This window comes from Gimesia fumaroli, assembly GCF_007754425.1.
Taxonomy (GTDB): domain Bacteria; phylum Planctomycetota; class Planctomycetia; order Planctomycetales; family Planctomycetaceae; genus Gimesia; species Gimesia fumaroli.
This window is the reverse complement of the sequence record NZ_CP037452.1, coordinates 4,415,990-4,877,362: the sequence shown is the minus strand read 5'-3', so window position 1 is coordinate 4,877,362 and position 461,373 is coordinate 4,415,990. Positions and strand designations below refer to the sequence as shown.

The window sequence follows — 461,373 nt, the reverse complement described above, 5'->3', positions numbered from 1 at the left end:
TCGGCGATGAATTCCAGTCGACGTGACAGCCGCCAGACCAGCGGTTGAAAGAACAGGATTGCGGTCGCGATGCGGGCCAGCAGATGGAACAGACAGTCACGCCGGGCCAGATGCGCCAACTCGTGCAGGAAGATATCGCGTAAGACAGGCTCTGTCAGTCTGTTTTGTGCGGGCAGTAGAATCACCGGCTTCCAGAATCCCACCAGACAGGGGGAATGGACAGAGGCTGATATTTTGACTTCCGGCGAATTTAAGCCCAGTGTTTCCGATGTCTCCCGGCAAAGTCTCTGTAATTCAGCGTCTGCTGGCTGACTATCGCGACACACTCGGATCATCTCGCGATTTGCCAGCAGGAGTTTCATCAACAGTACGATGGCGCCCATCATCCAGGTCATAGAGAGAATCCAACCAGCAAATGTCTTAAAACGGTTTGCTGGGACTGTATTAGATTCAGAGTGAGTGACGGCAGGTGAACTGTTTGTGAAATTAGAATCATTCCTGTTCTGAAAAGTAGAGCTTGCGATCTGTGATGGAAGCATCTGGCTTTGACCGGCATGTGGTAGCGCGGTCGATTCATTTATCACACTTGGTAGGTCTTCGGCTGGCAGAGAAGTAGCTGTCCGGGGAGTAGAAACGTTGGCAGATCCTGCAATCTGTGGCGTTTCCCAGGCAGGTAGCAGGGCGTAACTGGTGATACCGATGTTGCTTAATGTCAGAGAAGCGAACGGGCATAACAGAACAGCGATTAGCGTGACACGAAGTATAGCCGACTGGACGGCCGGTTTCTGTCGTCCACAGACACGCACGGCAAGCAGGCCGATCGAAATCAGGACTGTAGATTGAAGCAGCACGTGAACTGCAAAATCAGCAATCTTTGCATCAAACATAAGTTCTTCTCCCGTGGATGATAAGTAGCTCGTTACGACTCGTCGTTGATCAGTTTGCGCAGCCGCTGTAATTCCGACTTGGGAATTTTCTCATTTTCAAGCAGATAGGCGACCAGTCCTGAAGCGGAGCCATCAAAAATCTTATTAATCAGTTCGCGTGTGGCCTGCCGCGTGACTTTGTCTTCTTTGATCAGAGGATAAAACACAAACGTGCGTTCCTCGACATCATGGGCAATCGCCTGCTTGGCTTCGAGTTGTCGCAGCAGTGTCTGGACAGTGCTATGCGCGATCTCACTGCTTTCATTCAGTGTATCGGTAATCTCACGCGCATTGGCGCGGCCCCGATCCCAGAGTACCTGCATGATTTGCAGTTGTACGCGCCCCAGTTGCTTGGCATTCATCCGTGTCTCCTTGTTGGTGCCTTTCGTTTACTTCGGTCAATTTACTCAAGTAAAACATGTTTGTCAAATGCAAAATGATTTTTTCTGAGATTGGTTGTTAGATCGGAGTACTGCAGCCGTGCTACTGATTACTTTAAAGGGAAACGGCGTCTTGAGTTTGATCAATGTTTTAAACAAGGGGCATCTTTTGAGACTACATTAGACATGATGGGGTAACGCTTGGTATATTCAATTCAGAGCAAACCGACTTCAGTTTGTATCCTGTTTTAACTTGGCGATCTCAGTTAAAGAAAGTACATCACACAATGAGTCCTCATTTCTCACGCGGTTTACAACGGGTTGCTGTTTTCTGTCTGATTTCGTTTCTCTTAGCCGTCCCCGTGCAGGCTGCGAGTCTTCAAAACGAAACGCAGATGCATCCAAATATCGTGGTGTTTCTGGTCGATGATATGGGAGTGATGGATACGTCGGTTCCTTTTTTGACTGATGCGGCAGGAAAGCCGAAACGCTACCCACTGAATGATTATTATATTACCCCCAATATGGAGCAACTGGCAAAGCAGGGGATTCGCTTTAATCACTTTTATGCGATGAGTGTCTGCTCACCGACGCGCATTTCGATCATGACCGGTCAGAATGCCGCGCGGCACCATGCGACGAACTGGATTAATCCCAGAAAAAACAACGCCGGACCACAGGGGCCGCCCGACTGGAACTGGGAAGGCTTGAAGAAAGACGATGTCACGTTAGCGCGTCTGCTGCAAAAAGCAGGCTATCGTACGATCCATGTCGGGAAAGGGCACTTCGGCGCCAACGGGTTTCCCGGAGCGGAGCCGCTGAATCTGGGGTTTGATGTGAATATTGCGGGGGCTGCCTTCGGTGCGCCGGGTAGTTACTATGGCGCGAAGAATTTCGGACTCGGCACACGACGCGCACATCACGCTGTACCACACCTGGGGAAATATCATGGCACCGATATCTTTCTGACGGAAGCAATCACGATTGAAGCCAATGCCGCTCTCGCGTCTGCCGTCAAAGCCGACCAACCGTTTTACCTTTATATGGCGCAATACGCGGTGCATGCGCCCTTTGATTCCGATCCCCGATTTGCCGACCATTATCAGGATTCGGGAAAACCGAAAAATGCGCAGGCATTTGCCACGTTGATTGAGGGTATGGACAAATCGCTGGGCGATATCATGAAACAACTCGATGCACTGGGCGTTGCCGAAAATACGCTGATCTTCTTCCTGGGAGACAACGGCTCCGATGCACCACTGGGGCATCAGCATGCCGTTGCTTGTGCTGCGCCGCTGCGAGGTAAGAAAGGCGCCCACTATGAAGGGGGCATGCGTGTGCCGTTCATCGCGGCCTGGGCGAAACCAAATCCCAATAACCCATTTCAGAAACAGTTGCCGATTCCCGCAGATGTGATTCAGCCTCAGGTTGCTGCGGTTCAGGATCTGTTCCCAACCATTTTGGAAATTACCGACGTTAAAGCTCCTGAGAAATACACAGTGGACGGAAAACGGCTCAACAAACTGTTGCTCGGCGATCGGGACAAATCGCGACAGGAAGTCTTCCTGATGCATTATCCACATTCGCCGCACCGTAGTAGTTACTTCACCACGCTTCGCATCGGGGACTGGAAAGTGATTTATCACTATGTTCCTTCCAAAGAATCGGAAGGCTCCCATTATCAACTTTACAATCTGGCGGAAGATCCCTTTGAGCAGCATAACCTGGCAGAATCAGAACCGAAGCGGCTCAAACGTATGATGAAGGCACTCGTCAAAAGCATGAAGCAGCATGATGCGCAATACCCGGTCGAAAAAGGAACGAATAAACCGATGCTGCCGAAAGTGCCCTGATTTCTGATGAGTGGAGTATCATTTTTAAATTTGGGTTAATGGATATCACGAGGGTGCGACAACGGAGCACGTAAACAGCACTCCCCACCCTCAATTTCTAGCTTGACAAAGCACTAGTGTGAATTATGTGTTTTCACATCTCTCTGGAGGAAGTGTTATGAGACAGCAAATCGTCCGTATTTCCATTCTTCAATCCAGCAAAATTCTGGTAGCGATTTATGTTCTGTTCGGGTTCATTTACACACTGATCGGAATCCCCATGATTTTGTTTGGCGAAGGGGCGATGGAAATCGTGGGGATCTTCTATCTGTTTGGTCCGGTGTTTATGGGCCTTTTCGGATTTCTGTTCTTTGCCTTCTTCGCCTGGATTTACAATCTATTGGCCAGCGTGCTTGGCGGCTTTGAATTCGAACTCAAGACAGTAGATACTGAGCCCTAACCCGCTCCCTCGCTTTGTGCAGGATATTCGTCGTTGAATTCGTTTTCATTGGTGAGAACAATATGCATCACTTGATTTTATGAGTTTCGCCCATTGTCAGTGTGTATTCATCTTCCATGGTGAATGCATCCGAGAACCATCGAATTTCGCTCAGCCATTTTATCACATATGGCTCCACTTTCTGATTAGATACAATAAAAATCGCACTGATGAATAAACCAATCAGAGAGCAGAACGTTAATACTGCAGCGAAAAGAGGGTCTTTTAACAAGACGAAAATCAGCAGCGCCATAAGAAGTATGGCGACACTGAGTTTTCCAATCATTTTTTTGAAACGCGACTGACTGCGATCCGATTCAAATGCATGATAACAGTCTGTGCATAATAACAGAGAGAATGAGTGCTCTTCCCAGAATTCCGTTGCGGCCGCCATTTCAAGTTTGATGCCTCCGGTGATCGTCGGGCGAATCCCACCATCATGGTCCATCTCCCGTTTGACCAGAACGTTGAATTGGACTGGTGTCTCATAAACCGCGTTCACTTCTTCACAATGATGGCAGAGACCGTCAAACGGCGGTTCCTGGTTCTGCACAGTGCGGCTGATTTTTTCGAGGGGCCGCAATAGTGGATAGGGATCTCCCGAAGATTCCTGCAGCGTGATCGAGTCTGGTACTCTGACCCGGCGGTCACACGAGTGACAGGCTTTATCTGTTCCTGCTTCGTGCAGCGCCACCCGAACCCGTTTGCCACAGTCACATTCTACAAAATATTTTTCCGCCATCCTGAGTCTGCCTTCATGAGAGTGGTACTCATCCAATGAGGCGCTTAATCTTATAGCTTGATATTAGTTATAAAACGCCTGCGCTCGAAGATCAACCGGTCATATCAGGAAAGCCAGGGGGTTAACTCAGCGCTGCAGGTCCTAAGGAGTACGATTCTGTCTCTTCTACCGTCACTGGTACCAGCATGTTGGCTTCGCGGGCGATGCGCCATTTGCCATCTTCTTTGTGCAGGATGGATAGTGTATGCCCCATTCGCTTTACCGGTGCACCAGCCGTAGGTGTGATGGTCACGACCATCTCAGACCACATGAAAGCCCAGTCGCCCAGAATCTTGATTTCCTGGATTTCACTGGTGCCATCGATATCCGGAACCAACTGGTCCGGGTAGGGCTGAGCGGCCTCGATATAAGGCGTTTTTCCTACCATCGGCGGTTCGCCCGGTACCAGGAACACGACGTCATCTGCCATCAGGTCAAGAACGGTTTCCGTGTCACCCGCTTTGGTTGCTACCAGCCACGTACTGACTAATTCGCGAATTTCCTGTTCGTCATTTTGCATTTCTGTCACCCACCTTTCGTTTATTCCGGGTCGAGAGACAGTGTTACTCAGAAACCGCGTCGTTACATATTCTGTGTTGTAAGCCTGCTCTTCTACCCAGAGGATTCTTCAGAACTGACTGTTGAGAACGGGATGCATCTTTCTTCAGTTATAAGATTAGCAGCCTGTCATCTATTATACGCAAGATTTGGTCCGTGATGTAGAATTATTTTACCTCCACCTATGAAATCATGAATTCTGCTTTGTTTGTTCCCAATGTGGTAATCAGAGATTTTCAGCATATTGTCCTGTTGGGTGCTGTCTTCGGGACCAATGGGATAGACCAGGGCAGCCGAGAACGTTTTCTGGTCTTCAGCGCTCTTTGAAAAAACGGATGAGCTGACAGGCAGGAAAGTGACGCTTCAAAGTAGCCTTGTTTGAGTCCCAGCTAACTCCATATCAGATACATGTCTTGACCCGACCGATCAAGCTGTTTCAGCCAGCCAATAAACTCACTGACAAACGTGTTCATTCCGTCAGACAATTTGGTTGTATATTGTTGACGAATTTCTTCCGGCATCTTTTCCGGTAGCATTCTTTCGTAAGTCAGAGCATCCTGCAATGCTGTGGTCAGATGAGATAATTCAGAGTGAGGCAAGAATGAGTAGATTGACCAGCTGGACCGAAAATCGTCACCGAAGAAAGGAGTGCCTTTGATTAATATCGCAAAATAATTTAATAACTGAGAAAGAGGGACATCGGATGGTTCGAACCTGCAACTACTGAGTTCCATCTGCAATTCGGTTACCGCGCCATGATTCCAGAACGACGATTCTTCTGTCAGATTTAGATGCTCCTCGCGTCTTACTGCGGTTACCAGACAGTGTAATGCAAGGACATGTATTTCAGCCTCTAATTGGCAGACCAATAATCCACCATCCTCAGATACAAAGGGAGCAGGCCGATTTACCCGCAGAGGCACATTGGTTTTAATGATAGTTTGTAACCAGCAAATGGCTTTGTTTAAATCGTCACCTGGTTGAAGGATCTGAGCAAGATTATCGATAGCCCGCTTCAAGAGGCCTTCGTCCTGGCTACCAAAGGAAGCGGTAACAGACTGCAAGTCGCAGCCATACAGATTCATTCTGAGTGACATCGTGATTTCCTCAAGGTGAGCAATCAAGTGAGTTGACTGGTTACTCACGATAACAAATCTGTTTTTTGATTGAAATGGACTTCTTTACTCCGTTTTGGGAACCTCAAATTCCCTAGTTTCAATCTCAGGCAGAGGCGAAGAGAGCGTGGCATAAAGACACAGCACAACCAGCAGCATCGCCGCGACCAGGCTGCGTTCGTAATACAGCCACTCGAATAAAGTCGGTTGGGTCACGCCGTGCAAACTGTTGAGCCGATCAAGGGTGACAGCGGCGATCCATTTGTCGCTGGAAGGTCGATAATACAACGGACGCAGATACGATCGGACCCAGTTTAGATCTAGCCCTTCGGGAATACCATAGATCTGCATCAGCTCGACCGCGTTTGAGGTTGCCAGCATCGATGCCGACACGCCTTGATATTGTTCGAAGCCTCCGGCGATCTGGAATGAGTGAGTTTGAGTACTGTGAAATGCGCGCAGCCATCCATGGACCTGCTCGCGGTATCGGTCGCGGTCGATGGGGCGATCAATGACCTCTAGTAATTGTGTCACGCGGAGGGCCATTTGCAGTACATCGGCGGTCTCGCCGACGGTTGCATCAAGCGTGGCCAACAGCCGTTGTTCCAGGAAGTCCTGATCCTTAGATGACAGTTGATCGCTTTCAGCCAGGGCATAGAAAACCCAGGCGTACTGATTCAGACTGGTAATACGCCGTGGTTTCCGAGAGCTGGTTTCAGGCAGCAGCGATCGCCGTTTTTGTTCAAGATCGGGAAGTGTTTTTATTTGATCGGGTCGCACGAGTCCTACCCGGAAGGCACTGCCCAGAGTGAAGCTTAGTTGAGATTGATCCTGGGCGATTTCGTTGTCTAATACTTTGCGGGCGCGGGACAAATCTGGATGAAGCCCTTGTTCGATCGTCCAACTCGCCGGGATCTCCCAGTTCCGAAAGGTGATCGAGGGGTAAGGCCCTTGCTCGAATGCTTCCACATAGTGCAGAATTCGTGCTGGAGTGGCGGGCCACCAGATCGTATTTGTGAGCGACATCAGCAACGGACACGTGATGCAGACATAGAGGACTCCCGGTATCCATTCAGGACGTGCCAGGTATTGTGCAACAGGTGCTTTTCTGGATCGTCGAACAATCGCCCAGATCACAGCAGAAGCTTGAACGACAAGCATGATCGCAAAAAACCACCAGCCGTAACTGCCGAAAAACGCGGGCTGGTTCAGAACCGGCTTGCGAAGCGGCGAAAGAACAATCAGGAAGAGGACATTAGGGATAATAAACGAACAGAGTATAACGAGCCAATGAGGAGATTTCTGTTTCGACTCGAATACCTCTCTCCCTCCCAGGCGTGCCATGCTGGTGATCACAATCGGTAGTAGAATTAATGTACCTGCAAGAAGTACGGCGGCAATCAGTTTTTGATCGACGAAATGAATTTCGCTGAGGCCTCCATAAGTATTCTGCATTGCCATACTAAGCAAGAGTAAGCCTGACAGACAGGACTGTGCGATCAGCAGGCGATTACCGATCCCGTGTCGGGCAAAGCTGGAGAGGAAATACAGTAATAAACCGAAGGAAGCCAGCAGGAGCAGAAAAAGCAGCCAAGTCGCTCCGATCATTGGCAGAATGAGAACGGCTGCAAAAACCGTGAACGCGCCCCATCGGTGGGATCTCCACCATTGCCGAGCGGCTGCCTGCATTTCCATTACGTCGCTGATGTCGGATTGATTCTCTTTCTGTACTTTGTGAATTTTCCGGGCACTGAAAAAAGTCGCGCCGACTAACAGAAATAAGCTGATCGCCGGTAACGCCGCATAACCCAGCAGCTTTTGCGCCAGCGTCAGAGAAGAGAGCTTAGTCCCTCCGCCGACAATCTTGCCGCCCGTGATCAGAGGGCAGGGAATGAATGTGGCGGCGACCGTCAGCAGCGGGTCATCCACTTCCAGCGATTTGTTCTGGAGTGGTACCACACCCGCTTCAATTCGGGCTTGGATTCCTGTTTCAAATTCGTTTGCGTTAACTCGATGGGGACGCAGTGCCGCTCTCAAGTCGGATTCGGAGACAAGTTCTACAGACATAGCAACATCCTTCCTATTTGAGTCGAAGAAACTTTTCCATCGAGCATCCGTCGTAACGCCCGACGTGCCTGATAGAGACGCCCTTCCACGGTCTTGGCGCTGATCTCCAGCAATATCGCGACCTCCTTGACGCTGGTCTCTTCCAGATAGTGCATCAAAATCACCTGGCGTTGTCTGGTGGGGAGTTGCTCAATCGCGGCGCGTAGTTGTTCCAGTTCCGGTGAGGGCTTAGTTTCGGGGGGAGCCGCAACCGATTCCAGAACGGTGGGTTCGACCGACGTAATATGATTTCGCCGTCGTTTGCGACTGCGCGCCCAGTTGCGATGCCGATTGCGGGCGACACCACGCAGCCACACGCCAAAGACTTCAGGCTGCTCCCAGTCACCACGACAGGATTCACGCTTCAGATACGCTTCCGCGAAGCTATCCTGCGCAATTTCCTTCGCGTCACCCCAGGGAGCCCCCCAGGAAGCAATCAGGCCTACAAGCGGCCCTCGATAGAGTTCAATCAATTGTGTCAGGTTCATTTTTGATCCTTTCGCTAACAGGGTAGTGTCCGGACCCGAATGAATTCACACAAATTATTGAATAAAATGTTCTATTTTCCAAATATCAGCGAAAAAGATGGTACCGATGGTTCTGGACTTAGGGCATACGGTTGCTGTAAACGACGTCTCTGATAGACTTAAAATATTATATTGAGCGCTCAATTATCAGGGGACTGTCGAGACGATTCCCTGAAGGTCATAATCAACTCGACAGGAGCGATGACGATGCCACAACCGCACAACATGTTCCCCCCACCTTCAGCCTCACGTATGATAATCCTACTTCTCTTCTGGTGTGGGACATCCTTCAATCAGACTCCGGTATTTAGTCAGGATTATGACGCTCCCTCCACCATCTCACCTGAAGCCCGGAATGCGCTTTCGAAGTTTAGCCGGGCTGCGGCAACCGCTCCGCTGCCTGCTGCCGATGATCTGGCTGGCTGGAAGGCGATGCAGGCCAAGATTGAACAGAAACGGGCCGTCGCGAACGCGGAAGTCGTCAAAACCTATCAACCGCAGATCACAGAACGCAAACTGGGGGGAGTACCAGTCCTCGATATCAAACCCAAAGGCTGGAAAGAAAGTAATCAGGTTCTGGTCTATACGCACGGCGGTGCTTACACGATGTACATCGCACGTTCGCGGTTAATGAGTGCGGTTCCGATGGCCAACGATACTGGCTTCCGCGTGATCTCGATCGATTACACGCTGGCACCTGTCGGAAAATGGCAGCAAGTCACCGATCAGGTGGTGACCGTGATTCAGACATTGATTCAAGAACGGCATTCTCTGAACGAGATCGCAGTCTAAGGCGAGTCGGCAGGGGGCGGACTCGTGGCGGGGATCGTGCTCAAGATGCGCGACAATGGACTGGGTATGCCCGCGGCAGTGGTACTCTGGTCCCCCTGGGCTGACATCACAGAAACCGGAGACACTTATGCCACTCTCCAACAGGCCGATCCGCTATTGTATTACCCTCACAATCTCAAGCACTGTGCCGATGCCTACGCCGCTCCCCGGGATCAGAAGCACCCCTACGTCTCGCCCGTCTACGGTGACTACTCGAAAGGATTTCCACCGACCTTGATCCAGGCAGGCAGCAAAGAAATCTTCCTGAGTAACGCCATCCGCCAGTATCAGGCCCTCGATACCGCCGGCATTCCCGTGAAGCTCGACCTCTACGAAGGCATGTGGCACATTTTCCAGGTCTTCAACTACGATCTCCCGGAATCAAAACTCGCACGGAAGAAAGTCAAAGCATTTTTAACGCAGCATGTAGGGAAGTAGGAGTATGAATGCGGTTTCTGTGAGGATTTGCAGCTTGATCCATCAAATTACGCGATAGTGCGATAGTCCCAGCAGGATCAGCAAAATGATTCCGACGACCCAGATCGGGGCAAACCAGATATGGCCGCCCGCTTCAGGATTGATGCTTGGAGTCTCTGTTTCGTCGTTGGTGAAGCGTAAAAAAACGTCAAACAGCATCGCACAAAGAATGGCGACCAGCATCGCCAGTCCCCGGCTGTCACTGAATTTGACGGCAATGAAAAATCCCGCAAACCCGGCAAAACCACAGAACAGAGCATTGTTGTTGAAAATCCACATGGGGGAGGGAATAAAGGATCCTCTTACCCTAGAGAATAGACTATTTTTTATGTTGAACCCTATTTCAGAACTCCAATAGATATTCAAATTAAGTCCAATTCTTCTTCTGAAAGTCCAAAAAGGGAATGTAGGATGTTTTTATTTTGACTCAACTGAATGGAAAACCCAATTTTATTTCATTCGTCAATCATCGAAACGAACGATCATTCGATTGTTCATACGATTCGAATTTCGTAATTTCAGAATTGTGTTTTCGAGTTTAGTAAAAAGATTCTTCAGGTCAGAGTAACCAGCTTCATCAAGAAAAAGCATAACTCCTGATTTTCTCATGTCAGATGGATCGAATGCGTAGACTCTGACGTGAGCATCACCCGAACTGTGTACTGTCAATTCAAAAGAGAGCTTGCCAAAGTTACTCTGGACACTGCCTATATTTACTTCTAAAGACATATCTTCCAAATTGGCACTTTCCACTTCATGTAATTCAATTTCGGGTAAATAGGGGATAGTTAAGGGACTACCGCACTCTGGACACTTAGTCTTCTTTCCGGCGTTTTTTTCATTTGTTGAAAAAGGACGACCACACTGACATTTTACTTCGATTTTCATTTGGAATAATCTCCTCAGAAACTTTAAATGTCATTGAATTCAGATAAATAATAGACTAAGTAACTATTCGCGATAGAAGTCAGTAAGTACGGGGTAATTCGTCGCGTTCCCGTCTGGCAAACCAGGATTCATTAATTCCTTCAATACGATGATTAACTGGTGGTCTCAGCGTACTTAAGTCGGGGAGCAGATCTGGAAACCCAGCAATTTGATCATACAACTCTGGATTATTTCTTTCTGCAAGCTCAACAATGCGCATCCACAGAATTCTCCAATTTTTCAGATTTGAAGAATTCAGGTCCAACTGCAAGATTAAGCGTTTTGTTTCAATATCCGGTGTTTCCAGGGTTCCGTCCTCTAATGTGGAGACTCTTTCTGAACAGAGTAACGTGAGAGGATTTTCAATCTTCTGTGCTGATTTCGTCAGGTTACAGCGACGACATGCATAAACCAGATTTTCATAATCTAAACGCAACTCAGGATTCGACGATTGCGGTTCAAAATGATCCAGTTCATAATCCCCGGTCACCTGTCCCCAGGTTTCACGCTTCAGGCAATAGATGCAGCGAAATGTAAATTCATCGCGGAGCCACGCGCGAAACTGTCCATAGCTTGTATAACCGGCAGGACCATGCCTTCGGGTTTGCCGCTCAACTGGATAGTCGAAAATCAATGATGTTTATCCTTGTAGTTCAATTCCAGCAGCTTTCGATGTAACTCTTTCGCACCTTTCATGGGCAGGTTTTCTTCAGAATCAACATGCTTTCGCATGAGATTTGTTAAACCTGCTAATTCGATGCTTTCAGCGGTGGAGATCTTTTCCTGAATCTCTTTGTCGATCAGTTCGAAGCGCCGCTGATTTAGCTTAGCATTCCATTCAGTTGACTGAGTATTATGCTCGGCCCAGATTTGTCCCATTATTTCAAGAATAGATTCCATGTTGATTCTGGAGTCGGATTCTAAGAGGGTGAGAATGATCGTCCGAATTGCTGGTTCTTCGAGATCGGACTGACTGGGGGCTTCAGGTAACCCGCGGTATGCGTCTGAGAAATTAAGCTCAAGATTCTTAATAAAAATGCGAATCCATTCGTGGACCCCACCTGGAATCGAGTTTTCTGTCGATTCAGATTCAGGCGGCATTTCGCTCGACATCGGACGGATCTCCATTTCGAATAGTATTCGAGAGAGACTGAAGTGCTAATTCGGCTGCTTGACGATAGTGTGACAAGGTTGCAGTATGTGGTTTCTCAGATTTGATTGCAAGTTCCCTTGCCCGTTTGTACACTTCTTCGGCAAACTGGGCTTTCCACTCTATCAGAGCTTTTGCTGCTTCGTTCTCAATCCGGAAGTTTGAATTAACGCTCATCCTTGACTCCGTGACGTCCTGCTGATGGGTATCCCTTGGTTCATTTATTGGGGGATCTTCAATATCCAGATAGTAAGAAGCTGGATTAAATTTGCGGGCTGCTTTTTATCGATTGTGATCTAACAGGTCAACCACAAACCGTCGAAGCGGATTCATGAGTCCGACATGCTCTTTGTCGTAAGTCTAATTACAGTAGATGGTTTTAGAAATTATCTATAGTAGCTGACGTACACAGTCAGAGTGAAAAATCAAAATGTTTGAAGGAGAGAACCTATCTCGGAAATCAAAACAGCGCCGTCAGCGGTTGGGAATCTTCGAGCAGAAAATAGGGCCGGTCCAGTTTGTCGTAGGCGATCAGGTCGTGGATGCCCATGGCGTGGTAGACGGTGTGCGTGATATCCGCGGGGGTGACCGGGCTTTTGAGCGGATATTCGCCGTAGCGGTCGCTGGCGCCGTAGGTCTGGCCCCCCTTGATTCCGCCGCCGGCCAAAACGTCGGTCAAACAGTGCGTCCAGTGATCGCGGCCCGCGCCGGTCTTGCCGCCGGAACGCGGATCGCCGATCTTCGGTTTGCGGCCCATTTCACTGGTGACCATCACCAGAGTTTCATCCAGCATGCCACGAGTGGCCAGATCCTCAATTAAGGCAGAATAAGCGCGGTCGAATTCGGGCAGCAAGTCTTCTTTCAGGCATTCGAAATTGCTGCCGTGCGTGTCCCAGCTTCCTGCACTCTTGCACTTTTTACCCAGGCGATTGAGATCCCCTTTCCAGAAGACTGTTACGAAGGGAACGCCGGCTTCGACCAGTCGACGGGCGGCAAGCAGGCTCATGCCGTTGATTGTTTTTCCGTAGCGTTCGATCGTTGCTGGCGACTCTTCATGCAGATCGAAGGCGGATGTCGACTCTGACGACAGCAATAGTGAGAACGCCCGCTCCTGCTGCTTGTTCATCGTGGCGATCTCAGCGAAATCATCGAAGTCGCGTCTCGCGGAATCGAGTTGATTCAACAGGGACCGTCGCTCAGTCAGTCGATCGGGAGAAATGTTTCCTTGCAGCGAAAGTGCCGGCCCGCGGAGCTTGAGCGGCTCTTCCCGGGTACCTTGAATATACATCGGATCGTGTTCGACGCCGAGCTTCGCAGCAAACTGTCCCGGTCGAGTATACGGTGCCCGGCTGGGCATGTGCGGCAGGGTGATCGCATTGGGCAGACTCTTATGCGCGGGACGACGTTCCGCGACCACTGAACCCATAAAGGGCCAGTCATCCGGTTGTGGCGTGCGATTGTTTCCTTTGGTGACAAAAGACTGATCCGGAATATGCCCGGTCAGATTGTGATAGTAGCCGGCGTGATGGTCGTTCGTATTCACCGTTGCCCCGACCGAATTCACCAAGGCCAGATGATGGGCTTGTTTCGCCAGCATCGGCAGATGTTCGGAGAGCCGGACTCCCGGAGCCGACGTTTGAATCGGCTGAAACGGACCCCGATAATCCGAGGGGGCATTCGGCTTCAGATCCCACATATCAAGATGCGACGCACCGCCACACAGAAAGAACAGGATGGTCGATTTCGCCGACTTCTTCGCAGGGGGAGCCGTCGTCTGGGGAGCCGCAGTTGTGGGAGTTCCAAATCGCATTCCGGCAAAGCCAAGACCCGAAGCCACCAGAAATTGCCGCCGTTGCATAACCCGTACTCCCGTTATCCTCCAGCGCAATTGAGCAGGCGCCGGTTCTCCGCAGTAAAAGGTGAGCCGCTTTCAGTTAGAGCGGATCGCAGGGACCCATCATAAACATATAAACGAATGCTAACATGATGCGACAATCAAGTCCAGCACGGATTGCTGATGTGAGAGCTGTTTTACCATAGCGGGCAGCGCAACTTTCACGCGGAGTGATACTCCTTGCGGTCGAAAATTGAAATCAATTCTTGACAGTACGACAAATGTAGTGTAATGTCGGCAAATGTCGAAAAGGAGGTCCTGATGGGCAAAAAAAAGAAAGCTGAAAAATCAACGACAGCGATGACCGATGTGGAATGGGTCATCATGAACGTCGTCTGGGAACACGAGCCGTGTGCAGCGGGAACGGTTCAGGAACAATTAGCAGACACACACGCCTGGGCTTACAGCACTGTCAAAACCACGATGGACCGCATGGTGACAAAGGGGCTGTTAACAAGAGAGTCGATCCGCAACCTGAATCTGTTCAGTGCGGCAGTGAGCCCTGCGAATGCGAAACGAGGTGAGTTGAAGCGTTTGTTGAAACGTGCGTTTGATGGCGCTCTCACTCCCATGCTGCAATTCATCGTTGATGAAGAAGAACTCTCGGCTGAAGAGATTCAACAGCTTCGCAAATTAATCAGCCGCGCCGACCGGAAGTCTGAGTAAGCAAAACGTTTGACATTGGGAATCAGGGATATGACTGAAGCATGGAATGAAATGACGACTTTGCTCAATGAGTATGGCGGGAGTTTCTGGAACTTCAGCACGGTGATGTTCGCACAGGTCTGTGTACTGGTAATCATTCTCCTGCTGGCCGATTTAGTTTTACGCAACAAAATTCGCGCCGTGACCCGGTATTGGCTCTGGTCATTGGTACTGCTCAAGCTCGTTCTACCGGTTACACTATCCTCGCCTGCGAGTGCTGCCTACTGGTTGGCAGACTATCTACCTGCTGCGACCAGCGCTGAAATTTCTACCGAAGTTGTACTGAGTGGGACGGAAACTATCCAACCAGAGATCTCACCAGAAAAATCTTTCATAACAGACCGACCGTTTGCTGTTGAACCGGTCAATCGATTACTCCCCGAACCAGTGCTGCAGCCCGCAGCAGAAACTGGTATCTCACCTGTTTCCTCACTCCCCAGTGGCGAACCTGAGAACGCAATGTCCGTTCCACTGGTTTCTCCTGAACCAGCGGCAATACTTTTGCTATTCTGGTTGTCCGGTGTGGCGGTCCTGTGTGTCTTCGTTGCCCTGCGTACACGACGGGTCCGGCAACTCACACAACAGGCAGAGTCGGCATCCGTCGAGGCATTGTCATTGCTGAATGACTGTTGTCGCCTGATTGGAGTAAAGCAGGGGGTTGTGCAATTGAAAATATTTGACGGTGCAGGCAGTCCGGCCATATGCGGACTGTGGAAACCAACGATTGTGCTTCCCAGACAACTGCTGGATCAATTGAACCAGGAACAGTTGCGCCAGGTTTTCGTTCATGAACTGGCGCACTGGAAACGCTACGATTTACAAATAAACTGTTTCCAGACCCTGCTGTTAATTCTTTATTTTTATAATCCGATGGTCTGGGTTGCGCATGTGATTCTCAGGCGATTACGAGAGCAGGCCGTTGATGAAACCGTGCTGGTGACCTTGAATGTGAAGTCCGAGCAGTACTCATCAACCTTATTGGATATTGCGGCGCTGACCTCGCTTCCAGGCAAGGTCAGCTTACAATTGATTGGCATTCTTGAACCTCGTAAACCACTGGCGCAGCGGATTCGACGAATTATCTCGCGACCGATTCCCCGGTCTGCCAGGCTGGGGTTTGTCGGTTTGGCTATGGTCATGCTCACCGGCGTCTTGCTTCTGCCGATGTCCAGATTGGATCGTTCTCACGCCGCTGATGAGCCTGTGGTACAAAAGAAAAAATCACCCGCGGTTAAGAATACGAAAAATACAAAAGAGACGGTGCCGCCTCCGAAAGAGATTGTTCGGACGGAACAGAACAAAACGCAGAAAGAACCTTCTGCCCCGCAAGGCATTCTCAGTGGACGCATTGTTGACGATACCGGCTCGCCTGTGACCGATGCTGAGGTGACACTTCTCCATCGTAATGGCGGGCGATTGATTCGTGAAAAAACGGATCAGGAAGGACGCTATCAGTTCTCAATGATTAATAAGCCAGGTCAGCATCGAATCATGATCAAGTCAAAGCGTTGGGTGGGGATCGAACGCAGTTCTGATTGTCCTCTAGTGACACTCACAGACGATTCGAAGACGATACAGGATATCACACTCGAACGAGCCTGCCAGGTACGTATTGATGTCTTAAATGAGGAAGGTAAACCTGTCGCCGGAGCGCGTGTTTATGCCAAATTAGTGACAGACACAAGTGGTTTCAGTCCTGAAACCGTCAGCACCGATCGATACGGTCAAGCGACGCTTGGTTTGAAGCCTTCAAAATTCAAATACATAATCGCTACCTCGTCTCCCGATTATGGTTTTGAAAAAGTTATGATTAAGCTGGATGATCCAAATAAAATTACATCGCCACTATTCGTGCTTCAGAAGGGGATCAGCGTGACGGGTAAGGTCCTCTGTTCGGATGGAAAACCTCCTGCCGGTTGGAAAATTAACGCACTCCCCGACTGGTGGAAATTTGGTAGTTATCCGTCTGGTTATGAAATTAGCAAAGATGGATCATTTACACTTTCGCATATTGTTGCAGAGAAATACAACGTTTCGGTTTCCGTCCCATCGGGTGACCGGCTCTTTTCCTTTAAATCGGTACTCAGTTCCACGGACCTTTTGCAGCAGAAACAGCCACTCTCACTGAAACTGAATTATCCTTCCCCGGCATCCCTGGTCTCAATATCCGGTCAGATTCATTATTCAGGTAATGGGCAGCCGCAGCGTGGATTCTGGCTTTACGCGAATTCTGATGACCCACAGCGTCATGGCAGTGCATATATTCAACCGGGTAAGACAGAATTCCGTTTGGATCCGATTCAACGTGGTAAATATAAGCTCAGGATAGCATCTCCCGGACTTGAATTGAAAGGTGGCAGCTACACAGTGTTCGCTCCCGCGAAAGAGATCAAGCTGGATGTGGTGATAAAGGGGAAACCGAAGTTACTGGGCACGGTCGTACGCGGCGATTCTTCTCAGCCAGTCAAAAAGTACCAGGTTCGCGCGATCAAGTCCCGCACTTTACGCGGTCCTAATTTCGTGCAGAGTTCCCGCTGGTTGGATGTCGATAACGAGAACGGGAAATTCGAACTCGAAGTCAGTGGACCAGGGATCTATGTGGTCCAGGTTGCCGCATCTGGTTTTGCGGCAGCTCTCAGCGAACCGATCAATACCGACACAAACCAAGGGAAACCGATTCAGATTAAACTGACAGAGGGGGTAACGCTTTCCGGAACGGTAATTGATGAGAAGGGACAGCCGGTCGATGGTGCGACGGTAATTCCACTCTCTAAGGCCAGAGGTGTTTCTCAAAGGACATCAGGAGCGTTTACAACAGAGGACGGGGCTACAAAAACCGTTGATGGGAAATTTACGCTCAAGCACCTTGGTTTCGAAAAAGAGTCCTTGAAAGTCACTCACCCGGACTATGCTTTTGCAATTGTCGAAGAGATTGATCTCAGAGCCAGTCCGGTATCTGACGTCAAGATTACTCTCAAACGTGGCGGCACTGTTAAAGGGCTCGTTACGAATGCAGCAGGCCAGCCGGAACCGAATGTGACGTTATTTTTCCGGGATCAGAATACTTATAATGGTGATACAGCCAGTCAGGCCGGACTTTTTGCGACCGTGGTTACGGATGAAAGAGGTGAGTATACGGTCTCTCATCTGCCCGAAGTGATGTGTTATGTGATTAGCGCCGAGGAATGGACTTCTAATGGCGTTGTTCGGCAGACCATTCTGCCTCAGAATGGTCAGACCAGCACTCTCAATTTAGGCGGTCGCCCCAAAGTATCAGGTCTGTTGAAAGTTAATGGCGAGCCACTGGCGAATACGCGACTGCTGTTGGCCGGCGAGAGTCCGAATTCTGGCATCTTTCGTGCTTATACAGTCACCGGCAGCGATGGCGGTTTTACCTTCTATGGCGCTGGTCCTGCTGAACGTACCTTGTACTATGCTGTTCCCAAGCGACCCAATGATTGGGTACGAGTCAATTCATTCCAGTTGCTCGCGGAAGATCAAGATCTCGGCACCATAGATCAGAAGATTGGTCAACTTACTGTAAAATGCACACCTGCGGCTACCGAAAACATGCGATTGAAACTTCAGACTTATAACCCCGTCTGGACGTTTGGCTTGTACACGGGAATCCTGAAGCCGCGGAGTAATAACAGCGCTCCCTTTGTTTATACTCAGGTTCCATTGGGGGAATATGAACTTGTTGCTTCGCGGCCCGGTTATCCGACTGTCTTTCAGAAAATTAAGATCACACCGAAAAATCAGAATGCCAGTATAACGTTAGCGTTGCCAGAGGGGACGGCAACTCTGCGCGGCAGCCTCGATAAAGAACTGTCTGGACCGGCGAAAGTCATCTGGCTCAAATTATGGAGTGAGGATAAACGGCTGATGAGTCGGGTCTTGCCGGACGAGCAGGGAAAATTTACAGTCGATCATCTTCCCGCAGGGGACTATTTTCTGACAGAGCAGGACGTTCGCGATTCAAAAAAGTTACTTCAGTTCTCTCTGAAAAAGAATGAAGAAAAAACGTTAAATCTGACGCCTGAACTGATCAAGAAACCCTCTCCCAAACCTGGTTTTCGAGTGATTAAGGTCTTCACCGAAAATGGTGTTCCCTTACCGGGATGTGAAATTCAACTGGAAAGTGCGACTGGCACAATCTCACGACATAGCCAGCAGAATGAAAGGCAGCATTTCGTCGGAACACCGGGAACATACGAAATGACTGCCACTTATCCGGGATTTGAAACGCGACATCAGAAAGTTAAACTGATTACATCGGGCGCGGACGGGAGCTACACCAAAGACGTAACACTGAATGTCCTGCTCAAACCAGTTGATTAGTGAATCATGGAAAACAGAAGACCCGTTTATTTATCCTCGCCCTGAACGTTCTTCAGGATCAACGACAGGCGTTCGACGACTTCGGGGTGTTCGTTCCAGACGTTTTTCGTTTCTGAGGGATCGTTTCTGAGGTTGTAAAGCTGGCCCGTTGGTTCGCCTGGTGCGGGATTGACTTCGCGGGCGCGGGTGAAGCCGCCGGAACCTCGTTTGAGAGCCATTTTCCAGGGGCCTTGGCGGACCGCAAAGTGTCCCCAGAGCGAATGATGGATGGCGTAGTCGCGTAGTGGTTTCTCGTTTTTCTTACCCAATAGAGCCGGGAGAATATTGACGCTGTCTTCGCCCGCGCCGGCGGGTAACTTCTGATCTGTGATCGCGGCACAGGTTGCCAGCAGGTCTGTCAGTTCGACCAGTTCGTCATTGCTCGAGTCAGCCGGTGTTTTGCCGGGCCAGCGGACGATGAAGGGGACCCGGTGGCCGCCTTCCCAGATGTCGGCTTTGGTTCCGCGGAGATGCGCATTGCCCTGATGGCCGCGGTCTTTGACGTATTGCCCCCGGTGGTTCGGCTTGTAATATTTCAGGTCATCTGTTTCTTTGGGAATCCACCAGTGATACAGGCCGCCGTTATCAGACGTGAAGATAAACAGTGTGTTCTCCGCCACGCCAGTACGCTTTAGTGCTTCCATGATCGCTCCGACGGTCGCATCGACTTCGAGTACAAAATCGCCGTATTCGCCGGCGGCGCTTTTGCCGCGGAATTCGTCGTTGGGCACCAGCGGCAGATGCGGCGCGGTGAGCGGAAAGTAGAGAAAGAAGGGCCGCTCGGGCGATGCTTGCGAATACCGTTCTATAAATTGCACCGCCTCTCCGGTCAGCGTCGGCATCACACTGCGGATTGTAAAATCGGGTGAACGCATGCCTTGGTCGACCGAGAGAAATTCGGTCGAAATCCGTTCCGATGGAATTGTGGGGAGGATCACGGGCCGATCGTTTTTGATAAAACAGAAAGGGGACATATTCAGCGAAGCCGAGATGCCGAAGTAATAGTCAAAGCCGTTCGCCAGCGGGCCGCCAGTGATCGGTTTCGTGTAATCGACGTCATCGCCGATACGAGGACGTTGACGCCGATCGATGGGAACCGCGGGCACAGGCTGTCCATTTTTGTCGGTCCACTGCATACCCAAGTGCCATTTGCCGATGCAAGCAGTATCGTAGCCAGCTTGTTTGAGCAGTGAGGGAACGGTTGTCTGGTCCTGTTCAATCAGTGGCGGATCAAAACCGTCCAGTACACGGTATTTCAACCGCGTCCGCCAGCAATACCTTCCCGTGAGAATGCCGTAACGGGTGGGCGTGCAGACGGCGGATGGCGTGTGCGCGTCGGTGAATTTCATCCCCTCCGCTGCCAGCCGATCAATATGAGGCGTTTTAATTTTTGATTCGGCGTTATAGCAACTCACATCTCCATAGCCGAGATCGTCAGCAAGTATATAAACGATATTCGGCTTCTGGGCTGCATTTGTTGTCGTTTGCAGAAATAGGGTCAGGAGCAGTAGCGGTAAGCTGATTTCCAAGCGGAGAGACGTAAGAGCAGAACTCATGTTTTAATGACCTTCCAGGGAGTGAATCAATGAACGTTCTTTTCGCTATAAGCGGGGAATCAAGGGAAACGCAACCGAGGTGCGTCGACTCAGGGGGACTCCAGGTTCAGCGGGATCAAAACCTCTTCCTCATCATACATGAACATCACCCCTCCGGTAGCGAAATTCGGAACATCTGCGATTGTTTCCTGACCTTCGGGGCTTTCCAGAATTGCCTGCATCGCTGTTGCAGATTCAGCATAGAGGCTGACGATCAGATAATAGGGCGCGGGATTGCCCGCTTCTGCGGAGATGCATTTGCCAATCGTCCAGCCGGTGAGTCCTTTCATTTTCTTTGCCAACGGAATATGCACCTCGTTGTAATAGCGGTCAAATTCGGCAGGGTCTTCAGGGTGTCCGTACATTACAGTTAAGCGATACATATTGAATTCCTGTGTTAAGTCGTTGAGAAAAAAGCGGCTGGGTTTATTTTTTGAGTAAACTCAGATCGCCGAACAGGCGGACCTGTGCGGTCATCGCAACTTCTGTCGGCAGGCGTTCCATGGAACTGGCACCATAGAACCCGTCGATGCCTGCGACGCGATCAAAGATATATTGTGCATCTTCGGGCATGGCGATCGGGCCGCCGTGACAGAGCAGCAACACATCACCCCGTTCGCTCTTGGCGGCGTCGACCATCGTGCGGATTGCTGCGACCGAATCGTCGAGCGTTTTGCCGGTTGCAGCGCCGATGGTACCGCCGGTGGTCAGTCCCATGTGAGCGACAACAATATCTGCACCGGCAGCCGTCAGTTTCTGTGCCTGATCGGCGTCAAACGCGTAAGGGGTTGTGAGCAGATCCAGATCATGAGCGGCTCGGATACAATCGATCTCCAGGTCGAAGCCCATGCCGGTCTCTTCCAGGTTGGCGCGGAACTGACCATCAATCAATCCGACGGTCGGAAAATTCTGGATGCCGGCAAAACCCATTGCCTGCAGTTCTTTGAGGAACAGATTCCGAATCAGAAACGGATCGGTGCCGCAGACGCCTGCTAAGACAGGCGTTTTTTCAACGACGGGAATCACCTCACGTCCCAGGTCTTTGACAATCTCATTCGCATTGCCGTAAGGCATCAGTCCCGAAAGTGAACCGCGGCCCGCCATGCGGTAGCGGCCCGAATTGTAGATCACAATCAGATCGATGCCACCGGCTTCTTCGCATTTCGCACTCAATCCCGTACCGGCTCCGCCGCCAATGATCGGTTTACCGTCAGCGACTTTCTCACGCAGCCGCTTCAGGATCGCTGCTCTCGATTCAGACATGTGTGGGCTCCTTGTGTTGTGTCTCTTTATTGGAATCGGTCGCCGCATACTCGTTCGAAAGCTTCAACGAGCGCTGCGGCGAACACGGCATCGTTAATGTGGCAGGGATAACGGGAGATGCGACGTTCGTCGGACTGCTGGACTTCCTGCTCTAATGTGTCGAACAGACACTGGTCTGCTGTGGGATCATAGAAGGCTTCGCCCTCGGCGTCGAGCATTGAGACGCCTCGTTCCGGAATCAGGATTTCCACGGGAGCTGTTGAGCGGTTGATTTTCGAGGCGATCCATTGTGCCATCTGCCGGTTTTCGTCGACCGTGGTTCGCATCAGTGTCACTTGTGGATTGTGAATCAGAAACTTGCGGTCAACGAATTTATTGGGAATCGTCTCACGCGCACCGAAGTTGACCATGTCGAGGGCACCCAGACTCATCACATAGGGAATGCCCCGCTCGAGGATGACGTCGAACCGACGCGGCCCTCCGGGCATAATACCTCCGACGACTTCGTCGGCGACTTCCGTCGTCGTGATATCGAGCACGCCACAAATCAGGCCATCAGCAACCAGTTTTTCCATCGCCTGACCTCCGGTGCCGGTCGCGTGAAAGACCAGGGGATCAAAGCCCTTTGCTTCCAGCGCTTCGCGCACCATATCGACACAAGGCGTCGTCACACCGAACATCGTCATGCCCAGGGCGGGGCGGTCTTCGGGGAAGTCGCGTGCGTTCGCGACCATCCCGGCAATCGCATGCGCAGCATTGCTCAACACTCGCCGCGAGACGGAATTGAGTCCTGCGACATCAACGACCGAATACATCATGGTAATGTCGCTCGATCCGACATAAGGTTGTGTGTTGCCACTGGCGACGGTCGATACAATGAGTTTCGGAAGGCCGATTGGAAGTGCCTGAAACGCGGGCGCCACGATCGCAGTTCCGCCGCTGCCGCCAATCGCGATTACACCGGCCACGTTTTTCGAGCTGACTTCAGAGGGCAACCATTCTCGCAATGCTTCGGACATCGCAGTCACTGCCTGACCCCGGTCGGTTTGTTCCTGTACGCTCTCTGATCCTTGAGGATGTGACTGGGCAATGGTGTTTGCAGCAATATCGGCGCGGTCCGAACTGCCACGCGTACTCAAATCGATCAGCACGACGTCCAGCCCCGTTTGGCGAATACAGTCGGCCACAAAGCAGAGTTCATCTGCTTTGGTATCCATTGTGCCGAGCGCATAGATGGCTTTTCGCATGCGGTTTCCTCCCTGAGGCATTTCACTCTCTCAATCGGATTTTCGCTCAACTGATTGTTCATAGTGGTGATAAGGAGCTAAATTTGTCAAGCCAGGAAAAAGAGAAATGAATCCAGAAGAGCAGGTCCGTCTGTAGTGTCTGTGCTTTTCGTTCTGGATTTGAATCCGTATTTTTCTGATATTCCATGGAACTCTGCTTTTCATCTTATCGCCGTGTGCTAGGGTTCAAAACGGTTACATCATGCGAACACCATATTCACAATCGGCCAATATAATAAAAGGTAAAACGAAAATGACCAGAATGATTCTGAACCCGATGCTGGCCTGTTGCCTTGGCTTTTTAATCCTGACGGGTTGTACGCAAAATAATAAACAGCCCTCTGCCACCAAGACTTCCAATAAGACTGATGGGGAAATCGAAGTGGATGTCAAACCCCTGGTCAATCGCGTTTTAACACAAGAGGAGCAGAACGCGCTCACACCAGACCAGGTGCTGACGCTGCTCAAAGAAGGGAATCAACGTTTCGTTGAGGGAACACTGACGGCCCGCGATCATTCCAAACAGGTGCGTGAAGCGGCGCTCGGGCAGTATCCCAAAGCGGTCATTCTGTCCTGTCTCGATTCGCGGGTTCCCGTGGAAGATGTTTTCGATCGCGGCATTGGCGATATTTTCGTCGCCCGCGTGGCCGGTAACTTTGAAAACACCGACATCCTGGGCAGTATGGAATTTGCCTGTAAAGTCGCCGGTTCCAAGCTGGTCTTTGTGCTGGGCCACGAGAGCTGTGGCGCTGTGAATGGGGCGATTGACGGCGTTGAACTAGGCAACATCACCGCCATGCTGGCCAATATCCAACCAGCCGTCGATCACTTTAAAGAGTACAAAGGGGACAGAACGAGCCAGAATCCCGAGTTCGTCAAGATGGTCACGGCGCAGAATGTTCTGGGGACCATCGATCGCATCAGAATCAACAGTCCGATCTTGAAAGAGATGGAAGATCAAGGCGAGATCAAAATCGTCGGCGGCATTTACAATATGCAGACCGGTGAAGTTAAACTGCTGGAAGAATAAAAGTATATTCAATCGCCTTGGAGGGAGTCTGCTTTTTCACATGCTTCCGTTCGATGATCCACTAGGGGTTTTTAATGACCTCGACTGCGATAACCTTCCGTCGGTAGTACACCAGGACCAGTAAAAAAAAGCAGGCTCCGCTCACTGAGAGCGGAAATAAAACTGTGGTCAGTGAATACTGTTCCAGCGCCAGCAGTGCGAATAGATTCCTCCCCAGGAACAGGAAAAAAAACGGTATGTTTTCTTCATGGGGACATGCGTACGCTTTTCTGATCGTAGGGCCGAATCCCAGCAGATCAACTAAGGTCAGCAGCAGTACGGCCCAAAACGGGTTGGAAGTAAAATACCAGAATGGCAACGAAGATAAAGCGGCAATGAAAAACAGCCAGTCGGTTCGCGTGATCGAAATCTGGGAAGACTTCAGAAAAGCGAGCAGTGCGATGTAAGTCGTAATGGTCCCGGAAATACCGATCGGCCAGGCACCCATGCCTCCCTTTGCTTTGAGCTGCGCAAAAAACACAATCAGAGTTGTCGTCCCCCAAATGACCCAGGAAAATAAATGTGGCTTGGTCGTTCCTCTTAAAATCGATCGGATATACGGAAAGAATGCAGCAAACGTGAGCAGGATCGCCACGATGCTGAAAACGAACTTGATGCTTGAATCCATCGTCAAAACTTGTCACGAAAAGTGGTGTTGAGTCTTTACTATGTGAGACGGAAACGTCGTCTGAATCAACAGTAGGCGAATTGTGTTTCCTGTCAATACCTGACAGAATAGGGGAAGCCATTCAATTTGGGAATGGATCAGGCCTTTTGAGTCTGTGAAAATAACCGTGGACGTCAGACTCAGCAGCATGGGAAGTGATCAAAAATGTCGCGACGCCCTTTGAAACGTTATCTACTCTCTGCCAACGCGATCCAGGCGCATCTATTGTGTATCGGGTTAATCGTTTTGTTATCGATCAGCATCTGGACGGGTGACGCACAACCAGACTACAAGTGGGGGCTCTTATTTACGATTGTGATTTATCCTGTTCTGCTTGGCCTGTTGTGGTGGAATGATCGTCTCGAAGAACAGGAGGCGATAGAGCATCTGATAGAATCGTTCACTGAGCCAGAACGTCTGCGCCGTAAACGTCGTTTGTGGCGCCGCAGTTCGCTGGTCTTTTTCTTTGGACTGGCCGTCGCGTTTGTGTATGCGGGCCATCGCGGGGTTAAAATCAAATTATTACCGGCACACTATCTGGGCTATTTCTTCCTTGCTGTGACGGCGCTGGGGGTTGCAGGTGTCAACATCTGGCACGGCGGGCCTCTCGACCCGCGCATGGATCCCCCGGTGAGTGAGGAAGATGGCGAGCAGGATTTGTAAACAGTCACACCGGCAAGGTTGATTTGAGAATACTTGCCGCATCACGGTCGAGATTGAATATCCTTCTCGTCCTCAATTTCGCCGACGATTTCTTCCAGTACATCCTCCAGTGTTACAATGCCGATGGTGTGGTTTGCCTGATGCACGATCGCCAGGTGCTGGTGACGTGTGCGGAATGCCAGCAACAGTTCGTCTGCGCGCATCTCAGGGGAAATGACAAAAGGTGTGTGCATGATCGCGGTAATCGGGGAATCATCCTCACCCTCTGCCAGCATCTTGAATGCATCGCGGGCAATCAGCGTGCCCTGAATGTCGTCGGGGGAATTTCCGAACAAGGGGTAGCGAGAAAAATCGTTCGTGCGAATAATGGCTGCTGCGTCGCTGACTGTCGCCGATGCTGGAATCGAGATCACCTTTTCCAGTGGCGTCATAATGTCTTGAACCATTCGATCGTTGAGGCGAAACGTGCGGAAGATCATGTGACTTTCATTTGGTTCAATGTGACCCCCCTTTCGACCCAGTTTGACCAGCGCGCGAATTTGTGTTTCCGTTCCGATGCTTCTTTGTCCCCGTTTCAATGTGTTGGAAAGCCAGGCGAGCGCCGCGCTGAGTGGATAGATGGCAATCCCCAGGGCGCGAATCACCGGGGCCGACCAGCGGGCCAGTTGCGGCGCGTAATGCGATCCCAGTGCCTTGGGAATTACCTCTGAGAAAACAATCGTGCCGAGCATGAGTACAATCGTGATGGGGGCTAATGCACCTGGGCCGTAAAGATCGAATGCCTGCTGGCTAACGAGAATTGGTCCGAGTACATTGATCAGGTTGGTGAGAATCACAATCACCGCCAGTGAATGCGTCAGTTTCTGTTTCACTTCCCGCAGTTGTCCCGCGCCCGATTTGCCCCGTTGAATTAGTTCATCGATCTCTGGATGAGAAACGCTGAGGACTGCTGCGTCGACCGCAGCCATCAGCCCGGATAAAGCGACAAATACGATGATGGAACCAAGCAGCCAAAACATAAACTCATTTCCCATGCAAGAAAAATCGGATCAGAAAGTATCCCTGCGCTGAATATGTCACAAAAGAGACGGCATTGCAACTTCTTGAGCAGAGAAGGTTTCAGTTCCGAGTGGCTTCTGGAGTTGGTGAGTGCGAATTATCGGCTTTTCATGCTTGGGGTAACCAGTCGATCATGGCATGGACCACATTACCGCTATTCATGGACCAGTCAGCGCGAGCATAGCCCGTTCTTTTACCGCGTCAATTCGGCAATTTTTGCTTTTAATTGATTGCCACGGAGACCATTGGCCACAATGCGGCCGTCTGGCCCGATTACGTAAACCGTCGGAAAACTGGGCACGGCCCATTGGGTGGCGACGGGGCCTTTGTCACCATCCCAATGCACATTCCACGTCAGCTTACCTGATTTTACGGCGTCTGTGGTGTCTGCTCGTTTTTCGTCAGCCATAATGCTGAGAATGACCAGCTTCCCGTTGTATTCCTCCGCCAGCTCACGGAGATCCGGATACATCGCTTCGCAGGGGCCGCAGCCTTTGAATGAAAACTGAATGATCACCGTCTTCCCTCGCTGGTCTGCAAGCGACCAGTCTTCACCTGTCACAAGTTGAAGTTTCAGGTCGGGCGCCGGTTTGCCTTCCCGTAAGTGCTGCTCTTTAAAAAGTAGTCCGGCTGCCAGTTCTTTTACTAATGGCATCGTCTTTGTTTTATCGGGATCAAAGTGAATCATATGCCAGTGCTCGTCGATACCTTTGATGCCCGGCTGCCGTAAGTCTGAGTTGGAAGTTTTAAAAGACAGGAGGATTTCCAATGCCTCTTGCTCGAGTTCTGTTAGCTTTTCGGCTGGCAGTGCCTTGGCTTGCTTTTTTATAAGATTTTCTTTTTCCTTGAAAAACCGAGGTTCCCGTCCCGCTGTCAGTTCCTGGGACCAACGCTCCCAGTTTTCATGGATATCTCGGACCGTCAAGGCCCATCGTGCGAACATGTATTTCGCAAACAGGCGGTTCTCATCACTGACTTCGGGATCATTCATCAGATACCTCAAAAGTGGTTCTGATTCCGGTTCAACATTTCCAAAAGCTAAATAGCGAATGATTTCCGGCAACTCGGCGGCGTTGGCATAGTCTCTGAGTGCTTTTAAAGCGTGGCGACGGCCGACATCGCGCGGGTTATCAGGATCACCACCTCCCGCGCCCAGTAAAACCAGTCGACGTGCTGCCATCAAACCAGCGTGCGTGCCGTGATGCGTGCGTTCGAATTCGATCAAGCGATCTACAAAATTCGCAGAGGGATCATTCTCAGCATAGAACTTTTCTTGTTCGGCCACGTCTGTGATCTTTTCCGCACGCATGTGGAGTTTATCATAAGCCGCGTAAAGTTCTTCGTTGAGGGAAATAATCTCTGCTTCCGATTTCGAAAGCGGGCGGGGCTTTGCGTCATCAGCTGGTACCAGGGACGTTGCACTGGAAACCGCGCAAACCGTAACGAGCACAAAACATCTCCCCATGACCGACTCCCTGAGTTTGAGATTATTGAAATATTGTCTCGACCTGTTTCCTTTGGGACGTATTATAGCCGACCTGGTTTTGGGGACGATTTGTCTATTTAAATATCGATTTTATGGTAGTAATGTCTTGAGGGCCGGAAGCATGCGTGCCTACATCATTGTCTTGAGCCACATCAATCCCATTCGAAACAACAGTCAGAAAGCAACAGTGATTCTGACTATCATGCTTGCGTTCCGCTTGTGACCATGCAATCATAAACGGGTGCTGACTGCTTATTAAACTTAACTATCTAACTGAAGACAAATAAAATACCCCCTCTCATCAAGGAGTACATCATGATTGAATCAAATTTACTTTCTCGTCGCCAGTTTGTATTGTTCGCGGCAGCCGCTGCAGCTTCCAGTCCTTTACTGACTCGAGGGGCAGAGAGTCAAGATGGCTATCTGAAGGGACGCTTGTATAAGACGCTTAAGATTGGCATGGTTCGCACCGGCAAGACACTCGAAGAAAAATTTGCGACAGCGAAGGAAGCTGGCTTTGACGGGATCGAATTGAATACTCCGGGAATTGATGTCAAAGAAGTCCGTGCCGCCATCAAAGCCACAGGGCTTCCCGTAGACGGATCGGTTAACGCCGGGCACTGGAACGTTCGCCATACCGATCCTGATCCCGCAGTGCGGAAGAAGGCGCTGGAGAGTCTCAAGGAAGCGTTGCGTCAGACGCATGCCGTCGGCGGCAACTCGGTTCTGCTGGTTGTTGGCAAGGGAGTGGATGGCCCTGAAGAAGAAATCTGGAAACGATCGGTCGAGAATATTTCCCAGGCGATTCCCGTGGCGGCAGAGCTTGGCATTCATATTCTGGTCGAAAATGTCTGGAACCAGTTCTGCTACGATCATGAAGGCGACCACACTCAGACCGCAGACAAGTTTGTGAAGTACATCGACGAATTCGATTCTCCCTGGGTCGGCATGCAGTTCGATATCGGCAATCACTGGAAGTACGGCAGCATGGGCGATTGGATTCGCCAGCTCAATAAACGAGTCGTCAAGCTGGATCTGAAAGGCTTCTCGCGTGAGATGGGCAAGTTCACCAAGATCGGTGAAGGCGACCTGGACTGGGCCGACGTCCGCAAGGCACTGGCCGAAATCCAATACGCCGGCTGGGCCGCAGCCGAAGTCGCCGGCGGCGATCTAACCCGCCTGAAAGAAGTCTCGGCGAATATGGATCGTGTGTTTGGTTTGACGAGCCAGGCTTAAGCCAGATGTTAGAGACACACTGCGGTACAGGACAACTCGTGCCGCAGTATGTCTCGATTTTGCTTAAGAAGTTTAAGAATGCTGCAGCAAGTCTTTTGTTCTCGGGCGCAGTCTGACAAGCCTTCGAGTAGGACGTTTCCCTTGAAAATTATTTAGCGAGAGCTACTTTCAATGCGTTGCGGAACAGCGTGTCGTTTTCCAAGTCATCGACCAGTGGTGGGTACAACATTCGATGTTCTCCCGTGTATTGTTCAGGTAGTTCCGCATAGCAACGTGCTTTTGTCATGTTATCAGAGAAGCGGCCGGGATGTTTCTTCTTTGCGGAATCTATTGCGTTGTACAATACTGCTGCCGGTACCCATGCTAATTGCTTGAGTTCTGACCTTTGAGTTGGAAAGTCACTAATTTTTTTGTAATCGACTTCTACTAGATATATATAACTCGCATGGCGAGGGTGTTTGATTCTAAGTTTGGGATTGATCCGGTTTAAGATATAATTCTTGCCATATCCACCTTTTCCAGTTTCCTTATCCACGCCGGTCTCTTCGTCAAATTCACGTGATGCTGTCTGGATTGTGGTTTCGTCATTATCGCGAGTACCTCCAATGCTTTTCCACTTTTCTCCAGGGCAGTATTTCAACTCGTTCTCCCCTCGAAATTCTCGGCCGAGCAATAAAACCGTTTCATTTGTTGCTGGATCTGTTGAATAAGCGAGCACACCAGCAGAAATAAAGTTTCCGTCTTTGGGCGCTTCTGCTTGCAACACCATGGGAGACATTGCGATAGCTATTGTTGTAATTATGCAGTTAATTATAGAGTGAATCATAAGAGTGGGCCTAAGTGAGTTGCGTTATTAATTTTAATTGTGCTTCATCAATTCTGATCTATCCATAGTTGCCTGGTCCGTTAAAATGCCAGGGCCTCGTCCCGAGCCAATCCGGATTTCCAAAGCGGGGCTTCTTTCTTCGTTGCTGTTACGTTGCGCGCATTGAACGTCAAGTTAAGACTGAATGGTGGGGAGGCATCAATGTCGTAGCTCCAGGTATCGTGGTCAATGTAATCTGGAGCTCCGATTGTGTTGAGCACTTCTCTGGCTGACATGCCCACTTCCACCAGTTCTACTGCTTCGTGACGAGGCCGTTCTTGTACGGTAGATTTAAAGGGTATTGCGATGCCATCTTTTTCCAATTTAAATGAATGGCATGGCAGATGTTTGGGGGTGACTCCCAGTCTCCTGAGGGAGAGTTGTGTTACCTGGCGAAGGTCATACGTGCAATAACGGCGTGGGTCAATTTCATTATTGAAGTCTTCGTCATCATAATTGCCTCCGCAGGTACAGCTACTGCTATACCTGGATTCTTCAAGAGTCCTCAAAAAAGGTATGGCTTCTGGCAGTTTCAAGATGCCTGCTAAATAGGCTGCTGCCAACTTCGATAATTCGTGGTTGTCTGGCTCTTCTTTTAAGCTTAACGTTGCCATTACCAGTTTCTTCTCCCTTTCCTCGGCATCTGCCTCCAAGGCCTGACTGCTTTGGACGAGTTTTCCTTTGAGGGCATTCACAAAAATACGACGTCCCCATCCGGAACGGATCACAAATAGTTTGCGTCCAGGAAGATCGAGGAAATACCAGGCATTAAAGCGGGACCAGCTTTGTCCTAGCAGCCAGCGGTGTACAAACTGGTCAATCTCGTCTTCTGTCAATGCATCTTTTAAGAAATCAGACTCACCCACCTTTTGACCCTTTGAGGAAACAACGATCAGATGATCTCTCGAAGTGAGGATCACTGCCGTTCCGTGATCAGAGACGAAGATCATCACGGGAGACCCTTCTTTCGGGATCGCATATTCGAACGAACCATTAGGGAATTTGAACAATTGCGGCTTCTGCATTGGCTGTTTGCGAGTCCAGATCGTCTTACCGCTTTTAGTGTCGACACATTTGTAGGTGAAATTAGCCTGGAAAGCTTCCTTGTCAGGAGAAGTCGCGTTCACTTGATATTGGCCCGATTGAGAACGGACGTGAATGTCGAAGTAGTAGCGATCCGTCGCATGTGCTGCCGGGGTCAGAGCGAAGAAAACGCAGCAGGCTATGATTAATTTCATTGCGACATCCTTGATTATAAGATTGTCCGTTGAATCAGTTTTCAAAACTTAGAAAGTTAAGATGGATATCGTGACAAAGGCTCTTTTTGTATGACCTTTCACTTGGGTTTCTTTGGCTTTGCGAGCGTGCGATCTCCCTTGGGATGTGCCCTGTGATAGTGATTGTAGATCGTCACAAACCACCATCTACTGGTGGCATCGCGAAAGCATGCTTCACCATTCCAGATGAGCAGCCGACCTGTGCTAATCGGCTTTCGTTTGTCGATAAGTTCCTTCCGGTATTCGTCGGTAAAATCAACCAGACAATCGATCTCTGGTATACCGACTCCTTGCGACCAAATCTGAAAACTGTAAACTTCTGATGACTTGTTGGCAAGAAAGCCGCGAACGTACTCGCGGGCCTGTTTTTCAGTCTTCCACGTCTCTTTGTTGAAATAGCGGATTCGAACCCTCTTGATCGTACTCATAGCGTTGTGAAACTTAATTGGCCATCGATCAATTGTTTCCTGAGCGGTCAAGGTGGCATAGAGTGCTTTCAACTCTTCGCGAGTCAGTGAGCCCGTCCGATCTTGATCCCGGGCTTCACGTGGTACGCCGCTCTCGGGGCGGTTGTCAAACACGATCTCAGGTATATCAGTGCCGACGTCGCAGAACAAGAGTAGAGGTAACAACATCGCATTCATATTAGTCTCCCCACATACCGGCCCATATCGGAGTGCATGAGCTTGGTGTTACTCAGTCATGGTTGCGCTAGTGAATTTATGGTTAGTTTTAGAGCTTTTGTCAAGAATAGATTGCGGGAGGAGCGATAAAAGAAGACGTATTGGTTACGTAATTCGAATCGGGAAAAGCGGAACTCTGAACGATGATCCGATCGATTAGAACCGATTGGGCTAGACATTAACGGCATCGATTAGGGCTGGGGCTATCTGGTCTCTCACTCAAACACCAGCCCCAGCGCATCGATAATAGCGCCGCGGCGGCCGTGGATGCCGGTGGCTTTTTCTCCTTTTCCTTCTATGGTCGGCACTTCTTTTTGGGAAGGCTGGCCGATCCATTCGCTGGTGTAAGTGTCTGCCGGGTCGAGCTGGCCGTCGGGTTTGATGCGCTGGAAGATGATTTGAACGGCGCTGACGTACTTGGGGGCGTCGATCTTCAAGCCACCGACGGCGTAGCCTTCCTTCGCGATGATAGTTGTGCCGGGACGTGGGGCAGCGGCTTGATCGTAAAGCGGATTCAAAGTTCGAATCGCTGGTTCGCCGGCCCAGCTGCCTATCGCATATTGGAAACCGAGCAGTGTTTTTTCCTCACCGTTGACCATGCGGAACGGGAAACCTCCCTCTGGATTACCGATGAGTTTTGAATCGTTGCGCTTACTGGCAGCGTTTTCGTTTGTCGTTGTATTCGGGTTTGGTTTTGCGGTGGGGATATCCGGTTGTGAAGGTGGACCTCCCGGTCTGTTGGGAAATCGATTTGGAAATCCGTTGGGAGGCACTCCGGCGCGATTTGGCATGATGTTGGGCAGACCGGTATTCGGTTTTCCAGGGGTGGAGGGAGGCGTTTTGTTTTTTTCAGTCGGTTCATTGTCTGGCGCAATGGGATTCGGCGCGATCGGGTTTGGAACTGGATTTACAGGGATTTGCGGCTGAGGAAAATCGGGCTGCAGGTCGGGAGCCTTCTCTCGGACGGCGATTTGATTTCCGGGCTGTGGAACACGTTCGAAGTGAAATCCCAATCCAACCGATAGCAGGAGAACGCCGATCAGGGCCATCGCGGCGGTCGCTTTGAGATCGAATCCCTGGGAGTAGCGGTCAGGCAGGGAATCCCGTTTTTCCACGGGAATGCCAGATTCAGTGAAGTGGCGGGCCAGTTCCTTGAGCTTGATCTTACTCGGAATGCCAACGATCTCAGCACGAGAGTCCACGCTTAGCAGCATGACAGAAAACGATCGTCCTAGCGCCCGGTCGGGAATGATCAAACAGCGCGAGATACATTCGTTGGGCCATTCTTGCATTTCGGACCAGGAGCGGAAAAAACCGAGCGAGACATACGACCGCTGGCGGAGAATATGATCATCGTAAACCCAGAGAGTACCGGAGACATGATCACGGCGAAAAAACATCGCCAGGAAGGCGGGACCTAAACCGAGGATGGCGCCCATAAGAAAGGAGAGCTCGATTCCGGGCGGATTGCCATTAAAGGCGAACAGCAGGCAAAAGATGCCGCTGGCTGCCGCCCAGACGGACAGGGCAAAAACACAGCGAACCAGCAGGTCTCCCCGCAATTTTAAGCGGTACAGCATCGGTTCATGCCAGTAGAAGAGGGCAGAGGTGAGTTTGATCGGTTTGGTTAATAAATCCCATAAACCCATGTGGAGCCCTCACTGAGTGAAATGGATGTGACAGATTATAAATTATAATTCGATGCGGAGGATCAATATCCCGCACAGGGAACATCATATTTTAAACGACTGTATTTTGAGATTCCAGAAAAACTCCTGCTGCAGGAGTAATATTCCGTGACCACAAAAATGGTTTAAATGACGCAAAGGAAACATGATCTGCGAAATAGCGCAGGCAGTCGGTGACCGATTTGAGACTTAACTGATATTGTGAGATTGACATGGCTACGAAGTGTAGTCATGATGGCTACATAGCGTAGCTGTTAAGGGAAAGGAACTGAGATGAAAATCACGGAGTTATCCGCGGCGGAGCGCGAGGTGATGGAAATTGTCTGGGATCGCGGCGAGGTGACCGCAAGGGAAGCGCGCGACGCGTTATCACGTGACGTGGCCCGCAATACTGTCCGCACATTGTTAGAGCGAATGGAAGAGAAAGGCTGGGTGACGCACCGTGAGGTTGGACGTACGTTTGTGTACCGTGCCGCGCACCCAAGAGAGGAGACGATTGGTCGTAAGGTACAAGAGCTGGTCGATTCCTTCTGTGGCGGGTCGACGGAAACGTTAGTCGCCGCACTATTAGATTACCGTGGGCTGCGTCCGGGGGAATTAGAACGGATTCGCAAGATGTTGAAAGAGGCGAAAGGTGGTCGTTTGAAAAACGGCTGATCGTGTTCTGTTGGATCACACTATAAGGACAGATGGGCTTCCTGATGAGATGTTTCAGTTATCACGTGAAGGGGAGATAATCCATGGTGGTTTTGATCGGGGTGGCGCTAGTATCGACCGCTGGTTGGCTGTTTAGCCTGGCATTTTCGAACTCAGCGGCACGGCGGCATCTCATTTTAACAACCGCTCTTGTGACATGCCTGCTTCTGCCAATGGTATTGAAAATCCGATCAGAATCGGACTGGACGTTACTGGAAATACCGAGTTCGAGCAATTCGAGCTCAATGGATTCAGAAGAAACCCTTCCTCCATTAAGGCATCAGCCAATTGAAGAGAGTGTGCCACTGCGCAATCAAACCGAAGATGGCGATGCGCGTTTGTCTAAGGTGGTTGTAGCTCAAGAGAACGTTAAAACGATCAAGAAACAGGAAGAATCGGAGTATTATCACAGTCAACTGACAACCGTTGACCGTGAAGCGGTGTCGTCTACCCAGTCGAACGGATTGAGTCAGTCGACACTTAATGAATCTGCTGCAACAACCATGTGGGTTTGGGCAAGGTCTTGTGCAATAGTGGTCTATGCTTTTGTTACCTGCGCCATGTTGTTTCGAATAATCACCAGTCTGATCGGGATTCAGCGAGTCAGACGGCGGGGTATCGAAATTGGCGTGGCACACAATGGCATTCGCATACTGGTCGCTGATGTGGCGGTGCCGCTGGCGATTGGATTCGGAAGACCGGCGATTGTTTTGCCTCTCGGATTTCGCGAAGAAGTTCAGCCGGACGAACTGCAGGATGTGCTGGACCACGAAGCAGAGCACCTCCTGCGAGGTGACCACTGGATTTTATTGTTGCAAGGCATTACTGCGGCCGCCTATTGGCCGATCATCACGGTGCATTTACTTAACCGGGAACTATATCGTGCACGTGAGGAACTGTGTGACAACGCGGTGCTGGCGAGGCGGGATCCTGCTGCATATGGATTGACATTACTGGCAGTGGCGGAGCAGGTGAGAAGCCGGCGAACCAATGCGGTTCAGCTTGCCCCTTCGATCATCCGGCGCGGTGAACTGGAACACCGCGTAATGGGAGTGCTGGACGTTCGACGTGATCGAAGAACACGAATGGGGCAGTCGGTGCGCTGGACGGTTGCGACGAGTTTCTTGGGGCTTGCAATTCTAGCAGGAACGACTCGAGTGGTCGCCGTCACAAATCAGACTGTCACCAAATTGAAAGTCGCTGAACCAAAGGTGGTCGAGAGTTTGTTGCCAAATGCGAACATAAGCTGGACTGGCAGACCGCTGGTCGATTCTGAGAACCCAACATTGCACCGCGGTGTTGTACTGGGGCCGGATGGAAAACCTCTGGTGGGCGCAGCGATCTACGCCGCGAGTACGATTGAATTACTGGAACTGGCCAATGCTGCGAAAGCAAGTGCTGCAGAACTTGGTCCCGTGCGAGCGATGACGGATACACAAGGGCGATTCGAATTTCATGCGGACGACCTGACTTGGGTCACATCAGGCGGAGACCGAAAGCGGTGGGAAACTCTGCTGGTGGCGACAAAAATGGGCGTTACACCAGGGTGGCTCAAGACGTGGGGAGAAGACCGTAGCGTACGATCGCACTGGTACCCACATCCAAATCGCGAAGTGGTTTTGCGGACACGACCGCCGGAAACGCTGACGGGGCAGTTTCTTCTAGAGGGAGGGACGCCTCTGGCTGGTGCCCTCGTTCGACTTACAGGCTTGATGGCGCCCCTTGAGTATGACCTCGACGTGCATATTCCCAAAGAGGAAGATGAGCTGGCGCTGTTTCAGGGTGTCAATTACGCCGAGGCGCTTTCTCGTCCCGCAGTGCTTCCGGGGCTGAAGACGGAAGCGACGACAGACGAAGACGGTCGTTTCAAACTGCCGGGACTACCGAAGGGCTTCATCGCGCAAATTGAAGTCACGCATCCGCAGGCGGTGACCACGAGTCTGCGCGTCGCTGTGCGGTCGATGAAGCCGGTCTACCGCAAGCCATTTTTAGAAAAGGGCAAGCCGACGCTGACACTGTATGGATCGGGGTTCACAGCAGAATTACCTCGAGGAGCCGTGCTGCGAGGACAAGTTACCTCCGGGTGGGGGGCAAATCAAAAAGCGGCGGCGGGCGTGATCGTCGCGCTGGCAAATCACAATGCCAGGAGTGGGCTGTCAGGACAGCGGTTTCTGACAGACGTTGATGGTCGGTTCGAAGTGACAGGTTTGCCGAACGATCCCCAGGGCTACGAATTGGCGTTTACAGGATCTTTCGCAGCGCCCTACGCTGATTTTCGCCAACGGGTTGCGCCGGGTGGGGATGCCCGAGTGAATCTGGCGCCGGCGGTGCCGTATCGGCTGAAGCTGGTGGATCCGAAAGGCAATCCGGTGGACCGGGACGTTTACTCCATTGAAGTTCAACCAATTCCCGGTGTTAGTCACACTGGAATCAAGGAACGGTTCAATGATGCCAAACGTGTGGCGCCCGGTATCTATGAAGGAATTGTGCCGACGGGACCCGCGTCTGTGCTCGTCAAGCGCGGTGAGAAGACCGACCGACCGGCTGCGGTAAACCCCAAAGCGTTCTTTGCACCAGGACGCAGGGATTGGACGCTGGAAGAGGAACGTTATGCCTATGGAGACGACTGGCGGATTGCGCAGCCTGCGATTGTCACAACGGAACGACTCGGTGTCTGGAAAAATCGGCCAATCGACCAGCTCGAGTTGGCAGCCGTCGAATTTACGAACGCACGGGAGAATGATGGCGTGCTAGAGCTGACTGCGACCGTCTATTCCGACCCACCAGTGGAAGTGACACTCGTCGATACTACCGGTAATCGGGTCAAGGGAGCCCAGGTAAAGAGGCAACTCAAACAGTACAACGGTCAAGATCTGCCAGCAACGTTTTCTGTGTATGGTCTGCATCCAGACCGCGCTGAATTTCTTGTTTTCACTCTCCCGGAACGAGGTCTGATCGGGACGCTTTCCACGAGATGGACCAGCGGCCCTTTGCGTGTAGTCATGCAACCGGCGGCAACGTTGATCGGACGAATCACAGACGAGACAGGCCAACCTGACTTTGATTTCGGCATTCGCATGTCTGGTCAGGGGCTGCCGCCAGACACCTTTGTTGCAGGGCGAATGAATATGACAACGGATGAACCGGGGAAACGAAAGGGAGAATTTTCACTAGTGGTTCTACCAGATGTCGAAGTACGCGGCGAGTTCGTCAGGATGACTAACCAGCATGCTACGCGACCTACAATCGGCACCGCGTTCGCTCCAGTAATTCCACAGCCGGGTGAGACGGTGGATCTCGGAGACCTGATCATGCCTTGAATGATGCAAAAAGGAAGCAGCCTTAATCCTTGTCGGTGCGAAGCACGGAGATAAACGCTTTCTGGGGGATGTTAACGCTGCCGAACTGCTTCATTTTTGCCTTGCCCTTTTTCTGCTTTTCGAGCAGCTTTTTCTTGCGCGTTACATCGCCGCCGTACAGCTTCTCGGTGACGTCTTTGCGGAACGGTGCGATCGTGGTTCGGGCAATGACTTCGCCTCCAATGGCGCCCTGAACCGGTATCTTGAATTGATGCCGAGGAATTTCTTTGGCCAGTTGTTCGCAGTAATGCAGTGCCCGCGTTCGCGCTTTTTCTCGATGCACGAGGTAAGACAGCGTGTCGACCGGTTCTTTGTTGACGAGAATATCGACCTTCACGATGTCGGTGGTGCGATATTCAATCGGCTCATAGTCGAACGACCCGTAGCCGCGCGTAATCATCTTCAGCTTGCCATAGAAGTCGAACAGGACTTCGCCGAGCGGCATGACACTGGTGACTTCGATCCGATTGGCAGACAGATAGTTCATCGTCTGGCTTTCTGAACGATGTTCTCTGCAGAGTTCCATAACCGGACCGACGTAGGTCTCTGGGGTCAGAATCGAAGCTTTGATATAGGGCTCGCTGACCGACTCGATTGACGTGGGATCGGGCCAGTAAGAGGGGTTGTCAACTTCGAGCGTGGAACCGTCTCTCAACGTTATATTGTATTTTACCGAGGGGGCGGAGATCACCAGGCCAATGTCAAACTCGCGCTGGATACGCTCTTGAATCACATCCAGGTGCAGCAGTCCGAGAAAACCGCATCGAAAGCCGAAGCCCAGTGCCGCGGAACTGTCTTTATCAAATGTAAGTGCCGCGTCGTTGATCGCGAGCTTTTCCAAGGCCTTTGTGAGTTCCACGTAATCGCCCGTGTCCATGGGATAGATGGAAGAAAAGACGACCTGTCGGGCTGGCTGGTAGCCGGGAATGGGCTCTGCGGCTTGTCGATTCAGCAGAGTAATCGTATCGCCGATCTCAATGTCCTGCACACTTTTGACACCAGCAACAATATAACCCACCTCACCGGCGCTGAGCTGTGGTTTGGGATTGAGTTTCATCTGGTTAAAGCCCACTTCATCGACAGTGAAGTCGCGACCGGCGTGCATGAAGTGGATCGTATCGCGCGGCTTGAGCGTGCCTTCCATGATACGACACTGCAGGATTACGCCGCGAAACTTATCAAAGTTTGCGTCAAACACGAGTGCCTTCAGCGGCGCGTCCGGATCGCCCTTTGGCTCAGGCAACTTCTCGACGATGCCCTGTAGTACGTCCTCAATGCCGATGCCATTTTTGGCAGAGATCGGGATCGCTTCGAACGGATCGAGCCCCAATTCTTCATCAATGGCCTCTTGTGCCCGTTCGATATCCGCGGCCGGAAGATCGATCTTGTTAATCACAGGCAGCAGAGTCAGATCATGCTCTAACGCCAGATAGAGGTTCGCTACCGTCTGGGCTTCGACGCCTTGTGACGCATCGACCACAATCAAGGCGCCTTCACAGGCCATCAACGACCGCCGGACTTCATGCGAGAAATCGACATGGCCCGGCGTATCGATCAGGTTCAATAAATAGTCTTCACCATCCGGTGTCCGGTAATCAAGGGTAATCGAATTACTCTTGATGGTGATGCCCCGTTCGCGCTCAATATCCATCGAGTCGAGCATTTGTTCATGGAGTTCACGTTGGGTCACGCCTCCACAGGTTTGAATGAGCCGGTCGGCGAGCGTGGACTTGCCATGGTCAATATGAGCGATGATGCAGAAGTTTCGTATATGTTTCATCGCGTAGTTCTAACAGAAAGCAGCAGAAAAATACAACCGATACGGCAGTCGGTGAGAATTGCGGTGGAGCAACTCATCATTTTACAAACCGGTGGGCTTTTTTATTTTCCTCACTGATACATACTGCTTCTTGCTAGTTTTACTTACCCTTGTTGACGGTACTGCTTTCCTCAAGCGCCACGACTACTGTTGAATCCGGTTTCTGCAAAATAATTCGGTATCCCGAATCAGACTTCGGTACAATTAAGTATACGATAAGGCTTTTCGGAAATTCTTTTGATTGTATGCGGTAGATTTCTCTTCCCAACTTGAGAGGATCGGCCAGCCGTAATCGCTGCAACTTTACCTTAAGGTGTGTATTTGCGATTTCGGTGCATCCTGTCCGATCACCAAATTTGTTCAGCGAGCAAGTATTCGGATCGAGCGACAAATCAATCATTTTCTCGTCTGCAAGTGTGCCGATAAGACTGATGAACCTAAATCCGTTCCCTACTTCTGTACCGAAATCTAACGGGACGGTCTGGTACGTGGAGTCTAGCCGTTTTCTTTTTCCTGTTTTATTAGAGTCGCCAGGAGATTGTTTCTCTTGCAAAATTTGAACTACTTCGACTCTGTGTATTCCATTGGCATCACGAACCGTCACTTTCTTTACAGCTTGATCCGCTGTAAAATTGGCATGCACTGTAAATAGAGTGATCAACTGAATAACATCCCCGGTAGGACGCTTGATTTTGAAATCAAAAATTGGGGGGAAAACGTCTTCGGGACCAAGCTCCAGGCAATTCTTAAAACCACTCGTTCGATGTACGCCGTTGGCGAAAACAGTTACCGAATCTCCATCCTGAATTGCTGCATACGCCGCAAGACCATGCTGATCACATTCGCCTCCCTTCGCAGGAGAGTTTGATCCCGTTAATAAGATCAGCCCACTAAACATCGTAACTATTGCAGATGAAGTTAATGTCTTTATTTCATACATTCCTCTTCCCCTTTTAGATAAAAGTTCGTTATGCCTATTACTTCAGTGTGCCGATCCGAAACGGCATTTTTACAACTGAATGTCTAAGGGGGTAGGGTTCGATATGGAAATTCCTGCCCCCTGACTATCTGTGATAAGTAAATCTAAAAAAACGGAAACACAACAAAATGAAAGAGGTGTCTATTAGGAAACCGAAAATAGGGTATCCGTCAGATCACAGAATTAGAAATAAAAAATAGAAAAGCAGAAAATATGCAGATTGGGGTGTTCTATGATCTGAAATGGGTTCTCAATCTGACGTTATTTCAGATGTCGGTCCAACGATGAGTTGATCAAAGGGGTATCAAATCGGGGAAGATTCTTATGAGTCGATGATATATTTCCGCGATACTTTGCCTGTACTTTATGTGGCAGCAGACGAGATTCGAGCTGCTGACTGTTACCAAAGACGCGTTCATCGCGTGGCTAGATTTTAACTCATGTTGACACTATTAGGCTGATTTTTCTAGGATGCCCGTGTCATAAGGAGCCTCAAAGATGTTTGCACGCTATACCAGTTTTTTCGCATTGTCGCTATCTCTGGCGACGGTAAGTCTCGGTGCTGATCCTGAAGAGTGCCGTCCGCCGCAGAAACTTCTTCCATCGACCCATGAAAAGAGCCGCCATCTATCGGCCCTGGATCATCTCCGCATAGCGAGGGAGCAACTGGAAGCAGCGGGGCTGGCTGAACAAGCGGTGAAGCTGCAAGAACTGTCAGACCTGCTTAACCAACGCATCCGCCGAGAGCGAACCGAGTTATCACGACAGATGACAGAGCTTCAGAAACAATCGGAACAACTACGACGGCTGATGGGAACGCCAGACAAAATCCTCTGCCGTTGTTGCATTCTTGAACTATCAAGCGAAGCGGCTGCAGAATTTGCAGCGGCAGCGGAACCGGTGAGTTCTACAAGCGGCCCGCAGAGTGATCCCGATCCCACTGTTTCGGTTTATAAGAAGGCAGAGGCAGCCATCCAGCAACTGAAAAAATCGGGTAGGGTGACAATGGTGCATGCCAGTCCGCACATCGTCACGGCTCCCGGCCAACCAGCGACATTTAAGACTGGCGGCGAATTCCCGATCTTGATCCCTGCGGGAGATAATCAAACCTCCGTCGAATGGAAGCCGTTCGGCGTTGTTTGCAAGGTCGAACCACATTTGCTCGACACGGGAAAAATCCAGCTCCTGTTTTCTCCTGAAATCTCGCACCAGGACTTCACGAACGCGGTCAAAGTGAATGACCTTTTGGTCCCCGGTTTAACGGTGCGTCGCGTCAACACACAGGCCGAAATGAACCTCGGGGAAACACTTGTGGTCAGGACGGTTTCGAGTCAGGGAAGACAAAGTCAGGCGGTGAACGCGAAATCTGAAAGCCCGCCTGAGAAAAAGACGGTAACGCTGTTTATGGTGACACCGGTTGCCTTCGATTAGTTGTCAGCTTCACCATGTCAGGCGCGACAGGGGACGAGCTTGTCGGTTCCGCAGCTACGATGGTTCCGCGGCCTCTTCGAGCCAGGCAGCGATTGCCTGAGGCGGATTGAGACGGCGGGCACGTTCTGTGTTGGTGTAATCCGGCGGCATTACTTCCACATTGATGTAGATCGCTTCGCGGTCTTTGCCCCTTCCAAACAGTCCCTCTGAGTCTAGTTGGGCTACCGCCTTTTCCATGGCAGAAAGGCGAAGTTCATACTCCACCGCCCATTCCTGTTCCTCCATTTGGTAGTTCATCAGAGGACGTTTTGCGAATCGCGCGTTGACTAGATCGAAGTACTCCTCGCCATAACAGCAGAAAGGGGAATCCGCGTAGGACCACTTCAAGTATTTACGTTCTGTTTCCGGATCATCGGCACTTGATGCAGCTCTCTCCAAAGCTTCGACTGACCACGCAGCAAGAAAAGGCGCATGCGCTTCTCCAGTGGTAATCAGGGCACAGTAGTAAAAGGTTTCGGGGTGTTCGCGAAAGAGCTGTAATATCGCCTGTCTTCCAGCGTCGGCGATCGCATTGACGAGTTCCTCTTCAGTGGGGGTAGCCATGTTCTCGTCCTCGATCTGAAATGCCTGACTTCGCTGCTTAAGTACATTGTATTGTCAGTTCAGAGTGGAGTCCATCTCTCGCCATGTTCCCACTGCGCTACGAACACTCGTTACGAGCAACTCGTGTCGTTCAGGTTCAACGGCCTGTTGTACCAGGCTGAATACATCCACGACAGCCGTTAGGTTATTGGCCGCTTCCTCCAGCCAGTCACGAACTTGTTCAGAATCCTCGGGCGGATCTCCCCAACCCTCGGGGTCATAGCCGGCGACAAGCCAGGCCATGACTGTAGCATCTCCCAGCGACGTAAGTGCGGTCTGCGGTGGGTTTCTTGTCAAACTCCACCAGAGGTCGCCGAGACGCTGCAAGTCTTTCATTGTTTTTGGACTCTTCAGCCAGATGTGCAATTCTGCAAGAACACGCTCGACAAACTCGACATCCGCACGTTCAGGAGACGTTTCATTCAGGGCAGCCTCAACCGCAGCCACGGCAGCCATGACCGCTGGCTCCTTTCCGATTTTAATCAGAACAGTGGCCCATTCAGCCAACTCTCCAGTAGGTAAATCGCGATCCGGGAACCACAAAGCTTTCTCCAACAGTGCGTCACGTTCTACCAGCGAGAGCTTTGTTTCAAGGGGCTGAGGTGGTTGCCCCAACCTGCCTAATGCGCGATCGATTCGTTCGTAGTCCATTTATTGCAGGAGCCCTTACGTTCGAGCAAACGGTATCGTCGTTTGTGACGTCGAGTTCAATTTCAGTTGAACCGCAGAAAGAGATGGTCGGGTAGATTGATTTGATATCCTACCTTCCTGGGTTACCATTCGTCCTCGTTTTCATCTTCGTAATCATACTCGGCATCTTCGGCTGCGTACATCACGTCCGTGCGCAAGACATACTTGCGGCCGCGCGTTACGGGCTCGCCTTTATGGTGAATGGCATGTTCAAAAAACAAAGCCATTCCCTGTTTCGGTACGACTTTGAATTCATCGAACAATTCTTCGGAATACGAATCTTCGAACGATGTTTCACCCCCCTTGAAGTCATCGTTCAGATAGATGATCAATGTCAAATAGCTCTGTTCGCCATTATCACGTTCGTAGGGAAAGTCTTGGTGCCAGTTGAATTGCTGACCGGGATCGTAGCGGTAGAAACGTAACATTTCATTGACTCCAACTGCAGCACGGTCATCGTACGACTGTGGGATAAAGTCGCGTGCCCGTTCCCACAGCCATTCGGCGAATTCCTCGTTTTGAAACATGACCCGCTCGTTATTGCGGACATCTTTTCGCAAGACCTGACCGCGCGGGCTGGAGACCAGCGCCTCTTCGTATCCAAAATCCTCGCTGATGCGAATGTATTTGTCGCACTCTTGGGGTGTCAAAAAATTCTCGACTGTAAAGACAGAGTCAGTGAGCCAGATTTCTTCGCGCATGCAGCAGATTACTCCTTAGATGTGATTTGTTTTTGTTCCTCGTACCACGGATCTGTGATTTCTATGGCCGCCATCACTAGATTGCAGAGATCGGGCGGTGGACCTTGAGATTCAGAACCGTATTGGAATTTGCAGGCGGATTCCTCCCCATCACTGTTCATGAAACCAACCGTGAGTTGACACGTTTTGCCATTCGGTTCAGGATCAGCATATCCGCCTTCCCATTGTGAGGTTTCGGGCTGAATTTTTGATTTCAGTGCCTCGAACATGTCAGGCGACGATTGCGCGATGAAAAGTTGTTTTTCGTCATTGTCTTCAGCGCCAGTTCCCATTCGGTTGACCGCACCATCGGCGGCAAGCAGGATGAAGAGTACCTGTGCTTCTTCAACGTGCATTGTAATGAAGATACTACTAACATCTTTGGCTGCGAACATGGGGGAATACTCTTCTGAACAGCGAAATCGAATGAATCTGAATGATTTCGGTTAAATCCATTAACGGCAGGATTAGTGGGACTTTGTTTAACCAGGGGGAAATTGTCAAGAGGTTACAGAGGGAGGTGCTATGAACAAGGGGATTCGGATGAAAGCTGGATCATTATAAAGGGAGCAGATTATACACCCCTTAGTCGTGACGCAAGGCGGTTATTGGATCGATGCGGGCCGCTCTGCGCGCGGGCAGGATCGTTGCCAGGGTGGTGACTGCCGTGCTGAAGGCCAGCACCAGCGCCAGCAACCAGAGCGGGAACTCGATCACCTGTTGCTGCCCGAAAGTTTTGTTCAATTCGCTCTCAAGAATCGAAATAGTCATCGATTCGATCGGAATCTTGATGGCCAGACCAATGGCCAGGGCGCAGAGTCCGCCGATCAATCCGATCAGTGCCCCTTCAATCAGGAACAGCATTTGAATCTGTCCCTCGCGGGCGCCCAGTGCCTTCATGATGCCGATTTCCCGCGTTCGTTCGACGACGCTCATGACCATCGTGTTGGCAATCCCCACAGCGGAGATGACTAACGCGAAAATTGCGACCAGGGAGACGATCAGCGTGACCTGACGAACCTGTTTCTGGATCAATTCGACCATCGAGATCAACGAGTATTCGCGGAAGCCCATCTCGCGAATCTGTTTTGACACATCTTTGAGGTGTGACTCATGGTCAACCAGCACCGTCGCACTATAGAAACCTGACTTTTCGACGAACGGGATACGCAACGCAAATTCTGTTGCCGTTTTGATTGGCAGCAGGAACTCGGCGAATTCATCGGTACGACCGAGTTGAACATGGTCGTTCATTTCAGTCTCGGTGGGGCCGCGATAGATTCCGGCGACCGTAAACTCCTGAGTGATCACTCGCTCAATGGGTTCAAAAGCCTGGTCTGGGTCAGCTGCCCTTGACGGAAATGCTTTCTTTAAAACCGCACGCTCCTCTTCAGGCAAAGTTAAAACGTCGATCATGGTCGGGATGCGATCGAGCGCACTGTTTAAGGCGATGATTTCTTCCTTGCTGAACTCCACATCACCTCCACTGCGACGCGAGAGTGAATAGGCGACACCTTCCTCACCATAGCGGTATTCCATCGTCACCTTTGTGCCGATCAGTTCGCGCATCTGAGTATGAGACGTAAATCCCCAGCTCCAGGCGACAAATTCGTTCAGCAGAATGGTATTCTCACTGTCCGACTTAAATGTTTTGCCGACCAGGATGCGTTCGCGCAACACTTCATTGTCGGCTGCGACCGCTGCACAAAATCCCTGCAGTTCGTTCTGACCGCTTACGAGTTTGACGTTTTCTACTACTTGAGGGTGGATGTTTTGCACATGTTTGAGTTCTTCAATTTTCTGTATCCGCTCGCGCGTCAGTCCGACGCTTTCGCTGCCATGTTCTCTCTGCCATTGGCGTATGAGCATTTGACGAATTCGCCAGCGCAGGGCTTCGTCTAATTCGCTATCAACTTCCAGTTCTTCTTCAGGTATCGCATCTTCATCAAACGCCCAATTCCGCTGGACCTCAATCTGTCGCAATTGCTTGTTCATGCTGAAGACCCGCATGATTGCCTCCTGAACGCCGCTGCGTGAGGCCAGGGCGAAGAGCAACATCAGAGAACCAATCACCACTCCAATCAGCGAGAGCGCTGTGCGGGTTTTTTGCCGACGAATGCCCAGCAGGGCCGTCGAGACGATGTCAAGGAATTTCATACGTCGCCCACTCCCGAATCGTGATCCAGCCGGCCATCCAGCATATGCAGCACACGTGTGGAAAATCGATAAGCCAGTTCTTCGTCGTGCGTGACAAGAATCGTCGCCGTTTGAGAATTTTCAGTGAATCGTCTGAGTGACTCAAGAATATCCTCGGCTGTCGAGGAATCGAGATTACCCGTCGGTTCATCGGCTAACAGCAACTCCGGACCGTTCATTAAAGCCCGCGCAATGGCAACCCGCTGTTGCTCGCCGCCCGAGAGTTCGCTGGGGCGATGTCCCATTCGCTCAGTTAACCCCACCGCCGCTAATGCCTCCTGAGCCGCTGCCGTGCGTTCCGCCTTTTCCCTGCGGTCGAAGACCATCGGTAATTCCACGTTCTGCAAAGCCGTGCGCCAGGGGATGAGGTTGTAGGCCTGAAAGATCATCCCCACACATTCCCGCCGATAGTCGGCAATCGCAGTCGCCGAGAGCTCGGAAAGGATTCGTCCCGCTACGCAAATTTTCCCGACCGTCGGCCGATCCAGCCCGGCAATCATATTCAGCAACGTCGATTTGCCCGATCCGGATTTACCCAACAGAGCCACCCGTTCGCCGCGGCTCACGATAAACGAGACTTCGTTGACCGCGTTTACAGCCGGATGTAAATTTCCGTACGACTTCGACACGCTGGTGAGTTCTACGAGTACGTTGTTGTTCGCTTTGTGCGGCATTCATTAACTCGGGGGTTGTTGTTCCGGATATGGACTTTGTGGATTTGCTCAACCTCATCCCAGACTTGTCATTTGAAGCAAGTGTTCATTTTAGCATTGATTTGCCAGAATGTAATGAAAATTATCCAGAAGCAGCTCATTCCATTAAGAAAAGAACCACGGAAAGAAATGAGTGATCAAGAAAGGTGCAACGGTCGTTTTCAGATTCGTTTTCGTATATTGTGCGGCAAATGACGAGTTTCGCGGACATAATATGATGAATCGCCATCCTGCTGCTTAGACAAACGCAGTCAGCTTTTCCATCCAGCGTTGTACCTGCATGGCATCTGAGTAGGTTGCTCCGGTTGGCACTGCTTCCCTGTGACGTACAACTCGACAGAAGCAACGCAACTCTTCAGCCATCATTCCGCTGGGTGGGTTGGCACGCACTTCCAACGCCAGAGGCCAGGAGGCTTCGTTGTCCCAGACAGAGATCGGTCGCGGGTTCGGTTCAATACGGGCAGACCAACCCACACCAAACACTTCCGTTCTGTCAAACCCGCGCGGCGGCATACCTGCGGGAGTTAAATACGAGGCAGCAATCGATGCCACCGGACCCCCGTTCCACTGGAGTTGTGCCACAGCCAGATCAATGTCGCCTGTGTCAGTCCGATGAAATTGGGCACTGAAATGATCCGGTTCCGCACAGTCGAGTAACACCTGTGTTGAATACAGGTCATGTACCATCGCGGCATGTAACGGGTTCTCGCCCGGAAAGTTCTCAACAATGCTCGCTGGTCGATGTCGTACGCAATCAATATAAGAAATCGGACCACGTTCGCGGGCCACCTCCCGCAACTCTTGAAACTCGCTGTTAAACAGCAGGATGTGCCCCAGCATCAGGTTGCTGGAATCGGGCTTCACAAGAGGAGCAAGGCTTTCCGCTTCTTCGAGACTATCCGCAATCGGCTTTTCCAACAGCACCGCTTTGCCACGTTCGAGCAGTTCTCGCGCGACAGACACATGTGAATGCGTCGTACAGGCGACAACCCACGCCTCTGCACCCGATTCCTCAATCGCCTGAGTCAGATTCGTCCAGCCCGGCACATCGGGAAGCTCTTTGCTGATGGCAGCGAGGCTCTCCTGCCGACGCGCCACCACTCCCACCAATTCTGCTTCTGCCAGCCGAGCTAACGTCAATGAATGCAATCGCCCAAACCGACCCAGGCCAATGACACCTATTTTTACGGGCTGAAAACTCTTCGCAGTCATCGGTATTCCTTAGATTCAATTGATGATTTGTCGGCAGAAAGACACATGTTTTACAATACAGAACATGTAATTTCACCATCAAGGCTCAAAGACACGAAAATGAAGGATAGAAATGCAGTCATATTCTGACCGAATACGTCTGGCTTTCACGCACCTGATGCGATCAATTACTTTTTGTTTGACGGCTTGCTCTCCACACCATCAGAAGCATCACTTCCATCGGACTGTTTTTTTATCTTTTCGATCGCTTCGGCTGCAACATCACGTAGATATTCGTCGTCGGAGTTACTCAGACTGATGAGATCAGGAATTGCCGGTTTAGACGCAGCGCCGATTTTTCCAAGAGCAATTGCTGATTCGCGACGGACTCCGAAATGCCACTCTCTTTTTTCTAATAATACGGCCCGCAACGCAGGGACGGCCGCTTTCGCAGGGGGGCCAATCTCACCCAACGCACTTGCAACCGCCTGTCTGAACGACCCAAATTCAGACTCGTCTGGAACTTGCAAAGCGTCAATGAGGGCTTTTATTGCGGCTTCATTACCGATTGTTCCCAGAGCTTCTGCTGCCTCTTCCTGGTAACCTTGTTTCCCCTGTAGAATCTGGAGAAGAAGCGTAAATCCTCGCTTAGCAGAAGGTTTATCTGGGGTGATTCTTACCAGTGCGGCCGACGACCAAATCCGCGTGCGTTCATTTTTGTCCTTTTCCATGAGACGTATTAATGATGGCACCGCAACTACGGCATCTGGTCCGATTCCCGCTAGTGCGCGAACGACATCGATGCGGACCGGCACAGTAAACCCAACATCGGCATAAGAGTCCCAGCGAACCTTTGTCGTAGGTAGCGCCTTAGTCAATTCGTTGACCGCCAATAGCCCTTTAGGGCCGAATTTTTCCAAAGTCCGTGCGGCGGCGGCCATGACGTCGCCGTTGGAATCCTTCAATCCTTCCACAAGGATCGGGATGACCAGCGTTCCTTGAGGATCCGCGGCGTAAAATGATTCCAGGATCTCAGCACGAATAAAATCAGTTTTCTGACTGCGATAGAATTTCTTTTCGAGAATAGGTACTACGACTTTTGGTTCTACTCCCACTTTTACCATTGCTCGAACGACATTCATTTGCACCCAGTGTTCAGGATCATCCAGTGTCCTGGTCAGTGCAGCAAAAGAATTCTTTGCGAGTGGACCGAGTTCACCAAGCGTTCTCGCGGCCATTTCACGAGTTGATTTATTCTTGTGGCTCAATGCTTCAATTAGTGCCGGGACGGCGGCGCGACCGATCCGTACAAGTGCGTCAGATGCAGCATCCCGAACGCGAGGCCCAAAATACTGAATATCGAATTCTGTTGGTGCACCGCTATCATTGAGTGCAGCGATCAGTGGTTTGATGGCGGGCTCTGCTTTCGCACCGATTTTTTTTAATGAGCATGCTGCATCGTACCTCACTTCAGGTTTATCAGACTGTAGTAACGCTACCAATTTATTAACATCATCGGCAAGAGCATCCGTAGTTGATGCGATGAAGCAGATACAAAAGAATAAGCAACATGAACCAGACATGCGAACCATCTCAAAAACCATCCTGATAATTTCGTTTGATCCACTCCTACTCGAAAGCGGTAGGATGTATAAACCAATTAATATAGTGTCCGATGAGCAGATGCCCGAGTCAAGAGTGTCTTGGTTAACAATGAATCCGCGAATACCTGTCGCTTTCACGCTCACATACCGAGTTCGCCAATCGGAGCGTATTCAGTTTGATATCGGATGAGCTATTTTACCTTACGAGTTCAACATATTGTTATGTTGACATTTTACGGTTCATATTTGATTTGACAATGTGTGTATGGGAGTGATTGACGCAGTTCTTTAATCCCCGCGGGAGTCACTTTGGTTCCAGTTAAGTCGATTTCGCTCAATGGAAGTCCGTCATCTGTAACTTCCGTATTTCTCAAAGAAACACCGATGCGAGGCCAAAGATATCGAACATATTTCAGGTCGGTGTCTGTTGCATCCGTATCGTCAAGATAAACCCATTCGCAGACGGTCGCCCCCCATCCAGTATCGTATCTTACGCTTCCGCCGAGATTTTCAATGCGTGATATTGAATGAGTTGTTTGAAAATCAATCACACCGAACGTGCCAAGAATTACACTAATACATGTGAAGGAAATGATTGCGATTGCGTTTGTTCTTGGTGAGATTCTTTCGACATCGCTGCCCGGCTGCATTGTGTTGTTACCCGCTGTTTGGAGGTTGCAGTTCGGTTTCGCGGTCCAGCGCTTCGCCCCAGATATTGATTTCGCTCTCGAATCGTTTTGGGTCTGATGCTTCGATCTTAATTGCCATCGGTATAAAGCTGCGCCCTCGATATTCAGGCGCGGCTGAATAGTTTTGAATGTCGCCGGATTCCACCATTGGAGCAATAATATTGAGGTCGATGCCGCGTTTGATGTCCGCGATTCCTATTGGAACGTAAACGATGTTTATGGGGTCTTCAGGGCCACCGAATTCAGGCGGCATCAAGTACAGCGCTTCGAGTTGCCCTTCTTCGACCAGCGAGAGAGTCTTTTCTCGCATATCAATGTTGGAGAAATCGGGGCCGTGTGCCGGTGGTCCGGGTTCTTTCGGTTTACGTTTCCAAAATGGCATCGGCTCCTTCGCTCCGTAGTTGTGAAGTCGAATTCATTGGCGCAGAACAATTGATAAACAGAATATGATTCTCTCTCAATCTATCAGGAGTTCTGCCTATGATCAATTGAGATAATGTGAGCCGGTGTTTACGTCTAAGGTTATTCAGGGAAGGTCGACTTAACAGCGGATGTTGATCTATAAGTAAGCTTCTCACAAACATACGTTTTCTTGAACGGCGACAGAATGACTCGACACTTGTGCTGAGGCACACATCATGTTTCCACGGACGCTTCGTGCAGAAGCGCCAACTCACTTTTCTGGCGTGAGGATCGTGGTCACCTGTTTGAAGAGTGGGGATACCGGGTTGTTGTCTGATTTGAATTCGAGCGATTTCGTGCACCAGATGGTGACGGTGAGGTCTTTCACAGGGTGGTAGCCGGCGGCGCCATACAGGCCGGCGAAGCTGGGGGCCTGGGTGAGCCAACCTTGATTCACGACGATGCCTTGCGCGTAGTAGCGGTCTTTGGTCCAGATCTTCATACCGGCTGTGTGGGGTGCCAGCATGGCTTGGAATGAGTCTGGTTTAAGGCGTTGTCCCTGGCCGATGGCGCGGAAGCCGGCGAGGGTGTCGCGGATTGTCGTATACTGGACGGCACCACGGGCCAGCGTCCAAGAGGGATTCCAGTAGGTGGCGTCTTCGTACTGTCCCCGCTCATCAGTAAAGGAATGCAGGACGGGGGCAGCGATCAGAGGTGTGCCCGGGGCGGCAGTCTGCTGCATGCCGAACGGGGTAAGGACACGTTCCTGCATCAGTTCGCCGAACGGTTTTCCTGCGGCGCGTTCCAGGGCGAGACCCAGAATTACAAAGTTCGTATGCGCGTAATTCCAGTCGCTGCCCGGTTTGAATTGCGGCTTCTCCGTGAAAGCGATCTTGATCAATTCATCCGGTGTCCATTGATAGAACGGGTTGGCGTAGAATCGTTTTTGAAACGTTTCCATCGGCATAAAGTCCGGGTAGCCGGCTGTGCCGTTAATGAGCATATTGAGCGTGACGGCTTGGGCTGCAGGCAGTTCCGGTAACCACTTGCCGACCGGATCGTCGGCCCGCACGATGCCGGCATCGATGAGCTGGTAGAACAGGTTTCCCATATAAGCCACCGCAATGTTACCGTTGCGAAAGTGCATGTCGGCGGTCGCGGGCACGCCGGTCATGGATTCTCCTTCCGCCAGAATTAACAGTTCCTTGCCTTCGACTGTGATGCCCAGGAGAACGGCCTGTAGTTTTTCATGGGCCATCGTATCCTTCACGAGTTTACGAATCTCTGGGAGTTTTGCCTGGTAGTCTGTCGATTCGGCTGAGACCATTCCCGGGATTGCAAAAAACAGAACCAGATTCAAGAGAAGAATCCCGTAAAGTGAAGCAGCAGCACGTGGGGAATTCACTAAAATCGTCATTGTGTTTTCCTTATCGGGTAGGGCGTGAAGTTCTTTCATGATCAAATGAAACGTAATACATCAATCAATAGATATGATCGAGAAGCCAGCTTTCAGACCGTGGGGTGTGAAACGCCTGGTCGAATTATCCGAACAAACTGATTTTACAGAATATTCAATGTTGCAATAAATCAACATCCTTCTCATTGCCCACGGTCTCGACAGTCCGATTCTCGCTGAGTAAACTGAATGAATTGAAACAGGCATGCATTATTGCCCGGTACTTTATGGTCGATGTCCAGGCGAACAGGAGAGACCCGTATGAATCTGCCTCGCACCTCTAATGTATTCGTTTTCATGATCGCAGCGATGATAATTGCCGCAGAGAGCGCTTTTGCGGGTGAGACAGTCGACTTTCAACCGGTTGCCAGTGCGATCCAGCTGCCGGAAGGTCTCACGCTGGGGCCCTGTTCGGCCGTGGATTTTGACAGCCGGGGTCGGATGTATCTCTTTCATCGGGGGAAGCAGCCGATTCTCTGCTTTGATCGTAATGGCAAGTTCATTCGTTCGTGGGGCGATAATTTAATCGGTCAGGCACACGGTCTCCGCGTTGACAAGCATGACACGATCTGGGTCACCGATATCGGGCACCATATGGTGTTCCAGTTCGACCCGCAGGGAAAGCTGCTGCTGGCGCTGGGAAAATCAGGCAAACCGGGAAATACGATTGACCAGTTCAACAAGCCGACCGATGTCGCGTTTGGACCCAAAGGCGAGATTTACGTTTCGGACGGGTACGGCAACAGCCGTGTGATGAAGTTTGCTGCGAACGGAAAGTATCTCGGTCAGTGGGGAGAGCCTGGCAAGGGACCGGGGCAGTTCAATCTGCCGCATTCGATTATTATCGATGGCAAAGGCCGCGTGCTGGTTGGCGACCGAGAGAATGACCGTGTGCAGATATTTGACACCGAAGGCAAACTGCTGGAAGTCTGGTCTGGCTTTGCACCCTATGGCATGGAATATGATTCGAATGGAAATCTGTTTGTAGCCGACGGTCGAGCAAACAAGGTTTTGCAGGTGAACCCAGCTGGCAAAGTTGTCCATTCGTGGGGCAAGAAAGGCGATGGCCTGGGGGAATATAACCTGCCCCACATGCTGGCCTTCGATGCGGACGGAAATCTCTACATTGCTGAAATTGGCGGTCGTCGGCTGCAAACGTTGCAGCGGAAAAAATGATGCTCGCCGCCGGTCAGCAACCGCATCATTTCTGATGCGATTTGCTTTCCAGGAAGGCGATCAAATCTTTTAGCTCACGGTCCGTTAATGTATGGACCAAGCCGTTGGGCATGAAGGAAACCGGCGACTCGATCATCTCTTCCACGTCACTGCGATCAAATGTGCGGTTTTGCCCGTTGGCATCCCGGATGGTTTCTTTGACGTAGGATCGCAGCCGAATTCCGGTAAAGGTGCGACCATCATTGAGAATGATCGTACGCGGCTGATATTCCGGAGCCATCTCTCGACTTGGTTCGAGAATGGACTTCAAGAGCCAGGTGCGGTCCTGTTTATTGCCCAGGCTGCTTAAGTCGGGGCCGACGACATTGCCGCGACCGCCGTGCCGATGGCAGTGAGAACAGTTCGCCAGTCGGCTATGATGAAAGATCCGGCGACCACTTTCCGGGTCTGCTGGAACCGGTACCGCTTCCAGTGCCTGTAACCAGGCTTGGGTATCGAACAGAGCAGGGCGACCGACGCTGAGCCTTTTCGGATTGATAGCAGCTGCAAACAGATCATTTGATTCGGGGTACTGACGGGCCAGGCTTTTCAGAGTTTGTAGCTGCTGAAGCGTGTGTTGAATGGGGCGAAGGCAACGTAAGGCTTCTTCGCGTATGGCGCGTTCTTTGTCGCCCGCCAACTGGTATAAGAGGTCGGTATTTTGTTCGGCTAATGTCGCCAGTCCCGCGACTGCTTCAGCACGCAGATTCGCACTTTGTTTGGGATCGGCGGCGATCCCCTTCAGGATCTTTTGAGAAACGGTGGGATTGCCAGATAGCGTGCGGACGACTTCCAGTGACAGGGTTTCATCATTGACTGCCAGAAGCTGTTTGAGCATTTCCAGCGTGAGCCCTTTGGGAAAGTTTTTGACAGGCTGCGCTCCCGCTTTGGGAGCAGAACGGGATTGTGTAGGCAGCAGTCGGAGTGCATACGCCCGGATGCGGGGGGCACTCTGCGCATCCTGAACTTTGGCTAACAGCATTTCCGGGTTGCGAATGCCTGCTTCGGGTTTTCCCTGCAGCGTATTCAAGGTGGCGATAGCAGCTTCGAACCGCCGATAGTCGAGATCACTTTGCGCTAATTTCGCTTCCACTTCCGGAAGAAATGCTTTCAAACCATCGTCGGAGATCCAGCGGAGTGTCTCGAACTGCACGTCCGGGTTTTGGTCTGACAGAAACTGGGGGACCCATTTTTCTGGGTCCACCTTCGCAAGTTTCAGCGCCATCACGGCCTGAATCCGATTCGCTGTCGACCAGCTGGCGACTTCTTGTGGAGTCCAGTTTGATGCTTCGCGTGCCAGTGCCTGCAAGGCAGACTGCGCGAGGAATGGGTCTTCATCCTGAGTGAACTCGAATAACTCCTGAAGCGGATATTTGGTATCGCCGCTACGCAGGTGGGCCGCCAGTTGCGCTTGTTTTGTGGGTGGTTTCAGATCCAGCTTGCCGACCCAATCTGCTTTTTTCAGGTCGATTTCCAGCTTCCACACGCGTCCATAGCCGTGTGCCTGATATCGACCATCGACCCAGTCGCAGAGATAATAGGTTCGTTTTTGTTTTTCGGTGGTCGGATCTTCGGCAATACAACTGGGGCGGAAGTAGCGTCCCCCTTTGACCAACGTAATGGGTTTGGATGTAAAGCTGGCTCCCTTGGGAGTGAGCGGGAAAAAGTCAATGCGATGATCGCTCCACGAAGGGACGAGCAATCCGCGTCCCAGCGGCAGGATTCCACAAGGGGCTTCTCCGGACGGATGAATCATGGGGAGGGTGCCGCGTAATTCCCCATTCCAGGCGACGAAGGGATGATGTGCCTCCGAACCATAGCTGCGCTCATAACCGTAGTCACCACCCTCCACGATATGCAGGACTCGACAGGGGGGACGTTCGCCGGGATCGTTCTCTGCAGCAAAGATCTCACCATCTGCACGAACACAAATGCCGAACGGGTTCCAGAAGCCTTCGGCAATCCGTTTCAGTTTTTTGCCATCGGCGGTGCAACGGAAGATACCCCCTTCACCCGCTCCCTTGACGGTCACACCATCGGTGCCCGTCAGAGTCCAGGGTTTCGCAAAGTTCTCGCCGAGTGCAAAGACCAGGTCCCCCTTCGTGTCCCAGGCCAGACCTTCCAGACCGTTATGCGGGTAATCGGCCTCACTCTGCAGCACGGCGATATTTTCTTCGACATCGGCTTTGCCGTCACCATTGGTATCTTTAATGCGCAAAATGCGGTCTCGTTCGGCCAGATAGACCCAGCCATCCGGCCCCAGTTCCAGGTCCATCGTGGCGTCGGTGGCATTATAAAAGACCTGTCGTTTTTGAGCGCGCCCCTCTTTGTTCAGATTGGAAAAGATCAGGATTTCATCGTGCTCCGGGCCGACATAATCGTCGGGGCGAAAATGTGTGTGCGTGGCGATGGCCCAGATGCGGCCTTGTTCGTCTACGTCGATCCCCGTCGGAGTTGCCAGCTCGGGATGTTCGGCGACGAGTGTCAGTTTCACCCCGGGTTGCAATGCTTTGACCTGCGGTTCCCGTTCTGCTGCGGGGAGCGAACTGATGGCGAAAATCCAGCCGAGGGCCAGAGAGCAGATGGTAAAATGATTCATAGGTGTTTCTCTTATTTGTTCGTCTGATCTGAGAGCAGTGTTAAATATTTGTGATTGCTGTCTTGGACTCTGATTCGATCATACCGCGTGGTTGAGGGAGGGGAAAGTCGAGGTAGGGGGATCATCTATGATTTTCAGGTCTGTAATTTCTTTGATTCAGTTTCAAAATAGTGACCCATCAAAATACTTCGGCAATGGGGTGACCGCCGTCGGTGAATTCGATGGGCAGGCCGTCCGGTCTGCGGATGCGTGCGGCCGTATCGATGCCGAGCTTGCGATAGATTGTTTCTGCGTAATCATAGGGCGTGTAAAGCCGATCGGTCACATCGCCGCCCTCTTTATTGGTTGCGCCGATCAGTTGACCGCCCGGTACGCCGGCACCCGCCAGGGCGACGGACATCGCGCGTCCCCAGTGATCACGGCCGCCCCATTTATTGACGCGCGGCGTGCGCCCCATTTCGGTGATGAAGCAGACGAGTGTGTCTTCGAGTAACCCGCGGGCATGCATGTCTTCAATCAACGCGCTGAAGGAGCGGTCGAGGCTGGGCATCATCACCGGATGCGGCAAGCCGAAGCGTTCCTGGTTGCTATTCCCTTGCGGGCCGCCACAGGGGCCGTTCTGATAGATGCCTTCGTGGTGATCCCAATTCAGGAACACACCCTTAGGTTGACCGTAGCCAGGCCGGTTGACGTGCTCCGGTGGTTGAACGACGGTCACACTCACAAACCGCACGCCCGCTTCAATCAGCTTGCGTCCTAAGAGATAACAACAGCCTCGATGGTCGCGTCCATAACGGTCTCGTGTTTTGTCGCTTTCAGTAGAGAGATTGAGCGAAGCCTGTATGCGGGGGCTGGTTAACAGATCAACGGCGTTCTCATAGTAGGCTTGCAGCGTCTCGGCAGATTCCGTCTTCGCGACGGCGGACCGATCCAGTTGTGAGAGCAGTTCACGCCGTTGGTTGAACCGCTGCGTGCTCAATTTCGGGTTTAACTGTAATGATTTCACTTTCCAGGTCGGATCGGCCAGATTTTCTCCCAGGTTCTTGGTTCCCAGTTTCCACGGTGCCCGGCTGGCAGGCAGGAAACCGGTACTGGTCACGTGATTGGGCATGTTGATGCCCGGACAGAAAATGTAACCCGGCAGTTGCCGGCAGTCTGTTCCCATTTGATCGGTGACGACCGAGCCGATATCGGGAAAGTCAAACGAGGAATCAAAACGGTAGCCTTTGAAAAACTCCTGACAACCTTCTTTGTGACCGGCTACACGGGCTGAGGTCATCGAGCGGATCACGGATAACTTATCGGCCTGTTGCGCGGTCATTGGCATCAGCGACGAAAAATTGATGCCGGGTACGTTCGTGGCGATTGACTTAAACGGCGTACGATGATCATAGGGGGCCTCTGGTTTGGGGTCCCAGGTATCCATCTGGCTGATCCCGCCTTCTTCGTAGACGACCAGTACCCGTTTCGCCTGTCCTGGTGTCATGGATTCGCTCTTGGCGACCGCTTCCAGAGACAGCATCTCTGCCAGACCGACGCCCATCATGCCTGCCGAAACGGACTGCAGCAGTCGGCGGCGGAGGGGGTCTGTCTTCCTGTGGTTTCTCGCGTGCGAAAGATGGCATTTCTTCAACAAATCAGCCCCTCACAATCTGCGTTCGGCAAGAATACTGTCTCAACGAGACGGAAACTGGCCCAGACCTGCTAATTACTTAAGATTATTTATAGCACAGATAGGTAAAAGATCAATATATAAGTGGCTGTTAATGTGTTGAGGGGGGATTTTCTATGAATTGCAGTAGGTCAGAAAACCCCGGACAGCGGTGAGATAGGCTTCCGGTTCATCGTCGGCAATGGAGAGGGAACTGTTGGCGAAGATCTTCAAGTGGGCGCGGGGGATTTTCTCTGCTATCAGTTTGGAATGCTGCAGGGGACAGATCCAGTCGTGAGCGCCTCCCAGCACCAGGGTCGGGCAGGTGATGGTAGGGAGCTGATCGATGAAGTCAAACGTGCGTAGAAAATTGCTGAATCCGAGATTAAGCTGCTCGAAGTTGCGAATGCCGCGCGGCCAGCTCTTTTCCAGCTTCTCCAGGTCGAATCTGGTGGAGTACATCGGCCCCATTGCTTTGTAATATTCATAAACCTGCTGTTGCGACTCAAAAGTCCCGTTCCAAAGCCACTGACAGACACGTCGTTGTTCGGGAGTGCCACGTTCTTTGACGATCTGCTTTGCGTCTTCCAGAAAACGGTAGCTGGGTGTCGTTGCAACGAGAATCAGGTTCGCGATGCGCTCGGGATAACGAATGGCATAACCCTGGGCCACCATGCCGCCATAGGACGAACCGAGGACTGAAATGCGTTCCAACCCGAGGTGCTCGCGTAACGCGTCAACATCGTCAATGTTCTGGTCGAGCGTGTAGGTCTCTGGATCAGCGGGGCCACTGCGACCCGATCCGCGGTGATCCACATAAACCAGTTGCGCGGTATCGCGGAGCGGCGCGGAATTCGATTTGAAGCTGGAGTGATCGCTCCCCGGCCCGCCGTGCAACAGAAACAAAACGGGCCGTTCAACCATTTGGTCCACTTCGGGAACCAGACCCATGCCATCGACATCGAAATAGATTTTGGCTCCGTTTATTTTGGCCCGCATTCGGTTTCTCCCTGTGCTTTCTAGACGCAATGTGGATCTAACTGAATTCGTTTCGTAGTTTTTAGCAATTTTTCTGATCGGAATACAGTCCCGAATTCTGTGGGAACGGATCAAGGATCAGGTTGTATGTTAGAAATAATGATGGTCTCGATTTGGGAAAAGCACCATAGTGAGTCACTCTTTGCAAGAGTTTCATTTTTCATATCCAGTGAAAATTCACAGTAAGAGGCGGGAATGAGTATTTCTGGGCAAAGTATGAAAGTGAAAATAATTTAATACCGGAAGCCACTTTTCATGAGTTCAGAAAGAATCGAGAACTGTTCGCAGGGAGCAGCTTTTCTATTCTGCTTTGGAAATAGTTTTGGTTCAAATGCCTGGAATGGGACAGCAAAATCAATGGGTTCCGATACAAGAGTCCATTTCGGAAATTAAATCTCTACAAGAATTTTGACCCTCAGTGAGCATAAATGAATTTCAATCGCGGTTTGTTTATAGACACAAAGATTTACCTCCCACGTTTGAAACAAAGGTACATTTAGTGTTAAATATCCAGATGTATGTCACATTTGTGATTATCTTATTGATTACGGAAGAAATCTTTCTAGTGTAAATAGAGCAGTAGTGATCAATACGAAATAACACAACCTGATTTTCAACCAAGGGCCCATGAAATGTTGAATGATCACAGAACCCCTCGCGCATTCACACTGATTGAATTACTCGTATCAATTTCGATTATTGCCTTGCTGATTGCTCTCCTTTTACCAGCCATCATGCAGGCACGCGAAGCGGCCCGACGGACTCAATGTCGTAATAATCTTAAGCAGATTGGTCTTGCGCTTCACAACTATCATGACGCCCATGTGTCGTTTCCGATCGGCGCGCGATCACAAAATGGATTCGGACTTTCATTCTGGCCCGGCTTGTTACCTGCCCTTGATCAAGGGAATCTTTATCAGCAATTTGATCAAAATTCTCCACATAACGGATTCCCAATATTTCCCGGCGCGATAAACGGTCCATTACTGGATGGGATAATCATTCAGGCAATGCGTTGCCCGTCGAGTCCACTTAATGAAACTCACCCGATGGGGTTCAACATGCATATGCAGCCGTCGTATGTGGGGATCTCCGGTGCTTCCAATGAGGATGGATTCCCAGCCAAACGAGTCTCTTTTTGCTGTGCACCCATCAGCCCTCCTGACGGGATTCTTTCAGCAGATGGAATTCTGGTCTCTAATTCGAACGTAAGAGAACGTGATATTAGCGATGGAACTTCCAATACGATTGTAGTAGGAGAAGCGTCCAACTTTGTACTCGACGATAATGGAAATAAACAAAATGTTGGAGGCGCATTTCCCTATAGCTGGATTACGGGCACTCCTGCAGAGGGAACTCCTCCCAATTATGAGCCGAATAATCTAAGTTATCCAGCAGCTTCTTATAATATAACTACAATTCGTTATTCACCTAACTCAAGCTATGATCAACCAGGCGTTCACAATAATCACGGCCCGAATAATCCCCTTGCGTCTACTCATGAAGGGGGAGTCATGGTTCTGTTGGCAGATGGTTCTGTTCGTTTCGTCAGTGAAAATATCAATCTGACGACATTGAAGCAACTCGCTGTCCGCGACGATGGCCAACCCATCGGAGAGTTTTAAAACCGCGCAGACTCTCTGCATCTCAACTTCCTAAGTGCTCATTTTCAGAGTCAATAAAAACAAAACAGCTCAACACAGCGGAGCGCGGCTCCCTATCTTTTCGGGACGGTCTACGTAAACAGTTCGTCTCTTTTTCTCTCAGTCGTTTCTAAAGGAGTAAGTTATGAAACGCTTTTTTTGTCTCAGTTTGTGTGCTTTGATGCTTTTAAGTTCGACAGCAGACGCGAAGAAGAAATACTGGAAGCGTGCGAGACATTGTGCGCCACCGTGTGTTACATATGCGCCAGCTCCCTGTGCCCCCAAAGGGACTCCTTGTTCTTGTGCGTTACATGATTTTGGAACATTTTGGATTGGTGAAAAACATCTGAGCAGTGATTGTACGGAACCGGAACCAATTCTTTTAACGGGTTCAGGATATTCTTACGGAATCTGCCAGAATGGAACCTGTACCGGGGGAAATTGTATTGATACCTCCAGACCTAAATTGAAAAACGAAGATCCGAAGCCCATCATTAACGAGCCAATTCACTATAAGTGTACCCCGATATTTGATTCAAGATATTCAAAATGTAAAAAGTATGACCCAAGATTTATTAAGATAATGGTCAAGAAAGGGGAAGAAGAACAAAAGGAGATCATCGTCAAGTTGTTTGCCATTGAAATTGACTTCAATAAAATATTCGTAGACTACAATAGTGGAGCTCTTCCACATGGGGATGTTGATCAGTTAGTCTGGAATTACAAACTGGAAGATCCACGAATTATTTTTGTGGGTTTTGAAGCAACAGAAGTTCCACCCGACCAGGTAGAACCAGATCCTTTTGAACTGAAATTCCCAAATAATAAACGAGAGGCAATTGTGCAGGGGTTAATCGATCCCAAAGATCCGACGAAAGTAAAATCTGGAATTATTTTACTTGCACCTTGAGTGATTCCATTGATGTTTCGTCAGATCTTAATAGTGAACGAGCCTCAGTTTTTGTCATACTGAGGCTCGTTTTATTTCTGGGAAAGACTTGAAGCAAAATCCTCTCGCTTCAGCCGAGGATAGGCACTTTTCACACACCGCATTCCCAGTCCCGGGTGAGTATCACCACGATGCACAAAGCACCTGACTCGTGGGTCGCGACTGCTGCTATCGACGACGGGATTTCCATCAAATATAACCGACTCATTGCCTCCTCGTATAACCCGATAGTTTTTAAGCGAAGTCGGAGTTTCATTTGAGAAATTTAATTGCTCCTCAGGATGAATGTAGACTTGGGTACAAGTCCATTCTGCCACATTAGAACAGAGGCCAAAAATCGGGGGCGTTGTTGGGAATTGATCAAATAAGGGGTACCCTACTGGTAAGAACTTGTTCTGTTTCGCAAATTCTTCCACCGCTAGTTGATTTCCCCACGAAAAACGTGTCGTTCCCAACTGCGTTGCCGCATATGCCCATTCAAACTCTGTAGGGAGACGCTTCCCTTGTTTTTCGGCTAAGCTAACAGCCATGTCATACTGAAGCACCACCGCATAATCAGGACCTTCTCTACCAGTAGGTTGTAGGTTTGGTTTCATATCAAATAATCTTGTGAAGATTTCTACTGAAAGCTCTCTTGTGTCCATCCAGAAACCTGGGATGCTACGGTCATGATGCGGCAGAAAGTATTTTCCATCTCCTCCAAATAGTACTCGATTTGCTCCCTCAAGGTATGCCATACCCTTTGTGACCCCTTGTGTTTTCCGAATTCGAATTGAGGGAAGCGTGATCTGGTTGGGATTGTTTTTTTCTCTGCGAAATTCCCGATGAGCAAATACCTCCGGTATCCCTTCATGCTTCTCCGGCACATGCCGGTAGACTTCGTGAAACCGTTCGTCATCAAAATATGCGACGACCAAATAATCTCCCGGTTCCAGTGGAAGCGTAACAGGCGAAGTTGTTTCAGCATGAATGATCTGTTCGGGCATCGGTTCGCCGTTTTTTTTACTGAGGGGGATAAACGCGACCTGAGCGCCTTCCGGTTTTGTGTTTAAGGTTACGATTGGATCGTCACTGGGAGGAGGTGCCGGAAAAAGGACTTGAGAGCCTAGGAAGATTAAAAGGCAGGAAACACTTGCTAAAAGACTATAGGCTAAAGGTCGCTGTTTGATTTTCCTCCAGAGTTGTCCTAACTTAGAAACACGCCGGGACTGAATCGGTTTTTTGTCGAGGAACCGTTTTAAGTCTGCGGCCATTTCGCCTGCAGTTTGATAGCGATCTCGTTTTTGCTTGGAGCTGGCTTTGAGGCAGATGGTTTCCAGGTCACGGGGAATTGATGGTTCAATCTTACGGGGCGCAACCGGTTCCTGATTGATAATTCGCTGCAGGACTTCATGTGGCTCTCCCTCGAAGGGAATCTGATTTGTCAACATCCGATAGAGAATCGCGCCCAGCGAGTAGATATCAGAATGCGCTTCGATTTCGGATGAACGCCCCTTTGCCTGTTCGGGACTCATGTAGGCTATTGTGCCAAGAACGGTTCCCGAATGTGCCAGACTGGCCGTCACGTCAATGCGCTTTGCTAATCCAAAATCAGTAATATGTGGTTGGCCCGTTTCGTCGATTAGTATATTGCTCGGCTTAAGATCGCGGTGAATGACTCCCTGCTGATGGGCATGATCCAATCCTGCGGCCAATGCCAGACAAATTTGAGCTGCCTGCTCGTGTGCGAGAGCCTGTTTATTTAAGAGTGCGCGAAGCGTTTCTCCTTGGATATATTTGAAGACAATATAACCACGGCCATCAATTTGGCCAGAACTATAGACGGGGACAATGTTGGGATGATGCAGTTTTGCTGCCGCTTGCGCTTCATGGAGAAACAGATCGACCTGCTGTTTCCCATCCAGTTTGTTGGAAGGAAGTTTGACGGCGACCTGGCGTTTTAATTCCAGGTCCCAGGCTTTCCAGACCGTACCGAACGCACCGAAGCCTGCTATTTCGAGTAATTCAATATCGCCAATTTTCGAAGGTGCTTCGGAAACCTCTTTTCCGATAGATGAAAACTCATTGACGCGTGTTAATAACACATCAGAGTAATCAGGAAATAAAGACACGTATTCTTCCGAAGAGGGGGTTTCTCCCTTCTCCAGGCGATACGCATAATCCAACCGGACCAGTTCAACCAGAAGTGCCGATCGGGACGGTTCTTCCACACGATATAAATAATCAGAGATTTGAGGACGATCTTCCGATTTCCAGATAGACTCAAACTCGTCGCAAATCAGATCAATCTGATTTGCCGTAAAGGAATCCTCATCTGGTACCCAATCTAAATCGGGAGAATTCATTAGGCCAACTCTTTCGACCATGCGGCACGTATCAGCCGCAATTTCCGCGTGACAGTCGGAATGGAAATCTCCAACTGTTTGCTTATTTCCTGGCTTGTGTATCCTTCTAATCTAAGAACCGCAATTTCGCGAAGTCGATCATCACGTAAATTTGATAATAAGTTTTCGTATTCTTCCTGAAGCATGGCCAGGTACTCGGGAGTCGGCTCATCGGAAACGAGTTCCTGAAAAGTGTAACCAGAGTTTTCGTCATTGTTTAATGATTTTTGTGTTTTGTTCCCACCCCGCTTGAGGGCGGTTTCTTTGCGGATATGACTGGCAGCTTTGCGTTTGGTAAGGGCTAACAAAAGCCACCACAGTTCGTCTCGATTATTGAGATTTTGAAATCGACCTTCATTGGCACCACGCCAGAGACTTTCAAAGACAGAAACCGCGATATCTTCCGCTTCAATTGTGCCTTGGGGACAATTTCGAATGCGCGCCTCAGCTTGAGTGACCAGTTTTTCAAAATACCGCTTCCAGAGATTCTGAGCAGCATCTGCCTCCCCCTCCTGTAACGCTTTTACCCAGGCGGTTACAGAATAGGATTCCTGTTCTTCCATTATGATGGCCCATCTGATCTCAAATGTCGTTAACTCATCGAATAGACATAAGCTTGAATATGATCTATCGTACCCAAGGGACTTGGTTAATATCCAGCTTTAAAGTGAACTGATTCAAAGTTTTCTAAGAGCTTATAATGCCACTAGTTAGACTGGAAATCAGGGTCTCGTTTTTTCAGGTTTGTCTATTGTCAGATAGTGAAATATCCCATGCAGCAACGTGAATCAGCGCGGGCGATTCTTCTGAACAATCAAGATCAGGTGCTTTTGATCCAGCATCAAGATACGACGCCAGTCAATCCCGTGCGGCCTGATGTGCTCCGATACTGGGCGACGCCTGGCGGGGGGATTGAAGTGGGGGAGCAAACAGTGGATGCGCTCCGGCGTGAGTTGCGGGAAGAACTTGGTCTGACAGATATCGCAATCGGCAGGCAGGTTGGCCTGAGGAAAGTTCCATTGAATCTGCCGGAAGCAGGCTTGGTGCTCAGCCACGAAACCTACTTTGTGTGCCGCGCCTCTGATGATCCCCAAATCAATTCGGTAGGGATGTCGGACAGTGAACGCCGGATTTTCAAAATGATCCGATGGTGGTCGCTTGAAGAGATACACAACACGTCTGAAATTCTACGTCCCGGTGCGCTGCCGAAATTAGTTGAGCATGCATATATCGATGCTTCCGAGCCGGTTTTCTTACAGGACTGACTGCACGGGATGGGTAGGGGAAGCTTACCCGTTTCTGACTCTCTGGTCCTGTCAACAATTCTGTTGTTACGGACGCGGGCGACAATTGAGATAAATACGGTCCTTGAAGGAGTCCTTTTTGACGTGAACGACTGACAGGTGGCCTTCCAGGTTCAGTACCCCGATGTAAGGGCCAATGTATTCAATGTAACGGTATCCAGTGATATGGCGCGCTAGAAACTGATCCTGATGGGTTTGAATATAGGTTTTGACATTGATGGCACGTTTGTCCTGCTGATTTATTTCAGCAAGCAAGTCACCGTTGCTGATTGCATCGGCTTCGAGCCAGTTTTTTACATTCAGCAATGCCAGCTTTGTTCCACGTACTGCAAACAGTTCGCCATCTTTATAACCGAAATCGCCTTTGCCCGTTTGATTGAGCCAGTGAGAGATTTTGTCCGGTTCGCGGGCGTCTGCTGGCACAGTGATGAGTGGATATGCATTTGCTTGAATGTCAGAGTCCGTATCAAAAACGGTGTATGAATTATTGAAATCTTCTAACTCTTGTTTCCTACCGCAGAATTTATTGTTTGATGTGAACCTCAAAGTCACATATCCATTACTGGTATGGGCACTTTTGACTTCATCGTCAAAAGGCAGAGTGCGAGTGATGCCTCTGGTATAAGGACGATATGCCTGCTGAGCTGCCCCAGACAGATGAGCAACCACAAGCATTATTTCATGCTTACTGTTATAAGAGCTTCGCTGCAGTATGCCTTTGAACTTATTGAATTGCTCATCGGTCAGAGGACGGTCGAATTGGGTACACAGAGGATCCGTAAAACGAGTCTTAAGATCCTGGAGTGCTGACTTATGAGTAAATTGACGAAACTCGGGTAAACTCATAATATGATTTGACATGAACGTCCACAGTTCTTCCCGACGTTGCGCCTGTTCTTTGTTCAAGGGACCGCGCTGCAACGCCTGACTAAGTTTCCATTGGAGTGTTTTGAGTCGGTCAGGCATATTCAGATAGTTTTTATTCAGCGATTCCATGCTATTCGCGTCAAAGCTGGGTAGAAACAGATACTGACTACTGTGTTCTTCAATCGCCGTGAGAATGGAACGTTTACGCTCATCGCTCATATTTTTCGGAGCATACTTTTCGACGATCAGACGAAAATCTTTGCGAATTTGATCCAGATTCGTTTCAGTAAAAAACGGCAGATCGTATGCCTTAATCACTTTGATGAGGCGATTCGGAATTTCGACACTCAATTCACCCTCAGGCAACTCGCTGTTCTGCTCACTGGTAAAAAGAACAATCGATTTTTTCTGAGGGATGTTATTCATCATGAACGCAGTCGCAACCAGACCAATCAAGACCAGTCCGGTAAGACAGGCTGTGATGTTGACATAGCCTACCTCGTTTTTCGATTGCTCCAGTATTCGGCGAACGCGGGAGATGAGCAATCCGCCTGTTGCGGTCAGTACGATGGCTGGAGTCTCATGACGCTGCTGTTCAAGCCGCGCAAGCGCCTGAACGTATACGGCACAGTTTTTACCCAGAGCAACAGCGATATCATCACAGCAATGCTCGCGTTCCTGGCGGATCTGATTCGAGATCCACCACATGCCGGGATGGTAAAAGAGCAGAGATTCAATCACCGTTTGCGCGAGGTTGATCAAATAGTCATGCCTGCGGATGTGGGCCAGTTCATGCGCTAAGATCATCTCAAGTTCTTGAACTGTGAGGCCTGTGATAGCTGAGGCTGGTAATAAAATGATGGGAGAGAAACAGCCAACGATCGTCGGCACTTCTACCAGGGATGACTGCAGAAATTGTACGCCTTGCTTGATGCCAAGCCGGACAGCCAGGCTGGCTCCCAGGTCTCGTAACTGGGGCGAGAGTGGAGATAATCCGTGGCGTTTTAACCGGCGTACGTGGAGCCACCCCCAGAGTGGCCTTAGTGCAAAGAGGAGAGTCCCGATTAACCAGACAGTGGTTGCCAGCGGCAGCCAGGGACGCAATAGAGAGAACAGTTTATCTGAGAAAGAATTTGCAGGAAGGTCTGCAGATGAAACAGTCTTTGTGTCGCTGTCTGTCGAAGAGGATTGTGTCACCGAAGATTGGGGATCGATAATCAGCTTCTCAGATTCTGTTATGACTTTCGAGGACGCTGGTAAATCGTCTGATACACTAACTATTGTGGGTGTGTTGTTAATGTCTGTCGAAACCCGCATGGCATTTTGTGAAAGCAGATAAAACGTGCTCAGCGGAAAACCGAGCATAGAGAACAGCGTCACACAACTGATCAAATATCGAACGGTTGCGGGACGATTTCTGAGCAAGATCGACACGAGACGATACGCAATTGCGAGTAGTGCGATCTGCCATAAGGAATGCAGCAATGTCCAACCCACGCGCTCAGCCCAAGCCGAATGGAATATCGTTGCTAACGCGTTCATTTCTCACTCTCTTCCAACTCATCCAGTAATTGACGAATTTCGGACAGTTCTTGCGGAGAAGCTTTTTGTGAGGAAAGTGCTTGTAAAACAAGGCTTCCTGTGGAACCATTGTAAACTTTACTGATCAGATCCTTAAGCATTTTCTGCTGCGTACGTTGTTGTGTGGCGGCAGGACGGTATATCTGCGGGTGAACCGTTTCGTCACGTTTGACAAGTTTCTTGCCGAGCATGACCGACAGCATCTTGACTGTCGTGGAATAGTTTGTGTTGCGATACTCAGAGAGAGAGTTATGAATCTGACGCGCTGTCGCAGCCTGCTTCTCCCAAAGAATGCGAAGGATTTGTAGCTCGACTTCCGTCAGTTGTGAAGACGGGGGACGCGGCATAACAGGGCTCCAGTGAAAGGAAATACAAGTAGCGAATAATTTCGCTAATTAAGTCGATGTTAGCGAATAGTTTCGCCATTGCAAGCCCTAAGCGAAAATATTCGCCACAATGGCTGTATTGGGTTTAATCTATAAGCCTAAGAACGCATATTTTGCCGCTTCCGAATTGGTTTTCTTACAGGACTGACAGTAGAAAATCTGAGATGAGGTGAATTCCTTTTTGGTTCTCTCTTCGTGCATTGCTATTGCTCAAACAAGTCGAAACAGTCTTGTACATGGAATTAATCCGAATAAAAAAATGACACTCGTTTTTATTAATAAAACTAAAATTAATCCTGCTGGAAACGCAAAATCTTCGTGTGTGAAAATTATGTATACTTTTGATTAAAAATAGGTATAGTGAAAAATGCGTGTGCTTTGAGACGCGATCACTTCATTCATATCCATTTCTTAATTCATAAGGGGCTCGATTATGAATACACACAAACGCGGATTTACACTGATTGAATTGTTAGTCGTGATCGCGATCATCGCGATTTTGATTTCATTGCTTTTACCCGCTGTCCAGCAGGCCCGCGAAGCAGCGCGACGGAGTTCCTGCAAGAACAACCTCAAACAGATTGGGTTAGCGTTGCACAATTATCATGAGGCTTACAATTCGTTTCCTCCGGGCGGGGTTACACTGGGAACCTGTTGTGCAACCAAAAGCGGTATCAACTGGGCCATCTCAATTCTACCATACCTCGATCAGGCACCCTTGTTTCAAAAGTATGATTCCAACGCATTCAATGAAGACCCGCCCAATGCGACTGTCCGGGAACAAAACATGGTTGTCTATAACTGCCCTTCGGATACCAACGCCGGTAAATTGATGCAACCCGAGAGTGGGCCGGGGAGCGGTTTGCAATATCGAATGAGTTCCTATCGCGCCGTTTCTGGTAAAACTGATACGAGTGGCTGGATGGACAATGCGGAAGGGGCCTCTCTTCCAAGTAGCTGGCGAGGCGTATTGCATAGTATCGGGACCAGTGGTTACACAGTGGAGAAATTCAATTCAATTTCTGATGGAACTTCAAATACGATCGTGGTGGCAGAGTATCATACGCGAACACGTCCTCGTCGCGGGACGTTCTGGGCTTACACTTATACTTCTTACAGTCAGTCTTCCTTCACGGCCCAACGTCGCACTCTGATTCCCGATTATGATCGCTGTGTGGCAATTGGAGGCACGGGAGGCAGTAATGCCTGTAAGCGAGGCTGGGGCAGCATGCATGTCGGTGGAATGCAGGTGCTGTTGGCCGATGGCTCAAGTCGCTTTTTAAGTGAAAACATCGATTTAGGAATATTTCAAAGTCTGGGAACTCCTGAAGGGGGAGAAATCGTCGGGGAGTGGTGATCATCCCGTTTCTGGTGAGAGAATCAGAGAGCTGAGTGAAATTCTTATGAATTAAGTTCCGTTTGCAGGAGTGTTTTCACAGATGAGCGACTTTTCGATTTCGCGATGGTTTCCGCTGATGATTATTTTAGTGGGATTCACAGGATGCGGTTCTGATAATGTGAAGCTGGCGTCGGTATCGGGAACGGTGACGATGAACGGTGAACCGCTGCCAGGCGCCACGGTACTGTTTCGTCCTCGAACGACTGACGATGACAGTGAGGCCAAAGGAGCGGCTGAGTCGTACGGCAAAACGGATGAAGCAGGTCATTATGAACTTGCCGTTGTCATGACCGGCAACAGAGGAGCAGTTGTCGGGCCGAATGATGTGATGATTTCACTCGATGCGTTCGAGGAAATTCTGCCGACCTATGATTCATCGGGAAAGGATCGCCGCGGCCCTAACCCGATTCCGGAGAACTACAATTCGAAAACGACTCTGGAATTCGATGTCCCATCAGGAGGAGCCGAGAACGCCGACTTTAAACTTGTGAATCCCGATTTCAAAGTACCCGATCAGAAAGCCCATTCGAAACACGATGTGTCATAACGCAAACCATGCGATCGTGAATTGAGAATCGAATTTACTTCGACTTCAAATCAATGTTAATTTTGTTTTCGCCCTCTTTGACCGTAAATTCCAGGCCGCTGGTGGCGTGTTGTTGATACTTCGCAGGGAATTTCGGTTTGGCAGGGGCCACGTCCCCGCCTTCGAGCATCTCTTCTGCGGACATCTCTTCCGTATCTTTGCCAACTCGGGGTGGTTGAATCAGGACTTTATAACTGCCCAACGGGACTTCGGATTTACGTTCCCCATCGCGGGCCCAGGTAATCGAGTAATTTCCTTCTGCATCCGTTTCACCAAAGGCAGCATAGCCGGCATCCATCTTCATGAAGAGTAACTGCGTTCCCTGGTCAATCGCTTTTCCATCGATCGTCAGCTTACCGGTGACACTCCCCATCGGGCCGTAGTCTGTTGTTTTTGAGCATGCTGTCGTGCTCAGCCCCAATAGAACAATGAGCAGTGAAGTAACAATACGTGGCGCGCGCATGGGAAACTTCCTTTGTAACAGGGATTCAGATTCAAATTATGATCGAGACAAAATTCAACCATGTTGCTAGACACGGGACTCAAAGGAACAGGTCAGTCTTAATACTCTCCTACTGGCTGACCATCATCGCGAGTTGCCAATTGCTTCAGGGTCTCAAGATGAACGTTTTCGCTCAGAAAGCGAACAGATCCGTCTCCTTTCAAAATCTGGACACCTCCCACATGGAATGACATCAGTGGATTATTGGCACCGACATTACTGCCCATTCCGGGGAAGAGTTGATTGGCAAAGGGCTCCTGGTTGGGGCTGTATCTGACGGTTGTCAGGTTAAAGCAACGTTGATCTGAATTCGCGGAGACGGGCTGAAGATTGGGCGGGGTACCTGTCACGCGAAGTCCCATCAGCCAGCCATGCGTTGTTCCCGTGGCCGCCAGCTTGGAATAGGTTCCGGCAGTCAGTCGTTCCAGTTTTCCATTAGCCTCACCAATCATGATCGTATTGCTGGACCCATCGGTACAGTCGCGCAGACGGACGCCTTTATTGGGGACCAGCATCCCCCCACCTGAAATCAGCCCCAGGCTGCCATCGTCGAAGATGCGGTTTTCTGTGAATGAGGTCGGGTCAGCGGCTCCCGTGATACCGGCATAATGCGCGAAGGGAGCGAATGATCCATTTCGAACGTCAAGCGTTGATGAAGGGCAGGTGAATGCCGGAATTTGACCTGCTTCATTGACAATTACGCGGTTCGCATCACCCGCGCTCCCAGCGCCTTCATTGACATATCCGGGTGACTCCCCTTCCCATACCATTGCGTTATACATCGTCGCAAGATCCATGTATGGTAAAAGCAAGCCATAAAAACTGGGGCCAAAACTATGACCACTTCCACCGTTACGAGGCACACTGGAGTGAACGCCTCCCGGCGGAAATTGGGAAAACGTTTCATAGTAGTTGTGCAAACCGAGACCAAGTTGTTTCAGGTTGTTCTTACACTGAGATCTGCGAGCCGCTTCCCGTGCCTGCTGGACGGCAGGTAACAGCAGGGCAATCAAAATGGCGATGATGGCAATGACGACCAGCAATTCAATGAGTGTAAAACCTTGCGAACGTTTTCTCATAATTATATATCCCAGCCCAAAGATAAGAATCCACCCCAGAGAAATGTAATTTAGAAATCCCGTTGTTTAAGGAAAGGATAAATGGAAGGAAGCCCAAACGGGGAGTATGAATGGATCTTCCTCACTGCTGTAATTCTCCGTTGCAGCGATGAATTCCCCTTGTTTTTTATGAAAATAGGATCAAATTGTTAAAATTAGTCAGTAAATTTTTTAATACACGAAAAAGAAAGAGATTGCGGGGGGGAATTTGACCTCGCTCTGGAGAGTTAGTCTATATAGATGAGAACATGTCAATAAGGTCGAATCATTGCGCCAAAAAGTCCTTAATCAATGTGACTCGATGAATCTTTCCGGGAATCTGTTTGCCAGGTTTATGGTCACCTATGATCGTGAGCTGTTGCGATACATTATGATGCTCATCCCGCGCCGGGATGATGCAGAAGAAGTATTACAGCGAACGGCACTTGTGATGTGGGAAAAATTTGAGGAATTCGACCAGGACAGAGACTTCCTGCCTTGGGCAACCCGCTTCGCCTATTTTGAAGCACTTAATTTTCGCAAGGAATGTGCACGCAGCAGGCTGATGTTTAATGAAGAAATCATGTCTCTGCTGGCAGAGTCACGAAAAGAGCAAGAGTCATATTTGGGCCAACAACGTTCTGCACTGAAACTATGCCTCTCCGAACTTACCAGGGAAGATCGGAACATGTTGGAACGCAGATATTCAGATTCATCAACCATCAAGACACTTGCTGAAGAGCAAGGACGGACTGTCAAAGCGCTCTATCGACGATTAGACCGGGTTCGCAAATTAATTACAAAGTGCGTCGAACGCCGCGTTGCTGCTTTGGACAGGATATAAAGGACTTTATTCGATGTCGCTACCATTCCCTGAGGGGCAAAATTCTGAAAGTGACGTGGACCTGATTCGACGTTTACTTGATGGTCGGATATCAGAAGACGAACTGAGAACGATTGAGCAGCGTATTCAATCCGATATCGCGTTTCGGAATCGATATATTCAATTAGTGGATCTCGAATCTGCTTTCTATGAAGAATGCTCTGCTCCGGATTCGAGTTTGAGTTCCTCAACGATCATACAACTGAAAACTCTACAGAACACGACAAGACGTAACTCGATCATTGTTATGGTTCTCTGTGTGGTCTGCTTGTTGCTCGTCTTTTCCTTTTTATTACTGCCCTGGCAATCTGGTAACGTTTCCAGTGGGAAGAACCTTGCACAACCATCAAGGACGCAAACAAAAGTGCCAGATCGGGAAGAGACATTCAATGTCTGCCCTCTCCCTGAAATGAAACAGACTCCGGATATCGCCATTTTAACTTACGTTGATGGCATCGACTCTGATGAGTTTAAAGTCGGACGCTGCTTTAAAGCGGGGACGCTGAAAATTCCTCATGGGCGAATCCAACTCGAATTCTTCAGTGGTGCATTGATTACGATTGTTGGTCCGGCGGAGATCGAAATGATCTCAAAGTCGGCTGCCACATTGCATTCGGGACGAGCAACTGTGTTAATCCCCGAGTCAGCAATTGATTTTGTGATCAATGCGCCTGAGGCTGCTGTTGTTGATTTAGGGACCGAAATTGGAATTCAAATCGATAAAGACGGTCCTAGAGAAGCGAAACCGCTGACAAATAAACTGGCAGAAACTCCGCTGTCAGCAAACGAGGGGACTTCTATTGTCAGTAAACAACCAAAAGAGTCATCAGGCGATCCAAAGAAAATGGCGATACCAAACAAGTTGGAGTCGTCTACTCTTGCTCCGAACAGCGTCGAAACTCCCTCATTAGGATTACCAGTGAGGCAGGAGTATATCGACGCAGTTAAACAGTCGCGACCGCTGGTTTACTGGCGTTTTGAGGCGGAAGAGTTTGGCCAGGTTCGAAACGAAATGGGGCTGCAATGGACAGCCGACGTCATCCGAAATCACAATGAACCCGAATGTTTGCAAATTGCTGATGGATATGCTCAATTTCGATTGTCAGAAGCTCCGCGTATGATTATGCCGGCAGATCCCTTTCCAGAATTGAACGAGGGGCCCTTTTCGGTTGAGTTCTGGATCAGAGCAGACAAATTAGCGCATATGACTTGTGTGTCTGTCATTCAAGAAACAGATGCCGTTGGAATCCAACATCTCAATGTGATTGAGATCATGGCTAAAGAATACCTTGCTAATATGAAACATGAGATCGGCAACATCCGTTTTCTGCAAAGATTTCCCCCCAGTCCTGATTGGAAGTTCGGGACGAATCTCATCTCAAGAGAACACTGTGTTCCGGGACAATGGATGCAAGTTGTTGTCGTCAAGAAACATAATATGCTGGAACTGTATCTTAATGGATCGATTGCACGCCGCGTTTTTCATAACGTGGAAAGTGATTCCTCTGGCTACAAGCTATACCTCGGCCAGCTCAGGCTCGTGAATACGCTCAGGCAGTTCGTAGGTGGAATTGACGAATTCGCGCTTTACAAGCGTGCCTTAGGCCCGGAAGAAGTGCAGAATCATTTTCGCCTGATGTTCTGGTAATTTGTTTTGTTTCATAGATATTCAAAGCAGATCAGAAACGGGGACAAATATTTAATTTCGGCAACAGTAAAGAAGTATGTGATTAATCAGGAGAAACAGGCGGGGCAGGATTTCTGAGTACGAATAACCTGCCCCTGGTTTCTTATGTTTCTATCAAATCGGTATGCCGCGTGCGGTTGAATTTCTGCGAACGCGACCTGTAGCGGGAAAGGGTGCGAGCGGCTTTTTCTGCAATTTTGGAGATGCACACAGACAGGTCTTCGTGTTTCTGATTGACGATAAGATGACCGTTTCTGTGAATAATTCTGACGCGACATGCTTTGTCGATGCCTCCTCGAGGGCCATTCAAGTCGCTGACGCTGAACTCGATGGATGTGATCATCGACTGAAATCTTGACAGTGCATAGTCAAGGCGTCTCTGGCAAAGTTGTTTTAATTGATGAGTTAATAACTGATTTCGATCAGTAAAAGTGATTGTCATCAGACTCCTCCTTTTGGGTGATAATCAGAAATGACGATTTAACGATCAGAATATTTAAATTGTCAGACTGGACCTTTAGACTCATTGGCTTCGTTACTGTTATACGGATCAATAAATTTATTCGAAGATCTTGGTGTTTAAGATCCTTTGTGAGTTAGTATAAGCACTTCACTCGTGCAATAGAACGTGCTCTCTCTCGGGAGATCTCTCGTTGAGCGGTCTCGGCAATCTTGGCGAGGCACATGTCAATGTTCTCCCCTTTCTGGTGAAAGACAATTTGACCATCGCCATGATCGATCTGAACTCGATATACTTTTTTTAACTCTCCCTGGGGGTCTTTCAGGGCTTTGACATTCAGTTCCATGGAAAGCATCATGGGCTGGAAATGGGGCGCTAGAACATCATGCAAATAGCGCTTACAGAGTTGGATCAACTGTTGGCCTAATAATTGACTTTGATCGATAATTGTAATCTTCATTGTGTTTCTCCTGGTTTTGAATTTCAGTAAACAATTAGTTTGTTACAGGCGACTGTCACATGGTTGTGTCAGTTCAATCTTGTTCCAGTTCCCATCAGTGGAGTACTGAAACTGTTGTTGTTCATCCAGCGAAATCAGGTGCAACCAGCCGCCGGTGAATAGATTCGAGATGTCTTGATGTTTCGCAATAATCTTGTCGATGACATTTCGCGGCGCGGCGATCAGGACTTGTAAACGCAGTGGTTTGTGTTGAAAGTTCGCACCTGTATTCAGCGACTGCCAGGGGAGGCCCGTCATCAGGTCCCCGCCATTCCCGGATAGGATTCCGAAACCTCCGACAACATTATGCAACGTCTTGTTTCCGCTGCCGAAATGAGGATTGTCGACGGTAGATGCGTAATATTGCATATTGATCCAGTGGGCAACGATCATCGGAGCCGTCATGATATTCTCCAGAACGATCCCCTCCGGATCATTTTTGTGATCATAGCTGTGCAGGAACGTTCGCGCATCCAGGTTGATCTCCCGTGTATACTCTCGGGGGGCGATCACAAAAGCGGCGTTGCCTGCCAGTCCCCACTCGGGACGTACTTCAGACCAGTCAGCGGCGCGTCGCATCAGATCGGTCATTGTGGGCGCATTTATCTCGGGCATTCGCTCGACTCGGGAATTCTCAGAAGCAAGCTGAGATATTTCGATGAGCGTTTTCAAGTCCTGGTGGTGTGTCTCTGGAACTTGATCGCATTCGAAATAATCGATGCTGTCTGTCGTAGTGTTGTGTAAGCCTGCGATAAAGCAGGTGTCAGAGGGGATTGTGATTCCCCGGTGTTCAAGAGCACGCCGTACCGCAGCCTGATTCAGGATTTTCGCTGCGATTCGCGCATTCGGTTCGCCAGAGTGCCCCCCACAGGCGCCGCAGTCCAGTCCGGCTTTGAGAGGATTGTTTTCTGTTTGGCTGCCATGACCGCAGAAGACCACCAATCGAGCAAAGTGTTTCGTCAAACCCAGATTTTTTAACATCGATTCAGTTAAATCAGTCAGCTCTGATAATGTGATTCCCTGTTGATTCAAATCATTCAAGCTGGGTTCAAGCGCATCATCACTCTTACTGAATGCTGCCTGAGGATCGGCGCTGGAAGGCTGTGGTGTGGAACCAACGGACCGCTGCCAGAGTTTCAGTCCATAGAGTAAACCGGTCGTTTCCACAAACGGGAAGCAGCCCACGGCTGAAGTCCGCAGGTTTTTCCAGAGTTTTCGCATTGAGCTGGAAAGGCTGCGTTGCTTGACAAGTTGAGACTTCAAATCAGGCTCTGCAGCATGGAGATCTTCGTAGATTTTCATTTGCGGTTTCAGTAAGACGGGGACCTGGTGGTCTCCTGATTGGTCCCCCAGTCGCACGAATTCGATCGGCAGGCCAAAGAATCCCGCAAAACCGAATGTTTCAATGTGGGAAGAGACCGATTCCAGTTGCCGTCGAATTCGCTCTGATCGTACATCGATGCAGAAAACCATCTGTGCTGATTTTCGCTCTGTTTCGACGGATACGGGATGCGTTGGGGATTCAGAGTCTCTGATCGCAGTCTCAGTCTGAGCCGCGAGTCCTTGCAGCAGCTGATCTCGGAACGCGATTTCCGAAGCGCGTAACAGAGTATATCGTAAAAGTTCGTTGTCTTGTGTATCGGAGGGGAGTTTAAATGAAACGGGACGGTTTTTGGCATAGTTACCCCAGTTCACTTCGAATGCCCGCGCCTTTGAGAGTGCGGCATCGTATGCGAGACGCATCGCCAATAGACCCGCCAGGTCATTACACAATGGATCTTCGATTCCCGATTCTTCAGACTGATTTTTGACCCAGGCGCTCCAGCCGGGAATTGAAAAGGCCTGACACAGTAAGTAGGTTTCCCACAGCGCTGGTGGAACGTTCAAACTTTTCAATGAACTGATCATCGCGGCTTCAGGTGTATGCGGAAGCTGGGAGATATATCTGCACAAGCCGGTGAGTCCCTGGAATTCCAGATTTCGATCATAGACAGCCGCTGAACGCCAGGACTGGTACAAGGTCAGCTCTTTCCAGGGGCTGCCCCAGACTGCCTCGCCCTGGTCATAATGCATTGCACAATACTTAGAGATCTCATCACGGATCATTTCCGTCCAGTTTCTCTGAGAGTTTTGATCCAGCATCTCAGACAGAGTGCGAACGGGCCTGTCGTATTTCTGTTTCAACTCGTCAGGAGAATGGTCTTGTTCGTCCAGGCTTTGTAACAGTTCAACGATTTTTTCTGCAGAGGGAATTTGATGCGTGCGAATCTTGGTGCTCTCTAATTCTTCGACAGCAGTCTGGATCTGTTCAATCCCAAAGTGTCCCGAACGGAATTCTTCAGCATAGTATTTCAGGGGCATCAGGGTTTCGCAGTCTGAAAAGATTCGTAAATAATTTCGTGCGTTTAAGAAAGACCGTTCGGAAATCCCGTGATAGGGATTGATTGCCACATAATCTTTCAAAGGCGAAACAGGGGAAACTACCTGAGAAACGACCTTGAGAGCTTCGGAAATCTGTTCGATCAGATATCGTTGTCTGGAGGAAGTCCTGTTGATGAGATTGGGTAAAGGAAAGTAGGATGATTCGGATTTCATTTCTGACATTGTGTCACTCTTTCTAATAAATTTGTTTTTAAGGCAAGAAACAATGAGAGATGGAACTAGTTTATTCACGGTTCAGATTTCCGAAACGTTGCCTGAGCAACGCCTCAAGATAGAACCCGTTGAGGGCATGGATATAGAGTCTGTTGATCCATGCGGGTTGATGAGGTTGTGAGACCTTTCGATGTAGCAGAGCCAGGCTGATGAATCCAAGCACAATCAGGGTAGCCGCGGCCCAGGCTAGATCAGAAGTATTAGAAGTGCTCTGGTTCAGTCCCACAATTTTGTCGATCGCGACGAAACTGAGACTGTAGGCCAGGCAGAGTACCAGGGAGATGCCAGCGGTTCGAAGCAGCAGGGAACGATTGTTCGATTGTAAAGCCTGTCTCATCCAACCCAGCAGGGCGAGGCATAAAATAAACCCAAGTAGAATGCCACCTGGTTTTGTGAGCGGGTTGATACCGAAGAGCGCCAGGCTCGCGCAGTAAACCAGGACAATACAGGCACCGGTTATCAAGAGTTTGCTTGAGGAGACCTTCTCCTGGTGTTGGTTTGCCTGATTCCAACCTGACGCCTTGGTTTGATCGAGCACGCTACCACTATTCAGAAACGCATGCGCTTTGTAGAGCGAATGAGCCAGAATATGCAGCATGGCAGCGGAAAAAGCACCCAGGCCACATTGCAGCATCATGAAGCCCATCTGTGCAATGGTGGAATAGGCCAGATTCTTCTTGATGCTGGTTTGCGTCAGCATCACGGTGGCGGCAAAACAGGTTGTGACTGTTCCCACCACAGCCAGACCAGCCATGGCGGTGGGATTTAAGAAAAGCAGGGGGCTGGTACGGATCATGAGAAAGCCTCCCGCATTCACGATTCCCGCATGCATCAAAGCCGAGACGGGAGTTGGTGTATCCAGTGTTTGTGGCAACCAGGTATGGAAGGGGAATTGAGCGGATTTGGAGATGGCGCCGAGTACCAGTAGCGAGACCGCCCACATGATCCGGGGAGAATCGAATCCGGACTGGTACTTGATGGCTGCGAAGATCTCGGAAAAATTGAGAGTCTGAAATTCCTGGTAAATCAGGATCGTAGCACCGATCAAGGCAATATCACCAATCCGACTCACAGTGAATTTCGTCCATGCAGCCCGTTGAGCCGCGGGTCGATTTCTGTAAAATAGAAGCAGTTGATGAAGCCCTAAACTGGAGATCGCCCAGGCAAGGATGAACAGCAGCAAATTTCCCGAAATCACCATCAGGGAGACTGCTCCCACCGTAAAACCGGTCCAGCGGAAATAGTTGCCTTGTTCGGGTTCACCATCCAGGTATCGGATCGAAAAACGGCTGATGATCCAGCCAACAAAGCTGACCAGTGAGTACATCAAGCAAGAGGCACCGTCAAACATCACGAGGTTGAGATTGGCGAGTTTGACGGTTTCGGGTAGATTAACCAGACGAGCGTCAAAAAATACCTGTGAGGAGTAGAGCAGAACAAAGAGAGTCGCGAGCAGGCATTGAAAGCCTGTGACTAGAGGTAGTTTCAAAACCCAAAATTACGTGAACAGTTTGGTATAGTATTTGTAAGAGTACCTCCCCAGAAAGGAGGTCTCATTATGACCATGACCCGCGTGTCCCGACCTGCCACAGGTCGCAACATAACCGGGTCCAGGACGGAACCAAAACCACAACTCTCGGACGAGCAATGGCTTCTGATCAAAGATCTGTTTCCAGAACCACCGGCAAACGCAGCCGGAGGGCGGCCCAGAGTGGCTGCCCGCGAGTGCCTCGAAGGAATCCTTTGGGTATTAAGGACTGGTGCCCGATGGAAAGATTTACCAACATTTTTACCATCGCCCAGCACCTGCTGGCGTCGTTTCAAGGAATGGACCGAAGACGGTGTGTTCCTGGAAGCGTGGCAGCGATTACTCGAACACCTCGATCGCCGGAAGCTGGTAGTCTGGTCGGAAGCGTTCGGGGATGGCACATTTTGCCCTGCAAAAAAAGGGGCGCCGATGTCGGCAAGACAAAACGGGGAAAGGGAACCAAGCTTATGCTGCTGGTCGACGGGAACGGACTCCCTCTCGCTCTGGATCGTACCAGTGCCTCGCCGGCAGAGGTGAAGTTGATTGAGTCCCTGCTGGACCAGCGCATTTTGCCACGCGACCCTGATCGCCTGATTTATGATCGTGCGGCCGACAGCGATCCCCTGCGCACACAATTGGCGGAACGGAAGATAGAGCTGATCTGTCCGCATCGCAAGAACCGTGTAAAACCAGCGACGCAGGATGGGCGTGCATTGCGGCGATATCAACGCCGTTGGAAAGTCGAACGCACCATCAGTTGGTTGTTCAACTTTCGTCGCCTGGTAGTACGGTATGAAAGATACAGTCATTTGTTTTTAGGATTCGCACAACTCGCGTGCGTGTTCACCTTACTTAATAAGTTATGAAACCACTTCTAAGGTTGTCATTTGACAAAGTTGATTGACCCGCGTGTTCGCCGCTTTTCTAGGAATGAGCCCATATATCAGCAGAAGGCAAGCAGGAAGGATCAAGATCAAACCAATTGCACCAGACATTACATGCTCCTCAGTTCATTAAAAAAAAGTCGTGAAAAACAAAGCGCGTATTCATATTCGCGTATAATGATACGCGAAATAAATGTCGTCAATAGTTTTTCGTCATTTATTTTGAAATTCTTGAGGCAGCTTCCAGGAATGTACGCGGAATGCACCTGAATCGTAGCGTTTGAGAGGCGTAATTATTTTCGTGAATTTGATTTCATCTCAGGATCGGATACACTATAAAGGGCTAATATGCTCTTATGCTCTAAAATCAGTGATAGTAGGAAGTAAGGCACGTTCCTTACTTTTCGGAGTGGGTGATATTGCGATGAAAAAATCGTCAAAAAATAAACGCGGGAGTGGTTCCGGCAGAGTCAGAGACGGAAAACAGCAAGGGAAAGACGCGATGCGCGACGCGAAATCAGGAACAGCAGTGAGTCCTGCGACGGATTCCGGAAACCGTTGGACCTTCCTGACCAATCATGCACACGTTCTGATCGTGTTGCATCGCGAACCCTCGATTGTGTTGCGGGAAGTCGCTTTAAAAGTCGGCATAACAGAGCGCGCCGTCCAGCGGATCATCCAGGATCTGGAAGAAGAAGGATTCGTTAAACGAGAGAAAATAGGCCGTCGGAATCACTACGAAGTCCTGACGGATCAACCGTTACGGCATGCCATTGAAAAGCACAAATCGATTGGTGACCTGTTGAATCTGGTTTCGGAGTAAGTGCCTGGGGACTCTGAACTCTACTCATTCCAAGCCGGTTACCCAAACAACTCCATGATTGGCTTGCCCGTGGTTAAGGTGCGTAAGAGGCCCGTGGGGTCTTGTGGATTACTAATCGGGATATCCAGCGCGTGGTAGATTGTCGCTGCCAGTTCCTCGGGGCGGACGGGGTTGTGCGTGGGATATTGACCGTACTTGTTGGATTTACCGTACACGTTCCCCCCTTTAATGCCGGCTCCCGCCAGAATGGATGAGAAACAGCGCGGCCAGTGCTGACGACCCGGCGGGTCCTGCTTGAGTACGTTGGGGGTGCGGCCGAATTCGCCGGTGACCACAACCAGAGTATTGTCCAGCATGCCGCGATCCTTCAGGTCGGAGAGCAGGGCGGCCAGTGCCTGATCCAGACGAGGCAGGCAGAATCCCATGCCGTAAGAGCCGTTACCGAAGGCATTACCCATCCCCATGTTGCCGCCGTGCATGTCCCAACTGCTGCTCGGAGGGCCTTTCTTATCGTACTCTGCCTGTCCCGTCCAACCGTTGACCGTCACAAACCGGACGCCCGATTCCACCATCCGCCTTGCTAAAAGCAGATTCTGCCCCAAGGGGTGCATGCCATATTTTTCGCGGACTTTGACCGGCTCTTCCTCCATGTTAAACGCTCTGCGCCCTTCGGCGCGCGTCAACGCTTCATAGGTCTTTTCGCGCAGGTCAGACCAGTCTTTGACTGTCTGGTCTTTGTCCAGACGTTTGGATTCCAGGTGACGTAGTACCGATTTGCGTTGTTCGAGTCGCTGTTCGTCGTAGGGGGCATAAATTTCGGGCGGCTTAAAGTTTTTCATCGCGGGGTGATTGTTGGCCGAGCCGACAAATACGGGGGCAAATGCCGATCCCAGGTAGCCGCCAATTCCAATATTGGGCGCACAAAACACAGGCGGTCCCACGCATTTAATCAGCCAGGCATTCGAGACGAAGTTACGTTTACTCGGTCTCATTTTGGCGACGAAGGAACCGAGGTAAGGTTGCTCGTTCGCCATACCCTGCTGTACCCGTTTGTTTGACTGGCCGCTGAGCAGATTGTGCATCGCATCGAAGTGATTGCTGATCGCGCCCGGATGCGACATCGAATTGATGAGCGTGAACTCGTCGGTCAGCTTGGCCAACTCGGTATGCATCTCATTGATCCGCATACCCGGCACCTTGGTGGCGATCGGCATGTAAGGCCCACGATAGTCCAGCGGTGCCTCCGGTTTCATATCCCAGGTATCCAGGTGACTCGGCCCGCCACACAGCAGAATGAAGATACACGACTTCTCGGCCCGAACCGCCTTCCCCGAAGCGTCCACCTTGTCGCTGCCCATCACCACACCAGGCATGCCGAGACTGAGAGTACCCAGGCCGCTCGCAATGAGGGCCTGCCGTCGGTTCATTTCCAATTCGTTCATGCGCAATCTCACTGAAAATCGTATAAACCAAATTCGATGCGTGGATTATAACATTTTATACCGAGTTGCAACACAATTTTCCGTGATATCAGAGAGATCGCCATAATGGACTGAAAATGAGCTGATTTGAGTGTATTGGATAAAAAACAAACCGACCCCTGATCATCTTTGGGGCGAGCCTATGTGCTCGCCCGCCTGGTGGCAATCAACTCTATTCTTCTGTGGACGGGATCAGTTGAAGCGTTCGAATGTTGGCACAAATACCACCCTGTCCCTGCGGGCGGCTACATAGGGCCGCACCCTACTGCAACACGGGTTGGAATGGTCTCACTGAAATCGAACGAGCACGGTTGGGCAAGTCGAGCGTTGGTACACGGGAGTTTTATATTGTATTCAACGACGTTCCTGCGTTCCCAATTCTGATGGTCGATCAGAATTTTGTATAACAATTTAAACAATTTTGTTATAATGCGTTTTCAATAGAAGTGAACCTGTCTTTTTATCCCCTGTTCTTGGGGTCTTATATTTTTTATTTCATTTCTTGAGAGGAGGCTGATATGTCTGCGTCTGCTTCTCACCGCTCGGTCTTTAGTTACCTCTACAACCACAATCCGTTCTATGTTATTAGTGCGGTATTGATGTTGTTCGCCGTGCGGTCCGCTTACGGAACCATTGAGATCGGTTCCATCAACTGCTGGATCATGATGGGAGTGCTCGCCGGGTATACCCTGTTACTGGCGGGGATTGGCGTGCTGATTGTGCGTTGGGGCAAAGTCTGGGAAGATGCCCGGTCGATTCTGCTGATCCTGCTGCTGTTGTTTCTCGGGGTTTCGGTCAGTATGGATGATCTGTTTTCCCGGATCACCCCCCAAGAGGGAATGACCCTGATGATTGCCGGCTTTCTGTTTTCGGCGCTTGTATCTGAAGCCGTCCTATGGGGGACAGGTATCCGATTCGGGGCCCGTTATCGGATTCCCTATCATCTGTTTCTGGCGTTGTTTTATTTCGCGCCCTGGTGGTGTTCTCCTGAAATGCATCCACGTTCCGCTGCCTCACTGGAATGGACGCTGTTTCTGTTTCCTGTCGTCGCGTCTGTTCTGTTTTTGTGTCTGCTGCCCGCGATTCGAGGCGGCGTCAGTTATGTCAAAGGGAACGGCACGCCCTGGGGCTGGCCTCTGTTTCCCTGGATTGCCTTCGGCGTGATCGCCGCTTGTGTTGCCCTGCGCTCGTTTGCACTGTGCCTTACGTTTGGTCCTGCCGGGCCGATGTGGATTACATCGGGAAGCGGCCCCCGAATGATTTCGTTTGATACGTTGTGGGGCTTCTACTTTTTGATTCCACTTGGGTTCGTCTTACTCCTGTTGCTGCTGGAAGGAAGCCTGGTGACGGGGAATCAAAAGTTTCAAGCAGGCGTGATCCGCTTCTCTCCGTTGTTACTGTTGCTGGCAATGCCTGCAGCGACGGGGCGAGTCCACCTGGGTTTTCTTTTCAAAGTGACCGATGTCATCGGCTCGCCGATCTGGATCACGCTCTGGTTGCTGGTGGGCTTTTATCTCTGGGCTGCGGTGCGACGTGTGCCCGGCGCAGTTGGGGCAGGGATGGGCGCAATCGCACTCTTCGCGATCGTCGGCCCCCAGACACAGGGTTCGGGGTCTCTCATCGATCCCACACCCTGGCCGTTACTTCTGGATGGAGTTTTGCTGCTGGGATTGGGACTTCGCAAACGTTCCTCGGGAATCTGCACCGCGGGTATCGTCGCGGCGACGTTGGGAATCTGGCTTGTTATTCCAGAGACGATTCTGTTTGAATACCGTTTCACAGTCTGTTTTCATTTGTTGTGGATCACGGCACTGGTGCTGGGGCTGACGATGAAAGATGATTTCAGCCGGGTTTTGCAATGTGCGAGTGCGCTGTTGATTCCTCTGGTTTCGGTGGTTGTCATCTGGAGTACGCGTGCGGTCGAAATTCCGTTTCTCTGGCGACTGACGTATGTGGTTTCGTGGGCCGTCGGCTGTCTGTTGATCGCCCGCATCTGGTCCCTGCGCTGGTTCTGGTATTCCTTTACGGGTACGACGAGCATCTTAGTTTATACCAGTGCGGCGTACGGATTCCGGCTGGCGACCAAAGTCCTCAGCCCCGCAGCGGTGACCGCCTTTGTCTGGTCGGTGGCCGCTTTGTTGATCGCCTTCCTGATCAGCGCCCACAAAGCCCGCTGGCTGCCGGAGTATGCGTGGTTATTGCCCCGAAAAGAGACGCCGCCAGAAGCCGATTTGCTGCCGCCGATATCGGAGGAGACCTCTGGGGAAGAGGAGTGATGTAAATCCGACGTATTCTAATCAAGGGGGCAGGTCTGGATGATTTCAGGCCTGTCCTCTTTAGGTGTTCTCTACCAAGAAAAATCCGTAAAGTGGAAGGAAAAAAAGTGCGAGGATTCAAGCGTCGAACTCGGCATTTGAGGTACCTTGGGGCAGGCTGTGTTTTGGCAGGTATTGTGTCGTTTATGTGGACTCGCACACCATACAACGATTTCCGACCGTTGGGATACTTTCTTGATTTCATTTTCAGCATGACGGTCTTACTATTGTCTGCATTATATTGGGAATCGGTATGCCGCTTGACGCCTCGGTCTCACAAACTGGATGTTGCACTATTTGATTCAGCGATCCGTATCGTGGTTTTCTTTCTAGCAATAGGGTCGTATCGTATACTTTTACGGATTTACTCTTTCACTTTTTACAGGCTAAACTTGGATATAGTGTGGTGGCCTACTGTGTATGAAGCGATGGCCATTGGTATTGCAGCCGCGTTTCTGCTTCTCGTCCTGTTCGATTATGTACGCGCAAAGGTTATTAATCGAAAAAAGAGGCAGGTGGTTCCATCCAGTTTGGCATAAGGGCAGGTCTCAATGATTCTGAACCAGTTGTCATATGATCTTTCGCTTTGACTAGAATGTTCGTTTTGATGAGATCAAAAACAATCGTCCTGTTAGTCATCACTGTTGTCGTCGGAGTTGTCGGCTACTTTATTGGGGCATCAAAACCAGTCACGCCGCCAGTTCCCCAGTCTCAAGTGACGAACATAAACACGGGCACAAACTCAGACCCCGAACAGGCAGCCGAGCCTAAACAGCATCTTTCGGCATCGACAATCGACCTTCCTAAAGAGCTTGATCTGCGATCTCAAAACGGAATGGCGGTCTCCCTGGCTGAGACTGAGGATTCAACGGACGTCCTGTTTCTCTTCTACGGCGAAAAACATGTTTCCGGCGCTGTTCGCTTAACACGTATTCTCATGCGGTTTCCGTATCGCGGCGATGTTTACAGCACATCGACGGCCACAGCCATTTTTTATGACAATGCGCTGGTTCCAGATAAAAAAAATCTCGATTGTCTCAGTGGCTATATCGTGTTGGATCGTGATCAGTCGAAACTGGAAATCGATTTCGTAGTCAAAGATAAAACCGCCTGGCATCGTTTCGGCTGGAATGGAATTTGGAATCTCGATACCAAATCCTCCTTTGACGTCGATGAAATAATGCGTAATATGGATCTCGTCAAATAGCCGTAAATCCACTTCATAATTGCTAGCACAAGAACCATTCTTGAGTGTCTATTTACGAGAATTCAGTGCTTGAACCTGAGATTAATGATGCCAGAGTGATAGATCTATCTGTTCCAATCGGTCTGCTCACCGTGTAGTTTATAAATAGAACTTAGAAACGCATCCCGCCCTGCCAGAGAAGACCTGCTGAGGAAAATACCATGCGAATTATCTTACTGATCCTGATCTGTTGCTCGCCCCTGACGTCACTATCAGAGCTTTCCGCAGCGCCTGAGAAACCGAACCGGCCTAACGTGGTGATCATTCTCGCCGATGACATGGGCTATGGCGATGTGACCGCGCTCAATAGCAAGAGCCGGATTCCGACGCCGCATCTGGATCAGCTGGCGCGGCAGAGTCTGGTGTTTACTGATGCCCACGCCGCGGGTTCGTATTGTGTTCCCTCCCGCTACGGTTTGCTCACCGGTCGTTATATGTGGCGGACCCGGCTGGGGTCGGGGGGCAACCTCGCGAATTTTGCCGGCACACTGATTGAGCCGGGACGCAAGACGATCGCTGACTTGCTTGAAACAGCCGGCTATCAAACCGCGCTGGTCGGCAAATGGCATCAGGGGCTCGACTGGAAGCTGCACGACGAAAGTGAGCGGGAACAGATTCGCGTCGATCCTAATTACCAGAATTTCCAGAACATTGACTTTACTTCGCCCGCACTGAAGGGGCCGAAAGATTATGGGTTTGCCTACTCGTTCGGCACCGCCGGTTCCGCGGAGATGAACCCGGCGGCGTTCATTGAGAATAATCGGGTCACCGTGATTCCCACGCTCACTTCCGCGCAGGCAAAGAAAAAGCACGGCGAATGGTTTGGCCGGGATGACAATATCGTCGCCGAGGGTTATACGATGGACCGTCTCGTGCCGACGCTTTCAAACAAGGCCTGTGAATTCATCGAAACGGCGACTCGTACGCACCCCGATCAGCCGTTCTTTTTGTATTATGCGATGACGACGCCCCACAATCCGATTGTGCCCAACGAACCATTCATCGGCAAAAGCCGCGCCGGCACGTATGGCGATTTCGTCGTCGAACTCGATCACCACGTCGGCAGGCTGCTCAAGAAACTCGATGAACTCGGCATTGCAGAGGACACGCTGGTGATCTTCACCAGCGACAATGGCCCCGTCGATCGGACGAAGGGATATCGACAGCGCTGGGTCCGCGGCGATACACAAATTTATGGCCACGACAGCAACGGCCCCTGTACCGGCTGGAAGGGGGGCCTCGAAGAGGGGGGACACCGGGTGCCTTTTCTTGTTCGCTGGCCGGCGACGATCAAGGCGGGCGAACAGTGTTCGACTACGATTGTCTTCAACGATGTCCTGCCCACACTGGCAGAGCTGTTAAGCGTCAAGCTGGACGACAACACCGCAGAAGACGGGCAGAGTTTCTACAAGGCGTTAACTGGTGAAGCACGGCCCGTCTCGTTTCATGAAGCCATCGTGCACAATCACCACAACGGCACTTTCGCACTCCGCCAGGGACCTTTCAAACTGACAGTCCGCGGCCCGAAAACGATTGCTGAGGTTCTGGACGAAAATGTCCCGGTCACCTTCACGCTGTATGATCTGGATCAAGACATCGAAGAAACCACCGATGTTTCCGGTAAGCATCCACAGCAGATCAAAGAAATGCATGCCTTGCTCAAACAATACGTGAAAGAGGGGCGCAGCAACGGCGGGCGATGAGTCAGAATCGGCTTAAAACGGGATCTGTCGAATGCCGTATGCCAGTAGTATCGCCAGGAGTGAAACGCTGATGAAGAGCGAGATCATCAAACGCGTGGCATGCAGTTTCAGATAGTCTGCGATTTTTGCATCAATTACGTCGGCGAGATTCTGACGCAACATCAGTAAATCGATTGATGAGTTCGAACCCTCTGAGCTACAGGAGCGGATGATGACTCGAATCGTCGCCCAGACGAGCGTTCGCTGAATCTTCCCGGCAAACCAGAGCGCAAGGCGAGGGAGGGTTGCTGCCACTACTTTTTGTGAAAGCAGCACATCTCCTGCTGCGTTGAGCTTGTCTTCCAGTTCCGAGAGGGACATTCCATGCATCGACTGGGGTGCCGAAAAACGCCCTTCCGGCGATTCATCAGAGATTCCCAGAACGAGATCAAATAGTGCATCAAAGATACGTCGGCCAATGGCAGTCCGTTCTAAAAAACGGGAAACGGTCTTCGACATCGTAAATTGAAACGAAACGAACAATCCGAGAAGCATGACTAAAATGACATTGATTGAGAGAGCGAGGATCAGGCGAAGCAGGCTGTCTTCAGCGATAACGATCCAGAGAACAATCGCAGTGAGAAGAGGACCGTAGAGACACTCAATCGCAAACAGCGTCAGGGAGAAGGTGCGCAACGCATACTTGAACAGTCCTGCCACTCCTCGCAGGGAGTCGATAATCATTGACATGGTTAAGCTGTCCCGTCTAAGTAATCTATCTTTCACAATGCAGGGAAGTATAAGAAATATCTGTATGCTGAGAAATTTGACTAGATTGTTTATTCGTCCTGTCTCATAAATTATTGAGAGAGAAAATCACGACATTCCTCAAATTATATAGAAAACGAGAGCAGGAACTCCCTTTTTGCTATCGCTTCTTTCTACTCCTTGATGGCACAGCAAGTAAATGCTAGATTGATGCAGCAGGTTTTCATCTCCTTACAATCAAACAGCCGAGATCAACTATGCAGCTCGATCCTTTTCACCTTGCATTTCAAGTGCGTGACATTGCTGAAGCCCGGGCCTTTTATGGCGGTCTGCTTGGCTGTAGTGAAGGCCGCAGTGACGAGACCTGGGTGGACTTCAATTTTTTCGGGCATCAGGTGGTTTGTCACTTGAATCCGGCGATTGGTCCGGAAGGATCTGTGGCCGCACACGTCAATCCCGTTGATGGTCACGGCGTTCCCGTCCCGCATTTCGGCGTGGTCCTCACGATGGATCGCTGGCAGGCTCTGGCGGAAACATTACGTGAGAACGAAATTCAATTCGTAATCGAACCTTACATTCGCTTTAAGGGACAGCCGGGAGAGCAGGCCACGATGTTCTTTCTCGACCCCAGCGGCAACGCCCTCGAATTCAAAGCGTTTCGCGATGTGGAAAATCAATTGTTCGCGACGTGAGTTTACATATTATCGTATCGGGGTCTGCCCCGAATGGCACTGCCTGTTGTAGCGTAACAGTTTGCGTTCATACGATTGCCTTCCGTTGTTGATGGTAATGGCATCTGGGTTGCTTCAGTAGAGCCAGCACTTTGGTGCGGCGTTTATTGGCTCTGGGTTCTGTTCGGCCGGTGCGATGGCCTACCTGTTCGCTGCTGGGAACCTGTTGTCCGAGTGTAACCAACTCATCCGTGACCTTCGTGACGGCTCCCAACAACCAACTGGCAGCCAGCATCTGTTGCGTGGTGGCAAACGAGAGGGAACGCGGATCACGGTCTGTTGAGAGACTGCTTTGCAGCATTTTGAACCGAATCAGATTGTACGCCAGCAGGCACGACCAGAGTTCGGTGAGCACCATGTCCGGAGACTTCGCACGCAGAATATCCATCCCCAGCGAACACTTGATGCTGCGAATATCCAGTTCGATCAGCCAGCGGCTCTGATACACGGCGGCGATCCAGCGCGCCGGGTATGCTTTCCGATCTGTGATGCTGGTGGCAATCGTAAACGTTTTGGCGCGATACCCCGGCTGACTGATCTGCACATCGACCAGACGCAGAGTGAGCGTCAGCGGTTGTTGCCAGAATTCCTGACGGGGCATCCAGTCAGGACGTTGCAATGGTCGTGACCAGGTCACCAGTCGCTCCCGTTTGCTCAGCCGCCGTGCGTTCTGGGGATGATCGTCACGCAGGTGATGATTCTTCATCAAAACCTGCACGCCCCGCGCACGGCACGCACTCACCAGCCAGTACGTGCAGTAATACGAGTCTGCCACCAGGGTATCTCCCGGTCGGAGTGCATCGCGCATTTGCCAGAACAGGGCCGTTTCGCCACTGCCTTTTCCGCTGTAAGGCCCGCTCACTAGATCCACCAGCAGTCCGGTTGTCATCGAGATCAGAGAAACGCAGCGTAGAACGGGGAACCCGAGCCCCGGTTTCTGAGTCGGGTTCTGTGGATAGGCACGCTGATTCTTGGGAGTATCGGCGGCCGTGAGGGTGAAGCCATCAACCAGCAGAATGCGACCGCCGGTGCTCCGTGATTTCACATCAGCGATGCTGGAAGGACTGAGGCGTGCCGCCGACTGCTCTCTGGTCTGGACACGATTCTGATCACAGGCCGCTTCCGCATCAGCGGCAATTTGTTGGACAATGTCTCGAATGACGATAAACGGGATTTTGAGTCGCGCCCGACAATAAGCACTGGTATTCGTACTGCAAACCCGTCGGCCCAGCGCGGCACACAGGCTGGCAACACGGATCACGGCCGCTTTACAGCTGCGTTGCTCGCCGGAAAAGAAGACCTGAGAAATTAAGGCCCAGAGCGTGATTGCGGGTGTGTAAACGTCATCCTCGCCGGAACCAAAATTGATTTCGTGTTCATCAAAGGTTTGTTGCCAGCGCTGGTCATCAATCACATCAGATAGCGGAAGCGAAGCATTTTGCATCATCGAACGTTTGAAAAGAGAAAATGATGCTGCATTCGAATGGGAAGCTGATATAAATGGCATAGAACCTTCCTTGGTCAAATGTTTTACCCACACCAACCCAAGGAAGGTCTTGCCAGAACGCAGCATAATGCCAGGAAAGGTTTTGCCAAACACAATTTCCAGCGAACTGGCAAAAAATCAGAAAATTAAAACCGTGACTGCGTCACCCGGGAGTCGTTGCGCAAACACAAACTCAAAAAACAGCGGCAGTGCCATTCGGGTCTGCCCCCATTAACGCTCCTTTTTAAGAGACACGATCATGAAACGATTAACGGAAAAACAAAAGCGGATTCTGAGTTTCATCCGCGTCTTCCAGTTCAAAGCCGGCTGCGCGCCGACCGTAAGGGAAATTGGCCAGACATTTGGGATCAAATCGACAAACGGCGTCTCATGCCATCTCAAGGCAATCGAGGCGAAAGGCAGAATCAAACGGAATGAATTCATGCCTCGGGGCATCGAAGTTCTGGACAATCTCCGCATCCGCTTTTGTGGCGAAGTGCATTAGCAGGCACGAGGCCGATATCAGGGTCTGACTCCTATTCGCTTTCCAAAAGTGAATGAAATATGTCCTGCAAAAAGTAGGTTAGCCCTATGTGGCTACCCGTGATATCGATGTTGTTTGTGTTTTTGTGTACGACGTTTTTTCCGATTCCATTCTGGGGCGATCTAAAAATGAACGTCGCCAGGCGGGCAGGCACACAGGCACTGCCCCTACGGAAATAATTACTTCATCTCGTTTGACGAATTTGCTCGCGTTCCGAACTGTTTTCTGATGACTGATGTCATTAATACCAGAGACCCTCAGCGGCGAACTACCTTCCTGTACTGTTAGAAATGATTCCTATTCCCAAAAGGCATTACGACGATGAAGATCCGGCCGGCGGAGTTGTCTGATCTGGATGAGATGACCGCCATTTACAACGAAGCCATCTTAACGACAACGGCGACCTTTGATCTGGAGCCGAAAACGCGCGAGGAGCGGCTTGAGTGGTTCGAGAGTCATGACGAACGATTTCCGATCCTGGTGGCGGAAGTGGAGGGACGCATAGCGGGCTGGGCCTCTCTTTCCCGCTGGCGGCCCCGTCGGGCCTACGACCGTACGGCGGAAACGTCGTTTTATGTCAAAGCGGACCAGCGAGGAAAAGGGATCGGACGTCAGCTGAAGCAGTCGATTATCGAAGAAGCCCGCCGACTGGGTTTTCACACCCTCATCGCGGGCGTAGCAGAGGGAAGTGAGGCCAGCCTGCATTTAAATGAAAGTTTCGGCTTCGAGGTCGTGGGCACATTTAAGGAAGTCGGAAACAAATTCGGTAAAATGCTGGATGTGACCTATCTGCAGAAACTATTGGATTGAAGATGTCGAAGGCTGTCCCCTTTACGCTCATGAATGGAGAGTATCAATGAATCCAGGGAAAATTATGGTCGCATTCATCATTGTTTCCCTCATTCTTGCGTTGTATTTGTATCCACATCTTTGGTGGATCAGCATACTTCTCGCTGCATGGTTCCTCATGTTTCAAGTGATCGCGATCAGCAGGTGGAAACATAAGGGGCTGTTTTTTAAATATACGGATTACTTTTACTATTTGATCATCGGCGTCGTTCTCTTTGTTGGCTCACGTCATATTACAAGTGACATTATTGATTATGTTGATTCGATGATGGGTAAAGAGGTGATAGAGAAACGCTTAAAGGAAATAGATGCAGAAATACCGAAAGCCGAAGAGAGAGCTAAGGCAGCTCGCGAAGCGGTCAACAATATTAGCCAGGAGCAGTGGACGAGGGAGGCCGAAAGAAACTTCCCCCGGAGACCCGAGAAGCAGACCACGAAAATGGATGGAAGCAATAATGATATTATTGGTGGTCTGCTGATAGCAAAGCAGGAGTCTCAAAACGCTTTGGACAGTTTGAAAAAAGACAAACAATATCTGAAAGATAAAATTCGAATTCTTGAGAATAAAGATGCCATATTTTCATCATGGGAACATATTGTCATGGACTATTTAATAATACCAGTCTTGTTCCTCGCCGGAATTGCACTGAAGCTTGGGAAAACGACTGCTTCATTCGACTGACTGTCACGTTACTTGTTCTTTAATGTTTGATGATGATCGGGCGAGTGAATTGGGACATGACAATATTGGGTCTGCCCCATTCTCATCTACGCGTTCGTTGTCGTCGCTGTAAGAAAAAAAGTTGTCGTTGACTTACCGGTTGGTTATGATCGAGAGTCATGTCAAGTGTGGTAACTGCCTGTCGCAACTGTTTTACGTGGGGGAATCTCATGAGACGCGCTGATCTCGGATTGATGTTTGTCGGTGTTTTGGCACTGGTCTTGACGATGTCGGAAACGGCTTCCGCCGACGATGCCAAAAATGAAGAGGTGAGGAAGTATCATAAGCAGATCGAAGGAACGTGGCGGATCGTGACTCTTGTGATCAACGGTAACAAGTCTGCAGACGAGGATGCCAGAAAACTGACCGTTGTGAACGGGCCTGATGGGAAGTGGAGTCTGCGCTCCGAGGGGAACGAGATCGTCAGAGGCACCACTTCTATTGACCCTGCCAAAAATCCTAAAGCCATCGATATCAAACCGACCACAGGAGGGGACCAGGGGAAAAAATACCTGGGAATCTACGAACTGCAGGAGAACACTCGTAAGCTGTGCTTCGCCCCCGCCGGTACAAAGCGGCCTACCGAGTTCATGTCGACGCCCGACGATGGATCGATTCTGGTCGAATTCAAACGAGTCAAACCTAAGTCGGAGTAGGAACTTTCTTCTCGTTGAGTTGCTCCACTGTTGGATATGGGCAACTCGAAACAGCACCATTGAGCAAGCTATTTCTCGGACACATGGGTAACACTTTTAGGGAGGCTCACATGTCCCCTCGTGTTATTGACGTACGGATGGTTTTACTGGTTCCGTCGGGAGAATGATTTGGGTTCGTCATTCGCGAGGCGGGCCGACACATGGGTCGACCCCTACTTTGGAGTGGGATGTGTTTTAGTGGTATAGGGGCTCTGTGACCTCCTGCTGCCTGCCGCACTCACAAATTGCATTCGAGCCCCGCCCCGTTGATTTTTCGTGTCGTTTCGTGTTTTTCGTGGTAGAAAAAATCTGGTGTGGCACTGTTGGCTTGCCAACAGTGAAGGAGTGGTTGCCTCTGATCAAAGTTAATTTCAATCCAGCTTCAGCTTCACCCGCCGTGTCGTGCGATCTTTCACCGGTTCGCCCACCTGGATCACCACCGATTTCTGTTTGCCCTTCGCCTCAGCATAATCCGGTACTCCTGGAGGGTAGATCGCTTCGACCGACTTGATCTTCGCAGCTTTCCCATTCACCTGTAGATTGCCAAACGTCACCGTCAGCTGAGGAATCTCAGCGACCGGCTTGCGCGGGCCGTAGACTTCGACAAAGCTGGCGATTTTGGGCGAGAGTTTCAACTGGTCTCCTTTGAATCGCAGGGCGCCAATGAAAATGTTTTCGTCCTTACTGTGCGAATACACGAACGCACCGACCCACGTATACGGTTTGCCTGCGATGATCTCCTGGTCCATGCGAATGATTTTGTAGGTAAAGGTTCCCTTGCTCCATTGATAGGGACGGCGGATGCTGACAAAATCCCCCTCATGCCCGGAGCTCTGGTAGAAGCCCCCCTGTGCGGGACGAATCGCCGCGTGACTCCGTTCGCCCCACATCGACATCAACAGGCCGGGACCAATCTTGCGGAGTTGTCTGTTGTCCCGCGTGTAGCCGTCCGTCTGCGTCTGAATCCCGCCATAAAAGGGAGTATTGCTGAGATGCCCGATCCCAATCGGCGCGATATAAAGATAGCTCGTCGCAGGTACATCCTCACTGATGGTGACATCAATGCTGTAACTCTCGAACGCGGTTTCCTCACCCACATCCCACCACAGATCCACCAGATGCCACGGCATCGGCGCGTATTGTTTTTCATCCGCAGAGACGGGGGATGTCGTCAGGCAGGTGAGTAACAGGAACAGGCTGAGACGAATTGTTTTGTTCGAGAGCATGAAAAGGGATTTCCTACGCCAAGATTGTAATGAACACGAACGAATTATGTTCGACGCAAATGATACTCGATTGATCGAAGACTTGCTAACAGGGAAGCGAGATATTTTTTTCGCTTGGATGAACGTGGCGGGGGTGTTGCCCCTTCTTTTTTTCCAAACGAGTCAAAGTCGAAGCAATGGTTATGTTACCTTTTTACCTTCCAACCAACAGTTTACAATTAGCGGCACGTGGTCTACCGCTGTGCCTTTCATCCAATGAAAACCATATGGCACATCCTCGACATCCAGACTTACTAATATCTTTTCCGCATGATAGTTTGCCTCGTTTAGCAATCCAGCTGCCGGGTATACTGTGAGTGAAGTTCCAATTACCAGAACTTTCCCAGCATTTTTGATATGCTTTGCGGATATCTCATAGTTATGGATTGCTTCCCCAAACCAGACGATATGGGGTCTTAATTGAGCACCTTTCTCGCAAACATCTCCCAGTTTAATTTCGTTACCGCCAATTTCATAGATCAGTGATGAATCAGTCGTACTGCGGGCTTTTACTAACTCCCCGTGAACATGAATCACACTTGATGATCCACCTCGTTCGTGTAAGTCATCCACATTTTGTGTAATCACGACCACATCATATTTCTTTTCTAATTCTGCAATTGCTTTGTGCGCTACGTTGGGGGAAGCTGCGACGGCTTTTTTTCGACGCTCGTTATAGAAATCTAAAACCAGTTGAGGATTCGATTCCCATGCTTCTGGTGAAGCAACTTCGGTGATGGAATATTTGTTCCAAAGACCATTCATATCTCTGAATGTGGGCAACCCACTCTCTGCACTGACTCCGGCACCAGTCAGGACGACTATTTTGTTGTGATCGATTGATTCAGACATCATTTTCACTTTTCAACAGAACATGTAGTTCACGCGCACAAACACCATATCCATTTGAGATTTGACAAGCCAGTATACGAAACGGTTCATTGAAATGATGCGAAAAAGTGGTCGGTTCTCGGTTCGTGATTTTTCAGGCTTGCTTTGGATGATCACTCGCATTTCTGAAATTTTGTGTTTTCATGGAAAGCATGCGGCATCTCTCCAATCGGGGCTGGCTTAAACTGAGCGCCGGGCAGTTTACCTAATCCTCATCACCAGTCCGATTGTCGCGATTGGTTCATCCGGTTCCTGCTGCAGGCCATGCGGTGTCTGCTTGCCTTCTCTTTGCGAAATCTGGTTGACGCTGTCGCTTTTCGACGTAATTTTCCCGTAAGGCTTATCCCTCCCTACGGGCCTGCGGGGAGTGAGAGTCATGCGCTACTATGTTGAGTCGATCATGCGAGGATGCTACGAATGCATAAAGTCATTCAAGAGACGTTGGATATTCTTGACAACTGGAGTAGTCGGCTGGAAGGGCACTGTGCTCAGAAACGCGGCGAAGAACGTACGGATTATCGTCAGCTGGTGAGTCTGTACATTCCCCGATCAGAACTGCATGGAGGGGATGATGATGTCCTGGAGATGGTGGTCGTCACCGCTCGGAATTTATCTCGCAGCGGTTTGAGTTTTATTCATTCCAAAAACCTGCGATCAGAAAACATCATCGTGGGACTGGGGCAGGACAAGAAAGATCGGATCTATCTGCAAAGCAAGATTGTCCGTCGGCGTCAGGTCCATAACGATTTGTGGGAATTCGGCGTCCAGTTCACCGGTCGTGCCATTATGTAACGAGGCGGGAATGAATCGGAAGCCAGATCCGGGGCTAACGCCTTTCGGCTAATAAGCCATTCCGGCTGGCTTTAATGAAAAAGAAAACTTGTCCAAGCGACTATCCCCTTTAATCTGCTTCTTTAATCACTATCCACCTAGATGCGGGACCATTTTGGGGTCAATGCTCGTGGCGCACAGTAGACCGCCCCACAGTGCGCCGGGAATGCCGGGGGAGAAGACGTCCTGTCCGGTCAGGTAGAGTCCTTTGAGCGGCGTCTGCATGCGGAGTGCTTCTGACATCACGCGCTGCGGCGTGACGTCGAGACCGTAGAAAGCGCCTTTTGTATGACCGGTGATGAATGCCGTTGCCAGTGGCGTCGCGACTTCGCGAAAGACGACCAGTTCCGCGAGTCGGGGAAAATACTTCTGGAACTGCGCAAACAATGCTGCCTCGACCTGCTGTTTGAAATCCTGATAGTCATCACCACGTTGGTCCGGTGGGAGTGTGGCCCAACGCTCAACAGTCGACCAGTCTGCCCAGGCAACGATTTCTCCCGCATGTTTTTGATCGGGGCCCGGATCGTGTGCGGGGTCTTTCAACGAAGCGAACGAGACGAACATCGCAGGCGGGACGCCGGAAACGTCGGTCCAGACGGCGTCTGTTTCGCCTGTCGGATAAAGCCAATGATTCGACTTCGTGGCCCCGGCTGCTTCGATGTCGCCAGAGAATCCGAGGAACAGTGTAAAATGACAGATGTTGGAGCCGAGGGAACGGATCGAATCTACCCAAGCTTGCTGGCCGTGATCGTTCGGCAGCAGTCGGTCCACCGTCTCCCGTGCGCCGATATCGGAAATGACCTTGTCCGCATCGATTGTTTCGCCATCCGATGTTAAGACGCCGACGACACGACCGTTTTCCATGCGCAATGACTCAACGGTGACGCTCGCCCGTGCCTCGCCCCCCGCTGATGTGATCGTCTTCAGCAGATGTTCTGCGATCGCGGAGCCCCCGCCTTTGGGATAGAAACCGCCGTTCTCCAGATAGGACCCGATGACCGCCGCGTGATAAGCGAAACTGGCTGTGCCGGGTCGGCCACCGAACGTGCCCCACTGTGCGGAAAAAACCGCCGCCAGTTCTGGATTGTCAGTCAGGTCATTGACGACTTCCGCGGTGGTGCGTTCACACCAGCGTTTGATCGACCGGCGATTCCACCATTTCAGCACAGCACCAATCGCCGCCGGCATCGCCCGCGCCCGGGTGAGGTTGGTCAGCGCCTCCTGGCCTTGTTGGATCGCGTGAAACCAGGCGTCGATGGCATCGCCTTCATTGGGAAAGCGTTCCTGCAAATCGAGCCTTTGAGCTGCGGTCGGTCGAGACAGTGAGATTGAGGGAGTGTCACCCATGTGCAGTGTGTCGTAGATCGTTCCCATCGATGCCAGTTCAATGGGGAAGTCCGCCAGCCAGTCGAGAATGGCTTTCTCCCGTTGATCCGGTCCCATACAGCCAAGATAGTGAATCCCGGCGGTCCATGAGAAACCATCGCGAGAAAACGTGTGAGTCTGTCCGCCGAGGGAATCGTATTGTTCCAGTAGCAGCACTCTATGCCCCAGCCGCGAGAGGGCGGCGGCCGCCACCATCCCTCCCATGCCGGAACCGATGACAATGACTTCCCAGGGGGTTTGATTCGTGGTCATCGTTGCTACGCCTTTCGTATTCTTTTGGCATGGTTGTATTTTGCGCTGTACGTGCCGGTCTTACTCCATTATGCGGTGCATATCCGAGACTTTCAAATGAAGGAAATCAGTTCGGGTTTCAATCTCCAGAGTGAATGCGAACAGGTTCTGGTAATGTAGCGACTGTCTTAAAAATTCAGGAATTTCTCACGTTTGCCTCCCATTGTTTTCCTTCTTTGACCATGGTGTTGAGAATGATGAGCAGTTTGCGCATGGCAGCCACGAGTGCGACCATTTTCGGTTTTCCGTTTTTGACGAGCCGTTTATAGAACGCACTGATGATCGGGTTGTGCCTCAAGGCCACTACGGTGGGCATGTATAATCCGTTCCGGATCCGGACTCGTCCGCCGCCAATCGTCCGTCTTCCCCTCATGGTTCCGCTGTCGCGGTTCGTGGGTGCGACACCGACTAACCGTGAGATCTGCTTTCGATTCAGGCTCCCCAGTTCCGGCAGATCTGAGATGAGCAGAGTTGCCGTGATACTGGCGATGCCTGGTACCGATTGCAGGATTTTCGAACGTTTACGGGACTCCTCGTCGGCGTCAATCAGTGCCTTCAGTTCCTTCTCGATCAGCCTGAGCTGTTCTTTGTGGAAAGCAATGGATTGTTCAATCATCTTGATGACGTCCTGGTCCACAATGGTCTCCAGACGGTTCTTTTCCTGGATGATCATCTTGCTGGTCTGTTCCCGGCGAGAAGTAAATTCACGCATTTTCTGCTGGGCCTCTGTTAAAGGTGGAGTGAGCCGTGGGTCCATCACCTCGGCATATTCCCTGATGATGCGCGCGTCAATCTCATCGGTTTTGGCCAGTTGATTCTTCGCTCGGGCAAAGTCCCGGATCAGTCGGGGATTGACGACAGAAACCGGAAACTTGTGCTGGTGCAGACAGGCAACCAGCCTGTTTTCCCAGCCGCCGGTTGCTTCCAGACAAACTCGAATTGGCTGAAGCTTCATGAGTGTGGCGATTAACTTTTTTCTCCCGGCTGGTGTGTTCTTGTAAACAACGGACTTGGAACGATCTGGGAAACTGACATCAAACTTGGCTTTTGAAATATCAATCCCAACGTCTTCTGTGTTAAGCTGATGCATGCTAAGGCCCTTCCTTGCAAATACGAGCTGGTGGTGGTGCACCGCTCTGGCGACTGTACGGGTTAAGGCATGAGAAGCGAGTGGCGATCCAGCTACAACTCGGTCTTTAAGACCAGGGGCCGACACGATCTGACACTCGCCACCAATGTTTCCCGCCTTTAAAGGCGGGAAACATTGGCTTTATCTGCCTATCAAAACAAAGAACTCTAGACAGTCAAGAGCAGATACAAGGGGCCGATCCATGTGTCGGCCCGCCTGATGGGGAACAATAAACGGTCAAACTCTGAATGGGGCCAGTGAAGCTTTCCTGAGAACCGGGTGGGACCGAATGCAATTCGGTCCGAGCGCAGCGAGCAGGAGGTCATTATGACGATACCGGTAGCACTGCCATCTCCTGATGTCTTTCGCGATCCCCCGTCTGTTTTTTTCGTGGTCTGTTTTTCAACGTAATCCAGGGAGTTCTTGAACGGTGAGTTTCTGCTGTTATACTGCATCTGAACAAGGGTGTGCAGGTGGATCACAATTTCTGACGTGAATTGAGGATGCTCCCATGGAAACTGAACAGCCAATTCGATATTCGCTGACTCGACGCCAAAGGCTGATCCCGCATCTCAAGATTTGGGGGCCGGCATTCGTCCCTTTCTTCGTTCTTCTTGAATCCTTCTTCATCGTACGATTCATTGGTGAGGCAATCGCACTCGAGTGGCGTGGGACGCTTACCTTTGGTTTCCTGGCGTTCGGACTATTACTGCTTTTTCGCGGTCTTGTCGTCGGGCTGTTTGATATTGTTTTGCATGCACGACGGGATATGGACATCACAATCGAGGAGAACGGTCTCGGTGTGATGATTGGAAACGAACGATGGTACCTGTTTCTGGACGGAATCACGAAGATATCGCAGTACACTGCGGGTGTCTGGACGATCGAGCATTGGAATGGATCAGTAGTCCACATACTTAAAGACGTGATTTCAGATAAACAAATCAGACATATGCGACAAAAGATGGAATTCGGACGATCGTCGGCGGGCACTGCCGCCACGATAGAACGAGGACGCCAGATTCAGACAATTCTCGAAGACGAACAAATGGTTTGATAAAACATAAACATGTACCCAAAACTTCAAACAAATCGTGATCTCTACCTGGCAATCGAAGACCTGTCGAAGCAGTACTCAAATTGCGGTCGTTCTCTCGAAACGTATCTTCTCGCAGTTCTCAATCGGTCGGGCGAATTCAGCGAACGCGAGTCGCTCACATTGGCTGAATTCTACGAACTGATCGTATGCGGTTTCACATACAAGCCCGCAGAATTTGACGACGTTTGGCGTGCCCAATATGACGAACTACCGCACGAGGACGATGGCTATGCCGGTTGGTACGCAACAGTGGTTCGTCAAATTGTCGATCTTCGGGAGATGGACGAATGCGGGACGCTAGAGAATGAACTACGATACTTTGGTGTCAGTGCCCCGCGGAACTCTCCATGGTACAATTTTGATCCTCTAGGGTATCTCGAATGTGCCATGGCTGGATCATTTGGCGGCTGGGAACCCGGCGATGATACTGGTCGCCAATATGTTCCCGGTCAAGTCGGAGTATTAGCCGAAGATGGTTCAATCCAATCTGCCAATCCTGAGGATCTGCCAAATCCAACATTTGAAATGCCTACGGTGACATGGGATCATTTCAAAGACTTTTTATTTTGTGGCCAAATCTACGAGTGAATCTATATAGAATCGAGCAGTGAACCAATTACCGGTGTAGATTCGTCAAACAAACCTTTAATCGCACCCGTTCGCAGAGTTCCAAGGTGTTGCAAGTGTCTGTGGAACTTCAACTTGTCCTACTTTGTGATTCTGTGATAGTATCCGGCTCGTTTAATACAAGTCGCATGAGATCGATCTACTTTCTGAATCCCATGTTGCACAACCATTCCGATTGATCGGGAGAGCATTTCATTTGGATACGCTGATCTTCCTGCTGATCCTGTTGATCTTTCTGGCGATGTGGATCCGGAAACGCTGGCTCGTTTATTCCCTGTTTCTGACCTCTCTGGTCGCGACCTATCTCCTGTTCTTGTGTCATGCGTCGAATTCGCTGGAACTCAACTTCTGACCGGAGCGTTGCTATGAAGAAACACCTTGGTTTCTGGATCGCTCACTTCAATGTGCTGGTGGTCTGTCTGGTCCTGCTGGGCGCCTTCAGTATTCAGTTGATCGAACACGAAATTCCCTGCCCGCTCTGTATTCTGCAACGCCTGGCGATGATGTTGTGTGCCCTGGGATCGACATATGTGATCCTGCAGTCAAGAGCCGGCGTGTTGTCGCTGAATGATTTCGCCGCGGGTTACGGCATGAGTATCCTGGGCGCGGTTTGCGGTGCGGCGATCTCGACACGACAGATTCTGATTCACATTGTGCCCCCCGATCCCGGCTACGGCGATCCGGTACTCGGCCTGCATTTATATACATGGGCATTGGTAGTCTTCATGGTCGTGCTCATCGATAGCGGGCTGAATCTGATGTTTGCACGGGAATTGGTTTCGGAATCACCGCTTGAATTCAATTGGCCCTCGAAAGCGATCGTTGGTTTGATGGGAGCCGTGATTCTGGCGAATACCATCAGTATCTTTTGCCAGGAAGGATTGCACTGGATCCTTCCCGACGATCCGACACGGTATGAATTGTTCTACGATCTCGGCCTTTTTTCGTGAGATGAAGTGATTTACGATTCTCATTCAATGGTTTCGGTTGGCCCTCTAATAGAAAGGAACACAGGATGACGGATGAACCTGAACCGCTGAAAGATGCCAGTCACCTGTATGAAGTTGAGCGGACAGAGTATCATGCCCAGCGCCCCGGCTTCCGCATTATTGAACTGCAGATATCCCCTACGCAAAATGTGCCCTGGCATTATCACAGCCAGATTCAGGATACGTTTTACGTGATCGAAAGCGTACTCAAGATCTATCTGCAAGATCCGCAGGAAGAAATTACTTTGAACGCGGGCGAGACCTATTCGGTGCGGCCCCGTCGCCCCCACCTGGTCACCAATGCCGCCACATCCTCGACCACGTTTCTCGTGTTGCAAGGCATCGGTGAATACGATTTTGTTCCGCTGGCTTGAAGGGACCTGGAGTCCGGCATCTTTCAACTCAAATCGCGTTTAATAAAGGCGTGCAGTCCATGTTTCGTAAGCTGATCGACCAAATAAAAAACCTAACCACAGCAGACAGTGAGCACTTTGATCCGGCGACTTTGGACGATCCCGTGGCACTGAAAACGGAATGGTCGCCGCTCAAAGGGGGTGGGGCGAGCTTCTGTACGCGGAAGCTGGTACAGGTCTCGCCGCTGCGTTATGAATTCCGTTCCGCGTGGGGGGCAATCGCATTTTATCTGATCTTCCTGATGATCGGACTGGGGCTGTTGGTTGCCTCTATTTTTCTTGTCATCGAGAGCGGCACAGTCTTTACTGAGGATGTGATTGGCCTGGGGGCGGTAGGACTGATCTTCACGCTGGCTGGTGGCCTGATGTTTTATTTCGGCACGAAACCCGTGGTGTTTGATAAGCAGTACGAGTGTTTCTGGACAGGCAGGATTCCGACTGACGAATTGATGTATGCTACCACCAACGAGTTGTTGATGCCGTTTAAGGAGATCCATGCGATTCAGCTGATTTCGGAGTATGTCAGTGGTAATAAAAGTTCATATTTTAGCTACGAAATGAATCTCGTTTCCACAGAGGGCGTGCGGACAAATGTCGTCGATCACGGCAAGTTGGATCAGATTCACGAAGATGCGAGGACGCTGTCCGAGTTTCTGGAAGTACCAATCTGGGATGGAATCTGAGGGAGTGGCTCGACCCCTTGGATTGGAAGACGCATATAAAACGAAGTAGCTGATTCATCTCTATATTTAATTTGTGACATATTCAATACAATTTCTGTTATAAAAGAAGAAGTTGTTATTTCTCGAAGACTTTTTTAAGTGAATCAATCCATTTTTGTGAAGAGCATAATATGGTTGCTAATCCTATACCCATCTCGGCTCCTTTAAGGGTTGTGATGATGGAAGATGACCCGATACAAGCTGAATATCTTGCTGAAGAAATTCTCTGGAAGGTCGCACCCGATGCAGACATAAGATACTTCGATTCCGAGTTTAGCATCTCTGAGGTGATCGAATCAGACTTAAGAGAGTTTCGTCCACACTTTTTTATTTTTGATATGATGGTTCGCAAATTTGCACCGCATGACCTGGAACAGTTAACTAAAGAAGATCAGGTGAAGTTAACTGAAGTTGATGATACGGGGCATCCCGATCCATCGAAAGCGGGATTGAGGTTAGCGAAACGAATACGCACGATTGATGTTTTTAGCAATACTCCGATTATTTTCGTTGGCATCATAAAGATGAAACCGCAGGAAGAAGATTTAATTTTGAATTCACAGTTCATTCAGAAAGGTTCTGATCGCTATCAAGAACAATTAACTCTTGCGATTCGATCTATAGCAGCCGCTTTTCATGAACCCTTACCGAGTCCTAAAGGATCGCGGCTTGTAAGTACGTTGGACGCAACAGAACTGAAACCAAGCTTTATGGGAATGTCTATCGACTTGAAAAAAATATGGAAAGCATTGACTGGTAGCTAGTTCTACCATTGCTTCGGAGCCGGAACGTATTTTGTTCTTCGTCGCAGAATCGCCCCTCTTTTAGGTTACTCTGGATTTTCAGCACCATTCGCCAGGCAGGAGAAAGATCAGAAACTGAGTGGAATGCTGAAAACGGAGTGGATTCCGGTTCAGCTCAAACTGTAAATATCGGTATCTTTTTATGCATGGTCTTTGTATTATGTAGGACATTCAACGGAGTGTGGGTTTCATTATTCCTGGTTTTCTGGAACATGCATCATGCTGAGAATTGAAGGTCGCGCCACGAAATTCTGTGATCGTATCTCCCGCCGCTCTTTCATTCAGATTGGCGGGCTGGCGATGGGGGGCTTAACATTGCCTCAATTGCTGCAGGCAAAGCAGCAGACCCAACGGCCTCAGTCTCACAAAGCGGTGATCATGATCTTCCTGAATGGGGGCCCGCCGCATCAGGACATGTTCGACTTGAAGCCCACAGCGCCCGCCGAGATTCGAGGTGAGTTTCAACCCATTGCGACCAATGTGCCCGGCATCGAAATCAGCGAGTTGATGCCCCGCGTGGCGGGAATGATGGACAAGTTCTCCATCATTCGTTCCCTGGTCGGTTCGGAAGGCCGACACGATTCCTTTCAATGCTGCACCGGCCATCAATTTCGGGATCCGAAACCGCAAGGGGGCTGGCCGTCAATGGGTTCGGCCCTTTCCAAACTGCAGGGGGCCGTCGATCCTTCCGTGCCCCCTTATATCGATCTGTCGCAAAAGATGGCTCATGACCCCTACAACATCAAAGGCCCTGGTTTCCTGGGGATGGCATATTCACCGTTTCGCCCTGATGGCGAGGTGATGAGCAATATGACCCTGAATCAGATTTCCACAGTCCGCTTGCACGAGCGTACCAGTCTGCTGGAGAAACTCGATACGTTCCGGCGAAAGGTCGATCAGAAACTGGTCTCCGAGACCAGCGATAACTTTACCGAACAGGCTTTAGGAGTATTGACTTCCTCCCGGCTGGTGGAAGCGTTGGACCTGGAGAAAGTCGACCCGAAAGTGCGGGCGCGGTACGGAATCGACGATCCCAAAGTGCTCGGCTTTGATCCCAAGATGGGATATCAGGCGCTGATGTCCCGGTTTCTACAGGCGCGGCGTGCTGTGGAAGCAGGGGCCCGGATGGTGACCTGCAGTTTCGCTGATTTTGATTACCACAGCGATAACTTTGGTAGAGGACGCAAAGTGATTCCGTTGCTGGATCAGGGCGTGGCTGCGCTGGTCGAAGATCTGCACGAACGCGGCCTGGATCAGGACGTGACGGTCATCGTGTGGGGCGAGTTTGGACGGACTCCCAAGATCAATGACAAAGCCGGTCGCGATCATTGGTCGCGCGTGCATGCGGGGCTGCTGGCGGGGGGCGGAATGCCAGCCGGGCAGGTGATCGGCTCGACGGATAAATGGGCCGAAGCAGCAGTCGACCGCCCCGTGCATATGCAGGAGGTCTTCGCCACGCTCTATCACAACCTGGGCATTGATACTGCCACCACCACAATCCCGGACAACAATGGCCGTCCCCAATATCTGATAGAACGCCAGGAACCGATTCGAGAACTGATCTGACGGCGATCGGTTTCGTTCACTGTCTGTGGCACCGTTGGCTTGTCCAACGGTGAATGTGTCAAGCTGGGAATTGAAGACGGAGTTAGCCCCCTTTCAGGTTCCCTTTACTTGAGGTTTCACACATCGTTTTCTACGCTCACGTTGATATATCATGCGCTATTTTACTATGCTTAGGCAGGTACAGATTTAACATAGTCTGTTTGTGTCGATCATTTATGCTTTTAGGTTCAATAAAAATCACAGGGATGAAAACCATCGAATTGCCATTGAAGTCTGCACAGCGTTTGATGGTGGCGAGTCAGAAGCTGACAGGACCAGCTTTAGATCCCGTGGAAATCATAGAGCATCTGGGGTACGTTCAGATTGATACGATCTCTGTCGTGGAACGTGCCCATCATCATGTGTTTTGGAGTCGAAATCAAACATACAATCCAGTTGACCTGGACCAGCTCATTGAATCACGAGACGCGTTTGAGTACTGGAGTCATGCTGCCTCTTACCTGCCTATGAAAGACTACCGGTATTCTCTACCACTGAAACGAGAATTTCAGAAACGCGAGACGTCCTGGTATCCCAAAGACCTGAAAATGATGAAACAGGTTTTAACCAGGATACGCAAAGAAGGTCCACTTCGATCAAAAGACTTTGAGATGACAAAGAAGGGGAAATCGGGATGGTGGGATTGGAAACCAGCCAAAAAAGCATTAGAGCGACTTTTTCTTGAAGGCAAGTTGGAAATCACTCGTCGTGAGGGATTCCAGAAAGTATACGATCTCCCGGAGAATGTGATTCCTGGTACTGTTGATACCACTCTACCGAGCGAAACCGAATATGCCCGATACCTGATTCAACGAACGCTTCAGCATCATGGCTTAGCCGCTGTAAGCGAAATTGCCTACATGCGCAAGTCTCGCACCAAAACAACCGTTTTGACAACCCTCGACCAAATGGTAGCTGATGACGAAATATCTCAAGTCTCTGTTGAAGGAGTTGAACAGACTTATTTTGCCCTCAAACAATCACTGGAGAGCATCCCCAGGGGCAGCCAAAAAATACACATCTTGTCACCGTTTGATAATTTGGTCATTCAAAGGAATAAGCTAATCACCTTATTTGATTTTGATTATAAAATTGAATGCTATGTTCCGGCGACAAAAAGAAAGTATGGATATTTTTCTCTGCCTGTTCTCCAGGGCAGCCGATTTGTCGCCCGGATCGATTGCAAAGCAGATCGAACCAATCAACGGCTGATGATTCACTCCAGTCACTACGAAAAAAACGTAGATCGGCATTTATTACAGAAAAAAATGGAATCCAAATTGTTAGCATTCGCCAGATTCAATGGCTGTAATGCGGTGGAGTACAACATGAAATGAGATATTCGCAACAAAAAGAGTCCTGGTCCGTTATTGTTTTTTTCCACTTGGAAAGCACCAGAAACCAGATCAGCCGCACGGCGTTAGCCGCGGTTAAGCCCGATTTTGGTAATAATCACGCAGCGGCTATTCTCCTGCTTGACAAATTGGCCGTGATGATCAGGGAATCCACGGGGGAATAGATGCCTGAGAATCACCCTCAAAGTGATTCAATCAACAATCCCTGACGCCGAACCGCTTAGGATGCTTGATGTCTGATGTTGATTGCTTGAAAGGTGAACCTCGTTTAGTGTACGATGTCTAGACAAATGTCTGCATGTGGGTTCTGAGCATGCTGCTGTTATCGACCGACTCTTTCTTTCCAAACAGGCTGCCTTGATGCACGTAACTGATCCTTCCGTTGACCAACCCGACTCGCAGATTCCTGTGCCGCCGTTTCCGAAAGATTCACCGCAGGGAATTATGGGGCGCCGATATATCGCCGGTTGTTTTGATAACCTGCTGGCAATGATTCTGGCTCTGGTGGTCGCGAATCAATTACCCGATTCGCAGCCTGCAATTCAGGTGGCTGTGATGGTGGCGACCTATCTGGCGTATTACTTCATCTCGGAAGGCCTGTTCTATACCTCCCCGGTCAAATATCTGACTGGACTCACGATACGAAACTTCGATGGAGGTCCCTGCACGTTTCGTCAAACCATCATCCGTACGCTGATGCGTATTCTGGAAGTCAATCCGCTTCTTTTGGGATGCATCCCCGCCGCACTGGCCATTTTCTTCACGCGAGACAAACAGCGCTTTGGCGACCGCCTTGCCCGGACCGTGGTGGTTCGACGGTGAAAGCAAATTACCGGAGGATGAATCCGACGATGGTTTGGGTGACGAATCAGATTCAACCAGGAATTAAGGATAAGGCGACGTTGGGAATGATTCTTGTATCCTATCGGGGGCAGCCCCCTATTAAGCTTCTGGTTAAACAAATTGAAAAAGTAAAATGCAGTATTATCAAGAGCATATTGAACGACTTTCATTGTCGGAAATGATGAGATCGAATCCGAAGCGCCCTTTACTGACTTTTATAATCTGGCTGCTGCTTAAATCATGTATCGGGTCTGTCAAACCTTCCATTTGCGCAGTGAAAGAAACGGCAGAGGAAAATCTGATAGAACGGGATCAGATTCCTCAACAGGCGCAGTCAGACATCGAATCGATTCTGGAAGAACTGGAATCGCATGGATTTGTTGATCCCCTATTCGAAGGGCTGAAATCAGGCAATTGCGATATCGAGCTGAAACTGGAAGGTGTTTCGGTCATCTCGCGACACAAAAGTGGTGACTGTGTCGCCTGTATCGCGGTTCGGATTTCAGAAGGCGACGATTCTTCTCCGTTTCGATCTCTTCAGACGTTTGTCGATCCGGAAAATGTCATTGTGACCATGACTGCTAGTAAAGTGTTCAATGACACACCGGGTTGTGATGTGACTTACTGTAACGCAGAGAGCTTAGCAGAGTTAATCCCCCGACACCGTCAACGCGTTGCTGAACTGGGGCATGTCTTTGAGGTGATTAGAAGCCAGGAAGAGATGCTTGAATGGCGGCAGCTCAGTTTTGAACGTACTATCGCAGCAAAGGTCAAACGGGGATATTTTACCAGACATATTCCCGATGGGCCTGATCTACCTGACATCATTGATTATGAGCCACCACAAAAAGATGTAGAAAAGCGTGCCAATCGCTACATTCAGCTTATGATCTTCCTGGTTGCATTCGCCATCACGATCATTATCGTGATGGCTCGACACAACAGATAAGAACTACAGAACGTCTGAAACTGGATTGCTCCTGTTGAGTGAGGGCTCGCAACCCTGATATGGAATCGGCACTGTCGGACAAGCCGAGCAGTGACACACGCTCGCGTGATCTGTCTGGAGAATGCATCTGAAGATTCCCGCGAATGAACCGGGGGATCTTTCTTACTCGGGAATTGTGCAGTGCTTTTGTAATCTAACAAACTATTCCACTGCGGGATGTTCATCTGCGTCGAATCTTCCCCCTTTATTCTTCGGAGAGCCGAACAGCAGTTTGAGCGGAAAACTGTTTAGAAATGTTCGATGCAGAATTCTGTGTATTTTTTAAATAAAATTTCCAACGAACCGTTGCTCTCAGCCACCGAAATCAAAGGAGAATAGAAAAGGTGTGTCCATTCTGCAAGTTCAGGATTTGCAGGGGGCCCATTAGGGTCATATACAATGGCGGCGGCTGGGCCAATGCTAATAACATAAAACATTAGCGAAAATGCAATTACATAACCCGATAGATGAATGAGTTTTGAACGCTTAGTTTCAGGCATTGCGAAGCCCCCTGGGCATAGGAATCCGACAAACACATATTAAACGATTCAAGGCGAAAAGTCATCTAAATCTTAATCATGTTCAAAACAAGTCCCAAGGGAACTTAAAAAGAGACCGGGAAGGGTATGAAAAGGGGGCAGAAACAGAGTTCTGATTTCCTGTAATCTTCCCCCCTCTTATTGGCAACATGGCCACCGTTGATGGTGTGAAGCTCGTTGCTGGTTTGCTGGGGAGCAAAAAGAGCAGAACATGCATGGGACATATGAACTCAGTGCGGGATGTTCATCTGCGTCGGTTCGGTGATATCGGATAGGATTTGTTTTGTCTGGTGTTGGTTGCTCCTGGGAGGAGCAAAACCGGCGGCTAGCGCCGACCCGCTCATGCTGTGGTAGGTGAGTGGGGCTTTGCGGGCGGCCACATAAGGCCGTACCCTGGTCAAAAAGACCGATTTGTAGCTGGATCGCCACTCGCTACTTTTGGGGGATGAAATCGTGTTCTGGTTCTGTTTGTCAATCTGTCAGTTTCCTGCTCGCTGCGCTCGGCCCGGATGTGCATCCGGGCCCACCCCTTGTTTGTTTTCTTCGAGGTTGTCTGCTGTCCAATTGATGAGAATGTATTTTCGGGATGGGCATAGGGTGGTCAAGGGGGAGAGAAAAGAAATGGGTGGCGAAGGAGTGTTGATGTGTGCGGATGTGGTGACGGGCGTGGTTGGTTGTGTGGCCATTATGCGGCGAAGTGTGTTGACCCGCATAACTTTTTGGTGTCGTTTTTTGCTAAATGTGGCTAAAACCAGAGGGTTTTATGGTGCTGATTTTCTCAGTGCGTGCGATTCTTTACCTGAACCAGTAGTGTTCTCGCGCGCGACGCATAACGGGGATGATCTTGATGTGCGGGACGGCGTCAAGAGGAAATTTTTCAGGCATCACTCAAACTGAGCAGGTGAACTTCAGGAGGAAGTTTTAATATGTCAGATTCGATAATGCTCGCAGACGGGAAGCCGGGGGCTCGATTTTGAAAATGACTCCCGCGCTCTGCTTCGGAAACTCAGCACCTGGCGGTTTTTCGTTTCTTGCCGATCGTGCCTCGCTGCTCTACTTTCTGGATGTAGTCGACGGCGGAGGGGACGTTGCAGGCGGTCTGGCCCATGTCGACAGTAACGGTGCCGATTTTCTTCGCGGTTTGAATGGCTGTTTTCGTCAGACTGCTGATATAGCAGCCCGTGGAAATGACAAAATTGTTCATCGCGTAGCGGACCATGTTCGGCTGCTCGTGAATCGTTTGTTCGATCTGTTTCAGCAGTTGTTTGATTTCCGGCAGATCGAGTTCGGAATCGTCCTTGATGGAGATGAGGCTGCAGAGCGTCATCCAACCTGCCTGGGCTTTGGCTTCTTTTTTGGCGGCGATCCATTCCAGTGCCAGGTCGTGGCCATAACTACTTTCGGCAGTGACCCAGGCGACCGTGGTGCCGCTGATGGGCATGCAGTTGGCTCGGGTGAGCCAGCGACGCAGATTGGGTTTCGTCATCTTCGCATCATCGGCGATCAAGCCGGCGAGGTACTGTGCGTCGTAGATGCCGGTATCAAACAGATCGAGGGCCAATTGGTAATTCTGTTTGACCTGCTTCTGGATTTTCTTCAGGTCGGCCACTTTAACGCCGAGCACGGGTTCTTTTGCACCGTGATTGATCAACACCTTTTTCGTGGAATCAGATCCCCGTTTTTCCAGTTGCGCTACGATTTCGGTTACCGTCATCTTCGTTCTCCCGCGTTGGTACTACGGTTAATGGGGCTTACATTAATCAGAACGATCAATCGAAATCAGTATACACTCTTTCGATTCTTATGCCAGCAGATCTTTCAGCAAATGGTCTTCATCCGCGGGGCCGATGAGTCGTTGGTCCAGTCCCTGGTAGGGGACTTTGAGTTTGCGGGCGTCGAGGCCGGTGAGGTGCAGGATGGTGGATTGCAGATCGCGGACGCTGGTTTTCTTTTCGGCGACGAAGTAACCGAGCTCGTCGGTTTCGCCGTAAGATGTGCCGCCTTTAATCCCGCCGCCCGCCATCCAGATGGTGTAGCAGTGGGGGTGGTGGTCGCGTCCGAGGAATTTGGAGCCGTTGCGTTCTTCGTTCATCGAGGTGCGTCCGAATTCGCCGCTCCAGACGATGAGCGTTTCATCGAGCAGTCCGCGCTGTTTGAGGTCGGTGATCAAGGCGTACAACGGTTGGTCGATATCTTTGGCTTTTCTGGGGACGGCGGTGATCAGGTCGTTACCCGACCCGGTGCCGTGCATGTCCCAGCCATAGTCAAACAGTTGTATAAAACGCACGCCCCGTTCAACCATGCGACGGGCGAGCAGGCAGTTATTCGCGAAGGAAGGCGAACCGCCCGTCGTGCCGTAGAGGTCGTGCGTTTTTTTTGTTTCGCTTCCCAGATCGACGGCTTCGGGAACCGACATCTGCATACGGAACGCGAGTTCGTACTGATTGATGCGGGTCAGCGTTTCGGGGTTGCCGAACTGTTTGAGTTCGAATTCATTCAGCGATTTGAGAGCATCCAGACTGCGACGGCGGACATCGCGGTTGATGCCTTTCGGATTAGTGACGTAAAGAATCGGGTCACCTGTGGTGCGGCACTGGACTCCCTGATAAACGGACGGAAGGAAACCGCTGCCCCAGAGACTTTTTCCGCCACTGGGATCGCTGCCGCCACTGAGCAGGACCATGAAGCCGGGGAGGTTTTTGTTTTCGGAGCCGAGACCGTAGGTGATCCAGGATCCCATCGACGCACCCCCGAATCGGGGGGCGCCGGTATACAGGAACAGTTGGGCGGGCGCATGATTGAATTGATCGGTGTGCATCGACTTGACGACGGCAACGTCGTCGGCAACCTTCTGGAAGTTCGGCAGGAGTTCGCTCATCCACGTTCCCCCTTCGCCGTACTGTTTGAATTTGTAGGGCGTGCCCAGCATTTTGGGATGCCCTTTAATGAAGGGGAAGCCGCGTCCTTTCAGAAAGGAATCGGGGCAAGGCTGCATGTTGCGTTTGACGAGTTCCGGTTTGTAGTCGAACAGTTCCTGCTGCGGAGGCGAGCCAGCCATGTGTAGGAAGATGACGTGTTTCGCTTTGCCGGGAATGCGGAATTTCGGTGCGGGTGATTCGGTGCTTTCGGGTTTCTTGGCAGATGCACTCTGGTTGTCAGCCAGCATCGCACCGAGGGCCATCGCACCGATGCCGGTGGAGCCCTGGGCGAGGAAGTGGCGTCGGGTGATCGCCTGTAATTGTTGGGCCTGTATTTGTTTCGGGTGCAGATTCATGACTTTATCCTTTGGTGAGAACGCCATCCATGTTGAGCAGGACGTTGGCGATGACGGTCCAGGCGGCCAGTTCTGATTTATTGTATTGATCCGGCAGAGGTTTCAACGGGTTCTCCAGGAGTTTCGTTGCTTCCTCGGGATGCGATTTGTAATAGGCTAATTCCGATTCATAAAGTTTGAGTAACGGCTCAATCTGTTCGGGCCGGGGAGGACGAATCAGACAAAGTTTCAAACCATAGGCAATGCGATCGCGTGGAGTCGAACCCCCTTCTTTGAAGATGCGTAGTCCGAGTGCCTGCGAGATTTCGATGAAGACCGGGTCGTTCATCGTGATCATCGCCTGTAGCGGTGTGTTGGTGTTGATGCGGCGGATCGTACAGATTTCTCGACTGGGGGCATCGAAGGTTGCCATCGATGGGTAGGGGACGGTTCTGCGCCAGAAGGTGTAGAGACCTCTGCGGAAACGGTTTTCATCTTTGCTGGTCGCCCAGGTACGTTGTCCATTGAATGCGGCGCGCCAGATACCTTCGGGTTGAACGGGATAGACGGAGGGGCCGCCGATTTTTTTGTTGAGCTGGCCGCTTAAGACGAGCGCCTGATCGCGAATCATTTCGGCTTCGAGACGATAACGGGGACCACGCGAGAGGAGTTGGTTACGCGGGTCTTTTTGAAGGTGTTCGGCTGTGGTTGTGGAATCCTGCTGATAGGTGTTCGACATGACGATGGTTTTCAGCAGGTCTTTTCTGTTCCAGCCGTTCTGGATGAATTCGGTGGACAACCAGTCGAGCAGTTCGGGATGGCTGGGGAGTTCGCCTTGGGTACCGAAATCTTCTTCGGTGACCACCAGGCCGGCACCGAAGAGTTGAGACCAGTAGCGATTGACGGCGACGCGGGCGGTGAGCGGGTTCTCCGGTGATGTGAGCCATTTCGCGACGGCGACTCGGTTTTGAGGCACCTGTTTGGGTGCAGGGTTGAAGGCACTCAGCAATGCAGGCTTAACGACATCGCCGGGAGAGAGAAAGCTGCCGCGAACCATCATGCGAGTTTCACGTTGTTTATCAGTGGGCAGTTCCTGCATGATCGGGAGCTGCGGATATTTCGGTTTGGACTTCAGAAGCTGCGCGATTTGATCTCGCGTTGGTTTCAGGAGAGGAGCGATGCTGCGATAGTAGGCGGCGAGTTTTTTTTGCTGTGCCGACGTTCTCTCTTTGCTGTCGACGATGGCCAGAATGTCATCGGGGACTTTGAGTCGCGGCTCCAGTTTGGATTCGGTCGTATAGGAGAGGCGGAAGTGGCCTAACGCGTATTGTGGATCTTTGTAATTGTGGGCGAGGGTAATGATCAGTCGTTGTTTGCCTGTGGCGGCGACCGGAGTGTTGTCGGGAATAAAGTAGGCGCTGTTTGCTTTGCCGAATTGCGGTGCGATGCCCCAGCCTTTTTGATTCTTGCTGGCCGGGTTAATGGCAGCACTGACGGGGAAGCCGGTTTGAGAGAACGAAGCAAATGCACGTTTGAGCGGAATGGTTCTGCGGCTGGAAAGTGCCAGCGTCGTGCTTGGTTTCGGGGGAGTCGCGACGACGGTTTGCCAGACCAGTTTGCGTTTGGCGTCGAGCAGGCTGACTTTGAAGTTGGCGAGCCGTTCGCCCGAACCATCGGTGCGGTTCCAGATTTTGATTTGCTCAATCGGCGTGTCTGCTTTCAGATTGAGTTCCCACCAGGGTTTGACGGTAGTGTCGGTGTGAGTCGTCGATTTTGCATTAAAGAAATGGCCGTCGGTATTGCCATCGATGGCCAGTTTGGCCTGTCCGTCGTATGTCGTGCTGGACTGAGAGGCAATGCCTTGAGCGGCGATGTTTTTGCCTGCCTGGAAGACCTGGACTTCAGCGAGGGAGAGAATCTGTTTTTTGTTGCCCTGATGCTCAATTCGCAGGAACTGACCTTTGACGGGCGTGTCTTCTGCCTGGGCGGGTCGCGATTCGACTTTGATTTCTGACAAGACAAAATTGCCATCCGTGGCGCGGCCCGGTCCGTTTGATTTTAAACTTTTATCAGGCAGAGCTTCAAGACGCAAGGCTTTGAAGGCAGGAACATCGAGTTCGGTTTCAATGGTGTATGTTTCTTTGGCGGCTGGTCCCGATGCGAGGATGGAGCCGTCTTTCTGAATCTGGAATTTTGTTTTGGCTGCCGATGATTTGACGGTCAGCGGTGTGAGTGTTTTCCAGTTCGGTTTGGCGTGCAACGTGCTTTCCCACTGTAGTTGTGCCTGGGCGAGTTCTTGGGTGGGGGTTTGCAACTTTTGATTCAGCGTCGCGATTTCGGCGTCGATCCGTTTGTTTGCTTCCAGCATTTCCTGCGTGGGGGCAGGGATGGTGGGGGCATCCGTGGGTTGATCGTTATCGGCCGTCTGGTTGAAGAAGGCGTAGATCTGGTAGTATTCTTTCTGCGAAATCGGATCGTACTTGTGAGTATGGCACTTGGCACAACCCATAGTCAGGCCCATCCAGACCTGGATGGTCGTATCGACACGATCAGTGATGGCGGCAACGCGAAATTCTTCATCGTCGGTGCCCCCTTCGGTATTGGTCATGGTGTTACGGTGAAAAGCGGTGGCGACTTTCTGTTCGAGCGTCGGGTTCGGCAAGAGATCGCCGGCCAGTTGTTCAAGCGTGAATTGATCGAAGGGCATGTTTTTGTTGAATGCGGAGATGACCCAGTCACGATAACGCCAGATGTCCATGCGGAGTGGATCAGAGCCGTAACCTTTTGAATCGGCATAACGGGCGAGGTCGAGCCATTTGCGTGCCCAGCGTTCGCCGAATGCGGGATCGGCTAAAAATCGATCAACCAGTTTTTCGTAGGCGTTGGGCGATTTATCATTCAGAAACTGATCGACTTCTTCCAATGTCGGCGGAAGCCCGCGCAAATCCAGGCTCAAGCGGCGAATGAGAGTATAACGGTTTGCCTGGGGGCTTGGTTTGAGACCTGTGTGTTCGAGTTTTGCGAGTACGAAATAATCGATGTCGTTTGCCGGCCAGCTTTGTTGTTTGACGGTGGGACGCGCAGGACGCTGTGGCGGAATGAAAGACCAGTGCCGAGCGTAAGGGGCACCTTGTTCGATCCAGGCTTTAATTTTCGCGATTTGGGCTTCGGTCAGTTTCTCACCCACATCAGGGGGCGGCATGACCAGTGATTCATCTGATGTAACAATGCGCTGAAAGAGTTCACTCTTGTCGGCATTCTTGGGAACGATGGCGTGCTCGTCGCTTTCCAGTTTCGCGGTTGCTGAGGTTCGCTGATCGAGCCGGAGGCCGGCTTCGCGCGTTTCTTCATCGGGGCCGTGACAGTGAAAGCAGTTCTTGGACAGGACCGGACGGATATCGCGATTGAAATCGACGTCGATGGTGGCCTGGCTTTTGTCCGTTGGTTTTTCTGCAAAGGTGGCGGTACTGCTATGGATGACGAGCAGGAGGACCAGTCCAATCAGAGAGTTGATTCTGAGGAAGCGATCAAACATCGGTATTCACCTTCGGGAAAGAGAGCAATGCAGATGCACCGGGGAACGCTTCATTGTTTGAGGCGAAGCGGAGAGTGTGGCACATCAACCATTGCGAAATCAGGTTTGGTGACACCAGTCCGTCAGTCTAAAAACCAACGGTAGCCAACTGCCAGGGAGACAGTCAGCAGGTAAGTTAAAATCATTTAAGTGGCGCAATCGCCAGCCTTTATCTTAACTTCCTGCGGGAGCAGATGCAAGAAAATGTCTCATTTCCGAGGGAGGCATCCCCGAGATGCCTGATCAGAGCCCTGAGATCTTATTCAATCCCCAGATTTCGTTCGATATTACGTGCTTTAGAGCTCATGACATATTTTTGCCACCAGGGATCAGGATCTGATTCTTTAGGACGATCGCCGCGTGCTTCTTCACCGACGGAAGCCCACTGATCGATTTCTTCTTCGCCGCTCCAGTCGGCGTCAAACGGTTTCGGCTTGAAAGCTCGCATGGTTTCGCGGTTTAATTCCGAGATCGGGTCCATGATTGCTGCACAACCGGAAATGAAAAAACAGGCCGAACCGCAGGCAATACACGTCAAAACGAAGGATTTCATGAGATGTTCCTCCATACAATCATCGCCAGAAGAGGACAGAAACCGCCTCAGCCGTTAAGATTGATGGTCAACAATGTAGTGATGTGAGAAATTTGATTAGGGATGAAAATCCCTGTGAGAGAAGAGAGTTGGCATTTTACTGATTTGGTAAACTGCGCCTACCCCTTTTTTTCGGGGTGGTTTCTTGCTTTTATTCAGCCATGCAACGAGGAGATCACGTGGATTCTGGTTTAGATATACTTGTTGTCGCCCCTCATCCGGATGATGCCGAGATCAGCGTAGGGGGGACGATACTGGCATGTAAAGCCCAAGGCTTGCGGGTGGGAGTCATCGAATTAACCAATGGTGAACCAACGCCTTATGGCAGCCCTGAGATTCGAAAGCAAGAAACGGCGGCGGCGACCGCGGTGTTGGATCTGGATTATCGCGAAAATCTGGAGCTGCCGAACCGGAGTCTGGAATCGAGTCTGGAAGCGCGGCGGAAACTGGCGATTGTGTTTCGGACTCACCGCCCGAAAGTGATTCTGGCTCCCTATTGGGAAGATGTGCATCCCGATCATGTCTCCGCCAGTCATCTGACCGACGCGGCCCGGTTCTGGTCGAAGCTGAGTAAAACGGATATGGCGGGTGAACGGTACTGGCCGCCTCAGATCTATTATTTCTGGAGTATTCATCTGCGGATTCATCCCAAACCGAGTTTTGTCTTCGATATTTCCGGCCATATCGAACAGAAAATGGATGCCATTCGCAGCTATGAAAGCCAGATGATTACGGGGCGGCCTACTGAACATCCAACTGTTTTAGACGACATTAAAGATCGCGCCCGCTATTGGGGTTGGACGATTCACCGTGCTTATGGTGAACCCTTTGCCAGTCGCGAAGAGATCGGAATTCAAAGTTTTCTACCATTATCAGCTGAAGAATTGACGTAGAGAGGCTTGGTTTTACTGATTTCATTGATCGGGGAAACAAATGCGGTTCAGGAGGAAAAGTACCCTCTCGACACAAGGTTTTTGGGTTCAACCTTGAATGTTCGTACTTTCATCGGTTAGACTTTGCGTAACAGAATTAAAAAAATACGTCTGTATGGCACAGACCTGACACAATTGGGTAGTAACGAAAAGTTGCTCTCAGGACTATCCGATTGAAGGGCTGTGATACCACCCACCCGAATGTGCATAGTGCAATCCTTCCATTGACATTACATTGAGGAGAAAAAAGAAGATGTCTCAACAATCTCGTCGCGAATTCCTGGAACAATCGATGTTTGCTGCCGCGAGTGCAGCAGCTCTGGGCGCTTCTGTTCCTCAACTTTCTGCTGCAGAAAAACAGTCGAGCAGCCCGAACGAAAAACTGCGAGTCGCACTGTTGGGGGTAAACGGCCGCGGACAGTCTCACCTGGGAGCCTTCGCTGGTCGGAAAGATACAGAAATCGTCGCCATCGTTGATCCCGATGAAAGTGTGGGAATGACCAAAGGGGTCGGAAACGTTTTCAAGAAAACGGGCAAAAAACCGACTCATTATAAAGACCTGCGAAAAGCATTTGACGATCAGGATATTGATATCGTCAGCATCGCCACTCCTAACCACTGGCACGCATTGGGAGCGATCTGGGCGATTCAGGCTGGTAAAGACGTCTACTGTGAAAAGCCTGTCAGTCACAATGTGAGTGAAGGTCGCCGTATCGTTGAAGCGGCTCGCAAGTACAACAAGATCGTCCAGACCGGAACACAGTGCCGTTCGCAACCTGGTTTGATCGACGCGGTTGAATTCGTTAAAGCCGGTGGCATCGGCGAAGTCAAACTGGCTCGCGGGACCTGCTACAAACGCCGTAAATCAATCGGTCCTAAAGGTAACTACGATGTGCCTGCCAGCGTTGATTATGATCTCTGGCTGGGGCCAGCTCCAATGGCACCACTGACTCGTAAGCGATTCCATTACGACTGGCACTGGCAGACACCGACTGGTAACGGTGACCTGGGGAACCAGGGCATTCACCAGATGGATGTCGCACGCTGGGGCTTAGGCGTTGATAATGTTGGCGACAGCGTGCAGGCTTACGGCGGTCGTCTGGGTTACACCGATGCCGGTAACGTTGCGAATACCCAGGTCAGCATTCACCAGTTTGGTGATAAACGACTGGTATTCGAAGTACGTGGTCTGGAAACGGAACCGTACCGTGGTGCTAAAGTGGGAGTGATCTTCTACGGTACCGACGGTTACGTTGTGATTCCAAGCTACAACAGTGCTTCGGCATTTAATAACGACGGAAAACTGATCAAGAAGTTCTCTGGTTCCGCAGATCACTTCGGTAACTTTGTGGACGCTGTTCGCAGCCGCAAGATCAGCGATCTGAATGCGGATATCGAAGAAGGTCACATTTCCAGTGCTCTGTGTCACCTGGGTAATATTTCCTACGAACTCGGCGAACAAATGCCGGTTAAGGAAGTGGCTGGTGAAATGAAAGGTGATAGCGAAGCTCTGGAAACTCTGGGCCGCTTCCGTGAGCACCTGAGTAACAATAAGCTTGATGCGGATGACACCGTAGTCAGCATGGGGCCCAAACTGTCGCTGGACAGCAAGCAAGAAACCTTCACAGGTGGCATGGCTTCGACTGCGAATCCGAAACTGACTCGCGAATATCGTAAGCCATTCGTGGTTCCGACTTCTGCGAATCTGTAAGTCTCAATTGAGACCTGAAAACGATCAAAGCCTCCTTCTCAGTGAAGGAGGCTTTTTTAATTACGCGTGGGAATTTCCAGGTTGATCTGGTTTCTGCTTTGCATTTAGCAGCAATGGCAGCAGCGGCGATTCCAGGATTTGTTTTGCCAGGCACTCGCCCACATATTCTTCCTCGTCCACCACGACATCGGCGCCCGCCGCAAGAAGTTGCCAGTGGTGCAGGTGATAGCGGCATCGGACATACAAGGCGGTTCCGGGAGCGAGCTGACGAACCAGATAGATAATCTGTCTGCAGACAGTTGTGCTGGGGAGAGTCGTGATGACTAATCGTGAACGATAAAGGCCCGCATGTTCGAGGACTTCAATTTGTGTAGCATCCCCCAGCTGAGAACGCAGACCGTATTGAGACGCAATTTGCAGATTTTCATGATTCAGATCGATGACGACAATTTTTTTTAATCCAACCTGTAACAGCTCACCAGCAACACGTTGACCGGCCGGTCCAAAACCCAGAATCAGAATCAGATCAGAATCCGTTTCTCTGCTGGATTCAAGTTCTGTTATCTGGGGCGCATCCTGTAGTGGTTCCTTGTTCTGGTTACGTCGGCCTAATTTTCGAATCAGGTTTGCTGCTGCCGGAGCCAGTTGAATCAGATAGGGCGTCAGCAGCAGAGTGGCGATGGTAGTGGAAACGATCAGTCGAAACGTGGATTCGGAAAGGATTCCCGGATTGGCTGTTGTCCCACGTGCTACCGTTGCCAGTACGAACGAGAATTCACCAACTTGAGCAAGACAAAGTCCCGTGCCGAGAGCGAATTGCCAGGGTTGACCACAAAACCAGGCAACCCCAAATGTGATCAGCATTTTTCCGATCACAATCGCAGCGACGGTAGCGAGTACGAGCGCCAAATGATCGACAACCCAGTTCAGGTCACCAAACATGCCGACCGCAGCAAAGAAGAGCGTGACAAGCACTGTTTTCAGAGGCTGGACATCCGAACGGATTTGAGTGGCAAAAGGAGAAATCGCCAGCAAAACACCGGCAACGAATGCGCCAAGCGCAGGACTCAGCCCCAGTCGATGCGCGGCCCAGGCAGATCCGGCGGCCATCACCATGGCGAGTAGGATTGGGAAATCACGATTCCGACGCAGAGAGGACAGTTCCAGCAGTCGAGGCAACACATAATTGAACAGTCCATAAAATACGGCCACAAAGAGAACGGCGAGAGTCAACGATACAGCGAGTTGAACTGTAATATCGGCTGCGGTTCCTTTTCCGACCAGAGCCGTGATAATCAGCATCAGTGGGATGACGGCCATATCCTGAACCAGCAGAATTCCCAGAGCCGTCCGTCCGTGTGGTGCATCAAGTTCGGCCCTATCATTGAGCATCCTGACCACGCAGGCAGTACTGCTTAAAGCGATCGTGGCGCCGATGGCAAGAGCCTCCGATACCGAAAAGCCCAGTAGTATGGAAACAGCCAAACCGGCCAGCAGGGTGAACAGAATCTGGAAAATCCCTGCTAAGAGAGGGATCCGTCCCAGACGTCTGAGTCGGGTCAGTGAGAATTCAAGTCCAATCGCAAACAGGAGCAGTGCCACTCCCAGTTCTGCCAGATCGAAGATACTTTGTCGGTCAGAAACCCAGCCCAGTAAGTTAGGGCCGACCAGTGTTCCTGCAGCGATATATCCCAGAATGGCGCTCTGTTTCAGTTGCTCGGCGATCGTTCCGAGGACGATGGCGGCTGCCAGCAGGATCAGCACGTCAGCGAGTGAATGCCACATCCTTCCATCGGTCACTCCCAGAATCAGCGATATGTGGGACGGGACGTTATGGAAAAGACATTCGGTCATTGCTGCTTAATCCTTTTTTTAGGGCACTCTCTCAGAGGATCTTATACCAGTTCCCACATGGGGGAAAGAGCGGGAATGAAGCCGGGTAGGCTTGCGCTGATGTTATTTCACCTTTGCCAGGCAGGGGGGCGAATCTGGTTGAATTCAGACGAATGATTCTGAAAAAAGCTATCACAAATGGAGCCGCTGGCTATAATCTACTTCGAGTCGGAAGTATGGATTCCCGTTTTTGTATGGATACAGGTGTATGTTTCAGTTTTTCTCAGGCGCGAAAAAACACGTTAAGAACAAAGTAAAGCGTACGGTGATTCGGCACCATCGTCGTTCGGGCAAGGTTTTATTCAGCGATACGACCTTACGCGACGGCGAGCAGATGCCCGGCGCGACTCTCGACCCGATTGAAAAACTGCAGATCGCCAAAGCTCTCGAAGCCGCTGGCGTGCATTCTCTCGATGCCGGTTTTCCCGCTTCCTCGCAGGCAGATATCGATGCCATTCAAAGCATGGTGGGTGTGATCAAAAAACCGGTGCTGACAGCTTTATGTCGTACATTGCCAGGCGATGTGGATGCCGCGGAAGAAGCCTTAGCCGGAAATCCGCCGCATAAGCGAGGCGTCAGTCTGTTTTGCGGGACGAGCCCTTTACATCGCCAGTTTAAACTGGAGAAAAGCAAAACCGAAGTTTTGAAGCTGATTGTCGACAGCATTCAATATGCGGCGGAGAAGTTTGATATTGTCGCGTTCAGTCCGGAAGACGCGAGCCGCACCGAAGTTGATTTTCTGTGCGAAGTGTATCGGGAAGCGATTGCCGCAGGGGCGACGACGATTGGTTTTCCGGATACGGTCGGGATTCTGACACCATCTAAAGCCCAGGAATTCATTTGTCAGATCCAGGACCACGTATCAGGTATCGAAAATGTGCTGCTGGCGGTGCATTTTCACAATGACCTTGGTCTGGCGGTTGCAAATACGCTCGCCTGTATTGACGCGGGAGCGAATGTGGTGCAGTGCACGGTGAATGGGATCGGCGAGCGAGCCGGGAATGCGGCATTGGAAGAGGTGGCGATGGCGCTGCACCTGCATCAGGACGAGTATGAACGGCCACATCATCTGGATGTTTCTCAACTTGCGCCGCTCTGCAAACTGGTTTCAGAATTGACGGGCATTGCACTTTCCCCGATGAAACCAGTCGCTGGTAGCAACATCTTCGCGACCGAAGCGGGCATTCATCAGGACGGACTACTTAAGAACCCGGATACCTATCTGCCTTATCGTCCGGAAACGGTTGGTGAGAGCGGGATCAAACTGGTTCTGGGCCGACATAGCGGCAAGAAAGCCATTCTGCATCGGCTGCACGAACTTGGAAGGGAGCCGAACGAACAAGGTGTGGAGCGCGTATTGCAGGCCATTAAGGAACTTCCCAAAGGGGAACTGGTCGATGATGATCTGCTGCGGAAGCTTTCGAATTAAAGCAAACGTGGGCTTGGCTTATTCGAAGTAGTTGACGGCATTACGGAATAGCTGCATGCCGGCTCCTTCGCCTTCCAGACCCAGACGCGTCCATTGCGGATGTTGTGTGGCGAATAGAAAACGTTCCGGGTGTGGCATTAATCCCAGCACGCGGCCCGAAGGATCACTTAAGGCGGCGATGTTATAAGCCGAGCCGTTGGGATTTATGGGGTAAGGCAGGATCTCTTGTTGCAAGGTCGTTTCAGTGTCACCCGCTTCGCGATAACACATGGCGATTTGCTGGTTGGCCTGCCAGTCAGTGATAATGGAATCGTCACTGACAGCAATGCGTCCTTCTGCGTGTGCGATGGGAAGCTCAATCTGGTCAATGTCTTTCAAAAAGACATTCTGCGGTGCCAGTACTCCCAGGTTGACCCATAGGGATGTGTATTTACCGTTTGTGTTCCAGGTCAATGTGGCATTGCGGTCTTGGTCCGGTTTGGGAGGCCAGTCTGCAGCACCGCCGGGTAGAATTCCTGCTTTGAGCAACACCTGAAAGCCGTTACAGATCCCTAGCACCAGTTTGTCGGCTGCCAGGAAGTTACCAATCACTTCTGCCAGTTGTCCCTGCAAGTGGCTGGCGAAGATCACCCCTGCGCCGACGTCGTCCCCATAGCTGAAACCACCGGGCAGGCAGAGGATTTGATATTCATTGAGCTGACTGGGGTTTTCCAGCAGCTTCAGGAGATGAATCCTCGTTGACTCGGCTCCACAGAGATCAAATGCATGTGCCGTCTCAATATCACAATTGGTTCCAGGGGCGCGTAACACACAAACTTTGGGGGGAGTTGACATAAGTGCAGACTTAATCCTTGATTTTCAATTTCCGTGTGGCGAAAGGAATGATCTCCATTACTGAGGATGCTATTCCGAAAACCGCTTTACTTCCAGCGTCAGGACATTGATACCCTCTGAAAAACCGGGTTTTCCTGATTCAGGGAAAGTTGGGCTGGATTGTACAGCCATAAGCCTTGAAATACGAGTAGGTTAGGCTATTCTTTGCGAATTGGGTCAGTGAAAAATCAATCTGTTCGCTGTCTGGCGAATTTGCTATAGTTCCTCACCCTTTGCAGAGCCTTCCTGGTCCAATCCTCTTCTGAGCGATTGCCCTTTTTTCTGAGCCTGACTTTTTCATGAACCGTCTGTTTCAATTGATCCTGGTCGCATTATTGATGCCCGTCTGTTCGGGCTGCTTTAATGCCTATAATACGCGGATTCCGCGTCTCTTTCCGGGGCGACAGGCCATGACACGCAGTCAGAAAATGGAAGAAAAGAAGATGATGGAACTGGAAGATCCGCTTCCGTCCAGTGCGTTGGGCCCTGATGTTGTCAGGCCGCGTGAATTTGGAACGCAACGTACCGAGTCGCGACTGTCGATTGAACAGTCCATACGGAGTCGTCCTTTTGTACAGCCAAGACCGGGACAAACCCTGCACCCGGTGCCGGAGTTAACGGGGGGCAACTCTAAATATCCTGAAGTGATTCGGCCTTGAATCGCGTACTCAAACGCTGTTTTTGTCTGCTTCTGCTTTTCATTCGTATTGCTTCGCGTACAATGCACTACAGAACGAACTATATTCAACTCTGTTCAGGGTAAGTGGCTATCTTGAGATATCGACGCTCCGAGGCAAGACTGATTCCTGTGTCGCATGTTTTCATGCGAGGGATACTGCTGCTTTTGAGCCTGGCTTTCACTCTCGGCGTCCAGCCTGTGATGGCGCAGGTCGAAGTCAACCGTTCGGTCGATGCGCAAGGTAAAAAGTATTATACGCCCCCCACGCGCAATGCCGTCAATCGTGGATTGAAATTTCTGGCAGAACGGCAGCATCCGGATGGATCTTTCGGATCTGGTTCCACTTTCAAAAATAATGTGGCTGTCACTGCGCTGTGCGGGATGGCGTTTCTGGCTGAGGGCAGTACTCCCGGAAGAGGCAAATACGGGCGCGAGGTCCAAAAAGCGGTAGATTTCATTCTCGCTTCCTGTAAGCCATCGGGGTATATCATTTCTCCTGATAGTATTTCACACGGACCCATGTATGGGCACGGTTTTGCGACCTTGTTTCTCGCAGAAGTTTATGGGATGACGCACAGAAAAGATGTGCGGATCAAGCTTGAAAAAGCGGTAGAACTGATCGTCAAATCGCAAAACGCAAAAGGGGGCTGGCGATATACCCCGGAGAGTAAAGACGCCGATCTCTCGGTGACGGTTTGCCAGATTATGGCGCTGAGGGCGGCGCGGAACTGCGGCATTTTTATCTCGAAGGATGTGATCGACCGCTGTATTAATTATGTCAAGAAGAGTCAAAATCCGGATGGCGGATTTCGATATCAACTGGTTCGACAAGCGGAGAGTGAATTTCCCCGCTCTGCTGCGGGGGTAGTCGCTCTGTATAGCGCGGGGATTTATGAAGGTGCGGAAATCCAAAATGGTCTCGGTTACTTAATGCGGCATCTTCCCAACCAACGTTATTTCCGGGGCAGCCATTATTATTACGGCCAGTACTACGCCGTCCAGGCAATGTGGCAGGCGGGTACGGAGTACTGGGATGACTGGTATTCTGCAATCAGGGAAGAACTGGTGGCCGGGCAGATGACTACTGGCAGCTGGCGGCCCGGCAGCGCCAACTGTGTTGAATACAGTACTGCCATGTCCTGCATTGTGTTACAGATGCCTCGAAATAATATTCCCATCTTTCAACGCTGAGATTATCTGACTCGTTTCTGGTTTCATTGTACGGTGCATTATGCGTTTGTCAGTCCTACTATTTCTGATTTGTTTGCTGTTCTGCTGTAGGCAGCAATTCGTCGTTGGCGCAGTTCTTGATCAGGCAGATGGTACAGTTTTGCAGGGGACACTGCTTCAAGTCGACCAGAATCAATTCACATTTCAGACAGAAAACGGAACTCGGACAGTTCCTGCTACTGAGATCATCCGGGTTACCTTGGGCAAACGGCAAGCCAATTCGCCCCGGGGAGGGCTTGTGATTCTGGCGAACGATGATCGCATTCATGCTGAGATTCTGCGCTCGGAAGAGGAATCGATACTCGTGCGTCTGAAATCCTGCCCGGATACAGGTGAATGGAAAATTCCCCTGGAAACCATCCAGTCGGTCTTTTTTCAATGGCCCGCGTTTGGACAGTCGCAGGTGCAACTACTACAAAAGGTAGCGCTGCTCAAGAAAAACTCGGATCTGTTTTATTTGAAAAATGGCGATTATCTGGAAGGGGAATTTCTGAGTTTTGATAAGCGAACATTTCGTTTTGAATCGAACGCAGGCGAGACGGCAGTTCCTCGAGCCGGTATTGCGTTTTTCAGTTTTAATCCCGAGCTCATCAATTTTCCACAGCCAGACCAGCTGCGCTATCGAATTGAGCTGGTCGATGGCACACGTCTGGTTGTCTCCTCTTTGAAGCTGACGCAGGATATGATTTCTGCCAAAACCCTGTTTGGTACTGTGCTCCAATGTAAGCGGGAGCAACTCGCTTCAGTCACCCCCTTAGGCGGGCGGGGCGTTCCACTGTCAGAACTCGAGCCAACCGGATATCGGTTTACACCTTATTTCACAAAACAGTGGGGCTGGCGACCGGACCGCAATGTGGTGGCAGGTCCCTTGCGTGTCGGAGGCAGAGAGTATGTCACCGGCCTGGGAGTGCATAGCGCTACGGAATTACGTTATTCACTCGATGGCAAGTACGCAGCATTTCAGACCGACGTCGGCATAGATGATTCAACGAATGGAAAAGGGAATGCAGACATCTCCATTTTCGTCGATCAACGTGTCGTGTTTCATCACTCGATCGACGGAGCGGAACAGCAGCCGGCAACCATTGTGCCGCGCATTGATCTCAGTGGTGCCCGTGAGTTGGTTTTGAAAGTCGATTTCGGAAAGAATGCTGATATTCAGGATCTGGTCGACTGGTGTCGGCCGGTTTTGATTCTGAAAAAATGAGTCGTTTTTTTCTGAAAGACGCATCAAAGTTGCCTGTTCGGTCAGTAGCTTTGACTGGCGGTTTTCTCTATTCTTGTGAATAATGTCTACCGTCGCTCCCACCTGTCAATTCCAATCCATTGCAAAGAAGATATCTTATGAAAACGATTACCGCGTTGCTGTTCATCGTGTCGCTTGCTGTCACTCAGCATTTGTCGGCCGCAGAAGAAGTCGATACATCGCCTGCCCCAGTGAAAATAGTCAAAGTCTTTCCTTATCTGAAAATTGACCGTCCGATCGTCATTACGCATGCGGGCGATAATTCGGATCGTCTGTTTATTGCTTCACAGAAGGGGAAAATCTTTATTGTTCCGAACACGCCGGAAGATGAAGATGTGGAAGAAGGCAAACTGTTTCTCGATATCTCTGACCGAGTCGTCTACAACGACAAGCAGAATGAAGAAGGTCTGTTGGGATTTGCGTTTCATCCGAACTATGAACAGAACGGCGAATTCTTTGTTTATTACAGTACTGCCGACAAGCCTCAAAATACGTCGGTGATTTCCCGTTTCCGCGTCTCAAAAGATAGTCCCGATAAATCACTGGCTGATTCGGAAGAAGTTATGATGCGTGTCAAGCAACCCGCCTGGAACCATAACGGCGGAACGCTGGCTTTTGGTAAAGATGGAAAACTCTACATTGCCTTTGGTGATGGGGGCGGGGGAAACGATGTATTTAAAAATGGTCAAAACCTGACAACGGTTCTGGGCAGCATCTGCCGAATTGATGTCGACCATAAAGATCCAGGATTGAACTATGCGATTCCCAAAGATAACCCGTTCGTGGAAGGGAAAAGTGCCGAGATCAAAACCGCCCGTAAAGAAATCTGGGCTTTTGGATTTCGGAATCCGTGGCGGATCGCCTTCGATTCCAAAACCGGTGTGCTGTGGGCCGGTGATGTTGGGCAGGGCATCTGGGAAGAAATCGACATCGTCATCAAAGGCGGAAATTATGGCTGGTCGGTCCGGGAAGGAAAACATCCGTTCGGCCCGAATGGGGTTGAAGCCCGCGAACATTTAATCGAACCTATCTGGGAGTATGATCACAAAGTCGGAAAGTCAATCACCGGCGGATCTGTGTATCGCGGCAAAGCGATTCCGGCCATCGTGGGTTCTTACATTTACGGCGACTATGTTTCCGGAAAATTCTGGGCTTTAAAGTATGATGCCGAGAATAAGAAAGTCACCGCCAACCACGTAATTCAATCTCCCAGCATCCCTGTGATGACCTTTGGTGAAGGTCCGAACGGCGAAATGTTTCTGTCGTCTTCCTTCAGTGAAATTTTTATGCTGAAAGCAAAATAATCAGCAGGAAACGAGCGAAAACGACCATGACAAAAAAACACGGAGCCGCGAAAGACGTGGCTCCGTGTTTTTCTTTTTTCGCTAACTAAGAATATTAAATCGCGTATTGCTGCAGGTCTTCCAGGTCAACAAATTCGAGAGTCGAAATGTGACAGGATTCCAGTTTCACACGTGGTGCCATCCCTGCTTCCAACGCTTCTTTCCAGCGCTCGACACATAAGCACCAGCGATCGCCGGGCTTCAGGCCAGGGAATTCATATTGAGGGAAAGGCGTACTCAGATCATTGCCGCGTTCTTTGGAGAATTTCAGAAATTCAGCAGTGACTTGCGTGCAAACCGTATGCAGGCCCATATCGGACCCGCCGGTATTGCAGCACCCATCCCGATAGAACCCGGTTAGCGGTTCCAGCGAACAGACTTCAAGCTCAGTGCCTAGTACGTTTTTTGCTTTTTTGTCTGTCATATTAAAACTGGTCGACCTCTCTGTATGCTTCAATCACGGCCATGTCTCCCTCTTTACCGGGCTTCGAATTGCCATGTTCCATTCCAATGATGCCATTGAAGTCTTTGGAATGAATGTGTTTGAACACGTTCAGGTAGTTGATTTCACCGGTTCCCGGTTCTTTGCGTCCAGGGTTATCGCCAGACTGGAAGTAACCGATTTCGTCCCAGCATTTGTCGATGTTGACAATCAGGTTGCCTTCGGTAATCTGCTGATGATAAATATCAAACAGAATCTTACAAGCCGGGCTGTTGACGGCTTTGCAGATGGCATACGCCTGGGGAGAGCCTTGTAAAAACGTACCGCCGTGGTTGGCGTACCAGTTGAGTGGCTCTAAAACCATAACCATGCCGTGTGGCTCAAAGATATCGGCACAGCGTCTGAGCAACTCAATCACATTGGCTGTCTGATAACCTTCTGCCAGTCGGTCGCGCGAATTTTCATCCACATTACCGGGAACGACCGTCATCCATTTCGCATTCACACGTTTGGCAACTTCGACAGAGTCTTTGATGTCTTTCAGAACTGAGTTCCAGACATCTTTGTCTTTGCGGACGAAAGTCGGCTTGCCAATAGAGCCATGCGCTACAAACACGCCCATTTCCATGTTGCGCTTTTCCATGGTGTCGGCGATTTGCTGCTGCAGTTCCTTCGACTTCTTTTTCATGCCGTTATCTTCCCAGGCGGTGAAGCCCTGGTCGGCGGCGAAATTGAGCTGATCGATTGGATCTTTACCGGCGGCGTTTTTAAACATGCCGAAGTGTGGTGCGTATTTGAGGTGAAACGATTTACTCTGTTCGGTTCCAGCAGCTTGTGCGGCGCCTGTCAATGCGGCTGCACTCCCGGCGATAACGCTGCTTTTAAGAAATTCTCGTCGTTGCATATGAGGGACTCCTTGTTGTGTAATTCATATCTGCTGATAAGTCTCAGGTTTTTATTCTAGTCAATGCCGAGAGAGGATGCACCTCATTTCACAGGGAATCAATTTGAGTATGCAAAAGTCATTCTTGGAGCAAGAAAAGAGATGATTCCAGAATTCCGCCTTGTATTACGGGACCGTTGTGGTCAGGGCAGATGAGGAAGTCGCGTGATGACCAGAATTCCAATACTGGCAAGAAGCACCAGCAAAACTTTGAGGGGGACCAGGAGTGGGGAGAAAATCAGTGTCGCTGTAATAATCAGGACGACAATGGTGATCGCCTGGATTTTGACACTCAGTCTCACGCCCCCCGCCTGTTGCCAGTCTTTCAAAACTTGTCCCAGAACCGGAGATCGCAACAGGGCTTTGTTGAGGTGTGGAGATGTTCGGATGAGAAAATAACTGGTCAGGAGCAAAAAAGGTGTTGTTGGAAGCACGGGCAATGCAACGCCGAGAACTCCCAGTACGAAGAACAGTCCCGCCAGCCCCAGGTAAACTATTTTTTTGAACCCGGTCACTGTGGGAACCGCGGTCTCATCCAGGGTATCCAGAAACGCAGGATGAATTTCATCGAAGGCAATCCGTTCGATGGTCAGGCCCGGTGCGTCTTTATCTTTGGATAGTTTTTTTTGCGGCTGCGAATTACGGATCATAAGCCCGAAGATCTGTACTGATGGATTGAAGGGAGATCTGAGATGCCAATTCTAGCTGAAACCGGTCTGGGAACAAGGTCGATTCCACCCGTAAAGAATTGAGGTATATGCCCCACATGCTTGTCCAGCAGATGATTGAGGTTCAACGGGTGGGCTGCATGCCGCCACGCACTGCGCCGGCAGCGGTATTTCCATAGTTGTCTGCAAAGAGCGGGTCCAGCGGTCGACTGTTAGGAACAGACAGCCAGGCACGGAGCAGATGCCGTTTTAAACTGGCTTCCTCAGAATCTTCGAAATCATCCCGCCGATGAAATGTGACCCAGTTATTGAGAAAGAGCAGGTCTCCGGGTTCCTGACGAAAGGTAACACTCAATTCCGGCGATTCCGCCAGTGCTTCCAGCTGATCCATTGCCTCTTGTTGTACAGGCGTCATATCCGGCAGGTCCGGTGAGGCGTAGGCACGTTCGATCAGCACACGCAGAAAGCTGCCTGCAAAATGACCGTCCTGAACCGAAAAGACCGGTTGCTGGCAGAATGGTTTGGCGTTTCCCTGATCCACATTATGTCGCAGATAATAAAAAGGCTGCATTAGAACCTGAGTCAACTCAGGCCAGCGCTCTCGCATTTCATTGAAGAGAGCGACGGAACTGACCAGCTGATTATCCCCACCAGAAATCGCCTGTTGAATGCAGAGGAAGCCGATTACGTCACACCGGTCGGTATGAAAGCTGAGTCGTTTGCGGGTATTCGGACCGCGCGCCTGTGCCTGACCGATCTGATAACCTTCATCGCGGACGTGAAAGAGTTTCTCACCGGTAGCGCTTTGAGAAACGGGAGTTCCCAGATGCACCGAGATCAACCAGAACAGTTGCTCCAATTCGTGCGGAGAGTATGCTTCGACGGGAATCTGTTTCAACTGACAGGCCCCGGAACCCTGTTCGAGTTGCTTCTGGATCTGTTGCAATACCGGACTTAGATGCGGTAGCGGAAACCGCTCCGCCGTAATCGATTCGGGACTCAGGCCTTCCATTGAGATTACCTGAAGTGCTTCCTGCAGATCGTCCAGGTGTTGCTGATTCAGTTTGACAGACCAGTCCGGTCTCTGAAACAGTTCGTCGCCTTTCCATGCTGCGGGGATCTGAAACGGGCCGGGCAGGGGATCAGTAATTGGGCTGTCACTCACGCTGGAAGCACTCCTGTAAAACATTCTTTTATCAGATGTCGTTAAAAGACGATCTTAGCAGAATAAAACCAGAGTGAAAAGTTGCGAGGGCAACCAAAGTAATCCCTGCGTTCTGTCAGCTCAACCGCATCACGCTTCTTTAGCGACCAGATTCTGTTTCTGTGGTTTTCTCAGAAATGAATTGATGATACTGATCAATTTTTTTCGTTCGAGCGGTTTGCTCATATATTCATCACAGCCTGCATCGAAACACTTCTGGCGGTCGCTGTCCATTGCATGGATCGTGAGTGCAATGATCGGTTTTGTATATCCTAATGCGCGAATTTTGCGTGTGGTAGAATATCCATCCAGCACAGGCATCTGAATGTCCATCAGGATCAGATCATACGGATCCCCGATCGGATCTCCGACCTCCCGGCTCTTCATTAATTCGTCAATCGCATGTTGGCCATTTTCGACAATGGTAATTTCTGCGCCCGCTTTGGTGAGCAGAAAATTAATTAAACGTTGATTATAGATTCCGTCTTCCACGAGCAGGATATGGCAATTCTGTTTTAGAAAATCATGAGAGGCCTTATAAGTTTTGATTTCCTCAAGACGTTTGGAAGCGGAAACTTTTTCCATTTTGACTTCACTGATATCCCCCACTGGTATTGAAATCTCCACTGTCGTGCTGGAAGTATCCTGATCGGTGACCTGAATCTGACCTCCCAGCAGTTCTGTCAGATGTTTACTGACCGCCAGTCCTAGTCCCAGACCACTTACCGGGTGCGTCATTAACTCATCCGTCAGACGATAGGGCGTAAACAGGTCGCTGAATTGTTCTAATGAAAGTTCGGTCCCGGTATTTGTGATCCTGAATGTCAGTTGGTGTGTGCCATTTGCCATAGCGGTGGTTTTGACGCCGAGTTTCACGCTACCTTTCTTAGTCAGTTTGATGGCGGTGCCAATCACGGTTGTGAGAATTTGCTTCAGACGAATGGGATCGGATTTAATGGTTTCCGGGATTTCAGTTTCAGATGCAATGTCAAATTTCAGATCCATCAACTCCGCTTTTTTCGCCATATGCATGTGAACATTTTCGATCACCTTGACGGGACAGCAATCGAGAATTTCAATATCCAGCATCCCTTCTTCGAGTTTGGAAAGATCGAGAAAGTCATTAATTGTGTCTAACAGGCTTTGACCATTGGTATGAATCGTTTCCGCTACGGTCTGGGTTTCCGGATCATCGCTGGATTCGCCCAGAATTTCGGAAAATCCTAAGATGGCCGAAAGCGGTGTACGGACTTCCTGACTCATCAGTGCCAGAAAGGTTTCTTTTTCCAGTTGTGCCTGCTCGGCTAATCTCCTGGTCTCTTTTAAAGCTTCTTCCGCCAGGATTTGCCGATGAATGTCGGAAATCGAACCGGTCATTCGAACGGCATTCCCATTGAGATCGCGAATGATTTTGGCAGTGCTGCGAAACCAGTGATACTCGCCTCCTTTGATTCTTAAACGAAATGCGGTACCGAAGGGGATTTCGTTTTCCAGTGACTGGTTGATGGCCTCTAATGTACCTTGAAGATCATCCGGGTGCAGTAACCGTTTGAATGTGCTGGCACTGGCTTCCAGTTCCTGGTCACGGTAACCCAGCAATTCATAAAAGTGCGGTGACCACCATTGTTCGTCCGAGTTGACGTCAATCCAGTCCCAGATTCCTTCGGTAATGCAGTTAAGAAACAGTTCATAGTTTTCTTCGTATGTGATCTGTTCCGATTTTTTGACCAGTTGATCGTGGATATCCGTATTCGTGGCAATAAGTCCGGAAAAGTCGCCATCCAAATCGGGACGAGGGACAGCATGGCATTGCATCCAGCGATATGTACCATCATGTTTCTTAAGGCGGTATTCGATTTGAAATGGTTGTTGTGTTGCCAGTGCTCTTTCGTACGTCAACCGAAACAGAGGCAAATCATCCGGGTGAATGAACTGGAACCAGCCGGCGTTGATATTTTCATGCACGCTACTCTCAGTAAAATCAAGCCAGGCCTGATTGAAAAAATCGTGACTCTGATCCAGGCCAGAAGCCCAGATCAAGACCGGGTGCTTGCTGTGATCTGATTGGATTTCTTGAGATTGGTTCAATGACATACGGACGCTTCCAAAAATAAACATAGTGGTTTCAGTTTGAAGTATCGCCTTACAATCGCAGTAGCACGTGTTTTAAATTTCTGTTTTTGACCGGGGCGCACATTGAGCAAAATAAAATCATTTTAACTAAAGGCGAATCCTGCAAATAATATTTGATTTGAAAGGAAATGTGGGGGTCTGTATATCAGGAAAACTCTCAGGGATGAGGTGTTTCATTTACAAAAAAACTGTAAAATCAGTCTGATCTAACAATTAGTTTGATTACTGGAAATAATCATGACGTAACGTTCGTTTGAACAGGATTCCCCTCCTCAACATTTCCTCAATAATGTTCTTAGGGGATACTACTTAAGGGGGCGTTCGTCGTGTTGGGGTTTATCTGTAGGAAATCGAATTGTCCTTGTGGGAAATTCCTGCAAAAGGAGGTGAGATTGGTGCGAATCACTTCGAGATGACTGAGAGGAAAGAACAACAGCGATGTCAGGACTGCGGAACTATTTTGCTTATGGCTCAAATCTCCATCCAGAGAGACTGGAGTCACGTATTGGCGCGTGTGAAATCATTGGAGTCGCACGTCTGGAGAGCGCTGTTCTCTGTTTTCATAAAGTCGGTCTGGATTGTTCCGGCAAATGTGACATTGTCTTCCGGGAAAAGGAAACACTCGGGGTCTGGGGCGTTGTTTATCAAATCTCAAGCGAGCAAAAAAACATTCTCGATCAGCATGAATCACTGGGAGCGGGCTACCAGATTCTGGAGACCAGCGTTGTTACCCGGCAGCAACAGGTTCTTCCGGTTTACACTTATCAGGCCATGTTGGATTTTATCGATCCAAGTCTGAAACCGTTTGACTGGTATCATGAACTCGTACTGCAAGGCGCACTCTTTCATGGATTTTCGCCCGATTATCTGGCACAATTACAAGGCATTTCCAGAATGCCGGAGCATAATCCCGAGAGAGCAGCAACACATCAGCGATTACTGAAGACAATTCGGGATTCTCTTAAGACAGACCCAGCCGAATGATCCACATCGAGTTCTCTTAGAGCCAGGTGGAGATGATTTCGTTGATCATTTCTTCTTCCAGCGTTTCATGGGCCAGCAATTGATCAACCAGTTCTCCAATCGCACACCAGTAAGCGTCGGTTCGGAACAAATGATAGAGCTCTACTGTTTTCTGTTCCAGAAATTCTAATCGGGACTGTCGCTGAGAAACGAGGATTGACGCAGCACGCAGTGCCTGCTGCCAGTCTCCCGACCATTCCCCTACCAGAGCCGGGTGAAATGGGTCACCCGTATGAATCATCTCCGCAACCGGACCGGCGAGAGCAACAAGGATGGTTTTTTCCAGAAATGTTTTTTCATCGAACACACCCTCCGGCCAGGAAATTTGAGCATCGCCAAACCGTTCGGGCCCGTCATCCCAGTCTGGATCGATGGTGACCGAATGCACGCGGGCGCCAACCCGTACCGCCATTAATACATGCCCCGCTTCATGATAGGCGGTGAGTTCTTCCGTCACTTGAAATCCGACTGCTTATGCTTTGGTCTGGTGAATCAATTCTGTTCAAAGACGATCATTAAACCATCTCCCGTCCATTTCAGCAACGGAACCTCTCAGGCACGAAGTTCTGTATCAGGAGACCATTCCATAAACAAGCATTAATAATCAGCGTTCATAAAATAACACGTTGATCTGAGCGGGTTCTTACTTTGTATTGGCCCGGTTCTGCTGTAGAATGAATAATCAATTTTTTGAAGACAGAAGAAGTCATGCTAAGAAATACATCCTGGAGAAATACGACCTATGAGTTTGCTACGTCATTTAATTACTTTTTGTCTGGCCGTGACTGTAACAGTACAGGCAGTTCATGCTGAAGACAATTCTCACGCAGAAGCCTATGATTTAGTGATTTATGGAGGGACCTCGGCGGCAGTGACAGCAGCCGTGCAGGCGAAACGACTGGGAAAGTCAGTTGTAATTGTCTCCCCTGATCAACACTTGGGTGGTTTATCAAGTGGGGGCCTGGGCTGGACAGATACGGGAAATAAAGCCGTCATTGGTGGTCTGGCCCGCGAGTTTTATCATCGGGTCTGGAAGCATTATCAGAAGCCTGGTGCCTGGAAATGGCAGAAGCGGTCTGCTTACGGTGATAAAGGACAGGGAACGGCTGCGATTGACGGCAAGCAGCGTACGATGTGGATCTTTGAGCCACATGTCGCCGAGCAGGTCTTTGATGACTTCGTTAGTGACTACAAGATTCCCGTACATCGAAATGAATGGCTGGACCGCAAGCAGGGCGTAAAAAAATCGGGCAAGAACATCGCTTCGATTACCACGCGCAGTGGCAAGACATACGCAGGGCGGATGTTTATTGACGCGACTTATGAAGGCGATCTGCTGGCGGCTGCTGACGTGAGTTATCATGTCGGTCGCGAAGCGAATAGTGTATATGATGAGGAATGGAATGGCGTGCAGGTTGGTGTGCTGCATCATAGACATCACTTCGGACCGAATGCAGTCAAAGAAAAAATCAGCCCTTATCGCGTGCCCGGCGATCCTTCCAGCGGATTGCTGCCTCGCATCAGTGGAGCCGATCCCGGAAAATATGGTGCAGGTGATGATAAAATTCAGGCTTATTGTTTCCGGATGTGTTTGACGAACCACCCGGAAAACCGCGTGCCGTTTCCCAAACCGGACGGATACGATGCCGATCAGTACGAATTGTTGCTGCGTATCTATCAGGCCGGCTGGCGTCAGACTTTCGCGAAGTTTGATCCGATCCCCAATTTTAAAACGGATACGAACAATCACGGTCCGATGAGCACCGATAACATCGGCTATAACTATGACTATCCTGAAGCCTCCTATGAGCGACGCAAGGAAATTATCAAAGAGCACCAAACCTATCAGCAGGGCTGGTTGTACTTTATTGCCAACGATCCTCGCGTGCCCCAGGAGGTGCAGAAGAAAATGCGCGAGTGGGGACTGGCGGGCGATGAATTCAAGGATAATGGAAACTGGCCGCATCAGCTGTATATCCGCGAAGCCCGGCGGATGGTCGGACAGTATGTGATGACCGAGAACGAATTGCTTAAAAAACGGCCGACTCCCGATTCGGTCGGTATGGGTTCTTATACGATGGACTCGCACAATGTACAGCGCTACGTCACACCGGAAGGGTACGTGCAGAATGAAGGTGACATCGGCGTCTCCACGCGTGGTCCATACGAAATTGCGTACGGCAGTCTGGTTCCCAGGAAAGGGGAATGCGGCAACCTGCTGGTCCCCGTTTGTGTTTCCAGCTCGCATATCGCCTTTGGTTCCATTCGAATGGAGCCGGTATTCATGATTCTGGGACACTCCGCAGCAACAGCTGCCGGGATTGCCCTTGATCAACAACTGGATGTGCAGGACGTTCCTTATGAAGTCCTCAAAAAACAGCTTTTGAAAGAGGGACAGATTCTAGAAGCACCTCCCGAAGCAAAGTACGGGAAGAATGGTGTGAATCCAAAAACACTGAAAGGCATTGTTGTTGACGATTCACAGGCAAAACTAAAAGGTGCCTGGGAGACCAGTCGGTCCTCTAAAAAATATATCGGCACCAGTTATAGCCACGAATCAAATACACGAGATGGAAAAGCAGTTGCCCGGTTCGAAACGAAAGTTCCCCAAGCGGGACGCTACGAAGTTCGCTATGCATATACGCCGAATTCCAATCGCAGCTCGAAAGTTAAACTGGCACTTCAGCATGCGAAGGGGAAAGCCACCCATACAATCAATCAGAAGAAGTTACCCCCGTTAGACGGCGTGTTCATCTCATTGGGGGAATATGACTTCACGCCGGATCAGCCAGCGGTATTGGAAGTGACAAATGCCGGCGCAGATGGTTATGTGATTATCGATGCCGTTCAGTGGCTGCCTGTCTCAAAGTAAAACGATTCTGATTTTATTATTTACGATTGGTAAAAGGAGTCAGTAGTGCGACAAAAAAAATGGTCTTTGCAGATTCTGGTTTGTGTTCTACTGATTTCCGTTGCCGGCTTTGTAGCTGAGCGTTCCCTCTTCGCTGCAGACGCAGCTTTGAAATCGAACGTGATTCGCAGTATGCGGAAGGCCAGTCAGTTTTATCGCGACAAGCTGGCTCTCAACGGAGGCTACGTTTATTACTATAGTCTCGATTTACAGCAGCGGTGGGGGGAAGGCAAAGCGAGTCCCGATCAGATCTGGGTTCAGCCTCCGGGAACTCCCACCGTTGGTATGGCGTATCTGCGTGCCTATCAGGCGACAGGAGATCAATTCTATCTGGATGCTGCCACCGATGCTGCTCTGGCGCTGGTCTATGGTCAGTTGAAGTCCGGCGGCTGGACTAACTCAGTCGATTTCAATCCCCGGAGCAAGCTCACCGCCGAATATCGCAATGGAAAAGGGAGAGGGAAAAATAACTCGACGCTCGATGACGGAATTACCCAGTCGGCGATCCTTTTGCTGATCCGCGTCGACCAGGCGCACGAATTTCATAATCAACCGATTCATCAGGCGGCGATGATCGCACTGAATGCCTTGCTGGCAGCGCAGTATCCGGTAGGCGCTTTTCCACAGGTCTGGACCGGACCGGTCCCGCAGATTCCGCCAAAGAAAGCAAACTTTCCTGAGTACGATTGGCGGACGGAAGGCCGGATCAAGAATTACTGGGACTATTATACATTGAATGATGGTCTGGCGGGTTATGTGTCCACGGCTTTGATGGAAGCCTACCAGATCTATGAAGATGATCGTTATCGGCAGGCAGTGCTCAAGTTGGGAGATTTTTTAATTGAAGCTCAACTGCCTGCGCCGCAAACCGCATGGGCGCAACAGTACAATTTCGAGATGCAGCCAATCTGGGCCCGGAAATTTGAACCACCGGCGGTTACCGGTGGTGAGACACAGGATGTGATTCAGACATTGATGAATATTTACCATTTCAGCGGCGATCGAAAATACCTGAAGCCGATTCCAAGCGCACTTACCTATCTCAAAAAGTCACAACTCCCGGACGGTCAACTCGCACGGTATTATGAGCTGAAAACAAACCGACCACTATATATGAGCAGACGCGGTAAAAAATACAGTCTGACTTATGACGACTCAGATCTTCCCCGCCATTATGGCTGGAAAATTGAATCGCACCTTAATTCGCTGCAGCGTGAGTTCAATGCACTGAAGTCGGCTAGAAAACGGAAGCCGTATCAAAAAGAAAAGCCGGTTACCGAAGCCGAGGTCAAAACCATTCTAAAAGATCTGGGCAGTGGGGCACGCTGGGTCAGTACGAGTACCGGAGAACGTCTGGTGGGACAACCGAAGTTTCCCGTTAACAGCCAGTATATTTCCAGTGCGGTTTTCAGTCGGAACCTCGAACTGCTCAGTGACTTTTTAGAATCGTTGAAGACCGATTGAGCATAAATCAGATAGTCATCTTAGTGTGCGACACCACTCAAATGAAAGATGGCATTCATCGTGACGACCTTTGTTTCGCCCGGTTTGTGTCGAATCAGATTAATGCCGGTATTGGTTTGGGTGATCTCTTTCGCCCGACTGATCTCAAGGCCGAGCAGTTTTGCCAGATAAACCCGGTTCACAACATTATGTGCGACCACCGCGATCGTTTCTCCCGGATGACGTTCCAGTAACGTCTGGATGGCAGGTTCCGCTCGATCCAGCACATCGCTGTAAGACTCGCCGCCGGCATAGCGGTTCTGGCTCGGGTCATTCATGAATGCATGATACTCTTCGGGGTATTCTCGCATGATGATATCCCAGGACATCCCTTCCCACTGACCAACATCGCATTCATGGATTTCCGCGACTTCCTGTGGAGTGAGGTTAAATCGCTCAGAAACGGCTTGTGCTGTTTCCCGGGCACGAATCATCGGGCTGCAATAAATGTGATGAATCGAACTCATCCTCGCCAGAAATTCCGCCAAGGCTCCAGCCTGCTTTTGTCCCGATTCACTCAGGCTCGGATTGATGCCGCATCCCTGCAGAATATAAGGACGTTGTTCATTTGGTGGAGTCGCGCCATGTCGAATCAATAATAGATTCGTCGCATCGGGCTCCGGTCGCGGGATAAATTGCAGGCGTTCCATATTTACAGTCCTGTCAGATAATTAGGTGGGGCTATTGCTGGTGTTGTCGGTGTGCGGCCAGTTTCACTGCCGCTTTAATGGCTTCGGTAATCCCTTTGGTATCGGGAACCGTATCACTCCAGGCAATGTCGAACGCGGTCCCATGGCTGGGGCTGGTTCTGACAATCGGCAAACCCAGGGTGATATTCACTGCCTGATCAAATCCCAGTAGTTTGAACGGGATATGTCCCTGATCATGATACATGGCGACGACGGCGTCGAACTCGCCATTCACGGCGCGACGGATCAGGGTGTCTGCAGGCAGAGGGCCTGTCGTCTCGATTCCCGCTTGTTGTGCTTGTTCAACAGCGGGCGCGATGATCCGAGCTTCTTCATCACCGAACAGTCCATGTTCGCCCGCATGAGGATTCAACGCACAGACAGCCACGCGCGGCGTGCTGGCGCCCATGACTCGAGACAAATCGGAGATTAGCCGGATTTTTTCTGAGATATCCGCTGTCTTGAGCAGCCTTGGAACGCTGGCAATCGATGTGTGCAGCGTGGCGTGCACAATTCCCAGCCCGGAAGTTGGCTTGATGACATCGCTGTGAGGTAGATACAGCATCATGCCAAAATCGTGAACCTGGCAACGGTCTGCCAGAATTTCGGTATGACCGGGGTAATCAATGCCTGCCAGATGCAGAGATTCTTTGTTTAAGGGGGCGGTGGTGATCGCATCAATCTTTCCTGCGAGGCAGTCATCAATGGCGCTCACCAGATAATCATAGGCACCACGACCGGAACGGGCATCAATCTGACAGGGAGCCGCATCGGCCACATCGAGTTGTCCACGATCGATGCAGAAAGCGGTCCCTGGCTGGAATTCGATTTCATCTGAGACGCAGTCGATGGAAATCACGTTCAGCGAACTTCCCGCACGCTCTGCAGCGCGGTTGAGAACCTTCGCGTTTCCGTAAATCACAGGGCGACAAAGCTCAAAAATTTCAGAGCGAGAGCAGAGTGCATCCAGTAGTTGCGGTCCAATACCGGAGACATCACCCATCGTTAATGCAATCAGAGGCAGCTTCATAACGATTCGAAAATTTCACTTTCGTAAAGTGGAAGTCCGATTCGATCTTTTTCAGAAAGAATCGGTTCCCCGGTCAAAGGCCAGTCGATCCCAAGCGCAGGATCATTCCAGAGCAATGTTCTCTCATCCTCTGGAGAATAATAGTCACTGCACTTGTACATAAATTCGACCTGCGGACTGAGGACGTAAAATCCATGCGCAAATCCAACAGGGACAAAGAGCTGCTGATGATTTTCTGCCGACAATTTAAGCTGGAACGACTTCCCGAATGTGGGAGAGCTTTTCCGCAGATCCACACAGACATCCAGAATTTCTCCCTGAACCACAAATACCAGTTTGGCCTGGGGGCGTTTGATCTGATAATGCAGACCTCGCAAGATTCCTGCCGTTGAATGAGAATAATTATCCTGTACGAATGTTTCGTTTATGCCGGCGTCCTGATAGCGCTGTTTCTGATAGGTTTCTTTGAAAAAACCGCGTTCGTCTGAGAACACCTGCGATTTGACGATGATCAGGCCGGGAAAATCTGTCTGCTGTATATCCATATTGTCGTAGACACTTCGATTTGAGGGCAGGTTACGGAAAATCAACGCGAATCTGGTCAGGATACTTTGGGGCAATCATAACGGATTTGATGTTGGATGAAAGCAACGTGAGTGTCTGATCCCGCAGGTCAGAAATCTTTTTTGGGAGAAAAAATATGCCACAAGTCGTATTTTAGAGGACATTTAGAAAAATGAACAACCGTGTGGTTTTTTCTGTTTTTTCTTGAAAGTTGGTACCTGCTTCGCGTATCCTATAGTCAACATTTTTTACCTAAGCAGAAGATCTTTGTTTTTCGTTGCGTGATGCATTATGAGATTAAACCGTTTAACGATTTCGGGTGAAAGTACCAAAACACAAATCAGGCCTGCTCTCAGCAGTCTGATGGTTTTGGTAATTCTGCTGTTTGTTTCGCGCATCAGTGCGGAAGAAGTCAAGGTCCTGAAGCCGGTTTCTCCTGCGACTCCAGCGGCACTCTCACAAGTCTTTTTCAAAACGGTTCCCGATTCACTTGAAGATTTGCAGGAGATTGAGCAGAAAGTCATTTCGCTCACCAACTCTGCGATTCAGAGTACTGTGTCTGTTCGAGTGGGAGATGCACAAGGCAGCGGCGTCATCATTGATAACAAGGCCGGTTATATCCTGACAGCGGCACATGTGATCGGTCTGGCACAAAAAAATGCGACTATCATTTTGCACGATGGTCGAACCTTAAAAGGCAGAACCATGGGGTTGAACCGGGGGCTTGATGCCGGTCTGGTGAAACTGATTGAGGACGACGAAATCGAGATCAGCAAACTTCCTGCCGTCCCGATGGGCGATATTTCAAAACTGGAATCCGGTGAATGGGTTTTGGCGACAGGGCACCCCAATGGATATCAACCAGGCCGCGCTCCGGTAGTGCGACTGGGAAGAGTCGTTGCTCGCAAGAAACATTTACTGCAGACCGACTGCACTTTAATCGGCGGTGATTCTGGCGGACCTCTGTTCAACATGAAAGGCGAGGTCGTGGGGATTCACAGCCGCATCGGTCCCTCGACAAGCTGGAACTTTCATATTCCTGTTTCCGCATTTCAGAATGACTGGGAAAAACTTGTTTCCGGTGATATGTGGGGGGCAAAGCCTCTAGGGCAAAATGCCGTTCTGGGAGTGAATGGAGTTGATTCTGAGAAAGGCTGTAAAGTCACCGGAGTCACTCGCGGATTTCCAGCCGAAATTGCTGGGTTAAAAAAAGATGACATTATCATTCAACTAAACAACCAGAAAATAACAGGCATAGAACAACTTGCAGAAGTTGTCCAGCAATATAAGCCTGGACAAACTGTGCAGATTGAGTTGATTCGAGATAAGAAAACCATGTCGTTAGAAGTCCAGCTTGCCGCCAGAGACTAGACTACTTGAAACTTTCAGAAAATGGGCCGATCTTGCTTTCGCTCTGAGGCAAAGATCAACTTGATAAAAGTATGTGTGAGGAGAAACTCTTGAACCAGGATCAGAAGAATGAGAAGAAAGAGTCAATCGGTTTTCGATTGCTGATGGCTTTTCTGGCGGTTTCGGTCTTCATGGGATGGCTGGGGTCTGCCAGCTATGCATGGGAGCAACTACGGCCCAGTCAGTTAACCAGCGGTTCACAGATGCGTAAGGCCTTTCGGTCTGTCGTATCGACCCCTCGTTCATGGACCGTGCGGATTCGATCCAATGGCAAAGAAGCCTGCCTGGGCGCGATTGTGGGCTCGGATGGCTGGATTTTAACGAAAGCCAGTCAACTGGACGGCGAAGTGACTTGTGAATTATCGACGTCTGAACGATACGAAGCAGAGATTGTCGGCGTTGATGGAAAACTGGATCTGGCGCTGATTAAGATCAAAGTAAATAATCTCCCCACGGTGAAATGGCAGTCTGCCTCTGATCCCAAAGTCGGGCAATGGCTTGTCACACCGGGATTAAGTATGTCTCCCGTCAGTGTGGGTGTTTTGAGCGTTCCTCGTCGGGCGATCAAGCCGGCTCCTGGTGTGCTTGGCGTTCGCATTGATGACGCTGAAGGAGGCGCTTTGGTCAAACAGGTCATGCGTGAAAGTGGCGCTGAAGAAGCAGGACTGCAGCCCGGTGATGTGATTTTAAATGTGGCTGGTGAAAACATTAAAAACGCCAGCGCTCTCTCAAGCTTTGTTCAGAAATATCTACCGGGTGACCGACTGTTGGTCAAAATTCTTCGCGAAAAAGAAGAACTGACCGCGGTAGTTGTCCTGACCGATCCGCAGATGCTGATCTATGATCGACTGCGTGAGATGCAGAAAAAAATGGGAGGTGCTTTAAGCCGGCGTAAAACCGGTTTTACCGAAGTTCTGCAGCATGATACTGTTCTGCGTCCGGAAGACTGTGGGGGCGTAATTGTGGATCTCAAAGGTCAGGCCATCGGGTTGAATATCGCTCGTGCAGGGCGAACCAAGTCCTTTGCGATTCCGGCCAATCGAGTCATTCCCATGATCGATAAGCTGAAGCAGAAAAAATATGCTCCTTACAATCCGTTGAAGGATGCGAAGGAACAGACGGTTTCAACCAAGTAGTCACCCTGAGTTGGTTTGTGCAAAGTGCTGCTCCAGTTGTCTGTGGAAAGCCTGGACCAATTGTTCCTGAATCGAGTCCGTTCTCAAACTCCCCCGACAGGCGGCACTTCGAATGCCGATGATGTCAGGCGAAATGTTTGCCAGCGTCGCGAGGTCTTTCTGTCGCAGCGAACCGGCCAGAGCAATTTTCAGCTGATGCGAGTGTGCCTCGTCAATCAGCGAATTCAATTCATCCAGTGCAAGATGATCGAGCAGAGTCTGGCCCTGTTTCAAGAAAGTATCAATCAACAGGCCCGCGCATTCACTTTCAAGGGCTGCTTTCAGAACGTCATGTGGTGAGATCGCTGCCGCCTGTTCCCAGTCGGCGTAGGCGACGGCAATCCATTGAAAACGGGTCTGGTTAGTCGCTTCAATCTGCTGTTTTAATTTCTGCCACTCAGAATACCAGTGACTCATTCCTTGTGTCTGTGCCAGTCCCATTTTCAGATAGGTGATAAAATTTGGGATCAGCAGTGTTTTTCTATCTGCTAACCGATCAGTCAGTTCTCCCAGTGCCATGCTGACCGGGATGTCTATGGGGTGCGCCTGAAAGTATTCGGAAATCGAATGGACTGTTTCTGCATCAACCATTCCCAAAGCCCCCTTGAACGGGTCTTTGAAGTCCAGGATCTCACACCCTCCCAGCAGGGCAGGTTCGATTTCGTCTCGATTCCTGGCACTGACCAAAAGTTGTACTCGATGCCGGTTCAAGGCTGACGATTCCGGTAGCATGTTAAGGGGTTTTCTTTTCTGAGGGCTGATCCACATCTTGATGTCGCAACGCCTTTCCGGCGAGACTGCCCGTCGGAAACCCGGCATTGATGGCCGGCCTTCCATTGACAAACAGATAACGAATTCCGTTCGAATATTGATGCGGTGCATCGAAGGTGGCCTGATCTATCAGTTGTTCAGGATCAAAGACCACGATGTCGGCATACGCTCCTTCACGCAGGTAACCTCGCTCTTTTAAACCCAGAATATCAGCGGGTAGCCCCGTCGCACTTCGAACGGCATGTTCCAGTGGAATGACTTTTTCCTGGAGGGCATAGTATCCCAGTTTTCGTGGAAACGTGCCATAGTTGCGCGGATGCGGACGGTCCGAGCCGGGCAGATATGCACGTCCGTCTGAGGCGGTCGCCACCCAGTCAATCTGCATGATCTGACGGACATCGTCTTCATTCATGCTGAAGTTAACGACCGAAGCACCTCCCTGACGGGTGATCTCCAGCACAATGTCCAGCACACTTTTCTGTTCAGCGTCCGCAATTTGTTGTAAATTTTTTCCCACCCATTCCGGCTTTTTTGAATAGCGGGCAATGCGAACTGCTTTGCCTCCTTCGCGTTTTTTGATGTTGCTTTTGATCTTCCTGATAATTTTTTCGGAGGTTTCAGGAGCTTCCAGGCGCTGGACCAGTTCTTTGTTCCCTCCGGCTCTGGCCCAGGCGGGAATCAGTGTGGCGCCCAGTGAGGTGCTGGAAGCGATATACGGGTATTGGTCGGCGGTAACAGCCTGTCCCTGCTTTCGAGCGTCATCAATCATCTTTGCTGCACGGATCACCAGACCCCAGGCATCCTGCCCACTGGATTTGAAGTGCGAAATATGTACGGGAAGTTTTGCTTCCTGGCCGATCTTCAGGGCTTCATTGACGGCGGCCAGCAGGCCTGTGCCTTCACCGCGGATATGGCTGGCGTAGATCCCCTGGTGTTGGGAGACGATGTGGGCCAACTCGATCAGTTCCTCAGTCTCGGCATACGAACTGGGCACATAAATCAAGCCGGTCGACATGCCCCAGGCGCCATCCTGCATCGCTTTTTCTGCCAGCACTTTCATTTTGTTCAGCTCGTCGGGTGTCGGCTTTCGCTGGCCCGATCCCATCACAGAGTCTCGCAACGAACCTTGAGGGATCAAATGCATCACATTCGTTCCGCTTCCCGAAGCATCAATTTTACGGTAATATTCACCCGTATCGACCGGACCACTGCCACAGTTCCCTGTGACGATGGTCGTGCATCCCTGAGTGACATAATTCATATTGGCACGAGTCAGTGGAGAAACAATCTGTCGGTCGCTATGGTTATGTAAATCAATAAATCCCGGTGCCATCGTCAATCCTCGGCACTGGATCGTCTGGTCAGCCTGACCATTGATGTTCGGGCTGATTTGGACAATGCGATCATTTTTGAGGGCAATATCGCCGGTAAAACCGGGCTTGCCTGTGCCATCAATGATCGTTCCCCCCTTAAGAATGAGGTCGAATGGCTCCGGTTTCTGGGCAGAGACAGAGTCTATCGGCAAAAAAGTCACGAAAAATAGACAAAAGCAGATCATCAGGCGAAGCTGTGTCATCCGGTCGAACCCCTTTGTAAACATTGGATTTACGTAGAAATCTCGTGTTTTATGAAGATTGAGCGTAGTAATGGTCAAAGTATCGCTAAAACCGGATAGAACTGCCAGTAAGAATGTCTATTTCTGGGCTTTGCGTTACTAATCTATTGTTGATATATTTTGCCCCTTATATAGTTGCCTGATGCGCTGAGAGGCGGTTTTTCGCTGAGACCCTCTGTTCCCTGTAAGGAACGTTTGAATGTTAAGACGGTTGCGCGAAAGATTCATTGTGGGAAGAGTTGAGAGTCATGAAACGAGAAGATGTGCGGAACATTGCAATCATTGCGCACGTGGATCATGGGAAGACGACACTGGTTGATGCCTTATTACACCAGAGTGGCCATTTTCGTGATGCTCAATTGAAGGGCGACTGTATTCTGGATTCGAACGATCTGGAGCGGGAACGTGGTATTACCATTTTGGCCAAAAACATCGCATTGATGTATAAAGGCGTGAAAATTAACATCATCGATACGCCGGGTCACGCGGACTTCGGTGGTGAAGTCGAACGTGTCTTACGTATGGCAGACGGCGTTTTGATTTTGGTCGATGCCTTTGAGGGGCCTCGACCACAAACCCGCTTCGTTCTGAAAAAAGCGCTCGAATGCCATCTGAAGCCACTGGTGGTGATTAACAAAATCGACCGTCCTGACTGTCGTCCCGATCATGTCTTGAGCGAGATGTTCGACTTATTCGTCGATCTGGAAGCGGACGATGAAACACTCGATTTCCCGTATATCTATGCCAGCGCCCGCGAAGGGTTTGCCACGCATGACCTCGATAACTTTGGTGACAGCATTCATCCACTGTTGGATATGGTGCTGGAAAATGTGCCTGCACCTGACGTCAATCAGGACGCACCGCTGACGATGATGGTGACAACGCTGGAGTGGTCCGAATATGTGGGCCGTGTCGCGACAGGTCGTATCAACAGCGGAAAGGTTCACACTGGAGAACGTGTGACGGTCATCAAGAGCAACGGCGATCACATCAAATGTACCGTCGATTCGGTTGAGCTCTACAATAATCTGGGAAGGGCCCCTGTGGACGAAGCCTCTGCCGGTGATATCGTCGCGCTGGTCGGCCTGGATAATCCTGAAATTGGTGATACCGTTGCTTGTGCAGAGAAGCCGCAAGCACTCGTACGAATTGATGTCGATGAGCCGACACTCTCGATGTTATTCACGATCAACAGTTCGCCGCTGGCCGGACAGGATGGCAAGTACGTTACCAGTCGTAATCTGCGTGAGCGGTTGATGCGAGAACTGGAATCAAATGTGGCTTTACGCGTTGTTGAACGCGAAGACAAGGATTCCTTTTCCGTTTCCGGTCGAGGTATCCTGCACTTATCAGTGCTGATCGAACAGATGCGTCGTGAAGGCTATGAACTTTCCGTCGGGAAACCAGAAGTGATCCGTAAGAAGATCGATGGAAAATGGCATGAGCCTTTCGAATCATTGGAAGTGGATGCTCCTTCGGAAGTCGTCGGATCCGTGATGGAACTGGTCTGTGCCCGTCGTGGTCAGATGATTGACATGACTTCGGGTGAGACTGGTATGTCGCACCTGAAATTTTCGATTCCCGCCCGTGGCTTGATTGGTCTGCGAACACGATTGCTGAACGCGACCAAAGGGGAAGCAATCATCAATCACCGTTTTGAAGCGTACAAAGTCAGTGAAGGGGAAGTCCCGCGACGAGCCAACGGTGTGATGATTTCCCAGGACAAAGGGCAGGCCGTCGGTTATGCATTGTGGAAACTACGTGATCGTGCTGAGTTCTTTGTGGGACCCGGAGCCGATGTTTATGAAGGCATGATTGTTGGCGAGCACGTTCGCAACAATGACCTGGTCGTAAACCCGATTCGTGGCAAAAAGCTGACAAACGTTCGCGCTTCCGGCTCTGATGAAAATATGGTTCTCAAGCCGCCACGAGATATGAGTCTCGAAGCAGCTTTGGAATACATTGAGTATGACGAATATGTGGAAATCACTCCTAAGATCATTCGTCTGCGAAAAATCCATCTGACGGAAAATGAACGTAAACGGAATCAGCGAACAACGACAAGTGACTAAAGCGGGCATCGTCTTTTAGCGATCCCAGGTTTTTAGTTGGTTAACGAGGTTCTGCATTTCGTTCTTACGTTTCTCGAAAAGTCCGAATAGAGTCAGGATACAGATTCCCAGTCCAATCCCGAAGGCCCACCAGGGCCAGATGTGGCCGAGGGACTGGGAAGCATGCCAGATCATGCTGACGATGGACAGAACCAGAAACGAAGCGCCGACATACAGGAAGGCACGAACCCGGAACATCATTCCGGCAAACATGCCCAGCACGGAGAGTCCGCACAGAATGACCGGCAGCCACAGGTTTTCAGCAACGCCGGCGATAAACATGTCGCCGGTGGAGCTGACATAAATCGAGATTGTCGAGAAATAGCGGATCGCGGTCAGCTGCGTGGTGTTGAGTTTATCGCGATTCAAGTGCGTAGCAATCAGCACGGACAAGGCGGGCGGAATCAGCCAGAGTTGAGGGTGTTGCGTGAAGAACTGCCCCTGTTCTGCCCAGAAGGCCCACAACGCACCATTCCCAGCCAGCGCTGCCAGCGTTGTATAAACAAACGACTTTCTCCATAAACTCATCACCACATACACAAGACTGATCAACAGCAGGATCATGGAATAGTCGCCGACAACGGGAGACGCCTGCCTTGAAGCCGCATGAATCCAGAAACTGAGTGCCGGCAGTAAGGGTAAAAACGTGCCGGTTCTCTGCAGAGGCTCTGACAGCACGTTCAGGCCGATGCGTTCGAAGAATTCGCCCACGCCAGCCCCGGTGAATGCGATTGCGATCACGATGTAAGGCCAGTAGGGTAAGAGATAGCCGCGGAACAGTTCCGGCATGGTAAGGTAGATGTGCAGGAACAGCAGAGCCAGCACAATTTCGGAAGCATACACATACAACATCCGCCGTTTAAGTGTGAGTTGAAACGGATCGTATTTGGGGACCGCTGCCATCAGGATCAATGCTGCAGACAGTAAAACCAAGGCTGCTGAGACGACGGCAATGCGGGCTTTGGAAATGACCAGCGGAATTCCGGCGATCTGAAAACCGGTCTCCGAGATCAGAATTCCGAGCAGTGAAATGCCGGCTGCAATCAGAAAGGTACGTGAACTTTTTCTCAATGCTTCCGACCAGTCCTGTTTCAGGGATGGCCACTTGACCAGAACCAGCGTGGTCAGCAGACTCAGGATCGAGACTGCTTCCAGAAAACGAATCAGGTGGTCGAGAAAGTAAAAGTTTCCGTGTGCAGGAAGCAGTGCCCAGCCACAATAAATGCCAGCCAAACCGCCCGCCAGGATCGCACGTTGTTTAAACTTCTGGGAGAGGTCGGTGTGTGTACTCATCGCGTAGAATGTCAGACTGGTGAGTGCCGTTCCCAAAACAGACCACCATCGCTGAGACTGCACTTCTAACCGTAGTACGCTATGTAATAGTGCCAACATGGTATAAACGGCAAGTAGAGTCACTGCAGGGGGGAGCCAGCTGCGGGTTTGTTTGCGGAACGCGTCAAAATTGGGAATTGAAAGCCACGATAAGTTCTGGCTGATTAAATTTCGCAGGCTCCACAAGATGCTGAGCAGAAATGCATAACCGGACAGCGCCAGTCCTGAATACTGTATTAGTCGGCGTAATTCTGTTTCATTACTGAGGTACGTGGCGATCAGGCAGATGCCCATTGTAAACAGTGCGGGGATGCAGTATCGGCTCTTTCGATCCCAGATTAACCCCATCAGCAGGAGTGTCACGGCGAATAATGCGATCCAGCCCGCGGGATCTCGAATCAAAGGGACGTCTGTCGAAACCGGTAAAGTACGAGAGACCGTAATCAGCAAGGTGTAAAACAGGACAATGCAGGTCAGCGTGCGGGCCAGAACTTGCTGGAACGCGGGCGATTCAGCAAGCTTATTGCTGCCAGTCTGTGACCTTTGCCGATAGAGATTGACGAGTAACCAGAACCCCGAAATACTGGCAGCTGTCGTGATCGACCATTTCAAAAGATCCATCCCGTTTTGTGACGTGATATGTACTCCTGCGTCAAACCAATGTGCTGTGAAGACAAACATGGTTCCCAGCAGAGCGGTAACCAGCGAAGCATACGCGAGAATTTGTTTTCGCAGGCTAAGTCCCAGCGTGAAGTAGAGCAGGGTGCCTGTTGTTGCAATCATCAGAGCGGGGTAGGGGCGATATGCATCAGACCAGGCACCCCGAAAGGCAAACGCAAACAGAGTTAGGCAGATCAATTGAGTCCAGTTAAGATGCCGGAACGCAGTTGTTTGGTCTTCCAGGCTGGTTTTCGGGGGATGAGATCGCATTACAAATCGGATGGTGTGGAACAGGCCGACCAGAACTAAGCCGATTTCCATAAACAGGTTGATCTGCCAGGCGGTCCATTCCGAATATTGCCAGCCGGAAACGGTGAAGAAGCCGATTAATGCCAGACTAAGACAGCTGAGTCCGTTTGTTGGGAGGCTGCTGAAGTAACGTCGAGCAAACACATGGACGCAGGTAGCTGCCAGGACCAGGGAGATCAGCGAGATGAAAGGGATTTGCGGGAAGTACGTTACCCAGTTGTGTTCAGGATGAATCAGATTCATTATTAACGGTAGGAAATAGGGGCCCACTACCAGGCAGAGCAGCGTCACAAGATGGACGCGAATCAAAGGCCATGTTACGGGAGACAGATTTTGGTGTTCCTGGAAATTCCAATCAATTTTTGATTCGATTCCCAGCCAGAACAGTCCATAAACACTCAGGGCCAGTCCAGTGTAGAGGGAAATTTGCAGTAAGTCGTCGATTCGAAATTCAGCTGGGGGTTCTGAGAAACTCAGAATCGTGACTGTGATCGAAATGACTGCTAATACATGTGATCCGATCAGCATCCAACCGGCTGAGCGAAAGTGAATCGCATGGAATACCGAAGCGATGACCAACATCAAAAGGGGAACACAAAACGTCAGTAAGAGCATGATCAGGCTGGAAGTTGCTCCGTCTTCGAGGGGAACAGAGATTTTCAGCCATGTACCAAAGACCTGATAGAGTGTAAGCACCAGCAGCGGCAGACAGGCTCCCAGCATGCTCAGGTTTCGCCATGTTGTTTTGTCTTCGAAGAGTTTTGGCAGGTAACGCAGGCGGATTTGTTGCGCTCGTAAATAGTCCATCAGCGATTCTGATTTCAGAATCAGCAGCATCATGATGAGAGCATAAACACCGAGTCCCCAGCGCAAGGCATCAGCAGTATGGTGTTGTTCGATAAAATAACCGGCGATCAGAAACGGAATCAGATAGGTCACAAACAGCAAGCCCTGCGTTGTCTGCTTTTGAAATTTGCTGTTGAGATACGGGAGGCAGGCAACGCTTAATAAACCGAGGCAGAGCCAACTCCAGATCCCAAACGCATCTTTGGCATGCCTGACCGGAAATCCAATGGTTGCTAAAGAAATATGCAAATTCTGTAAACTGAATGCTGCGATGAGCAGAAACAGACTCAGGATCAATCCCACTTGTGTTCCGATGCCGGATTCGCGCGGTTTCGTCAGTGCCACAATCGTAACGCAGAGAGTGTAGAGAAATAAGCCCTGCATGAGTGGTGCTGCGTATTGGTGGATTTTTTGTATGTTAAACGCCAATTCAAAATCAGTTGCGATCGAAGGAGTGATTGACAAAAAAAGTACCACTCCAGTTGAAACAATCGAGCCGGCTAAGAGCACCGGTTGCAGATTCCAGCGGGAAGTTCGGGATAACGCGCCGAGCATATTCCGAGAATATTTTTTGGAGTGGATGGCTGATCCCATTAAAACCCAGAGCGAGATCGCCATGATATGGAACAGCCAGTAACGCGGTGTTCCACGTCCGGCGTCTGCCAACAGACCATAATATTCTCCTACCGCGGTCGCGGTGTAGAGCGTGCCAACCGTTCCCGCGCATTGTGTAAACAGAAACCAGAGATCGGAGCGTTGTATCAAAGCGACTGTGAGCCAGATCAGCATGATCCAGAATGCATAGAAGGCGTGCATTTCTGCCGACATGGTTTGCAGGATCACATACGGAACCAGCAGAGACGAGGTTATAATGGAACCGAATATGAGCGGAGTTGTAAATGGATTCCCTTTCGAAGGCCGTAATGACCAGGGTTGTGTCAGCTGAGTTCCGGAGCGAGACCAGAAATGCAGACCGATTAGAAAGAGCAGTCCGCTGGTCGCATGAATCAGGCAGCCCCAGACAAAAGGAGCGTCCGGCAAGAGTGCCCGTTCGGAAAGCCAGTTTCGGAACGGTGTATCTATACAGAGAGCGTGTTGTAGCGCCAGAAACCACAAGGCTGATGCGAATCCCGAGAGAACCTGCTTGCGGACCTGCCAGTTCGCGAACAGAAACGTGATGGCGTTTATCAGCAGAGCCAGCGTGCACCAGATGTCATCGGTGCGGGTGAAATAGCCTCCATAAACAGCGATCAGGCTTGAGCCAATGGAAAAACAGCCAGCTGCATACAGATAGTATTTACCAGCTTCTGATTTGCTTGTTCGTTTCAACCAGACACCTGCAAGGGAGGTTAGAATTGCAAACGAAATCAGCACAATGGCACTTCGCCCGAGGAGCAGGGCTTCGATCAGCATTCGCTGCGAGGTTCCCTGTAAAGCAATCGTATCTGTAAGGACATGAAATCCCAGTAATCCGGCGAGAGAGGCTGAAATCAAAGCCGGAATATGACAAACTGCGAACCGACCATTGATGGCCAGCAATGTCAGGCTGATACCATTTACGATGCCGAGTACGATTATGATGTCCACGCGCGGCCAGGCGATGGCGAAGTTCATCAGCATCATCAGTGCAGAGAAGACCGCGATGGAAGAGCCGGCTAATGACCAGTGCGGTGCGTCATCATTCTCTTTTCTGTGGTGCAAGACCAGTCCCATGCCCAGCAGTAGAAGTTCCATAATGCTAACCAGGGGTGTCAGGCAGGCAAATGTTTCCAGGCGGCTGGTAGAATTCCAGACTAAGAGCCAGCAGGGCGCCAGGACAGCGAAGAGGGAGAGCCCGCCAAGAGTGACCAGCTCACGGGCCAGCGCATCGGAGATCTCTTTCCAGGTAAACGTGTGTTTGAGGATGCTGGCCATTGCGACAATGAAACAGCCAACGGGGAGCGCAGCGAGTAGAGTTGTTCGCAGTAAGACTGGTTCGGAAATCGACATACGTGAGATGATGATTTGACCTGCCGACGAACCGAGTACAGCGATCAGCAGTTGCCAGCGCCCAAAGCTGACGAGAATCCGGCTGGCAGACAAGACCATCCAGCCAAACGCGGCAAAACCGATGCTGATGGCGAGTATGAATAACGGATCGGAAACTGGTCGATGGTCGGAGAGTCGAATGGCGGCTAGAAAGTTGAGCGGAACCAGCAGCACGGTGATTAACAGAAGTCCGCGGCTCGTTGACTCCAGTTTCCAGCGCTTGAAGGTATAGAGTCCCGCACTATGAATGGCAGCGGTTGCTAACAGAAACAGCAGAGCGGGCAGATAAGGGATTTGATTTTTCAGTGTCGACCACAGGCTGACTACCAGGCCGATCGCACTGCCGACAATTAAGAGTCCGCTGATCAATTCACCCCAGCGAATATTTTTCTCTTCCATGAAGGCATTCAGGATGTAGCCGAATGCGCGTTTCTCGACGGGCTCTGTTTGAGGGAGAGGGTGTTTAGCTGGTCTGATAGTGTCAGGTGTTGCAGGACGTTTCTTAACGGTTGGTTCTTCGAGAAAATCATCCTCGTCCAGAAAGTCTTCTACTTCTAGAACATCACTCTCTTCCAGTTTTGCGGGAGGGGAAGGAGCAGGTTCCGCAGAGGGAGTTGTTGGCCCGGCCTGATTTATTGGCTTGGTTGCTTTTGGCGAGGGTTGAGATGACGGTTTCTTGAAATCCTTCTCAGTATACTTAAGTAGTTTTTGGAGCTCCTGCTCGGGAATTTTTCCTTCATAGTAAAGACGTCTGAGAAATCGCTGCGTGACCAGTCGGTGCTGCTCATTTTCGTTTTCTGTTGAAACGGATTTCTTCTGGGGGAAGGAGCCTCCACTGGAGAAAAAACGATAAATCAGGGAGCCGATTACCCACAAACCATGGCAGATTGAAGCAAATATCGTCAAAGCGATAAAAAAGAGGAGGATCTCCATGCTGCGGGTTCCTGTAGAAATTGATTAAGAATGCATCAAAACTGAAAACACTCTAAATAGGCGTGGTCTTTACCAATATATCACTCGAAAACCAGTATTTTGCATGAAAAAAGAGAAACGGAGATAGTGTAAACTTAAAAATGGGAAGGGATTAGTACAAAAACGTTTAATACATGGATATGCGGGTTCCATCTGGCAATATTTGTGTCGGTTGTGGTGTGTGTTGTAATTTACCCCACTGCCTCTTTAAAGCGGGCTTGAGGTGGAATACAGAGTAGAACGTGTCGTGCCAATGTTGTTTTGTCTGACAGTGTTCCAGTTGGGGAAGGTCCCAGTTCGACAGAATCGATTTCCAGAGTGCCGCCCTCTGCGAATAGCGGTAGTGAATCGGGTCAATTCCGTACCAGTGCTGAGAGGCTGTTACGATTTGGATCTGGTTCGAATGAGAGAAGTCCAGCAGGCGTTGATTCAGTAGTTGCACTTTCTGGATCAGGTCAGACAGGGAAGCCGAGTTCTTAGGAAAAAAAAGACGACGTGTTAATTCAAAACGGAGATTCGAGAGTCGTGAAAGGCTCTCTTCGGGAAGTAAAGTGATGGTGATCCGGGCATCGATTTGCTGAAGCTGCCTAATGCAATCCTCAATCCAGCCGAAGATAGTCTCTGTAGATTGACCATAAATCAGATCGTTACCGATGTCGGTTAAGAGTGCCAGAGGTTGTTTGTTTACAGTATTCCTTTCCGGGAGCGTCTTCCAGAGTTCTGATTTGGTAATCCCTGGAAGCGCGCGATGCAGCACGCGGCTCCATACACCATATGAGCGTCCGTGGCCCATTGCTGTGAAGATATCAGCGGGTGAGTCCATCGTCGTTTCCAGTAGCCGCAAGATGAGTGGAAAGTCGCGCGTGAGATTACTGGCGCCCAGTAGAATCACGGGGCGATGAGAATACGAATTGTCAACGATCTCTAAATCATTCATAAACTGAGTTTAGCAGTTTGAAGCATCATGCAGAATGTCAGTTCATTGATTTGAAAGCATCAAAAAAAGCGGCACTGTCGATACAGTGCCGCTTTCATGATTGAGTCTATTAAAACAAAGAGTTTGTGAAACTTATTCTTTGTCTGCTTCCGCTTCTTCCTCTTCGCCTGCAGTTGCAGCGAATGTGGAACAGACAGATCGGGCAATGGCAGAGACCTGATTTTCTTCTGGTTTCTCCATTTCTTTTTCGGTGTATTCTGCTTTTTCCAGAATGACGTCGACGGCCTTACGTTCACGAAGCTGTGCTTCCAGATTCTCGATCATACCGGACTTGACCATACGGGCACGAACGCGGCGTGGGCTTTCGCCTTGCTGCATTGCCATATAGTAAATTTCCATGTCGATTTCCTGGGGCTGGACTTCCAGGTTTTCTGTACTCGCGATTTTATCCAGCACGAAATGCTCTTTCAGTGCTTTGCGAGTTGAGGAAATGGCCTGCTGACGTAGTTCGTTTTCACGAGCCTGGATATCCTGACGGGAAAATCCGGCTTGTTGCATTTCGAGAATTTCACGACGCAACGCATTTTCAACCTGTTTGGTCACTAAGGACTCAGGCAGGTCCCAGTCAGCAGATTCGGTGATTTTATCCAGAACCTGTGATCGGGTTGTTTGACGTTGTTCGTAGGTCACCTGACGTTCGAGAATGTTTTTGACTTCTTCTCGCAGTTCTTCTTCAGATTCAGCACCGATTCGTTCAAGAAGTTCTTCGTTGATCTCAGGGACCTGGATGAATTTTACACTCTTAACTGTGAATGTGGCTTTTACTTTTTCACCCCGCATTTCAACCTGCTCGGCCTCTTCAGAGACTTCGAGTTCAGTTTCGCGGGTATCGTCTGTCTTGACACCGGCCATCAATTCACCGAAGTTTTTGATTTCCGCATCCTGCAGACGTAAAACAGGTCGCAGAGGGACAACCAGATCATTGATTTCGCTGAGCGGTTTGCCACCGTGTTCGAATTTGATGGAGACTTCCAGATAGTCTTCCGTTTCCGCTGCCCCTTTGCGTTCTTCCATTTCACCATATTGGTTCAGGAAGCGATTCAGGTATTCATCAACGTCCTTATCACCAATCTCGCGAACAGGACGTTCTAATTTCAGGCCTTTGTATTCCGGCAATTTGAAATCAGGGCGAACTTCTACTTCGAATTCGAACTGGAATTCACCTTCGTCAGGGATTTCCAGGCTTTCTACATCGATTGTTGGCTCGTTGATCGGGTCGAGGTCATTGTCTTCTGCAATCAGTTCCAGGCTTTCCATTAAAACCCGTTGCTTGACCTGATCGGTCAGTTCCTGACGGAAGCGTTTTTCGATCAGTTTCTTAGGCACATGACCCACGCGAAAACCAGGCACAGTGGCCTGGCCGCCTAATTCTGAAACGGATTCAGAATAGAAATGGTCAATGTCTGTGCGAGGAACAGTAACAGTGACATGTTTTTTACAGGGACCAACCTCATCGATTTTGGCGGTCACGGACATCTTGTACTCGCTATCCGCAGAGACAGTTTCTTCAGCGGTGGCATCAGTTGTGGCGAGTTCGTCAGACACGGTCCAATCCTTTTCTTTACTTATGTGTAGAAAACAGCTGTGGGGGCATTACTAAATTTCAGCACTCAATCTGAGGGCGGCAGTATTATACTGCGACGCTGCTTTTTTGTGATACTACTTAAAGTATAAAAAGCCCCTCATTATCAAACCTGTGATGGGGGCTGGAGTAGATCCCTGAGATTCTATGTGCGAAAAAAAAGAGCGGGTGAAGGGATTTGAACCCTCGACAGCCACGTTGGCAACGTGGTGCTCTACCACTGAGCTACACCCGCAAGTCAACACGTACGTATTCATTAGTGAATTGATCACCGTAGGTAACCGTACGTGGTTCCTGTGCTTGAGATTATGTCTTGTTATTCGCAGAGGTCAAGAGAACGAGGCGAAGTAAATCATGGATATCAGTGACTTTTTTGAATTTTTACCCCGAAACCGGGCGCGCGCCGTCTGTTTCTACCAGACTCTATCAATTGATAGGATTATTCAGGCCAACTCTCAAGGGACTCAGGTTTCCGAATTTCGTGTTGAGTTTTCTCATCATGTTGCGATGAGGCATCATTGCGGTAAATCACTATTTCAAAAGACTTTAGACAAATGAGTCGCGGCTAGTCTTATTTCGTGTTGCGTTCTCACCTCATCACTGTTTTGGGCGGTTCCGGTTCCTGACAAGAAAAACTGTCAATCAGGATGATTTATATCTCCTTACAAAACAGTGAGTTAGGTCGCTTGTTTTGAACGGATTGTAAAATCTTTTTAACGCTTTGGCCTGTTTGGTATTCAGCTTGCTTTACATCCCAGTATCAACTTTGAAACGTTTAACTCGATGCAAAACAATATCACACCACCTGGAGACACCAACTATGAAAAACATCATCAACCAACTGATCAACGACGAAGCCGGTTTCATTGTTTCTGCTGAACTCGTGCTGATCTCCAGCATCGCCGTTCTGGCCATGATTGTCGGACTCTCTGAAGTCGCTAATAATGTGAACCAGGAACTGGAAGATGTCGGCAGTGCCTTTTCTTGTATCGATCAGTCATACATGCTGAGCAATGCACACGGCCACAAAGGCTGTACTGAATCCAGCAGCTTCTACGATCAATCTGACTTCTGCTCAGGTCAATGGGACGTGCAATAATCAACTCTGATCAGCCCCCTGCCCGAAACGTGCTTTCTTTCCGATGCTGAAAGTCTGCAGGGCTTCACCAACCCTGCAGGCTTTATTAAACCCGAAACAAAAATGAACCAAAACTCTTTCTGGAGACCATCAACATGAAAATCATGCTGATCCAATTGATGAACGAAGAGGCGGGATTTATCGTCTCGTCCGAACTGGTCCTTGTGTCAACGATTGCCGTGTTAGCAATGATTGTCGGACTGAGCGAAGTCGCTCATGGCGTAAACCAGGAACTCGAAGACGTCGGCAGTGCCTTCGGTCGGATTAACCAGAGTTTCTATGTCGCCGGTGCTTCAGGCCATAAAGGCTACACCTATGGCAGCGATTTCCACGACCAGTTTGATTTCTGTGACGGAGAGAACGATATCGTCTGCGATCGTCCTCCTGTGCAGGAAGGTCGTCGAGGTGGCCACAACTATTAAGAGCCACTAGTAACACAGCGTTTCCGTAATAGGAAGCAGGCTTGCATCGAGGCGGGAGTCTCCACCTCAGGCACCCTCATCATCGTAAATGGTGAGGGTGCTTCTTTTATGCGCCATATTAGGTGGGGAAGAAGTCAGCTAAATTCACCACGGTTTCAGTACGAGCCGAGTAGTCCAGTGCATTCAAGACTCTTTGAGTATTAATCCCCAGATCAGACCATTGCTGCTCCAGGCGGCCCGAGCGAATAATGTCGCAAAAATGGTTGATCATACAGGTTTCCTGTAAGGGGTTTCCTGTTTCATGCCTGGTTGCATTACCGTTTCCGTCGTTGACATAATAAGCAGGCTTCTGTTTCTCCCAGGGACGTGTAAAGTCATCACAAAGCAGAGAGCCTTCGGTGCCGGCCAGTTCAAACCATTTCCGCATACTGACATCGAATCCACAATCAAATGAAGCAATACGATTTTTTGTGAACCACATGATGCCCGAAAAGTTATAGTCAACATCATTGTAAGGACGCGCGGTACCGAACACTTTTTGGGGAAGTTCATTAAAGGCCCAAAGAGCGGCTCCGATACAATACCAGCCAAGGTCACCCAGAGAACCGCCACCCAGATCACGCTGCAGTCGCAAATCATTTTCAGGGACTTCATCCCAGCAGAAAGTAAACGCAGAAGTGAAGCGACGATGTTCTCCCAATTCATCACTGCGAATCAGTTTGAGCATCTCGTGAGCACGAGGATGATGATACCACATGACGCCATCCATCAGTTGAACCTGGTTCTCCAGACAGACACGGCGCATTTCTCTGGCCTGATTCACATTCAAGGCCAATGGTTTTTCACAGAGAACATGTTTGCCGGCTTTAGCAGCGCGAACGGTCCATTCGCCATGCATTGAGGGAGGCAGTGGAATATACACCGCATCGATGTTCGGATCTTGCAGAAGTGCTTCGTAACTTCCGACACTTCGCTTCACATGATGTTGTTGAGCCCAGTCGGCTGCTTTCACCGGATCACGACTGGCGATACAGGAGAGCTCTGCATTATCTGCCTGATGAATTGCAATGCTGATTTTTTCTGCAATACGTGCTGTGCCTAGTATTCCCCAGCGCACAGTTCGGTTTGAGTCTTTCATAAGATGAGTTCCAGTGAGTTGTGAAATAATATTTATGAAAAAAAATTGAAATCTTCAAACCAGCTTGTTATTGTTAAAAAAGAGCAGCATATCTTTTATTGAATCCATTCTTTTATCTTTCAATATTTTTGCTCAATATCACAGACTTTCGAAGTCCTGTAAAGTGATCGTCGTTCAGTTGACCTCTCAGATTTAAGTCTGCGCTCAAACAGGTAATCATATTTTCTTGTACTGAAATAGAAGCACACGTTTCTTGTGTGCAGACCTTGTACAAATGCCTGCTGGATAAATGCTGGCATTGAACAGTATTTCCAAAGCGTTACATGTTTGACCTGGTAAACCTGGTAGACAGGAGTGGAAAATGACCAAACGAATACAGTTACTGTCTGTTCTGGGAGTCGTGTTGCTCATCGGTGGAATTTCGATCGATCCGGTAAGTGGGACTCCTAAAAATAGTCTGATTACAACTTTAAGCTTGAAGCCGAATGTGCCGGAGGTGAATCTGTTTGATGGAATCAAGCAGAAAACACTTTCTGCCAGAGTCTTTCCGAAGAGTGCTTATAGCTCATCGGTCTTCATTACAAATCAGACTAAAGAACCGTTGACAGTGAAAATTCCGCCGGCTGTCTCTTCAGTCCATATTCTGGCTCAGGTCGATCCGGGGAACGGATTGTTGCAGGGGTTACAGGGAAATCAGCAACCACAGACCGGGGATAGTCAGGCGGTGGGAGGAAACTTATCACCGGTGGGGAATAACCAGAATTTTGACTTTCAGGGTCTGTTTACGATTCCTCCGGAAAAAACAGTTCGTCTGCAATTGCGATCTGTCTGTCTGGAACATGGGAAGCCTTGTCCTTCCAGTCTTAAAACATATGAGTTAAGACCCATTGATACCAAGGTCAAAGATAAAGCACTGGTGTTATTGCTGAAGAAGTTTAATCCCCGCAGAGATGATCTCGAAATGATGCAGGCCATTGCCTGGCATCTGGGCAGTCATATGGATTGGCAGGAACTGGCGAATAAAAAGAAGAATCGCCACATCGGTGGGGGCGTGCCTTATTTTTCAAGAGCACAGTTAACGACTGCCCGGAAAGTAGTCGAATTGGCTCGCATTGAATCGAATAGAACTCCTGCCGAAAAGGAGGGGCAACTCTATTCGAATACAAAAAGCGAATTGGGTACGACTTCGACAGTAAGTCGCGTCGAAGGAAATCGTCGTTAAATAAAAAAAGGGGCGATTTTCAAAAAGAATCGCCCCCCGAATTCTTCAAGTCAAGCAAGTAAGCCTTTAGCGCGAAAGTGGCTTATACTGAATCCGATGCGGCGAGTCGGCGTCTTTGCCGAGTTCCTCATGACGCTTGGCTTCATACATTTTATAGTTGCCTTCGAACCAGCGAACTTTGCTATCCCCTTCAAAGGCGATGATATGCGTGGCCAGACGATCCAGAAACCAGCGGTCGTGGCTGACAACCAGTGCACAACCACTGTAATGTTCGAGGCCTTCTTCCAGTGAACGCAGGGTTTCGACATCCAGGTCGTTTGTCGGTTCGTCCAGCAACAACAGGTTTCCGCCGGAACGGAGCAGTTTTGCCATATGTACGCGGTTTCGCTCACCGCCGGAAAGTTCTCCTACCAGCTTCTGCTGGTCTGGTCCTTTGAAATTAAACCGACCGACATAAGTTCGCGAGTGAATGCTTGACTTGCCGACGACCAGGTGTTCGTGTCCCTGTGAAATTTCTTCGTAAACCGTTTTCTTCGGATTCAACGAATCGCGGCTCTGGTCGACATACGAGAGTTCAACGGTCTCGCCTAACTCCAGTGTACCACTATCCGGTTTTTCCTGTCCCATGATCATTTTAAAGAGCGTTGTTTTACCGGCACCGTTCGGACCGATCACTCCCACGATTCCACCACGAGGTAATTCGAAAGTGAAATTTTCGAACAATAATTTGTCGCCGAAACCTTTGGTGACATTTTCGGCAACGAGAACCCGGCTCCCAAGTGGTCGGGAAATCGGAATTTGAATGTCGGACGCGTCGGATTGTTTTTCATAATCTTCAGCGGCCAATTCTTCATAGCGCTGGATACGGGCTTTGTTTTTGGAAGCCTGTGCTTTAGGCGACATGCGTACCCATTCAAGTTCCCGCTTGAGGAATTTCTGACGTTTGGATTCCTGTTTTTCTTCCACTGCCAGACGTGACTGTTTTTGTTCGAGCCACGAGGAATAGTTTCCTTCGAAAGGAAGACCTCTGCCTCGTTCCAGTTCCAGGATCCAGCCGGCCACATTATCCAGGAAATAGCGATCGTGGGTAATGGCGACAACTGTGCCAGTGAAGCTATGCAGATACCGCTCCAGCCAGGCGACCGATTCGGCATCGAGGTGGTTTGTTGGTTCGTCGAGAAGCAGTAAGTCAGGATTTTGCAGCAGGATTTTACAGAGTGCAACCCGGCGTTGCTCTCCACCAGACAAGCTGCCAATAATCGAATCGCCGGGGGGAACACGCATCGCATCCATGGCAATCTCCAGGGTTCGGTCGAGTTCCCAGAGATTGGCGGCGTCAATCTGGTCTTGCAGAGTCGCCTGTTCTTCGATCAGCTTTTCCATTTCTTCCGGAGAAGGATCGTCGGCGAATAGCATGTTCACTTCGTTATAGCGATCCAGAATGGCCTGTGATTCCGCAACCGCTTCCGAAATGCACTCATCAACGGTCTGATTGGGATCCAAATCCGGTTCCTGTTTGAAGTAACCGATTTTTATATTTTTAGCAGGCCGGGCTTCACCGGAAAAATTGGTATCTTCACCTGACATGATTTTCAGGAGTGTACTCTTACCAGCACCATTAGCCCCCAAAACCCCGATTTTGGCACCGGGGAAAAACGAAAGCCAAATGTCTTTCAGAATTTCCTTCTGTTCGTAGACTTTGGTAACGCCTTCCAGTTGCATAATATATTGTTGTGCCATGTTTCCATCTCGTGTCCGAACGGACTTAAACTTTCTGTGACTAAACGATTATCCGTATACATTCCCCATCACCCGCAGGCTGAAGCCCTCTCTCTGGTTCTGGGAAAAACCGACATTCCACTTGCCGCATACCTTAGCTGGACATTCATCACAAGTCACTGGAAACGGGGGGGCTAGTCGGTGAATTCTTCAAAAAACTCTGGGAAATGAGGCTGATTTTCACTATTTCGCACAAAGTTTCGGCGAGGGCCACCTGCTTAGATTGGCGAACGCGTTACTGCGTTCGCTGCGCCAGATTGGTATACCGGCGGCTGGGTTATCTTCTCCATTATTACCGTTGCCAGCAGGAAGCAAACCCCCGTATTGGGGAAATATTAAACTGACATTCAGTTCCCTCAATCCTTCAATTCAGACTCAGGTACCGGTTTCCGTTTCAGGATGATGAAATAGCCGTTTGTTTCGTCTGGGATCAGTTCCCATTGGTCGGGGTGTTCGCGAAATTCGGGGACCTGATCAGGAGTTTTGATTTCGCTATAGGGGTGTTGTGTGTCAATGACGATGAAATCAGTATCTGCGGGCACTCCTGACTGGTACTCGTTGACCTTTCGCTTGTAATTGCTGTAGTCGTATGAGCGTGCATGGTGCGTGAAGCGGGGATGAACGAAATCGGTTGATGCGACTTTGCTGTCAGACGGTATCAGAGGCGCCACTTTCTCAAACTGCCTGGCTCGTTCGCCGGGGACATACAGCCTCTGCCAGTACCAGGCGGAACCGGAATCCCAGAAAACCAGGCCCAGTGGTCCCAGGCTGAAGAAGATACCTGTGGCGATGGCCGAGGACCAGAGGAAATGCATGGCAAACGTTTGTGTTGTCGCTGGTTTGATTTTCCCTTTCCAGCGTTCAAGGAACGAGGGAATATTACCCACACCAAACGCTGCAGCCCAACAGAGAATGGGAACAATCGGTGCATGAAAGTGGTGGCGGGGATCGTGGGCTAATTCATTCAGACAAAGTAATCCAAAAATCGGTGCCGCCACCAAGATTCGGCTTGGCGAAAACAGTGGTAGAAATCCCAATGGAACAATGAGAGCCAGCCCGTAGATAAAAGTATCGGGCCGAAACAGTTCGCCCAGCAGTAGTGCGGGGTTGAATAAAATATTCTGAACGACCTCGCCGAGTGAGTTCCCAAATTTGCTGAAGTAGCCGACGTAATGCACCTGTTCGCCGCTACGAAACCACGGGATGGCGACTTTCACAACGAATCCCAGATAGAGCACCGCAAACAGAGAAAGGCCGACACCCGGCGCGACGGTTTTCAGAAAGTTCGGTTTGGTGGTAGCACTTTCCTGTTTTCGCATGGACCATTGCTGCCAGGCAATCCAGAGCCCCAGCGGTCCGAGAATGATAGCGTAGTCTTCTTTGGCGGTTAATGTGAACAATAGAAGTACGACTGTCGTCTTCCAGCGTTTTAATTCGATCGCTTCCAGTGCAAACAGTAGCAGGGGGACCCCGAACGAAATCGGACGAAATGTTTTCAGGTCGATTGCGATGTCGAGAAACTGCAGCGGAAAGTAGCACAAATATGCAGCCACCATGGCCTTGCCTATGGTCGTCGAACGACTGTGGCGCACAGCCATGCGATATAAGGGGATCACTCCCGTAGCTAGTGCCAGTGTTTCGCACAATTCCAACATCAAGTGTGATGGCCAGATCAGATAGAGCGGAAGTAGGAACAGATGAATAAATTGAATGTGCTCGCCCCAGAAGAGTCCCTGGTCCAGATAGCTGCGAAAGCCTTTTCCATGCGACACATTCCAGAGGTGTTCTTCGTACATGGCAGAGTCGCCGTGGGGCACCAGCATGCCTTCATACAGTCGCCAGTTCATGAAGGTGAACAGTATCACAAACAGTGCCATCATCATCCAGGCAGAAAAGGGAATTGCGATTTTGCGGTCTTCTTTTGCCACTCCGGCTTCCAGTTCAGAATCCAATAGGGAAACCGGGATAAGCAATGAAGCAAAGGCAGCCATCCAGCCGGCAATGGCGACGGAAAACCAGAATTGTGATGTTGCGAGCAGCAGACTTTCTGCACCAGTCCAGCCAAGAATGAAGGCGGCAATGCGGAGTATTTCCCACGCGCCTGGCAGTAGCCACCAGCGATATCCGTTCCAGCCCCACTCCGCTAAAGTAATTCTGAATGGACAGTGATTTATTTTAGATATCAGCAACGCACCACAAACCCAGGTCCCGCAGGCAGCGAGTATCAGGTAACCCATGAGGGGAAAAAAGGGGATGATTGCGGATCGCGTTGCCGGTTCGACCTGACCGGACCAGGCCGGAATGAGACTCTGCCACAGATCGGAGCTGACATATAAGGTGGCAATATCCAGATTGCTGAAAATGGATTGCACTGCCAGAGTGACCGTACCACTTCCCAGCAGAACACAGAGCAGACCGTATGTGAATCGGCGGCTGTCAAATTGGGATGATGCTATCGTATTTTGATTCATGAATTTCGATCTGGATTCCGGTACACTCACTCTGAAGATGACAAGATAGGCGATTCAGATTACGAATTTTAGAGAAGAAAGCTGAAAAGAATCTGGTTTGGGTGAAAAAAATCGGGGTATTGCTACAATAACTTGCAGGACCCCATCTAAACAATATTCTAAATGGTTTTCTAGCAGCAGGGAAGCATTACAGGTTTGACCATGAAACATTCTGATGAGCAGATTCGCGTTTACTGCGCTGGCCCGTTATTTAATCGTTCTGAACGCGAAGAGATGACGGCCATTGCCGATCAGTTAACAAAAAACGGATATCAAGTTTACTTACCTCACCGGGATGGTATGGAGTTTCGTCTGGTACTGGATGTGCTTGTGGAACGGAACTGGGATACGCCTATGGCAGCGCAGTTTTTACATGAAGCCATTTTTGCGCTGGATGTGTATCAGCTGGTTGAGGAGTGTGAAGCGATGGTCTGGAATCTGAACGGTCGGACGCCTGATGAAGGTGCGGTTTCAGAAGCAGCCATGGCCTGGATTCTGGGAAAGCCTTTGATTGCGTATCAGGACGATGTTCGGTCTTTGATTCAGGGCCGCGTGAATCCACTTCTCGTGGGAATGGTCGATTTTGAATCGGTTGATCAGATCGATTTGATTCCTAACTTATTGTCGGAAGCGATTCAGAATCAAGGGCTGCGTCCTTCTGTTCAAAGCACGTTATTACCTGTAAAGGTGCAACGGGCCGTCCAGGCGGGGCGTGTTTTGTGGGATGCAATGTGTTCTGAGGGGGCGCAGGAAGATAACGCCATGATTGCGACGGTCGTGGAAGAGTTGTTCGCTCCCAATGATCGTTCAACACTATTAGCCTGAACCACGAAACGAATATCGTAACATTGATTGATGCTTTATGAACCATCCTTATGTAGAGATACCTGAACTTTCCAATTTACAGTCAGGCAGTGGTCTGGTTCGCATTCCCTATCAGCAGGATGTTCCCTTTACGAAACGCGTGCGTGCGCTCGTCGATACGGAAGAGTTTCGCCGTTTGTCGCATATTACTCAGTTGGGGTTTTCGGCGCAGGTTTATCCCGGTGCAACACATACCCGCTTCGAGCATGCATTAGGCGTTTATCATAATGCGCTACAGTATCTGTGGCAGTTGGGAAAAGATGTCCGGTTTGCCGCGATCATTGACGTACATACGGCTGAGGTGCTGATTGCTGCGGCATTATTACACGATATTGGTCATTGGGCATTCTGTCATTTGATTGAAGACATGTCACTTGAAGGCATTCCCCGGCATGAAAAGTTTGCGCGGGAATTTCTGTCAGAAGGGCATGAACTGGCAGTCATCTTGAAGTCGGAATGGGGCATTGAGCCGGAAGAGGTTCTGGATATTTTAGTTCCGAAATCTGATACGACAGAGATGCGACTGGTTCGATCGATATTATCCGGCCCTATAGACATTGACAAGATGGACTATCTGGATCGGGACAGCCTGCATGCTGGTGTGCCTTATGGACGTAATTTTGATAAAAATCGTTTAATCCATTCACTGATGGTCAACGAAGCAGGCGACGGACTGGCCATTGGATCGAAAGGAAAAACCGCGGCTGAGTTGATGGTGTTTGCCCGTTATGTGATGTTCAGCGAAGTCTATTGGCATCACGCAGTCCGTTCAGCCAGTACGATGTTTGCGCGTGCGTTTTTCCATCTATATCCCAAGCTGGATCTGACGGACTATTTTAAGTTGACCGAAGCAGACTCCATTTCTGTGTTACGCGCGGAGGCCAAAGGGACCGACTGCGAACGGCTCGTGGAAGGCATTTTCAGTACAAAACGGTTATTGTATAAGCGGGTCGCTGAATTCAGTTTTTATGAATCGGCTGATGTATTTGAACTCATCGCGCATCAGCCGATCTCATCACTCGTCAAGTGGAGCGAGAATCTGGCGCGACGGCTTGCACAGCGTTTGAATCAGACGGTCGCTTCAACTGATATCCTGATTGATGCACCACCCACGCATCGTGAAGTAGAATTTGATGTCCAAATTTATTCGGCGCGCGAAGCGAGATACCAGCCATTACATATTGTCTCGCCTGTCGTAGATACCCTGGCTCGAAAACAGTTTGATGATTTTGTCAAACGGGTTCGCGTCTTTGCACACCCTCAGATTGCACGTCAATGTGCTGAAATGCAGGATTTCGAGCAACTACTGATTGAATCCGTTCAAGAGTCATTCTGATCAGAATTTTCTGAAAAGGCTGTTATTCAGTTTCAGGGATGATAAAATCAAGGGTAAGAAAGTTCTGTTTTTAATAAGTCTGAACAAGTTGGTGCTGATGATGTTGCGAAATCCAAAACAGAGTGAAGTCATATTCTTTACCCTGACGGGAGTCATTTTGCTGCTCACCGTCGGCTGTAGTGAAGATCAGCCTGTCGTGCAACCATCTCAGAAGCCATTGAGGGACACATCGAGTTCTCAAATGCGTGCGCCGAAAATGAAGCCTTCGAAATCGGTGGCTCGTAAAAAGAAAAAAGTGAAAGCGAAACAACCGGAATTGGCAGGCAATCCGGATGATATGTTTGAAGTCGTAGATTACATTCACAATTTCGAAGTAAAAAAAACAGGGGTTCCCTATCAGGCAACCGAGCAGGTCGCTGTGATGTTTCCTGAGAAACCAGAGATTAATTCAACAACATTTAAAGTTGTCAAAAACGTTGCGCAAGCAGAGCAGCCGGCGGCTGACTCATCTTTTAAATTACCGAAAGGGTTTTCGGCTGTTAAAGAAGCCGGTTATTCTGACCGGGGGCTCCCAAAGCGGATTCGCTGTGAGCGCGATTACAGTGAGATGGTTCTGGTTCCGGCCGGGGTCTCGGTGCAGGGCGTGACGAATGGTGAGAAGAATACCAGTCCGGAATTCACTATCTACCAGGATGCGTTTTATATTGACGTACATGAAGTCACTCTCGAAAAATATCGACGCTGGCGTTCAGAAATGATTGCAGAAAAAGGCAAGATTCCCGAGCCTGCAGAAAACGACGGTCAGCCTGCTGATTTTCCCGCGATGGGAGTCTCGTATACTGACGCTTTGAATTATGCACGGACGATGGGAAAACAACTACCACACGAAACGCAGTGGGAAAAAGCGGCTCGTGGTGAGAGCGGTTTTCAATATCCGTGGGGGAATGGGCGTGCGTTGTGGCAGAAGACACGTCTTCCGGGACAAATTGATCCGGTGGGTACATTTCTCGGAGATCAAAGCCCGTATGGCGTAATGGATTTGGCTGGTAACGCACGCGAATGGTGTGATGACTGGTATTCCCAGAATGCCTATCAGGCTGCACTGGCCCTGTCGGATGCAGGTGTCGTTCGTGGCTGGACTGGCCCCAGACGCCCCGTTGTTCCCAGTATGCGAGTGGTGCGTGGAAATCAAAAATCCTGGGAAGTCTGGAAACGGAGCGGTGAGAATATGCGGACACCTCCTGCTGATGTCGGATTCCGTTGTGTCTTGAATCTCGCCAGTGCCCCCAATGCAGAAGCGGAGCAATCAAAACCGGCTAACGCGTTTTGATTCTCATAAAATAAGTGTCTACTTCGATTTAACGCTTATTCTATCCTTCGATACCATGCCTCTGTCCTTTGCTCAGGCTGGAAATATACCGGCTTGTACCCATGCGTTTCTGTAAATCGAGGTAAAGCCTCTACAGCAGATTAATTAGGTCTTGCGATTGGGCTTGTTCAGATAGTATAACAGGGCTAATAATTAGTCTGGCTAATGAATCAAGGGCGTTTCACTCCAGAGGAGGAACTGATGTTACAGTATGACTTTGAAGAAAGTGTGGGATATTGGATCACCATTACATCGCACTTCTATCAGGATGCGTTGAATCAGGAATTGATGCCATACGGAATTACATTTCGTCAGTTTCAGGTCATTGGCTGGCTGGTTTACGAAGGACCACTTTCTCAAGTGGAGTTAGCCGAACGCATGATGATTGAACCTCCGACGCTGGTTCGTATTCTGGATCGGATGGAACGGGATCAGTGGATCAAACGCGATAGTGATCTAGAGGATCGTCGCCGCAAGGTTGTGAAAGTGTTGCCGGAAGCGAGGCCGATCTGGTCACAAATGGTGGCCTGTCTGAAGCGACTTCGAAAAAAAGCAACACAAGGTATGACGGCGGAACAGGTAGAGACTTTAAAGTCACTGTTAATGCAAGTGCAGGAAAACCTGGGAGTGAAAGTTTCAGAAGTAGAGATCGTTTAACAGAGAAAATAACAAAGAACGACTGCGGTGATGACTGCGGACAAACACTTAATATGACGTTGAGGATTCTTATGAGAGTAGCAACCAGTCTTGTTGCATCGATTTGTGTGTGTGCTCTGTTCTCAGGGCAACTCATGGCACAGCGCGGTCCGGCGACTGTGGGGGTGGCAGAAATTATTGAGCGTGAGACCGCATCGGGGCAGACGTTTGTGGGGACCGTTTTGCCGATCAAACGCAGCGCCATCGGGTCTGCTGTTGGAGGGCGGGTTGCTGAGTTTCCGGTAAACGAAGGGGACTTCGTTCGAGCGAAACAACCGCTGGCACAGTTGTTGACAAATACGATCAATCTCGAAGTTGACGCGGAGAAAGCCGAACTGGATTTGCGGAAACACGAGCTGGCGGAACTTGAGAACGGCTCACGTCCTGATGAAATTAAAAGGGCCAAAGCACTAATGCAGGCTGCGAAAGCGGATAGTGAATATCAGCAGAAACGTCGCAAACGACTGGAATCGTTGTATGCAAGAAAAGCTGTGAATGACGACGACATTCAACAGGTGGTTTCCGAATCGATCCGTGCAGAAGAATTATATCAGGAAGCACAGGCCGCTTATGAGCTGGCGGTAGAAGGGCCCCGTAAGGAGAAAATTGCCCAGGCAAAGTCCCAGGTCGCCATTCAACAGGCTTTAGTAGATAAACTTGAAAGTCAGGTCGTCAAGCATACGATCATCACCCCCTTTGATGGATACGTGGTCGCAGAACACACAGAAGTCGGTCAATGGGTCAATTCAGGAGAGCTGGTTGCAGAAGTCATCGCGCTCGGCGAAGTGGATGTTCGGGTTCAGGTTCTGGAAAATCATGTGCCTCATGTACGATTAGGGATGGAAGTTCGCGTGGAAGTTCCCGCGATACCGGAACAGGTTTTTACCGGCACCGTTGTGATGATCATACCTCAGGCCGATGTCCGCGCCCGAACTTTTCCAGTTAAGGTGCGAATAAAAAATACGATTACAAAAGATGGTCCGTTGTTAAAATCAGGGATGTTGGCACGGGCCGTACTGCCAACTGGTGCTAAACAAATGGCACTGCTGGTTTCCAAGGATGCGCTGGTTCTGGGAGGCCCTACTCCCATGATCTATGTTGTGGATCCGAGTCCTGATAAGAAAAATTATGGGAAAGCCCGCCCAGTTCCTGTTCAGGTAGGAGTTGCCAATGGACGGCTGATCCAGGTCAAAGGAAACCTGAAACGAGGTGAGCATGTTGTCATTCGGGGAAATGAACGCTTGCGACCCGGGCAGGATGTGGTGATTACCGAAGTGATGTCACCCGATGCAGAACCCAAAACCAAAGCTATTAATACAGACGGTTAAAGAGGAAGTCCAATGAATTTGATTAATGCCATTGTGCACAATCCGGTAAAAGTGACCGTCGGTGTGTTAATGACCGTTCTGTTCGGACTGGTGGCACTCATCCGCATGCCGATGCAATTAACGCCCGAGGTTCAGAGACCGACGATTACTGTGGAAACGCGCTGGCCGGGAGCCAGTCCCCAGGAAGTCGAACGTGAAATTGTTCTGGAACAGGAAGAGCAGCTGAAAAGTGTCGAGGGAATTACCAAACTGAGTTCGGAAAGTGCTGATTCCAAAGGCTCGATCACGTTGGAATTTCTGGTCGGGACGAATATGGACGAAGCCTTACTGAAAGTGAATTCTCGTCTGCAGCAGGTGCCGGAATATCCGGAAGATGCCGATCAGCCGATTATCAGCACCGCGAATGCTGCCGACCGACCAATTGCCTGGTTCATTCTCAGCAGCCGCTTACCGTCTGATGAAAAAATTGTCACATTTCAGAAAGCGCATCCCGAATTAAAAGAACAGCTGGATATTATTCGGAATACCCCCAACCCGGGGTTAGCGATGTTGCGGTTGAGACTATTGGCACAGGAGTACCCCGAAGTCAGAGGGGGCATCTTACCCGATGAAGACCTTGAAGTAACGAAGCTGCGTCGCTTTGCAGAAGATGAAATCGAAGCTCGTTTTGAACGTGTTTCCGGTGTCTCCCAGTCGAATGTATTAGGGGGGCTGGAAGATGAATTACAGGTCGTGGTCGATTCGGAACAACTGGCTGCACGGCAATTAACGATTGCTGATGTGCGTAGGGTGTTGCGAGGCCAGAATGCAGATACGTCTGCCGGTGACTTCTGGGAAGGCAAGCGACGCTGGGTCGTGCGAACGCTGGGCCAGTTTCGCAATATAGAAGAAGTGGAAAATCAACTCTTGGCAGTTCGCGATGGTGCCCCCGTTTATGTTCGGGATGTCGCGGAAGTCCGTTTGGGATATAAGAAGCCCGATGGTCTGGTGCGGCGGTTTGGTGAATCAAGTATTGCAATTAACTGCGTTCGGGAAACCGGCGCCAACGTGTTAGATATTATGGATGGTTTGCGTGTCGCTGTTCAGGATATTGATGAGAATATTCTCAAGCCGCGCGGCTTACAGTTAGTTCAGGTTTATGACGAAACCGACTATATCTATTCTTCGGTTGATCTGGTGAAGAACAACATTTTCATCGGTGGGGCGCTCACGATGATTGTGTTGATGTCGTTCCTGCATCTGGGAGTCCGCACGCTGCTGGTCGTACCGTTGATCATTATCACTGCGGTTGCAGCGACATTTATTTCTCCCTGGTTTTTTGTCGTCAGTCTGGCATTCATTATTGGAGCCGGGTTCTGGTTTGCCCGTGGTGCCCTGGTGGTGGGTTTGGCGATTCCCACCAGTATTATTGGTACGTTCCTGATTTTGGGCGCATTGGGACGCTCCTTAAACGTAATCAGTCTGGCTGGTTTGGCCTTTGCAGTCGGGATGCTCGTTGATAATGCCGTGGTGGTGCTGGAAAATATTTTCCGTCGTTATTCTTTGGGAGAATCACCGTTTCAGGCGGCAATTAAAGGGACACAAGAAGTCTGGGGGGCCGTACTGGCATCAACCCTGACGACGATTGCAGTCTTTTTACCAGTCGTTTTTATCCAGGAAGAAGCAGGTCAGTTGTTTCAGGATATTGCTTTAGCCATTAGTGCTGCAGTGGGACTTTCGCTGGTGGTTTCCATGACCCTGATCTCAACCGCGTCTGCACGTTTATTGCATAAGCGAGAGGGGCAGGACCTTGAAGATGTTCATGCCGTTTCCCAGGAACAAGCCGAGACTGATGCGGCTGTGAAGAAGAACTGGTTGCATCGCACACTGGTCGGCCCGATCGAAGGGGCTGGCGCTGCGTTTGTCCGTATGGTTGTTGGTGTGAATCACTGGATTCAGAGTGGTTTGATCCGACGGTTGCTGGTCGTGGGACTACTTGTTGGCGCTGCCGTTGGTATCAGTTGGCAGTTATGGCCGAAAGTAGAATATCTGCCGACCGGGAACCGCAATTTGATTTTTGCGATACTCCTGCCACCCCCCGGATACAACCTCAACCAGTTAATGGAACTGGGAGAGAGTGTGGAAACTGATTTACGGCCTTATTGGGATGTGGACCCCAATAGTGAGGAAGCGAAAAAACTGGACTATCCGGTGATTGGCGATTTCTTTTTCGTTGCCCGGGGACGTCAGGTCTTTATGGGGATTCGTGCCTTTGATTCACAACGCGTGGGCGAGCTAATCCCGCTCGTTCAGAAAGCGGGTATGAAATTACCTGGTACGTTTGCGGTGGCAAAGCAGTCGAGTCTATTCGAACGGGGATTGACCGGCGGACGTACGATTGAAGTTGAAATCATTGGCCCTGATTTACAAAAACTGGTTGGTATGGGAGGTCAGGTTCTGGGGCAAGTGAAACAGATGATTCCCGAAGCGCAGGTTCGCCCGATTCCCAGCCTGGACCTTTCCAGTCCGGAAGTTCATATTCAGCCCAAACTGGTTCAAGCAGCCGAAATGGGCGTCAGCAGCGCTGACCTGGGTTATACCGCAAATGCGTTGATTGATGGTGCATTTGCTGGCGACTATTATCTGGGAGGCGATAAAATTGATTTGACAATCGTCGGACAATCCCGGCACATTCAAAATACGCAGGATGTCAAAGCGCTTTCTGTCGCGACGCCGATGGGTTCGCTCGTTCCTTTGGAAGCGTTGGCCGATGTGAAAATAACCAGTGGCCCGGAACAGGTGAATCATCGCGAGCGTCAACGAGCGATTACGATTGAAGTCTCTCCGCCTGAAGCAATGGCATTGGAAGATGCGATGAGCCAGATTCAGTCGGAAATTGTGCAGCCGATGCGCGAAAATGGCCAGCTTGCGGGCGGCTATCGCATTGTGTTATCGGGGACCGCTGACAAATTACGTGATACCTGGGCGGCACTTGAATTTAATGTGATTCTGGCGCTGATGATCACTTATCTGCTCATGGCTGCTTTGTTTGAATCGTGGTTGTATCCGTTCGTGATTATTTTCAGTGTTCCATTAGGGGCTGTCGGCGGAATTCTGGGGCTGAGTGTGTTGAATCTGTTTATGCTGCAGACCTTGGATGTGCTCACCATGCTGGGATTTGTAATTTTGATCGGAACTGTGGTGAATAACCCGATTTTGATTATTCACCAGTCTCTGAACCATATTAACGAAGACCATATGACGCCGCGGGAAGCGATTTTGGAAAGTATCCGAACCCGAATTCGACCGATTTTCATGACGACCACAACCACAGTCCTCGGATTGTTACCACTGGTTCTCTTTCCGGGGTCGGGGAGTGAATTATATCGCGGACTGGGAAGTGTGGTACTGGGGGGACTGATTGTCTCAACTCTGTTTACGTTAGTGCTGGTGCCGACTTTATTCAGTTTAACGATGGATGCCAAGCAATGGGGCTTGAATCTACTCAGGCCTGGTGTCGTAAAACAGACGAAACCAAATGCACCACCCGTTGAGGTTGAAAAGCAGGAGAATGTCACCGTTTAATGGATTGGACAGCAGTGGGAGAATGTCACCATGTCGTCCTGAGCGTCTATCCCTATTTTGCAGAATGAAAGTGTGAGTATTTTGATTCGTGTTTTCAGTATCATCGCGATACTCCTGATGCTGGGAGTGGCGATCTTTTTTTCGGGACTATTTGATCCGGATCCGGATGCCATTTACCAAAGGGCTTCAAAAGCCGTTCGTAATCAAGACGACCAGGAAGCAAAACGGCAGATAGAAAGACTGCTGGAAACCCCCTCGCATCAAGTGGACGCGGCGATGCTGGGGGCTGAAATTGCTCTCAAATCTGGAGATTTCAAAGAAGCGATTCGCTACTACGACTATGTTCCCGATAGTGCAAGTCGTGAATCGTTCAAGGCCCGGAGCCGTTCGGGAGACTTGTTTTTGTTCGAGTTGAAACAACTCTCTGCTGCACAGGACGAGTTACACCGAGTTCTTGAATCGCACCCAGATGAAGAGACCGTGCTGCAACGACTGTCCTTTATTTATGGGCTCACGTCGCGCGGCTGGCAAGCCATTCCGTTTCGGTTAAAACTGATGCAGCAGGATAAAATTGATGCACTACTGGTGTATCTGTTGTCTATGGGAGATCGTTCACTGGAAAATCCCCAGTTACTCACAGAGTATGAGAAGGGAAAGCCGGACGATCCACTGGTGCAACTCGGACTGGCGCGGATGGAAGTTGACCAGCAAAAGTACGCGGCAGCAAAAATACGGTTACAGAAACTGATCTCGATTCAACCTGAATTGAGTCAGGCCCATGCACTGTTAGGAAAAATTCTGTTGAATGCCGGGAACACTGATGAGTTCTTGAACTGGCAGAATTCACTGTCTGATCAGGATCGTCAGCTTCCGGATGTCTGGGGGATAGAAGGGCAGTGGTATCAAAAGCAAGGGAACAGGCAGTCAGCCATACTTTGTTATGGAGAAGCGCTCAGACGCGATGCTGCGAATTCGATAGCCTGCTATCAACTGGGCCAATTATTATTGCAGGAAGGAAAAAAAGCAGAAGCCGAACGATTGTTAAAGTATTCGAAAAAACTACAGACGTATGAAGGGCTGGTGAAAGTTGCCTATGGTGACAAGGATTTAGCAGCGGCTCAAAAAGCAGTCTTGCTGGCACAGGAACTGGGACTGGTGTGGGAAGCCTATGGCTGGAGCCGGGCGGTCTTAGTACTTAACCCCCAATTAGACTGGGCGTTTCAAGTGAAACAGGAGTTGGAGCCTCAATTGGCAGAACTAAAGCTAACCCGGGTGGTTGATGAAAAAAATCCTGTTAAAGGATTGAATTTGCCAGGTTTGGGGGCCAAGTCAAAACATGAAGCTGAAAGTGCGACTTCCAGCAAAGGGAACAGGCAGATCGAGTCCAGCATCTCATTTGAAGATGTGACCGCTCGTGCCGGGATTGCATTTCAATATTTTAATGGGCAGAACTGGCCTGAGAATCATCATAAAATGTATGAGTTTACCGGGGGGGGAGTCGGAGTACTCGACTTCAACTCCGATGGCTGGCCTGATTTATATTTGACACAGGGAGCGAACTGGCCTGTGGATGAACAGCAGTTTCTCTATCGCGACCGTCTGTATTTGAATTCTGGAAATGGTACCTTTCAGGATGTGACAACACAGGCTGGCTTGAATGAATCTCGATTCAGTCAGGGAGTCTCAATCGGCGATGTGAACAATGACGGGTTTGCTGATATTTACGTTGGCAATATTGGTCTGAATCGCCTGTACCTCAATAATGGAGATGGGACTTATACCGAAACAGACCAGGCACAGGGAACCGCCGATCAGTGGACGACCAGTTGTCTCGTTGCTGATTTGAACGGCGATAGCGCACCGGAAATCTATGCCGTCAATTATTTGATGGGCGCTGATGTCTTTGACCGCGTCTGCAAAAATGCCGATGGCTCAGAGCGTTCCTGCATGCCTTTAAATTTTCCTGCCGCGCAGGATCAACTCTTTGCCAATCAACAAAACGGACAATTTCAAAATGTTACGTCATCTTCAGGGATCGAGGTCCCGGAGGGAAAGGGATTAGGCATCATCGCTGCGGACCTGCATGGCACTGGGTATCTTGATCTCTTCATTGCCAATGACGCGGTTGCGAATTTTTACTTCGTCAATCAAGGCACAAAACAGCCGACATTTACAGAGCAGGCACTGTTATCTGGCCTGGCACTCAATGCAGAGGGGAGAACGGAAGCCTGTATGGGAATTGCCGCCGGTGATGCCAATGCCGATGGACTACTGGATCTCTATGTCACAAATTATTATCGCGAAACAAATACGTTTTATAAACAGGTGAGTCCCGACTCATTTGTTGATGAAACCCAGGCGGCGCGGATGGCAGATTCGACTACTTACAAATTAGGCTTTGGAACGCAGTTTCTCGATGCCGACCTCGATGGCCTGCTGGATTTATTGATCGTGAATGGGCATGTGGAAGATTTAACGGCCCAGGATCTTCCTTACCAGATGCAGCCGCAGTTCATGAAAAACCAGGGGCAAGGGCAATTTCAGGAGTTGAAACCAACCGAGCTCGGCACGTTCTTTCAAACCCCACGACTGGGCAGGGGATTGGCGCGGTTGGACTGGAATCGTGATGGATTAGAAGAAGCAGCGGTTTCGAGTCTCGACCAACCTTTTGTGTTGTTAGAAAATTTAACACAAAATCACGGACATCGCCTGGTGGTCCGATTGACGGGAACAAAATCGAGCCGGGATGCGATTGGTACAACTGTTCGTGTCAAAACCAAAGGCCAGACTCTGGTTCGACAGTTGACGGCCGGTGATGGGTACTTCGCAAGTAATCAGCGGACGCTTGTCTTTGGATTGGGAGATGCTAAGCAGATTGAATCACTCGAAGTGACCTGGCCTTCCGGAGTGCACCAACTGTTTGAGGGGGGCGTTGCTGATCAGGAAGTCCATTTAATCGAAGGTCAGCCGGAACATTTCCACATTCGATCTCTGAATTGATTTCGAATCCTTTTATTCGAAATCAATACCGAGACGATACTTCAGCTGATCCAGTTCTTCAATTGACTCATCACTGGATGAATGAACGTGTTCGGCTTCCGTAATGAATTTCAGATCTGAAATGTGTGGGATGCCATATTCTTCCAGCGTGTATTCAAACTGTTCGATTCCCTGACCATACATGATCAGAAGCTTGTGCTCATCAAACTGGACTTCCAGTGGAATGAGGGGATTTAGAACAGCGATGCCGGCACACCCGTCATTCAGTAACAGATCTTCGTAGTCATAAAGTGTACTTTTCAAAACAGGCAAGTCCATGTGCTCACGGTACAAATCCTGGTGATGATTGTTTGAACCTTCGTGACTGGTTTCCAGAACCACATCAACTTCGTTGCCAAGTGGGTCCAGGAGATCAATGAACAGGTCAAATAAAATTTCTTTGGAGGCCGACGCCATCAGCACCGGAATTTTGATGCCCGTTTCTTTGTCTGTATAAACATCGTGTCGGTACCCTGCCTGTGGTACGACTTCCAGATCATAGGAAGGACGAATTGCGTCTGTCAGCATGAAGTTACCATATTTGGCAATGTTCAAGTGCGTCTCCAGTTGATCTTCCGAAAGACTTTCGAAACTGCTGCGCGATTTTCCCGCGGAGCTATCTCGGTAGGTCGTCTTCAAGAATCTTTTTAAGAATCCCATAATTAAATCTTCCCCCCTCACGACAGACAACAATCATGTTGTCAAACAGGCTTGTACCGCCATTTTTGCTGAGTGTTGTTATTTAAATTGATCTGTTGAATTATCAGCCTGTTCATATTTCTTACCTGGGAACAAACTGGAATCAAAAAAACTCTAGCATGCAAAATGAGGGGAGGTCTGAAGTACTCGCAATCTTGCCCCGTTTTTCAATGAGTCGGTACCGGAAGAGCCGGCAGGAGGAGATAAGGTAAGAGTGACAGACAGTCAAAAGGTCCAGTTGTGCGGATCAGGTAAGGTGTCAATCAGATTCTGAGGGGATAGAACTGACAGAATTGTCGTGTTCCCTTCTATCGTTATACATGACGAGGATCACTCGCGCCTGGAAGATGGATAAACCGCAAATGTTGTCTAAGGTTCTTCTGTTCAATGAGTTAGCTGATTTGTTACTGGGTTTGATCGTAGAAAAGATTTCTTTGGTACGTGTGTCAGTACAGTGAAATAAACACATTGCAGTAAATCGCTGCCACGACTAGAATTATCGCCCCTTCTCAAGTCTGACTTATTTCATTTCTGCGATTCTCATTACTGTGGTTGATTTCTTGCCATGAACGGTTTCATGGGTCGTTACCGACTCTTTCCCCAAATTCACTATTTGATTTTTCTGGTTTTAGTTTCGCTGACTACTTTTTTCGGTGGTGCTGGCGATGTCTGTGCCGGCGAGACTGCGCCAGCAGAGACCCTGTATCTGAAAGATGGACAATATTTTTCAGGTGAAAGCATCGGCTTTGAAGACGGGAATATTTTGTTTCGTCTTTCAGACGGACAGGTACGTTCGATTATGCTGGGTGTGGTTGATCGTCTTGAATACAACTCGACTGAAGAAGAGTCTGCAGACTCCTCATCGAAAGAAGCACTGTTGGTCAATAATGAGAATACAGCATTGCCACCACTGCCCTCAGTGATTGATCAGGTACCGGTCCCGGATCCATTGGATGCTTCGCCGATGCCAGAGCAAGAAAACGAGTCTCACTTTAAGCAGGTCGAAGAAGTCTGTGATCAATGTTGGGATTATGTTGAGGTCTGGACAAAACGGATGGAGATCGGGGGGACATTTCTGGCGGGAAATACCGACCGGGATTATGTAACCACTGGTCTATTCCTGGAAAAATCAGACAACGATAATATGTTTGAATTTGAAATTGGTGGCCGTTGGGGACAGTCGAACGGTGTCAGGGATGCCAATCGCTGGTATGGAAATGCGACTCTGGACCTGGCTCGAACTACAGATTGGATTGTCTTCGTAACGAATAAGAATGTGTATGATGAATTCGAAAATCTGGACTGGCGTGGTACACTTTCCGCTGGTTTAGGATATCGGTTTATTAACGAAAAAGACAAACGTCTGATTTTACGTGTTGGTCCTGGTGGAACGCGCGAAATTTATAATAGCCCCCGTTTACGCCGTACTACTTTAGATGTATTCGTGGAAATCGAATTCCGTTGGCCTCTTTCTGATCATGCTCAACTGGAACACAAACAGACCTGGACTCCCAGTGTGGATGTGGCGCAGATTTTACGTGTCACAACCGAAACTGGGTTGCTGTTCAAGTTGGATAATAAAGACCGCTGGAATCTGAGATTTGGTTTACTTCAGGTTTATAACTCGTTTCCGAACGCAGGCCGTAAGAAAAGCGATTACACAGGCAGTGTATCGTTGGTTTATACGCGAAAATGACAAAACGGCTTATTTGGGTTTGCCCAGTTTGACCTTCAGCTTCACTCGTTTTCCGTCGCGCATCACCGTGACTTCGACTTCTTCGCCGGGCGAAAACATGCGCAATGCGAGATCGAAATCATCGAGGCCTCCGATTTTGGTCTTCCCCATTTTGATGATGGCATCACCGGCTTTCAGGCCGGCTTTATCCGCAGGACTACCCGGAGAAGCACCGGAAATGTGATACCCGGGACCTTCACCGCCAAAGTCAGGGATACTGCCAAAGTAAGGACGATTGCCCGACCGCATGGTGGCAGCGGGACGTTCAATTTTGACGTACTCAGGCCGTTTGGGGTTTTCTGCTGTCGCAATCGCGATTTCTTCCAGGAATCCGATAACTCGCTCCATGCCGGGGATATTGATTTTGTCCCAGTCATCTGAGGGGCGGTGATAGTCGCTGTGTGTTCCTGTAAACAGGTGGAGAACGGGGATCTGTTTTCCATAAAAGGAGCTGTGGTCACTGGGGCCGAAGCCTTCCGGCTTGAGTGAAAGTTTCAGGTCATAGGCTTTGGCGGTCTCTTTTACCAGCTTGTTCCAGCGGGGGGCAGTACCTGTTCCGAACACCGTCAGTTTATCGTCTTTCAGGCGACCGACCATATCCATGTTAAGCATGGCGACCGTGTTCTTGATATCAAACAGAGGATTCTTGACATAATGAGCCGACCCGATCAGTCCTCGTTCTTCACCGGTAAACGCGATGAAAACCAGACGCCTTGGAAGTGGTGTTTTGCGGGCTGCCAGCTTACGTGCCAGTTCAATCAGCGCGACTGTACCGGATGCGTTGTCGTCGGCTCCGTTATGGACATCGGTTGAACCGGGAGCGAGAGAACCTTCGCCACCATAGCCGACGTGGTCATAATGGGCGCCAATCACAATCGTTTCGTCTGCGTGAGGCCCTTTACCTTCCAGCACACCGATCACGTTTTTGATTTCTGTCCGAATCTGCTTAACCGAGATTTCCCCTTTGGCTTTCCACTTTGGGAGAGCAAAGCTTTCCGGTTTGAGATCAGCGTCAATCTGACTTTCGAGTTCCTGCAGTGTTGGTTTACCGGCGTCTTTGAACAGCTCGTTACATTTTTCGATGGAAATGTGCGCGATGGGAATCGAACGTCCGTCGCCGCTACCGGCGTAACCAAATTTCATGAGCTCGTCAAATTTGCCTTCTTTCAAACGTTTGCGCGTCTGCTGAACGCTGTGCAAGGCTTTTTTCAGTTCCCGGTCTGCTTCGGCCTGTTTGCCATCTTTGGCTTTTTCCCAGTTCTCAGTAGCGGTGATCAGCTCTTCCACCGCGTCTTCCTCAAGTTCTTTTGCTTCTTTTTTGTTTTCTTGGGTCGAATAGTGATCGTTGACGAATAAAATGGCTTTGGCGCCTTTTCCAAACGCTGTGCTGACTTTATACCGCAATGCCGCGTAGCGCGAGATTCCATGCGCACCGGCAAAGGGACTGGTTTTATCACCCTGTTGCGGCGTGCGGCGCATGATGATCACCACCTTGTCTTTGACATCGACACCAGCGTAATCACTGTATTTTACATCTTTCGCGTCAATTCCATATCCGCAGAAAACCACTTCCGCATCAAACTTCCCGGAACCTCCAAATGAGCAGGAGCGAAAGTCTTTATCGTAGACCAGCGGAATCGTTTTCCCATCGGGGCCTGTTAACTGGAGTTCATTCGTCGGGCCCAGTTTACTGCCGGTATTGATCGTAAACTTCTGGAAGGCACTCTCATTGACTGCTTGTACATTCAGGCCGGCGGCTTTGAACTCTTTCCCAATATACTCTGCGGCCAGATTGATGCCGCGAGTGTCAACGCCGCGTCCTTCCAGTTCATCTGAAGCCAGATATTTGATTGCATCCAGCATCCGCTGTCCACTTGCCGAATTCGAGGCTGCTTTTGCGTTCGATTTGGCTGTCTTCGCGTTTGTCTCGCCCCAGACTTGGGGAGTGAGAAACGACATGCCCACTGCTAATCCGAGTAAGCTCAGAAAACAAAATCCGGCAATGAAACGATTCGGAGTTCGATTGGTTTTCAAAACAGACATTAAACCTCTTTCCCTGAATGAATTAGCGCAAAAACCGGTCTACTGCTACTACGTGGACGCATCAACGTATGTTGGATGATTCACTATTGGGGGGGCACGCAGGTAGGTTTCCTACACCCATTTTCGCATTTCACGTGCTGAATGGAAGTCCGTTACTTAAGATTAATCAAAAATCGTTGTGGTTCCGAACTCATTTTTATTGTTGATGTTTCGAGGATCAACGCTGAACTGGCGAATTGAAACGGGAACGGTTAGAGTTTTAAGTGTTACATGCAAATTCGAACTCCGCTTGAAATGGAACAGGCAATGGACCTTCCTGCAGACGCGCTCAGGGGATGTGGGCTGTCTTCCGATGAAGCACAGCATCTGGCCGAGAGACTCAAACCGATTTCCGTTCAAAACGACATCGAAGCCTGGCAGGCTCTGACGGCGCAGGTGTTGACGTCCGATGTCCCGTTTGCTGTACATCAACTTCTGTACCAGCAAGTCTATCAGAATCGACTTGAGCAGGGCATCCCCGCGCCGGCCTGGTTTCCGGGAGAACAAGAACAGACTCACTCGCATCTGGCAGAGTGGTTGCGGGATTTGAATCTGAGCAGCATGGACGAGTTGCAATCATGGTCTGTTCAGAACCGGGACGCGTTTACACGGAAATTGATCGACTCGCTCGATATTTCGTTTCAACAGCCGCCGCAGCAGATCATGGATGTGAGTGGCGGCGTTGAACAGGTCGAGTGGTTGTCAGGGGCAGAACTGAATATTGTGGAGAGCTGTTTCCGTGATAAGTCAGAACAGACGGCGATTCTGTTTCAACACGGATCGACCGAAATACAACAACTTAGTTATCAGGAATTGAAGGCACTCACTGCGCAAGTTGCGAATGGCTTAACCGAGGCGGGTATTCAACCGGGGGAACGGGTTGCTGTTATGTCGCCGATGACAGTGGAATCAGTGGCAATTTTTCTGGGGATCATCGCCGCCGGTTGTGTGGTAGTGACAATTGCCGACAGCTTTTCCGCAGACGAAATGCGTGTGCGTCTGGAAATCACTAAACCCCGTCTCATATTCATACAGGATGTCATTTCCCGAAATGGCAAACAGTTGCCGCTTTACAATAAGTTGGAAACAGACAATCCATTACCGGCGATTGTACTTCCGGAAGGTGAGAGCTGTCAGACGCCATTACGTTCGGGGGATCGACTCTGGTCTGAGTTTCTTTCCGAAAATCGGGAATTAACGTATGTTGCTCGTCGGCCCCATGATGAGTCAACGATTCTCTTTTCCTCAGGCACAACGGGCAGTCCCAAAGGGATTCCCTGGGATCAGACGACGCCGATCAAATCGGCTGGCGACGGGTATCTGCATCATGATATTCACGCCGGTGATGTGGTCTGCTGGCCGACCAATCTGGGCTGGATGATGGGGCCCTGGCTCGTGTATGCCTCTCTGATCAATGACGCTACGATGGCACTAACAGATGCGGTGCCCACCAGTCGAGCCTTTTGCGAATTTGTTCAAAATGCCAATGTCACGATGCTGGGGCTGGTTCCTTCTATCGTCTCCGCATGGCGGGCACAGGATTGTGTGGCAGGCTTGGACTGGTCACAGATCAAGGTTTTCAGTTCCACGGGCGAGTGTTCGAATCCTGAAGACATGTTGTGGCTGATGTCGCGGGCCAGGTATCGACCGGTCATCGAATATTGCGGCGGCACTGAAACCGGAGGAGGCTATATTACGGGGACGGTTCTGAAACCGGGAGTCCCTGGTCTGTTTGCGTGTCCCGCGGTTGGCTTTGACTGGTTGCTGCTGGATGAATCGGGACAGGAAACCACAAACGGAGAAGTCTTTTTTGTGCCTCCGGTGATCGGCTTATCCACGCGGTTGATCAATCGCGATCACCACGAAGTCTATTTTGCCGACATTCCTTCGGGACCTCGGGGGCAGGTACTAAGACGGCACGGTGATCAAATCGAATCGCTCGCCGACGGATATTTTCGGGCACACGGTCGGATTGATGATGCGATGAATTTAGGAGGCATCAAAGTCAGTTCCGTGCAGATTGAGGAGTTGCTCATGCAGGCAAGTGGCGTCCGAGAGGTTGCTGCGATTGCGGTACCTCCGGCGGGAGGGGGGCCGAGTCAGCTGGTGATTTTTGTTGTGCTGCAGGACGAAACGGAATTTGATTCTGATCCGATACAAGCAGAGATGCAGCAGATCATTCGCAGCCAACTGAATCCGCTGTTCAAAATTTATGCCGTACGCGAGATCGAGCAACTCCCCCGTACCGCGTCCAATAAAGTAATGCGTCGCAAGTTACGAGATTTATTTCAAGGTTAAATACATGAGTCATCAGGAACAAAAACGGGTTGCCGTCTTGAGTGCTTCCCGAACCCCCATCGGTGCATTTAATGGTGCTTTCAAAGATCTTTCCGCGGTGCAGCTGGGCACGGTTGTCGTAAAAGAAACGCTGAAACGGTGTGGCCTGAACGCCGATCAGGTTGATGAGGTTTTACTGGGGCAGGTCTTTACCGCCGGCTGTGGGATGAATCCGGCACGGCAGGTGGCCGTTCACTCCGGGATGCCGTATCACGTGCCGGCAACCACCGTTAACATGGTATGCGGCTCTGGTTTAAAATCAGTGGCGCTCGGTATGCAGTCAATTCTCAGCGGTAAGTCGCGCGTTGTGCTGGCGGGGGGGATGGAAAGCATGAGCAATGCCCCCTATCTGCTAAAGGGGGCACGTACCGGCTTCAAAATGGGCAACCAGCAACTGGTCGACTCAATGATTCACGATGCGTTATGGGATGCCTTTTATGACTGTCACATGGGAATCACTGCAGAGAACCTGGCGGAGAAATATGAAGTCGTACGCGAAGAACAGGATCGCTATGCCGTGCAAAGCCAGCAGCGCTGTCAGGCAGCGATGCAAGCCGGGAAATATGAAGATGAGATTGTTGGTGTCTCGGTACCAAGACGTAAAGGCGATCCGGAACTGATCACCGTTGATGAATTCCCCCGTAAAGAGACCAGCCTGGAAACGATTTCCTGTTTGCGTCCTTCTTTTAAACCGGATGGAACGGTGACCGCCGCCAATTCGTCGGGAATTAATGATGGAGCAGCTGCATTATTGATTGCTGAGGAAAGCTTTGTTGCAGAACAAAAGCTCAAACCGCTGGCCTGGATTCGTGCGTTTTCAAATGTGGGACTCGATCCGCAGTATATGGGTATGGGGCCCGCACATGCGATTGACGACTTATTGAAATCGGAACAATTGACGTTAGCAGACATCGATTTGCTGGAAGTGAATGAAGCATTCGCTGCTCAGTCACTGGCGGTCGGCAAGGCTTTGGACTGGGACGAAGCTTGTGTCAACGTAAATGGGGGCGCGATTGCATTGGGGCATCCGTTGGGCGCCAGTGGCGCGCGGGTCGCGGTGACGTTGCTACATGAAATGCTGAAGCGAAAGTCCCAGCGGGGGGTCGCGTCACTTTGTATCGGCGGGGGCATGGGGATTGCGATGTTGTTTGAAGCAGTAGAAGAATAGTCATCAACAAAACAGAGAGACAGCAGCATGCAGGAAATCGGAATATTGGGGGCAGGATTGATTGGCGCCAGCTGGGCTTCATTTTTTGCGGCGCAGGGACTCAATGTTCGCATTTATGATGTGAATGAAACAGTGAAACAAAAGGCGCTGGATGTTGCTCGGGCGAATTTACAAGGACTGGTTGATCTCAAGTTACTCACACCGGAAGAGATGCAGCATGCAGTCTCAAACATGCGGCTGGTCGATTCGTTGCAGGAACTACTGGCTGAGATCGATTTCGTCCAGGAATCGGTCATCGAAGATTATGCGATCAAGGCAGACGTCTATCGCGAGTTCGAACAGCATGCCCCCGACACCGCAATTCTTGCCAGCAGTTCATCGGGTTTGTTGATGACGCGGATCCAGTCGGTGCTCAAGCATCCCGCTCGTGCCTTGATTGCACACCCTTTCAATCCGCCGCATCTGATTCCACTGGTCGAGCTGGTTCCCGGCGAACAGACGGCTGCATCGACTGTCGAAACCGTCAAAAATTATTTTCTGAAGCTCGGCAAGCATCCGGTGATTTTGAATAAAGAAGTGCCCGGTCACATTGCCAATCGACTGGCGGCGGCAGTCTGGCGGGAATCATTGGCACTCTTGGATGAGGGGGTGGCCAGCGTGGAAGACATTGATGCGGCACTCTGTCAGGGCCCCGGTCTACGTTGGGCGATGATGGGCCAGCATCTGATTTATGAACTGGGGGGCGGTGCAGGGGGCTATCAGAAGTTTATTGATACGATCGGTGCATCGTTTGAAGAATACTGGAACGATATGCAAACGTGGACGAGCATTCCCGAATCCGCAAAACAGAAAGCGGTCGCCGGTACGCAGGCGTATCTGAAACAGAAAAGCCGCAGTGAATGGGCGGCCTGGCGAGACGAAAAGCTGGCCCGGATTCAACAGGTATTGCGCGAGGAGTAATGAGAGATGTCTGATCCCAAAACGGCCTTGATTACCGGCGCTGCAAGCGGCATTGGTGCAGAAATCGCGAAGACGCTGTTCAACGAAGGTTGCCACGTCGTGGTTGCCGATCTGAATGAGCCCGATTATCTATCAAATCTGGCCTATGAAATGCAACGTGCGTTGTATGTTCCCACCGATCTGTCAAAGCAGGAGAGTTGTGAGGCACTCATCGCGCGCGTGGTTCAGGAATTTGGTTCTGTTGATATCTTAGTCAACAACGCCGGATTTCAACATATTTCCCCTCTGGAAGATTTTCCGGAAAGCGTGTGGGATAAAATGCTCCAAGTGATGTTGACTGCACCCTTTCTGCTGACCAGATATGTGTTTCCCGGTATGAAGCAGAAACAATGGGGCCGGATCATTAATATGGGGTCGATCCATTCGCAGGTCGCATCGCTTAACAAAGCTGGCTACATCGCGGCCAAACATGGTCTTGTCGGTTTGACGAAATCGACCGCGCTGGAAGGGGGACCATTCGGGATCACGGCCAATGTCATCTGTCCTGCATACGTACGCACGCCACTTGTCGAGCAACAGATTGCCGCACAGGCAGAAACATTGGGACTCAGTCTGGAGGAAGTCGAAAGTCAGGTCTTCCTGAAAGCTTCAGCGACCGGCAAAATGATCGAACCGGCGGAGGTGGCTGCGATGGTGTCTTATCTCTGCTCTGATCAGGCCAAATCGATTACCGGGTCCTGCTGGACCATTGATGGCGGCTGGACGGCACAATAGGCGCCTCCTGTGCCATCAGTTTCGAGCCTGAAAATACGAGAATTTCGATGATCCGCATTTATTTAACATTGCTTACAAGAAACTGACACATTAGAGTGTCTTTATGTAAATAGCTCAGAGATTGAACCATTACCAGTCGAATTCGATGAGGTGATCGATGCATTCAGAGCGAACGATGATTTTCGCATTGCTGATTCTGCTGGTATTCTCATTCCCTGCAGCCCGGGCAGCTGTGAATGAACAGCCGGTGGTTGCGAAAACTTCCGAGCAGAACGCCATCGAAAAACTCCGCGGTTTTTATACCAATCTGCAGAAAAACAAAGACGGCTCCGTGCGGCTGGTCCGCTTCAGTAAGCCGCATGTGACGCTGGAAGTTCTGGAGCACCTCGAATCGTTTCACAAACTCGATTATCTGGCGCTGGTCTGTCCGCAGATTGGTGATGCCGCACTAGAACATATCGCACATCTGACGAACCTGGATACGCTGATGTTGTCGGAGTCGGCCATCGGTGATGCGGGGCTTTCGTATCTGCAGCGGCTCAACAAGCTGGAGCGGCTGTATCTTGATCAAACCAAGGTGACCGATCAGGGCTTGGCACAATTATCACATCTGTCACAACTTAAAGTGTTGTCTTTAAAGAATACGAGTGTGACGGACAAAGGCCTTGCGCAACTGGCGGGATTGAAACATCTGGAAGTCCTGTTTCTGATTGGGACTCAAGTCAGCGATATTGGTTTTCAGACATTGGCGAAACTGAAAAATTTGAAAGTGTTGTATCTCTCCCGTACCCAGGTTCGGGGTAAAGCATTAACGAAACTGGCTACTTTAAAATCGCTCGAACATCTGGCACTGAATCACTGTGCTTTAGATCAGAGTGCCGCCGGATCGCTGGCAGCACTGACTCAGCTAAAGGGACTGGAAGTCTATCACACCGGCTTGTCGACGGAATCTGTTAAAGAACTCAGTACAACTTTGGTGAAAACCCAACTGTTTACAGAATGCGATTTAGAAACGAATCAAAAAACAGGTGAATTACGTTTTGCAAATTCAGAGGGACTCGAAGTCAAACCGATCCTGGCTCCGATTGAATCGCGAATTGCTGCGGGAGAGAAATTCACACCAGACTTTCAGCAGCATGTGATCCCACTTTTAGGTAGGCTGGGTTGTAACAGCCGCAATTGTCATGGTTCGTTTCAGGGACGAGGCGGATTCCAGCTTTCGATGTTCGGTTACGATTTCAAACTCGATCACGATAACCTGCTGGAGCGGATTGACAAACAGCAGCCGGATGAGAGTCTGGTTCTGAATAAGCCGACGTCGGAAGATGAGCATGAAGGGGGCCTGAAACTGCCTCCCGGTGGCTGGGAGCAGAAGTTATTGCGGGAATGGATTGCCGCCGGTGCGGCTTCGGTGGGAAAAGAGTCACCCCGCTTTGTTCGACTGGATGTCACGCCGAAGCAGGTGGTCTTTACCGAAAAAGGGGAAACGGTTCCACTCAAGGCGATCGCTGTCTGGTCGGACGGGACGCGAGAAGATGTGACCTGTTTGACCCGGTTTGAATCGAAAGACGATAGTGTTGCCGAAGTGACGCCGGAAGGAGTCATGCGTTCCAAAGGGACCGGCGATACGTATGTGATTTCCTATTACGATAACGGCATCTTTTCGACACAGGTGATTCTTCCCGTTCAGAAGTATGCGCCAGGCACTTATCCCGAGGTCGCAACGCCGACGGAAGTGGACTGGCATGTGGTCAGCAAGCTACGGAAGCTGGGGATTCAACCGTCGGGTTTATGTACCGATGATGAATTTCTGCGGCGGGTCAGTCTCGATATGACGGGCACTCTACCAACGCCGGAGGAAATTCGTGCGTTTCTGAAAGATACTTCCACGGAAAAACGAAGTCAGAAAATCGAAGAGCTGTTGAACCGCCCCGGATACGTGGCCTGGTGGAGTATGAAGCTTTCCGATCTGACAGGCAGCAACGCCGGTTATCTGGGCAGCACGGAAATGGCGCGGCCGGTTGCCAGCCAGTGGAATGCCTGGATCAGACGTCGGGTCCAAGACAATGTCGGCTGGGATCAAATTGTTTCCGGTATTATTCTGGGAACAAGTCGTCTTCCGGGACAGACATTTGACGAATATATGGCGCAGCAGAGCCAGTTTACCAGCACGAAAAACCGGGCGGACTTCACGGCTCTCGACAATTCGATGCCCCACTATTGGGCACGTTCGAATATGTCGGTTCCGTCTGATAAAGCGTTAGCGTTCGGCTATACGTTTCTGGGGATGCGGCTGGATTGTGCACAGTGCCATAAACATCCATTTGATGAATGGTCCAAACAGGATTTTGAGCTCTTTACCGAATTCTTCACGCGCATCAAATTTGGCGTGCCCCCGGATGCGGCGGTGTTGCATGAGCAATCCCGGAATATGCTGGGAGTGCCGGTGAAGTTGAATACAGCGGCGCTGCGCAGACAGAGTTATCTGCGGATCGCTGCGGAAGGACGACCGATTCCCTGGCGCGAAGTTTATATTGAATCTGCCAAAACCGACAAACAGATGGCCAAGCTGCTCGGCGGGCAGGAGATCGACATCAGTCAGACCAAAGATCCGCGACAGCTATTGATGCGCTGGATGTTGAATGAGCCGAACCATTATTTTGCGAAAGCATTCGTGAATCGAATCTGGGCGCACTATTTCAACGTAGGCATTATTAATCCGCCCGACGATCTGAATCAGGCGAATCCGCCCAGTAACAAGGCACTGTTGGATTATCTGGTGCAGGGTTTTATTGACAGTGGATATGATATGAAGTGGTTGCATCGGACGATTACGAACAGTCGCACGTATCAATTGAGCTGGCGACCAACCCCGACGAACCGGAAAGACACACGTAATTTCAGTCATGCAGTTTTGAGACGTCTGCCCGCAGAGGTGGCCATCGATGCAATTCTGCAGGCGACCGCGAGTCAGGAAACCATGAATCAGCTGGTGAGTCAGACCGACCGCCGCAAAATTTCACAGCATCCGCTCTCCTTTCAGGCACGGGCCATTGATTTCTCGTTACTCGTTTTTGGAAAACCGCTACGAACGACAAATTGCGACTGTGAACGTCAAAATGAGCCGACGCTGTTGCAGTCACTGTATGTGCGGAACGATGAAGAAATGCTCAAAAACTTAACCCGGGCAGATGGCTGGCTGACCGAACTGAAAACGGAAAAACTCAAGCCGTCAGAGCAGAAGGCGTTGGTGACCGAAGCCTATTTACGTACGCTGTCCCGTTTTCCTGAAGCAACGGAAATGAAAGAGAGCCTGCAGCATCTGCAGAAAACCGAATCCGTGCAGGAAGGGCTACATGACTTATTATGGGCTCTGTTAAATACGCAGGAATTTATTACGAATCACTAACTCAGAAGCGACTTGGATTTGATCAGAATTAAACGCTGAGGACAAATTGATGAATCAATGCCAAAACATGACGAGACGAAGTGCGTTGCAGGTCGGACTCCTCGGCGGTCTCGGTTTAACTCTTCCCGGCTTTCTCAAACTGTCTGCTGCCAGGGCTGAGTCGAACGAAAAGTCGAAAGCCAAAGCCGATGCAGTTCTGTTTCTGAATCTGGCGGGAGGCGTGTCGCACTTGGATACGCTCGATCGTAAACCCGATGCCCCCGCAGACACGCAAGGCGAATTCAAATCGATCCAGACCTGCTTGCCCGGGCATCAGGTCTGTGAGTATCTGCCAAAGTATGCTGCGGCTGCAGATCAATTTAGTCTGATTCGCGGTATTTCGCATTCTGCCGGTGCGCATCCGCAGGGACAATCCTGGATTTCAACCGGAAATCGGCCGGTGCCTGCGTTGATCTATCCTTCGCTGGGTTCGGTCGTCACGAAAGAGATCTCCAGCAAACCGGATTTGCCCGGTTATGTGGCGATTCCCAAAACCGAATGGAACGCGGGTTATATGGGAGACGCGTATGCCCCGTTCAAAACCAACACGGTCCCCCGACCGGGACAGCCGTTTCAGGTACGCGGGATTTCCTTGCCTGATGGCTTAACGATTGAAAAAGTCAACCAGCGTCAGGAACTGCTCACAAAGCTGGATCGGCGTTTTAAAACGGAAGCGACTGAAAGTCAACTCTTAGAAGCGTTAGATAAGTTTGGTTCGCAGGCTTATAACATGATTACATCGAAACGGGCACGGGCTGCTTTTGATGTGGAACAGGAATCGTCCCAGTTGCGGAAACTGTTTACTCCCGATGAATTCAGCCAGTCAGTTTTTCTGGGGTGTCGGCTGATTGAATTCGGCGTTCCTTTTGTAACGGTGACTTACCAGGGCTGGGATACTCACACCGAAAACTTTGCCGGTCATCGTCGTTTATTGCCGGCTCTGGATAACGGAATCACCGCAGGCTTGGAAATGCTGAAGCAGAAGGGATTGTTGGAGCGAACATTGATTGTGATTATGGGGGAATTCGGTCGGACACCCAAGATCAATGTGAATGCAGGCCGTGATCATTATCCGCGTGTGAACTGGTGCCTGATGGCCGGGGGCGGCGTTAAACCAGCAAAGTTCATTGGCGGAACGACGAAAGCCGGCGATGCTCCCGATGAGAATACCAACATCAAACCCGATGATATTGCCGCGACAATTTATCATACTTTAGGCATCAATCCTCTGACCGAATACTATACCAATACAGGACGTCCAACGATGCTGGTTCCGCATGGCCGCATCATGAGTGAGCTTTTTGCTTAAGACCGTGGTACGAGATTGATTTGTGCCATTGACTGCGGTCTAATAAAGGGACGGTGATGTCAGGCCGGTTCGTTTTTTTGATTCTGGAAAAAGACGAGTCGTTTGTCTGAGACATTCTACAGAACTTCCCGGCAACGAGGCGCTCCTTATGAAATCTCTGGTCTTCACAGTCATGTGCTGTCTGTTTTTGCCTCTTGCGGTCGAGGCGAAGGACGCAACAGGCCGCCCTAATATCGTGCTGATCATGGCCGATGATCTGGGCTATGGTGACCTGAGTTGTTATGGCAGTAAGAATTGTAATACTCCCCAGCTGGATCGCCTTGCGGCGCGAGGGATGAAGTTTACCGATTTTCATTCCAGCGGAACGGTGTGTAGTCCCACCCGGGCTGGCTTGTTAACGGGGCGCTATCAGCAGCGGGCGGGCATTGACGGAGTGGTCTATGCGGACCCGAAAAAGAATCGGCACCATGGACTGCAAAAAAATGAAATCACGCTGGCACAATGTCTACAGTCAGCCGGATATCAAACCGGCATGTTTGGAAAATGGCATCTGGGATATCAGCGACAATATAATCCCACGTTTCGCGGCTTTCAACAGTTCGTGGGTTATGTCAGCGGGAACGTCGATTATTTCGCGCATCTGGACGGCACCGGCGTGTTTGACTGGTGGCATGATGCGGAATTAAACCGCGAAGAGCAAGGATATGTCACTCATCTGATTACGGATCATGCAGTTGATTTTATTCGACAGCAAAAAGAGCAACCGTTCTTTGTGTATATCGCGCATGAAGCCGTGCATTATCCCTATCAGGGACCTGGCGATAAACCGATGCGAAAAGAGGGGGTGGGTGATATCAAATCTGCCAAGCGCAAAGACATTGCCAACGCGTACCGTGAAATGAATACCGAAATGGACCGGGGTATCGGCAAAGTGGTTGCGGTTTTAAAGGAACTTGATCTGACGGAGAATACATTGATCTTTTTTCTGTCAGACAATGGTGCGAATAATAAAGGCTCTAATGGTGCATTACGTGGCTTTAAAGGAAATGTCTGGGAAGGGGGGCATCGTGTGCCCGCTATCGCCTGCTGGCCCGGCCAGATTCCTGCGGGCAGTCTGTGTGAGGAGACTGTAATCAGCATCGACCTGATGCCGACCATTTTGGAACTGGCGAATGCGAGCGTGCCTGCGAGGCATCAGCTGGATGGTATGAGCCTGGCTAAGTTGATGACTGAGCAGCAGAAATTAAAGCCGCGCACGATATTCTGGGACTACAATGGGCGCTCGGCGGTTCGCCAGGGACCATGGAAACTGGTGTTGAATCAGAATCGTAAAACACCAGTGGAATTATTCAACCTGCAGGACGATATAGCGGAATCAACGAACCTCGCTACAAAGAAACCGGAGCGCGTGCAGCAGATGCAGGCGGCGTTTGCTGCGTGGAAAGAAGAAGTCACCCGAACAGCGACACCCCAGCCTGCCAAATAAAACCAACTCAAATTCGACCAGGAGATGTCTCGATGTTTCGACTGCCCATACTTATGATAATTCTAATTCCTTTGAATCTGACTACCGCAGAAGAAGCAAAAAACATCTTGCAGGCAGGGGCCGCCAAAGTGAATATCAACCCGCGGAATTATCCGGTGTCGATGACGGGCAGTTTTCAGGATCGCCAGGCAACATCGGCTCATGATCCGTTGCATGCCCGTGCGTTGGTGTTGAAGAGTGGAAACACCAGTATCGCCTTTGTGGTCTGCGATATCTGTTTGATTTCGCGCGAAATCTTTGATGCTGCGAAGCAACAGGCGTCAGCAAAAACGGGAATTCCTACGAGTCGTATGCTGACATCAGCAACGCACACACATACGGCACCGACGGTTGTCCCTCTGGCACAATGTAAGCCCAGTCCGGAGTATGTTCAGTTTCTAACCGAGAGTATTGCCCAATCCATCATCAAGGCGCATGCCCGCCTGGAACCTGCCAAGGTAGCGTGGACTGTGGCTCGTGAGCCCGCGGAAGTCAATAACCGCCGCTGGTATGTAAAAGAGGGGGGCATACGTCCGAATCCCTTTGGGAAAACCACAGACAAAGTTCGCATGAATCCTCCCCGTGGTAGCGATCTGTTAATCAAGCCAGCCGGGCCGACGGACCCGGATGTTTCAATTCTCTCAGTCCAGTACGCGGATGGTCGACCGCTGGCGCTGTTGGCAAATTATTCACTGCATTACGTCGGGGGCTTGCCACCCAATCAGCTCTCGGCTGACTATTTTGGTGAGTTTGCCCGACAGATTAAAAAACGACTTGGCGCCGATGAAACATTTATCGGCATTATGTCAAATGGATCCAGCGGTGATATCAATAACATTAATTTTAGAGAACCCCGACCGCGTGCGGCTGTGTTTGAACGCATCACTGCTGTAGCGAATGTGATCGCCGACCGGACGTTTCAAGCCGTCAAGTCACTCAAGTATCGCAGTGATGTTTCGCTGGAAATGCAGGAAAGAACAATCGATCTGGGGATCCGAAAACCAAATGCAGAAGAAGTGAAGTATGCCGAGAAGCTACTGGCTGATGCCAAAGATCCGAAACGCTTAACCACCAACGAAGTCTACGCGCGGGAAACCGTTCGGATCAACAAAGGTCCGGACAGTGTGAACCTGAAACTGCAGGCATTGCGGATTGGTGAGTTGGGGATTGTGGCGATACCGTGTGAAGTGTTCGCGGAAATTGGTCTGGAGATTAAACAGAAAAGCCCGCTGAAACCAACGTTTGTGATTGCACTCGCCAATGGCTATCACGGTTATTTACCTACACCAGAACAGCATATATTGCAGGGGTATGAGACCTGGCGTTCGGGGTGGAGTTATCTGGAAGTAGATGCGTCAAACAAAATCAACGAACAGGTCTTTCAAATGTTGAACCAGCTGGCAGACTGAAAATGCCGTTCTGACGAAACATTTCGCGAGAGCATAGTATTAATAGAGACTGAATAATAAGAGGAAATTAACATGAGAACGCCGCTCGGACTAATATTGTTGCTGATATTTTGTGTGTGCCAGGCCAGCCAGACTGGTTGTGCCGCTGACCCGAATCAACTGACAGCAGAGGAACAGAAACAGGGATTCAAGTCTGTATTTAATGGATACGATTTAAAAGGCTGGCAACATAGCGGCAACTGGAAGGTAGACGCTGGTGTGATCACTCGCTCCGGTAAAGGGGGGAGTCTGGTTTACGATCCACAGCCGTTACCGGATGATTTTGAATTGAAATTTGAGTGGAAGGTAGCACCGGGCAGTAACAGCGGCGTGTATTATCGCCCCGGCCAATATGAGTATCAGATTCTTGACAATGAAAAGCATGCTGACGGGAAAAATCCGCGGACGAGTGCCGCTTCGATTTATTTCTGCCTGCCTCCTTCCCATGACGCAACACGACCCGTCGGCGAGTGGAATGAAGGTCGTATTGTCTGTCAGGGAACTGTCATTCAACATTGGTTAAATGGTAAAAAAGTCATTGATCTGGATTACACTGATCCCCGCTATGCCTGGCATGTGGAGCTGCTGGCGAATCGAGGTGGCAATCTGGCTGATCGGGGGGCGAAGTTATCTTTGCAGGATCATGGCGATCCGGTCTGGTATCGCGGGGTCAAGCTGCGAACCGTTTCTGCTGATGAGAAGTTGGATCGCAGTCCTGTCAAACCGGCTGAAATCTCCGATGCTGCCATGGCAGCCGAGCAACGCAAGTTGCAACGGATTATGGAAAGCCGGGCACGACAGCAACACAAACAAAAAAAGTAGTGACAATTTTGTCAGCTTGATTTTGTCTGCTGTTGTATCTCTTACCGAATCATTCCAAATGATTCACTAAATAGAATTGGTCGTAAAATGTTGTATCAGCGCTTTTGCATCGGTTTATTGGGGCTGCTGTTGGTGACCAGTCTCTCTGAGGCAGCAGAACCAGTGAAGGTCATCTTTGATACGGATATTTCCGGCGACGTCGATGATGTGCTTGCGTTGGCCATGCTGCACACGCTGGCTGATCGGGGAGAGTGTGACTTCCTGGCAGTAACGATTTCAAAGATCAATCCGCTGACGGGACCTTTTACAGATGCGACAAATACGTTTTATGGTCGGGGGGATATTCCGATTGGGGTGACGCGTGATGCTCAGCGTCGCGATAGTAAATATCTGAAATTGATCAACGAAAAGAACGGCGGGCAATGGCGTTATCCGCACGATATTCTTTCGAATGAACAACTCCCTGATGCGGTGAAATTACTCCGGAAAACGCTGGCAGCTGAGCCGGATCGATCAGTGTCGATTATTCAGGTCGGTTTGGCAGCAAATCTGGCGGATCTGGTGGAGTCCAAGCCGGATGAATTGAGCCCGCTGAGTGGTTTGGAACTTGTTCATCGCAAAGTCAAACTGGTGTCCGTGATGGCGGGAGCGTTTGAACCGATTAATGGTAATCAGCATTTTCTGGAGGCGAATGTAAGGAATGGCATTCAGTCAATGCAACGGTTTGCGAAACTCTGGCCCGATGAAGTGCCCGTGGTCTGGAGCGGTTTTGAAATAGGAATCGCGGTGACTTATCCCCGCGAAAGTATTGCCCGGGATTTTGGCTATCGCAAACATCACATTGTCCGGGAAGCGTATCTGCTGCATAGTGGACCGAATCATGATCGGCCCAGTTGGGATTTGACTAGCGTGCTTTACGCGGTTCGTCCCGAGGACAAATACTTTAATCTATCGCAACCAGGTAAAGTGAGTGTGGCCGATGATGGCTTTGTCAGTTTTACGCCGGCAAAAAAGGGACGTGATCGTTATCTGATCATGAATTCGATGCAGGCGGTTCAGGTTCGGGAAGCCTTACGGAGTTTAGTCAGCCAACCGCCCTTGAATCGGGAATCACGCTAATTTGTATCAGCCCGGGCTCTTTAATGCGAAGCATCGCATTTGCTGTGGTCTCCCGCCATCTGAGTTTTATTTACTGGATGTACGACTGACTTCTTCCAACAGGATGTCGATTGATTCACACATTTCTTTCTTAAGCGCATGCAGACTATTCTGCACGACGACCAGTCCATCGATCCGTTTCGTGACTTTTTTTGGATCATTGCCAGATTCTTCGTCAATCTGGCTGGCTGCGATGGCTACAGGTTCGAGCTCTTCTTCAGGTGTATTACTAATCGAATTTTGTAATTTACTCACTAACAACTCAATGTCGATGGGCTTGACGAGCAGGTCTCTGAAACCAACGGCGAGTGCTTCCCTGGTCAACTCTTTCATTTTGGGCGATGAGGTGCCATGCTCCCGGGTTACCATCAGGTAGAAGTGAAGGGGAGGAATGACTCCTTCATCATTAAATCGTTCAATTTTTGCTGCAGATTTATAGAGATCGATTGCGTTCATTGAAGGCAAAAAGAGACTGGTAAGAACTGCATCTACTGAGAAGTCAGAATTTAAAATGGCAAGAGCTTCTTCCCCACTTTCTGCCGCCACTGTTGTAAAGTGATAGCGGCTCAGTTTCTGGGTCAGGCTCTGACGGATGAACCCAATTTCGTCGACAATCAGTATTTTCATAATCTCATCCTGCAGTGAATTTAAAATCATACGCGCAGTGCTTTTGATTTGGGGGTCTTTCACTTAATCTTCTATCGCCCTCATAGAATTGAAATAAAAATGGGGGAAATTACCCAATTTGACGTGGAGTATTTACCTCATCGTTGAATATGAAGTAGGCTTTAGATAAAACAGGGTACATGGGTGTGCATTATGTGGTAGACTAGCTGTAAACAGATAGATCTATCCGTTGCAAAATCAAAGTTCATACCTTTCCTGTTGATGACTCACTTCAAGCAGGAATCCTAATAGTACTCAGTATGACAATAAGACATTAAGACGATAAAAGTTCAACAGGCATTTATTTTCAAACAGACAACTGAACAAAGTGGTTTTCTCTTTTCGTTAAGCTGCAGGAAATGAGTGCTGGTATGTTTTGAGAATTAGTTTTCAAATATAGGTTAAGTAATTCACAAGCTTCAGACAAAGTTGAAGACACTGTCTATTGATTCAGTTTTTATCTGCCCCCTCATTGGTACAGCATTAGAAACAAAACGAGAAACGCTCGTTTTGTTTCATTGAAAGACGAGTCTTTTCTGATCGAGAGATTCCAGTCAAATCTTGCGGTGCCTCTTCATGATACACTTTCATTTTAAAATCTGTTTGATCCAATAGAAAATCATTGAAAAGTGATTGATTTAATAGAAGATTGAAACCAGAAAAGAATTGCACACTTTTTACATTTGTTTGCTCCCCTCCTTCAAATGAACATATTTCCGATCGTCGCAAGCTGCACGAATTCATGAGCCATGTCAGGATTGATGGTTTTTATGGATAGACAAAGTTGCAAATGTTCTTAAAAACAAGCATATCAAATATTGGTTTTGCTGAAAAATACTCGCCAGTGAGGTATTTTTCGTGCGAGTCAGCACTTTAATTGAGGGGCCGAATGAACGCTTTTGTTGTCTACATTATTGATGATGATCCAGATGTCCTGGACTCGATAGCTTTTTTATTGAGTACATCAGGCTATACGGTCAAAACATTTGATAGTGTGCATTCGTTTTTAGAATCCAAGGAAGTTGTGGATCCAGGCTGTATCCTGATTGATCTGATAATGCCAGAAATCTCCGGGATTGAAGCGATGCAGCTGTTTAAAAAACAACAATTGCAGTTACCCGTGATCATGATGAGTGCTTATGGGGATATTGAAAAAGCCGTCTCTGCAGTCAAGCAGGGGGCTTGTGATTATCTTGAAAAGCCTTTCGAAAGAGAAAAATGTCTCAAAGCGATAGAGTATGCGATCTCGCTTTTAGATCTCAACCAGGACGATTCCAATGAAGAGGGCAGAGACTATCTTCGATTGTACGATGGTTTAACACGAAGAGAAAAACAGGTATTTCATCTAATCGCCGATGGGCATTCCGGCAAACAAATTGCGAATTCCATGTCGATCAGTTATCGCACCATGGAAAAACATAAAGCCAATCTGCTAGGGAAATTAGGGATTTCGAGCTCTACTGATATCGTACATCTTTTGTATAAAATCAAAGATATGCCTGGGTATAAGAAAAACGGCGATGAGGCTTAACTGAGCGAACTTTGATTCCTCCTGGTTGGCTTCATTGAGTCAACCAGTCCGTATTCTTCTGCTGTTCGAACAGCATTATGTTGAGCTTCTAATCACGATCTGCCGCACGGCGATCGTTTCTTTAGATTCTGGTTTCTGTTTGAGTCGAAATGAGACTCCGCTATCAGTTTACTGCTCTTGTGAATTCCAATTTCAATCGATATGTGAAATTCAGGAGTTCTTCACAGAAATAAGTATCTGTCGATGTGTCTATGGGGAGAATTCCCCATGGTTCTGAAAACGATCAAACGTCGATATGATCTAGACCAGTTAGATGAACAACTGGTGAGATTGCAGTGTGGACAGTACGGGTTTTTTCACAATAAGTTTAAATCATAAGGAGTGGTGTGAAGAGAAAGAAGCGTCGATCTCAATAGACTAAAAGGGCCTGTAATGACATCCGACCGAGTCAGACTCAATGACAATCAGATAGCAAGACAGATTTTAAAATTCAGTAGGGATGTGTCAGTTGCATTTGATGAGATGGGGACCATTCTCTTGTCGAGTGCATCCATCGAAGATGCATTCGGATGGAAAACAGAGGAAGTGGTCGGGGAAGAATTGTGTCTTCTGTTATCAGATCCTTATCTTGAATCTTACGAGCAGTATTTCGTGGAAGGTTCTGGATCGAGACACTCCAAAGGACAGATGTGGCAAATTATTGCTAAGCGAAAAGATGGTTCCTGCTTTCCCTGCGAATTAAGAATCAGTCGCATAGACGACTCTCAAAGCCAAATTCATTCTATCGCCACGCTCAGGGATATCAGCGAGCGGCTGAAAACACAGAATCAACTGAATGAATACCTGGGGCGGTTGAAGCAGTCCCGCCGGGAACTCAAGCGAAAAGACTACGAGCTAAAAGTGGCCCAAAAAGTAGTTGAGCGTGCCAATCAGGCGAAAAGTGAATTTCTGGCAAATATGAGCCATGAGATTCGGACGCCTATGACAGCAATTCTGGGTTACTCCGAGATTTTAAAAGAAAACCCTGGTGCGCCGGACAATGTTGAACTGATTGAAATTATTCAAAATAATGGCACACACTTGTTACAGGTAATAAACGACATTCTGGATATTTCAAAAATCGAAATGGGAGATTTTGAAATCCTGAAGGTGAATTGTTCACCGAGGTTGGTCTTGCAGGAAGTGGTTGATGCTTTCCAGGCGAAAGCCGCTAAAAAAGGCCTTTCCATTCTCACTCAGTGTCAGGACTCTGTTCCGGAGTCAATTGAAACAGATCCTGTAAGGTTGAAGCAGGTGCTCTGGAACCTGGTGAGTAATGCCGTGAAATTTACCGAGACGGGACGGATTGAGATTGAGGTCCGAGTATTCTCCCAGTCAAAAAATGACAGGGTATTACAGTTTACTGTTGCTGATACGGGGATAGGGATTCCGGCAGAGAAAGTAAGCCATATCTTCGAGCCATTCGCGCAGGCTGACAGTTCCACTTCGAGAAATTACGGTGGTACCGGATTAGGGCTGACTCTCAGTTACAAACTGGTGCAATTGCTGGGGGGCAATTTATCCGTTCAATCGACCGTGGATCAGGGGAGTGTTTTTTGTGTGGCGTTGAATGTAGGTGGGGCCGTTCCATTAACACTCAGGAGGAAACAGAAACATCGATTCAGCCTGGGGGGAAATTCGGTCGGGCAAGATCTTTCTCAGCAGAAACGAAAAACAGAGAGGAGTGCATATAAAGGAAAAGTACTTCTGGTCGACGATACAAAAGAAATTCGAAAACTGTTCAGCTTTATGTTGAATAAAATGGGGGTCGAGGTTGTGACGGCTTCGAATGGAAAAGAGGCCGTTGACCTGATCAATGATGAGGCCAGTCAGAGTCAGTCTTTTGATATGATTCTGATGGATATGCAAATGCCGGTGATGAATGGATATGAAGCAACACAGCTATTGAGAAACCAGGGGAATCAAATTCCCATTATCGCAATCACTGCTCATGCGTTGGTGTCAGACAGAGAGAAATGTCTGGATGCGGGATGTACTGAATATCTGAGTAAGCCAATCAAGTATGAAGTGTTGCATGAAATGGTGCATTGCTATTTGCCAGAAACCGTGGCGATGTTTTCAAGTTAAACTCTGGAATGGCCTGGAAGACTGCGGTTAGCCAACTTTCTTGATCTGCTTTGGAGATGGCAGGGAAATATAAAATGTGGCTCCGCCGTTCGAATTCTGACAATGCCACAGTTCGCCGTCTGAAGCATCGATCAACGATCGGCTTAAAGAGAGCCCGATGCCGAGTCCTTCTTTTTTATTCGTGGTAAAAGGGGTGAAGAGCCGCTGCTTGAGCTCTTCAGGAATGCCTTTTCCGGTGTCGGCCACTGAAATCAACGTTGAAGATTTGGTGTCGGCTTCAATTGAAATGGTCAATACTCTTGGCAATGGTGTGTCTGCCATTGCTTCTACCGCATTCTTGACGAGATTGACCAGCACCTGTTCAATCTGCACCCGGTCTGCAAATACCGTTGGGAATTTATTCTCACTGATCACTTCCACCTGAACCTGATTCAAGCGGATCTGGTAATTCATTAACTGCAGCGCATTGCGGACACTTTCCTGGATGTTGAACAGCAGACGTTGCTGTTTTCGTTTTTCAGCAAGATTTTTCAATCTGCGAACAATATCACCGGAGCGGAGAGATTGCGCTTCAATTTTTGAAACCAGTTCGGAAATATCCCCGCCTTGTTTGAGGAGAAATTTCATGGTCGAGCTGTAGTTGGCAATGGCGGTGAGTGGTTGATTCAATTCGTGTGAGAGTCCCGCTGCCAGCTCTCCCATGACTGCCAGTCGCGATACATGCGCCAGTTCGTCTCGGTATTCCTGAACCATTTTGTTGGTTTCATATTTTTCAGTCACATCCTGAATCGTGCCGTACATCACCAGCATTTCACCATCGATACTTTTTTTAACAGCCGCTTGATTATGTACATGGCGGAGCTCTCCGTTGAGGCGGATGATTCGGTGTTCAATACTGAAGGGTAAATTGTTCTGCAGGGTATTGGAAATCAGTCGTTGTACTTTATTCCTGTCATCTTCGTGGATCATTTTCAGAAAGGAATCAGTCTCCGGGGGGAACTGGGCATCATTTAAACCTAGAATGCAATAGACTTCTTCTGACCACCACAGAGTATCATCTTTGATATTCCATTCCCAACTGCCAATATGAGCCAGCCGTTGTGCTTCGAACAGGCGATTGTGCATGTTGTTCATTTCGATTTCAGCCGCTTTACGCTCATGAATGTCCTGAATGATAACCAGGATTTCATCTGTCAAATAGGGAAGCAGACGGGCTTGAAACCAGTGAGGTTGTTTATTGATTTTCAGGGTGTATTCAAATGATGTCAGGGTGTGGGATTGGCTGAATTTATGAATCGCTGCTTCAAAATGATGAGCGACAGACTCTGGAACGAGTTCATTGATTCTTTGGTGAAGTGAATCAGTGATCGTCGGAAATAAATGATTCTGTTTGGAAGATTCATATCCGAGAATGGTTCCATCTGTTTTTAGATGGAAGAAGAAATCCGGATTTACTTCCAGCATGGTCTCTAGTTGTGCGGTTTTTTGGGCAGCATTCTTTTCTGCCAGCAGGCGGTCGGTGATATCAACGGCTGATGCAATAATCTGGGTCACATTTCCTTCCGAGTCATACAGGGGACCGAAGGTGATATCAAGGTTGATGAAGTTCTTCTGGGATAAACGTGCCTTTGTGTGATAGCGAACGCTTTTTCCCTGAGCAGCTTGTGCGAATTCCTGTTTTAATTCCGTTTGTGTATCAACAGAGTAATTCCACCAATACGTTTCCCAGAATGGTTTCCCAATGGCATCTGTCAGCTCAAGATGAGCTGCTTCCAGAGGCGCGCGATTCGCCTCCAGCAGGATGCCGTCAGTTGATAATACTCCTACGAATACAAATAAACTGTCCAGGATATCCTGAGTTCGTTGTAATGCCGCTTGGAGTTCTCTTTCTGCCTTTTTTCTCTCTGCAATTTCCTGCCGAAGGCTCTCATTGATTTGAGAAAGCTCAGACGTTCGTTGTTCGACGCTGGTCTTTAACGCTTCTTCATAACGTTTCAGGTCAGTCAGATCTATACCCAGGCAGAGCGTGCCGAAAGTCTGGTTAGAATCATTGATCAAGGGATTGTAATCCCATTTCATCTGCCTGTTGTTGATCAAACTCGAAACAATAGGTTCCTCTTTCAGCGACTGTTTTGCATTCACAATCGTGAATCCAGGCACTTGATCGACCGGGCCAATCAGCTTCCGGAATTGTTGATTGATCCAGACGGAATGATTGTGAAAATCTTTAATGTAAACAGCCAGAGAACTGTTTTCAAAAAAGGGGGGCAGTTGTTTGAACAGATTGCGTTTGAATTGCGTTTGTCTAAGAAAGATCAGGTTACCGGTAACCGCGATCCAGATCATACTGAGTGCGATAAAGCGGTTCTCCCAGACGAATTGGGGCACATTGGCTCTGCTTTCTAAGAGGACTGGTACGAACGTCAGGCCAGAGCAAATACAGGCAGAGAGTAAGACAGGCCAGATCCGCCGCTGGCCTGCGACCAGCACAATCGCTACTGCATAAAAAGCGGGGACCGCGATATTTAACGAGACTTGTAGATCAGTCAGAAAAACGAGTAAAGTCAGCAGGCCGCTGATCGTCAGCAGCAGCAAACGCTTTCGTTTTGTGCCCATAGACTGTCCCTGTTCATTGATGGAATAGAAAGAAAATCTATTCCAGAAAAAACATCCACTCGTCTGATTGTTGCTCCGGATTCAGATCCTTTGGCAAAAACAATTCATGTTAAGGGACAGAGATAAGCAATTATGCCTTTTTCAGGCCAATAGATAAACCCCGTTTTTGAAAATTTGTTTTTGTGTGAATAAGAGAAGTAAATATACGTGATCCTGAAATGACGCAACAGTGGTTTTTTCTTGAGTGTGTTATTGGGAGGAAGCATGTGGTTTTGCGTGCTGATGGCTTCAGGATCTCAGCAGATTTTGTCTAAGGAAATCGGATTGAGAGGCCTGTCCCAAGAAAATAGTTGTCGGCTGCATGATTTAATCCGACACCAGCACGAATGTCAAATTGCATGTTGTTGTTGATTAGCCAGGTAAACCCGCCGTTGAAGTAGTGCTGAGTATGAACGTTTTCTGCGCCGCTGGGGATGAGGGCAAACCATTCCGTGTATGCGCCCAGCGCTTCACTCAAGCTATAAGCCACAGTCCACGATTGGGCCATTTCTAAATATGCTTTCCCGGTCGTGACGTCAATTCTTCGATTTCCCTGAGTTGAGCCGGCCGTTGAGATGAAGTCGTTCAGCTCCCACGCATAGATCCAGTTGAGACCTGGCTCGACCTTATCGACTGTGAACGCCTTGCTGCCTGTCGGAATATTCATTTGTGGTATCAGTGCCATCTCTGGCAAGAGCCCGGCTTGTGGAGTCAAAGCAAGTTTGAAGCCGGTATATAAGTCTTCGTGCCCAGCAGTCGAGTTGGATGTGCCTTCAAATACCGTCAGTTCCTGAACAGGAAACACAGCAATGCGAAATTCTAACCAGTCCTCAAGAATCCCATATCGTAATAAGGCTTCTCCAAAGGAATGCGACTCGACGCTATCCGTACCATCAGTCGTTGACGTGTAGGTATATCCGAATTCGAGTTGTGACACACCTTTTCCTACGGTCACTGCAGCTTCTGTAAAATCAGGCCGGTCTGTCACCAGTGGTTCATCAAGATCAGGGCCTCCCGATACTGTGGGGCACAAGCTCCATAAAAAAAGTGTGCCATGAGACTGGTAAAATTCTGGGTCTTCCGCGTTCAAGCGTTCTGCGCTCACACACACAGAATGATACACACCAGGCTAAACTGAATGATTCGCGCACTGAACATAATGACTGAATTGTTTTACCTCATTCTGGCGCGTTGTCAGGGGGCAGCATTTTCGAATGTATCGACTTTTCCAGTTTCGGAAAATTTATTTTGTTGGCATTTCAGTCATTTATCCTCTGTTTGAGACTTATACCTCATCCGGAAATCTGAGAGTGATCTATGGTATTGTGAAGGTGTAAAACTATCAGCCTCATTTTTACAGTAAAATTCCGAAGGAGTTCGTGGTGGGTGATCACGTATATAAATACAAGTCTTCCAATTTCAGGTGGTACTATCTGTACTACTTTCTGGCGGGACTCGATATTTTGACATTAGCTGCGTCACTTTTCCTGGGGCACTCCTTGCTGGGAATTTATACAGACTCCGTTCGTGAAAATATTGTCTGGATGGATCGAGTCAGTGAGTATTCCCGGTTGAATCAACTTGCAGCGGCCGTGAATGCACCGGGAAATAATGTTTTCGAATCGGGTGATATCAAATCCGAGTCGCGTCGTCTCGATGCAGCATATCAGGAATTCAAGTTCTCTTTGAATAAAAACCTGGAAGACCTGGCAAAAAAAGAAAACGACAAAACGAGCGAGAAGGCATTTTTGGAACTCTCTCAACAGCTCAAGCAAATCGATGGTCAGGTCTCCGATATCTACAACCAGGCGAATTTTGTTTTTCAGGAACTGAAGCAGAACAAGAGAGAGTCCGCTGGAATCGGAATGGCAAAGATGGATCAATCTTTTTCGGTTGCCTTAACATCGATCGGGGAACTCTGTGATTCCGTACGGCAGATTCAGTCCGCTCGATTTGGTAGCGAGGAATCGCGGGCCCAGCAGATTGGTACGATCGAACTTGTACTTGCCAGCGTGGTTTTTCTGATTTTGTTGAGCACGATCTGGTATGCCCACAAGCTGGGTTCTTATATGCGTCATCAACACCTGCAAAACGAAGATTTCAAGTATCAGATTGCGGCAATTGGTAAATCACAGATGGTGGTTGAATTCGATATTGATGGTAGGATTATCGACGCCAATGATAAGTTTATGGAATCGATGTGTTATAGCCGAGAGGAAGTGATTGGCAAAAAACACACGATGTTTGTGGCTCCGGAAGATGTTCGTTCACGAGAGTATCGTGAATTCTGGAAACGACTTGCTCAAGGAGAACATATTACGGGCGAGTTCAAACGCGTCGGAAAGTATGGCAATGTCGTCTGGATTTATGCTTCTTACACTCCAATCATTGATCTGAATGGGAAACCTTACAAGGTTGTGAAATTCTCTGCAGACATCACCGAACGAATTTTGATCTATAAATCTCTGAAGAATACAAAAAGTGAACTGGCCAAAGCGAAGGAAAGTGCTGAGGCAGCCAATCGAGCCAAGAGCGAATTTCTGGCGAATATGAGTCATGAAATTCGCACACCAATGACGGCGATTTTGGGTTTTTCAGAAATCCTGCTGACTAAGATTATTGATAAGGATGACATTGAATCGACCAGTATTATCAAGCAGAACGGGGAGTATCTGCTGACATTGATTAACCAGATTCTGGACCTGTCAAAAATCGAATCTGCCAAGCTGGAACTGGAATGTATTGACTGTTCTCCCTCGCGAATCCTGGCTGATGTTTACTCGGTAATGCGTGTTCAAGCGGATCGTAAAAACCTGGAAATCGAAATTCAGTTCGATAGCCCTGTCCCGGAAACGATCCAGACAGACCCGACACGGCTACAACAGGTCCTGATCAATCTTGTGAGTAATGCAATCAAGTTCACATCCGAAGGAAAAATTAAAATCGTTGTTCAACTCTTGCAGGCATCAAATGCGGAACCGAAACTGCAATTCGATATTATCGACAACGGAATCGGGATTGATAAAGAAAAACTGGAGACGATCTTTCAGCCATTTGCACAGTCGGATATATCAACAACGCGCAAGTACGGCGGAACAGGACTGGGGCTCACCATCAGTAAAAAGCTGATCGAAGCAATGGGGGGAGCAATTTCCGTGTCGAGTACCATTGGTGAGGGGAGCACATTTTCATTCACCATCGGAATCGGCTCATTAAATCAGTTGCGGATGGTGGAAGTAACGCAACAAACGATATCTTCGAACGGTACTGAAACGGTGAGTAATGACCTGGAGATTTCGCTTCAAAATTATGATATTCTACTGGCTGAGGACGGGCTGGATAATCAACGGTTGATTCGTTTTATCCTGAAAAAGGCAGGCGCGAAAGTCACGATTGCCAATAACGGCAAGATCGCTTTTGAACTGGCAACGATGGCTCTGAATGAAAATCGCCCGTTTGATGTGATCCTGATGGATATGCAGATGCCGGTGATGGATGGTTATATATCTACTCAGAAATTGCGTGAGGTTGGTTATGCAGGACCGATCATCGCCTTAACGGCGCACGCCATGTCAACAGACCGCAAAAAATGTCTGGACGTCGGCTGCTCTGATTTTACAACCAAGCCCATTGATCGAAAGCAGTTGCTCGAAGTCATTCAACAGCAGGCAAGTCAGGGAGAGCTGAGTACGGTTTAGACAGCTCGTCAAGCTCCCCATGCAGATGGTGGGATGCCTAATGATCCCCGTCGATTCTCCAGGTGTTTGAGGGGGGGAAAGAAAACCAGTCACATAAAATAAGACGGTTAGACCTGGATCAAAAAGCAATAGCCGAGGCGGGACTCGAACCCGCACGCCCTTTACGGACCCGGGATTTTAAGTCCCGTGCGTCTGCCAATTCCGCCACTCGGCCATGACTTCTAAGAGTATATAGTATATTGACTTGCATCGTGCAAGCAAGAGACAGAAATTATCTCAAACTGGATCCCCACGAAATTCTCGCCAGTTTTGACTTATATTGGGATTGAGCGATCCGTTTGTGCGAGATTTAGTAGGTTTCGTCGGCTAACTCGCGTGAACGACGGCGTCTTCGGCGTCTGTGCAGCCAGCGTTCGCCATCTTCTGCTTCGGCAAAAAAGGAGCCGGAGAGTAGGCGATAGAAGAATAACAGGATAAATGCCCCACCGGTTGCCGCTAGAAATCCCAGCGTACTGATTGGCGTGACACGGGCACCATCCCAGAAAAATGTGAGGATGCCACAGCCGACCACACTGCCACCAATGCCCATTAACAGGGTGCTGACCGCGCCGCCCGGGTCTTTTCCTGGCATGATGGCTTTGGCTGCCAGACCGACTAAAGTACCAAAACCAACCCAGACTAACATCTCGTTGACTGCTTCCTGCAGAATACGGGTGGTATTATCATCAAACATTTTGACGGTCCTTCGTCGGTAAATGCTTACCTGAATATGATTTACATAATAGGATCGGTTGGGAGAGGCCTCTAAGGAGAGTAGACCCATTAATTAACCGGTATTATCATTATCGTCAACCCCGGGTTCAAACTTGGGTTATGAACCATCTAATTGATTTTTGACTCAAGTTTTATCGAGGAGAAATGGAAACCGATCACTGTTTTTCTCTAAAAGATTGCTCATCAAATGGCGAATCGAATCAGCCACTCAGCCAGTCGGAGAGATGCGTTGCGACGAACGCATCGTCATTCAGATGCGGATAGGATTCGTAGATCCGCTCGATCTCAGCCAATTGTCCGAGGCCGAGCGTTTCTTTGGGATTCAAGCACCAGATGCCTTCCAGCAGCCCCTGTCGCCTGAGCACTTCATGGACGCCGGGGATACAACCCGCAAAACGATTGGCAACATCAAACAGGACAGCATTGCAGTCGGTGACTTCGGTGTTGCGGTGTAGTATGGAGAGCGGAATTGCCGTTTCTGACTTGGCGACCTGTTGACATTCTTTGAGAATCTCAACGGCTTTCTTGGTCCAGACTGCCCAGTGACCAAGTAAGCCACCCACAATTCGGCGTTCGATTGTTTTGCCATCGGAATGAAATCGATATGGAGTGACGAGATCAAGCACGATGTTATCATCGTTGCCGGTATAGAGGGCGATGTCTTCACGACCTGATTCCGCGACAGCGCGAACGACATCGAGAGTGTGATACCGGTTGAAGGGAGCCATCTTGATTGCGGCGATGTTTTCAATTTCGCAGAAGCGCCGCCAGAATGAGTAGGGGAGCAGGCGACCGCCGACATCCGGTTGCAGATAAAATCCGAATACGGGAATGATTTCCGAGACTGCTTTGCAATGTGCGATCAATGTCTGTTCATCGGCCTGTTTCAGTGCCGACAAACTGAGTAATCCAAAGTGATATCCGGCGTCGCGGGCGAGTGTCGCTTCCTTCGTGGCTTGTGCGGTTTCCCCACAGATGCCGGCGACACGCAACAGGGGAACGCTCCGTTGTTCGTCGGCACGGTTCATTTCTTCCGCTGCGAGTTCCAGCACCGGCTGATAGAGATCAATGCCTGGTTCACGGATTTCAAATTGCGTCGTATGTACGCCAACCGCCAGACCACCAACGCCACTGGCGATGTAATAGCGTGAAAGCGCTCGCTGGCGGCGTTCATCCAGTTTGCGGGCCGATGTGAGTGCCAGAGGATGTGCGGGAATCGCAGTTCCCTGTTGTAATATTTGTGTGATGAGAGAGGAGTTCACAATCCTGCTTTCCTGTGTGAATTCGATTTGGCGGTGCGTGAAGTGGCTGTGTTAAAACTTACCGCTGCGCGATTCGAAATGGGTTGGTTTACCGAGCAAAGGACGTTCGTTCTGAATCCAGTCGGCAATGCAGTGAATGATCTGTTCTACTTCGACCAAGGGGGCGCCGTAACGCTGATGTCCCTGCTGGCCGTTATTGAGTAACGCATCTTCGGCTTCGGTTCCAGTGAATTTGGGTTGTTTGCCGAACAGCGTTCCAAACTGTTCGCAGATCTCACGGACTTTTAAAATCTGGGGGCCAGCGACATTCAGGTAGTAAGGGGGCGATGTGCCGTCGGGCAGGGCGCAAAGCGTCATCGCGTTCGCGTCGCCTTGCCAGATGACGTTAACATAGCCCATGGAAATATCGATCGTCTGTTCCTGATACACCTGCAGTGCGAGATCAACGAGTACGCCGTATCGGCATTCGGTGGCATAGTTCAAGCGAACAATGGTCATCGGGATATTCAAAGTCCGGCTGAAGTGTTCGAACATTCGTTCGCGTCCCAGACAGCTCATCGCGTACTCACCCACAGGGTCTGGTTTATCAGTTTCGACGGAACCCTGACCGGAAGCGGGAACCAGACCGTAAATATTTCCCGTCGAAAACGCGGTGATGCGACTGTTGCGATATTTGTTACAAACAAGGGACGGCAGATAGGTGTTCATCGCCCAGGTCAGCGATTCATTACCCGTCGCACCGAATTTCATGCCTGCCATATAAATTACATTAGGGACATCGGGCAGACTGTTGATAAAGTCGGTGTCGAGCAGATCTCCTTTGATGGTTTCAATGCCCAGATCTTCCAGTGGTTGTCGGCTCGATTCATCGGAGAAGCGACTTACGCCAAGAATATGCCGCTGGAGGCCGGCTGCTTCGTCGGCGCGAATGATCATGCGGGCTAACGTCGGTCCCATTTTACCGGCGATGCCGAGCAGAATCAGATCGCCTTCCGTTTGCTTTAGTGCCTGAATGACCCGGGGAGTCGGGCGGCTGAGGAGTTCATCTAACTGTTCTACGTCATCAATGGTTTCAGGGAAGTCTGACATCTTTTTCTGTCTGTTACGGGAGTGTAAATTCAAGGTGAACTGTAAGTCTATTAACTCTTGTTTGACTATTATGACAGGTTTGGTTTTCAATTGGAAATCAAGGTGTCATTGATCGTGGGGGATCTCGCAGGCTAGGAGTTCATCCCAGTCTGGGAGATCCGCCGAGTTTTGTGAGAAGTGGCTGGCGATGACACGACTCTGGTCAAGAATAACCGCGGCACCCAGTTGTTGAATATCTTTTCCGGGAATACCAGGCAGATAGCCGGAGAGAATCGTCGTTTTAAAACCGGACCACCAGATAGCAGGGCCGATGGTTTCCGAGAGGTTCCCCCGTTTGACTTGGAAGAGTTCGTAGAGTTTGCGTTCCGGATCACTGAAATGCTGCACGTTCTGCAGGTCGTAGCGGGATAGTAATTGATCGGCCTGCTCGTTGTCCATCATATGTACGATGGCCAATTGCAGATTTCGTTGTTCAATTTGCTCGGACAGCGCGTGCAGTTGATCCAAAACCTGACGGCAGAAAGGACAGCCGCCATGCCTGAGAAAGACGACGAGGACCGGTCGCTCTTCTGAGAGCTTGTCTAACGTTTTTCCCCGTGAGGAGGGGAAAGTGGCCAATGCTGCTTGAAATTGATTTTGATCCATGTGTCAGGCTCAGGTAACGTCGTTCGATGTTCGTGTTCTTTGCAGAGGGGCACTCACCGAGCTACTCTACCATAATGCTTGCGGATTTTCCCGATGAAAATCGTGGATGTTTTGTACGGTGTCCTCAATCGTCTCAAGATCGGAATAGAACATGGCGGTCGGGTCAATCTGTTTCTCTTCCAGAAAATCAATTTCCGAACGCAACTGAGGCACACGAGCCAGTTCCGGAAAAACGACCAGCCAGAGCAGTCCCAGTGCGACCGTCAGCAATGTGAACCAGCCCCACTGGTGTTTTGATGGTCCGGCTGCAGGGGGATGCAGTTCTGTTGGCGTTTGTGACACGATGAAAGTCGATCTGTTCGCTGGTAGCTTAAAAAAGTTCGTGGATGACTTCACCATGATCAATGGCAACCGTTGGTCTGCCGGAATGATCGGGGAAGTGGATCTGGGGATCCATGCCCAGCACGCGGTAAATCGTGTGATGAATATGTCCGGGCCGTACCGGACGATCGGCGGGGGCTTCTCCCAGTCGATTTGTGGCTCCGATGATGTGTCCCCCTTTGACGCCGCCGCCTCCCATCAGGCAGAACATGGAATTGCCCCAGTGATCGCGGCCGGGAGTTCCCTTACTTAAGGGAGGGCCGCCATTACCACCATCGTTCATACGGGGCGTACGACTGAATTCACCACAGAGCACGACCAGCACTTTTTTGCTCATGCCGCGTTGGGCGAGATCTTCAAACAGGGCACTGACCGCTTGATCGACACGGGGGAGATAACTTTCGTAACCACTTTTCAGATTCCAGTGGTGATCCCACCCACCAAAGTGAACGGTAACGAACGTGGTCCCTGCTTCTACCAGACGACGTGCGAGCAGGACGCTTTGCCCCCAGGTATGGCGGCCGTATTGATCTCGGATTTTGTCGTCTTCGGAATTGATATCAAAGGCCTTGCGGGCTCGATCGCCGGTGACCAGTTCGTAAGCTTTCTGGTCCAGCCGATCCATGGAACTGAGCATGCCCGACTGATCTACGTCTTTACGCAGGGTGTCGAATGTTTTGAGCAGTTGTTTGCGATCTTTCAAACGTTGGATGGATAATCCCTTCGCCAGATTTAAGTTCTTAACCTGAAAGTTTTGATTGTTGGGATCAGAGCCGGTGACAAAAGGATCGTGTTGCACACCCAGGAAGTTTCCGCCGAAGTAACCGGGACGCAAACCAATGCTGGAGGCATAAGGGACGGAAACATAGGAGGGCATGCTGGGATCGCGCGGACCGAGGACTTTGGTTGCCATGGAACCGATGGAAGGATTGCGGCCGGGAGTACTGCCGCCACTTACGCCGCCACGACCGGTGAGCATCCAGTGTCCGCCGGTAAAGTGGTCACCGGTATTGTGATGCAGGGAACGGACGATGGAAAATTTATCTGCGCATCTGGCCTGCAGGGGAAACATTTCGGTGATGTCCATGCCGGGGACATTGGTGTGAATCGGATTCCAGAGGCCCCGAGTCTCACTGGGGGCTTCGGGTTTCATGTCATACATGTCAAGATGACTAGGACCGCCATCGAGCCAGAGCAGAATGACAGAGGTATCTTTCTTCGTGGCTCCACTTTGCTCGGCCTGAGCTTTCGCATGGAGAATTTGAGAGAGACTGGCTGCCCCCATTCCGGCGACACCCGCCTGCAGAAAATGACGCCGATTGACGCCATCGCAGTACTTACCCGTTTTTCCAAATTCAACACGGAACATCATCTGGATCCTTTGTGTGAATAACTATAAAAGATCTTTTATGCGTTTATTTTATAATTTCACATTCGGTTTCGTCAATAATGAAGTGCATTGATTTCACAGCTTTGGAACGTGTTATTGCAGATCATGCATGGACAGCCGATCCTGATTTTCTCTCAGATTGGTTTCGAAACGCCATCAGCTTTCAATTTGGCAGCACGGTAAATGACTCCGTTAATCTCGCCCCCCATCATCAGGATGGCTCCTGTCAGATAGAGCCAGACCAGGAGTACGATGAAGCCTCCCAGGGTGCCGTAAGTTTCATTGTAGTGGGCAATGTTTTCGACATAGATCCGGAACCCCTGCAGCATAATCACCCAGCTGATGACGACGAACAGACTACCGGGGGTAATGATCTTCCAGGGGAGTTTCACACTGGGGACCGCCCAGTAGATGACGGAAGTGGAGATCAGCATGAAACCACAGGCAACCGACCAGCGTGTTCCAGCGGAGAGCAACAGGTGTAACCAGGGCGCGTAGAAATTCGCCAGTAATAATCGGGCCAGTTCCGGGCCGATGACGAGCAGGATCATCGCAAGCAGTAACAGGATTAACACGCCAAACGTGAGTAGTAACGCCAGACCACTCGATTTCCAAAAGGTGCGACGGCGGTCGACTTCAAACACGGCATCCAGTCCGGTTCCCATCGTGAGGAACAGGCGGGTGCCTCCCAGGGAAAGCAGGAACACGCCCCCCGTAATCAGGCTGATGGTCGTTTTATGTTGAATGTCAGAGATCTGGTCAAACAACATTTTTGACACGTTCGAGGGTAGTCCCTGGTTGATGGCATTTTCCATGCTGAGTATCAAGCCCTTGATCGGCAGTTGTGCCACGCAGGCGATGATGACCATTAGCAGGGGGAAGAGCGTGAAAATTGCATAATAGGCAAATTGCGCGCTGTGGGCACTGAGTCTGTGGTGGTTGTATCCTCGGACAGACTGATAGATCAAGTCCCAGGGAGTCAGTCCCCCAAACCGCCACATGGCCCGAAAGCCGATTTTTCCCAGTTGAATCTGTTCCTGCTCCGTCATATGAGACCGTTCTTAAGTATTGCCGTGAAATAAGTTAGTGATGGATATCGACAATAAGCTCTTTTATAAGAAATATCGTCATTATTTACATAATCGTTAAAGGTTAACATTTTGAAATACCGATCAATGAGATATTGGGAACTCTTTTTAAAAAAGGCCCCGATTTCGAACTGTGAGTTGTCTTCAATTTTTTACGTTCAGAGATTGACCGGATTTCAAAATGAATTCGTTGCTGAAACTAAGTGCGGGAATTTTACTTTGTCTGCCCTTAACCGGCTGTGCCGGGCCTGGCTACTATGACCCTGCGACCGGAATGGTCTGTAGCGGCAATATGTATGGCCCCACGAATTTCATGGATGATATCAAATGCTCTCTCTCCAAGCACCGCGCAAAGCGAATGCAAAAGCATTGTTGTAACATGTGTGATCCTTGCAATACATGCAATACCTGTGATCCTTGTCGCAGCGGTGGTTTTGGATCGTCGATTCCGGGGACGTTGGCTTCCGGTACTTTCAGTTATGGTGCGGATGACGGGGCGATGGAAACGTATCCCATGGATTCGTATCCTACACCTACTTATGCCCCCCAATCTAGTTGTCCGACCTGTGGACCTCAAGGTGGAACGTTCATGAATGAGCAAGGGGGGACAATCATGAACGAATCGATGATGCCCGAAATGAGTTCGCCGTCTTCTCCTGCACCAACGACTGTTGTGCCACAAAAAATCACGCCCGTTCCTGAAAACGGACATAAAGGTGTGATCAATAAGCCGGCACCAGCACCTGCCGCTGAAGAGCCGATGTCTTACGTTCCACCAGGATTGCCCCAAACTCCTACTCTGATTCCCAACAGTGCCAGTCCCAATCCGGGAGCACGTCCGGTACAATGGGTTCCAGCACAAATTCATTAATGAAATGCGACTGACGTTTCAATTTCGTGTGAATTCGTCAGTCAAGATTGTTACGCTCTAAAGGGAGAATCTTGGGTGTCTCAACGTGATTTTACAAATCAGAGGGGGACCCAACAGAACTGGTTTGGCACACTTCCCTGTCTGCTTCTGGCTTCGTTCTGTTTTCTCAACCTGTTTGCGAACGAGGTTGAAGCGACGATCTACGAAGTGGGTCCCGAACAGAAATATCTTTCCGTCGAAAAAGTTCCCTGGGAAAGTCTGAACGCCGGTGATGAGGTACGTATTCATTGGCGACCTCGGCCTTATCATGCCAAGTGGGTTATTTGTCGCCGGGGAACCAAAGACAAGCCGATTGTGGTCAAGGGGATTCCTTCCGAAAAGGGGGAATTACCCGTAATTGATGGGCGACGTGCTGTGACGCGTCCGCAGTTACGTTTTTGGGGCGAACAACGGGGCATCATCAAAATTGGTGGCGCCCGGGATCCGGCCGATACCATGCCCGCGTATATTGTGATTGAAAATCTGGATATCCGCAGCGCGCGGCCCTCTTTTTTCTATTTCAGCTCGGATGGATTACAGAAGTACTTCCAGAATGCAGCTGCGATCTTTATTGAAAAAGGGGAGCACATTACGATTCGCAATTGCTATCTGCACGATTGTGGGAACGGCCTGTTTGTGGCGTATGAATCGAAAGATCTGCTGATCGAAAACTGTTCGATCTATCATAACGGCATCGCAGACAGCTATTACGAACACAATGTCTACACGGAAGCCGCCGGGATTACGTTTCAGGGAAATTATCTGGGGCCCCTGCGCAAAGACTGTCTGGGCAATAACCTCAAAGATCGCTCGGCGGGTCTGGTTGTGCGGTACAACTGGATTGAAAGCGGCAATCGGCAACTCGACCTCGTTGATTCTGAAGGCGGCGATACCATTCGTTATGATCCCCGCTATCGATCGACTTACGTGTATGGCAATGTGCTCATCAAACGCAAAGAGGATTCCAACAGCCAGCTTATCCACTATGGTGGCGACAGCGGCGATGAGAGTGCCTATCGTAAAGGAACGCTCTTCTTTTATAACAATACGGTTGTCACCCGCCGTCCTTCTTCGACTTTGGTTTTACTGTCGACGAACAGCGAACATCTAGACTGCCGAAATAACATTCTCTATACCACACAGGCGGGTAACAGCTTTTCAATTCTGGATGAAAAGGGAACCGCCAGTCTCAGCTTTAACTGGATCAAAGCCGGCTGGAAAGCCGCTCATTCCAGCCGATTTGGGAATGTGAGTTCAGAGCACGAAATCGAATCCGGCGACGATCCCGGATTTCAGGACGAAGAAAAGAATCTGTTCTTTCTGACCCCGAAATCGGCCTGCCTGAATAAAAACGGTCCCTTGCCGGATGCGGTTCAGAAAAACTTCCCGATTCAAAAACAGTTCAAAGGCCCCCGGGGAACGAAAGAGCGCCCCGCAGAATCATTAAAAGATCTGGGGGCGCTCGGTAGAGAGTCGGAAGAGAAAGCGGACTGACTTTACTTACTCGTTGGGTATTGACCGGCGACTTCGACCAGCGTTTTAACCATGCAGCCGGTACCGCCTCCTTCACGGTGTGGCAGATTTGCTGCGGCAAATGCGGGGCCCGCAATATCGAGATGCACCCAGGGCGTTTCGCTGATAAAGTTCTCCAGGAATTTGGCGGCCGTGATCGCACCACCCCAGCGGGTTCCGATATTCTTCAGGTCGGCGACATCACTTTTGAGTTGTTCGCCGAACTGCGGAAACATTGGCATTTCCCAAACATCTTCACCACTGTTTTTTGCAGCATTTTGAACGGCTTTGGACCAGTCGGTATTATTGGAAAAGACGCCGGTGACTTCTTCGCCCAATGCAACAACACAGGCGCCTGTCAGTGTCGCGAGGTCGATGATATTGGATGCACCACGGTCAACAGCCAGCGCTAATACATCGGCTAAGACCAGGCGGCCTTCGGCATCGGTATTCAGCACTTCAATGGTTTTGCCGTTACGCGCAGTCAGGACATCGCCCAGTTTGTAAGACGATCCATTGACCATGTTTTCGACCAGTCCCATGTAGCCGATGACATTCACGGGCAGTTTGAGTCGGGCGATGGCGGTCATGGCGCCCAGTACCGCAGCGGCGCCGCCCATATCGCACTTCATGGTTTTCATGCCGTCACTCGGTTTGAGCGACAATCCCCCGCTGTCAAAGGTGACCCCTTTTCCGACGAAGGCCAGCGTAGGGGCAGAAGGATCGGCGCCTGTATGTTTGAGGATGGCCAGACGCGGCGGTTGATCGCTGCCTTGCGCGACTGCCAGCATGGAGCCCATCTTTTCCTGCTTGAGCTGGTTCTCATCCAGGATTTCAGATTCCAGTCCATATTCTTTCGAAACATCTTCGACGCGATTGGCGAAACTGACGGGGTAAATGTCAGCCGCCGGGCGATTGACCACTTCCCGTGCCAGGTTGACCGAATCTCCTAAAATCCTTCCGCGTTCGACTGCCTGTTGGCAGGCACTCTGATCGGCTGCTTCAGTACCGACAATCAGCAGATCCTGGAATGGAAACCGGGCTGCTTCCTGGCGGTAGAGGTCTTGTCCGACGGAGCCGACGGTCATTGCAGACGTCAACACAGACGAGAGTTGTTCAGTCGAGAGCGACTTGTTTTCCAGTTCGGGAATTAGAACAGCTGCGGTCGTATTTTGTTTGGTAGAAATCGTACGGGCGGCAGTCATCATCGCTTTTTCCAGCGATGCCAGAGAGACCTCAGCATCAGGACCTAAGCCAACCAGCAGGACTCGTGGTGTTTTGATTTCAGTTAAGCCGAGCAGGGAGGCTGTGGTTGCCAGTTTACCTGTGAAATCTTCGCTTTCGATCAGACGCGAGATCAGACCGTTTAATGTTTCATCCAGTTGAGCAACTGTAGTACTTAACGGAGCCGACTCGGCCAGGCCGATGACCAGCCAGTCAGCAGAGAGAGAGGAAATGGATTCATTCGTAAATTGCGTTCCCATTAGTTCTTCAAATCCCTTTATCGATGGAATAGTGCAGAGTAAGATAAGTCGTCTGACAGTTTAGCAAATCAGGAGCAAAAACCCAATGAGAGATATCCGGATCGCCGCCGTCCAGTTTGAACACCGCAATGGCGACAAAGCCTATAACCTCCAGCGGATTCGTGAGCTCGCCCACCAGGCGGTCGAGCAGGGGGCGGAAATTGTCAGCTTCCACGAATGTTGTATCCCGGCTTACACGTTTGTGCAATCATTTTCCAAGGAACAACTGATCGACCTGGCCGAGCCTGTCCCGAACGGACCCAGTACACAGGAACTGATGCAGATTTCAGGGGAAGTCGGCGTTCCCATTCTGGCCGGCCTGTTCGAAGTCGATCAGGGCGAGGTCTACAATACGTATGTTTGTGTGGATGGAACCGAATTGCTGGCCCGCTTTCGCAAGCTGCACGCGTTTGTGAATTCCCATCTCTCTTCCGGTGATGAGTACGTTGTGTTCGATGTGCGGGGTTGTCGCTGTGGAATTCTGATCTGTTACGATAATAATCTGGTGGAAAACGTGCGGATGACGGCGATGCTGGGAGCAGATATCATCTTCATGCCTCACGTGACCTGTTGTCTGCCGTCATTGATGCCGGGCCGCGGTCTGGTCGATCCGGCACTCTGGCACAATCGGGATCGGGACCCGGTGCGGCTGCGACAGGAATTTCAGGGGCCGAAAGGGAAAGGCTGGTTGATGCGATGGCTGCCGGCGCGGGCCTATGATAACGGGGTCTACGCCATCTTCACAAATCCGGTTGGCATGGATGATCAGGAAGTCAAACCGGGGTTGTCGATGATTCTGGATCCGTTCGGCGAGATCATCGCTGAATGTACCAAGCTGGGTGACGATATTGCGATCGCCCTCTGCACTGAGGAAAAACTGGGGCAGGCTGGTGGACGACGTTACATTCGCGCACGACGTCCGGATCTATACGGTAAACTGGTCGAACCGTCCGAGACACCGCCGGTGACCGAGCCAGGGTGGGAACTGAAACCGTCCAGTTGAAATGGCTATTATGATTTCAAAGCCGGGTCGTCGAATCCTGCGTCTGCGAACCCTTTGGCGCGGAGCTGGCATGAATCGCAGTGGCCGCAGGGGGTGCCATCGGGCAGTGGGTCGTAGCAGCTATGCGTCAGACCATAGTCAACGCCGAGCGCCATACCCTGTTTGATGATCTCGGCTTTGGTCAGTGAAATCAACGGCGTGTGAATCTTCCAGTTCCCCGAGTGCTCCACGCCGGTTTTCGTCGCCAGCGAAGCGACTTTCTGAAAGGCTTCAATGAATTCCGGGCGGCAGTCAGGGTAGCCGCTGTAATCGACGGCGTTGACTCCGATGAAGAGATCGAAGGCATTCAGCGTTTCTGCCCACGCGAGCGCGAGTGAAAGAAAGACGGTGTTACGCGCGGGAACATAGGTGATAGGGATGCCCGTTTCCAGATCGTGTTCGCTCCGGTCTTTGGGGACGTCGATATCTGCCGTGAGTGCCGAACCGCCGAACACACGCAGGTCGAGCGGAAAGATGACAAACTGCTTGACGTTGAATGACTCGCAGACCTTCTTTGCTGCTTCCAGTTCGTGGCGGTGCCGTTGGCCGTAGTCAAACGAAAGTGCGTACAATTCGAAACCGGCGTCCGCCGCGATTGCCAGGGCGGTTGCCGAATCAAGGCCGCCGCTGACCAGGACGACCGCTTTGGGGGGATTCGTTGTCATCAGTCTTAACACTCCTAAGGTAGTTCTCGCGCTAAACACGAAACCTATCAGGAGCGATCAGCGGATGCAATCCTCTTGGAAAACGGGATGATGTTTTTCGTAAATCAATCAGAAACCATACTGCTCGGCCAGCGCGAGGGCAGCATAGAACCCGCGTGAACCGGTAAATTGATAGCCGAAGGGGATGATCCGCGGGTTATACATCCGGTCATAATTGCCGAAGCCCCGGAACTGGAGCGAGCCAAAACGGAATGACGGGCGGTAACCATTATAGTAGAACGTGTGTCTGGGATAAGGAGAACCAAACCAGTTGGATCGGATGAAATCGCCATACATATATTGTGCGGGACTCCATTGCCAATTCGCATAATAGGGTCGACGCGACCAGGGCCAGGAATGGCAATACGCACTGCGATTCCTGGTTCTGCGCTGTGGACGATTACAGTTTTCACATTTCGGCTTTGCTGCGACTTCGGGGATGGCACGGGGGACGATAACAATCGTGTCGTCTGAATTTTCGGTCGAAGCAGCGAGTGTCTGTTTTGAGTCGAGAGGAAAATGGATTTCGCGGGTCGCGTAAGAATCCAGTCCGGGGGCTGGCGAAATCTCAATGGTCCAGATCGGCGCTGTGTCCTGTTTTGCAGAGGACAGCTCTGGTTTCGGCGCTTCGATGGCTGCAGTAGAAGTCTGGTGCGCACTGTTGCTGAGAATGACGGAGGCGGTCAGGAGGAATGTCAGGATGTTTTTCATGGTCAGTACTTTTTGAACTCTGAACGCGAGACACGTTGGATGATCTCGTTTTTCAACTTTTAAAACGCTGAATTCCATCGTAGGGGGACAAATAGACCATTTACCAACAAAAATCCCGATTCTGCGGCGAAAATGCATAAATTATGGTGTCATTCTGACTCCGGGCCAGTGGTCGGCTTGATGGATGGCGGCCCGCCGATTAATCTGCCTATGCTTCGTTTATACAATACGGCAAGCGACGCTGGGACTTTTAATCACTTTTGAATTGCAGTGGAGAAACACCGTGGCCGCAAAAGCCTGGGGAGGACGATTTCAACAGCAGACCGATGCACGTGTTGAAGCGTTTACAGAATCGATCAGTTTTGACAGCCGCCTGGCGGCGGTGGACATTCAAGGCTCGCAGGCTCACGCCCGTATGCTGGCCAAGGTGGGGTTGATTACTGAAGACGAGTGCCAGCAAATCATCGAGACGCTGGCACAGATCGGCGGAGAAATTGAACGGGGTGAGTTCGAGTTTCGCTTTGATCTTGAAGACATCCACATGCACATTGAAAGTGCGTTGACCGAACGCGTTGGCGATGTGGGACGCAAGCTGCATACGGCGCGGAGTCGTAACGATCAGGTTTCGACCGATTTGAAACTTTACACCCGCGAAGCGATTCAGCGAATTGACGGTTTACTCAAAGATCTGCAGGTCGCGTTTGTCGAACGTTGTGAACGCGACAAAGATCTCGTTTTGCCTGGCTTCACGCATCTGCAGCGGGCCCAGCCGGTGAAGGCCGCCCATTACTGGCTCGCGTATTGCGAGAAGTTTGACCGGGATCGTCAGCGACTGGCGGATTGCCTGAAGCGGGTGAATGTTTCCCCCCTGGGAGGAGCGGCACTGGCGGGAACGTCACTGCCGATCGACCGACACTATTCGGCAGAGTTGCTTGAATTCACCGATGTCGCCCGTAACAGTCTGGATATTTCGAGTGACCGGGATTACCTGGCGGAGTTCTGTTTCTGCATGGCGCTGGTGGCCACTCACTTGAGTAACTGGGCCGAGGAATGGATCGCCTGGTTTTCGACCGAGTTCGGATTTCTCAAACTACCCGATGCGTTTACCACCGGCTCGTCGATCATGCCGCAAAAACGGAATCCGGATGTGCTGGAGTTGATTCGTGGCAAGTCGGCTCGACCGATTGCTGACGTGCAGCAGATTCTGGTGCTGCTCAAAGGGCTGCCGATGGCGTATAACCGCGATATGCAGGAAGACAAGCTGGCGCTGTTTGACTCTTACGATACAGTGGCGGCCTGCCTGGAACTGGCGGCGGCGATGGTCGAAGGGGCCGAGCTGCAGCAGGAAACGATTGCCGCCAAACTGGAAGACGGTTTCCTCGATGCAACCGCGTTGATGGAGTACCTGATCAAGAAAGGGACTCCGATGCGAACCGGTCATGGTATCGTCGGAAAACTTGTGGCGCTGTGCGAATCACGTTCGTGCCGACTGGTTGATCTTTCGCTGGAAGAGTTACAGGAAGCCTGCCCGCAAATTGAAGATGATATTTATCAGGTGCTGGGCGCACGCAACGCGATGGCCGCTTTGTGCAGCTTCGGTTCCGGGGGCGAGGCACCGGTGCAAGAGCAGTGGCAATACTGGAAAGAAAAGCTCGGACTGTAAAGCGAGTTCAAGCAGTCCTGTTCTGCCATTTCTCATCTGCAGAAAGCTGACGATAGAACGTTCATGAGAAACATCAAACTAACGCTGGCCTATGATGGATCGGAGTATGCCGGTTGGCAGGTGCAGCCGAATGGTCTCTCGGTGCAGGCATGTGTGGAATCTGCTATCGAGAAGCTGACGCAGCAGAAAACGGGCGTGCTGGTGGCGGGACGCACGGATGCTGGCGTACATGCGCTGGGGCAGGTGGCGAATTTTCAAACGACGTCGTCGATTCCCTGTAAGAATATTCAATCAGGATTGCAGCGTTTTTTACCGGACAGCATTTGTGTGCGACAGGCTGAAGAAGTTGATGCTGCATTTCACGCGACGTATTCGGCCGTCCGCAAGCGGTATCGCTATGTGATTCATAATACAAGCGTCGGTTATCCGTTTCTAAAACGGTATGTTTGTGAGTTCGGCCGACCTCTGGATGCGGAGCAAATGCATGCAGCCGGTCAGTTTTTGCTGGGTAAGCATGATTTTCGCTGTTTCGAATCGCACTTTCCGAATAAAGCGACCAGTGTACGGACCATTCAGGAGTTAACGGTGCAGCGCACGTCGGTCTGGCCGGTCTGGGGGGCAGAAACGCTTCAACAAACGAACGACAGCGAATCTTTGTCTGCGGAATTTCTCACCGTCGATATCGTGGCGGATGGGTTTTTATACAATATGGTACGTGCGATTGCCGGGACGTTGCTTGAAGTGGGTGTGGGACGCTGGACGCCTGGGAAGGTACAGAAGATTCTAGTTTCCATGGACCGTTCACAGGCGGGAGCGACGGCGCCTGCCTGCGGGCTGTATCTGGTTCGAGTTGACTATGAGGGCTGATTTTCTCACATTAGATTAATCCATTCGATACTGATTTACGTTTCCAGACTGTCAGGTTACCGTTAGAACTATTGATCGACACTCAAACCGGAAAGCGAACGATGAGTCAACAGCCCCCTCCTTTGCCTCCTCATGATGCAGATGAGCCGATTTTTCTCGAAGAAACTTCGTTTGAGGAAGGGGGAGAACGGATTGATGATGAGAAGGGGCGTATTTTTCCCTGTGAAGGCTGTGGTGCGGACCTGGTTTTTCACATTAAAACACAAAGTCTGAAATGTTCCCATTGTGGTTTTGAGAAAGCAATCGGCTTTTCGGAAGACGAGTCGGTCGATGAGCAGGATTTTTACGGGATGTTGGCGCATCTGCAGGAACTGCGAGAGCAGCAGTCTGATGAGGAGGGACAAAATCAGCAGGAAGTCCAGTGTGAAAGTTGCGGCGCCACACTGATGTTTGTCGATACGGTGACGAGTTCTGAGTGCCCTTATTGTGCTTCGCCGATTCAATTGGAAAAAGCGCATACGTCTGACAAACGCGTTCCCGTGGATGCGGTGTTGCCGTTTCAGATCGAGCAGGAAGTGGCGCGGCAGAATTTGCGCAGCTGGGTGAAGTCGCTCTGGTTTGCTCCTAATGAGTTTGTAGAAAAAGGGGCCGAGGGAACCTTTCACGGCGTCTATCTGCCTTATTTCACTTTTGACAGTATGACCAGCACGCATTATCGCGGTCAGCGCGGTGAGCATTATTATGTGACGGTGGGCACAGGGAAGAATCGACGTCAGGTACGTCGGACGCGCTGGTATCCCGCATCAGGAGCGTTTCAGCGTTTTTTTGATGACGTCGTGATCCTGGCTTCGCGTGGACTGAAGCGACAATTGATCCGGGAACTGGAACCGTTTCCCATGCATCTGCTTGTGCCGTTTCGTCATGCATTATTGGCAGGATTTACTGCCCGGACTTATGACGTGGAACTGGAAGACGGTTTCCTCTTAGGGAAAGAACGGATTGACGCGGCCCTGTACTCGGATGTCTGCAGACGGATTGGCGGGGATACACAGCGGGTTGATTCGATTCAGAGCCAGTACGATGCGATCACTTATAAGCATCTGTTGCTGCCTTTGTGGCTGATGACTTACAAATATAAGGATAAGCTGTACCAGGTGGCCGTGAATGCGGCGACGGGAGAAGTCCACGGAGAGCGTCCATACAGTTGGGTGAAAATCCTGTTTGCGTCACTGGCGGCGGCGGTGGTGGTGATCGGGGGACTTGCCCTTTCGAACCGCTAATATCGAGTAGTCTGGCTCCCAATCGATCAAAAATACAGCGAGGCTGGCTATCTTAACACCTTTTCCTCCACAATTTGGATGAGTCTGTAGAAATTGGAAACTGTTGCCTCTGAACGGTTGCTGATCAGCGAGCCGGGAGGTAAAAAAACACACATAACATTCAATATTCAGCCTTGAAATAGGTTCACTGAGCAACATTCATTGTTAAGGAGTGATTAAGAGATGACTCATCCGATTCGAGTTGCGGTAACAGGGGCAGCAGGCCAGATTGGCTATGCCATGTTATTCCGCCTGGCATCCGGGGAAATTTTTGGCCCTGATCAGCCTGTCATTCTTCATCTCGTAGAAGTTCCCCCTGTGCTGTCAGCACTGGACGGAGTGGAAATGGAACTGGAAGACTGTGCGTTTCCAACTTTAGCAGGAGTTGTGAAAGCCGACAGCGATCATCTGGAAGATGCTTTTGCGGATTGTAACTTCGTCATTTGTGTCGGAAGTGTTCCTCGTAAAGCAGGTATGGAGCGGGGCGATTTGATCCGCATCAACGGACCGATTTTCACGAATACCGGGAAAGCAATTGAAGCGGCGGCTGCGGATGATGTGCGGGTTCTGGTCGTTGGAAATCCCTGTAATACGAACTGCCTGATCGCCATGGCTAACGCTCCCAAAGTGCCCCGTGATCGCTGGTACGCGATGACACGTCTGGATGAGAATCGGGCCGTATCACAGATTGCGAAAAAGGCCGGCCAGCCTGTTTCTGCTGTAAAAAATATGAACATCTGGGGTAACCACTCAGCCACTCAGTTTCCTGATTTTTATCACGCAACGATTCATGGAAGTCCCGTTCCTGAAATCATTGAAGATCACGACTGGTTGCGTGGTGAATTCATCGAAACTGTTCAGAAACGTGGTGCGGCTGTGATTGCGGCTCGTGGTGCTTCGAGTGCGGCTTCTGCTGCGAATGCGGCGCTGGACACGATCAAAAGCATCATCACGCCGACTCCACTTGGAGCGAGCTTCAGTGCTGCTGTCTGCAGTGATGGCAGCTATGGTGTTGATGAAGGTCTGATCTGCGGGTTCCCTCTGACCAGCGATGGTACCACTTGGAAACTCGTCGAAGGCATTGAGCACGATGACTTCGCTCAGGAGAAGTTCAAAGCAACATTACAGGAATTGCGTGACGAACGCGACGTTGTTCGCGATCTGCTGCCCGGTTAATTCGGCGACAGATGTTAAAGTCTTAGTGAAAGAGTCACGCTCCCCTCGACGTGGCTCTTTCTATTTTTACAAACCTCTTCTGAAATTATTTCGAGTCGCTCATGCAGTCTGAAGAATTACGATCCATCGATAACGAACATGTCTGGCATCCCTTTACTCAGATGCGGGCGCACCGGGAGGAAGGTGTGCCGATCATCGAGTCGGGTGAGGGCTTCTTTCTGACCGACGTGGATGGCAAGACATATCTGGATGGGGTCTCTTCGCTGTGGTGCAATGTGCACGGTCATCGTGTGCCGGCGATCGATAAGGCGATTCGAGAGCAGTTAGACAAGGTTGCGCATTCGACTCTGCTGGGTTTGGGGAGTGTCCCTTCGATCGAACTGGCGGGAGAATTGGCCAAACGGGCTCCAGCCGGGTTGACGAAAGTTTTCTATTCCGACAGTGGTTCGACGGCGGTTGAGATCGCGCTGAAGATGGCGTTTCAATACCATGCACAAAAAGAGACACCTGATGCGCAGCCACGCACATTGTTTGCCTGCATGCAGCACGCGTATCATGGCGACACGATCGGATCGGTTAGTGTCGGAGGGATTTCGATCTTTCATCAGATCTTCGGGCAACTGTTATTTGAGTCGGTGCAGATTCCCTGTCCGAGTGCCTATCACCGTCCGGATGGGTATACGGAAGCTGGATATATCGAGTTTTGTGAACAGGAGCTCGAACGACTGATTGTTGAGAACCACGAGCGTCTGGCAGCGTTTGTAATTGAGCCATTGGTTCAAGGAGCAGCCGGAATGTTGATGCATCCCCCCGGTTACCTCAAACGCGTGCGTGAATTGACGGCCCATTACGGAATCCCCCTGATTGCCGATGAAGTCGCCGTTGGTCTGGGACGGACCGGAACCATGTTTGCCTGTGAGCAGGAAGGGGTGACGCCTGATTTTCTCTGCCTGGCAAAAGGCATTACCGGCGGCTATCTGCCTCTAGCGGCAACACTGACCACCGACGAGATCTTCTCTGCGTTCGATGCGGAGCCCGATGAATATAAAGCATTTTACCACGGGCACACTTATACCGGGAATTCGCTGGCTTGTGCTGCCGCGCTGGCGACGCTGGAACTGTTTGATTCAGAGCAGACGTTAGACAACGTCAAGCAGGTCGAAGAGGTTTTAAGTCAGCGGTTAGCCGCGCTCAAGGATCATCCGCATGTGGGTGAAGTCCGTCATAAGGGAGCAATGGTGGGGATCGAACTGGTTGCCGATTGTGAGACCAAAGCCACATTTCCGGCGGCTCAGCGTATGGGACATCAAGTCACGCTGGCAGCCCGCAAGCAGGGAGTGATTATTCGTCCGCTGGGGGATGTGGTCATTTTAATGCCGGCTCCGGGAATGCCTGCCGACTTGATTCATCAACTCTGTGATGTGGTGTTTGCCGCCATTGAAGAAGCGGTGCGGCTGCAGGTCGCTTAACCGCGATCAGGGTTTCTGCTGATCTGTTTGGTCAGAGGCAGGTGGACTCTTTTGCCCCAGTTGTTTGAGGACATCATTGATATCGACGGTTTCGATATCCTTCAGGCTCTCCATAGACATATCGGGGCGTTCCATTAACCGGGCTGTTTTACTGCGGGAAAACTGTTGATCGTTGATGGTGAATCGCCAGATCATAAATGCCAGCGCAACACCAATTACCAGGAACAGGCTGACCACGTATTTGGCGGCCCCCGATGAAGACGCGGTTTCGGCTGCTGCGGGGGGAAACCAGCGGATTTGTCCGGCGATCATGAGCGGGGCTGTCTGAAGTTTTCCGGCAGCGGAAGGATAGCCGTACTTTTTGAAGTAATAGCCGGTAATCTGAACGGAGGGCATGTTCTTCAGGTTCGTGCCTTGCGGAATACCTTGCGGTAATCTGGTACACAGCACGCGCCAGGGATGCGTTCCCGAGTCTTTTGAAAAGAACCAACCTTCATACAGATGCTCAATGCCATACGAATTCTCATTCACTTTGAGCGGGGTCAGCCGTTTAAGGCGTCCTTTGACTGTGATGAGTTGTCCGCGATATTTCGGCGATTCGGTCATGATGACCACAAAGGGGGGCGCTGGGTCAGCCGACTGTTCCAGAATATTCTGGGGGATGGCGGCTACTTTGGCGAGCAGATAATAAAGTGCACCTGATTCGTGGTCGCGGATACCCAGTGTGCTGTCTGTGATGGGATTCAGTAGTCGTGGATCGACTCGTACGTCGTATTCCCCGTTTTTCAGTTGTGAATTCACAGCCTCAGGAGGCTTGATTTCCGGTGTGGGCTCCGTGCGGAACTCATCCGGTTTCAACTCTGTTTCCTGTTTGACGCTGAAGTCAATCTCCTTTTGGGAGACATCGGTTTGCTGGGCTGCGGGTTCATCTTTGGGGCGACCGGTGAGCCAGTACCAGCTACTGGGTTTTGACGCATAATGCATGGCGATAAAAATGACGCCGATCGCTGCGACCAGGCGGAACAGCCGAATCTGGTCGCGGCGGCTGAAATAAGAGGGCGTTGTCGATTGTTTATGAAATCGCATTCACCAACGCCCCTTTGTTCTCGAACCTGCAATTAAAATGTGACGAAGTTCAGTCACTGCGATCATGCGAACGCAGTGACTGTTCTCTATCGTATTATTTTCGCTTGGGTTTGTACATATGAGTGGCCTGACCATGAAAGCTTTCCGCTGCTTCCATCAGGGTTTCTGAAAGCGTTGGATGTGCATGAATACTTTCCGCCACATCTCCGGCGACTGCCGCCATTTCCACAGCAATGACACCCTCGGCGATGAGTTCGCCTGCACCAGGTCCAACGATGCCGACTCCCAGGACGCGTCCTGTTTTCTTGTCGAAGATCATTTTGGTGAGCCCTTCCGTGCGCGCCAATGTTTGTGCACGACCAGAGGCAGCCCAGGGGAATCGCGTGATTTCGACTTCGAGTCCCTGATCTTTGGCTTCTTTTTCTGTCACGCCACACCAGGCCAATTCGGGATCGGTGAATACGACGGCGGGAATGGCGATGTTATCGAATTCAGCAGGCTCACCGGCGATGGTTTCGACGGCGACTTTTGCTTCCCGGGTTGCTTTGTGTGCCAGCATCGGTTCTCCGGCGATATCACCGATGGCATAAATGTGCGGCTCAGCGGTGCGCTGGTTGGAATCGTTTTTGATAAAGCCGCGTTCGTCGAGTTCGAGCTTGGTATTTTCCAGGCCGATCCCTTTGTTGTTGGGGCGGCGTCCAATGGAAATCAGCACGCGGTCGAAGGTCTGTTTGGGGTCGACTCCTTCGCCGCTCAGTTCGGCGATGACGCCGCTGGGGTCGGGTGTCAGCTTTTCGACTTTGGTCTTCAAGTGAATGGCGGCGAAGCTCTCGGTGAGCCGCTTTTGTAAAGGGCGAACCAGATCGCGGTCGGCACCGGGAAGCAGGCCGTCGGTCATTTCGACAACGGTGACTTCGGAACCGAGCGCCGCGTAGACACTACCCATTTCCAGACCGATGTAGCCGCCACCGACGACGAGCAGCTTCTTCGGAATGTCGGCCAGTTCGAGTGCGCCGGTCGAATCCATAATCCGCGGATCATCCAGATCAAATGCGGGGGGAACCGCGGGTGAGGAACCGGTGGCGACGATGGCGTATTTGAACCCGATGGTTTCGGTTGTGCCATCCTGTTTATTGACTTCGACAGTATGGGAATCTTTAAAGCGACCAAAGCCTTTGACGATTTCAACATTGCGGGCGCCTGCCAGTTGTCCGATGCCTCCGGTTAACTGGGTGACGACTTTGTTTTTGAACTCGCGTAACTGGTCGATATCAATTTTGGGTGGTTCAAAGGTGACACCCCATGCGGCGGATTCTCTGGTTTCGTTGATCAGTTTGGCAACGTGCAGCAAAGCCTTGGAGGGGATGCAGCCCCGGTTCAGGCAGACACCGCCTGGAGCGACGTCGTCGTTGACCATGATAACTTTGAAGCCTTTGTCGGCTGCATCAAAGGCGGCAGGGTAACCGCCGGGACCGCCACCGATGACAACAATATCCGTTTCTCTGGTTGCTGATCCAGACATAATATGCATTCACCTTCTGTTTGTGTTTTAAGCTTTAATACGATTCGAGTTTTAGTCTTTAGCAGTCAACCAGAAGATTGAATGGATCAGAGAGTAAACTGGAAAGGCGTACGATAAAGCGAGCCGCGTCCGCACCGTTAATCACCCGATGGTCGTAAGAGAGCGACAGTGGCAGCATCAGGCGGGGAACGGGACTGTCATTCACCAGTTGGAATTCATTCCGGGAACGGGACATCCCCAGGATGGCGACTTCCGGGTAGTTCACGATGGGTGTGAATGAGGTGCCCCCGAGTCCGCCGAGGTTGGTGATGGTAAAGGTGCCGCCCTGCATATCACTCATTTCCAGTTTACGGTCACGGGCTTTGATGGCCAGCGTGTTCATTTCCTGGGCAATGGTGATGATGTTTTTCTTATCGACATCTTTGACGACGGGGACGACCAGACCATTTTCCGTATCCACGGCGACACCGATGTTGATGAATTTTTTGAGTACGATTTCATCGGTTTGTGTGTCGAGGCTGGAGTTAAACACAGGGAACTCATGCAGGGCGATGGCAATGGCTTTCATTGCGAGTGCCGTCATGGTCACTTTGGGACCAGAGTAGTTGGGTTTGGAAATGAACAGTTTGCGTGCTGTTTCCAGGTCCGTAATGTCTGCCAGATCGTGCTGTGTGACGTGCGGCACAACCTGCCAGGACAAGCTGAGGTTATTGGCAGAAACCCGCGCGAGCTTTTTCATTTTCGTGCGTTCAACTTCGCCGAACTGACTGAAGTCAGGCAGAGGGGGAACGGCAATTCCACCGCCACCGCCAGAAGTGCCACCACCGGCGATCAGGTTTTTGACGAAGTTTTCGACATCTTCCTGAGTGATCCGGCCGCCAGGGCCTGAGCCACCAACCTGATGCAGGTCGACTCCCAGTTTACGGGCCAGTTTTCGCGTGGCCGGTCCAGCCGGAGCAGGTGCTTTATCGGAAGTACCTGCGGCAGGAGCCGCGGCCGGTTTGGCTGCCGGAGCAACAGCAGGTGCGGTTTCCGGTTTAGGTTCCGGAGTTGCTGCTGTTTCTGTTTCGGGTGCTTTGGTTTCTTCCGCTGCCGGTTCTTCTGTTGGCTTGGTTTCAGGTGCGGCTGCTGCAGGGGCACCATTCGATTGTTCAATTGAAAGCAAAACTGCGCCAATGGGAACGGAGTCGCCTTCAGAAACATTCAGGGCGGCGATGGTTCCACTATAGGGAGATTCGAGCTGGACAACCGCTTTGTCCGTTTCGATGTCCATCAGGACCTGACCCTCTTCCACGGTATCACCTACCGCGACAGAGATTTGCCCGACATCCGCCGTTTCGACACCTTCACTTACTTCGGGAAGTTTAAATTCAGTAGCCATAGTTTTGTCGTTCTATCCGTTAATATTGCTTTTGATTTTCTTTACTACTGCCTGTTATGCGAGCCGGGGATTGACTTTGTCCGGATCAATTCCAAGTTCTTTAATGATGGCGGGCAGCTTTGTTTTGTCGAACTGACCTTCTTCAGCCAGAGAGACCAGGGTTGCGACGACAACATTTTCCGCGTCGATTTCGAAGTGACGTCGCAGTGATTCGCGCGTCTCACTACGGCCGAACCCATCGGTTCCGAGTACACAGTAGTTTCCGGGAATTCCTTCGCGGACCTGATCGGCAACCAGTTTGATGTTATCGCTGGAAGCGATGAAGGGCCCCTGAACGCCTTCGAAGGTCGTTTCGAGGAACGATTTCTGAGGCTCAGCATCAGGATGCAGACGGTTTTCGCGTTCGACATCTTTGATGTTTCGGGCCAGCTGGTTATAGCTGGTGACACTCCAGACGTCGCTGGCGATGCTGAATTTCTCTGCCAGCATCTCTTGAGCGCGGAGTACTTCTCGCAGGATGGGACCACTGCCAAACAGTTGCGGACGCAGGGAAACGGCCGGTTTTTCCACATCCTGTGATTGGAATTTATAGATCCCGTTGATAATGCCTTCGACGATATGATCGCCTTCCGGCATGGGAGCCATTTCGTAGTTTTCGTTGTAGACGGAGAGATAATAGAAGATCTCTTCGCCTTCCTGATACATGCGACGCATCCCTTCCTGAATGATCACTGCTAGTTCATAGGCGTAAGCAGGATCGTATGCCAGGAGCGTGGGGACGGTGGATGCCATCAGATGGCTGTGTCCGTCCTGATGCTGGAGTCCTTCGCCGTTGAGTGTGGTTCGACCCGAAGTCCCCCCGACCAGGAAGCCTTTGGTTCGTGAATCAGCGGCGGCCCAGACCAGATCACCGACGCGTTGGAAACCAAACATCGAGTAATAGACGTAGAACGGAATCATGTTCACGCCCTGGTTCGAGTAAGCGGTTCCGGCAGCGATGAAGGATGAAATGGCACCTGCTTCGTTGATGCCTTCTTCCAGAATCTGGCCGTCTTTGGCTTCGCGGTAATACATCAACTGGTCACGGTCAACCGGTTCATAGAGCTGCCCCTGGCTGGCGTAAATTCCGCATTGTTTGAACAGGCCTTCCATCCCGAAGGTGCGGGCTTCGTCGGGAATGATGGGCACGATGCGTTTGCCGATAACTTTATCGCGGAGAAGGTTACCCAGCAGAATTCCGAAGGCACCCGTGGTCGAACCTTTTTTGCCGGCCATGCTGTTCATGAATTTCTCAAGCGATTCCAGCGTGGGCGTTTCCAGACGTTCTTCGGTCGGCGTTCGTTTGGGGAGGTAGCCGCCGAGTTCTTCCCGCTTTTTCTGCAAGTACTGCATTTCGGGACTGTTTTCTTCAGGCTTGTAAAACGGCGTGTCTTTGACATCTTCATCGCGAATGGGAATGCCGAAGCGAGAGCGGAAATCTCGTAGCTCTTCTTCGTTGGCTTTTTTCACGTTGTGGGCGACGTTGCGACCTTCGCCAGCTTCACCGAGACCATAACCTTTGATTGTTTTGGCCAGAATGACCGTCGGTGATCCTGTGTGATTCACAGCGGAATTAAAGGCGGCGTAGACTTTTTCCGGATCATGACCGCCGCGTCCCATGCGTTTGATCTGATCATCAGAAAGGTGTTCTGCCATTTTTGCCAGTTCCGGGTTGTCGCCGAAGAAGTGTTCCCGGATGTAAGAACCGGGTTCTACAACATATTTCTGATACTGACCATCGACGATTTCACCCATGCGTTTCACAAGGACGCCATTATCATCCTCGGCCAGCAGGTGATCCCAGTCGCTGCCCCAGATGACTTTCAAGCAGTTCCAGCCTGCGCCACGGAATGCGGCTTCGAGTTCCTGAATGATCTTGCCGTTACCCCGCACAGGGCCATCAAGACGCTGCAGGTTACAGTTAATCACGAAAATCAGATTGTCCAGATGCTCGCGTGAGGCAAGCGTGATGGCGCCCAGTGTTTCCGGTTCGTCTGTTTCACCATCGCCGACAAAACACCAGACTTTGGATTTGGAAGTATCCATGATGCCGCGGTTATGCAGGTATCGCAGGAAGCGGGCATGGTAAATGGACATAATCGGGCCAAGTCCCATGGAGACCGTGGGAAACTGCCAGAAATCAGGCATCAACCAGGGGTGAGGGTAAGAGGAGAGTCCGCCGCCTCGTGGCAGTTCCTGGCGAAAGCGTTCCAGATTTTCTTCTGTCAATCGACCTTCAACAAACGCACGGGCATAAACGCCGGGAGAAGCATGCCCCTGAAAATAAACGACATCACCTGAGTGATCTTCTGTGCGAGAATGGAAGAAGTGGTTAAAGCCGACTTCCCAGAGTGTCGCCGCAGATGCATACGTTGAAATGTGTCCGCCGATCCCATCGTGATCTTTATTCGCACGCACAACCATCGCCATGGCATTCCAGCGGATAATACTTTTAATCCGTCGTTCAATTTCCCGGTTACCAGGAAACGGTGCTTGCTGATCGAGGGGAATTGTATTGGTGTAAGGCGTATTCGCAGTGAAAGGCATCGTCACTCCCTGACGGTATGCGCGTTCCTGCAAAATTGCTAACACGTTTTTTACTCTTTCCTTACCATACCGGATGATCAAATCGTCCAGTGATTCAAACCATTCTTCAAGTTCTGCTGGATCGACTCCAGGCACAGCACCTGTAACTGTTTGTTCTGCCATGAGATAAGGTTCTTTCAACCTGCTAAGTATGTTCAATGAGCGTAACTTCTCTTAGACAACTCTCCAGAGTCGGCCCGGAAGAAATCACACAGATGAGTGATAAAACTATTCTAGGAATGCATCGTCGTTAAGGGAACTATACTGACTCTTTTTGAGGTGATCCCACATCTGATTCAGAGTGACGCACACCGAAACAGACCTCGATTACGAGAATGCTAACGGATTTCGGTCTATTTTGCGAGTGATAGCATCAGGTCTAAACTCTTTAATAGACTTAGCAAACGTTGGAAAGGAAGGATCAGAGTTTTGGGATGGGAGATATAGTGGAAAAATGTACTTCTGATATTGGTTTTGAAGTGACCGGGAGGACGTCTCCCCTGGGATCATAATCGGCTTTTTTACCATGAATCCGTGAGTAGATTCCAATTCGCCCCCAATTCGGCATTTACTCTAAACATCCTCTGTTTTCAGCGGTAATTATATGACTTGGAAATCATCCTATCTTTGCTACGACAGTTTAACTTCTCTTCAGAGTGTCTATTATATATTTCTTGCTGAATTTAAACAATAAAGCCTGTTAAAATTGTTTTATACGATACGATCGCATACGATACGCGGGAGAGTATCTGTCTTTCAGATTCCTTTTCCTGATAAGAACAATCTCTGAGAGTTGAAATGTATGTATAGTGCTATCGCAGGTAATCCATCGGAGTCAGGTTCTTTTTCTGAACTGGGAGCACGTGCGCTGACTGCCAATCAAGCGAAGCCCTGTCAGTGTGAGTTGCTGTCGGCTAAAAAAGCAGCCCGGATGAAAAAGTATTGTGTCACACGGGAATTACAGAAGCGCGCTGAGAAGATCTGCTCCGCCGAAATCGAATATGTCTTCAGCGATCATTTCGATCAGGATGACGCTGGCGAGCAGATTCTGCAGCCATTACATCAGCTCTGTTCTGAGTTAAATCCGGAGGTTGATGACGAAACAGAGGGATTTCCAGCGCAATATGCGCCCCTGTATTCCGTGCCTCTGCTGGAAAAAGAGCAGGAAGTAATTTTATTCAAGGGCATGAATTATCTGAAATACCGGGCGTCTGTGCTGAGAGACCAGATCGATCTCAAGTCTCCCTGTGTAGGGCTATTGGATCGAATCGAACAGAAGCTGAAGGATGCGCATCGATTGCGGGATTACATCATTCAAGCCAATTTACGGTTGGTGGTTTCTATTGCAAAAGGTCTGACCGATCGAGCGAATACGTTTGAGGATATCGTAAGCGATGGTCAAATGCCGTTGATTCGGGCGGTCGAAATTTTTGACATCGACCGTGGCAACCGCTTTAGTACTTATGGGACATGGGCGATTCGCAACTTTCTGTTTCGTGCGACAAAAAAAGGTCGGAAATACCGGAAATCATTTGTGAGCGGTGTTGAGTCGGCGGCGATGGGGTTAAGTGATTTTCGTTCGACGCCCCGTTCACATGAATCGTATCACCATTCGATTCGATATGTACTGAAACAGGTCTTGCACACCCTGGATGAACGCGAGCAGCTGATTTTGAAGCGGCGTTTTGGATTGTATCACTCCGATGCACCGGAAAAGTTTCGTGAGATTGCGGATGACCTGGGCATCAGTACCGAACGCGTCAGGCAGTTGACAATTCGATCACTGCAGCGGATGCGCGATGTGATTGAAGAGCAAAATCTGGAATTACCGGAAATTCCTGAAATCATTTGAGATCCCTGAAAAGAATCCGTTCTTCCTAATTGGTATCGTCTTCTGGCTGTGGTATAACAAAATCTGGCTTTGAAGCCTTTTTTGTTCGTTTTTGCGTTTTTCCATAGTTGAAATATCATGAGTCCCCGTACACCGTCTCCCTCTGATTCCGACGCGGATCAACCCACGAACGATGTGGATCAAGCTACAAACGATGCGGAATTAATCCGTCTGCAGAAATTTCTTGCTGCGACCGGCCTGGGCTCCCGCCGTCATTGTGAAGAGTACATTGAAACAGGTCGGGTGACCGTCGATGGCGATCCCGTGACCGAATTAGGAGCGAAGGTCGATCCGGAGACACAGGTGATTTGTGTGGATGGCGAGCGGGTGCGTCTTCAGCCACGCCGCTACTATCTGTTGAATAAACCGACGGGATTTCTCTGCACAAACAATGATCCGGCGGGTCGCAGAAGAGTCGTTGATCTGTTTCCCAATGATGGCCAGCGGCTGTTTACTGTTGGGCGGTTGGATGAAAACAGTGAAGGCTTAATTCTGGTCACGAATGACGGTGCACTGGCAGAGAGACTGGCGCATCCCCGTTATAAGGTGGCGCGAACTTATCAGGTGCAGGTCGCAGGCAATCCGGCACGCGAAAAACTGGACGAGTTACGCAAAGGGGTCCGTTTTAAAGAAGGCGTCTTTCGTGTTTCCGGGTTGAAATATCTGAAAAAGCAGGGGAAGAGCTCATTTCTGGAACTGACGCTGCACGAAGGTCAGAACCGGGAAATTCGCCGGATGATGGCACGCATTGGTCATAAAGTGATTCAACTGATGCGCGTGCGATTTGGGCCACTCAATCTTGGCAAACTTAAAACGGGTGAATACCGGCGTTTGACGGACTGGGAATTGAAAAAATTGCGGGAGATGCTGAATGAAAAACATTCCCCCACGATTCGTCATCGCAAAGGTCGAAAAAATGTATCGCACGGGAAATCTCGAAGTTCCCGCGGTCAGGCTGGCAAAAAAACATCAGACAGAAAACCCGCTGACGGCAAGCCCGTCGGTCGGAAACCCTACGATAAAAAGCCTGCAGGAGCCGGCAAAAAACAGGGACCCGCTTCATCAGGTCAGAAGACAACAGGACGTCGAATTATTGGTGACGTTCAAGGGCAACGAACGCGACAAGGAAAGCGGAAATGACAACAGCCTCGGAATTCAGTGATTGTGCTACGCCACAATATCTCTCTGCGACCGTGGTCGAACAGGAACAAATGGCACGCGACACGTATCGCTTGCGTCTGGAATGTCCCCCGATCTCAGATGTCATTCTGCCCGGACAGTTCTTTATGGTGCGGGAGCCCGGAGTGAATGACCCGTTGCTCGGACGTCCATTTGCACTCTACGATACCTACCTCGATGATTCGGGAACGCCCGTCGGTTTCGACTTTGGTTATGTGGTTGTCGGCAAATTAACCTCACGAATGACGCACTGGCAGCCGGGAGATCAGGTCGAAGTCTGGGGCCCGCTGGGTAACGGGTTTCCGCAGCCGGGAAGTGGTTCACTGGTCATGGTGGCAGGCGGCATCGGTCAAACTCCCTTTCTGGCGACCGCACGCGAAGCATTGCAGCAACGAAAGTATGGTCAGCCGCGTCGGACTCTGGACACATTCCCGGATCAAGTCAGTTTGCTCTACGGCGCGCGATCAAAAGAATATCTGGCAGGGCTGGATGATTTTCGTCTGGATGGACTGGACATCGACGTGGCGACGGATGATGGCTCTTTCGGTCACCATGGTTATGTGACCGATTTGCTGCAGCAACGCATTGATAGTTCCTCGCCGCCTGCGACGATTTTCTGCTGTGGTCCGGAACCGATGATGGAAGCAGTCAGCAAGTTGGCACTGAAAGCAAAGATTCCCTGCTGGTTGTCGCTGGAAACGCCGATGGCGTGCGGCTTTGGTGCCTGTTTCAGTTGTGTGGCCAAAGTGCGGATCAGCGATGAGGAATGGGATTACCGTCGGACTTGTGTGGAAGGTCCCGTGTTCAACGCGGAAACGCTGGTATTTTAGAACGGCTGATTCACTTTGTTTGCCTGGAAGACAGGTTGTGAAATCGACCTCGTATTGACAGTTCTGATTGAGACCCTTTATAGTCCTGAGATTATACAGGTTCGGATATGAGCGTGAAGCATGACAAGATCAATCAGGCAGCGACTCCTGCTTTCGCAGAAAATGCAGAAAGACAGATGAAGTCCCGAGACACTGCCGATCTGGATCTCGCTGACAGCGATGCACACGAAACTCATTTGCGTTCATCGCAAAGGCCATTAATTCCCCCGCGTCTGAAAGTACTGTTTGTCAGCGCGCAGAGACCCGTCTGGGTCAGCCTGGCTTTGCGACTGGATGCCATCGGTTGTTCGGAGCCTCGATTAGAGTGGGTGTCGACTTCGGAAGAAGCATTGACCCTCCTGCGAAATGACAGCTTCGACTGTATGTTGCTGCATCTGAACGGAGAGACCAAAGCGAGTCGACTGGAATTGCTAAACGCGATTCGGATGAGTGGCTGTCAGGAACCAGTTGTGCTGATGCTGGCTTCACCCGACGATCAGATTGTACTGGCGGCTTGTGAAAATCAGGCCGAAGTTTTAGTCTCGCCGGCGCTGTGGGAGTCCCCGGCGCTACTGGGCGTGATGCAGCGGGCAATGCTGGCTCATGAGTTGAACGAAGAAAATCACCGGTTACAGGTCGACAATCATCGACGCCTGGTTCGGGAACGGGATGAAGCAGAACGGTTGTTGAATCAGCAACGTTCGATGGTGGAAGAATTGCAGACGCTCACTTATCCGAGCGAAGTGGATGAGTCTGAATCTGACTTGCTGTCAGGGGAGAGTCAGCATCCCATGGATTCCGAGGCGACATCGGTTGAATTTCCGATTCCGCAAGAGGTTCAGGATTACTATCACGAATTGCTGCGAACCTATGTGATTATGGGATCGGGGAGTCTCAAAGAAGAAATTCTGCAAATTGCGGAGTTGCTCTCTGCAGCCAATCTGCCCCCGCGCCACGTTCTGGAATTTCATCTCCAATGCGTTGAAGTCATTGTACGGGGGTTGGGGAATCGCAGTTCGCGACATGTGATGTCTCGCGCTGACTTACTGGCGTTGGAGATGATGGTTCACCTGGGAGAGTGTTATCAGAAAAAATCTGATTAACTTAAGTACTCTTACTATAGCAGTTTACGGTGGGGAAGACTTATTTGCCTGACACGGAGAAAAGGTACTATAATTCGTTGCTCCTGTGCCGTATAATGGGGCCAAAATGCTGTGCTTTACGATCAGTTGTTATGAGGGTTTTAAACAACGGCTATGATTCTACTTGTGAGTGATCTTCGATGACCGCAAGCGGGTCAAAAATGGTCGATGTTGAGTGAGCAAATTTCTCGCAGAATCTGATCAGAGAGTTGCCTAACTAAAAATCGATCATGGCTGGGAACTTTGAGGATGAGTTCAAAACAAGAGGCCCCTTCATCAGCGGACCACAAAACAAGGTCTGCTTTGCATCCGCGAGAGATTATCAAGGAAGCCGGCAAATTCTGTCCGCATGCCGGCGTGGTTTCGCGTGGTTCCGGCATGTTTCAAGAACAGGGACGAGTACTTCTGCACAGCCGTCTGCGCATGGCGTCTCTGTTCCTGGCTCTGGCATCGCTGGCATTTTTACTACGCGGGTTGTGGTTGGATGAATTTAACACTCCCCACGGCGAGAAGACGCTGGTTCTCGATTCTCTTTTGACAGGAATTCTGTTTGCTGTTACCGGTTGGCTCTGGTTGCGATCCTGCCTGTGTATCGTCCGTTTACGGATCTGCGAAGCGATTACTTTTGGCGCACCAGCGGCGTTCTTTATCTGGTGGCATTTCGGTGAAATATGTGCCTGTGATCCCGTGTTGCTGGGGAAAGTTGCATTTGCCTTTCCGCTCCGAACCGTGTTTCCCTGGGTGATTTTGATTTACACGTACGGATTCTTTATCCCGAATTCCTTACGGGGTGTCATTTCTGTTGTGAGTCTGATGGTCATCAGCCCGATTGCCGGGGCCGTGATGACGGGGATGCAGGTACCACAGGTTTCTGAGGTGCTTTATACGGGCGGCTTATCGGAAATGATCATCTTGCTGCTGATTGCCGGTAGTACAGCCATTTATGGATCGTATCGTGTGGGGAGCCTCCGGCGTGAAGCATTCGATGCCAAAAGCATCGGCATGTATACGCTGCGCAAACAGGTGGGTAGTGGCGGTATGGGCGAAGTCTATCTGGCTGAGCATCGTCTGCTGAAGCGACCTTGTGCGATTAAACTGATACGCCGTGATAAGGTCGATGACAGCAATGTGCTGCTGCGGTTTGAGAGTGAAGTTCAGGCCACCGCTGGTTTAACCCATCCCAATACAATCGAAATCTACGATTACGGTCATACAGAAGAAGGAACGTTTTACTATGTGATGGAGTTCCTGCCGGGGCTCAACCTGCAGGAGATTGTCGAGCGTTTTGGGGCGTTGCCTCCGGAGCGGGTTGTGTATCTGCTGAAGCAGGTCTGCTCGGCACTGGCGGAAGCACACCACAAAGGGTTGATTCACCGTGATATCAAGCCGGGCAATATCTTCTCGGCGGAGCGGGGCGGTCTGTACGATGTTGCCAAGTTGCTCGATTTCGGTCTGGTGAAAGATAACAGCAGTCGATCGGAGAATCCTTCTCTGAATCTGACAATGGAAGGGGCCGTGGTCGGTTCGCCGCTCTATACCAGCCCGGAGGTTGTGACGGGCGATGAAAAGCCGGATACGCGTTCTGATATTTATTCGTTAGGGGCGAGCGTCTATTACCTGCTGACGGGAAAACCGGTCTTTGAAGGCGAAAATGCAATCAAGGTCATGTTCGCACATGCCAGTCAGCCGGTGGTTCCGCCGTCGTCAATCAATCCCCGGATTTCAGCCGAACTGGAAGCCATCATTTTGAAATGTCTGGAAAAGAAGCCGGAAGATCGTTTTCAATCAGCTGAAGAATTGAGTCGTGCTCTGAACCAGTTAGAGATCAAATCATGGACCCAGGAACAGGCTTCTGTCTGGTGGTCGGAGGCAGAACATCTGGTGCAGCATGATTCCGATCTTGAAGGCGTGTCGGACGACTATCTGAAAGCCACGACAATCCTGCCTGTGAATGCCTGACGGGCAGAGACGATCATTGCTTCGATTTACCGCTGTTGGTGTTGCCAGTTCAGGCGATCTCTGGTGAGTAAGCCGTGTCGGATAGCACATTCCACGCAAAACATGTCATGCCCGTTCGTGACATAGATTTCGCCATGCATTAACAGATGAAAGTGGTCCTGCCCCGGAAATTTGGAAAAGCAGTACTCCTTGGATGACGATGTTTTGACGGCGACGTTAATATTTTCTGCATCATTGATGGGAACATAGAGGCGCGCATCCTGATCGCTGGCAGAGTCATTCTGATTGCGATCAGGATCATGCGTCATGGAAGACCAATACTATTATTCTGCGACTTCGGGCACGGGGACTCCGAGTTCCTCAGCGAGTTTCGTCAATGCGTCCCAGTTTCCACCATCCAGTGAAATGCCGGTTTCTTTGCGAGATGCGGCTGTTTTCTTTTCGGGGTCGCCGGGAAGATAGACTTCCGTCACCCCCTCTTTTAATGGAACGTTTCTGACATATTTTTCCAGGTTGGTGATTTCATTCAGCAGATGATTCTGACCACCCAGGTGCTTGGGATCGATGACAATCACGAACACACAGTTCCCTTGTGGCGGTGGCGGATCGGGGAAGGCACATTGTCCCCCCGAGAGGGCACCGCAGAGCATTTCGACCATGAAAGAAAGACCGAAGCCTTTGTAAGCCTGATCGCCGCCCATGGGAAGAATGGTACCTGGAGGATCGCCGTACAGTTGGTTGGGGTCGGTAGTAGGGTTTCCATCGGGGTCGAGAATCAAGCCGGGGGGTACCTGTTCGCCGGCAATTTTTTTGATGCGAACTTTTCCTTCCGCGGTCGCAGAGGTTCCAAAGTCCAGAACAAACGGTCCCTGTTCACCGCCGGGCATTCCGATACAGATCGGGTTGGTTCCGAGGCGAGGCCGTTTTCCGCCGACGGGGGCGACGCGGGGTGCTGAACCATGTGTGTTGGCACAAATGATCGAAGCCATTCCCTGGGCAGCCGCCATTTCTGCGTATTCACCGAGTCGGCCGATGTGTGAGGCACGTTTCAGCGTTCCGCAGGCAACACCGACGTTACCGGCTTTTTCGATCAGGCGATTCATCAGATCGTGCATCACGGTCTGTCCAAATCCCCAGCAACCGTCGCCCGTAATCGCCGCCGGAGTTTCATTCAGGATTTGCAGAGTCTCACCCGCTTTGAGGATGCCCTCTTTCACACGTCCCAGATAGAAGGGGAGACGCATGACGCCGTGCGAATCGTGTCCCAGCAGGTTGGCATCGACGAGGCTATGGGAGACGATGCGGGCTTCTTCTTCGTTTGCGCCTCCGTTTAACAGGAGCGATTCAGTAAATTTTTGCAACGATTCAGCGGTGATGACAGGCACTTCAGGAAGTCCTCTATTCAGATGTTTTTGTTGAGCCAATTGTGAACAAAAGTAAATTTTACAGCGTTGTTAATGACTCATCATACAAACTATTTTATCTTCGGTAAATTTAGGGGATATCACGAATTTCCGTGTTGCACAGAAAAAACGTCTCCACTGCCTGATCGCTTGTGGCACACTCAGATCTCAAAGTGCAGAAACTGTTCGGATTAGTTAAAAGGTAAGTTACAAGAATGCTGTTCTCAGTCGCACCTGGTGTCTGTCTGCATGACTCTTCAACCCGGTTTCATCAGTCCAATTTTGGGGTTCTGTCCGAATTTCCCGAAATAGCTCTGGCGGGTATCGAATAAATCGGATCCATAATCTTCTCAAATTTTAACAAAGAGAAGGGCATCTCAACTCTTGTGAGAGATGCTTGAATGGTTGGACGATACTCGTGAGGTCAACCTGATGATTCGTGAAAGTCAGATGTGTTTCAGCACAGAAGGAATCACTGAAAAAACAGGTGAACGAAGATTCTTGCGAGAGGGATAGTGAATGAGCATCAGTGTAGAGAAAATCCAGTCACTCGACGAACTGCGTCTATATATTCACAAAACGCTTTGTGAAAAAGAAAACCTGCTTGAAGAGCAGTTTACAATGTCAGAAATGGCGCTGCAGAGACGCGGACGAAGCTGTGGACTGCAGTTTTCGATCAATGGTCCGCGAAGCGTTCGTCTGGGAGCAATCTGGGCCTCTGATTCCAACATGGTCTATTTTTATGATGCACGGGGCGAACGCTATGCCAAGGTGCATCTCCCCAATCGCGTGTTCGTTCCGGAAGACGAATCGGAAGAGGCGGCTTAGTTTTTTCGGTTGGCCCTCACTCTTCTTTGAGCGTTGTCAGTTGCTGCAGTCTTGCCTTGGCTCGTGCGCTTCCATACTTTTCTGCCACTCTGTAATGCAGGATGGCGATATTGGGAGTCGCGTGCTTTTGCTCTGCTTTCTGACCTAACTCGAAAAAGCGTTCTGCCTTGGTTTGCGCGAATTGCTCAGCCGAGTGTGGCGCGGTTTCTGCTGCAGTGCGTGAAGTGGAAAGACGCCTGGGAGTCGATACGCCTGCTTGTCGTGCAAGCAACTGCTGTTTCCAATGCTGGTCGCGACTCGGAATTCCACTATTGTGGCGCAGCGCGGCTGGAGCCGAGTTCAACAGCATGCGGTCCATGGCTTCAAAGTCATGTATGTAAACGCTGACACTGCTGGTCGAACTCTGGAAAGCATGACCATAGTTTGATCCCCGCCGAAAGGGGCCGGTCTGCCGGGAGCGGATGGCTCCGGAACTGAAACCGCCGATCAGTGCGCTGCCCCGATCGGGAACACTCAGCGTTGTGTCTGCTGAAAATTGTTGTACGATAGGTTGTTGGATTCTGAGTACCTGAGCCTGGGCTTGTTGACATTGAGCGGCAACTCCGATCAACAGCATGCTGAACCAGATGCGGCTGTGATTCATAGTCTGTCCTCCGGCCTCTGACAATCGTCGTACTTTCATATTTCCTTATCGTATGGCATGCGGCCCGGTCCGGCAACTGGTTTTTCGGAAATCATCCTTTTTACATCCATTGGATCAATGACTTCTGATTTGTTGATTGAAGAAAGGCTTTGTTGATGTTGAAGTTCCAATCGAAATGCTGTTTTGTCTGGTTGATACTGGGAATGCTTCTTTCAACGACGAATGCACTTTCTGCCTGGGGCGCAAACGCGGAATCAGAGCGGCCGAATGTCGTTCTGATTCTGACTGACGATCAGGGTTATGGCGATGTCGGCTTTCATGGAAATAAGAAAATCAAAACGCCGCACCTGGATCGTATGGCAAAAAACGGCATCGAATTGACCCGGTTCTACTGCAGTCCGGTGTGTGCCCCGACCCGCGCCAGTCTGATGACGGGCCGCTATTTTTATCGTACCGGCGTGATTCATACTTCGCGTGGAGGCGCGAAGATGCACGGAGAAGAAATCACGCTGGCAGAACTCTTAAAACAGGCAGGATATAAAACCGGCATTTTTGGGAAATGGCATCTGGGAGATAATTATCCGATGCGTCCAGAGGATCAGGGATTTGAAGAAACACTGGTTCATAAAAGCGGTGGCATCGGCCAAACGCCGGATCAGCCAAACAGTTATTTTGATTCCCGGCTGTGGAAGAATGGTAAACGGTTTCAAGCAGACGGTTATTGCACCGATGTGTTCTTCGACGCTGCGATCAAATTCATGGATCAGCAAAAACAGGCGCGGCAGCCATTCTTTGTTTATCTGCCAACCAATGCACCGCATACACCTCTGGAAGTCGATCGTTCATACTGGGGGCCGTATCAGAAAATGGGGCTGAATGAAACGACGGCGCGCGTTTATGGAATGGTAGAGAACCTGGATGAGAACGTGGGAAAACTGATGGCCTGGTTGAAACGAGAGAAGCTGTCAGACGATACGATCGTGATTTTTCTGGGAGATAATGGACCTCAGCAAAAACGGTTTACCGCTGGCTTACGGGGCAGGAAGTCCTGGACCTACGAAGGCGGAATTCGTGTTCCGTTTGTCGCGCAGTGGCCCGGTCATTTTCAAGGTGGCACGAAAAGTGATCAGATCGCCGCACACATTGACCTGCTGCCAACGCTGCTTTCACTGACAAAGACACCTCGGCCCGCTTCTCTGGCACTGGATGGGATCGATCTTTCTGAACTGCTATCGGGAAAGAAAGCCGAATTGCCTGAACGCAGTCTTTTTTTCCAGGTTCATCGAGGATTGACTCCCCAGCAGTATCAAAATTCGGCCGTTGTGACACAACGGTTTAAACTGGTGGGATACCCGGGGACGTTTGGTGATGAAAACCTGATGCAACAGGCAGAACCCATTTTGGAATTATACGATTTGTCTGTCGATCCGGGAGAAGCAAATAACCTGATTCAAAGCAAGCCGGAACAGGCGGCAGCGCTCCGCCAGAAATACGATGCCTGGTTTTCTGCAGTACAGAACACACGTCATTTTACTCCAGGTACCATTGTGATTGACAAAGAGAAGGAAGATCCCAGCGTGCTGTGCCGTTACCAGGACAGCACTTACTCTCACGGGGTCCCTCAAGGCTGGATGGTGAAGATTAATAACCCGGGATTATATCGTGTTCAGATCAACAGAAAAGCGATGCAGAACTCAGGGAAGCTGATTGTCGACTGGCAGGGGCAGAAGACGCATGAATATTTGAATGCGAATGAAAACACTGCCGAGTTTGAATTGCGTGCCGGCACGGGCATGCTGGATATCTGGTTTCAGACGGGGACAGATCGAGTTTATACTCGGAACAACAACACAGTGGGTGACGTGACACTGAAACAAATTAAATGAATGTGAGCCGGGGCATAAAAAAAAACGGTCTGGAAGAAACTCCAGACCGTTTGAATTTTTAAACGTAAAATGAAATTTTAGTAGAGCCAGTCGATACCGATACTCCAACTGCCAACACTCCAGGATTCACGTTTGACATCGATGGAGGGGAACAAGCCTCTGGTAGGCATGCCCTGCCAGCGAATACTGTCATAGGGTCTGGCCATTTCTCCGGCGACAATGTACGTGTAACCGAATTTGAATTTTGCTTCCTCAAGAAGTTTCATTCGTTTTAGTACTGGTACTTTGTCAAAGATTGCCATTTCCATGAAGATAGACTGTTCAAAGATTGGTGAGATGTGGGTGTGTGTCTGACGATCGGAAAAGGCGTTTGGATTCGGGTTGTCGGCTGTTGGATCGATTAACGCTTTAGGTCGTTCAGAAGTAGGGTCAGTAGGATCTTCGACGCGGGTGATCATCCCAACGTTGTCCCCTTCCAGTTCAATAGTTTCCTGATTGGCCATGATACCAACTTTGGTCTGACCCCAGATTTTAAATTTGTCACCACCGATGTCAAACTGAATCCCTAATTCAGGTCCAGCCAGATGGGTATCGACTTTGTTGTTGACATAAGTGGTTGTGGGAGTCACAGCCACGTCGGTAACAGCATCTGTAGGAGCAACGAAGAAGGCGGTGGAAGTACCTGTTCCTCCATCGTCATCTTCCACGACACCTGCGTTGTCAACAATACCGTCTTCGTTTTCATCTGTTCCGGTAGGGAGTGAAAACAGTTTCAAGTCCGGACGAATTCCGGCGATGTTATTCGCATCGCTATAGAGCAGGCCACTGTCAACACCAACGAATCCGAAACCTTCCCGAACCTGCATGTATCTGGCACCTGCCAGAGTACGAATTTTCAAGGCTTTCTTGTCAACAAATGGCGTCGACATCCAGGTGGCGTTCGTACCCCAGGCCTGGCTGACTACTTTCACTCTGAAATCCAGGTCGTAAGGAACGGTGACTCCATTCACTGTACCGTCATCAAGAGGGAGGCCGCCCAGGTTCATCAATTCGTTTTGCAGGATGGTATTGATTTCAGCCTGGGTCACACCAGGGATCGTAGTAAATACCCCATCACCATCCGGATCAATAAAGTTGGGAGGTGAGAGCAGGATGTCCATAATCGCCTGATTTGCTGGATTGGGTTTGTGAGTCGAATCCTCAATCGCCGACCATGACGAATTTGCCTGAGATATCCACCATCCCGAAAGTTCAAACCCGCTATCGTCATCGTTGGTCCAGCCCCAACGTAGACGAACACCAGGTGCATCCAAGCTGGGTATCTTGTTGTAGTGGACCGAGTCAAAGTAGTTTAAACCTTCGTTTTCGCTGAACTGATCAAAAAATTCCTCATCGACTGCTGCGATCAGTTCGTCTTCAACCATATTCAGGTAGGAAATGGACCCGCTATTTCCGATCAAGGCACCACCAGGATTCTGGTAGCGTGAAAAGAGTGCTTCCGTGCTGAAGAAGTATTTTTTACCAGCGTTGCTGGACTTGTATGACCACAAGCCGTTCTTGTCGACCCGATGTTGTTGAAACATCTTTTCGAAAGGAGAAATGCGAGGGAACGCACTCAGCGAAGACTGTGGCCCGGCGTTCATCGGAACTCCGGGCATACCGGGTGCACCATAACCACCGGTTGCCGCCTGAAAGAAATTCGGCGGAGGTGGGGGGGCTCCCATGGATGATTGTACGTTCTGAGTGAATCCCGACAGATTCGAGGAATTAAATGATACGGGCTGTATCATCCCCGACTGCGTCATCGGAGGGGGATATCCCTGCGCATGCACTGTGGAATATGCGTGTGAGATCAGAACGATGCTCAATACCGGTGCTAGCCAATTAAGAAGCCGCATCTATACGTCCTTACAAACAGCGGAAACTTTGATAACAATCCGCGCGATCTAATACGGAATTGCGCGGAGTCTGTTGCTGGTTATATCGGACATCGCTTCTGGTAAACTGTAGCGATTATTCGGAAGATGCCGAATTTTCCTGTTTCAATAGTTCTATCGATTGTATTGAGCGTGAAAGTACGTGTTCGGAAGTGTAGTCTCTGGTGGGTGTTTTCAGGAAGTTGACGAATGGGAACAGACAGGTATAAATGGCTAAGTCTTTTAATAGAAGTAAGATAGGATTATGCGACTGAGTTAATTCGCATTTTTCTTGACGGATTTCGAAATAGGAGGGTGCCAATTGGTCTTAGAACGAAGAAAGGAAACGCTTTATAGAACCGGTCCGATGCTCCAGGGGCAGAATTCTTCGTCTCCGATGCCCTGGAGTTCACTTTTGGTTTTTTTACCACTGGCAACATCGATGACCAGTTCGAAGATCTCCCGCCCCACTTCTTCTACAGAGGTCCCATTTAGAATGCGACCGGCGTCCAGGTCCATGTCATCTTCCATTCGTTCATACATTGGGGTGTTGGTCGAGATCTTGATGCTGGGAACAGGCTTACAACCGAAGCAGCTGCCACGGCCCGTGGTAAATGCGACCACATTCGCGCCGCCGGCAACCATCCCGGTAACCGAAGCGGGGTCATAACCCGGGGTATCCATAATCACAAAGCCCTTTTCTGTGACGGGTTCCGCGAAACGATAGACTTCACGCAGGGCTGTGCTGCCCCCTTTGGCAATCGCCCCCAGTGATTTTTCATAAATCGTGGTCAGGCCCCCTCTTTTATTGCCGGGAGAAGGATTGTTATCAATGACGACTCCAAACTTGCCTGTATACTCTTCCCACCATTTGATCCGTTCAATCAGTTTCTTGCCGACTTCAGGGGTGATGGCTCGGCGGGTGAGAAGATGTTCGCCTCCATAGATTTCCGAGGTTTCGCCCAGTATCGAAGTGGCACCATGAGCGACGAGCAGGTCACTGGCAATTCCCAAGGCTGGATTGGCGGTCACACCACTGTTGCCGTCACTGCCGCCGCACTCCGTTCCCAGAATCAGCTCCGAAACGGGAATGGGTTCGCGTTTGACGTCATTCACAATGGGCAAATAGTCTTGCAAAAGGGCGGTGACTTTTTTGACTGTTTTGGCTATCCCCCCTATGTCTTGAATATTGAGCACCAATGGTTCCAGAGGTTTGGGGGCCTTGAGGTTTTGTAACTGGACCAGCCCTTCGGAATCCGAGAGAAAAGAACCTTGCCCTGTTTCACATCCCAGCCCCAGAACAACATACGCGCCGATATTAGGATGCTTGGCAAAGCCGCCCAGAGTTCGCATTAGTTGATGATGGTCTTCGCCATCATACTGCATGGCACACCCCCCCTTGTGGACCAGGGGAATGATGCCGTCAATATTCGGATAGTCTTCCAGCGAGGTTTTCGCCAGTTCTCGGGCAATGTATTTGGACGCGGTTGCCGAGCAGTTGACCGTACTAATGATCGCCAGATAGTTTCGCGTGCCCGCTTTCCCGTTCGGACGGCGGTAACCCATGAAAGTCCGGCCTTCCACTGGTTCCGGGGGAGCAGGCACATCGCTGGAATAAGCGTAATCCAGGCTCAATTCCCCGGCTTCCAGGTTGTGACTGTGAATCCAGTCGCCTGGCTGCATGTCCGACGTCGCAAAACCGATCACCTGACCGAACTTACGGATTGGCTCTCCCTTGGCAATCTGCTGAATGGCGACTTTATGTCCTAAGTCGATATCTTCCCGAGCCGTCACGCTTTCGGTTTCCGAAAGGGGACATTCCTGGTTTTCCGCCACCGAATTACGGGCAATGGCAATATTATCTTCCGGGTGCAGTTTTAAGAGCGGCGAAGAGGCAACGGATGACATGAGGAAGGAACGTTCTATTAATAAAGGAAGAGGAAAGACATCGCGGGATGCAGCGGTGAATCAAAAACCTGTCAATATAAGGACCAACAGGTCACTATTATTTTAATATCTCGATTTCCTGTTCCAGAATCAAGGGATCGGATGCTCTGCGCCGGTTTTATCTGATCTGTTTAACGCAGATTTTGATACAGGAGCCGTTCTATAGCGAAGGAGTTTACTTCTTACGGTAGAAAGCCGGTCCTTTACTTCGATAGCCGGGTGGGGGGAGTCGATCCCAGGGGACGACGCCGACATGCTCTGCCCAGGCGTCCCAGAGTTCCTCGAGAGAAGCAACACGTTTGGGTTGCTGCTGAGCCAGGTTGTTCAATTCGCTGCGATCCTGACTCAGATCGTAGAGTTCCCAGTCCTGTTTGTGCTGTTTGACCAGTTTCCAGTTCCCCTGACGGACGGCTTTGTTGCCTTCATGTTCCCAGTAGAGCGTGCGATCTTCAGTTTTCTCCGGGTTCAGAAAGGTGGTACGCAGACTTTTGCCTTCAAAGGGACTAACCAGGCGGCTTTGTTTTACAGCCGGGTAGGTAGCTTGAGAAACATCGACGCAGGTTGCCATCAGGTCGATCACATGTCCCATTTGACTGGTCCAGCCGCCGGTCTGTTGAATTTGCGCAGGCCAGCGAACGATCAGCGGCGTGGAAATGCCCCCTTCATGCATCCACATCTTGTGGAAGCGGAATGGCGTATTGCTGGCATTGGCCCAGCCGACTTCAGCACAGCGGAATGATTCACGTGTGCCTGTGACGGCGCCGGGTTGATGGCCACGATCGATATATTCGGCACTCGCACCGTTGTCAGAGAGGAAGAACACAAGTGTGTTTTCGGTCTTTCCCATTTGTTTAATCTGCTCCAGAACCTGACCAATGCCGCGATCCATGCTGGTGACCATGGCGGCGTAAACGGCCATGCGTAATTCCCATTCTTCCTGCTCTGCTTTGGTAAGGGAGTCCCAGGCTTTGGCATCCGGATCACGGGGAGAAAGCGGGCTGTTGATCAGCCCCAGTTCGGTCATTTTCTGATGACGCTGTTTTCGGAGTTCATCCCATCCAGCGCGGTAGCGTCCTCGGTAAGCGGCGATATCAGCGGGCAGCGCATGCAGTGGAAAGTGGGGCGCGGTATAAGCCAGGTACATGAAAAACGGCGTGTCTTGATTTTGTTGTGCATGATCCTTCAGATAATTGACGGCTCTCCGGCTGAAGGCATCGGTGATATAGTAGCCCTCTTTCGGTGGTTTGATCAGTTGATTGTCTTCATACAGCGGACGAGGGGCGAAATAGTTGCCGCCTCCGCCAGTGCCATACGCGCGATCAAAGCCACGCCCCAGCGGCCAGTTTTCGTTGGCTTTCCGCATGCGATAGGTCAGATGCCATTTGCCGACGTGATAACAGCGGTAGTCGGCTGCAGAGAGAACTTCCGCGATGCTGACACAGTGCTGATTGAGTTCGCCCAGATAGCCCGGGAGATTGTCATTACGATTCATCCACCCCATGCCAGCCTGATGCGGGTAGAGTCCCGTCATGAGAGAGGCCCGGGTGGGACAGCAGCGGCCCGCATTATAAAACCGGGAGAACCGCAGGCCCTCTTTGGCTAACTGGTCAAGATGAGGTGTCTTTATTTCCGAGCCATAGCAGCCCAGGTCAGAAAAACCCAAGTCGTCGGCCATGATCAGCATGATATTCGGACGCTCATTCGAAGCGGCATGGACTGTCTTCAAAGAAGAGAGACTGAGTATCACACAGAGAAAGAGCAGAGTGATTCGTTTGGGGAACAGGCGGCGGTGGTATATTGAGTGAATCATGTGCTTGTTTGTTCTCCTGAATTGCGGCGCGAAGAATCGGGAACAGTCTCTCTATTGTTATCGAGAATGGGAGTGGCGTCAACTTTCTGTGATGATCGTCGAGTCTGCTTCAGCATCGGTGAACGCTTTGCGGATCAGATTATTTTTGCGCTCAATACGTTGGATGCTGCATTTGAGTTCTTCTGCGATCTCAGCGTTGGTCATGCCGGCCAGCTTCATGGATATAATCGTCTGACATTCGATATCGAGCAATTCGGACGCTTCTTCCAGTTCGAGCTTGAGCTGCTGATTGACTTCCTCAAAGACGATCTCTTCAAACGAGGACTTGGCGTCAGAATTGGTATAGTCGGTCGCCGAAATCACTTTCCCGCCTCCCCGTTTTTGTGTATTGATCTGTCGCCAGCGGCGCGAAAGTTTGCGGCGGGCGATGGTCATCAGAAAGCCCCAGAGGTCGTCTTGATCGGTGAGGGGCGGTTTCGAGGGATCTTCCAGACGTCGCCATAAGCTGAGAAACGCGCTTTGTAGAATGTCGCTGGCTCCCGCATGCGGCTGCAGTTGGGGCGAAAGTCGTTGTTCCACGTAGTTTTTCAACAATCGATGAAATCGATCCCAGATCTGCTCGAAGCGGGGCGAAATGGTGGATTGCATTTCTTCCAGCACGCTTTCCGCGAATTCCGGCAGTTCTTCAAGGGAGTCATCGGGGCTGACGTTGTCGGGTGGTTGCTGCATTTTAAAAAAATTGAAAAAACCTGGCGGATGAGGAATTATTTTGGGCAGTAACTGATTGAGGGGGAGAAAAAGGGCTCTCTTTCACTGCTTCCGTTCATTCAATTATCACTTTCGGGTTTGGAGTAAGTCAATGAGTCATAACCGTTTTCGTGGCATTCTTTGTTCTTTAATTAACTTGCGTATCTCGGGGGGCGTTGTCACGACCCTGCTTCTGCTGGGGAGTGTAGGGTGTTCAGGGGAACCGGGCGCTGATGACTTATCTGAGATCATGAAACAGAATCCACCACATCATCTTGCGGCGACCAATCGGGAAATTGAGATTCTGACGGTTGAGCCGGACGGTGACCAACAGTGGAAGATACAATTTGAGTGTCAGGAAACCCCGGAGGAAGACTGGTTGTTGAAACTGGATCTGGCGCAGGAATCGAAACAGGACAAGGCCGAGGAAGCAAAATATCAAGCGGCACTGCAGGCACATCAGCAACTGCGGGCACCAGAAAGTCAGGGGCTGGACAAACTGAAACAGGAAATCGAACGTTTTCCGTTTCCCCCGCTGTTTCAGCAAGTCTATCGTAAAGGAACGCCCGTCAAATGGAGTGCTACGGCGGTTGTGGATCAATCTGGCGAGAAACCGAAACTGACGGTCTCTGATCTCAAACTGTCCGATGGGCGATCGTTAAAGAATCTGATTGCGAAATCAGCAATGCCAAAAGAAGCAGTGCTGGCGGACGGCGGTCCCCTGGATCCGTTACGTCAATTTACGGAATTGCGACAGAAGTTGATCACCAGCGTCGTACAGGCCAAACAGACGATGGAGCAGAGACTGAAGGCGGAACAACAGGCGCTGGTCAGTTTAGTTCAACAGCCGATGGCGGTCGCGGGAAAACTGTTTCCCGCGCAGACAGAATCAGAAGAAGTCACATTGTTATTTGAACCAGGGACGGCAAACACCTTCAGCGCCGTGGCCATTGACGCCAATGATACGCTGTCGCGGGTGGTCTTTAATGGGGCTCTGTATCTGCCGCCAGTGGAAGCAGCCGATTCGCGCTTGTTCCGCCGCGTGCATGATGGCTGGATGCTGGTGTTGAAGAATGAAGATTCCAGTCTGTCGAAAATGGCACGAAAAATACGTGAGAACCGAATTGTGTATTATGACAAAGCAAATAATCGGTTTCATCTATCTGATTCACGCAGAGCGACGCCTCTCCAACCTGCGGCTGCATCAAGTGCTTCGCAAAGCGTTTCTCAAAAAGAGCTGGCGCAGGCAATCACAGAAGGGACGCAATTCAAAGGCAGTGAATCGATAACCGGACAGGCTGACCGGGCGGTGGTGATGTCGATCACAAAATTTGAACCGGAAACGGGAAATGTGCGAGTCGTGATCGAAGATGCCCAGACGCCTTTCACGTTTGCGGTTTTTGAAGGCAAGCTGCAGCGCGAGGCACCGCATCATCTGGGGATTCCGGTGCGACTGGAACAGGTGACGTCTCATTCGCATCCCAGCCAACAGCGACCGAAAACGGGGCTGTTTTCCCGCAAATCAGGCAGTAACCTGTTGTTGATTCCGACCGAGAAGGGATTTGTGGGCCGTTTTGCCCAGACTGATGTGAATGTTGAAAAGATCTCCGGTGAAACGGAAATCGTCTCCGCCGATCAACGCTGGCAGAATACTCTGGTTCCCGGATATGCCTGGAGAGGTGTGACGAAATGGGGTGACGAAGCAGTGAAACGAGCAACATTGCGAGTCGCAGAAATTCGTGATCAGGGGAAGTATGTGCGTTTGACGCTGGAGCGGGATAATGACCCGGTTCAGCAGGTCGTTTATGAGGGTTCGCTCGTCACGGAAGACGGGCGGATCGACGGATATGGTCTGGTGACTCAACAGTTTGGTACTGCTTCGATTTATGAACACGATTACTTTGGCGTCTTTTTCAGTCGCTGGCAGTCGGAAGATAAAAAAGTATTTCGAATCTCTCCTGACGGCAAGAAAATCTATGGATTGAGCAAACAAGGCGAAGTCTTAACGCTGGAACGTGACCCCGCTGTGGAAAAAACGGACCAACTGACAACGGATGAACGGAAACAGGTCTGGAAAAAGTGCCTCACAGTGGGGAAGATATGGGAAGGGACGATTAAAAGTGTGAAACAAAAACAGACGGCAGAAGTGAAAATGATCGTACGTGGTTATGAATTGGACGGGAAACAGGTTACTTTAGAGTTCGTTCCGAAAGTCAATCGTAAAGCCAAAACAGTATTTGAAGGGAGCCTGGATACCTCTGACAAAGGGACCAATGGATTTGGGTTGATCGCAAAAAAGAAACTGAAATTCAGTGGCCCTGGTAATGTGTTTGGCAACTGGGATACGCAACTGGAGTTTCGTCTGGATGCGTCAGGAAAACGAATACTTGGTCGGACCAATGATCATGGTGATGTGGAATATCTTGACCTGCGTCTGATGGAAACGAAGTAGTTAGGCAACGATGACTCGGCAACAAGGCTCTTATTCCATTCAGGTTCCTTTATGATCGATCAACTGAGATTTGATGACTATCATTTAATTGATTCGGTCTGCGATGAATACGAATCAGGGTGGACCCCCGACAGTGCGCTGGAGCTGAAATCAGCTCTGGCGCAGTGTCCCGCGCCGCTACGTCGGTATGCCTTTGTGGAATTGTTGAAGGTCGATGTCGAGTTGCGTCAGCGGCGGGGAGTGGCTGTCGGACGGATTGATTACCTGACGCTCTATCCTGAATACCGTGATGCCATTGATGCTGTGATTGAGGTGGCGGGCACGGAACCCACGGCGACGCTGATTTCATCAAAAGCCGACTCGGCTGAGGCCGATTTGCATGCGTCCGGTGAAACCAATGCTGCTTCAACTGACGCGGAGTCGCGGTTCGGTCGGTTTCTCCTCAAAGCGGAACTGGGGCAGGGGGCGTTTGGTACGGTCTCACTGGCCTATGATCCCACGCTGGATCGTGAAGTTGCTTTAAAGCTGCCTCGATTTGATCAGAACGATCGCGAGCGGATTGATCGCTTTCTGGCGGAAGCACAGATTGCAGCACAGTTGCAGCATCCGAATATTGTTGCTGTCTGGGAACGAGGTCAGGTCGGAGAACAGTTTTATATCTCTTCCGCCTATGTGCAGGGAGAAACGCTGAAAGAATTTTTGGATCAGACGAAGCCTGATGTGAGGCAGATCGCGGTCTGGGTACGTGATCTGGCCGAAGCGCTGGCGTATGCCCATGAGCAGAATATTGTGCATCGAGATATCAAGCCGGCGAATGTGATCATCAACGAGCGAGGGCGTCCGATGATTATGGATTTTGGGTTAGCAAAACGGATTGATCACGATGTCGCTCTGACGTCGGACGGTTTGATCCTGGGAACCCCCGCGTATATGTCGCCCGAACAGGCGCGGGGCGTGACTCAGGAAATGGGTACGCAGAGTGATCAATATTCACTGGGCGTGATCTTTTATGAACTGTTGACCAGACAGCCGCGCTGGTCCGGGAAAACGCATGAGGTATTGTTGAAGCTGCAGTCTGATCCGCCGCCGCCTGAAATTCAAAATAAAGAGACGCCGGTTCCCGTGGATTTGATTGCCGTCTGCCAGAAAATGCTGCAGCCAGCGGTGGAGAATCGTTATGCCGACTGTCAGGCGATCGGCGATGATCTGACGCGCTGGCTGGATGGGCATCCTGTTTCCGTTCGTCGCGTAACGCAGACGGAACGGTTTATTAAATGGTGCCGTCGTAATAGAGTGATCAGCAGTCTGGTGCTGTCGACCGCCGTCATCCTGCTGTTCAGTCTGACCGCGGTTTCTTTTTCGCTGTTCGAAGCGTCTGAAGCACGGAATGAGGCACAGCAAAATCTGGAATATGCACAGACTCAGGAACAAGAGGCCGTGGATGAGCGGGATAAAGCGATTTCCGCAGCCGAGGCGCAGCGCAAAGAATCGGCGCGGAACAGTCTGCTATTGGCGGGATACAATATACGGGCGGGCCGCTTTTATGAAGCCGAATTATTGCTGAATGCCATCGATGAAAAAGACCGTGGCTGGGTCTGGAACCTGCAATCCGCGCGGATTCCGCGGGAAATAATTTCGATCACACATCCGGAAGGCAAAGCATTTCAGGATGCCAACATTTTTTTTGATGATTCCGGAGAAAAGCTTGCACTGAGGCACGCAGTAGGAAACCGGCTCGTTACCTGGCTGTATGAGGCGAAGACGGGCAAGTTCTTGAGTAAGGTGGCTGATGACTACGAACTGGTGTCTCCTTCGGGAGCAGGTTTTACTCAAGGGGGGCGTTATCTGACGGTCATAATGTGGAATCGCTTGCCCCAGGGGGGGCAGACTCCTTTTAATCTGGGGATCTATGATACAAATACGAAACAGATCATCGCCACTCAGGATGACATCAGTAATTATTCCCCCTGCCTGACTCAACCCGAAGCAGTGGTGATTCAACGGCGTGACCAAAAGGGGAAGTATGCTTATTCTCTATGGAATTTTATAACCGGGAAAACGGTTGAATTCGGTACCGGACCAAAATGTCTTCCATTCAATTTTAGTGTGAATCAGGATGGGACAGTGTTGGCTCTACGATACAAAAATATGATGACGTTTAAATCCAGTGAAAAGAGGCAAACCGTTTTACGGCCGATCATGGATCGACTGGGAGCGACGCACTGGAATGTTTCGCGAGATCAAAAATATGTAGTGGGACAGTTGCAAGATCCCTGGCCTTGGAATCGTCGGAATAAAATGGTACCGGCGGGGCAGGCTGTGGTTGTACAATTTCCGGCTCGGATGATTTCCGTGCTCGAAACAGATGACTCGGTGGCACACGCGTTATTCCAATATGCCGAGTTACAGAGTATGACGCTGAATATATTTAATCAGGGCAGTGGATTCTTCCTGACGACTAATGATCGCTTTGTTGTGCTCAATTCCAGTAATACCGCAGTAATGCAACCCCAGAAGAAAGAACTTTGCTGGTGGAACCGTGATACGGGAGAGTATCTGGGGAAAGCGATGGGGATTGCTGTCAGTTCCGATGGAGAACGGTTTGCATCGATCGAATCTAAAACGGTCAAAATACGCGAGGCGCCCGTGCGGATTCGCCGTTTTCGATCTCAAGTGACGGAAAAGGAACTGGAGAAGTGGGAGCCGGTTCAACCCCGCAAACAGAATCGCGTCTATCCTGTCATCCTGTATTCTCAGGAAGAACCCTGGGTGGTGCTGATCCACGATCAGGGTACTGACACCGTTGATCTGGAAACACGAGTGATCAGCATCAAGCATGCCTCAAAGGTTTTTTATCACCAGGCGCGGCGGGTTGCCTTTCATGAACCGACGGGAACCCTGGCCTTAATTAATGGCAACGAGTTTCTGGATCTGTTTTCGCTCAAAACCGGCAAGCAACTGGCCCACCTTCGCTGTGATCCCTGGCCCGTGAATACGGATCTGACATTTCATCCGAACGGAGAACTACTGGCTGTCGGGCATGCCGACGCGCTGGTGATCTGGTCGATTCCGGAGCAGAAGGTGATCCACCGAAACAAGGAGTTCCGATTCATGGAAGAGGGGAACGGCAAACTGAAATTCACCCCGGACGGAAAGTATCTGTTCATTTATGGCAAACGAATCGACACCGAAACCTGGCAGCCGACAGCAGCACAACCTTTTAAGTCAGACCACCCGGTCAAGTTTTCGCCGGACAGCCAACTGTTGACAATTGATACCGCAGACGGACTGGTGCAGATTCATGAGGTGGAAACAGGCAAGCTGGTGCATCAGATTCAAACCGATGCGCAGTCCGTCTATTCGCACTTTCATCCCCGGGAACCATTATTGGCAGTGGCACGAAGTGACGGGCATCTGGAAATTTATGATACGAACACCTGGGATCTCGTGCTGGATGAACCGCTGCCGCGAGGGGAGTTGGTGGATCTGGTCTTCAGTACCTCAGGGGATTCTCTGGCGGTGGGGGTGCAGACGAAAGGGACACGACGTTGGTTTGAGTTTTCGAATCGACGTTAGTCTTGCCATTCGAACACTTTTACTCGGCGTCTTTTGTTCCAGGAATCAATTGGAGGAAAGTTTAAATTCAGACTGGCGTATTCAGATTGGCTGATATAAGGAACGATGAACTGATCTTTATTCTCGCTTTTTTCATACGGACGATACTTAACATCATTGATGCGCACAATTTGATCTGAATTGAGTGCAAAATGATGAACCCCCAAGCCATAAAACCAGACACATGCTCCAGTCACCTCTAAGATATTAGTTCCATCTTTCGAGAGTTTTGCATTCCTGATTCCTGATGCGCTCGTCAAAATTGTATCCCAGCTCAGTAGTTCGTAGTTTTTGTTTGTCACCACACAGAGGGTGGTGATAGGAAGTTTCTTATAACCCGGAGCCTGATACGGGGTGAGTAGAAATACATGGCGGGTTTCTCCTGCCGAAGTCTGAAATTGAGTATCCCAGATGACTCGTTTTACAAAACCCTTTTGTAGATAAGTGTTGATGAGCCCTGACTCCCAAGATGCTCGTTTTCTGATAAGATGCAGTAACAGTAATTTATCTTTGGAACTCATACTGCTTTCCTGGATTGATACGTGCAGTTCATCCAGTCTTTGCGTGGTCGATTGATGGGGCCACGAACTCCTGGCAAGGAAGAAACCGATGGCCAACGCGATAAACACAAAGGTCAGTTTGCGAATCCATTGAGAAAATATGATCCCTGTCTTGCTCATGGGAGAGTTTTCCGCGCGAGTAAACTGAATTCAATTTATCGTGGCCCGAATAAATCGATCATTGTGTAAGAGTACCTGAGTGGTCTTCTACAAGTTGATAATCTACTCTATTTGCCAGTCTAGTGCAGCATCGCTTTTCGCAGAATTGGAATTCAGAGAGACTCTACAGTTCAATCACGGCTCTTAAACCCACCACGAGCGCCGTATCAGCAGTCTGGCGGGCGGGTCTGAGGACCTGCATATCGGCGGTCAAATGAAACCATCTGGTGATTTCGGCATTGTAGAAGATTTCGACGCCATACCCGTCGCCGACACCTCCCAGTGCTGTTTCAATGAAGGGGGCCAGGCGGTCGCTGGTGGCGGAATAATACCAGCCGAGGCCGAATGTGTCAGATTTGCGGCTCGAAATAGGACTGTTGCCACCAATACCTAAACTGAGGAACCAGTCGATCGGATTCGTACGATCATCGGCGATGCCAGCCCGGCCGAAGACGCCCCAGCCTCGTGTGGGATCGCAGGGATCGACAAAGAGGTATTGATCGAAGTTCCAATAGAGGGACCAGGAATCGGTCTCCCGCGCGATTGGAATATCGGGCAGGGTGATGAACGGGTCCTGTTCCAGCGAGGCATAGTCTCGACTGCTCCAGCTGGCTCCGAACAGAAAGTGGCCGGGTCGTCCAAAGAGATTGGTTGGCAGGCGTAGTTCGGGAATGACCGCGGCGCCGTTGGCAAACAATTCATCGAAGCCACTGGTTCGAGAAGTGTCGGTTGAATTAAGAACCGTAAAAGTAAAGATCGGTTCGCCTTCGCGCAGAATCAGAAAGCCGGTCCCTAGTGTTGAATAGACAATGGTACGGAGGCCAATCGGAGTCGCGACGAACGCCGCGTTGGAGAATTGTGTCTTACCCCGACCATGGGCGAAGGCGTTCATGTCACCATCAAGCGTATCCAGCTTGCCCGCGAAAACGCCGAAGGTTTCAGAAAACATTTGTGTGAACAGCACATTGGTCAGATAGAGTTCCGTGCTATCGGCGACCGGGAGATCGGCAAGCACGTTGACGGGAATGATGGCGCCGGTTGCGTCACTGATCCCTTCACCAAATCGGTGTTCTGCACGAAGTTTGACGAACAGCCCCTGAGGTCCGCCAAGCTTGCCCGAGTCGATATTCGTCACATAATCGCCGTGCCCCGAATAACGGAATTCCTGTTCGAGGCCGCCGGAGGCGACTCCCATATAGAACTGGGTCAGATCGGCGTCAAAGGTGATTCCCTGTTCGGCCAGACAGGGACGGCGTGCAAACAGATTTTCGGTCAGTGTGGACTGGCTCCAGAAATCCGGGCCGGTACATTCTTCACACTCCGGCTCACAAGCAACAGCTTCTGGCGGAGCTTCTTCGACAAGGGAAGCGGGTAAATATTCGTCTGCGTGAGTTGAGCGACTGGTAAAAGCGAGGCTGAAAATGCAGATCAAAAAGCAGGTGAATTTGAGTGTTTTACTTTGTCGCAGGCAACGGCGCGATTTTCTTATGCCTGTGAACATGAAATATCTCGATCAGGATACGATGAAAGTGAGAGATCCTTTCGGTACTTTTCGACACAGACACACACACACCGGCTCAATGTATATTTGATAGTACCTGTATGGTCTGAACAGTGCGGGGCTGGTTATAACGGTTATACCAGTTAGTGCAGTGCTAATTGTCGGGCGTTGGTGCGGGATAGATCCGTTTCCAGTCGCGCTGCATATCGATCACGGTCCAGCCTTTTGCTTGCGCTTCCTTCAGGGCTTGATCGAGCTGTCCGATGTGCGACTCGCGATCGTAGGCATATTCCCGTTTGGCATCGGTGTGGTGGACCAGGGCTTTGAGCGTGTTCTCTCTGCGGTCGGTCCACTGTAGCATTTGCAGATCGCCGTCCGAGTTGCCGAACGCCATCACAGGTGCGCGGCCAATGTAACGGTGAATGCCCACCGGTTTCCCTTCCTTGTCATCAATCAGGTCAATCTCAGCCTGCCTGACCAGAACCGGTTTGCCATCTCGCTGTTCCAGTTTGACTTTGATACTGCTGCCGATGACCTGTTCGGGGGGAATACCATATACGTCTTCGGTCCAGACTCGCAGGAAGTCGATGCCTCCGCCGGAGACGATATAGGTTTTGAAACCATTCGCACGTAAGAAGTTCAGCAGTTCGAGCATCGGTTGAAAGACTAACTTTGTGTAGGGGACCTGTTTCTCTGGATGACGGGCGGTTTTGATCCAGTTGCGAACGGTTTTCTCAAATTCGTCGGTCGTCATTCCCGTGTGTGTCACAGCCATGATTTTCAGTAACCCGGCTTTCCCGGATGCGGCGATGGTTTTAAAATCATTTTCCAGAACCGCTTTGAATGGTTGCTCGGTTTTCCATTCCGGGTGTTGATCGGCGAGGGCTCTCACACGGTCCAGAGCAAACAACAGTTGGAAATAAGCCGGTTGTTCGGACCAAAGCGTGCCGTCATTATCAAACACGGCAATTCGTTCCTGTGGCGTTACATACAGGGGACAACCATCGTTGGTCGCACATTTCACGTAGTTGATAATCGCGTCTTTTGCAGGGCCAGCATTCCAGGAGGGAAGGGGATCGGCGGCGAATACGACATTGATCGAAAATAGACAGAAGAAAACGAGTGCGTGTCTCATGGAAGTCTCTCGAAAATGAATTTGCTGTATTATCACAGATCATAAACGAACGACTGGCTTACCTGAAGCAAGCCAGTCGTTAATTATGCGATACGACTTCATTGGCTATCGGCCGCTAGCGGCGTCTTCAATGGTCTTTTGGATTTTTTCCAGGTTGAAGGACCCCGGGGTCTGGCTGGGTGGGTACTCCTGCATGGATTGCAGAAAATTGGCTGCGATCTGCTGCATGGGCACGATCACGTACACCCGCTTCAGGAACCAGTCATTATACGTATTCGCGTTGTGTTGTGCTTTTTCGAAAGGATCACGACGGAGATGGAACAGCAGTGGCACACGCAACTCGACAAAAGGCTCACGCCAGACCTCGAAGGCTTTCCCCCGGTTTTCCAGGAAGACGGCTTTCCAGTCATAAGCGCGGATCGCGACGATCTGACCGTCATCATTCACATACATGAATTCTTTGCGTGGCGGCTCTTTCGTTTTTCCAGTGAGATAGTCGAGTTGATTGTGGCCGTCGATATAATTGCGATACTTGCGGCCGTTGAGTTCGACCCCCTGTTTGAGTTTCTCTTTGATTGTGGTATCGCCGGCGGCTGCGGCAAATGTGGGCAGCCAGTCTTCGTGAGACACGACCCCATTCAGCGTTTTACCAGCGGGGAAATGCTTGGGCCAGCGGACAAACGCCGGGACGCGATAGGCGCCTTCCCAATTGGAATTCTTTTCGTTACGGAAGGGGGTGGTGCCGGCATCGGGCCAGGTATTGTAATGCGGGCCATTGTCCGTGGAATACATTACGATGGTATTGTCGGCGATGCCCAGTTCATCCAATAGTTTGAGCAGCTCGCCGACATGCATATCGTGTTCGACCATGCCGTCGTGGTATTCATCACCGGTCGGACCACTTAGTCCACGGTGTTCCTTTTTGACGTGCGTGCGGAAGTGCATCCGGGTCCCGTTCCACCAGCAGAAGAAAGGTTGGCCGGCAGCATTTTGTTCTTTGATAAATTTTTTCGCAGCGGCGACGGTTTCGTCATCGATAGTTTCCATGCGTTTTTTGGTAAGGGGGCCGGTATCCTGGATCTTCTGTGTACCATCTTCGTTTGCCCAGGAATGAATCACGCCTCGAGGTCCGTACTGTTCTTTAAATGTTTTTCCGTTGCGTAACACCATATCGCCGGGATAGTCTTCGTGTTCGGGTTCTTCTTCCGCATTCAGGTGATAGAGATTTCCGAAGAATTCATCGAAACCATGTGCGGTCGGCAGGTGTTCGTCACGGTCCCCCTGATGGTTTTTGCCGAATTGTCCCGTAGCGTAGCCGTTACTTTTCAAGACGGTTGCCATGGTGACGTCGGTTTTCTGCCAGCCTTCTTTCGCGCCGGGTAAGCCGACTTTAGTCATGCCGGTGCGAACGGGAACGTTACCACCAATAAATGCCGCACGTCCCGCAGTGCAGCTTTGCTGACCATAGTAGTCAGTGAAGGCAATTCCTTCGCGGGCGATCCGGTCAATGTTGGGAGTTTGATAACCCATCATGCCACGATTGTTGTGACTGATGTTCCAGGTTCCAATATCGTCACCCCAGATGACAAGAATGTTGGGCTTCTGCGCAGAAGACAGGGCGGGGAAACTAAATAGTGTCAGAAGCACGATCCAGACAGGGAATTTTAGTGTGGGGGACTTCATGAGTGGTTCCTCTGGTACAAAATGCATTATGGAAACAGGTAGACTAAAGAGTGCCTGAATTCAGTACAGGAAATCGTTTCAAAGTTGTTATAGGTCCGTCAAAAAGATTTAAAAGAGATGAGATTCAAAGATTGGGTGATTCAAACGGGCCTTAACAATGATGCTAATCAGGAAACGTCTTGAAGTCCAAAGAATAAATCGTGAAGATTGTAAATCCACTAATACTAATGAACCTTAATGTATTATTGATTGTCCGCAGTGAAAAACCTCCCTGATTTAAGGCGCACCCTACAAATGGCATTTGATACGCAACCTACTCTGATCGGCGATCTGCTTCAGTTACGTCCGCTGCAGTCAGACGACTATGGAAGCCTAAATGCGGTTGCCTCGGACCCGCTGATCTGGGAACAGCACCCGGCGTCTGATCGATACCAGCAGGAGGTCTTTCAGAAATTCTTTCAGGACGCGATGGATTCGGGTGGGGCGTTGATTGCCATTGATCAGAAGACAAATCAGGTCATCGGTTCTTCCCGTTATCACGGGTATAATGCAAATGCTTCAGAAATCGAAATCGGCTGGACGTTTCTGGCCCGTTCTCACTGGGGCGGTCAATTTAACGGTGAAATGAAACGACTGATGCTGCAACATGCTTTCCGCTTTGTGGAGTCGGTTCTGTTTCTGATTGGTCCTGAAAATATCCGTTCCCAGCGGGCGGTCGAGAAGATCGGCGGCTTGCGCGATGGCAGCCGTATGGATGCTTCAGGGCTGGAAAGCTGGTTATACCGGATTCGTGTGGATGAGTTTCATGAAAGCAAGGCCTGATCGAATGAAGTCGGGTCTTGCTTTTTCTACTTGGACAGGAATGCCAATATAATCGATTTTCATATGATCCGAATGAAAGGGTTTTCCGTTCAATAAGCTGAGAGTTATCTGGAGTATCTTGTTTAGAGAGTAGGCGAAGGATGACATAGATGAAGACTAAGCGAAGTGATGACTCACTTGGCAGGAAAACGTTTCGATGTGAAGTGACGAATCCCAATTTTAATAAACTCAGGAAAAAGGACCGTGTTTTCTGATCATACCAATGCCTTTACCTTACGAACCAATTCCTTCAGGATTGGCTCATATGGACTTGTTGGCGCTGATCCTGGTTCCAATGTGGATCATTGGTAGCTCGATTGCCAATGCAATATTCAAGTTTGAGGTTCCTCCTCGGGCGGTCTTCGAAATTGATGCAGACCAGTTTCGGATGAATCTGGTATCGCGTGAATCTGGCGATGAGACATTCTATAAGTTTCCACGTCAAAAGATCTCTGAATTAAGAAAGAACCGTTTCGAAAAGGGACTTTGGCTCCGTGTGAGCGGTGAGACAATGACTAGAAGTGGTTTCATAACTTATTAAGTAAGGTGAACACGCACGCGAGTTGTGCGAATCCTAAAAACAAATGACTGTATCTTTCATACCGTACTACCAGGCGACGAAAGTTGAACAACCAACTGATGGTGCGTTCGACTTTCCAACGGCGTTGATATCGCCGCAATGCACGCCCATCCTGCGTCGCTGGTTTTACACGGTTCTTGCGATGCGGACAGATCAGCTCTATCTTCCGTTCCGCCAATTGTGTGCGCAGGGGATCGCTGTCGGCCGCACGATCATAAATCAGGCGATCAGGGTCGCGTGGCAAAATGCGCTGGTCCAGCAGGGACTCAATCAACTTCACCTCTGCCGGCGAGGCACTGGTACGATCCAGAGCGAGAGGGAGTCCGTTCCCGTCGACCAGCAGCATAAGCTTGGTTCCCTTTCCCCGTTTTGTCTTGCCGACATCGGCGCCCCTTTTTTTGCAGGGCAAAATGTGCCATCCCCGAACGCTTCCGACCAGACTACCAGCTTCCGGCGATCGAGGTGTTCGAGTAATCGCTGCCACGCTTCCAGGAACACACCGTCTTCGGTCCATTCCTTGAAACGACGCCAGCAGGTGCTGGGCGATGGTAAAAATGTTGGTAAATCTTTCCATCGGGCACCAGTCCTTAATACCCAAAGGATTCCTTCGAGGCACTCGCGGGCAGCCACTCTGGGCCGCCCTCCGGCTGCGTTTGCCGGTGGTTCTGGAAACAGATCTTTGATCAGAAGCCATTGCTCGTCCGAGAGTTGTGGTTTTGGTTCCGTCCTGGACCCGGTTATGTTGCGACCTGTGGCAGGTCGGGACACGCGGGTCATGGTCATAATGAGACCTCCTTTCTGGGGAGGTACTCTTACAAATACTATACCAAACTGTTCACGTAATTTTGGGTTTTGAAACTACCTCTACCCATTTGAAAGATCTGGATGATGAAGTGATCGTGGCCTTAAGTAAAGAATTGTGGAAAACGATCAGAGAGTTTGACAACACAAAAGCTGTTGAGAAAAATGAGGCAGGCAGGTAATGGGAACCTGACTGCCTTCTTTTAAGTATTTTATCGGTAAATAGAAAGACCTGAGAAAGTCTCTCTCAGAAGATCATTTCAAGAAAGCATCTTTCTCAGTTTTGTTTTTCTCCTGGGGTTCTTCTTTTGCAGGTGCGTTTTCTTTTGTGAGCTCTTTTCCAGCGGAATCCTGTGGAACTGCATTACCGATTAAGGGAGGCGATGGATTTTCAACATCGGCATTGGCTTCCTCGATTTTTGCGGCCAGGACATCCGGGTCTTCCGCGAACGCCGGACCATCAAACGTTTTGAGTGTATGGTCTTCGTCTTCGACGAGCGTCAGTTGATAGGTGTCCCCTTTAAGCAGGCTGAACCATTGGTAATGGTAAGCATTTAAACCTCGACTATCTGGTTGGGGGCCTTGCTGCTGACTGAATCCGACCATTTTCTGACGCGCTTCATCAATGGGAACATCCCTCGAGCCGTCTGCCACTTCCTGGAGCGCAGTGACTGAGGCATCGTAGTTTTGTTTGGCGCGATATTCGATCAAAACAATAGCGACCAGAACGAAAATCCCCCCCCAGACCAAAATGCGTTCCAGGGGATTTCGTTTTTTCTGAGTCGCGGGTTCCGGTTGTGTATCATTCTTTTGATTCTGTTCCTGATTCATACGCTCTCCTCAGGATTTGAAAGTTGAAGGAAAAAAGCACCGACTCAAGGAGCGGTGCTTATTACTGCAGTAAGAATTTGTAAGATCCCGTTCAGTTTAGTTTGGCAGGCAGAAGTTCTTCCATCTTCTTGCCTTCTTCTTCCATTGTTTGAATGGATTCTTTTCTCTCTTCTTCACTCATTTCACTACTGCAACCATACATGGCAGGAACCAGCAGAGCAGTAATGAGACACCATACAAAGCGATTCATAGTATCATCTTCCTGTAAATATCTTGTAAAGGGTACCGATCCGGATACATACTCGGACCGGTACCATTAGAGTTCATTTAGCAGCTCACACAAAACTCAGACGGTTTTCATCGGGCTTAGAATTCGCCAATTGTCTCGCCACCGTTATACGTGTTGAGCGACATCCAGATTCCGCCTGACCTTGGGTCGTCCAACGGAATGGTGGTCGCAGGCCATGGGCCGGTATCGATACTTGTCGAGATGAACCGGACGGCACCATCAGCCAATAGATAAAAGGCACCACCTTCATGTACGCTGCCTGAGCCGGGCCACTCTGCATTGGGACCCCAAGCTGCCAGAAACGTTGGCTGGAACGCGTAAGGAGCTGCTTTCCACCAGGTGCCAGTTGCCGGACTTCCACCACGGGGTGTCCCTTCCGGATCGAGTAGCGGTCCTACATTAACGTCTCCATTCGAGTTGGTTGCGAGCAACGAGGCACGAAATACGCCATCATTACCGCGACGGCGAGTACCTGTTCCACCGGTACGAATCGCGCCACTCTTGTAGCCATGAGCGGAAACCTCACCGACGATAATCGTGTTCGAGGTACCATCTACACAATCACGGACTGCAACAGGAGTCAGGATTTCGAACATACCACTCAACCGATGACCGGGACGACGGTGCCAGTCGTATCCTTCAGAGCCTGCATAGTTCGTCCAGGCGACATTATGGATATTCGCTTTACCATAACCAGGGTCACTGGGGCAGAGCAATTGTGGCAACAGTGTGGAAGCGATTCGATTTCCATTACTATCGGTTTGTGGCCAGAATGGTGCTGAAAAATTAATCGAGTTATACAAAGGAGCCTGGTCAAAGTAAGGCAGGATCATTGTGATCCAGGAGAAATTCAGTGGCGTTGTTCCCCCGTTATCGATATTGGGATAGCGATAAATGGCAGAGGGAGGAAAGGTTTTGAACGTACTGTGATAGTTGTGTAATGCCAGACCAATTTGCTTCATGTTGTTTCGGCATTGAGTGCGGCGAGCGGCTTCGCGCGCCTGCTGAACCGCGGGAAGCAACAGCGCGATCAGAATCGCAATGATGGCGATGACCACCAGGAGTTCAATCAGTGTGAACCCGGGTCTAGGCACTTTTCTTGATAGAGCCATGAGAAAAACCTTTAAGAAATAGGGAAGAAATGAGTAGAGAAAGACGAAACCCTACTATGAAAAATTAGAAACTTCACCAGCAAAAGTATAAAACTTTACTTAAGATAAGACATACTTATCAGTGTATGTAAATCTGTAAGTCTGTCAATAATTTCATCTTATTTTGTGAAATTTGGAAAAAAATATAGACAAGGAGATGGTAAGGAATGTCAATTAAAGGGGTGTTTTTTGGGGATCAATTGAAGTATCAGGATGGCCGGTGTTACGAGATCACACATCGCAGATTGCACAACATGCGCCACTACGAATGCTCGATTTATTTTAAATCTCGATGCGTTTCAAACTGCGATTGAATTTCAATTACTTCCGCTTAAACCGCAGAAAGTAATTTTCCTGGAAGGCGGGGATTTTGACTTCTTCTACAAATTCGAAGCCGGCGTCTTCCACTTCTTTGCGAAAGACTTCTTTGCCGGCGCGAACATGCCCGAGGGTCCATTCGCGGGACTTACCGGGGATGCGTTCGAAATCAATCAGGACCAACTGGCCTCCCGGTACCATTGCTTTGTGAATCGAAGCAAGCGAGTCAGCCGGGTATTCGAAATGGTGATAGACATCACAGATGAAGGCGGCATCAAGAGAGCCGGGAGGCAGGCGAATATCGTTCTGCCCGCAGAGAACCGGCGTGACGTTGTCCAAATTAAGGATGTCTGCCATTTTCTCGTAGCGTTCCACAAATTTGGGAACGATATCGAGCGAATACACCCAGCCTTTTTTGCCGACTGCCATCGAAAACGGCTCAAGGAACAGCCCTGTTCCTGCGCCGATATCGGCGATCCGATCGCCGGGAGAGAGTTTCAGCTGTTTCACGACCTGATGTCGACCGCGAAAGACTTCGCGACTTTCCACTTCGAACCGCTTAATCCATTCATCCACATCGAGTTCAGGATCAAGGAATTTCTTGTTGATTCCCGGCTTCACACTTTTCGCGGGAGAAGCGGGGGTAGCCGCTTCCTGTGCCAGCAGAGGGGAGACGTTTAAAGAAATGACAGTCATCAAGGCAATCAGCAGAATTCGCATCGGAGCGTCCTCAAGTCAGGGCTGCAAAGAAAGAAGATAGCATCTTTCTTTAATGTATTAAAAAGTAAATGAACAGAGAAGGGCTGTCAATTCATTCGCAGAAATAGCGATAGCCGCTGATTGCCTCTCAAGTAAACAGAGATCTTGAGGGATCGACTGATTGTGTGGCGCGTCAAATTAACGAGGCAAAGTTAAACATATACAGTGCGAGGTGGCATTGAGATTCAGGTTGTTACCTCTTGGTTCTGGAGATGGGGTGATTTCACCGAAATCTGTCCAATACCATAATATTTACTTGATATTGTGAACGAATTTGGTCTATATGTGTACGTACAAAGGTACTTATGTATCGTTCCGGGCTATTTTCGGTTTTATAGGGGATTTTATTTGTTTCAATAGATAATAGTGACCTGATTAATCGCAGTGTAAATGGATTTATGTATCAATGTAAGTGATTATTGTAGTGTTTTTAAGTTTAGTTGTATTGCTTTTTGTGTAGGTGGTGAGGGTTTAGGAAGCACTTAGGATGATGCCAGGGAACACTTTCATTTTTTCGTTTCAGAGTACGAATCTCTTTCTCGTATTCTGCTTTATTCTAGAGGTGGGGAGTACCTGTCCCTCGACCTATGCAGATGAGTTTCAACCAGTCAATGGTGACAATCATCAAACCGCTCAACGTTTACCCTTGCAGAACGAACAGCAGGCAGAGGATCAATTGCCGGCGTTGACTGACAATCGGATTCGAGGTCCTTATTGCGGTGTCAACAGTCTTTACGCGTGTCTGACTGCTTTGGGAATCGAGACGAATCCGGCAGACTACATCAAGACCAGATATATCGGCTCATTTGAAGGCAGTAGTGCGAAAGAACTCATTGATGCAACCAGAGATTTTGGTGCGCACGCAGAAAGTTTGTCCCATTTGACGCACCGAGATCTCAGGCGAATTCAAACTCCAATGATTCTGCATGTGCAGGGAAATCGGGCAGACAAGAATTTTAATCACTGGATTGCTTTCCTTGGATTTGAAGGAGATCGTGTTCGCATTGTCGATGCGCCACTTCCATTACAAACGATGTCAATCGCTGAACTGCTTTCAAAGTGGGATGGAACCGCAATTGCCATTTCAAAAGAAAAGCTGACACATGGCTTTTTATATGAATCGCGAGTCGAAATCTTTTTGGGATTAGGCTTACTCACCTTTGCTGTCTATTTCTTAGCGAGATGCTTCAGCAATTCTTTTTCGATTGTCAGGTTGAAAATCAATTCGAAAAAAGTAAGCCTCCTTTGGCAAATGGGCATTATCTTCGGATTTTCCTTACTTCTAAGCCTGGGGTACCACGCCGCATCTGAAATTGGCTTTTTAAACAATTCGACTGCTTTGGCGGAAGTGACAATTCGCTATCATTCTTCGAAGATCCCCAAATTAACCCTTGCAGAGACCGAGAAGGAAATTTTGGAAGGGGAACCATTGGTGTTGGATGCACGTTATGCAATCGATTTTCAACGGGGTACTTTACCAAACGCGAAGAGTATTCCGATCAATTCCGCATTGCATGATCGTCAGCAGGTTTTAGCAGGCGTTCCCAGGACAAAACGCATTATCGTGTATTGTCAAAGTTCCGGATGCGGTTTTGCCGATGAGATTGCTCAATTTCTAGAATTCAATGATTTCAAAAATGTTGCTGTGTTTCGCGGCGGTTATCGCGAGTGGAGTCAAAACCACATTCCTGAAGGTAGCAGAATAGCACAAGAATGAGGAAAGTTCGCAATGATGTCTGATGCCACGATGAACTTGACTGACGAGATGCACCTTATCGAACCCGATGAGCGGTTCCTGTTATTTGACAGCGTGGTTTCCTGGGTGCTGGGAGGGTTCTTGATTCTCAGTGGATTGCCACATCTGGGAAACCCTTATTATTTTCTTGGTTCCGTCTATCGATACGAATTGATTCCCCCAGTGATGGCACAATTTACTGCGATGGTACTTCCCTTCCTGCAGTTGGTTTTAGCGGCTTGTCTTATCTTTCGTTTTTTTCATTTCGCTGCGCATGTGATTACTCTGCTGATGCTCATGGTATTCACCCTCGTTCAAATTTCGGTGAAGATCAGAGGGTTAGATATTTCGTGTGGCTGCTTTGGGCCGCGCCAGAGTACGGCAATTGATCTTTCCACAATTTCACTGGTCGGTGGGCTACTTTTGTTATCGATGTCTTGGATGCTCGTGTATTGGTGGATGGGAAGAACAGCACAGTTCCAGGCTAATCATTGACTAATTGAAACAGAGAAACGTGTGAACTCTTTTTAAATAGAAAGATCACATAAAGGTTTCAAGGAAGAATATTTTAAGTTGTCACTTTTTAAAGGACTGTATTTTCATGAAAAAATTATTAGTTGGCATAGGTGCGATGATCATGATGACGATTGGCCTGTTTCAGGGGCCGCAGGTCGATTCGGCAGAACAGGTGTTGGCGATGTCTGCCAAAGGAGCGGCTGCTTGTGATCATGATGGATACACAAATATAGATTGCGATATTGTTCCGGCTTGTACCGCAGGGCAGTCTGAATCCGCTGTTTCATCCGCCAAGGGGACCGCGGGGAGTCACAAAGTAGTGGATGGAGTTCATGCAGACGGAAACTGCACCGGTAATGCACAATGCCCCGCGGCCTTAAGTACAGATCGACTTTCGACAGAAGGTTGTGGTGGTGGAGGTTAATAGTTTATTTCACCAGGAGAGAATCAGTAAAAACGGGTTCTTTTGAAGGTGCTCTGTCCTCTGTCTTTTTGATTGTCGAATCAGAGCGAGAGAGGTTGTGGAAAATCTAAAGTGAGATAAATCAGTGACTCTTCTTTTTAGAATAAAATATCATGTTGGTATTTTACGGACGATTCTCAGTTTTGATTAAAAAGGACTGAATTCCCATGAAACGAAATTTATTTGGTGTTGGTGCTGTTGTTGCACTGACAATTGCCCTGTTCCAGGGGCCACGAGTAGACTCGGCAGAGCAGGTGTCGGCCAGGTCTGTTAAAGGTGCCGCGTGTAGCTATAGCGGTTACCAGAGTACGCCTTGCAACCTTGGCGTTCCTTCCCATTGTACTGGGGGAAACTTTTTTTCAGCGGTGCACATCGGTGGGAATAATGGAAGTCACCAGCCAGCGGGGGGCTTAATCTCATCAGGAAATTGTACTGGTGATGCACAATGTCCCGCAACTTTAAACACGACCAAGTTGACTAAAAATGGTTGTGGCGGAGGCGGTTAATCATTGTTGTATGATGTTTTGAGTACATCAATTTGTTTGAGGTTACACAAATAAAAGCACGATTCTCCTTATTCACTTTGATAAGGACGAGTCGTGTTTTTTAAGTGTATCTTTTCAGGGCATCATTTCTGGATCATATACAATTCCACGTTTTATCGGGATTCGTGCATTATTTTTCTGGTCAGCCGTGGTGAAACCATAATTTTTGTGAGCTTTTTATGACGATGACTCTCTGACAGTCCTCTGTCTGGAATTATATTTTTCTTCTCGCAAGCTGACCTTTGTTGTATGGGGATATAGATGAAATATACAGAAACGCAAGTAAAAGTACTTGTATTTTTAATTCTGTTTTGCGTAACCACAATGTCGTATTCCGCAGAGGGTGATAGTACAACTTCGACCGCTCGGCGTCTCTATCAAAACTATTTAGATCAGATTCATCAGATTTCTTTTACCAACCAGAATCGGGATCGAGTTGCTGATGACGGAGATGTGTTTACCAATGTGATCTCGCAGAAATGGAAAATCGATTTTGATCAGAAGCGGGTCTGGAACGTCGTCACAAAGATGAACGGAGATGCACAAAAACCGGATCAGCTAAAACCGGCTTCCGTTTTCTCTGAAACCGTGCTGGGGACTGATCTCTATTATTCTATTGGAGTGAAACGAGACACTAATACAGCCGAGTCATTCATCGGCTATCTTGAACCTTCGAAATCTCTGTGGAAAGAATCTGTTGGCTGGGGGTATCTGGCGCCTGTGTTTGGCTATCTGCAGGATGGAAATCAATACCTGTCAATTCCGGATTTACTTCTCGATCAGACTGAAGTAAAGCAGTCTCACGGCGTGACTGAGTTGACATGTAAGACGGAAGCGTACCGCTTAAATATTCGTCTTGCGACGTCATCGAAAGGAGGCATGCCGGAACAGATTTCTTTTACGCGAACGAAACCCGGGGAAAACAAAACTTTGAAATCAATGGTGTACACCGTGGAGCAGTCTACCGAGCAAGCCGGACTCTGGTTGCCTGTGAAATATGAATGCAAAGTTGAAACTTTTGATCAGCAGCATAAGCTCCCTCAGGGGATTCGAATCGTTGATGGAGCGATTGTTATCATGACCAAAGATAATTCTGACGAAGGGGAAGATAGTATTAATATTCCCTCGTCTACTTTGATCGCTGAAGTGACTCTGTCAGATATTCACCTGGATGATTTTTCTGACAACGATTTTGAATTTCAGGCTAAAGTACCGAACGGTCTGGGAGTTTCAATGCAGGATGCGCAACACTTACAATACGCATGGCTGGATGGCAAGGTTGTTCCTAAAGTCGATGCACTGAAAAATACAGGTGGATTGTACTTCAAGAATGGGTCGGGAATGCGATGGCTGTTGATTTTAAATGGAATACTCATTCTTCTGATCATTGGCTATTTCGTTCTGAATAAACGAAGGGCATAACGTTCCGGATGGCTAAAGATCCAACAGCAGGATCAGCAGCAGAGCATGAATGATTGGGATAACCGGGCTCTTTTCTGATCGCCTTCTGGGAAGAAACTTCATCGATATCACCAGCCACATCGATCCTGTTAACCTGGATTAGTGGTACTCGTGTCACAAAATACTGGAAACTGATTAGGTCATTATGAAAGTGCCAGGCGCGAAGCGACCGAAAGTGCTCCCTCTTTTCTTTGTGCTCACCAAAAACGCTTATTTGCGAAAAAACATTTCAACTTGAAGTTTTAATCTTTATCATGAACACGATTGCTTCGTCAGGTTTAAGTCAAGCCGCTTTGAATCAGTAGTGATTCAAAGGTGGTTTCAGGTTAGTGTCGAACTGACAAGATCAGAATGTCATTCATCCCAAGTGTTCTTTTAAGATCGAGAGAGACAGAAAAATGGATCGGAAACGTGCTTCACAATTTGATCAGGAAGTTCTGGATTTGTATGACGACTACGCACACGGTCGCCTGAATCGGCGAGACTATATCAAACAACTCGGTGCATTCGCTGTCGGAGGCATGACAGTGGAATCATTACTGGCCAGCCTGTCGCCGAACTATGCCTGGGCGGAACAGGTTAAGGCCAGCGATCCCCGGATCAAGACGGAACGCGTGACTTACGATTCCCCCAAAGGGGCCGGCAAGATGCAGGGACTGCTGGCGTATCCTTCCAAAGGAACTAAGTTTCCCGCCGTCCTGGTAATTCATGAAAACCGGGGACTGAATCCTTATATCGAAGATGTCGCCCGCCGCTTGGCTACGGAAGGATTTCTGGCTCTGGCACCTGACGCGTTAACGCCTTTAGGGGGTTATCCCGGGAATGATGATGAAGGCCGCGTGATGCAGCGGAAGCGTGATAAGGAGAAAATGACGCAGGATTTTGTCGCCGGGGCGAAATGGCTCGAAACGAACAAACGATCGACGGGCAAAGTCGGTGTGGTCGGATTTTGTTTTGGGGGTGGCATGGTGTATGAACTCGCACTGCGGATTCCTGATGTGGTCGATGCCGGGGTGCCGTATTACGGTCGCCAGCCGGACGCAGCTGAGGTGTCGAAGATTAAAGCACCGCTACAGATTCACAACGCCTCGCTCGACCGACGCATCATGGCCGGCGCGCCGCAGTTGGAACAGGCTTTGAAGAAGAACAAGATTCCTTTCGAGGCGTTCGTGTACGAAGACGCCAATCACGGCTTCCACAACGATACCACTCCCCGATACGACGAAGACTCGGCAAAGCTGGCCTGGAAACGGACGATTGCGTTCTTCAAAAAACAACTTGGGAATCAGGATTGAGGCGGTAGAAAAACTGCAACAAAAGAACCCGGGGATCAGGGTGATTATTAACAATCAACGGCAATTGGCTGGTGCTGATCCTGTGTTTCCAATTGCAAAACCATTTGCGGCTGAAGGGTGTGTTTTGTCCGGGACGAGTATTGGCAAGAAAAAAAGGAGTCTGGGATGGCACTTCTTCATGGGATTTCAACAAGATCGAATTGAAAAAATTGAAGAATATGACGCAAGAAATGTGGGAGTCGATTCCCCGGCTCTCCTCCCGGTTTCAAAAAACGATGCCTCCCACCAGAGAGATGTGAATACGTTACTGCCGAGTCTGAAAGGTTTGGTTCGAATCGAGCATTTGAATTTGGCACGATCAAATTTGACTGACAAGGGCCTGCTCGAATTTGCCAAAAATACGAACGCGGACATTGAGATCTTGGATACCAGATGGACTCGAGTGACAGACTCAGGGTTAGAACGCTTTAGAGAGCGTCACCCGACAACCGTGTTTCCTCTCGTCGGCGGGAAGATCGATTACCCATTTCTCGGCGTGATCTCAGAGAATGCAGAAATCAATGACAACGTGAAAGTTTCTCAACTGATGCGACAGACCGCTAGCGATAAGAATCATTGATCAAGCGGCAGCCAAGTAGTCCTGCTGTCATTCGAGGATCACTTAAGAAAGCAGCCCTCTCAGGAATGAATCAATGGCGTCTGTCATTATCGTTGACGGAATCGGGGGCTGCCCCCTTTGAACTGTTGTTTTCTACATTCTGGACTGAAGTGTTTTGTCCATAGTTTGGACAACCTTCATAAATCATGTCCGAATCTAATTTGCTATCATACTCATCCCATTGGTTCTTGTTGTTTGATTGTTCCACGTAATCTTTGATCTTAGACATTGTCAAATCCCCTCCGCATACTTCGATTCTGACACAATTGGATTGAAACCTATACGAGCAACACCAGAAGTGTACGCGCGGGAAAACACTATAATTCAGGGCTTAGAACGCATTCCTGAAGACAAAGTTAGAAGTGACATATATGAGACTCTTTATTTCAAAAGAGCGAGACAGCAGTAAGTCAAGGCGTCCATATGAGACACAAAAGAGATTTTGTCCAGGATTGAACAATCTGAGGCAGACACTTGGTTTATTTGAAATTATGACTTCGTCTCAAGCAAAGTATTACTAGTTCCTAAGTGGATGGAATTGAACTCCTTTACCAGATATGCATAGGTAAAGCATATTCCTGACTAACAAATTGAAGATTTATCCTGGCTACAACAAACATCAAGATCACAGTAGCGCGTAATGAGAGCTACAGCTACGATCCTGTCGCTAAATCCGAAATTGTTTACTTTCGATGATCTATAAATGCGCAGGGGCATAGCACCAGCATTTCAATGACTTATCGCATTGAAACGAAGCTTTTCAGAACTCTCAAAGTCAAGCCTGAGTTTGTAGTGTATTGATGGTTATGGTACTATTCATTTGCTTGGGTTTCTTTGTATTATTGTCGACAGAACAACCACACTATAGAGAAATTAACCAGAGGATTATGGATGCCTGGATACGTGGAGATACAGTCACCATTTCTTGAAGTCTTGGAAGACCTCAGAGAAGCCTTGTCAATGTCTCAACGACAATTGGCTGAAACTCTAGGGATTAATTCCAAAACGTTTAATCGATGGCATGCTCAGATTAAGAAATCTGGCATCCAGAGAATCGCTGCAAACACAGTTGTTACGATTTGTCAAAATGCAAACTGCTACCCTGAACGCTTAGGTTTGCCTGATAAAACAGCAAAACAGGTACGCCTCCTGCTTGAAGAGATCTCTTGGATTCCGTCTTCTGATCGTATTTGCCTTTTCGATGAAATTCTCCCAACAAACTCCGATCCAGGCGACAACGTTTTTATCGTTCCTCTGCAATGCTTCAGGTATAGATTTGTTGAGATGGGGACAACTGCGGCTTCTTTCTACCGCCATTCCGATGAGTTGTGGCTGGATGTAGGAAATCGTCTTGGTGATGGGGTTATCGATCACCACCAGAAATCAGGTGATGCAAATTCATCTACTCGATTAGTGTATGACCATCCTGAGTTTATTCAGAATGCAGTCCGTCCTGGACGCAACTCTACTGACCCATTTACAATTGTTCTCCAATCAAACACAGATTTGGATTGTTTGGCTGCGCTCTATCTCACGAAAAACTACCTCACGACTGGCAGATTTCACGAATCAAAACGAGTTATAGAATCGTTCATCTCATTTGTAGATCGTGTAGATCAAGGATTCTTGACGATGACGCACAAGGACAAATACTCTTTATATTCCGCTTTCTACCGAATGACCGGGCGTTTGCGTCACGAGCATAAGAATGACCCAGATACCGCACGACTTGCTGCAATATCTTCGAGTAGCAAATTATTTGACTTTGTACTTGCCAACCTTGCCAATTCAGACCGTTCATTGTTAGAAATTGATGCATTTAACTGTCCAGGGATGTATGATGATGAAGATCGGGCCTTCGTCAGAAAAGACCATCTCCGTTACGAAAAAAGCTTGTCTCGAAAGGAGTGCCATGCTCGTCAGGGAATGCTGAAATTGCCATTGCGATATGGCGGTCGAAAATCTGTTGACACATTGCTGATTCGAAACGTGACAAGCAATAATCCTGAACCAAGCCGATATTTCAAAATCTGGGCGAGAAGCGACTTAAACAGAGCATCGGAATTTGATGGTTTTGTTGTACTTTGTACATACGACACACAATCAGATGGAAGATCACGTTGTATCATCTCAATAAAACCAGAAGTTTGTTATAAATATGACGTGACGCTCAATGGCTTAGGTGCGATGTTGGAGGTTGCAGAATCAAAGAAACGTCACGAATTGTATGGTGCTGACGACAGGTTGACAGGGAAGAACGGGAAGATGCTCACTCCTCGACCAGGGTATTCCAATTATGATCCATGGTACGATGGCAGGGCACACAACGATACGATTGTCGATACACCAAGAACAGGTACTTGCTTATCCGCCGATGAAGTGGAAGATATTCTTTTTGACTTTGGAAACGGTATAGCCCGTAACTTTGAGTTCTTGTATTAAAAGAATCATCACACACATATTATTTGTTTTGTCAAAAATAACATGGCATAAAAAAGGGCAGTGACTGTCATAAAAAATGACAAGGAAAAGTGTTAAAGGGGCAAACCCCGTTAATGGGGGCAAGCGTTTGAGGGGGGGATTCGGAAGTAATAATAAAGTAGAGGTCCACTGGAACTGAACTATTTCAAAACATGTGGATCAAGCCAGACGGCATGGGCTCCCCGATTAATCCCTGGCGTTTCGGTTCGAATTTCCAGTCTTTGAACGTTCTTGACAGAAACCTTACAGAATAGCACGTCCCCTTGATCTCGAAAGGGAGGAGATCTCCAGAGAATCCTGCCATCTCCCATCACCGTAAATGTCACTGTATTGGGAAATTCATAGGTATCGTCTATGAGGGCCACGCCGGTCACAAAAATTTTGTATTGACCGTCCAGTTGGTAACGCACGCGTGCGAAACCTTTACTTGGTGGGACTAATCCGAGTCCATTGGGAAACTCAATCTGATCGACGGTAAATATTTCGCCATTTCCAGGATCACCATTCTTTCCGAAAGGCCATCCACCGTGAATGACATCCTGTTCCTGCATGTGATTCAGATACCTCAGGGGCAGCTCGCTTAGCTTGGCGTTGAGCGCCGTCCGATCTGCTCCGAATGAATTTCGCCACGCTCGGCTATATATGTCATACGCGTGTCGTTCCAACTCCTGTTTTGTCGAACCTTTCTCTTTACTGGCTAATTGAAACCAGCCATTGGCAACCGCCAGCAGCGCGCCTTGATTTTTTGAGTTCGCAAGTTCCTGTTTGGCCAGGGTTCGAAATGCAGCATCATCCCCCCTGGCGAACCAGGCAAGTCCCTGTTTCCAGTTGTTCAACTTTAAGGCGACAAACTTTCCATATAGAAAAGCCGATTCTGCGTCGTTCGGATTCGCGTTCAGTATTTGATGAGACCTTGCGACGTCGCGATATTCGCGAACCAGCATCACGCTGCGTTGTCTTACACTGTTCGCCAGGGTGTAGGCGTGGTTGTTTCCTGAAGACTTCCCAAGTTTGACAGCGAGAGTTGCAATCTTCACTGCTGTAGAATAATCGCCTGATTTAATTGCAGCCTGACTGGCTTCGATCGCGTAAAACGCCACTTTTTTCAGATCTTCTTTGGAAGTTGCTGATTGCGCTTCCTGTAACAACTGTCTGTATTTCTCAGAGAAGTCGAGGTTTTCTGCAGGGAGAAACGCCTTCAGATCTTGAATCCCGCCTGGAATGACGAGGGTACACAGGACGAGAAAACACGTGTGAATGAGAAACTGACTTTTAAGCGTGAACATTTCTAAATCCGATCGAGAGTCTTTCGGGACGTCTGTGCAACATAGACAAAAGGTGCAGTTACTATCGTAAGTAATCCATACTGACTTTCCAAGCTTTCTACCAATGTATGAACCCCGGAATTCCCATTTGGGCTAATAACGGGACGTGGGTTTGATTTTGAGGGGAGTGTTTCACACTCGCTACGGCATGTTCAGCTTTGTTGCCGTTGGTGATTTGTTCCGGTTTGAAACGGCGTCTGGTGTTGTGCTACTCAGAGGTCGGTCTGCATTGGTGTTTGATGTTGATTTCTGGTTACATTCCAATCGGGTTTTGGGAAAGAACTTCGTCTGGTAGTTTATTTAATGGTTATGAGTGTGATTCTCAAGATCGTAACCTCACCTAAATTGGTATTAACCGCGGCTTACGCCGTGCGGCTGATCTTGTTTTTAAGTAATTTGCCAGCCGGAATGACTAGAGGTAGTTTCAAAACCCAAAATTACGTGAACAGTTTGGTATAGTATTTGTAAGAGTACCTCCCCAGAAAGGAGGTCTCATTATGACCATGACCCGCGTGTCCCGACCTGCCACAGGTCGCAACATAACCGGGTCCAGGACGGAACCAAAACCACAACTCTCGGACGAGCAATGGCTTCTGATCAAAGATCTGTTTCCAGAACCACCGGCAAACGCAGCCGGAGGGCGGCCCAGAGTGGCTGCCCGCGAGTGCCTCGAAGGAATCCTTTGGGTATTAAGGACTGGTGCCCGATGGAAAGATTTACCAACATTTTTACCATCGCCCAGCACCTGCTGGCGTCGTTTCAAGGAATGGACCGAAGACGGTGTGTTCCTGGAAGCGTGGCAGCGATTACTCGAACACCTCGATCGCCGGAAGCTGGTAGTCTGGTCGGAAGCGTTCGGGGATGGCACATTTTGCCCTGCAAAAAAAGGGGCGCCGATGTCGGCAAGACAAAACGGGGAAAGGGAACCAAGCTTATGCTGCTGGTCGACGGGAACGGACTCCCTCTCGCTCTGGATCGTACCAGTGCCTCGCCGGCAGAGGTGAAGTTGATTGAGTCCCTGCTGGACCAGCGCATTTTGCCACGCGACCCTGATCGCCTGATTTATGATCGTGCGGCCGACAGCGATCCCCTGCGCACACAATTGGCGGAACGGAAGATAGAGCTGATCTGTCCGCATCGCAAGAACCGTGTAAAACCAGCGACGCAGGATGGGCGTGCATTGCGGCGATATCAACGCCGTTGGAAAGTCGAACGCACCATCAGTTGGTTGTTCAACTTTCGTCGCCTGGTAGTACGGTATGAAAGATACAGTCATTTGTTTTTAGGATTCGCACAACTCGCGTGCGTGTTCACCTTACTTAATAAGTTATGAAACCACTTCTAATTAGTCGAAGGGCATTCGCCCTGGTTCATCAACATTTCAATGGATAGTTCAAATTAAGAAACACTACCTGGGCGAGCGGACACATGGGGCCCTCACCCTACACATTTTGTGGCTGAATTTATGATCTTATTTTGTGAATCGATCTAAAGGTGCGCATTTTCAGTCAACTGGTGAATCCGTGAATAAGTGCCTATAATCAGTGATGCACTGGTAAACGATCTTCCCAGAACGATTCAGAATTTCCTTTACCCTCGTGCATGTGCCCTTTTCATAAGAATATTCACTGACGATTTAAAGACGATTTATGATGAAGAAACGATTTGTTCTCGCGCTTGCCTTTCTATTGCTGATACTGCCGACCTGCCTCTTTGCTCAGAAACCAGAGCAGCAAGAGGTGACTCGGGCCGATGTGGTAGTTTATGGTGCCACGCCCGGTGGGTTTTGTGCTGCGATTGCCGCGGCGCGCGAAAAGGCTTCGGTGATTCTGCTTGAGACAACCGATCATGTTGGCGGATTGAATACCGGGGGATTAAGCTTCAGCGATTCAAATCAAATCGTTCGCAGTACTGTGATGGGGCTGTTCGATGAATGGCACAGGCGCATTGAGAAAGACTATGCGGATCGGGGCGTCAAACTGCCTTACAGTGTCGGCGTGAAAGATCAGAGCAAATGGACCTACGAGCCGCATGTGGCGATGCGAGTTACTCGGAACATGTTGCGGGAAGCGAACGTCAAGGTTCTCACGAAACGCGATCTGCAGTCAGTGAAGAAGCAGGGAACGCGGATTACGGAACTGGTCACCAGCGATGGCACGTTCGCGGCGAACGTGTTTGTCGATGCGACCTATGAAGGTGACCTGATGGCGGCGGCGGGAGTCAGCTGGACGATTGGCAGAGAAGGCAAGGCGGAATTTGGCGAGTCGCTGGCAGGGAAACGTTACCCCAAGAAAAAAATGGACATCGATGGTTTTGGCAGCTTCTTTAAGCCGCTGCCGTTTATCACCACCACGGATGCCGGCCCGGAAGAGGCCGGTGATTCCAACGTGATGGTCTACAGCTTCCGACTTTGTCTAACCGGAGATCCTGCTAACCGCGTGCCTTTTCCCGAGCCCGCGAACTACGATCCTGCCCGCTTTGAACTGGTGCGACGCTATGTGAAAGCCGGAGGCCGTGTCGGCTGGGATCTCTATCCGCTACCCGGCAATAAATTTGACGGTAACAATTCGATCGGCGGACAATTCTCGCTCGGTCTGGTCGGAGCCTGTAATGGCTGGAGTGAAGCCGACGCGGCAGGACGGGCTGAAATCTGGGAAGCACACAAGCAGTACACGCTGGAGTTTTATCATTTCCTCACCACAGACCCGGCTGTGCCTGAATCTATTCGAAATAAGTATGCCCGGCTGGGATTATGTAAGGACGAATTTCCTGAATACGGGCACTTCTCACCGGCGCTGTATGTGCGCGAGGGGAGACGGATGCGGGGCATGTATGTGCTCAGTCAGAAGGATATTCTTGAACAACCGGAAAAGGACGATCCGATTGTGATCTCTTCATTTCCCATTGATTCACATGACTGTCAGCGTGTCGCGCTGAAAGGGGGCGGCGTCATCAACGAAGGAACGATTTTTCCCGTCAGGAGATCCAGGCCCAAACAGGGCTATGCGTATCACGTTCCTTATCGCTCGATTCTGCCTCGCCCTGATGAATGCACCAACTTACTTGTTCCGGTGGCGCTGTCCTGCACGCACGTCGGGATTTCGTCGATTCGAGTTGAGCCGACCTGGATGATTCTCGGCCAGAGTGCCGGCATTGCAGCCGCGATGTCGGTGCAGGAAAACGTGCCTGTGCAGGAACTGCCTTATCCCAAACTCCGCAAGCGACTGCAGGCACAAGGTCAGGTACTTGAGCTACCTGTCATTGCTCCCGAACCGCCGATGGTCAAGTCGATTGCTGCAAAGACGCTGCCCGGCATTGTTCTGGACAACACCAAAGCGAGTCTTTCTGATGGCTGGGTCCGCTCTACCAATTTCAAACCCTACATTGGAACGGACTATATCCACGACGAAAAGAAAGGCGACGGAAACGCGGTCGCCACCTTTCGTTTCAAGGCACCTAAGGCGGGACGATACCAGCTTCTGATGGCCTATTCGGCACATGAAACGCGTGGAAAGAATGTGCCTTTGACCGTGAGTTGCGGCTCCAGTAAAACCACATTCACTGTCGACCAGACCAAACCGCTGCCACAGGGAAAGCACTTTCGGCCCATCGATACGGTCTATCTGTCGGGAGATGCAGAAACGACGATTACTATCACGAATGCAGGCACAAATGGATTTGTGATTCTGGATGCGATCCAACTCCTGCCCGTTCCCTGAATGGAACGTGAAGTGACCGATCAAGTACTTCTCGATACCAGGCAATGGACACAAGTGGGGAGCAGGTTATATATTAGAGACTCTGTCCCCCTTTTTCTTTCCATTAATGCCAATTTTAATCCTGTGCGTGAAAGTCGGCAAGAAAAGAATAAATCTTTGGAACCAGGATTGAGTCAAATTTATGATACGATGTGCTCTGCTTACTTGTGTTCTGGTCTTTTCAATCCTGCATCAAGTCGCAGCACAGCCAATTAGGCTGAATTGGGCACAAGATGGCAATCGATGCTGGTTTCGAGTCGACAAGGATTACTTCGTTGTCAATGTTCAAACACGCCAATGCACACCGGCCTTCGACAAGCATCGGCTTGCTAAAGCAGTGTCGAAAGTTCTTCAACAGAAAGTATCGTCAAAAAACAGCGTAGTCGAGCAGATTGGTTTCACCGAGTCGCAGCAGCAGCTCCTGTTAAAGATTCGTGGTGCCACATGGCTCCTGAAATTACCGGAATATGAATTGATTACTCCAAAGAACGAAGATCCTCTGTCCCATGATCGGCGGTTGTTTCTACCGGCGCGCAACAGTAAAGCAGGTGGAGCTTCCACCACAATCGTGATTCACAATCGACTGAGTGAGCCGATCAAGGTCTACTGGGTCAGTCCCTCCGGTGAGAAACGATTGTACGGAAGCATCGAAGTCGATCAGGAATGGGAACAACATACTTACATCGGTCACGCATGGTTGCTTCGCAATACGTCGGAGGAGGACCTGGGGTGTTTCATCGCCCGAGGCAATGATTCTTGGAACATCGATCCAGGCGCGCTGAAAGAACTTCGTCACGATACCCCACGCCGACCACGAGCAAAAAAGCGATACAAATCCACGTCACCTGACGGGAAATGGACGTGCTTCGTACAGAATCATAATCTGTGGATTCGCCAGGACGAGCGCGAGATTCCGCTGACTTCAGATGGGACTCCGGACAATACCTTTCAATTCAGTGAGAGTGAAGTCCCGCGCGTTGAATGGTCTCCTGATTCCAAATATCTATTGGCATTTCAGACAAAACGTGTGCCAGAACGTGAAGTACATCTCATCGAATCGTCGCCTTCCGATCAATTGCAACCACGGGTTAAGAGCTACACCTATCGCAAGCCAGGGGATAAATTACCCCAACAGACCTTACGACTCTTTGCGATGCCGAGCAAGAAAGAAATTCCGATCTCGAATCGCCTGTTTGAAAATCCCTGGACTTTACGATTTCGCGGCTGGTCAGAATCGGGTGATTGTTTCTGGTTGCATTACAACCAACGCGGACATCAAATGCTGCGTGAGTTAGAAGTTACCGCCGTTGACGGCGCCGTCAAGCCGATCATTGAGGAATCGAGCGAGACCTTCATTCATTATTCTAACCCCGGCAAACTGGTCTTTAAATCATTAGGAGACGAAGAAATCCTCTGGGCGAGTGAGCGGAGTGGCTGGAACCATCTCTATCGTTATCGTCGCGATACCGGTCAACTTTTAAATCAGATGACAACGGGTGACTGGAATGTGAAACGGATCGAAAAAATTGATCCTCAATCGAAACAAATCTGGTTTTACGCAGTCGGAGTCCACGAAAATCAAGACCCTTACCACGAACACTTTTGCCGCGTCAATTATGATGGCAGTCAGTTCCAGATCCTTACAGATGGAGATGGCACGCATCAGATTCAATTTGAACAGGAAGATAAGTTCTTCGTCGATACGTATTCTCGGGTCGATTTAGCTCCGGTTTCCGAATTACGTGATAGTCAATCGGGCGAACTCATTTGTGAACTGCATCGTGATGATACTGCAACAAAGTTCGGCAAGCGACGTATGACGGAACGGTTCGTTGCCAAAGGACGCGACGGGAAGACTGATATCTGGGGGATCATTCATTGGCCGCTTGAGTTTGACCCGAACAAAAAGTATCCGGTGGTGGAAAATATCTATGCCGGGCCTCATGACCATCATGTGCCTAAGGCATTTCGACCCCAGTATCGTTACCAGCATCAAATTGCTGACGCGGGAATGATCGTGGTACAGATTGATGGCATGGGAACGGCCTGGAGATCAAAAGCGTTTCACGATGTTTGTTATAAGAATCTCCGCGATGCGGGGTTTCTGGATCGGATTGCCTGGATCAAAGCAGCGGCAGCGAAATATCCGCAGATGGATATTTCCAGAGTAGGCATCTATGGAGGTTCAGCGGGAGGCCAGAACGCGATGGCGGCTTTGCTCTGGCATCATGATTTTTATAAGGTCGCTGTTGCCGATTGTGGCTGTCATGACAACCGGATGGACAAGCTCTGGTGGAACGAGCAGTGGATGGGCTGGCCTGTTGATGGGAGTTATGTCGCCAGTTCCAATTCCGCAAACGCCCATTTGCTCGAGGGGAATTTAATGCTGATTGTAGGGGAATTGGATCACAATGTGGATCCTGCCAGCACGACGCAAGTGGTTCACCAACTCATCAAACACAACAAGGACTTCGAATATGTGCTGGTGACGGGAGTGGGACATGGTTCCGCTGAAACGCCGTGGGCGTCGAGGAAGCGTTTGAACTTCTTGAAGGAGCATCTTCGGGTTAATGAAAAGTAAGCCGGAAGTAACAACCTGAGGATTGGTCTAGCCACTTTCTGGCCATTCCTTAATAGAAGAGGAGTACTTGCTGCCAACAAGATGCAATTTCAACTTATTAACATCAGTTATTAAGAAATGGTAAAATGAAGTATTCGTATTTACTCAACTGGTGTGCCCTCATGTTTGTATGGTTCACAGGATGTGAGCAGAGGGAAAATGTACTGATAAATAGCCCCTTTGGAATCCCGGAAAAAATTAAAAAGAAGCAAGTTGGTAAGTGGGAGGCTTCAAAAGCCAGGTTACTTCGATCCGGTAAGCAGCCAGCAGTTATTATCAATGCGAAAAGAGCGATTTACGAATTCAGTGATGGTTCAGATAATTTTACGACACCTGTGACTGCATTCTCCGATTCAGAATCTGGGAGTATCTGGGTGGGACCTGAACAGAGTGGATACCTGTAGATTGAAAATAAAATTTTGGGTTTTTTTGTCATCCAACATCGAATTCTTTGGACTGAGAGTATTCTGGATCATGCCTCCAAATCGACTTTAACCGATATCACAAATATCACCAATCGTTTTGAGAAAGATGTCACGGGCGGCTCTTTTTATCTGGATGCGCACACAGCTAATAAAAGACGGACAAACTTGATGGATATAAACAAAGATTCAATCGTGTTTGGAAATGGTTATGGTAGTTCCGGAGGTCCGAGGCCCATGGTGTCAGGATTTCAATGGGACAAAGATTTATTAAAGCTTAGTTTAACAGACCCGGAAAAAATGCATGAAGCGATCGTATGGATTGACGTGGAGTCCGGAGAGGTTAAGAAAACTGAGGAAAAACCGACAAAGCTTGGTGAAAAGTTACTCAAAGAGGCAATTGGTCAATAGAACAATAAGAGGGGGCAGCGATTCAATGTTTAGGATAGTCGCTGCCCCCTTAGATCGATCCTGGGATTTAAGGGGAGAGTAATTTTTGTGTTAGGTTCCTGCCTTTTTTAAAGATCTTCGGACGATATTGAGTGCAGGAATGTCTCAAGCCGGTTCAGCCCGTGTTTAAAGCCGTTTCTGCCGAGTCCGATTCGCAGTAATCGATCTGAGATTCCCATGACTTCGCCGGGAACCAGCAGCACGCGCTGTTTATCGAGCAGACGCTGGCAGAATTCCCTGCTCGGGAAAGACGTCTTTTGCTCAACGGCGGCCATCGAGCCTGCCTGGGGCGGATGCAGTTCGAGGTGATTCTCGTGACGTAAACAGAACGACTGCAGCTGCTTTAAATTCTGCACAATACGCTTTCGATTACGTGAGAGAATTTCGACGCGATGTTTCATCGCTTGCGTCGCCAGCATCTGGCAAGGCGTGTTGGTCATTTCTGTGGTGTAGTAGCGATATTCTTGCGCGTGTTTGAGCACAATCCGGTTACGCGTCGCCAGCCAGCCGATTCGCAAGCCACCTAGCCCCAGGGTTTTCGAGACACCGGTGACCGAGACGGCTTTGTCATAAAGATCGCATGCAGCGGGCAGGAGTGGAGTACCCGGTTGCTCCAGCATGCGGAACTGTTCGTCACTGAAGATCAGGGCATCATACCGCTGGGCTGTTTCCACGATGGCTTTGAGTTCGTTTTCTGAGATCATCTGCCCGGAGGGGTTGTGCGGAAAATTAAAAACGATGAGTTTCGTCTGTTCGTTACAGAGATCAATGAGAGACGAAACATCGAATTCATGCGTGATCTCGTTAGTGGGACGCCACTCGATGATGCGGCAGCCAATGGCTTGTGCGGTTGCTTTCAGCGAATTGAAAATCGGAGCCTGGATCACAACTTCATCGCCCGTATTCAAATTCGTTCGCATGAATGTATAGATGGCTTCACTCGCGCCACCAAAGATCAGTACGTCGTCTTGTTTGAGGGAGGTGTATTGATCGGCGACACTCTGTCTTAGTTCCTCCAGACCAGCGAACGAGCCATAACCGAGTGGGAAATCAGCAAACGCTTTTTGCTCTGCATCGCTCAGAATATCGGAAACTGATAATGGTTCGCAGTCAGAGTGGCTGAGCGAGATGTCAAAACGGTCTTCCGCGGCAGCAAACCATTGAACGAGAGGAAAAGCGGGGAGTTCCATATTTCAATCGAGGCTCGCTATTAGAGTTGCTTCCTGGAATAACTTAATAAAGAACGATCCTTAAGAGCGAACCGTTTGCTCGCCGGTATTGACATTTCATTTGAACAAAAGGTTCGGGCAGGCTCATTCACTTCAAGTCATATCCAAGCTATACTGGAGGACGCAAGACTTATGAAATGAAAGACGGCGCCTTTGGGGAATTGCTGGCACACTAGTCGCGTTTTTAGAAAGAACAGCAAATGATGAAATATATGCCTGGTAAAGTAGGTTCTCTTGACGAATTGGCCTTGATGGGATCTGTTTTAATCAGTGTTATTCTAATTGGTACTTTCAGCACCAATGTCCGGGCGGACGAACCCCAGGCGACGGGCAAGTATCTGAAAATCTTGTTCCTGGGAAACAGTATCACCCTGCATGGCCCGGCACCAAAGATTGGCTGGAAAGGGAACTGGGGGATGGCCGCCAGCGCCCCGGAAAAGGACTTTGTCCACATCGTGACCGGTGCACTTGCCAAATCGTCGGGAGCAACGCCGAAAACGCTGGTCAGGAACATTGCCGCTTTTGAACGGCAGTACGCGACCTACGACCTGAAACAAAACCTGAAAGAGGCGTTTGCGTTTCAGCCTGATCTAGTTGTGCTGGCGATTGGAGAAAATGTGCCCAAGCTGGAAACAGAGGAAGCGAAAGCACAGTTCAAGGCCAGCGTTGATCAACTGCTCAAGGAACTGCAGACTGATAATCAGCCGACGATTATCGTGCGGAGTTGCTTCTGGCCCAACCCGGCGAAAGATGCAGCGCTGCGTCAGGCCTGTCAACAGGCGGGCGGGATGTTTGTGGACATCAGCAGTCTTGGAAAAGAGGAATCGAACTACGCGCGATCGGAACGAGACTTTCAACACGCCGGCGTCGCCGCCCATCCCGGTGACAAAGGAATGCAGGCGATTGCAGATGCGATTTTGAAAGTTGTGCAGCCCTGATTTTTGTGTGGTTGATCGAATGGATGTTTCCAGACACCTATATTTCTACGACGATTATGTCAGATACTTCCCTGTCGCATTTAATTTAGTTATTTTGTCTTTCACAGCAACCCTGTATCTTCAAAACGATTCACACTAGGAGAAACCACTCATGAAAGCGTTCTTTGTGATTACCATCGGAGCGATGTCACTGCTGGGCAGCAGCGCACTGGCCCAGGACTCAGCGAAAACATTTGAGGCGGGAAAGCCGCTGGAGGCCGTCAACGAAGCCGGGAAATTCGTGCCGATTTCGGACAATGTTAAGGTGTATGGCAGTTTTCGTTTTGCCGAAAGTTGCGTTTATGATCCGGTACGGAACCTGATTGTGGTCATGAATGCCGGCGTCCCGCAAAACATGCAGAAGAACGACGGTTACGTCTCTTTGCTGAATCCCGACGGTTCGGTCCACACGACAAAATGGATCGGGGCAAGCCGGAAAGGGCTGACCCTGAATCATCCACTGGGCACCGCGATTCATAACGGGACCCTTTACACGGCCGACATCGATGTGGTTCGCACCTTCGATCTCGCCTCAGGCAAGCCGGGGCGTGCTTATCCCGTGAAAGGTGCTACCTTTCTCAACGGAATCGCCGTCAATAAAGACGGAACGATCTTTGTTTCCAACTCGAAACCGGAGAGCCGCGTCTATAAAATCACTGCGAACGGCGACGTTTCCCTGTTCGTGGACGGCAAGCCACTGGATATCCCGAACGGCGTGGCCATTGATCAGGACGGGAATGTCGTGGTCGTCAATGTTGGCAACAATGATGTGATGACCTTTGATCCCGCCAATGGGAAACTGCTGCGTACCGAACATGCTGCAGAAGGGGGCAACGACGGTCTGGTGATTCTTCCCGATGGCACCAAGTACGTGAGCAGTGTCCGGTTTGGAAGTGTCTCTAAGATCCGTCCCGGAAAGCCAGCGAAGGTCATTGCCTCCGGAATCCCCAGTGCCGCCTCGATGGGCTACGATTCCAAACAGAAGCAGTTGATCATTCCCATGAACAACAACAACGCCGTGGCATTTATCAAGTTGAAGGATTGAGAACATTTCCGCTGCAGCGTTTTATTAGAATGACTATTTGAAACCAGCAATGCGAGATGCAGTATTGTTGAGGGATCTTGCATTGTTGTGTTTATTCGCTGAGCCTATTGAATCCCCGTTATATGTTGTGTTTGGGTTTGACCAGAATCGTTTTCGTACACACCCCCCAGGGCAGTTATATGACATGATCGTACGCCACTGCTTATCCTTATTGTAATATCCGTGCCCGTACATAAAAGGTGTATTAGTTGAATCAGCTTCTGGGTTGTGTCGGGCACCTTGCAGGTGTCCGATTTCGTGTCCGAATGAGTAATACCCTGTGGCACAATCATAGTGGCAAATAGCAAATGCCGTACTCGCATTTGCGTATATTGTTTTAGCTCTGCCGCAAGCTTGATCATCATTGATCAGCATGACAACAACATCTGCTTTTTTGCGGTTGCGTAACGAGTGTACGCCATCGATGTGACCATCTGAAGTAGCCGCAAGTCTATCGACATCCGTCTTGAAAGATCCTGATTCTGTGTAGGATACCTTTCCTTGGTGAACTAAGCGAAGCGAGGCGTTTATTTTGCTGTATTCATAAGACTTATTGGTTTCTTCAATAGCAAGGTCAATCAATGATGGGACATCGGTTAGTACGTTCGCTACAGCTGGAGTGTAGACTACCATTACATCGATGTGATACGACATATTTGTATCCGAGAGATTATTTTCTTCGATTTTGTCACCCGCCTGTTTTTCTTCTATAGAGATTGCTCGCTGGGCTTCCTCAAATTCAGGTGGATGGTCAGGAGGAAACTTTGAATCATTCCGTTTGATAAGGGCGTGAAGACCGCCGCTAAGGGGGCGAAGCGAAAAGTGTTGGTTATTAATGCGAATGGTCCCAGTAACATTATCGCCTCGCTTAATAAACGTGACATCATTTACTTCGTCATTTTGCTTAGCTGACCAGATAGTTTTATTTTTTGTGGTCGTTACATTTGATCGATCAAGGGTTACGTTCAACTCCTGGTTGAGGTTCATGACTACTTGATCGTCAGCGAATCTTGCAGCATCCAATTTTACGATAGTGACGTTTTCGTTCCACTTCTTAGATTTGAGAGATGCTATTAAGGATGACTGTTTTTCCGTCAAGTCGGTTTTTTTTGTGTCCATGAAGTGAAACAGTTTTTGGGGAGGCGCAGCAGCGACTGCATGGGCGGCAAGTTGAAGCACTAGGAGAATAAGTGGAATACAGATTCGATAGATAGCCATGAGTCATCTCCAGCCTAATAGATTTTGCATGCTGCCTGGGTTGGGAGGATTACAGTTTTATTCCCAAAATGTATCTTGTTTCGAATGCTTACTCCGCTTGTGTGGTCAAATGTATTGGATGTGGTCAAAAGTGTATTGTCAAGTGCGTTTTGTATGAAATAGGGGTAATGCAGAGTAATCCCTATTCAAAGTCTCTTGTTTTTGGGACCAAGCTATCTCAAGTTTCTTCTGGAATTCAGAATTCAGTTCGCTGGCATCTTATGCTTCAATTCGTATAAGGCACCGTACCTGTTTTCGGGTTGACCTTGTAACCAAACTGGTCAATGTACTTGCTGCCATGCAGAAACTGGTCTCCCTGGACGGCCAGTTTTTTCTTTAGTGCTGCATCGAGTCGAGCCTGTAGCGGGGCTGACTTGGGATCATTGCAGAGATTGTTCTGCTGATACGGGTCTGTCTGGTTGTCGTACAACAACCAGGGGCCGTTGAGGTCGCGCACGTAGGTGTAACGGGCGGTTCTCAGGCCCCGATACTCTTTTCCGCCCCGGCTCCGCTGCCATTCACCGAAGGGGGAGGGGCAGGTGATGACCGTCGCCCCATCGGACGGATTTTTGCCGCCGCGCAGATAGTCGCTGTAATCAAGCCCTTCCACCGTTTTGGGGATTGTGAGTTCGCACAAGCCTAACAGCGTCGGCATCAGGTCTTCCGAATTGATGGGCGAATCAACCGTGCGGCCTTTCCCATGCTGCGCACCGCTCAGCCGGAACAGCATTGGCACTCGCAGTGATTCGTCCCACGGTTTCTGTTTGCGGATTTGTCCGTGGGAGCGCAGCATGTCGCCGTGATCGGAGGTGAAGACCACGATGGTATTTTGGTCGATGCCTGCTTCTTTGAGGGTCGCCATCAAGTCGCCGACACAGTCGTCCAGCGCAGTACAGTGGGCAAAGTAACCGGCGAGTTCTTTTTTCGCGGCGGCCTGCTGGTCTTTCGGTACATTGGGACGTAACTTGATTTTCTCCGGTTGATACAGTCGCTGGTACTCCGGGGGAGCCGTATGGTACGGATTGTGCGGAGAGCCGTACGACATGACCAGCAGAAACGGCTGACCCGCTTTTGACTGGTCACGGATGTACTGCCGGGCCACCCGCGTCTGGGCGAAGGCGTCATAACCTTCCCAGGTCTGTCGTTCGGGCGAGTCGCCGTAGTAGAACGATTTGTTGTAATTATGCGTGCATTCCAGCGCTCGCCAGAACTGAAATCCCTGTCGACGCTCGGGCGGTGTGAACGCCGTGCGGCCCCGGCCATCGAGGTGCCATTTCCCGATGAACCCGGTCGCATAGCCCGAACCGGCCATCACCTCGGCAATCGTGACGGATTTCTCCGGCAGTTGCACATCGTTCAGAAACACTCCGTGCGTCAACGGCCGCTGACCGGTCAGCAATGAGGCCCGGAAGGGACAACAGACGGGACACCCGGAAACGGCATTTTTGAAGTTGACACTCTGTCGTGCGAGTTCGTCGATGTGCGGCGTCTGAACCTGCTCATTCCCGGCATAACCGAGCGAAGGCGCCCGCCATTGATCGGTGAGGATGAATAAAATATTAGGCTCTGTTTTTTCCGCCTGGACCCCGTTGGGAGAAAACAGACAGCCGATCAGAATGAAAACAAAAAAACGAACCTGCATGCGCGGAGTCCTTATCAAAAATGCTGTGCCTGCGGCCCAGACACAACGGGTCTAGTTATTATATATGTTGAAGATTAATTATCATTCAACGTCCACCCTGATTGCAACGCCAACTGCGCGAACGAGTAAAAATGTCCTGAGACTTCGATTCTCTCTGGATACTGCTATTTTTTAGTGTGAATACAGAAAAGCTGACTTCCTGTCCTGAGAATTAAATACTCGTTGACGAGCGCCGCTCCGTACAGAGTCGGTCGTGAGAACATGGCTGCGGAACGCTGGCGTTGGCCTGTTTCTTTTGCTTGGGGGACGTTATTGACCGGCGGTGCTTCTTCGGTCCAGAGCTTGTTTTCCGTGACGACTTCGAATTCGGCGCCTGCTTTCAGCACGGTTGTCGCGCCGTTCTTGCCGAAAAAGTAGATGTGATCGCCCAGGCCGACCGGCGTCGCCCAGCAGGATTCCTGGATGCGGTTCGTGTAGGCGGGCTTACCGGTTTTCAGATCCAGGCAGTAAACCACACCTGCGCGATTGACCCAGTAGGCATACCCCTGATACGCGATGGGCGTGGCCCAGGAGGGAACCGGGCTGGAGTCGGTCCAGACAAATTCATTCTGCCATTTGTCGCCTTCTTGTCTGACTTTAAACAGGCCGTTGGACTGTTTGGCCAGTTGCTCGTTCTCTCCGGAGCGACCAGGAGAAGCACCAACCAGAAAGCTTCCATTGCCGACGGGAAGGGGGCTGGTTTTATTGTTGCCGCCCACTTGGCCAAAGGACCAGAGCCGTTTTCCTGTCGCGGGATCATAGCCTTCGAGGCTGCCTGCAGAGCTGCAGACCACCTGTGAAGTTTTACCCACGGGAACCAGCATCGGTGAACTCCAACTGACGCGGCTCTTGCGATCTGTTTTCCATAGTTCTTTGCCATCGGATTTGCTCAGCGCGGTCAGGTACGACGGACCTTCGTCGTCGATCAGAATAATGACGCCCTCTTTGGTCTGCACTGGTGAGGCGGACAAGCCGAATTTATTTATGGGAGCACCATAGCGTTCCGTTAGTGAAGCGGTCCACTGGAATTTACCATCATGCGAGACGGCGACCACATCACCACTTTCGAAGTAAGCGTAGACGCCATTCTCATCCAGGACCGGAGTTGGCGCGGCGCGACTGATGTAAACGGTGTTCTTTTCCGGATAGGTCGAGGGCTGTGTATGAATCCAAAGTTGTTTGCCAGTTCTAATGTCATAACAGACGATGTGCAGTTTTTCTTTATTCGGCCCCTCGACCGATGTGACATAAACCTGGTTGTTCCAGATCACTGGGCTCGATTGCCCATAACCGGGAATATCAGATTTCCAGGCCATGTTTTCCTGGGGAGACCAGGCCGTCGGAATCGACTCCGCAGTGACTTTGGATGCATCCGGCCCCAGAAAGCCGGGCCACTGATCCTGAGCTTGGATTTCCGAAGTGATGCAAAGTAGCAAAAGTACTGTGATTTGATGTTTCATGATTCATTCCTGTTTTATTCTGCCAGCGATGCTAAGCCTTCTTCACGAATTCTGATTTGAGTCCCATGGCGCCGATGCCGGGGATTTTGCAGTCGATGTCGTGATCGCCTTCGACCAGGCGGATGTTTTTGACTTTCGTGCCGACCTTGACGACGGTGGACGAGCCTTTCACTTTCAGGTCTTTGATGACGGTGATGGTATCGCCGTTTTGCAGTTCGTTGCCGTTGGCGTCTTTGACGACAGGGCCGGTGGGAGCATTCTCTGCGTCTGTCTGGCTCCATTCGTGCCCGCACTCGGGACAAACCAGCATGCCCCGGTCTTCGTAGGTGTATTCAAAGTGACATTCCGGGCAGTTTGGTAAATCGCTCATCTCAATTCCTGTAGCTTAAATGATCCGTCTCTCCTGGCCGATTGCACGCCCGGCACCGCGTCTCGCTAAGATAACGTTTCAGGGCGCTTAAGCATAGTCAGCATGAATGGGAGAACAAAAGCATGAGTGGAATGTTTTATATTGGATTGGAAGCCTGAAAATGAAGTTGGTAGAAAAAGTTTGTCGATATTTTCACATTCCAAAATTAAAACCTACTGCTTGGTTATCTTGAGCATTAAGTAATTAAAAATAGAAAAAATGATCGACTAGGAGAGGGGCTTACGGTTACTAAGTAGCTCCTATTTAAATAGCAGTTTCTTGGCAAGTACCAACAACATCCAATCAACTTATTTTCCAAACTAGAATTATGAGGATTTTACCATGACAACGGATCTTCCCATTTCGGATCTTTCTTCTGGCAATGGTTGCATACCAGACCTACTTGACTTTGATCCTCCGAAGCCAATCCAACCATTAGGAACTTTAACACATTCGGATAACCAAACGCGAGGGGATTATGCTTCAGCAGGAGCTGATACTTTATCGCTACCTCAAGTTCAAATTTACCAACATATTGACTTTGGTGGGCGCAGTGCAATTACTTCATTAAATTGGCGATATGTTGGTGATTGGTGGAACGACAAAATATCGTCAATCGTGATTTACCGTGGTCGTTGGCGTTTCTACCAGCATTCAGAGTACAGAGGCGCTTATTGGGACTTGGGTGTTGGACAATACCGATGGGTTGAAGATGCTAATATTCCAAATGACATCATCTCCTCATTTAAATTCATTGGTTATTGATAAAAACGCGATCTGTGCCAATGTATTGTTTAGAAAGTAGATCGAGGGCATGGCTCCCTTTTGTCGTGTCGCAGACTACGGACGACATGTAATATAAAAAAGTCAGGTCTCAACGAAGCGAGACCTGACTTTGAATTAAAACTGGCTTAACGAGTATGTGGCGGCTATGTGTCTTCCTTGATGTCATAGCAGAACAGCAGGTCCTGGTCGCGGAGGTAGAGCTTGCCGTTGGAGATCACCGGGCGGGCCCAGACTTTGCCGAGGAGGCTCTGTTGTTTGGTCCGTTCCGGAATCGTGAAGCGGCCCGTTTCTTTGAATTCTTTGGAGTTCGCTTCAATGCAGACCAGTTCTCCATCGTCCTGGGTGAAACAGTAAATGTGACCGTCGGCCGCGATCACACAACCCGCGGGAGCAGCGCGGCCTTCCATCCAGACGCTTTCGCCGGTCTTTAGATCCTGACAGACCCAGCGACCGCGAGCGCTGGTTTTTCCAGACCAGCCGTAGATCTTACCGTCTATCAGAACCACGCCGCCGTGGTGGTTGCTCATGGTTTTGTTCTTGTAGAGCACCTTGGCGGTGAACTTGTCACCCGCTTTATTCACTTCAACGAGTCCGCAGCCGGCGTCGTAATCGCAGGTCGTATAGACAAGGTTGCCCGAAACGATGGGAGTCGGAATGACGGCGATTTCATTGACAGGTACTTCAGCCGTCCAGAGCAGTTTTCCGTCGGAAGCGCGGACACCTGCCAGCTGTTTTGCGGACAACACGACATATTGTTTGACGCCACCGAAGTCCGCAATCACGGCGGAGGAATAGCTGCACGCATCGGTCAGTTCTTTGGACTGCCAGACCAGTTTGCCGGTCGCGGCTTCGAGGGAGACGACGGTTCCCTGATCTCCGCCCGGTGTGCAGATGACATGCTTGCCGTCAACCAGGGGGGATTCACAATAGCCCCAGGTGTTTTCCGGTTTGCCGCGGGCACCACTGAGGGAACTGCCGAACGCTTCCCGCATGTTGACCTGCCAGAGGATCTTGCCCGTTTTCTGATCGAGGGCAAATAGATCGCCGTTACCGCCGATGCCGAACAGCCGACCGTCCGCGATGGAAGGAGTACTCCGCGGGCCGTGCCCCCATTTGGAAAGCATGATGCCTTCTTTGTAGTTCGTGACTTCGGTTTTCCAGAGCTGTTTGCCGTTGGGATCCAGCGCGAGGGCGAATTCGACATAATCGCCGTTCTCCTGTTTGTCGGCTCCCAGCAGATAGACATCGTCATTCACGACAGCGGGAGCAGAGTAGCCGATCCCGCAGTCTTTAAACGACCAGGCCGGTTTGAAGTCAGCGGGGAAGGTCGAACGCAGACCGGTCTCGGGGGAAATCGAATTTCGGTTGGGTCCCTGCCACTGAGCCCAGTCGGCCGCCTGTACGGAAACAGTCGCAAGTAATAATAAAGTCAGAGGAACGGTCCACAAGGGGCGCGTAAAACTTGGCATGATGAAATTGGTTCCTGAAATTAGAGCGGGTCGGTTTGAGTCGCTTCTCGGAGGGAAGGTCGTGCTTCTCTCTTATTTTGACTGACTTCGATGAGCAGGTCCAGTGTTCGGGAACGGAAGAGGCGGATTTCTGGTCGATCGATTGAGCGAAATGCAGGCGTTTTATTCGTGGAACGGTAGGGACTACCACGAAAAGCACGAAAACACACGAAAAAATCTGTCGAGGATCGTGTAAAACAGGTAACATCGAGTAGGGCGAACAATTGAAGCGGTAAGGAATGAAGATTTGAATACAGAATCACAATATGTTTCATCAGGCCTGCATCGGCTCTTCGCTGCGGTGGGCCTGTTGTGTTTTCTGTACGCGTTCTCTTACTGGTTGGTGGGGCATGGTTCGTCTTCGAGATATAACCCCGACGGTACCCTGGTCAATACAGTGTTGGCCCCGGTCGCTCTAGGGCCGGTGTTTCTGATCTGGCAATGGATTCGCATCCGCCGCCCCGAACCTGCGGTGCTGCTGTTAACTGGGTATGGAGTCGGCTGGCTGTTCCTGTGGATCGTCGCGGCGTATACGAGGCTGGGGCTTGCCTTAATACCGTTGATGCTGGTCGCTTCGTTGATTGTATTTTTGTACGCAACGATTCTCTTCAGCCAGGAACTCCGCAGCCGCCGCTTCGCGCTGATCCCCATTTTGGCAACCACAATCACATTGTTCGCCAGCGGACAGGTGCTGGTGAGTCTGACGCTGGTACCTGTTGAGATTTGAGGATGGGTAGGGTTACTGTCGACCGTCAGTCGCCGGTCGATGGTCCCAGCTGTTGCTGTAGAATGAGTTGAACATCATTCGGTCGGTCTGGTGCATGAGTTGGAAATTGTTCCAGTCGCTGCCGTAGTCCACTTGATCGTAATACTCCTGGGCAACACGTTCTGCCTCGGCCGCTTGTTCGGCTTCCAGCCATTGCCGGTATTCTTCGATTTCCTGCTCACGAATGGAGTGGCGGATCAATAAGCTGTCCAGCTGAAACTCCTGGTCGGCCCGAATCAGATCGGCTTTGGCGGTCAGTACTTCAAACTCCGCGATCAGTGAGTTTATGGTTTTGGTACGTCGTTCTCGCTGCTTTTGTTGAAATGCCTCAATAGACGCGATCAGAGCAGCACTCTGCCGTTTCATCTCTTCGGCCAATTGCTCTTTTCGTTTCAGCTCTTTGTAAAGCCGGGAGTAAATTTTCAGTTCCGCGACATAGGCATCAATTTCATCTTCCAAAGCAAACGTTTCTGGTACTCGATCTGCATCGGACAAGCAGAGATTTCTGATCGACAGGCTGAACGCTAACGATTCAATTCGATTTCGTCCCCGCTCGACAAATTCCAGCGCCTGGACGATTTCCGTCCTTTTGTGGAATTTAACCCAGCTGTTTCCCACGGCATCCAGCTCATCAGCGAGTTTTCTGACCTTCGTTTTCTGGAAGACCAGGAGCTTTTTGGAATCATTGAGCAGGCCACGAAAGGCATTCTCAATCTGTTTCCCTTCCGACGTGGTGTCGAGAGCCCCTTTCGATGTGATCACGACAATGATCCGGGCTTCCGAAGTGATCAGTTTCTTGTCGCGGATCGGATGAACCTTGATCAGGAAATTGTTCGCGGAATCCAGCTGTTGGCGAAAGTTCTCCAGCGTCGCTGGCTTGTCTGCAACAGCTGTGATGGCAATCTGATTGGCCTGGAAGGTGACCGGTTGCCCCGTTTCGAAATCCAGCAGTTTGTAAATGGACTTCATACGACTGACCACCATTTTGACAATCAGGATTTTCGTGCCGGATTTTTTAAGGGTGACTTGGCCGATCCTCTTCGGCAGTCCCCCTTTTTGGAGTTCACTGATCGGAATCAGTTTTTCGGCCCGAGCGTTCGTGGTCAGTGTCAATGCGAGAAGAATCAGCAGGGTAACTCGAGGACTCATAATAGGAATTCGCAGAAAACAGGGAATCAGAAAGAAGGGCCGGGAACGTTCTCTGTTCGAGTCGCGAGCTGCAATCGACAAGCTCATTGTTAAGTGCAGCTTTAGACTCGTAAGACAACATCGTACCGATTCAAAATCTTGAAGAAAAGTGGCACTGAAAGCGAACCATAAAAAAAAAGAATTGCGAAGAAATGATGAATTAATACTTGCCAGGAAAAGAATAAGTTGCCTCAAGAGAATTGACTTTTTATCTGTGATAATCGCAAGCCACCGGCTATGCTGAAGTAGTTCGCGAAGTATCAAATCCAGGAACCTATGATCGATGAAATCCTGATGAGCCAGTTTTTACAGAGTTTCAAATTGCACGAAGTCGGATATCTGATCTGGGAGACCGAACGTCCCGTCATGCGAGACGCGCGATCCCGATTTGATCTGTCTGTCTACTCCTGCTGGGAAGAGGAAGACGAAGATCCCGCTGGTTTTGCAGTCACCATGGATCGTATCGAAACTGACGCCGACAAAGCCCGTTACGAGGCCGCGTGGAACTACCTGATAGAGAATTGCGATACCGTGGAACAGATCTTACGCGCGGAGTTACTGGCGCATCACGAACTTGGCTGGTCAGGTTTTCAGAGCGATCGCACAGAAGATACGGATGGCTGGGAAGAAATACGTGATCTCGTCGACTGGGATTCCCCCGCGGCAATTGATTCCCTGTATGGGTTATACGAAATCAGCATTGGTCCCGAGATTCGTGATGACTGCGCTGTCTTGACCTTTTACTTTGCTTCCAGTTGGGATACAGAACACGGCGTCGAGATTTCTCTTCATCGTGACAGTGTTGAATAGTACGAACGGTTCTTACCAAAGACGTTAACCGGGGCTAACGCTCTGCGGCTAATGAGTCTTTACTGCGTTCAATGTCTCTGTAACTTAGGGACCTGTTCAATCTCGGTGTTTGTTAATTGATACTTGATCATGTTGTAGTCCTTGGCAACACAATTAGAACCTTTAACACCGGCGGCTAATGCCGGCCCGCTGGCTATGATGAGGTCGTGAATTCGTCTACCGCTCGACGGTAATCTTCCGGCACAAAATCGTCTTGCGTTTGACGCCGTTCTTGTCGGGGTAGTAGAAGTCGCTGTAGAAAATCAGGGCGCTGTTTTTGTCGAGGGGGATGATTTCGGGATTGTTGCATGAGCCGTCCCAGTCGTGGAAGGTGGGGTCGGCGACTGGTTTGTTCGCCAGGCTGCTACGGTCGTCGGGCGTCATGACTACCAATGGTTCGGTCCATTTGGTGCCGCTGTCGTTGAGAGCGGCGCGGACGAAGGTTCCCGGGCGAGCGTAACAAAGCAGGGTGACGCCGTTCTCAAGGGTACAGAGCCGGGGGAGAATACCGACGTTGTCGAACTTGATCGGCTTGGACCAGGTGTGGCCGCCGTCCGTCGAGCGAGTCATATACATCGGGTCCCACTCTTTGCCGGTGTAGGAATACCAGGTCGAACGCAGGAACCAGACGATGGAGCCGTCGGGCATGAATTCGAAATCGCTGTCACTGAAGCCGCCGCTCTTGTAGGGGAACTCGTGACCGTCGGCCTCGTATTCCAGATGGGCGCGGCGCTGGAATGATTTCCCGTTGTCTTCCGAACGAAAGATTTCGGCTGAGTAGTAGGGGCTGTATTGTCCATTCGCGGGATTGAGATGGCCTTCGCCCGAAAAGACGCTGACCCAGATCGCGCCGTCGGGACCGATCTTGGGATTGCCACGGGGGAAGATCGACTTCAGAATCTTTTTACCACTGCGGCTGACATGCACCACGCGCGTCAGAAAAGGCCAGTCGACGGAAGCATGTTCCAGCTTCGGTTCGGTTTCACCTTTGGGAATGCGAAACAACGTCCATTCTTTTTTCGACAGATTGGCTGGGAGACGATCGGCGTTAAAAGCATAGATCGTTGTGCCTCCCATCCAAAAGGTCATTCCGTCGGGGACCGGCAGCGTACCCGGTTTCGCCTGTTTCGAAAAGTCATAGGCGGGCGTGTATTTATTCCAGGGTGTGGTTTTGTAATCGCTGACGTCAATACCCGATTCCGGCGGCATATAGACCCGGTCGCCATTGGGAAGCACCAGGCCGCACTCTTGTGCGATGGACGCGTCGACCTCTTTCCACGTCTCCCCTTTGTCACGGCTCTCAAACCAGAGGGCCGTCGAACCGTAGTTGCTGATGTCGTCGTTTTTCACATGCACGGAAACGAGATACCGGTCCCCTACTTTGTAGGGCCGCGGAAACTGGTAGGGCCCCCAGATCTGTTCCTCGGGCCGAATTCCCCGCACGATAACCCGCGGTTCCCCCATCGTCAGCTTGATAGAGGCGGCTGTTTTCTCATCGGCGACAACACACTTCGCGGAAACGAGGATGAAGAACAAAGAACAGAAGAGGGAGCGCATGGTCGTTCTCATTTTCTAAGTGAGTGAATCAAACAGAAGCAGGCTGCAGTATAACCGCATCCTGCTCCTGTTGCATTTTTAAACTCGTGGCAATTACTCGGGCCAGGGAGATTTCTCTGTCGCCAGTGAATAGATGACAGATTTCGAATTACAGAATTCGTGGGCCGCTTCGATGAAACCGAGTTCTGCTCCGAAGCCACTTTTCTTGTAACCGTAGATCGGCACGTTGGGACGCAGGTAACCGCCGCCGTTGATCGAAATGCGGCCGGCCTGCAATTCGCGAGCAACCCGCAGCGCCCGTGTGCCATCGGTGGTCCAGATGTTGGCCATCAGACCGAAGTCGGAATCATTGGCGATGCGGATCGCTTCTTCTTCCGTTTTGTAGGTCAACACGCTTAAAACGGGGCCGAAGACTTCTTCTTTCGCGACGGCCATGTCTGGAGAGACCTGGTCGAAGATGGTCGGCGGATAGAAGCAGTCGAGAGGATCGTCGGAGACTTCCCCCGAAAGGACCAGGCGGGCCCCTTCCTGTTTCGCCTGTTCGACGCGGGTGCGAACGAAGTCGCAGTGCGTCGGCGTGGCGAGACAACCCAGGTGCATTTCGGGATCGGTAGGATCCCCCTGCTTCAGTCCTTTGGCTTTAGCGATGATCGCTTCCAGCAGTTCATCGTGCTGGCTTTCATGTACCAATAGACGAGAGCCGGCGACGCAGATCTGACCGAGGTGACAGAAAATACCGGTGATCACGCCATTGACGACGTGGTCTAGCGGTGCATCCGGGAAGACCACGCTCGGCGTCTTGCCCCCCAGTTCGAGTAGCACGCCTTTCATGCCCTCTTTGGCGGCTTCCATCAACTGGGCGCCGGTTTCATGGCGACCGGTGAAGGCGATTTTATTGATGCCGGGATGTTTCACCAGCGCCGTTCCTGCTTCCGCACCCGTTCCGTGAATCACATTGATCACGCCGGGCGGGAAGCCGACTTCTTCGGCCAGCTTCGCCAGCATCAAGGCAGACAGTGGAGAGACTTCGGATGGTTTCAGGACGACCGTGTTTCCGCAGGCGAGGATTGGTGCCAGCTTGATGGCGGCGTTGGTCAGCGGATAATTCCAGGGAACAATGGCCGCGATGACACCCATCGGTTCGCGGAACTGCATGGTTACGTTATCGGCGAGTCCCCCATAGGAGTGACCGGCGATTTTATCGGGAAGCCCGGCGTAGCTTTCCAGCATGTCGGCACCACAGGGAATGTCAAAGCCCAGTGTATCGCGAATCGGTTTGCCGATATTGAGCGTGTCGGTCATGGCGAGGTCTTCAGCCGCCTCACGTACCTTCTCGGCCAGCTTATACAGCAGACGTCCGCGCTCCAGGCCATCCATCCGCCGCCATTCGCCTTTGTCAAACGCGCGGCGGGCTGCGGTGACGGCAAGGTCGACGTCACTGGCATCGGCCATCGCAATTTCTGCCAGCGGTTCGCGGGTCGCCGGGTTGGTGATCGTCCAACTGGTGCTGGAATGACCGTCGATCCATTTTCCATCGATAAACATTTTTTCTGGCCAGGATGGCATACTCTCAGTTCCTTACGTTCAATTCGTGTCATGGGCTGTCGATGCGAACGATTTCGTTTTGTGGGATTGAAACAGGAATGCGTATTCCGAAAAGAATCGAAACACGTGGGAATGATTCTAAATCAGTGCGATGAGTAGGGCGGGAAAATGGTAGGGAAAACCCGGAAATCTATCGGCGTGATCAGTCCTGGTACAATCTCAATTCAAAGGGTTCCACATCGACAAGGAGGCGCTTTTAAAAGTTATCATTCTGAACTGACCAAAGTCAGGTCAGCGGCGAATCAGGTTCGTGTGAGAACAGGATTCGATCCTGAAAGGATACACGCCATGATAACCGGGCGAAAGTGTGCAGGGCAATAGTGGGCGGTTATTTGGAGGAGTGATAATGGGGCGACAGTTGGTTAGATAATCTCTGTGTGAATAAACTCGTGGGTTGACACCTTATTTATTCAGGTCTATCTTCAATTTTGTGCCGGGTGCTTGTCGACTGCGATCCGGAATTGATGTCTCGTAATGGAGTAGGGGATCAGAGCTTTGAAACTCAAGGTACACCACGCGGTTGTTGGATTGCTCATTCTGGTTGTGGCGGGTGCGATCGCCGGCAGTCTGCTCTGGGAGGAAGCACGCGTTGAATCAGCGTGGGGGCCGTTTGTTTATGTCCCACCCGCGTATCCGGAAACAACCGGCTCTGATCTCGATGGTGAATTCTATCTCGATAAGATTCAGCCGATATTTAACCGACGGTGTATTGTCTGTCATGGCTGTCTCGATTCACCCTGTCTGCTCAAACTCACTTGTTACGAAGGTTTACTCCGCGGTGCGCGGAAAGGGAACCCGGATGGCACACATCTGTTTGCCGAGAAGCCGGTCCGTCTGACTGACCAGCCTTCTTTAGCAGCCTGGCGTGAGCAGGGGTTTTGTCCGGTAGTGGAACAGGAAGGACCGTCGGCAGAGCGGCCCGCGAAGAGTATTCTGTTTCGGATGCTGGTCGCTGGCACCGAGCATAACCAGCCTCCCTTTAGTTTGAAGCCGGTACAGCCGGTTTACCAGGCGATTAACAAACATGTTTGTCCGTGCGAACAGGGGATCGACGACTATTTGAAGCAGCGACCGAAGGCGGGGATGCCGTTCGCGATGCCCGCGCTGTCGCCTGAGGAGAATCAACTCTTTTCCGAGTGGATCTCTGCCGGTTCGCCGGGACCGACGGCACGTGTGATGGCCGAGGTCGGGAAACTGGCACAGCCGGAAGTCATCGCTCGCTGGGAAGCGTTTTTGAATCAGGATGTTCCACTGTCGCCGTTGGTGAGTCGGTTTATTTTCGAACATGCATTTCTGGCGACGTTGCATTTCGACGAGTCGCCAGGCGAGTATTTCCGACTGGTCCGCTCCACGACGCCGCCGATTCAGGTCACGACGGACAAGGACGGCAAAGAAGTTGTCACAGCCAGTCCGGTTCACGAGATCAAGACGGCACGACCCTATGACACGCCTTACCTCAAGGGAGTCGACCAGTTTTACTACCGGTTGAAAAAGGTGACCGAATCTCGGGTGCAGAAGTCGCTGTTCCTGTGGAAGCTGAACGACTCTAAACTGAAGCGCCTCGACGAACTTTTTTTTCAAGTCGAACCGGTACCCGGGAAGAGCCTGAAGTCTGACTTTGCCAGTCACAACCCGTTCGAAGTCTTTCAGGCAATCCCTGCGCGGTCGCGGGCCCTGTTCATGGTAGAGAACTCTCACCTGATCGTCAGCGGCATGATTCGCGGGCCGGTCTGTGTCGGGAACCTGGCGACTTACGCCATTAAAGATAATTTCTGGGTCTTTTTTGTCGATCCCGCACATGATCCGTCCGTATTGAAGCCGGAACTCGGTCTGCAGTCGTGGAATGATTTCATGGGGTATGGCATCACGGGCAATGTCAAATACAACGATGCCTATAACCGGATGCTGGATAAATACAAACCGACGGGTTATGAGATCAACGACATCTGGGACGGGAATCAGAAAAACTCGAACGCCTGGCTGACCATTCTGCGCAATGAAACCAACGCGACCGTACTGCGGGGACGACAGGGGGGGATTCCGCCCACGTTCTGGCTGATCGATTACAGCGGCTTCGAGCGACTTTACTACTCGCTGGTGGTCAACTATGAATATTATGGCAGCGTCGAACAAAAGCTGTCTACCTGGGAATTCATGAGCCGGCTACGGCAGGAGTTTGAAGACAACTTTCTCCGGTTGCTCCCTGTGGATGAACGTCAGAGATATCGTGACCTCTGGACACGGGGCATCGGTCAGGAACTGCTGTTCCGAATGCCGTTTCCCGGCGAAAACGTCGGCAAGGGGCTCGAGGTAGAAGGGACGGACCCCATTTCAGGTGTGCTGGGTAAGATTCAACGCCGCTTCACGGAAGTGGTCAGCGGCCCACACGACCTGCTCAATCCCGGCAGGAAACCGGACGTCAAATTGTCCGATCCGATAGACGACTTCGCAGGCTGGGAAGCGGCTGTCTCCACGCTCACCATGCGGACCCAGCTCACGTTCACACGGTTTTTGCCCAGCAACACGTTTGTGCGTTTGACCAAAGGAAAAGAAAGCCGCGTCTACTCGCTGGTGGCGAATCGTTCGTATGCCTTTAACAACGTCGTGTTCGACGAAAACGGCGCCCGGCAACCCGAGCTGGATACAGTGAGTGCCTACCACGGACTCGTCGGCGACTTTCCCAATTTGATCATTGATCTGAAACTCGAAGACGCATCGGCGTTTCTCACAGAGCTCGACGCCGTTTCGACTACAGAGGAATGGACTGCCTGGAAAACGAAGTTCGGCACACTCCGCAACATGGCCGGCTTCTGGCCGCTGCTGGACTGGTTAACCGACTGGAATTTTTCGAATCGCCAACCCGACGCCGGCTACTTCGATTTGAAATATTACATGCTGCTCGATTCGATGCATTGACAGTTGCGGTTGCTGCGAGAAAAAAGACGAACCTCGTGCTTCTCCGGTCCAGCATATTTTATTGTGAAAATCGTGCGTCATCACATTCACTGTTGGCAAGCCACCAGTGCCACCGGACCGTCAGAAAATGAAAACAAACCTCGTAGGTTTTCCCTGCCGTGTGCCACTGATCGGTTTGTCCGACAGTCGCATCGTATCCAGGATTCCTGGATTATCTTAAGGGTGGGGGCGTGATCAGTGTAGGATATTCAGTTGCGTTGCTGCCGGTGGTATCTGGTAGGATTGGGGGGGCGGTGGGTTGTGTCCCGGCAGCTAGTGCCGACCCGCTCACTTTTGGGTGGGCCGCTCTGGTTCCATTTAATTGGTGATCTGGGATTGCGATTCACCTGGCGGGCGGACATGTGGTGGCCGCCCCTATGTCTGAAAGTGAGTATGTTTATGAAATAGACATTTTTAGGAGAGTGAATAGGTCAGGAAGGGGATGATTTTTTCTTACTGGTTCGATTTATTTTCACAGCCTTCCACTTTCCAACGTTAATCGTTCCATCTCGATTGAAACCAAGCCAACGTCCGCTCAAAGTCTGTTGATTCTCTTCGACTCTGAGCTGAAAAACTCCATAGCGAGGGCTTGGACGACTTTGTCCTTCCCATGTCCCAGTAATGTAGCCATTTTTAAGAAACCCATCAAAAGAGAAACGGAGTGCTTCATCACCCGTCTTTACTTTTCCTGTTACAGAAATCTTCTTGCCTTGCTTTTTTTGCTCGATTTGCAGCCTATGGCTTGGTTTGCGCAGATCATTTGCCCCCTCGATCCAGAAGTCACTTTCCCACTCGCCAGATAGTTGGATAGCCTTTGTATTTGGGAAGAGTGTATTTGGCGGCGACTTTTTGCGTAGGGGGTAAATGCCTCTGGCACGTTCGCTTTCAATCCAGACTGTTTCGCGAGAGTCATATTCGAAGCCACGCCGACGAACAGTTAAGTCATCCACGTCAATCTGAATAATTGAAAAATTATTCCGAAAACGGTGTCCGGCATAGCTTGCGCCGCCTGAAAATACCAGAGCCCGATCATATGAACGTGTCGGAGGTTCTAGGGCACCATGAACATGTCCAGATAAAATGATATCACATCGTTCAGCCAAGTATCTGAAAGTGTTAGGTCGATTTGAGTATGTGTCATGTTCTTCTTCGTTTAACCAATCCTTGGGATGATGGACGAGAGCAATACGAATTCGGTGATCCGTGAGGACGTCTGTTCGTGTAATCTGCCTGCTGCTTTGCATTTTTTCCAACAACGGTAAGCCAAGCCATAAATTTCGGATATCGTTGCCTTTGGGCTTACAAAACCAGGATGAATTCAGAACGATGAAGTCTAAGCCCTTTTGAGTACTTGGTTGACAAACTCCTGTTAAATATTCAAGTCCACTCAACCCTTCAGGTTTGAGGAACTTTGAAGAATCACAAAATCTGTAGAAATTCTGAAAGGGAATGGATAATGGTGCGGCTGCGTCATTTTTCTTGTCGATCACAAAGTTTTCAGGAGCTAACCAGTCATCTGCCTCGTGAGAAGAACCGGGATATGTTATTCCGCTAACTCTCCGCGTATTTCGGTCATGGTTTCCTGGACAGAGAACTACGCTTTTAGAGTCAAGATTGAATAGTTGACAAATTCGGCTGATTAACTTACCCGCATCTCGAAATTCTTCCATGGAACCAGAATACGCAATGTCGCCTGATATAGCGATCATCTGAGGTCGCCAGTCGTCGTTTGCTGCTTCACCTCGCGGTTCATTCTTGATAGATTCCAAGCAATGATAAAGTGCATCAACTGCATTGTTGAATTGTGCGCGTGCAATATCAGTTCGCTCACCACCAATATGTAGATCCGTAAGGTGCAGGATGTTTATAAAATGCTGCATCCGCTTGACTCATCATTTAATAGTAGCAAGCTAGTCTTTGTTCGTATGTGTGACTGAGCTTTAGAATTTAGGAACAAAACATGGAAGCTGCTTCTTTTATAGAAATTCAACAACCTGGCTCCCGATTGTAGGTGAAATATATAACATAGCGTATATGGGGGGATGATCAAGATGTGGACACATGTTTTTATGTGTTTCCTAAAAATGTTAAGTGTCAGTCCTTTGGTTCCAATACCGAATCAGCAATTCGTAAAGACAAATTCACAGAACATCTAGTGGTCTTTTCATTCGTGGGAAATTTGGCCTGTTTTTGATTCCTGACACTGGTTGGAGAACGCTCACTTAGCGCTATTGGCAAGCCAACAATGCCACATTTGAGGGACCCATTTAACAGCGTATTGTTATTCTTCTAGTATGGAATCTTGTTCTGGATTCTTGAGTCGACCTATAAACCTCCTGCTCGCTTTGCTCGGCCCTTTTGAAAAGTGGAGTGCAGATTATCAGAAGCAATCAGATTGCGTCTTCGAAGCCTGTCAGTACTTTGACTACGTTGCAGCCGATGTTGTCGACTGCGTAGCCGCCTTCCATCAGGATCAAGGTTGGGAAATCTGCTTTGCCGAGATGGTGGCCCAATTTGGAAAAGTCGTTCGAGCTGAGTTTGAAACTTGAAATGGGATCGCCGGCGTAGGTGTCGACTCCGAGTGAGACGACAAGATAGTCAGGAGTAAACCGCGAGATTGCAGCCAGGGCTGTTTCCAGTGCACCTTGATACGAGTTCCAGTCAGTACCGTCTGGGAGTGGCAGATTCAGGTTATAGCCTTTGCCTGCACCGGTGCCTGTTTCGTCTGCATATCCCAGGAAGTAGGGATAGGCTTCGGCAGGGTTGGCGTGAATTGAAACCACGAGCACGTCGTTTCTGTCTTCGAAGATAATCTGGGTTCCATTGCCGTGATGATAGTCGATGTCCAGAATGGCGACTTGCTTGGCGTCTCCGTCCAGAAAAGCTTGCGCTGCGATGGCGGCATTGTTGAGATAGCAATAACCGCCGTACACGTTTGAGGTCGCATGGTGACCTGGGGGCCGCGTTAAGGCAAATGCGGAACGGTGTCCCTGCATAACGAGACGTTGCGCCATGATCGCGGCGTCTGCTGACGCTTTTGCGGCCTGCCAGGTATGTGCCATGATCGGTGTGCTCGCGTCGCAGGAATAGTAGCCGAGTTGACCGTAGATGTTGTTGGGTAAGATGTCACGGGCCCCGCGCATGTTCCAGGTGTGGGGGAGGGCATCGCAATCGGGATGAATGGTATGCCACCTGTCGAATGCGGTTTGCAGAAACTCCACATAAGCCGCATCGTGAATCCGCAAGACTGGTTCTAATCCAAAGCGATCGGGGGCGATGATGTCCCCCGATTTATTTGCCTGCAGTTCGGCTAGAATCAGTTCAGCGCGTTTTGGTGATTCGAAGCAGGGGAGCAATTGACCGCGATGAAATTCGCTCTTGCCTTCATGAAGCAGTTGATCATTGCTAAATACAGTCAACATGTCATTGGTGATTTCTTTTCAGAGGAGGTCGCTTTCGCAGAATGGGGCGGTGCTGATTGTTTTGCCATTCTAGCAGAGAGTGGAGTGTCGTTACAAAATGATTTGGTCGAAAGGTGGCTGGATCAGGGGAGTTTTATTCACGTTCAGTACGGCAGGTTCAGCTGCGTTGCTGCCGGTGGTATCTGGTAGGATTGGGGTGCCGGTGGTTTGTGTGTCGGCGGAGGTTCGTACCGAAGGCTAGTGCCGAGTCGCTCAGAGGTACAGGCATGCTGGGTTTTCTGAATGTCTTTTTTGGTTGGTGAACTGATCACTGTTGGCAAGCCAACAGTGCCACACAACCTTGTGCCATTGATTGGCTCGTCAGGCGGGCGGTCACATCGGGCACGCCCCTACTTTTGAGGATGGATTCGTGATCTGTAACCGTTGTTTGATCTGTTGGCTTCCTGCTCGCTGCGCTCGGTCCGGATATGCATCCGAGCTTACCCGGTTTATGGGATCTCAAATCATGTTTGTGAAAAACATCATTGTCAGTGGCGTGGGGGCGTCAAGGGGGAGACGCTTATTTTGCTTGCGAACGACCTGTGACTGTCAGGGATGCCTATATGAAGATCAGAGAATGCGGAGCGAAGCGTTGCGATATCGTTTGATAACTGAGGTGCGTGCAAGTAGTGGTTTGGGAAATCTTGCTGAAACAAGCGGCTTTTATGGTGCTGATTTTTTCAGAGCTTTGAAAACGACAACTGAACCAGTGGTGCTCACTCGCGCGCCCGACGTTATCTCCGCATGATCATGCCGATGCGCGCGTGATCGTCAAGTCGGATTTCTTCAGTGGAGTAAAAACTGTTCAGTTCTGTGTTCGCTGAACGGGTATCTCTATCTGTCTGCATCATTCTGAGGGATTTCTGTCGATATTCGCATGTAAATTTAATATGATGGGCGGGTTAATATTCAATGAATTCGAATTTGTGGGGCCAACTATGCGGATTCTGATCGGGTGGGATAATCCCGAAGAGTGTGATCTCATTTCTCTCTATCTGGGAGTGAGTGAGAATGACTTAGTCATCTGTTCTACGACGGAAGAATTTCTGGAGCAGGCATTAGAGAAAAACGCGTGGGACATCATTCTGATGTCGATCATGAGTCCTGATCCGCAGACGGCGTTTGATCATTTTGAACAGATCCGCCAGAAGCATCTTGATACGCCGATCGTGGGGGCCTGTCCGACTCAGGGGACCTTTCATGTCGCTCGCTTTTTAACCGCGGGCATGCGGGCTTATATCATCCGCGATGAAGGCGGCGACTTTATGTTCCTACTGGAAACCACGCTGCAGAGTGTGGTCGATTCCGTCAAAGCCGAACGTGAGCGATTTGTAGCAGAGCGTCTGCGTGAAGAAATCGAATCGGTGCGGAAATTACAGGAATCGATTATTCCCAGCGATCTGGAATCTCCCGATCGGTTTGATGTGACGGCCCGTTATGAGTCTTCGCAGATTCGCGTGTTTGGCGGTCAGCCTGTGACGCTTGCGGGGGGCGACTATTATGATGTGTTCATGCTCGACGATGAGAATCTGGTGTTGCTGGTGGGAGACGCATCGGGGCATGGGATGAAAGCCTGCATGTCGATTATGACGATGCATACCCTGGTGGGCATGATCCGTTCGAATAAGTATCTGGATACCGCGGCGTTTGTGTCAGATGTGAATAATCGTTTGTGTAACCAGGCAATTGTGAATGATGATGGTGGCTTCATAACGCTGCTGTACGGGATCTTGAATGCCAGGACGAATGAATTTCAATGGACGTCAGCCGGAGCGCCGATTCCGATTGTGCACGAGCTGGAAACCAACAAAGTGTATGAACTGGGAACGAATGATGACGGCGGTCTCCCGCTGGGCATCGTGCCTGATGTCGAATACGACATTCATACCTCCATTGTGCCTGCCGACAGCCGATTGCTGATTTTTACTGATGGACTGGCAGAAGCATTTCCCGGCGAAAAAGAGACGTTCGGCGAGTTCGGAATCCCCGGCATTATGAACTCTTTACAGGAGTCGCGGTCAAATGATTTGGAGACGGCGTTGTCCAATTTATTCCGCGATTCGAATGCTTTTACAGACGGATCTGGCAGACACGATGATACGTCTGTTGTGTTATTGGGCCGAAAAAATTAGAGTTCCTGTATTATCTGGTAGCGCGACTTGATTGGCGACGTTTGTCTGATTGATATAGGAAACTTTGATTTATGGCTGCTGATGCAGAACTGAACCTGTCGTTCATTGAGAAAAAACTGGGGACACTGGGGCGTATTTCTCTCTACGCGGGATTATTTGGCGTTTATAGTCTCATACCAGTCCTGAAAGATCATATCGACTTTCTTGCTACCTTTGGAGTCGCCCCCGACGTGATTGATGATGTCAAGAATATGGGTGACGTATCATCTGACATCCACACCACTCTTGGTTTGGTGCTGGGTTTATTATTAGTCTTCCGAACGAACAGCTCGTATTCTCGTTGGTGGGAGGCGCGCAAGTTGTGGGGGAAACTGGTCAATATCAGCCGTAACATGGCCATCAAATTTCGTGAGTTTTCGAACTTTGGTTCCGATGAACTTCGCGAATTGGGAGATCTGATTGTTGCCTTTCCCGAAGCGCTGCGCGATCACCTGCGTGAAGACGACGATTTTGACATGTTTCCGGAAATCGAGCAGATCGATCCGCCCCCACGGCATATACCAGCGTATATTTCTGATTTGATCTACCGCCGCGTGATTGGCTGGAAACGCTCCGGCTTAATTGACGGCGACGAACTCCGGATTCTGGATTCCGAGACCCGTGAATTGATGGAGATCTGTGGCGGTTGTGAACGCATTCGTCGTACCCGGCTTTCGCCTTCGTATCGATTGTTCGTGCGGCACTGTATCGGATTGTATTTGTGTACGCTGCCTTGGGGACTTGTAGAGGATTTTGATTTCTGGACGATCCCGATCACAATTATTCTGGCTTACTTCATGATCGGGATTGAAGTGATTGCGCATTCTGTAGAAGAGCCGTTTGGTCTGGATGAAGACGATTTGGACCTGGACGGTTTATGCATCACGATACGTTCTACGGTGAACGAAATTCTGGACCGCTTCGGAAAGAACGCGGGCGAAATCGCTCGGCCGGGAACGTCTTCGATTTCCTTTGAACAGCCCCCTTCTTAAACAAAGGACGCTGATTCAGAATAAGGCTTACTCTGTGACCTGACGCATGAAATTAGAATAGGCGTACCAGTCAGGATCGGTTTCGGTGTGAATATCGATCGGCAGCGGAGGCAGTTCCGTGGCTGCTTCATTCAGCGCCACCAAAGCCTGGTCGGCGTCTTTGAGATACCATTGCCATTCACACATCTGGTTTCCCGTAATTAGCATGGTCATGAAGCCCAGTGCTGTCTCTTGCCAGGCGTCAACCAGTTTCTGTTCGAACTGGTTCATGAGTTCCAGATCTTCCGGTCCGGGCATGCCGGTTTCGTTGGGAGACTGATAGTTCCAGATGATCTCGATTCGCGCAGGAAAATCGGCTGGGGTAATGTCCTGCGGAATTTCCGGCAGGAGTCGAAACAGAACGGTCATGTCCTCTTCAGTGGCGGTCGCGGTTAACCATTCTTGTTCTGGTTGTGGCTCTGTCAACGTTAAGTATCCTGTGATTTGGGTTGTGTCATTAATGAAACGATGATCAGGATGATAAATCCGAGTGGGATCGTAACCAGACCAGGTTGGCTGAAGGGAACAATGGCGGTTTCCGGATCGAGTCCGTAAATACCTTTGTAAGAGTCGGCACTGAGCAGAATCCAGCCGAGGGAAGAAATCATGCCGGCAAAGATGGCGGCTGTGATTCCCTGCTTCGTTGTCTTAGGCCAGAACAAGAGCATCACGAGCGCGGGCAGGTTCGCCGAGGCAGCGACACTGAAGGCCCAGCCGACGAGATAGTTCACGTTAAATTTCTCAAACAGAATCCCGAGAATAATCGCGATAACGCCGACAACCACAGACGCAATTTTTGCGATGCGTACTTTGGCGAAATCGTTCATCTCGATTTTCATGAAGCTCGACATCAGGTCGTGCACGACGGCGCCGCTGGACGCGATAATCAGGCCGCTGACGGTTCCGAGCACGGTGGTAAAGGCGATGGCAGAGATGATCGCGAATAACCAGTCGCCGATGCTCTTGGCGAGCAGGGGGGCTGCCATATTACTGTTGGTCACATCGAGTGAGCCACTGGTCATCGCCCCCAGACCCATAAACAGGGTCAGGATATAGAAGTAACCAATACTGCCGATGCCGACGATGGTACTTTTACGGGCACTGGCCTGATCTTTCACCGTGTAGTAGCGGATCAGGATATGAGGCAGGGACGCCGTTCCACAAAATAGTGCCAGCATCAAGGAGAGGAAGTTTAGTTTGCCTTTCAGGTCAGTCCCGCGGATGCCCGCGAATTTCGGGTGATTTCCAGGGCTGAGGACTTTTTTCCCTGATGTGGGTTTGGGGTAATAGACGGTGATGACAGAGCCGTCGTCTTCCTTGATCGTTTCTGAGCCCCAGAGAATGATCTCACTTTCCCGGATCGTACTCAGGAATTCGGCTGGTCCGAGCGCACCGGTTTCCGTTTTATCGCCGGGCAGTTTGCTGATGCGACCGACGGGATAGAAATCGGTTTCTCCTTCGCCGGTTCCCTGGGGGAGCCCGTTGATCACAATCGAGCCGTTCTCGTTTGTTTGTCGATACTGAGTTTCGGAGAGGAAGAATTGATTGTCTGCATCTTCGGTGAGTTTCCAGTAGGAGACTTTGTCAGCTCGGGTCAGTTGCAGGATGCCTTTGTCTTCCCAGGGACCCTGATTCAACGGAATGAGCGAGTCCTGCTCGTTGAGATCGAGCTCTGATCTCCAGTGTTCAATATCATCGGCGGCAGTGGGGCCCAGGATCTCAAAATGGTGTGTTGGTTTGCCGTTGTTTTCGGGATCCGTGGTCAATCCGCGTTGCAGAATCAGGACGGTCAGGACGGTACTGAAGATAACCAGCAGCGAGCCTTTGAGGAATTGCACATAAGTTGTACTGACCATACCGGCGGTGACCACAATCAGAATCACGATGGTCCCCACCATGAGCACGCCGACATAATGTGGGAAGCCCAGCAGGGGTGTGATTAACGCACCGGCGCCGACCATTTGCGGAATCAGATAAAAAATACTGACGACGAGTGTGCTGATGGCGGCGGCGAGTTTGATGCCCCGCGATTGAAATTTGCTGTCGAGTGCATCGGCGAAGGTGAAGCGTCCCATGCGTTTGAGTGGTTCGGCAATCACAAATAGGGCGACAATCCAGCCGGCCAGATAACCGATGGAGTACAAAAAACCGTCGTATCCATAGAAGGCAATCATGCCGCAGATGCCGAGGAACGAAGCAGCGGACAGATAATCGCCGGCAAAAGCAACGCCGTTGACAAACCAGTGAATCCCACCGCCGGCAGCGAAGTAGCCTTTGGCAGATTTTGCTTTTGCGCCCAGCCAGAAGCTGAGGCCGAGGGTGACGGCAACGATGGCGCCAAAGATGAGCACCGCCATGAGGGAAGGTTCATAAATCATTCTGATGCCTCCTTACTTTCCGAAGTAGAGGAAGAGACATCGTTGCGGCAGAGCCAGCCATAGATCATGGCGAGTGCGAAAGCGGCGATGATCAGAGTGAAGCCGTAAACAATCGCCAGGTTCAGACCAGCGAAGACAACCAGTTCCATCTGGGCGGGAGAGAAGGTATTCAGAAAAACGAATCCGCCGTACAGAGCCAGATAGACAATGAATAATTTAAGCCCCAAGCGGGTATTTCGAGAAATCGTCTCGAGATTTTCCTGCTCACCAGGCTCGTTGGGGCCGTGGTCAAAACCTGCCATAAGAAGTAAACCCTTTAGTTGAAACGCTTGTTCGGGCTCGGTCAGCCAGAATTGCCAGATTAGAAATATCTTTGGGAATGCCTATTCAAACCGGAAATGAGCAAGGAATCAACTAAGATCAGAAGGGGAGCAGAAAAGAATTGGGAATCGGAAGGCATTTTTTATGAAAAGCAAAGAGGTCAATCGGACGGGCGGGGTGAACAGAGTGCTGGCTTGTTATTCAGGGGCCGGTGTTGACAGTCTGAGGTGAATTCGATTTTCCTCGAGTTTTTGGGGGCCGATTCCTTTGACCTTTAGTAAATCGTCAATCGAACGAAAGGGGCCGTGCGTATCACGGTGTGCGACGATTTTCTTTCCCAGGGTCGGACCAATCTGATTCAGTTGTGCAAATTCCACCCAGGAGGCCTGGTTGATATCGATCTGGTACTGATAGGGGAGTTGTTTCTGCCGTTTGATTTCAATCGGCTCAGTCCCCCAGCGGGAAAGCCGGGCCAGGTAAACGACGGATAGGATGAGGATGGCAATGAACAGTAGACCCAGGAAGAACTGATCGTCGCGTTGTAGTCCCAGAAACGATTTGGATGGTGTTTCTTCCGAAGGATCATTCTGCATGCGCTGGCTGCCAATCAGGTGATAACGTGAATATTCGTTACATAGATTAATACAGTATACAGATAGGGAGGGGATTGAAACTGGGGTGGGTAAAAAATGTTTGGGGCGTTTTTGTAAACCAGTGCTGTTAAAAAGCTAAAAGAGCAGACATCTATTTGACCTCGTCATGTGTTCTTCATAGAATAAAGGTATCAATCAGTAGAAAGATTACAAAGTTGAGGCTGGTTCAAACTGCCGTTTCTCAGCCACAAAGCATTGATTCTAACGTCGAGGGGGTTCTGTGAAGTATCTATTACTCTGTATGAAACAACGTCAGCTCGCGCGCTCTGTGTTCACATTTATGTCTATGACGCTCTTGGCGACAAGTGTTTTATTTGCACAGAGTAAAGATACAAAAGGTCCCCCAAAGCCCCAGGAGATTACCTTATCGTCGCTGGGGGGCTGGCCGATTTCGATTACGTATTATGAATCGAGTAACGCCGCTGATTCTCCTGTGGTCGTGTTGCTGCATGGAAAAGCGGGCAGTAAACGGGTCTGGGATCAAAAGTTTGCACCAACGCTACAGCAAAACGGCTTTGCGGTAGTTTCTGTTGATCTGCGGAAGCATGGAAAGAGTCAGGCAGCGGCTGCGACTGCAGGCGGAAGCAAAAATCAAAAATCACGATCAAAGAATCGACTGTCGTCTTTGGACTACAAAGCGATGGTTGTGGATATGGAAACCATCTGGAAGTTTCTGTTCAAAGAGCACCAGGCAAAGCATTTAAATATGCAAAAGACGGCGATTGTCGCCTCTGACATCAGTGTGCCGGTTGCTTTAAATTACGCTTTGATTGACTGGAGTAAGCTGCCTTACGATGATGCCCCGGTGCTAGCTGCCAAAACGCCGAAAGGGCAGACCATTCGGGCAATGGTTTTGATTTCGCCGGAATCCAGTGTGCCCGGACTTTCTTCCACGCGTCCGACTGTGCAATTGAAGTCTCCCTTGTTTGGGATTAGCTTTTTTGTTTGCAGTGCTCAGGGAGATTCGCTTGATCGGGGCACGAGCAAGAAACTGTTTACGCAGTTGAGTTCCGTTCCTAATTCGGAACAACGCATGTTTTCGAAAGAGTTTCCAGGAAAACTGCGTGGTACTGATATGCTGGGAAGAAGACTGGGAATAGAGCTTGAGATTATCAAGTTTCTGGACGTGTTTCTCAAAAAACTTCCCGGTGATTGGGCAGATCGCAGAAATCGATTGGACCGAGACGACGAATAAGGTCGTTTCAGGCGGCTTTTCTGTTGGCTGGTTGTGATGTTACGTTGTCATCAGCAGGCAGAGCTTTCAGGGCCGCCTTCTCAGAGAGAAAAGCGATTTCTGCTTTGATTCCCTCGATTTCCGATTCTTTTTCAGCCAGTACGATTTCCAGACGCGCAATTCGCTTTTCCGGATTACGTTGCAGGATGCGGTTGATGACTTCAAGCACCAGCAGTGCCCGATAGAGTTTCATCACCAGGCTTTTGAGGCGGAAGACTCTGGCTGTTTTTGAGAGCTGGGCCAGGCGCAGGGCTCTCATAAAGGCGATCATGGGCAAGCAGATGACGGCCAGGTCAATCCAGTGTTTGCGACAGTATTCCAGCCGTTTTTCTTCAATGGAGATCATGACCATGAACTCCAGCGTGAAGGCAAACCAGATTAAGCCTGTAGCGAGAGCAGTCAGGTCGGCCAGTGTTGGATTGGCTTCAATTTGTTTTTGCCAATAGTGCTCTACCGCAAACAGCGGGAGTACGAGTAATGCCATGACCAGCATCGGAGCCGAAAACGATTTCTGGATTTTCTCTCGGAATGCGTCGGTCACTTCCTGCCAGGCAAGAATCGGAAACCAGATGGCGCGTCCGGTCATTTGGTCACGCGCACAGATTCGGAGTGGTGGAATCAGGCAGTAGAGAAGATTGAATCTCCAGCGAGGACTGCCTAGAGCCAGATGGACGATCGCTTCCAGAATAAAGAGTGGATACAGCAGAAACAGGCACCACCTGCAGATGTCCAAAGCAATGCCCGGAGATTCCAGGTTATTCAAATGCAGGTACCCTGCAAAAAAAGCGAGAAAGAAGACCGCACCAAAAAACATGGGGGCGGTGGCAAACTGATCGACTTGTTTGATATATCGATTCATAGTTTTCGAGATCAAATCAATGGTGTTGTAAAAAACAGATCGAGATACCGGCGCTCTCGATGCCAGGATGGGGATGAGATTTATATTTGATATCGGCAAAAGCGCCTATTCAGAATAATCGGATCAACTTTGCAGGCCGAATTTGGCTGAGAATCAATATGATGACATTTTCTGCATGGATGAAAAGTTATAAGTGCCTGTTTTCAAGGTGTAGACCGGTTTTTTAGCGTTGCAGATTACCTGGATTAATAACTGTCTGTTTGCGAGAGGTGATTTTGTAGATGTGGTGTCGTAATAGTTACAATTATTTGGTGTGGTGTGTTGCGTAAATGATTTTTGTTTCTGGAGTGATAAATTGTATGTCTATATATTGTATTGGGATATGGTTTAAAGTCTGTTTGTGATTTTACTGATTGGCACACTGAATGCATTAGATGGAATTACCACTTGGTGGTTTAAATGATAACAAATTTATGTGTTCAGAATCAGGAGATATTTAAATGAAACGTTTATGTACGACATTGGCAATTTGTCTGGCTGCAATGGTGATGGTGTCTGATCAGGCTGATGCCTCTGATTACAGTACGATGACTGCTGCACCTGAAGTAAAGACTGCGTTTTTTCAGCCACGTCCCGGTGGTGTTGTGGATGTACTGACTTCGCCGTTTCGGGCATTGACAGGTAATACCAGCTATCGCGGACGTCAGCAGGCCTATGCTCCGTATTATGGCCAGTCAAATTATCGTAGTCCCAGCGGAACGACTTGTGTTAACGGTCGTTGCTACACAACCAGTGGTTATGGCAACTCCTGTGCGAATGGGAACTGTCCAACCGGTTCTTGTACCACCGGTAATTGTGCGGCTGGGGCCTGTACGACTGGTAATTGTGGAACCGGCTATTCCTATGGAAATTGCCCAGGCGGAAATTGTGGGACAACTCGTTACCAGACACTGCCTTTCCAGACTTACACGGGATATCGGGGAGTCAATCAGGGGAGTGTTCAGCCCTACTCTACCTACCGTCCGGTAAGCCAGCCTGTTTACCGGCCTTCTGTACCTTCGCGAACCAATTCAATCCGCAATGATCCTTTCTTCCGCTAAGACGAAAGAGGGAGTTTTACGAATCCAGGTTCTTTAAAACAGGATTGAGAATGCGTTTGTGCAAATACTGAGCTACTGGACAGTTCCGGTAGCTCAGTTGTCATTTCTGTGAAATTGATCTGGGTAAAGTTATTTTACTTGCTAGACTAGTTACAGGTATCAGCTAATTTGTGAGTAAACTCTGAGTTGGTTGAATAAAATACAAAACGATTGTTATCACAATAATTTCTTAATGCTTCAACTGATCTTCACGAAGTATCCTGCAACACAAAAAAGGATAATCATTCGCGGAAGGGGACGTCGAAGAATAGAAACAGGTATAACGTCAGTCATCAATATCAGACGGGTCCTGAGTTTTACAGGATTGTCTGTTGAAATATTAGAGATAAAATTACTGTATTGAAACGAAAGTTCTGAATTCTTTTTTTGGCGCTCAGGAAAAGAGGACTTAATTTTCACACCATGGAGTCAATACGGTAATTGTCAGGAACAGGTTTTTAATGGGTCGCGAATTGGTACACTCACTCAGCTCCCCGATTCACTCGATGCACACATTTTCCTACGGAGCGGTTCCGCAGGACAACGGGGTGCTTTTTTCGGTTTACAGCCGTTCTGCCACAACCATGTGGTTGTTGTTGTATGATCACGTCGATGATTCAGAACCGTCTGAGATCATTAAGTTCAATCAAGAGTATGGACGCCTGGGTGATATCTGGACGGCCTTTGTTTCGGGAATCGGTCCCGGCCAACTCTATCATTTTCAAGCCGATGGTCCGTTCCAGCCAGAGGTAGGGCATCGTTTCGATAAGCGCGCCCGATTGATCGACCCCTATGCCAAGGCATTGGCAGGAAACTTCCAGCCTTCACCTGATGGCATCGTTCGTCCGCCGAAGTGTGTTGTCGTCGATGACCAGTTCGACTGGCAAGGCGATCGTCATGTCCGGCATCATCTGGCAGATACCGTTGTGTATGAAATGCACGTGCGCGGTTTCACAAATTCCCCCACCAGTGGTGTCGAAAATCCTGGAACCTATCTGGGGGTGATTGAAAAAATTCCCTATCTGATTGACCTGGGTGTGACTGCGGTTGAGTTAATGCCGATTCATGAATTCCCCATGAATGAAGCCGATGGCACGTTTACGGATCATCAGAATTACTGGGGCTATGAAACGCTGGCCTTCTTTGCCCCACATCGTGGCTATGCGAAAGGTACTGAGCCTGGTGCTCAGGTGCGCGAGTTCAAGCAGATGGTGCGGGCGTTGCATGAAGCTGGCATCGAAGTCATTCTGGATGTCGTATTCAATCATACGGCAGAAGGGAATGAGAATGGCCCTACGCTTTCTTTCCGAGGCCTGGAAAATCAGGTTTATTACCATTTAGAGCAGGGTGGAAAATACTATAAGAACTATTCAGGTTGTGGTAATGCGATTAACGGAAACCATCCCGTTGTGCGGGAAATGATCTTCCATTGTCTGCGTTACTGGACCTGTAATTATCATATTGACGGTTTTCGTTTTGACCTGGCGTCGATTTTAAGTCGGGATCGGAGCGGGAGACTTGTACCGAATCCGCCTTTGGTGGAAGCCATCGCAGAAGATCCACTGTTGGCAGATACCAAGCTGATCGCAGAAGCCTGGGATGCCGCCGGTGCGTATCAGGTCGGTTCTTTTTCGCACATTCGCTGGGCTGAGTGGAACGGTCGTTATCGCGATGATATCCGTAAGTTCTGGCGCGGCGATACTCCTACATTGGGAGATTATGCAACGCGCCTTTCGGGATCGAGTGACCTCTATCAAGAAACAGGACGCGAACCGTTTCATGGCGTCAACTTCATTACCGCGCACGATGGTTTCACGATGAACGATCTCGTGAGCTATGAATACAAGCATAACTATGCCAACCGTGAAGACAATCAGGATGGCGAAAACAACAACATCAGTATGAATTTCGGGGTCGAAGGTCCAACGGATGATCCTGCGATAGTCGCGATGCGCGAACGCCAGATTAAGAATTTTCTGGCCACGCTGTTTTTGAGTCAGGGTGTTCCGATGCTGCTTTCCGGCGACGAATGCCGGCGTACACAGCGCGGAAACAATAACACGTACTGCCAGGATAATTCGATCTCCTGGTTTGACTGGTCACTGGTTGAGAAGAACAGTGGTCTGTATCGGTTCTCTAAGGAATTGATTCACTTCCGACTCTGTGAGCCGACATTACGACAACGGAATTTCCTGACCGGTCAATCAGATGGCGTGGAGAAGCTTCCTGACGTCAGCTGGTTCAATGTGATGGGCCACCCTGTCGACTGGGCTCATGATCATCACTGCATGTTGTGTATTCTTGGCGCCAAGCACTCCTCACGCCGGGTCCGTGATGGTTCCGATTTGATGATTATCGTCAATTCATCCCCTGATGCGCAGGCGTTTGAATTGCCGTTCGGGATCAAGCCTAAGGAATGGAATTTGACCGTCGATACTTCGGCCCGTTCGCCGCTGGATATCTTTCCGAAGCGAGATGGGAACACGTTGTATCCTCGTGTTGCTGTACTGCCCGCACGGTCGTTACGTTGTTATGTACGCCGCGCGAACCGTCGGTAAAATTTGCGTTCACCCGAGTAGCTGCATAATCACAATGATGATTCCCAGTGGAATGCACCAGTACGCGAAGTAATGCAATTTGCCTTTCTCGAGCCAGCGCACCAGCAACCACAAGGCAAGTAGCCCGACCAATGCTGAGACAATCGCTCCTGCAGCCAACAGGCTCAGGGGCGTGCTCAGATGCTGGTTAGACAGGATTTCTCCCAGTTCGAGAATCGTCGCGCCTGAGATAGCAGGGATGGCCAGCAGAAAAGAGAAGGTGGCCGCGGACTGTCTAGACATTCCGGTGAGCAGACCTGCGACAATCGTGCTGCCACTACGGGAGATGCCGGGCAGGATCGCGATGGCCTGGGCAAAGCCAATCAGCAGCGACTGTTTAAAGGTGATTTCGGTGTAGCTTTGATTTTTCTGGGGAATTCGCGGAATCATCAATAGAAATAATCCTGTGACAGGCAGCATGCAGCCCGCCAGCAAAGGGCTTTCCAGCATATGTTCGGCAAATTTTTTCGCAGTGAGTCCGATCACCACAACGGGTAGCGTTCCCACAATCAGTAGCGGAATAACGCGACGGTCCTGGTTTAATAACCGAAAGATTGTTCTGTGGTAAAAGATCAGGATAGAGAGCAGTGTGCCCGCGTGCAGCACAATGTTGACGTCTGTCTGGTCGGCTTGAATATCCAGCAGGCTTTCGGTGATCACCAGGTGGCCTGATGAGCTGATGGGGAGAAACTCGCTGATTCCCTGAATGATTGACAGAAGTATCATTTTTAACCAGGTCATGAATCAGTCTTTTTCAGTTAAGGGGATCGGCGCGCCAATAGAATCATCTGGCGGTTCACTCACTCAAAGGCATTTCCCGAGAAAAGGGCGTCATCAGAGTGAATGTCGTAAGTACGATTATTTAAACGGCTTAAGGGGTAATGTGTGGCAGGGGACTCAGTGAGAACCCTGGTTGAGATATTCAGAAGACTCTATAACGAGGAATTGAAATCTTGTCAATTTGAGTCAACTTTGACGGTTGTACCGGTTGGTGAGAGACGCTATCGTAGTGCAGAATTGTAAATAACATTTCCAAATGTCTTTTTCACAATTGTAATGGAACACAATGAATACACTCATACCAGCTACTCTGGTGCTGTCGCTTTCGCTGGCACCGATGAAAACTGTGGAAGTCCCGGAACTACCTGAGAACGTTGTGAAGTTGTTCAAGGCCGAACAGGATGTCTCCCGTCATCAAATTCTGTTGTTTACCGCCAGTTGGTGCCCTGCCTGTGTGCAGTTAAAGAATAATGAATTTCCGGCATTGAAAGCAAAGAACTGGGAAATTAGTACGAAGAAATCGAGTCATATCCGCGTGATCGATGTCGATCAGCATCAGGGGCTGTCAGACAAATACAATATTCAATCTTTACCAACGTTGGTTTTGACCGTCGATGGTAAGGAAGTGAGCCGCTCGGGGGCTCTCAATGCTTACAGCATCGCAGAGATGTTCTACAATCGCAAATAAGTTCATCGCGAAGTTATATAGAAAAATTACGAGCCGGCACTTGTTGTCGGCTCTGTTACTTTCCAGGCGCCGAGTATTTTGGATGAGGCGATTTCGTTGCGCAACTGGTGCACTTCGCCGCCCATGCGCTCCAGTGAATGCTGCATTGAGGAAACCTGCTGGCATTCCTGTTCCAGATGTGGAAACAGTCCATGTGCTAATTTTGCCTGTGCAAGATCATTTGACAGTTGGTTGATTTCCTGTGTGAGTCCTCGTTTCAGTTTCCGGGTAAACATCATCACCAGGAAGCCTGACCAGATCAGAAAAATGACGCCGGCGGTCACATAAAAATCAATGGGTAGGATATGTGATTCGTTCTGAAAGGAATCCAGGAAGAAGTTTTTTCCGATCCGTGCCAATGCATATACCACAAAGGAGAGAAAAAGCGTTTCATAAACAGCGCGGGTGAACCAGCCCGAGTTTTTATGGGCCAGTCTGTTGATGATGGTGTCAATTTTAGTACCTGCATCATTCAGGAATTGTTCTTCCACGTGTGCTGCTTCTGTCTGAATATTTTCCAGGGAGCCGGCGAGGTGATCCTGCTGGGATACAATGCCTGCGGACTGGACATAGCCATCAATGAGTAATTGCGATTCTCTGAGCTTATTATCATCCAGGCCGAACGAACCAATCCGTTTCAGTCGATCTTCGGCGGCCTGTTCTTTATTTCGTTCTCCAATCCAGCGGGCACCCTGGAGTGCTCCAATCAATGCGACCTGGGCCGAGTTTCTTGCCCGGAACAGGCTGGCCGAGGCGATGAAATTTCCCAAGCCATTGTAGAGTCGGAGCATTGCAGAGAAGGGGCTGAAGCCCCAGGAATCAGAGACGCAGGAGATGAGCCGACGCTCCCAGAGATTACGGCTGACGAGTAGTTCTGTTCGGAGTTCCTGCGACATCTGTGCGGTCAATGTGAGATGCTGCTGTTTCAGGAACGTTTCCAGTTCGCGTACGGCGGGCAGGGCGGCATCCATTTTTTGCGAACAGTGATCGATGGCATTCTGGATCAGTTCCAGCAGGTTGGCGCGACGGACCTGCAGGCGTTCTGACTTTCCTAGCTGTGTGCTCAGAATGTTTTTTAAACTGGCGAATTCTTCTTCCAAAGGCCGATCTGCTAACTGGTCTTCCAGCGCTTTGACCGAATCGACGAAATAGATTTCCGGGACTTCAAACTGTTTTGAAAGCAGCTCTCTCCAGTCTTCGCGAATGTCTTCATCAAGGCCGGCGTGTGTCTGTACGAAAATCAGTCGCCTGCCGACGGCCGCTTCTTTCAGTTCTTCGGAAACGCGCGCCGATCGGTATTTCTGTTGTGTCGACGTATAGAGCAGAATATCACACAAGGGGACAATGTGTTGCAGTCGGGTGAGGTTGCTTTCAGCCTCGGTCACTTCAGACGTATCGGGGTCGGGGCAGTCGATCAGAATGATATTGCGAAGCTGATCGAGATTTTTCTGCTCCACATGAAACTGGCTCAGGTCCAGTCCCAGCCGATCGAGGTCCGTTTCGGGATGAGCGATCAGCACAGGTTCCATTGTGGTTGGTCGTTGTCTGCCTGACGTGGTGCAGTAGGAGCCAATCAACGCATTGACCAGACTGCTCTTTCCGGTGCCGGTCCCGCCGAACGTGGCAATCACCAGCGGTGACTCCAGTCGCACGCGCAGCATGTCCAGACGGGGGAGTAGCTGCTGGATCACTGCCTGGCATTGCTGGGCGGTTTTCCAGTGGGTTGTCTGCTCACTCCACTGTTTGAGTTGCTGGATTAAACGATCGACCGTTGCCAGCATTTCAATTTGGGCTAATTCCGATGTAGGCATGCGGGAATGATTTCCTGTCTTAAGTACTTGCGGTCCTGGCTAAGACTGATTGATAGATTCCGAAATTCTTGATTCTGTTAATTAAGTATGATCTGTTTTAGAGTGAAATCCGTAGTTGGCTGAGTTGCGTTTCCAGCTTTGAGACTGAATTTTGAACGGACTGATACATTTCTGAGTCCGGCAGACTTACCGCTGATTTTAGTTCTTCCGGCAGTGTTTTCAATAAGTGTTCTCGAATCGCTGTGGCCAGCCATTCTGTTCGTTTTTGTGCAAAGACGGCGTGGAACCTGCGAAATTTGGCTTCGAGATAACCCGCGCCGCTCGCGGCTGTGTTGCTGACAGCTGTTTCTCCCACGGTAGTGGTGACGGCACCTCCTGCGACATCGCCGCTGACATTCACGACGGATTGAATCATCGTATCAGTCACGATCTGCGTTCCGACATCACCAACGGCACCAAAGCCGACGAAAAACAGGCCGACGCTTAATGCAGGCCGCGCCACAGCGGCGATGTGGTCCAGCTGTTTCAGGAATGTGTAATACTGCGGGCTTTCGCTCTTGAAAAAGGTCATTTCACTGTCGATCAGTTCTTCGAGTTGCGCTGTGAAATCGAAGCTGGCATGCTCCTCGTGTAGAATCTTTATCAGTTCTGCGCGTGAGGTGCCGTTTAATACTGACTTCAGTCGATTGGTGAGAAGTTCGTTTCCGAGTTCACTCACCAATGTCAGACGGTCGTAAATTCCTTCGACGGTTTGTAAAACGACCGACCATTCCTGTTCCCGATAGATCTCCATCGGGGGGCGTTTCTCTTCTGTTGTCAGAGATTTGATGTAGCGAACGGGCCAGAGCACTCCCTTGCCGATCGTGTTGTAAAAGCCATGAACCTGAGCCGACCAGCCTTCCCGTTGTTCCTGCCACCAGTGGCGAACCGCCGACACAATGATGGAATTCGGAACCAGGGGCCAGTTTTCAATTTCCGCCAGTTCCTGTTCGGAGAGGAGCTCCGATGCGGAGCGGAATTCGTTACTGCGTCGCTTGATTTGCTGGAGGTAGCTGGGAACGCCGGTGTCCTGTTCGATCAGATAATGCAAGGCCCCTTTTAAGGTACGGACTTTGATTTCGCCGAACTGCATTTGTGACAGAACCTGCATTAAATCAGCTGGCGTGTCAGCGGAAGGGGCAGTCGATTGTGGCTCAGATGCGGTTTCAGGTGCCGCCGGTTCAAATGAGCGGGGGTAAATCGGAAGCTGTAAATTCGTCGCGGCCTGACGGTCATTCGGAGCAATGAAGACCAGTTCGGGATGAACTCCGGTTTCCTGGCAGAAGGTGTTGAGCCAGAGGGGCCAGTATTGTTCATCATCGGGGAGCTGGCACTGATTGAAAATGGTGATGATGACTTTGTCTTCTCGTGCTGCCTCGCGAAAAAACTGTTTTACCGCGGCGTCATTATATTTTTGCTGTGTGAGGACCGTTACCAGAACATCCGCCGATTGTCGAATTCGTTCGGCGCGCTCCCAGTTGACTTCCGCATCGCTGTCGATGTCGGGCGTATCCAGTACCAGTAGATTCGAAGCCAGGGTTTCACTATGTTTCCAGAACAGCAGGTGTTGTTCGTCCTGTTTGAGGGGATCTTCCGGTGAAGACCAGGGGATCAACTGGAAGCCTTGGAAGATTTGGTCCAAATTGTGCGTTTGTTCAAAATTTTGGGGAACCAGGCAGACGGGATGTCTTGTCTGTGATGCCAGTGGGCTGATGGCGCTGGTTTGCTGATTGACCAGATGATTGAAGACTACACTTTTTCCGATGTTGGTCCCTCCCACGACGGCGACGACCAGGTAGAGGTTGTCGGCAAGCTGCGGGATCAGTTTTCGCTCTAAGATATCAAACCATTCGCGTCCGCTGAGTTCTGCCAGATCCAGCTGATTGGCACGTTGTTCGAGCGCACGCAGATGGTCTCTGAGCTCGTGAATGATCTTTGAAAATTCGTGAAGTGTAGATGACATAGATCAATGACAATGAGAGTAATGAAGTTACAAAGTCAGATTCGCACAGGGATCCTGTTTCTTAGGGGAATCGACGCATTTTGAGTATATCGATTCATTCGAATCAGGATGAGCCCAATTGATCGGTTCTGGTGCTTCAAATTCGATTCAATTCAACGAATTAACGGTCGCAAGGTTTGACGGGCGCAAATAACTCCGATAGTATCCACCCAGCCGCACTTTGCCGTGTTTTTCGCTCAATGTGCGCCCAGCGATTTTGTTGATCGCGTTAGACGCCTTCAGTAGTTAAGTCTATTGATTGTAATTATTTAAGAACGTGGCCCATAGAAGGTCATGTGCCCTTTCACAAGAGGAGTTTGAAAATGTCAGATCTGGTCGTAAAAGATATTCTAGAGGCGGGTGTACACTACGGTCATAAAACGAGCCGTTGGAACCCCAAAATGCGTCCCTATATCTATGGGCGTCGCAATCAGATTCATATTATTGACTTAAAAGAAACTGTACGCGGAATTATTCGCGGTAAACGTTATCTGGAACGTGTTTCCTCACAGGGAAGTCTGATCCTGTTTGTCGGAACCAAGAAACAGGCACAAGGCCCGATCAAAGACGCTGCCACTGCCTGTGGTATGCCTTACGTTACCGAACGCTGGTTGGGTGGTGCATTGACCAACTTCCGTACCGTTCGTAATCGTCTGAAGCGTCTGGAAGAGCTGGAAGGATTGGAAGAGACTGGTGAAATCAATTCTTATTCCAAAAAGATGCAATCCACGCTGCAGCGTGAAAAGCGAAAAGTATTCCGCAACCTGAACGGGATTCGTACGATGAACCGTTTGCCGGAAGCGCTGGTTGTCGTTGATCCGACCAAAGAAAAGAACGCTGTTCACGAAGCACATATCCTGGGTATCAAAGTGGTCGGTCTTATCGATACGGACTCTGATCCTGATGAAGTGGATCTGCCGATTCCAGGAAACGATGACAGCATCCGCTCCATTCGTCTGGTTATGAATCAGTTGGCATCAGCTGTTCTCGCTGGAACAGGCAAGCTGCCTGATACCGGTAAAAAAGATGAAGGCGAGAGCGGAGAAGAAGAACACAAGCCTGTTCCTTCACTGTAAGCCATACTTCAAACAAATAATTAGTAACCGTGGTGTCTGCTGACAGGAGATGATTCTCAGATCAGCAGACTCACGTTGAAACATAACAATCAAATCGGATTATCAGTTCAAAGCATTTCATCAAGAAATTGCTTTAAAAGGAGATTAGTGAGATGGCTGAAATTACAGCAGCAGCCGTGAAAGCGTTGCGTGAGCTTACTGACTTACCCATGATGGCTTGTAAAAAAGCATTACAGCAGGCTGACGGGGACCAGGAGAAAGCAATTGAAATTCTGCGTGAAGAAGCTGGAAAAATTCAGTTAAAGCGGAGTGACAACGCGACCACAGAAGGCCGAATTGTCGTACTTCCCAGTGAAGATGGCTCGCAGACCGTCATGCTGGAAGTCGTCTGTGAATCAGCGCCTGTTGCGACCGGTGAAGATCTGGTCAATTTTTCAGATGCCTGTGCTGCACAACTTCTGGCCCATCCTGAAGTCAATACGGTGGAAGAGCTGATGGCACTTCCTTCCGAGAAGTCTCCCGGTAAAACCGTCAACGATGATTTCATGGACATGCTGAATAAGATCCGGGAAAAAATCGTGGTTTCACGGATTGCCCGTTCAGAAGGTCCTACAGGCGGCTATGTTCATCACGATGGAAAGACCGGCGTGCTGTTTCAGGCTAAAGGCGACACAGCCGATGCAGATTTGCTGCGAGGCGTGGCGATGCATATTGCTGCCTTGAAGCCAGCCGTTGTTAATGAATCCGGGCTTGATCCTGCCGTGATCCAGGAAGAACGGGATCGTCTGACTGCCGAAGCAAAAGCGACTGGCAAGCCGGATAACATCATTGATAAGATCGTTGATGGTCGTATGAAGACATTCTTTGTGGAACAGGGAGTGCTGGTTTATCAACCGTTTGCTGTTGATGATTCCAAGACCGTCAGCCAGGCTTTGGCCGAAAAAGGACTGGAAGCAGTTTCGTTCACTCGCTGGACGATTGGCGAATAGTCAGTTTTATTCAGAGACGCATGCGTGCTGATGGCGCGCGTGCGTTTTTTTATAGTCACAACATTTCCTGCTCATTCTTAATTAAAAATTTTCTCCGACATTGAGGAATCCACGGATGACTGATTCTCCCGCCCCTTTGCTGAAGCCTGCTTACACGCGTGTTCTGCTCAAGTTGAGTGGAGAAGTATTTTGTCGAGACGGAGAAGGTGGCATCAGTATGTCCGAGCTGGAATCGATTTCCGCCCAGATCAAGCGGCTCGTCGATTCGGGAGTCCAACTGGCGATTGTCTGCGGTGGTGGAAATATTTTGCGAGGCAAGCAGTTTTCTTCTTCCAGTGGTTCGATCAATCCGGCGACAGCCCACTATATGGGGATGCTGGCGACAGTGATTAACGGTCTGGCGCTGCAGGATGCACTGGAAATGGCGGGAGTAGCAACGCGTTTACAGACAGCCATTCGTATGGAAGGTGTTGCCGAACCATTCATCCGCAGACGTTGTATCCGACATCTGGAAAAGGGACGCGTTGTGATTTTAGCAGCGGGAACCGGCAGTCCTTTTGTGACCACGGACACCGCGGCTGCATTACGTTCCCGCGAGATTGACGCTGATATTCTGCTGAAAGCAACGAAGGTGGACGGCATCTACTCTGATGATCCTGAGAAAAACCCGCACGCGGTCCGGTTTTCCGAGATCAGCTACCAGGACGTTCTGCATAAGAATCTGCAGGTCATGGATGCGCAGGCGTTACATCATTGTATGGAACACGGAATTCCAATTCTGGTATTTAACTTTCGCAAAGTGGGCAATATTGAAAAAGCGGTTGCCGGCGAAAATATCGGAACACGCGTGCTTCCAACGGTTGAGTCTTAATCGGAACCATCGCGGTCAGGTCGCGGCTTGTATCACAGGCTCTGTTGCAAAGTCTCGTATTCGCTGGCTGTTTATTTCTTGCGTAAGATAAACACGACGTCTTCGGTCTGGGCATCGATTTCAATTGTGAAGTCCATCTCGTACATGAAATCGTAGAGTTCGACCACTTCCAGTTCAGGCACCTTTGCCAGCAGTGCATCAAACTGGGGCGCGGTGTAAGTCCGGTAGTCCATCGTGTCAAACAGTTGGAACTGACGGGTAGGCGTATAGACATCAAACGTCATTTCGAGATGTTCGTTTCGCTTCTTCAGGTCGGTCCAGATGGATTGCATGTGTGAATTAATGGCAAGATTGCCTCTGCGTGCAGACCAGCTTTCACTCTGCATCGGCTCGCCTTTTGTAGGCGTCAGGTGCAGCCCCAAAATATAGAGGCCACCTGGGGCGAGCGCGTCTGCCACACATTTCAGATGATTTTCAGCGGCGGTTTCCGTCGGCAGATGGCGAAAACTGTTAATGGTATTGAAAGCCGCCTCTACGGGCTTTTTGAGTTTGAAGTCAGACATATCGCCGATCACCGCGGACCGCGGAAAGCCCGCTCGCTCCAGGCGATCATTACAATAATTGATCGCGTGCTCATTCAGATCGTTGCCGGCTACTTTATAGCCTGCCTGCGCCAGTTTGATCAGTAATCGTCCGGTGCCGCAGGCGGGTTCAAAAACGCGTTTTACTTTTCGGGTAGCGTGTTTTTCAAAACAGTTTTGCAGGAAATCAAACTCTGCCTTCCAGTCATCACCAAAAATCAGGTCATAGTATTTGGGATAGTCGTAAAGGTGCCCTTTGATCGTTTCCATTATGCTCTCTTGCTGTTGTGTGTCGGGTCTGGGAAAAGGTAGATCGATGCAAGTCATCTGAGGCAGCAGGCGTTCTGTCCACGAGAACACTCATAAAAAAAACCTCATGGAGACGTTATAGTCTCCACAAGGCTGATGTTCAACTGGCGCATTACTCTGCCGTTTAATTATGAGAATAGGAAGCAAGCACGCTTGGCTTTTCAGTCGTTTCACCAGAGACATGCACAAAGTCCACAGAAGGGTCGTTGCCCAGTCCGAGGTAAACTGAGATTGAATACGTCTGGAAAAACCCTTGCCAGGTGTATTTTTTCATTTGTTTACACATATGTGTGTATTTGTCGGCGGGACTGGTTTGAACAGTAGGTGAGCCGACAAGGTAGTTTTCAATATCAGAGACTCTCAGATCCTCGTTTAATTTAAGCAAATCTTCTTGAGCAGTCTGCAAGGCGAATCCCGATTCGTTTGCATAGGTCTGGGCGTAGAAATCGATCATTGCCAGACAGAAGATAATGGCTCCCAGGATCCAGACTGATATTTTAATGATCGACTGGTAATCTTTTTCAGTGGAAACCGTTGATGAAGGATAAGCAGAGCGCGATTCGGGCGCGTCGATGGTAATACTAGACATTGAAGAGCCTTTCTATAAGTCCTACTTAAGGTGGGTGTAGGCAAGGGGTGGGAAATTAAGGCATTTGATAGTTTACTCAGGTGGGAAACTCAAAGCTGGTGGGATGTTACCTCCTGTATGTGAAATCAACAAAGTGAACGAGTTAATATTTCAAGAATACAGTGACTTTTCTACTTGGCGAGTACGGGGCAGGTTTGTTGCTTCTTCAGCAGGCGGGATTTGATTCCATGTTATGGGAATCGGCTGGTGTTTGGCAAGTCATATTTAAGAAATTACATGTAAGAGGGAACGTATGGATACATTTTGTTTCTCGTTTTGCTTTACTTCAGTTCTTTATCGTCAAAGAGATTGTTCAGATTCAAATCTTTTACATCCATCTTGCTCAGGTCAATATTCCCTTTTAATTCTGCATCAATCAGTTGCAGCCGTGCTTCAATTTTGTGTAATCGTGCTTCTAAGGCCGGATGAAATAGAGACTTATCGCTTTGTGGCAGAACGCGGGGTACTTTCGGATAGCCCAATTGTCGCTGTAGCGCTGCAAACATGTAGAGCGGATCGCGGTTGTGATTCGCTTTGGCGATGCGGCCATCCTGTTTGCTGAACAGAATCGGATAGCGAGGGGTGAAATTCTCATTTCCGGGGAGCCTGCGTTGCTCGTCCATGAAATGTTCAGACCGTAAATAGAGCAAATCCGCGAAGTCGATGGTCCCCAGTTGGATCTTGAGTTTGCGAATCCAGCTGGACCAGTCTTCATCGTATTGTGTGTCTGCTGAGATGGCGCTGAGACCTGCATGGTAACCCAGTCTGTTGCGGGCAATGCATTCAAACTGGTAGATAAACAGCCCGGCACTGCTGGGGGTTTCCGAGCGGTATTCCGCTTCGCGTTCCAGGATTTTCAAACCGGTTTTCTGGTCGAATTTGGATTTGTCGTCTTCTGCGTTTTTGAGAATGAACGCTTGGAACGGTGTGAAATAATGGGAGAGTTTTTCCATTCCGTCTGAAATACGACCTGTCAGCAGTAGTTCGCCTTTCAGAAAGTCGATGGCCATCGGCAGCTTGGTTGTGGCCAGAATTTCCTCGTAGATCGTGGCCAGGATCTCCTGCGAAGGAATGGAATCTTCCAGACGCTCACGGTAGTTGCGGAAGAAATAGACCTGTTCGATATATTCTTCACGATCCAGGGGCGGTTGCTTCATCGATGCTCGTTCGAATAGATGGGTTACTGTGATTCAGCGAGAGTGACGCTCTGTTAGATATTATACGGGAAACATCATGCAAACGGTTCAAAAAGATCCGGGAATCTGGTTTCGATCTGAACTGTCCAGAAAGGATTGCAGGATAATCTGAGCCGCCAGTTTATCCAGATAAGCCTTTCGCTTTTGACGGCTGATGTTCAGGTTCGCCAGAAATTCCTCGGCAGTGGCCGATGAATATCGTTCGTCCCAGTACCGGACCGGGATGTTTGCAAATTGACTGATCCAGTTACCGAACTGGCGTGCCTCTTTGGCTTTCTGTCCTTCATCGCCGCTCATGTGCACGGGGAGTCCAACGACGAGACCTTGACACTGATATTCTTTGATGATTTTCGAGAGCAAGTTCTGGTCCTGCTGTTCGCTTTGCCGGGTATAGTTTTCAAGAGGGCTGGCGATGTTTTGCTCAAATGTAGAGATGGCAATGCCGATTCGTTTGGTGCCATAATCGAGTCCCAGTAGACGGCCCTCTGCTGGGAATTCTGCGTCACAGGGTTGGTTTGCATTAGAGGAATCGTTCATAGCCACGCTCCTCAAACAGGTTGACCAGTTTTTTGATGGCGGATTCATCATCTTTTCGGGCCATCAGTGTGGCATCGGGAGTGTGCACGATCAAACAGTTTTCGATTCCAAATGTCGCGACCAGATGATCGTCGGCAGAGATAATGATGTTGTTTGATGTCTCCAGGCCACAATGCAGGCCGACGACAGTATTGCCGTTCGCATCAGTGGGGAAATATTTCTGTAACGTATTCCAGTTGCCAACATCATCCCATTCAAACTCTGCGGGGATGACGGCGAGATTCTCTTTCGCATGTTCCAGAACGGCGTAGTCAATCGACTCCGATTTCATGGCCGGGAAGATTTGATTCAGTACGTCTGAGTATTGCTGCGTTCCAATCGCATCGGAAATCTGTAGCAACTGTTGGTGCATTTCGGGTTCAAACCGGGCGAGTGCATCGAGAATCGTGCGGGCTTTCCAGACAAAGATGCCGCAATTCCAGAGATAGTTCCCGCTGTCACAATAGTGTTGTGCGGTTTTCGAATCGGGCTTTTCTTTGAACTCTTCCACTTGGAAGCCGTGGACATTATCAGTGGCTAAAGCGGGACCGCACTGGATATATCCATAACCGGTGGCAGGGAACGTCGGGGAAACGCCGATCAAGGCCAGCGTGTCCGGATTTGCTTCGATGAGTGTGGTTGTCTGATCGACCGTGTTGATGAAGCCGGCGTCAGGTTGAATGATATGATCTGACGAGACGACCAGCATGACCGCATCGGGATCTGATTTCAAAAGATGAACCGCCGCCAGGCCGATACAGGGGGCGGTATTTCTGGGAGCCGGCTCGATCAGAATCTGGTCTTGAGGGACCTCGGGTAACTGGCGGTGAGTTTCCTGGGCCAGCGTCTGATTGGTGGCGATCCAGATCTGTTGATGTTTCGTTCGCTGCGCGCAGCGGGCGACTGTATTCTGAATCATGGTGTGGTCACCCACGAGTTTGAGCAGTTGTTTGGGCATCGCTTTTCGGCTTTGAGGCCAGAAGCGTGTGCCGCTGCCACCCGCCATGACAACCGTGTGAAGCATCCTGGTTATTCTCCCAGATAAAGGGGAAATGTTAATTGCGTATCGGAAGCGATTTTCGTTTTCAGTTCCGTTTCATCTAACGCATAGAGAGGGCTGATTTCCACGTCTGCGCCTTCAGGAACCGAGACGCCACAGTCTGTGAGCCATTCCGAATAAATCCGGCAAAGGGCGGCGTGTACGGTTTCAGGGGAGTCAGCTCCGGCTGCATTTTTAAGCGGATTGAACTCACGTTGACGATCAATTTCATAAACCAGAACCGTATTAGCGACCGGCAGAACGTCAAAAATGAACCGTTCAAATTTAATCGCGTTCGGTTCTGAGGGAGAAACCTGGGTGCCCGAGGAATCCACAAAGGGAACTTTTTTATTGGCCTGATGAAATGGCAGCAGATCGTCATTATCGGCGATTTGCTCAAGGAACGTGCGGTTAAAGACATGAATGGCGGTGCTGCCGGCCCAGTGTAATAAGTTTCCGTCCGCGTCGGTTTGCTCTGCGATGTGCGGCGGGAGGTCACTGTACTCGATGATCTGCGTTTTCTGATCGACATCACACACAATGCCCATTTTTTCTTCAGGCGATCGTTTGGAAACGACTTTGACGGAGACCTCGGCATTGCGCTGCACATGGTAACCCAGGAATTCCGGGTCGCAGACAATGGAAGTCGCATTATCAACCTGATGGTAATAGAGTGTGTCGATCCCTTTTTTCTGCATGACTTCAAACATGCCGGAGTTTTTGAGCGCAGCCAGCATTCCGCCATGCCCGTCCGGGCTGACGGCGATGCGATGCTTTTCTTCAAGAAGAATATCACCAGTTGTCGCATCGACGGCCGGCATGGTTCCCTGTTTGAAGAAATACAAGTTCTCTTCCGCCAGGCCAAAGTTTTGATGCTGCTGGAAGTACTCTACTGTTTCAGCGTGCGTCGCGTCGCTGGTCATGATGAAATAGCTGATCGGTTTGCCGGCTTTGTTGGCTCGGGCTGTCAACTGCTCAACCAGCATCTGGAATAAAGACGTCTGTTTGACGGGGCCAACGGGATACATGCCTTTGGGATGACTGAATCCCAGCCGCGAGCCCTGGCCGCCGGCGACGAGAATCGCACCGACTTTCCCTTCCGAAAGTAGCTGGTTTCCGGCCTGAATTGCGGACTCCGATTCTGCGTCCGAAGCGGCCCGATCCTGCAGACGAATCACCGTCGCAGGACGTGTGGCACGCTCTGCTTTCTCAGCGGGAGATTCTTCTGCTTTAGAGGAACCTTCGGTTGAGTAGAGGCGTTGAATCTGCTCAAAATTGATTTGCTGGATTTGCCCGGTTAACTCTGCCCGCTGTTGATCATTCAGGTCATCCCACCAGTGCAACAGTTGTGTTTGCTGGTGTTGTTTCAAGTTTTGGAAAAGATCCTCTGGAAAGGAAGTTGGTATTGTCATTCTTATTCGTATTCCTGGTAGTTCAGTTGAAAGCTCCCATTCAGTCGCATGAGGGGAGCAGTGCTTTACTCACGCAACCATGATGCGCTTGTGATACAGTGGCTGAAAAGTCAGCCAGGTACCCGCGTGTATGTTGAACCTGATTCGGGGTCCAGTTGGCGCGGCGTTGTTCTAAATCCTGATCGCTGATATCGAGTTGGATGATTCCCTTGAGCAGATCAAACGAAATCTGATCTCCGTCCTGAACCAGACCAATCGGGCCACCGACAACGGCTTCGGGAGAACAATGTACGCCGATCGCACCGTGTGAGACCCCCGAAACACGTGTGTCTGATATGAAGGCGACTTTTCCGTCCAGCTCCGGCACGGCGAGCGCAGCGGTTGCGACGAGGACTTCCGGCATTCCCGAAGCGACGGGGCCCAGATTTCGTAACACAATGATATTGCCTGCTTTGATTTTGCCGGCTTCGACCGCATCGGCGACTGCTTTGGCATCATCAAAACAGCAGGCGGTACCGGTGAAATGTGATTCCTGCATGCTGGAGACTTTGAAGACGATTCCGCCGGGAGCGAGGTTCCCGAAGCAGATTTGCATATCAGCGTACTCTTTATAAGGTTGGTCCAGCGGTGCGATCAGATCCTGATCGGCGGGGACGTCTCCCACTTCTGCCAGGTTTTCCGCCATGGTTTTCCCGGTGACGGTTAAGCAACTGCCGTCAATAATGCCTGCTTTGAGCAGATGCTTCAGCAGCATGGGAGTTCCCCCCAGATGATGCAGGTCGACCATTGTTTTTTTACCGCGTGGGGCAAAGCTGCACAGGACAGGCGTTTTTCTGAGGATTTCCTGAATGTCCTGTAACTGAAAATCGACTCCCGCTTCTCGTGCGAGTGCAAGGAGATGCAGCACGCCGTTCGTGGAACCACCGGCGGCGGCGATTGTGGCGGCGGCGTTCTCGAATGCTTTTCTGGTTAGAATGTCGCGCGGGCGAATATTCTGTTTGAGCAGATTTTTTACCGCGGACGCCACATTCAGACACTCTGTTTTTTTAGCACTGTCGATGGCGGGGGTGGAACTGCTGTAGGGAAGCATCAGGCCGATCGCTTCGAGTGCGATGCCCCAGGTGTTGAAGGACGCGGCAATGCCACATCCGCCGGGCCCGGGACACGCGGTCTTGAGAATCTGTTCTGCTTCTGTTTCTTCCATGGCACCAACGGCGGCGGCCGCCTGCGAATCGTAGACGTCCAGAATGGAAATATCCTGACCTTTATGGCAACCAGGCATAATGCTTCCGCCGCTGACGACTAAGCCAGGGTAATTCAATCGTGCCAGTGCCATCGCAAAGCCGGGACCGTTTTTGTCGCAGTTATGCAGCCCGATCAACGCATCGTAGGAGTGTGCACTAACGACACATTCTGCCGCATTGGCGATCATATTACGTGAGGGGAGGCTGGCATTTCCCCCTTCCTGGCCTTGTGTGATATTATCGCTGACTGCGGGAACACCAAAGGGGAGTCCGATCATCTCGGCCGATTTGCATCCCTCGGCAATTTCCTTAGCCAGTTCATAAGCATGGACATTGCACAGATTCCCGTCGAGCAAAGGGACGCCGATTCCGATCTGGGCCTTGTCAAAATCCTCATCAGAAAAGCCGAGACCGTAATAAAAGGCGGTCACTCCCCGCTGCCAACCGTGCGTCAAGTTTAGACTGTTCCAATTCAGTGCCTGTTCCATCAATGGGATTCCTGGTAGTTAATAAGAATGAAATCTGGTCCGCTGACTCTATTTTGTTTCACTCTAAACGGTCAGCGGCGGGAGTCCAAGTTACTTAACATTTGATTTTCAAAACAGATAGAGAGTCCTCAAAAATATGGAATCAATCTACCCCTGATTTTTGTCGAGGTCATCAAAAGGGCATCATTCGCCGTCATATTTTTGCGAGTGGCGCGAAGATGTTCGGGACCTGCCAGAGAAAATGAGAAAAAATGCTTGTTTTGTTCTGGATTCTGCTGCGATGAATAGTTGTATGTCTTTTTCGGTAAACGGTTTGCGTAAAATTGGCGAGGAGTCCCTTTGCGCTTGCTCATTGGTGCATCGGAACGTAAACTGTGATGTTTCATAAAACAGATATGATGATAAGCTGTTTTGCCTCCTGATTTTAGGAACTGATTCCGCAGACGGTCTGACTTGTCTGAGCGGGTTCTTGAGCAAAACGAGGCCATGCTACTGGCAGTAGCGATAAAACGAAACGGGGTTTCATCTGGTAAGATGGACTTTCAGAATCCCCCATCATAGAGGATTGGCAGCAGACAATCCGTAAGATCGACAAGGTTATTAGGTAACAAAGAAGCTGAGTAAAATGAAAAAAGACATTCATCCAGATTATCATCCTGTCGTATTTAAGGATACTTCGACAGGTGATTCGTTTCTCATTCAGTCAACGGCGACTTCCAAAGCAACAGTCGAGTGGGAAGATGGCAACACTTACCCATTGGTATCTGTGGAAATCAGTTCCAAATCGCATCCTTACTACACCGGTAAGATGAAGTTTGTTGACAGTGCCGGTCGGGTTGAAAAGTTCCAGAAGAAATACAACTGGGACAAGCGCAACGCCGAAGCAGAGGATGCCAAGAAAGAAGACGCTTAGCAAATTGACGAATCGTCTATCGATGAGGCTCTACGGAGGATAGTTCCGTATGAGCCTCATTTAGTGCATAGTCGTGTATTTCTCTTTTTTACGTCTGGTTTTTTGATTTCTCGAGGCTCATTCGCGCCCCGAAGAAATCCGATCGTGATCAGACAGGCTTCTTCGTGGATTTTGGGTAAATGAAATTTCCCACCCTGCAGGCAAAACTGGAACGATTTGAGGAGCTGGAAAAACAGCTTCAGGATCCAGAAGTTCTGACTAACAATGCCAAGCTCGTTGAAGTGCAACGCGAGTACGGTGGTCTCTCTAAAGTGGCTCAAGAAGTTCGCGTATTCAATACCCGTGCCGAGGATATTGAAGTCGCGCGTGAGATGCTGGAGGAAGAGACCGATCCTGATGCCAAAGCCTACGCGCAGAAGGAACTCGACGAGCTGTGCGAAGAGCACGAGAAACACACCAGAGACCTGGAAGATCTGGTCGTTGCCGGCGATTCGATCACGCGGGGTGGTCTGATCATGGAAATTCGCGCGGGAGCGGGGGGCGATGAAGCCGCCTTGTTCGCCCGTGAATTGTTCGATATGTATCAGCATTACGTTGAAGCCCAAAAGGGCTGGAAAACTGAAGTGTTGAACCTGAATGCGACAGAGCTGGGGGGCATCAAAGAAGTCACGTTTTCCATCTCCGGTGAAGGCGCATTTCACCGTTTGCAGTTTGAAAGCGGTGGACATCGGGTACAGCGTGTTCCCGAAACTGAAACGCAGGGCCGCGTGCATACGAGTGCCGCGACCGTCGCCGTACTGCCGGAAGCGAGCGAAATTGAAGTCGATATCAAACCGGACGACATTCGCCTCGATACGTTTCATGCCAGCGGTCCCGGCGGTCAGAAAGTGAACAAGACGGAAAGTGCCGTGCGGATCACTCACTTGCCGACGGGCACGGTTGTGCAATGTCAGGATGAAAAAAGTCAACACAAGAACAAGGCCAAAGCGATGCGCGTGCTGCGTAGTCGTGTATTGGAACAAATGCAGCAGCAGGCAGCAGACGAACGGGCCGATCAGCGTCGGACTCTGATTGGTTCCGGGGACCGCAGCCAGCGAATTCGAACTTATAACTTTCCACAAGGTCGTGTGACTGACCACCGCATCAACCTTTCACTTTATAAAATCGATCAGATCATGCAGGGCGACCTGGATGAACTGGTTGAAGCCCTGTTACAGTTTGACCGTGAAGAACGACTGCTCGGCGATGGCGCTAATAACTAAACGCGTCGTCTGCAGTATCACTGTCAACTGTTATTTCGATGGATCGCGTTGTGAAAGATAATCCACCCTCATCGGAGCACACTTCAGAGACTGCAGCAGAGCCGTGGACCGTGCGTCGTATCCTGGACTGGACGACGGCACATCTGACAAAACATGGAAGTGATTCTCCCCGCCTGGATGCCGAAGTGCTGTTAGCGTTCGCCCGGAAATGTGAGCGGATTCGTCTTTATACCAACTATGAAGATGAAGTTTCTGAACAGGAACGCGGCTTGATGCGGGAACTGGTTCAACGACGTGCCAAATCAGAACCGGTGGCGTATCTTGTGGGCAATCGCGAATTCTTCGGGCTGGATTTTTATGTCGACTCCCATGTCCTGGTGCCACGTCCGGATACCGAAACGCTGGTGATGGAACTGGTGGATGCCGCACAACAGCTTCCAGCACCTTCGATTCTCGATCTCTGTACGGGTAGCGGCTGCATTGCTATCGCGGCGGCTGCGAATTGTGCGAAAGCTTCTTTTCTGGCGACGGATATCAGCGAACGTGCGTTGGAGATCGCCCAGAAAAATGCTGAGACCAATGCGCTGTCAGAAAAGATTCAGTTCCTGCTAAGTGACTGTTTTGCCAAGATCACGGAAGGAACAGTGTTTGATATTATCGTCAGCAATCCGCCTTATATTCCCGACGCCGAAATTGAAACTTTGGACGCGGATGTCAAACAGCACGAACCACGGCTGGCATTAGCGGGGGGGGCGGATGGATTGGACTTTTACCGCAAAATTATTGATGAAGCTCCACAGTTTTTAAAAGATGGTGGTCTTTTAATGCTGGAATTCTCTCCCGAGCAGGAAGCATCGTTGAAAGCACTGTTCGAAGCTTCAGGGAAATACGAGAATGTGCGTGTCAAAGCAGATCTGGCTGGCCGGGCGCGGGTAATCATCAGCGAGAAATTGCCTATCTTAAAATAAATGAATTCCCTATACTTCTTACATCGCGGTTCAGGTTAAAAAACTTCAGGAGATCCAGGGATGGATATGTTTCTCGTTCGCGGAGGCGAGCAGCTTTCAGGTTGCGTTTCAGTCAGTGGTGCCAAGAACTCGGCGTTACCATTGATGGCGGCTGCTTTGGCCTGTGAAGGGGAAACCGTTCTGCATTCCATTCCCAATCTGGTGGATGTGACCACCCAGTCTCAAGTCCTTGGTTCGCTGGGTATGCAGGTGGACCGTGATGAATCAGGCACGCTGCGTTTGAAGACCGTTGATGAGACCTCCTGCATTGCCGACTATGATCTGGTGAGGCGGATGCGGGCCAGCGTGTGCGTGTTGGGTCCTTTGCTGGCGAAACGCCGAATGGCCTGCGTTTCGTTACCCGGTGGTTGTAACATTGGTGATCGACCGATTGACCTGCATCTGAAAGGACTGTCTGCGTTGGGCGCACAAATTCGTGTGGACCGCGGCTATGTCATCGCGCGGGCCGATCGCCTGCGGGGAGCCAATATTTTCCTGGGCGGCGCTTTTGGAAGTACCGTGACCGGGACGTGCAATGTGATGATTGCGGCGGCATTGGCAAAAGGGACAACAACGATCGAGTCAGCCGCCTGTGAACCGGAAGTCGTGGACGTGGGTAATTTTCTCAACGCCGCGGGAGCGCAGATTGAAGGACTGGGGACTCCGTTCCTGACCATCGAAGGCGTGGAGCAACTCAATGGTATCGAACATGAAGTGATTCCCGATCGCATTGAAGCGGCGACGTTGATGATTGCTGCGGCAATTACCGGCGGTGACGTTCGATTAAACCGGGTACGTCCCGATCATATTACTGCGGTGATTGAAAAACTGCGGGAAATTGGAGTGACGATCCAACTGGAGTTTCCCGATCAGCCGGCGAAAAAGCAATCCGTTTTTGTTCGTGTCACACAGCCTCTCAAGTCAGTCGATTGTATTGCGCTGCCGTATCCCGGGATTCCCACTGATGTGCAGGCGCAGTTGATGTCGCTGTTGGCGTGTGTTCCCGGAATCAGCATTGTAACCGATAAAGTATTCCCGGATCGGTTTATGCACGCTTCGGAATTAGCGCGAATGGGAGCCAACATTCGCCGTGAATCGGCCAGCGCGATTCTGAATGGCGACTCGCGTTTAAGCGGCGCCTGTGTGATGGCGTCTGATTTAAGAGCGAGTGCTGCTTTAGTCTTAGCAGGGTTGGCGGCGGAAGGGGAAACCGTGATTCGCCGGATTTATCATCTGGATCGTGGTTATGAAAAGCTGGAAGAAAAGCTGATCGCACTTGGCGCTAACGTGCAGCGCGTGAAAGACGAACCGAAGAATATGCCGGACAGTCTGAAACTGACCGATGGCGAAAGCCGACCCAGCTATTCAGAACTGCTGGATGCATTAACGGGGCCGCACTGGAATCAGACTACGAGTGACAAACTGGCGCAGCCGCCGAAACCGTCCGACGCGTAAGGCGTTCTTAAGCAGTTCGTTTATTATTTTTCAGCTGGTTTCTTCTCAAAGTCCAGACACAGTAAGTGGGATTCGCTGCGGAGATACAGCTTTTTGTTGGCGAGAACCGGCGCGGCCCAGGATGGATATTTGATTTGCGGAAACGACGTCCGGCAGACTTCGCTGAATTTTTCGGGGTCGACTTTTACAATCGCCAGAGTCCCGCGCTCGCCGAGCACGATGAACTTGTTGTCCGCCAGAATCGCAGAACCGCGTCCGTAAAAGGGCCAGGGGGCTGTCTTGCCGGAGTCAATCCATTGGAACTGCCCCGTTAACGCGTTGCGTTTTACCTTGCCGACGACGGGCGCGGTGCCGTCTGTTTCCCACATGACTTTGCCATCTGAAAGCCGAACGCTGCGCATCGTTGCGCCGCGTTCATGGCGGCCGCTGAAACCGTAAAGGTATCCATCGTGATGAATGGTAGTTGACCAGTGCGTCATCATGTTGGTGGGATTACGCCAGAGTTCTTGATAGCTTTTGCCATCCGGGTTGACCTGTAGCAAAGCTGAGCCCACCTGGTAGGCAGCGGAAAGAAAAATTTTATCGTCGACAACAACCGGGCGGGCGGCGTTGACGGAATCATTGATCATCGAACGGAACCAGTATTTGAAATTGACCGAACCGTCCTCGGGATTCAGGGAAACCAGTCCCTGACGCATCAGGCAGAGCAGGTGTCGTTTGCCGTGAATGGTGACAGCGAGAGGGGAAGAATAGCTGGAAATTTTATTGTTGCTGCGCCATTTATAAGTGGGAAGTCGCTCCCAGCCGGTAGAAGCTCCGTCCCAGACATCCTTGCCGACGTTTTCCCAGAGTTTTTTTCCGGTGAGTGCATCGAAGGCAACCATACCGGAATTGGGCTTGCCACCGACCATCACGATCAGCTTGTTTCCTTCCAGAATCGGAGTTGAGCCCACGCCGAAAAATCCGGGGGGGACGTCAAATTCTTTCAGGCAGTCAATGTGCCAGACGAGTGAACCGTCTTTGAAATTCAGACAATACAATTTGCCTTGTGCGCCGAAAGTGTAACAGTGCTTGTCAGTCAGCAAGGGAGAGCAACGCGGGCCGTTATTGTATCCGTAAGGGTCGCGGAAATCGGACGCGTATTCGTACTTCCAGAGTTCTTTGCCCGTACTGGCATCCACGCATTCGATAACTTCTTTGCCTGCGCGGTCGCCATCAGGACGGTGATGGATTACCAGTTTGTTGCCCAGGATCGAAGGGGCACTGTAGCCGGTTCCGATTTTTTTCTCCCAGAGCAGGGGAGGACCCTGTTCGGGAAACTGGTCGAGCAGATTGGTTTCCGGTGAAATTCCCGTTTGGAGCGGCCCCAGGAAATAAGGCCAGTCACCCGGTTTGACAGCCGGTGATTGCGCACTGAGCTGTGAATCGAGCTGACCGGTCTGCGCCGACGGTAATGGTAGAATCAGCAGTGAGGCTACGCCCACGAGCAGGGACAGGAACCATTTTTGAACGCGGTGATCAATGAACTTGTCTAAGTTATGCATGAGAAGAACCATTCATAGGCGGGGATCAGGGAAGTTCGTAGATTTTATAGGTTTGATTTTGATAAACGGATTTGATGGTTTTAAAAGGGCCGAGTCGTTTGACCAGCAGGTGTGTGATGTTGGTGTTTTCTTTGAGAGCCTCCAGGGCCCGATCATCAAAGCCTTCATTATAATACTTCTGGCCCCAATTTCGAAGGTATTTCAGGCGACGATTCCATTCTACCACGCCGGGGGCGTCCTGAGGACAGTCTTTGACGGTCACATATTCAGGACGCTGGGCGTACCATTTGAAGTCGGATTCCCTGGCCGGTGTCAGAAACAGAGTTGTTTCGGGGGTATTTTGTTTGATCCACTGGCAGGCGTCGATCCAGTCCTGACGCTGCGCAGGAGACATTTTGTGGATGGGGGGGAAGACCCAGGCCGAATAGAGGACGGCTGTAAAAATGCTCAGACTCAGCACAGCAACCACTGCTTTGCGCGAGGAGTGTGAAGCGGACGGCGATGCTGCGTCTGTCTGTCTGGTTTCAAAGAATCGTTGAGAAACGGAATTGACCAGTGCCATCGTGACTGCCAGTGGGAGCAACGCGTCGAACAGACGAAACGGATAGAATTTTAACAGCGACATCCGAAATGCATAAAAGGGCATTTCTGAAGCGGGCCGAGGTCCAGCTCCGAGCAAAAAGCCGACGCACGCCAAGCCAATCGTTCCCAGGATAAAACATTGGAAGAATCGATTGGCAAATGTGGTATTCTGTTTTCGTCTCAGGAAAAACCAGAGCCCCAGAAGTCCTGCATACATCAGGTAGCCGAAGGTGTGAAAATCCATCGGGTCGAGGTGATGCTTGATGCGGTAAAAGACCTGAATATAGTTGGCTGCAAAATTGTCGCGGGAATCACTGTGCAGCAGAAGATTGACGGCAGGGATCAGACCGGGGAGTGCGCAGAGGATGAGGAGCCCCGCTGCAGGAACAGCTTTTGAAATTGCATCTCGGAGTGTGACCCGAGTTGGGGATTTTCTTTGTAACAACCAGAGACACAAAAGTGAAAAGGCACTACATAACAGCGCCCAGACTCCGACAACGGGATGCCAGCTGATGGTGAGCCCGGCATAGATGGCGCTGCGGTTCCAGCGTTGCTCACTGGCGTTGGCGAGAGATAAAAAGAGAAAGCCGTAGGCAAATACCTTGGACTCAATGCCACCAATGATCCATTCCCCCGAGAAGTTGCCGATTGCTGCGATTCCCAGATAAATCCAGGCAGCAATTAAAGGTGACCAGCGGCCGGGTGTTAAAACCTGAAAGAGTCGAAACCAGCCAATCGCCAATAGCAAAAAGCCAGCCAGTCTGCCGAGCAGTGCCGTGTCGCGCAGAGACAGTCGTTGGGGAAGCAGGCCGACGACCTGATAAAAGACGGCATGTGCGTTAGACGATTCGAGAAAAAAATCTCCGGCGCACCACTGGGGATTCCAATAGTGTTTGGCTTTGCAGAGATAGTGTGGTTCATTTGTTCCGGGAATCGGGAACCGCAAGAACGAATCGGCGGCAAAAGAACCGCCGATCAATGTGATGATAAGAATGGCTTGCGGTGTCAATCTGGAAGCTGTGGATTCAGGATTCACTGAACTTGAGCACCTTGTTAAGCCATCAAATGAAATCCGAACGAGACACTGGTTGAGCGAGCGCAACCCATCGAGTGCCTATTTTTTCTTGGCTTTCTTTTTTGCCGTTTTCTTGCCTGTTGCTTTTTTGGCCGTTATTTTTTTGGCGGGTGATTTCTTTGCTGGTGATTTTTTGGCAGGAGACTTTTTCGCAGATTTCTTAGCTGGGGAAGATTTCGCAGCAGCTTTCTTTTTTGTGCTTCCCTTTTTCGCTGCTTTCTTTTTCGCACCTTTTTTGGGAGTGTCTCCAAAAATTTTGTCGTAATTTTCCCAGAACTTAGGTGTTGTACCAGTACGAACTATGGGGCCGCTCATAATCTCACTTCTCCGTTAGTCTTTGAATTCACCTGAAGGTAAGTTCAAATGAAACGTATTTTGTAATGATGTTGTTGTAGTATAACAATTCAGATCGCAATTGTCTTTTCTGAGCGATGATTCTTTCGATCTCAGACTTAATTGTCAAGTCTGTTCGCAGGGATCTGCCTGTTGAGTCGCGGGAAAAGCGTGTTGCAGTGCGCTGGCTTTGTGGCGGATTGTTTCCAGAAGCCGCAATAGATGCACTTTGGTAGTGAGCGGATTCATCACCGTAATGCGAAAAGCGGCTTGTCCGTCCAGAACGGAATGCACGATATAAAACTCACCCGATTCAATCAGTTGTCTACGTAATTGGAAATGAAACAGATTTTGCTGTTCAAGTGGCAGCGATTGTAACCAAGCTGTCTGATAACGAAAGACGACGATATTACACTCGGGGGTGTGTAATGCTTCAAAGTCAGCAGCCTGCTCGAGCAGTGAATAAAAGATCTGGGCTGTTTCGAATGTAATATCTACGAGATCCGCAAACAGGCCTTTACCAAACAGAGACCAGATTCCCCAAAGCGCGTAGCTGTTCGCACGTTTGGTGCATTCAATGGTTCTTAAGCCGAGATCGTATTCTGCAATTTCCGGTGCAGAGGGATCAAACAGGTAGGGCGCCTGTTGCTGAAAGGCAGAGAACTGGTGTGCCTTATTTTTGAAAAACAGAAACGCGCTCAAAGCCGGCATGAACATCATTTTGTGTGCATCGAAGACCACACTGTCTGCGCGGTGCAGACCCGCTGTGAGGTGCTGGTGTTGTTGAGAGAAACAGGTCGGTCCCCCATGTGCTGCATCGACATGCAACCAGAGTTGGTATTGTTCACACAAGTCGGCTATGTCATTCAGGGGGTCAAAGGCACCGATCGGGGTGGCACAGGCACAGGCGACAACCGCGATGATGGTTTGATTTTCTTTCCGGCATTTCAAGATCAGTTCTTCTAAAGCTGCCGGTTGTATTTTGCGCTGTTCATCCAGAGGAATTTTGATGATGTTGTCTGCACCAATTCCCAGAATGCCGGCTGAACGCGTCACACTGTAATGCGCGTCGCTGGAGGCCAGGATGACAGGCTTTGAATCGAATTGTGCCTGTGAGCCTTCTGTCCAGAATTCGGGACACGCTAAATTTCGTGCAGCCAGCAGTCCGGTCAGATTGGCGAGTGAACCGCCGTTTGTGACCAGGCCAGAAAATTCACCCGGCGTGAAACCGATTTCTTTGCCGACCATTTCGACTAAAGCGAGTTCAACGGCGGTAGCCCAGGGGCCGATTTCATAAACGGCCATCACCTGATTGGTGACTGACGTGATCGCGTCAAACAAGCCGGCCAGCGGTAGTGAAGCGGGGACCTGATGACCGATATAACGCGGGTTTTGTAAGTTGTGGCCTCGATCCAGCATCAGCTGGACGAGTTGCTGGAATTCCTGAATCGTGTCTTGCTGAGTGGGGGGAGTTGAGTCAGTGTTGTCTTGAGTCTGCAAAAACTGTCGTGCTAATTCAATATTTTCGGCCGGATGATGCCAGTTTAAGACGATGCTGTCCTCGGTCTGAATTGACTGTGCGTGTGCCGAAATTAATTCGGAGAACTTCAGGCTGGCAGCAGCCAGTAAATCAGGATCATAGGCAGCTTGAATTCTGGCTTGTGCTGCTGCGAATTCGGAATCTGTGATGGTCATCGGAGGTTCTTGCTACAAACGAACGCGGTAATCAGCACACTCGCTGCAGGTGCTGTGAATCTTCGTGAATTGTATCTGCTTTTCGAAAACCAGGGAACGTGTACGCGTGACTATTTTCTGTTGACGTTTCGAAAAGAGTGGCGACTGATTGTCTCTAGTCTGACGCAGTTATAGAGGGATTTAAAAACGAAATGGTTCGGCATTCATTTCGTAACCTGGGTGCATGCAGATATTCATCAGCAGTCCGAGTGCCAGGCAAGTACTTAACATACTGGTGCCTCCGTAGCTCATCAGCGGCAGCGTCATGCCTGTGATGGGCATTAAGCCGACGGTCATCCCGGTGTTGATGATCGTTTGAGACGCGAGTAGCGTGACGATGCCGACGGCAACGAGTCGGCCAAAGGGTTCGCGCGTGGCGGTAGCGATCTGCAAGCCGCGGAAAAACAGAAAGATGAAGACGGACAGCGCAAACAGGCAGCCCATAATTCCGAAGCGTTCGCCCACCAGACAGAAAATAAAGTCAGTGCGTCCAGCGGGGAGATGATAGGCGGCGGGATCATCCACGGGCATGCCGGCGATCTCGCTGCCCCAGACGCCCCCGAGTGCGAGCATTTGTTTCGACTGGTAGAGATGATATCCATCTCCCTTGGGGAGTTCTCCCCCATCTTGTTGAGTGAATAGAGCCACAATTCTGGATTTTTGTTCCGGATTCATTTCGAGCCAGAGGACGGGCAGAGTGCAGATTCCCAACATGACAATGGTGATGAGGTGCCTCGGTCGTGCGCCGGCGGAGAAGAGCATGGCGAAGAGAATCGGAAAGAATAAGAGGGACGTTCCCAGATCCGGCTCGCGTAAAATCAGAAAGACAGGGACACAGGTCAAAATGAAGGGTACGATCAGTCCCGGGATTCGCCTATAATTCTGACGGTACATCAGATAATGCGCTAAAGCGAGGATGTATGTGATTTTGGCCAGTTCGGAAGGCTGGAATTTGAAAAAACCGAGGGGTATCCAGCGCCTTGAACCATTGACGGCGGGGATGAAAAAAACGGCAACAAGCAGTATGAGTGTTCCCAGAAACAGAGGATAGCTGACGCCTCGCAAGTTGCGATAAGGAAACAGGATGGTGCCCCCCAGTGCCAGGAGGGAAATCAGAATCCAGACGCATTGCTTTTGAAAATAATGTCCCTGACCAGCAAGTTCGTCACCACGCGCGATGCCCGCCAGTCCGCATCCCATCAGAATGAGAATGCAGCAGAGAATGGACCAGGGAATTCGACGCAAGCCTGAATGGATCATACCGGTGTCTACAAAATAGTTTATGAAGAAAATTAGATGCGTTTTGTAACGAAAAATGACAGATTGGGAAAGAGCGATCTTTTTTCATGAAGTTCCCGTGTCTTGTTTTCCTTTAATAGTGTCAAACGCGTGCAAATCAGCTATTCTTTGATGGCAGTCCCCTTTTTATGAACGTCATTTGAATTCCTGTTTATGTTTCAGAATTTGAGAAAAATCTGTTCGAAATATCCGATCACCGCCTCTTATATTGCGGTGGCTGTCGGCTTGTTCCTGGCAGTTCAGGTGTATCGGATCAAGCAGGGGACTCCCGCGGATAGCGTCTTTGATACCGCATTATGGAAATTAGGGGCCGTGCAGCCGCTGGTGTTTGTGTATGACCATCCCTTGATCAAAGAAGACGATTTTCCCACCGGGGGCCCGTTTGATTTGTGGGCGGGGGAATGGTGGCGGATTCTGGTCAGCGGTTTTCATCATGGCGATTTATTGCATCTGCTGATGAATTGTATTGCCATCGGATATCTGGGTCGACTGATCGAACCTCGGATGCGTTCCTGGCTGTATGCTGCCTTTCTGATTTTGGCGACGTTTATTTCGCTGCTGCCGGAATACTATTTCGATCATTATCCCGTAGGCCTGTCGGGTGGCGCGTTTGCGATGTTCGGGTTGTTGATGATGTTCAGGAAGATAGATCCTGATCTGGCCGAAGAATTTACCGAGCGTGAAATCACCTGGGGGCTGGGGTGGCTGATCTTGTGTTTTGTCTTTACTTACCTGGGGATTCTACACATCGCGAATGCCGCACATGTGTCAGGGTTTCTCTATGGGTTATTAGCGGGCGCGGTTTTGATCAATCGGTCCCGCTATGCCGGGCTGTTGCGCGTTTCATTTGTGTTTGCACAGTTACTTTTGATTCCCTGTACGTATCTGATTTGCCATCCGGTCTGGAATGGAAAGTATTACTGGTACCTGGCCCGGCACGAGGATGACTTGACGCAACGCATCGAATATTTGCGGAAGGGGATGGAGCTGGCTCCTGGCGAACCGAAAATTGGTGCCGAGTTGGCGTTGAGCCTGTATCGTACCGAAGGAGAGCCGTTCCGTTCCTGGGAAATCATTCTGCAGTTATTAAAACAGAACCGGTCTTATGATAAGGGCGTGGAAATTGCGCGGTTGATCTGGAAGCAATTTGGTTCGGAACAGCAAAAAACGAAAGCGTTAGAGGTTGTTGCAGATGTCTTCGGCGACGAGTCGGATGCCTGGTTTGAACGTTTGCAGTTGGACCAGGCAACGATCGCCCAGGCAGAGGTGCCTTTGCCGGAAGTGGTTGATGCGCCGGGAAGCGATTTATTGTTCCGGAAACAGACCGAGCCGCAGACGATCAGACCTCGCGATTTGACTGCGCCGCCCGTTGATCCCCGTTCGCCTCAGAGTGCAGCCGAAGGCGTTTCTCTCTGACTGTCTGGCAGAACCGGTAGAATCGGTAAAGCTGTCACGTCTGTTTCATGCGGCACGTACGATTGTTGTTTTTTCGCAACAGACGGGAATCCGGAAAGTGAATTTTACGCCGCGACAGAGCTTGAACTAGGCTGTAGGTAAACAAACTTGTCGTGATGCTGCGCGGTCAATGGTTTGGAATCTGAGATTAGCTCTGATTCAAGCTGAAACAGGGGACAATTGTTTGATTCCACTCGTTTGGCGTCGCGAAACAGCATATGATATTTTCGACTAACCTCTCATCTCGATCTGTTTATTATGGCTACAGCTTTGGAAAACCAAAACGAATCTACCAATGAGAACCCTGATGAAGAGACCTCTGAGGATGCGGTGCTCGTCGATCGCTTTCCGGAAGCGCTTCGTCTTTCGCGGTTTACCTTTTTCTCCGTTTGTATCCTTTCGCTTGCGTTTTTATTATTCAGCTCACTCCCCTTGTGGCACACCGATATCTGGGGGCATCTGGCGTATGGGAAATTGATCTGGGAGACGGGAAGTATTCCGTCGTTCGAGCCACTCGTGCCGCTGGCATCGGGGGTTCCCTTTATTGACACAGCCTGGTTGAGCCAGTTGCTTGGATTTCAGACGTTTCAACAGTTTGGCGTGGCGGGAATTAAATTCCTGTATGCGGCTGCGATCACTGCTTGTCTGGGGCTGTTGCTGTATCGTGTGCAAAAACGGACGGACAGTTTTATCTGGAGCCTGATTTGTATTGCCGGTTTTCTGTTGTGTGACTGGAAGCAACTTGGAATCGTGCGGCCTCAGTTGGCAGGCTTACTCTGTTTTGTAATGCTGTTTACCCTGCTGAATGCGCGCCAATGGCGGAAATCGTATTGGTATCTGATTCCGGGCCTGTTTGTGGTCTGGGCGAATCTGCATGGTTCGTTTCCAGTGGGACTGGGTTTGATCGGCTGTTTCCTGGCAGGACGGGCCTTTGATGTCGGCCGAAAATCGGGCGTATGGAAAGCCATGTTTCAGGACAGTGTGACACGCCGGCTTTTTATTTTACTGGAACTCGCAGCGGTTGCTGTGCTGGTTAACCCATATGGTTTGCAATTATATACAGAAGTCTTTTCCTTCTCTTCGAACCCCAATCTGGCGGACCTGATCGAGTGGAATCCGTTAACCTTACGCATGTATCAAGGGAAAGCTGCCGCTGTATTGGCACTGTTTCTGGTAATTGCCTGCCGGTTCACGCCGCGGCGGATTGCAACAACGGAAGTGCTGCTCCTGGTCGGACTGGGAACAGCGGCTCTATGGAGTTCTCGCATGATTATCTGGTGGGCACCGGTTGCCGCCTATTATCTGGCATTACATGGTGCCGCGATCTGGGGACAGAAACGGAAGCGCATGACAGATCAAGATGAAGAACATGAAATTCATTATGCCGGGAAATGGACCATCGTTACCGTCGGTATGATCTGGATTTGTTTTGCGATTACGCCAATTGGCTCTCAAATATTACACGGTAAACAGGTTGATTTTGCGAAGAGTGTTTCCAACGCGACGCCGATTGGAGCCGTGGCTTATCTGAATGAGAAGAAGATTAATGGTCAGGTCTTCAATTCCATGGAACTCGGCGATTACCTGTTGTGGGATGGTCCGCAGGATCTCTCCGTGTTTGCGAATTCGCACGTGCATTTACTGCCGCACGAAGTCTGGGATCATTATCTGCGGGTGATCAATCTCAGTAGTGATGCGGAAGAACTACTGCAGCGTTATGGAGTGAATACGGTGGTGTTGGATTTGCCGCGTCGAAATAATCTGATGCGTCGATTAGAACGCGATGGTGAATGGCGTGTGGGATATAAAGATGGCCGTTCGGTGGTGCTGCTAAGAAACAAACCAATTCAATAATTGTTGCCTGAAATTAAGCTGGTTGTGGGAACAATTCTAATTTAATGTAAGAGAAGAGTTATGAAGTCACGCAAATTGTCATCGAAAACTTTGATTGCGGTACAGGTTCTGGTGGTGGTCGCATTTTGTGGCGCCTATACCATGGGCTCTCGCGATTCACGCCAGGTGTTCAATAGCGTGTTTCTCAATCAGGCCACGTATCCGGAAGTAAAAATTGATCGCAAGGTACCGCTGCAGGTGGAACCGTTGTACGACGATCCTTCCGTCGTGACTGACGAAGAACTGGCGGCGGTGCTCAAGCAGGTGCGGCCCAAGTTTCCCCGGAAGCATATGAAGCCGAATCATGTAGAACATGCACTGCGGACCTGGAGTATTCGATCTACTTTTCAGGATCCGAGTATTGTTTCGGGAATTGAAATGCGTGATTTTTTGATCGACCATGCCCGCTTTCTGGCTTCCTGGGGCGATGACGCTTCGCCGCTGTTGGTTGATGAGCCCAAAGGGATTTCGATTCGCTGGGGCAGTCAGGTGGGAGGCTCGGTGCACCATGATCACTGGCTGGCTTCGCTGACCGAGGCAGGCATACATCTTGATGAACCCGTCTTTGCTCCGGCGAGACGCGACATGGATATTAACGATGTGATTCAGCAGTCATTGCGTGATTTCCGATTGGATGAACGAGAAGTGGAATGGTCGGCGATGGCCTTCGGTTTGTGGATTCCTCCCGTCAAACAGTGGAAGACGACCGACGGGCGTTCTGTTTCGTTCGACCAGATTGTGCAACGTCTGATTCGGGGTCATAAGAAATTTGGAGTCTGTGTGGGAACACATCGCGTGTATTCACTGATGTTACTGATTCGTCTGGATGACGAATATGATATTTTATCAGATCGGGCGCGGGCCAATGCGTATGGCTACCTGGAACGTGTGCGAGACCTGATTAGCGTTTGCCAGTTTGAGGATGGTCACTGGCCAGCGAACTGGATGGATGGGAAGACGGCATTGACGAATCCCGAAGAGATTCCCGAGTATAAAAATGTGATCGCGACCGGGCATCATCTGGAATGGCTGGCGATTGCGCCGAAGGAACTCCATCCGCCCCACGAGCAGATTGTGAAAGCGGCGAAATGGATCATCAACAATACCACCAGTCACACGGAAGATGAGATTCTGCAAAAGTATACGTTTTACAGCCACGTCGGAAATGCATTGGCGCTCTGGCGTCATACACATGCAGCCAAATTCTGGGATGAGTGGCAGGAAACGCATCCCTATGTTCCCGAAGCCAAGGCAGACAACGACGCGATCGAAGCTCCTAAGCCAACGCTGTAGGGGCATATATTCGGGATACGAACGTCTATTTCCCGCCGACTTTGCTTACGAAATGACCTTTTAAACAGCTGAGATCAGAACGGCGGAAGACCTGATCGCCGTCCTCAGCGTTGTCATTGGCGTTGACGTCTGCCACGAACTGTTTGAACTCGGCTTTGGTGAGTTTCTTTTCTTCGCCCAAAAATCTGGCGGCTTTGCTGCAGCCATCGCTTAACGCTTTATCGTTGTGTCCTGCCGAATACAGAAATCCTGAGGGGATATTTGTGAGTCAAATCATCAGGATTCGATAATTGGTATACCGATTCGGTCTCTGGTTTTGTAGCATATAACTACCTGTGTCAAATCAAACTCTTGATGTGACGGCAGGGTCTTGTTGTTTGCCCATCCGTAGTCCACTGGGGAGTCAGTTTGAATGGAATCGAAATTAAGCTCATCACGGAAAATAAAACAGTTCCGTATAGATTCTACACTCAATGTAAAGGATTCGCTCAAAGAATCTGATCCTCAGCAGACAACGACCGCCTCTGTTAAATTAATCATCGAAAGCATTCCTTCCGGCGCCATTTTATACACGGGGGGAGAACTGTTTATTAATCAGCGTGCCGATGATCTCCTCGGGGGATCAGAAGAGCATTCCCTGGTCTTTCAGGAAAATCTATCCCAGTTATTTCAATTGAAGTCCAGTCTGCAATCTGCTTTGAACTCAAAGGAACGGTCTTCGCTTGCAGAGATCTGGTTCAAACGCGGTGACGGGGGACAACATTTATGTGAAGTCACCCTGCCGAATAACACAGAGCAGGAACTCTGGCTGATTAACGATATCACCGCACAAAGACAAAATGAGCGTTTGCTGCATTTGCTGTCGAATGCGACCAGCGGTGTGACCGGCGGAGAGTTTTTTAAACGTCTGGTCAAGGAACTGGCAGACGCGCTCAAGTTAAAAGGCGTGTTGCTGGTACAGCATCGATATTTTTATCAGCAAATCAAAAAGTGTCAGACCAATGGTGCCTTCATAGACGGAGAATTGATTCCTGATTTTGAATATGATGCCACCGGGTCTCCCTGTGAAAATGCGATGGGCCCTGACTGCTATGTGATTCATAGTGGGGTCTCAAAATTATTTCCGAATGACAAATTTCTGGTGGATCATCAGGTTGAAGCTTATTTCAGTCTGCCGATGATCAATCGACGCGGTGAGGTGCAAGGCCATGTGGTTTTATTGAGTGATCGGCCGATTCACGAAAATTTGTGTGAAATTCCTGCCATTAAAAACTATACATTCCGTGCTGCAACAGAGTTGAGTCGCGAACAGGCTGAAAAGAAGCTGCAGGAAAGCGAGCTGCGAATGACACTCGCGGCGCGTGGCTCTGATATCGGGTTGTGGGACTACAATCTGGTCACCGGACAGGTCAATTATGATGATCACTGGTATGCGATGCTGGGGTATCAACCGGGTGAATTTCTGGCGACCTTTGATGCCTGGAAAAAACTGGTTCATTCTGATGATCTGCCGTCCGCAATGAAGCTGCTGGAAGATTATCTTGCTGGTAATGCATCTTCATTTGAAGCAGAAATTCGGATGAAACATAAAAATGGTGACTGGAAATGGATCCTGACGAGAGGAAAGGTTTCCGCCGTCACTCCGCAGCAGACACCACTTCAGGTCACAGGTACGCATCTTGATATTGATGACCTGAAACGTTCGCAACAAATCCGCCTGGAAAATGAAGCGCGTTTACGAATTATTATGGATCAGATTCCCGCCATTCTCTGGACGACTGATTGTAATAATCAGTATACGTCGATTGTCGGTGCGGGGCTCAACCAGTTAGGGATTCAACCCAACGAACCAGTGGGACAGGCCATTTTTGATTTTCAGGACGTGCCCGATGTATCCGAGAATATGGTGGCCATGCATGAACGGACTTTGAAAGGGGAGTCGGTCCGGTTTGAGCAGCAGCTGCAAAATACGATTCTGGATATTCATATCGAACCGTTACGAAATTCAGATGATGTGATCATTGGCTGTATTGGACTGGCGATCGATGTAACCGTCCGCAAGAAAACCATCGAACAACTAAACCGTCAGCGGATTTTGTTGCAGACCATTTTCCATTCCGTAACGGATGCCATGATCGTGACTGACCGCAGTCATAACATTGTGATGTGCAATGAATCGATTCAAATTCATTTCCGGTGCAAAGAGGCTGATCTACTGGGGAGGCCGATTCGGGAAATTATTACATCGGGGGACCAGTTCGATGATGAGTTTTTACGGGTTTCTTATCCCAATTCCCGGGTTTTGAAACCGTTCATTGTTGAGTACCTGCGCGCCGACGGAACCCAGTTTCAAGGTGAGACAATCGTGACTCCGTTACGGCGTTCTGATAATCAGATCACCGGTTATATTCAGGTGATTCGTGATATTACCGATCGAATTCAGATAGAAGAAGAAAAAGACCAGTTGCATGCCCAGATGCTGCACGCTCAGAAACTGGAAAGTCTGGGAGTTCTTGCTGGCGGCATTGCGCACGACTTCAACAATTTATTGCTGGCGATTCTGGGAAATACGAATCTGGCGCTGATGGAATTGAAAGACAATTCTACTGTCATTGAAAACGTAAAGAATATTGAAATCGCGGCACGACATGCGACCAAAATCTGCGAACGTCTGCTGGCATATTCGGGGCGGCGGACATTTGTCACAACCACGTTCAATCTGAATCAGATTATTCAGGAAACGGTTGAGATCTTAAAATCCATCGTGTCTCCCAATGCAGATATTGTACTGGAATTGTCCGATGACAAATTGCTGATCCACGGCGATATGGGACAGATTGAACAGGTCGTGTTGAACCTGTTGACGAATGCATCTGAAGCGATTCAGAATCAAAAAGAGGCGGGAGTGATCCACGTTCGTACGGGAATTATGACGTTGACTCCGGAAAATAGTGCCAACTACTTTTTCTGTGAGAATATCAGCCCCGGTCAGTTTGTGTATTTCGAGATTGAAGATACCGGGAGCGGCATGGATGAAGATTGCCAGTCCAAAATGTTCGATCCGTTTTTTACTACAAAATTTACAGGTCGCGGGCTTGGTCTGGCAGGGGTTTCCGGAATCATTCGAGGCCACAACGGGGGGCTCTATGTTGAATCGACGGTGGAACATGGATCCTGTTTTCGTGTGATCTTGCCTGTGGCAACGGAAGCGGAAGAGAAGATTGAGAGTGACAGTAGCGTCGATACGGTTGTGCCTGCGGATGCAGGGTATGTGCTGGTGATCGACGATGACAAAGCCGTCTGCAATGTAGTGAATCACGTCTTAAACCGCTTCGGATTTTCGGTCATGGTGGCCCATTCCGGCAACGAGGGAATTGACGTTTATGAGAAGAATCGCGACGGAATCAGTGTGATTCTACTGGATATGACCATGCCCGGGTTGAGTGGTGTGGAGACGTATCATCTACTGAAAGAAAAGGGGATCGATATCCCCGTGGTCCTGACGAGTGGATTGAGTGAAACGGATATTTCTGATCAAATGGAAGGCTCTGAGTTTCTGCACTTCCTGAAAAAGCCGTATAAGCCTCAGAAACTTGTGAACATGGTAAGCAAGGCCTTATTGCGGCACCAAATTCACGATGATTCAACGATCCATTTTAAATAATGCCTCATATGCTTATTGAAACAGATACTGCTTGAAAATCTCGGCATACTGATTCAACGTTATTGCCAGTAACAGCAGAAACCCTGCCACAAAATCGCCCTTCCCAAAGTGATCGGCTCTGCCATGCGAGCGGACAAATTCAAAGATGGCACCGGTCGGGCAACCATAGTGACAGTATGCCTGTGGGATGAAGAGTGACGCGAGTAGTCCTGTGACGGCAATACAAATCGAGACGATGCCTGCCGAGGCAAGCAGAAAGGCATCAAAGGCTTCCAGTTCCGCCAGATCAATGGGGATGTCTAAAAAAATGATGCAGAGGATCAGTGTCAATAATAATGTGGGGATCCAGCGCAAGGCCCGTTTGATATCTGGCCTGATTTTCCATTTGCGTTTCGTGGGAATGAGTTTTCCCAGAAACTCCTGGGCTGTGCCATGCGGGCAGATGCTTTGACAGTACAGATTTCTACGAGTCGTCCAGGGAACGAGAACGGCCAGTGCTGCCAATGCGACCAGCCCTGGTAACTGTCTCCAGGGGACCGCATACCTGGCCCAACCTGCAAACAAAGACTCTGCCAATAGATCGCCACTTACAAACCCCAGATAGATCAAGGCACTGACTTTAAACAGCGTTCTCAGTCGGTGAACGCGTTTCAGACGGGTGAATGTAATCAACGCGGCTCCCAGGCCGAACAGAAGCAGAACGGCATCGCTGGTACGGAACTGAAAGGGGGGAGCCGTTTGGACCTGTTGTTGAGAGTACCGGATTCGATGCGCAATCGCATGGGCAATTCCCATGCTCGTCATGGTGGCGCCGGAGACGCCTTCAATTTCACCCTGCTGGAGATCCAGCTTTGACAGATCATCCCATGAATACTGCGTCCACAAATTCATATAGTAACGATCATTGCGGACATCATTGACATGAGACGTGGTATCGCCGCTACTACGGATGGAGAGACCGGAGATTTTTCCCGTAGCTTGATCAAATACAATCAGTGTATCTGACGGGCCACAGTAGCCGATGATGTCGTCAGAGATCGGCGCGGTGCGGACGGCGTAGCCGATGACCTGCTGACCCTGATCGAGGATAAACAGTCCTCGCCGTTCTGAATGATCGACACTCAGTGCGTCTGCAGCAGGAAGAATGGCCTGGACTTCGTGTAACAGAATCGGCGCGTCACCTTGTACGCGTTTGCGGACGTAATAATCTCGGATCAGAAAGACAATCAGGACCAGAACCGCGATGCGATAAAATTTTAACAAGACTGATCTCAGAAGGCTTGCTGGTCGCGGTGGTTTCGGAGGCAGGGGAACTAGCGGTAACTCTGTCATCCTTCTCTCAACGCCTCAAACAAAGCGGGACTTTGTTTGAGGCATCTCTATTCTGAACTATTTGTTCTGGATCAATTACTCAGTGAGAAACCGTTTTGATTTATTCCGCCGGCAGAACCTGAATTGCATCTGCATGCACATTTCCATCCACGCCGGAATTGGACATGATCACTTCAATGGGCTGGTCTTTTTCGAACTGAAATGTTCCCAGTGAAATAAAGCCGTTCGGCAGCGGTGGTTTAATACGCTGATTGATTTTAACGGTTTTGGTTTCCTGTGGAGAGCGAACGGTGACAGGCGTGTTGGTTGCCCGGTTTTCGTGATGACCGTAGGCCAGTCGCACTTCATATTTACCGGGTTTATCGACCTGGAACTTAAAGTGGATTTCCGCCTTTTTCCCTCTACCATGATACACATAATGATTGCCGATATAACCTTTGAGACCTTCACCTTTGGTCCATTTGCCAACGAACTGGACATTGTTGTTTTCATCATCAATGACGAGTCCCGGCAGTGCGGCTGGATCGATATACGCGTCAATCACAGGCGGTAATTGTGTGGCGTTTTTCGGTGTATAAAATTCACCATCAATCGAATCCCGTCGTTCGACGCCTTTGAGTGACATCAAACGGTCGAGATCCTGGTAAAAATCGGTATAGACAGCGCGGGGGCTGCATTTCTTTTCTGTGCAGATCGCTGCCGCTTTGCCGACAACTTCTCCCATCATGCCGCCGGTTTTCATGACCCGGACGGTTCCGAGCGCTTCGTGTGTCACACTGACACAACGCCCCGCCATAAACAGGTTCGGAACGTTACGAGAGTAGAAGCAGCGATAGGGGATGGGATAGCCGCGTTTGCGGTCGACGCTACGATCGAAGACCGCCTGCGAGATAAACGGGTCTTCCGGATACTTTTTCATGTATTGCTTTTTGGGGTAATGTAAGTCAATCGACCAGGTGCTGGGCACACAGCCATCGGGGAAAGCGACTTTATTGACGATGTCTTTTCTGCGGAGAATGACATCACCTCGTAACATACGGCTTTCGCGTGGTCCGCCGATATAGGCCATCCAGGTTAAGACGGCGTTGCCGTGTTTGTCTTTACCATCTTTGTTTTTCATGGCATTCCAGGCACCGTAGACGGCTCGGAAGTTCCAGTCGCGCATCGACTCCAGATCCTTGATCGAATCTTTATCGAAACCACTTTCCCAGAACCATTCGCCGTGAAAGCGTTTGGGATAAGGGAAGTCGTCCATTGTCAGGTCGAGAGCCCAGGGGACTTCAGGGAAGGCTTGTGTTTTTTCGGCTTCTTTCCAGGTCCACATGTTGCTCATGCCCATGTGGCCTTTTTCATGTGTGTAATAGTCGGCACCCGCCAGATATCCGATTTGCCCATGGCCGGTGCAGTCGGCAAACAGGGCGCCCTGAAATTCGGTTTGCTTGCCTGTTTTAGTGTTAAAGGCGGTCACACTTTGAATCGCGTCGCCCTCTTTTTTGACGGCGTAAGCGTGCGTATTTAAAAATAAATCGATGTTCTTCTCTGCCCGGACGGTTGCTTCTTTGACGTCGTCGCCGAATTCTTCATAGGTGCCGGGAGAGGCCGTTGCCGAGTCAGCAAATTCGGCAATGATTTCACCAATGTGCGGATACTTACCACGACGTACCAGACCTTTTGCCCAGACACGTACTTCCGAACTTCCATTCCCGCCGAGAACAGGACGGTTTTGAACCAGTGCGACTTGACAACCCATGCGAGCTGCTGAGATCGCCGCACCCAGGCCGGCGTAGCCGCCACCGACAACAACCAGGTCATACGGTTTTGTTTTTTCCGGTTGCGCGGGAAGCCCCAGCATGGCTTTACGCCATTGATCCATTGGCGCCATTTCATTCGGGGGAGAGTAAGACAGGTCTTTGGTAAACAGGATCGCATCACAGCGGCCTTCGAAGCCGGTTAAATCGTGAAGTGAAAGTTCAATTTCAGGTTTTGTGATTTCCACCGTACCACCATCGTGCCAGAACCAGTTGGCACCTTTGGTCCCAAACGTTTCTTTGAGCGGCTTGCCATCGATGGCTAACTGGAAACGGCCGGGGGTTCCAGGTGCGTTCCAGGGAGCGACCCAGTCTTTGGTCCGCACGAAAACACGGTATTTGCCGGTGGAAGGAAATTGAACCGTTGTTTTGGCGTCACTCACAGGTTGTCCGAGTCCGTGAGCAAGCAGATACGGAGATCCCATGATCTCGATAAACTGGGTGTCGAGTTTCCAGCCGCCATGTTGATTAAAACTTTCTGCTTCGACCAGCACACCGTCTGTTGGTTTGGCTGCGGAAACGCAGTCAGATGAAAGCACCGTCATCGCCAGGACGGTGAGAATAGAAAATAATCGGGAAGTGAAACGCATGCCTTCTGGCTCCTGTCGTCAAATCGCTTAGGGTATCTGATCAATCAAATGAAAGTGGCAATTCAAGCCGGAATTAACCGAACTGGATGCCTGATCTGATTATAAACCCGGTGTCGAATCAAATGCAAACAGGAGAGACTTGGTTTTATGTGGCCTGATTGTTACGCAATCTTCTTTATTAATGGGCTTTGTCACCCAGAAACTGCAGCAGATCCGCGTCGGACACTTCGCTGGGATTGGAAAAGGTTTTCCCTGCGAGGCGACTGGGAACCTGGGGGCGGTTGAAGCGGACAAAGTCGAAACCCGCGACCAGATCGGGGCGTCCATTTTTGATGACCTGCGTATTTTGTTGAGCTGGCTGCAGGCGGGAGGCCGTGCTGTAATCGGTGTAAACGGTCAAACCAACCTGCAATTCCCGAGGCATGTCGGCGCGGCGGTAACGTTGATGTATGTTCCAGTTGCCACTGGGGGTTTTCTTCAACAGGATAAAATCGTTACCAATGCGGGCGATTTGAATCAGAGCAGTGGGAGTGCCGGCATCTGTCACTGCGAGTGTCGAGCGACTGTTGAGCGTGGTTTTGACTTCAAACTGAAATACTCCGGGACGTCTGGCAGAGCCAAGTGAGAGAAAAATATAATTTTCACCGCCCGGCTGCCAGGTTTGCGGCGTGACATTGCGAGGCGTACGAATCATCAGTCCGGCCAGAGAATAGTTGCTGCGCGGGGCACCATCGCCGCCTCGTCGGGCAACGCGAATCTTAGACGTGACAACGAAATCGCCTTTGACCCGTTTGTAGACGAGCACGCCACGATAATCCATATACCAGGTGCTGCTGTAAGGCATCATCACCATCCAGCCGGGACGCGTTTTGGCGATATCGAAATTTTCCAGTTGATTGGCGTTGGTTTTTTCTGTCTCATAAATGCGTAACCATTGATCCATTGTGGCAGCATCGTCGAACTCGTCGCTAAGTGAAATCAAGTCATCCTTTACGCGATTTCGTTCTTGAGCATGGACCTCACTCGAGATGCCAGCCGAACCAATTGCAAAAAATAACAGACACAACAGGAAACGACATTTCAATGAGAATCGAACATGAGCCATTGTTTTACTCTCTCTCTATGCGAATGATATGTTCAGGAGGAGGGCTCGGAAATCGATATTGAATTTGGCCCTTTCTCAGGCAATTCGTCAGGGAATGTTAAATTGCGACAAAAAATGTGAAAATAATTTACTTTGACTGAGAGTCGACCTAACCTGTTGAATCAAAGGACTCTACGATATAATGCATTAATTGACGGGCGGGTAGTATTTTCTGGAAAGCACGTTGAATGTCTTTGATTGAAGAGACAGTAACGCAATGGATTGATCAGTTAAAAACTGGTGATGCTCAGGCTGCGCAACGATTGTGGGAATCCTATTTTCAGGAAATGGTCCAGGTCGCGCGGCGGAAGTTGCGCGGCGCGCCCCGGGCGATGGCAGATGAAGAAGATGTCGCCTTAAGTGCGTTTAAAAGTTTCTGTCTGGGGGCGCAAAATGGTCGCTTTTCCCAGATTACTGACCGTGAAAATTTATGGCCGTTGCTGGTGGCGATTACCTCCCATAAGTCGGTCGATTTGATTCGAAGCGAAAATCGACAAAAACGAGGGGGCAGCGGTAAGAGCGACAGCGACGCCGAACGCAAAAAGCAAACGTCCATGCCTGTTGACTTTGAACAGATCATTCAGCAGGAACCCTCTCCGGAATTTACAGTGCAGTTAGCTGAAGAACTGGAACGGTTACTTATTTTATTGGATAAAACCGGCGATTCGGCATTAAGACAGGTTGCATTGGCCAAAATGGAAGGGGAAACTACAACTGAAATTGCACAGAGTCTAGGTTGTACTCGCCGAACCGTTGAACGAAAACTTCAGTTGATTACCCGTCTGTGGCAAGAGGATTGCAATTTGTGAAATCGCCAAACGAAACAGATTTCGAGCAGCTTCCTTCAGACCTGATGCTGAAAATAAATCAACTCTGCGATCGGTATGAATCTGAGTTGAGGCAGGGAGATCTTCCCTCGATCAATGCATATCTGGATGATGTCGCCGTCGATTATCGGGAGGTGATCCTCAAAGAGTTGATCCCGCTGGATGTGGAACATCGCTGTCAGCAAGGGGAAACGCCGGAATCGAGCGAGTACCTCCAGCAGTTCCCCGTACTCGATCAGGAATGGCTCTCATCAGTGATTGGTGAGGCACGAGCCGTCTATCCCGCTGCTTCCGTTGACGATTCTTCCGAAGAGGGGCCGCATGAATTCGATGATTTTTCTCTGGAGCAATTCCGCATTCGAGTGATCGAAGCGGGTATTCTGTCTGAACACGAATTGACAGACGTGATTGAAAACCTGGGTCAAGATCAGCAGCCAGAGTCCGCAGCCGCGCTTGCCGAAATATTGCTTAAAACGGGAGCACTGACCGAATATCAGAGCCACGCACTCTCCTCATCAGAAGCCCGGCCGCTGTTGATCGGCGATTATCTGATTCTGGAGCCGATCGGTTCGGGAGGTATGGGGACAGTTTACAAAGCCATGCATCAGCGCATGAAACGCATTGTGGCATTGAAAGTGATTCGTTCTGACCTGGAGCATGTTCCCGATCGCCTGAAACGATTTGAACGCGAAGTGCAGACGGCGGCGCGGTTGTCGCATCCGAATATAGTGACCGCCTATGATGCAGGCGAGCACCAGGGCGTGCATTATCTGATTTGTGAATATATTGATGGCGAGAGTCTGACACAGCTGGTGCGTGATTCCGGCCCGCTTGATTTTCCGGACGCGGTCAATTGTGTGATCCAGGTAGCACAGGGATTGGAATATGCACACGGCCGGGGTGTCATTCATCGCGACATCAAGCCGGCGAATATTCTGGTCGACGATCAGGGTGATCTCAGAATTCTGGACATGGGACTGGCACGCCTGCAGGAGTCTGATGACATTTTAGGCTCAGGTTCACAGACCGAATTGACGTCGAGCCAGTTTTTCATGGGGACCATCGATTACATGGCGCCCGAGCAGGCCCGGAATACGAAGCTCGCCGATCATCGTTCCGATATTTACAGTCTGGGGTGCACGCTCTATTTTCTGTTGACGGCCAAACCCGTGTACGGCGGCGGTACGACAGTTGAACGCATTCTGGCACACAAGGAACAGCCGATTCCGCGTTTATCCGAAATCCTGCCTCAAGTGCCTGTTGAGTTCGACAACATCTTCGCAAAGATGCTGGCGAAAGATCCCGAGGAACGTTATCAGTCGGCAACTGATCTGCTCGCCGATCTGAATCAGTTTAATGAAGACATGCTGCAAGATCAGACGTTCCATCTTCCGGTGAAAGAGGTTAACAACGCAGAGCCGGTACAGGAAAACTGGGCCAGTGCGCCCACCCAGATAGAACCGGTGCCCGAACTGAGAACCATGGCGAGTGCCACGGTTTCCAGCGCGCCACAAACGCGTTCTGCGAAAAAGCCGGGGCTGCTCTGGATCGGTGTTGCTGGCGTTGCACTGGTCTTATGCGCGGCGGTGATCTTGAATCCTTTCGGCCGAAAAGATTCACCATCAGAGACAGAACTCGCACAGCAGTCTCCGAATGCCTCTCTGGTCCCTCCCTCTGGCACGGATGCGAAGGCTGCACAGAATGGCTACGCACAGAAATGGGACCTGTTTGTTAATCAAAGTGTGAGCCTTAGTTCCGCGGGGCCAGAGTTGGAACTGACGCTCATTCCTCCCGGGCAATTTATGATGGGAGACGGCTCTGGTGCAGAAGCGAATCATGATGTACCCGCCCATCCCGTGAAACTCACGCAGCCGTTTTACATGGGCACGACCGAAATCACGAACGAGCAGTTCCGTCAATTTGTGGCAGAGACGCAGTATCAAACAGACGCCGAACGCAGTGGCGGATTCGGAATGACAGGCGGAAGTTGGGGCAGATCCGGTTCTTACTTCTGGAATCAGTTGGGAGACCTGCCCGTTCGCGACCAGGCACCGGCGGTCAATATCAGTTGGAACGATGCGGTCGCGTTCTGCGACTGGCTCTCGAAAAAAACGGGTGACACATATCGGCTGCCGACCGAAGCCGAATGGGAATATGCGTGTCGCGCGGGGAGCAAGGGACGCTGGTTCTTTGGGAATCAAATGGACGAGCTGGAAAACTACGCCTGGTTTTTGAACAACTCACAAGGACGGGTTTACCCGGCGAAGCAAAAACAGCCGAATCCTTTCGGACTGTACGATTTATATGGCAACGAATGGGAGTGGTGCCAGGATTTCTACGCTGAGAATTATTACACTCAATCTCCCTCAGAAGACCCGACCGGCCCCGAACAGGGCAGCGAACGTGTGCGACGTGGCGGCGGGTTTCAACAAGGGGCAGACCAGTTGAATTCGTATGTCCGCGGACATGGTGCTCCGAATTCTCCCTCGCGCGGTGCCTTCCGCATTGTCCGCGAAGTGACTGCGAAATGAGAAACGTTTAACTCACGGCTTTCCCGTAAAACTTCGCCAGATGTTGCTGATATTCGGCAATCAATGTTGGTATCTCATCCGCGCTAAGCTTGCCGGACTCAACCAGGCAGTCGGCCAGATCTTTGAGCGTGGCTTCTTTGAGTGTTTCGTCGAATACCAGCATCAGACGGCGTTCGACCAGATCGCCGAGTGTCTCAGCCCACTCGTGTTGAATGGTCCAGAGCACATATTGGCGGGGAATGACCGTTCCTGTGATTAAATCGGTTGAGAGATCGGGCAACGCATCCAGGATCTCTTCAATCTGTGTTCCCTGCAGGTGCCACAGCGCCTGGATGCTTTCCAGCGAAAGTTGATATTTCTGGCAGAGTCGGTCCTGTTCTGCTTTCAGAATATCTTCGGTTTGCGGGTAACCTTCGGCGCCCGGGATCAGGCGGGTTTTCGATTCCGTGAAATAACTTTTGCCGAGTTTCTTCAGAATGCGATTGGTTACTTTTTCTGCAAAGGCGCGCCACGAGGTGAGTTTGCCGCCAACAAGGGTGACGATCCAGCCGGATGGACCTTCATATTCCTTGAGGGAATGATCACGGGAGATCGAGGCGGCTTTGCCTTGTGGCTGATAGGGTAACGGACGCACGCCGCTGTAATGCAGGTTGATATCGTCGGTCGTCAGTCCCACTTGCGGGAAGACCATGTTGACCATACCGACCAGGTATTCGAGTTCGTCGGGCGTCGCTGTGACGTCAAGCGGATTGCCTTTCACGCGAACATCAGTCGTACCGATGAGTGTGCTGTTCTCGAAAGGGAGAATAAATACCAGTCTGCCGTCGCTGGCTTCGGAGTAGATCGCCCGTGAGCCAAGCGCTTCGCGGAGCTTTTGATTGAATGTGATAATGTGGCTGCCTTTGGTGCCCCCCATGAGACGTTCTGAAGGGATTTCGGCCTGCTGGAGTGTTAAATCGCCACAGGCGCCGGAGGCGTTGATGATCACCGTTGGCTCGAATTCTTCATGAATCTGTTCGGGAGCATGTATTGAAGATATCTGAGCGGTTCGGCCGTTGAGTTTGAGTCGCTGGTACGTCAAGAGCTCAAAAGAGAGCTGCCTTTCGTTGGCGATTTTCTGGCAGTCATGTAGCAGTGCGACCACGAAGCGTTCGGGAAACCGCATTTGCGCATCCGAGTAGCAGGCCATCCAGCGAAACTTGTCGGTATTGATTTGAGGCAGGCCTGTATCACCGACATCGTGAACTGAATGTTTAGGCAGCGTTCCTTTAGAAGCGAACCAGTCGTAGAGTGTCAGCCCCATATCAACTAAATACAGTCCCCGTTCCGAGGAGAAGGAAAATTTCGTCGAAAGCCAGTGCGTGCCCGGCACACGGAAGCCACTCAGAAAACGGAGTCCGGACGAAGTGACGCCAGAAGCCCGGTGTGCCAGCGGAATCGCAAAGCGAAGCGGCTTCACGAAGTGGGGGGCCAGTTTCAACAGAATGCCCCGTTCATGGACCGACTCTTTGACCAGGGAAAAGTCGCCGTATTCCAGATAGCGCAAGCCGCCGTGAATCAGCCTTGAGGATTTGGACGTCGCTCCCTGAGAGAGATCGCCTTGATCGATAATGCAGACGGGGATGTTATTCAACAGTAATTCGCGCGCGATGGCGACGCCGTTGATGCCGGCACCCAGGATTAAAACCCGCTCTGATTGTTGCATCGCGTATTCCTCTGCGAAAGTTTATGTTGAGGGTTGAAATTCCATTAAGAGTCGATGTTCGTGCGGGCGATAGTAGCCGTCAATCCGGGTTCTGATCTGAAAGCCGAAACTTTCATACAGCCGGACCGCCGGTTTGTTATCCGGGTTCACCGTGAGCAGAACTACCTGATCTGCATTTTGCAGCGCCTGTTTCATCAACGCTGATCCGATTCCCTGGCCGCGAAATTCGGAGTGCACCATGATTTTATGCAGGAACGTTTCCCCCGTATTGGTGGGAAACATCAATAGTGCGCCTGCCACCGTCTGGTTCTGGCTTTCATTGGTGGTCGTGGCAATTAATACGGTCGCGTATTCACACCAGAGCCGCCAGGCGTGTTCGCCGTCGGGAATGAACGTGTCTGGTTCTTCAGGCCAGGCAGTGCGGTCGAGCGCTGCGACAGCCAGAAAATCTTCCGGTAACGCCTGTTTAATCAAGTAATCCACGAAAGCCTTTCCTGGTCTATTCTTATCAAAGCTGTAGAGCGAGAGGATATTGTCGTGTATTGTACGAACTCCTGAGATCGGTTTCGATCATGATTGAACAGAAAACAGACTTGCTGTAAAAGAATAATTGAAATTAGCGGAAACTGCCGCTTTACTGTTGCTGAATTCACATTGGTTTCTTCCATGCCCCGTTCGTCAATTCCTCACGTTGCCCTGTTCATTGAAACGTCGCGTTCCCACGGACGAGGGTTACTGAACGGCATTCGCCAGTATATTACTAAGAATGAAGAATGGTCTGTATTCATGATGCCGCGTTCGCTGGACTCGCAGATTCCGGACTGGATTTCCCGCTGGAAAGGGGATGGTATTCTGAGTCGTACCATCAGCCAGGAAGTCGCCGATGCGATCGCGGCTTCGGGAATTCCCACGGTCGAACTGCGCTCGACCAAGCTCAAGCATGACTTTCCGTTTCTGGGAATTGATAACCGGGCCATGGGCCGGATGGTTGCCGAGCATTTTCTGGAACGGGGCATTCGTCACTTTGGCGTGTATGAAATCGGAATCGAAGTCTATTTTGAAGAACGCCGCGATAATTACGTGCAGACAATTCAGAATGCCGGCTATGAAGTGAGCGCCTTTTCGGCATCGGAAGATTCGGAAGCCCCTCGCGAATGGGAAAAACATCAGGAGCAGATGGCGAACTGGTTGCGTGGTTTACCCAAGCCGGTGGGGATCATGGCGTGTACCGATCAATTGGGGTTCTGGTTGTTGGATGCCTGCGAGCGGGCGGGGATTTCCGTACCCGATGAAGTGGCCGTGGTTGGGGTGGAGAATGATGAGATCCTGTGCATGATGGCGCGGCCGCCGTTATCGAGTGTGGCGTTTAATTCATCACGCATCGGCTACGAGGCGGCGGCGCTATTGAGTCGACTGATGAAAGGGGAGCCGGCGCCGGAAGAACCCTATCTGATTAATCCTCTGGGAATTGTGACGCGACAATCTTCGGACGTGGTTGCCGTGGAGAACCCCGAGTTGGCGCTGGCCCTACGGTTCATTCGCGAGAATGCCTGCGGGGGAATTCAGGTAACTGATATTCTGAATGCGGTGCCGCTATCACGGACGGCTTTAGAACGACAGATGAAATCGGCCATCGGTCGCTCTCCCAAAGCGGAGATCATCCGCACGCAACTGGAGCGAGCCAAGGAGCTGTTGGCGTCGACCGATCTGTCACTGGCACAAATATCACAAAAGGTCGGCTTTCGCCATGCACAGCATTTCAGTACCACGTTCAAAGAAAAAATCGGCGAGACGCCAGGCGTCTATCGGGCGAAAATGCATTAGCCGCAGAATTGTTTCAAAAGTGCGCATCGGTCTGGCTTCCACGCATACATGCGGCTTTCGCAAATGGGGGCTGTTTTCCAACAGATCTGAAAACGTTACAAAGTGGATTTTGTCCTTGCTACGTTGGTGTGATCGGCTAACATGAATGGACAGTTGCTTCGTCAGGTGTGATCCTCATTCTGTTTCGAAGGCAAAGAGCGATGCGCTATCTCTTGTTATCTGTTCTATTACTTTTTTTCCCCATTTCGGCCTTTGGCCAGCCAAAAATGCCCAAGGTTCAGATGGTCTTCTTAACCCCGGCAGACGTTGATGCTCCGGCTGGTGTCTCCAGACGATTGACACAGGTCGCTGACTACACGGAAGCGATGCTGGTGAAGTGGATGAAAGTATGGGACTACCCGCCAAAACGTGAGCAAATCTTTCAGCGAAACACCGATGGCAGCGTGAAGATTTTATTCGTCAAATCGCCTGAAACTCTGGCGAGTGGAAAATTTCCATTGAAGGACGGAAACCTGTCGCGAAAAGGTAAGCTATTGGCAATGCAGAAATATAAGATTCCCAAAACATTAGACGTTTGGTGGGTTTGGGTTTATGTGGGTGATCCTCCATTGAAGTACAGCAGTTATCTGGGCTCGGGGAGCGCGGCTGCAGGAGGATTGTCACAGGTCAACTATACAAATCTGCCGGGAGAAATATCCCCGGAGGACAAGTTGGCGAAACCGTTTCTGAAAGAATTGACTTTGAAGGGCACCATCCACGAATTCGGTCATGCACTCGGGCTTCCGCACAATGGCCCACTCATCAAACGCGATCTAGGGATGCCTTTGATGGGGGCGACCATCGCCAACTATCGCAGAGTGATGAAAAATAAGGAAGAGCGGGGTTATGTTACGGAAGCTTCAGCAGCGATTCTGTGGAAGCTTCCGTTATTTACGGGGACAGCACAGCGTCGCTATATGATTCCCAAGGTCAAATGGCATGACATCGCCGTTAAGAATGATCGCCAGAAACGGGTGGCACATCTGACCGGACGTATTACATCGAATGTCCCGGCGCATAGCGTTATTGTTTACGACACGGCACCTGATGTGCAAACCCAATATTTCCAAAAGCCATACGTGGCCCGTGTTGAGAAAGATGGGACTTTCGAGATCACGATTAGCGAGCCGGTGAGCGTGCAGGCGAAGGGGGTGTTGAAAGTCGTCGCTTGTTGCGAAAACGGAACGATGACCGGTGACGGCAAAAGCCGCGGACTGAAGAGCGCGCATGAGATCAAGTACCGGACATCACGCACGGGGTATCAGTTGATCAAATGAGGTACGGCGACTGATATTTGAAATATTTCGATCAGGCAGGAATCGCGCCGAAATTCATGCCTTTGATCGAACGCTCCAGGAGTCGTTCTGACCAGAGATTTCCGGTTGAGCGATGAATCGTGAATACGCATGGTTTTTAACGTACACGAAGGGAGTTCGCGAATTGTGTGGTATCTCGTGTGATTGACGCTGAAAATGTACGCAAAACATGATAATGTTTATGGAAATCCGTAATGACCGGGCTGGATTCGATTGTAGAATGGAAACCAGTTCAATGCTTAGAAATTTACGTAGAAGGAATGGTTTGAATGAACAGGGTGTTAATCATCGTTGGCGATGCAACTGAAACCGTAGACACACTTTACCCCTATTATCGTTTGATCGAAGGGGGCTACGAACCGGTTGTGGCGGCCCCGGAAAAGCGTCTGTATCAGATGGTGCTGCATGAAGTGAAACCGGGCTGGACGATCACCAAAGAGTGGGAAGGCTATACGATTCAGGCGGATATCGCGTTTAAGGATATTAAAGAGGAAGAATACCTGGGAATCTTCTTCAGCGGGGGCCGTGCCCCGGAATATATTCGCGACGATGAGGACCTGATTCGGATCACCCAGCATTTCTTCGAAAAAAATAAACCCGTTGCCTCCGTCTGTCACGGCGTAGAAATACCGGCTCGCGCCGGTTGTGTGAAAGGCCGGCGGATGGCGACTGTGCCGAAGTGCCAGTTTGACCTGGAAGTCTGTGGCGGCATTTTTGTGAATGAACCGTGCGTGATTGATGGGAACATGGTCAGCGGTCGTACCTATCACGATCATGGCCAATATATTGGTCCGTGGATGAAGATGCTGGATGAAGCACGCGACCAGTTTTAGAAAATTGTCTTGAATTCAAAAAGTCATAAACAGGAGAGAGCGATGTCGTCACAGAAACTATCTCGTCGAACGTTTGTTAAAACAGCAATAGCCGGGTTGCCTTTGGCCTGTATTGCGCCGGGCGTTTTTGTGAATACGGCACGGGCCGCAGAGAAGTCACGCAATCCGAACGAGAGATTGAAAATCGGCTCGATCGGAATGCGGTATCAGGGATCGGTGATCGCTGATAAGGCACAAGAGTATGGCGACATTGTGGCGATTGCCGACGTTGATCGGGAGATTGCCGAGAAAGCTCGCAAGCAGTTTGGCGGCAAAGCGACCCTGTTTGAAGACTATCGCGAAATGCTGGAGAAGGCAGACATTGATGTCGTGACGATTGGCGCCCCCGATCACTGGCATACCAAAATGCTGATCGACGCCTGTCGGGCCGGCAAAGACGTCTACTGTGAAAAGCCGCTGACGCTGACGGTAGATGAAGGCAAGATTCTCAATAAAGTCGTCAAGGAAACCAAAGCAGTAGTGCAGGTAGGAACCTGGCAGCGGAGCGATCATCGTTTTCGTCAAGCCGTGGAAATGGTGCATGACGGACGGATCGGGAACTTGAAAAAAGTGACCGTGACGCTCAGTAAAAACAAGACCGGCGGTCCGTTTAAGCCCGAGCCCGTGCCTTCGGTTCTGAATTGGGATCTATGGCAGGGACAGACGCCCGATGTGCCTTACATCAAGGAACGTTGTCATTATACGTTCCGCTGGTGGTATGAATATTCGGGCGGACAGATGACCGACTGGGGCGCACATCACATTGATATCGCACAGTGGGGCGCCGGCATGCAGGATTCCGGTCCGGTCGACATTGAAGGGACGGCGACATTTCCGAATGTAGAGAACGGTTTTAACGTGGCCCTCGATTATCATTTGAAGGCCCGCTATGCAAACGGCGTCATTCTGGAAGTCAACGACACCGGACGAACGGGCGTGATGTTCGAGGGGGACAAAGGGCGAATGTTCGTGAACCGGGGAACCATCGCCGGCAAGCCGGTGGAAGATCTGGCGAAGAATCCGCTGCCCCGCGAGAAGTTCAACGTTTATGGTCATGACAATCTTTCACGTCCGCCCCGGATGGGCAAGCTGGATGCGATTGTGAATCACATGGGGAACTTCTTCGACTGCATTGAAACGCGGGAAACGCCGATCTCCAGTGTCGAGAACCAGCACCGTTCAGTGAGTGTGTGTCACATCGGCAATATCTCACAACGCCTGGGGCGCAAACTGACCTGGGATCCGCAGCAGGAACAGTTCGTCGGCGACGACGAAGCCAATGCCTGGCTCAAACGCGAACAGCGGGCCGGTTACGAGATCAAAGATACTTAAGAAGTGATTCGTAAATCGAACTCGTCTTAGCAAATAGGAGGAACCGGGGCTAACGCCCTTCGGCTAATAGGTTATTCCGGTTGGAAAGTTACCAGAAACCGGATCAGCCGCACGGTGTTGGTAGCATTTATATAATAGTTCTGATCCTGATTTTGAGGTGTACGGTGGTAGCCATCTAAAAATACTCTATGGTCGACGGTGTGCTGTTACTTTTACTTTCAGGACTTCGACAACAGGACAGCCTAATTAGCCGCAGGGCGTTAGCCCCGGTTATACGTCATAGTTAACGACAGTTCGAATTAAGAAACGCCAGATCGCATCACATTTTAGTATAGCGTGTTTCAGAATATACTCGGTTCAAATGGCCTTGGAGACGCTTCATTAAAACTGGATACAGTCTAGTAGGCCGCTGTGAATTTCGATCACGGTAAAGGAGAAACGATGACAGTCTCAACGGGCATCATAACGGAAGCTCATAAAAAACAGTTTCAGGAAGAGGGCTATTTCATACTGGAAAAGGTGATTTCAGACGAACACCTGCAGATTATTCGCGATGCCTGTGCGCATCTGATTGATCTGATGCATGAGGAAATGGACCGTCTGGGAACCGATCACATTCACATCAGCCATCGCGGCAAGCGGTATCACATCGCCAAGAAATACGATCAGGCACCCCGTCTGGAAGAGTACGTCTTCGGCGATCTGATGGCGGAGATCTGCAAAGCGACGATTGGCGAGACCGCGTATCTGTTTTACGATCAGTATGTGGTCAAAGCGGCGGAGAAGGGGATTAAGTTTTCCTGGCATCAGGATTCGGGATATCTCGGGTTTCGACATCGTCCGTATGTGACCTGCTGGGCGGCCGTGGATGATATGACGGTCGAAAATGGGACTGTCGACGTACTCCCTTATTCGACCATCGGAGTGAAATCGCTGGTGGAACACATTCAGGACCCGGAAACGGGGGACAAGACCGGTTACTTTGGTAAGGAGCCGGGAGTGACGGCGGTCGTGCCGGCGGGCAGTCTGGCGGTCTTCAGTTCGCTCACATTTCACCGCAGCGGTGCCAATACAACGGATAAAATGCGGCGGGCCTACGTCACACAGTACTCACCCGCGCCGATCATCGACCCGGAAACCGGGCAACCGAAACATCTGGTGGTTCCGTTCCTCAAGGACGGGGAAAAGGTCAACGTATAATCCGAGATCAGACAGACTTCTTTAGAGAGAGACAGACGCATGTTCGAACAACTGACTCGCCGTGATTTTAATAAACAGCTAATAGGTAGTGTATGCTCAACAGGTTTGATCGGGAATGTGCTGGCGGCGGGGACAGACGGTTCTTCCCGGCCGTTTCAACTGAATTACATTGTTGCCTCCTGCATGTACGGGAAGCTGCCACTGGAGACGATTCTGCAGGAAGTCCCTAAGACCGGTGCCGAGTATCTGGAAATCTGGGCCGAGCGGCACGGTAATCAGCGGGAGCAGATCGACGAACTGGGTGTTGAAAAAACAAAGCAGCTGTTTAATAAGTACAACGTCAAACTGGGGAGCTTCACCTGTTTCAAGTACGGCCTGTTTAACATGCAGGGGGAGATGGATCTGGTCCAACAGCTGGGCGGCGATATGGTGATCTGCAACAGTGGCGGCCCGAAAGGATTGAAAGGGGCCGAGCTGAAGGCGGCAATCAAGAAGTTCGCAGAAAAACTGAAGCCGCACGTGGACGCGGCAGCTGAAAAGGGCGTGATCATCGGTCTGGAAAATCATGGCGGCGGTTTGATTAACGATCCCGATACCCAACGCTGGCTGATGGACGCGCTGCCGGCAAAGAACTTCGGGATCGCATTAGCGCCCTATCATCTGGAGCAGAACCCGGAGATGATCGGAAAACTGATTACGGATTTGGATGAGCGACTAGTGCATTTTCAGGGCTGGCAGCATGGCATGGGGTGTATCAAGAAACTGCCTAAGGAGCAGGAACTGTTACAACTGCCGGGCCGCGGTGATTTGAATTTCGTGCCGCTCTTAGCGGCCCTCAAAAAGATCAACTACCAGGGCCGGACGGAAATCTTCATGCATCCGGTACCGCGCGGCATTCCGATTCTGCCGACTGCCGAGCAGGTGACTGCCGAGATTAACAGGTCGCGGGCATATCTGGAAAAGTGTCTGAAGCAGGCGTAAAAAACGAATCAATCAAATCGAGAAAGTGAATCCGACCTATGAACGTACATCGTTTCTATTTGACTTCGCTGTTTGTATTTGTTTGTTGCCTGGTCTGTGATCGTGGAAATGCTCTGCAAGCGAAAGAAAAATCACGGCAGCCGAATATCATTCTGGTGATGACCGATGATCAGGGGTATTGGGATACGGGCATTTCCGGCAATAAACTCATAGAAACGCCGACCATTGACCGGATGGCCGCGGAAGGAGTCACTTTTACGCGGTTCTACGCGAATATGGTTTGTGCGCCGACGCGGGCCGGGCTGATGACGGGGCGGCATTATCTGCGGACGGGCCTGTATAACACCCGGTTTGGCGGTGACACGCTGGGACAGGATGAGACGACGATCGCGCAGGTCCTGCAGTCAGCCGGTTACAAGACGGGACTGTTTGGGAAATGGCACTTGGGACGCTATGCGCAATATCAGCCGCACCGAAGGGGCTTCGACCATTTCTTCGGTCATTATCACGGACACATTGAACGTTATACGAACCCGGATCAGGTCGTTGTCAACGGGCAGCCGGTCGAGACCCGCGGTTATGTGACCGACCTGTTTACCAACGCGGCCATTGATTTCATCACCGAGTACAAAGATAAACCGTTCTTCTGTTATGTCGCGTATAACGCACCGCATTCGCCTTTCTTATTGGATACCTCTCATTTCGGACAGCCGGAAGGGGATAAGCTGATCGAACAATATCTGGCGAAGGGACTGCCCCTGCGCGAAGCGCGGATATATGCGATGGTCGAACGCATTGATCAAAATCTGAACCGGTTGCTGCAATCGGTCAAGAAGCTGGGGCTGGAGCAGGAGACGGTCGTGATCTTCACCAGTGACAATGGCGGCGTCAGCCGGGCATTTAAAGCGGGACTCAAAGGGGGTAAAGCGAGTGCCTACGAAGGCGGGACCCGAGTGCCGTTTGTGGTGCGTTGGCCGGGCCATTTCCCGGCAGGAAAAAAGACCGATGCGATGGTCGCCCAGACCGACCTGTTTCCGACGTTCTGTCAACTGGCGGGTGTGCCGGTTCCCCAGGGAATCAAGCTGGATGGGAAATCGATCCTGCCGCTGATGGAACAGGGGGCGGGAAAATCTCCACACGAATATCTGTATCATACGTGGGATCGTTATACGCCGAACCCGTGGCACCGCTGGTCCATTCACGGCGAACGGTTCAAGCTGGTGGGCCATGATCCGCAAGGAAAACAGAAACAGCAGGAGCCGGCGGGAAAATTATATGATCTGCAGGCGGACCCGGGAGAGACGAAAGATGTCTCACGGAAGTACCCCGAGGTAGCATCACGACTGCGGAACGAATTCTTGCGCTGGTTTGATGATGTGACCGAGGGCCAAGTCTATCAGCCGGCGGCGATTCCGGTGGGCGATTCCGAGGAACCGGTTGTGGAACTGCAGCCGAGCTGGGCGATTCTCAAAGGGGACGGGCTGGAATATTCGTTTGACGGCTACGACTGGGATACGATCGACGGCTGGAAATCGAACGCCGGCAGTGCGACCTGGCAACTGGATGTGCTGAAGCCGGGGCGATATACGGTGGAGTTGAGTTACGGGTATCGAGATGCCTCGCCTGCCGCAGGGACGCTGGAAATATCAGTCGGTAAGTCGAAGCTCAACTGTGAGCTGCCGATGAGCACGAGCCAGAATGTGTTTCTCAAGCGATCCGTGGGAACACTGGAACTGAAAGCGGGCCAGCAGACGCTCACCATTCAGGCAGCCAACGCCGGCGGTATTCCGGGACTGCGATTGAATTCGATCTGGTTGAAATCGCTGAACAACGAATAGCGAATCGGTGTCTGCAACGGGGACGGCGTTCAATAAATATGCAGTGACAAAAACAGTCGCAAGATCATGGCATTGGCGATATCAATAAAGAAGGCCCCCATTAAGGGGATCACCAGAAATGCCTGTGGGGAGGCGCCATACTTTTTGACGAGCGCGTTCATGTTTGCCATTGCGACCGGGGTGGCGCCTAACCCGAGGCCGATGAAGCCACCCGACATGACTGCTGCGTCATAATTTCTTCCCATAAAACGAAACACAATGTGGTACGCAATGAGTGCCATCACGAGGATCTGGGCCACGACGACGGTTAGCAACGGGCCGACACTGGAAGCCAGCGTCCAGAGCTGCATACTCATCAGACTCATACTGAGAAACAGTTCCAGTGAGATATCTCCGCAGAGTCGGATGGCGTTAGAATGGAGTTCTTTCTGAAAGAGGTCCAGAGTGTTGGTTAACACAATTCCTACAAACAGTGCGGTGAGAAAGCCGGGTAATCCGAGTCCTTTGGTATGTAACCATTGATTGACGACATCGCCGGCAGAAACACAAATCGCCAAAGCCAGAATGGTGCCGAGCATGCCTTCGATGGTGACGGGGATCGAACTGGTGCCCGATTCGGTCTCGTTTTCCAGGCTTTCCGGCTCAATTTCTCCATTGAGCCTGTTTTTTTGAATCAAGTACTCAGCGAGCGGGCCACCGATTAAACCGCCGGCGATCAGGCCGAAGGTGGCGCAGGCGATTCCCGCTTCCGTTGCACCGTGGAGACCGGCTTCCCGGGCAACTTCTCCCCAGCTGATTGCCGTACCGAATCCGCCGGCGAAGGAAATACTTCCCGCCATCAGACCATAACCCGAATTGAAACCAAACAGAGCGGCAACGCTGATGCCGGCGACATTTTGCAAAACCAGAAACAGGATGGAAATGAGCAACATCTTGCCCAGTGCGATGCCGCCGTCCGCTAAGGTCCGGAGCTTTGCTGATAAGCCGATGGTGCTGAAGAAGACGAGCAACAGTAGATCGCGCAACGAGAGGTCAAACGTGATTTCCCGTCCGGTTACGGTGTAGTAAATTGCCACGATCAGGCTGCAGAGGATGCCGCCTACCACGGCTGAGGGGATGTTGTATTTACTCAACCAGCGAAGATGGTCTATGAGGAACGATCCGACATAGAGCACGAGAATACTGATAATCAGCGTTTGCGTGACTGAGATTTCCATAAATCAAATGCTTACTGAGTAACGTTTCTGTGCTCTATCCGGAGTTCCATCAGTGATTATCAGAGTGATTTACGGATGCGCTGAAAGCTCTCCTGAATTTCTTTGCCGACGTTGAACAGCGAATCGACTACGCTGCCGGCTGATTCTTTCATGGCGTCTTTCACCGGTTTGTAGTCATCCTGCAGTTGATTCAGCTTGTCGGTGACCTTTTCCCATTCGTCTTTGGCTTCCTGTTTGCCGAGATGAATTTTCAATGCGAGTTCATCGCGCTGTTGTTCCAGAGCGCCGATCAGTTCATCCAATCGATTTCGGTCAGTCATGATGTCTTCCTTTATTCAAAGTGGAAACGATGTTCGCTTTATACAGCCTGATTATGATCAGTGCTGAATTCGTACTACGTCTGTCTGTTCATTATACCAAATGAGTGCGAATGTCGACAGTAGTGACAAACTGAAACGACATGCTTTTCTTTGGCAGACATGTGGTGTGAAGAGAGAGAACTAGTGATGAAATGCTGCTGAATAAAGGGGAGTTGTGCTGAATGTTCCCTGTTTTCGAAGTGCTCTCATCAAGGCGCGAGATGCTTTGAAAAGGGGGGATCGGGTTTGAACGTGGCGTGAAGTGTGGTCGATAGGCGTCGATACGACACAATGAAGCGTGCTTTTAGTGAAGTTTCTGCATGCTTTTGCATCAAGACAGGCAGGTTGTATGCGAAGGGGTAACGGTTATTACCAGAAACCGGGCACAGAATTGCGTTTAAAAAACGCGATATTCCGCATAACAATGTTAAGATACTTTTGGAACAGCAGCGGACGGACTTAGTCGATGAGTACCAGGACATCGTGCAATTCATTCTGATCATCTTCTGCGCGGGGCAGGGGTGTGGAGGCCTGTGTGCCGATTTCCTGGATGACATCGCATATTGCTGTGGTTGCATCGCCTGAATGCAGGCCTTCGGTCAGTTTCTGGCAGAGCTGGTCGATGAAGGTTTGGCCGAGCTTGTCGATGACCGCCTGATCAGCCAGAGCGACGGCCATGTGCTCAAAGAGGGAGATGTAGATCAGGATGCCGGTTCCCCCTTCGGTATGGTGGACACGTTTGTCAAAGAAGATTTCGCGTGCCCGGGCGGCGACTTCATCCTGCATTTGCTGGCGGGGTGTGAAGAGGCGTCTGAGCCAGCCAATGCGACTGCCGGCGACGGCGCCAATGATGAACGCCAGGACCAATAACAGCGCGGCCAGGATCAGTTCGACGACTACAGGCATGCCGCCCCAGTCTCCTGCCTGTCCGGCGGTCCTGGGGAACAAGAACCAGAGAGTGATCGCCGTGATGACTGTCAGCCAGAGCCCGACGATGTCTTCGGGGCGGTCGTAACGGCCTGAAGACGTTGCCAGAACAGGTACGATTTCGCAGGATGTCTGTTGTTCGGCTTCGACGACTGCCTGCTCGACCTGTTTCTGTTGGTCTTCGGTTAAATAAGTAAATGCGCTCTGCATGAGTTGTTACTTTCAAACTTGTGTGAGAGGGGGAGGCTGGTTACCAGGAACCGGATGCCCCGCCGCCTCCGGAGAAGCCACCTCCAAATGAGCCGCCACTAAAGCCACCACCACCGCCGCCACGGTTATTTAACATTTGATACAGGATCGTGCCAATGACGGCGAAGACGACACCCCAGAACAACCAGGCCCAGCCACTGGAGCCGCGACGGATGAGCGAGACGAACGTGAATATGACCAGCCCGATGGCGACCGCGATAATGACATAAGTCCAGGGAGAAACAGGTTTCGTGGGCAGTTCCAGCTTGCGCGCCATCTTGTCGAGTGCTTCCACTCCGGCCAGGATACCTGCGTCAAACTTTCCCTGCTTGAAGTTGGCGATGATATAATCGTTCATAATCTGCTGGCAGAGTTTATCTTCGCGATGACCCCAGCCAGCACCGAGTTCGATCCGAGCTTTACGGTCGTCTTTCGAAACCAACAGTAAGATGCCGGTGTTCCAGTCCTGGTCCCCCAGTTTGGCATGGCCGATCTGCCACTGATTGAACAGAAGTGTGGCGAAGGTTTCGATTCGCATGTCGGCCCCGCCATGTTTGGCCATCGAATCAATGGTGACCACAATGATTGGTGTGGCTTTGTCGGTGAGCAGCTTGTCGCAGAGTTCTTTGATCTGCTTGGTGGTGTTTTCGTCCAACATGCCTGCGAGATCGCGAACGAATTCACGATCTCCGGGTGGATCGAGCGTCAACTCCAGCGCATGGGCGGAAGTCAGCCCGCTGAAACTGAACAGAATCAAAATCAGACAGAGACAGGCTCGTTTGCATTGCAGGGAATAATTCACATTATCTCGCTTGAAAGAGAGAACTGGTTCAAGATCGGAATCAGAGGACCAGTCTATGAATCTGAGCGGATAATTTCAATTCCACTTAATGCAGGCGGCATTTGTTTTGCGCTTTCATTTTGTGGAACGAATTCCAACTGCAGATTATCTTTCACAGAGACGTTATTAAATTTCTGTACCTGAATTGTTTTGGCCGCGTGCGGATTGAAATCCTTTTTGACGACTTTTCCCTGCAGCTTGATCTCAAACAGAGGCGGTTCCTGCTGATCTTTCAACGCGACCGGTTCCAGATCTGAGAACGAAAGTTCCACAGAATAGGTTGCGGGAGCATCGTTCTTGCCTAACAGGGGAATCGTACATTCTTGTAAACCGCGTGCCCAGGATGTATAGACCCAGGGTGGTTCCGCTTCTTTGACAGGGTGTGTGATTTCATTGAGACTGTTGTATCCACCGCCTGCGGCGAATTTGGGTTTGATATCGAATTTGAAGTCGAGTCCGGTTTCCCGGCTGGGGCGTGGACGGGGATACGCCATCCAGACCGTGCCATGGGCATCGCGTCGGTCGCCGGGAGCTCCCATGTTGAGGGCCATGTGTTGCACGGGGGTTTTCGGACCGACCGAGCTGAAGATGGTCCAGTGCGTTCGTTCTTCGCGCGGTTCGAGCACAATCGTGGAGGAAATTGAGAACAGGCAGACACAGCCGGCACTGGATTCGGGAATCATCACCAGACCGTTGGCAGGAATGGCGTTGATCCAGCAACCGGTGCGGTGACCGGCAAAGTGCCGCGTGCCGCCGTCTTTTTCAAGGTCGTAGAAACCGGTGTAGCCGGAACGGAACATCAACAGATTTTCTGAAGCCGCGAGCATGCCGCAGTGATGGCCTTCCCGCATAATACTCCAGGGAACCTGCTGCCCGGTGAGGGGATGTTTGCGTGTATGTTGAATTCCGGTGTAAAGGTCGTAGGACCAGGGCTCGGCGATGATTTTGTCGCCGACGATAATCGGGCGATGCCGATAGTTGGCATCTTTCTTCCAGAGAATCGAACCATCGGCGGAATTGAGTGCCACCATTCGTCGGCGGGAGAAATCGCCGGCGATGAACTGTTTCCAATAGTGGCCGTTCGCATTCGCACCACAGATGACTAACACATTGTTCTGATAGAGCAGGGATAATTTGCCGCCCCCGATGCCGATTTCACTACAGTCGGTCACGTCGACGGGATTCGCCCAGAGCTTTTTACCGGTCTTTATGTCGAGGGCGACGGCCAGACGCAGGTCCTGTTTTTTCAGGCGATCTTCGGCAATTTCGCGTTCTTTGCCCGTCAACTCTTTCAGGTGTGATTTATCCTGCCGCAGGATATCGGCACGTTGCTCGCTGGTGATGGAGCTGTCGATGAAATAAGCGGCTTCGGGTCCGATGGCAATGGTATGGTGGGCGATATTTTTGCCCTGGTAGCTCCAGACTGGCTTTCCGGTTTTGACATCGATGGCAAACAGGGCGTCGGTGGAATCATCGGTTTTACGACCGCGTCGCTTCAGACGGGCTTCAAGTTCATTTCGCGTGGTGGCGGTTCCAAAAATCAGACCGTCCTGATAGGCGAGATAACCCCACTCATGTTTTCCATCGTTGAGTTTTTCCGGCAGTGGGATTTTCGCGACGGTTTTGCCGGTCGCGGCGTCCAACTGGTAGCAGCTCTCTTTCATCATGAAGAACAGGCTATCGTCGCTGGCAACGAGGTTACCGGGGTTCTGGTTTTGAAATACGCCGGTTCGAATAGCCTGTGGGTTTTCGCGTTCCCAGAGGAACAAGCCGTTGTAGGCGTCGAACGCCATGATGGTACTTTCGCCTTGAATAAACAGGCGACCGTTAATCGCCAGCGGGCCGACGGCGCCTTCGTGGCGGTTGACCATTTTCTTTTCGCCAGGATCACCAAACCAGAGTACCCCCAGGCCGCCGCGGACGCGTTGATCTTTACTGCTGGCCGTATTTCCCGGGTCACCATACTGGTGAGACCAGCTGCCGGCTCCCGGTAATGCACCCCGTTTGAGCAGGGCATAGCTACCGAGGTCTTTGATCTGCGCCGTCTCACCGAGTTTGGTCTGTTTGAGCCAATCCGTTAATTTCGAAGAGGCGGCTGTTTCTGATTTTGAATTTGCGGGAGCACCCAGGCAGATCGTTCCGCCGAGTGGTTTGACGTGTGTGGCGATGTCTTTGGGAATTCCCGGAATCTGACCGGTTTTGAGTAGGGTGTCGGAAACGATCAGATTTGCGAAGTACCGTGAATAAGGGAGCGGAGAGAGTTCCGTCTGGTGGATGGTAATGCGGTGACCGTAATAGCCGGCCTGGCTCAGTTTTTCGCGGGCGGCTGCGACTTTGGCGCTGTCGGGTTCGATACAATAAATTTTAAGATTACTGTTTCGTGCCAGTTCATAGGCGAGTCTGCCGTCTTCATTACCCAGTACCAGACAGAAGCCGTCTTTAACATTGGTATGAGCCAAAATATCTTTGGCAGCCTGTTCATACAGGGATGTCAGCTTGTCTTCGGGGTAAGGTGTTTTGAGAGTGACGGCGTCAACAGGCTGTTCGGAAGATTTGGTCTCGGTTGCTGTGCGAAAGGCGATAATTTCGCCTGCGGATGTGCTGACGACAAGTTGACCGTCAGAGACCGCCAGGCCGCGTGCCTGCCCTTTGACATTCAGTGTTTCCAGGACCTTGCCTGATTTCTCATCGAGAATCAAAACCTGATCCTGACCGCCGACAACGACTTTGTCTCCCGCGACAATCAATGCATCGCGGGCGGGTGTTGCCTGTTCCCAGATCAAGCCTGCTTTAGCAAGTTTTTTGTTTTCGTCCTGTAACGTTTTGATTTCCGCGCGGGCGGCTTTTGCTTTTTCGCCCTTGAGTTTTCGCAGTTTGGAAAACAGGCTCTTGATGGTCATGTCATTTTTGTGTGCCTTTTGTGAGCCAACGGCATGTTCCTGCCGATTGACTTTGAGGACTTCACTTCCAGTCGCGAGATAAGCGAACTCTCCCTGAACGGCCATTTGTTGACCGTTGATCCAGGCAAAACCGACGTCCCCTTTATCCTGAGATAATGCCAGGATATGATGTGCTCCCATGGAGTAGATCTGACCGTCAGCCAGTAAGGCCTGCGTTCCGCCGACCACGCCCCCGGCTGTGCTTCTCCAGCTGTATGATCGCTTGTGTTCCTGCTCTCCCGTTTTCTTGTTGAAGGCAGCGGGGAGAGAGCGACCGGAGGGAATGAACAGAAATTCGTCGTTGGCCAGCAGGTAACCCTGTGGAGAAAGTTCATTGCGGCCGGCGCTGGTCTGGCTGAGATTGTCGATTTTCCAGACGACTTTACCGGAGTCGGCATTGACGGCGTAGAGGTAAATATTTTCATGAGGGAAAATGCCGGCTCCAAAGTAGGCGATGCCGTCGTCTAATAGAATGCTCGTTCTGACGGGCCAGCGTGAAACCATTTCTCCCCGGGCAATGATCATTTCTTCGTTGAGCCCGGCTCGTAATTTCCAGACTTCTTTTCCCGTCGCAGCGTCCAGGCAATACACGAAACCATCGTCTGAGCCGAAATAGATTTTGGAGTTGTCATAAGTCGGTGCTAAACGGATCGGACCACCCGTATAAAAACGCCAGAGTACCTTGCCGGACTTCAAGTCGACACAGCGAATCTGATGATCGACAGACGAACCGAAGTAGGCTTTGCCTTGTGCGAGTGCGACATGGAGGGCGTCATCAAAATCGACGCGTGATTCGAGATCATGCCCTTCGATGACCCGCTCACCCGGATCGGTCTGACCTGTTTTCGGAGCAGCGGGAGCCGCGTACTTCCAGGCGGGAGTTAATGGAAGCTGGAAGGTATCGGAAGTCGCACCGGCTCGTTCTTTGTCGACCAGATAGGTGGGCCAGTCTTTGGCGGGAACCTGCTGGCAGAACAGACAGAGAATTAAGCTCAGGCTTAAGAATCTCAGGGGGGCGAGGGAGAGGCGGTGTGTCACTTGTAGATCCTTTGATTTATTGGCGTCGTAATCTGGTACGGGCTGGTAAACAGGTCTGTCATCAAGCTAAACGCATCGGGGCGCGTTTATGCCTTTTGAGTATACTCGGTTTGGGTAGGGAATCGCAAGTAGTTGCAGAAAACAGATGCTTTGAATTGCAATGTTTCTGCCAGCGGTCTATTTTGGGGATCATTGTTAGTATCGTAGGAGGGTTCGATGAATCTTTGATGTTGATTGGTTTTCGTCTTGAAAGCTGAAAGACATTTGAGAATCTGTTATGCTCTCTCAAAATGATTTGAACAACTGAATTTATGAGCCGGATCGAGCACAACAAGGGATGTTAGTATGAAAATGAAAGCGATTCTTTCTCTGGTAGGTTTATGTCTGTTAACGGGATGCCCCAGTTCGAGTGCGCCCCCGACTCCTGCCTCTCAAGAAAAGTCGAGCTCAACCGGTGCGGGTGAACAGGCAAAGGATGCGAAACAGAAGTCGGCGGCGGAACCGGATTCGCCTGAAGCCGTTCAGGCATTTAAAGACCTGGATGCGAAGATGGTGCTTTCGGATGATGGACGCGTGCTGATTCTGGATTTGAAAGGCACGAACGCCAAAGATGAGGACCTGAAGCATCTAGAGGGTCTGCCTTCACTGGAGCGATTGACCATCTGGGGCCCCAATTTTACCGATACGGCGACCGAAGAGATCGGCAAGAAGAAAAAACTGTGGTTCTTAAATCTGGAGGCGACCGCCATCGGTGACGAAGGGGTCAAGAATCTGGCTGATCTACAGGATCTGCAGGTGCTTTCACTGCGGGCGACGAATATTACCAATGATGCTTTGAAAGTGGTTGCCGCATTTCCCAAGTTGAAAGACCTGGATCTGCGGTTCAATAAAGAAATCAACGATGAAGGGATGCCGTTGATCAAAGGGATGAAGAACCTGAAAGTGCTCAAGGTACAGGCGACTCAGGTGACCGACGAAGGTATGAAAGATGTCGCGCAACTTCCCAATCTGCAGCGGTTGAATACGTGGGGACGCAATATTTCCGATAAAACGCTGGAACTGCTCAAGGATAAAAATCTGGTTTCGCTGGAACTGGACGATACCGAGATTTCCGATGAGGGTATGAAGCATCTGAAAAACATGACCAACATGGAAGCGTTGCATTTACGGCGGGACTTTGTGGGCAATCCCGGTATTGAGAACATCAAGGACATGAAAAATCTCCAGACACTGCATTTGCGAGATACCGTGGTGACCGATGAAGGGATGAAGAATCTGTCCGGTTTGACAAATCTGACTTATCTCGACTTGGATGAATCAATGATCGGTGACCCAGGGTTGGAACAGATCAAAGATCTGAAGAAACTGACGCGGCTGGGGCTGTGGGGAACGGGAACCACAGACGAGGGTCTGAAGGTCATTTCTGGTTTCACCGAATTGAATCGTCTCAATCTGGAAGGAACACAGATCACCGATGACGGATTAGATGCGTTGTTGCCGCTCAAAAAACTGGAATATCTCAATTTGAGTAAAACAGAAATTGGTGATGCGGGCCTGGAGAAGCTGGCTGCTTTGAAAAATCTCAAAGAGCTTCAGCTCAGTTTCTCTCAAGTGACTGATGAAGGTGTCGATAAGTTCAAAGCTGCAGTGCCGGGCTGTAAGGTGAAACGATAAAGACAGGTCATGCGTCATGAATGAAAGTGCGGACCGACGTTCGCAGCGGGCAGCCCGCCAATTAATTGAAAGCTGGCAACGTGCGGGAGTCACGCATTTGAAGCGTATGGCTCCGGTTCCACAACCGCCTGTCGAAGAAGCTCCCGCGATTCAACCGGCTGCGCCCGTTGTGTCTCAGCCTCCTGAGCCCTCTCCGGTTCAGAGGGAAACACAACCGGTGCTGGAAGCGGGATCACCCCTGCCGTCGGCACCGGCCGAGATCGCGCCCCGTGATGTCGTCAACGAGACTGAAACCCCTCGAAAGGAAATGAGTGTGGCTCGAACAGCAAAATCGAAATTGACCAAAGCCGAACGACAGGCAGAGTTGGAGATCGTTGCCGCGAAGGTTGCGAAATGTAAAAAATGCCCGGAGCTGGCTTCAACACGAACGCAAACCGTCTTTGGCGTGGGGAATCCAAAAGCTAAAATCATGTTTATCGGCGAAGCCCCCGGTGCCGACGAGGATAAACAGGGAGAACCGTTCGTTGGTCGGGCAGGGAAGTTGATGGATAAGATTATCGAAGCCTGCCAGATAAAACGCAGCGACATTTACATCGCAAATATTCTGCGTTGTCGACCGCCGGGAAACCGGAATCCGACAAACGAAGAAGCTGATAACTGCCGTGGATTTCTGGATGCCCAGATTGAGATCGTCGATCCCGACTACATTGTCTGCTGGGGCTCAGTGGCGGCGAAGAATCTGCTACATTCCGAGTTGCCGATCGGGAAGATGCGGGGACAGTTTTATGAGTATGGTCGGGCGCGGGTTGTCTGCACATACCATCCCTCGTATTTGTTGCGTAATCCTTCCGCGAAGAAGAATGTCTGGGATGATATGATTTACCTGTTTGCAGATATGGGCGTAGATTTAAAGGCCCAAAGCTGACAGGTTAGAGGCAGGTTACTTGCATTTGGGGCCGTTTAACTGGAGCAGTTGTTTTCTCAGACTGTAGCGGTTGAGGTGAGGTGGGTTCATCGAAGAAGCAGGTGAATCGGATTCTGCTGTGGATTGTGAATCTGCTACTGATGACTGTTCTTCTGTTGATTCAATTGAATCCAGTGTCATGATGGTGCGAAAGAGATCCCGGCAACTCAGTTTGCCAACCAGTCGACCTTGCTCGGTAACAGCCATGCAGCTATTGCGGCGATCACGAAACAGGTGGGCCAGTTGCAGTGCGTCGTCTTCGGGGGAGAGTGACTCGAGTTGCACATTCATTATCGAGTCGATGGGATCATTCAGATGCTGATGCATCAGTTTGTGCTTGAGAATCGCATAATCGGGTACTACCCCGATGAGCCTTTGTTGCTGATCGATCACATAGATCTCAGCAGATTCAGCCAGGATCATTTGCGTCGCCGCTTCCTGGAGGCTTGTTCCTGTCAGCACACTGACCGGATTGACCGTCATTAAATCGCGAACTCGTACCTGCATAGTTGCTCCCTTGGCAGCTTCCCTTTTTTGAACTGAATCAAAATAGGTTTACTATAAAGACGAATTAAATTCTTTTATCTAACTGAATAGATAAAAAAGCTGGCCCACTGGAAGCTTCAACTGAGCAGAAGACGATCAAGTCATTCTGCAATTGAGGCTATGCTGAAAGAATAAGTTGCGAAGCGACAACATGATGCATTTAATCAACGAAATCTGGATAGAAAAATAGAAACGTCAGTGAATTGAGACAGGTCATACAGATTATAACGGTTGGTGTTTACGCGGCGATTTCCTGTGAATGATCTGCAAATTTTGAGCGCTCAAAAAAATGTTACTGCGGCTTCAAATTCCAGAAATCAAGAACGTCTTCCGCGACCTGTGCGACGACTTTCGGACCTGTGGTGGCTTCGATATGACCTAATCGATGGTGGGAGGATTTTGCCTGCCATTGTTCGGCCAGTGCTTGAATGCGGAATGAGGGAACAAAGCGATCGAAGTCGGCGACGTGCAGGTGGATGGCAGAAGCATCCAGACGGGGCTGCCAGTTGGGGACTACCAGGGGGCGGGTGAGTTGTTCCAGCCGTTCCGGTTCAGTGACATCATCGCCGACACCACGGCGAATCGCGTTTACAACTGTTCCCCCTTCTTCCAGGATATGGAACAGGTCAACGGGGGGGGTGATCGCCATCACGAATTCGAGCTGATCGATTAACAAGGCCGCTGTCAGGGACATCCAGGCACCGTGACTGATGCCCACGAGACCGATCTGATGTCCCTGGTTTTGCAAAGCGAGAATCAGGCTCCAAAGGTCCAGTACGCCTTGACGGGCGACGGTGAGCTGATGATCCAGGTTACCGCCGGCAATCAGTTGTCCGGGACGATAGCCTGCCGGCGTGCGTCGGTAGTTAAACGGGCTGTCCAGCATAACGACATCCACGCCGCAGGGCGTGAGACGTTGTGCAAGCCTGTTAAAACTGCGGATTCCCATCTGCACGATTCCATCGACGGCGACCACGGTATAACGCGGCGATGCTCCCGATTCGCGTGAGACAGCCGTCGATTTCCAGTGGCGGCCTTTTACCAGATCATTCTCAGGAAACGTCGTTTGAATCGAACTGAGGAATTGGAAATCCTCGACCTCGGCGGCATCAAATGTAAGCTTCGATGCCGGTCTTAGTCGGGGCTGATATTCCAGTTGTGCCGCTGTGGGAACGGGCGAAAAAAACGTGGTCAGATCTCCGCTGTGGAGTTCGGGGACCGATTCGCCTGCGTTGGAAACGACCAGCGGTTGTTTCTGGTAATAGAAAAACCGATGCAGGAGATAAAAGCCGAACAGTTCATCAATGCAGGTCGACCAGAGTTTACGGATCATGTTTTCCACTCAATCGAGAAAAGGCGGTTATTCCGGTTTCTGTTTCAGAGTTGTCTCTAAAGCAGTCTCGATATCTGCCTGGGTGAAGCTCTGATCTGGTTCCTTAAAATAAAATTTCTTGACGAGTGATCCAGTTCGATCGTAAATTCGATAATGTGGTAAAGTATCGTTATCAATTCCAAATGTTTTCATTGGATCCTGATCGTCGGATGCTGTCGCCAGTATATTTGTGAACTGGGCATCCTGTTCTTCCAGAAACTCCAAGACCTCTTTTTGCGTGTCTTCATCGGATTCATCCATACTGACGGAAATGACCGTCAGGCCCTGTTCGGCGAATTTCGTTTTCCATTCGACAGTATGATGGAAATTCTTTCTACAAGGAACACACCAGAGCGCCCAGAAATCGACGAGCACGACTTTCCCTTTTTGTTGTTCGAGGATTTCCTGAAAGCCTTTGTCGTCGGATAAGGTCAGTGTGATCTCGATGGTTTTTTCCGGTTTAGATATTTCAGCAGGGGCTTCGACCTCGGTTTGACTGGATGCCTCTGTTTTTGTGCTCTCTGGTTTGGATTCTTTTTGGGCGGTACATCCAATGGAAAACAAGAGCAGTGTCAATGCGAGGATGATGGGGAACTGGTTTCGGCAGGTGGAATGTGTTGCGATCATGTTTCGTCCCTGAACGTCGGAAAAAATTTTAAACAAGCTGACTTGCTCTCAAGAGAAAGACAGTCACGATGAATTATTGTTGAGTGGTACGGTGCTAGCCGCCCGAAATATTATCTGGCATTGTACCGGTGGCTAGCGCCATTCCGCTCAATTCTGTTCTGATCCAACCAGTGAATTATCGTTCTCTTTCAAGTTGAACTGGCTAAATTTTAAACAAAAACGGGAAATGAACATAGTGTGCGGCCTGCTATCTTCAGTAAGATTAGGAATCAGATTTCATTTTAGCATCTAAGGCCGAGCCTCTGGCATAGACAGGATACGAACCATGATCACCGGGAGTAGACTCAGCAGTATTAGTGCGGTGATTGTATTATTGTTGGTCAGTATTCCGTCGGCGGTTATGGCGATGAAACCTGCTCTCTCGCTGCCGATTGAAGACCTGGAAAACGCTATTCTGGAAGAAGTGTCTCCGGGGGATTATCGGATTTTGGTCGAAGGCCAGCCTCTGGAACGAATGACGGGGGCTGAATTTCCCGCGTTACGCAATCTGGAAATCAAATTACAAAACAAAAATCTTCGTGAAAAGCAGGCAGACCGCACGATCAATGCATTGCTGATCGCGATGGCACGGATCGCTGACGAACCGACGTTGATCTATCTGCATGAACTGTATGAGTCCTATCCGGAACGTCGGAATGATGTGGCGGAAGCCATCAGCTGGTATGCCCGGGAAAATCAGCGGCGGGATGCAGACTGGCGAATTTTAGTTCGTTCTCTGAATATGGTTGAAGGAGAGCAGGCAAAAGCAGTCATGAAGACGTTAGCGAAATTTCGTCGACGCTCGAATAAAGCCCAATGGATTCGCCAGGCCATTCTGGTCGGACTGGAACAGGATGCGGAAGGGCAGCAACTTGCCTCTGATCTGTTAGAGCATTGGACGGGAAAGCAGTTGAAACAGCTGACTAGTGAGAAGCAGTCGCCGATGCTTGCCTGGCAGAAATGGTTTGCGGAAAAATATCCTGATGAGTTGGCTGCAGTCCTCCCGGTTGAAGCGAAAGACAGTCGCTGGAAATATCAGGAATTACAGAGCGAGTTGCGGAAGCGATCCAAGAAATCTTTTGATTTGAAACTGGGTGAGAAGGCGTATGTCAAAGCAACGTGTGTGAAGTGTCACCGTTATGGGAAACTGGGAGAAAAAGTGGGACCCGATCTGACGCACGTCAGTCGCAGATTACAGCGGAAAGAAATAATGACGGCTACCATCTTTCCCTCGCACTTTGTGTCAGAAGAGTATCCGACATTCACAATTATTACAGAGGCTGGTAAAACATTGACGGGCATGATGGGAGCGGCGGGCCCGGATCAGATCATGTTGTTAACTAGCGAAGGCACGAAGCAACTGGTTAACAAAGACGAGGTCGACGAGATTATTCCCGTGAAAAAGTCATCAATGCCGGAAGGATTGCTGAATCTGTTGACCAAGGAAGAAGCGATTCAGTTATTTGGCTATCTGACAACATTACCTGAGGGGGCTTCACAGGGATATCGGCATACGACTCGATAATCGCGGCTGATCTTAGTTTGCACTGCTACATGACCGGGGCAAACAGCCGACACAGATTTTGTCGTAAAATGACCAGTTTGCTACGTTTCTCCCAATCTTCTTCTCTAATTTTGACGGCACCCAGGAGGTCGTTCTCAATTGATTCTCTGAGTCGCGATGCGAATTTCCGGTCGTAGATGGCCAGGCCGACTTCAAAGTTGAGAATTAAGCTGCGGAAGTCAAAGTTTGCCGTTCCTACCAGTGACCAGCAGCCATCAATGGTCAGCGATTTTGAGTGAATGATACCTTTGTTATATTCATAAATTTCCACGCCGACATCCAGCAGTGAATCGTAATAGGAACGCCCTGCATACACGGTGGTCGGGTTTGCTGATTTGCCGGCGACGAGCAGTGTCACCTTGACTCCTCGTTGGGCAGCCGATTCGAGAGCGGTCGTGAGTGATTCCGGCGGAACAAAATAAGATGTTGCCAGTACAATGCTGTCACGCGCTTCATTGATTGCGGCGAAAAACAGGGTCAAAAAGACATCGGCGTTTTTTTCCGGCCCTGAAGAAAGTGTTTGCGCGGTGATGTTCCCGGTTGTGGAAGGATGAGGATAGTACTGAGGCTGAGTTAAGGCTTCACCCGTCGCAAAAAACCAGTCCTCGGCAAAGACCTGCTGTAACTGCAGTGCTTCGGGACCTTCGATTTTGAGGTGCGTATCGCGCCAGAACCCCAGGACGGCGTCCTGTCCCAGGTATTCATCGCCGATATTCATACCGCCCGTAAAAGCGATCTTACCGTCGACGAGGACCAGTTTGCGGTGATTCCGTAAATTGAACGACCATCGTTCTCGAAAACTGGCACCGGGAAGAAACGGTGCCACCTGAATTCCCGCTTCCAGCATCGGTTTGAAAAAACGATTACGTAAATTCAATGAGCCAAAACCATCATACAGAAATCGAACTTCGACTCCCGCTTTTGCTTTTTCAATGAGCATATCACGTATGAGTGTACCGGAGCGATCTGGCTGCCAGATATAGTATTCCAGGTGCAGAGAGTGCTCGGCGTTCATAATTGCCTGTTTGATCAACCCCAGTGTGCGATTTGTGTCGTTTAAGAGTTCGATCTGGTTTCCAAATGTGGGCACCGTGTGTGTGATGTTCTGTGCCAGCCTCATCAAATTCTGATTAAGCGGCAGATAGTCTTCCCGGGAGAGCAATTGATTTTGTATGACTTGCGGAAGCTTGGGTGCGAGCGACTGATTGGCTTTTTCTTTGGAGAGCGAACGTCTCTGGACGCGGTTGATTCCGAAAAACAGATAGATGATGCCCCCCAGGCCGGGTAACAGCAGAATGGTCAGAATCCAGGAGACCGTTGAAACCGGGTGACGTTTCTTTTTCAGCAGGATGTTGGGAATCAGAGCCAGGGTGATCAGATAACCACAGAGCGTTAAAGCTGCTGTCAGCCAATCCATAGAAGTGTCTCTTTATATATAATCTGTGTGAGAAAATTCAGAAAGTGATAAAAGAATTCAGATTATGTCGGAATTGACGCGGTTCTCCTACCTTGATTTGGAGAGATCGTGAAAAATCCGGGAATTCCGGGAACAGAAGGCAAATTCAGTTCGTCAAACAGGCGTAAAATAGTATGATCCCGTCTGAAAAATCAAAACGCAGGTCCCATCTTTAATAATACAGGTTCTATGATGTTGCACTTGAGCATGAAGAAAAATGTGCGATGGTTATTCGTTTTCGCTTCTTTTACATTTCTGGGAGTTTATCTCTTTGCTGACGAGAAAAGTCTCTCTGAAGAACGGGCTGTCGCGCAAAAGTATCAGAAAGAGGGCAATTTTCGGGATGCCTGGCAGCTCTATCAGAAACTGGCACTGCAGAAAAGCAATTCCGATCAGGGAGTCGTGCATGATCTGCAGGCAGGCATTCAATGTCTGAATCGACTCAATCGTGTGAACGAGATCGATGCGTTTCGCGAATCGGTTTTAAAAACTCATGGAGACCAGCCCCGTGTCTTATGGAAGGTGGCGGAAAGTTATATTCAGGGACCGCACTTTGGCTTTATCATTGATGGCAATTTCACTCGCGGCCAACAAAGGGGAGGCCGTCAGTATGTGAATACTCAGGAGCTGGATCGACTAAGTGCTCTGCGATTGATGACCCGGGCGGTCGCTCTGTTAAAGAACAACGAGGATGCCGTACTGGCTTCCGACATTCATTATGATTTTGCCGCGTATTTGATGAAGGGGCGCGAGGGGAGAAATGCCTGGAAACTGCAGGAATTGACCGATTTGAATCAGACTCCCGATTACGACAATCTTCAGGGGACGTCGGGTGGTGGCTTTGGACGTGGCTTTGGACGTGGCTTTGGAAGCAGAATGTATGGGGCACTGGCAGCAGGACCTGAAGGGGCGCCCGTTAATGAAGCAGGTGAGCCGATTTATTACCGCGTCCCTCAATCGTATGAAACGGCTACGAATGATGGTGCCCGCTGGCGGTGGATGCTGGAGCAGTCTGTGAAACTGAATTCCAAACGGCAGCAGGATATGCTTCTGAAAGTCGCCGATTTCAATCGGAGTCAATTTGGCGTGCAGACCCTGCAGAATTACATGCCTTACTTTTCAAGACGGACCGTGGTTCAGGGAGATCAGGAAGAAGAACAGATCAATCCCTTTTCTCTGGAAAGCCTGAAACAGACCGAGACACTGGCCCGGCTGGCGACCGGAATCAAGCGGTTCAACCTGCCGGACGATGTGAATTTTATCCGTCTGTATCAGCAAGCGGTCGAACTGGGAAAAAGCTCAGACGGCGAGACGGCATTAGCCAGACTCACGAATGTGTTTGAGAATCGTCGACAGTATCCTGAGGCAGCGAAGTATTTACAGCAGAGTATTCAAACGTATGGTGATTCTCATCAGCATAAAAAAGAACAATTAAATCAGATTATTGGTGACTGGGGGCAGTTTGAACTGAATCATACTCAGGTCGCCGGTCAGGGTGCGAAAGTCGATTATCGTTTTCGAAACGGTAGCCATGTCGAATTCGAAGCATATGAAGTCCATGTCGACAAATTGCTGGATGATGTGAAAGCGTATCTGAAATCGCGTCCGGCAGAACTGGATTGGAACAAAATCAATATCTCCAATATCGGATATCGCCTGGTTCACGAACAGCAGAAGAAATACCAGGGGAATCTGGTTTCGCGTTGGGGGTTGGATTTGAAGCCGCTCGACGGGCACCGCGATCGACAGATTACGGTGACGACGCCGCTACAAAATGCGGGCGCTTATTTACTGATTGCCAAAATGAAAAACGGCAATACCAGTCGAATTATTGTCTGGCTGGACGACACCGCAATCATTCACAAACGAATGGCGGATAAAACTTATTATTATGTGGCTGATGCCCGCACAGGAAAACCGGTCGCCGGAGCGAATCTGGAGTTCTTTGGCTATCAGCGAAAACGGATTGCACGGAATCAATATCAAGTAGTGACCGAAAATTTCGCCGAGCAGACTGACGAAAACGGCCAGGCATTTCCGGATGATCAATTGTTAAAACAGCGGTATCAGTGGATTACAATTGCCCGTACGCAAGAGGGCCGTTTTGCTTATACCGGCTTTGATCGATTCTGGTATTCCAATCGACTTCCTGATCCCGATTATTCTCAGCAGAAAATTTATGGCATTACGGATCGCCCGGTCTATCGTCCGGGGCAGAAAGTGGATTTCAAGTTCTGGGTTCGCAATGTCGGCTACGATTTAACTCCCGAGCAGGAAACCCAGTTTTCCAACCAAAGTGTGCAGCTACGGCTGAATGGCCGGAACGGGAAAACGATTTTCGAGAAAACGTTCACCACCGATGAATATGGCGGCGTCAACGGTGACTGGACCATTCCGAAAGATGCCGACCTGGGGCCGTATACGCTGGGACTGAAACTGGTGTTTAAAGACCCCGCACGCGGAAATCGCAACCGGACGATTCGTGGATCTGTTAACTTTCGCGTGGAAGAATACAAAAAGCCCGAATTTGAAGTGCTGGTGGAAGCCCCCGACGAACCTGTCATGCTGGGGGATACGGTTACCGCGAAGATCAAGGCCAAGTATTATTTCGGCAGCCCCGTCACTAATGCGCAGGTGAAGTATAAAGTCACCAGGACTTCGTATAATCAACGCTGGTATCCCTACGACCAATGGGACTGGCTCTATGGTTCCGGTTACTGGTGGTTTGTCGGCGATTACAACTGGTATCCCGGCTGGGCAAAGTGGGGCTGCATCGCCCCCGGTCCCTGGTGGATTCATTCTCGGCCCGGCCCCCCGGAAGTAGTGCTTTCCAATACCGTTGACATCGGCTCGGACGGCGAAGTGGAAATCAAAATCGATACCGCGCTGGCGAAGGCGATTCATGGTGATCAGGATCACAAATACGAAATCACGGCGGAAGTCGTCGATGAATCCCGCCGCACGATTGTCGGTAAAGGTTCGGTCTTCGTCGCACGCGAACCCTTCAAAGTCTTTTCCTGGATGAACCGGGGCTACTACCGTGTGGGCGATACCATGCTCGCTTCCTTCAAGTCACAGACGCTGGATTCCAAGCCAGTCACGGGCACGGGGAAGCTGGTACTGTATCGCGTGACCTACGATCAGCAGGGAGAACCGAAAGAGACCGCGGTTCAGGAATGGGCACTGAACCCGAAAGAAGACGGAACCGCCTCCCAGAAGATGGCGGCGACACAGGCGGGACAGTATCGAATTGCCTACACAGTGACGGATCAAAAAGGGAGCCAGATTGAGGGGGGCTACCTGTTTTCCATTCGTGGCGAAGGCTTTGACGGAAAAGAGTATCGCTTCAATGATCTGGAAATTGTGGTTGAGAAAAAACATTATCAGCCGAATGAAAAAGTGCGTTTGTTGATCAATACGAATCAGCCAGGCAGCACGGTGTTGCTGTTCGTTCGGCCGGTTAATGGCGTTTATCCGAAACCGCATGTGTTGAAGCTGGCGGGTAAGAGCACCGTTTATGAACTGGATCTGACTCGCAAAGATCTGCCGAACCTGTTTGTGGAAGCGGTGACGGTGCATCAGGGCAAAGTGCATACGGTTGCGCGGGAAATCGCAGTGCCGCCGGAAAAGCGGGTGGTTAATCTGGAAGTGGAACCATCGGGAACGGAGTATCTGCCCGGTGAGGAAGCGACCGTGAAATTGAGAGCTACAGATATTGATGGGCAGCCGATCGAGGGTTCTCTGGTCGTCAGTGTGTATGACAAGAGTGTGGAATACATTAGTGGTGGTCCCAATGTGCGTGATATCAAAGACTTTTTCTGGAAGTGGAAACGCTCGCATCATCCCTCGACATCAGACAACCTCAATCGTAGCTTCCACGTGTTATTGAAATCAGGCGAAGCAGCCATGCAGATGCTGGGTGCGTTCGGACATCTGATCCAGGCCACATCGGAGCGAAGATCGGAACTGGGGATGAATGGCTCAGGCTCTGCCTTTGGTGTTGGCGCGATGGATGCGGCTGAAGGACTGATACAAAGTAAAGCACGCGCCATGCCGATGGCGGCGGGAATGGCGAAGAGGGACAGTTTTGCTGTTGCCGCTGCACCCGCTGAGTCAGCGGCCGTTGTGGAACCGGTCGTCCGCGAAAAATTCGCGGATACGGCGTTCTGGAAAGCCGCCATCAATACGGATGCAGAAGGGCGGGCGCAGGTTTCGTTCAAGATGCCGGAAAATCTGACGAGCTGGAAGATCCGCAGCTGGGCGATGGGGCAGGGAACTCAGGTCGGCGAAGGAACGAAGGAAGTCGTCACGCGTAAGAACCTGATTGTGCGTCTGCAGGCACCGCGGTTCTTTGTGGAAACCGATGAGGTGGTGCTGAGTGCGATCGTGCATAATTACCTGAAGACCTCCAAACAAGTGCAGGTTGTACTCGAACTGGACGGCGATACGTTACAGCCTCTGGATGAAATGACGCAGACGGTAGAAATTGATGCGAATGGCGAACAACGCATCGACTGGCGGGTCAAAGCGGTACGGGCCGGGTTCGCTGTGATTCGCATGAAAGCACTGACCGATGAAGAATCGGACGCGATGCAGATGACTTTCCCGGTTAAGGTGCACGGGATTTTGAAAACCGAATCCTATACGGGAATGATTCCTGCCAGCGGAGATGGGGCGCAAATCAGTTTCCAGATTCCGAATCAACGCAAGACGGAAGAGAGCCGTTTGGAACTTCGCTACTCTCCCTCTCTGGCAGGAGCGATGGTCGATGCCCTGCCGTATCTGATCTATTCGCCGCACAAAACGACTGATAACACGCTGTATCGTTTTCTCCCCACGGTGATGACACAGAACATTTTGAAACGCATGGGGCTCAATCTGAAAGAGATCGAAGAGAAACGAACGAACCTGAATGCCCAGGAGATCGGTGACGACAAAGAACGAGCCGAACAGTGGAAACGCTACAAAAATAACCCGGTCTTCAGTCAGTCTGAAGTGGATCTGCTGGTGAAACAGGGCGTCGCCGATTTGACGAGTATGCAGTTGTCCGATGGGGGCTGGGGCTGGTTCTCCGGCTGGCAGGAACGCTCGTCGCCTTACTTTACCGCCCGCATCGTGCAGGGACTGAGCCTGGCGAAACAGAACGGCGTCGCATTAGTCCCCGGCACCTTGGAACGGGGCATCGAGTGGCTCAAAGACTATCAGCAGAAGGAACTGCAGAAACTGCTGAATGCGCCCGCGAAGAAGAAACCCTACAAAGAGACCGCTTCGAATCTGGACGCGTATGTCTTTCTGGTACTGGTGAATGAAAAAGTTATCGACGAAAAAATGTACGATTTCCTCTATCGGGATCGGACGAAACTGTCGGTCTATGCTCTGGGAATGCTGGGGCTGGCATCGCATGAGATGCAGCGGCAGGATCGATTAGACATGATCATGACCAACATGGATCAGTATCTGGTACAAGATCCGGAAAATCAGACGGCGTATTTAAATCTGCCTGACGGAAACTGGTGGTGGCACTGGTATGGGAGTGAAGTGGAAGCGAATGCCTATTATCTGAAACTACTTTCCAAAGCCGATCCTAAAAATCCCAAGGCAGCACAGCTGGTCAAATACCTGTTGAATAATCGCAAGCACGCGACGTACTGGAATTCCGTGTCCGATACCGCGATCGCCGTCGAAGCACTGGCCGAATACTGGAAAGCCAGCGGTGAAGACCAGCCGGATCTGACTTTGGAGATTGTTCTCGACGGTCAAAAACAGAAAGAGGTCAAGATCACGGCCGAGAACCTGTTTACCTTTGATAACAAATTCGTGTTGGAAGGGGACGCATTAACGTCGGGCGCCCATCGGCTGGAAATCCGTAAGCAGGGTTCAGGACCCCTGTATTATAATGCATACGTGACTTACTTCACGAAAGAAAATTTCATTACGGCAGCAGGTCTCGAGATCAAAGTTCAGCGGAAATACTATAAGCTCATTCCGGAAGAAGCTTCCGTCACAGCCGCTGGTTCGCGCGGTCAGGCCGTTGATCAGAAGGTGGAAAAATATCAGCGTCAGGAAATCCTGTCTGATACCATTCTCAAGAGTGGTGACCTGGTCGAGGTGGAACTCGTGTTCGAAAGTAAGAATGATTACGAGTACCTGGTGTTTGAAGATTTTCGGGCAGCCGGTATGGAAGCCGTTGATTTGCGCAGCGGTTATACCTGGCGTGGACTGGGCGCGTATCGGGAGTTCCGTGACGATCGGGCGGTGTTTTATCTTCGACAACTACCGCGTGGGAAACACAATCTGACGTATCGATTGCGTGCAGAAATTCCGGGGCACTTCAGCGGATTACCGACAAAAGGATTTGGCATGTATGCACCGGAACTCAAAGCGAATTCAGATGAGATCAAAGTGAAGATCAGCGATTGATCTCATCTGATCGGTTCCCAGTAAGCGCCGTTCCATCTGCTGAGCCGATTCTGTGCGGCGTCAAACAGATACAGATTGCGGTCTGGGAAAAGGGTTTGCAGCTTTGCTGGTGAATAGAGATCAGGGCGATCGCGGCCGATTAGGATTGCTTGATCTAACTGCGGATCATTGATGACATAATCGATGTGCCGGTCTGAGGGATCGTGTTTTACCAGTATCAGCGCGGGCTGCTTGATCTGCGGGTGCTGGTAAATCATCTGTTGGAACTGGAAGTGTTTGAATTTGGAAAAAGCAACATTATTGACGACGATTTCCAGTTTCGAGACGGACCAGAAAGGGGGAATCGCCGTCAGATTGGTGAGCACCGCGACCAGAGTCAGGCAAGCCCAGAGTCCGCTCATCAAAGGCCGGTCGATGCGATGCCAGATGCGAAACAGGGTTTGTGTGACCCGGGCAAAAATCAGCGCCCAGAGGGGGCCGGTTTCAAACACATAATGCCAATGCATGATGCCGTCGTACCAGTAGGGGATATGAGCGATATGCAGAGAGACGATCGACGCAAAAATAAGCCACCAGCGGCTCCATTGTCTCCATTCGGTGATCAGAAAAATCAGGCCGGCAAGTCCAAGGGGAATGATGCCCAGCGTCCACTGCAGGCTGGCCAGGATCCGGTTTTGCACGTTGCGTGCTGCTAACGCAGGCGTCAGGTTTTCGGCCCATTTGTCGTAATTGTCTAATACTTTCGGTCCGAGTTTCTGTTCGCCCCGAATCACATTGTTAAAGCCGTAAACGTGCCGCGGGGTGTAGATGTCGGTGTAGAGTTGGTAAGGCATTTTCCAGCCACTGCCGGTAATCGACTGGTTGTAAATAAAGAGACCAATCAAACCACAGCCCAGGGGAATTGCCAGCCCTGCGACGAGAGGGTAGACAGAGCCCATTGATTCTGAGGTCGTTTTTTCGGATTTTCGCAGGAAATAATAGCGAATGACTTCGATTCCCAGCCAGATCCCAAAGGGGAGTGCAAAGCTGGCTGCGGTCATCGGGCGACAGAGCATGCCGAACGAGAGTCCCAAACCGGCCAACAAAGCATCGCGAAATGAGCGTGTACGTTGCATCCGCAAGAACGCCCAGAGGAAAAGTGACAGCCCGACCAGAGTAGGATGATGTGCCAACAACAGATTACTGAAAATGGCCATACCCGGGGAGAGGGCGATTATCAGGCCGGCCAGCAAACCAACCCCGTTGCCAGCGAGTTCTCTGCCGGCCCAGAAGATGAAAAACGCGGTGATGGCTCCTGCCAGCCAATACCCCCAGTAAGGATGTCCCCAGGCAACAAAGGGCGCCAGCCAGAGACCGGTCCCCGGAAAATAGCGGCTGGCGAGTTTGCCTTCATTCAAGACATGCACCTGATCGAAAATTTCGGGCGCGCCGGGATGACTGGGAAACGAGGTCTGTCCTGCGAGAAAGGTGTTGGCCTGGAATAGATAGCTATATTCATCATGATAGGCGGGGGGTAGATCGCCCAGTGCGATGTTGAGTTCTTCATTCACGACGTGAGACGCGGTCCAGACACTCAGCAGGAATGAACTGGCGGCGACGAGCATGCTCAATAGGCACGCAAAAAAATCCCGTTGTTTTGAAGCTTGTTTTTCGCGAACCCAGTCAGAAGTGAGTCTGGGGCGAATGACAGTCGAGAAAAAGCGAGAATGAATGGGAGGGCGTAAAAACCAGCAGAGCGGACTGAGTAAGAGTAAAATGAAATACGGCGTCGTATCGACGTTGACGTTAAGAAAAAAACGCGTGAGCCAGGGAAGCTGCTGGTTTTCTGAGTTTACCCGATCCCATTCATAGGGAGTCAGAATCGCGAGCAGCACAATGACAAATAACAGATGGATCAGCGGAATCCAACGGGAGTTCCTGGATCGATTCGGTGACAAATCGGTAGCGGGCCGCGGCGAAGGATAATTTTCCGAATCCATGAGGTGATTATGATTTCTGAATTTCTGGAACCAGAGATGCTTTCAATGGCAGATTTCGTTTCCTGTCTTTCGAAAAGTATAACGGGAGAGTTCTAGAAAAAGAAAGGGCGTGGTCTGCGATTAAACCACGCCCTTTTGGATCTTTTACATTCAAAGCAATACTGTTACGCCGAGCTCAATTTTTGCTTTTACTTTTTCTTTTACTGGCGACTTCCGCCAGAATTTTTGCCAGGTTCGCTTTTTGTTCGGGGGTGAGCACTGTTTCACAGTCCGTTTTCTGCTTGTTGTTTAGTTCTTCCAGTTGTTTTTTCAAGCTGTCGATCTGAGTTTTGTAGCCGGCTTTGATTGCGTAGATTTTGTTTTTTTGTTCCTGTGTCAGATTCAGTTTGCCATAATGAGGAGGAACGCGGCCTTTGGATTTCTTACGTGTGGTTTTCGTCTCTTTGGTGTCTTTTGCGCTGGTTTTCGGTGTACCAGCTTCTTTCTTCTGAGCAGGCACTGAATCTGCGGTACAAACTGTGAGCGCGATTCCTGTGAACAAAACGACAATAAGCCTCAGAGCTTTCTGTTGAAACATGGTATCTCCCGTTGAATCGATATACGTTGACAAAAAATGACACCAGTGTGCCACGTCTGTATATTATTGTGTACGGGTGGTATTTTCTGTTTCAACTGACTGGGACTGTAAATTTGAGAAATATGTCAATTAGTTCAGTTGCTCTCGGATGCGGTATAATTCTTCCAGAGCTGCCAGAGGCGTCATTTCATCGACATTCAAATCTCTGATTTCATCCAATACCGGATGGGGAGCATTGCCGAACAGGGAGAGTTGCTGGTGCGATGATTTCTTTTGCGGTCGCGGCGGGATTGTGGTTTGACCGCTGTCGTCGATATGGTCTTTTTCCAAAGTCGAAAGAATCTGGTTGGCCCGCTGGATGACCTGATCAGGAATGCCGGCGAGCCGGGCGACATGGATGCCGTAGCTCTTATTCGCGGAGCCTTCCACGATTTTATGCAGGAAGACAATTTCACCATCCTGCTCATGAACGGCGACATTCCAGTTGCTGGCCTGCTTGAGTGTTTGTGTCAGCTCGGTCAGTTCATGGTAGTGGGTAGCGAACAGAGTCCGTGCCTTGATTTGATCGTGCAGGAATTCGGTCATTGACCAGGCAAGGGAGATGCCGTCGTAAGTGCTGGTGCCGCGACCAATTTCGTCCAGAATCACCAGACTGTGTTCTGAAGCCGAGTTCAGAATGCGGGCGGCTTCGGTCATTTCGACCATAAAGGTACTCTGACCTTTACTCAATTCATCACTGGCGCCGACGCGGGCAAAAATGCGATCAGCAATGCCGATGCGTGCTTCGCTGGCTGGAATGAACGAGCCGATCTGTGCCATCAAAGTCAGCAATGCTGCCTGGCGGATGTAGGTACTTTTTCCGGCCATGTTGGGGCCGGTGATGATCTGCACGCGTCCGTAGGGATCGCCGAGCAACACATCATTGGGCACAAATTCCCCTGAAGGCTGCAGGCGATCAAGTACGGGATGCCGGCTCTCTCGGATATCGAGGACCGGTTCTTCCGTCATTTCCGGACGCGTGTAGCCTGCATGCATGGCGAGATGCGCCAGGCCAAAGAGGACATCGATTTGTGCCAGGATTTCCGCTGTCTGTTGAGTACGCGGCGCTTCTTTCGCGACGCGTTCCCGCAAGTCATTGAACATGGTCTGTTCCAGTTCGATGGCCCGTTCTTCGGCTTTGAGTACTTTCTCTTCGTACTCTTTCAGTTCCGGAGTAATGTAGCGTTCCTGGTTTTTCAATGTCTGTTTGCGGATGTAGTGTTCGGGAACTTTCGCTGCATGGGCGGCTGAGACTTCAAGATAGTAGCCGAAGACTTTGTTGTAGCCGACTTTCAGATTCGGAATCCCGATTCGCTCCGATTCTTCGTTGCGATAACCGGCGATCCATTCTTTGCCTCCTTTGGAGAGCGAGCGCAGTTCATCAAGCTCTTCACTGAATCCGGGGCGAATCACGCCGCCTTCATTGAGCGTCAATGGCGGATCCTCGATGATCATGGTTTCGATATCGGAACGGACCTCGGCACAGAGGTCGATGCCAGCTTCAAGTTGCTGGAGCAGTTCCGATTTCCGGCCCGAAAGTTTCGCTTTCAATATCGGAAGAAGTGCCAGCGTTTGGGCCAGGAAACTCAGATCGCGGGCGCTGGCTCTACCCGTAGCGATGCGGGCAGTGAGCCGCTGCAGGTCGTAAGTTTTTGCCAGTTGCTCACGGACTTCAGAACACAGGACCGGGTTTTGTGAAAGCTCTTCGACCGAGTCGTGCCGCCTGAGAATTTCAGACAGGCTCGTGAGCGGGTTTGCGATCCAATCTGTCAGCAGGCGGGCGCCCATTGAAGTAACGGTTTCATCAAGGACCGAAATCAGGCTGCCCTCACGTTTGCCTTCGCGGATGGTGCGCGTCAGCTCCAGACTGCGGCGGGTGGCTTCGTCGATGAGCAGTCGATCGCCGCGTTCGTAGGGTTCAATCTGATTGATGTGCGGAATCGAACTTTTCTGGGTTTCCTGAATGTATTCCAGCAGAGCACCGGCGGCGGTAATCGAAGGCGTTCCCTGTTCCAGGTTGAACCCTTCCAGTGTTTTGGTACCAAAATGTTCGAGCAGGCGGCTTTCACATTCGTCTTGGGCGAACGACCAGGAAGGCCGTTCGGTCAGCATGGTATCCAAGTGACCGATGGCGTTTTGCAGCGCGGTATTACCTTCCGCGAAGATGCATTCGGCCGGGTGAATGCGGGCCAGTTCATCCACCAGATGCTCGGCGGTGGTATTGGAAGCCAGAAAGCGACCTGTCGAAAGTTCCAGCCAGGCCAGGCCGATATTGGATTTTCCAAAATAGATACTGGCGAGGAAATTGTTTTCATGCGGATCGAGCAGGGCGTCGTCGGTCAGTGTACCGGGGGTGACCACGCGAGTGACTTCGCGTTTGACCATCCCTTTGGCTTTTTTAGGGTCTTCGACCTGATCGCAGATCGAGGCGCGGTAGCCGGCGTGAATCAGCTTGTAGAGATAGCTGTCCAGCGAGTGGTGCGGGAAGCCCGCCATCGGAACGGGATTGCTGGAATTTTTATCGCGACTGGTGAGTGTGATTCCCAAAATGCGGGCTGCGATTTCGGCATCTTCGTGAAACAGCTCGTAGAAATCGCCCATGCGAAATAATAACAGTGTTCCCGGATTCTGGCTTTTGACTTCCAGATACCGCTCCATCATCGGGGTCAGCTTCTTGCCTGTCTTTGTCATGCGTCCTGATATTTCTCTATGTATTATTTTGGCATAAAGCAATGAGATTAAGTGATTACTTCTTCGGTCTCTTTTCCGGAAACAGCGTGCTGACACTGGTCCGGTCGTGAATGGACCGGATGGCGGCAGCAAAGGAGTGCGCAACCGGAATGACTTCGATATTTTCCGGCAGAGGATCAATCTGCGCTTCAATCGTATCGGTCATAAACATTTTTTTCAAAGGGCTCTTGCCGATACGATCGGCGGCTCCTTTTGAGAGTACGCCATGTGTGACGGCGGCATAGATATCATTGGCGCCCTTCTTCTTCAGAACTTCCGCCATGCTGATCAAAGTGCGGCCCGTAATGGTGAAGTCGTCCACCAGAATAATGTTTTTGCCTGCGACTTCACCAATCACCTCCAGAACTTCCACTGTCTCGGAATGGTCCTTGCGCATTTTGTTGCCGATGACGACCGGCGTGCCTAACAGTTTGGCAAAGTCGGACGCTTCTTTGGCAAAACCAACGTCCGGACTACAGACGACAAGGTTCTCAATATTCATTTTTCGGATGTGGTCGCTGATGACGTGCCGCCCGTAAAGATGATCGACGGGCACGCTGAAGAATCCCTGGATCTGGGGGCTGTGCAGGTCCATGGTCAGCACGCGGTCGGCGCCAGCGACTTCAATCGCATCGGCACAGACGCGGGCGCGAATCGACACGCGGGGTTCGTCTTTTTTATCTCCCTTGGCGTAACTGAAAAACGGGATGACTGCGGTAACCTGTTGGGCACTCGCCCGTTTCAAGGCATCAATCCAGAACAAAAGTTCAACGAAATTGTCATTCACAGGAGAATGGACGCCTTGAATCAGATAGACATCGCGGCCACGTACATTTTCCAGAATACGAACAAAAATATTGCCTTCGCTGAACTGATGGGCTTCGCAGGGTGTCAAACGAACGCCGAGCTCATCGGCGATGGCTTGTGCCAGCAACGGATTGCCTGAGCCCGCCATGATGGTCAGGTCGCCTTGAGGCGGTTGAAAGGACTGGACGCGGGGCCCTCGGGAGAGTGGATTTGGAGAACTAGGCATTAAATAACAGATCAATCAAAGGGGGCGATCACTCGCCGGAAAACATGACTATTCTTGGGAATTCTGGATAATTTCGCTCTACTCCATTTATGAAGAAAAGCAGACTCCATAATATCGATGCTGATTGGCAAAACAAGCGAACGCTTGCCAATATCCTCAAGGATCGTTCCAAGAGGTCCGTTACCGTCCGTATTATTGACACCAAACAGGTTACTCAGGGTTGAACTGAATTTTCAGCCTGCAAAAGATGTTGAGATATCTAAAATGACAGAAAGAATTTACAACTTTTCAGCGGGACCCGCCGCACTCCCATTACCCGTTCTGGAACAGGCACAGAAAGATCTGATTTCACTGGGCGACACTGGAATCGGAGTTCTGGAGCACTCGCATCGTAGTAAAGCTTTCATCGCCGTTTATGAAGCTGCTGAATCCTTGTGTCGAGAAATCGCCGGGATTCCCGATAATTATAAAGTCCTGTTCCTGCAGGGCGGGGCTTCGTCACAGTTTTACATGATTCCGATGAACCTGCTGTCGAAGGATCAGACCGCCGACTATCTGGTGACCGGTTCCTGGTCCAAAAAAGCAGTTAAAGAAGCCAAAGTCTTCGGCAATGTAAATATCGCCTGTAGCAGCGAAGACAAAAATTTTTCTTACATTCCCGAAGAAGTCTCACTGAGTGAGAAACCGGCGTATGTGCATTTTACGTCGAATAATACGATTTACGGGACAGAGTTTGCGACAGAACCCGAAGTTCCAGCGGGCGTACCTCTGATTTGCGATGCGAGCAGTGATATTTTCTCTCGACCCATCGACATTTCTAAATATGGGATCGTTTATGCGGGTGCCCAGAAGAATCTGGGACCGAGTGGCGTGACGCTGGTGATTATTCGCGATGATCTGATTGAGCAGGGACCGACGGACATTCCCACCATGCTACAATACCGGACGCATTCTGAAGCAGGATCGATGTTTAACACGCCGCCGACCTTTGGGATTTATGTGCTGGGGCAGGTTCTCCAATGGTTGAAAGATCAAGGGGGCCTGGAAGCCATTCAGCAGAAAAACCAGGCGAAAGCAGGTAAGCTGTATGATTATCTGGAGCAGAGTTCGCTGTTCAAGCCGACGGCTGCGAAGCAGGATCGTTCGTTGATGAACGTGACCTTCGTGACCGGCGATGCGGATCTGGATGCCAAATTCATCGCACAGGCGACTGCCGCCGGCCTGGATGGACTGAAAGGTCATCGCAGTGTTGGTGGCATGCGTGCCAGTATTTATAACGCGTTCCCGGAAGCGGGCGTGGACAAGTTAATCGAGATGATGAGTCAGTTCGAAAAGGAACATGCTTCTTGAATCCACCCGAAGCTGACAAAGCGCATGCGGATATAGGGCTGGTTTGTGCCTTGCCGATGGAGATCCAGCCCTTTCTGGATCGCTGTGAGCACGTCAAAAAATACACCGGCGGTTCGTATGTGTTTCGGGGCGGATTTCTGGATCGGATTAAGGTAGCGGTCGTGCAAACGGGAGTCGGTTTTGCCCGCGCACGTGCTGCAACTCAGGCATTGATCGATGCGCATTCTCCGCCGTGGGTCCTTTCGGTCGGCTTTTCGGGTGCCTTGAAACCGGGGATGAAAATCGGCGATATTGTTGTGGCGACTTCGGTTTGTGATCTGCATGGTCAGGAAATAAAGAATGACGTGCACTTTCCGGAAGACCCTGAAAAGGGGCTGCATGTGGGGCGGATTCTCAACACGGATGAAATTGTTCGGACGGTGGAAGACAAACTGAAACTGGGCGAGGCGCATCAGGCACTGGCCGTTGACCTCGAAAGTCTGGCCGTTGCACAGGTCTGTCAGGCGGAGAAAAAAGGCTTTATGGCGATTCGGGTGATCAGCGATGATTGCACGGGTGATCTTCCGCCCGAAGTGATGTCCATTTTGGGAGAAACGGGTGCCGTCCGAGCCGGAGCTGCATTAGGAGCGGTCTTCAAACGACCGGAAAGTATCAAAGAGATGTGGAAGATGCGCGGCAACGCGTCGCACGCCGCGACTCGACTGGCCAGTTTCCTGGACGGAGTGGTGGTTCAGCTGTATGAAGCCCGACATTAACCGGAGTTCAATCAGGGGTTTCATCTCTGCGAGATGAAGAACCGGGGTTAACGCCCTGCGGCTAATAAGTCATTCCGGCTGGCAAAGTTTTTAAAACAAGGTCAGCCGCACGGCGTTAGCCGCGGTTAGCACCAATCTTGGTAAACTTCACGTTTCCAGAGAATTACACTCAAAACGGTGAAATAAATGTTCCCTAGAACTCACCAACCACTTCCCCGCCAGCGGGAGTACTGAGTGCTTTTAAAATCGCAGGATCAATATCTTTTGAAAGAAATCGAACTCTACCATCGCTGAACAGGACGTGATTGCCATCGGGAAACAGTGTTTTCTTTCCAGGACCAATGATGTCAATTGGCCTGGCAAGATTCTCAGGGGCACCCCAAGGCTGAAAATGCGCTCCTCGTTCAATCGCTGTGATTGTGTTTGACGTGCCGTCTGTGATCTCCCCGAAAGGAACGCTCTGATTCTTCTTCAACAAAAACTCGTTACCTACGTAATGCGAGAGAGCATAACCTTCTGGTGAATGTTTTTGTTCGATCCAGTCAGCGAGGTACTGAGGGACCTGTTGCTGGAAGGCCTGTTGGTTGACAGGATGATTCCAAGGCTGCTCAAAGTCAATCTGCTGATGAACTCCCCGTTGATCTATGAACGGTAAGATCAAAGCCTGCCAACTATGCAGAGGAGTTTCGTCTGCAGCGATGATCGCGCCTGGAGGAAGTGTATTGTGTTGATCATGATAAAGTAGTAGTGCTGAACTGATTTGTTTCAGATTGTATTTTGATTGAGATCGGCGAGCTTCGCCTCTCGTCTGTTCAACATGGATCAGACCGAAACCAATCAACACCAGGAATATGAGACAAGGGAGACCAATCAGAAATCCTAAAGCTATTAGCAGGGAGAATCGCTTTAGGGGGTGTGGTGTCAAATTGCTTCGATTCTGTTGATCGGTTTTGGGTGGCTCACCTTCCAATTCAGAATTCTCCTAAGGTCACGGCTTAGATTGTTGATTGATGCTATGTATATTTTTTCTTCTTTGCTGGACTGTTTCAAAACTCACCGACCACTTCTCCGCCGTCAGGTGTACTGAGTGCTTTTAAGACTGCGGGATCAACGTCTTTGGAGATATATCGGACTGCGCCATCTCCCAGTAAGATGAAGCTTCCCCCTGTAGAGGGCGTTTTCATATCGGGGCCGATGACTTTGGTGGGGTCTGTTAATGAACTGGGATCGCCCCAGGGTTTAAAATTTTCGGCGATTTCCATGGCGAGGATCGTGTTGGAAGTGCCGTCGCGGATATCTTCGAAACTGATGTTGGTGCCTGGTTTCAGAACCAGTTGATTGCCGACAAAATGCGAGAGTGCATAACCGTCCTTAGAAAATTTCATTTTCACTTTTGGGCTAAGATAGACGGGGATTTTCTGTTGAAAGACTTTCTGATTTGCAGGATCATTCCAAGGCTTTTTCAAGTCAATCTGCTTGAAGAGAAATTCCTGATCGAGAAAGGGAAGAATCAATGCCTGCCAACTGTGCTCGGGGATCCCACTCTCACTGATCATGGCGCCCGGCGGGAGTGTGTGATTCGTCCAATGGTAGTTATGCAGCGCCAGACCGATCTGTTTCATGTTTCTTCTGGTAAGCTGGTGACGTCGGTAACTACGTTCCTGGAAGTTAGAGCGAATTTCATGGTAGATCGGTAAGCCAAAGCCGATCAGTAAAAGAGAAACGAGGACGATCAGCAATACAGGCTGGGGTTTCTTGGTTTTTTTTTCAGAGGTCTCATTTTCCATTTCAGAAATCCCTTCGAAACAGTCTGGGGCGTCTGTTGATGCTGAGTACTGTTAATCTTTTGTGCTGGACTGCTTTAAAAATTCTCTGGTCTCCTCACCGCCGTTGGGGGTGCTGAGGGCTTTTAGAATTGCAGGGTCAATCTCTTTTGTGATAAATCGGACGGCACCATCTCCCATCAGAATGTAATTGCCTCCCTCTTGAGAAGTCTTTTTGCCGGGCCCGAAAACCTGGGATGGATTGATTGTTGAGGATGGATCTCCCCAGGGTTTGAAGTTCTCGCCGATCTCCATTGCGAAGATGGTAGGGGACATACCATCTTTGATCTCACGAATTTGAGATCCCTGATTCTGCTTTAGTACAAGTTCATTGCCTGCATAATGGGACAGCCCATATCCTTCAGGTGATGTCGAGCTCTTTTGTTCCGGATAGAGCACGCTGATGACCGGATTCAGATACACGGGCATCACGGTTTGAAAAACCAGTTGGTTTTCTGTCGCATTCCAGGGCTGCTCAAAATTGATTTGATTGAAAATCGGTTTGTGATCGAGATAGGGTAGAATCAGTGTCTGCCAGCTATGCGAAGGATTACCGTCTGCGGTTGCGGTATTGCCAGGAGGAAAGATGCCATAGGTCTCATGGTACTGGTGCAGGGCGAGCCCCATCTGTAGCAAGTTGTTTTTAGAAGTGTGACGACGTGCTGCTTCCCGTCCTGTATTCCTCGAAAAGAGGTTGAATACCTGTTCTGGTATGAAGAGAGCGATAACGAATGAAAAACCAACAAGAAAAATTACCCAAAAGAAAAACGGATGCAAAGCCCGCGCGGCTTGATTCTTCTGTTCTGATTCTTGATTGCTGTCCGGCATTTCTCAGCTTTCTCGTTCGGACGGAATGTTAGTTGTGATGGTTAAAATTCACCAACAAATTCTCCCCCGCCGGGTGTGCTCAATGCTTTTAATACGGAAGGATCGATATTTTCTGAGACGAATCGTACGGCGCCGTCTCCCATCAGCACGTGGTTCCCTCCTGTGAAGGGCGATTTCTTACCAGCTCCCATGATGTCAGCTGGTTTAGCAATATTCGTGGGATCGCCCCAGGGTTTGAATTTTTCGCCTGTCTCGACGGCCATGATGGTATTGGATGTGCCATCCGTGATATCGCGAAGACGCATGTTTCCGTTCGGACCCATAAACAGTTCATTCCCGACATAGTGAGAAAGGCTAAGCCCATTTGGGGAAACTCTTTCTGGAATGGCGGGATTCAAATAATACGGGATTTCCTGAGTGAAGAAGGCTTGATTCTCAGGAGCGGACCAGGGTTGATCAAAATCAATCTGATTGTAGAGACTGGCATGCTCCACAAAGGGCAGAATCATCGTCTGCCAGCTATGGTAGGGCTTGCCATCGGTCGTTTCGATACCACCCGGAGGAAAAACTCTGTGGATATCATGGTAGTTGTGTAGTGCCAGTCCGATCTGTTTCAGATTGTTTTTTGACTGAGGGCGGCGTGCTGCGTCCCGAGCCCCCTGAAAGGTCGGTATGAGTAAAGCCACTAGCACCATAATCACGAGGACTCCTCCGCCTCCCAGAAGGGCCAGTACGATAATCAGAGTCGAATTGCTTTTCTTGGCCGGCGTCTCCTGGAAGTCTGCTTCCCATTCAGTGGAATCCGCGTCTGGAATCAGGCCGGGAATTTGGCCCGCCGGTATAAAGTTCCCGTCTTCACCCTTTCTGACCAGATCGGATTCCTGGACTTTGCCTTGCTCTGCCAGTTCTTTTAAACGTTCCTGGGTCAAGGGACCTGCAGTCTGCTCACCGCGTTTGACATACCAGTTGGCCATGGAGACTCTCCTTTAGGGAAATGTTTTTCTCTTCTTTAGATTACACGGGGAGTTCACTGGAATACAGAGTAACACAGGAGAAGAATGTATATAATTGAAATATCCGATAGACATAGAATGAGACTGGAACATGATCCTGTTAGAATGAAAGCTGTATTCTGCTAAATTGTTTTATGCAATCAACAAAGTAAGGAGATGAGTGAGTGGCGGCTGAACCTGCGATGCGTCCCTGGATTTTATCTGAAATCAATTATGCGTATGTAAAAGAGAATCCGTACGAGGTTGCCGTCTTGCCGATGGGGGCGACCGAACCACACAATTTACATCTACCCTATGGAACCGATACCTATGAGGCAGACGCGATCAGTTCACGCGTTTGTGAAGCCGCACATCAGCGGGGGGCGAAAGTGGTGATGCTGCCGCCGATTCCCTACGGGACCGAAACCAATCAGAGTGCGTTTCCGCTGTCGATGAATGTGAATCCCTCTACGTTGGGTCAGATCATCGCGGATCTCGTCGATTCGCTGGCCAATCATGGGGTCCATAAACTGCTGATTTTGAACAGTCATGGCGGCAACGATTTTAAACCGCTGTTACGGGAACTGCACGGTTCAACGCCGGTGCAGATCTTTCTGGCGGACTGGTTTCGAGGTACGTCGGCTGATGTCAAACCGGAGATTTTTGAAAACCCGGACGATCATGCAGGCGAGATGGAAACCTCCCTGGCACTGGCATATTTCCCTCATCTCGTGAACCGGAATACAGAAACAGGTGCTTTGAATGCCGATGAAGGGGCGACGAATTCGACGCGGTTCTCAGCTGTGAATGAAGGTTGGGTCAGTATTACGCGTCCCTGGCATTTGTTGACGACCAACTCGGGGTCGGGAAATCCGCATCAGGCGACCGCTGAGAAGGGGGAGAAGCTGATGCAGATACTGGTCGAGCGGCTGTCACAATTCCTGGTTGAACTCTCCGAGGCGAAATTGGATGATCAATTTCCTTTCTAACAGAATGACAACGAACCTGTTCGAGCGCGCCTGGAGTGTGGTGTTTTGCATCTGCTTAGAAGCCGTCTGCCATTGCAGTACTATTTGTGACGCCGAAGAACCGCAACCAGCTGTTTTGTTTCAGGATGTCACGAATGCCTCACAACTTTCGTTTCAACATCATTCACCGTTGACGGTTAAACGGCACTTGCATCTGATGATGGGATCGGGGATTGGCTGGCTTGATTATGATCACGATGGCTTTCCCGATTTGTATTGTGCGCAGGGCGAAGAGTGGCGCAGTTCGAAGAAAAAACGGAATGATGCGAGCAATGTCGCGACATCCAACCGTTTGTTTCAGAACCGGGGGGAGAGCCCATTTCGAGATGTCACAACGCTGTCGGGGTTAATTGACTTTGGTTATTCCATGGGGCTTGCCGTTGGAGATTATAATCACGATGGATTTGAGGACTTGTATGTCAGTCAGTTCGGTCGGAATCTGTTGTACTGCAATAATGGCGATGGCACGTTTTCAGATGTATCACCATCCGCCCACGTGGATGACCCGGGGTATGGAGCCAGTTGCACCTGGGCCGACCTGAATGGCGATGGCTTGCTTGATTTGTATGTGGTGAACTATCTGGAAATTGACCGGGAAAACTATCCGATCTGCAGCCGTAAGGTCGATGGAACGCGTGTCTTTTTTATCTGTCATCCCCGCTATGTGCGCGGGGAGTATGATGTGGTGTATCGGAATCTGGGAAATGGAAACTTTCTCAATGTGTCGAAAAAAGCGGGGCTCCACAGTGAACCTGCTCGACAGGGGCTAGGCGTCTTTGCGGCAGATTACGACCATGACGGGGACATAGATCTGTATATTGCCAATGATTCGGTAGCCAACCAGTTATGGGTGAATGACGGTCAGGGCGTTTTCACCGATCAGGCTTTAATTGCCGGCGTTGCGTTTAATCGTACCGGAGATCGGGAAGCGGGAATGGGACTGACCGGAGCGGACTATAACGGCGATGGCCGGCTGGATTTGTTTGTGACAAATTACTTTGGTGAAACCAATACCTTGTACCGCAATGAGGGGGCTCTATTTTTTCTGGATGTGACCGATGAGACAGGCCTGGCGACGGCCAGCCGTGTACGGCTCGGATTTGGTGCCTCGTTTCTGGATGCGGACAATGATGGCTGGGAAGATCTGTTTGTGACCAATGGGCATGTGCATGATCGCTTATCGCAGTTAGGGAAGAATGAGCCTTATGAGCAGGAACCGCAGTTTTTCTTGAATCGGAAAGGAAGACGATTTGAGATTATTTCACCACAGGCGGGCTCGTTCTTTCAGCAGAAGCATGTGGGCCGTGGATCGGCGGTTGCCGATTTTAATCGAGACGGCAAGGCGGACCTGGCGGTGTCTCATTTAAACGAAAAACTGGTGCTGCTGGAGAATCGGAGTCAAACGCAGAACCAGAGTCTGTCATTGGAGTTGATTGGAACGACCTCCAATCGCAGTGCGATTGGTGCATCGGCGGAGATCACTTCGGGTTCCAGGAAGTTGATGCGTTATCGAAAGGGGAGCAGCAGTTATCTGTCGGCTGACGAGGGCCGGCTTTTAATAGGGTTGGGAGAGAATGCGGATCCAGTTACCGTCAAAGTGATCTGGCAGGGAGGGAAAAGCGAGATCTGGACTGGATTACAACCGGGGGGGCATTATACATTGATAGAAGGAACGAGTGATTCTCGAAAATTGTCTCACAGCCAGCGATGAATATGAATAGCCAGCCGGAATCTGAGAATCTGAGCAAACCCTTTTCCAAACCGGAAAAGCGGTTTTCTTTTTCAATCGGCCTGATTGTGGCCGTTGTAGGCTTGCTGGCTTTGCTGATTTATTATTTCTCCGATCAGAGTGAAGTGGCTACTCTGAAGCAGTCCGAACAGACGGAAGAACATCAAGAGGCAGCAGCACAGGCAGAGAAAGCCAGACGGAAAGAGTTGATTGCCTATCTGCAGCAGCACCCGGATGATGAGTTTGCCCATTTTCAGTTAGGGCAATTGATTCAGGATCGTGCGCCCTTTCAGGCGTTGGAAAATTATTCGCATGTGACGTCGCGTCACCCGCGTTATTATGAAGCCGTCGAAGCCATTGCCGAGATAGCAAGGGAGCAGGACCTGCCTGACAAGGCGAAGCCGGCATTGTTGATTCTGGTTCGCAAGTATCCAGAGGAGCGTCGTTTTCACGAGCAACTGGCGCGATTGTTTTTCAATGCCGGTAAGTATGACCGTGCACTCAAATATGCAAATCGCAGTATTGAGCTGGGCGCGAATCAGGCTGCGAATTATCTACTGGTTGCCAATATTCTGCGGCAGGCTGGTAGAACAAGTGAAATGGTGGGGCCTTTGAAAGAAGTCCTGTTTTTAGAGCCGGACTTGTATGAGGCGCATTTGAATCTGGCGTATGCAGCGCTCTATACGGGGGATCTGAAAACCGCAGAACGGGAAGCGAGCTGGTGTCTGGAACAACGGCCCGATTCGAGTACGGCTTTGCGTTATCTGGCAATCATTGATCGTAATCAGGGGAAGGTTGCTGCAGCACTTTCGCATGTGGAACAGGCACTGCAGGCCGATCCTCAGGATTTCGAAAGTCTGCTTTTAAAGGCCGACCTGTTAATCTACCAGCGGTCAGGTCAGCAGGCGTATGATTTACTGAAACCGCTCTACTCTGCGCATCAAACGGACCGGCGTTTTGTTTCCGCATTAGCGCGGGCAGCGGGCTTGATCGGAAAGCGCGAAGAAGCACTGCAGTTGCAAAGACAAAATCAGTCGTTGATCAAAGAAGATGACTTAAAGCCGTCTTCATTACAGAGTGAGTCCATTGAAAAAACGCAATCGCCTTCGAAACGTTAAGCGAACCGGGACCGACCGAACTCAGCCTGTGTTAACCTGAATCCTGCGCGGTTCTGCCTTGGGGGCTTTGGGCAGAAAGATCCGCAATACGCCGTTGGCCAGCTTGGCTTCAATTTGACTGTGTATGATTTCGCCGCTTAAGATGAAGGAACGCAGATAATTGCCTACTTCATATTCTTTGTGCAGCGGACGTGCTCCTTCAGGGATCTGAGGTTCAACCCGGCCCAGTAACGTCAGTTTGTTATCCTGAACCTGTAGTTCAAGGGAATTGACAGAGACACCCGGAAGATCCGCGTAGAGTACGAGCCCCTGTTCGGTTTCGTAAATATCAATGGGCGGCGTAAATACAAATTGCTCGGGATGAGCGATTTCACGCGGTTCGTCACTATTGGGCTGTCTACTCATAACTGGTTCCTATTCCCCCGAACTGACGGGAATCTGGCGGGGAAGTTCTTCTTCCAGCTTGGGAAGATGGATCTTCAAGACACCATCGTTGAACTCGGCAGAGAGATGTTCTTCAGAAATTCGATCGGGAATACTGATCGATCGCTGCCATTCTCCAAATGGCCGTTCCTGACGGCGGAAGCGTTCTTCTGGGATCTCGCCCTCATCAATCACCGGAGGATTTCTGTGCCCTTTGAGAGTGAGCACACCATTGGCGATGGTCAAATCCAGATCCTCGACCTGCATTCCTGGTAATTCTGCGGTAATCAGAAACTCGTGATCCAGTTCGAAGATATTAACCGCCGGGTATTGGCGGGGCATGCGAATGCCCTGTACCGAGAATTCGACGCCTTGAATCAGACGGTCGACTTCACGCTCCAAATCCCTGAGCGGGTTCCATGATTGTTCCCAACGAAAAATCGGCATTTTACAAGTTCCTCAAACTTTAAAACCAAAGATCGTGGCTGATTAAAGATGCAAAGGCCATACCATTTAGACGGACTTCAATAAAAACAAGAGGATGCGATGTAAGTGTCTAAATATAAGTGGTTTATGTCCTGTGTGCGAAAAAGGTTCTGCATATGTTGTTGCAGTAAATGTCAATCTGGCATGAGAAACGAGTCAAAACAAGAGGAGGGACTAGTGCCAATCTGGCAGGCGAAATGTAGAGCCAACAGCGTTTGGACACAGCTCATTCCCATTGGATGGGCTGGATCAGACCTGTGGCCAGGAGTGCACCGAATATGATCCCGATCAGAAAAATGAGTCGGAGGACCCAGATTGCGCGGCCTGGTCCAAACCACTCTAACAGACGTTGGCCTTTTCTGGTATTCGCCAGAAACCATTGATCTTTGATGAGTCCCCAAAGCGAGAGGATCAGAACGGTGCCACCGATGAGTTCATTTTCTGAGAGATGAAAAGGCATCTAGGTCGTTTCTTCAGAGTGAGAGAGACGTTGTGAAGTATCGAATTTGGGAAAGAGGGTCCAGAACAGTAAGGTCGCGAACAAGGCAATTGCAGCGCTGCTTAACCAGATCCCGGTCCAGTCGCGCAATAACATGAGCGTTTCCCCGTCGAGTGTTTTTCGGGTGAATTCCTGAATCCCAGTCTGTGACTGAATGTTCCATTGGGTGCGGAGCATTGAACCAATTCCGGTGGATGTGAAAAAGTCGCCGATATTTCCACTGATGAATCCTCCGGCAAACATTCCCAGTCCGAAGACAAAGGTTCCGAAAAAAGTCTGCATGGTGCCTCTCACGTCAAGGGGGGAGACTTTATCAACATAGATAAAAGCAGCCGCGAGAAAGCAACCAAAGCAGAGGCCGTGCATCGCTTGTCCGAGACAAGTCAGTGCTAAGGAGACAGCGAAAACGTTACCGATGGTCGACGCATACGCAAAGATCAAACTGCGGACTAAATACGATAACAATCCGACAAGCATGACCGTTTTAAATCCATATTTTTTGATGCCGAATCCTAGGACCGCCATTACGATGACTTCGAAAACCTGCCCGATGGAACTGATGCGCTGTTCCCAGGCGCCAGTCACGCCTCCCTCTCTGAGAATCGAACTGATAAACGGGCTGTTCCACTGAAAGTAAAACTTATGCGCAATTGCGATAATGAATGTGACAACGACAAGAATCAGGAAGTGCCGGTATTTGAGCATTTTCAGCACTTTTCCGGGAGCCAGATCTTTTTTATCACTCTTGACGGGCGGGGTATGAGGCAGAGTTAAGCAGTAGGCTGCCATCAGTAGCCCTATGACCCCCGCCATTGCCAGGACGATTCCGCGCCCTGTATTCAATGCCTCTCCTTCCAGATTGCGTAAAAAGATACCTTCTGCAACCCAGGCGGGGACGACAAAGCCGATGGTGCCCCATAACCGGATGAGAGGGAATTCGCGGTCACTGTCTTTTAAATGCTGAAAGGAGAGAGAGTTTGTGAGCATCATGGTGGGGACATACAGGACCGAATACAGCACCCCTAAAATCACCACAGGCCAGTAGTGTGTCTGGAAGAAAAGCGCCAGCATGATGACACCGCCCGAAAAGTGACAGAACGCAAGCACGCGTTCTGTCGCATAATGACGGTCGACAATCTGACCAAACACAAAGGGGGCCAGTAAAGGCCCCACAGCCAATGCCGCTCCAAACACGCCGACCTGCAACGCTGAGAACCCGAGTGCGTCAAAGAGATAGAGCGTGATGATCGGGAGATAACACCCCTGCACAAAGTACTGGAGAAACATCATCAGGCAGAGTCTTCTTTTGAGAGATGTCTCTGTACTTTCTACGCTCAGACTATCTACTTCCGTCATCAGAATGGGGCCCTCAGTTTGGAAATATCGGGATTGGTTACCGTTGTCACAGGTTCATTATTATTCAAGTACCCAGATATTTCTGAAGCGAACAGGGTTTGAGTGATTCTGCAGAAACAGAGGGCCTGCGATCGCTTCGTCTTTATTGGTTCCGCCTGGTGTTGGCTCATCAATTTCACGGTCATTATGAACGGTGACGCCGTTGTGCTTGACGGTGATTCGGGCCTTGGCGGTCTTGTTTCCCTCTTTGTCATATTTGGCAGATGTAAAATCAATATCGTAGGTTTGCCAGGCAAGAGGAGGGAAGCACATGTTGACGTCAGGCGCACCCAGTTTGTAGATGCCGCCGCACTCGTTGTCTTTGCCTTCCAGACCGAAGGAGTCCAGAATTTGTACTTCATAGCGACCTAATACATAGCAGCCACTGTTACTTCGTCCCTGGCCGCGTGCCTGTGGCATGAAGGGGAGCTGAAATTCCAGGTGTAAGTGTCCGTCTTTGAAGGTTTTCTTACTGGTGACTCCCTCTTTCAGCAGACCATCTTCGGTGATGCGACCATTATTGAAATTCTTCAGGGTCTCTAATGGCTTGGAAGAATCAAATAGCACGGTGGCACCTTCAGGGGCTTTTTTGCCGAGCGTCGGACTTTTGCGATTCACTTTTTTGAGGACGCCGACTTCGTTGCCTTCCGCATCGTAGATCGTGATTTTTCCGTCTTCAAGATCGCCACGGCCTTCTTCAGATTCAAAGCTGATGACATTTCCGGATTTTTTTCCTTCGGTCGTGGTTTTCTTTTCCTGATTCCAGCCATCGCCGGGTAATCCTCCTGGATAACCAACGGCCCGAAACTTTCCGTCTCCCAGCGCGATGACTTGTGCGCCGTATTTCAGCGGATCGCTACTTCCCTCTCCTAAAATTCCGGAATATTCTCCCTGGATCTGGAAATCGGGGCCTGCTTCTTCGACACTTGTGGCTGCCCATTTAGGGGATTTCGAATCTGCATAGGTGGCTGGTGTGAGAGCAACAAGAGCATAGCAGCCTAACAGGGCGCACATCGTGAACTGCTTCATTTTGGGTTCTCCAAAGATCTTGTGTGAGTGTAAGATTGTGTACCAGTAGTTGACGTGGTTCGAAGTTGGTTGGAATTCCGAACTTTGATTCCATTGTGGGAATCGAAGATCGGAGATGCAAGTACAGCGGCCCAGGTTTCTGGGTGGTTCTATACTTGTGTGTAGTTAAATTAACTAAAACTTGTGATGGTAGGGTGTTAATAAATTTTGTAAGATATAAAAATAGAACGTATGAAAGATAGAAGATCGCAGAGACAGACAAGGGATGTGAGTCTGTTTCTATTGGCGCATTTCGGCTTAGTCGGCCTATCAACACATGATTTCGAGCATTGGTTAACATCGGAAGAGCTTTATGACATCTGACAGAAACAAAAAAATTGCGGCAGATTGCTGGCGACGAGGAAATGAAGCCTTGTCCAAAGAGAACTGGGATTATTCCATTGAGATGTTTACCACAGCCGTCAAGCTGGATCCCGAAGCGCTGCTCTATCGCCAGACAAAGCGGGGGGCCGAGCGCAAAAAATACGGCGATAACAATTCCGGTTCTAAAATGGGAGTACTCAAATTAGCGGGGCTCAAAACAAAAATCAAAAATTCCCGCCGAAAAAAAGACTGGGCTTCAGTAGATCAGTACGCTGAAGAAGGTTTGACGCTCAATCCCTGGGATGCCGGTTTGAATGCAGATATGGCAGAAGCATGTCAAAATCAGGGATATGACGATCCTGCGATCTTTGGTTTTAAAATGGCCATTGAAAATGACAAAGCAAATAAAGGCTATTACACGAATCTCGGTGAATTACTGGAAGAAAAAGGGGAGTTCAAACAAGCCAGAGAATGCTGGGAAATGGCATTCAAGCTTGATCCAATGGATGGCGAAGCGCGTTCCAAAGTCACCGCTTTGATGGCGACGGAAACCCGTGTTCGCGGCGGGTACGAAGGGGCTGAAAAGTCAAGTGGGGTTAAGCGACAATCCGCCTACGATGAAGGTCGCGAGACGCGCGAACAGCGGCACCAGGCGCAAAAGGGAGGAGCCCCCGATGGTCCAGGGCAATCGGTAGAAGCGGACCTCCAGCGATTGATACGCAAGGAACCCGAAAATAAAGATCATTACCTGAAACTGGGGGATTTTTATCGACGGGACGGGAAACTGACCGAGGCGAAGGAAAACTACGAGAAAGCTTATGAACTCTCCGGGAAAGATACCAACATCGGAGAACAGGTTGAAGATATTGATCTGGAACAGTTAAAAGAAAAACTGACTGCAGCCAAAGACGAATTTAACCGTGATCGCAAGAACGAAGAAGCAAAGAAGCGGGTGACCTTAATCAGTAAAGCGTTAATCAAGCGCGAAATAGAAATATTCACCAAGCGGGTGGAACGCTATCCAGCCGACATGCGGATTAAGTTTGAGCTGGCTCAGCGATTTATCCGGTTAAAAAAATGGGCACAGGCAATCACCTTATTGCAGCAATCGGTCAAAGACACACGTATCAGTTCGGATGCGTTGGTGGCTTTAGGCAAGTGCTTCTATGCCGAAGGCAAAAAAGAACTCGCGAAACGGCAGTTTGAGAAAGCACTTCCCAGCCTTTCTCCTGATGAGAAACCGGATATTTATAAGGAAGCACACTACTTGATTGGCCGGTTGTACGAAGAATCGAAGGAGAAGGAGAAAGCAGAAGATCATTATAGTGAGATTCTGGCTGTCGATTATGATTATCGGGATGCACGCGAACGTCTCGAAGGACTTTAATCAGATCAGGGCTTAATATACGGTCGATTCGAAATATTCCTGAAAAAAGCTGCTTTTAGCAGCTCAGAATGGCTGGAATAACGGGTTCGAGGTTGTTAAGCTCCTCTTCTGCCTGAGGTTTTATAGTGGCGACTGTCTTTAATGATGGATGTCGTTTTATGTTGTAAACAGTTACTCAGAAAATACTTAAGTCGAAAAATGCCAAATTCAAAAAGTGCCAAAACTGCGTTGCGAAAAAGTGAGACTCGCCGTCTCCGTAACCGTTCATCTCGTTCAGAGTTACGCTCCGCCATTAAAAGTGCGCGTACTGCGATTGCCGGTGATGATTCTCAGGCTGCCGCCAAAGCCTTACAGGCAGCTGCGAAGAAAATTGATCAGGCTGCTGCCAAAGGCATCATTCATAAGAATGCCGCCGCTCGGACCAAGTCGCGACTGGCAAAATCTGCGAATAAAACAACTGCTGAATAGTCAGCAGTTCGATAGATAAAATAACAGCCCCTCGTCGTTCATTCTGTTCCCACAGAATGATTTGCCTGGGGCTTGATTTTTTATAGCGGCTGGCCTCAGCTTCTACCAGTGCATCACAAACCCGCCATCTACGTTGATGGTTTGTCCTGTCACTTGAGCAGCACGATCTGAACTGAGAAATACAATCATATTGGCGATATCTTCCGGAGTTTGCCAGCGTTGTAACGGGACCAGTTGTTTGATCTTCTCACCGGCCCATTGCTCATAGGATTTCTGGTTCTCTTTCGACTGACGATCATTCCAGGCTTGCCAGACCGACTGATTCAAGGGGGTTTGGACCATTCCCGGGCAGACTGAATTCACGCGAATTCCCTGAGCCGCCAAATCCTTAGCCATACATTGCGCAAAGTTAATGTTTGCTGCTTTCGAGGCACTATAAGGCGGGTCTGTCTGTGATCCGATTTGTCCTGCTATTGAACTGATAAACGTGATGCTACCTGCTTTCGCCTCTTGCATCACCGGTGCGACTGCATGGGCAACATGCACCATGCCCTGCATGTTCACAGCAAAGACGCGCGGCCAGTCGGCGGGCGTCAGATTGGTAAACGGAAAACCAAACTTTCCCGATCCAATCGCTGCCGCATGCACCAGGTGATCAATGCGAGAGACTTGGTCCAGCGTCTGTTGTGTCGTTTCCTGAACCGCCGAAAAATCGGTAATGTCCACCTGAAATCCCAGGACCGTCTGTCCGGTTTCGTCGCTCAACTGTTGGGCAATTTGTTGTACCTGGCTGGTTTGATCCCAGAGGATAGGCTGCGCTCCTTCTTCTGCAAACGTTCTGGCTGTGACAAGGCCGATGCCGCTCGCTCCGCCCGTAATCACGACAGAGGTGCCTGCTAAATTGAGGTCCATGGCTTGGTTGATCCTGCTGCAAAAGGAGATCGCTTGAATTCGGTGAGCAATCATTCTGATCAATGGCTTTTCCCTCTGCAAGCGGATTGCTATCTTTATATGAAAGGAATCAAAGGCCGATCAGCAGTAGATGGGAAAGGGACACAATGAAACTTGGAATGATTAATTCTGCCTGGGCGCAAGCGGGCCGGGATACTGCCTGGGGGTTAGAGAAGACAAAAGAAATCGGCTTCGATTGTGTCGATATCTTTATTGATCCCTTGGATGCGGATATTCGCGAACGAAAACTGGTGAAATACACCTGCACCCGCCTGGATCTTCCCATTGTCTCGGTATGCTGTGTTGCGGTCGGCCTGATTGATTTTAATCCGAGTGTGCAACGGTTTCATCTGCAGCGCGTGAAGGAGTATCTGGATCTGTGTTATGAATACGAGGCCCAAAATCTATTGCTGGTTCTCGGTGAATATATCTGGAACCGGGAAGTGATTCCGCCAGAAGCACAATGGGAGTTGGGAGTCGAACAATGTCAGAATCTGGCCAGATATGCTGAATCGCTGGGATTGGAAATCGCCCTTGAACTCGAGCCGTTTCCGCTTTCACTTTTGAATAACGTCGATGAAATGGTTCGATTTGTGGATGAAGTGAACCATCCTGCTTTAAAAGCGAACATCGATATTTCTCACCTGCTGTTAGCGGATGTAAAAGCAGAAGAGCTCCGTAAATTAGCGGGCAAAGCGATTCACGTGCATATTTCGGACTGTGATGGCAAGGTGCACGGTGATTTACCCCCCGGGCGAGGCGTTGTCGATTTTGATCCCTATTTGAGTGAGATCAAAAAATTGAACATCCCCGGGGCAATTTCCCTGGAGCTAGAGTATTCTCCCGAGCCCGACAAAATTGAGGAATGGGTCCGGGAGGCTTATGAATCCACGAATACTTTGATGCAGAAAGCCGGTTTAAGAGGCTGAAAACGGCAGAAAACGATCTGAAATCAGAGAGTTTTTTGAATTCGGTGAATCCCCCCGTCTGTTGCTTGAAGTTTTCAAGGTGTTTCCCTAATTTCGCTAGTAGAGACGCCATCAGGTTGGCGTTAGATCGAACACCCTTTTGTCAATATTGAGAATTCAAACGATGGCTGACCTAATTGCCCCTCATGGAGGTTTGAGCGAACCTGTCTGTTGTACAGTTCCCGCGGCGGAAATTGAGAGCTTCAAGGCCGAAGCTGCAGCACTTCCCCAAGTTCCTGTTTCTGCAGCAGATTTATCAACCGTATACCGTCTGGGAGATGGCACACTCAGTCCCCTGACCGGACCAATGACGGGAGACGTTTTTAATCGCGTTCTGGATGAAGCCTGTATCGAAGTGAATGGCAAGCAATATGCTTGGACCATTCCTTTGTCGCTTCCTGTTACTTCAGAGCTCGCAGCAACTCTGTCCAGTGGCCAAAAAGTCGCACTGACCAATCCCGCTGGAGAGATTGTCGCAACTCTGGATATTAAAGACGTTTTCGAATGGGATAAGCCCAAGTACCTCAAGAGTGTGTATCAGACCGAACGCACTGATCACCCCGGTGCCGCGATGGTGCTGGAAGGGGATGCAGACAAGACTCACTTACTGGGTGGGGAAATCAAAGCGTTACCTCAACCCAAAAACAGCTCATTCGGAAAGTATGTGCTCACGCCTCGTGAAGTCCGTGCTTTGATCGCAGAAAAAAGTTGGGATGCCGTTGTCGCATTCCAGACTCGTAACCCTCTGCACCGTGCTCACGAATACGCTTTGGTATACGGCTTGGAAACATTACTGCGTCAGGGCAAAAATGCTGGTGCTGTTTTGAATCCGCTGATCGGCGAAACCAAAAGCGATGACGTCAGTGCGGAGATCCGGATGGAGACCTACGAGAAGCTGATCGAAAACCGTGAACTCGGTGATGGTGACAGCGATCCTGAACTCTGGGGACCCCGTGATGACAGTCCTCCAGACCGTGTTCTGCTGCTCGGCCTGGACATCAAAATGTTCTACGGCGGACCAAAAGAAGCAGTGATGCACGCGATCTATCGCCAGAACATGGGCTACACCAATATTGTGATTGGTCGTAAGCACGCTGATGCTCCTTATGCTGATGGAACTGCGATCTGGGGTGACTTCGATGCCCAGGAAATCTTCAATAATCTGGCAGGGGAGTTGTTGATCGAACCCGTCAATGTCGGCTTTGCTGCCTATTATGAATCACTGGGCCGTGTTGACCTGATGGAAAACCACTCAGAAGAAAAACCCGTTTTCATCTCTGGAAAACAGGTTCGTGCGACACTGCAGGAAGGCGAAATGGTTGACCCGCGTATCATGCGGGAAAGTACTTCCAAGATTCTTGCAGAAGCCATGAAAGTTTCCTGATTCTAATTCAGGAAAAGTGAAGACAAACGAAAGGCAGACAGGCTCAGGCTTGTCTGCCTTTTTTCGTAAGCATTTATTCCTGTGAGACGAAACCGGCGGCGGGTGGCATCCATGAGGAAGTCTCTGTCAAGATCGTAGTGAGAAGAACGCGGAGGAACGTGTGTTGCCGCAGAGGCTGCTTGCAGTGATTAGAAACGGGACGGACCGCGAAAAAGTCTTGCAGCTACACCTGCAAATGTTGATTTCAGTGCAGGATGTTCATCTGCGTGGGGGCAGTGATATCGGGTAGGATTTGTTTTGTGTGGGTGAATTTTCTCTTGCTCGAGCACTGTTGGCAAGCCAACAGTGCCACACCCAAAGTCTGTTATTTATCAGAGATGATGGGATGTTGATTCGCTTGTTTTCACTGGGACTTCCTGTTTGTTGTGCTCGGGTTGCCATAGTCAGGGGGCATGCTTTGCTTGATCTCGTTTCATTCGCACTTTTCTTTTGGAGAGAACGTCGCCAGGCGGGCGGCCACATAGGGCCGCCCCCTACTTTTTTCTGGTATGAAATCGTGGACAATTCTCGTGAAGGTCGTGGGATAGTCAAGGGGAGAGTGAGATGATTCAGGTGGCAAGAGGGTGCAAAAATGTGTCAACCAGTGACGGGCGTGGTTGGCAGGGGGCCGTTATGCGTCGGCGTGTGTCGACCCGCATAACTTTTCCGGGGTTGGTTTGGGAAAATCAAGCTGAAACAAGCGGTTTATCGCATGCTGCTGAATGTTTCGTTCCCGGTATCCACCTGAACCAGTACTGCTTACGCGCGCGACACACAACGGGGTGAATCATGGCGAACGTCGGGTTGGCGTCAAGGGGATTCTTTTCAGTTACAAAATTTTGTGGTCAGGTGAACTGAGGGAGTCAGAGCGGCGACTCAGCTTCGCTCCTACTTACAGGCAGGAAACGGGGACACCGAAACGGAAATTTGAGACGATGCTGAAACTGATTTCTTTGACAATCGTTGGGAAGAGCATTTAATCTGAGGGGCAGGCAGTGGAGACTTTTTCGAGAAATGTTCGAAATTTTTCAGATTCGCGCGTAAAAATGTTCGATCTCGCGACCTTTATAGTGGGAGTTTCCAGACTTTTGAAAGACGTTCATGCCGACTGAAACAGGCTCACAATCTGAAGTAGCTCGACTGCTGACGCAGTATCGGCGTGCATTATACGCCTATATTTATGCATGTGTACGTAACAGCGCTGACGCCGACGACGTGTTTCAGGAAGTCTCGATTGCCGTGGTGGAATCGTTCTCCCAACTGGAAACAGAAGCAGGCTTCTTTCCCTGGGCTCGCGAGATCGCTCATCGACGTGTGCTGGCCCATCAGCGGAAATCGAATCGAGAAAAGCCATTGAATCCGCAGGTGCTCTCAGCGCTTTCGGAGGCGACAGAACGTGTCGAAAATCAACGGCCTCTTTCAACACGCCGAGAGAAACTGCAGGAATGTCTGGAACGGCTGCCTTCACTGAGCCGCGAGTTGATTGCCCGATGTTATAACGACCAGGGAGAGAGTGTAGGCATGGTGGCAGAACAGTTTGGTCAGAAAGTATCGGCCGTTTATGCTCGCATGCATCGGATTCGCGTCATCCTGCGCGACTGTATTTCCCAACGTTTGCAGGAGGAGGCGGCAGAATGATCAATCAAGATGACGATCGTCTATTGCAGGCATACCTGGATCAGAGACTGACTCCAGGAGAAACGTTTCAGGTCGAACAACGGCTTTGCCAGGAACCAGAGTTTGCGGATCGTTTGATTCAATTTGCCAGTGACGAAACTGTGATTACCGAATGGGCAGCAAATCTGGAGCCGTCTTTGAAAGAAACTCCTCTGCAAGATGAATTGCCAGTAGATGTTCCGGAAACAGTTTCAGAAGAGGTCACTGTGACAAGGGGACGATTCTTTATTCCATCGCTGGTGGTTTCCTGTTTGATATTGTTCATGGCTGGCCTGTATTTCTGGGGGCCACAGCTCGATGATGTTGACTCGGAAACCGTAGTTCTCAGTACCGGCGAACGGATTCAAAATCATATCCGGCAGACACTTGCGGAAGGCTCGGCGGAACTGCATTTTCCTACCGGCGCCAAAGTACTGATTTCGGCTCCCGCGGCGTATGAAGTCACCGGGAAGAATTCGATTCACTTGCGACAGGGAAAATTTATTGCCAATGTTCCCAGTACGGGAATTGGCTTTCAGGTAGATACGCCTCATGGGCGAGTTGTTGATCTGGGTACGCTTTTCTCAGTACAGACCGCTGATGCGGATGATACGCGGGTGCAAGTTTACCGGGGAAAGGTCATCGCATCTGTCATCGATGGTCAGGGAATTGTCAAAACCAGCCGACAGGTCGATGAGAATCAGTCGGCGAAAATTGATTATCAGAAAAATGAAATTGAGGATACTCCCGATTCCTATGAACTCAGCCGACGTTATGGAATCAAAGCGTATTCCAGTTGTGTCATCTTTCAGGAACAGATGCCTGAAGCGCTGGCGACCGGGAAGTATCAGGTATTTGAACATGACGACCTGGCATTTGTTTTCCCGGAACGACAGCAGGTCGTCTTGCCCCAGAATGTAACCGTCGAAGTCTCTCCTACAAGTGCAGAACAACAGGCGGGTAAAATTCTCAATTACAATATCTCGATTCCGCAGCAAACCAAAGTGGACTGTTTCCGTGTCTATTACGATCCAGCGGTCTCGGAGGGGCAATTCATTCCCGTAGAGGGCAAAATCGTATTCGAACGGCCGATACTGGGAGTGATTCTGAAAAAGAAAAGACTGAATCAGACCGATCGTTTTTTTCTGCCGCTTTATGGAACACAGCGGGAACACAACATCGCCCACCAGGGAACGGAGGTGGATCGGGGAATCTTCGATCCTAAAGACATTTACGATGAAATCTCGATTTCTGAGGATCGGAAAACGCTCTCGTTCCTGCTGCTTTCCGGAGAGCGGTTTGTGGATGAATTTCGTGTCCTCGTTGAATCCACAGAAACTCCTGCCCAATAAGTGATCCATCCTGAATACTCGCGACTCGATTCCAATGAATTGATCGCAGCGAATTATTAATAATCAATACGAGGTTTTGTATTACTGCGCTTCATTCATTTTATAAAGAGATGACTAATGAAAAATCAGCTGAAACGGAGAGACGGATTTACGTTAATCGAATTGTTAGTTGTGATCGCAATTATCGCCATCCTGATTGCTTTATTGTTGCCGGCAGTGCAGCAGGCGCGCGAAGCAGCCCGGCGGAGTACCTGCAAAAACAATTTGAAGCAACTGGGGGTCGCACTGCATAATTATCATGAGACACATAGTGTCTTTCCCTTCGCGACCGTGTGTGGCGTCAATATTGCTGCTCCTACCGGGCAGAACTATGCCCGGCAGTCCTGGTTTCACATGGTGCTGCCGTTTATTGATCAAGCTCCCTTATACAATAAACTCAGCGATGGATTTCAGTCGGGTACGGTGAGTGACTTTGCTTCGCACCCACAGCGTTCGGTGAAAGTGCCTGTGTTGATGTGTCCTTCCGATCCGAACAGCGGCAAGATCGGCAGTCAGAAAAGTACATTCTATTCCAATTATCTGCTCTGTTCCGGGTCAACAACACAAGGCGCGGACGGCACGTATCCCAAGTTGAACGGCATGTTTTTCAATCTTTCCAAAATTCGTTTCCGCGATATTACCGACGGAACTTCCAACACCATCGCTGCGAGTGAAATCAACCTGGTTGATGATACCGTAGGTGCCGGCCCGGTAGCGGACTGTCTGACTATCGGGGATTTGCGCGGACGCATCTGGGGCACCAAGTATGTGGGCGGGGGAACCTTTACCACTCTGCAGGGGCCGAATACTTCAGTGCCAGATACGGTGACTTATGGTTATTCAAGAGATTTTGCACCTATCAGCACGTCCTGTTCCAGCGGCGACAACGCCGTGTATGCCCGCAGTCGCCATGTCGGTGGTGCGCATGCACTGCTGGGAGATGGAGCGGTACGCTTCATTTCGAATAATGTCGACACCAGCACATTCCGCAGTTTGGGGACGCGCGCCGGCGGAGAAGTGATCGGTGAGTTCTAACGAGGAACTTGGAGTTTCAAGGTTTCGTGATGATGGGCATATTTCTGGAATCAGTTGAAAAAGAGAAGAGTCTTTGATGTTTTATTCAATGATCAAACGACTGGTATTAGTAATGACCGTTTTGAGCTTGCCGTTTGTTTTGCAGGGTTGTGGGACCAGTGACTCAGGGCCGGTGATGGTTCCCATCAAAGGGACCGTAAAAATAGATGGAACTCCTGTTCCCAAAGGCGATATCATATTTGAACCCGCAGATGGACAAGGACCCGCGGCGGCTGGCGTGATTTCGGAAGGTCAGTTTGAATTCGAAGCTCCCGTCGGCATGAAAAAAGTCATGATCTTTGCTTCCCGAAAGTCGGTGAAAAAAGGGCGGGACTTTGGGGAAGATCTGATGGAGTCGTACATTCCCACGAAGTATAATACGGAGAGCGAACTTCAGGAAAATGTCGATCCGGATGCAGAGAATCAATTTCAATTTGATCTCCAGACAAAATCATCAGGCTGAGTGGTCGAATGTGTCTGGTCGTAAGACCATTTCAGGCGGCTCCAGTAAATGGGAGTTGCTGGAGTTAACTGTTTTGAGTAAGTGAGAGGATCTAAAAGAATGAGTTCGTCATCTCGAATGACTCGCAGAGCGATGCTTAAAAATTCGGTGCTGACCAGTGCCGGATTATGGCTGGGGGCACATACCTCTCAGGGAGCGAGTCGCTCTGCGAATGAAAAACTGAATATTGCCTGTATCGGACTGGGGAACCAGGGGAAAGCGAATCTCGGGCTGGTTTCCAGTCAGAACATTGTTGCTCTGTGTGATGTTGACAGTGCCCGCACGGATAAATATCAGGCACGTTATCCCAAGGCAAAATCGTTTGCGGATTTCCGGGTCATGCTGGACCAGATGGAAGATGAGATCGACGCCGTCGTTGTGACCACGCCGAATCACACCCATGCGACCATCGCCATCAATGCGATGCAGCGAGGCAAGCATGTCTATTGCGAAAAGCCACTGGCACATTCAATTCATGAAGTCCGAGAGATGCAGCGTGTGGCACGGGAGCAAAATGTGGTCACTCAAATGGGAACACAGAATCATGCCGGCGATAATTACCGGCGAACGGTGGAATTGATTCAGTCTGGCGCCATTGGAGATGTGAAAAAAGTCCACGTCTGGTTTGGTCGTCCAGGAGGCTGGCGGCGTTATAAACATGTTGTCGATCGACCAAAGCAGCCAGAGCACATTCCGAAAACACTCAACTGGGATTTATGGGTGGGACCAGCGCCAATGCAGAACTTTCATCCCTGTTACCATCCCCATGACTGGCATTACTGGTGGGATTTTGGGAATGGAACGATTGGGAACATGGGCTGTCATTACATGGATCTGATCTACTGGGCGTTGAACTTACAGTACCCCGAAAGTATCGTCACTAAGGGACCGGATCTGCATCCCGATTCCACGCCATTCTGGCTGGACTGTCATTGGCAGTTTCCTGCACGGGATACGCAACCCCCAGTAGAAGTCGTATGGTACCATGGTCGAAACACTCCTCAACCGGTGCTAGACCTGGGAGGTCCCAAGTGGGCTGCTGGGATTCTGTTCGAGGGAGAGCAGGGGATGCTGGCTGCCGATTACGGGAAACGGATTTTGCTGCCGGAAGAAAAATTCCGTGGCTTTAAAGCACCCGCGAAAACGATTCCGGATGCAAGTAATAATCATCGAATGGAATGGGTTGAAGCCTGTAAAGGGAATGGCAAGACGCTGTGCCACTTCGATTATGCTGCTCCACTGACTGAGACGATTCTGCTCGGAAATCTGGCGTTTCGTGTTGGAGAAAAGGTCGAGTGGAATCCCGAAATGATGAGCGCAACGAATACAAGCAAAGCAGCACAATATGTGCAACGTGAATACCGGAAAGGGTGGACACTCTAGAATGAATAGAAAGACCCAAAAACGTATGTTGTTTATCTTGCAGAGAAAAGATGTATCTCTGGGCGTGATGCTGGTAGCGATCCTGTTTGGGCGACTGGCTGATTCCTATGCCGGACCGGCACTCTTATTGGAAGTCGCAGCCGGAAAACAGACGCGTCAAAACTGTGTCGTTTCGATGCCATTGCCTCCGGAGATGAAAGGCCAGCATCTCACATTGGTGCGCGAGGATGACGCGGCTGAGCTTCCCGTTCAAGTTGACCTGTCCACAGCGCAACCACAGCTCGTCTGGATTATAAACAAGCCTTTATCGAAAAATGCGACTCGCCGGTATCGGCTTTTCGCTCGTGAGAGCCAGGCGAGTCAGAGTGAGCAGGTTTCGGTCGCCGATGATGGATCGCATTTGAATGTTACAGTTGATGGTAAGCCGGTACTGACTTACAATCATGCGATTGTCCTCGCGCCGAGACGCGATCAGGCGTATTATGATAAAAGCGGTTACATTCACCCGTTATTTACTCCTGCTGGAAAAGTAATCACGGATGATTTTAATCCCGATCATGCGCATCAACATGGGATCATGTTTTCCTGGCGGAAAATGATTTTCGAAGGCCGGGAAAACAACGGTTGGGATCAGAAGTCAAAACTGGGAAAGGTCGAACACAACAAAGTCGATTCATTTACCAGTGGCCCGGTTTTTGGTTCGTTCACGGCGACCATTGATCATGTTGACCTGACCAGAAAAGCGGGGCCGGTCACGATGTTGAAAGATAAATGGTACGTGCGTGTGTACGCGATGGACAATCGGTTTCTGTTTGATATTACGTCCACACAAAACTGTGCGACAAAACAGCCAGTAACGATCGACAAAGTTCATTACGGGGGAATGACGATTCGTGGTCATGCCGACTGGCACGACGGTCATTCGTACGACTTTCTCACCAGCGAAGGGAAAAATAAAGTCGACGGAAATCAATCACGCCCCCGGTGGGTGGAACTATTTGGCCCGTTGGACGGCGAAACTGCGGGGGTGACGATTTTAAGCCATCCGGGAAATTTCCGGTTTCCTCAACCAGTTCGACTGCACCCAAAGATGCCTTATTTCTGTTTTGCGGTGGCATCCCCGGATGCATTTACGATCGAGCCCGGTAAGCCCTATGTCTCACGCTATCGCTTCTATGTGCATGACGGGAAACCAAGTGCCAGTGTGGATCAAAGTTTGTGGGAAGATTATGCAGATCCTCCGACAGTCAAAGTGATTCCGGAATCCTGAACATGTAGTGGAATGGAATAAAAAGAAAAAGCTGACCGTGAAGTTACTTCACGGTCAGCTTTGCTGTAGAGATCGAATGAGTGTGTGCCGATTATTTAATTGACTCAATCATTTTCACGATTTCTTCTTCGTTATAGGTGTCTGAAGCGATTTGAACAAACAGGAATGCAGGGCCTTTTTTGCCAGCGAAGACACCTGAGATCTGGTGGAACTCCTTACCGTTCTTGTCGGTTCCTTCCGCGAAGTTGAAGGTGACTTTTTTCCCTTTGATCATAAATTCGCGTTCTTCTTCTTTATTGATCTTGAGTTCCCGTTGATTTTGATTATTCTGCCGCATGTTTTTCTGGAACTCTTTTTCCAGATCGACCATGCCATCATCGGGAGTGCCGATACTCATCAAAATCAGAGCACCCTGTTTCGCGGCCTCTTCATAGATGGCCATACGCATTTCCATTCCGACAATTTTCATCGACATACCTGCCTGAGGCTTGAATGAGTCGGGGATGGTGATTTCGGTGATCTCATTCTGAATATCAATGATGTCTTCTTTTTTCTCTGTCATTTTGAATTCAGTACTTCTGAATGCATAAAACAGACCGCCACAACAGAGCAGTAAAACGACCCCTCCAACGCCGAGCAAAATCAGCAGGACTTTTACCCCGGTACTCATTCCCTGCTTGGGCTGCGCAGAAAATTCTTCGGGTTGAGAATCATTCTCTTCAGAGTAAAAGTTGTCGTCTGACATTGTTCTATTCACCTTTCCCAAACGTACGGATCAAAATGAGCTTTCAGAATCTGGCGATTCGAAATTTCCGGGTCCAGAGAAAAAATTAGCTCTGAACAGCGCAAGTCTATACAGAAACCAATAAAGAAACGAGCGTAATTCAAAACCGGTTCAAAAAAATCTGAGAATTATGCAGAATCTTCCACATTCTGCAGGGCTTTAAGCCGCTCTTCTTCTCTCCACTGCTTCTGCAATTTACGCCGTTCGCGTTTGCTAAGCCCTTTCAGCAGTTCGGGATCATGTGAAGAGTCGACACGACTTTTTTTGCTCGCAGTTTTCGGTTGCAGTTTTGGGGGAGCCTGCTTTTTAGCAGATTTGTTTTTAGCAACAGGGGCCTGTGGTTGCTCCGTGGGAGGCTCAGCAGTCTTTTTAGCGGTCGTTTTCGGAGTTGTAACCGCTTTGGGGGGCTGGGCCGCTTCGGATTGTTTCTGACTGGTATCTGACTGTTCCACTTCTGCTAAAGTTTTTTTTGCTTCAAGTTGTTGTGCTTTTTCAGCTAATTGTGCTTTTTGTCTGATTGCTTTAGCGACCCGTTTCGCTTTTCGCTTGATCCGTCGACGGTGCAGGTACGTTGTACAGACCTGCTTGAAGCGAGAAGGGGCTTTCTCAGGTAGATCGATGGACTGGTAAAGAAGGTGATGCACATGCAGAAGCAAACTGGTAAATAAACACCAATGTGCAAAGTACATAATCCCCGCAGCAATTAAGTGGTGATAGGCCTCCCAGGGAATGAGGTTTTCCGTCAGCATAAAAGTCAGGCTCACCACGTATGCGGCAGCTGCCATGATCGTGAAGTTCAAACCGGCGCGGTCTCCCCGCATTTCAAGGTAGGTCATCAGTGAGACAGTCAAGCCGAAGAGCAGAGCGGGAACCAGCCAAGCCAGTAGCTGAGTCTGGCTACCCCAGTCAAATAACCTCTGTTCAATTACCGTTGAAGCCCATACCTGATGCACTTGGGTGGTTGCACACAAAGCAAACAGGAAGAGTCCGGCAGCGACCCATTTCCAGAGCCGATATCTGCCTGAAAAATCATGCAGGCTTTGAGTACGCAGTGCTGCAATGAGCAGGGCAAGCTGACCTGAAACAAACAGAAGACCTCCGCTCAGGTAACGAGGCAGCGGACTCTGCTCCAGTGAGAAGTAGTTGAAGATAGCAGAGTCGGGTGAAGAGAACTCAGGCCGATAAAAGTCAGCAGTGATCAATCCCGCAAAACACAAGAAGACAGGCAGATAAAAGAAGCACAGTTTCCAGCGTCTGGGAAAGATTAATGTACGAAGTGGAAATTGCCCGGCTGCAAAGCGATGTGTCCGCGCAATCGTTTGCGATGCAGAATCATCGTTCGAATCATCAAGCGATTCTATCGATTCCGAAGCCAATCTACGACGTCGTCGTTCATCCATGGAACGCGAGCCAGCAAATCCAGTAGACATTGATGCTCTGTATGATCCTTCAACGAGATCTTTGTCGTTTATTCGAAAGAGTAATGCGAAAACTACATTTCGGTCCCCCAGTTAAGATCGGTGGGTAGATGCTGATTTTCGCAATTGAGAACGTACTTTACTCTTTACTCATCGGTAAAGAACAAATTCTGTCACAAGTCTGGATCCTGATTTTGCTATAACTTGGGGGAGTCATGTCTGGCATGTTTGGTGTAACTGGTTTATTTGGTATCGGCTTAGTAATCGAAAAACACTGGCTAAAGCTGCCAGGGTTCCCATATTCACAATTCATGTATAGGGAACCGCCTATGTTTTATTGGGGATTATGCGGGGATAGTTCTTAACTCGTTCACTGTGAAAGGTTTAAAAATGTCAGACTTTATCAGCGGCAAAGAGTCCTCTCGGCATTCAACACGGTATATAATGGGAGCTCAAATTACGGGCCACATACAATTTGAATAAATGGAGTGTTGATTGATGTTTGCTAACTGGAAGACTTTTCTGACGTCTGTTTTACTTTTCTTTCCGATTGCATTTGCATCGGCTGCTACCAACCCCGAATCTGCTATTTCCTCAGAAGCCGGTATTGTGATTCGGCTCAAGCAGCCCAAGCTCACACAGCAGAATATTACGGGGTTGCTCAACCAGGTCGACGAGACAGTAAGTGGTGTCTTGTCTGGGAACTTACGGACGTTTCTAGGGCGTTCGATTTCCAATCCTGCTTTGGCCGGTATCGATACGTCGCGCGACATGTATGTGGGGGTGTTTCTAAGTCAGGCAAACCAACCAGGCTTGCTTTACGTGATCCCCGTGAGCGAGCAGAAAGCGGCTCAGGAAGCACTGGGAGAAGGCTATCACAGTGCCGTTCTAGAGGACTGGATTGTTTACAGTGAAGATCAGAAACTGGTTGATCAGGCTACTTCTTTGCTAAAGAGCCGAGAGAAGGGTTTTTCTTCTCAAATGTCCGCACGCTCACGGGACCTTTTCGCGAAGGGGGATTTATCAATTTATGTGAACTCAAAAAAACTGGTTGAAATCTATCAGCCACAACTTGTACTGGCAGGGCAGAAAGTAGATCAGACGCTGAAACAACTTTCTGCAACAGTCAACACAGCACCTGGTGTAAATGTGAAACCGATGATGGCAATGTATTCCGCATTAGCAAAAGGCGCACTGCAGGCGGTTCAGGACTCTCAGAGTTATACTACGGCAGTCAAAGTCAACCCTTCCGGTCTAGGAGTCGAGAGCCTGTTTGAAGTCAAAGAAAATTCGGTTACGGATCTGTTATTTCAGGCAAATCAACCTCAGGAGTTCGCACAACTCGGAAAATTTCCTGCTGATCAACTGACCTATTTCGCTGGTGCGGGGAATACCGATGCGTTGATTACCTGGGGAATGAGCTTCACGGCTCAGATGTTTGATGAGACAGAACAGAATGCCGAAGCCAAAGCCCAATTCGAATCGATTGTGAAAGAGATTCGGAACTTGAAATTTGGCAGTTATTATTTTTCATTTGAATTAGGCAAGCTGTCGGAGGGAGTTCTGAATGCCTATACGATTTCCGAAGTAAGTCCCTCTGCTGAAATGAGAAAATATACACGACAGATGATGTCGTTGATGAAAAACCTCTCACTGCCTGGTATGCAGCAGCATGTGACGATGACGCCTGACGCGGAAAAAGTGGGGAATGTCACAGTCGATCTGACCGTGATCAAACAGGAAATCGACCCCAAATCCGACCCGCTGCAGATTCAAAAACGTATGTTGGAAGTACTTTATGGACCGATGGGGATCACCAATCGGATGGCGTACCCCGAAGGAAAAGTCTTACAGGCAATGGGAGCAACTGCTTCCATGAAAAAATTTCTGGAAGCGCTGAACGCTCCTGCTGATTCGAAGCAAATAGCACAAAACCAGTCTGCGTTTAAAGCAGCACGAGAACAGGGGCAGAGAAAAGCGAATATTCTGGCTCTGGTTGATGTGCCGACAACCGTCTTGAAAATCTACAATATCCTCGCGGAAAGCCAGCAGAAAGAGACACCTTTTTCATCAGAACTGGCTAAAAAACTTGGGATTTCGGCCTCGTATCTGACATTCAGTTTATCTACCGACAAGCAGTCATTGACGACCAAAACTTATGTCCCCGTCCAGAATTTGAAAAGTGGGTTCAAAGTCTTTTCAGTTCTTTCTACTCAAAAATAGTCTGAACTACGGTCGTATCAAAAAAATAACTGAAAATATGTACGAGTCCTTTCCAGGAGGGTGTATAGTCGTAAGTGACATCTGTAAAAGTCTTTACAAGGAATGATTTCTCCTGGAATTTGCGTGACCCAGTAAGAATGTGTTGCGATTTCATAAAACATCTCTTGAAATAATCGATATTTTACCGAAAACTGTCAAAAATACGCGAACCAAAGACAATCTGTGGATGTCTAGTTGGTGTAGAGAGGTTCTTGACTATCAATCTGAGAATCTCTCCCGATTTGTTTTGTGAGCGGATTGAATCCGTTTTTTTACTTATGAGGCACAAGCCTCTCTTTTTTAGTCTCTTTCTCTGCGGTTTAACGCAGGAGGTGCACTGATGATTTTTTCTAAACAGAATCGTCGTTTCGTCGTCAAAGCAATTAACAATAGCGCGTTTGTCAAAACAGCCGCTGTCGTGAAAGCCATTGATGTCGTCCGTGCCGCCCTCCGTCTAGATGCGTTAGACCCTCTATATGGAGAACGATTGTCGGAATCCGGTGGTATGCCGGGGACCCCCTCGATGAGTTGGCATAGTTGTTGTCAACATCAACCATCGATGCATCTGCAATATCAAAGAGATATGCAGATAACGGGTACCAGGACCACTGTGACCGGAACTGCTTCATAAGCAGTCTCCCTTCCCTGCTTTTTAGCAGAAAATCGTTTACTCAAAGTGGTTGGTTAAAACCCATCAGGTTTTAGCTGACACTGCCATGTTTGATGGCGAGAACCTTACGTAGGGCACCTGAATTACTGGCTGGAAGAGCTAGACTCTTTCTCTGGTCTCACGGCTGACTCATATGTTGATTGGTTCTCAACTCGAATGTGATTAGAGCAACCACTTTGAACATCTATGAACCAGAGTCCTTGAATAAGGACAGAGAAGAGAAAATACAATGGAAGATCAGCACTTAATTCAATTAGTTACTGCCGCTCAGAACGGAGACCGGGACGCATTTGGTTCACTTGTTGTTCAATTTGAATCGACAGTCTTTGCCATCGTGATGAAGCGATTGCGAAATCATGCTGAGGCCAGTGAAGTAACGCAGGATGTTTTCATTCAGGCGATGCGTAAACTGTCTCAGCTGAACGCTCCAGAGCGATTCGGTGGATGGTTGCGACAGATCGCAGTTCGGATGTCAATCAATCGAGCTGTTCGTCGGCCTAACGAGTGCATTCAGAGCCCTGATACATTCATCGTCCTGGACGATGATCCAGAAACTCCTTTGGACAAAATTCTGGAAAGTGAACGGGCAACTGAATTACGCGGTGGTCTGGAACAGCTGGGCGAAGTCGACCGTGAAACGTTGATCTCATTTTATTTCAAAGGACAGTCTTTGAAAGAAATGAGTCACGAATTTGATCGTCCTATTGGTACGATCAAGCGTCGTCTGCACACCGCACGAAACCGTCTGCGGGAAGCTCTGCTGGACTTACAGTCCGTCTGAGTAAACTTTGTTTTTGTTGAATCAGCAAAGCCTGCAGGAGGAAACTTCTGCAGGCTTTGTGTTATTATTAGAAGTCGAATCGAGAAATCAGGGGAGAGTCACTCCCGCTTTGATCAAGAGTGTGGTCAAGGCGATGAGAGGAATGCCGGTGATAGCGGAGTGATCGGTTGACTGGATTTCTTCAAACAGTGTGATTCCCTGACTTTCCAGTTTGTATGCCCCCGCACAGTCAAGGGGCTGATCGAATTGGACATACCGTTTGATGGCGTCCTTGTCCAGTTGCCGCATTGTAAGAGTCGTCTGGTTGATGTGTGTTTCGATGAATTCAGGTCCGGTGACTGCAATGGCCGTAATCAGTGTATGGGATTTGCCTTGCATTGACATCAACTGGTCAATCGCCGCCTGTTCTGAGCCTGGTTTGCCCAGGATCGTATTTTCAAACGAGACCAGTTGGTCTCCTCCGATTACGATTGCCTCGGGGTTCTGCCCAGCGACCTGTTTGGCTTTTTCCAGTGCCAGTACCTCGGCGAGTGTCTCGGGAGTAAAGCCGGCCTGCTTAAACAGCGCCTCGTCCACTTGTGGGTCGCGTGTTTCGAAATTAAGCCCCAGCCGCTTCAATTGTTCGGCACGATAGGATGATGTGCTGGCCAGGATGAGTTTCATAGGTGGCTCCGTCGGTGGATTGATTCACCAGACTATGTGATTTCGAAATCGATTAATTAGATTGTTGATAATAGACCTGTCTCGGTGACAGTTGATGGAGCGATTGATCCCACTCGGCGATGGCAGCGAGTGCGCCTTCCTGAGAGATCACCGCAATTTCAGTAATTTGACTGGTATCAGGAAAATGTTCCGGGGTGCATTTGAGCTTGCGTCCCTGGCTGAGAAACATGAGTTCCCGTTCATTGCACTGATACTGCGGCAGATTTGTGACGGCTAATGCTGCTGGTTGCAGGTGTTGAGTAATCGATTCGAGTGAGAGTTCTTCATCCAGCTTCATTGCGGTATCCAGACCGAACTGTCCAATCCGTGTCCGAACCAGTGATGACATTGTTGCACCCGTTCCTAATTGCTCTCCCAGATCGCGCCCTATGGACCGGATGTAGGTTCCCGAACCGCAGACAATCCGCAATTGAAATTGAGGAAATTGAAATGCCGTTAATTCGATTTCGTAGACTTCCACTGTTCTTGGTTGAATTTCAAATTCTTTACCCTGTCGCGCCAGGTCATAGGCCCGCTGCCCGTTGATGTGGACCGCCGAATATTGCGGGGGGACCTGATCAATGTGACCCAGGAAGGTCGGCAAGCAACGCTCCAGTTGCTCGCGAGTGATAGGCGGGCAGTCGGGGGTATCGACCACATTTCCGGTGATATCATCCGTGTCGCTTCGTTTCCCCAGGATGAATTCGCCGACGTATTCTTTGGGTTGATCCTGCACAAAACGAATCAGCCGCGTTGCCGATCCAAGGCAGACTACCAATATGCCTGTCGCCAGAGGATCCAGTGTACCAGCGTGTCCGACTTTCACTGGTTTGATCCGTTTCTGGATCTGATTCACCACCTGGCGTGAAGTAACCTCGGGTGGTTTATGGAGATTCAGCAAGCCGGATAAATTAAGGCCCGTTGCAGTTTCTTTGGAACTCATTGGGGAATGTTTCCATTATCCTGGTGCGTTCCAGCACAGACATCTGAGTACATCACTCGTTAAACAGTCACGCGGACTTTCTGTTGGTGGTAATTCAAGGCCGCTGCAACAAAGCCGGCAAACAGTGGATGTGGACTGACGGGCTTAGATTTGAATTCCGGATGGAACTGCACGGCGAGGTACCAGGGGTGATCCGGAATTTCTACAATCTCGACCAGATTTCCATTGGGGCTGGTGCCTGTTGGAATCATGCCGGCTTCAATCATCTGTTTTTTATATTCGGGATTGAACTCATAACGATGGCGGTGCCGCTCGCTGATGGAATCAGCGCCATAACAGGTATGGGCCTTTGAGTCTTTGGTGATGATGCAGTCCTGTGCTCCGAGACGCATCGTGCCCCCTTTTTCCGTGATTTCTTTTTGTTCTTCCAGCAGACAAATCACAGGGGCGTTGGTTTCACTATTGAATTCGGTACTATGCGCGTCGGGTAAGCCTAACACATTGCGCGCAAATTCAATTACCGCACATTGCATACCCAGACAGATTCCAAAGTAAGGAATCTTGTTTTCGCGGGCATACTGAACCGTCGCGATTTTTCCTTCAATTCCCCGTTTCCCAAATCCACCAGGAACCAGAATTCCGTCGACATTGGAAAGTAACTTGTCAGCACCTTGGCGTTCGACTTCTTCCGCTTCAATGCGTTTGAGAAGAATTCGTGTGGAATGATGGAAGCCGGCATGAAACAGAGATTCATAAATCGATTTGTAAGCATCTTTATGATCGATGTATTTCCCTACCACGGCGATGGTCACTTCGTGTTCCGGGTTTTTGATGCGATTCAGCAGAGTTCGCCAGTTGGAAAGGTCCAGTGGTTCTGCATCTAACTGTAATTTGCGAATGATGAGTTTATCAAGTCCATCGTTTGCCAGGCCTTCTGGTACTTCATAAATTGAAAATTCCGTATCGACTTCTTCGATGACGGCCCCTTTTTCCACATTACAGAACAAGGCAATTTTGTCAGCATGGTCCTTGTCCATGGGGCGTTCGGTTCTGACGATCAAGACATCAGGCTGAATACCAATCTGGCGTAATAACCCCACGCTGTGCTGGGTGGGCTTGGTTTTCATTTCCCCTGCGGCTTTGATGTAGGGGACCAGCGTCAAATGAATGAACAGACAGTTTTCTTTTCCAATATCCAGCGGGATCTGACGAATTGCTTCGAGGAAAGGAAGTCCTTCGATATCCCCGACCGTTCCTCCCAGTTCGGTGATGACAACATCAACGTCTGAGCTGTCGAGGTTGTAGACTGACTCTTTAATTTCATCAGTGATGTGCGGAATCACCTGTACGGTGGCACCCAGGTATTCGCCACGGCGTTCTTTTTCGATAACCCGTTGATAGATTTGACCGGTTGTATAATTCGATTTGCGGGAGAGCGGGCTGTTTGTAAATCGCTCATAATGACCAAGGTCCAGATCCGTTTCCGAGCCGTCATCTAATACATAGACTTCGCCATGCTCATATGGATTCATTGTGCCAGGATCGATGTTGATGTATGGATCGAGTTTTTGCATACGGACCCGTAACCCACGTTGTTCTAAGAGCAGCCCGATTGAGGCGGAAGTGAGTCCTTTTCCTAACGAACTGACAACGCCGCCGGTGACAAAAATGTGTTTAGTCGTGTGTTTGGTCATTTCACTATCTGCTAATTAAGTCGTGATATTTCTTGTGTTGATTCAAGTGCGACGCAGGCTTGTTGCTGCATTTGAAAGAGTTCATCGTTTCCAATTGTTCGATGATCTATTTTACCCAATGCCACCGTTTGTTGGCTATGAATTTTCCTGATTATAACGTGTTACGAACTGAGCGTAATCCTCCGGAGTATCAATCCCTACAGAAGGATGTGCAACTTGGGCGACTTGAATCGTGGCACCGGTCTCCAGAGCACGTAGTTGTTCTAATTTTTCCAGCTGTTCCATTGGTGTGGGAGGAATTTTCGTTAAATCCAGCAAAAATGGTCTACGGTACGCATAAATACCTAAATGTAACAGCCAGGGACTCTGCTCGGGTAACAGAGTTGCCGGCTCAATATCTCTGGTAAAAGGAATTGGCAGGCGACTAAAGTACATCGCAGATCCGTCGGTGCGACAGACTACTTTGGTGCAGGATGAGTCTTGTAATTGTTGAACATCCCGAATGGGAGTCGCTAACGTTGCCATCTCAGCCTGAGATGACTGAAGTAAAAGCTCGATTAACTGGTCAATAAAATCTGGGGAGATTTCTGGTTCATCTCCTTGAATGTTAACCAGAATATCGGCATCAAAGAGTTCTTTGACAGCGACTTCTGCTATCCGATCGGTACCGCTGGGATGCTCACCTGTCAGGAAGGCTTTCCCTCCAAATCCATGAACGACTTCCAAAATCTCCAGACTGTCGGTGGCTACGATCAAGCGGTCTAATTTTTCAGAGCTTGATGCAGCCTCCCAAGTGTGTTGAATCAAGGACTTTCCGGTCTCATTCAGTAATAATTTTCTGGGGAGACGGGATGATTGCAGTCTCGCGGGAATCACGCCGCACACTTGCACGTGAACACCTCCTGTGTTTCCTGATGAACGGCTCAATTAAATAATGCTAACGCTTCGACAAGCCCAATTTATCAACAGTCTGTCTGCGACTTCAAGCGGAGGATCACCAAAACTGGATCTTTCGCTTAAGTAATCTTTTTCGTCAGGGAAATCTGACAATAGACAGGCTGATCTTGGAGAGGTTTGAAAGTTCTGATATTGTTCGACATCAACAGGTTAGAAACCAACCCCTCAAATAAAGCAGGATTCTCAGATGGAACACGGATTCTTAGGCTATCGCTCAACATTTATGTTGGATTTCGTCGTTTCTGCACTCATCTTGATCGTACCCTTATTGTTGTTCAGCCTGTTTACCGTCAAAATCAAACGCAATTTTGCACTGCATAAAAAGCTGCAGATTTTGCTTGGGGCGGTATTGCTGGTGGCAGTCTCTGCGTTTGAAATTGATGTGCAGATCATGCATGGGGGATGGCAGAATATTGTCAACCAGCGTGAAATACCACTGACGCCAGAGCAATTTGGTTACGTAAAAAAGGTACTCTATGTCCATCTGGTCTTTGCCATCACGACCCCAATCTTCTGGGCGACGACTCTGTTTCTGGCACTCAAGCGAATTCCGAATCCCCCCGCACCCTGCGCGCATAGCAACCTGCATAAAAAACTGGGCTGGATCTCCACAATTGATATTACGCTGACATCATTGACAGGATTGTACTGGTACTATGTAGCTTTTGTGGCCAGTGCCTGACAAGCAAGGTGGGTTCAGGATTTTTTACGTGAGCGGGTAATGGGACCCTTGGCAGGTTTCTCAGATTCATCACTGTTTTTGTCTTTGGCTAAGACACGTGCTATGGCTTCCAGAAAAATATCCATAGCAAATGGTTTTCTCAGATAGTCGTCGACTCCCAGCATTTCCGCATACGCTTTGTGCCGGCCCCCTTCGTTGGCAGTAATCATAATAACCTTCGGTGGAGAAGGAAGTGATTTCAAACTTTCCAGAACAGGAAAACCTCCCATCTTGGGCATCATCATGTCGGTAATCACCAGATCGGGATTCTCAGACTGGGCCAGTTTCTGCCCTTCGAGACCGTTTGGAGCCACTATGATATTGTATCCCGCTGATTTGATGACACCACTTAGTGTGCTGGAAATCTCGCGGTCATCTTCGATCAATAAGATTTTATAATCGGTTGACATATTATTATTCCCTGGAGAAACAACTTGTTTCTCACCTCTCCTGTAGTTTGCTAGCGACTCATCGTCACACCTTCAGACATTCCTGTCTCGGATATATGGTATGACTCTATTCCGCGATTCTCAAGGCAGTTATATAAAACTGTCTCGATTCTTCATTATTCTGCCTGTTACTCTGCGCTATTATACCGTCTTTAGCAAAGTTTTATCACGCTTTTTCTGCTTCAATCAGGAACTCTTTGACCATATCTTGACTTTTGATACCAGGGGCGTTCTCCACTCCACTGGCAGTATCGACGCCAAACGGTTTTACGGTTTGGATTGCCTCAGCTACATTTTGAGGGGTTAATCCCCCGGCCAATATCAGAGGGGGCCATTCTCGTTCACGGTACTGGTCGTGGATCATCTCCCAAGGGGCAACATGTCCTGTCCCCCCATAGGCCTGAGGTGAATAAGCGTCGATTAGCACATAATCCGGGCGTTTTCCACATTGGTCACATTCGGTCAGAAAATCTGTCAGGGGAGACAGATCCGGCTCCTTGGCACGAAACGCACGTATGATTTTGAGCTCTGGAAAAGATTGCACCAATTCGGCTAAAAACTCGGGAGGCTCATCGCCGTGTAGCTGGACTATTTTTAAATCAAGTTCATTACAAACGGATTTTACCTCGATCAGAGAGTGTTTAACAAATAGTCCGACCAGTGCGGTGTCCCGATCGGACATTGCTGTTTTGATCTTGAGGGCTTGAGCGACATCAATTGAGCGGGGCGAGGGCGAATAAAAATTCAGTCCCAGCGCGGATGCTCCCAAGTCTGCGATCATACAAGCGGTATCAGGATCCTGGATCCCGCAAATTTTAACCCACATCGATTAGAGTACTCTGCTTAGAAGTCTGAAATGATTAGCCACCTGTTAGTGCGGTATGCTTGGCTTAGGCGCATCCACCTGATGGTGAATTTGAGTCCCTGATGGAACTGTCGTAATTATAGGTTACTTCAGTCCTAAGGTGTAGATGGTACAGGCAGGAATTTGATACAGACTGGTTTGGGAACCTGAATTTCATGCCCTGTTTCTTTTAGGACTCCGGTTTTTTGATTGATTTTGAAGACGACGATATTGTTTGTCTCCTGATTGGCAGCCAGTAAGAATTTTCCGGTCGGATCAATCTTGAAATTCCGTGGGATTGCACCACCAGTTGATTGGAAACCGAGGGAGGTCAATTTTCCGGTTTGTTCGTCGATCCGGTACATTGCCAGTGTGTTGGGACCCCGATTTGAACCATACAGGAATTTACCTGAAGGGTGTACCTGAACTTCTGCGGTTGAGTTTCCTTTTGCGGGGGTTCCTGCAGGAACCGTGGAGATCGTCTGGATTTCCTGAAACGAACCATTTTTTGAGTCATAATCCATGGCGGTAATCGTTCGATTTAGTTCATTGATCACATAACCCCATTTTCCGGTTGGATGAAAGGCAAAGTGCCTTGGACCTGCACCGCGAGGGAGTTTGATTCCTGGAATTGAGTTTGGTTTCAACGAGCCGTCTTCAGAGTCAAATTGATAAACCAGCAGTTGATCAATACCCAGGTCGGCGACAATTGCGTGTTGATTTTGCTGATCTAGGTTAATTGAATGGGCGTGCGGTGCTTTCTGGCGGGCCGGGTTCACACTGGAGCCTGTGTGTTGAACAAACGACGCACTTTCTTTTAGTGTTCCATTTTTGCGAATAGGGAGCGAGCAGATATTCCCGCCTGTGTAATTGGCGACCAGGACGTACTTTCCCGTCTCATCAACGACAAGATGGCAGGGGGCTGCGCCTTTTGAGGATTGCTGGTTGAGGAATTTTAATTCGCCTGTTTGGGGATCAATAGAGAAAGAACTGACAGCACCCGCTTTCTGGCCTTCAAAATCGGAAATTTCATTAACGGCAAATAGAGTTTTTTGGTTGGGATGAATCGCAAGAAATGAGGGATTGTCCACATTTTTTATCGTTTTTAGATGCGTCAGTTTACCTGACTTGGGATCCATTTGTAGTTGGTAGATTCCCTGACTGTCGCTGCCGCGGGTGTAGGTGCCGACATAGACCCAGAACTGTTCTGCCGCTGATGTCGACTGAGTCGGAAGTGAGAGACTTAGCATAAAAACAATCGCCAGCAGGAGTTTGTAAGAGTTGATCATGGACGAACCTTAAATCGATCTTTTAAGAGAGTTCAGGAAGAGGGCCGAAAATTCAGGCTCATGACCCCGTTGCTATTTATTTGACTCGAATTCCCCGGGAAAAGCAATGGTTTGATTCTCAGTAGGATCTGAAATACCAGGTAGGCCGATCCTGTGAATTCTAAGCGGCGGAGATTATACTTGCAGTCATGTTAAAACGGATTACTTTACATAACTTTATGAGCCACTCACATACCGTGATTGATCTGTCGTCAGGGCTGACCGTTCTGACGGGACCCAATAATTGCGGCAAGTCTGCCTTTGTCTCTGCCCTGCAAAACCTGACAGAGAATACCAAAGGGAATTACATGATCAGGCATGGCGCCAAAGAGTGCCGCGTGATTGTGGAAACGGATGATGGTCATACCATCGAGTGGAAGCGGAAAAAGAAAAACGCCAGCTATTGTATCGATGGAGTAGACATTCATCGAAAAACTCCTGAGCAACTAGACGAAGTACTAAGACTTTCCAAAGTCAAAGCAGGAGACAGTGACGAGTTCGACGTCCATTTTGGTGAGCAAAAATCGCCGATCTTTCTGCTCGGAGAACGAGGCAGTCGGGCGGCGCGCTTTTTCGCTTCCTCTTCAGATGCCTCTCTGCTGATTGAGATGCAGAAACTGCATCGGGGAAAGGTCAAGACAGCTCAGCAGGATTTTCAGCGTCAACAGGCGGAAGCAAAACAGATTGCGACGACCCTGGAAATTTTGAAGCCAATTCCCGATCTGGAATCGAAGTTGGAACAGCTCGGTAAAACATATGAAGCGTTACAGGCTGAAGATCAACAGATTCAAAAGCTGGAACACCTGATACAGAGTTTGGATGAGTCGGCACAGTATGTTGTGAAATTGGAACAGGACGTCGCAGCGTTGGGTTTATTGCCAGTAGAACTCAATCAGGTGCCAGAGAAACCTTTGGAGTTGTTGACACGGAGACTGAAAGAGATTGAACAGCAGATGCTGCAAACACAGTTCCAGGTATCGACTCTGTTCACTTTAGATGAGCCACCGGAATTAGCGGATGAGCGTTCACTGAATATATTGATAGAAGAAATTCAGATACAGGAACAGAATTGTGAACGGGCGAGTGCGACAGGCGAATGTTTGGATGACTTAAACGAGCCGCCCCTATTGAGAGAGACGGGACCACTCCAGAAATTGATTGAGAAACTTGATGCTGCTTACGAAAGAGCGGATCTCGACCGGATCGAGTCCCGGGTTTTAGAAAGTTGCACTCCGCCTCCTGAAATGGCTGATTTGTATCAAGTCGAACAGATTTGTCAGCAATGGGAAGCGGTTCAGGCTCAATTCAATCAATTACAAAAAGCGTATCAGGAGTGTGAAGCAGAATATGAATCAGTTCGGGTGGAACTTGTGAACTGGGCGAAGGAAAATCCGACCTGTCCGACTTGTGGTGCCGAAATGGAGCCAGAGCAATTCATACAGACTGCGGAAATGGGATTGAAGGGGCACGCACATGGAACGTGATGAATATTGCGGCGTACTTCTGATTGGTGATCCACATATCGAGGGGCGGGTTCCCGGTTTTCGTAAAGACGATTATCCCAAGGTTGTCTTGGAGAAACTGCGGTGGTGCCTGAAGACTGCGGAAGAACAGCAACTACTCCCCGTCATTCTCGGCGATCTGTTTCATGTGCCTCGCGATAATCAAAACTGGTTGCTCTATGAGTTACTGGCTCTGTTTGAATCTCCGGTGTATGGAATCTACGGGAACCATGATTGTCGAGAAAATCAACTAAATGAGCATGATACGCTGAGCATTCTTGTCCAGGCAGGCAAGTACCGTTTGCTTTCCGAAGAGACACCCTGGCGGGGGACGATGGCGGGGCGTTCTGTGATGATTGGAGGGACTTCCTGGGGGAGAAAACTGCCGAAAAACATTGAGCTTGGTGAGGGGGATGAAAGGTCGCTGGTGATCTGGGTTTCACACCATGACCTGATTGTCCCCGGTTATGAAGATCAGGGGCATTTTAAACCGTATGAAATCGAAGGCGTGGATTATGTCATTAACGGCCATATCCACCGAGCACTGGAAGATGTGATCAAAGGGCAGACGACATGGGTGACTCCCGGCAATATCATTCGCCGATCGCGCAGTGATGCCTCGCGAGCACATATTCCTTCTGTGCTGAAACTGGAAGTCACAGCCAATGGTTGGGAACGGTCCGTAATCGAAGTGCCGCATCAGGTGTTTGATGAAGTCTTTTATGAAGAAGTCTTAGAGGAAACTGAAGAGGGTATTCCTTCTGCCTTTATTTCAGGGTTAGCAGATTTGCAGTCGCGCAAGACGGATACAGGCGCTGGCTTACAACTGTTCCTGAAGAAAAATCTGGAGCAGTTTGAACCATCCATCGCAGACGAAATTAGAAAATTAGCAAGTGAGGTTTCAAAAGATGTCGTCCAATAATCAAGGGTTTGTTCCCGATATCGAAACGTTGACAGAGCAGTTTCAAAAATTGAATAAACGCAAAATCGAATCAGAACGCGATTTGGTGAATGCCCAAAAGAATCTGAATGAACTCAAACAGCAGGCGCAGGATGAGTACGGAACGGATCAGCTGGATGAGCTGAAGGAAAAACTGAAACAGATCAAGGCGGAAAATGAACGCAAGCGTGCTGAGTATCATCAGACGCTGGAAAAAATCGAAGCCGATTTAGCAAAAATTGACACAGAGCATCACGCTACGGATGCCTCCTGAAAAACATAAGACCGGATTTGAACTGACGTCATGACTGAGATGTTTTCCAACCAGGAATCGCCTTCTTCTCGAGGAGCGTTGCGCTCGCCACTCCATTTACAACGTAAATGCTGGGAGTTGTCAGCCGTGCGCAAGCAGAAAGAGAAAGAAGCGTCCCAACTGGCTGAGCAAATTCAGGAAACAGAAAAGTACATCGCGATTTCGGAACAGGTGACGGAAGCGTTGGAAACCTTGAGCGGGCAACTGTTTGAGCAGGAGCTGCAGTTGATTCAGGAGAAACTCACCATCGCGCTGCAGGAAGTTCTGGAACAGCCACTCAAGTTGAAAGCGGTGGCGGAATGGAAACGCAACGCAGCCACGGTTGAATTTCAGATCGAACGTGAGGGAAATACGGAGGACATCATGAAAGGCCAGGGGGGCTCGGTGGCCAATGTTCTTTCTGTGGGACTGCGGATGTTTGCTTTGATGACGCTGGATGAGTCAGAGCACCGCCGCGTTCTGGTTCTGGATGAACAGGATTGCTGGTTACGTCCCGATCTGGTGCCTCGGTTAGTCAAAATTATTCATGAGGCAGGGCAGGCACTCGGTTTTCAGATCATTATGATCAGCCACCACGATCCATCGACGTTTGAGCGCTATGCAGATTGTATTTATCAATTTACTCCGACTAAAGACGGGGTTCAGGTAGAACGCATTGAAACAGACTTGCAGAGAGACGAATAATCAAACACTAGCGCCGCCCCTTTGTGGAAGGACTTCATAGATCAATGGCACAGGCAAATTATCAAACGGCTCCCGTACCTCAAACATCGATGCCCTCCGGGATACCGTATATCGTCGGGAACGAAGCTGCAGAGCGATTCAGCTTTTATGGGATGCGGGGCATTCTGGTTGTGTTTATGACGCAATACCTGTTGAATGCCAGCGGTAAAACGGATCATATGTCGGGCACTGAAGCGACTGCCGTGTTTCATTACTTTGTCGCTTCGGCTTATTTTTTCCCCCTATTAGGCTCGATACTTTCGGATGTCTTCTGGGGTAAATATAAAACAATTATGCTGCTCTCTGTCGTCTACTGTCTCGGGCATCTGGCACTTGCGATTGACGAGACGCGGATGGGGCTCTTTCTCGGCTTGACGCTGATCGCCATTGGATCCGGGGGGATTAAACCCTGCGTCTCGGCACACGTGGGAGATCAATTTGGCAAACAGAACCAGCATCTTTTGAGTAAAATATTCGGCTGGTTTTACATCGCGATTAATCTAGGCGCATTCGTTTCCTCTCTCTTGATACCCGAGATCCTTAAAGCATATGGACCGCATTATGCATTTGGCTTGCCTGGGGTATTGATGTTAATCGCGACAATTCTGTTTTGGATGGGGCGGAATCGGTTCGTGCACATTCCCCCCTCGGGCTGGAAAAAATTTCGTACCGAGACGCTAGGTAAAGAGGGGATACAAGCCATACTCAATCTTTCCGTACTATTTTACGTGTTTGTGCCGATCTTCTGGTCGTTATTCGACCAGACGGGATCAACCTGGGTGCTTCAAGCGACTCAGATGAAGACGGTTTCTATTGGAGAATTTGAAATAAAAGCAGCTCAGATTCAGGCATTCAATCCTTTTTTCATTTTAGTTCTGGTGCCGACATTTAACTATGTCGTTTATCCACTCATCGATCAAGTTTTTCCTCTGACTCCGTTGAGGAAAATTTCGATTGGTTTCTTTTTGACGGCGGCTTCCTTTGCCATTGTCGCTTTGATTCAGCTCGCCATTGACCGGTCTCCAGACAACCCACCCAATATGCTCTGGCAGGCAGTTCCGTATCTGGTGATCACAGCGGGCGAAGTTATGATTTCCATTACCTGTCTCGAATTTGCCTACACGCAGGCTCCTACATCGATGAAGTCGTTTATCATGTCTCTTTATCTGCTTTCAGTAACAGTGGGGAATTTGCTCACTTCGGGTGTGAATGAATTTATTATGATTGATGAAAAGACTTCGCGGTTGGAAGGAGCTGACTATTTCTGGTTCTTCTCTGGTCTGATGTTTGTGGCGGCGATGCTGTTTGTTTTTGTAGCCCGGTTTTATCGTGGGAAAACTTACATCCAGGAAGAAGAATCCGATTTCGTACAGGCTCAGGAAGAGGGGATTCAATAAGCGGTTTACAAATCTATTGCAAAATGCTTTTCTTTATATGTGATCCTGTTATGATTTCCCGCAGGCAGTGAGTGGCTGCAAGGGCAAAAAAGTTAATTCAAGAGTCTGGTATGCTTAGATAAGGAATGGAATATGCGTTTCTCTCAAACGTTTTGTGTCGCAGTTTGTAGTTTCGGCCTGGCATTATTTGTGGGCTGCTCATCCAAGGATGATACTCGTACCTTTGATGATAAAGATTCACAGGCCTCTGCGGAAGCCGAACATGGTCATGATCACGCACATGAGCATGGGCCGAATGGCGGTCATCTTTTAGAAGTAGGTGAAGAACAATATCATATGGAAGTCGTCTTCGATAATGATAAACGGACTTTGACGGCGTTTATTTTGGGCCCGGATGCGAAAACACCATTTCCCATTGAAGGGGAGTCCATCGACTTTGATCTGGAAGTGGGTGACGACGAGCACGAAATCCCTTTGGCTGCCAAACCACTCGAGGGCGAAAAAGAAGGCAAGTCCTCGCGATTTGTCGCAGCAGGAAAAGCGATTCCGGATTCAATTAAAGCGGAATCGGATTTGAACGGTCATTTCCATCTGGATGTGGGCGAAGATCATTTCCATGTCGATCTCGAACACGGAGATCATGACCACGGTGACCATAAAGGCCACGATCACGATGATCATAAACATGATGAAAAAGCAGAAGCCAAGAAAGCAGATGCTGACAAGGCAGAGCCTGCAAAAACAGAAGTGAAAAAAGAAGCACCGAAAACGGAAGACAAGAATTGATTCTGTCTGAGCACTGAGTTAACAAAACAGCTCCCCCGGTTTTCAAACGGGGGAGCTGTTTGTGTTTCAGGTTTTGTTGAATCAACGCGGATTAAAACCAGAAGTAACGTCGGCAGGTTTCTACGACATCGCCAAAGAGTACATAGAACAAGCTACGCTCTCCACAGTCGATTTTTGCACTGACTTCTGCACCAATCCGCAGCATGGGCAGTTCCTCTTTATTAAAGGTGGCATAGGTTTCCACAATACTGCCACTCTCTTCAGACGAATTCGCACGTGTTGAGATTTCGGTCACTTCGCCTTCATAAGTCAATTCGTTCGAGGTTGCCAGAATGAATTCAACAGGCAGACCAATATCTCCTTTTTTCTCGGTGGCTCTGAGAATGTGGCCCATTCGTTTTTCTTCGACGTCAAGTTCCAACTGCCAGGGGCCTGTCGGATCCATGATTTCCAGCAATAATTCCCCGCGTTGTACGGGACGGTTTCTTAGAAGTTGTTCGATCTGGAATGTTGTAACGACACCATCAATGGGGGCTTTCACATTCAATTTGTCCAGACGACTCTTCAGAATCTCTAAGTGCTTCTCTACACCGAAAATCTGAGTCCGTAACTCATATAGTTTCCCGCGTAGATTGATGTCATCTTCAGTGGGGCGACTATTGTTGTTGCCAGCCTGAAGACGGGCATTGGTGGCAAACGATTGGATGCGAAGTTCTTTCAACTTGTTTTGGGTATCCACGACCTGGGTTTTGAGGTCTTCATTACGAATCTCGATCAGCAGATCTCCTTTTTTCACTCGTTGACCGCTTTCGACATGAATCGCAACAACTTCTCCCTCCCAGTTAGTGAAAACTTCCCGTTGAACTGTCGGCATCAGTCTGCCATCACAGCTGACACGGTAATCATAGGGGACTAAAGCCAGAGCGACTCCTGCCGCTGCGATCAAGGCTGTAATGACCAGTGTTTTGACAAGCGTTTTTCCTCTTAAAGCCGCAAAGCATCGGCCAATAAATCGCCAGAAACGCATCAGGAAAATGCTTTCATGATTGCGGGAGTTCGCAATTCCACTGGCAATATGACCTGCGAGCAGGTCGGCACGTTTTTCCAAGTGTGGTCGTGGTTGACTGTCGGTAATTTGCTCAACAATCAAACCGCCGATGAGTTTTTTGGGGACATCTTTTTGACGCCCCCCCAGCGCTTCTTCATCGCTTTTAATGACCTGCTCAGGTTCAAAAAGTGGGAGGATCATGATCATCCGAGTTCCGCTTTCCTGCAGATAATCTGCCAGCGGTTCTTCAATCTGAGGCGGAATGGATTCGACTGCCCCCGAGTAAATAAATGTTTCCCGCATGGAAAGTACTTTATTTGCCAGATTAGAAAGCAGCCGAACCGTGTTGGCTCGCTTATTCACTTTATCCTGACCATTGATGGCTTCAATGACGGTTTTCTTGCCGTATTGCATCGCCAGGCTGACTCGGTCTGCGTCGAGTAATTGTCTCCCATCATTAACGATGGTGGCGGAGACTTCGGTTAAATCAAGGCTGCGATGAATTTGTTGTACGAACTGATCAACTTCTTCCCAGGCTTCGAGCGAGGAATCTGTTTGACTGGCTTTTTCGCGTTCTGTCAGATAATGCGAAGCATAACCTGACATCTGCTCTACAAATTGCAGATAGCCAGGGTGGGCCTGTTTGGGAGAATTCGATCGCTGAAAGATTTCAATAACGCCAACCGGCTTCTTTCGGATGGTTAATGCAGCGACAATAATGAGGTTGTCAGTCGGTAAATGGACGTCACTCTCGTTGTCTGCGGTGAAGATACGTGCTTCTGCCGTTGATAACACGTCAGATAACAGCCGTTGATTTTTCAGAATGGCTTCTGGTTCTTCATAGAAACCGGTGTCTGCCAGATTCACTTCACTTTTTATAGCCAGCCGACCGCTTTCGTCGATTAACCAGGCTGCTCCTGCCGTTGCTCCCAGACCGGCAACCACTCTTCTGAGAAATTCCCGAAAGAATGTCTCCGCGGCCACATTTGAATGAGCGAACTCTTCGATTTCCCGTGCAATTCGAATAACGCGTTCACGAGTTTGACTGGGTGATTGGGTGCTTGTCATCGAACTAAGTTACCTGTTGGGTCTGTTTATTACCGGTTCTCAAATTCCTGAAGACGGATGTCTTCTGGAAATTATACGGTAAGACTGCCGGAAAATATGGTTTTTAGTGAAATGCTACACCAATATTTATTGTCTGGACAATCTTACATTCACTGATTTTATTCAGGAAGGAGGGCGTTTGCAAAATCGTATTTTGCCGTAAACTTAAAATTTCCCCCATGTTGCGTAATTGAAACGGAAGGTTTGTCTAACCGGTTTAAGGGGGATGATTCCTATAAATGGCCTTCTAAAGTATGAGACGGTCCAAAATTTAAAGTATAACATGCGTATAATGAGAACTGGCTATAATTCATAATCTGATAAAGATTTACGAGAAGCCTCATTCTGAATGGGTTGACTGGGGCCTTTGAAATAAAAGACAAATAGGGCGAATGGGTGAAATGTGTTATTTATGCAGCAAGGGTGCCTAGATTCAACCTGGCGTTATGTTCCAACCTCCCTCCAAAAAATCATGAACGCATTGTGGAAAATTGCTTGTCAGAGGGGGGAGTCAAGCGTTAGATATGAGGCTCCGAAGTGTCTATATTTATATCAAACAGCATTTGTTGATAAATCGGCGTATCGGGAAACATTTTCCGCATTTACAAAAATTTCGGATTCAATTTGAGGGTGAAGAAATGAAGTTAAGCTTCGTGAATACTTTTTTCGGCGTGATTTTGATGATCGGAACCAGCATGATTCTGGCTGAACAGAACCTTGATGCGGGAGATCAGGCCAAAGAAAAGGTGACTCCACCCAGTCCAGGGGCTGAAATTACTGTGAATGAGTGTCGTATTAAATTGATTGACCGCGTAATTCTGGGAAGTGATCGCCCGGGAGTCCTCGAATTTGTAGAACCGAATGAAGGGGAACAGGTTAAAAAAGGGCAGATTGTAGCAGCATTGAAGAGTGATGCATTACAGGCGTCGCGAAAGACTGCCGAAAAACGCTCATCGAATGATATTGAAATTCGTTATTCCAAAAAAGCACGTGATACGGCTTATGTTGAACTGGAAATGAATCTGGATATTAATAAACGAGTCGCGAAAGCGATTTCTGATTTGGATATTAAACGTTTGCAACTGAATGCAGAAAAGAGCGATTTACAAATTGAACAGGCTGAGCTCGAATTTGAGATGAGTAAGTTACAGCTTGAAGAAATTGATGCTCAGATCGAAGAGACCAAGGTCACTGCCCCCTTTGATGGGATTGTCACGAAAAAATTCCGTTCGACAGGTGAAGTCGTTCGCCACGGTGATGAGGTATTGGAACTCGTAAGTACGAAACGGGTCAAAGTAGAATGTTATGTCAATCTGGAAGATACCTGGAAGTTTCATATAGGAACGCCGGTGGAGGTCCAGTTAGACATTCCCGGAATTCGTCTTCCCATTGAAGAGAATAAATACACGGGCCGGATCACATTTATTGACGTAGAAGTCGAACCGATTCATGGAAAGTCGATTCGTGTCTGGGCGGAAGTGGAAAATCCGGAAAATGAATTGAAAGCCGGTTATATGGCGACGATGAAAATTTTGCCAGATAAAACCGAAAATAAAGTGGCTGCAGAAAGTACCGTCAAAAAATAGGAAATCGAATGACCCACTGAGCTGATATTTTTGAGTATCCTTTCCTGTTAAAGACATTTACGGCATATGAGCACTTTAAGCGAATCCATGACATCCTCAACCGAACGGCCAATTCCGTTGAGTGTGCGCGATGATTTAATCAGCAAGTGGATTCATTATAAAGGTCTGGGATATTGGGTGATTAAAGATCCGGTATCACTCAAGTACACGCGACTTCACCCGGAACAGTTCTATATCTTGAATCTGCTAAATGGAGAGCGCAATCCTGATGAGATCAAAGATGAGGTACATCGGCAATATCCGACGTTGCTGCTTTCGATTTCGGAAATTCAGCAATTGATTTCTGACTTATACCGCAAAGGATTGCTGACCAGTGGACGGCCGGGACAAGGTGTCACACTGATCAAACAGCGGCGGGAAGAACATAAAAAGAAATTAGTGACGACCTTTCGTAATCTGATGTATCTCAGACTTCCCGGTTGGGACCCGGAAACAACGCTGCAATGGTTATATCCTTATGTGAAATGGATGTGGCGTCCCTGGGCAACGATGATGTTCGCATTGCTGATTGTCTCTTCCTGGATCCTGATCGGTGTGCAATTTGAAGAATTTCGTAGTCGATTGCCTGAATTTCAGCAGTTTTTTGGCTGGCCGAACCTGATTTACATGTGGTTTGTACTCGGTGCCGCGAAAGTCGTTCACGAGTTTGGCCATGGTTTATCGTGCAAGCATTATGGCGGTGAGTGTCACGGGATGGGAATCATGTTTCTGGTTTTCAGCCCCTGTCTCTATTGCGACGTTTCCGATTCCTGGATGCTGAGAAACAAATGGCAGAGGATCATTATCGGCGGCGCGGGGATGTATATCGAAGTGATTATGTCGGCGGTTGCTGTCTGGGTCTGGTGGTTTACAAAACCAGGTCTGCTGAACCACCTGGCATTGAACCTGTTTTTCGTTTCAACGGTCACAACCGTGATCTTTAATGCCAACCCGCTGATGCGGTTCGATGGCTACTATATGATGAGCGATTTGCTGGAAATACCCAACTTAAGGCAAAAAGCGGACAAACATCTTCGCGATACATTTGCCTGGTATTGTCTGGGGATCGAATCTCAGCGAGATCCCTTTATGCCGGAAACCGGTAAATTCTGGTTTATCGTTTATGCGATCTCCGCGTCGTTGTATCGCTGGTTTATTATGTTCGGTATTACGCTGTTTCTGTATACCGTACTGAAACCATATGATTTACAAAGTATTGGTGTCACACTGGCAGTCATTTCAGTAGTGACATTCATCTGGGGGATTGTCTCCAACATTTACAAAATTATTTCTGCACCGAGGACCGAACCCATGAATTACTGGAAAGTATCAGCGACATTGACTGTCTTCGCCGCTGTGATTCTTGGAATTCTTCTGATCCCAGTTCCCATGCATTTTGAAGCGCCTTTTATCGTCGAAGGCTACGACGTTCAGCATGTTCGTACTACTGAGAGTGGGCGACTGGATCAGATCTATGTTGAACCGGGACAGCATGTGGAAAAAGGACAGCTTCTGGCGAGCATTGTGAATCTTGAGAAGGAAGATGAGCTCAATCAATTAAAAAATCAACGTCTTGTCCAGGAAGGAGAGATCAAGAAATATCGAGCCTTAGGTGATCTGGCAGGTGTGAAAGTTTCAAAAGAAGAATTAGCGACGATCGAAGAACGGATTGCAGAAATTGAAACACAATTGGGAAATATGAAAGTAATTGCTCCGATCAGTGGAACTGTCGTCGCACCGGCAAGTCAGCCTGAACCCAAATTATCTGATTCAAAAAAGCAATTATCGCGCTGGTTTGGGACGCCCCTCGATGCCAAGAATGCTAACTGCTATCTTGAAGAAGGGACTCACATGTTGAGTATTGCTCCCGAGTCTCGTTATCAGGCGGTCTTATTTATCGATCAGGAATACCGGAATGACTTTAACGTGGACCAGTCAGTCGAACTCAAGCTGGAACATTTGCCCGATAAAACGTATCAGTCAAAAATAGAACGCGTTGCACATGGGCACCTGGATTATGTGCCACCGACTCTCTCCAATAAAATGGGTGGGGAATTGCCAACGGTTACTGATAAGGATGGTCGGGAAAAGCTAACCAGCACGGCATATCAGGCAATCGTCCCACTTGATGAGGATGTTGTCTTGTTCCGAGCCAATATGCGAGGGAAAGCTCGATTTCTGGTTAGTCAATTAACGACGGGCCAATGGATATGGCGCTACTTCCGCAAGACCTTCCATTTCCGACTCTGATTGATCGGCGATCTATCTCTTCGCATTATCTCACAAATCGTTCAGAAGCAGTATCGGGGAACAATGGCAAATCTCCTCGCTGAAGCAGTCAAATTACTCCAGGCTAACCAGGCAAAAAAAGCAGAAGAGCTGTTAACGCCGTATTACCCGGCCAATGTCAATAATGCAAATTTTCTACATTACTATGGGCTGGCTGCTTCGAACAGTGGTGATTATGCGTCGGGCATCGAACGTCTGAAGAAAGCGATTGCGCTCAAACCGAATGTTGCCGAATTCCATCATAATGTGGCGGCAGTCTATCGCCTGGTGGGAGACTTTAAACTTTCAGAACAGCATTATCTGACGGCACTGGAATTGAAGCCCGATTACGCTGAAGCCTATTTCAATTATTCAGCGGCCCGAAAATTTCAAGCCGACGATGGGATTGTTTCTCTAGTCGAACAGCAGGCATCGCGAACAGATCTGTCTGATGTCGATCGTTGTTTTCTGGGCTTTGCGGCTGGAAAAATCTTTAATGATATTAAGGACTACGATAAAGCATTTGCATTTTATGAGATGGGGAATCGCTTCAAGAATGCTTCGTTTGAAATTGATCAGTTCAGAAATGAAATCGATCAGATGATTTCTGTATTTTCTGCTGAAATGATTCAGAGTCTGGTTGCAGCAGGGAATCCGAGTAAAGTCCCGGTGTTTATTGTGGGAATGCCACGAACTGGTACAACGCTGGTGGAGCAAATATTATCCAGCCATCCTGATGTGCATGGGGCAGGAGAATTACCTGATATTGCCAGTATCGCTGGTACAATGAAGCAGCATGCGACTCAGAAACTTGAATTTCCCGATTATCTGGCTCATGTGCCTGAGCAGGTCTTCTCCGGTTTTGCAGATGCGTATTTGCGTCGGTTGCGGACGTTTGATCATTCGGCAGTTCGCATCATTGATAAAATGCCAAGCAATTTTCTCTATCTTGGATTAATTGCCATCATGTTGCCCGAGGCAAAAGTGATTCATAGCCAGCGGCATCCGCTTGATACCTGTCTGTCCTGCTATTTTCAGCGTTTCCGACGCGGGCACGAATATTCGTTTAACCTGACACATCTGGGACTCTATTACCGTGAATATGAGCGGTTGATGCAGCATTGGAAGGAAGTCTTACCAGAGGCACCATTCGAGTTGCATTATTCTGATCTGGTAGAGAACCAGGAAGAAGTCTCGCGAAAGTTGATTGATTTCATCGACGTCGCTTGGGATGACCGTTGTTTAAAATTCCAAGACAACAATCGACCTGTCACGACGGCAAGTAACTGGCAGGTTCGTCGACCGATGAATCGTTCTGGAATGGACCGCTGGAAAAATTATGATTCGCATCTGGAAGCACTACGACAAACGTTAGAACTGGTTGAACGCTGATTTGGCTGTTGATCTGGCATGAGATGTTGTCCACTCCTGGATCCTGTGGTTTATTGAAGTACTGGAACCACTCCCGTTTGATTTTGTGTAGAAGCCCACCAGAGTCGCCAGAGTCTTTCATTGTAGCCGAAGTTTTGTTGCGTGATCTTTTGTAATGCAAGCAGAACGGCTTCGTTTTGATGTAAATGTTTTACAGAGACCGTCCGCATCTGTACTTTGGGTTGTTGCGACGGAAGTACAATCACTCCATTCGGGTAACGCCCCGCCAACAAACCTGCTTCGATATTTGGCGGCAGGACCACGCCCGAGCCACCGAATGTGCCATTAGTATTGTAGCTGTAGGTTGATGTGGTGTCGGGAACTCTAACGCGGTACGTATGCCTGGTTGTCAAGGCAGAGATCAGGTCAGGGACGACGGTTCGGTCTCCGATTGCTTCAAGGCCTTGACCTGCCCGCTGAACAATAACGTTTGATTTGTTTTTCAGGCCTTCAATAAAAAATGCGATTGCTTGCGTTGCGTTGCGTTTTGTGAGCACATCAAGCGCAGTCTGTCGAATGGTTTTGACCGGATCTGTCAGAACCAGTTCAGACAGTGGCCGCAGTGGTTTATCCCCCGGAATCTGGTCGAGAGTTGAGATCAGCAGCGACCGAATCGCCATGTGTTTGTGTTTGCCCAGCAAACGGCCCAGGGCTGCGACTGCATGAGGATCATTAATGGCTTGGAAATTCTGTAAGCCTTCCTGTTGTTGTAATAAATCATTGCCACTGATCCAGATCAGCCAGAGTTTGACTTTCTTGATCCATTTTCGTTCTGCTTCCAGATCAGCCTGGTTTTTCTCAAGTAATTCCAGTTCAGCGGAAGAGACATAGCGACCTTTGTATTTGATATAACCGTTGTTGCGCATAACTTCATCGCGCGTCATCCATTCTCCGTTGCGTTTTGTATATCCAAGTGCCGCTCGCGCCTTGGAGTGATCGGGATCAAGTTGAATTACATTTGCCATTTGCTCAAGCCGTTGTGCATTGAGATGATTTTTTAAGCACCAGTCGGCGAGTTTGAGATGTGCCTCTACGGTATCCTCAATTTCTTTCGAACGAGATTCATACTTCTCAATTGAAAGTGGTCGATTTGTGATGAACTCAATATGTTGAGAATTAACGGCAATCGACCCACCTGAGAGAGTCTGGATCACGCGGGTTTCTACTGAACTTGAGGTTGTTCGCAAAAGCTTCCCCCGAATCTCACCACCGTTTTTGAGTTTGATCAGATCAGCCTGGGCAGGGGAGCAGTTTAAAGCAGTCAAGCCAATCAAAATGTAAAACACTACGATTGAGTTAAAATACGTTTTCCAGAATTGCTCGGCGTTTGTGATGTGAGTTCTCATACCAGGTCACTTTTGAAATTGTTGGTATTCGAAATAATATCCAATGAAGCAAAATAGAGCCACAAATCGGATATTCACGGTGGAATTGATGTTGATCACTATGAATTGTTTTATTGTAGGCTTTGGAGTCAGTAATCGAAAGATCTTAACAGGAAGGGATTCAATTTTACCGGTGATTCCAGATTTGCAGGATTGTGCTCTATTCTGAAAATGAAAATTCGTGAAATTCTCTGCAGGTGACTCTATAAATGGTGAGAATAACACTGAAATGTTCAGTTCCGGTACAGGAAATTCTCGAAATCTATCCCGAACAATGCTGGATTCCCACTTGGATGGGTGGGTAGAATGGGTAGAGTGAGCCATGCGAGGTAGAACAGGAGACTGGATTCCCAGTCTGTTTTTAAAGAGAGATTTCGATCGTGTTGGGTTCATGGTGTAAACTTCAAAAGAGAAAATTACGTAATGGTATCTGCCACTGAAGCCTTACCTTTCATCAAGCAAACTCTGTTTCCTGAATCAAACTTGAAAAGAACTTAATATGTCTGTTTGGAAGAAGTTGACTATTAGTTGTCTGGTGTTAATTCTGACAATCTCTGTGAATGATTGTCTTTTAGCTCAGCGATTCAATGAATCTTCAGTTGGCATATCATTGCTATCGAAACGAGAGTTGGTGCAATACGACTTGGACCGTGTCTGGTGGGGACAGGCAACTGTTGACCCTCAGCGAGATAAAATCGTTCATTTGACACTGGATGAAATCAACTTATATGCCCTCTCAACCGCTGGGATCATCACTGCTTTTAATAACGAAACCGGAAAAAAACTGTGGGCCACGCAGTTGGGACGCGGGAATAACATCAGCTATCCTCCGGTCTCAAATTCAAAATATGTCTTTATCACGGTTGGCATCAAACTGTATTCGATTGACAGGTTGAGTGGGGAAATTGACTGGGAGTTGCAACTACCCGGTTCAGCATCCACAAGTCCCACTGTAGATGAAGATACCGTATATGTCGGAACCTTAAGTGGACGTGTCTATGCGTGGGATTTAAGGAAGCTAAAAGAATTAAGCAATGAATCCAAGCTTCCGTCCTGGCGGGAAAGTGCGATCCGGTGGACATATCAGACTGGCGACAAGGTGACGACACCTCCGGTTGTTACGAACCGTACACTTTTATTTGCCAGCCAGGATGGATCACTTTATTCGGTCACTTTGAATGACCGTCAACTCACGTTTCAATTTGAAACAGATGCTCCAATCTCAGCCAGTCTGGCTGAAGATGAGAAGAGCGTATTCCTTGCCTCTGAAGATCAGAATTTGTATTGCTTGAATATCTTAAATGGTATTGTGCGTTGGAGAATTCGAACTTCGTTCCCTATTCGCAAGCCTGTGACTGTGCTTGAAAATGAAGTCTATCTTTCGTCTAAAAAGAAAGGGTTGTTTCAGCTTTCAGCAGAAACCGGTCAGGAGCAATGGTGGCAACCACTTGCCTCCTCTTTTGTGTCATTATCACCGAACCGTCTCTACGCCACCGATGAGATTGGAAATCTGCTGGTTCTCTCCCGTACTGATGGTGCGGTGCTTTCTGCAGTCCCGTTGAGGAAGTATCGGATTAAATTAATGAATGAACGGACAGACCGTATTTTCTGTTCTTCAGAATCAGGTTTAATCATGTGCCTGAGACAGAGCGACCTGCCTTTTCCGATCCGGTTTAAACATCAGGATCGCTATCCTATCCTGCCTGAAATCACTCCAGAAACGAGTGCGACAGCGGGGGATGCAGCGACTGCTCCCGGGGATGCCAATACTGAACAGTAAAGAGCCTTCGCTTTCGTGAAAGTCGGCTGCTCCAGGTTTGTTTTCTGATTGCATTGCAGCTAAACTGACTTTTCGTTGAGTGTCTGGCAGTAAAATATGCTGCAAAATCAGCATCGTCAGTACTCGGGGCAAATCTATACTTGGTGGAAAAACGGTGGTTTTTCTGCATTCTCAGGCGATTGATAAAGAAACAAATGAGTAATTCGCATCCGCGTCGTGCTTTGGTCAGTGTCAGTGATAAATCAGGCCTTGATGTTTTTGTGAAAGGTCTTGCTGAACTAGGGTTTGAGTTTATTTCTACTGGAGGGACCCGTCGCTATCTGGAAGAGCAGGGGGTCAATGTCATTGATATCTCTGAGTACACGGGCTTTCCTGAAATTATGGATGGACGTGTCAAGACGTTGCATCCCAAAG

Annotated in this window: 362 protein-coding genes, 2 tRNA genes and 1 pseudogene (2 of these 365 only partly in view); 176 read left to right on the top strand and 189 right to left on the bottom strand. The window is 49.9% G+C overall.

What is annotated here, in order from left to right:
• Positions 1 to 887: the 5' portion of a M56 family metallopeptidase gene (locus Enr17x_RS18420; RefSeq protein WP_145311193.1), read on the bottom strand. Its footprint begins 2,515 nt before the window's first position; only the first 887 of its 3,402 coding nucleotides appear in the window; the start codon lies at positions 885 to 887; the stop codon falls past the left edge of the window.
• A gap of 32 nt (positions 888 to 919) precedes the next feature.
• On the bottom strand, positions 920 to 1,288 hold the full coding sequence (locus tag Enr17x_RS18415; protein ID WP_145311192.1) for a BlaI/MecI/CopY family transcriptional regulator: 369 nt from the start codon (positions 1,286 to 1,288) through the stop codon (positions 920 to 922).
• 305 nt (positions 1,289 to 1,593) lie between these two features.
• Here Enr17x_RS18415 and Enr17x_RS18410 point away from each other — a divergent pair, with 305 nt between their 5' ends.
• Positions 1,594 to 3,159, top strand: coding sequence for a sulfatase (locus tag Enr17x_RS18410; protein WP_145311191.1), 1,566 nt, complete (start codon positions 1,594 to 1,596; stop codon positions 3,157 to 3,159).
• A 157-nt stretch (positions 3,160 to 3,316) separates the two neighbouring features.
• Positions 3,317 to 3,598 carry a hypothetical protein gene (locus Enr17x_RS18405; RefSeq protein WP_145311190.1) on the top strand — a complete coding sequence of 94 codons (282 nt, stop codon included), beginning with the start codon at positions 3,317 to 3,319 and terminating at the stop codon, positions 3,596 to 3,598.
• A 67-nt stretch (positions 3,599 to 3,665) separates the two neighbouring features.
• Here Enr17x_RS18405 and Enr17x_RS18400 read toward each other — a convergent pair whose 3' ends face one another.
• The 5 genes from Enr17x_RS18400 to Enr17x_RS18380 form a co-directional block, all read right to left on the bottom strand.
• Positions 3,666 to 4,379 carry a hypothetical protein gene (locus Enr17x_RS18400; protein WP_145311189.1) on the bottom strand — a complete coding sequence of 238 codons (714 nt, stop codon included), beginning with the start codon at positions 4,377 to 4,379 and terminating at the stop codon, positions 3,666 to 3,668.
• A gap of 121 nt (positions 4,380 to 4,500) precedes the next feature.
• On the bottom strand, positions 4,501 to 4,938 hold the full coding sequence (locus Enr17x_RS18395) for a YybH family protein (protein WP_145311188.1): 438 nt from the start codon (positions 4,936 to 4,938) through the stop codon (positions 4,501 to 4,503).
• Between the two features lie 427 nt (positions 4,939 to 5,365).
• Positions 5,366 to 6,073 carry a hypothetical protein gene (locus Enr17x_RS18390; protein ID WP_145311187.1) on the bottom strand — a complete coding sequence of 236 codons (708 nt, stop codon included), beginning with the start codon at positions 6,071 to 6,073 and terminating at the stop codon, positions 5,366 to 5,368.
• Positions 6,074 to 6,157: 84 nt separating this feature from the next.
• Positions 6,158 to 8,158 (bottom strand): hypothetical protein, encoded by a 2,001-nt coding sequence (locus Enr17x_RS18385; protein ID WP_145311186.1) that lies wholly within the window; start codon positions 8,156 to 8,158, stop codon positions 6,158 to 6,160.
• Positions 8,149 to 8,685, bottom strand: coding sequence for an RNA polymerase sigma factor (locus Enr17x_RS18380; protein ID WP_145311185.1), 537 nt, complete (start codon positions 8,683 to 8,685; stop codon positions 8,149 to 8,151). Before Enr17x_RS18380 ends, Enr17x_RS18385 begins: the two co-directional genes overlap by 10 nt.
• Positions 8,686 to 8,925: 240 nt before the next feature.
• Here Enr17x_RS18380 and Enr17x_RS18370 point away from each other — a divergent pair.
• Positions 8,926 to 9,993: pseudogene (locus Enr17x_RS18370) on the top strand (alpha/beta hydrolase).
• Between the two features lie 42 nt (positions 9,994 to 10,035).
• Here the strand turns inward: Enr17x_RS18370 and Enr17x_RS18365 are convergent.
• From Enr17x_RS18365 to Enr17x_RS18340, 6 genes are all read right to left on the bottom strand, one after another.
• Complete coding sequence (locus Enr17x_RS18365; RefSeq protein WP_145311182.1) at positions 10,036 to 10,311, bottom strand: hypothetical protein; 276 nt, start codon at positions 10,309 to 10,311, stop codon at positions 10,036 to 10,038.
• 183 nt (positions 10,312 to 10,494) lie between these two features.
• The gene (locus Enr17x_RS18360; protein WP_145311181.1) at positions 10,495 to 10,920 is read right to left on the bottom strand and encodes a hypothetical protein; all 426 of its coding nucleotides are present in this window, start codon (positions 10,918 to 10,920) and stop codon (positions 10,495 to 10,497) included.
• Positions 10,921 to 10,999: 79 nt separating this feature from the next.
• Positions 11,000 to 11,593: an HNH endonuclease gene (locus Enr17x_RS18355; protein ID WP_145311180.1), complete on the bottom strand. Its 594-nt coding sequence runs from the start codon at positions 11,591 to 11,593 to the stop codon at positions 11,000 to 11,002.
• Complete coding sequence (locus Enr17x_RS18350) at positions 11,590 to 12,072, bottom strand: hypothetical protein (RefSeq protein ID WP_145311179.1); 483 nt, start codon at positions 12,070 to 12,072, stop codon at positions 11,590 to 11,592. The genes Enr17x_RS18355 and Enr17x_RS18350 overlap by 4 nt, the downstream gene beginning before the upstream one ends.
• The gene (locus Enr17x_RS18345; protein ID WP_145311178.1) at positions 12,050 to 12,286 is read right to left on the bottom strand and encodes a hypothetical protein; all 237 of its coding nucleotides are present in this window, start codon (positions 12,284 to 12,286) and stop codon (positions 12,050 to 12,052) included. The genes Enr17x_RS18350 and Enr17x_RS18345 overlap by 23 nt, the downstream gene beginning before the upstream one ends.
• A gap of 283 nt (positions 12,287 to 12,569) precedes the next feature.
• Complete coding sequence (locus tag Enr17x_RS18340; RefSeq protein WP_145311177.1) at positions 12,570 to 13,967, bottom strand: DUF1501 domain-containing protein; 1,398 nt, start codon at positions 13,965 to 13,967, stop codon at positions 12,570 to 12,572.
• A 297-nt stretch (positions 13,968 to 14,264) separates the two neighbouring features.
• Here Enr17x_RS18340 and Enr17x_RS18335 point away from each other — a divergent pair, with 297 nt between their 5' ends.
• Together Enr17x_RS18335 and Enr17x_RS18330 are read left to right on the top strand one after the other, a co-directional pair.
• Positions 14,265 to 14,669 (top strand): BlaI/MecI/CopY family transcriptional regulator, encoded by a 405-nt coding sequence (locus Enr17x_RS18335; RefSeq protein ID WP_198000659.1) that lies wholly within the window; start codon positions 14,265 to 14,267, stop codon positions 14,667 to 14,669.
• A 30-nt stretch (positions 14,670 to 14,699) separates the two neighbouring features.
• On the top strand, positions 14,700 to 19,049 hold the full coding sequence (locus Enr17x_RS18330; RefSeq protein ID WP_145311175.1) for a carboxypeptidase regulatory-like domain-containing protein: 4,350 nt from the start codon (positions 14,700 to 14,702) through the stop codon (positions 19,047 to 19,049).
• Positions 19,050 to 19,075: 26 nt separating this feature from the next.
• On the opposite strand, the gene Enr17x_RS18325 is transcribed toward Enr17x_RS18330, so the two are convergent.
• The 4 genes from Enr17x_RS18325 to Enr17x_RS18310 all read right to left on the bottom strand — a co-directional run bounded on the left by Enr17x_RS18325 (position 19,076) and on the right by Enr17x_RS18310 (position 23,193).
• Positions 19,076 to 20,644 carry a sulfatase family protein gene (locus tag Enr17x_RS18325; protein ID WP_145311174.1) on the bottom strand — a complete coding sequence of 523 codons (1,569 nt, stop codon included), beginning with the start codon at positions 20,642 to 20,644 and terminating at the stop codon, positions 19,076 to 19,078.
• A gap of 89 nt (positions 20,645 to 20,733) precedes the next feature.
• Positions 20,734 to 21,066, bottom strand: coding sequence for an EthD family reductase (locus Enr17x_RS18320; protein WP_145311173.1), 333 nt, complete (start codon positions 21,064 to 21,066; stop codon positions 20,734 to 20,736).
• 43 nt (positions 21,067 to 21,109) lie between these two features.
• A complete protein-coding gene (locus Enr17x_RS18315; protein WP_145311172.1) occupies positions 21,110 to 21,946 on the bottom strand; it encodes a phosphoenolpyruvate hydrolase family protein in 837 nt (278 codons plus the stop codon).
• A gap of 26 nt (positions 21,947 to 21,972) precedes the next feature.
• Positions 21,973 to 23,193 (bottom strand): Tm-1-like ATP-binding domain-containing protein, encoded by a 1,221-nt coding sequence (locus Enr17x_RS18310; RefSeq protein ID WP_145311171.1) that lies wholly within the window; start codon positions 23,191 to 23,193, stop codon positions 21,973 to 21,975.
• Positions 23,194 to 23,485: 292 nt separating this feature from the next.
• Here Enr17x_RS18310 and Enr17x_RS18305 point away from each other — a divergent pair, with 292 nt between their 5' ends.
• Entirely contained in the window at positions 23,486 to 24,262 is a 777-nt protein-coding gene (locus Enr17x_RS18305) for a carbonic anhydrase family protein (protein WP_145311170.1), read from the top strand.
• Between the two features lie 61 nt (positions 24,263 to 24,323).
• Here the strand turns inward: Enr17x_RS18305 and Enr17x_RS18300 are convergent, their stop codons facing one another.
• Positions 24,324 to 24,929 (bottom strand): hypothetical protein, encoded by a 606-nt coding sequence (locus Enr17x_RS18300; RefSeq protein WP_145311169.1) that lies wholly within the window; start codon positions 24,927 to 24,929, stop codon positions 24,324 to 24,326.
• Between the two features lie 204 nt (positions 24,930 to 25,133).
• On the opposite strand from Enr17x_RS18300, the gene Enr17x_RS18295 reads away from it, so the two are divergent.
• The gene (locus Enr17x_RS18295) at positions 25,134 to 25,631 is read left to right on the top strand and encodes a hypothetical protein (RefSeq protein ID WP_145311168.1); all 498 of its coding nucleotides are present in this window, start codon (positions 25,134 to 25,136) and stop codon (positions 25,629 to 25,631) included.
• Between the two features lie 41 nt (positions 25,632 to 25,672).
• Here the strand turns inward: Enr17x_RS18295 and Enr17x_RS18290 are convergent, their stop codons facing one another.
• Entirely contained in the window at positions 25,673 to 26,650 is a 978-nt protein-coding gene (locus Enr17x_RS18290) for a hemolysin family protein (protein ID WP_198000658.1), read from the bottom strand.
• 233 nt (positions 26,651 to 26,883) lie between these two features.
• Positions 26,884 to 28,155, bottom strand: coding sequence for a TlpA family protein disulfide reductase (locus tag Enr17x_RS18285; RefSeq protein WP_145311166.1), 1,272 nt, complete (start codon positions 28,153 to 28,155; stop codon positions 26,884 to 26,886).
• Between Enr17x_RS18285 and Enr17x_RS18280 the strand changes: the two genes are divergently transcribed.
• Positions 28,154 to 28,399 (top strand): hypothetical protein, encoded by a 246-nt coding sequence (locus Enr17x_RS18280; RefSeq protein WP_145311165.1) that lies wholly within the window; start codon positions 28,154 to 28,156, stop codon positions 28,397 to 28,399. The two genes, Enr17x_RS18285 and Enr17x_RS18280, sit on opposite strands and share 2 nt — an antisense overlap.
• A 92-nt stretch (positions 28,400 to 28,491) precedes the next feature.
• Entirely contained in the window at positions 28,492 to 29,412 is a 921-nt protein-coding gene (locus Enr17x_RS18275; RefSeq protein ID WP_145311164.1) for a sugar phosphate isomerase/epimerase family protein, read from the top strand.
• A 148-nt stretch (positions 29,413 to 29,560) separates the two neighbouring features.
• Here the strand turns inward: Enr17x_RS18275 and Enr17x_RS18270 are convergent, their stop codons facing one another.
• The 4 genes from Enr17x_RS18270 to Enr17x_RS18255 all read right to left on the bottom strand — a co-directional run bounded on the left by Enr17x_RS18270 (position 29,561) and on the right by Enr17x_RS18255 (position 33,886).
• The gene (locus Enr17x_RS18270; RefSeq protein WP_198000657.1) at positions 29,561 to 30,190 is read right to left on the bottom strand and encodes an NUDIX hydrolase; all 630 of its coding nucleotides are present in this window, start codon (positions 30,188 to 30,190) and stop codon (positions 29,561 to 29,563) included.
• Between the two features lie 128 nt (positions 30,191 to 30,318).
• On the bottom strand, positions 30,319 to 31,515 hold the full coding sequence (locus Enr17x_RS18265) for an outer membrane protein assembly factor BamE (RefSeq protein WP_145311162.1): 1,197 nt from the start codon (positions 31,513 to 31,515) through the stop codon (positions 30,319 to 30,321).
• Between the two features lie 98 nt (positions 31,516 to 31,613).
• Complete coding sequence (locus Enr17x_RS18260; RefSeq protein WP_145311161.1) at positions 31,614 to 32,198, bottom strand: hypothetical protein; 585 nt, start codon at positions 32,196 to 32,198, stop codon at positions 31,614 to 31,616.
• Between the two features lie 254 nt (positions 32,199 to 32,452).
• A complete protein-coding gene (locus Enr17x_RS18255; protein WP_145311160.1) occupies positions 32,453 to 33,886 on the bottom strand; it encodes a hypothetical protein in 1,434 nt (477 codons plus the stop codon).
• A 312-nt stretch (positions 33,887 to 34,198) separates the two neighbouring features.
• On the opposite strand from Enr17x_RS18255, the gene Enr17x_RS18250 reads away from it, so the two are divergent.
• Both Enr17x_RS18250 and Enr17x_RS18245 read left to right on the top strand, forming a co-directional pair.
• Positions 34,199 to 34,582, top strand: a complete 384-nt coding sequence (locus tag Enr17x_RS18250; protein WP_145311159.1) for a BlaI/MecI/CopY family transcriptional regulator — start codon at positions 34,199 to 34,201, stop codon at positions 34,580 to 34,582.
• Positions 34,583 to 34,665: 83 nt separating this feature from the next.
• Positions 34,666 to 37,941, top strand: a complete 3,276-nt coding sequence (locus Enr17x_RS18245) for a M56 family metallopeptidase (RefSeq protein ID WP_145311158.1) — start codon at positions 34,666 to 34,668, stop codon at positions 37,939 to 37,941.
• Positions 37,942 to 37,963: 22 nt separating this feature from the next.
• Here Enr17x_RS18245 and lepA read toward each other — a convergent pair whose 3' ends face one another.
• Both lepA and Enr17x_RS18235 read right to left on the bottom strand, forming a co-directional pair.
• Positions 37,964 to 39,760, bottom strand: coding sequence for a translation elongation factor 4 (lepA, locus tag Enr17x_RS18240; RefSeq protein WP_145311157.1), 1,797 nt, complete (start codon positions 39,758 to 39,760; stop codon positions 37,964 to 37,966).
• A gap of 139 nt (positions 39,761 to 39,899) precedes the next feature.
• The gene (locus Enr17x_RS18235; RefSeq protein WP_145311156.1) at positions 39,900 to 40,739 is read right to left on the bottom strand and encodes a hypothetical protein; all 840 of its coding nucleotides are present in this window, start codon (positions 40,737 to 40,739) and stop codon (positions 39,900 to 39,902) included.
• A gap of 537 nt (positions 40,740 to 41,276) precedes the next feature.
• Between Enr17x_RS18235 and Enr17x_RS18230 the strand changes: the two genes are divergently transcribed.
• Positions 41,277 to 42,209: a type II and III secretion system protein family protein gene (locus tag Enr17x_RS18230; protein WP_145311155.1), complete on the top strand. Its 933-nt coding sequence runs from the start codon at positions 41,277 to 41,279 to the stop codon at positions 42,207 to 42,209.
• A gap of 54 nt (positions 42,210 to 42,263) precedes the next feature.
• On the opposite strand, the gene Enr17x_RS18225 is transcribed toward Enr17x_RS18230, so the two are convergent.
• From Enr17x_RS18225 to Enr17x_RS18175, 11 genes are all read right to left on the bottom strand, one after another.
• Positions 42,264 to 42,812, bottom strand: coding sequence for a DUF4303 domain-containing protein (locus Enr17x_RS18225; RefSeq protein WP_145311154.1), 549 nt, complete (start codon positions 42,810 to 42,812; stop codon positions 42,264 to 42,266).
• Positions 42,813 to 42,866: 54 nt separating this feature from the next.
• A complete protein-coding gene (locus Enr17x_RS18220; RefSeq protein ID WP_145311153.1) occupies positions 42,867 to 43,502 on the bottom strand; it encodes a hypothetical protein in 636 nt (211 codons plus the stop codon).
• 122 nt (positions 43,503 to 43,624) lie between these two features.
• Positions 43,625 to 44,242 (bottom strand): prolyl hydroxylase family protein, encoded by a 618-nt coding sequence (locus Enr17x_RS18215; protein WP_145311152.1) that lies wholly within the window; start codon positions 44,240 to 44,242, stop codon positions 43,625 to 43,627.
• A gap of 8 nt (positions 44,243 to 44,250) precedes the next feature.
• Entirely contained in the window at positions 44,251 to 44,676 is a 426-nt protein-coding gene (locus Enr17x_RS18210; protein ID WP_145311151.1) for a hypothetical protein, read from the bottom strand.
• Positions 44,677 to 44,866: 190 nt separating this feature from the next.
• Positions 44,867 to 46,438, bottom strand: a complete 1,572-nt coding sequence (locus tag Enr17x_RS18205; protein ID WP_145311150.1) for an ABC transporter permease — start codon at positions 46,436 to 46,438, stop codon at positions 44,867 to 44,869.
• Entirely contained in the window at positions 46,435 to 47,151 is a 717-nt protein-coding gene (locus Enr17x_RS18200) for an ABC transporter ATP-binding protein (protein WP_145311149.1), read from the bottom strand. Before Enr17x_RS18200 ends, Enr17x_RS18205 begins: the two co-directional genes overlap by 4 nt.
• A 276-nt stretch (positions 47,152 to 47,427) precedes the next feature.
• Complete coding sequence (locus Enr17x_RS18195; RefSeq protein ID WP_145311148.1) at positions 47,428 to 48,402, bottom strand: Gfo/Idh/MocA family protein; 975 nt, start codon at positions 48,400 to 48,402, stop codon at positions 47,428 to 47,430.
• A 167-nt stretch (positions 48,403 to 48,569) separates the two neighbouring features.
• On the bottom strand, positions 48,570 to 49,973 hold the full coding sequence (locus Enr17x_RS18190; protein ID WP_198000656.1) for a HEAT repeat domain-containing protein: 1,404 nt from the start codon (positions 49,971 to 49,973) through the stop codon (positions 48,570 to 48,572).
• A gap of 245 nt (positions 49,974 to 50,218) precedes the next feature.
• On the bottom strand, positions 50,219 to 50,536 hold the full coding sequence (locus Enr17x_RS18185) for a hypothetical protein (RefSeq protein ID WP_145311146.1): 318 nt from the start codon (positions 50,534 to 50,536) through the stop codon (positions 50,219 to 50,221).
• Positions 50,537 to 50,642: 106 nt separating this feature from the next.
• Positions 50,643 to 51,056: a hypothetical protein gene (locus tag Enr17x_RS18180; protein WP_145311145.1), complete on the bottom strand. Its 414-nt coding sequence runs from the start codon at positions 51,054 to 51,056 to the stop codon at positions 50,643 to 50,645.
• A 291-nt stretch (positions 51,057 to 51,347) separates the two neighbouring features.
• A complete protein-coding gene (locus Enr17x_RS18175; RefSeq protein WP_198000655.1) occupies positions 51,348 to 52,493 on the bottom strand; it encodes a serine hydrolase domain-containing protein in 1,146 nt (381 codons plus the stop codon).
• Between the two features lie 300 nt (positions 52,494 to 52,793).
• On the opposite strand from Enr17x_RS18175, the gene Enr17x_RS18170 reads away from it, so the two are divergent.
• Positions 52,794 to 53,708 carry a peptidyl-alpha-hydroxyglycine alpha-amidating lyase family protein gene (locus tag Enr17x_RS18170; RefSeq protein WP_145311143.1) on the top strand — a complete coding sequence of 305 codons (915 nt, stop codon included), beginning with the start codon at positions 52,794 to 52,796 and terminating at the stop codon, positions 53,706 to 53,708.
• A gap of 25 nt (positions 53,709 to 53,733) precedes the next feature.
• Here the strand turns inward: Enr17x_RS18170 and Enr17x_RS18165 are convergent, their stop codons facing one another.
• The 3 genes from Enr17x_RS18165 to Enr17x_RS18155 all read right to left on the bottom strand — a co-directional run bounded on the left by Enr17x_RS18165 (position 53,734) and on the right by Enr17x_RS18155 (position 58,996).
• The gene (locus tag Enr17x_RS18165; RefSeq protein WP_145311142.1) at positions 53,734 to 56,346 is read right to left on the bottom strand and encodes a PVC-type heme-binding CxxCH protein; all 2,613 of its coding nucleotides are present in this window, start codon (positions 56,344 to 56,346) and stop codon (positions 53,734 to 53,736) included.
• A gap of 178 nt (positions 56,347 to 56,524) precedes the next feature.
• Positions 56,525 to 57,979 (bottom strand): DUF1501 domain-containing protein, encoded by a 1,455-nt coding sequence (locus Enr17x_RS18160; RefSeq protein WP_145311141.1) that lies wholly within the window; start codon positions 57,977 to 57,979, stop codon positions 56,525 to 56,527.
• Between the two features lie 153 nt (positions 57,980 to 58,132).
• Entirely contained in the window at positions 58,133 to 58,996 is an 864-nt protein-coding gene (locus tag Enr17x_RS18155; protein WP_145311140.1) for an alpha/beta fold hydrolase, read from the bottom strand.
• A 671-nt stretch (positions 58,997 to 59,667) separates the two neighbouring features.
• On the opposite strand from Enr17x_RS18155, the gene Enr17x_RS18150 reads away from it, so the two are divergent.
• The gene (locus Enr17x_RS18150) at positions 59,668 to 60,660 is read left to right on the top strand and encodes a DUF1559 domain-containing protein (RefSeq protein ID WP_145311139.1); all 993 of its coding nucleotides are present in this window, start codon (positions 59,668 to 59,670) and stop codon (positions 60,658 to 60,660) included.
• Positions 60,661 to 60,823: 163 nt separating this feature from the next.
• Positions 60,824 to 61,588 (top strand): hypothetical protein, encoded by a 765-nt coding sequence (locus Enr17x_RS18145; RefSeq protein ID WP_145311138.1) that lies wholly within the window; start codon positions 60,824 to 60,826, stop codon positions 61,586 to 61,588.
• Positions 61,589 to 61,659: 71 nt separating this feature from the next.
• Here the strand turns inward: Enr17x_RS18145 and Enr17x_RS18140 are convergent, their stop codons facing one another.
• Complete coding sequence (locus Enr17x_RS18140) at positions 61,660 to 63,972, bottom strand: bifunctional serine/threonine-protein kinase/formylglycine-generating enzyme family protein (protein WP_198000654.1); 2,313 nt, start codon at positions 63,970 to 63,972, stop codon at positions 61,660 to 61,662.
• On the bottom strand, positions 63,972 to 64,574 hold the full coding sequence (locus Enr17x_RS18135; protein ID WP_145311136.1) for an ECF-type sigma factor: 603 nt from the start codon (positions 64,572 to 64,574) through the stop codon (positions 63,972 to 63,974). The genes Enr17x_RS18140 and Enr17x_RS18135 overlap by 1 nt, the downstream gene beginning before the upstream one ends.
• 210 nt (positions 64,575 to 64,784) lie before the next feature.
• On the opposite strand from Enr17x_RS18135, the gene Enr17x_RS18130 reads away from it, so the two are divergent.
• A complete protein-coding gene (locus tag Enr17x_RS18130; RefSeq protein ID WP_145311135.1) occupies positions 64,785 to 65,276 on the top strand; it encodes an NUDIX hydrolase in 492 nt (163 codons plus the stop codon).
• Between the two features lie 66 nt (positions 65,277 to 65,342).
• Here the strand turns inward: Enr17x_RS18130 and Enr17x_RS18125 are convergent, their stop codons facing one another.
• Together Enr17x_RS18125 and Enr17x_RS18120 are read right to left on the bottom strand one after the other, a co-directional pair.
• Complete coding sequence (locus Enr17x_RS18125) at positions 65,343 to 67,724, bottom strand: M56 family metallopeptidase (RefSeq protein WP_145311134.1); 2,382 nt, start codon at positions 67,722 to 67,724, stop codon at positions 65,343 to 65,345.
• The gene (locus Enr17x_RS18120) at positions 67,721 to 68,110 is read right to left on the bottom strand and encodes a BlaI/MecI/CopY family transcriptional regulator (protein ID WP_145311133.1); all 390 of its coding nucleotides are present in this window, start codon (positions 68,108 to 68,110) and stop codon (positions 67,721 to 67,723) included. Before Enr17x_RS18120 ends, Enr17x_RS18125 begins: the two co-directional genes overlap by 4 nt.
• A 472-nt stretch (positions 68,111 to 68,582) precedes the next feature.
• Between Enr17x_RS18120 and Enr17x_RS18115 the strand changes: the two genes are divergently transcribed.
• Together Enr17x_RS18115 and Enr17x_RS18110 are read left to right on the top strand one after the other, a co-directional pair.
• Positions 68,583 to 69,506 (top strand): DUF1559 domain-containing protein, encoded by a 924-nt coding sequence (locus Enr17x_RS18115; RefSeq protein ID WP_145311131.1) that lies wholly within the window; start codon positions 68,583 to 68,585, stop codon positions 69,504 to 69,506.
• Positions 69,507 to 69,588: 82 nt separating this feature from the next.
• Positions 69,589 to 70,095, top strand: a complete 507-nt coding sequence (locus Enr17x_RS18110) for a transthyretin-like family protein (protein ID WP_145311129.1) — start codon at positions 69,589 to 69,591, stop codon at positions 70,093 to 70,095.
• A gap of 34 nt (positions 70,096 to 70,129) precedes the next feature.
• Here the strand turns inward: Enr17x_RS18110 and Enr17x_RS18105 are convergent, their stop codons facing one another.
• Together Enr17x_RS18105 and Enr17x_RS18100 are read right to left on the bottom strand one after the other, a co-directional pair.
• A complete protein-coding gene (locus Enr17x_RS18105) occupies positions 70,130 to 70,597 on the bottom strand; it encodes a hypothetical protein (protein ID WP_145311128.1) in 468 nt (155 codons plus the stop codon).
• Between the two features lie 98 nt (positions 70,598 to 70,695).
• Positions 70,696 to 71,715, bottom strand: a complete 1,020-nt coding sequence (locus tag Enr17x_RS18100; protein ID WP_145314062.1) for a DUF1559 domain-containing protein — start codon at positions 71,713 to 71,715, stop codon at positions 70,696 to 70,698.
• Positions 71,716 to 72,055: 340 nt separating this feature from the next.
• Between Enr17x_RS18100 and Enr17x_RS18095 the strand changes: the two genes are divergently transcribed.
• Together Enr17x_RS18095 and Enr17x_RS18090 are read left to right on the top strand one after the other, a co-directional pair.
• Complete coding sequence (locus Enr17x_RS18095) at positions 72,056 to 72,577, top strand: sigma-70 family RNA polymerase sigma factor (RefSeq protein WP_145311126.1); 522 nt, start codon at positions 72,056 to 72,058, stop codon at positions 72,575 to 72,577.
• 13 nt (positions 72,578 to 72,590) lie between these two features.
• Positions 72,591 to 74,264 (top strand): LamG-like jellyroll fold domain-containing protein, encoded by a 1,674-nt coding sequence (locus tag Enr17x_RS18090; protein WP_145311124.1) that lies wholly within the window; start codon positions 72,591 to 72,593, stop codon positions 74,262 to 74,264.
• A 142-nt stretch (positions 74,265 to 74,406) separates the two neighbouring features.
• On the opposite strand, the gene Enr17x_RS18085 is transcribed toward Enr17x_RS18090, so the two are convergent.
• The 4 genes from Enr17x_RS18085 to Enr17x_RS18070 all read right to left on the bottom strand — a co-directional run bounded on the left by Enr17x_RS18085 (position 74,407) and on the right by Enr17x_RS18070 (position 79,406).
• The gene (locus Enr17x_RS18085) at positions 74,407 to 74,745 is read right to left on the bottom strand and encodes an HPF/RaiA family ribosome-associated protein (RefSeq protein WP_145311122.1); all 339 of its coding nucleotides are present in this window, start codon (positions 74,743 to 74,745) and stop codon (positions 74,407 to 74,409) included.
• A gap of 154 nt (positions 74,746 to 74,899) precedes the next feature.
• Entirely contained in the window at positions 74,900 to 75,223 is a 324-nt protein-coding gene (locus tag Enr17x_RS18080) for a hypothetical protein (RefSeq protein ID WP_145311121.1), read from the bottom strand.
• Between the two features lie 42 nt (positions 75,224 to 75,265).
• Complete coding sequence (locus Enr17x_RS18075) at positions 75,266 to 77,866, bottom strand: YbcC family protein (RefSeq protein WP_145311119.1); 2,601 nt, start codon at positions 77,864 to 77,866, stop codon at positions 75,266 to 75,268.
• 61 nt (positions 77,867 to 77,927) lie between these two features.
• On the bottom strand, positions 77,928 to 79,406 hold the full coding sequence (locus Enr17x_RS18070; protein ID WP_145311117.1) for a proton-conducting transporter transmembrane domain-containing protein: 1,479 nt from the start codon (positions 79,404 to 79,406) through the stop codon (positions 77,928 to 77,930).
• A gap of 75 nt (positions 79,407 to 79,481) precedes the next feature.
• On the opposite strand from Enr17x_RS18070, the gene Enr17x_RS18065 reads away from it, so the two are divergent.
• Together Enr17x_RS18065 and Enr17x_RS18060 are read left to right on the top strand one after the other, a co-directional pair.
• A protein-coding gene (locus Enr17x_RS18065; RefSeq protein ID WP_390622553.1) for an IS5 family transposase occupies positions 79,482 to 80,311 on the top strand; the annotation gives its coding sequence in 2 pieces (ribosomal slippage) (positions 79,482 to 79,872 and positions 79,872 to 80,311; 831 coding nt in all).
• 442 nt (positions 80,312 to 80,753) lie between these two features.
• Entirely contained in the window at positions 80,754 to 81,152 is a 399-nt protein-coding gene (locus tag Enr17x_RS18060) for a helix-turn-helix transcriptional regulator (protein WP_145311115.1), read from the top strand.
• A gap of 38 nt (positions 81,153 to 81,190) precedes the next feature.
• Here the strand turns inward: Enr17x_RS18060 and Enr17x_RS18055 are convergent, their stop codons facing one another.
• Complete coding sequence (locus Enr17x_RS18055; protein ID WP_145311113.1) at positions 81,191 to 82,594, bottom strand: DUF1501 domain-containing protein; 1,404 nt, start codon at positions 82,592 to 82,594, stop codon at positions 81,191 to 81,193.
• A gap of 557 nt (positions 82,595 to 83,151) precedes the next feature.
• On the opposite strand from Enr17x_RS18055, the gene Enr17x_RS18050 reads away from it, so the two are divergent.
• The 3 genes from Enr17x_RS18050 to Enr17x_RS18040 all read left to right on the top strand — a co-directional run bounded on the left by Enr17x_RS18050 (position 83,152) and on the right by Enr17x_RS18040 (position 87,897).
• On the top strand, positions 83,152 to 84,909 hold the full coding sequence (locus Enr17x_RS18050) for a hypothetical protein (RefSeq protein ID WP_145311112.1): 1,758 nt from the start codon (positions 83,152 to 83,154) through the stop codon (positions 84,907 to 84,909).
• Positions 84,910 to 85,555: 646 nt separating this feature from the next.
• Positions 85,556 to 86,155, top strand: a complete 600-nt coding sequence (locus tag Enr17x_RS18045; RefSeq protein ID WP_145311110.1) for a hypothetical protein — start codon at positions 85,556 to 85,558, stop codon at positions 86,153 to 86,155.
• Between the two features lie 200 nt (positions 86,156 to 86,355).
• Positions 86,356 to 87,897 carry a sulfatase family protein gene (locus Enr17x_RS18040; protein WP_145311108.1) on the top strand — a complete coding sequence of 514 codons (1,542 nt, stop codon included), beginning with the start codon at positions 86,356 to 86,358 and terminating at the stop codon, positions 87,895 to 87,897.
• Positions 87,898 to 87,909: 12 nt separating this feature from the next.
• On the opposite strand, the gene Enr17x_RS18035 is transcribed toward Enr17x_RS18040, so the two are convergent.
• Positions 87,910 to 88,626 (bottom strand): hypothetical protein, encoded by a 717-nt coding sequence (locus Enr17x_RS18035; RefSeq protein ID WP_145311106.1) that lies wholly within the window; start codon positions 88,624 to 88,626, stop codon positions 87,910 to 87,912.
• A 275-nt stretch (positions 88,627 to 88,901) separates the two neighbouring features.
• Between Enr17x_RS18035 and Enr17x_RS18030 the strand changes: the two genes are divergently transcribed.
• Positions 88,902 to 89,336: a VOC family protein gene (locus Enr17x_RS18030; protein WP_145311104.1), complete on the top strand. Its 435-nt coding sequence runs from the start codon at positions 88,902 to 88,904 to the stop codon at positions 89,334 to 89,336.
• 67 nt (positions 89,337 to 89,403) lie between these two features.
• On the opposite strand, the gene Enr17x_RS18025 is transcribed toward Enr17x_RS18030, so the two are convergent.
• Positions 89,404 to 90,882: an IS4 family transposase gene (locus Enr17x_RS18025; protein WP_145311103.1), complete on the bottom strand. Its 1,479-nt coding sequence runs from the start codon at positions 90,880 to 90,882 to the stop codon at positions 89,404 to 89,406.
• Between the two features lie 238 nt (positions 90,883 to 91,120).
• Here Enr17x_RS18025 and Enr17x_RS18020 point away from each other — a divergent pair, with 238 nt between their 5' ends.
• From Enr17x_RS18020 to Enr17x_RS18005, 4 genes are all read left to right on the top strand, one after another.
• Positions 91,121 to 91,366 (top strand): LexA family protein, encoded by a 246-nt coding sequence (locus Enr17x_RS18020; protein WP_145311101.1) that lies wholly within the window; start codon positions 91,121 to 91,123, stop codon positions 91,364 to 91,366.
• Between the two features lie 360 nt (positions 91,367 to 91,726).
• Positions 91,727 to 92,215: a GNAT family N-acetyltransferase gene (locus tag Enr17x_RS18015; protein ID WP_232100766.1), complete on the top strand. Its 489-nt coding sequence runs from the start codon at positions 91,727 to 91,729 to the stop codon at positions 92,213 to 92,215.
• 46 nt (positions 92,216 to 92,261) lie between these two features.
• Complete coding sequence (locus Enr17x_RS18010; protein ID WP_145311097.1) at positions 92,262 to 92,936, top strand: hypothetical protein; 675 nt, start codon at positions 92,262 to 92,264, stop codon at positions 92,934 to 92,936.
• A 209-nt stretch (positions 92,937 to 93,145) separates the two neighbouring features.
• A complete protein-coding gene (locus Enr17x_RS18005) occupies positions 93,146 to 93,631 on the top strand; it encodes a TIGR03067 domain-containing protein (protein WP_145311095.1) in 486 nt (161 codons plus the stop codon).
• 410 nt (positions 93,632 to 94,041) lie between these two features.
• Here Enr17x_RS18005 and Enr17x_RS18000 read toward each other — a convergent pair whose 3' ends face one another.
• Together Enr17x_RS18000 and Enr17x_RS17995 are read right to left on the bottom strand one after the other, a co-directional pair.
• Positions 94,042 to 94,896 (bottom strand): DUF3472 domain-containing protein, encoded by an 855-nt coding sequence (locus Enr17x_RS18000; protein WP_145311093.1) that lies wholly within the window; start codon positions 94,894 to 94,896, stop codon positions 94,042 to 94,044.
• 180 nt (positions 94,897 to 95,076) lie between these two features.
• Positions 95,077 to 95,787 (bottom strand): SIR2 family NAD-dependent protein deacylase, encoded by a 711-nt coding sequence (locus Enr17x_RS17995; protein ID WP_145314061.1) that lies wholly within the window; start codon positions 95,785 to 95,787, stop codon positions 95,077 to 95,079.
• 456 nt (positions 95,788 to 96,243) lie between these two features.
• Here Enr17x_RS17995 and Enr17x_RS17990 point away from each other — a divergent pair, with 456 nt between their 5' ends.
• Positions 96,244 to 96,618 carry a PilZ domain-containing protein gene (locus tag Enr17x_RS17990; RefSeq protein WP_198000652.1) on the top strand — a complete coding sequence of 125 codons (375 nt, stop codon included), beginning with the start codon at positions 96,244 to 96,246 and terminating at the stop codon, positions 96,616 to 96,618.
• 129 nt (positions 96,619 to 96,747) lie between these two features.
• Here the strand turns inward: Enr17x_RS17990 and Enr17x_RS17985 are convergent, their stop codons facing one another.
• Together Enr17x_RS17985 and Enr17x_RS17980 are read right to left on the bottom strand one after the other, a co-directional pair.
• Complete coding sequence (locus Enr17x_RS17985) at positions 96,748 to 98,295, bottom strand: phytoene desaturase family protein (RefSeq protein WP_145311089.1); 1,548 nt, start codon at positions 98,293 to 98,295, stop codon at positions 96,748 to 96,750.
• A gap of 175 nt (positions 98,296 to 98,470) precedes the next feature.
• A complete protein-coding gene (locus Enr17x_RS17980; RefSeq protein ID WP_145306499.1) occupies positions 98,471 to 99,424 on the bottom strand; it encodes an IS110 family RNA-guided transposase in 954 nt (317 codons plus the stop codon).
• 550 nt (positions 99,425 to 99,974) lie between these two features.
• Between Enr17x_RS17980 and Enr17x_RS17975 the strand changes: the two genes are divergently transcribed.
• The 11 genes from Enr17x_RS17975 (at position 99,975) to Enr17x_RS17930 (ending at position 108,868) form a co-directional block, all read left to right on the top strand.
• Positions 99,975 to 100,520: a hypothetical protein gene (locus Enr17x_RS17975; protein ID WP_145311087.1), complete on the top strand. Its 546-nt coding sequence runs from the start codon at positions 99,975 to 99,977 to the stop codon at positions 100,518 to 100,520.
• Positions 100,521 to 100,532: 12 nt separating this feature from the next.
• Positions 100,533 to 101,150 carry a hypothetical protein gene (locus tag Enr17x_RS17970; protein ID WP_145311085.1) on the top strand — a complete coding sequence of 206 codons (618 nt, stop codon included), beginning with the start codon at positions 100,533 to 100,535 and terminating at the stop codon, positions 101,148 to 101,150.
• 235 nt (positions 101,151 to 101,385) lie between these two features.
• The gene (locus Enr17x_RS29680; protein ID WP_198000651.1) at positions 101,386 to 101,541 is read left to right on the top strand and encodes a DUF5993 family protein; all 156 of its coding nucleotides are present in this window, start codon (positions 101,386 to 101,388) and stop codon (positions 101,539 to 101,541) included.
• A 13-nt stretch (positions 101,542 to 101,554) separates the two neighbouring features.
• Positions 101,555 to 102,139 carry a disulfide bond formation protein B gene (locus tag Enr17x_RS17965; protein ID WP_145311083.1) on the top strand — a complete coding sequence of 195 codons (585 nt, stop codon included), beginning with the start codon at positions 101,555 to 101,557 and terminating at the stop codon, positions 102,137 to 102,139.
• 65 nt (positions 102,140 to 102,204) lie between these two features.
• The gene (locus Enr17x_RS17960) at positions 102,205 to 102,552 is read left to right on the top strand and encodes a cupin domain-containing protein (RefSeq protein ID WP_145311081.1); all 348 of its coding nucleotides are present in this window, start codon (positions 102,205 to 102,207) and stop codon (positions 102,550 to 102,552) included.
• Positions 102,553 to 102,611: 59 nt separating this feature from the next.
• The gene (locus tag Enr17x_RS17955; protein WP_145311080.1) at positions 102,612 to 103,274 is read left to right on the top strand and encodes a hypothetical protein; all 663 of its coding nucleotides are present in this window, start codon (positions 102,612 to 102,614) and stop codon (positions 103,272 to 103,274) included.
• A 170-nt stretch (positions 103,275 to 103,444) separates the two neighbouring features.
• The gene (locus Enr17x_RS17950) at positions 103,445 to 104,077 is read left to right on the top strand and encodes a hypothetical protein (protein WP_145311078.1); all 633 of its coding nucleotides are present in this window, start codon (positions 103,445 to 103,447) and stop codon (positions 104,075 to 104,077) included.
• A 258-nt stretch (positions 104,078 to 104,335) separates the two neighbouring features.
• Entirely contained in the window at positions 104,336 to 105,682 is a 1,347-nt protein-coding gene (locus Enr17x_RS17945; RefSeq protein WP_145311076.1) for a DUF1501 domain-containing protein, read from the top strand.
• Positions 105,683 to 105,927: 245 nt separating this feature from the next.
• On the top strand, positions 105,928 to 107,058 hold the full coding sequence (locus Enr17x_RS17940; RefSeq protein WP_198000650.1) for a winged helix-turn-helix domain-containing protein: 1,131 nt from the start codon (positions 105,928 to 105,930) through the stop codon (positions 107,056 to 107,058).
• 378 nt (positions 107,059 to 107,436) lie between these two features.
• Positions 107,437 to 107,898 carry an RDD family protein gene (locus tag Enr17x_RS17935; RefSeq protein WP_232100765.1) on the top strand — a complete coding sequence of 154 codons (462 nt, stop codon included), beginning with the start codon at positions 107,437 to 107,439 and terminating at the stop codon, positions 107,896 to 107,898.
• 154 nt (positions 107,899 to 108,052) lie between these two features.
• Positions 108,053 to 108,868 (top strand): hypothetical protein, encoded by an 816-nt coding sequence (locus Enr17x_RS17930; protein ID WP_145311070.1) that lies wholly within the window; start codon positions 108,053 to 108,055, stop codon positions 108,866 to 108,868.
• Positions 108,869 to 109,155: 287 nt separating this feature from the next.
• Here the strand turns inward: Enr17x_RS17930 and Enr17x_RS17925 are convergent, their stop codons facing one another.
• The 5 genes from Enr17x_RS17925 to Enr17x_RS17905 form a co-directional block, all read right to left on the bottom strand.
• A complete protein-coding gene (locus Enr17x_RS17925; RefSeq protein ID WP_145311069.1) occupies positions 109,156 to 109,407 on the bottom strand; it encodes a hypothetical protein in 252 nt (83 codons plus the stop codon).
• Between the two features lie 1,045 nt (positions 109,408 to 110,452).
• Positions 110,453 to 111,160 (bottom strand): DNA alkylation repair protein, encoded by a 708-nt coding sequence (locus Enr17x_RS17920; protein ID WP_145311067.1) that lies wholly within the window; start codon positions 111,158 to 111,160, stop codon positions 110,453 to 110,455.
• A gap of 87 nt (positions 111,161 to 111,247) precedes the next feature.
• Positions 111,248 to 112,720 (bottom strand): DUF1501 domain-containing protein, encoded by a 1,473-nt coding sequence (locus tag Enr17x_RS17915; protein ID WP_145311065.1) that lies wholly within the window; start codon positions 112,718 to 112,720, stop codon positions 111,248 to 111,250.
• 4 nt (positions 112,721 to 112,724) lie between these two features.
• On the bottom strand, positions 112,725 to 116,234 hold the full coding sequence (locus tag Enr17x_RS17910) for a DUF1553 domain-containing protein (protein WP_145311063.1): 3,510 nt from the start codon (positions 116,232 to 116,234) through the stop codon (positions 112,725 to 112,727).
• 298 nt (positions 116,235 to 116,532) lie between these two features.
• A complete protein-coding gene (locus Enr17x_RS17905) occupies positions 116,533 to 116,826 on the bottom strand; it encodes a hypothetical protein (protein WP_145311061.1) in 294 nt (97 codons plus the stop codon).
• Between the two features lie 218 nt (positions 116,827 to 117,044).
• On the opposite strand from Enr17x_RS17905, the gene bshB1 reads away from it, so the two are divergent.
• Complete coding sequence (gene bshB1, locus Enr17x_RS17900; RefSeq protein ID WP_232100764.1) at positions 117,045 to 117,758, top strand: bacillithiol biosynthesis deacetylase BshB1; 714 nt, start codon at positions 117,045 to 117,047, stop codon at positions 117,756 to 117,758.
• Between the two features lie 292 nt (positions 117,759 to 118,050).
• A complete protein-coding gene (locus Enr17x_RS17895) occupies positions 118,051 to 119,508 on the top strand; it encodes a Gfo/Idh/MocA family protein (protein ID WP_145311057.1) in 1,458 nt (485 codons plus the stop codon).
• Between the two features lie 60 nt (positions 119,509 to 119,568).
• On the opposite strand, the gene Enr17x_RS17890 is transcribed toward Enr17x_RS17895, so the two are convergent.
• Positions 119,569 to 121,362: a cation:proton antiporter gene (locus Enr17x_RS17890; RefSeq protein WP_145311055.1), complete on the bottom strand. Its 1,794-nt coding sequence runs from the start codon at positions 121,360 to 121,362 to the stop codon at positions 119,569 to 119,571.
• Between the two features lie 247 nt (positions 121,363 to 121,609).
• Between Enr17x_RS17890 and Enr17x_RS17885 the strand changes: the two genes are divergently transcribed.
• Complete coding sequence (locus Enr17x_RS17885) at positions 121,610 to 122,830, top strand: 2-isopropylmalate synthase (RefSeq protein WP_145311054.1); 1,221 nt, start codon at positions 121,610 to 121,612, stop codon at positions 122,828 to 122,830.
• Between the two features lie 18 nt (positions 122,831 to 122,848).
• On the opposite strand, the gene Enr17x_RS17880 is transcribed toward Enr17x_RS17885, so the two are convergent.
• Positions 122,849 to 123,664: a phosphoribosylformylglycinamidine synthase subunit PurQ gene (locus tag Enr17x_RS17880; protein ID WP_145311052.1), complete on the bottom strand. Its 816-nt coding sequence runs from the start codon at positions 123,662 to 123,664 to the stop codon at positions 122,849 to 122,851.
• 338 nt (positions 123,665 to 124,002) lie between these two features.
• Here Enr17x_RS17880 and Enr17x_RS17875 point away from each other — a divergent pair, with 338 nt between their 5' ends.
• Positions 124,003 to 124,362, top strand: coding sequence for a hypothetical protein (locus Enr17x_RS17875; RefSeq protein WP_145311050.1), 360 nt, complete (start codon positions 124,003 to 124,005; stop codon positions 124,360 to 124,362).
• A gap of 113 nt (positions 124,363 to 124,475) precedes the next feature.
• A complete protein-coding gene (locus Enr17x_RS30090) occupies positions 124,476 to 125,573 on the top strand; it encodes a prenyltransferase/squalene oxidase repeat-containing protein (RefSeq protein ID WP_232100763.1) in 1,098 nt (365 codons plus the stop codon).
• Between the two features lie 58 nt (positions 125,574 to 125,631).
• Here Enr17x_RS30090 and Enr17x_RS29670 read toward each other — a convergent pair whose 3' ends face one another.
• Positions 125,632 to 125,880 (bottom strand): hypothetical protein, encoded by a 249-nt coding sequence (locus Enr17x_RS29670; RefSeq protein WP_198000649.1) that lies wholly within the window; start codon positions 125,878 to 125,880, stop codon positions 125,632 to 125,634.
• A 36-nt stretch (positions 125,881 to 125,916) separates the two neighbouring features.
• On the opposite strand from Enr17x_RS29670, the gene Enr17x_RS17865 reads away from it, so the two are divergent.
• Together Enr17x_RS17865 and Enr17x_RS17860 are read left to right on the top strand one after the other, a co-directional pair.
• Positions 125,917 to 126,819 carry an NPCBM/NEW2 domain-containing protein gene (locus Enr17x_RS17865; RefSeq protein ID WP_198000648.1) on the top strand — a complete coding sequence of 301 codons (903 nt, stop codon included), beginning with the start codon at positions 125,917 to 125,919 and terminating at the stop codon, positions 126,817 to 126,819.
• Between the two features lie 137 nt (positions 126,820 to 126,956).
• Positions 126,957 to 128,162 (top strand): PQQ-dependent sugar dehydrogenase, encoded by a 1,206-nt coding sequence (locus tag Enr17x_RS17860; RefSeq protein WP_145311046.1) that lies wholly within the window; start codon positions 126,957 to 126,959, stop codon positions 128,160 to 128,162.
• Positions 128,163 to 128,256: 94 nt separating this feature from the next.
• On the opposite strand, the gene Enr17x_RS17855 is transcribed toward Enr17x_RS17860, so the two are convergent.
• From Enr17x_RS17855 to Enr17x_RS17835, 5 genes are all read right to left on the bottom strand, one after another.
• Positions 128,257 to 128,625 carry a DUF2237 family protein gene (locus tag Enr17x_RS17855; RefSeq protein ID WP_145311044.1) on the bottom strand — a complete coding sequence of 123 codons (369 nt, stop codon included), beginning with the start codon at positions 128,623 to 128,625 and terminating at the stop codon, positions 128,257 to 128,259.
• 1 nt (position 128,626) lies between these two features.
• Complete coding sequence (locus tag Enr17x_RS17850; RefSeq protein WP_145311042.1) at positions 128,627 to 129,547, bottom strand: hydroxypyruvate isomerase family protein; 921 nt, start codon at positions 129,545 to 129,547, stop codon at positions 128,627 to 128,629.
• A gap of 182 nt (positions 129,548 to 129,729) precedes the next feature.
• Complete coding sequence (locus tag Enr17x_RS17845; RefSeq protein ID WP_145311041.1) at positions 129,730 to 130,236, bottom strand: YbaN family protein; 507 nt, start codon at positions 130,234 to 130,236, stop codon at positions 129,730 to 129,732.
• A gap of 142 nt (positions 130,237 to 130,378) precedes the next feature.
• Positions 130,379 to 131,419 (bottom strand): TauD/TfdA family dioxygenase, encoded by a 1,041-nt coding sequence (locus Enr17x_RS17840; RefSeq protein ID WP_198000647.1) that lies wholly within the window; start codon positions 131,417 to 131,419, stop codon positions 130,379 to 130,381.
• Between the two features lie 129 nt (positions 131,420 to 131,548).
• On the bottom strand, positions 131,549 to 133,552 hold the full coding sequence (locus tag Enr17x_RS17835; protein ID WP_198000646.1) for a PAS domain-containing sensor histidine kinase: 2,004 nt from the start codon (positions 133,550 to 133,552) through the stop codon (positions 131,549 to 131,551).
• A gap of 477 nt (positions 133,553 to 134,029) precedes the next feature.
• Between Enr17x_RS17835 and Enr17x_RS17830 the strand changes: the two genes are divergently transcribed.
• Positions 134,030 to 134,575, top strand: a complete 546-nt coding sequence (locus Enr17x_RS17830; protein WP_145311035.1) for a gamma-glutamylcyclotransferase family protein — start codon at positions 134,030 to 134,032, stop codon at positions 134,573 to 134,575.
• A 16-nt stretch (positions 134,576 to 134,591) separates the two neighbouring features.
• Here Enr17x_RS17830 and Enr17x_RS17825 read toward each other — a convergent pair whose 3' ends face one another.
• Positions 134,592 to 135,071 carry a hypothetical protein gene (locus Enr17x_RS17825; protein WP_145311033.1) on the bottom strand — a complete coding sequence of 160 codons (480 nt, stop codon included), beginning with the start codon at positions 135,069 to 135,071 and terminating at the stop codon, positions 134,592 to 134,594.
• Between the two features lie 285 nt (positions 135,072 to 135,356).
• On the opposite strand from Enr17x_RS17825, the gene Enr17x_RS17820 reads away from it, so the two are divergent.
• Positions 135,357 to 137,486 carry an FAD-dependent oxidoreductase gene (locus Enr17x_RS17820; RefSeq protein ID WP_145311031.1) on the top strand — a complete coding sequence of 710 codons (2,130 nt, stop codon included), beginning with the start codon at positions 135,357 to 135,359 and terminating at the stop codon, positions 137,484 to 137,486.
• A 45-nt stretch (positions 137,487 to 137,531) separates the two neighbouring features.
• Positions 137,532 to 138,989, top strand: a complete 1,458-nt coding sequence (locus tag Enr17x_RS17815) for a pectate lyase (RefSeq protein ID WP_145311029.1) — start codon at positions 137,532 to 137,534, stop codon at positions 138,987 to 138,989.
• Between the two features lie 20 nt (positions 138,990 to 139,009).
• On the opposite strand, the gene Enr17x_RS17810 is transcribed toward Enr17x_RS17815, so the two are convergent.
• Genes Enr17x_RS17810 through rfbC form a run of 3 tightly spaced genes read right to left on the bottom strand, consistent with a single transcriptional unit; the run spans position 139,010 to position 141,292 of the window.
• Complete coding sequence (locus tag Enr17x_RS17810; protein WP_145311028.1) at positions 139,010 to 139,678, bottom strand: histidine phosphatase family protein; 669 nt, start codon at positions 139,676 to 139,678, stop codon at positions 139,010 to 139,012.
• Between the two features lie 31 nt (positions 139,679 to 139,709).
• Positions 139,710 to 140,747 carry a 4-hydroxythreonine-4-phosphate dehydrogenase PdxA gene (pdxA, locus tag Enr17x_RS17805; protein WP_145311026.1) on the bottom strand — a complete coding sequence of 346 codons (1,038 nt, stop codon included), beginning with the start codon at positions 140,745 to 140,747 and terminating at the stop codon, positions 139,710 to 139,712.
• Positions 140,744 to 141,292 (bottom strand): dTDP-4-dehydrorhamnose 3,5-epimerase, encoded by a 549-nt coding sequence (gene rfbC / locus Enr17x_RS17800; RefSeq protein WP_145311025.1) that lies wholly within the window; start codon positions 141,290 to 141,292, stop codon positions 140,744 to 140,746. Before rfbC ends, pdxA begins: the two co-directional genes overlap by 4 nt.
• Before the next feature lie 310 nt (positions 141,293 to 141,602).
• On the opposite strand from rfbC, the gene Enr17x_RS17795 reads away from it, so the two are divergent.
• Both Enr17x_RS17795 and Enr17x_RS17790 read left to right on the top strand, forming a co-directional pair.
• The gene (locus Enr17x_RS17795) at positions 141,603 to 142,682 is read left to right on the top strand and encodes a S1C family serine protease (RefSeq protein ID WP_145311024.1); all 1,080 of its coding nucleotides are present in this window, start codon (positions 141,603 to 141,605) and stop codon (positions 142,680 to 142,682) included.
• An 89-nt stretch (positions 142,683 to 142,771) separates the two neighbouring features.
• Positions 142,772 to 143,857: a S1C family serine protease gene (locus Enr17x_RS17790; RefSeq protein ID WP_198000645.1), complete on the top strand. Its 1,086-nt coding sequence runs from the start codon at positions 142,772 to 142,774 to the stop codon at positions 143,855 to 143,857.
• On the opposite strand, the gene Enr17x_RS17785 is transcribed toward Enr17x_RS17790, so the two are convergent.
• A complete protein-coding gene (locus Enr17x_RS17785) occupies positions 143,858 to 144,628 on the bottom strand; it encodes a (5-formylfuran-3-yl)methyl phosphate synthase (RefSeq protein ID WP_198000644.1) in 771 nt (256 codons plus the stop codon).
• Position 144,629: 1 nt separating this feature from the next.
• Positions 144,630 to 146,243, bottom strand: coding sequence for an N-acyl-D-amino-acid deacylase family protein (locus Enr17x_RS17780; RefSeq protein ID WP_145311019.1), 1,614 nt, complete (start codon positions 146,241 to 146,243; stop codon positions 144,630 to 144,632).
• A gap of 287 nt (positions 146,244 to 146,530) precedes the next feature.
• Between Enr17x_RS17780 and typA the strand changes: the two genes are divergently transcribed.
• Positions 146,531 to 148,354, top strand: a complete 1,824-nt coding sequence (gene typA / locus Enr17x_RS17775) for a translational GTPase TypA (RefSeq protein ID WP_145311017.1) — start codon at positions 146,531 to 146,533, stop codon at positions 148,352 to 148,354.
• 15 nt (positions 148,355 to 148,369) lie between these two features.
• Here the strand turns inward: typA and Enr17x_RS17770 are convergent, their stop codons facing one another.
• The 4 genes from Enr17x_RS17770 to Enr17x_RS17755 all read right to left on the bottom strand — a co-directional run bounded on the left by Enr17x_RS17770 (position 148,370) and on the right by Enr17x_RS17755 (position 157,354).
• Positions 148,370 to 154,501: a hypothetical protein gene (locus tag Enr17x_RS17770; protein ID WP_145311016.1), complete on the bottom strand. Its 6,132-nt coding sequence runs from the start codon at positions 154,499 to 154,501 to the stop codon at positions 148,370 to 148,372.
• Between the two features lie 166 nt (positions 154,502 to 154,667).
• Complete coding sequence (locus Enr17x_RS17765; protein ID WP_145311014.1) at positions 154,668 to 155,477, bottom strand: hypothetical protein; 810 nt, start codon at positions 155,475 to 155,477, stop codon at positions 154,668 to 154,670.
• Positions 155,478 to 155,609: 132 nt separating this feature from the next.
• On the bottom strand, positions 155,610 to 157,082 hold the full coding sequence (tig, locus tag Enr17x_RS17760; RefSeq protein ID WP_145311012.1) for a trigger factor: 1,473 nt from the start codon (positions 157,080 to 157,082) through the stop codon (positions 155,610 to 155,612).
• A 200-nt stretch (positions 157,083 to 157,282) separates the two neighbouring features.
• Positions 157,283 to 157,354: transfer RNA gene (locus Enr17x_RS17755), tRNA-Gly, on the bottom strand.
• Positions 157,355 to 157,939: 585 nt separating this feature from the next.
• Here Enr17x_RS17755 and Enr17x_RS17750 point away from each other — a divergent pair.
• Positions 157,940 to 158,218 (top strand): Flp family type IVb pilin, encoded by a 279-nt coding sequence (locus Enr17x_RS17750; RefSeq protein WP_145311011.1) that lies wholly within the window; start codon positions 157,940 to 157,942, stop codon positions 158,216 to 158,218.
• Between the two features lie 134 nt (positions 158,219 to 158,352).
• Positions 158,353 to 158,679 carry a branched-chain amino acid aminotransferase gene (locus tag Enr17x_RS17745; RefSeq protein ID WP_145311009.1) on the top strand — a complete coding sequence of 109 codons (327 nt, stop codon included), beginning with the start codon at positions 158,353 to 158,355 and terminating at the stop codon, positions 158,677 to 158,679.
• 118 nt (positions 158,680 to 158,797) lie between these two features.
• Here Enr17x_RS17745 and Enr17x_RS17740 read toward each other — a convergent pair whose 3' ends face one another.
• Positions 158,798 to 159,817 (bottom strand): Gfo/Idh/MocA family protein, encoded by a 1,020-nt coding sequence (locus Enr17x_RS17740; protein ID WP_145311008.1) that lies wholly within the window; start codon positions 159,815 to 159,817, stop codon positions 158,798 to 158,800.
• Between the two features lie 361 nt (positions 159,818 to 160,178).
• Here Enr17x_RS17740 and Enr17x_RS17735 point away from each other — a divergent pair, with 361 nt between their 5' ends.
• Positions 160,179 to 161,039 carry a hypothetical protein gene (locus Enr17x_RS17735; RefSeq protein ID WP_145311006.1) on the top strand — a complete coding sequence of 287 codons (861 nt, stop codon included), beginning with the start codon at positions 160,179 to 160,181 and terminating at the stop codon, positions 161,037 to 161,039.
• A 66-nt stretch (positions 161,040 to 161,105) separates the two neighbouring features.
• On the opposite strand, the gene ettA is transcribed toward Enr17x_RS17735, so the two are convergent.
• Both ettA and Enr17x_RS17725 read right to left on the bottom strand, forming a co-directional pair.
• The gene (gene ettA, locus Enr17x_RS17730; RefSeq protein WP_145311004.1) at positions 161,106 to 162,779 is read right to left on the bottom strand and encodes an energy-dependent translational throttle protein EttA; all 1,674 of its coding nucleotides are present in this window, start codon (positions 162,777 to 162,779) and stop codon (positions 161,106 to 161,108) included.
• Positions 162,780 to 163,174: 395 nt separating this feature from the next.
• Positions 163,175 to 165,289, bottom strand: coding sequence for a DUF2079 domain-containing protein (locus Enr17x_RS17725; protein WP_145311003.1), 2,115 nt, complete (start codon positions 165,287 to 165,289; stop codon positions 163,175 to 163,177).
• Positions 165,290 to 165,490: 201 nt separating this feature from the next.
• Here Enr17x_RS17725 and Enr17x_RS17720 point away from each other — a divergent pair, with 201 nt between their 5' ends.
• The 7 genes from Enr17x_RS17720 to Enr17x_RS17690 all read left to right on the top strand — a co-directional run bounded on the left by Enr17x_RS17720 (position 165,491) and on the right by Enr17x_RS17690 (position 177,485).
• Positions 165,491 to 166,153 (top strand): nucleoside 2-deoxyribosyltransferase, encoded by a 663-nt coding sequence (locus Enr17x_RS17720; RefSeq protein ID WP_145311001.1) that lies wholly within the window; start codon positions 165,491 to 165,493, stop codon positions 166,151 to 166,153.
• 37 nt (positions 166,154 to 166,190) lie between these two features.
• The gene (locus tag Enr17x_RS17715; protein ID WP_145311000.1) at positions 166,191 to 167,528 is read left to right on the top strand and encodes an HD domain-containing protein; all 1,338 of its coding nucleotides are present in this window, start codon (positions 166,191 to 166,193) and stop codon (positions 167,526 to 167,528) included.
• A 97-nt stretch (positions 167,529 to 167,625) separates the two neighbouring features.
• Positions 167,626 to 168,858: a formylglycine-generating enzyme family protein gene (locus Enr17x_RS17710; RefSeq protein ID WP_145310998.1), complete on the top strand. Its 1,233-nt coding sequence runs from the start codon at positions 167,626 to 167,628 to the stop codon at positions 168,856 to 168,858.
• Positions 168,859 to 169,098: 240 nt separating this feature from the next.
• The gene (locus tag Enr17x_RS17705) at positions 169,099 to 169,554 is read left to right on the top strand and encodes a MarR family winged helix-turn-helix transcriptional regulator (RefSeq protein WP_145310997.1); all 456 of its coding nucleotides are present in this window, start codon (positions 169,099 to 169,101) and stop codon (positions 169,552 to 169,554) included.
• A 71-nt stretch (positions 169,555 to 169,625) separates the two neighbouring features.
• The gene (locus Enr17x_RS17700) at positions 169,626 to 170,921 is read left to right on the top strand and encodes an efflux RND transporter periplasmic adaptor subunit (protein WP_232100762.1); all 1,296 of its coding nucleotides are present in this window, start codon (positions 169,626 to 169,628) and stop codon (positions 170,919 to 170,921) included.
• Positions 170,922 to 170,933: 12 nt separating this feature from the next.
• Positions 170,934 to 174,485 (top strand): efflux RND transporter permease subunit, encoded by a 3,552-nt coding sequence (locus Enr17x_RS17695; protein ID WP_145310995.1) that lies wholly within the window; start codon positions 170,934 to 170,936, stop codon positions 174,483 to 174,485.
• 72 nt (positions 174,486 to 174,557) lie between these two features.
• Positions 174,558 to 177,485, top strand: coding sequence for an FG-GAP-like repeat-containing protein (locus tag Enr17x_RS17690; RefSeq protein WP_145310993.1), 2,928 nt, complete (start codon positions 174,558 to 174,560; stop codon positions 177,483 to 177,485).
• Between the two features lie 12 nt (positions 177,486 to 177,497).
• Here the strand turns inward: Enr17x_RS17690 and Enr17x_RS17685 are convergent, their stop codons facing one another.
• Entirely contained in the window at positions 177,498 to 178,184 is a 687-nt protein-coding gene (locus tag Enr17x_RS17685; RefSeq protein WP_145310991.1) for a hypothetical protein, read from the bottom strand.
• 616 nt (positions 178,185 to 178,800) lie between these two features.
• On the opposite strand from Enr17x_RS17685, the gene Enr17x_RS17680 reads away from it, so the two are divergent.
• The gene (locus tag Enr17x_RS17680; RefSeq protein ID WP_198000643.1) at positions 178,801 to 179,919 is read left to right on the top strand and encodes a DUF481 domain-containing protein; all 1,119 of its coding nucleotides are present in this window, start codon (positions 178,801 to 178,803) and stop codon (positions 179,917 to 179,919) included.
• A 9-nt stretch (positions 179,920 to 179,928) separates the two neighbouring features.
• Here Enr17x_RS17680 and Enr17x_RS17675 read toward each other — a convergent pair whose 3' ends face one another.
• On the bottom strand, positions 179,929 to 182,001 hold the full coding sequence (locus tag Enr17x_RS17675) for a M20/M25/M40 family metallo-hydrolase (protein ID WP_145310987.1): 2,073 nt from the start codon (positions 181,999 to 182,001) through the stop codon (positions 179,929 to 179,931).
• A gap of 270 nt (positions 182,002 to 182,271) precedes the next feature.
• Between Enr17x_RS17675 and Enr17x_RS17670 the strand changes: the two genes are divergently transcribed.
• From Enr17x_RS17670 to Enr17x_RS17625, 10 genes are all read left to right on the top strand, one after another.
• The gene (locus Enr17x_RS17670; RefSeq protein ID WP_232100761.1) at positions 182,272 to 184,338 is read left to right on the top strand and encodes an AMP-binding protein; all 2,067 of its coding nucleotides are present in this window, start codon (positions 182,272 to 182,274) and stop codon (positions 184,336 to 184,338) included.
• A gap of 4 nt (positions 184,339 to 184,342) precedes the next feature.
• Entirely contained in the window at positions 184,343 to 185,545 is a 1,203-nt protein-coding gene (locus tag Enr17x_RS17665; protein ID WP_145310985.1) for an acetyl-CoA C-acetyltransferase, read from the top strand.
• 27 nt (positions 185,546 to 185,572) lie between these two features.
• Positions 185,573 to 186,505: a 3-hydroxyacyl-CoA dehydrogenase family protein gene (locus Enr17x_RS17660; protein ID WP_145310983.1), complete on the top strand. Its 933-nt coding sequence runs from the start codon at positions 185,573 to 185,575 to the stop codon at positions 186,503 to 186,505.
• A gap of 6 nt (positions 186,506 to 186,511) precedes the next feature.
• Positions 186,512 to 187,279, top strand: coding sequence for a 3-hydroxybutyrate dehydrogenase (locus Enr17x_RS17655; RefSeq protein ID WP_145310981.1), 768 nt, complete (start codon positions 186,512 to 186,514; stop codon positions 187,277 to 187,279).
• Positions 187,280 to 187,436: 157 nt separating this feature from the next.
• The gene (locus tag Enr17x_RS17650) at positions 187,437 to 190,688 is read left to right on the top strand and encodes a DUF1549 domain-containing protein (RefSeq protein WP_145310979.1); all 3,252 of its coding nucleotides are present in this window, start codon (positions 187,437 to 187,439) and stop codon (positions 190,686 to 190,688) included.
• 49 nt (positions 190,689 to 190,737) lie between these two features.
• Positions 190,738 to 192,036 carry a DUF1501 domain-containing protein gene (locus Enr17x_RS17645; RefSeq protein ID WP_145310977.1) on the top strand — a complete coding sequence of 433 codons (1,299 nt, stop codon included), beginning with the start codon at positions 190,738 to 190,740 and terminating at the stop codon, positions 192,034 to 192,036.
• Positions 192,037 to 192,184: 148 nt separating this feature from the next.
• A complete protein-coding gene (locus Enr17x_RS17640) occupies positions 192,185 to 193,522 on the top strand; it encodes a sulfatase (RefSeq protein ID WP_232100760.1) in 1,338 nt (445 codons plus the stop codon).
• 32 nt (positions 193,523 to 193,554) lie between these two features.
• Complete coding sequence (locus Enr17x_RS17635; protein ID WP_145310975.1) at positions 193,555 to 194,970, top strand: hypothetical protein; 1,416 nt, start codon at positions 193,555 to 193,557, stop codon at positions 194,968 to 194,970.
• 72 nt (positions 194,971 to 195,042) lie between these two features.
• Positions 195,043 to 195,831 carry a 3-keto-disaccharide hydrolase gene (locus tag Enr17x_RS17630; protein ID WP_145310973.1) on the top strand — a complete coding sequence of 263 codons (789 nt, stop codon included), beginning with the start codon at positions 195,043 to 195,045 and terminating at the stop codon, positions 195,829 to 195,831.
• Between the two features lie 87 nt (positions 195,832 to 195,918).
• Complete coding sequence (locus Enr17x_RS17625) at positions 195,919 to 196,950, top strand: nucleoside hydrolase (protein ID WP_145310971.1); 1,032 nt, start codon at positions 195,919 to 195,921, stop codon at positions 196,948 to 196,950.
• A 66-nt stretch (positions 196,951 to 197,016) separates the two neighbouring features.
• Here Enr17x_RS17625 and Enr17x_RS17620 read toward each other — a convergent pair whose 3' ends face one another.
• The gene (locus Enr17x_RS17620) at positions 197,017 to 197,616 is read right to left on the bottom strand and encodes a response regulator (protein WP_198000642.1); all 600 of its coding nucleotides are present in this window, start codon (positions 197,614 to 197,616) and stop codon (positions 197,017 to 197,019) included.
• 928 nt (positions 197,617 to 198,544) lie between these two features.
• On the opposite strand from Enr17x_RS17620, the gene Enr17x_RS17615 reads away from it, so the two are divergent.
• Together Enr17x_RS17615 and Enr17x_RS17610 are read left to right on the top strand one after the other, a co-directional pair.
• Complete coding sequence (locus tag Enr17x_RS17615) at positions 198,545 to 199,186, top strand: response regulator transcription factor (protein WP_145310967.1); 642 nt, start codon at positions 198,545 to 198,547, stop codon at positions 199,184 to 199,186.
• A 432-nt stretch (positions 199,187 to 199,618) separates the two neighbouring features.
• Positions 199,619 to 201,313 (top strand): ATP-binding protein, encoded by a 1,695-nt coding sequence (locus Enr17x_RS17610; RefSeq protein ID WP_145310965.1) that lies wholly within the window; start codon positions 199,619 to 199,621, stop codon positions 201,311 to 201,313.
• A 27-nt stretch (positions 201,314 to 201,340) separates the two neighbouring features.
• Here Enr17x_RS17610 and Enr17x_RS17605 read toward each other — a convergent pair whose 3' ends face one another.
• Positions 201,341 to 203,929: an ATP-binding protein gene (locus tag Enr17x_RS17605; RefSeq protein ID WP_145310963.1), complete on the bottom strand. Its 2,589-nt coding sequence runs from the start codon at positions 203,927 to 203,929 to the stop codon at positions 201,341 to 201,343.
• A 310-nt stretch (positions 203,930 to 204,239) separates the two neighbouring features.
• Positions 204,240 to 204,956, bottom strand: coding sequence for a transporter (locus Enr17x_RS17600; RefSeq protein WP_198000640.1), 717 nt, complete (start codon positions 204,954 to 204,956; stop codon positions 204,240 to 204,242).
• A gap of 394 nt (positions 204,957 to 205,350) precedes the next feature.
• Here Enr17x_RS17600 and Enr17x_RS17595 point away from each other — a divergent pair, with 394 nt between their 5' ends.
• Positions 205,351 to 207,666, top strand: a complete 2,316-nt coding sequence (locus Enr17x_RS17595) for a PAS domain-containing hybrid sensor histidine kinase/response regulator (protein WP_145310960.1) — start codon at positions 205,351 to 205,353, stop codon at positions 207,664 to 207,666.
• A 129-nt stretch (positions 207,667 to 207,795) separates the two neighbouring features.
• On the opposite strand, the gene Enr17x_RS17590 is transcribed toward Enr17x_RS17595, so the two are convergent.
• The 8 genes from Enr17x_RS17590 to Enr17x_RS17555 form a co-directional block, all read right to left on the bottom strand.
• Positions 207,796 to 207,880, bottom strand: a tRNA-Leu gene (locus Enr17x_RS17590).
• A gap of 135 nt (positions 207,881 to 208,015) precedes the next feature.
• Positions 208,016 to 208,399: a GlsB/YeaQ/YmgE family stress response membrane protein gene (locus Enr17x_RS17585; RefSeq protein WP_145310958.1), complete on the bottom strand. Its 384-nt coding sequence runs from the start codon at positions 208,397 to 208,399 to the stop codon at positions 208,016 to 208,018.
• 241 nt (positions 208,400 to 208,640) lie between these two features.
• Positions 208,641 to 209,702: a dihydrodipicolinate synthase family protein gene (locus Enr17x_RS17580; RefSeq protein WP_145310956.1), complete on the bottom strand. Its 1,062-nt coding sequence runs from the start codon at positions 209,700 to 209,702 to the stop codon at positions 208,641 to 208,643.
• A 51-nt stretch (positions 209,703 to 209,753) separates the two neighbouring features.
• Positions 209,754 to 210,791 (bottom strand): NAD-dependent epimerase/dehydratase family protein, encoded by a 1,038-nt coding sequence (locus tag Enr17x_RS17575; RefSeq protein ID WP_145310954.1) that lies wholly within the window; start codon positions 210,789 to 210,791, stop codon positions 209,754 to 209,756.
• 105 nt (positions 210,792 to 210,896) lie between these two features.
• Complete coding sequence (locus tag Enr17x_RS17570; protein ID WP_145310952.1) at positions 210,897 to 211,436, bottom strand: SelL-related redox protein; 540 nt, start codon at positions 211,434 to 211,436, stop codon at positions 210,897 to 210,899.
• Between the two features lie 66 nt (positions 211,437 to 211,502).
• Positions 211,503 to 211,778, bottom strand: a complete 276-nt coding sequence (locus Enr17x_RS17565; protein WP_145310950.1) for a hypothetical protein — start codon at positions 211,776 to 211,778, stop codon at positions 211,503 to 211,505.
• A gap of 28 nt (positions 211,779 to 211,806) precedes the next feature.
• Entirely contained in the window at positions 211,807 to 213,189 is a 1,383-nt protein-coding gene (locus Enr17x_RS17560) for a DUF1501 domain-containing protein (RefSeq protein ID WP_232100759.1), read from the bottom strand.
• Positions 213,190 to 213,341: 152 nt separating this feature from the next.
• Positions 213,342 to 214,256, bottom strand: coding sequence for a YihY/virulence factor BrkB family protein (locus tag Enr17x_RS17555; RefSeq protein WP_145310948.1), 915 nt, complete (start codon positions 214,254 to 214,256; stop codon positions 213,342 to 213,344).
• A gap of 220 nt (positions 214,257 to 214,476) precedes the next feature.
• Here Enr17x_RS17555 and Enr17x_RS17550 point away from each other — a divergent pair, with 220 nt between their 5' ends.
• Positions 214,477 to 215,166 (top strand): hypothetical protein, encoded by a 690-nt coding sequence (locus Enr17x_RS17550; RefSeq protein WP_145310946.1) that lies wholly within the window; start codon positions 214,477 to 214,479, stop codon positions 215,164 to 215,166.
• Between the two features lie 75 nt (positions 215,167 to 215,241).
• On the top strand, positions 215,242 to 216,699 hold the full coding sequence (locus tag Enr17x_RS17545; RefSeq protein WP_145310945.1) for a right-handed parallel beta-helix repeat-containing protein: 1,458 nt from the start codon (positions 215,242 to 215,244) through the stop codon (positions 216,697 to 216,699).
• Positions 216,700 to 216,701: 2 nt separating this feature from the next.
• Here Enr17x_RS17545 and Enr17x_RS17540 read toward each other — a convergent pair whose 3' ends face one another.
• Positions 216,702 to 218,201, bottom strand: coding sequence for a leucyl aminopeptidase (locus tag Enr17x_RS17540; protein ID WP_145310943.1), 1,500 nt, complete (start codon positions 218,199 to 218,201; stop codon positions 216,702 to 216,704).
• Positions 218,202 to 218,286: 85 nt separating this feature from the next.
• On the opposite strand from Enr17x_RS17540, the gene Enr17x_RS17535 reads away from it, so the two are divergent.
• On the top strand, positions 218,287 to 219,243 hold the full coding sequence (locus tag Enr17x_RS17535; protein WP_145310942.1) for a nitrilase family protein: 957 nt from the start codon (positions 218,287 to 218,289) through the stop codon (positions 219,241 to 219,243).
• A gap of 8 nt (positions 219,244 to 219,251) precedes the next feature.
• Here the strand turns inward: Enr17x_RS17535 and queC are convergent, their stop codons facing one another.
• Together queC and Enr17x_RS17525 are read right to left on the bottom strand one after the other, a co-directional pair.
• A complete protein-coding gene (gene queC / locus Enr17x_RS17530) occupies positions 219,252 to 219,947 on the bottom strand; it encodes a 7-cyano-7-deazaguanine synthase QueC (protein ID WP_145310940.1) in 696 nt (231 codons plus the stop codon).
• Between the two features lie 108 nt (positions 219,948 to 220,055).
• Positions 220,056 to 220,697, bottom strand: coding sequence for a hypothetical protein (locus Enr17x_RS17525; protein ID WP_145310938.1), 642 nt, complete (start codon positions 220,695 to 220,697; stop codon positions 220,056 to 220,058).
• 283 nt (positions 220,698 to 220,980) lie between these two features.
• Between Enr17x_RS17525 and argH the strand changes: the two genes are divergently transcribed.
• The 5 genes from argH to bioA all read left to right on the top strand — a co-directional run bounded on the left by argH (position 220,981) and on the right by bioA (position 227,191).
• Positions 220,981 to 222,360 (top strand): argininosuccinate lyase, encoded by a 1,380-nt coding sequence (gene argH, locus Enr17x_RS17520; protein ID WP_145310936.1) that lies wholly within the window; start codon positions 220,981 to 220,983, stop codon positions 222,358 to 222,360.
• 63 nt (positions 222,361 to 222,423) lie between these two features.
• On the top strand, positions 222,424 to 223,227 hold the full coding sequence (truA, locus tag Enr17x_RS17515) for a tRNA pseudouridine(38-40) synthase TruA (protein ID WP_145310934.1): 804 nt from the start codon (positions 222,424 to 222,426) through the stop codon (positions 223,225 to 223,227).
• Between the two features lie 101 nt (positions 223,228 to 223,328).
• Positions 223,329 to 224,507 carry a hypothetical protein gene (locus tag Enr17x_RS17510; RefSeq protein ID WP_145310931.1) on the top strand — a complete coding sequence of 393 codons (1,179 nt, stop codon included), beginning with the start codon at positions 223,329 to 223,331 and terminating at the stop codon, positions 224,505 to 224,507.
• A 222-nt stretch (positions 224,508 to 224,729) separates the two neighbouring features.
• Complete coding sequence (locus Enr17x_RS17505; protein WP_145310929.1) at positions 224,730 to 225,722, top strand: malate dehydrogenase; 993 nt, start codon at positions 224,730 to 224,732, stop codon at positions 225,720 to 225,722.
• Positions 225,723 to 225,823: 101 nt separating this feature from the next.
• Positions 225,824 to 227,191 (top strand): adenosylmethionine--8-amino-7-oxononanoate transaminase, encoded by a 1,368-nt coding sequence (gene bioA / locus Enr17x_RS17500; protein ID WP_145310927.1) that lies wholly within the window; start codon positions 225,824 to 225,826, stop codon positions 227,189 to 227,191.
• A 6-nt stretch (positions 227,192 to 227,197) separates the two neighbouring features.
• Here the strand turns inward: bioA and Enr17x_RS17495 are convergent, their stop codons facing one another.
• From Enr17x_RS17495 to aceE, 4 genes are all read right to left on the bottom strand, one after another.
• Positions 227,198 to 228,277: a hypothetical protein gene (locus Enr17x_RS17495; protein ID WP_145310925.1), complete on the bottom strand. Its 1,080-nt coding sequence runs from the start codon at positions 228,275 to 228,277 to the stop codon at positions 227,198 to 227,200.
• 94 nt (positions 228,278 to 228,371) lie between these two features.
• Positions 228,372 to 229,799: a dihydrolipoyl dehydrogenase gene (lpdA, locus tag Enr17x_RS17490; protein ID WP_145310924.1), complete on the bottom strand. Its 1,428-nt coding sequence runs from the start codon at positions 229,797 to 229,799 to the stop codon at positions 228,372 to 228,374.
• 58 nt (positions 229,800 to 229,857) lie between these two features.
• A complete protein-coding gene (locus Enr17x_RS17485) occupies positions 229,858 to 231,180 on the bottom strand; it encodes a 2-oxo acid dehydrogenase subunit E2 (protein WP_145310922.1) in 1,323 nt (440 codons plus the stop codon).
• A gap of 54 nt (positions 231,181 to 231,234) precedes the next feature.
• Positions 231,235 to 233,928: a pyruvate dehydrogenase (acetyl-transferring), homodimeric type gene (gene aceE / locus Enr17x_RS17480; protein ID WP_145310920.1), complete on the bottom strand. Its 2,694-nt coding sequence runs from the start codon at positions 233,926 to 233,928 to the stop codon at positions 231,235 to 231,237.
• Between the two features lie 679 nt (positions 233,929 to 234,607).
• On the opposite strand from aceE, the gene Enr17x_RS17475 reads away from it, so the two are divergent.
• From Enr17x_RS17475 to Enr17x_RS17455, 5 genes are all read left to right on the top strand, one after another.
• A complete protein-coding gene (locus tag Enr17x_RS17475; protein ID WP_145310918.1) occupies positions 234,608 to 235,657 on the top strand; it encodes a sigma-70 family RNA polymerase sigma factor in 1,050 nt (349 codons plus the stop codon).
• A gap of 117 nt (positions 235,658 to 235,774) precedes the next feature.
• Positions 235,775 to 236,836, top strand: a complete 1,062-nt coding sequence (locus tag Enr17x_RS17470) for a pseudouridine synthase (RefSeq protein ID WP_198000639.1) — start codon at positions 235,775 to 235,777, stop codon at positions 236,834 to 236,836.
• Positions 236,833 to 237,705 (top strand): dihydroorotate dehydrogenase electron transfer subunit, encoded by an 873-nt coding sequence (locus Enr17x_RS17465; RefSeq protein WP_145310916.1) that lies wholly within the window; start codon positions 236,833 to 236,835, stop codon positions 237,703 to 237,705. The genes Enr17x_RS17470 and Enr17x_RS17465 overlap by 4 nt, the downstream gene beginning before the upstream one ends.
• A 107-nt stretch (positions 237,706 to 237,812) precedes the next feature.
• A complete protein-coding gene (locus tag Enr17x_RS17460; protein WP_145310914.1) occupies positions 237,813 to 238,847 on the top strand; it encodes a DNA-binding transcriptional response regulator in 1,035 nt (344 codons plus the stop codon).
• 288 nt (positions 238,848 to 239,135) lie between these two features.
• The gene (locus Enr17x_RS17455) at positions 239,136 to 240,845 is read left to right on the top strand and encodes a serine/threonine protein kinase (protein ID WP_145310912.1); all 1,710 of its coding nucleotides are present in this window, start codon (positions 239,136 to 239,138) and stop codon (positions 240,843 to 240,845) included.
• A 26-nt stretch (positions 240,846 to 240,871) separates the two neighbouring features.
• On the opposite strand, the gene Enr17x_RS17450 is transcribed toward Enr17x_RS17455, so the two are convergent.
• Both Enr17x_RS17450 and Enr17x_RS17445 read right to left on the bottom strand, forming a co-directional pair.
• Positions 240,872 to 241,153 carry a hypothetical protein gene (locus Enr17x_RS17450; RefSeq protein WP_145310910.1) on the bottom strand — a complete coding sequence of 94 codons (282 nt, stop codon included), beginning with the start codon at positions 241,151 to 241,153 and terminating at the stop codon, positions 240,872 to 240,874.
• A gap of 15 nt (positions 241,154 to 241,168) precedes the next feature.
• Positions 241,169 to 242,230, bottom strand: coding sequence for an Ldh family oxidoreductase (locus Enr17x_RS17445; protein ID WP_145310908.1), 1,062 nt, complete (start codon positions 242,228 to 242,230; stop codon positions 241,169 to 241,171).
• A gap of 537 nt (positions 242,231 to 242,767) precedes the next feature.
• Here Enr17x_RS17445 and Enr17x_RS17440 point away from each other — a divergent pair.
• Positions 242,768 to 243,076: a hypothetical protein gene (locus tag Enr17x_RS17440; protein WP_145310906.1), complete on the top strand. Its 309-nt coding sequence runs from the start codon at positions 242,768 to 242,770 to the stop codon at positions 243,074 to 243,076.
• A gap of 16 nt (positions 243,077 to 243,092) precedes the next feature.
• Here Enr17x_RS17440 and Enr17x_RS17435 read toward each other — a convergent pair whose 3' ends face one another.
• A complete protein-coding gene (locus tag Enr17x_RS17435; RefSeq protein ID WP_145310904.1) occupies positions 243,093 to 243,758 on the bottom strand; it encodes a hypothetical protein in 666 nt (221 codons plus the stop codon).
• Between the two features lie 116 nt (positions 243,759 to 243,874).
• Here Enr17x_RS17435 and Enr17x_RS17430 point away from each other — a divergent pair, with 116 nt between their 5' ends.
• The gene (locus Enr17x_RS17430; protein ID WP_145310902.1) at positions 243,875 to 245,605 is read left to right on the top strand and encodes an arylsulfatase; all 1,731 of its coding nucleotides are present in this window, start codon (positions 243,875 to 243,877) and stop codon (positions 245,603 to 245,605) included.
• A 77-nt stretch (positions 245,606 to 245,682) separates the two neighbouring features.
• Here the strand turns inward: Enr17x_RS17430 and Enr17x_RS17425 are convergent, their stop codons facing one another.
• The 4 genes from Enr17x_RS17425 to Enr17x_RS17410 form a co-directional block, all read right to left on the bottom strand.
• Positions 245,683 to 247,503: a hypothetical protein gene (locus tag Enr17x_RS17425; protein WP_145310900.1), complete on the bottom strand. Its 1,821-nt coding sequence runs from the start codon at positions 247,501 to 247,503 to the stop codon at positions 245,683 to 245,685.
• 369 nt (positions 247,504 to 247,872) lie between these two features.
• Positions 247,873 to 249,429, bottom strand: coding sequence for a UxaA family hydrolase (locus Enr17x_RS17420; protein WP_145310898.1), 1,557 nt, complete (start codon positions 249,427 to 249,429; stop codon positions 247,873 to 247,875).
• Positions 249,430 to 249,643: 214 nt separating this feature from the next.
• Complete coding sequence (locus Enr17x_RS17415; protein WP_145310896.1) at positions 249,644 to 251,278, bottom strand: arylsulfatase; 1,635 nt, start codon at positions 251,276 to 251,278, stop codon at positions 249,644 to 249,646.
• Between the two features lie 78 nt (positions 251,279 to 251,356).
• Positions 251,357 to 252,007, bottom strand: a complete 651-nt coding sequence (locus Enr17x_RS17410; RefSeq protein WP_145310894.1) for an RNA polymerase sigma factor — start codon at positions 252,005 to 252,007, stop codon at positions 251,357 to 251,359.
• Between the two features lie 130 nt (positions 252,008 to 252,137).
• On the opposite strand from Enr17x_RS17410, the gene Enr17x_RS17405 reads away from it, so the two are divergent.
• Both Enr17x_RS17405 and Enr17x_RS17400 read left to right on the top strand, forming a co-directional pair.
• Positions 252,138 to 254,477 carry a hypothetical protein gene (locus Enr17x_RS17405; protein WP_145310892.1) on the top strand — a complete coding sequence of 780 codons (2,340 nt, stop codon included), beginning with the start codon at positions 252,138 to 252,140 and terminating at the stop codon, positions 254,475 to 254,477.
• Positions 254,478 to 254,528: 51 nt separating this feature from the next.
• Positions 254,529 to 258,053 (top strand): WD40 repeat domain-containing serine/threonine protein kinase, encoded by a 3,525-nt coding sequence (locus tag Enr17x_RS17400; RefSeq protein ID WP_145310890.1) that lies wholly within the window; start codon positions 254,529 to 254,531, stop codon positions 258,051 to 258,053.
• Here Enr17x_RS17400 and Enr17x_RS17395 read toward each other — a convergent pair.
• The 4 genes from Enr17x_RS17395 to Enr17x_RS17380 form a co-directional block, all read right to left on the bottom strand.
• Positions 258,050 to 258,772, bottom strand: a complete 723-nt coding sequence (locus Enr17x_RS17395) for a hypothetical protein (RefSeq protein WP_145310888.1) — start codon at positions 258,770 to 258,772, stop codon at positions 258,050 to 258,052. The genes Enr17x_RS17400 and Enr17x_RS17395 overlap by 4 nt on opposite strands.
• Positions 258,773 to 258,935: 163 nt before the next feature.
• The gene (locus tag Enr17x_RS17390; RefSeq protein WP_145310886.1) at positions 258,936 to 260,312 is read right to left on the bottom strand and encodes a carbohydrate porin; all 1,377 of its coding nucleotides are present in this window, start codon (positions 260,310 to 260,312) and stop codon (positions 258,936 to 258,938) included.
• A gap of 154 nt (positions 260,313 to 260,466) precedes the next feature.
• Positions 260,467 to 261,447, bottom strand: coding sequence for an HAD family hydrolase (locus Enr17x_RS17385; RefSeq protein WP_145310884.1), 981 nt, complete (start codon positions 261,445 to 261,447; stop codon positions 260,467 to 260,469).
• Positions 261,448 to 261,552: 105 nt separating this feature from the next.
• Positions 261,553 to 263,130: an arylsulfatase gene (locus Enr17x_RS17380; protein ID WP_198000638.1), complete on the bottom strand. Its 1,578-nt coding sequence runs from the start codon at positions 263,128 to 263,130 to the stop codon at positions 261,553 to 261,555.
• A 294-nt stretch (positions 263,131 to 263,424) separates the two neighbouring features.
• On the opposite strand from Enr17x_RS17380, the gene Enr17x_RS17375 reads away from it, so the two are divergent.
• Positions 263,425 to 263,952 carry a GNAT family N-acetyltransferase gene (locus Enr17x_RS17375; protein ID WP_145310881.1) on the top strand — a complete coding sequence of 176 codons (528 nt, stop codon included), beginning with the start codon at positions 263,425 to 263,427 and terminating at the stop codon, positions 263,950 to 263,952.
• A 566-nt stretch (positions 263,953 to 264,518) separates the two neighbouring features.
• Here the strand turns inward: Enr17x_RS17375 and Enr17x_RS17370 are convergent.
• The 5 genes from Enr17x_RS17370 to Enr17x_RS17355 form a co-directional block, all read right to left on the bottom strand.
• Positions 264,519 to 265,348, bottom strand: a protein-coding gene (locus Enr17x_RS17370) for an IS5 family transposase (protein ID WP_390622553.1) whose coding sequence is annotated in 2 segments (ribosomal slippage) — positions 264,519 to 264,958 and positions 264,958 to 265,348 — 831 coding nt in all. Because the reading frame shifts where the segments join, the coding sequence is not laid out codon by codon here.
• Between the two features lie 279 nt (positions 265,349 to 265,627).
• A complete protein-coding gene (locus Enr17x_RS17365; protein WP_145310880.1) occupies positions 265,628 to 266,203 on the bottom strand; it encodes a hypothetical protein in 576 nt (191 codons plus the stop codon).
• A 91-nt stretch (positions 266,204 to 266,294) separates the two neighbouring features.
• Positions 266,295 to 266,453, bottom strand: coding sequence for a hypothetical protein (locus Enr17x_RS29665; protein WP_198000637.1), 159 nt, complete (start codon positions 266,451 to 266,453; stop codon positions 266,295 to 266,297).
• Between the two features lie 116 nt (positions 266,454 to 266,569).
• On the bottom strand, positions 266,570 to 267,604 hold the full coding sequence (locus Enr17x_RS17360; RefSeq protein ID WP_145310878.1) for a DUF1559 domain-containing protein: 1,035 nt from the start codon (positions 267,602 to 267,604) through the stop codon (positions 266,570 to 266,572).
• 360 nt (positions 267,605 to 267,964) lie between these two features.
• Positions 267,965 to 268,681, bottom strand: coding sequence for a class I SAM-dependent methyltransferase (locus tag Enr17x_RS17355; RefSeq protein WP_145310876.1), 717 nt, complete (start codon positions 268,679 to 268,681; stop codon positions 267,965 to 267,967).
• Between the two features lie 526 nt (positions 268,682 to 269,207).
• On the opposite strand from Enr17x_RS17355, the gene Enr17x_RS17350 reads away from it, so the two are divergent.
• The 8 genes from Enr17x_RS17350 to Enr17x_RS17315 all read left to right on the top strand — a co-directional run bounded on the left by Enr17x_RS17350 (position 269,208) and on the right by Enr17x_RS17315 (position 277,835).
• Positions 269,208 to 270,437 (top strand): rhodanese-like domain-containing protein, encoded by a 1,230-nt coding sequence (locus tag Enr17x_RS17350; RefSeq protein ID WP_145310874.1) that lies wholly within the window; start codon positions 269,208 to 269,210, stop codon positions 270,435 to 270,437.
• Positions 270,438 to 270,449: 12 nt separating this feature from the next.
• Positions 270,450 to 270,950: a MauE/DoxX family redox-associated membrane protein gene (locus Enr17x_RS17345; RefSeq protein WP_145310871.1), complete on the top strand. Its 501-nt coding sequence runs from the start codon at positions 270,450 to 270,452 to the stop codon at positions 270,948 to 270,950.
• 106 nt (positions 270,951 to 271,056) lie between these two features.
• Positions 271,057 to 271,395, top strand: a complete 339-nt coding sequence (locus tag Enr17x_RS17340) for a hypothetical protein (protein ID WP_145310870.1) — start codon at positions 271,057 to 271,059, stop codon at positions 271,393 to 271,395.
• 206 nt (positions 271,396 to 271,601) lie between these two features.
• A complete protein-coding gene (locus tag Enr17x_RS17335) occupies positions 271,602 to 271,940 on the top strand; it encodes a hypothetical protein (protein ID WP_145310868.1) in 339 nt (112 codons plus the stop codon).
• A 300-nt stretch (positions 271,941 to 272,240) separates the two neighbouring features.
• Positions 272,241 to 273,401, top strand: a complete 1,161-nt coding sequence (locus Enr17x_RS17330) for a hypothetical protein (RefSeq protein WP_145310867.1) — start codon at positions 272,241 to 272,243, stop codon at positions 273,399 to 273,401.
• A 437-nt stretch (positions 273,402 to 273,838) separates the two neighbouring features.
• Positions 273,839 to 274,735 (top strand): dienelactone hydrolase family protein, encoded by an 897-nt coding sequence (locus Enr17x_RS17325; protein WP_145310865.1) that lies wholly within the window; start codon positions 273,839 to 273,841, stop codon positions 274,733 to 274,735.
• A 178-nt stretch (positions 274,736 to 274,913) separates the two neighbouring features.
• The gene (locus tag Enr17x_RS17320; protein ID WP_145310863.1) at positions 274,914 to 275,354 is read left to right on the top strand and encodes a hypothetical protein; all 441 of its coding nucleotides are present in this window, start codon (positions 274,914 to 274,916) and stop codon (positions 275,352 to 275,354) included.
• A gap of 999 nt (positions 275,355 to 276,353) precedes the next feature.
• A complete protein-coding gene (locus Enr17x_RS17315; protein WP_145310861.1) occupies positions 276,354 to 277,835 on the top strand; it encodes a hypothetical protein in 1,482 nt (493 codons plus the stop codon).
• A gap of 179 nt (positions 277,836 to 278,014) precedes the next feature.
• Here the strand turns inward: Enr17x_RS17315 and Enr17x_RS17310 are convergent, their stop codons facing one another.
• Positions 278,015 to 279,160 carry an NPCBM/NEW2 domain-containing protein gene (locus tag Enr17x_RS17310; RefSeq protein WP_145310859.1) on the bottom strand — a complete coding sequence of 382 codons (1,146 nt, stop codon included), beginning with the start codon at positions 279,158 to 279,160 and terminating at the stop codon, positions 278,015 to 278,017.
• 542 nt (positions 279,161 to 279,702) lie between these two features.
• Between Enr17x_RS17310 and Enr17x_RS17305 the strand changes: the two genes are divergently transcribed.
• The 4 genes from Enr17x_RS17305 (at position 279,703) to Enr17x_RS17290 (ending at position 286,410) form a co-directional block, all read left to right on the top strand.
• Positions 279,703 to 280,532, top strand: a protein-coding gene (locus Enr17x_RS17305) for an IS5 family transposase (protein ID WP_390622553.1) whose coding sequence is annotated in 2 segments (ribosomal slippage) — positions 279,703 to 280,093 and positions 280,093 to 280,532 — 831 coding nt in all. Because the reading frame shifts where the segments join, the coding sequence is not laid out codon by codon here.
• Positions 280,533 to 280,851: 319 nt separating this feature from the next.
• Positions 280,852 to 282,918: an FAD-dependent oxidoreductase gene (locus Enr17x_RS17300; protein ID WP_145314053.1), complete on the top strand. Its 2,067-nt coding sequence runs from the start codon at positions 280,852 to 280,854 to the stop codon at positions 282,916 to 282,918.
• Between the two features lie 181 nt (positions 282,919 to 283,099).
• On the top strand, positions 283,100 to 285,538 hold the full coding sequence (locus tag Enr17x_RS17295; protein ID WP_145310857.1) for a DPP IV N-terminal domain-containing protein: 2,439 nt from the start codon (positions 283,100 to 283,102) through the stop codon (positions 285,536 to 285,538).
• A gap of 458 nt (positions 285,539 to 285,996) precedes the next feature.
• Positions 285,997 to 286,410, top strand: a complete 414-nt coding sequence (locus tag Enr17x_RS17290; RefSeq protein ID WP_145310855.1) for a hypothetical protein — start codon at positions 285,997 to 285,999, stop codon at positions 286,408 to 286,410.
• A 107-nt stretch (positions 286,411 to 286,517) separates the two neighbouring features.
• Here the strand turns inward: Enr17x_RS17290 and Enr17x_RS17285 are convergent, their stop codons facing one another.
• On the bottom strand, positions 286,518 to 287,639 hold the full coding sequence (locus Enr17x_RS17285; protein ID WP_145310853.1) for an aminotransferase class I/II-fold pyridoxal phosphate-dependent enzyme: 1,122 nt from the start codon (positions 287,637 to 287,639) through the stop codon (positions 286,518 to 286,520).
• Between the two features lie 239 nt (positions 287,640 to 287,878).
• On the opposite strand from Enr17x_RS17285, the gene Enr17x_RS17280 reads away from it, so the two are divergent.
• Positions 287,879 to 288,616, top strand: coding sequence for an SGNH/GDSL hydrolase family protein (locus tag Enr17x_RS17280; protein WP_232100757.1), 738 nt, complete (start codon positions 287,879 to 287,881; stop codon positions 288,614 to 288,616).
• 151 nt (positions 288,617 to 288,767) lie between these two features.
• A complete protein-coding gene (locus Enr17x_RS17275) occupies positions 288,768 to 289,700 on the top strand; it encodes an SMP-30/gluconolactonase/LRE family protein (protein ID WP_145310851.1) in 933 nt (310 codons plus the stop codon).
• A gap of 33 nt (positions 289,701 to 289,733) precedes the next feature.
• Here Enr17x_RS17275 and Enr17x_RS17270 read toward each other — a convergent pair whose 3' ends face one another.
• From Enr17x_RS17270 to Enr17x_RS17255, 4 genes are all read right to left on the bottom strand, one after another.
• On the bottom strand, positions 289,734 to 290,957 hold the full coding sequence (locus tag Enr17x_RS17270) for a M12 family metallo-peptidase (RefSeq protein WP_145310849.1): 1,224 nt from the start codon (positions 290,955 to 290,957) through the stop codon (positions 289,734 to 289,736).
• A 265-nt stretch (positions 290,958 to 291,222) separates the two neighbouring features.
• Entirely contained in the window at positions 291,223 to 292,638 is a 1,416-nt protein-coding gene (locus Enr17x_RS17265) for a sulfatase family protein (RefSeq protein WP_145310847.1), read from the bottom strand.
• Positions 292,639 to 292,802: 164 nt separating this feature from the next.
• The gene (locus Enr17x_RS17260) at positions 292,803 to 294,137 is read right to left on the bottom strand and encodes an outer membrane protein assembly factor BamB family protein (RefSeq protein WP_145310845.1); all 1,335 of its coding nucleotides are present in this window, start codon (positions 294,135 to 294,137) and stop codon (positions 292,803 to 292,805) included.
• A 31-nt stretch (positions 294,138 to 294,168) separates the two neighbouring features.
• Positions 294,169 to 294,507 carry a zinc ribbon domain-containing protein YjdM gene (locus Enr17x_RS17255; RefSeq protein WP_145310843.1) on the bottom strand — a complete coding sequence of 113 codons (339 nt, stop codon included), beginning with the start codon at positions 294,505 to 294,507 and terminating at the stop codon, positions 294,169 to 294,171.
• Positions 294,508 to 294,888: 381 nt separating this feature from the next.
• Here Enr17x_RS17255 and Enr17x_RS17250 point away from each other — a divergent pair, with 381 nt between their 5' ends.
• On the top strand, positions 294,889 to 295,311 hold the full coding sequence (locus Enr17x_RS17250; protein ID WP_145310841.1) for a beta/gamma crystallin-related protein: 423 nt from the start codon (positions 294,889 to 294,891) through the stop codon (positions 295,309 to 295,311).
• Positions 295,312 to 295,475: 164 nt separating this feature from the next.
• Here the strand turns inward: Enr17x_RS17250 and Enr17x_RS17245 are convergent, their stop codons facing one another.
• Positions 295,476 to 296,801, bottom strand: coding sequence for a PQQ-binding-like beta-propeller repeat protein (locus tag Enr17x_RS17245; RefSeq protein ID WP_145310840.1), 1,326 nt, complete (start codon positions 296,799 to 296,801; stop codon positions 295,476 to 295,478).
• A 286-nt stretch (positions 296,802 to 297,087) separates the two neighbouring features.
• Here Enr17x_RS17245 and Enr17x_RS17240 point away from each other — a divergent pair, with 286 nt between their 5' ends.
• Positions 297,088 to 297,567, top strand: coding sequence for a hypothetical protein (locus Enr17x_RS17240; protein ID WP_145310838.1), 480 nt, complete (start codon positions 297,088 to 297,090; stop codon positions 297,565 to 297,567).
• Between the two features lie 12 nt (positions 297,568 to 297,579).
• On the opposite strand, the gene Enr17x_RS17235 is transcribed toward Enr17x_RS17240, so the two are convergent.
• Positions 297,580 to 298,755 carry a hypothetical protein gene (locus Enr17x_RS17235; RefSeq protein ID WP_145310837.1) on the bottom strand — a complete coding sequence of 392 codons (1,176 nt, stop codon included), beginning with the start codon at positions 298,753 to 298,755 and terminating at the stop codon, positions 297,580 to 297,582.
• 333 nt (positions 298,756 to 299,088) lie between these two features.
• Between Enr17x_RS17235 and Enr17x_RS17230 the strand changes: the two genes are divergently transcribed.
• Positions 299,089 to 299,604, top strand: a complete 516-nt coding sequence (locus Enr17x_RS17230) for a DUF6985 domain-containing protein (protein ID WP_232100756.1) — start codon at positions 299,089 to 299,091, stop codon at positions 299,602 to 299,604.
• A 216-nt stretch (positions 299,605 to 299,820) separates the two neighbouring features.
• Here the strand turns inward: Enr17x_RS17230 and Enr17x_RS17225 are convergent, their stop codons facing one another.
• Together Enr17x_RS17225 and Enr17x_RS17220 are read right to left on the bottom strand one after the other, a co-directional pair.
• Positions 299,821 to 301,200: a sialidase family protein gene (locus Enr17x_RS17225; protein ID WP_145310833.1), complete on the bottom strand. Its 1,380-nt coding sequence runs from the start codon at positions 301,198 to 301,200 to the stop codon at positions 299,821 to 299,823.
• A gap of 93 nt (positions 301,201 to 301,293) precedes the next feature.
• Positions 301,294 to 302,766: an aldehyde dehydrogenase family protein gene (locus Enr17x_RS17220; protein ID WP_145310831.1), complete on the bottom strand. Its 1,473-nt coding sequence runs from the start codon at positions 302,764 to 302,766 to the stop codon at positions 301,294 to 301,296.
• Between the two features lie 534 nt (positions 302,767 to 303,300).
• Here Enr17x_RS17220 and Enr17x_RS17215 point away from each other — a divergent pair.
• Positions 303,301 to 305,721: a fatty acid cis/trans isomerase gene (locus tag Enr17x_RS17215; protein ID WP_198000636.1), complete on the top strand. Its 2,421-nt coding sequence runs from the start codon at positions 303,301 to 303,303 to the stop codon at positions 305,719 to 305,721.
• Positions 305,722 to 306,191: 470 nt separating this feature from the next.
• Here the strand turns inward: Enr17x_RS17215 and Enr17x_RS17210 are convergent, their stop codons facing one another.
• On the bottom strand, positions 306,192 to 307,640 hold the full coding sequence (locus Enr17x_RS17210) for a metallophosphoesterase family protein (protein ID WP_145310828.1): 1,449 nt from the start codon (positions 307,638 to 307,640) through the stop codon (positions 306,192 to 306,194).
• Between the two features lie 510 nt (positions 307,641 to 308,150).
• A complete protein-coding gene (locus tag Enr17x_RS17205; protein WP_145310826.1) occupies positions 308,151 to 309,182 on the bottom strand; it encodes a histone deacetylase family protein in 1,032 nt (343 codons plus the stop codon).
• 977 nt (positions 309,183 to 310,159) lie between these two features.
• Here Enr17x_RS17205 and Enr17x_RS17200 point away from each other — a divergent pair.
• Positions 310,160 to 311,353: a PP2C family protein-serine/threonine phosphatase gene (locus Enr17x_RS17200; RefSeq protein ID WP_145310825.1), complete on the top strand. Its 1,194-nt coding sequence runs from the start codon at positions 310,160 to 310,162 to the stop codon at positions 311,351 to 311,353.
• Positions 311,354 to 311,424: 71 nt separating this feature from the next.
• Positions 311,425 to 312,384, top strand: coding sequence for a bestrophin (locus Enr17x_RS17195; RefSeq protein WP_145310823.1), 960 nt, complete (start codon positions 311,425 to 311,427; stop codon positions 312,382 to 312,384).
• Positions 312,385 to 312,411: 27 nt separating this feature from the next.
• Here the strand turns inward: Enr17x_RS17195 and Enr17x_RS17190 are convergent, their stop codons facing one another.
• From Enr17x_RS17190 to Enr17x_RS17175, 4 genes are all read right to left on the bottom strand, one after another.
• Positions 312,412 to 312,849: a DUF695 domain-containing protein gene (locus Enr17x_RS17190; protein ID WP_145310821.1), complete on the bottom strand. Its 438-nt coding sequence runs from the start codon at positions 312,847 to 312,849 to the stop codon at positions 312,412 to 312,414.
• A 2-nt stretch (positions 312,850 to 312,851) separates the two neighbouring features.
• On the bottom strand, positions 312,852 to 314,801 hold the full coding sequence (locus Enr17x_RS17185; protein WP_145310820.1) for a sodium/solute symporter: 1,950 nt from the start codon (positions 314,799 to 314,801) through the stop codon (positions 312,852 to 312,854).
• Positions 314,798 to 315,103 carry a DUF485 domain-containing protein gene (locus Enr17x_RS17180; RefSeq protein WP_145310818.1) on the bottom strand — a complete coding sequence of 102 codons (306 nt, stop codon included), beginning with the start codon at positions 315,101 to 315,103 and terminating at the stop codon, positions 314,798 to 314,800. Before Enr17x_RS17180 ends, Enr17x_RS17185 begins: the two co-directional genes overlap by 4 nt.
• A 216-nt stretch (positions 315,104 to 315,319) precedes the next feature.
• Positions 315,320 to 315,715, bottom strand: a complete 396-nt coding sequence (locus Enr17x_RS17175) for a ComEA family DNA-binding protein (RefSeq protein ID WP_145310817.1) — start codon at positions 315,713 to 315,715, stop codon at positions 315,320 to 315,322.
• Positions 315,716 to 315,995: 280 nt separating this feature from the next.
• Between Enr17x_RS17175 and Enr17x_RS17170 the strand changes: the two genes are divergently transcribed.
• Entirely contained in the window at positions 315,996 to 316,970 is a 975-nt protein-coding gene (locus tag Enr17x_RS17170) for an alpha/beta hydrolase (RefSeq protein ID WP_145310815.1), read from the top strand.
• 7 nt (positions 316,971 to 316,977) lie between these two features.
• Here Enr17x_RS17170 and Enr17x_RS17165 read toward each other — a convergent pair whose 3' ends face one another.
• Positions 316,978 to 317,868, bottom strand: a complete 891-nt coding sequence (locus Enr17x_RS17165; protein WP_145310813.1) for a hypothetical protein — start codon at positions 317,866 to 317,868, stop codon at positions 316,978 to 316,980.
• 500 nt (positions 317,869 to 318,368) lie between these two features.
• On the opposite strand from Enr17x_RS17165, the gene Enr17x_RS17160 reads away from it, so the two are divergent.
• The gene (locus tag Enr17x_RS17160; RefSeq protein WP_145310811.1) at positions 318,369 to 318,968 is read left to right on the top strand and encodes a hypothetical protein; all 600 of its coding nucleotides are present in this window, start codon (positions 318,369 to 318,371) and stop codon (positions 318,966 to 318,968) included.
• A 500-nt stretch (positions 318,969 to 319,468) separates the two neighbouring features.
• The gene (gene glgX / locus Enr17x_RS17155; protein ID WP_145310809.1) at positions 319,469 to 321,565 is read left to right on the top strand and encodes a glycogen debranching protein GlgX; all 2,097 of its coding nucleotides are present in this window, start codon (positions 319,469 to 319,471) and stop codon (positions 321,563 to 321,565) included.
• A gap of 9 nt (positions 321,566 to 321,574) precedes the next feature.
• Here the strand turns inward: glgX and Enr17x_RS17150 are convergent, their stop codons facing one another.
• Positions 321,575 to 322,345 (bottom strand): undecaprenyl-diphosphate phosphatase, encoded by a 771-nt coding sequence (locus Enr17x_RS17150; protein WP_145310807.1) that lies wholly within the window; start codon positions 322,343 to 322,345, stop codon positions 321,575 to 321,577.
• A gap of 325 nt (positions 322,346 to 322,670) precedes the next feature.
• Between Enr17x_RS17150 and Enr17x_RS17145 the strand changes: the two genes are divergently transcribed.
• Positions 322,671 to 323,072: a thioredoxin family protein gene (locus Enr17x_RS17145; RefSeq protein ID WP_145310805.1), complete on the top strand. Its 402-nt coding sequence runs from the start codon at positions 322,671 to 322,673 to the stop codon at positions 323,070 to 323,072.
• A gap of 26 nt (positions 323,073 to 323,098) precedes the next feature.
• Here the strand turns inward: Enr17x_RS17145 and Enr17x_RS17140 are convergent, their stop codons facing one another.
• Together Enr17x_RS17140 and Enr17x_RS17135 are read right to left on the bottom strand one after the other, a co-directional pair.
• The gene (locus tag Enr17x_RS17140; protein ID WP_145310803.1) at positions 323,099 to 324,922 is read right to left on the bottom strand and encodes a GTPase; all 1,824 of its coding nucleotides are present in this window, start codon (positions 324,920 to 324,922) and stop codon (positions 323,099 to 323,101) included.
• Positions 324,923 to 325,019: 97 nt separating this feature from the next.
• The gene (locus tag Enr17x_RS17135; RefSeq protein WP_145310801.1) at positions 325,020 to 326,924 is read right to left on the bottom strand and encodes a GTPase; all 1,905 of its coding nucleotides are present in this window, start codon (positions 326,922 to 326,924) and stop codon (positions 325,020 to 325,022) included.
• 362 nt (positions 326,925 to 327,286) lie between these two features.
• On the opposite strand from Enr17x_RS17135, the gene rpsB reads away from it, so the two are divergent.
• The 3 genes from rpsB to pyrH all read left to right on the top strand — a co-directional run bounded on the left by rpsB (position 327,287) and on the right by pyrH (position 329,899).
• Positions 327,287 to 328,039: a 30S ribosomal protein S2 gene (gene rpsB, locus Enr17x_RS17130; RefSeq protein ID WP_145310799.1), complete on the top strand. Its 753-nt coding sequence runs from the start codon at positions 327,287 to 327,289 to the stop codon at positions 328,037 to 328,039.
• A gap of 152 nt (positions 328,040 to 328,191) precedes the next feature.
• On the top strand, positions 328,192 to 329,028 hold the full coding sequence (tsf, locus tag Enr17x_RS17125) for a translation elongation factor Ts (RefSeq protein WP_145310797.1): 837 nt from the start codon (positions 328,192 to 328,194) through the stop codon (positions 329,026 to 329,028).
• A gap of 115 nt (positions 329,029 to 329,143) precedes the next feature.
• Positions 329,144 to 329,899, top strand: a complete 756-nt coding sequence (gene pyrH, locus Enr17x_RS17120) for a UMP kinase (protein WP_145310795.1) — start codon at positions 329,144 to 329,146, stop codon at positions 329,897 to 329,899.
• A gap of 71 nt (positions 329,900 to 329,970) precedes the next feature.
• On the opposite strand, the gene Enr17x_RS17115 is transcribed toward pyrH, so the two are convergent.
• The 7 genes from Enr17x_RS17115 to ilvD all read right to left on the bottom strand — a co-directional run bounded on the left by Enr17x_RS17115 (position 329,971) and on the right by ilvD (position 337,372).
• Positions 329,971 to 330,750 carry a class I SAM-dependent methyltransferase gene (locus tag Enr17x_RS17115; RefSeq protein ID WP_145310793.1) on the bottom strand — a complete coding sequence of 260 codons (780 nt, stop codon included), beginning with the start codon at positions 330,748 to 330,750 and terminating at the stop codon, positions 329,971 to 329,973.
• A gap of 163 nt (positions 330,751 to 330,913) precedes the next feature.
• Entirely contained in the window at positions 330,914 to 331,378 is a 465-nt protein-coding gene (locus Enr17x_RS17110; protein WP_145310791.1) for a hypothetical protein, read from the bottom strand.
• A gap of 320 nt (positions 331,379 to 331,698) precedes the next feature.
• Positions 331,699 to 332,574: a hypothetical protein gene (locus Enr17x_RS17105; RefSeq protein ID WP_145310789.1), complete on the bottom strand. Its 876-nt coding sequence runs from the start codon at positions 332,572 to 332,574 to the stop codon at positions 331,699 to 331,701.
• Positions 332,575 to 332,661: 87 nt separating this feature from the next.
• Positions 332,662 to 333,150 carry a Holliday junction resolvase RuvX gene (ruvX, locus tag Enr17x_RS17100; protein ID WP_145310788.1) on the bottom strand — a complete coding sequence of 163 codons (489 nt, stop codon included), beginning with the start codon at positions 333,148 to 333,150 and terminating at the stop codon, positions 332,662 to 332,664.
• Positions 333,134 to 334,213, bottom strand: coding sequence for a mannose-1-phosphate guanylyltransferase (locus tag Enr17x_RS17095; protein WP_145310786.1), 1,080 nt, complete (start codon positions 334,211 to 334,213; stop codon positions 333,134 to 333,136). Before Enr17x_RS17095 ends, ruvX begins: the two co-directional genes overlap by 17 nt.
• A gap of 5 nt (positions 334,214 to 334,218) precedes the next feature.
• Positions 334,219 to 335,640, bottom strand: coding sequence for a UTP--glucose-1-phosphate uridylyltransferase (locus Enr17x_RS17090; protein ID WP_145310784.1), 1,422 nt, complete (start codon positions 335,638 to 335,640; stop codon positions 334,219 to 334,221).
• 40 nt (positions 335,641 to 335,680) lie between these two features.
• A complete protein-coding gene (ilvD, locus tag Enr17x_RS17085; protein ID WP_145310782.1) occupies positions 335,681 to 337,372 on the bottom strand; it encodes a dihydroxy-acid dehydratase in 1,692 nt (563 codons plus the stop codon).
• A 625-nt stretch (positions 337,373 to 337,997) separates the two neighbouring features.
• Between ilvD and Enr17x_RS17080 the strand changes: the two genes are divergently transcribed.
• The 4 genes from Enr17x_RS17080 (at position 337,998) to murA (ending at position 342,009) form a co-directional block, all read left to right on the top strand.
• On the top strand, positions 337,998 to 338,285 hold the full coding sequence (locus tag Enr17x_RS17080; protein ID WP_145310780.1) for a type B 50S ribosomal protein L31: 288 nt from the start codon (positions 337,998 to 338,000) through the stop codon (positions 338,283 to 338,285).
• A 179-nt stretch (positions 338,286 to 338,464) separates the two neighbouring features.
• Complete coding sequence (prfA, locus tag Enr17x_RS17075; RefSeq protein WP_145310778.1) at positions 338,465 to 339,547, top strand: peptide chain release factor 1; 1,083 nt, start codon at positions 338,465 to 338,467, stop codon at positions 339,545 to 339,547.
• A 50-nt stretch (positions 339,548 to 339,597) separates the two neighbouring features.
• Positions 339,598 to 340,515, top strand: a complete 918-nt coding sequence (prmC, locus tag Enr17x_RS17070) for a peptide chain release factor N(5)-glutamine methyltransferase (RefSeq protein WP_232100755.1) — start codon at positions 339,598 to 339,600, stop codon at positions 340,513 to 340,515.
• Between the two features lie 60 nt (positions 340,516 to 340,575).
• On the top strand, positions 340,576 to 342,009 hold the full coding sequence (gene murA, locus Enr17x_RS17065) for a UDP-N-acetylglucosamine 1-carboxyvinyltransferase (RefSeq protein WP_145310774.1): 1,434 nt from the start codon (positions 340,576 to 340,578) through the stop codon (positions 342,007 to 342,009).
• A 23-nt stretch (positions 342,010 to 342,032) separates the two neighbouring features.
• On the opposite strand, the gene Enr17x_RS17060 is transcribed toward murA, so the two are convergent.
• Positions 342,033 to 343,553, bottom strand: a complete 1,521-nt coding sequence (locus Enr17x_RS17060) for an outer membrane protein assembly factor BamB family protein (protein WP_232100754.1) — start codon at positions 343,551 to 343,553, stop codon at positions 342,033 to 342,035.
• A gap of 25 nt (positions 343,554 to 343,578) precedes the next feature.
• Positions 343,579 to 345,171 (bottom strand): DUF6798 domain-containing protein, encoded by a 1,593-nt coding sequence (locus Enr17x_RS17055; protein WP_145310772.1) that lies wholly within the window; start codon positions 345,169 to 345,171, stop codon positions 343,579 to 343,581.
• 52 nt (positions 345,172 to 345,223) lie between these two features.
• Between Enr17x_RS17055 and Enr17x_RS29660 the strand changes: the two genes are divergently transcribed.
• A complete protein-coding gene (locus tag Enr17x_RS29660; RefSeq protein WP_198000635.1) occupies positions 345,224 to 345,475 on the top strand; it encodes a hypothetical protein in 252 nt (83 codons plus the stop codon).
• A 194-nt stretch (positions 345,476 to 345,669) separates the two neighbouring features.
• Here Enr17x_RS29660 and Enr17x_RS17045 read toward each other — a convergent pair whose 3' ends face one another.
• Both Enr17x_RS17045 and Enr17x_RS17040 read right to left on the bottom strand, forming a co-directional pair.
• Positions 345,670 to 347,238, bottom strand: coding sequence for a pyridoxal phosphate-dependent decarboxylase family protein (locus tag Enr17x_RS17045; protein WP_145310768.1), 1,569 nt, complete (start codon positions 347,236 to 347,238; stop codon positions 345,670 to 345,672).
• Between the two features lie 180 nt (positions 347,239 to 347,418).
• A complete protein-coding gene (locus tag Enr17x_RS17040) occupies positions 347,419 to 348,537 on the bottom strand; it encodes an FtsW/RodA/SpoVE family cell cycle protein (protein WP_145310766.1) in 1,119 nt (372 codons plus the stop codon).
• A gap of 192 nt (positions 348,538 to 348,729) precedes the next feature.
• Between Enr17x_RS17040 and Enr17x_RS17035 the strand changes: the two genes are divergently transcribed.
• The 4 genes from Enr17x_RS17035 (at position 348,730) to Enr17x_RS17020 (ending at position 356,881) form a co-directional block, all read left to right on the top strand.
• Complete coding sequence (locus Enr17x_RS17035) at positions 348,730 to 349,992, top strand: rhomboid family intramembrane serine protease (RefSeq protein WP_145310764.1); 1,263 nt, start codon at positions 348,730 to 348,732, stop codon at positions 349,990 to 349,992.
• A gap of 297 nt (positions 349,993 to 350,289) precedes the next feature.
• On the top strand, positions 350,290 to 351,885 hold the full coding sequence (locus tag Enr17x_RS17030) for a hypothetical protein (protein ID WP_145310763.1): 1,596 nt from the start codon (positions 350,290 to 350,292) through the stop codon (positions 351,883 to 351,885).
• 60 nt (positions 351,886 to 351,945) lie between these two features.
• Positions 351,946 to 353,217, top strand: coding sequence for a hypothetical protein (locus tag Enr17x_RS17025; protein WP_145310761.1), 1,272 nt, complete (start codon positions 351,946 to 351,948; stop codon positions 353,215 to 353,217).
• A gap of 412 nt (positions 353,218 to 353,629) precedes the next feature.
• On the top strand, positions 353,630 to 356,881 hold the full coding sequence (locus Enr17x_RS17020; RefSeq protein WP_145310758.1) for a hybrid sensor histidine kinase/response regulator: 3,252 nt from the start codon (positions 353,630 to 353,632) through the stop codon (positions 356,879 to 356,881).
• A gap of 12 nt (positions 356,882 to 356,893) precedes the next feature.
• Here the strand turns inward: Enr17x_RS17020 and Enr17x_RS17015 are convergent, their stop codons facing one another.
• The 3 genes from Enr17x_RS17015 to Enr17x_RS17005 all read right to left on the bottom strand — a co-directional run bounded on the left by Enr17x_RS17015 (position 356,894) and on the right by Enr17x_RS17005 (position 361,716).
• Complete coding sequence (locus tag Enr17x_RS17015; RefSeq protein ID WP_198000634.1) at positions 356,894 to 358,144, bottom strand: FMN-binding protein; 1,251 nt, start codon at positions 358,142 to 358,144, stop codon at positions 356,894 to 356,896.
• A gap of 169 nt (positions 358,145 to 358,313) precedes the next feature.
• On the bottom strand, positions 358,314 to 360,611 hold the full coding sequence (locus tag Enr17x_RS17010; protein WP_145310754.1) for an FAD-dependent oxidoreductase: 2,298 nt from the start codon (positions 360,609 to 360,611) through the stop codon (positions 358,314 to 358,316).
• A 178-nt stretch (positions 360,612 to 360,789) separates the two neighbouring features.
• Positions 360,790 to 361,716 carry a hypothetical protein gene (locus Enr17x_RS17005; RefSeq protein WP_145310752.1) on the bottom strand — a complete coding sequence of 309 codons (927 nt, stop codon included), beginning with the start codon at positions 361,714 to 361,716 and terminating at the stop codon, positions 360,790 to 360,792.
• 227 nt (positions 361,717 to 361,943) lie between these two features.
• Here Enr17x_RS17005 and Enr17x_RS17000 point away from each other — a divergent pair, with 227 nt between their 5' ends.
• Positions 361,944 to 362,564 carry a sigma-70 family RNA polymerase sigma factor gene (locus tag Enr17x_RS17000; protein ID WP_145310751.1) on the top strand — a complete coding sequence of 207 codons (621 nt, stop codon included), beginning with the start codon at positions 361,944 to 361,946 and terminating at the stop codon, positions 362,562 to 362,564.
• Positions 362,561 to 365,113, top strand: coding sequence for a bifunctional serine/threonine-protein kinase/formylglycine-generating enzyme family protein (locus tag Enr17x_RS16995; RefSeq protein WP_145310749.1), 2,553 nt, complete (start codon positions 362,561 to 362,563; stop codon positions 365,111 to 365,113). The genes Enr17x_RS17000 and Enr17x_RS16995 overlap by 4 nt, the downstream gene beginning before the upstream one ends.
• 7 nt (positions 365,114 to 365,120) lie before the next feature.
• On the opposite strand, the gene Enr17x_RS16990 is transcribed toward Enr17x_RS16995, so the two are convergent.
• Together Enr17x_RS16990 and Enr17x_RS16985 are read right to left on the bottom strand one after the other, a co-directional pair.
• Entirely contained in the window at positions 365,121 to 366,818 is a 1,698-nt protein-coding gene (locus Enr17x_RS16990) for a glycerol-3-phosphate dehydrogenase/oxidase (RefSeq protein WP_145310747.1), read from the bottom strand.
• A gap of 21 nt (positions 366,819 to 366,839) precedes the next feature.
• Entirely contained in the window at positions 366,840 to 367,301 is a 462-nt protein-coding gene (locus tag Enr17x_RS16985) for a GNAT family N-acetyltransferase (protein ID WP_198000633.1), read from the bottom strand.
• A 183-nt stretch (positions 367,302 to 367,484) separates the two neighbouring features.
• Here Enr17x_RS16985 and Enr17x_RS16980 point away from each other — a divergent pair, with 183 nt between their 5' ends.
• From Enr17x_RS16980 to Enr17x_RS16950, 7 genes are all read left to right on the top strand, one after another.
• On the top strand, positions 367,485 to 368,642 hold the full coding sequence (locus Enr17x_RS16980; RefSeq protein ID WP_145310744.1) for a XylR family transcriptional regulator: 1,158 nt from the start codon (positions 367,485 to 367,487) through the stop codon (positions 368,640 to 368,642).
• A gap of 200 nt (positions 368,643 to 368,842) precedes the next feature.
• A complete protein-coding gene (locus Enr17x_RS16975; protein ID WP_145310743.1) occupies positions 368,843 to 369,958 on the top strand; it encodes a zinc metalloprotease in 1,116 nt (371 codons plus the stop codon).
• Positions 369,959 to 370,266: 308 nt separating this feature from the next.
• Entirely contained in the window at positions 370,267 to 370,830 is a 564-nt protein-coding gene (locus Enr17x_RS16970; protein WP_145310741.1) for a DJ-1/PfpI family protein, read from the top strand.
• A 42-nt stretch (positions 370,831 to 370,872) separates the two neighbouring features.
• Positions 370,873 to 372,201, top strand: a complete 1,329-nt coding sequence (locus tag Enr17x_RS16965) for a Gfo/Idh/MocA family protein (RefSeq protein ID WP_145310739.1) — start codon at positions 370,873 to 370,875, stop codon at positions 372,199 to 372,201.
• 441 nt (positions 372,202 to 372,642) lie between these two features.
• A complete protein-coding gene (locus tag Enr17x_RS16960; protein WP_145310737.1) occupies positions 372,643 to 373,401 on the top strand; it encodes a phytanoyl-CoA dioxygenase family protein in 759 nt (252 codons plus the stop codon).
• A gap of 39 nt (positions 373,402 to 373,440) precedes the next feature.
• Complete coding sequence (locus tag Enr17x_RS16955) at positions 373,441 to 374,382, top strand: sugar phosphate isomerase/epimerase family protein (RefSeq protein WP_145310735.1); 942 nt, start codon at positions 373,441 to 373,443, stop codon at positions 374,380 to 374,382.
• 38 nt (positions 374,383 to 374,420) lie between these two features.
• On the top strand, positions 374,421 to 376,220 hold the full coding sequence (locus tag Enr17x_RS16950; RefSeq protein ID WP_145310733.1) for an arylsulfatase: 1,800 nt from the start codon (positions 374,421 to 374,423) through the stop codon (positions 376,218 to 376,220).
• 29 nt (positions 376,221 to 376,249) lie between these two features.
• On the opposite strand, the gene gltS is transcribed toward Enr17x_RS16950, so the two are convergent.
• The 5 genes from gltS to Enr17x_RS16925 all read right to left on the bottom strand — a co-directional run bounded on the left by gltS (position 376,250) and on the right by Enr17x_RS16925 (position 383,790).
• Positions 376,250 to 377,437, bottom strand: a complete 1,188-nt coding sequence (gene gltS, locus Enr17x_RS16945) for a sodium/glutamate symporter (RefSeq protein ID WP_145310731.1) — start codon at positions 377,435 to 377,437, stop codon at positions 376,250 to 376,252.
• A 59-nt stretch (positions 377,438 to 377,496) separates the two neighbouring features.
• Positions 377,497 to 377,757 (bottom strand): hypothetical protein, encoded by a 261-nt coding sequence (locus tag Enr17x_RS16940; RefSeq protein WP_145310729.1) that lies wholly within the window; start codon positions 377,755 to 377,757, stop codon positions 377,497 to 377,499.
• Positions 377,758 to 378,255: 498 nt separating this feature from the next.
• Positions 378,256 to 378,933 (bottom strand): TPM domain-containing protein, encoded by a 678-nt coding sequence (locus Enr17x_RS16935; RefSeq protein WP_145310727.1) that lies wholly within the window; start codon positions 378,931 to 378,933, stop codon positions 378,256 to 378,258.
• A gap of 40 nt (positions 378,934 to 378,973) precedes the next feature.
• The gene (locus tag Enr17x_RS16930) at positions 378,974 to 379,774 is read right to left on the bottom strand and encodes a TPM domain-containing protein (RefSeq protein ID WP_145310725.1); all 801 of its coding nucleotides are present in this window, start codon (positions 379,772 to 379,774) and stop codon (positions 378,974 to 378,976) included.
• Positions 379,775 to 379,827: 53 nt separating this feature from the next.
• On the bottom strand, positions 379,828 to 383,790 hold the full coding sequence (locus Enr17x_RS16925) for an outer membrane protein assembly factor BamB family protein (protein WP_145310724.1): 3,963 nt from the start codon (positions 383,788 to 383,790) through the stop codon (positions 379,828 to 379,830).
• Between the two features lie 345 nt (positions 383,791 to 384,135).
• Here Enr17x_RS16925 and Enr17x_RS16920 point away from each other — a divergent pair, with 345 nt between their 5' ends.
• On the top strand, positions 384,136 to 385,464 hold the full coding sequence (locus Enr17x_RS16920; protein ID WP_145310722.1) for a leucine-rich repeat domain-containing protein: 1,329 nt from the start codon (positions 384,136 to 384,138) through the stop codon (positions 385,462 to 385,464).
• A gap of 16 nt (positions 385,465 to 385,480) precedes the next feature.
• Positions 385,481 to 386,389 carry a uracil-DNA glycosylase gene (locus Enr17x_RS16915; protein ID WP_145310720.1) on the top strand — a complete coding sequence of 303 codons (909 nt, stop codon included), beginning with the start codon at positions 385,481 to 385,483 and terminating at the stop codon, positions 386,387 to 386,389.
• Positions 386,390 to 386,404: 15 nt separating this feature from the next.
• On the opposite strand, the gene Enr17x_RS16910 is transcribed toward Enr17x_RS16915, so the two are convergent.
• The 3 genes from Enr17x_RS16910 to Enr17x_RS16900 form a co-directional block, all read right to left on the bottom strand.
• A complete protein-coding gene (locus Enr17x_RS16910) occupies positions 386,405 to 386,935 on the bottom strand; it encodes a CBS domain-containing protein (RefSeq protein ID WP_145310718.1) in 531 nt (176 codons plus the stop codon).
• Between the two features lie 331 nt (positions 386,936 to 387,266).
• A complete protein-coding gene (locus tag Enr17x_RS16905) occupies positions 387,267 to 388,307 on the bottom strand; it encodes an alpha/beta hydrolase (protein WP_145310716.1) in 1,041 nt (346 codons plus the stop codon).
• A 27-nt stretch (positions 388,308 to 388,334) separates the two neighbouring features.
• On the bottom strand, positions 388,335 to 388,973 hold the full coding sequence (locus tag Enr17x_RS16900) for a TlpA disulfide reductase family protein (RefSeq protein WP_145310714.1): 639 nt from the start codon (positions 388,971 to 388,973) through the stop codon (positions 388,335 to 388,337).
• Positions 388,974 to 389,298: 325 nt separating this feature from the next.
• Here Enr17x_RS16900 and Enr17x_RS16895 point away from each other — a divergent pair, with 325 nt between their 5' ends.
• Positions 389,299 to 390,537, top strand: coding sequence for a c-type cytochrome (locus Enr17x_RS16895; RefSeq protein ID WP_145310712.1), 1,239 nt, complete (start codon positions 389,299 to 389,301; stop codon positions 390,535 to 390,537).
• Positions 390,538 to 390,562: 25 nt separating this feature from the next.
• On the opposite strand, the gene cls is transcribed toward Enr17x_RS16895, so the two are convergent.
• Positions 390,563 to 391,993, bottom strand: coding sequence for a cardiolipin synthase (cls, locus tag Enr17x_RS16890; protein ID WP_145310710.1), 1,431 nt, complete (start codon positions 391,991 to 391,993; stop codon positions 390,563 to 390,565).
• A 258-nt stretch (positions 391,994 to 392,251) separates the two neighbouring features.
• Between cls and Enr17x_RS16885 the strand changes: the two genes are divergently transcribed.
• Entirely contained in the window at positions 392,252 to 398,452 is a 6,201-nt protein-coding gene (locus Enr17x_RS16885) for an alpha-2-macroglobulin family protein (protein WP_232100753.1), read from the top strand.
• 2 nt (positions 398,453 to 398,454) lie between these two features.
• Here the strand turns inward: Enr17x_RS16885 and Enr17x_RS16880 are convergent, their stop codons facing one another.
• From Enr17x_RS16880 to Enr17x_RS16865, 4 genes are all read right to left on the bottom strand, one after another.
• A complete protein-coding gene (locus Enr17x_RS16880; protein WP_145310708.1) occupies positions 398,455 to 400,431 on the bottom strand; it encodes an ArnT family glycosyltransferase in 1,977 nt (658 codons plus the stop codon).
• A 175-nt stretch (positions 400,432 to 400,606) separates the two neighbouring features.
• Positions 400,607 to 401,008 carry a hypothetical protein gene (locus tag Enr17x_RS16875; protein WP_145310707.1) on the bottom strand — a complete coding sequence of 134 codons (402 nt, stop codon included), beginning with the start codon at positions 401,006 to 401,008 and terminating at the stop codon, positions 400,607 to 400,609.
• 129 nt (positions 401,009 to 401,137) lie between these two features.
• Positions 401,138 to 403,738 carry a DNA mismatch repair protein MutS gene (gene mutS, locus Enr17x_RS16870; protein ID WP_145310705.1) on the bottom strand — a complete coding sequence of 867 codons (2,601 nt, stop codon included), beginning with the start codon at positions 403,736 to 403,738 and terminating at the stop codon, positions 401,138 to 401,140.
• A gap of 55 nt (positions 403,739 to 403,793) precedes the next feature.
• Complete coding sequence (locus Enr17x_RS16865; protein ID WP_145310703.1) at positions 403,794 to 404,810, bottom strand: ribose-phosphate diphosphokinase; 1,017 nt, start codon at positions 404,808 to 404,810, stop codon at positions 403,794 to 403,796.
• A gap of 264 nt (positions 404,811 to 405,074) precedes the next feature.
• On the opposite strand from Enr17x_RS16865, the gene serC reads away from it, so the two are divergent.
• A complete protein-coding gene (gene serC / locus Enr17x_RS16860; RefSeq protein WP_145310701.1) occupies positions 405,075 to 406,160 on the top strand; it encodes a 3-phosphoserine/phosphohydroxythreonine transaminase in 1,086 nt (361 codons plus the stop codon).
• Positions 406,157 to 406,915: a phosphorylase family protein gene (locus Enr17x_RS16855; RefSeq protein WP_145310699.1), complete on the top strand. Its 759-nt coding sequence runs from the start codon at positions 406,157 to 406,159 to the stop codon at positions 406,913 to 406,915. The genes serC and Enr17x_RS16855 overlap by 4 nt, the downstream gene beginning before the upstream one ends.
• Before the next feature lie 193 nt (positions 406,916 to 407,108).
• Here Enr17x_RS16855 and Enr17x_RS16850 read toward each other — a convergent pair whose 3' ends face one another.
• The 4 genes from Enr17x_RS16850 to Enr17x_RS16835 all read right to left on the bottom strand — a co-directional run bounded on the left by Enr17x_RS16850 (position 407,109) and on the right by Enr17x_RS16835 (position 410,540).
• Positions 407,109 to 407,885, bottom strand: a complete 777-nt coding sequence (locus tag Enr17x_RS16850; RefSeq protein WP_145310697.1) for a DUF1559 family PulG-like putative transporter — start codon at positions 407,883 to 407,885, stop codon at positions 407,109 to 407,111.
• 76 nt (positions 407,886 to 407,961) lie between these two features.
• Positions 407,962 to 408,702, bottom strand: coding sequence for a DUF1559 family PulG-like putative transporter (locus Enr17x_RS16845; protein ID WP_145310695.1), 741 nt, complete (start codon positions 408,700 to 408,702; stop codon positions 407,962 to 407,964).
• Between the two features lie 51 nt (positions 408,703 to 408,753).
• Positions 408,754 to 409,566 (bottom strand): DUF1559 family PulG-like putative transporter, encoded by an 813-nt coding sequence (locus Enr17x_RS16840; protein ID WP_145310693.1) that lies wholly within the window; start codon positions 409,564 to 409,566, stop codon positions 408,754 to 408,756.
• Between the two features lie 41 nt (positions 409,567 to 409,607).
• Positions 409,608 to 410,540, bottom strand: coding sequence for a DUF1559 family PulG-like putative transporter (locus tag Enr17x_RS16835; protein WP_145310691.1), 933 nt, complete (start codon positions 410,538 to 410,540; stop codon positions 409,608 to 409,610).
• 203 nt (positions 410,541 to 410,743) lie between these two features.
• On the opposite strand from Enr17x_RS16835, the gene Enr17x_RS16830 reads away from it, so the two are divergent.
• From Enr17x_RS16830 to Enr17x_RS16820, 3 genes are read left to right on the top strand one after another with little or no spacing between them, the layout of a single operon-like run.
• A complete protein-coding gene (locus Enr17x_RS16830) occupies positions 410,744 to 411,547 on the top strand; it encodes a creatininase family protein (RefSeq protein ID WP_198000632.1) in 804 nt (267 codons plus the stop codon).
• Positions 411,528 to 413,297 (top strand): CRTAC1 family protein, encoded by a 1,770-nt coding sequence (locus tag Enr17x_RS16825; protein WP_145310689.1) that lies wholly within the window; start codon positions 411,528 to 411,530, stop codon positions 413,295 to 413,297. Before Enr17x_RS16830 ends, Enr17x_RS16825 begins: the two co-directional genes overlap by 20 nt.
• 2 nt (positions 413,298 to 413,299) lie before the next feature.
• Positions 413,300 to 414,433, top strand: coding sequence for a tetratricopeptide repeat protein (locus Enr17x_RS16820; RefSeq protein WP_198000631.1), 1,134 nt, complete (start codon positions 413,300 to 413,302; stop codon positions 414,431 to 414,433).
• Positions 414,434 to 414,454: 21 nt separating this feature from the next.
• Here Enr17x_RS16820 and Enr17x_RS16815 read toward each other — a convergent pair whose 3' ends face one another.
• The 5 genes from Enr17x_RS16815 to Enr17x_RS16795 all read right to left on the bottom strand — a co-directional run bounded on the left by Enr17x_RS16815 (position 414,455) and on the right by Enr17x_RS16795 (position 418,265).
• Positions 414,455 to 414,838 (bottom strand): Hsp20/alpha crystallin family protein, encoded by a 384-nt coding sequence (locus Enr17x_RS16815; RefSeq protein WP_145310686.1) that lies wholly within the window; start codon positions 414,836 to 414,838, stop codon positions 414,455 to 414,457.
• A gap of 9 nt (positions 414,839 to 414,847) precedes the next feature.
• Positions 414,848 to 415,303: an Hsp20/alpha crystallin family protein gene (locus tag Enr17x_RS16810; RefSeq protein WP_145310684.1), complete on the bottom strand. Its 456-nt coding sequence runs from the start codon at positions 415,301 to 415,303 to the stop codon at positions 414,848 to 414,850.
• A gap of 265 nt (positions 415,304 to 415,568) precedes the next feature.
• Positions 415,569 to 415,802, bottom strand: a complete 234-nt coding sequence (locus tag Enr17x_RS16805; protein WP_145310683.1) for a hypothetical protein — start codon at positions 415,800 to 415,802, stop codon at positions 415,569 to 415,571.
• Positions 415,803 to 417,197 (bottom strand): MFS transporter, encoded by a 1,395-nt coding sequence (locus Enr17x_RS16800; protein WP_145310681.1) that lies wholly within the window; start codon positions 417,195 to 417,197, stop codon positions 415,803 to 415,805.
• A gap of 60 nt (positions 417,198 to 417,257) precedes the next feature.
• A complete protein-coding gene (locus Enr17x_RS16795) occupies positions 417,258 to 418,265 on the bottom strand; it encodes a 3-keto-disaccharide hydrolase (RefSeq protein WP_145310679.1) in 1,008 nt (335 codons plus the stop codon).
• A gap of 352 nt (positions 418,266 to 418,617) precedes the next feature.
• Between Enr17x_RS16795 and Enr17x_RS16790 the strand changes: the two genes are divergently transcribed.
• Together Enr17x_RS16790 and rpsT are read left to right on the top strand one after the other, a co-directional pair.
• Positions 418,618 to 420,015 carry a tetratricopeptide repeat protein gene (locus Enr17x_RS16790; protein ID WP_145310677.1) on the top strand — a complete coding sequence of 466 codons (1,398 nt, stop codon included), beginning with the start codon at positions 418,618 to 418,620 and terminating at the stop codon, positions 420,013 to 420,015.
• Between the two features lie 198 nt (positions 420,016 to 420,213).
• The gene (gene rpsT, locus Enr17x_RS16785; protein WP_145310675.1) at positions 420,214 to 420,483 is read left to right on the top strand and encodes a 30S ribosomal protein S20; all 270 of its coding nucleotides are present in this window, start codon (positions 420,214 to 420,216) and stop codon (positions 420,481 to 420,483) included.
• A gap of 102 nt (positions 420,484 to 420,585) precedes the next feature.
• Here rpsT and Enr17x_RS16780 read toward each other — a convergent pair whose 3' ends face one another.
• Positions 420,586 to 421,395 carry an SDR family NAD(P)-dependent oxidoreductase gene (locus Enr17x_RS16780; protein ID WP_145310673.1) on the bottom strand — a complete coding sequence of 270 codons (810 nt, stop codon included), beginning with the start codon at positions 421,393 to 421,395 and terminating at the stop codon, positions 420,586 to 420,588.
• 146 nt (positions 421,396 to 421,541) lie between these two features.
• On the opposite strand from Enr17x_RS16780, the gene Enr17x_RS16775 reads away from it, so the two are divergent.
• The 8 genes from Enr17x_RS16775 to Enr17x_RS16740 all read left to right on the top strand — a co-directional run bounded on the left by Enr17x_RS16775 (position 421,542) and on the right by Enr17x_RS16740 (position 431,101).
• The gene (locus Enr17x_RS16775; RefSeq protein WP_145310671.1) at positions 421,542 to 422,363 is read left to right on the top strand and encodes a sugar phosphate isomerase/epimerase family protein; all 822 of its coding nucleotides are present in this window, start codon (positions 421,542 to 421,544) and stop codon (positions 422,361 to 422,363) included.
• A gap of 163 nt (positions 422,364 to 422,526) precedes the next feature.
• The gene (locus Enr17x_RS16770; RefSeq protein WP_145310669.1) at positions 422,527 to 423,786 is read left to right on the top strand and encodes a sulfate adenylyltransferase; all 1,260 of its coding nucleotides are present in this window, start codon (positions 422,527 to 422,529) and stop codon (positions 423,784 to 423,786) included.
• 1,140 nt (positions 423,787 to 424,926) lie between these two features.
• Positions 424,927 to 425,463 (top strand): sigma-70 family RNA polymerase sigma factor, encoded by a 537-nt coding sequence (locus tag Enr17x_RS16765; RefSeq protein WP_145310667.1) that lies wholly within the window; start codon positions 424,927 to 424,929, stop codon positions 425,461 to 425,463.
• Positions 425,460 to 426,833 (top strand): FecR family protein, encoded by a 1,374-nt coding sequence (locus tag Enr17x_RS16760; RefSeq protein ID WP_145310665.1) that lies wholly within the window; start codon positions 425,460 to 425,462, stop codon positions 426,831 to 426,833. The genes Enr17x_RS16765 and Enr17x_RS16760 overlap by 4 nt, the downstream gene beginning before the upstream one ends.
• Positions 426,834 to 426,950: 117 nt before the next feature.
• Entirely contained in the window at positions 426,951 to 427,907 is a 957-nt protein-coding gene (locus tag Enr17x_RS16755) for a DUF1559 domain-containing protein (RefSeq protein ID WP_145310663.1), read from the top strand.
• 76 nt (positions 427,908 to 427,983) lie between these two features.
• Positions 427,984 to 428,409: a hypothetical protein gene (locus tag Enr17x_RS16750; protein ID WP_145310662.1), complete on the top strand. Its 426-nt coding sequence runs from the start codon at positions 427,984 to 427,986 to the stop codon at positions 428,407 to 428,409.
• A gap of 99 nt (positions 428,410 to 428,508) precedes the next feature.
• Positions 428,509 to 429,831, top strand: a complete 1,323-nt coding sequence (locus tag Enr17x_RS16745; RefSeq protein WP_145310660.1) for a Gfo/Idh/MocA family protein — start codon at positions 428,509 to 428,511, stop codon at positions 429,829 to 429,831.
• Between the two features lies 1 nt (position 429,832).
• Entirely contained in the window at positions 429,833 to 431,101 is a 1,269-nt protein-coding gene (locus Enr17x_RS16740; RefSeq protein ID WP_198000629.1) for a DUF6807 domain-containing protein, read from the top strand.
• A gap of 91 nt (positions 431,102 to 431,192) precedes the next feature.
• On the opposite strand, the gene Enr17x_RS16735 is transcribed toward Enr17x_RS16740, so the two are convergent.
• Positions 431,193 to 431,846, bottom strand: coding sequence for a hypothetical protein (locus Enr17x_RS16735; protein ID WP_145310657.1), 654 nt, complete (start codon positions 431,844 to 431,846; stop codon positions 431,193 to 431,195).
• A gap of 167 nt (positions 431,847 to 432,013) precedes the next feature.
• Positions 432,014 to 433,315, bottom strand: coding sequence for a hypothetical protein (locus Enr17x_RS16730; RefSeq protein WP_145310656.1), 1,302 nt, complete (start codon positions 433,313 to 433,315; stop codon positions 432,014 to 432,016).
• Positions 433,316 to 433,801: 486 nt separating this feature from the next.
• Between Enr17x_RS16730 and Enr17x_RS16725 the strand changes: the two genes are divergently transcribed.
• The 3 genes from Enr17x_RS16725 (at position 433,802) to Enr17x_RS16715 (ending at position 437,016) form a co-directional block, all read left to right on the top strand.
• A complete protein-coding gene (locus Enr17x_RS16725) occupies positions 433,802 to 435,526 on the top strand; it encodes a hypothetical protein (RefSeq protein ID WP_145310654.1) in 1,725 nt (574 codons plus the stop codon).
• Positions 435,527 to 435,905: 379 nt separating this feature from the next.
• Positions 435,906 to 436,196, top strand: a complete 291-nt coding sequence (locus Enr17x_RS16720; protein ID WP_145310653.1) for a hypothetical protein — start codon at positions 435,906 to 435,908, stop codon at positions 436,194 to 436,196.
• Positions 436,197 to 436,464: 268 nt separating this feature from the next.
• A complete protein-coding gene (locus tag Enr17x_RS16715; protein ID WP_145310651.1) occupies positions 436,465 to 437,016 on the top strand; it encodes an RNA polymerase sigma factor in 552 nt (183 codons plus the stop codon).
• Positions 437,017 to 437,103: 87 nt separating this feature from the next.
• Here the strand turns inward: Enr17x_RS16715 and Enr17x_RS16710 are convergent, their stop codons facing one another.
• The 4 genes from Enr17x_RS16710 to kdsB all read right to left on the bottom strand — a co-directional run bounded on the left by Enr17x_RS16710 (position 437,104) and on the right by kdsB (position 441,246).
• Positions 437,104 to 437,679, bottom strand: coding sequence for a Maf family protein (locus tag Enr17x_RS16710; protein WP_145310650.1), 576 nt, complete (start codon positions 437,677 to 437,679; stop codon positions 437,104 to 437,106).
• 52 nt (positions 437,680 to 437,731) lie between these two features.
• Positions 437,732 to 438,661 (bottom strand): tRNA pseudouridine(55) synthase TruB, encoded by a 930-nt coding sequence (gene truB / locus Enr17x_RS16705; protein WP_145310648.1) that lies wholly within the window; start codon positions 438,659 to 438,661, stop codon positions 437,732 to 437,734.
• A gap of 59 nt (positions 438,662 to 438,720) precedes the next feature.
• On the bottom strand, positions 438,721 to 440,355 hold the full coding sequence (locus tag Enr17x_RS16700) for a CTP synthase (RefSeq protein WP_145310647.1): 1,635 nt from the start codon (positions 440,353 to 440,355) through the stop codon (positions 438,721 to 438,723).
• A gap of 135 nt (positions 440,356 to 440,490) precedes the next feature.
• Positions 440,491 to 441,246, bottom strand: coding sequence for a 3-deoxy-manno-octulosonate cytidylyltransferase (gene kdsB, locus Enr17x_RS16695; RefSeq protein ID WP_145310645.1), 756 nt, complete (start codon positions 441,244 to 441,246; stop codon positions 440,491 to 440,493).
• 253 nt (positions 441,247 to 441,499) lie between these two features.
• On the opposite strand from kdsB, the gene Enr17x_RS16690 reads away from it, so the two are divergent.
• Complete coding sequence (locus tag Enr17x_RS16690) at positions 441,500 to 441,994, top strand: DUF420 domain-containing protein (protein ID WP_145310644.1); 495 nt, start codon at positions 441,500 to 441,502, stop codon at positions 441,992 to 441,994.
• A 14-nt stretch (positions 441,995 to 442,008) separates the two neighbouring features.
• On the opposite strand, the gene Enr17x_RS16685 is transcribed toward Enr17x_RS16690, so the two are convergent.
• The 3 genes from Enr17x_RS16685 to Enr17x_RS16675 form a co-directional block, all read right to left on the bottom strand.
• Positions 442,009 to 442,443: a response regulator transcription factor gene (locus tag Enr17x_RS16685; protein WP_145310642.1), complete on the bottom strand. Its 435-nt coding sequence runs from the start codon at positions 442,441 to 442,443 to the stop codon at positions 442,009 to 442,011.
• 205 nt (positions 442,444 to 442,648) lie between these two features.
• Positions 442,649 to 443,308 (bottom strand): phosphoribosylanthranilate isomerase, encoded by a 660-nt coding sequence (locus Enr17x_RS16680; RefSeq protein WP_145310641.1) that lies wholly within the window; start codon positions 443,306 to 443,308, stop codon positions 442,649 to 442,651.
• A 134-nt stretch (positions 443,309 to 443,442) separates the two neighbouring features.
• The gene (locus tag Enr17x_RS16675; protein ID WP_145310639.1) at positions 443,443 to 444,615 is read right to left on the bottom strand and encodes a lactonase family protein; all 1,173 of its coding nucleotides are present in this window, start codon (positions 444,613 to 444,615) and stop codon (positions 443,443 to 443,445) included.
• 188 nt (positions 444,616 to 444,803) lie between these two features.
• Here Enr17x_RS16675 and Enr17x_RS16670 point away from each other — a divergent pair, with 188 nt between their 5' ends.
• The 6 genes from Enr17x_RS16670 (at position 444,804) to Enr17x_RS16645 (ending at position 450,315) form a co-directional block, all read left to right on the top strand.
• A complete protein-coding gene (locus Enr17x_RS16670; RefSeq protein WP_145310638.1) occupies positions 444,804 to 446,138 on the top strand; it encodes an AAA family ATPase in 1,335 nt (444 codons plus the stop codon).
• Positions 446,128 to 447,078, top strand: a complete 951-nt coding sequence (locus Enr17x_RS16665; protein ID WP_145310636.1) for a metallophosphoesterase — start codon at positions 446,128 to 446,130, stop codon at positions 447,076 to 447,078. Before Enr17x_RS16670 ends, Enr17x_RS16665 begins: the two co-directional genes overlap by 11 nt.
• Positions 447,065 to 447,370 carry a DUF342 domain-containing protein gene (locus Enr17x_RS16660; protein ID WP_145310634.1) on the top strand — a complete coding sequence of 102 codons (306 nt, stop codon included), beginning with the start codon at positions 447,065 to 447,067 and terminating at the stop codon, positions 447,368 to 447,370. Before Enr17x_RS16665 ends, Enr17x_RS16660 begins: the two co-directional genes overlap by 14 nt.
• Before the next feature lie 126 nt (positions 447,371 to 447,496).
• Positions 447,497 to 448,093 carry a P-loop NTPase family protein gene (locus tag Enr17x_RS16655; protein WP_232100751.1) on the top strand — a complete coding sequence of 199 codons (597 nt, stop codon included), beginning with the start codon at positions 447,497 to 447,499 and terminating at the stop codon, positions 448,091 to 448,093.
• A 44-nt stretch (positions 448,094 to 448,137) separates the two neighbouring features.
• A complete protein-coding gene (locus tag Enr17x_RS16650; protein WP_145310631.1) occupies positions 448,138 to 449,529 on the top strand; it encodes a POT family MFS transporter in 1,392 nt (463 codons plus the stop codon).
• A gap of 132 nt (positions 449,530 to 449,661) precedes the next feature.
• Positions 449,662 to 450,315, top strand: coding sequence for a hypothetical protein (locus Enr17x_RS16645; RefSeq protein WP_145310630.1), 654 nt, complete (start codon positions 449,662 to 449,664; stop codon positions 450,313 to 450,315).
• 91 nt (positions 450,316 to 450,406) lie between these two features.
• Here Enr17x_RS16645 and Enr17x_RS16640 read toward each other — a convergent pair whose 3' ends face one another.
• A complete protein-coding gene (locus tag Enr17x_RS16640; protein WP_145310628.1) occupies positions 450,407 to 452,431 on the bottom strand; it encodes an HlyD family efflux transporter periplasmic adaptor subunit in 2,025 nt (674 codons plus the stop codon).
• Positions 452,432 to 453,108: 677 nt separating this feature from the next.
• Between Enr17x_RS16640 and Enr17x_RS16635 the strand changes: the two genes are divergently transcribed.
• From Enr17x_RS16635 to Enr17x_RS16625, 3 genes are all read left to right on the top strand, one after another.
• Positions 453,109 to 454,056 carry an efflux RND transporter periplasmic adaptor subunit gene (locus Enr17x_RS16635; RefSeq protein WP_198000626.1) on the top strand — a complete coding sequence of 316 codons (948 nt, stop codon included), beginning with the start codon at positions 453,109 to 453,111 and terminating at the stop codon, positions 454,054 to 454,056.
• A gap of 66 nt (positions 454,057 to 454,122) precedes the next feature.
• Positions 454,123 to 456,345 carry an HlyD family efflux transporter periplasmic adaptor subunit gene (locus Enr17x_RS16630; protein ID WP_145310624.1) on the top strand — a complete coding sequence of 741 codons (2,223 nt, stop codon included), beginning with the start codon at positions 454,123 to 454,125 and terminating at the stop codon, positions 456,343 to 456,345.
• 63 nt (positions 456,346 to 456,408) lie between these two features.
• The gene (locus Enr17x_RS16625; protein ID WP_145310623.1) at positions 456,409 to 457,755 is read left to right on the top strand and encodes a sulfotransferase; all 1,347 of its coding nucleotides are present in this window, start codon (positions 456,409 to 456,411) and stop codon (positions 457,753 to 457,755) included.
• Positions 457,756 to 457,805: 50 nt separating this feature from the next.
• On the opposite strand, the gene Enr17x_RS16620 is transcribed toward Enr17x_RS16625, so the two are convergent.
• Positions 457,806 to 459,140, bottom strand: coding sequence for a HEAT repeat domain-containing protein (locus tag Enr17x_RS16620; protein WP_145310621.1), 1,335 nt, complete (start codon positions 459,138 to 459,140; stop codon positions 457,806 to 457,808).
• A 670-nt stretch (positions 459,141 to 459,810) separates the two neighbouring features.
• On the opposite strand from Enr17x_RS16620, the gene Enr17x_RS16615 reads away from it, so the two are divergent.
• Entirely contained in the window at positions 459,811 to 460,959 is a 1,149-nt protein-coding gene (locus tag Enr17x_RS16615) for an outer membrane protein assembly factor BamB family protein (RefSeq protein ID WP_198000625.1), read from the top strand.
• Between the two features lie 194 nt (positions 460,960 to 461,153).
• Positions 461,154 to 461,373 carry the start of a bifunctional phosphoribosylaminoimidazolecarboxamide formyltransferase/IMP cyclohydrolase gene (purH, locus tag Enr17x_RS16610; RefSeq protein WP_145310617.1) on the top strand. It continues 1,364 nt past the right edge of the window, so only the first 220 of its 1,584 coding nucleotides appear in the window; it begins with the start codon at positions 461,154 to 461,156; the stop codon falls past the right edge of the window.

Excerpts from the sequence above, each read along its gene's own strand:
- Enr17x_RS16950 (WP_145310733.1), top strand. The coding sequence starts at position 374,421 with ATGAACGTACATCGTTTCTATTTGACTTCGCTGTTTGTATTTGTTTGT.
- Enr17x_RS18200 (WP_145311149.1), bottom strand. The coding sequence starts at position 47,151 with ATGCCGCACAAAGCGAACAACAACGTACTCGTAGAACTCACCAGCGTG.
- Enr17x_RS16825 (WP_145310689.1), top strand. The coding sequence starts at position 411,528 with ATGATCAATTTCCTTTCTAACAGAATGACAACGAACCTGTTCGAGCGC.
- Enr17x_RS17715 (WP_145311000.1), top strand. The coding sequence starts at position 166,191 with ATGAACCATCCTTATGTAGAGATACCTGAACTTTCCAATTTACAGTCA.
- Enr17x_RS17220 (WP_145310831.1), bottom strand. The coding sequence starts at position 302,766 with ATGCCATCCTGGCCAGAAAAAATGTTTATCGATGGAAAATGGATCGAC.
- Enr17x_RS17485 (WP_145310922.1), bottom strand. The coding sequence starts at position 231,180 with ATGGCTACTGAATTTAAACTTCCCGAAGTAAGTGAAGGTGTCGAAACG.
- Enr17x_RS17030 (WP_145310763.1), top strand. The coding sequence starts at position 350,290 with ATGGCTACAGCTTTGGAAAACCAAAACGAATCTACCAATGAGAACCCT.
- Enr17x_RS16955 (WP_145310735.1), top strand. The coding sequence starts at position 373,441 with ATGTTCGAACAACTGACTCGCCGTGATTTTAATAAACAGCTAATAGGT.
- Enr17x_RS18130 (WP_145311135.1), top strand. The coding sequence starts at position 64,785 with ATGCAGCAACGTGAATCAGCGCGGGCGATTCTTCTGAACAATCAAGAT.
- Enr17x_RS18335 (WP_198000659.1), top strand. The coding sequence starts at position 14,265 with ATGGGCAAAAAAAAGAAAGCTGAAAAATCAACGACAGCGATGACCGAT.
- Enr17x_RS17185 (WP_145310820.1), bottom strand. The coding sequence starts at position 314,801 with ATGATTTATGAACCTTCCCTCATGGCGGTGCTCATCTTTGGCGCCATC.
- Enr17x_RS17720 (WP_145311001.1), top strand. The coding sequence starts at position 165,491 with ATGAAACATTCTGATGAGCAGATTCGCGTTTACTGCGCTGGCCCGTTA.
- Enr17x_RS16650 (WP_145310631.1), top strand. The coding sequence starts at position 448,138 with ATGGCACAGGCAAATTATCAAACGGCTCCCGTACCTCAAACATCGATG.
- Enr17x_RS17910 (WP_145311063.1), bottom strand. The coding sequence starts at position 116,234 with ATGTTTGATCGCTTCCTCAGAATCAACTCTCTGATTGGACTGGTCCTC.
- Enr17x_RS16875 (WP_145310707.1), bottom strand. The coding sequence starts at position 401,008 with ATGTTTCAACAGAAAGCTCTGAGGCTTATTGTCGTTTTGTTCACAGGA.
- Enr17x_RS17285 (WP_145310853.1), bottom strand. The coding sequence starts at position 287,639 with ATGGAACTCCCCGCTTTTCCTCTCGTTCAATGGTTTGCTGCCGCGGAA.
- Enr17x_RS17110 (WP_145310791.1), bottom strand. The coding sequence starts at position 331,378 with ATGTCTAGTATTACCATCGACGCGCCCGAATCGCGCTCTGCTTATCCT.
- Enr17x_RS18305 (WP_145311170.1), top strand. The coding sequence starts at position 23,486 with ATGACCAGAATGATTCTGAACCCGATGCTGGCCTGTTGCCTTGGCTTT.
- Enr17x_RS18095 (WP_145311126.1), top strand. The coding sequence starts at position 72,056 with ATGAATCTTTCCGGGAATCTGTTTGCCAGGTTTATGGTCACCTATGAT.
- Enr17x_RS18190 (WP_198000656.1), bottom strand. The coding sequence starts at position 49,973 with ATGGTTCGCATGTCTGGTTCATGTTGCTTATTCTTTTGTATCTGCTTC.
- Enr17x_RS17835 (WP_198000646.1), bottom strand. The coding sequence starts at position 133,552 with ATGTCATTGAACCAATCTCAAGAAATCCAATCAGATCACAGCAAGCAC.
- Enr17x_RS17930 (WP_145311070.1), top strand. The coding sequence starts at position 108,053 with ATGCAGTATTATCAAGAGCATATTGAACGACTTTCATTGTCGGAAATG.
- Enr17x_RS29670 (WP_198000649.1), bottom strand. The coding sequence starts at position 125,880 with ATGAATGCGATCATCGTTCGCCAGAATCACAAGCCCTCCCCGGGGCGA.
- Enr17x_RS17405 (WP_145310892.1), top strand. The coding sequence starts at position 252,138 with ATGAGTCATAACCGTTTTCGTGGCATTCTTTGTTCTTTAATTAACTTG.
- Enr17x_RS17845 (WP_145311041.1), bottom strand. The coding sequence starts at position 130,236 with ATGATCCGTAATTCGCAGCCGCAAAAAAAACTATCCAAAGATAAAGAC.
- gltS (WP_145310731.1), bottom strand. The coding sequence starts at position 377,437 with ATGGAAATCTCAGTCACGCAAACGCTGATTATCAGTATTCTCGTGCTC.
- Enr17x_RS17360 (WP_145310878.1), bottom strand. The coding sequence starts at position 267,604 with ATGGCTCTATCAAGAAAAGTGCCTAGACCCGGGTTCACACTGATTGAA.
- Enr17x_RS17695 (WP_145310995.1), top strand. The coding sequence starts at position 170,934 with ATGAATTTGATTAATGCCATTGTGCACAATCCGGTAAAAGTGACCGTC.
- Enr17x_RS18350 (WP_145311179.1), bottom strand. The coding sequence starts at position 12,072 with ATGTCGAGCGAAATGCCGCCTGAATCTGAATCGACAGAAAACTCGATT.
- Enr17x_RS17880 (WP_145311052.1), bottom strand. The coding sequence starts at position 123,664 with ATGTCAACTCCCCCCAAAGTTTGTGTGTTACGCGCCCCTGGAACCAAT.
- Enr17x_RS17095 (WP_145310786.1), bottom strand. The coding sequence starts at position 334,213 with ATGCTTCACACGGTTGTCATGGCGGGTGGCAGCGGCACACGCTTCTGG.
- rpsT (WP_145310675.1), top strand. The coding sequence starts at position 420,214 with ATGCCAAATTCAAAAAGTGCCAAAACTGCGTTGCGAAAAAGTGAGACT.
- Enr17x_RS16760 (WP_145310665.1), top strand. The coding sequence starts at position 425,460 with ATGATCAATCAAGATGACGATCGTCTATTGCAGGCATACCTGGATCAG.
- Enr17x_RS16900 (WP_145310714.1), bottom strand. The coding sequence starts at position 388,973 with ATGATCGCAACACATTCCACCTGCCGAAACCAGTTCCCCATCATCCTC.
- Enr17x_RS16800 (WP_145310681.1), bottom strand. The coding sequence starts at position 417,197 with ATGACGGAAGTAGATAGTCTGAGCGTAGAAAGTACAGAGACATCTCTC.
- Enr17x_RS17770 (WP_145311016.1), bottom strand. The coding sequence starts at position 154,501 with ATGGAGATCCTCCTCTTTTTTATCGCTTTGACGATATTTGCTTCAATC.
- Enr17x_RS16970 (WP_145310741.1), top strand. The coding sequence starts at position 370,267 with ATGAACAGGGTGTTAATCATCGTTGGCGATGCAACTGAAACCGTAGAC.
- Enr17x_RS16845 (WP_145310695.1), bottom strand. The coding sequence starts at position 408,702 with ATGGAAAATGAGACCTCTGAAAAAAAAACCAAGAAACCCCAGCCTGTA.
- Enr17x_RS18250 (WP_145311159.1), top strand. The coding sequence starts at position 34,199 with ATGAAAATCACGGAGTTATCCGCGGCGGAGCGCGAGGTGATGGAAATT.
- Enr17x_RS17335 (WP_145310868.1), top strand. The coding sequence starts at position 271,602 with ATGAAACGAAATTTATTTGGTGTTGGTGCTGTTGTTGCACTGACAATT.
- Enr17x_RS17280 (WP_232100757.1), top strand. The coding sequence starts at position 287,879 with ATGATGAAATATATGCCTGGTAAAGTAGGTTCTCTTGACGAATTGGCC.
- bioA (WP_145310927.1), top strand. The coding sequence starts at position 225,824 with ATGCAGTCTGAAGAATTACGATCCATCGATAACGAACATGTCTGGCAT.
- Enr17x_RS17640 (WP_232100760.1), top strand. The coding sequence starts at position 192,185 with ATGAAATCTCTGGTCTTCACAGTCATGTGCTGTCTGTTTTTGCCTCTT.
- Enr17x_RS17560 (WP_232100759.1), bottom strand. The coding sequence starts at position 213,189 with ATGATGTTCCGTGTTGAATTTGGAAAAACGGGTAAGTACTGCGATGGC.
- Enr17x_RS16720 (WP_145310653.1), top strand. The coding sequence starts at position 435,906 with ATGATTTTTTCTAAACAGAATCGTCGTTTCGTCGTCAAAGCAATTAAC.
- Enr17x_RS17780 (WP_145311019.1), bottom strand. The coding sequence starts at position 146,243 with ATGACACAGCTTCGCCTGATGATCTGCTTTTGTCTATTTTTCGTGACT.
- Enr17x_RS17795 (WP_145311024.1), top strand. The coding sequence starts at position 141,603 with ATGAGATTAAACCGTTTAACGATTTCGGGTGAAAGTACCAAAACACAA.
- Enr17x_RS16765 (WP_145310667.1), top strand. The coding sequence starts at position 424,927 with ATGCCGACTGAAACAGGCTCACAATCTGAAGTAGCTCGACTGCTGACG.
- Enr17x_RS17195 (WP_145310823.1), top strand. The coding sequence starts at position 311,425 with ATGGCTGCTGATGCAGAACTGAACCTGTCGTTCATTGAGAAAAAACTG.
- Enr17x_RS17585 (WP_145310958.1), bottom strand. The coding sequence starts at position 208,399 with ATGTTTGATGATAATACCACCCGTATTCTGCAGGAAGCAGTCAACGAG.
- Enr17x_RS17970 (WP_145311085.1), top strand. The coding sequence starts at position 100,533 with ATGTACCCAAAACTTCAAACAAATCGTGATCTCTACCTGGCAATCGAA.
- Enr17x_RS17365 (WP_145310880.1), bottom strand. The coding sequence starts at position 266,203 with ATGAATCAGGAACAGAATCAAAAGAATGATACACAACCGGAACCCGCG.
- Enr17x_RS18105 (WP_145311128.1), bottom strand. The coding sequence starts at position 70,597 with ATGCGCGCGCCACGTATTGTTACTTCACTGCTCATTGTTCTATTGGGG.
- Enr17x_RS18365 (WP_145311182.1), bottom strand. The coding sequence starts at position 10,311 with ATGTGGATTTTCAACAACAATGCTCTGTTCTGTGGTTTTGCCGGGTTT.
- Enr17x_RS17830 (WP_145311035.1), top strand. The coding sequence starts at position 134,030 with ATGTCAGGACTGCGGAACTATTTTGCTTATGGCTCAAATCTCCATCCA.
- Enr17x_RS17955 (WP_145311080.1), top strand. The coding sequence starts at position 102,612 with ATGTTTCGTAAGCTGATCGACCAAATAAAAAACCTAACCACAGCAGAC.
- aceE (WP_145310920.1), bottom strand. The coding sequence starts at position 233,928 with ATGGCAGAACAAACAGTTACAGGTGCTGTGCCTGGAGTCGATCCAGCA.
- Enr17x_RS18140 (WP_198000654.1), bottom strand. The coding sequence starts at position 63,972 with ATGAATTCTCCCGATTTAGATTGGGTACCAGATGAGGATTCCTTTACG.
- Enr17x_RS18295 (WP_145311168.1), top strand. The coding sequence starts at position 25,134 with ATGTCGCGACGCCCTTTGAAACGTTATCTACTCTCTGCCAACGCGATC.
- Enr17x_RS16940 (WP_145310729.1), bottom strand. The coding sequence starts at position 377,757 with ATGACTGACCGAAATCGATTGGATGAACTGATCGGCGCTCTGGAACAA.
- Enr17x_RS17415 (WP_145310896.1), bottom strand. The coding sequence starts at position 251,278 with ATGATTCACTCAATATACCACCGCCGCCTGTTCCCCAAACGAATCACT.
- Enr17x_RS17105 (WP_145310789.1), bottom strand. The coding sequence starts at position 332,574 with ATGAAGCAACCGCCCCTGGATCGTGAAGAATATATCGAACAGGTCTAT.
- Enr17x_RS17660 (WP_145310983.1), top strand. The coding sequence starts at position 185,573 with ATGCAGGAAATCGGAATATTGGGGGCAGGATTGATTGGCGCCAGCTGG.
- Enr17x_RS16645 (WP_145310630.1), top strand. The coding sequence starts at position 449,662 with ATGCGTTTCTCTCAAACGTTTTGTGTCGCAGTTTGTAGTTTCGGCCTG.
- Enr17x_RS17430 (WP_145310902.1), top strand. The coding sequence starts at position 243,875 with ATGTTGAAGTTCCAATCGAAATGCTGTTTTGTCTGGTTGATACTGGGA.
- Enr17x_RS17700 (WP_232100762.1), top strand. The coding sequence starts at position 169,626 with ATGAGAGTAGCAACCAGTCTTGTTGCATCGATTTGTGTGTGTGCTCTG.
- Enr17x_RS17885 (WP_145311054.1), top strand. The coding sequence starts at position 121,610 with ATGTTTCAGTTTTTCTCAGGCGCGAAAAAACACGTTAAGAACAAAGTA.
- Enr17x_RS17645 (WP_145310977.1), top strand. The coding sequence starts at position 190,738 with ATGAATCAATGCCAAAACATGACGAGACGAAGTGCGTTGCAGGTCGGA.
- Enr17x_RS18090 (WP_145311124.1), top strand. The coding sequence starts at position 72,591 with ATGTCGCTACCATTCCCTGAGGGGCAAAATTCTGAAAGTGACGTGGAC.
- Enr17x_RS17905 (WP_145311061.1), bottom strand. The coding sequence starts at position 116,826 with ATGAAATCCTTCGTTTTGACGTGTATTGCCTGCGGTTCGGCCTGTTTT.
- Enr17x_RS17265 (WP_145310847.1), bottom strand. The coding sequence starts at position 292,638 with ATGCAGGTTCGTTTTTTTGTTTTCATTCTGATCGGCTGTCTGTTTTCT.
- Enr17x_RS17440 (WP_145310906.1), top strand. The coding sequence starts at position 242,768 with ATGAGCATCAGTGTAGAGAAAATCCAGTCACTCGACGAACTGCGTCTA.
- Enr17x_RS17655 (WP_145310981.1), top strand. The coding sequence starts at position 186,512 with ATGTCTGATCCCAAAACGGCCTTGATTACCGGCGCTGCAAGCGGCATT.
- Enr17x_RS18225 (WP_145311154.1), bottom strand. The coding sequence starts at position 42,812 with ATGGCTACCCCCACTGAAGAGGAACTCGTCAATGCGATCGCCGACGCT.
- Enr17x_RS17740 (WP_145311008.1), bottom strand. The coding sequence starts at position 159,817 with ATGAAAGACTCAAACCGAACTGTGCGCTGGGGAATACTAGGCACAGCA.
- Enr17x_RS18060 (WP_145311115.1), top strand. The coding sequence starts at position 80,754 with ATGAAAAAATCGTCAAAAAATAAACGCGGGAGTGGTTCCGGCAGAGTC.
- glgX (WP_145310809.1), top strand. The coding sequence starts at position 319,469 with ATGGGTCGCGAATTGGTACACTCACTCAGCTCCCCGATTCACTCGATG.
- Enr17x_RS17535 (WP_145310942.1), top strand. The coding sequence starts at position 218,287 with ATGAGAGATATCCGGATCGCCGCCGTCCAGTTTGAACACCGCAATGGC.
- Enr17x_RS18265 (WP_145311162.1), bottom strand. The coding sequence starts at position 31,515 with ATGAAATTAATCATAGCCTGCTGCGTTTTCTTCGCTCTGACCCCGGCA.
- Enr17x_RS17895 (WP_145311057.1), top strand. The coding sequence starts at position 118,051 with ATGTCTCAACAATCTCGTCGCGAATTCCTGGAACAATCGATGTTTGCT.
- truA (WP_145310934.1), top strand. The coding sequence starts at position 222,424 with ATGAGAAACATCAAACTAACGCTGGCCTATGATGGATCGGAGTATGCC.
- Enr17x_RS18280 (WP_145311165.1), top strand. The coding sequence starts at position 28,154 with ATGACCGACTCCCTGAGTTTGAGATTATTGAAATATTGTCTCGACCTG.
- Enr17x_RS17320 (WP_145310863.1), top strand. The coding sequence starts at position 274,914 with ATGGGATTTCAACAAGATCGAATTGAAAAAATTGAAGAATATGACGCA.
- Enr17x_RS17940 (WP_198000650.1), top strand. The coding sequence starts at position 105,928 with ATGAAAACCATCGAATTGCCATTGAAGTCTGCACAGCGTTTGATGGTG.
- Enr17x_RS17325 (WP_145310865.1), top strand. The coding sequence starts at position 273,839 with ATGGATCGGAAACGTGCTTCACAATTTGATCAGGAAGTTCTGGATTTG.
- Enr17x_RS18400 (WP_145311189.1), bottom strand. The coding sequence starts at position 4,379 with ATGGCGGAAAAATATTTTGTAGAATGTGACTGTGGCAAACGGGTTCGG.
- Enr17x_RS16710 (WP_145310650.1), bottom strand. The coding sequence starts at position 437,679 with ATGAAACTCATCCTGGCCAGCACATCATCCTATCGTGCCGAACAATTG.
- queC (WP_145310940.1), bottom strand. The coding sequence starts at position 219,947 with ATGACAACGAATCCCCCCAAAGCGGTCGTCCTGGTCAGCGGCGGCCTT.
- Enr17x_RS17180 (WP_145310818.1), bottom strand. The coding sequence starts at position 315,103 with ATGGCAGGTTTTGACCACGGCCCCAACGAGCCTGGTGAGCAGGAAAAT.
- Enr17x_RS17745 (WP_145311009.1), top strand. The coding sequence starts at position 158,353 with ATGAAAATCATGCTGATCCAATTGATGAACGAAGAGGCGGGATTTATC.
- Enr17x_RS16680 (WP_145310641.1), bottom strand. The coding sequence starts at position 443,308 with ATGTGGGTTAAAATTTGCGGGATCCAGGATCCTGATACCGCTTGTATG.
- Enr17x_RS18005 (WP_145311095.1), top strand. The coding sequence starts at position 93,146 with ATGAGACGCGCTGATCTCGGATTGATGTTTGTCGGTGTTTTGGCACTG.
- Enr17x_RS17625 (WP_145310971.1), top strand. The coding sequence starts at position 195,919 with ATGTTGTATCAGCGCTTTTGCATCGGTTTATTGGGGCTGCTGTTGGTG.
- Enr17x_RS18035 (WP_145311106.1), bottom strand. The coding sequence starts at position 88,626 with ATGTCAATGATTATCGACTCCCTGCGAGGAGTGGCAGGACTGTTCAAG.
- Enr17x_RS18155 (WP_145311140.1), bottom strand. The coding sequence starts at position 58,996 with ATGCGGGCCAAAATAAACGGAGCCAAAATCTATTTCGATGTCGATGGC.
- Enr17x_RS17340 (WP_145310870.1), top strand. The coding sequence starts at position 271,057 with ATGAAAAAATTATTAGTTGGCATAGGTGCGATGATCATGATGACGATT.
- Enr17x_RS18345 (WP_145311178.1), bottom strand. The coding sequence starts at position 12,286 with ATGAGCGTTAATTCAAACTTCCGGATTGAGAACGAAGCAGCAAAAGCT.
- Enr17x_RS16685 (WP_145310642.1), bottom strand. The coding sequence starts at position 442,443 with ATGTCAACCGATTATAAAATCTTATTGATCGAAGATGACCGCGAGATT.
- Enr17x_RS17225 (WP_145310833.1), bottom strand. The coding sequence starts at position 301,200 with ATGCGCTCCCTCTTCTGTTCTTTGTTCTTCATCCTCGTTTCCGCGAAG.
- Enr17x_RS18360 (WP_145311181.1), bottom strand. The coding sequence starts at position 10,920 with ATGAAAATCGAAGTAAAATGTCAGTGTGGTCGTCCTTTTTCAACAAAT.
- Enr17x_RS17570 (WP_145310952.1), bottom strand. The coding sequence starts at position 211,436 with ATGGATCAAAATCAATTTCAAGCAGCATTGGCCACTTTCCCCTCCTCA.
- Enr17x_RS17925 (WP_145311069.1), bottom strand. The coding sequence starts at position 109,407 with ATGCCTGAAACTAAGCGTTCAAAACTCATTCATCTATCGGGTTATGTA.
- Enr17x_RS17525 (WP_145310938.1), bottom strand. The coding sequence starts at position 220,697 with ATGAAAAACATCCTGACATTCCTCCTGACCGCCTCCGTCATTCTCAGC.
- Enr17x_RS18315 (WP_145311172.1), bottom strand. The coding sequence starts at position 21,946 with ATGTCTGAATCGAGAGCAGCGATCCTGAAGCGGCTGCGTGAGAAAGTC.
- Enr17x_RS17375 (WP_145310881.1), top strand. The coding sequence starts at position 263,425 with ATGGCATTTGATACGCAACCTACTCTGATCGGCGATCTGCTTCAGTTA.
- Enr17x_RS18055 (WP_145311113.1), bottom strand. The coding sequence starts at position 82,594 with ATGAACGAATTGGAAATGAACCGACGGCAGGCCCTCATTGCGAGCGGC.
- Enr17x_RS17685 (WP_145310991.1), bottom strand. The coding sequence starts at position 178,184 with ATGGGATTCTTAAAAAGATTCTTGAAGACGACCTACCGAGATAGCTCC.
- Enr17x_RS18000 (WP_145311093.1), bottom strand. The coding sequence starts at position 94,896 with ATGCTCTCGAACAAAACAATTCGTCTCAGCCTGTTCCTGTTACTCACC.
- Enr17x_RS17620 (WP_198000642.1), bottom strand. The coding sequence starts at position 197,616 with ATGAAAATACTGATTGTCGACGAAATTGGGTTCATCCGTCAGAGCCTG.
- Enr17x_RS16690 (WP_145310644.1), top strand. The coding sequence starts at position 441,500 with ATGGAACACGGATTCTTAGGCTATCGCTCAACATTTATGTTGGATTTC.
- Enr17x_RS17380 (WP_198000638.1), bottom strand. The coding sequence starts at position 263,130 with ATGAAGTCCCCCACACTAAAATTCCCTGTCTGGATCGTGCTTCTGACA.
- Enr17x_RS16715 (WP_145310651.1), top strand. The coding sequence starts at position 436,465 with ATGGAAGATCAGCACTTAATTCAATTAGTTACTGCCGCTCAGAACGGA.
- Enr17x_RS17675 (WP_145310987.1), bottom strand. The coding sequence starts at position 182,001 with ATGTCTGTTTTGAAAACCAATCGAACTCCGAATCGTTTCATTGCCGGA.
- Enr17x_RS17205 (WP_145310826.1), bottom strand. The coding sequence starts at position 309,182 with ATGTTGACTGTATTTAGCAATGATCAACTGCTTCATGAAGGCAAGAGC.
- Enr17x_RS18135 (WP_145311136.1), bottom strand. The coding sequence starts at position 64,574 with ATGGAAGAACAGGAATCCTATTCTGTAACCGCCTGGGTAAAAGCGTTA.
- Enr17x_RS16750 (WP_145310662.1), top strand. The coding sequence starts at position 427,984 with ATGTTTTATTCAATGATCAAACGACTGGTATTAGTAATGACCGTTTTG.
- Enr17x_RS16960 (WP_145310737.1), top strand. The coding sequence starts at position 372,643 with ATGACAGTCTCAACGGGCATCATAACGGAAGCTCATAAAAAACAGTTT.
- Enr17x_RS18050 (WP_145311112.1), top strand. The coding sequence starts at position 83,152 with ATGTCTGCGTCTGCTTCTCACCGCTCGGTCTTTAGTTACCTCTACAAC.
- Enr17x_RS16665 (WP_145310636.1), top strand. The coding sequence starts at position 446,128 with ATGGAACGTGATGAATATTGCGGCGTACTTCTGATTGGTGATCCACAT.
- Enr17x_RS16865 (WP_145310703.1), bottom strand. The coding sequence starts at position 404,810 with ATGCCTAGTTCTCCAAATCCACTCTCCCGAGGGCCCCGCGTCCAGTCC.
- Enr17x_RS18300 (WP_145311169.1), bottom strand. The coding sequence starts at position 24,929 with ATGGATTCAAGCATCAAGTTCGTTTTCAGCATCGTGGCGATCCTGCTC.
- Enr17x_RS17425 (WP_145310900.1), bottom strand. The coding sequence starts at position 247,503 with ATGCGGCTTCTTAATTGGCTAGCACCGGTATTGAGCATCGTTCTGATC.
- Enr17x_RS17235 (WP_145310837.1), bottom strand. The coding sequence starts at position 298,755 with ATGAGTCCTCGAGTTACCCTGCTGATTCTTCTCGCATTGACACTGACC.
- Enr17x_RS18170 (WP_145311143.1), top strand. The coding sequence starts at position 52,794 with ATGAATCTGCCTCGCACCTCTAATGTATTCGTTTTCATGATCGCAGCG.
- Enr17x_RS18260 (WP_145311161.1), bottom strand. The coding sequence starts at position 32,198 with ATGAATGCGATGTTGTTACCTCTACTCTTGTTCTGCGACGTCGGCACT.
- Enr17x_RS17115 (WP_145310793.1), bottom strand. The coding sequence starts at position 330,750 with ATGGAAACGATCAAAGGGCACCTTTACGACTATCCCAAATACTATGAC.
- Enr17x_RS17315 (WP_145310861.1), top strand. The coding sequence starts at position 276,354 with ATGTCTCAACGACAATTGGCTGAAACTCTAGGGATTAATTCCAAAACG.
- Enr17x_RS18405 (WP_145311190.1), top strand. The coding sequence starts at position 3,317 with ATGAGACAGCAAATCGTCCGTATTTCCATTCTTCAATCCAGCAAAATT.
- Enr17x_RS17400 (WP_145310890.1), top strand. The coding sequence starts at position 254,529 with ATGATCGATCAACTGAGATTTGATGACTATCATTTAATTGATTCGGTC.
- Enr17x_RS17470 (WP_198000639.1), top strand. The coding sequence starts at position 235,775 with ATGAGTCCCCGTACACCGTCTCCCTCTGATTCCGACGCGGATCAACCC.
- Enr17x_RS17455 (WP_145310912.1), top strand. The coding sequence starts at position 239,136 with ATGAGTTCAAAACAAGAGGCCCCTTCATCAGCGGACCACAAAACAAGG.
- Enr17x_RS16880 (WP_145310708.1), bottom strand. The coding sequence starts at position 400,431 with ATGGATTCGGAAAATTATCCTTCGCCGCGGCCCGCTACCGATTTGTCA.
- Enr17x_RS16630 (WP_145310624.1), top strand. The coding sequence starts at position 454,123 with ATGAGCACTTTAAGCGAATCCATGACATCCTCAACCGAACGGCCAATT.
- Enr17x_RS17510 (WP_145310931.1), top strand. The coding sequence starts at position 223,329 with ATGAGTCAACAGCCCCCTCCTTTGCCTCCTCATGATGCAGATGAGCCG.
- mutS (WP_145310705.1), bottom strand. The coding sequence starts at position 403,738 with ATGACAAAGACAGGCAAGAAGCTGACCCCGATGATGGAGCGGTATCTG.
- Enr17x_RS17200 (WP_145310825.1), top strand. The coding sequence starts at position 310,160 with ATGCGGATTCTGATCGGGTGGGATAATCCCGAAGAGTGTGATCTCATT.
- Enr17x_RS17390 (WP_145310886.1), bottom strand. The coding sequence starts at position 260,312 with ATGTTCACAGGCATAAGAAAATCGCGCCGTTGCCTGCGACAAAGTAAA.
- Enr17x_RS17210 (WP_145310828.1), bottom strand. The coding sequence starts at position 307,640 with ATGCAGCATTTTATAAACATCCTGCACCTTACGGATCTACATATTGGT.
- Enr17x_RS16625 (WP_145310623.1), top strand. The coding sequence starts at position 456,409 with ATGGCAAATCTCCTCGCTGAAGCAGTCAAATTACTCCAGGCTAACCAG.
- Enr17x_RS29665 (WP_198000637.1), bottom strand. The coding sequence starts at position 266,453 with ATGAATCGCTTTGTATGGTGTCTCATTACTGCTCTGCTGGTTCCTGCC.
- ilvD (WP_145310782.1), bottom strand. The coding sequence starts at position 337,372 with ATGGAACAGGCACTGAATTGGAACAGTCTAAACTTGACGCACGGTTGG.
- Enr17x_RS17630 (WP_145310973.1), top strand. The coding sequence starts at position 195,043 with ATGAGAACGCCGCTCGGACTAATATTGTTGCTGATATTTTGTGTGTGC.
- Enr17x_RS18075 (WP_145311119.1), bottom strand. The coding sequence starts at position 77,866 with ATGTCAGAAATGAAATCCGAATCATCCTACTTTCCTTTACCCAATCTC.
- Enr17x_RS16895 (WP_145310712.1), top strand. The coding sequence starts at position 389,299 with ATGATCACCGGGAGTAGACTCAGCAGTATTAGTGCGGTGATTGTATTA.
- Enr17x_RS17245 (WP_145310840.1), bottom strand. The coding sequence starts at position 296,801 with ATGCCAAGTTTTACGCGCCCCTTGTGGACCGTTCCTCTGACTTTATTA.
- Enr17x_RS17665 (WP_145310985.1), top strand. The coding sequence starts at position 184,343 with ATGAGTCATCAGGAACAAAAACGGGTTGCCGTCTTGAGTGCTTCCCGA.
- Enr17x_RS16780 (WP_145310673.1), bottom strand. The coding sequence starts at position 421,395 with ATGGACCTCAATTTAGCAGGCACCTCTGTCGTGATTACGGGCGGAGCG.
- Enr17x_RS17145 (WP_145310805.1), top strand. The coding sequence starts at position 322,671 with ATGAATACACTCATACCAGCTACTCTGGTGCTGTCGCTTTCGCTGGCA.
- ruvX (WP_145310788.1), bottom strand. The coding sequence starts at position 333,150 with ATGAACGATTCCTCTAATGCAAACCAACCCTGTGACGCAGAATTCCCA.
- Enr17x_RS17935 (WP_232100765.1), top strand. The coding sequence starts at position 107,437 with ATGCACGTAACTGATCCTTCCGTTGACCAACCCGACTCGCAGATTCCT.
- Enr17x_RS18020 (WP_145311101.1), top strand. The coding sequence starts at position 91,121 with ATGAAACGATTAACGGAAAAACAAAAGCGGATTCTGAGTTTCATCCGC.
- serC (WP_145310701.1), top strand. The coding sequence starts at position 405,075 with ATGACAGAAAGAATTTACAACTTTTCAGCGGGACCCGCCGCACTCCCA.
- murA (WP_145310774.1), top strand. The coding sequence starts at position 340,576 with ATGGATATGTTTCTCGTTCGCGGAGGCGAGCAGCTTTCAGGTTGCGTT.
- Enr17x_RS18230 (WP_145311155.1), top strand. The coding sequence starts at position 41,277 with ATGTTTGCACGCTATACCAGTTTTTTCGCATTGTCGCTATCTCTGGCG.
- Enr17x_RS16745 (WP_145310660.1), top strand. The coding sequence starts at position 428,509 with ATGAGTTCGTCATCTCGAATGACTCGCAGAGCGATGCTTAAAAATTCG.
- Enr17x_RS18325 (WP_145311174.1), bottom strand. The coding sequence starts at position 20,644 with ATGAGTTCTGCTCTTACGTCTCTCCGCTTGGAAATCAGCTTACCGCTA.
- Enr17x_RS18010 (WP_145311097.1), top strand. The coding sequence starts at position 92,262 with ATGAATCCAGGGAAAATTATGGTCGCATTCATCATTGTTTCCCTCATT.
- Enr17x_RS18100 (WP_145314062.1), bottom strand. The coding sequence starts at position 71,715 with ATGAGAAAACGTTCGCAAGGTTTTACACTCATTGAATTGCTGGTCGTC.
- Enr17x_RS17735 (WP_145311006.1), top strand. The coding sequence starts at position 160,179 with ATGACCAAACGAATACAGTTACTGTCTGTTCTGGGAGTCGTGTTGCTC.
- Enr17x_RS17850 (WP_145311042.1), bottom strand. The coding sequence starts at position 129,547 with ATGCAACGACGAGAATTTCTTAAAAGCAGCGTTATCGCCGGGAGTGCA.
- Enr17x_RS18340 (WP_145311177.1), bottom strand. The coding sequence starts at position 13,967 with ATGCAACGGCGGCAATTTCTGGTGGCTTCGGGTCTTGGCTTTGCCGGA.
- Enr17x_RS17875 (WP_145311050.1), top strand. The coding sequence starts at position 124,003 with ATGAACCGTCTGTTTCAATTGATCCTGGTCGCATTATTGATGCCCGTC.
- Enr17x_RS17765 (WP_145311014.1), bottom strand. The coding sequence starts at position 155,477 with ATGAATGATTTAGAGATCGTTGACAATTCGTATTCTCATCGCCCCGTG.
- Enr17x_RS16905 (WP_145310716.1), bottom strand. The coding sequence starts at position 388,307 with ATGATCCGTAAACTCTGGTCGACCTGCATTGATGAACTGTTCGGCTTT.
- Enr17x_RS17005 (WP_145310752.1), bottom strand. The coding sequence starts at position 361,716 with ATGGCTCATGTTCGATTCTCATTGAAATGTCGTTTCCTGTTGTGTCTG.
- Enr17x_RS16965 (WP_145310739.1), top strand. The coding sequence starts at position 370,873 with ATGTCGTCACAGAAACTATCTCGTCGAACGTTTGTTAAAACAGCAATA.
- Enr17x_RS17995 (WP_145314061.1), bottom strand. The coding sequence starts at position 95,787 with ATGTCTGAATCAATCGATCACAACAAAATAGTCGTCCTGACTGGTGCC.
- Enr17x_RS16935 (WP_145310727.1), bottom strand. The coding sequence starts at position 378,933 with ATGCAGAGCGCATTTACTTATTTAACCGAAGACCAACAGAAACAGGTC.
- Enr17x_RS17020 (WP_145310758.1), top strand. The coding sequence starts at position 353,630 with ATGGAATCGAAATTAAGCTCATCACGGAAAATAAAACAGTTCCGTATA.
- Enr17x_RS17945 (WP_145311076.1), top strand. The coding sequence starts at position 104,336 with ATGCTGAGAATTGAAGGTCGCGCCACGAAATTCTGTGATCGTATCTCC.
- Enr17x_RS17135 (WP_145310801.1), bottom strand. The coding sequence starts at position 326,924 with ATGTCATCTACACTTCACGAATTTTCAAAGATCATTCACGAGCTCAGA.
- Enr17x_RS17575 (WP_145310954.1), bottom strand. The coding sequence starts at position 210,791 with ATGTCAGACTTCCCTGAAACCATTGATGACGTAGAACAGTTAGATGAA.
- Enr17x_RS18235 (WP_145311156.1), bottom strand. The coding sequence starts at position 40,739 with ATGTATGAAATAAAGACATTAACTTCATCTGCAATAGTTACGATGTTT.
- Enr17x_RS18150 (WP_145311139.1), top strand. The coding sequence starts at position 59,668 with ATGTTGAATGATCACAGAACCCCTCGCGCATTCACACTGATTGAATTA.
- Enr17x_RS18025 (WP_145311103.1), bottom strand. The coding sequence starts at position 90,882 with ATGCCATTTATATCAGCTTCCCATTCGAATGCAGCATCATTTTCTCTT.
- Enr17x_RS16915 (WP_145310720.1), top strand. The coding sequence starts at position 385,481 with ATGAATGAAAGTGCGGACCGACGTTCGCAGCGGGCAGCCCGCCAATTA.
- Enr17x_RS17160 (WP_145310811.1), top strand. The coding sequence starts at position 318,369 with ATGAAACGTTTATGTACGACATTGGCAATTTGTCTGGCTGCAATGGTG.
- lpdA (WP_145310924.1), bottom strand. The coding sequence starts at position 229,799 with ATGTCTGGATCAGCAACCAGAGAAACGGATATTGTTGTCATCGGTGGC.
- Enr17x_RS18120 (WP_145311133.1), bottom strand. The coding sequence starts at position 68,110 with ATGCCGCGTCCCCCGTCTTCACAACTGACGGAAGTCGAGCTACAAATC.
- Enr17x_RS17300 (WP_145314053.1), top strand. The coding sequence starts at position 280,852 with ATGAAGAAACGATTTGTTCTCGCGCTTGCCTTTCTATTGCTGATACTG.
- Enr17x_RS16840 (WP_145310693.1), bottom strand. The coding sequence starts at position 409,566 with ATGCCGGACAGCAATCAAGAATCAGAACAGAAGAATCAAGCCGCGCGG.
- Enr17x_RS17555 (WP_145310948.1), bottom strand. The coding sequence starts at position 214,256 with ATGACGGAGCAGGAACAGATTCAACTGGGAAAAATCGGCTTTCGGGCC.
- Enr17x_RS17505 (WP_145310929.1), top strand. The coding sequence starts at position 224,730 with ATGACTCATCCGATTCGAGTTGCGGTAACAGGGGCAGCAGGCCAGATT.
- Enr17x_RS18195 (WP_145311148.1), bottom strand. The coding sequence starts at position 48,402 with ATGACTGCGAAGAGTTTTCAGCCCGTAAAAATAGGTGTCATTGGCCTG.
- Enr17x_RS16920 (WP_145310722.1), top strand. The coding sequence starts at position 384,136 with ATGAAAATGAAAGCGATTCTTTCTCTGGTAGGTTTATGTCTGTTAACG.
- Enr17x_RS17410 (WP_145310894.1), bottom strand. The coding sequence starts at position 252,007 with ATGCAGCAACCACCCGACAACGTCAGCCCCGATGACTCCCTTGAAGAA.
- Enr17x_RS18145 (WP_145311138.1), top strand. The coding sequence starts at position 60,824 with ATGAAACGCTTTTTTTGTCTCAGTTTGTGTGCTTTGATGCTTTTAAGT.
- Enr17x_RS17450 (WP_145310910.1), bottom strand. The coding sequence starts at position 241,153 with ATGACGCATGATCCTGATCGCAATCAGAATGACTCTGCCAGCGATCAG.
- Enr17x_RS16775 (WP_145310671.1), top strand. The coding sequence starts at position 421,542 with ATGAAACTTGGAATGATTAATTCTGCCTGGGCGCAAGCGGGCCGGGAT.
- Enr17x_RS17635 (WP_145310975.1), top strand. The coding sequence starts at position 193,555 with ATGTTTCGACTGCCCATACTTATGATAATTCTAATTCCTTTGAATCTG.
- Enr17x_RS17310 (WP_145310859.1), bottom strand. The coding sequence starts at position 279,160 with ATGTTCACGCTTAAAAGTCAGTTTCTCATTCACACGTGTTTTCTCGTC.
- Enr17x_RS18270 (WP_198000657.1), bottom strand. The coding sequence starts at position 30,190 with ATGTCTCCCATGGTGTTGCAAGCAGAAGCGCCCAAAGACGGAAACTTT.
- Enr17x_RS16740 (WP_198000629.1), top strand. The coding sequence starts at position 429,833 with ATGAATAGAAAGACCCAAAAACGTATGTTGTTTATCTTGCAGAGAAAA.
- Enr17x_RS17465 (WP_145310916.1), top strand. The coding sequence starts at position 236,833 with ATGACAACAGCCTCGGAATTCAGTGATTGTGCTACGCCACAATATCTC.
- Enr17x_RS16820 (WP_198000631.1), top strand. The coding sequence starts at position 413,300 with ATGAATAGCCAGCCGGAATCTGAGAATCTGAGCAAACCCTTTTCCAAA.
- Enr17x_RS16620 (WP_145310621.1), bottom strand. The coding sequence starts at position 459,140 with ATGAGAACTCACATCACAAACGCCGAGCAATTCTGGAAAACGTATTTT.
- Enr17x_RS16730 (WP_145310656.1), bottom strand. The coding sequence starts at position 433,315 with ATGTCTACTGGATTTGCTGGCTCGCGTTCCATGGATGAACGACGACGT.
- Enr17x_RS17605 (WP_145310963.1), bottom strand. The coding sequence starts at position 203,929 with ATGGGCACAAAACGAAAGCGTTTGCTGCTGCTGACGATCAGCGGCCTG.
- Enr17x_RS16635 (WP_198000626.1), top strand. The coding sequence starts at position 453,109 with ATGAAGTTAAGCTTCGTGAATACTTTTTTCGGCGTGATTTTGATGATC.
- Enr17x_RS18030 (WP_145311104.1), top strand. The coding sequence starts at position 88,902 with ATGCAGCTCGATCCTTTTCACCTTGCATTTCAAGTGCGTGACATTGCT.
- Enr17x_RS17165 (WP_145310813.1), bottom strand. The coding sequence starts at position 317,868 with ATGAATCGATATATCAAACAAGTCGATCAGTTTGCCACCGCCCCCATG.
- Enr17x_RS16700 (WP_145310647.1), bottom strand. The coding sequence starts at position 440,355 with ATGACCAAACACACGACTAAACACATTTTTGTCACCGGCGGCGTTGTC.
- Enr17x_RS17275 (WP_145310851.1), top strand. The coding sequence starts at position 288,768 with ATGAAAGCGTTCTTTGTGATTACCATCGGAGCGATGTCACTGCTGGGC.
- Enr17x_RS17045 (WP_145310768.1), bottom strand. The coding sequence starts at position 347,238 with ATGACCATCACAGATTCCGAATTCGCAGCAGCACAAGCCAGAATTCAA.
- Enr17x_RS17705 (WP_145310997.1), top strand. The coding sequence starts at position 169,099 with ATGTTACAGTATGACTTTGAAGAAAGTGTGGGATATTGGATCACCATT.
- Enr17x_RS17990 (WP_198000652.1), top strand. The coding sequence starts at position 96,244 with ATGCATAAAGTCATTCAAGAGACGTTGGATATTCTTGACAACTGGAGT.
- Enr17x_RS17460 (WP_145310914.1), top strand. The coding sequence starts at position 237,813 with ATGAGCGTGAAGCATGACAAGATCAATCAGGCAGCGACTCCTGCTTTC.
- Enr17x_RS17820 (WP_145311031.1), top strand. The coding sequence starts at position 135,357 with ATGAGTTTGCTACGTCATTTAATTACTTTTTGTCTGGCCGTGACTGTA.
- Enr17x_RS17025 (WP_145310761.1), top strand. The coding sequence starts at position 351,946 with ATGAAGTCACGCAAATTGTCATCGAAAACTTTGATTGCGGTACAGGTT.
- lepA (WP_145311157.1), bottom strand. The coding sequence starts at position 39,760 with ATGAAACATATACGAAACTTCTGCATCATCGCTCATATTGACCATGGC.
- Enr17x_RS17985 (WP_145311089.1), bottom strand. The coding sequence starts at position 98,295 with ATGACCACGAATCAAACCCCCTGGGAAGTCATTGTCATCGGTTCCGGC.
- Enr17x_RS17230 (WP_232100756.1), top strand. The coding sequence starts at position 299,089 with ATGAGCCAGTTTTTACAGAGTTTCAAATTGCACGAAGTCGGATATCTG.
- rfbC (WP_145311025.1), bottom strand. The coding sequence starts at position 141,292 with ATGGATATACAGCAGACAGATTTTCCCGGCCTGATCATCGTCAAATCG.
- Enr17x_RS16670 (WP_145310638.1), top strand. The coding sequence starts at position 444,804 with ATGTTAAAACGGATTACTTTACATAACTTTATGAGCCACTCACATACC.
- cls (WP_145310710.1), bottom strand. The coding sequence starts at position 391,993 with ATGGATTGGCTGACAGCAGCTTTAACGCTCTGTGGTTATCTGATCACC.
- Enr17x_RS16770 (WP_145310669.1), top strand. The coding sequence starts at position 422,527 with ATGGCTGACCTAATTGCCCCTCATGGAGGTTTGAGCGAACCTGTCTGT.
- Enr17x_RS18310 (WP_145311171.1), bottom strand. The coding sequence starts at position 23,193 with ATGCGAAAAGCCATCTATGCGCTCGGCACAATGGATACCAAAGCAGAT.
- Enr17x_RS17785 (WP_198000644.1), bottom strand. The coding sequence starts at position 144,628 with ATGCTACCGGAATCGTCAGCCTTGAACCGGCATCGAGTACAACTTTTG.
- Enr17x_RS17420 (WP_145310898.1), bottom strand. The coding sequence starts at position 249,429 with ATGTCATCCGTTGCCTCTTCGCCGCTCTTAAAACTGCACCCGGAAGAT.
- Enr17x_RS17295 (WP_145310857.1), top strand. The coding sequence starts at position 283,100 with ATGATACGATGTGCTCTGCTTACTTGTGTTCTGGTCTTTTCAATCCTG.
- Enr17x_RS16975 (WP_145310743.1), top strand. The coding sequence starts at position 368,843 with ATGCGCTATCTCTTGTTATCTGTTCTATTACTTTTTTTCCCCATTTCG.
- Enr17x_RS17960 (WP_145311081.1), top strand. The coding sequence starts at position 102,205 with ATGACGGATGAACCTGAACCGCTGAAAGATGCCAGTCACCTGTATGAA.
- Enr17x_RS17090 (WP_145310784.1), bottom strand. The coding sequence starts at position 335,640 with ATGACAATACCAACTTCCTTTCCAGAGGATCTTTTCCAAAACTTGAAA.
- Enr17x_RS17350 (WP_145310874.1), top strand. The coding sequence starts at position 269,208 with ATGATGCCAGGGAACACTTTCATTTTTTCGTTTCAGAGTACGAATCTC.
- Enr17x_RS17345 (WP_145310871.1), top strand. The coding sequence starts at position 270,450 with ATGATGTCTGATGCCACGATGAACTTGACTGACGAGATGCACCTTATC.
- Enr17x_RS18255 (WP_145311160.1), bottom strand. The coding sequence starts at position 33,886 with ATGGGTTTATGGGATTTATTAACCAAACCGATCAAACTCACCTCTGCC.
- Enr17x_RS18290 (WP_198000658.1), bottom strand. The coding sequence starts at position 26,650 with ATGTTTTGGCTGCTTGGTTCCATCATCGTATTTGTCGCTTTATCCGGG.
- Enr17x_RS18210 (WP_145311151.1), bottom strand. The coding sequence starts at position 44,676 with ATGTTCGCAGCCAAAGATGTTAGTAGTATCTTCATTACAATGCACGTT.
- Enr17x_RS17670 (WP_232100761.1), top strand. The coding sequence starts at position 182,272 with ATGCAAATTCGAACTCCGCTTGAAATGGAACAGGCAATGGACCTTCCT.
- Enr17x_RS17980 (WP_145306499.1), bottom strand. The coding sequence starts at position 99,424 with ATGCATCAGCTTAACACAGAAGACGTTGGGATTGATATTTCAAAAGCC.
- Enr17x_RS18110 (WP_145311129.1), top strand. The coding sequence starts at position 69,589 with ATGAGCGACTTTTCGATTTCGCGATGGTTTCCGCTGATGATTATTTTA.
- Enr17x_RS16810 (WP_145310684.1), bottom strand. The coding sequence starts at position 415,303 with ATGCCGATTTTTCGTTGGGAACAATCATGGAACCCGCTCAGGGATTTG.
- Enr17x_RS17810 (WP_145311028.1), bottom strand. The coding sequence starts at position 139,678 with ATGGAACGCCTGCAATTTATCCCGCGACCGGAGCCCGATGCGACGAAT.
- Enr17x_RS17965 (WP_145311083.1), top strand. The coding sequence starts at position 101,555 with ATGAAGAAACACCTTGGTTTCTGGATCGCTCACTTCAATGTGCTGGTG.
- Enr17x_RS17355 (WP_145310876.1), bottom strand. The coding sequence starts at position 268,681 with ATGCGAATTCTGCTGATTGCCTTGATGACTGTCATTTCTTTAAACGTC.
- Enr17x_RS17975 (WP_145311087.1), top strand. The coding sequence starts at position 99,975 with ATGGAAACTGAACAGCCAATTCGATATTCGCTGACTCGACGCCAAAGG.
- Enr17x_RS18410 (WP_145311191.1), top strand. The coding sequence starts at position 1,594 with ATGAGTCCTCATTTCTCACGCGGTTTACAACGGGTTGCTGTTTTCTGT.
- Enr17x_RS16910 (WP_145310718.1), bottom strand. The coding sequence starts at position 386,935 with ATGCAGGTACGAGTTCGCGATTTAATGACGGTCAATCCGGTCAGTGTG.
- Enr17x_RS17710 (WP_145310998.1), top strand. The coding sequence starts at position 167,626 with ATGATGTTGCGAAATCCAAAACAGAGTGAAGTCATATTCTTTACCCTG.
- tsf (WP_145310797.1), top strand. The coding sequence starts at position 328,192 with ATGGCTGAAATTACAGCAGCAGCCGTGAAAGCGTTGCGTGAGCTTACT.
- Enr17x_RS17010 (WP_145310754.1), bottom strand. The coding sequence starts at position 360,611 with ATGCGTTTCACTTCCCGATTATTTTCTATTCTCACCGTCCTGGCGATG.
- Enr17x_RS18045 (WP_145311110.1), top strand. The coding sequence starts at position 85,556 with ATGAGATCAAAAACAATCGTCCTGTTAGTCATCACTGTTGTCGTCGGA.
- Enr17x_RS16660 (WP_145310634.1), top strand. The coding sequence starts at position 447,065 with ATGTCGTCCAATAATCAAGGGTTTGTTCCCGATATCGAAACGTTGACA.
- Enr17x_RS16980 (WP_145310744.1), top strand. The coding sequence starts at position 367,485 with ATGCCCCGTTCGTCAATTCCTCACGTTGCCCTGTTCATTGAAACGTCG.
- Enr17x_RS17920 (WP_145311067.1), bottom strand. The coding sequence starts at position 111,160 with ATGACGGTAACCGAAATCGTAGCGCAACTGGAAAAACGGGGATCTGAT.
- Enr17x_RS18215 (WP_145311152.1), bottom strand. The coding sequence starts at position 44,242 with ATGCGCGAAGAAATCTGGCTCACTGACTCTGTCTTTACAGTCGAGAAT.
- Enr17x_RS18385 (WP_145311186.1), bottom strand. The coding sequence starts at position 8,158 with ATGTCTGTAGAACTTGTCTCCGAATCCGACTTGAGAGCGGCACTGCGT.
- Enr17x_RS16805 (WP_145310683.1), bottom strand. The coding sequence starts at position 415,802 with ATGCCTTTTCATCTCTCAGAAAATGAACTCATCGGTGGCACCGTTCTG.
- Enr17x_RS18390 (WP_145311187.1), bottom strand. The coding sequence starts at position 6,073 with ATGTCACTCAGAATGAATCTGTATGGCTGCGACTTGCAGTCTGTTACC.
- Enr17x_RS17255 (WP_145310843.1), bottom strand. The coding sequence starts at position 294,507 with ATGAGCGATTTACCAAACTGCCCGGAATGTCACTTTGAATACACCTAC.
- Enr17x_RS17750 (WP_145311011.1), top strand. The coding sequence starts at position 157,940 with ATGAAAAACATCATCAACCAACTGATCAACGACGAAGCCGGTTTCATT.
- Enr17x_RS17150 (WP_145310807.1), bottom strand. The coding sequence starts at position 322,345 with ATGACCTGGTTAAAAATGATACTTCTGTCAATCATTCAGGGAATCAGC.
- Enr17x_RS17495 (WP_145310925.1), bottom strand. The coding sequence starts at position 228,277 with ATGCGATTTCATAAACAATCGACAACGCCCTCTTATTTCAGCCGCCGC.
- Enr17x_RS17060 (WP_232100754.1), bottom strand. The coding sequence starts at position 343,553 with ATGCATAACTTAGACAAGTTCATTGATCACCGCGTTCAAAAATGGTTC.
- Enr17x_RS17435 (WP_145310904.1), bottom strand. The coding sequence starts at position 243,758 with ATGAAAGTACGACGATTGTCAGAGGCCGGAGGACAGACTATGAATCAC.
- Enr17x_RS17270 (WP_145310849.1), bottom strand. The coding sequence starts at position 290,957 with ATGGCTATCTATCGAATCTGTATTCCACTTATTCTCCTAGTGCTTCAA.
- Enr17x_RS18015 (WP_232100766.1), top strand. The coding sequence starts at position 91,727 with ATGAAGATCCGGCCGGCGGAGTTGTCTGATCTGGATGAGATGACCGCC.
- Enr17x_RS16790 (WP_145310677.1), top strand. The coding sequence starts at position 418,618 with ATGACATCTGACAGAAACAAAAAAATTGCGGCAGATTGCTGGCGACGA.
- Enr17x_RS17395 (WP_145310888.1), bottom strand. The coding sequence starts at position 258,772 with ATGAGCAAGACAGGGATCATATTTTCTCAATGGATTCGCAAACTGACC.
- pyrH (WP_145310795.1), top strand. The coding sequence starts at position 329,144 with ATGACTGATTCTCCCGCCCCTTTGCTGAAGCCTGCTTACACGCGTGTT.
- typA (WP_145311017.1), top strand. The coding sequence starts at position 146,531 with ATGAAACGAGAAGATGTGCGGAACATTGCAATCATTGCGCACGTGGAT.
- Enr17x_RS17475 (WP_145310918.1), top strand. The coding sequence starts at position 234,608 with ATGTATAGTGCTATCGCAGGTAATCCATCGGAGTCAGGTTCTTTTTCT.
- Enr17x_RS17035 (WP_145310764.1), top strand. The coding sequence starts at position 348,730 with ATGTTTCAGAATTTGAGAAAAATCTGTTCGAAATATCCGATCACCGCC.
- Enr17x_RS16735 (WP_145310657.1), bottom strand. The coding sequence starts at position 431,846 with ATGTCAGACGACAACTTTTACTCTGAAGAGAATGATTCTCAACCCGAA.
- truB (WP_145310648.1), bottom strand. The coding sequence starts at position 438,661 with ATGAGTTCCAAAGAAACTGCAACGGGCCTTAATTTATCCGGCTTGCTG.
- Enr17x_RS17080 (WP_145310780.1), top strand. The coding sequence starts at position 337,998 with ATGAAAAAAGACATTCATCCAGATTATCATCCTGTCGTATTTAAGGAT.
- Enr17x_RS16640 (WP_145310628.1), bottom strand. The coding sequence starts at position 452,431 with ATGACAAGCACCCAATCACCCAGTCAAACTCGTGAACGCGTTATTCGA.
- Enr17x_RS16990 (WP_145310747.1), bottom strand. The coding sequence starts at position 366,818 with ATGCAACAATCAGAGCGGGTTTTAATCCTGGGTGCCGGCATCAACGGC.
- prfA (WP_145310778.1), top strand. The coding sequence starts at position 338,465 with ATGAAATTTCCCACCCTGCAGGCAAAACTGGAACGATTTGAGGAGCTG.
- Enr17x_RS18275 (WP_145311164.1), top strand. The coding sequence starts at position 28,492 with ATGATTGAATCAAATTTACTTTCTCGTCGCCAGTTTGTATTGTTCGCG.
- pdxA (WP_145311026.1), bottom strand. The coding sequence starts at position 140,747 with ATGAAGCTGCCTCTGATTGCATTAACGATGGGTGATGTCTCCGGTATT.
- Enr17x_RS18040 (WP_145311108.1), top strand. The coding sequence starts at position 86,356 with ATGCGAATTATCTTACTGATCCTGATCTGTTGCTCGCCCCTGACGTCA.
- Enr17x_RS18115 (WP_145311131.1), top strand. The coding sequence starts at position 68,583 with ATGAATACACACAAACGCGGATTTACACTGATTGAATTGTTAGTCGTG.
- Enr17x_RS17540 (WP_145310943.1), bottom strand. The coding sequence starts at position 218,201 with ATGGGAACGCAATTTACGAATGAATCCATTTCCTCTCTCTCTGCTGAC.
- Enr17x_RS18415 (WP_145311192.1), bottom strand. The coding sequence starts at position 1,288 with ATGAATGCCAAGCAACTGGGGCGCGTACAACTGCAAATCATGCAGGTA.
- Enr17x_RS18220 (WP_145311153.1), bottom strand. The coding sequence starts at position 43,502 with ATGGACTACGAACGAATCGATCGCGCATTAGGCAGGTTGGGGCAACCA.
- Enr17x_RS18080 (WP_145311121.1), bottom strand. The coding sequence starts at position 75,223 with ATGAAGATTACAATTATCGATCAAAGTCAATTATTAGGCCAACAGTTG.
- Enr17x_RS18205 (WP_145311150.1), bottom strand. The coding sequence starts at position 46,438 with ATGAAATTCCTTGACATCGTCTCGACGGCCCTGCTGGGCATTCGTCGG.
- Enr17x_RS18245 (WP_145311158.1), top strand. The coding sequence starts at position 34,666 with ATGGTGGTTTTGATCGGGGTGGCGCTAGTATCGACCGCTGGTTGGCTG.
- Enr17x_RS18380 (WP_145311185.1), bottom strand. The coding sequence starts at position 8,685 with ATGAACCTGACACAATTGATTGAACTCTATCGAGGGCCGCTTGTAGGC.
- Enr17x_RS17140 (WP_145310803.1), bottom strand. The coding sequence starts at position 324,922 with ATGCCTACATCGGAATTAGCCCAAATTGAAATGCTGGCAACGGTCGAT.
- Enr17x_RS17250 (WP_145310841.1), top strand. The coding sequence starts at position 294,889 with ATGACAACGGATCTTCCCATTTCGGATCTTTCTTCTGGCAATGGTTGC.
- ettA (WP_145311004.1), bottom strand. The coding sequence starts at position 162,779 with ATGGCACAACAATATATTATGCAACTGGAAGGCGTTACCAAAGTCTAC.
- Enr17x_RS17330 (WP_145310867.1), top strand. The coding sequence starts at position 272,241 with ATGAAATATACAGAAACGCAAGTAAAAGTACTTGTATTTTTAATTCTG.
- Enr17x_RS17860 (WP_145311046.1), top strand. The coding sequence starts at position 126,957 with ATGAAAACGATTACCGCGTTGCTGTTCATCGTGTCGCTTGCTGTCACT.
- Enr17x_RS16835 (WP_145310691.1), bottom strand. The coding sequence starts at position 410,540 with ATGGCCAACTGGTATGTCAAACGCGGTGAGCAGACTGCAGGTCCCTTG.
- Enr17x_RS17040 (WP_145310766.1), bottom strand. The coding sequence starts at position 348,537 with ATGATCCATTCAGGCTTGCGTCGAATTCCCTGGTCCATTCTCTGCTGC.
- Enr17x_RS16795 (WP_145310679.1), bottom strand. The coding sequence starts at position 418,265 with ATGAAGCAGTTCACGATGTGCGCCCTGTTAGGCTGCTATGCTCTTGTT.
- Enr17x_RS18180 (WP_145311145.1), bottom strand. The coding sequence starts at position 51,056 with ATGCCATTTTGGAAACGTAAACCGAAAGAACCCGGACCACCGGCACAC.
- Enr17x_RS18395 (WP_145311188.1), bottom strand. The coding sequence starts at position 4,938 with ATGCAAAATGACGAACAGGAAATTCGCGAATTAGTCAGTACGTGGCTG.
- Enr17x_RS18165 (WP_145311142.1), bottom strand. The coding sequence starts at position 56,346 with ATGAATCATTTTACCATCTGCTCTCTGGCCCTCGGCTGGATTTTCGCC.
- Enr17x_RS17550 (WP_145310946.1), top strand. The coding sequence starts at position 214,477 with ATGAATTCGTTGCTGAAACTAAGTGCGGGAATTTTACTTTGTCTGCCC.
- Enr17x_RS17385 (WP_145310884.1), bottom strand. The coding sequence starts at position 261,447 with ATGAGACACGCACTCGTTTTCTTCTGTCTATTTTCGATCAATGTCGTA.
- Enr17x_RS17260 (WP_145310845.1), bottom strand. The coding sequence starts at position 294,137 with ATGAAACATCAAATCACAGTACTTTTGCTACTTTGCATCACTTCGGAA.
- Enr17x_RS18320 (WP_145311173.1), bottom strand. The coding sequence starts at position 21,066 with ATGTATCGCTTAACTGTAATGTACGGACACCCTGAAGACCCTGCCGAA.
- Enr17x_RS16815 (WP_145310686.1), bottom strand. The coding sequence starts at position 414,838 with ATGAGTAGACAGCCCAATAGTGACGAACCGCGTGAAATCGCTCATCCC.
- Enr17x_RS17615 (WP_145310967.1), top strand. The coding sequence starts at position 198,545 with ATGAACGCTTTTGTTGTCTACATTATTGATGATGATCCAGATGTCCTG.
- Enr17x_RS17915 (WP_145311065.1), bottom strand. The coding sequence starts at position 112,720 with ATGAATCTGCACCCGAAACAAATACAGGCCCAACAATTACAGGCGATC.
- Enr17x_RS17950 (WP_145311078.1), top strand. The coding sequence starts at position 103,445 with ATGGTTGCTAATCCTATACCCATCTCGGCTCCTTTAAGGGTTGTGATG.
- Enr17x_RS16675 (WP_145310639.1), bottom strand. The coding sequence starts at position 444,615 with ATGATCAACTCTTACAAACTCCTGCTGGCGATTGTTTTTATGCTAAGT.
- Enr17x_RS17855 (WP_145311044.1), bottom strand. The coding sequence starts at position 128,625 with ATGACAGACAAAAAAGCAAAAAACGTACTAGGCACTGAGCTTGAAGTC.
- Enr17x_RS18285 (WP_145311166.1), bottom strand. The coding sequence starts at position 28,155 with ATGGGGAGATGTTTTGTGCTCGTTACGGTTTGCGCGGTTTCCAGTGCA.
- Enr17x_RS17000 (WP_145310751.1), top strand. The coding sequence starts at position 361,944 with ATGTCTTTGATTGAAGAGACAGTAACGCAATGGATTGATCAGTTAAAA.
- Enr17x_RS17890 (WP_145311055.1), bottom strand. The coding sequence starts at position 121,362 with ATGACCGAATGTCTTTTCCATAACGTCCCGTCCCACATATCGCTGATT.
- Enr17x_RS17650 (WP_145310979.1), top strand. The coding sequence starts at position 187,437 with ATGCATTCAGAGCGAACGATGATTTTCGCATTGCTGATTCTGCTGGTA.
- Enr17x_RS18330 (WP_145311175.1), top strand. The coding sequence starts at position 14,700 with ATGACTGAAGCATGGAATGAAATGACGACTTTGCTCAATGAGTATGGC.
- Enr17x_RS17680 (WP_198000643.1), top strand. The coding sequence starts at position 178,801 with ATGGGTCGTTACCGACTCTTTCCCCAAATTCACTATTTGATTTTTCTG.
- Enr17x_RS18175 (WP_198000655.1), bottom strand. The coding sequence starts at position 52,493 with ATGACGATTTTAGTGAATTCCCCACGTGCTGCTGCTTCACTTTACGGG.
- Enr17x_RS17175 (WP_145310817.1), bottom strand. The coding sequence starts at position 315,715 with ATGCAGAATGATCCTTCGGAAGAAACACCATCCAAATCGTTTCTGGGA.
- rpsB (WP_145310799.1), top strand. The coding sequence starts at position 327,287 with ATGTCAGATCTGGTCGTAAAAGATATTCTAGAGGCGGGTGTACACTAC.
- Enr17x_RS17610 (WP_145310965.1), top strand. The coding sequence starts at position 199,619 with ATGACATCCGACCGAGTCAGACTCAATGACAATCAGATAGCAAGACAG.
- Enr17x_RS16725 (WP_145310654.1), top strand. The coding sequence starts at position 433,802 with ATGTTTGCTAACTGGAAGACTTTTCTGACGTCTGTTTTACTTTTCTTT.
- Enr17x_RS17725 (WP_145311003.1), bottom strand. The coding sequence starts at position 165,289 with ATGAATCAAAATACGATAGCATCATCCCAATTTGACAGCCGCCGATTC.
- Enr17x_RS18125 (WP_145311134.1), bottom strand. The coding sequence starts at position 67,724 with ATGAACGCGTTAGCAACGATATTCCATTCGGCTTGGGCTGAGCGCGTG.
- Enr17x_RS18085 (WP_145311122.1), bottom strand. The coding sequence starts at position 74,745 with ATGACAATCACTTTTACTGATCGAAATCAGTTATTAACTCATCAATTA.
- Enr17x_RS16755 (WP_145310663.1), top strand. The coding sequence starts at position 426,951 with ATGAAAAATCAGCTGAAACGGAGAGACGGATTTACGTTAATCGAATTG.